This is a genomic window from Pseudomonas sp. Irchel 3A5, assembly GCF_900187575.1.
GTDB lineage: Bacteria > Pseudomonadota > Gammaproteobacteria > Pseudomonadales > Pseudomonadaceae > Aquipseudomonas > Aquipseudomonas folii.
Map to the genome: position 1 here is coordinate 135,225 of NZ_FYDU01000001.1, position 461,373 is coordinate 596,597.

392 protein-coding genes, 2 tRNA genes, 6 pseudogenes and 1 riboswitch (1 of these 401 cut by a window edge) are annotated in these 461,373 nt (G+C 57.0%); of the genes and pseudogenes, 189 read left to right on the top strand and 211 right to left on the bottom strand.

The features are described 5' to 3' along the window. The 8 genes and pseudogenes from CKW31_RS00515 to CKW31_RS00550 form a co-directional block, all read right to left on the bottom strand. Window positions 1-1,023: pseudogene (locus CKW31_RS00515) on the bottom strand (hypothetical protein); the annotation flags it as partial. Between the two features lie 647 nt (window positions 1,024-1,670). After that, window positions 1,671-3,290, bottom strand: a complete 1,620-nt coding sequence (locus CKW31_RS00520) for a hypothetical protein (protein WP_141230100.1) — start codon at window positions 3,288-3,290, stop codon at window positions 1,671-1,673. Between the two features lie 482 nt (window positions 3,291-3,772). Next, complete coding sequence (locus CKW31_RS00525) at window positions 3,773-5,359, bottom strand: Ig-like domain repeat protein (protein WP_095092405.1); 1,587 nt, start codon at window positions 5,357-5,359, stop codon at window positions 3,773-3,775. Window positions 5,360-5,687: 328 nt separating this feature from the next. After that, on the bottom strand, window positions 5,688-6,071 hold the full coding sequence (locus tag CKW31_RS29420) for a hypothetical protein (RefSeq protein WP_141230101.1): 384 nt from the start codon (window positions 6,069-6,071) through the stop codon (window positions 5,688-5,690). A gap of 672 nt (window positions 6,072-6,743) precedes the next feature. Next, entirely contained in the window at window positions 6,744-7,715 is a 972-nt protein-coding gene (locus CKW31_RS00535) for a hypothetical protein (RefSeq protein ID WP_095092407.1), read from the bottom strand. A gap of 69 nt (window positions 7,716-7,784) precedes the next feature. Beyond that, on the bottom strand, window positions 7,785-8,441 hold the full coding sequence (locus CKW31_RS00540; RefSeq protein ID WP_095092408.1) for a hypothetical protein: 657 nt from the start codon (window positions 8,439-8,441) through the stop codon (window positions 7,785-7,787). Between the two features lie 161 nt (window positions 8,442-8,602). Further along, window positions 8,603-11,311: a hypothetical protein gene (locus CKW31_RS00545; RefSeq protein WP_095092409.1), complete on the bottom strand. Its 2,709-nt coding sequence runs from the start codon at window positions 11,309-11,311 to the stop codon at window positions 8,603-8,605. Between the two features lie 104 nt (window positions 11,312-11,415). After that, entirely contained in the window at window positions 11,416-13,374 is a 1,959-nt protein-coding gene (locus CKW31_RS00550) for a hypothetical protein (protein ID WP_095092410.1), read from the bottom strand. 581 nt (window positions 13,375-13,955) lie between these two features. Here CKW31_RS00550 and CKW31_RS00555 point away from each other — a divergent pair. From CKW31_RS00555 to CKW31_RS00580, 6 genes are all read left to right on the top strand, one after another. Next, window positions 13,956-16,769, top strand: a complete 2,814-nt coding sequence (locus CKW31_RS00555; protein ID WP_095092411.1) for an autotransporter outer membrane beta-barrel domain-containing protein — start codon at window positions 13,956-13,958, stop codon at window positions 16,767-16,769. 317 nt (window positions 16,770-17,086) lie between these two features. Beyond that, on the top strand, window positions 17,087-19,342 hold the full coding sequence (locus CKW31_RS00560) for an autotransporter outer membrane beta-barrel domain-containing protein (protein ID WP_095092412.1): 2,256 nt from the start codon (window positions 17,087-17,089) through the stop codon (window positions 19,340-19,342). 338 nt (window positions 19,343-19,680) lie between these two features. Continuing rightward, window positions 19,681-21,237 carry a hypothetical protein gene (locus tag CKW31_RS00565; protein ID WP_095092413.1) on the top strand — a complete coding sequence of 519 codons (1,557 nt, stop codon included), beginning with the start codon at window positions 19,681-19,683 and terminating at the stop codon, window positions 21,235-21,237. 88 nt (window positions 21,238-21,325) lie between these two features. Further along, entirely contained in the window at window positions 21,326-22,855 is a 1,530-nt protein-coding gene (locus CKW31_RS00570; protein ID WP_095092414.1) for a hypothetical protein, read from the top strand. 120 nt (window positions 22,856-22,975) lie between these two features. Further along, window positions 22,976-23,236, top strand: a complete 261-nt coding sequence (locus tag CKW31_RS00575; protein WP_095092415.1) for a hypothetical protein — start codon at window positions 22,976-22,978, stop codon at window positions 23,234-23,236. Window positions 23,237-23,878: 642 nt separating this feature from the next. After that, entirely contained in the window at window positions 23,879-24,337 is a 459-nt protein-coding gene (locus tag CKW31_RS00580; protein ID WP_095092416.1) for a transposase, read from the top strand. A 170-nt stretch (window positions 24,338-24,507) separates the two neighbouring features. Here the strand turns inward: CKW31_RS00580 and CKW31_RS00585 are convergent, their stop codons facing one another. Beyond that, on the bottom strand, window positions 24,508-25,611 hold the full coding sequence (locus CKW31_RS00585; protein ID WP_095092417.1) for a GlxA family transcriptional regulator: 1,104 nt from the start codon (window positions 25,609-25,611) through the stop codon (window positions 24,508-24,510). Window positions 25,612-26,591: 980 nt separating this feature from the next. On the opposite strand from CKW31_RS00585, the gene CKW31_RS00590 reads away from it, so the two are divergent. The 12 genes from CKW31_RS00590 to yccS all read left to right on the top strand — a co-directional run bounded on the left by CKW31_RS00590 (window position 26,592) and on the right by yccS (window position 44,091). Further along, complete coding sequence (locus CKW31_RS00590) at window positions 26,592-27,539, top strand: choline ABC transporter substrate-binding protein (protein WP_095092418.1); 948 nt, start codon at window positions 26,592-26,594, stop codon at window positions 27,537-27,539. Between the two features lie 67 nt (window positions 27,540-27,606). Next, a complete protein-coding gene (gene choW / locus CKW31_RS00595; protein ID WP_095092419.1) occupies window positions 27,607-28,452 on the top strand; it encodes a choline ABC transporter permease subunit in 846 nt (281 codons plus the stop codon). Continuing rightward, window positions 28,449-29,627 carry a choline ABC transporter ATP-binding protein gene (choV, locus tag CKW31_RS00600; RefSeq protein ID WP_095092420.1) on the top strand — a complete coding sequence of 393 codons (1,179 nt, stop codon included), beginning with the start codon at window positions 28,449-28,451 and terminating at the stop codon, window positions 29,625-29,627. Before choW ends, choV begins: the two co-directional genes overlap by 4 nt. 290 nt (window positions 29,628-29,917) lie before the next feature. Then, window positions 29,918-30,511: a transcriptional regulator BetI gene (gene betI, locus CKW31_RS00605; RefSeq protein ID WP_095092421.1), complete on the top strand. Its 594-nt coding sequence runs from the start codon at window positions 29,918-29,920 to the stop codon at window positions 30,509-30,511. A gap of 114 nt (window positions 30,512-30,625) precedes the next feature. Further along, the gene (gene betB, locus CKW31_RS00610; RefSeq protein ID WP_095092422.1) at window positions 30,626-32,098 is read left to right on the top strand and encodes a betaine-aldehyde dehydrogenase; all 1,473 of its coding nucleotides are present in this window, start codon (window positions 30,626-30,628) and stop codon (window positions 32,096-32,098) included. 138 nt (window positions 32,099-32,236) lie between these two features. Next, entirely contained in the window at window positions 32,237-33,940 is a 1,704-nt protein-coding gene (betA, locus tag CKW31_RS00615) for a choline dehydrogenase (RefSeq protein WP_095092423.1), read from the top strand. A 361-nt stretch (window positions 33,941-34,301) separates the two neighbouring features. Next, window positions 34,302-35,744, top strand: a complete 1,443-nt coding sequence (locus tag CKW31_RS00620) for a TldD/PmbA family protein (RefSeq protein WP_095092424.1) — start codon at window positions 34,302-34,304, stop codon at window positions 35,742-35,744. Continuing rightward, the gene (locus CKW31_RS00625; protein ID WP_095092425.1) at window positions 35,744-37,069 is read left to right on the top strand and encodes a TldD/PmbA family protein; all 1,326 of its coding nucleotides are present in this window, start codon (window positions 35,744-35,746) and stop codon (window positions 37,067-37,069) included. The genes CKW31_RS00620 and CKW31_RS00625 overlap by 1 nt, the downstream gene beginning before the upstream one ends. A gap of 266 nt (window positions 37,070-37,335) precedes the next feature. Beyond that, window positions 37,336-38,745 (top strand): multidrug transporter subunit MdtD, encoded by a 1,410-nt coding sequence (gene mdtD, locus CKW31_RS00630; RefSeq protein ID WP_095092426.1) that lies wholly within the window; start codon window positions 37,336-37,338, stop codon window positions 38,743-38,745. 202 nt (window positions 38,746-38,947) lie between these two features. After that, window positions 38,948-40,327, top strand: coding sequence for an ATP-dependent RNA helicase DbpA (gene dbpA, locus CKW31_RS00635; protein ID WP_095092427.1), 1,380 nt, complete (start codon window positions 38,948-38,950; stop codon window positions 40,325-40,327). A 152-nt stretch (window positions 40,328-40,479) separates the two neighbouring features. Further along, window positions 40,480-41,658, top strand: a complete 1,179-nt coding sequence (locus tag CKW31_RS00640; RefSeq protein ID WP_095092428.1) for an NAD(P)/FAD-dependent oxidoreductase — start codon at window positions 40,480-40,482, stop codon at window positions 41,656-41,658. A 231-nt stretch (window positions 41,659-41,889) separates the two neighbouring features. After that, entirely contained in the window at window positions 41,890-44,091 is a 2,202-nt protein-coding gene (gene yccS, locus CKW31_RS00645) for a YccS family putative transporter (RefSeq protein WP_095092429.1), read from the top strand. Here yccS and CKW31_RS00650 read toward each other — a convergent pair. Then, complete coding sequence (locus CKW31_RS00650; protein WP_095092430.1) at window positions 44,072-44,809, bottom strand: ABC transporter substrate-binding protein; 738 nt, start codon at window positions 44,807-44,809, stop codon at window positions 44,072-44,074. The genes yccS and CKW31_RS00650 overlap by 20 nt on opposite strands. 262 nt (window positions 44,810-45,071) lie before the next feature. Between CKW31_RS00650 and CKW31_RS00655 the strand changes: the two genes are divergently transcribed. Further along, window positions 45,072-45,530: a GNAT family N-acetyltransferase gene (locus CKW31_RS00655; RefSeq protein ID WP_095092431.1), complete on the top strand. Its 459-nt coding sequence runs from the start codon at window positions 45,072-45,074 to the stop codon at window positions 45,528-45,530. Window positions 45,531-45,535: 5 nt separating this feature from the next. Here CKW31_RS00655 and CKW31_RS00660 read toward each other — a convergent pair whose 3' ends face one another. The 3 genes from CKW31_RS00660 to CKW31_RS00670 form a co-directional block, all read right to left on the bottom strand. Continuing rightward, window positions 45,536-45,832 (bottom strand): helix-turn-helix domain-containing protein, encoded by a 297-nt coding sequence (locus tag CKW31_RS00660; protein ID WP_095092432.1) that lies wholly within the window; start codon window positions 45,830-45,832, stop codon window positions 45,536-45,538. A gap of 129 nt (window positions 45,833-45,961) precedes the next feature. Further along, entirely contained in the window at window positions 45,962-46,468 is a 507-nt protein-coding gene (locus CKW31_RS00665; RefSeq protein ID WP_095092433.1) for a M48 family metallopeptidase, read from the bottom strand. Between the two features lie 39 nt (window positions 46,469-46,507). Then, window positions 46,508-48,634 (bottom strand): bifunctional diguanylate cyclase/phosphodiesterase, encoded by a 2,127-nt coding sequence (locus CKW31_RS00670; RefSeq protein ID WP_176469752.1) that lies wholly within the window; start codon window positions 48,632-48,634, stop codon window positions 46,508-46,510. A gap of 312 nt (window positions 48,635-48,946) precedes the next feature. Between CKW31_RS00670 and CKW31_RS00675 the strand changes: the two genes are divergently transcribed. Continuing rightward, window positions 48,947-49,618 carry a polysaccharide lyase family 7 protein gene (locus CKW31_RS00675; protein WP_095092435.1) on the top strand — a complete coding sequence of 224 codons (672 nt, stop codon included), beginning with the start codon at window positions 48,947-48,949 and terminating at the stop codon, window positions 49,616-49,618. A gap of 148 nt (window positions 49,619-49,766) precedes the next feature. Here CKW31_RS00675 and putP read toward each other — a convergent pair whose 3' ends face one another. Then, on the bottom strand, window positions 49,767-51,257 hold the full coding sequence (gene putP / locus CKW31_RS00680) for a sodium/proline symporter PutP (RefSeq protein WP_095092436.1): 1,491 nt from the start codon (window positions 51,255-51,257) through the stop codon (window positions 49,767-49,769). A gap of 389 nt (window positions 51,258-51,646) precedes the next feature. Between putP and putA the strand changes: the two genes are divergently transcribed. Further along, window positions 51,647-55,600: a trifunctional transcriptional regulator/proline dehydrogenase/L-glutamate gamma-semialdehyde dehydrogenase gene (gene putA / locus CKW31_RS00685; RefSeq protein WP_095092437.1), complete on the top strand. Its 3,954-nt coding sequence runs from the start codon at window positions 51,647-51,649 to the stop codon at window positions 55,598-55,600. Window positions 55,601-55,866: 266 nt separating this feature from the next. Further along, a complete protein-coding gene (locus tag CKW31_RS00690; RefSeq protein ID WP_095092438.1) occupies window positions 55,867-57,015 on the top strand; it encodes a hypothetical protein in 1,149 nt (382 codons plus the stop codon). 679 nt (window positions 57,016-57,694) lie between these two features. Here the strand turns inward: CKW31_RS00690 and CKW31_RS00695 are convergent. Continuing rightward, the gene (locus CKW31_RS00695) at window positions 57,695-58,015 is read right to left on the bottom strand and encodes a hypothetical protein (protein ID WP_095092439.1); all 321 of its coding nucleotides are present in this window, start codon (window positions 58,013-58,015) and stop codon (window positions 57,695-57,697) included. A gap of 761 nt (window positions 58,016-58,776) precedes the next feature. Between CKW31_RS00695 and CKW31_RS30000 the strand changes: the two genes are divergently transcribed. Both CKW31_RS30000 and CKW31_RS00705 read left to right on the top strand, forming a co-directional pair. Next, on the top strand, window positions 58,777-58,989 hold the full coding sequence (locus tag CKW31_RS30000; RefSeq protein WP_095092440.1) for a DUF6124 family protein: 213 nt from the start codon (window positions 58,777-58,779) through the stop codon (window positions 58,987-58,989). 310 nt (window positions 58,990-59,299) lie between these two features. Then, window positions 59,300-61,102 carry an acyl-CoA dehydrogenase gene (locus tag CKW31_RS00705; protein ID WP_095092441.1) on the top strand — a complete coding sequence of 601 codons (1,803 nt, stop codon included), beginning with the start codon at window positions 59,300-59,302 and terminating at the stop codon, window positions 61,100-61,102. Between the two features lies 1 nt (window position 61,103). Here the strand turns inward: CKW31_RS00705 and CKW31_RS00710 are convergent, their stop codons facing one another. Further along, on the bottom strand, window positions 61,104-63,770 hold the full coding sequence (locus CKW31_RS00710; protein WP_095092442.1) for a dermonecrotic toxin domain-containing protein: 2,667 nt from the start codon (window positions 63,768-63,770) through the stop codon (window positions 61,104-61,106). 137 nt (window positions 63,771-63,907) lie between these two features. On the opposite strand from CKW31_RS00710, the pseudogene CKW31_RS00715 reads away from it, so the two are divergent. The 5 genes and pseudogenes from CKW31_RS00715 to CKW31_RS00735 all read left to right on the top strand — a co-directional run. Beyond that, window positions 63,908-64,015 (top strand): annotated as a pseudogene (locus CKW31_RS00715) (IS5/IS1182 family transposase); the annotation flags it as partial. A gap of 175 nt (window positions 64,016-64,190) precedes the next feature. Further along, window positions 64,191-64,844, top strand: coding sequence for an Imm43 family immunity protein (locus CKW31_RS00720; protein ID WP_095092443.1), 654 nt, complete (start codon window positions 64,191-64,193; stop codon window positions 64,842-64,844). Between the two features lie 80 nt (window positions 64,845-64,924). Continuing rightward, the gene (locus CKW31_RS00725; protein ID WP_095092444.1) at window positions 64,925-65,272 is read left to right on the top strand and encodes a hypothetical protein; all 348 of its coding nucleotides are present in this window, start codon (window positions 64,925-64,927) and stop codon (window positions 65,270-65,272) included. Window positions 65,273-65,524: 252 nt separating this feature from the next. Continuing rightward, window positions 65,525-66,022, top strand: coding sequence for a hypothetical protein (locus CKW31_RS00730; protein WP_095092445.1), 498 nt, complete (start codon window positions 65,525-65,527; stop codon window positions 66,020-66,022). A 91-nt stretch (window positions 66,023-66,113) separates the two neighbouring features. Beyond that, window positions 66,114-66,314: pseudogene (locus tag CKW31_RS00735) on the top strand (suppressor of fused domain protein); the annotation flags it as partial. Window positions 66,315-66,395: 81 nt separating this feature from the next. Here CKW31_RS00735 and CKW31_RS00740 read toward each other — a convergent pair. Together CKW31_RS00740 and CKW31_RS00745 are read right to left on the bottom strand one after the other, a co-directional pair. Further along, window positions 66,396-66,848 (bottom strand): hypothetical protein, encoded by a 453-nt coding sequence (locus tag CKW31_RS00740; protein WP_095092446.1) that lies wholly within the window; start codon window positions 66,846-66,848, stop codon window positions 66,396-66,398. Window positions 66,849-67,160: 312 nt separating this feature from the next. Further along, on the bottom strand, window positions 67,161-69,815 hold the full coding sequence (locus CKW31_RS00745; RefSeq protein WP_256582454.1) for a dermonecrotic toxin domain-containing protein: 2,655 nt from the start codon (window positions 69,813-69,815) through the stop codon (window positions 67,161-67,163). A 378-nt stretch (window positions 69,816-70,193) separates the two neighbouring features. Between CKW31_RS00745 and CKW31_RS00750 the strand changes: the two genes are divergently transcribed. From CKW31_RS00750 to selO, 3 genes are all read left to right on the top strand, one after another. After that, a complete protein-coding gene (locus tag CKW31_RS00750) occupies window positions 70,194-71,936 on the top strand; it encodes a potassium/proton antiporter (RefSeq protein ID WP_095092893.1) in 1,743 nt (580 codons plus the stop codon). 35 nt (window positions 71,937-71,971) lie between these two features. Beyond that, entirely contained in the window at window positions 71,972-75,349 is a 3,378-nt protein-coding gene (mscK, locus tag CKW31_RS00755; protein WP_095092447.1) for a mechanosensitive channel MscK, read from the top strand. Between the two features lie 396 nt (window positions 75,350-75,745). Continuing rightward, window positions 75,746-77,209, top strand: coding sequence for a protein adenylyltransferase SelO (gene selO / locus CKW31_RS00760; RefSeq protein ID WP_095092448.1), 1,464 nt, complete (start codon window positions 75,746-75,748; stop codon window positions 77,207-77,209). On the opposite strand, the gene CKW31_RS00765 is transcribed toward selO, so the two are convergent. The 6 genes from CKW31_RS00765 to CKW31_RS00790 all read right to left on the bottom strand — a co-directional run bounded on the left by CKW31_RS00765 (window position 77,193) and on the right by CKW31_RS00790 (window position 81,300). After that, complete coding sequence (locus tag CKW31_RS00765) at window positions 77,193-78,041, bottom strand: hypothetical protein (protein WP_095092449.1); 849 nt, start codon at window positions 78,039-78,041, stop codon at window positions 77,193-77,195. The genes selO and CKW31_RS00765 overlap by 17 nt on opposite strands. 34 nt (window positions 78,042-78,075) lie before the next feature. Further along, window positions 78,076-78,939: a hypothetical protein gene (locus CKW31_RS00770; RefSeq protein WP_141230102.1), complete on the bottom strand. Its 864-nt coding sequence runs from the start codon at window positions 78,937-78,939 to the stop codon at window positions 78,076-78,078. Window positions 78,940-79,031: 92 nt separating this feature from the next. Continuing rightward, window positions 79,032-79,475, bottom strand: coding sequence for a hypothetical protein (locus CKW31_RS00775; RefSeq protein ID WP_095092451.1), 444 nt, complete (start codon window positions 79,473-79,475; stop codon window positions 79,032-79,034). 352 nt (window positions 79,476-79,827) lie between these two features. After that, complete coding sequence (locus CKW31_RS00780; protein ID WP_095092452.1) at window positions 79,828-80,229, bottom strand: type II toxin-antitoxin system HigA family antitoxin; 402 nt, start codon at window positions 80,227-80,229, stop codon at window positions 79,828-79,830. 2 nt (window positions 80,230-80,231) lie between these two features. Beyond that, entirely contained in the window at window positions 80,232-80,519 is a 288-nt protein-coding gene (locus CKW31_RS00785) for a type II toxin-antitoxin system HigB family toxin (RefSeq protein ID WP_095092453.1), read from the bottom strand. Between the two features lie 85 nt (window positions 80,520-80,604). After that, window positions 80,605-81,300, bottom strand: coding sequence for an aspartate/glutamate racemase family protein (locus tag CKW31_RS00790; RefSeq protein ID WP_095092454.1), 696 nt, complete (start codon window positions 81,298-81,300; stop codon window positions 80,605-80,607). 119 nt (window positions 81,301-81,419) lie between these two features. On the opposite strand from CKW31_RS00790, the gene trxC reads away from it, so the two are divergent. After that, window positions 81,420-81,854, top strand: a complete 435-nt coding sequence (trxC, locus tag CKW31_RS00795; protein ID WP_095092455.1) for a thioredoxin TrxC — start codon at window positions 81,420-81,422, stop codon at window positions 81,852-81,854. Between the two features lie 135 nt (window positions 81,855-81,989). Beyond that, the gene (locus CKW31_RS00800) at window positions 81,990-82,388 is read left to right on the top strand and encodes a PAAR domain-containing protein (RefSeq protein WP_095092456.1); all 399 of its coding nucleotides are present in this window, start codon (window positions 81,990-81,992) and stop codon (window positions 82,386-82,388) included. A 153-nt stretch (window positions 82,389-82,541) separates the two neighbouring features. Here CKW31_RS00800 and CKW31_RS00805 read toward each other — a convergent pair whose 3' ends face one another. Then, entirely contained in the window at window positions 82,542-83,315 is a 774-nt protein-coding gene (locus CKW31_RS00805; protein WP_095092457.1) for a ParA family protein, read from the bottom strand. 273 nt (window positions 83,316-83,588) lie between these two features. Between CKW31_RS00805 and CKW31_RS00810 the strand changes: the two genes are divergently transcribed. The 21 genes from CKW31_RS00810 (at window position 83,589) to CKW31_RS00915 (ending at window position 102,782) form a co-directional block, all read left to right on the top strand. Continuing rightward, window positions 83,589-84,311 (top strand): beta-ketoacyl synthase chain length factor, encoded by a 723-nt coding sequence (locus CKW31_RS00810; RefSeq protein WP_095092458.1) that lies wholly within the window; start codon window positions 83,589-83,591, stop codon window positions 84,309-84,311. Beyond that, window positions 84,287-85,099, top strand: coding sequence for a 1-acyl-sn-glycerol-3-phosphate acyltransferase (locus CKW31_RS00815; RefSeq protein WP_095092459.1), 813 nt, complete (start codon window positions 84,287-84,289; stop codon window positions 85,097-85,099). The genes CKW31_RS00810 and CKW31_RS00815 overlap by 25 nt, the downstream gene beginning before the upstream one ends. Then, the gene (locus CKW31_RS00820) at window positions 85,074-85,334 is read left to right on the top strand and encodes a phosphopantetheine-binding protein (protein ID WP_027901954.1); all 261 of its coding nucleotides are present in this window, start codon (window positions 85,074-85,076) and stop codon (window positions 85,332-85,334) included. Before CKW31_RS00815 ends, CKW31_RS00820 begins: the two co-directional genes overlap by 26 nt. 9 nt (window positions 85,335-85,343) lie before the next feature. Beyond that, window positions 85,344-85,598, top strand: coding sequence for an acyl carrier protein (locus tag CKW31_RS00825; protein ID WP_095092460.1), 255 nt, complete (start codon window positions 85,344-85,346; stop codon window positions 85,596-85,598). Continuing rightward, window positions 85,595-86,140, top strand: a complete 546-nt coding sequence (locus CKW31_RS00830) for a hypothetical protein (RefSeq protein WP_095092461.1) — start codon at window positions 85,595-85,597, stop codon at window positions 86,138-86,140. The genes CKW31_RS00825 and CKW31_RS00830 overlap by 4 nt, the downstream gene beginning before the upstream one ends. Window positions 86,141-86,159: 19 nt before the next feature. Beyond that, complete coding sequence (locus tag CKW31_RS00835; protein ID WP_371856667.1) at window positions 86,160-87,845, top strand: AMP-binding protein; 1,686 nt, start codon at window positions 86,160-86,162, stop codon at window positions 87,843-87,845. 260 nt (window positions 87,846-88,105) lie between these two features. Beyond that, complete coding sequence (locus tag CKW31_RS00845; protein WP_095092463.1) at window positions 88,106-88,840, top strand: glycosyltransferase family 2 protein; 735 nt, start codon at window positions 88,106-88,108, stop codon at window positions 88,838-88,840. 304 nt (window positions 88,841-89,144) lie between these two features. Then, complete coding sequence (locus CKW31_RS00850) at window positions 89,145-90,083, top strand: glycosyl transferase (RefSeq protein WP_371856665.1); 939 nt, start codon at window positions 89,145-89,147, stop codon at window positions 90,081-90,083. Further along, window positions 90,064-91,611: a histidine ammonia-lyase gene (gene hutH, locus CKW31_RS00855; protein WP_095092465.1), complete on the top strand. Its 1,548-nt coding sequence runs from the start codon at window positions 90,064-90,066 to the stop codon at window positions 91,609-91,611. The genes CKW31_RS00850 and hutH (CKW31_RS00855) overlap by 20 nt, the downstream gene beginning before the upstream one ends. Beyond that, the gene (locus CKW31_RS00860; protein ID WP_095092466.1) at window positions 91,601-92,026 is read left to right on the top strand and encodes a thioesterase family protein; all 426 of its coding nucleotides are present in this window, start codon (window positions 91,601-91,603) and stop codon (window positions 92,024-92,026) included. The genes hutH (CKW31_RS00855) and CKW31_RS00860 overlap by 11 nt, the downstream gene beginning before the upstream one ends. 116 nt (window positions 92,027-92,142) lie before the next feature. Continuing rightward, window positions 92,143-92,757 (top strand): outer membrane lipoprotein carrier protein LolA, encoded by a 615-nt coding sequence (locus CKW31_RS00865; protein ID WP_095092467.1) that lies wholly within the window; start codon window positions 92,143-92,145, stop codon window positions 92,755-92,757. After that, window positions 92,741-95,083 (top strand): MMPL family transporter, encoded by a 2,343-nt coding sequence (locus CKW31_RS00870; RefSeq protein WP_371856668.1) that lies wholly within the window; start codon window positions 92,741-92,743, stop codon window positions 95,081-95,083. Before CKW31_RS00865 ends, CKW31_RS00870 begins: the two co-directional genes overlap by 17 nt. After that, window positions 95,080-96,252: a sodium:proton antiporter gene (locus CKW31_RS00875; RefSeq protein ID WP_095092469.1), complete on the top strand. Its 1,173-nt coding sequence runs from the start codon at window positions 95,080-95,082 to the stop codon at window positions 96,250-96,252. Before CKW31_RS00870 ends, CKW31_RS00875 begins: the two co-directional genes overlap by 4 nt. Further along, window positions 96,239-97,483 carry an NAD(P)/FAD-dependent oxidoreductase gene (locus CKW31_RS00880; RefSeq protein ID WP_095092470.1) on the top strand — a complete coding sequence of 415 codons (1,245 nt, stop codon included), beginning with the start codon at window positions 96,239-96,241 and terminating at the stop codon, window positions 97,481-97,483. Before CKW31_RS00875 ends, CKW31_RS00880 begins: the two co-directional genes overlap by 14 nt. Further along, window positions 97,480-98,214, top strand: a complete 735-nt coding sequence (locus CKW31_RS00885) for a class I SAM-dependent methyltransferase (protein WP_095092471.1) — start codon at window positions 97,480-97,482, stop codon at window positions 98,212-98,214. Before CKW31_RS00880 ends, CKW31_RS00885 begins: the two co-directional genes overlap by 4 nt. After that, window positions 98,211-98,708 (top strand): DUF3261 domain-containing protein, encoded by a 498-nt coding sequence (locus tag CKW31_RS00890; protein ID WP_095092472.1) that lies wholly within the window; start codon window positions 98,211-98,213, stop codon window positions 98,706-98,708. The genes CKW31_RS00885 and CKW31_RS00890 overlap by 4 nt, the downstream gene beginning before the upstream one ends. Further along, window positions 98,705-99,901, top strand: coding sequence for a beta-ketoacyl-[acyl-carrier-protein] synthase family protein (locus tag CKW31_RS00895; RefSeq protein ID WP_095092473.1), 1,197 nt, complete (start codon window positions 98,705-98,707; stop codon window positions 99,899-99,901). Before CKW31_RS00890 ends, CKW31_RS00895 begins: the two co-directional genes overlap by 4 nt. Then, on the top strand, window positions 99,898-100,353 hold the full coding sequence (locus tag CKW31_RS00900; protein ID WP_095092474.1) for a hotdog family protein: 456 nt from the start codon (window positions 99,898-99,900) through the stop codon (window positions 100,351-100,353). Before CKW31_RS00895 ends, CKW31_RS00900 begins: the two co-directional genes overlap by 4 nt. After that, a complete protein-coding gene (fabG, locus tag CKW31_RS00905) occupies window positions 100,350-101,078 on the top strand; it encodes a 3-oxoacyl-ACP reductase FabG (protein ID WP_095092475.1) in 729 nt (242 codons plus the stop codon). The genes CKW31_RS00900 and fabG overlap by 4 nt, the downstream gene beginning before the upstream one ends. Beyond that, window positions 101,078-102,304 carry a beta-ketoacyl-ACP synthase gene (locus CKW31_RS00910; protein ID WP_095092476.1) on the top strand — a complete coding sequence of 409 codons (1,227 nt, stop codon included), beginning with the start codon at window positions 101,078-101,080 and terminating at the stop codon, window positions 102,302-102,304. The genes fabG and CKW31_RS00910 overlap by 1 nt, the downstream gene beginning before the upstream one ends. A 31-nt stretch (window positions 102,305-102,335) precedes the next feature. Beyond that, entirely contained in the window at window positions 102,336-102,782 is a 447-nt protein-coding gene (locus tag CKW31_RS00915; RefSeq protein WP_095092477.1) for an excinuclease, read from the top strand. 117 nt (window positions 102,783-102,899) lie between these two features. Here CKW31_RS00915 and CKW31_RS30225 read toward each other — a convergent pair whose 3' ends face one another. From CKW31_RS30225 to CKW31_RS00925, 3 genes and pseudogenes are all read right to left on the bottom strand, one after another. Beyond that, complete coding sequence (locus CKW31_RS30225) at window positions 102,900-103,763, bottom strand: methyl-accepting chemotaxis protein (protein ID WP_371856669.1); 864 nt, start codon at window positions 103,761-103,763, stop codon at window positions 102,900-102,902. Further along, window positions 103,761-104,522, bottom strand: a pseudogene (locus CKW31_RS30230) (MCP four helix bundle domain-containing protein); the annotation flags it as partial. The pseudogene CKW31_RS30230 and the gene CKW31_RS30225, both read right to left, overlap by 3 nt. An 80-nt stretch (window positions 104,523-104,602) precedes the next feature. Beyond that, window positions 104,603-105,499 carry a LysR family transcriptional regulator gene (locus CKW31_RS00925; RefSeq protein WP_095092479.1) on the bottom strand — a complete coding sequence of 299 codons (897 nt, stop codon included), beginning with the start codon at window positions 105,497-105,499 and terminating at the stop codon, window positions 104,603-104,605. Window positions 105,500-105,721: 222 nt separating this feature from the next. Here CKW31_RS00925 and CKW31_RS00930 point away from each other — a divergent pair, with 222 nt between their 5' ends. Then, the gene (locus CKW31_RS00930; RefSeq protein ID WP_371856670.1) at window positions 105,722-106,891 is read left to right on the top strand and encodes an MFS transporter; all 1,170 of its coding nucleotides are present in this window, start codon (window positions 105,722-105,724) and stop codon (window positions 106,889-106,891) included. Window positions 106,892-106,982: 91 nt separating this feature from the next. On the opposite strand, the gene hemE is transcribed toward CKW31_RS00930, so the two are convergent. From hemE to CKW31_RS00990, 11 genes are all read right to left on the bottom strand, one after another. Further along, complete coding sequence (gene hemE / locus CKW31_RS00935; RefSeq protein WP_095092481.1) at window positions 106,983-108,047, bottom strand: uroporphyrinogen decarboxylase; 1,065 nt, start codon at window positions 108,045-108,047, stop codon at window positions 106,983-106,985. Window positions 108,048-108,587: 540 nt separating this feature from the next. Beyond that, window positions 108,588-110,006, bottom strand: coding sequence for an FAD-dependent oxidoreductase (locus tag CKW31_RS00940; RefSeq protein WP_095092482.1), 1,419 nt, complete (start codon window positions 110,004-110,006; stop codon window positions 108,588-108,590). Between the two features lie 121 nt (window positions 110,007-110,127). Then, on the bottom strand, window positions 110,128-114,576 hold the full coding sequence (gene gltB, locus CKW31_RS00945; protein ID WP_095092483.1) for a glutamate synthase large subunit: 4,449 nt from the start codon (window positions 114,574-114,576) through the stop codon (window positions 110,128-110,130). A 357-nt stretch (window positions 114,577-114,933) separates the two neighbouring features. Then, on the bottom strand, window positions 114,934-116,553 hold the full coding sequence (locus CKW31_RS00955; RefSeq protein WP_095092484.1) for an AAA family ATPase: 1,620 nt from the start codon (window positions 116,551-116,553) through the stop codon (window positions 114,934-114,936). Window positions 116,554-116,562: 9 nt separating this feature from the next. Then, entirely contained in the window at window positions 116,563-117,666 is a 1,104-nt protein-coding gene (gene aroB, locus CKW31_RS00960) for a 3-dehydroquinate synthase (RefSeq protein WP_095092485.1), read from the bottom strand. Between the two features lie 129 nt (window positions 117,667-117,795). After that, complete coding sequence (gene aroK, locus CKW31_RS00965; protein ID WP_027901980.1) at window positions 117,796-118,314, bottom strand: shikimate kinase AroK; 519 nt, start codon at window positions 118,312-118,314, stop codon at window positions 117,796-117,798. A gap of 4 nt (window positions 118,315-118,318) precedes the next feature. Further along, on the bottom strand, window positions 118,319-120,421 hold the full coding sequence (gene pilQ / locus CKW31_RS00970; RefSeq protein ID WP_176469754.1) for a type IV pilus secretin PilQ: 2,103 nt from the start codon (window positions 120,419-120,421) through the stop codon (window positions 118,319-118,321). Window positions 120,422-120,477: 56 nt separating this feature from the next. After that, window positions 120,478-121,005 carry a type 4a pilus biogenesis lipoprotein PilP gene (pilP, locus tag CKW31_RS00975; protein ID WP_095092487.1) on the bottom strand — a complete coding sequence of 176 codons (528 nt, stop codon included), beginning with the start codon at window positions 121,003-121,005 and terminating at the stop codon, window positions 120,478-120,480. Then, window positions 121,002-121,625: a type 4a pilus biogenesis protein PilO gene (gene pilO, locus CKW31_RS00980; RefSeq protein ID WP_095092488.1), complete on the bottom strand. Its 624-nt coding sequence runs from the start codon at window positions 121,623-121,625 to the stop codon at window positions 121,002-121,004. Before pilO ends, pilP begins: the two co-directional genes overlap by 4 nt. Beyond that, the gene (locus CKW31_RS00985) at window positions 121,622-122,188 is read right to left on the bottom strand and encodes a PilN domain-containing protein (RefSeq protein WP_095092489.1); all 567 of its coding nucleotides are present in this window, start codon (window positions 122,186-122,188) and stop codon (window positions 121,622-121,624) included. Before CKW31_RS00985 ends, pilO begins: the two co-directional genes overlap by 4 nt. After that, a complete protein-coding gene (locus CKW31_RS00990; protein WP_095092490.1) occupies window positions 122,188-123,252 on the bottom strand; it encodes a pilus assembly protein PilM in 1,065 nt (354 codons plus the stop codon). The genes CKW31_RS00985 and CKW31_RS00990 overlap by 1 nt, the downstream gene beginning before the upstream one ends. Window positions 123,253-123,463: 211 nt before the next feature. Here CKW31_RS00990 and CKW31_RS00995 point away from each other — a divergent pair, with 211 nt between their 5' ends. Next, a complete protein-coding gene (locus CKW31_RS00995) occupies window positions 123,464-125,920 on the top strand; it encodes a penicillin-binding protein 1A (RefSeq protein ID WP_371856671.1) in 2,457 nt (818 codons plus the stop codon). A gap of 154 nt (window positions 125,921-126,074) precedes the next feature. Here the strand turns inward: CKW31_RS00995 and CKW31_RS01000 are convergent, their stop codons facing one another. The 3 genes from CKW31_RS01000 to rpmE form a co-directional block, all read right to left on the bottom strand. After that, the gene (locus CKW31_RS01000) at window positions 126,075-127,343 is read right to left on the bottom strand and encodes a malic enzyme-like NAD(P)-binding protein (protein WP_027901987.1); all 1,269 of its coding nucleotides are present in this window, start codon (window positions 127,341-127,343) and stop codon (window positions 126,075-126,077) included. A 291-nt stretch (window positions 127,344-127,634) separates the two neighbouring features. Continuing rightward, on the bottom strand, window positions 127,635-128,459 hold the full coding sequence (locus tag CKW31_RS01005) for a thermonuclease family protein (protein WP_256582455.1): 825 nt from the start codon (window positions 128,457-128,459) through the stop codon (window positions 127,635-127,637). A 2-nt stretch (window positions 128,460-128,461) separates the two neighbouring features. After that, window positions 128,462-128,695: a 50S ribosomal protein L31 gene (gene rpmE, locus CKW31_RS01010; RefSeq protein ID WP_020293533.1), complete on the bottom strand. Its 234-nt coding sequence runs from the start codon at window positions 128,693-128,695 to the stop codon at window positions 128,462-128,464. Between the two features lie 166 nt (window positions 128,696-128,861). On the opposite strand from rpmE, the gene CKW31_RS01015 reads away from it, so the two are divergent. The 10 genes from CKW31_RS01015 to CKW31_RS01060 all read left to right on the top strand — a co-directional run bounded on the left by CKW31_RS01015 (window position 128,862) and on the right by CKW31_RS01060 (window position 142,214). Further along, window positions 128,862-131,081 carry a primosomal protein N' gene (locus CKW31_RS01015; protein ID WP_095092492.1) on the top strand — a complete coding sequence of 740 codons (2,220 nt, stop codon included), beginning with the start codon at window positions 128,862-128,864 and terminating at the stop codon, window positions 131,079-131,081. Window positions 131,082-131,376: 295 nt separating this feature from the next. Next, the gene (argS, locus tag CKW31_RS01020) at window positions 131,377-133,113 is read left to right on the top strand and encodes an arginine--tRNA ligase (RefSeq protein WP_095092493.1); all 1,737 of its coding nucleotides are present in this window, start codon (window positions 131,377-131,379) and stop codon (window positions 133,111-133,113) included. Window position 133,114: 1 nt separating this feature from the next. Beyond that, window positions 133,115-133,795 carry an SPOR domain-containing protein gene (locus CKW31_RS01025; RefSeq protein WP_095092494.1) on the top strand — a complete coding sequence of 227 codons (681 nt, stop codon included), beginning with the start codon at window positions 133,115-133,117 and terminating at the stop codon, window positions 133,793-133,795. 222 nt (window positions 133,796-134,017) lie between these two features. Beyond that, on the top strand, window positions 134,018-134,548 hold the full coding sequence (gene hslV / locus CKW31_RS01030) for an ATP-dependent protease subunit HslV (RefSeq protein ID WP_027901992.1): 531 nt from the start codon (window positions 134,018-134,020) through the stop codon (window positions 134,546-134,548). A gap of 68 nt (window positions 134,549-134,616) precedes the next feature. Beyond that, complete coding sequence (hslU, locus tag CKW31_RS01035; RefSeq protein WP_027901993.1) at window positions 134,617-135,954, top strand: HslU--HslV peptidase ATPase subunit; 1,338 nt, start codon at window positions 134,617-134,619, stop codon at window positions 135,952-135,954. Between the two features lie 136 nt (window positions 135,955-136,090). Next, window positions 136,091-136,468: a gamma-butyrobetaine hydroxylase-like domain-containing protein gene (locus CKW31_RS01040; protein WP_087274399.1), complete on the top strand. Its 378-nt coding sequence runs from the start codon at window positions 136,091-136,093 to the stop codon at window positions 136,466-136,468. A 346-nt stretch (window positions 136,469-136,814) separates the two neighbouring features. Continuing rightward, window positions 136,815-138,494: a class II poly(R)-hydroxyalkanoic acid synthase gene (gene phaC / locus CKW31_RS01045; RefSeq protein ID WP_095092495.1), complete on the top strand. Its 1,680-nt coding sequence runs from the start codon at window positions 136,815-136,817 to the stop codon at window positions 138,492-138,494. 268 nt (window positions 138,495-138,762) lie between these two features. Continuing rightward, window positions 138,763-139,617, top strand: coding sequence for a poly(3-hydroxyalkanoate) depolymerase (gene phaZ, locus CKW31_RS01050; protein WP_095092496.1), 855 nt, complete (start codon window positions 138,763-138,765; stop codon window positions 139,615-139,617). A gap of 157 nt (window positions 139,618-139,774) precedes the next feature. Then, complete coding sequence (gene phaC, locus CKW31_RS01055; RefSeq protein WP_095092497.1) at window positions 139,775-141,460, top strand: class II poly(R)-hydroxyalkanoic acid synthase; 1,686 nt, start codon at window positions 139,775-139,777, stop codon at window positions 141,458-141,460. 139 nt (window positions 141,461-141,599) lie between these two features. Next, window positions 141,600-142,214, top strand: a complete 615-nt coding sequence (locus CKW31_RS01060; protein WP_095092498.1) for a TetR/AcrR family transcriptional regulator — start codon at window positions 141,600-141,602, stop codon at window positions 142,212-142,214. Window positions 142,215-142,412: 198 nt separating this feature from the next. On the opposite strand, the gene CKW31_RS01065 is transcribed toward CKW31_RS01060, so the two are convergent. The 3 genes from CKW31_RS01065 to CKW31_RS01075 all read right to left on the bottom strand — a co-directional run bounded on the left by CKW31_RS01065 (window position 142,413) and on the right by CKW31_RS01075 (window position 144,239). Continuing rightward, window positions 142,413-143,270 (bottom strand): phasin family protein, encoded by an 858-nt coding sequence (locus CKW31_RS01065; RefSeq protein WP_095092499.1) that lies wholly within the window; start codon window positions 143,268-143,270, stop codon window positions 142,413-142,415. Between the two features lie 10 nt (window positions 143,271-143,280). Continuing rightward, the gene (locus CKW31_RS01070; protein WP_095092500.1) at window positions 143,281-143,706 is read right to left on the bottom strand and encodes a phasin family protein; all 426 of its coding nucleotides are present in this window, start codon (window positions 143,704-143,706) and stop codon (window positions 143,281-143,283) included. Between the two features lie 254 nt (window positions 143,707-143,960). Then, window positions 143,961-144,239: a polyhydroxyalkanoic acid system family protein gene (locus CKW31_RS01075; RefSeq protein ID WP_095092501.1), complete on the bottom strand. Its 279-nt coding sequence runs from the start codon at window positions 144,237-144,239 to the stop codon at window positions 143,961-143,963. A 143-nt stretch (window positions 144,240-144,382) separates the two neighbouring features. Here CKW31_RS01075 and ubiE point away from each other — a divergent pair, with 143 nt between their 5' ends. From ubiE to CKW31_RS01130, 11 genes are all read left to right on the top strand, one after another. Then, window positions 144,383-145,153, top strand: coding sequence for a bifunctional demethylmenaquinone methyltransferase/2-methoxy-6-polyprenyl-1,4-benzoquinol methylase UbiE (gene ubiE / locus CKW31_RS01080; RefSeq protein WP_027901653.1), 771 nt, complete (start codon window positions 144,383-144,385; stop codon window positions 145,151-145,153). Continuing rightward, window positions 145,153-145,776, top strand: coding sequence for an SCP2 domain-containing protein (locus tag CKW31_RS01085; RefSeq protein ID WP_095092502.1), 624 nt, complete (start codon window positions 145,153-145,155; stop codon window positions 145,774-145,776). Before ubiE ends, CKW31_RS01085 begins: the two co-directional genes overlap by 1 nt. After that, on the top strand, window positions 145,773-147,392 hold the full coding sequence (gene ubiB, locus CKW31_RS01090) for a ubiquinone biosynthesis regulatory protein kinase UbiB (protein WP_095092503.1): 1,620 nt from the start codon (window positions 145,773-145,775) through the stop codon (window positions 147,390-147,392). The genes CKW31_RS01085 and ubiB overlap by 4 nt, the downstream gene beginning before the upstream one ends. Before the next feature lie 68 nt (window positions 147,393-147,460). Next, window positions 147,461-147,853: a phosphoribosyl-AMP cyclohydrolase gene (gene hisI, locus CKW31_RS01095; protein WP_087274417.1), complete on the top strand. Its 393-nt coding sequence runs from the start codon at window positions 147,461-147,463 to the stop codon at window positions 147,851-147,853. 3 nt (window positions 147,854-147,856) lie between these two features. After that, on the top strand, window positions 147,857-148,189 hold the full coding sequence (locus tag CKW31_RS01100) for a phosphoribosyl-ATP diphosphatase (protein ID WP_027901649.1): 333 nt from the start codon (window positions 147,857-147,859) through the stop codon (window positions 148,187-148,189). Window positions 148,190-148,230: 41 nt separating this feature from the next. Beyond that, a complete protein-coding gene (locus tag CKW31_RS01105; RefSeq protein ID WP_027901648.1) occupies window positions 148,231-148,503 on the top strand; it encodes a twin-arginine translocase TatA/TatE family subunit in 273 nt (90 codons plus the stop codon). A gap of 10 nt (window positions 148,504-148,513) precedes the next feature. Continuing rightward, entirely contained in the window at window positions 148,514-149,020 is a 507-nt protein-coding gene (gene tatB / locus CKW31_RS01110; protein WP_095092504.1) for a Sec-independent protein translocase protein TatB, read from the top strand. Further along, a complete protein-coding gene (tatC, locus tag CKW31_RS01115) occupies window positions 149,017-149,811 on the top strand; it encodes a twin-arginine translocase subunit TatC (RefSeq protein WP_095092505.1) in 795 nt (264 codons plus the stop codon). The genes tatB and tatC overlap by 4 nt, the downstream gene beginning before the upstream one ends. Beyond that, window positions 149,808-150,515: a 16S rRNA (uracil(1498)-N(3))-methyltransferase gene (locus tag CKW31_RS01120; RefSeq protein ID WP_095092506.1), complete on the top strand. Its 708-nt coding sequence runs from the start codon at window positions 149,808-149,810 to the stop codon at window positions 150,513-150,515. The genes tatC and CKW31_RS01120 overlap by 4 nt, the downstream gene beginning before the upstream one ends. Before the next feature lie 200 nt (window positions 150,516-150,715). Next, a complete protein-coding gene (locus tag CKW31_RS01125; RefSeq protein ID WP_095092507.1) occupies window positions 150,716-152,629 on the top strand; it encodes a methyl-accepting chemotaxis protein in 1,914 nt (637 codons plus the stop codon). 277 nt (window positions 152,630-152,906) lie between these two features. Further along, entirely contained in the window at window positions 152,907-154,850 is a 1,944-nt protein-coding gene (locus CKW31_RS01130; RefSeq protein ID WP_095092508.1) for a methyl-accepting chemotaxis protein, read from the top strand. Window positions 154,851-155,080: 230 nt separating this feature from the next. On the opposite strand, the gene CKW31_RS01135 is transcribed toward CKW31_RS01130, so the two are convergent. The 11 genes from CKW31_RS01135 to bioB form a co-directional block, all read right to left on the bottom strand. Next, the gene (locus CKW31_RS01135; protein WP_049826708.1) at window positions 155,081-155,242 is read right to left on the bottom strand and encodes a YqaE/Pmp3 family membrane protein; all 162 of its coding nucleotides are present in this window, start codon (window positions 155,240-155,242) and stop codon (window positions 155,081-155,083) included. A gap of 362 nt (window positions 155,243-155,604) precedes the next feature. After that, entirely contained in the window at window positions 155,605-157,383 is a 1,779-nt protein-coding gene (locus CKW31_RS01140; protein ID WP_095092509.1) for an acyl-CoA dehydrogenase C-terminal domain-containing protein, read from the bottom strand. Window positions 157,384-157,773: 390 nt separating this feature from the next. Further along, window positions 157,774-159,066 carry a GGDEF domain-containing protein gene (locus CKW31_RS01145; protein ID WP_095092510.1) on the bottom strand — a complete coding sequence of 431 codons (1,293 nt, stop codon included), beginning with the start codon at window positions 159,064-159,066 and terminating at the stop codon, window positions 157,774-157,776. Window positions 159,067-159,122: 56 nt separating this feature from the next. Continuing rightward, window positions 159,123-159,308 carry a hypothetical protein gene (locus CKW31_RS29430; RefSeq protein WP_141230104.1) on the bottom strand — a complete coding sequence of 62 codons (186 nt, stop codon included), beginning with the start codon at window positions 159,306-159,308 and terminating at the stop codon, window positions 159,123-159,125. Between the two features lie 235 nt (window positions 159,309-159,543). Continuing rightward, the gene (locus CKW31_RS01150) at window positions 159,544-161,349 is read right to left on the bottom strand and encodes a phenylacyl-CoA dehydrogenase (RefSeq protein WP_027902457.1); all 1,806 of its coding nucleotides are present in this window, start codon (window positions 161,347-161,349) and stop codon (window positions 159,544-159,546) included. A gap of 345 nt (window positions 161,350-161,694) precedes the next feature. After that, on the bottom strand, window positions 161,695-161,991 hold the full coding sequence (locus CKW31_RS01155) for a pyrroloquinoline quinone biosynthesis protein PqqE (RefSeq protein ID WP_095092511.1): 297 nt from the start codon (window positions 161,989-161,991) through the stop codon (window positions 161,695-161,697). A 317-nt stretch (window positions 161,992-162,308) separates the two neighbouring features. Beyond that, window positions 162,309-162,989, bottom strand: a complete 681-nt coding sequence (bioD, locus tag CKW31_RS01160) for a dethiobiotin synthase (RefSeq protein ID WP_095092512.1) — start codon at window positions 162,987-162,989, stop codon at window positions 162,309-162,311. Window positions 162,990-163,017: 28 nt separating this feature from the next. After that, window positions 163,018-163,830 (bottom strand): malonyl-ACP O-methyltransferase BioC, encoded by an 813-nt coding sequence (gene bioC, locus CKW31_RS01165; RefSeq protein ID WP_095092513.1) that lies wholly within the window; start codon window positions 163,828-163,830, stop codon window positions 163,018-163,020. Next, window positions 163,823-164,554, bottom strand: coding sequence for an alpha/beta fold hydrolase (locus CKW31_RS01170; RefSeq protein ID WP_095092514.1), 732 nt, complete (start codon window positions 164,552-164,554; stop codon window positions 163,823-163,825). The genes bioC and CKW31_RS01170 overlap by 8 nt, the downstream gene beginning before the upstream one ends. Further along, entirely contained in the window at window positions 164,547-165,737 is a 1,191-nt protein-coding gene (bioF, locus tag CKW31_RS01175) for an 8-amino-7-oxononanoate synthase (RefSeq protein WP_095092515.1), read from the bottom strand. Before bioF ends, CKW31_RS01170 begins: the two co-directional genes overlap by 8 nt. A 123-nt stretch (window positions 165,738-165,860) precedes the next feature. After that, a complete protein-coding gene (bioB, locus tag CKW31_RS01180; protein WP_095092516.1) occupies window positions 165,861-166,916 on the bottom strand; it encodes a biotin synthase BioB in 1,056 nt (351 codons plus the stop codon). 122 nt (window positions 166,917-167,038) lie between these two features. On the opposite strand from bioB, the gene CKW31_RS01185 reads away from it, so the two are divergent. The 3 genes from CKW31_RS01185 (at window position 167,039) to CKW31_RS01195 (ending at window position 170,707) form a co-directional block, all read left to right on the top strand. Then, window positions 167,039-167,773 (top strand): ComF family protein, encoded by a 735-nt coding sequence (locus tag CKW31_RS01185; RefSeq protein ID WP_095092517.1) that lies wholly within the window; start codon window positions 167,039-167,041, stop codon window positions 167,771-167,773. A gap of 185 nt (window positions 167,774-167,958) precedes the next feature. Continuing rightward, the gene (locus CKW31_RS01190; RefSeq protein ID WP_095092518.1) at window positions 167,959-168,723 is read left to right on the top strand and encodes a TOBE domain-containing protein; all 765 of its coding nucleotides are present in this window, start codon (window positions 167,959-167,961) and stop codon (window positions 168,721-168,723) included. A gap of 82 nt (window positions 168,724-168,805) precedes the next feature. Beyond that, the gene (locus CKW31_RS01195; protein ID WP_095092519.1) at window positions 168,806-170,707 is read left to right on the top strand and encodes a PhoX family phosphatase; all 1,902 of its coding nucleotides are present in this window, start codon (window positions 168,806-168,808) and stop codon (window positions 170,705-170,707) included. A 122-nt stretch (window positions 170,708-170,829) separates the two neighbouring features. Here CKW31_RS01195 and CKW31_RS01200 read toward each other — a convergent pair whose 3' ends face one another. The 6 genes from CKW31_RS01200 to CKW31_RS01225 form a co-directional block, all read right to left on the bottom strand. Further along, on the bottom strand, window positions 170,830-171,663 hold the full coding sequence (locus CKW31_RS01200; RefSeq protein WP_095092520.1) for a phosphodiesterase: 834 nt from the start codon (window positions 171,661-171,663) through the stop codon (window positions 170,830-170,832). 144 nt (window positions 171,664-171,807) lie between these two features. Then, entirely contained in the window at window positions 171,808-172,839 is a 1,032-nt protein-coding gene (locus CKW31_RS01205; protein ID WP_095092521.1) for an ABC transporter ATP-binding protein, read from the bottom strand. Beyond that, window positions 172,836-173,630 carry an ABC transporter permease gene (locus tag CKW31_RS01210; RefSeq protein ID WP_087266022.1) on the bottom strand — a complete coding sequence of 265 codons (795 nt, stop codon included), beginning with the start codon at window positions 173,628-173,630 and terminating at the stop codon, window positions 172,836-172,838. Before CKW31_RS01210 ends, CKW31_RS01205 begins: the two co-directional genes overlap by 4 nt. Beyond that, window positions 173,627-174,391 carry an iron ABC transporter permease gene (locus CKW31_RS01215; protein ID WP_246475615.1) on the bottom strand — a complete coding sequence of 255 codons (765 nt, stop codon included), beginning with the start codon at window positions 174,389-174,391 and terminating at the stop codon, window positions 173,627-173,629. The genes CKW31_RS01210 and CKW31_RS01215 overlap by 4 nt, the downstream gene beginning before the upstream one ends. Before the next feature lie 102 nt (window positions 174,392-174,493). Further along, entirely contained in the window at window positions 174,494-175,498 is a 1,005-nt protein-coding gene (locus CKW31_RS01220; RefSeq protein WP_095092523.1) for an ABC transporter substrate-binding protein, read from the bottom strand. After that, the gene (locus tag CKW31_RS01225) at window positions 175,482-176,501 is read right to left on the bottom strand and encodes a substrate-binding domain-containing protein (RefSeq protein WP_095092524.1); all 1,020 of its coding nucleotides are present in this window, start codon (window positions 176,499-176,501) and stop codon (window positions 175,482-175,484) included. Before CKW31_RS01225 ends, CKW31_RS01220 begins: the two co-directional genes overlap by 17 nt. A gap of 187 nt (window positions 176,502-176,688) precedes the next feature. Between CKW31_RS01225 and CKW31_RS01230 the strand changes: the two genes are divergently transcribed. Both CKW31_RS01230 and rarD read left to right on the top strand, forming a co-directional pair. After that, window positions 176,689-177,663 carry a serine/threonine protein kinase gene (locus CKW31_RS01230; protein ID WP_087266014.1) on the top strand — a complete coding sequence of 325 codons (975 nt, stop codon included), beginning with the start codon at window positions 176,689-176,691 and terminating at the stop codon, window positions 177,661-177,663. 256 nt (window positions 177,664-177,919) lie between these two features. Next, window positions 177,920-178,807 (top strand): EamA family transporter RarD, encoded by an 888-nt coding sequence (gene rarD / locus CKW31_RS01235; RefSeq protein WP_095092525.1) that lies wholly within the window; start codon window positions 177,920-177,922, stop codon window positions 178,805-178,807. A gap of 454 nt (window positions 178,808-179,261) precedes the next feature. On the opposite strand, the gene CKW31_RS01240 is transcribed toward rarD, so the two are convergent. Beyond that, on the bottom strand, window positions 179,262-179,780 hold the full coding sequence (locus tag CKW31_RS01240) for a glycine cleavage system protein R (protein WP_095092526.1): 519 nt from the start codon (window positions 179,778-179,780) through the stop codon (window positions 179,262-179,264). Window positions 179,781-180,119: 339 nt separating this feature from the next. Here CKW31_RS01240 and CKW31_RS01245 point away from each other — a divergent pair, with 339 nt between their 5' ends. Further along, on the top strand, window positions 180,120-182,297 hold the full coding sequence (locus tag CKW31_RS01245) for a malate synthase G (protein ID WP_095092527.1): 2,178 nt from the start codon (window positions 180,120-180,122) through the stop codon (window positions 182,295-182,297). Window positions 182,298-182,520: 223 nt separating this feature from the next. Here the strand turns inward: CKW31_RS01245 and CKW31_RS01250 are convergent, their stop codons facing one another. Next, complete coding sequence (locus CKW31_RS01250; protein WP_176469756.1) at window positions 182,521-182,967, bottom strand: response regulator; 447 nt, start codon at window positions 182,965-182,967, stop codon at window positions 182,521-182,523. Between the two features lie 252 nt (window positions 182,968-183,219). Between CKW31_RS01250 and CKW31_RS01255 the strand changes: the two genes are divergently transcribed. Beyond that, window positions 183,220-185,154 carry a putative nucleotidyltransferase substrate binding domain-containing protein gene (locus CKW31_RS01255; protein WP_095092528.1) on the top strand — a complete coding sequence of 645 codons (1,935 nt, stop codon included), beginning with the start codon at window positions 183,220-183,222 and terminating at the stop codon, window positions 185,152-185,154. A gap of 14 nt (window positions 185,155-185,168) precedes the next feature. Continuing rightward, window positions 185,169-185,882: a PolC-type DNA polymerase III gene (locus CKW31_RS01260; protein ID WP_095092897.1), complete on the top strand. Its 714-nt coding sequence runs from the start codon at window positions 185,169-185,171 to the stop codon at window positions 185,880-185,882. 776 nt (window positions 185,883-186,658) lie between these two features. On the opposite strand, the gene CKW31_RS01265 is transcribed toward CKW31_RS01260, so the two are convergent. Then, complete coding sequence (locus CKW31_RS01265) at window positions 186,659-188,344, bottom strand: ABC transporter ATP-binding protein (RefSeq protein ID WP_095092529.1); 1,686 nt, start codon at window positions 188,342-188,344, stop codon at window positions 186,659-186,661. Between the two features lie 974 nt (window positions 188,345-189,318). Then, entirely contained in the window at window positions 189,319-190,617 is a 1,299-nt protein-coding gene (gbcA, locus tag CKW31_RS01270) for a glycine-betaine demethylase subunit GbcA (RefSeq protein ID WP_095092530.1), read from the bottom strand. A gap of 319 nt (window positions 190,618-190,936) precedes the next feature. Here gbcA and gbcB point away from each other — a divergent pair, with 319 nt between their 5' ends. Then, window positions 190,937-192,037: a glycine-betaine demethylase subunit GbcB gene (gbcB, locus tag CKW31_RS01280; RefSeq protein ID WP_087265993.1), complete on the top strand. Its 1,101-nt coding sequence runs from the start codon at window positions 190,937-190,939 to the stop codon at window positions 192,035-192,037. Window positions 192,038-192,183: 146 nt separating this feature from the next. On the opposite strand, the gene CKW31_RS01285 is transcribed toward gbcB, so the two are convergent. Beyond that, entirely contained in the window at window positions 192,184-193,809 is a 1,626-nt protein-coding gene (locus CKW31_RS01285) for a methyl-accepting chemotaxis protein (protein WP_095092531.1), read from the bottom strand. A gap of 420 nt (window positions 193,810-194,229) precedes the next feature. Here CKW31_RS01285 and CKW31_RS01290 point away from each other — a divergent pair, with 420 nt between their 5' ends. After that, window positions 194,230-194,463 carry a hypothetical protein gene (locus CKW31_RS01290; RefSeq protein ID WP_027899824.1) on the top strand — a complete coding sequence of 78 codons (234 nt, stop codon included), beginning with the start codon at window positions 194,230-194,232 and terminating at the stop codon, window positions 194,461-194,463. Further along, window positions 194,460-194,762, top strand: a complete 303-nt coding sequence (locus CKW31_RS01295; RefSeq protein ID WP_095092532.1) for a cell division protein ZapA — start codon at window positions 194,460-194,462, stop codon at window positions 194,760-194,762. Before CKW31_RS01290 ends, CKW31_RS01295 begins: the two co-directional genes overlap by 4 nt. A 106-nt stretch (window positions 194,763-194,868) precedes the next feature. On the opposite strand, the gene CKW31_RS01300 is transcribed toward CKW31_RS01295, so the two are convergent. Continuing rightward, window positions 194,869-195,909 (bottom strand): low specificity L-threonine aldolase, encoded by a 1,041-nt coding sequence (locus CKW31_RS01300; RefSeq protein ID WP_095092533.1) that lies wholly within the window; start codon window positions 195,907-195,909, stop codon window positions 194,869-194,871. Window positions 195,910-196,139: 230 nt separating this feature from the next. On the opposite strand from CKW31_RS01300, the gene CKW31_RS01305 reads away from it, so the two are divergent. From CKW31_RS01305 to CKW31_RS01350, 10 genes are all read left to right on the top strand, one after another. Next, a complete protein-coding gene (locus tag CKW31_RS01305) occupies window positions 196,140-196,907 on the top strand; it encodes a TraX family protein (RefSeq protein WP_095092534.1) in 768 nt (255 codons plus the stop codon). Window positions 196,908-197,117: 210 nt separating this feature from the next. Continuing rightward, the gene (gene alaC, locus CKW31_RS01310) at window positions 197,118-198,320 is read left to right on the top strand and encodes an alanine transaminase (protein WP_095092535.1); all 1,203 of its coding nucleotides are present in this window, start codon (window positions 197,118-197,120) and stop codon (window positions 198,318-198,320) included. A gap of 296 nt (window positions 198,321-198,616) precedes the next feature. Next, a complete protein-coding gene (gene glyA / locus CKW31_RS01315) occupies window positions 198,617-199,870 on the top strand; it encodes a serine hydroxymethyltransferase (RefSeq protein WP_095092536.1) in 1,254 nt (417 codons plus the stop codon). 17 nt (window positions 199,871-199,887) lie between these two features. Then, window positions 199,888-201,138, top strand: coding sequence for a sarcosine oxidase subunit beta family protein (locus CKW31_RS01320; protein ID WP_032628141.1), 1,251 nt, complete (start codon window positions 199,888-199,890; stop codon window positions 201,136-201,138). 14 nt (window positions 201,139-201,152) lie between these two features. After that, entirely contained in the window at window positions 201,153-201,476 is a 324-nt protein-coding gene (locus CKW31_RS01325; protein WP_087265976.1) for a sarcosine oxidase subunit delta, read from the top strand. Then, on the top strand, window positions 201,473-204,490 hold the full coding sequence (locus tag CKW31_RS01330) for a sarcosine oxidase subunit alpha (RefSeq protein ID WP_095092537.1): 3,018 nt from the start codon (window positions 201,473-201,475) through the stop codon (window positions 204,488-204,490). Before CKW31_RS01325 ends, CKW31_RS01330 begins: the two co-directional genes overlap by 4 nt. Before the next feature lie 156 nt (window positions 204,491-204,646). Continuing rightward, window positions 204,647-205,279, top strand: coding sequence for a sarcosine oxidase subunit gamma (locus CKW31_RS01335; RefSeq protein WP_095092538.1), 633 nt, complete (start codon window positions 204,647-204,649; stop codon window positions 205,277-205,279). Window positions 205,280-205,396: 117 nt separating this feature from the next. Next, window positions 205,397-206,254 (top strand): formyltetrahydrofolate deformylase, encoded by an 858-nt coding sequence (gene purU / locus CKW31_RS01340; RefSeq protein WP_027898965.1) that lies wholly within the window; start codon window positions 205,397-205,399, stop codon window positions 206,252-206,254. Window positions 206,255-206,448: 194 nt separating this feature from the next. Continuing rightward, window positions 206,449-207,648: a formaldehyde dehydrogenase, glutathione-independent gene (gene fdhA, locus CKW31_RS01345; RefSeq protein WP_095092539.1), complete on the top strand. Its 1,200-nt coding sequence runs from the start codon at window positions 206,449-206,451 to the stop codon at window positions 207,646-207,648. A 225-nt stretch (window positions 207,649-207,873) separates the two neighbouring features. Beyond that, on the top strand, window positions 207,874-208,443 hold the full coding sequence (locus CKW31_RS01350) for a DUF2780 domain-containing protein (RefSeq protein ID WP_095092540.1): 570 nt from the start codon (window positions 207,874-207,876) through the stop codon (window positions 208,441-208,443). A gap of 15 nt (window positions 208,444-208,458) precedes the next feature. Here the strand turns inward: CKW31_RS01350 and CKW31_RS01355 are convergent, their stop codons facing one another. Then, entirely contained in the window at window positions 208,459-209,352 is an 894-nt protein-coding gene (locus CKW31_RS01355) for an acyltransferase (protein WP_095092542.1), read from the bottom strand. A 290-nt stretch (window positions 209,353-209,642) separates the two neighbouring features. Here CKW31_RS01355 and CKW31_RS01360 point away from each other — a divergent pair, with 290 nt between their 5' ends. Beyond that, on the top strand, window positions 209,643-210,143 hold the full coding sequence (locus CKW31_RS01360) for an ATP-dependent zinc protease (RefSeq protein WP_095092544.1): 501 nt from the start codon (window positions 209,643-209,645) through the stop codon (window positions 210,141-210,143). A gap of 261 nt (window positions 210,144-210,404) precedes the next feature. Here the strand turns inward: CKW31_RS01360 and mdoH are convergent, their stop codons facing one another. The 4 genes from mdoH to pip all read right to left on the bottom strand — a co-directional run bounded on the left by mdoH (window position 210,405) and on the right by pip (window position 216,736). Beyond that, window positions 210,405-212,984 carry a glucans biosynthesis glucosyltransferase MdoH gene (gene mdoH, locus CKW31_RS01365; protein WP_095092546.1) on the bottom strand — a complete coding sequence of 860 codons (2,580 nt, stop codon included), beginning with the start codon at window positions 212,982-212,984 and terminating at the stop codon, window positions 210,405-210,407. Next, a complete protein-coding gene (locus CKW31_RS01370) occupies window positions 212,977-214,908 on the bottom strand; it encodes a glucan biosynthesis protein G (RefSeq protein ID WP_176469757.1) in 1,932 nt (643 codons plus the stop codon). The genes mdoH and CKW31_RS01370 overlap by 8 nt, the downstream gene beginning before the upstream one ends. 259 nt (window positions 214,909-215,167) lie before the next feature. Beyond that, window positions 215,168-215,605: a D-aminoacyl-tRNA deacylase gene (gene dtd / locus CKW31_RS01375; RefSeq protein ID WP_095092549.1), complete on the bottom strand. Its 438-nt coding sequence runs from the start codon at window positions 215,603-215,605 to the stop codon at window positions 215,168-215,170. A 159-nt stretch (window positions 215,606-215,764) separates the two neighbouring features. Further along, the gene (gene pip, locus CKW31_RS01380) at window positions 215,765-216,736 is read right to left on the bottom strand and encodes a prolyl aminopeptidase (RefSeq protein ID WP_027901827.1); all 972 of its coding nucleotides are present in this window, start codon (window positions 216,734-216,736) and stop codon (window positions 215,765-215,767) included. Between the two features lie 287 nt (window positions 216,737-217,023). On the opposite strand from pip, the gene CKW31_RS01385 reads away from it, so the two are divergent. The 3 genes from CKW31_RS01385 to CKW31_RS01395 all read left to right on the top strand — a co-directional run bounded on the left by CKW31_RS01385 (window position 217,024) and on the right by CKW31_RS01395 (window position 221,440). Then, window positions 217,024-219,474 carry a glycogen/starch/alpha-glucan phosphorylase gene (locus CKW31_RS01385; RefSeq protein WP_095092551.1) on the top strand — a complete coding sequence of 817 codons (2,451 nt, stop codon included), beginning with the start codon at window positions 217,024-217,026 and terminating at the stop codon, window positions 219,472-219,474. A gap of 347 nt (window positions 219,475-219,821) precedes the next feature. Continuing rightward, window positions 219,822-220,832, top strand: coding sequence for a class 1 fructose-bisphosphatase (locus tag CKW31_RS01390; RefSeq protein ID WP_027902274.1), 1,011 nt, complete (start codon window positions 219,822-219,824; stop codon window positions 220,830-220,832). A gap of 5 nt (window positions 220,833-220,837) precedes the next feature. Beyond that, window positions 220,838-221,440 (top strand): DUF924 family protein, encoded by a 603-nt coding sequence (locus tag CKW31_RS01395; RefSeq protein WP_095092553.1) that lies wholly within the window; start codon window positions 220,838-220,840, stop codon window positions 221,438-221,440. 4 nt (window positions 221,441-221,444) lie between these two features. Here CKW31_RS01395 and CKW31_RS01400 read toward each other — a convergent pair whose 3' ends face one another. Both CKW31_RS01400 and CKW31_RS01405 read right to left on the bottom strand, forming a co-directional pair. After that, window positions 221,445-221,777 carry a type II toxin-antitoxin system RelE/ParE family toxin gene (locus CKW31_RS01400; RefSeq protein ID WP_095092555.1) on the bottom strand — a complete coding sequence of 111 codons (333 nt, stop codon included), beginning with the start codon at window positions 221,775-221,777 and terminating at the stop codon, window positions 221,445-221,447. After that, complete coding sequence (locus tag CKW31_RS01405) at window positions 221,774-222,046, bottom strand: type II toxin-antitoxin system Phd/YefM family antitoxin (protein WP_095092557.1); 273 nt, start codon at window positions 222,044-222,046, stop codon at window positions 221,774-221,776. The genes CKW31_RS01400 and CKW31_RS01405 overlap by 4 nt, the downstream gene beginning before the upstream one ends. Before the next feature lie 183 nt (window positions 222,047-222,229). On the opposite strand from CKW31_RS01405, the gene bamE reads away from it, so the two are divergent. Together bamE and CKW31_RS01415 are read left to right on the top strand one after the other, a co-directional pair. Next, window positions 222,230-222,484, top strand: coding sequence for an outer membrane protein assembly factor BamE (bamE, locus tag CKW31_RS01410; protein ID WP_095092559.1), 255 nt, complete (start codon window positions 222,230-222,232; stop codon window positions 222,482-222,484). 3 nt (window positions 222,485-222,487) lie between these two features. Beyond that, window positions 222,488-223,066 carry a lipocalin family protein gene (locus tag CKW31_RS01415; RefSeq protein ID WP_095092561.1) on the top strand — a complete coding sequence of 193 codons (579 nt, stop codon included), beginning with the start codon at window positions 222,488-222,490 and terminating at the stop codon, window positions 223,064-223,066. 179 nt (window positions 223,067-223,245) lie between these two features. On the opposite strand, the gene CKW31_RS01420 is transcribed toward CKW31_RS01415, so the two are convergent. Next, a complete protein-coding gene (locus CKW31_RS01420) occupies window positions 223,246-224,610 on the bottom strand; it encodes a formimidoylglutamate deiminase (RefSeq protein ID WP_095092563.1) in 1,365 nt (454 codons plus the stop codon). Between the two features lie 223 nt (window positions 224,611-224,833). On the opposite strand from CKW31_RS01420, the gene hutC reads away from it, so the two are divergent. The 14 genes from hutC (at window position 224,834) to hutG (ending at window position 240,029) form a co-directional block, all read left to right on the top strand. Further along, on the top strand, window positions 224,834-225,544 hold the full coding sequence (hutC, locus tag CKW31_RS01425) for a histidine utilization repressor (protein WP_176469767.1): 711 nt from the start codon (window positions 224,834-224,836) through the stop codon (window positions 225,542-225,544). Next, window positions 225,541-226,134: a HutD family protein gene (locus tag CKW31_RS01430; protein WP_095092565.1), complete on the top strand. Its 594-nt coding sequence runs from the start codon at window positions 225,541-225,543 to the stop codon at window positions 226,132-226,134. The genes hutC and CKW31_RS01430 overlap by 4 nt, the downstream gene beginning before the upstream one ends. A gap of 146 nt (window positions 226,135-226,280) precedes the next feature. Next, on the top strand, window positions 226,281-227,459 hold the full coding sequence (gene nhaA / locus CKW31_RS01435) for a Na+/H+ antiporter NhaA (RefSeq protein ID WP_095092567.1): 1,179 nt from the start codon (window positions 226,281-226,283) through the stop codon (window positions 227,457-227,459). A gap of 104 nt (window positions 227,460-227,563) precedes the next feature. Beyond that, on the top strand, window positions 227,564-228,097 hold the full coding sequence (locus CKW31_RS01440; protein WP_087265938.1) for a DUF3455 domain-containing protein: 534 nt from the start codon (window positions 227,564-227,566) through the stop codon (window positions 228,095-228,097). A gap of 93 nt (window positions 228,098-228,190) precedes the next feature. After that, the gene (locus tag CKW31_RS01445) at window positions 228,191-228,754 is read left to right on the top strand and encodes a sigma-70 family RNA polymerase sigma factor (protein WP_095092569.1); all 564 of its coding nucleotides are present in this window, start codon (window positions 228,191-228,193) and stop codon (window positions 228,752-228,754) included. Beyond that, complete coding sequence (locus CKW31_RS01450) at window positions 228,751-229,476, top strand: anti-sigma factor domain-containing protein (RefSeq protein WP_095092571.1); 726 nt, start codon at window positions 228,751-228,753, stop codon at window positions 229,474-229,476. The genes CKW31_RS01445 and CKW31_RS01450 overlap by 4 nt, the downstream gene beginning before the upstream one ends. Before the next feature lie 377 nt (window positions 229,477-229,853). Beyond that, window positions 229,854-231,539 carry a urocanate hydratase gene (gene hutU, locus CKW31_RS01455; RefSeq protein WP_095092573.1) on the top strand — a complete coding sequence of 562 codons (1,686 nt, stop codon included), beginning with the start codon at window positions 229,854-229,856 and terminating at the stop codon, window positions 231,537-231,539. Between the two features lie 242 nt (window positions 231,540-231,781). Next, a complete protein-coding gene (locus CKW31_RS01460; RefSeq protein ID WP_087266038.1) occupies window positions 231,782-232,750 on the top strand; it encodes an ABC transporter substrate-binding protein in 969 nt (322 codons plus the stop codon). Window positions 232,751-232,861: 111 nt separating this feature from the next. Then, complete coding sequence (locus tag CKW31_RS01465) at window positions 232,862-233,713, top strand: proline/glycine betaine ABC transporter permease (RefSeq protein ID WP_095092575.1); 852 nt, start codon at window positions 232,862-232,864, stop codon at window positions 233,711-233,713. After that, on the top strand, window positions 233,710-234,540 hold the full coding sequence (locus CKW31_RS01470; protein WP_095092577.1) for a glycine betaine/L-proline ABC transporter ATP-binding protein: 831 nt from the start codon (window positions 233,710-233,712) through the stop codon (window positions 234,538-234,540). The genes CKW31_RS01465 and CKW31_RS01470 overlap by 4 nt, the downstream gene beginning before the upstream one ends. Window positions 234,541-234,552: 12 nt before the next feature. After that, complete coding sequence (gene hutH / locus CKW31_RS01475) at window positions 234,553-236,178, top strand: histidine ammonia-lyase (protein ID WP_095092579.1); 1,626 nt, start codon at window positions 234,553-234,555, stop codon at window positions 236,176-236,178. A 302-nt stretch (window positions 236,179-236,480) separates the two neighbouring features. Further along, window positions 236,481-237,881 carry an amino acid permease gene (locus CKW31_RS01480; RefSeq protein WP_095092582.1) on the top strand — a complete coding sequence of 467 codons (1,401 nt, stop codon included), beginning with the start codon at window positions 236,481-236,483 and terminating at the stop codon, window positions 237,879-237,881. A 15-nt stretch (window positions 237,882-237,896) separates the two neighbouring features. Beyond that, window positions 237,897-239,105 carry an imidazolonepropionase gene (hutI, locus tag CKW31_RS01485; RefSeq protein WP_095092584.1) on the top strand — a complete coding sequence of 403 codons (1,209 nt, stop codon included), beginning with the start codon at window positions 237,897-237,899 and terminating at the stop codon, window positions 239,103-239,105. Window positions 239,106-239,225: 120 nt separating this feature from the next. Further along, complete coding sequence (gene hutG, locus CKW31_RS01490) at window positions 239,226-240,029, top strand: N-formylglutamate deformylase (protein ID WP_095092586.1); 804 nt, start codon at window positions 239,226-239,228, stop codon at window positions 240,027-240,029. 141 nt (window positions 240,030-240,170) lie between these two features. Here the strand turns inward: hutG and CKW31_RS01495 are convergent, their stop codons facing one another. Beyond that, complete coding sequence (locus tag CKW31_RS01495) at window positions 240,171-242,456, bottom strand: heavy metal translocating P-type ATPase (RefSeq protein ID WP_095092588.1); 2,286 nt, start codon at window positions 242,454-242,456, stop codon at window positions 240,171-240,173. An 83-nt stretch (window positions 242,457-242,539) separates the two neighbouring features. Between CKW31_RS01495 and cadR the strand changes: the two genes are divergently transcribed. Then, window positions 242,540-242,986: a Cd(II)/Pb(II)-responsive transcriptional regulator gene (gene cadR, locus CKW31_RS01500; protein WP_095092590.1), complete on the top strand. Its 447-nt coding sequence runs from the start codon at window positions 242,540-242,542 to the stop codon at window positions 242,984-242,986. Between the two features lie 137 nt (window positions 242,987-243,123). Here the strand turns inward: cadR and CKW31_RS01505 are convergent, their stop codons facing one another. After that, the gene (locus CKW31_RS01505) at window positions 243,124-244,095 is read right to left on the bottom strand and encodes a thymidylate synthase (RefSeq protein ID WP_095092592.1); all 972 of its coding nucleotides are present in this window, start codon (window positions 244,093-244,095) and stop codon (window positions 243,124-243,126) included. 51 nt (window positions 244,096-244,146) lie between these two features. Continuing rightward, complete coding sequence (gene lgt, locus CKW31_RS01510; RefSeq protein WP_095092594.1) at window positions 244,147-244,959, bottom strand: prolipoprotein diacylglyceryl transferase; 813 nt, start codon at window positions 244,957-244,959, stop codon at window positions 244,147-244,149. Window positions 244,960-245,161: 202 nt separating this feature from the next. Here lgt and CKW31_RS01515 point away from each other — a divergent pair, with 202 nt between their 5' ends. Then, a complete protein-coding gene (locus CKW31_RS01515; RefSeq protein ID WP_095092596.1) occupies window positions 245,162-245,908 on the top strand; it encodes an NRDE family protein in 747 nt (248 codons plus the stop codon). A 1,643-nt stretch (window positions 245,909-247,551) separates the two neighbouring features. Here CKW31_RS01515 and ptsP read toward each other — a convergent pair. Then, window positions 247,552-249,831, bottom strand: coding sequence for a phosphoenolpyruvate--protein phosphotransferase (gene ptsP / locus CKW31_RS01520; protein ID WP_095092597.1), 2,280 nt, complete (start codon window positions 249,829-249,831; stop codon window positions 247,552-247,554). 21 nt (window positions 249,832-249,852) lie between these two features. Continuing rightward, window positions 249,853-250,332 (bottom strand): RNA pyrophosphohydrolase, encoded by a 480-nt coding sequence (locus tag CKW31_RS01525; protein WP_027898512.1) that lies wholly within the window; start codon window positions 250,330-250,332, stop codon window positions 249,853-249,855. Between the two features lie 142 nt (window positions 250,333-250,474). Here CKW31_RS01525 and CKW31_RS01530 point away from each other — a divergent pair, with 142 nt between their 5' ends. Further along, window positions 250,475-251,131 (top strand): HAD family phosphatase, encoded by a 657-nt coding sequence (locus CKW31_RS01530; RefSeq protein ID WP_095092599.1) that lies wholly within the window; start codon window positions 250,475-250,477, stop codon window positions 251,129-251,131. Between the two features lie 161 nt (window positions 251,132-251,292). On the opposite strand, the gene CKW31_RS01535 is transcribed toward CKW31_RS01530, so the two are convergent. Together CKW31_RS01535 and ilvA are read right to left on the bottom strand one after the other, a co-directional pair. Further along, window positions 251,293-251,721, bottom strand: a complete 429-nt coding sequence (locus tag CKW31_RS01535) for a DUF2269 domain-containing protein (RefSeq protein ID WP_095092600.1) — start codon at window positions 251,719-251,721, stop codon at window positions 251,293-251,295. 115 nt (window positions 251,722-251,836) lie between these two features. Then, complete coding sequence (gene ilvA, locus CKW31_RS01540) at window positions 251,837-253,351, bottom strand: threonine ammonia-lyase, biosynthetic (protein WP_095092602.1); 1,515 nt, start codon at window positions 253,349-253,351, stop codon at window positions 251,837-251,839. 239 nt (window positions 253,352-253,590) lie between these two features. On the opposite strand from ilvA, the gene rpiA reads away from it, so the two are divergent. After that, on the top strand, window positions 253,591-254,262 hold the full coding sequence (gene rpiA / locus CKW31_RS01545; RefSeq protein ID WP_095092603.1) for a ribose-5-phosphate isomerase RpiA: 672 nt from the start codon (window positions 253,591-253,593) through the stop codon (window positions 254,260-254,262). Window positions 254,263-254,384: 122 nt separating this feature from the next. On the opposite strand, the gene CKW31_RS01550 is transcribed toward rpiA, so the two are convergent. From CKW31_RS01550 to CKW31_RS01565, 4 genes are all read right to left on the bottom strand, one after another. Next, the gene (locus CKW31_RS01550; protein ID WP_095092605.1) at window positions 254,385-255,287 is read right to left on the bottom strand and encodes an SdiA-regulated domain-containing protein; all 903 of its coding nucleotides are present in this window, start codon (window positions 255,285-255,287) and stop codon (window positions 254,385-254,387) included. A 187-nt stretch (window positions 255,288-255,474) separates the two neighbouring features. Further along, window positions 255,475-256,395 (bottom strand): SdiA-regulated domain-containing protein, encoded by a 921-nt coding sequence (locus tag CKW31_RS01555; RefSeq protein WP_095092606.1) that lies wholly within the window; start codon window positions 256,393-256,395, stop codon window positions 255,475-255,477. Window positions 256,396-256,571: 176 nt separating this feature from the next. After that, window positions 256,572-257,237 (bottom strand): fumarylacetoacetate hydrolase family protein, encoded by a 666-nt coding sequence (locus CKW31_RS01560; RefSeq protein WP_087265896.1) that lies wholly within the window; start codon window positions 257,235-257,237, stop codon window positions 256,572-256,574. 52 nt (window positions 257,238-257,289) lie between these two features. After that, the gene (locus tag CKW31_RS01565) at window positions 257,290-258,684 is read right to left on the bottom strand and encodes an FAD-binding oxidoreductase (RefSeq protein ID WP_095092608.1); all 1,395 of its coding nucleotides are present in this window, start codon (window positions 258,682-258,684) and stop codon (window positions 257,290-257,292) included. A gap of 169 nt (window positions 258,685-258,853) precedes the next feature. Here CKW31_RS01565 and serA point away from each other — a divergent pair, with 169 nt between their 5' ends. After that, window positions 258,854-260,083: a phosphoglycerate dehydrogenase gene (serA, locus tag CKW31_RS01570; RefSeq protein WP_095092609.1), complete on the top strand. Its 1,230-nt coding sequence runs from the start codon at window positions 258,854-258,856 to the stop codon at window positions 260,081-260,083. 169 nt (window positions 260,084-260,252) lie between these two features. Here serA and CKW31_RS01575 read toward each other — a convergent pair whose 3' ends face one another. Beyond that, complete coding sequence (locus CKW31_RS01575; RefSeq protein WP_095092611.1) at window positions 260,253-260,690, bottom strand: DUF4399 domain-containing protein; 438 nt, start codon at window positions 260,688-260,690, stop codon at window positions 260,253-260,255. 298 nt (window positions 260,691-260,988) lie between these two features. Then, the gene (locus tag CKW31_RS01580) at window positions 260,989-261,612 is read right to left on the bottom strand and encodes a 2OG-Fe(II) oxygenase (protein WP_095092613.1); all 624 of its coding nucleotides are present in this window, start codon (window positions 261,610-261,612) and stop codon (window positions 260,989-260,991) included. A gap of 149 nt (window positions 261,613-261,761) precedes the next feature. Here CKW31_RS01580 and CKW31_RS01585 point away from each other — a divergent pair, with 149 nt between their 5' ends. The 3 genes from CKW31_RS01585 (at window position 261,762) to CKW31_RS01595 (ending at window position 263,252) form a co-directional block, all read left to right on the top strand. Continuing rightward, entirely contained in the window at window positions 261,762-262,514 is a 753-nt protein-coding gene (locus tag CKW31_RS01585; protein WP_095092614.1) for a DUF2059 domain-containing protein, read from the top strand. Between the two features lie 130 nt (window positions 262,515-262,644). Then, window positions 262,645-263,070, top strand: a complete 426-nt coding sequence (locus tag CKW31_RS01590; RefSeq protein ID WP_095092616.1) for a hypothetical protein — start codon at window positions 262,645-262,647, stop codon at window positions 263,068-263,070. After that, on the top strand, window positions 263,067-263,252 hold the full coding sequence (locus CKW31_RS01595; RefSeq protein WP_095092618.1) for a hypothetical protein: 186 nt from the start codon (window positions 263,067-263,069) through the stop codon (window positions 263,250-263,252). Before CKW31_RS01590 ends, CKW31_RS01595 begins: the two co-directional genes overlap by 4 nt. A 2-nt stretch (window positions 263,253-263,254) precedes the next feature. On the opposite strand, the gene CKW31_RS01600 is transcribed toward CKW31_RS01595, so the two are convergent. Then, window positions 263,255-264,196, bottom strand: coding sequence for an alpha/beta hydrolase (locus CKW31_RS01600; protein WP_095092620.1), 942 nt, complete (start codon window positions 264,194-264,196; stop codon window positions 263,255-263,257). Window positions 264,197-264,287: 91 nt separating this feature from the next. Between CKW31_RS01600 and CKW31_RS01605 the strand changes: the two genes are divergently transcribed. Continuing rightward, window positions 264,288-264,869, top strand: coding sequence for a DUF6436 domain-containing protein (locus CKW31_RS01605; RefSeq protein ID WP_095092622.1), 582 nt, complete (start codon window positions 264,288-264,290; stop codon window positions 264,867-264,869). A 309-nt stretch (window positions 264,870-265,178) separates the two neighbouring features. After that, window positions 265,179-267,569 (top strand): penicillin acylase family protein, encoded by a 2,391-nt coding sequence (locus CKW31_RS01610; RefSeq protein WP_095092899.1) that lies wholly within the window; start codon window positions 265,179-265,181, stop codon window positions 267,567-267,569. Between the two features lie 952 nt (window positions 267,570-268,521). Here the strand turns inward: CKW31_RS01610 and CKW31_RS01615 are convergent. From CKW31_RS01615 to CKW31_RS01650, 8 genes are all read right to left on the bottom strand, one after another. Next, window positions 268,522-269,406 (bottom strand): ABC transporter permease subunit, encoded by an 885-nt coding sequence (locus CKW31_RS01615; protein WP_095092623.1) that lies wholly within the window; start codon window positions 269,404-269,406, stop codon window positions 268,522-268,524. Next, complete coding sequence (locus CKW31_RS01620; protein ID WP_087265878.1) at window positions 269,403-270,323, bottom strand: ABC transporter permease subunit; 921 nt, start codon at window positions 270,321-270,323, stop codon at window positions 269,403-269,405. Before CKW31_RS01620 ends, CKW31_RS01615 begins: the two co-directional genes overlap by 4 nt. Then, window positions 270,320-271,462, bottom strand: coding sequence for a polyamine ABC transporter ATP-binding protein (potA, locus tag CKW31_RS01625; RefSeq protein WP_095092625.1), 1,143 nt, complete (start codon window positions 271,460-271,462; stop codon window positions 270,320-270,322). The genes CKW31_RS01620 and potA overlap by 4 nt, the downstream gene beginning before the upstream one ends. A 55-nt stretch (window positions 271,463-271,517) precedes the next feature. Beyond that, window positions 271,518-272,612 carry a polyamine ABC transporter substrate-binding protein gene (locus CKW31_RS01630; RefSeq protein ID WP_095092626.1) on the bottom strand — a complete coding sequence of 365 codons (1,095 nt, stop codon included), beginning with the start codon at window positions 272,610-272,612 and terminating at the stop codon, window positions 271,518-271,520. A gap of 256 nt (window positions 272,613-272,868) precedes the next feature. Beyond that, window positions 272,869-273,966 (bottom strand): polyamine ABC transporter substrate-binding protein, encoded by a 1,098-nt coding sequence (locus CKW31_RS01635; RefSeq protein WP_095092628.1) that lies wholly within the window; start codon window positions 273,964-273,966, stop codon window positions 272,869-272,871. A 166-nt stretch (window positions 273,967-274,132) separates the two neighbouring features. After that, window positions 274,133-275,497, bottom strand: a complete 1,365-nt coding sequence (locus CKW31_RS01640; RefSeq protein ID WP_095092630.1) for an aspartate aminotransferase family protein — start codon at window positions 275,495-275,497, stop codon at window positions 274,133-274,135. Window positions 275,498-275,694: 197 nt separating this feature from the next. Beyond that, window positions 275,695-277,053: a glutamine synthetase family protein gene (locus tag CKW31_RS01645; protein ID WP_095092632.1), complete on the bottom strand. Its 1,359-nt coding sequence runs from the start codon at window positions 277,051-277,053 to the stop codon at window positions 275,695-275,697. A gap of 34 nt (window positions 277,054-277,087) precedes the next feature. Beyond that, a complete protein-coding gene (locus CKW31_RS01650) occupies window positions 277,088-277,864 on the bottom strand; it encodes a gamma-glutamyl-gamma-aminobutyrate hydrolase family protein (RefSeq protein WP_095092634.1) in 777 nt (258 codons plus the stop codon). Between the two features lie 275 nt (window positions 277,865-278,139). Here CKW31_RS01650 and CKW31_RS01655 point away from each other — a divergent pair, with 275 nt between their 5' ends. Both CKW31_RS01655 and CKW31_RS01660 read left to right on the top strand, forming a co-directional pair. After that, window positions 278,140-279,516: a glutamine synthetase family protein gene (locus CKW31_RS01655; protein ID WP_087265866.1), complete on the top strand. Its 1,377-nt coding sequence runs from the start codon at window positions 278,140-278,142 to the stop codon at window positions 279,514-279,516. A 199-nt stretch (window positions 279,517-279,715) separates the two neighbouring features. Beyond that, entirely contained in the window at window positions 279,716-280,360 is a 645-nt protein-coding gene (locus CKW31_RS01660) for a TetR/AcrR family transcriptional regulator (protein ID WP_095092636.1), read from the top strand. A 2-nt stretch (window positions 280,361-280,362) separates the two neighbouring features. On the opposite strand, the gene CKW31_RS01665 is transcribed toward CKW31_RS01660, so the two are convergent. Further along, a complete protein-coding gene (locus CKW31_RS01665) occupies window positions 280,363-281,250 on the bottom strand; it encodes a LysR family transcriptional regulator (RefSeq protein WP_095092638.1) in 888 nt (295 codons plus the stop codon). Window positions 281,251-281,491: 241 nt separating this feature from the next. Here CKW31_RS01665 and CKW31_RS01670 point away from each other — a divergent pair, with 241 nt between their 5' ends. Next, window positions 281,492-282,331 (top strand): alpha/beta fold hydrolase, encoded by an 840-nt coding sequence (locus CKW31_RS01670; protein WP_095092640.1) that lies wholly within the window; start codon window positions 281,492-281,494, stop codon window positions 282,329-282,331. Between the two features lie 275 nt (window positions 282,332-282,606). On the opposite strand, the gene CKW31_RS01675 is transcribed toward CKW31_RS01670, so the two are convergent. From CKW31_RS01675 to CKW31_RS01705, 7 genes are all read right to left on the bottom strand, one after another. After that, window positions 282,607-282,822, bottom strand: a complete 216-nt coding sequence (locus tag CKW31_RS01675) for a molybdopterin-binding protein (RefSeq protein ID WP_020291765.1) — start codon at window positions 282,820-282,822, stop codon at window positions 282,607-282,609. Window positions 282,823-282,860: 38 nt separating this feature from the next. Continuing rightward, entirely contained in the window at window positions 282,861-283,676 is an 816-nt protein-coding gene (ssuB, locus tag CKW31_RS01680) for an aliphatic sulfonates ABC transporter ATP-binding protein (protein ID WP_087265861.1), read from the bottom strand. Further along, on the bottom strand, window positions 283,673-284,470 hold the full coding sequence (ssuC, locus tag CKW31_RS01685) for an aliphatic sulfonate ABC transporter permease SsuC (RefSeq protein ID WP_095092642.1): 798 nt from the start codon (window positions 284,468-284,470) through the stop codon (window positions 283,673-283,675). The genes ssuB and ssuC overlap by 4 nt, the downstream gene beginning before the upstream one ends. 27 nt (window positions 284,471-284,497) lie before the next feature. Continuing rightward, window positions 284,498-285,463 (bottom strand): sulfonate ABC transporter substrate-binding protein, encoded by a 966-nt coding sequence (locus CKW31_RS01690; RefSeq protein WP_095092644.1) that lies wholly within the window; start codon window positions 285,461-285,463, stop codon window positions 284,498-284,500. Window positions 285,464-285,820: 357 nt separating this feature from the next. Further along, a complete protein-coding gene (locus CKW31_RS01695; RefSeq protein WP_095092646.1) occupies window positions 285,821-286,459 on the bottom strand; it encodes a peroxiredoxin in 639 nt (212 codons plus the stop codon). A gap of 167 nt (window positions 286,460-286,626) precedes the next feature. After that, the gene (locus CKW31_RS01700) at window positions 286,627-288,000 is read right to left on the bottom strand and encodes an OprD family outer membrane porin (RefSeq protein ID WP_095092648.1); all 1,374 of its coding nucleotides are present in this window, start codon (window positions 287,998-288,000) and stop codon (window positions 286,627-286,629) included. Between the two features lie 900 nt (window positions 288,001-288,900). After that, on the bottom strand, window positions 288,901-289,341 hold the full coding sequence (locus CKW31_RS01705; protein WP_095092650.1) for a hypothetical protein: 441 nt from the start codon (window positions 289,339-289,341) through the stop codon (window positions 288,901-288,903). On the opposite strand from CKW31_RS01705, the gene trmL reads away from it, so the two are divergent. Then, window positions 289,340-289,795, top strand: coding sequence for a tRNA (uridine(34)/cytosine(34)/5-carboxymethylaminomethyluridine(34)-2'-O)-methyltransferase TrmL (gene trmL, locus CKW31_RS01710; protein WP_095092652.1), 456 nt, complete (start codon window positions 289,340-289,342; stop codon window positions 289,793-289,795). The two genes, CKW31_RS01705 and trmL, sit on opposite strands and share 2 nt — an antisense overlap. Before the next feature lie 182 nt (window positions 289,796-289,977). Here the strand turns inward: trmL and secB are convergent, their stop codons facing one another. From secB to CKW31_RS01725, 3 genes are read right to left on the bottom strand one after another with little or no spacing between them, the layout of a single operon-like run. Further along, window positions 289,978-290,466: a protein-export chaperone SecB gene (gene secB / locus CKW31_RS01715; protein WP_027898930.1), complete on the bottom strand. Its 489-nt coding sequence runs from the start codon at window positions 290,464-290,466 to the stop codon at window positions 289,978-289,980. Window positions 290,467-290,515: 49 nt separating this feature from the next. After that, on the bottom strand, window positions 290,516-290,764 hold the full coding sequence (grxC, locus tag CKW31_RS01720) for a glutaredoxin 3 (RefSeq protein WP_027898929.1): 249 nt from the start codon (window positions 290,762-290,764) through the stop codon (window positions 290,516-290,518). 1 nt (window position 290,765) lies between these two features. Beyond that, window positions 290,766-291,179 (bottom strand): rhodanese-like domain-containing protein, encoded by a 414-nt coding sequence (locus CKW31_RS01725; RefSeq protein ID WP_087265841.1) that lies wholly within the window; start codon window positions 291,177-291,179, stop codon window positions 290,766-290,768. A 205-nt stretch (window positions 291,180-291,384) separates the two neighbouring features. Between CKW31_RS01725 and gpmI the strand changes: the two genes are divergently transcribed. From gpmI to CKW31_RS01750, 5 genes are all read left to right on the top strand, one after another. Next, the gene (gene gpmI, locus CKW31_RS01730; protein ID WP_095092654.1) at window positions 291,385-292,917 is read left to right on the top strand and encodes a 2,3-bisphosphoglycerate-independent phosphoglycerate mutase; all 1,533 of its coding nucleotides are present in this window, start codon (window positions 291,385-291,387) and stop codon (window positions 292,915-292,917) included. Between the two features lie 142 nt (window positions 292,918-293,059). Beyond that, window positions 293,060-294,382: a murein hydrolase activator EnvC gene (locus CKW31_RS01735; protein WP_095092656.1), complete on the top strand. Its 1,323-nt coding sequence runs from the start codon at window positions 293,060-293,062 to the stop codon at window positions 294,380-294,382. Between the two features lie 30 nt (window positions 294,383-294,412). Continuing rightward, window positions 294,413-295,735, top strand: a complete 1,323-nt coding sequence (locus tag CKW31_RS01740) for a S41 family peptidase (RefSeq protein ID WP_095092658.1) — start codon at window positions 294,413-294,415, stop codon at window positions 295,733-295,735. A 3-nt stretch (window positions 295,736-295,738) separates the two neighbouring features. Continuing rightward, entirely contained in the window at window positions 295,739-296,524 is a 786-nt protein-coding gene (locus tag CKW31_RS01745) for a divergent polysaccharide deacetylase family protein (protein ID WP_095092660.1), read from the top strand. Between the two features lie 248 nt (window positions 296,525-296,772). Beyond that, on the top strand, window positions 296,773-298,215 hold the full coding sequence (locus CKW31_RS01750) for a serine protease (RefSeq protein ID WP_095092662.1): 1,443 nt from the start codon (window positions 296,773-296,775) through the stop codon (window positions 298,213-298,215). Window positions 298,216-298,326: 111 nt separating this feature from the next. Here the strand turns inward: CKW31_RS01750 and CKW31_RS01755 are convergent, their stop codons facing one another. The 7 genes from CKW31_RS01755 to CKW31_RS01785 all read right to left on the bottom strand — a co-directional run bounded on the left by CKW31_RS01755 (window position 298,327) and on the right by CKW31_RS01785 (window position 304,509). Then, window positions 298,327-299,034, bottom strand: coding sequence for an ABC transporter substrate-binding protein (locus CKW31_RS01755; RefSeq protein ID WP_246475392.1), 708 nt, complete (start codon window positions 299,032-299,034; stop codon window positions 298,327-298,329). Window positions 299,035-299,321: 287 nt separating this feature from the next. Then, window positions 299,322-300,092, bottom strand: coding sequence for an imidazole glycerol phosphate synthase subunit HisF (hisF, locus tag CKW31_RS01760; RefSeq protein WP_087265831.1), 771 nt, complete (start codon window positions 300,090-300,092; stop codon window positions 299,322-299,324). A gap of 131 nt (window positions 300,093-300,223) precedes the next feature. After that, window positions 300,224-300,961, bottom strand: coding sequence for a 1-(5-phosphoribosyl)-5-[(5-phosphoribosylamino)methylideneamino]imidazole-4-carboxamide isomerase (hisA, locus tag CKW31_RS01765; RefSeq protein WP_095092666.1), 738 nt, complete (start codon window positions 300,959-300,961; stop codon window positions 300,224-300,226). Between the two features lie 120 nt (window positions 300,962-301,081). Then, a complete protein-coding gene (locus tag CKW31_RS01770) occupies window positions 301,082-301,336 on the bottom strand; it encodes a DUF2164 domain-containing protein (RefSeq protein WP_095092668.1) in 255 nt (84 codons plus the stop codon). Continuing rightward, window positions 301,336-301,974 carry an imidazole glycerol phosphate synthase subunit HisH gene (hisH, locus tag CKW31_RS01775; protein WP_027898919.1) on the bottom strand — a complete coding sequence of 213 codons (639 nt, stop codon included), beginning with the start codon at window positions 301,972-301,974 and terminating at the stop codon, window positions 301,336-301,338. The genes CKW31_RS01770 and hisH overlap by 1 nt, the downstream gene beginning before the upstream one ends. Continuing rightward, window positions 301,974-302,567 (bottom strand): imidazoleglycerol-phosphate dehydratase HisB, encoded by a 594-nt coding sequence (gene hisB / locus CKW31_RS01780; RefSeq protein WP_027898918.1) that lies wholly within the window; start codon window positions 302,565-302,567, stop codon window positions 301,974-301,976. Before hisB ends, hisH begins: the two co-directional genes overlap by 1 nt. 280 nt (window positions 302,568-302,847) lie before the next feature. Then, entirely contained in the window at window positions 302,848-304,509 is a 1,662-nt protein-coding gene (locus tag CKW31_RS01785) for an OFA family MFS transporter (protein WP_095092670.1), read from the bottom strand. A 255-nt stretch (window positions 304,510-304,764) separates the two neighbouring features. Between CKW31_RS01785 and CKW31_RS01790 the strand changes: the two genes are divergently transcribed. The 10 genes from CKW31_RS01790 (at window position 304,765) to CKW31_RS29435 (ending at window position 314,490) form a co-directional block, all read left to right on the top strand. Then, window positions 304,765-305,163 carry an acetyl-CoA sensor PanZ family protein gene (locus CKW31_RS01790; RefSeq protein ID WP_095092674.1) on the top strand — a complete coding sequence of 133 codons (399 nt, stop codon included), beginning with the start codon at window positions 304,765-304,767 and terminating at the stop codon, window positions 305,161-305,163. Between the two features lie 108 nt (window positions 305,164-305,271). Beyond that, window positions 305,272-307,491 (top strand): AsmA family protein, encoded by a 2,220-nt coding sequence (locus CKW31_RS01795; protein ID WP_095092676.1) that lies wholly within the window; start codon window positions 305,272-305,274, stop codon window positions 307,489-307,491. Between the two features lie 143 nt (window positions 307,492-307,634). Further along, a complete protein-coding gene (gene mutY, locus CKW31_RS01800) occupies window positions 307,635-308,702 on the top strand; it encodes an A/G-specific adenine glycosylase (RefSeq protein WP_095092677.1) in 1,068 nt (355 codons plus the stop codon). After that, the gene (locus CKW31_RS01805; RefSeq protein WP_027901312.1) at window positions 308,699-308,971 is read left to right on the top strand and encodes an oxidative damage protection protein; all 273 of its coding nucleotides are present in this window, start codon (window positions 308,699-308,701) and stop codon (window positions 308,969-308,971) included. Before mutY ends, CKW31_RS01805 begins: the two co-directional genes overlap by 4 nt. 101 nt (window positions 308,972-309,072) lie before the next feature. Then, window positions 309,073-309,148 (top strand) — tRNA-Phe (locus CKW31_RS01810). Window positions 309,149-309,407: 259 nt separating this feature from the next. Then, the gene (locus tag CKW31_RS01815; protein ID WP_095092679.1) at window positions 309,408-309,926 is read left to right on the top strand and encodes a hypothetical protein; all 519 of its coding nucleotides are present in this window, start codon (window positions 309,408-309,410) and stop codon (window positions 309,924-309,926) included. After that, window positions 309,923-310,699, top strand: coding sequence for a DUF1828 domain-containing protein (locus CKW31_RS01820; protein WP_095092681.1), 777 nt, complete (start codon window positions 309,923-309,925; stop codon window positions 310,697-310,699). The genes CKW31_RS01815 and CKW31_RS01820 overlap by 4 nt, the downstream gene beginning before the upstream one ends. 91 nt (window positions 310,700-310,790) lie before the next feature. Continuing rightward, window positions 310,791-311,276, top strand: coding sequence for a hypothetical protein (locus CKW31_RS01825; RefSeq protein WP_095092683.1), 486 nt, complete (start codon window positions 310,791-310,793; stop codon window positions 311,274-311,276). A gap of 528 nt (window positions 311,277-311,804) precedes the next feature. Next, window positions 311,805-313,337 (top strand): amidase, encoded by a 1,533-nt coding sequence (locus CKW31_RS01830; RefSeq protein ID WP_095092685.1) that lies wholly within the window; start codon window positions 311,805-311,807, stop codon window positions 313,335-313,337. Window positions 313,338-314,112: 775 nt separating this feature from the next. Then, entirely contained in the window at window positions 314,113-314,490 is a 378-nt protein-coding gene (locus CKW31_RS29435; RefSeq protein ID WP_141230105.1) for a hypothetical protein, read from the top strand. Between the two features lie 50 nt (window positions 314,491-314,540). Here the strand turns inward: CKW31_RS29435 and CKW31_RS01835 are convergent, their stop codons facing one another. The 10 genes from CKW31_RS01835 to CKW31_RS29735 all read right to left on the bottom strand — a co-directional run bounded on the left by CKW31_RS01835 (window position 314,541) and on the right by CKW31_RS29735 (window position 321,914). Further along, window positions 314,541-314,855 carry a hypothetical protein gene (locus tag CKW31_RS01835; RefSeq protein WP_141230106.1) on the bottom strand — a complete coding sequence of 105 codons (315 nt, stop codon included), beginning with the start codon at window positions 314,853-314,855 and terminating at the stop codon, window positions 314,541-314,543. Further along, a complete protein-coding gene (locus CKW31_RS01840; protein ID WP_095092689.1) occupies window positions 314,856-315,068 on the bottom strand; it encodes a hypothetical protein in 213 nt (70 codons plus the stop codon). A gap of 228 nt (window positions 315,069-315,296) precedes the next feature. After that, the gene (fba, locus tag CKW31_RS01845; protein ID WP_027901305.1) at window positions 315,297-316,361 is read right to left on the bottom strand and encodes a class II fructose-bisphosphate aldolase; all 1,065 of its coding nucleotides are present in this window, start codon (window positions 316,359-316,361) and stop codon (window positions 315,297-315,299) included. Between the two features lie 117 nt (window positions 316,362-316,478). Continuing rightward, window positions 316,479-316,799, bottom strand: a complete 321-nt coding sequence (locus tag CKW31_RS01850; protein WP_095092691.1) for an MliC family protein — start codon at window positions 316,797-316,799, stop codon at window positions 316,479-316,481. A 53-nt stretch (window positions 316,800-316,852) separates the two neighbouring features. Further along, window positions 316,853-317,050, bottom strand: coding sequence for a hypothetical protein (locus CKW31_RS01855; protein WP_095092693.1), 198 nt, complete (start codon window positions 317,048-317,050; stop codon window positions 316,853-316,855). 90 nt (window positions 317,051-317,140) lie between these two features. After that, window positions 317,141-317,365, bottom strand: a complete 225-nt coding sequence (locus CKW31_RS01860; RefSeq protein WP_095092695.1) for a hypothetical protein — start codon at window positions 317,363-317,365, stop codon at window positions 317,141-317,143. A 28-nt stretch (window positions 317,366-317,393) separates the two neighbouring features. Beyond that, window positions 317,394-318,557: a phosphoglycerate kinase gene (locus tag CKW31_RS01865; protein ID WP_095092697.1), complete on the bottom strand. Its 1,164-nt coding sequence runs from the start codon at window positions 318,555-318,557 to the stop codon at window positions 317,394-317,396. Window positions 318,558-318,573: 16 nt separating this feature from the next. After that, entirely contained in the window at window positions 318,574-319,623 is a 1,050-nt protein-coding gene (gene epd / locus CKW31_RS01870) for an erythrose-4-phosphate dehydrogenase (RefSeq protein WP_095092699.1), read from the bottom strand. A gap of 157 nt (window positions 319,624-319,780) precedes the next feature. Beyond that, window positions 319,781-321,778, bottom strand: a complete 1,998-nt coding sequence (gene tkt, locus CKW31_RS01875; protein WP_095092701.1) for a transketolase — start codon at window positions 321,776-321,778, stop codon at window positions 319,781-319,783. Next, the gene (locus tag CKW31_RS29735) at window positions 321,762-321,914 is read right to left on the bottom strand and encodes a hypothetical protein (protein WP_176469758.1); all 153 of its coding nucleotides are present in this window, start codon (window positions 321,912-321,914) and stop codon (window positions 321,762-321,764) included. Before CKW31_RS29735 ends, tkt begins: the two co-directional genes overlap by 17 nt. Window positions 321,915-322,038: 124 nt before the next feature. On the opposite strand from CKW31_RS29735, the gene CKW31_RS01880 reads away from it, so the two are divergent. Then, complete coding sequence (locus CKW31_RS01880) at window positions 322,039-323,034, top strand: metalloregulator ArsR/SmtB family transcription factor (protein ID WP_095092703.1); 996 nt, start codon at window positions 322,039-322,041, stop codon at window positions 323,032-323,034. A gap of 20 nt (window positions 323,035-323,054) precedes the next feature. Then, the gene (gene metK, locus CKW31_RS01885) at window positions 323,055-324,245 is read left to right on the top strand and encodes a methionine adenosyltransferase (protein ID WP_027901297.1); all 1,191 of its coding nucleotides are present in this window, start codon (window positions 323,055-323,057) and stop codon (window positions 324,243-324,245) included. A 212-nt stretch (window positions 324,246-324,457) separates the two neighbouring features. On the opposite strand, the gene CKW31_RS01890 is transcribed toward metK, so the two are convergent. Next, on the bottom strand, window positions 324,458-325,078 hold the full coding sequence (locus tag CKW31_RS01890) for a LysE family translocator (RefSeq protein ID WP_095092705.1): 621 nt from the start codon (window positions 325,076-325,078) through the stop codon (window positions 324,458-324,460). 187 nt (window positions 325,079-325,265) lie between these two features. Between CKW31_RS01890 and ligB the strand changes: the two genes are divergently transcribed. Continuing rightward, on the top strand, window positions 325,266-326,939 hold the full coding sequence (ligB, locus tag CKW31_RS01895) for an NAD-dependent DNA ligase LigB (protein ID WP_095092707.1): 1,674 nt from the start codon (window positions 325,266-325,268) through the stop codon (window positions 326,937-326,939). A 56-nt stretch (window positions 326,940-326,995) separates the two neighbouring features. Further along, on the top strand, window positions 326,996-327,406 hold the full coding sequence (locus CKW31_RS01900; RefSeq protein ID WP_095092709.1) for a DUF1090 domain-containing protein: 411 nt from the start codon (window positions 326,996-326,998) through the stop codon (window positions 327,404-327,406). A 134-nt stretch (window positions 327,407-327,540) separates the two neighbouring features. Here CKW31_RS01900 and CKW31_RS01905 read toward each other — a convergent pair whose 3' ends face one another. Together CKW31_RS01905 and CKW31_RS01910 are read right to left on the bottom strand one after the other, a co-directional pair. Next, the gene (locus CKW31_RS01905) at window positions 327,541-327,942 is read right to left on the bottom strand and encodes an MAPEG family protein (protein WP_087265763.1); all 402 of its coding nucleotides are present in this window, start codon (window positions 327,940-327,942) and stop codon (window positions 327,541-327,543) included. Between the two features lie 10 nt (window positions 327,943-327,952). Beyond that, the gene (locus CKW31_RS01910) at window positions 327,953-328,792 is read right to left on the bottom strand and encodes an EamA family transporter (RefSeq protein ID WP_095092711.1); all 840 of its coding nucleotides are present in this window, start codon (window positions 328,790-328,792) and stop codon (window positions 327,953-327,955) included. Between the two features lie 293 nt (window positions 328,793-329,085). Between CKW31_RS01910 and CKW31_RS01915 the strand changes: the two genes are divergently transcribed. Beyond that, window positions 329,086-331,056: a TonB-dependent receptor domain-containing protein gene (locus CKW31_RS01915; RefSeq protein ID WP_095092713.1), complete on the top strand. Its 1,971-nt coding sequence runs from the start codon at window positions 329,086-329,088 to the stop codon at window positions 331,054-331,056. 225 nt (window positions 331,057-331,281) lie between these two features. On the opposite strand, the gene CKW31_RS01920 is transcribed toward CKW31_RS01915, so the two are convergent. Together CKW31_RS01920 and CKW31_RS01925 are read right to left on the bottom strand one after the other, a co-directional pair. Next, on the bottom strand, window positions 331,282-332,619 hold the full coding sequence (locus tag CKW31_RS01920) for an ATP-binding protein (RefSeq protein ID WP_095092715.1): 1,338 nt from the start codon (window positions 332,617-332,619) through the stop codon (window positions 331,282-331,284). Between the two features lie 29 nt (window positions 332,620-332,648). Continuing rightward, window positions 332,649-333,404, bottom strand: a complete 756-nt coding sequence (locus CKW31_RS01925) for a response regulator transcription factor (RefSeq protein ID WP_095092717.1) — start codon at window positions 333,402-333,404, stop codon at window positions 332,649-332,651. A 417-nt stretch (window positions 333,405-333,821) separates the two neighbouring features. On the opposite strand from CKW31_RS01925, the gene CKW31_RS01930 reads away from it, so the two are divergent. Next, window positions 333,822-335,090 carry a sodium:proton antiporter gene (locus tag CKW31_RS01930; protein WP_095092719.1) on the top strand — a complete coding sequence of 423 codons (1,269 nt, stop codon included), beginning with the start codon at window positions 333,822-333,824 and terminating at the stop codon, window positions 335,088-335,090. 61 nt (window positions 335,091-335,151) lie between these two features. On the opposite strand, the gene CKW31_RS01935 is transcribed toward CKW31_RS01930, so the two are convergent. Both CKW31_RS01935 and cynS read right to left on the bottom strand, forming a co-directional pair. Then, complete coding sequence (locus CKW31_RS01935) at window positions 335,152-335,964, bottom strand: formate/nitrite transporter family protein (RefSeq protein WP_087265751.1); 813 nt, start codon at window positions 335,962-335,964, stop codon at window positions 335,152-335,154. A gap of 59 nt (window positions 335,965-336,023) precedes the next feature. Beyond that, window positions 336,024-336,464: a cyanase gene (cynS, locus tag CKW31_RS01940; protein WP_027902566.1), complete on the bottom strand. Its 441-nt coding sequence runs from the start codon at window positions 336,462-336,464 to the stop codon at window positions 336,024-336,026. A gap of 298 nt (window positions 336,465-336,762) precedes the next feature. Here cynS and CKW31_RS01945 point away from each other — a divergent pair, with 298 nt between their 5' ends. The 9 genes from CKW31_RS01945 to CKW31_RS01985 all read left to right on the top strand — a co-directional run bounded on the left by CKW31_RS01945 (window position 336,763) and on the right by CKW31_RS01985 (window position 346,468). Then, a complete protein-coding gene (locus tag CKW31_RS01945; RefSeq protein WP_371856672.1) occupies window positions 336,763-338,592 on the top strand; it encodes a sigma 54-interacting transcriptional regulator in 1,830 nt (609 codons plus the stop codon). Between the two features lie 160 nt (window positions 338,593-338,752). Further along, a complete protein-coding gene (locus CKW31_RS01950) occupies window positions 338,753-339,574 on the top strand; it encodes a DeoR/GlpR family DNA-binding transcription regulator (RefSeq protein ID WP_027902564.1) in 822 nt (273 codons plus the stop codon). Between the two features lie 3 nt (window positions 339,575-339,577). Next, a complete protein-coding gene (locus CKW31_RS01955) occupies window positions 339,578-339,868 on the top strand; it encodes a DUF2845 domain-containing protein (RefSeq protein WP_095092723.1) in 291 nt (96 codons plus the stop codon). A 222-nt stretch (window positions 339,869-340,090) separates the two neighbouring features. Next, entirely contained in the window at window positions 340,091-341,041 is a 951-nt protein-coding gene (gene ltnD, locus CKW31_RS01960; RefSeq protein WP_256582471.1) for an L-threonate dehydrogenase, read from the top strand. A gap of 10 nt (window positions 341,042-341,051) precedes the next feature. After that, a complete protein-coding gene (gene otnK, locus CKW31_RS01965; RefSeq protein ID WP_095092727.1) occupies window positions 341,052-342,344 on the top strand; it encodes a 3-oxo-tetronate kinase in 1,293 nt (430 codons plus the stop codon). Next, a complete protein-coding gene (locus CKW31_RS01970; protein ID WP_095092731.1) occupies window positions 342,341-342,994 on the top strand; it encodes an aldolase in 654 nt (217 codons plus the stop codon). Before otnK ends, CKW31_RS01970 begins: the two co-directional genes overlap by 4 nt. Window positions 342,995-343,079: 85 nt before the next feature. Then, window positions 343,080-344,540, top strand: coding sequence for an SLC13 family permease (locus CKW31_RS01975; RefSeq protein WP_095092735.1), 1,461 nt, complete (start codon window positions 343,080-343,082; stop codon window positions 344,538-344,540). A gap of 21 nt (window positions 344,541-344,561) precedes the next feature. After that, entirely contained in the window at window positions 344,562-345,350 is a 789-nt protein-coding gene (gene otnI / locus CKW31_RS01980; RefSeq protein ID WP_095092737.1) for a 2-oxo-tetronate isomerase, read from the top strand. A 77-nt stretch (window positions 345,351-345,427) separates the two neighbouring features. Next, window positions 345,428-346,468, top strand: coding sequence for an alpha/beta fold hydrolase (locus CKW31_RS01985; protein WP_256582472.1), 1,041 nt, complete (start codon window positions 345,428-345,430; stop codon window positions 346,466-346,468). A 195-nt stretch (window positions 346,469-346,663) separates the two neighbouring features. Here CKW31_RS01985 and CKW31_RS01990 read toward each other — a convergent pair whose 3' ends face one another. Beyond that, complete coding sequence (locus CKW31_RS01990) at window positions 346,664-347,068, bottom strand: acyl-CoA thioesterase (RefSeq protein ID WP_087265731.1); 405 nt, start codon at window positions 347,066-347,068, stop codon at window positions 346,664-346,666. Window positions 347,069-347,339: 271 nt separating this feature from the next. Next, window positions 347,340-347,445: riboswitch (S-adenosyl-L-homocysteine riboswitch) on the top strand. 22 nt (window positions 347,446-347,467) lie between these two features. Between CKW31_RS01990 and ahcY the strand changes: the two genes are divergently transcribed. The 4 genes from ahcY (at window position 347,468) to CKW31_RS02010 (ending at window position 353,346) form a co-directional block, all read left to right on the top strand. After that, window positions 347,468-348,877, top strand: coding sequence for an adenosylhomocysteinase (ahcY, locus tag CKW31_RS01995; protein WP_095092741.1), 1,410 nt, complete (start codon window positions 347,468-347,470; stop codon window positions 348,875-348,877). Between the two features lie 185 nt (window positions 348,878-349,062). Next, on the top strand, window positions 349,063-349,908 hold the full coding sequence (gene metF, locus CKW31_RS02000) for a methylenetetrahydrofolate reductase [NAD(P)H] (RefSeq protein WP_095092743.1): 846 nt from the start codon (window positions 349,063-349,065) through the stop codon (window positions 349,906-349,908). A gap of 60 nt (window positions 349,909-349,968) precedes the next feature. Further along, window positions 349,969-351,063: a hypothetical protein gene (locus tag CKW31_RS02005; RefSeq protein ID WP_095092745.1), complete on the top strand. Its 1,095-nt coding sequence runs from the start codon at window positions 349,969-349,971 to the stop codon at window positions 351,061-351,063. A gap of 375 nt (window positions 351,064-351,438) precedes the next feature. Next, entirely contained in the window at window positions 351,439-353,346 is a 1,908-nt protein-coding gene (locus tag CKW31_RS02010; RefSeq protein ID WP_095092747.1) for a DEAD/DEAH box helicase, read from the top strand. Between the two features lie 230 nt (window positions 353,347-353,576). On the opposite strand, the gene CKW31_RS02015 is transcribed toward CKW31_RS02010, so the two are convergent. Next, entirely contained in the window at window positions 353,577-354,155 is a 579-nt protein-coding gene (locus CKW31_RS02015) for a YceI family protein (RefSeq protein WP_095092749.1), read from the bottom strand. Between the two features lie 27 nt (window positions 354,156-354,182). Beyond that, the gene (locus CKW31_RS02020; protein WP_095092751.1) at window positions 354,183-354,731 is read right to left on the bottom strand and encodes a cytochrome b; all 549 of its coding nucleotides are present in this window, start codon (window positions 354,729-354,731) and stop codon (window positions 354,183-354,185) included. A 693-nt stretch (window positions 354,732-355,424) separates the two neighbouring features. Here CKW31_RS02020 and CKW31_RS30005 point away from each other — a divergent pair. Further along, entirely contained in the window at window positions 355,425-355,556 is a 132-nt protein-coding gene (locus tag CKW31_RS30005; RefSeq protein ID WP_256582464.1) for a hypothetical protein, read from the top strand. A gap of 138 nt (window positions 355,557-355,694) precedes the next feature. Here CKW31_RS30005 and CKW31_RS02030 read toward each other — a convergent pair whose 3' ends face one another. Beyond that, complete coding sequence (locus CKW31_RS02030; protein ID WP_095092755.1) at window positions 355,695-357,554, bottom strand: flavin monoamine oxidase family protein; 1,860 nt, start codon at window positions 357,552-357,554, stop codon at window positions 355,695-355,697. 313 nt (window positions 357,555-357,867) lie between these two features. Here CKW31_RS02030 and CKW31_RS02035 point away from each other — a divergent pair, with 313 nt between their 5' ends. Both CKW31_RS02035 and CKW31_RS02040 read left to right on the top strand, forming a co-directional pair. Then, window positions 357,868-359,274, top strand: coding sequence for an adenosylmethionine--8-amino-7-oxononanoate transaminase (locus CKW31_RS02035; protein WP_095092757.1), 1,407 nt, complete (start codon window positions 357,868-357,870; stop codon window positions 359,272-359,274). A 161-nt stretch (window positions 359,275-359,435) separates the two neighbouring features. Beyond that, window positions 359,436-360,155, top strand: a complete 720-nt coding sequence (locus CKW31_RS02040) for a 16S rRNA (uracil(1498)-N(3))-methyltransferase (protein ID WP_095092759.1) — start codon at window positions 359,436-359,438, stop codon at window positions 360,153-360,155. 129 nt (window positions 360,156-360,284) lie between these two features. On the opposite strand, the gene hydA is transcribed toward CKW31_RS02040, so the two are convergent. The 8 genes from hydA to CKW31_RS02080 form a co-directional block, all read right to left on the bottom strand. Then, window positions 360,285-361,739 (bottom strand): dihydropyrimidinase, encoded by a 1,455-nt coding sequence (hydA, locus tag CKW31_RS02045; RefSeq protein WP_095092760.1) that lies wholly within the window; start codon window positions 361,737-361,739, stop codon window positions 360,285-360,287. 24 nt (window positions 361,740-361,763) lie between these two features. Then, on the bottom strand, window positions 361,764-362,660 hold the full coding sequence (locus CKW31_RS02050) for an allantoinase PuuE (RefSeq protein WP_095092762.1): 897 nt from the start codon (window positions 362,658-362,660) through the stop codon (window positions 361,764-361,766). Between the two features lie 56 nt (window positions 362,661-362,716). Further along, window positions 362,717-363,592 carry a MurR/RpiR family transcriptional regulator gene (locus CKW31_RS02055; protein ID WP_095092764.1) on the bottom strand — a complete coding sequence of 292 codons (876 nt, stop codon included), beginning with the start codon at window positions 363,590-363,592 and terminating at the stop codon, window positions 362,717-362,719. 18 nt (window positions 363,593-363,610) lie between these two features. Beyond that, window positions 363,611-364,858 (bottom strand): cysteine desulfurase-like protein, encoded by a 1,248-nt coding sequence (locus tag CKW31_RS02060; protein ID WP_095092766.1) that lies wholly within the window; start codon window positions 364,856-364,858, stop codon window positions 363,611-363,613. A 21-nt stretch (window positions 364,859-364,879) separates the two neighbouring features. Beyond that, a complete protein-coding gene (locus CKW31_RS02065; protein WP_095092768.1) occupies window positions 364,880-365,614 on the bottom strand; it encodes an amino acid ABC transporter ATP-binding protein in 735 nt (244 codons plus the stop codon). Next, window positions 365,611-366,288, bottom strand: coding sequence for an amino acid ABC transporter permease (locus CKW31_RS02070; RefSeq protein WP_095092770.1), 678 nt, complete (start codon window positions 366,286-366,288; stop codon window positions 365,611-365,613). The genes CKW31_RS02065 and CKW31_RS02070 overlap by 4 nt, the downstream gene beginning before the upstream one ends. Before the next feature lie 62 nt (window positions 366,289-366,350). Then, on the bottom strand, window positions 366,351-367,127 hold the full coding sequence (locus CKW31_RS02075) for a transporter substrate-binding domain-containing protein (protein ID WP_087265699.1): 777 nt from the start codon (window positions 367,125-367,127) through the stop codon (window positions 366,351-366,353). Window positions 367,128-367,535: 408 nt separating this feature from the next. Next, window positions 367,536-368,153 (bottom strand): hemolysin III family protein, encoded by a 618-nt coding sequence (locus tag CKW31_RS02080; protein WP_095092772.1) that lies wholly within the window; start codon window positions 368,151-368,153, stop codon window positions 367,536-367,538. 152 nt (window positions 368,154-368,305) lie between these two features. On the opposite strand from CKW31_RS02080, the gene CKW31_RS02085 reads away from it, so the two are divergent. After that, on the top strand, window positions 368,306-369,226 hold the full coding sequence (locus CKW31_RS02085) for a LysR substrate-binding domain-containing protein (RefSeq protein WP_095092774.1): 921 nt from the start codon (window positions 368,306-368,308) through the stop codon (window positions 369,224-369,226). Window positions 369,227-369,976: 750 nt separating this feature from the next. Here CKW31_RS02085 and madM read toward each other — a convergent pair. The 16 genes and pseudogenes from madM to pilG form a co-directional block, all read right to left on the bottom strand. Next, complete coding sequence (gene madM, locus CKW31_RS02100; RefSeq protein WP_095092779.1) at window positions 369,977-370,741, bottom strand: malonate transporter subunit MadM; 765 nt, start codon at window positions 370,739-370,741, stop codon at window positions 369,977-369,979. Window position 370,742: 1 nt separating this feature from the next. Continuing rightward, entirely contained in the window at window positions 370,743-371,183 is a 441-nt protein-coding gene (gene madL / locus CKW31_RS02105) for a malonate transporter subunit MadL (RefSeq protein WP_095092781.1), read from the bottom strand. Between the two features lie 72 nt (window positions 371,184-371,255). Then, complete coding sequence (gene mdcH, locus CKW31_RS02110; RefSeq protein WP_095092782.1) at window positions 371,256-372,191, bottom strand: malonate decarboxylase subunit epsilon; 936 nt, start codon at window positions 372,189-372,191, stop codon at window positions 371,256-371,258. Beyond that, window positions 372,188-372,814, bottom strand: coding sequence for a malonate decarboxylase holo-ACP synthase (locus CKW31_RS02115; RefSeq protein ID WP_095092784.1), 627 nt, complete (start codon window positions 372,812-372,814; stop codon window positions 372,188-372,190). The genes mdcH and CKW31_RS02115 overlap by 4 nt, the downstream gene beginning before the upstream one ends. Next, the gene (gene mdcE, locus CKW31_RS02120; protein WP_095092785.1) at window positions 372,815-373,615 is read right to left on the bottom strand and encodes a biotin-independent malonate decarboxylase subunit gamma; all 801 of its coding nucleotides are present in this window, start codon (window positions 373,613-373,615) and stop codon (window positions 372,815-372,817) included. Then, a complete protein-coding gene (locus CKW31_RS02125) occupies window positions 373,612-374,463 on the bottom strand; it encodes a biotin-independent malonate decarboxylase subunit beta (RefSeq protein ID WP_095092787.1) in 852 nt (283 codons plus the stop codon). The genes mdcE and CKW31_RS02125 overlap by 4 nt, the downstream gene beginning before the upstream one ends. Next, window positions 374,456-374,755, bottom strand: coding sequence for a malonate decarboxylase subunit delta (locus tag CKW31_RS02130; protein WP_087265683.1), 300 nt, complete (start codon window positions 374,753-374,755; stop codon window positions 374,456-374,458). The genes CKW31_RS02125 and CKW31_RS02130 overlap by 8 nt, the downstream gene beginning before the upstream one ends. A 2-nt stretch (window positions 374,756-374,757) precedes the next feature. Next, entirely contained in the window at window positions 374,758-375,639 is an 882-nt protein-coding gene (locus tag CKW31_RS02135; RefSeq protein WP_095092789.1) for a triphosphoribosyl-dephospho-CoA synthase, read from the bottom strand. Beyond that, window positions 375,639-377,315 (bottom strand): malonate decarboxylase subunit alpha, encoded by a 1,677-nt coding sequence (gene mdcA, locus CKW31_RS02140; RefSeq protein WP_027901332.1) that lies wholly within the window; start codon window positions 377,313-377,315, stop codon window positions 375,639-375,641. Before mdcA ends, CKW31_RS02135 begins: the two co-directional genes overlap by 1 nt. Before the next feature lie 315 nt (window positions 377,316-377,630). Further along, window positions 377,631-377,816 (bottom strand): annotated as a pseudogene (locus tag CKW31_RS02145) (DUF6124 family protein); the annotation flags it as partial. An 842-nt stretch (window positions 377,817-378,658) separates the two neighbouring features. Then, a complete protein-coding gene (locus tag CKW31_RS02150) occupies window positions 378,659-379,141 on the bottom strand; it encodes a chemotaxis protein CheW (protein ID WP_095092793.1) in 483 nt (160 codons plus the stop codon). Next, a complete protein-coding gene (locus tag CKW31_RS02155; protein WP_095092795.1) occupies window positions 379,134-385,145 on the bottom strand; it encodes an Hpt domain-containing protein in 6,012 nt (2,003 codons plus the stop codon). Before CKW31_RS02155 ends, CKW31_RS02150 begins: the two co-directional genes overlap by 8 nt. 249 nt (window positions 385,146-385,394) lie before the next feature. Continuing rightward, entirely contained in the window at window positions 385,395-387,437 is a 2,043-nt protein-coding gene (locus tag CKW31_RS02160; protein WP_095092797.1) for a methyl-accepting chemotaxis protein, read from the bottom strand. Between the two features lie 73 nt (window positions 387,438-387,510). Continuing rightward, window positions 387,511-388,050, bottom strand: coding sequence for a chemotaxis protein CheW (locus CKW31_RS02165; RefSeq protein ID WP_095092799.1), 540 nt, complete (start codon window positions 388,048-388,050; stop codon window positions 387,511-387,513). 12 nt (window positions 388,051-388,062) lie between these two features. Then, entirely contained in the window at window positions 388,063-388,428 is a 366-nt protein-coding gene (gene pilH, locus CKW31_RS02170; protein ID WP_027898389.1) for a twitching motility response regulator PilH, read from the bottom strand. 49 nt (window positions 388,429-388,477) lie between these two features. Continuing rightward, window positions 388,478-388,888, bottom strand: a complete 411-nt coding sequence (gene pilG / locus CKW31_RS02175; RefSeq protein ID WP_027898388.1) for a twitching motility response regulator PilG — start codon at window positions 388,886-388,888, stop codon at window positions 388,478-388,480. 258 nt (window positions 388,889-389,146) lie between these two features. Here pilG and gshB point away from each other — a divergent pair, with 258 nt between their 5' ends. The 7 genes from gshB to CKW31_RS02210 all read left to right on the top strand — a co-directional run bounded on the left by gshB (window position 389,147) and on the right by CKW31_RS02210 (window position 395,183). Beyond that, on the top strand, window positions 389,147-390,100 hold the full coding sequence (gene gshB / locus CKW31_RS02180) for a glutathione synthase (RefSeq protein ID WP_095092801.1): 954 nt from the start codon (window positions 389,147-389,149) through the stop codon (window positions 390,098-390,100). A gap of 186 nt (window positions 390,101-390,286) precedes the next feature. Further along, a complete protein-coding gene (locus CKW31_RS02185) occupies window positions 390,287-391,180 on the top strand; it encodes an energy transducer TonB (RefSeq protein ID WP_095092802.1) in 894 nt (297 codons plus the stop codon). A 76-nt stretch (window positions 391,181-391,256) separates the two neighbouring features. Further along, window positions 391,257-391,826 (top strand): YqgE/AlgH family protein, encoded by a 570-nt coding sequence (locus tag CKW31_RS02190; RefSeq protein ID WP_095092804.1) that lies wholly within the window; start codon window positions 391,257-391,259, stop codon window positions 391,824-391,826. Then, entirely contained in the window at window positions 391,826-392,269 is a 444-nt protein-coding gene (gene ruvX / locus CKW31_RS02195) for a Holliday junction resolvase RuvX (protein ID WP_095092806.1), read from the top strand. The genes CKW31_RS02190 and ruvX overlap by 1 nt, the downstream gene beginning before the upstream one ends. 99 nt (window positions 392,270-392,368) lie before the next feature. Further along, entirely contained in the window at window positions 392,369-392,887 is a 519-nt protein-coding gene (gene pyrR, locus CKW31_RS02200) for a bifunctional pyr operon transcriptional regulator/uracil phosphoribosyltransferase PyrR (protein WP_095092808.1), read from the top strand. Between the two features lie 23 nt (window positions 392,888-392,910). Further along, on the top strand, window positions 392,911-393,915 hold the full coding sequence (locus CKW31_RS02205) for an aspartate carbamoyltransferase catalytic subunit (RefSeq protein ID WP_027898382.1): 1,005 nt from the start codon (window positions 392,911-392,913) through the stop codon (window positions 393,913-393,915). Then, window positions 393,912-395,183 carry a dihydroorotase gene (locus CKW31_RS02210; protein WP_095092810.1) on the top strand — a complete coding sequence of 424 codons (1,272 nt, stop codon included), beginning with the start codon at window positions 393,912-393,914 and terminating at the stop codon, window positions 395,181-395,183. The genes CKW31_RS02205 and CKW31_RS02210 overlap by 4 nt, the downstream gene beginning before the upstream one ends. A 424-nt stretch (window positions 395,184-395,607) precedes the next feature. Here the strand turns inward: CKW31_RS02210 and CKW31_RS02215 are convergent, their stop codons facing one another. After that, complete coding sequence (locus CKW31_RS02215) at window positions 395,608-396,027, bottom strand: TM2 domain-containing protein (RefSeq protein WP_095092812.1); 420 nt, start codon at window positions 396,025-396,027, stop codon at window positions 395,608-395,610. A gap of 249 nt (window positions 396,028-396,276) precedes the next feature. Between CKW31_RS02215 and CKW31_RS02220 the strand changes: the two genes are divergently transcribed. After that, the gene (locus tag CKW31_RS02220; protein WP_095092813.1) at window positions 396,277-396,960 is read left to right on the top strand and encodes a C40 family peptidase; all 684 of its coding nucleotides are present in this window, start codon (window positions 396,277-396,279) and stop codon (window positions 396,958-396,960) included. 118 nt (window positions 396,961-397,078) lie between these two features. Here CKW31_RS02220 and CKW31_RS02225 read toward each other — a convergent pair whose 3' ends face one another. After that, window positions 397,079-398,113: a type IV pilus twitching motility protein PilT gene (locus CKW31_RS02225; protein WP_095092815.1), complete on the bottom strand. Its 1,035-nt coding sequence runs from the start codon at window positions 398,111-398,113 to the stop codon at window positions 397,079-397,081. A 55-nt stretch (window positions 398,114-398,168) separates the two neighbouring features. Between CKW31_RS02225 and CKW31_RS02230 the strand changes: the two genes are divergently transcribed. Genes CKW31_RS02230 through CKW31_RS02240 form a run of 3 tightly spaced genes read left to right on the top strand, consistent with a single transcriptional unit; the run spans window position 398,169 to window position 400,315 of the window. Then, window positions 398,169-398,855, top strand: coding sequence for a YggS family pyridoxal phosphate-dependent enzyme (locus CKW31_RS02230; RefSeq protein ID WP_095092816.1), 687 nt, complete (start codon window positions 398,169-398,171; stop codon window positions 398,853-398,855). A 22-nt stretch (window positions 398,856-398,877) separates the two neighbouring features. Further along, window positions 398,878-399,696, top strand: a complete 819-nt coding sequence (gene proC / locus CKW31_RS02235) for a pyrroline-5-carboxylate reductase (protein ID WP_095092817.1) — start codon at window positions 398,878-398,880, stop codon at window positions 399,694-399,696. A gap of 28 nt (window positions 399,697-399,724) precedes the next feature. Then, window positions 399,725-400,315, top strand: coding sequence for a YggT family protein (locus tag CKW31_RS02240; protein ID WP_095092818.1), 591 nt, complete (start codon window positions 399,725-399,727; stop codon window positions 400,313-400,315). Between the two features lie 139 nt (window positions 400,316-400,454). Here the strand turns inward: CKW31_RS02240 and CKW31_RS02245 are convergent, their stop codons facing one another. Next, on the bottom strand, window positions 400,455-401,459 hold the full coding sequence (locus tag CKW31_RS02245) for a J domain-containing protein (RefSeq protein WP_095092819.1): 1,005 nt from the start codon (window positions 401,457-401,459) through the stop codon (window positions 400,455-400,457). 279 nt (window positions 401,460-401,738) lie between these two features. On the opposite strand from CKW31_RS02245, the gene CKW31_RS02250 reads away from it, so the two are divergent. From CKW31_RS02250 to CKW31_RS02270, 5 genes are all read left to right on the top strand, one after another. After that, a tRNA-Thr gene (locus CKW31_RS02250) sits at window positions 401,739-401,814 on the top strand. A gap of 579 nt (window positions 401,815-402,393) precedes the next feature. Next, a complete protein-coding gene (locus tag CKW31_RS02255; protein ID WP_095092820.1) occupies window positions 402,394-402,825 on the top strand; it encodes a DUF2628 domain-containing protein in 432 nt (143 codons plus the stop codon). 234 nt (window positions 402,826-403,059) lie between these two features. After that, window positions 403,060-403,902: a tetratricopeptide repeat protein gene (locus CKW31_RS02260; protein ID WP_176469759.1), complete on the top strand. Its 843-nt coding sequence runs from the start codon at window positions 403,060-403,062 to the stop codon at window positions 403,900-403,902. Between the two features lie 735 nt (window positions 403,903-404,637). Further along, window positions 404,638-405,657 (top strand): acyltransferase, encoded by a 1,020-nt coding sequence (locus CKW31_RS02265; RefSeq protein ID WP_095092822.1) that lies wholly within the window; start codon window positions 404,638-404,640, stop codon window positions 405,655-405,657. 653 nt (window positions 405,658-406,310) lie between these two features. After that, the gene (locus tag CKW31_RS02270; protein ID WP_095092823.1) at window positions 406,311-406,607 is read left to right on the top strand and encodes a DUF6124 family protein; all 297 of its coding nucleotides are present in this window, start codon (window positions 406,311-406,313) and stop codon (window positions 406,605-406,607) included. 108 nt (window positions 406,608-406,715) lie between these two features. Here the strand turns inward: CKW31_RS02270 and CKW31_RS02275 are convergent, their stop codons facing one another. The 5 genes from CKW31_RS02275 to CKW31_RS02295 all read right to left on the bottom strand — a co-directional run bounded on the left by CKW31_RS02275 (window position 406,716) and on the right by CKW31_RS02295 (window position 410,594). Beyond that, window positions 406,716-407,309 carry a hypothetical protein gene (locus CKW31_RS02275; protein ID WP_095092824.1) on the bottom strand — a complete coding sequence of 198 codons (594 nt, stop codon included), beginning with the start codon at window positions 407,307-407,309 and terminating at the stop codon, window positions 406,716-406,718. A gap of 72 nt (window positions 407,310-407,381) precedes the next feature. Beyond that, window positions 407,382-408,089 carry a hypothetical protein gene (locus CKW31_RS02280; RefSeq protein ID WP_095092825.1) on the bottom strand — a complete coding sequence of 236 codons (708 nt, stop codon included), beginning with the start codon at window positions 408,087-408,089 and terminating at the stop codon, window positions 407,382-407,384. Between the two features lie 43 nt (window positions 408,090-408,132). Continuing rightward, complete coding sequence (locus tag CKW31_RS02285; RefSeq protein ID WP_141230107.1) at window positions 408,133-408,810, bottom strand: hypothetical protein; 678 nt, start codon at window positions 408,808-408,810, stop codon at window positions 408,133-408,135. A 135-nt stretch (window positions 408,811-408,945) separates the two neighbouring features. Then, a complete protein-coding gene (locus CKW31_RS02290) occupies window positions 408,946-409,587 on the bottom strand; it encodes a BRCT domain-containing protein (protein WP_095092827.1) in 642 nt (213 codons plus the stop codon). 62 nt (window positions 409,588-409,649) lie between these two features. Continuing rightward, window positions 409,650-410,594 (bottom strand): antitoxin Xre/MbcA/ParS toxin-binding domain-containing protein, encoded by a 945-nt coding sequence (locus tag CKW31_RS02295; protein WP_095092828.1) that lies wholly within the window; start codon window positions 410,592-410,594, stop codon window positions 409,650-409,652. 418 nt (window positions 410,595-411,012) lie between these two features. On the opposite strand from CKW31_RS02295, the gene CKW31_RS02300 reads away from it, so the two are divergent. Further along, window positions 411,013-412,365 (top strand): SPFH domain-containing protein, encoded by a 1,353-nt coding sequence (locus tag CKW31_RS02300; protein WP_095092900.1) that lies wholly within the window; start codon window positions 411,013-411,015, stop codon window positions 412,363-412,365. A 369-nt stretch (window positions 412,366-412,734) separates the two neighbouring features. Here the strand turns inward: CKW31_RS02300 and CKW31_RS02305 are convergent, their stop codons facing one another. The 27 genes and pseudogenes from CKW31_RS02305 to CKW31_RS02440 all read right to left on the bottom strand — a co-directional run bounded on the left by CKW31_RS02305 (window position 412,735) and on the right by CKW31_RS02440 (window position 441,185). Further along, window positions 412,735-413,472 carry an MBL fold metallo-hydrolase gene (locus tag CKW31_RS02305; RefSeq protein WP_095092829.1) on the bottom strand — a complete coding sequence of 246 codons (738 nt, stop codon included), beginning with the start codon at window positions 413,470-413,472 and terminating at the stop codon, window positions 412,735-412,737. Then, complete coding sequence (locus CKW31_RS02310; protein WP_095092830.1) at window positions 413,469-414,968, bottom strand: cytosine permease; 1,500 nt, start codon at window positions 414,966-414,968, stop codon at window positions 413,469-413,471. Before CKW31_RS02310 ends, CKW31_RS02305 begins: the two co-directional genes overlap by 4 nt. 383 nt (window positions 414,969-415,351) lie before the next feature. Beyond that, complete coding sequence (locus CKW31_RS02315; RefSeq protein WP_095092831.1) at window positions 415,352-416,203, bottom strand: CAP domain-containing protein; 852 nt, start codon at window positions 416,201-416,203, stop codon at window positions 415,352-415,354. Between the two features lie 88 nt (window positions 416,204-416,291). Further along, window positions 416,292-417,389, bottom strand: a complete 1,098-nt coding sequence (locus CKW31_RS02320) for an RDD family protein (RefSeq protein WP_095092832.1) — start codon at window positions 417,387-417,389, stop codon at window positions 416,292-416,294. A gap of 221 nt (window positions 417,390-417,610) precedes the next feature. Beyond that, a complete protein-coding gene (locus CKW31_RS02325; RefSeq protein WP_095092833.1) occupies window positions 417,611-418,099 on the bottom strand; it encodes a hypothetical protein in 489 nt (162 codons plus the stop codon). Window positions 418,100-418,258: 159 nt separating this feature from the next. Continuing rightward, window positions 418,259-418,642, bottom strand: a complete 384-nt coding sequence (locus tag CKW31_RS02330; RefSeq protein WP_095092834.1) for a hypothetical protein — start codon at window positions 418,640-418,642, stop codon at window positions 418,259-418,261. Window positions 418,643-418,769: 127 nt separating this feature from the next. Continuing rightward, entirely contained in the window at window positions 418,770-419,315 is a 546-nt protein-coding gene (locus CKW31_RS02335; protein WP_095092835.1) for an imm11 family protein, read from the bottom strand. A gap of 70 nt (window positions 419,316-419,385) precedes the next feature. Continuing rightward, window positions 419,386-420,171: a hypothetical protein gene (locus CKW31_RS02340; protein WP_095092836.1), complete on the bottom strand. Its 786-nt coding sequence runs from the start codon at window positions 420,169-420,171 to the stop codon at window positions 419,386-419,388. A 158-nt stretch (window positions 420,172-420,329) separates the two neighbouring features. Beyond that, on the bottom strand, window positions 420,330-420,725 hold the full coding sequence (locus CKW31_RS02345; protein WP_095092837.1) for an SMI1/KNR4 family protein: 396 nt from the start codon (window positions 420,723-420,725) through the stop codon (window positions 420,330-420,332). A 120-nt stretch (window positions 420,726-420,845) separates the two neighbouring features. Next, a complete protein-coding gene (locus tag CKW31_RS02350; protein WP_256582465.1) occupies window positions 420,846-421,274 on the bottom strand; it encodes a hypothetical protein in 429 nt (142 codons plus the stop codon). A gap of 278 nt (window positions 421,275-421,552) precedes the next feature. Then, window positions 421,553-422,011, bottom strand: coding sequence for an SMI1/KNR4 family protein (locus tag CKW31_RS02355; RefSeq protein WP_095092839.1), 459 nt, complete (start codon window positions 422,009-422,011; stop codon window positions 421,553-421,555). A 214-nt stretch (window positions 422,012-422,225) separates the two neighbouring features. Beyond that, window positions 422,226-422,909 (bottom strand): annotated as a pseudogene (locus CKW31_RS02360) (hypothetical protein); the annotation flags it as partial. A 109-nt stretch (window positions 422,910-423,018) separates the two neighbouring features. After that, complete coding sequence (locus CKW31_RS02365; protein WP_095092901.1) at window positions 423,019-423,693, bottom strand: hypothetical protein; 675 nt, start codon at window positions 423,691-423,693, stop codon at window positions 423,019-423,021. Between the two features lie 843 nt (window positions 423,694-424,536). After that, on the bottom strand, window positions 424,537-425,241 hold the full coding sequence (locus CKW31_RS02375) for a hypothetical protein (RefSeq protein WP_095092902.1): 705 nt from the start codon (window positions 425,239-425,241) through the stop codon (window positions 424,537-424,539). Window positions 425,242-426,662: 1,421 nt separating this feature from the next. Beyond that, window positions 426,663-427,154, bottom strand: a complete 492-nt coding sequence (locus tag CKW31_RS02385; RefSeq protein WP_095092842.1) for a hypothetical protein — start codon at window positions 427,152-427,154, stop codon at window positions 426,663-426,665. Continuing rightward, the gene (locus tag CKW31_RS30010) at window positions 427,154-427,282 is read right to left on the bottom strand and encodes a hypothetical protein (protein WP_256582468.1); all 129 of its coding nucleotides are present in this window, start codon (window positions 427,280-427,282) and stop codon (window positions 427,154-427,156) included. Before CKW31_RS30010 ends, CKW31_RS02385 begins: the two co-directional genes overlap by 1 nt. A gap of 364 nt (window positions 427,283-427,646) precedes the next feature. Further along, window positions 427,647-428,123 carry an SMI1/KNR4 family protein gene (locus CKW31_RS02390; protein ID WP_095092843.1) on the bottom strand — a complete coding sequence of 159 codons (477 nt, stop codon included), beginning with the start codon at window positions 428,121-428,123 and terminating at the stop codon, window positions 427,647-427,649. A 169-nt stretch (window positions 428,124-428,292) separates the two neighbouring features. Next, entirely contained in the window at window positions 428,293-428,700 is a 408-nt protein-coding gene (locus CKW31_RS02395) for a DUF4265 domain-containing protein (RefSeq protein WP_095092844.1), read from the bottom strand. Window positions 428,701-428,882: 182 nt separating this feature from the next. Then, a complete protein-coding gene (locus CKW31_RS02400) occupies window positions 428,883-429,179 on the bottom strand; it encodes a hypothetical protein (RefSeq protein WP_095092845.1) in 297 nt (98 codons plus the stop codon). 524 nt (window positions 429,180-429,703) lie between these two features. After that, window positions 429,704-430,285 carry a hypothetical protein gene (locus CKW31_RS02405; RefSeq protein ID WP_095092846.1) on the bottom strand — a complete coding sequence of 194 codons (582 nt, stop codon included), beginning with the start codon at window positions 430,283-430,285 and terminating at the stop codon, window positions 429,704-429,706. A gap of 228 nt (window positions 430,286-430,513) precedes the next feature. Beyond that, window positions 430,514-430,774 (bottom strand): hypothetical protein, encoded by a 261-nt coding sequence (locus CKW31_RS02410; RefSeq protein ID WP_095092847.1) that lies wholly within the window; start codon window positions 430,772-430,774, stop codon window positions 430,514-430,516. Further along, on the bottom strand, window positions 430,771-434,145 hold the full coding sequence (locus CKW31_RS02415) for a DUF637 domain-containing protein (protein WP_095092903.1): 3,375 nt from the start codon (window positions 434,143-434,145) through the stop codon (window positions 430,771-430,773). The genes CKW31_RS02410 and CKW31_RS02415 overlap by 4 nt, the downstream gene beginning before the upstream one ends. 389 nt (window positions 434,146-434,534) lie before the next feature. After that, window positions 434,535-435,056, bottom strand: coding sequence for a hypothetical protein (locus CKW31_RS02420; protein WP_095092848.1), 522 nt, complete (start codon window positions 435,054-435,056; stop codon window positions 434,535-434,537). A 541-nt stretch (window positions 435,057-435,597) separates the two neighbouring features. Beyond that, on the bottom strand, window positions 435,598-436,131 hold the full coding sequence (locus tag CKW31_RS02425; protein WP_095092849.1) for a hypothetical protein: 534 nt from the start codon (window positions 436,129-436,131) through the stop codon (window positions 435,598-435,600). A 441-nt stretch (window positions 436,132-436,572) separates the two neighbouring features. After that, window positions 436,573-437,154, bottom strand: a complete 582-nt coding sequence (locus tag CKW31_RS02430) for a hypothetical protein (RefSeq protein ID WP_095092850.1) — start codon at window positions 437,152-437,154, stop codon at window positions 436,573-436,575. A 121-nt stretch (window positions 437,155-437,275) separates the two neighbouring features. Next, window positions 437,276-437,713: a hypothetical protein gene (locus CKW31_RS02435; protein ID WP_095092851.1), complete on the bottom strand. Its 438-nt coding sequence runs from the start codon at window positions 437,711-437,713 to the stop codon at window positions 437,276-437,278. Between the two features lie 10 nt (window positions 437,714-437,723). Continuing rightward, entirely contained in the window at window positions 437,724-441,185 is a 3,462-nt protein-coding gene (locus CKW31_RS02440) for a hemagglutinin repeat-containing protein (protein ID WP_256582469.1), read from the bottom strand. Window positions 441,186-441,265: 80 nt separating this feature from the next. Here CKW31_RS02440 and CKW31_RS02445 point away from each other — a divergent pair, with 80 nt between their 5' ends. Continuing rightward, the gene (locus CKW31_RS02445; RefSeq protein WP_218192127.1) at window positions 441,266-441,661 is read left to right on the top strand and encodes a helix-turn-helix domain-containing protein; all 396 of its coding nucleotides are present in this window, start codon (window positions 441,266-441,268) and stop codon (window positions 441,659-441,661) included. 418 nt (window positions 441,662-442,079) lie between these two features. On the opposite strand, the gene CKW31_RS02450 is transcribed toward CKW31_RS02445, so the two are convergent. The 15 genes from CKW31_RS02450 to aguA form a co-directional block, all read right to left on the bottom strand. Further along, a complete protein-coding gene (locus CKW31_RS02450; RefSeq protein WP_095092853.1) occupies window positions 442,080-442,526 on the bottom strand; it encodes a hypothetical protein in 447 nt (148 codons plus the stop codon). Then, a complete protein-coding gene (locus CKW31_RS29445) occupies window positions 442,523-442,813 on the bottom strand; it encodes a hypothetical protein (protein ID WP_141230115.1) in 291 nt (96 codons plus the stop codon). Before CKW31_RS29445 ends, CKW31_RS02450 begins: the two co-directional genes overlap by 4 nt. Before the next feature lie 291 nt (window positions 442,814-443,104). Further along, complete coding sequence (locus tag CKW31_RS02455) at window positions 443,105-443,551, bottom strand: hypothetical protein (RefSeq protein ID WP_095092854.1); 447 nt, start codon at window positions 443,549-443,551, stop codon at window positions 443,105-443,107. Window positions 443,552-444,187: 636 nt separating this feature from the next. Continuing rightward, the gene (locus CKW31_RS02460; protein ID WP_095092855.1) at window positions 444,188-444,679 is read right to left on the bottom strand and encodes a hypothetical protein; all 492 of its coding nucleotides are present in this window, start codon (window positions 444,677-444,679) and stop codon (window positions 444,188-444,190) included. After that, a complete protein-coding gene (locus CKW31_RS02465) occupies window positions 444,679-444,906 on the bottom strand; it encodes a hypothetical protein (RefSeq protein ID WP_095092856.1) in 228 nt (75 codons plus the stop codon). Before CKW31_RS02465 ends, CKW31_RS02460 begins: the two co-directional genes overlap by 1 nt. Before the next feature lie 417 nt (window positions 444,907-445,323). Further along, on the bottom strand, window positions 445,324-445,743 hold the full coding sequence (locus CKW31_RS02470; protein WP_095092857.1) for an SMI1/KNR4 family protein: 420 nt from the start codon (window positions 445,741-445,743) through the stop codon (window positions 445,324-445,326). Between the two features lie 219 nt (window positions 445,744-445,962). Continuing rightward, window positions 445,963-446,310 (bottom strand): hypothetical protein, encoded by a 348-nt coding sequence (locus tag CKW31_RS02475; RefSeq protein WP_141230108.1) that lies wholly within the window; start codon window positions 446,308-446,310, stop codon window positions 445,963-445,965. Window positions 446,311-446,390: 80 nt separating this feature from the next. Next, entirely contained in the window at window positions 446,391-454,715 is an 8,325-nt protein-coding gene (locus tag CKW31_RS02480; RefSeq protein WP_095092859.1) for a hemagglutinin repeat-containing protein, read from the bottom strand. A gap of 32 nt (window positions 454,716-454,747) precedes the next feature. Continuing rightward, entirely contained in the window at window positions 454,748-456,469 is a 1,722-nt protein-coding gene (locus tag CKW31_RS02485) for a ShlB/FhaC/HecB family hemolysin secretion/activation protein (protein WP_095092860.1), read from the bottom strand. A gap of 534 nt (window positions 456,470-457,003) precedes the next feature. Further along, window positions 457,004-457,963 carry a zinc-binding alcohol dehydrogenase family protein gene (locus CKW31_RS02490; protein WP_095092861.1) on the bottom strand — a complete coding sequence of 320 codons (960 nt, stop codon included), beginning with the start codon at window positions 457,961-457,963 and terminating at the stop codon, window positions 457,004-457,006. A gap of 30 nt (window positions 457,964-457,993) precedes the next feature. After that, window positions 457,994-458,167: a DUF1427 family protein gene (locus CKW31_RS02495; protein WP_095092862.1), complete on the bottom strand. Its 174-nt coding sequence runs from the start codon at window positions 458,165-458,167 to the stop codon at window positions 457,994-457,996. A 247-nt stretch (window positions 458,168-458,414) separates the two neighbouring features. Beyond that, window positions 458,415-459,191 (bottom strand): helix-turn-helix domain-containing protein, encoded by a 777-nt coding sequence (locus CKW31_RS02500; protein ID WP_095092863.1) that lies wholly within the window; start codon window positions 459,189-459,191, stop codon window positions 458,415-458,417. 124 nt (window positions 459,192-459,315) lie between these two features. After that, the gene (locus tag CKW31_RS02505; RefSeq protein ID WP_095092864.1) at window positions 459,316-460,602 is read right to left on the bottom strand and encodes an OprD family porin; all 1,287 of its coding nucleotides are present in this window, start codon (window positions 460,600-460,602) and stop codon (window positions 459,316-459,318) included. Window positions 460,603-460,848: 246 nt separating this feature from the next. Further along, on the bottom strand, window positions 460,849-461,049 hold the full coding sequence (locus CKW31_RS02510) for a hypothetical protein (protein WP_095092865.1): 201 nt from the start codon (window positions 461,047-461,049) through the stop codon (window positions 460,849-460,851). A 210-nt stretch (window positions 461,050-461,259) separates the two neighbouring features. Continuing rightward, on the bottom strand, window positions 461,260-461,373 hold the final stretch of the coding sequence (gene aguA / locus CKW31_RS02515; protein WP_095092866.1) for an agmatine deiminase. The gene runs 993 nt beyond the window's last position; only the last 114 of its 1,107 coding nucleotides appear in the window; the start codon falls outside the window, past its right edge — the gene reads right to left on this strand; it ends in the stop codon at window positions 461,260-461,262.

Here is a 461,373-nt window from a genome sequence, read left to right on the forward strand (position 1 = left end):
CCCTTTGGAGTCTCGCACGTGGGCGATGGTCGGGGCCTCCATCGCGTTTACGGTAAAAGACCAAGCCTGCGACACCAACTGCCCCCCACTATTTTTCGCCGTAATCCGGTGTTCGGTCTCCGTCAATCCTGACAACGTTAACGTCCAGCTTCCGTCACTTTCCGACATTATAGTTTCAACAGGATAAGCGCCGTCAGATACATCCAGAGTCACGCCAGAACCCGCGATGCCAGATATCGTCAGCATGTTGTCAGGGGTTTCACCGCCATCGGGGACATCGCCGCTGGCACCGGTCACTTTCAAGATAATCGGTTGAATTTCTGTATCCACTGCCTCGACAGTGAGATTGAGCGCCATAGAAGGCTGCGTAGCGCCTGAGCGAATGACCGTGTAAATAACTTCAATAGTCTTGCCTGAGGCATCTACAACGGCTTCGCGCGGCACCAGAAAATCTACCGCCCCGCTTGGGTTACCCGGCTTGGGAGCCACCAGATCACTCCGGCCATCCCAGGATAAAAGAATGAGATCAGTGTCGAGCATCGCGTACGACACACGCACCGTTGCTCCGTTAACGGCGTCGTTAGGGTCGAGTGTTCCGCTTGGGGCCTCTACCACAACGGGTTCCGGATAATAAAATTCTACCGTTAGATCAAGTGCAGTTGACGGTTCCGCAGCACCTGCGCGAATAACCGTGTAAATAACTTCAATTGTCTTGCCTGAGGCATCTACAACGGCTTCGCGCGGCACCAGAAAATCTACCGCCCCGCTTGGGTTACCCGGCTTGGGAACCACCAGATCACTCCGGCCATCCCAGGATAAAAGAATGAGATCAGTGTCGAGCATCGCGTACGACACACGCACCGTTGCCCCGTTAACGGCGTCGTTAGGGTTGAGTGTTCCGCTTGGGGCTTCAACAACTGTGGGTTGTGGATAATTTGCGTTCATTTGATTCACCTTCCTTGCATGAATTAAAAACATCCCTATCAAAATCGAAATTAAATTTGTGTAATTGAAATGATTCACGGAGGAAGCGAGCCTTACAAATTTGTAGGCTGATACGCCACCTCACGAATAAATTCGCGCCTACGGGACTCATGTTTACTGCACGGCAGCGCGGTATCGACGATGCCTCAGGGGTTAGCATTGACTACCAGCGCGTTATTCACAACTGTTAGAAATAACAGTGCTCATACGTATTAGAAGCTTCAAAACCTTTTGAAATAGCGAATCACTATACTTGTAATCAGATGACTCATTGGCCACAAATACCAACTGCACGCCCTGCTCGTCTACCCCCCCAACCCTGCAAACCTGCCACTGCGCAAATGGCTGACGTATAGCGTGCTGCCGAGATTGCGTTACGGTCAGCTAACACTTGATCACAACTGCCCGACACCTGGGGTGCTGGAATGGAATACCGGCGAACTCAATGTGATGCATTGGCAGGATGCTACATTCTCTGCCTCTGCGTCGTCAGACATACTGCTCTCTTGACTGAAAACAGGTCCTGCTGCATCGCCAGGGAATTGCAGGCAAAAAGACTTCCTTCGGTAGTGGGGATGCAGAAGATCCCCGCCGTTAATAGGTCGCGCTATCGGCTAACGTCACCCTCGTATGCAGGGTGACGCCGCCGTCGGTGGCCTTTTACGCTCACACCCGGGATAGGAATGTCAGGACCATTCCAAGTTGTCTAATGCGCACCCGGTACCGTCTATGCTTTTTCGGATTATACGAAACTTACAGTAAGCACATGGACGCGAGAGCGTTAGCTCGACCGTAGTCACCATGTGCCTTATCAGAGCATGAAGTTGGATCTCTGCATCATCTGCTGCATAAAACCCGACGCTAGCATCCTCATCAAAAATATGATATGTAAAATTAAAAGTCCTTATCAACCTGCCAAATTCAAAGCGAGGATCATTACCTGAGTATACTTTAAGGGATTTTCCCGAAGGATCAACGGGAGTGCCGGCAGTCGTAATGTGTGGCTTAAGCAAACCGCCCGTCTGTGTAATCAAACACACCAAACCATTGGCAAAACTTATATTCACACCGGTAGGAAGCTCCCCGGGCCCCTGATACCCCTCAAAGTCTTCACGCCCCACCGTCACAACACTGAACGTCCGCCGTTGCGAAACCGGATTATTGGCATATCGGCCTCTCGCCGTAATGATGTAACCCTTCGCGGTCAACCCTTGCAACGTATAGGTCCAGTCGCCATTCCCATCGACCGTGACCTCACCTTTCAACTCGCCATCATCAAGTATCTCCACCCGCTGACCGGCCGCCGCCCTGCCTTCTAATATGACAATGGTGTCCAGCGTTGTACCTTCGGGCTCCACCTCGCCTTTGGAGTCTCGCACGTGGGTGATGGTCGGGTCGGTCGCCACCGCGATCCTGAAGCTACGCTCCATCGACTCCGGGTTATTGCCATAAAGCCCTTTGGCCTTGATGGTGTACGCCTTGAGTGCCAGACCTGTTAATGCAAGCGTCCAGGTCGTATCGGTTGCCGTCACAGTGCCCAGCGAGCTGCCCCCGTCGAAGATCTGCACCGATCTATCTGCAGCGGCGGCGCCGCTCAGGGTCACGCTGGTTCCAAAGGTGGTGCCATCCGGTGGAATCTCAGTACCGCCAGCATCCTTGACGCTGTCAATCGTCGGTGCCGCTGACGCGACGACAGTCAAACTTCGTATACCCGAAACCGGACTGTTGCCGTAGCGCCCGCGTACTTGAAAATTGTGGCGGTTCTCGGTCAGGCCAGTAACGGGCCGTGTCCAGATGCTACTGGCGTTGACAGGTACGTCACCGAGCAAAGCCCCGTCCTGAAAAAGCTCGACCACTTCGTTAGCGGCGGCTGTGCCGCTCAGGGTCACGGTGGTGTCGAAGGTCGTGCCGTCAGGCGCCACCTCCCCTTTGGAGTCGGTAACGGTGGTGATCTCCGGTTTTACAGCGACCTCACCCACGGTAACCACCCACTCGGGTGAATCCACTCCCGCCAGCGTGTCGCGAACGGTAAACACATGCCGCCCCAGTCCGAACGTGTCAGTTAATTCCCACGTGCCATCATCAATGGTCACCGAGGCCGTTGTTAAAAGGTCGCCGTTGTCGTAGAAGAACACCACCGAGTTGGCAGTGCCGCCTCCGGAAACCGTCAGGAGCGGGTCATCAGTGGACTCGCCGTTTGTGACCGGGGCGCCCTTGCTGTCCTTTACATTGGTGATGCTGGAGACAACACGTTGACTATTGATGGGGTATACCTGCATTACGCGAAGTAAGTTTGCTGACGACATCCTAATGTCAGGGTTGATGAATCGGGTTATAGAAAGTATTGGCGAGTAATGACGCTTCAACCACTGTCAGACATGACAGTGGTTAGATTGATTGGAAATATTCAATGGTTGCATTGGTTATTCGGCGCGATTAACACTGTTACCTGAAAGCTTTTCAAGCGCCGTGCCAGGTGCACAAGAGTTCTTTATGAACCTCATCTGTCACAACAAATATTATTTACGCCCGCGATAAATCCGTTTATCGCCAGTGCATAAGGCCTTTGCACGTCCGTTATGCCGGGAGTCGTCTAATACAAAACTCTTCAGCAGTTTCCGGACGCTCAAGGCATCAAACGATATCGCCGAAAATAAGAAGACCACATGATTGACTTCCGGGCATGCTACCTGACGATATACATACCCGCTGTGAATAGCTTGGGATTCGTATCCCCCGTGAGATCGAACTACCTTATCCGCTCATCCTTTATCAAGAACAAGCCAATTCACACATTACCCCATTTTATACGATATATATAAACCCCCCGATCCTCGGAAATTATCTCGTCGCCGATAAAAACCACAAAGTACCTACAGCGCTTCAGTAGCCGGACGTTAATCGTGCACCAAGAAGAACTGTCAATTTTCCTAGATTCTATTGGTTGATCATTTACATCAAAGAATGTGACACTGTTCGACTTTCCATGCGAGGCTTGGTACAGAATTTCAATATGACTGGCGGCTCCGGTTAGATCGAACCTGATAGAGATAGGTGTCCCTGTTGCTAACGCCGGGTGGTTGACTATTTCCACTGGCCATCTAATGACATCTGAAGTAGTGAACACCAGCCCGCTGGGAAGTCTTATAGGTGTACTTCCAGGGTAAACACCGAGGGGGACACCGGCAAATTCTTCGAGGCCCTCCCCCAACCGCTCTGCAATTTCAAAAGTTCGGGCCGCCGATTCAGGACGACTTCCATAAAGCCCCTGTGCCTTAATGTTGTATGGTTTGACAGCCATCCCCGTCAGCGACAACGTCCAGTTACCGCCGGTTGCGGTCACAGTGTCCAGTACGGTCGCGCCATCAAGAATCTGCACCTGCTCCCCTGCTGCAGCCTTACCGGTCAACGTCACGCTGGTGCTGAACGTCGTGGTGTTCGGTGGAATTTCGACCCCGGCCGCATCCTTGATGCTGTCAATCGTAGGTACCGCTGACGCGACGACAGTCAGACTTCGTATACCCGAAACCGGGTTGTTGCCGTAGAGCCCGTGTACTTGAAAATTGTGGCGATTCTCGGTCAGGCCAGTAACGGGCCGTGTCCAGATGCTACTGGCGTTGACAGGTACGTCACCGAGCGAAGCCCCGTCCTGAAAAAGCTTGACCACTTCGTTAGCGGCGGCTGTGCCGCTCAGGGTCACGGTGGTGTCAAAGGTCGTGCCGTCAGGCGCCACCTCCCCTTTGGAGTCTCGCACGTGGGCGATGGTCGGGGCCTCCATCGCGTTTACGGTAAAAGACCAAGCCTGCGACACCAACTGCCCCCCACTATTTTTCGCCGTAATCCGGTGTTCGGTCTCCGTCAATCCTGACAACGTCAACCTCCAGCTACCATCACTTTGCGCCACCACAACTTCCACTGGATAAGAGCCGTCAAATATATCCAGCGTTACGCCAGAACCCGCGATTCCAGATATTGTCAGCATGTTGTCAGGGGTTTCGCCGCCATCGGGGACATCGCCGCTGGCACCGGTCACTTTCAAGATGATCGGTTTAACTTCTGTATCGACTGCCTCAACAATTAGACTGAGGGCTATCGACGGCTGCGTAACACCTGAGCGAATGACCGTATAAATAACTTCAATAGTCTTGCCTGCCGCGTCTGTAACACCTGCGCGTGGCACCAGGAAATCTGTCGTTCCACTTGAATTCCCATACTTGGGTGCGACCAAATCAGCCCGGTCATCCCACGACAAAAAAATAAGATCGGTGTCCTCCATAACATAGGTCACTCTAACGGTCGCGCCGTTCACTGCGTTCGGATCGAGTACACCACTGGGGGCTTCAACGACAGTGGGTTGTGGATAATTTGCGTTCATATAACTCACCTTCTATAAGCAAAACATCACTATCAGAATTGGAATCAATCCCCGGTAAGAGCGAATTTATTCGCGAAGGGCCATCATTGAAAACATGCGGGCCTGACACAATGCCTCGCGAATAGATTCGCTCCTACAGGGTCCATGTCTACCGCAGAACAAAGCAGTACCGCAGATATAGAGTTACCGACAATAAACTACTTTTTTACTGCCTAAAGGACAGTATTGACCAATAGCTAATCATTGACCACTGTCAGAAATGACAGTGGTCATACGCATTAGAAGCTTCATCATCTTTTTAAATAGCGAAACCCTATATAGCATTCACTCACGGACACGCAACCTGATCCGACACTACGTATTCAAAACGGTTGACTGCGTTCGCTTCAAAATCCAGCCATAGTATGGGTACTCGCTTGCCGATGTTGGCCATTTTTTGTTGGAAAACTCTGGCGTCGGCAAGGCCACCACCTTTATGAACATCGTAGAAAAAGGCCGTGACCCAAGTGAACATTGACACATTACCGTTAATAATGACTTGGAGCATGACTTCATTCCAGCACTGCTGCCCACTGAAGTTTCTGCGAGAAGCAATCATGCTTTGCCAGTCGGTAGGATTGTCACCCCCCCATGAACATTGCTTGTAGTTGACTTGATTAACTGACGTGAAATGGGCATTCCACTGATCAGCTGTCGTCAGACCCAACTTCACACGGCAACTCCCCCATGCGCCCCAGACAGGCTGCGGGTCACTGATGCCTGAGCCTTCAAAATCACACCCCGCATGATCTCGATCCATCGTCCTCGTGGTCCACGCATCAAAGGGTTAAACACAGGTAACTGAATCCTGAGCCTGAATCCCCGGCACATAATTATTAATCGCGGCCTCAGGACTTAATACGATATATCCCGCCCGATGGTATAAATTAGTAATACCTACATCATGCCGGATCCAGGAAAATGAAACGCCTCCCCAGCGCATAGCCACCGGGCTGTAATTCCAAGGACTAAAATCCCCGTTATCCACCGTTCTCAAAAGTACTCCACTGCAAAAATAGAGGCCTCTAATCCTATCATTCCCAGGCTGCCTGCAGAAATTATCAGAATCGTTATATTCACTATTAAACCAGGCTGCCAAGCCAGGACCATCGCTTAAATTCAGCTTCACTCGTGGCACGTCATCGATCGACCTGAAAACCCTGGTTTCAGGAAAAGCAGCCTCTTGATCTTGAGTCGAGTGGCATCCCGGAGGGAGCGAACACCCTGACAGCCCGCAGATAATACTGGCAACGACTATCTTTCGAACGCTCATTGAATATCCCCTCTTCTTTCACTCCTGTTGAAAAGTACCGGTGGATTTGCACACGTTTGAAAGATAAAGCGATTACTGCGGCACCACCTGATCCGCCGGATCATAAGCAAACCGGTTGGCATCCGCCGCCAGGAAATTCAGTTTCAGAATGGGTACGACATATCCAGCGGTATTGAGTTTTCTTTGAAACGTCTGAGCAATCAACTTCCCCCCCGGCCGGCTGACGTCATAAAAGAAAGCGGCGATGTACTTTGGCAATCCTGCACCGTTATCCGCTGGATTGTTCAACATTATTTCATTCCATATGGAAGTATGGACTAGGTACTTGGCGTGCGAAGCGATCATGGCGTTCCAGCCTGCCTGGCTGTCTACGTTCCACGAGCATTGTCTCCCTCGATTTTGCGCAACGCTTTCAAAATGCGCATCCCACTGAGCGACTGTGGTTATACCTGTCTTCTCACATGACCCCCACGCATAAGCGCTGTTGTTATGTCTTTCATTGCCCTGGGGGTAAGCAACCCGCAGGGCTCTGCGACCGCAGCCCTGATGGGTCTGGTCGGGGCCCGTACCTGCATCAAATGGGTATAAGCAGATAAAGCCTGTTTCCAGCCCCGGCAGACTATCCGCGATAGCTTCCGCCTTGTTGCGTAATACAAAACCCGCTGGATGAAAGAGAGTGGTATTACGCACATCTTTACGAATCCAGGCGTAAGAAGTAGCGCCGATGGCTATAGCATTAGGGCTGCTCATCCAGGGATCGAAATTACCGTCATTGACCGTACGCACTAACACACCGCTGCAGTAGTAATGCCCCCTGGGCAGGTTGCTGCCGCGCTCCAGACAGTTATTCTGGCTCTCGTTATAATTACGATTCATTGCCGCCAGTATAACGTCCGGGGGCTGCACCGCTTTATGGGTTCTATGCTCGCCCGCAACAGCCATTTCATTGGATGAGGGCGCAGGTGGTTCAACTGAAAGAGGCTGATGAACACAGGCCACGAGCAGCAAACTGGTCAGACAAATAATAAACTTATTGGCACTCATGGCTTATGTCCTCCTCCGTGGAGACATCCATCCCTTCCAGTCAATACCTGAAGCGGCGCTGTAAACGCCTCATTCACTGGATGACGGAATCTCACTTCTTAGTAGTTGCGAAAACTTTAATCCCGCATCCCCTCGCCCGACGCTGTAATTGATGAGCACCTTTGTGCCTCTATTTTCCGTTATCCAAGCCGATGGGATGGTGAACGAAATAATGCCCCCACCCACCGGTGGATTTTTAATCTCTGTAAAGTGCTCAAAGCGGCCCTTCCAGCGTACCGCAACGGTATCATTGCTCTGACTGTCATAATTCACGCGAACAGTTCGGTAATCGCTGGTAATTGTCGGCGCCAGCAAATTGAGCCCGTGCGGCTCTACTGCCAGGACTAATGCTTTTGACGGCAGAAGCGGGCTGTGGGGATTGTCTGGATTTTCAACAACTGAATAATTGACATTGACGGACATACCGATCGAGTCAATCACTTCATCACGCGGGATGATGAAATCCATCGGGCCGATAAGCGTGACATATTTTATATCGGTGGTGTATTCCACACGCCCCACCCAACGGCCTCTAATTGAATGCCCCCGATTCATGCCTGTGTAATAGACCCGCATGATAAGGTCTGTGCCCTCTGCCATTCGATAAAAATCCAGTCTATTGGGATTACCTTGCCTGATAGCTTCTGGAACTTCTGGGGCGGTTAGATCTAACGCGTTAGTGTCCATGATAGTGATTCCCTACTATTGTGATAAAGGTGGCCGACAACTCTTTAACGGCCGGATCTGCAGGCGGCAATATAATTATCGTCGCCTGCAATAGCTATTTATCTTCGGTCAGGCACCGTGCGCCCCAACGGGAGTCGACACGTTGGATTCGGCCGGCTACATCAAGGCATTACTTTTCTCAGTAGTTGCGAGAAGATCAAACGAGCATCCCCCACACCTACGCTGTAATTAATAAGGACTTCTTTACCTCTGTTTTCAGTTACCCACGCAGCTGGGATTGTGAATTGAGTGGTACCGCCGTTACTCGGTGGATGCTGAATTGCAGTTCTGTGCTCAATCACTCCCTTCCAGCGTACAACTATGGTATGAGTCGTCAGGCTGGCGCCATAGGCGACGGACACCGTTGTATTGGCGGCATTGATGGTCGGGGCAACAAGGCTTAGCGCCTGAGGCAATATCCTCAGCGGTAAGATTTTTGACGGGAGCTGTGGCGCCCCGGTACTCAGCACAACTGTATAGCTGACGCTGACGGTTGACCCGATCGAGTCAATAACTTCGTCTCTGGGGATGATGAAATCCATAGGGCCGATAAGGGTCACCTCCTTGATGGGAGTGGTGTACCTGACCCGACCTATCCATTGCCCTCTGACGGTCTGACCTGGGTACATGCCGTCATAGTTGACGCGCATAATCAGGTCGGTATTGTCCGGCAGCCTGGAGAAATCCAGCACCTCGGGGTTACCTTGTGCACTGGCTGCTGGCACAGTGGGCCTGATGAGATTCAAGCCGGTCTGGCTGTTAATGATCGTGATCGGTTGCGGCGGTGAAATGACGACGGGATCAACTCCTCGGCCATAGCTGTAGGTCACAGTGACGGCCTTATCCAGGTTTTCCTGCGCCCAGAGAATAGGAATGTCAAACTCGATGGCTTGCGGAGGACTCCCGACCGGTCTGATGTTAGTGTCACGCTGGCGCACTCCCTGCCAGCGCACCATCACCGTATCGCTTGTCACCATGCCATAGTCGGGAACACGTACCGTCACTTTGGTCAGGTTGGCAATATCGACCACGTGCGCGGCGTCATCCTCCAGGATATCGGGCAATGGCAAGATCGCCTTGACCTGTAACGTGCGAACGGCGGATTTATCCTGCGCGCCTGCGTAACGACGCACCTCATAGCGGACAGCGACCGACCTGTGGCGATTGGACTCTACCAACGGCGGCACTATGGACCAGGAGAGGTTCTGGTTGTCGCTTGCTACGAGAAAGTCCTTGGTGGCACTGCCAGTACCCGGAGCACCTGTCCAGTAGGCAATGACTTCGTCCCGACGTTTAAGCAGGGCCGTGGCGCCGTTGATATGTACCACGGTGCGATCGTGGAGATCGGGGTCAAGAATATCCCCGGGCGCGTTTTCGACTGTTGGCTTGGGCAATAACTGAACAGTGCCCGCCACGCTGTAATCCGCAGGATCCGACGGCCTGAGGTTTCCGGTAAACAGTTTGACCTTGTAAGAGAGCGTCAGAGTGCCGTTAGGTAACGGAACCAGGTTGGCTTTAGGCACTAAAAACACATAGTCATCGTTCTCTTCGCCACGCCCGACATCGTAATCATCGGTGTAGGTATAGGCTTGGCCATTCAGCGCTTTGCCTTCCCAGGTCAGGTAGATCACATCCCCGGGACCTTTGCCCGTATAGGGCTTGATGATCACATGCGCATCGACAGCCACGTCGTCAGGGTCGATCACCGTTCCCACGGCCTCTTCCAGAATCGGCTTCAGCAAGAGAGCTGCATCACCGACGACAGCCACTGTGACGCTTCTTGAACGACGTAGCGGCCCCCCCGCGGCAGGTGCAACCTTGTAGTAGACCAGCGCGTGACCGCCTGCGATATCCACCACTGACTTGTTGGGTATGTCGAAGTACGGCCCAAAGCCAATGTTTTCAACAGGCTTGTCGGGGAGTACGGGAACGACCGGATTGCCTTCAGCGGTCTGGCCTTCCCACACAAGGGTCACGTTGTCAGTAAGGGCGATCCCCGTATATGCCGGGGTTTCGACTCTGACATCACGGGCACCGAGCTTATCCAGATCGATTTCCAGATTAGTGTCCGCGTCGACCACCCTCGGCGCTGCGGGCGCGCTGGGGTCTACTTGCACATTGGTAAAGGCGGGCAATGACAGCAATGACCAGTTACCGACCACGTCGCGAATATCGTAATTGACCTGCAGCTTTTCGCTGTCGCCAGCATCGATCAGGGTCTGCGAAAGCACTGTGACGACTTGCGGCTTACCGACCTGTGCTGCGGGCAACGGCGGTTGTTTCATTGCAAAACGGTTGCCACCCCAATAGAGGGTCAGCACATCGCCCTCAGCCATTAACAGCCAGGGAGGGACAGTGACGTCGAGATTTCGGCTGGTATCTATAAGAGGCGGAACTCCCTCAGGAGGGACGAGGTTTTCGTTGATGGTTGGAGTTGTGTTGTTTGGATCGGGATTACCTGGCACCGTGCGCTTGACCCGCACTTCACGGATCGGCGAATCGTCAGGATTGCCGCCAAGGCCGAAGCGAATACGGTAGAACACCTGAGCGGCGGGGTTATCAGGAATCTCTAAAGGTAGCGGTTTGAAGCTTATTCGCCCATTGTCGACCTGGTTTTGACTAATAGGGAAATCATCTATAACGACTCCATCCCAAAAAAGCTCGGCAAAGTCATCTTCGGCAGTACTCGTCCCAAGGATGGCCAACATGGGCACAGCTTTGGTCGGGTCTGCCAAATCAGCGTTACCCAGACCACCGCTGCCACTAATATCGATGGCGGGGATGATCAATGGGTTAAGGGCAGTTATTTCTGGTGGGGTGTTGATATCCATTTCATTCACCTATGGGTGAGTAGCCGTGACAGGCGGCGTAGATAGAATGGAGACCTGCCCCAGCCTATTTACGCAGCTGCATTAAGTTTTTCGTCGGTGCACCGTCAAGGTCGGGGGATAAGGCAATAACCGCTGGCCACAACGCTAATAATCACGAAAGCCTTGAGTGAGGAGGCTGTATATCCGTTGTCCGCAGTGTAAATGGCTGTAGCGCCCCCTTGGCAAATTGCCTTTAACTGGTTCTCGGTGATCGGAAAGTCGTAATAACGATTCGTGTTATCCGTAGCGAGCAATATATGTTCAAGGTTTACTTTTGTCCCGGGTATCTCAGTGCCACTGGGGTCGTTAAGTTCGTAGTACCCAACAAATTCAAGCTTTAATTTGTCACCCTCATCCATATTAGTAATGGGAAGAATGACTCGGATGGTGGTGCCATCTTCACCGGCTGCCTTGTTAATAATGTTGTTGGCATTTGCCTCTGTGAATACAGCCAGTGCTAACGGCGCGCCTCCCCCCGGAACATCAGCCGACGACACCACACTCACCGTGGTCGGTTTGGACGTTACGGTCACGATCTGGGAGGGGCTACCGACACCCAGATCGCGAGAAACGCTGTAGCTCACTTCAAATGATCCGGTAGGGCCTTTTTGAATAATGTCAACGCTACTGAGAGGGATAGACTGGTTGACGGCCGCATCCGTGACCACTGCATCTATTTTCAAGGTAGGCCCCCACGAAATTTTAATGGTGTCGCCCACCTCGAATATGGGAGTGGCAGTGGGGACATCCAGACCGCGGAACGGAATGGTGATCGTGCCGTCTTTGTCGAAATCTGCAGGGGGAATGGTATTCGTCTGGCCACTGCTGCTGCGTACCGTCAAAAATGGCAAATTGTCGTGCTCAGGCGTGGTGGGGTCCGGGTCAATAATACCCCCGGGCGTTGTGAGGTCCACCAACACAGAGGTATTCGGAGAGGGGCCAAACGAATCGATCCCGCGCTCTACTCGATAATTGATTACGACAGTGCCATCGCCTTCGTCGATCAATTGCTGGATATCCATTTCCACACTGATCAGCGGATCGGGAAGAGGGTTTGTAGGCCCGACAATCGCAGGTGGTGCCTCTTGCCCCCCCCAACTGATGATGACCCGGTCACCTTCCGCAGGATTGTCGTAGCCTGGAATATCCACAATTAACGGACCCTGAGCATCTGTCCAGGTCACAACGCCGTGATCGACAAACGCGGGTACAACCGGTGCCACGAAATTAGCTGGAGGCGTACCGAGTAGGGTTCGCAGCCGCACCGCTGGGGCACGTGTGAGACGTGCGTTGCCGGCTTTATCGACGACATTCCAACTGAACGACTGCCAGCCATCGACAGCGATCAGATTGGCCTTGGGCAGTTTGAACGTCAAAGACGCGCCGACAGTGGTGACCGTCTCTTTACTGCCAGGCAGTGAAACCCAGTCAGTCGGCCCGGGAACCAGCATGGGCGCAATTTCAGGCGTTGCGACATCGCCAGTGTCTTCCCCCAACCAGTCAGGAATAGTGGCTACCAACTGATCTGAGGCGTTCAAGTCTGCATCGGTCACTACACCTTCCGTTGCAAGAGTGAACACCAGTGGCCCAAGATCGCTGCCGCCTGGGGCCGTTCTGTCGATGATGAGGGTTAATGGCAAAAAGGCTTTTGCAGGGTTTTCAGCTACGCCTTCCAGCGTTGTGTAATCGAGTAGATGACGGCCTTCCCCCACGCCTGTCATTTCCGCGACAGGCAAGTACAGTGTGTAGTCCACACCGGGAACCAAATCAGGGGCCGTAATGGGGTACTTCGAGCCCGCAATGTCCGCACCGTTCCAATTCAGAATAATGGCATCCATGGTAGTGAGCGTGTCGATATGAGGAATGATGACCTCCAGATCCGCTTCGGCCACCAACTTGGGCAACGTGCCGTCTGACAATGCATCAGGTACGTTGTGTTGCGGGAGTGCTGTAATTCCCGCCAGTCGCGACGCGGACATTGAAGCGTGGTATATGACACGTGAATACTTCTGCACAGTCGACATGACTTTATCCTCCTGACAAAGATCAAGTGGTGTAACAACCCTTTTACGAGGGATGATTTCTCTCGCGGGCTAATAAGACATACGCAGTAAGTATTAGCGTCAGTTCAGTAGGCTGTCACTGTCATAAATGACAGCGACAGCCTGAAAAAACATAATTTGACGACGTGAATAAAAAATAAAACCGTGCCTCACTGATGATTTATAACGCATTTATTTGCAACAACACTGACCAAGAGACCGTAAACATCGTTTTATATTTATTCGGCATGAAAAACGGCAAACTTGCCCTTTTACGAAATATATCCCCATCGCCAAACCGCATATCGCACGCGCGGCCTTATTTCCAAAATACCAACCTGTAATTCTAACGTTACACAACCATCAACAAAGATGGTTAAAACTTGACAACATACTCATAAGCGCTCTACCTATATAGCTATACCCATATTTAGTACCCGCCCTCTGACGTCGCGACCGACCAAGCAATAAAACCTGGCGCTCCCGCATTGATATTGCCCCCCCACAAAACTGGCACATGTCCGCTGTAATGCTTTGAAGAGCCCTGAAGAGCGAGATAACTGATGAACCTTCACAGCCTGCACAAAAAACGCTGCGTCTTGCCGTCCATCGTTCTGACCATGACCTGCGCCAGTTCATTACACGCGGCGGTTCTCACACCAGGACAATCAGCAACCGTCAATGCCGGCGACCCTTCCGAAAGCTGGACACTCACTGGTGCCACGCTGACCGTAACCTCCGGGGCTAACACGCAAAATATTGCTGGCAGTGCCGCCTCGACGCTCAACATGGATGGGGCAACTACCAACTCGACAGTAAAGGGGGTGTCCTTCAGCGACAGCACAGCCAGCATCACCAATTCGACCCTTACCTCTACCGGCAGCTTTGGCCTGGAGCTGGTAACCAACAACATCACCCCGGGGACGGGAAGCACTGCTGCGGTCAGCGACACGGCTATCACCGGAGCGGACCGGGGCGTCAATGCCAGCTTCAGGAGTCAGCTGAACCTGACCAACTCACAGGTCATCGGCACAGGGTCCGGAAGTGGTGGCCCGACCGCAGGCGGCCTCGGCATGACCCTTGTGGGCGCTACGGCCAACGTGCAGGAAAGCTCGGTGACCGGTGCGAACCGGGGAGTAGTAATGGCCACTGATTCATTCGCAGGCTCCAACCTGCCGACACTCAACCTGAATCAGTCTTCGGTCGTAGGCACGAATGGCGAAGCCATTCTGGTATTAGGAAACGCTGCGATCACCACCGCTACTATCCGCGTACAAAACGGCTCAACGCTAACGGCGGGTAATGGAGTGATCCTCAATGTGGCCGCCAACGCCGTAGCTGACCTGACCGTAGAGAACAGCCAGATAACCGGCGAGGTAGTAGCCGTTGATGCTTCAGCCATAGAGGTGACATTGCTCAACAATGCCAGCCTGACAGGCAGTTTGACCAACATCAGCGCCCTGAACATGGATAACAGTACGGTGACCGGCGACGTCAATGTACCTGTCGGGAGCAATACATCAGTGGCAATGACCAACAGCTCTATTTTTAACGGGCAGTTGACTAACGTTGCGAGCCTGAACATGGATAGCAGTACATTGGCCGGAGACATCAACGTCCCCGCTGGCAGCGCTACAGCCGTCGCAATGGTCAATAACTCAACTATAAACGGCCAACTCACCAACATCGCCAGCCTGAACATGGACAACAGCAACCTGACCGGTAACGTCAGTGCGCAAGCAGGGAGCGCTACAGCGGTCACGATGGTCAACAACTCGACGCTAAACGGGCAACTGGCCAACATCGCCAGCTTGGCCATGGACGGCAGCACCATGAGCGGCGATGTGACACAAGCCAGCGGGTCGACCGCCAGCATCGTGTTGGCCAACAACTCGTTGTTTACCGGGCAACTGAACAACACAGGTTCGGTCACCATCAATGACAGCAGCATGACCGGTAACATTGTGCAGGACGCGTCTACCCCGGTAACGATCACCCTTGCCAATACGGGAGTATTGAACGGCACCATCAGCAACGCTCAAGAAATGAACATTGACAGCTCCTCGCTCTGGAACATGAACAATAGTTCCAGCGTGGGCAACCTGGCGCTCGCTGGCGGGACGGTAAACTTGCGCGGGGGCAACCCGGCGTTCAAGACACTGACGCTGGGCAGCCTTTCAGGCACCGGCAATTTCGCACTCGGTACCGAATTGGCGGCGCATCAGAGTGACTTGATCAATATCACAGGGAATGCGACCGGCAGCCATGTGCTGCAAATCCAGAACACGGGCGTTGACCCGGTTCAGGAGACTTACGCACAACAGCTTGTGCACACTGGCAGCGGCGACGCGGCGTTTGCGGTTCAGGGCGGCACTGTGGATGCAGGCGCATTTGAGTATGAACTGGAGCAACGCGGCACGGACTGGTTTCTTGTGCAGGCCCAAGATGAAGCCGGCGAGCCCATCCCGACGCCGAGTGCGCAAACCGTCGTCGCCTTGTTTAGTGCCGCGCCTACTGTGTGGTATGGCGAACTGTCCACTTTACGCAGCCGTATGGGCGAACTGCGCAATGGGCATGATAAAGGCGGTGCCTGGGCGCGGACTTACGGCAACAGATTCAATATCGCCACAGGCGATGGCGTCGATTATTCACAGAACCAGAGCGGCATTTCTCTGGGGGTCGACACTGCGCTGCCCTATTCTGACGGGCAGTGGCTGATAGGCGTAATGGCCGGTTATAGCCATTCAGACCTGAACCTGCGGCGCGGCTCGACGGGCGATGTGGACAGCTACTACGCCGGGCTGTACAGCTCCTGGTTGTCGGCGTCTGGTTATTACGTGGACGCCGTGCTCAAAGCCAACCGGTTCAGCAACACAGCTGATGCTCGCATGAGTGATGGCGAGCGGTCGGAAGGCGATTACGACACATACGGCGTCGGCGCCTCAGTGGAAGCAGGCAAGCACATCCAACTGGCTGATCGCTGGTTCGTCGAGCCTTACGTTCAGGTCTCAGCGTTGTGGGTAGAAGGCGAGGATTACCGTCTGGACAATGGTCTGGAAGCCGACAGCAATAGAGCCGATTCCTTTTTGGGCAGGATCGGGACCCACATTGGCCGTACGTTCCCGCTGGCAAAGGGCGGTTTCGTACAGCCCTACGCCAAGGTGGCAGTCACTCAGGAGTTTGCCAAAAACAATAAGGTCGATGTCAACAACAACACTTTCAATAACGACTTGTCCGGTACACGTGGCGAAGTGGGCGTAGGGGTAGTGGCACAACTGACCAACGCCATTCAGTTGCACGTCGACATTGATCACAGCAACGGTGACAACATTGAGCAACCGTGGGGTGTGAATGCCGGGTTGCGCTATTCGTGGTGAACGCCTGACACCGGCTTTAGCCGGGAAGAGGCCCGGATATTCACTGCATCTTCATCGTCAGAAATGCCGCCTTCCCGGCTAAAGCCGGTCCCACGTCAGCTTGCAGGTCAACATAGAATCTTCCACAGATAACGCAGCTGACTCGGCTTATTTCGGCTTCATACCTCTAAAGTTCCGAACAAACCCTCCCTGCACGAAGATTAGGAAGATTCCTACACGACTATCGGAATGTCCTCAGATATTTCTGTAGTCCGTTTCTATTAAATGGCGCCTCTTTTGAACCAAGTAGCATTGTTTTCAATGCAAGGTGTCGTTACATGTGTATTAACAACCTTTTTTTTCGTAAGCGCCCCGCCGCTCTCGCACTGGCAATTGGCCTGGCATTTACAACCACTGATCAAGTTGGCGCGGCCACGCTGAATCCTGGCGATTCAGCAACCGTTAATGATGGGGACACGGCAGAAAACTGGAGTCTTGATGGTGCGACGTTAACCGTTACACCTGGTGGTGAAACAGGCTACATCCAGACCCAACGTGGCTCTACTGTCACCATAAACGGCGGAAATGTCGCGACAACGAGTACCTACGCACTGTCGCTGACGGACAGCAATGCAACATTGGCCGATACAAACATTGTTTCTACTGCCAGCTATGGTCTGATTGGGACGACTGAAGTCCGCGGTCCACTCACGGGCTCTGTAGTTACGGTTACCAGAAGCATGATTCAAGGCCTGGGCCGTGGTGTCTCAGCTTCGTTCAACAGCGACATTACGCTGGACAGCACTTCGGTTTATGGCACCGGCACCGGCATCGATGGCGCTGTAGACGGCGGCATCGGCATGGTCCTGGTAGGCGCTACTGCAACCGTGCAAAACGGCAGCACCATCACGGGCGACAATCGCGGCGTCTTGATGGTCTCCGACAGGTTCGCGGGCTCCGAAAAAAGCACCCTGACGCTGGACAACTCATCGGTTACCGGCAAAGCCGGCAGCGCCATTTTTGTTTCGGAAGGTGATACTCCTAATTCGGTCGCCGCCATCGACGTCAACAATGGCTCGAGCCTGACAGGCGGCAACGGTGTGATTCTTGAAGTGGAGAAGGCTTCCACAGTCCAGTTCAACGTCAACAACAGCCGTCTCATAGGTGACGTTTTGGTGGAGGCAGGTTCGACCGCCAACCTGGACCTGAAAAATAATGCCAGCCTGACCGGCACCATCGCCAATGCCACTTCGCTGACCATCGACAATTCGTCACGTTGGGTCATGGAAGGCAATTCAACCGTGGGCAAGCTTAGCCTGAATGACGCCCTGGTTGACCTGCGTGGCACTGATGGCAACGCCAGTTTTCATCAACTAAATGTCACCGAACTGAACGGTAGCGGCACTTTTGCACTGGGCACCGATCTGGCTGCCAATGCTGGCGACCAACTGAATGTGTCAGGCACAGCCACTGGCAACCACAAGTTGCTGGTCGAAAACACCGGTGCTAAACCGAAATCGGGCGATGCGGATCGTCAATTGGTACATATCGAAGGCGGCGACGCGCAATTTGCAGTCGACAGCGAAGACGGTCTGGTGGACACCGGGACTTACGCCTATGCACTGGAGCAACGTGCGAATGGTACTGGCGGCAACGACTGGTTCCTGGTGCAAACCGGTGAGATATCAAAAAGCACAGAAGTTGCCATAGGTCTGTTCAGCGCAGCGCCTACTGTCTGGTACGGCGAATCTGCCACTCTGCGTAGCCGTATGGGCGAACTGCGTATCGGCAGCAACGAAGGTGGCGGCTGGATGCGCACCTATGGCAACAAATACAACATGTCGGCGGGCAGTGGCGTCGAATACTCCCAGCAGCAGCAAGGCATTTCATTTGGTGCGGACATGCCAGTCGCCAGCAGCAATGGCCAATGGCTGGTAGGTCTGATGGGCGGCTACAGTAAGTCCGATCTGGACCTCAAGCAGGGTAACAAAGGCAAGATCGACAGTTACTACGTGGGTGCTTACAGCACCTGGCTACTGGATAACGGCTTCTATATCGATGCGTTGATCAAAGCCAACCGCTTTCAAAACTCTGCCGATGTGACGATGCGCGACGGAGCAAAAACCAAAGGCGACTACACCAACCACGGCGTGGGCGGTTCGGTTGAAGCCGGTAAGCACATCAGCTTTGATGATGGCTGGTTTGTTGAGCCTTATGCACAAGTGTCGACGCTGTGGGTCAGTGGTGAAGACTACACGCTGGATAACGGTATGGACGCCAGCAGCAACCAGGCTGACTCGGTGCTCGGTAAAGTCGGTAGCCACGCAGGCCGCAAATTTGCCTTGAAAGAGGGCGGTTTCGTACAGCCTTATGTCAAGGCCGCCGTGGCCCGTGAGTTCGTGACCTCCAACAAGGTGACCATCAACGAGTCCCGCTTTCATAACGACCTGTCGGGGACCCGTGTGGAGCTGGGTGCTGGTGTTGCGGCGCAAATGACAGATGTACTGCAAGTGCATGCAGACTTCGATTACATGAAAGGCAGCAATATCGAACAGCCTTGGGGTATAAATGTGGGTGTGCGCTATAACTGGTAATAGTTAGTATTTTTGAAAGGCCCTTCATGGGCCTTTTTTTTTGCGCATGACACCTGAGACTGGGAAGTTTATATCTCTTTTTGCTATAACGAACCAACGCTAAAAAAGAAGAAAGGTTCACAAGCCGACAACGGCGTCGCTACGCTGCTTACTATTTGGCATCAAAAAAAACGTTACCATCGCGATTCAATTTATAAACATGAATGACATCGTTGGACAACTATTCAACAAGAACCTAATCTCAAGTTCAGGCAGGAATAATAACTAACGCCCCCTTACTCCCCGTAAAGTCCGCCAGCTTTATAAGGTGCCCACTGCTGTCAGCATGGAAGCCCAAGATGATTATCAACGCCCGTGTGACCGCCTTACTGTTTATAAGTCTGCTTATGCATGGTTGCGTCTCTCATCTGCAGGGGCCGCCTGGTAACAATGGCCAAACCACAACGTCCCAAGGGCAACTCCATCCCCTTGCTCTGGATTTGCCCAAAGCCACAATGACTGAAGCCCCCAATGGTGAATTGGTGTTAGAAAATCTGGGGGCGAATGCCAACGTTACGTTTACTTATCCCGCAATTGCCGATACCCACGACGTAGGACTTCGCTGGACAGGTAAAACCACCTATAACGCACCCCATAGGCCCGTGGGGACCGCTCGCCCGGTAGCGTTCACCATTCCAAAAACAACCCTTGCCCTCGATGCCGGTGCTACAGGTGTAATCACCTACAGTGTGGGAGTTGGCGACAACCCGCTTGAATTTTCGCAACCGCTTTCAATCAAGGTTATCGACACAGCCCCTGTGTACCCAAAACCAAGCGTGCCCACCGCCCCCGACGGCAAGCTTAATCTGGCAACTGCGGGTGAGACGATAACCATTAACGCGACCTACCCGAGTATTGACAACGGCCATACGGTCGGTATGCGCTGGACGGGTAAAGCCACGTATGACATTCGGCCTGTTCAGACGGTTGGCGCCACCCGGCCACTGGTGTTTGTTATTCCCAAGGCAGAAATCGCCAAAGATCTGGGTAGCAAAGGCAACTTTACCTATAGCGTCGGCGTGGGTAGTAACCCACTGAAAATTTCAGATCCGCTCCCGATCGAGGTCATCGATACTCCCCCTCCTCCTGATGGAGCGGTCATCGCGGAAGCTATCAATACCCGGTACCGCAACACAGCTGTAATTTGCGCTGGCAATACCCCCTCCTTTTACTGCAGCGGCGTCATCATTCGCTCCACTCAAAACGGCAATTATGACCCGTGGAATCCAGCCCCCACCGCTATTACATTAGGAGGCGTATCTTTTTCATACATGAGGTCCGACGCAGGCGTCACGACGCTTTATCACCATAGTGGTTTTATTTTTTCAGCTCAGGCGGATGCCATCGCGGCCAATAAAGCAATGGACTATGTCTGCATATATGCCAACGACGCGTCAACCCTGAGTGGAGGCCGCACAGATAAGGGTTGCGGTATTAGAGTGCGAAGTATCTCGGCCGCGGACTTGAGTTCTTGTGCCGCAGTGAATGTACTAACACTGGACCAATGGATCGCTTATCACACCCCTAAACCAAGCCCGTCCTATCAATGCTCATTGAGTACTCAGGATCCGGCTCAGTTTCAGGTCAGCATTAAAGCACGCACCACCGGCATCTTGCCGGTGGCCTGGAACGAATTAATGGTTGCTACCTGGGCACAGGACGCTGGCGCCAGACTGCCACTTGAAGCGTTCTTCTGGAAAACCAATGTTGCGGCATCGTTGGCAGAAGCCAAAACCTATCAAACCAAATTCAAAACCAAAACCGGACTGTGGGTGCCCGTCATCCGGCTCGACTTTACACAAGCAGGTGCCAAACCGTTTAGTTACAACGCCGCTGATCAAGCGGTTCAGCCTTGATCGAAAAGCAGATAAAGGCGTGAGGATACTTGTGAGCCGGTTAACACGAATCACCATCACCTGACGGTGTTATTCGAAGAGAGGCCATATGATTACCAAGGCCGTTCAGGCAATTTTGTTGTGCCTGAGCCTGCTCATAAGTAGCTGTGCCTTGCAGCAGGCGCAGGTGGCTAGTGGGCAATCACATCCAAGAGCACTCGATCTACCTCCGGCCACAGTGACTGAAGCACCGAACGGGGAACTGATATTGCAAAACCTGGGGGCTAATGCAAGCGTAAAGGTGACTTACCCGGCGATAGATAACGGTCATAGTGTGGGGCTACGCTGGACAGGTAAAACTGTTTACAACGCCCCCGTGCAGACGGTCGGGGCGACCCGCCCATTAGCATTCAACATTCCAAAGACCACCATCGCACAAGATGCTGGCGGCACCGGCGTGTTGACCTACAGTGTGGGAGTGGGTGGTAATCCACTTGAGATATCACAACCTCGGCCCATTAGAGTCATCGGCACACCAACACCGGGCGGTGATTTTCCAAAACCTGTAATGCCAGCGGCACCTAACGGCAAGCTGGATCTGGCAACGATGGGGGCGACGGCGTCCGTCACCGTCACCTATCCAAGCATCACTGACGGCCACGACGTCGGCATTCGCTGGAAAGGCAAATCCCAATATGACGCTCCGGTGCAGACTGTTGGCGCCACACGCCCGTTGAAATTTGAGATTCCAAAAGCAGAGGTAGCAAAGGACGTAGGGGGCACGGCTGTTTTGACCTACAGCGTGGGTATTGGCGGTGACCCACTCAAGATTTCAGATCCACTTTCTATTGAGGTGATCAATGCACTGCCCTCCGATGGAGCGGCAATCGCGGCGACACTTAATGCCCGGTATACCGATACCCGGGCAAGTTGCTCAGGCAATACGCCGGCGTATTACTGCAACGGGGTGGTGATACGTGGAACGGACAACGGTAACTTTGACCCTTGGAATCCATCTGCTGGCGCTATCGCATTGGGAGGCACCTCTTTTTCATACATGAGGGTGGATGCCAATGTTACGCCAGCACACAGAAGCGGATTTATATTTGCACCTCAGGAAAAAGCGATTGCAGACAATAAGATTGTCGACTACCTATGCATCTATGTTCACAACGCTTCAACCTCGGGAAACCTGCGGGACAAAGGGTGTGGCCTGAGGCCCAGAAGTAATATCGCTGCCGATTTGAGTTCCTGCGCCAGCATCAATGTTCGAACATTGGCCCAGTGGAGTGCCCACGCGGCTACCCTGCCGGGTGCGGGGTATCAATGTTCATTGAGCACTCAGGATGCGTCGCAGTTTCAGGTCAGCATTCAAGCCCGTGCAAATATAAACTTTCCTTATAAATCGGCATGGAATGAAGTAATGATTGCCACTTGGGCGCAGGACATCGGAAACAAACTGCCTATTGAAGCCTTCTGGTGGAATACAGCAAAAGGGTCAGTGGCAGAAGCAAAGGCCTACCAAACCAAGTTCAAGAATAAGACAGGCCTTTGGGTACCCGTCATAAGGGTCGACGTTGCGCAACTCAACGGCAGACCTTTCAGCTACAACGCGGCGGATCAAGCGGTTCAGCCGTGACCAATGCTGATATCCAGCCAAAAACGACCTGTTCGTAGCCATGCCGGACAACGTCTCTTGTCGAGAGGCCTGTCCGCTACCAGAATCGCTCCATACCTCAAAAGAAATGGAGCGCCCGGGATGATGCACGCGGACTTGATTGACCAGGAAGATCTGATCAGCCAGCTAAGATCAATCGGCTTCGAAACGCCTTCCGGGGCAACAGCCGAACAGGCATGCGCGCAGGCTGTCTACGGCCTGACAGAGGACCGCGCCACTGCCTTGCGTCGGCTGGTGGAGCAAATGCTTACGGGCAGCGCGACGATTTTACCGGCGGTGAGGCAGGCGATTGATAAACAGCTGTTGCCAGGGCTCGCACAGTATAAGCAGCAACACCGGTGATATCCCTCCCGAACTGAACCACCGCGTTGGCCCCTCTCGCCAACAAGTTGCCTCCTACCTCAAGCGCGCAAACCTCGAACACCACGCCACAATGGTAGGAGCGAACTTGTTCGCGAGATATTTCTCCTGACACACCGCCTCGCCAACAAGTTGCCTCCTACCTCAAGCGCGCAAACCTCGAACACCACGCCGCAACGGTTGGAGCGAACTTGTTCGCGAGATATTTCTCCTGACACACCGCCTCGCCAACAAGTTGCCTCCTACCTCAAGCGCAAACCTCGAACACCACACCGCAACGGTAGGAGCGAACTTGTTCGCGAGATATTTCTCCTGACACACCGCCTCGCCAACAAGTTGCCTCCTACCTCAAGCGCGCAAACCTCGAACACCGCGCCGCAACGGTAGGAGCGAACTTGTTCGCGAGATATTTCTCCTGACACACCGCCTCGCCAACAAGTTGCCTCCTACCTCGAACGCAAGCCTCGAACACCACGCCACAACGGTAGGAGCGAACTTGTTCGCGAGATTATTTCCCTGACACAGCGCCTCGGCAATGAAATATTCGGGTACGTAAACCGGCGAGCTACTTTGCCAATCGACCGCTAAATTCACGCTTCTACTATTTGTAAGGAGCGCCACGGATTGGCTCTTACCGAAAATGCACATCGACTTCGCAAAGGTCGCTACTCCGAAATCGGCCGGGTTTATATTGTTACCGTCACCACTCATCGACGCCGCCCGATCTTCGCCGACTGGAGACTGGGAAGACTCGTCGTTCAGGAGCTTCGCCGTACCGAACAGCAAGGCTTGGCTGAATCTTTAGCCTGGGTTGTGATGCCCGATCATTTCCACTGGCTGTTTCAACTCAAGAAATCATCTTTGAGCCTTTTGTTGAAACAGGTCAAAGCCCGAAGCGCTATTGAGCTCAATAAGGTCAGCGGGAGTGAAGGCCAGATCTGGCATCACGGTTTTTATGATCACTCGCTTCGCCGTGAGGAAAATCTGCGCAAACACGCACGCTACATCGTCGCCAATCCCGTGCGGGCAGGCTTGGTGAAGCGGGTAGGTGATTATCCGCTTTGGGACGCGATCTGGTTGTAGAGGCGGCAGTGGGTATAAGGTCACGGAGCGGCAGAACTGAACCACCGCGTGGACCCCTCTCGCCAACAAGTTGCCTCCTACCTCAAGCGCGCAAACCTCGAACACCACGCCGCAACGGTAGGAGCGAACTTGTTCGCGAGATATGTCCCTGACACACCGCCTTGTTATCCTTACAACCGCACACTCGCAAACGTCGACTCGTTCCTGGCCTGGCTCAACGCAGACAACGGGCCAGACAGCGGTGCCAGGACCATGGCTTGCGGGATGGGCATCATCGACACTTGCTGGGCGGTGTTGGACCCGACGCGTTCGTCACGTGGCGGGATGCCGAAGTATTCGCGGTAGCACTTGGAGAAGTGCGGAGTTGAAACAAAGCCGCACACCGAGGCCACTTCAATGATCGACATCGGCGTTTGCTTGAGCAACTGCCGGGCACGGATCAGGCGCAACTTGAGGTAGTAACGCGATGGCGAACAGTGCAGGTATTTCTGGAACAAGCGCTCCAGTTGTCGACGGGAAACCGCGACGTAAACGGCAAGCTCGTCCAGGTCGATCGGCTCTTCAAGGTTGGCTTCCATCAGCGCGACGATTTCCTGCAGCTTCGGCTGATTGGTGCCCAGCATGTGCTTGAGCGGCACGCGCTGGTGATCCTGTTCGTTACGAATGCGCTCGTAGACGAACATTTCAGAAATCGCAGCCGACAGCTCACGACCGTGATCACGGCTGATCAAGTGCAGCATCATGTCCAATGGCGCGGTGCCGCCCGAGCTCGTAAAGCGGTTACGGTCCAGGGTGAACAGCCGGGTGCTCATGGCAACGCGTGGGAAAGCTTCCTGCATCGACGCCAGACATTCCCAGTGCACGCTGCAATCGAAACCATCGAGCAGGCCCGCGCAGGCGAGTGCCCAGCTGCCAGTGCATACCGCGCCAAGGCGCTTGGATTGGCGCGCCTGGCTTTGCAACCAGCTGACATGTTCACGGGTAACCGTACGCTGGATGCCCACGCCGCCGCAGACAATCACCGTATCCATCGCCGGGGCCTTGTGCATGGCCGCATCGGGGGTGATTTGCAGACCATCGCTGGCCCAGACCTGCCCGCCGTCGGCAGTCAGTGTGGTCCAGCGATATAACTCGCGACCTGACAACTGGTTTGCCATACGCAGAGGTTCAACCGCTGATGCGAGAGATATCAGAGTGAAGTTATCCAGCAGCAGAAAGCCAATGGATTGTGGTGCGCGATTCTGGGGTTGAGCCCCGGAGTTGAACGATGTCATCACAGTATCTCCTCACTAAGCGGTTGGAGGCCTCAGGCGGAGGCTCTTGTTATAGCCCCGTACGAAGCAGGGCTTTGTGATGACAACGCAAATGCCATGCCTAAACTTGAATGGCCATTCAATAACCCCTGAAAACGACGTCGCGATGCGTCTATTCAGCAACGACCCGAGTTGTCGATTAACGACGTGCGAAGCGTCACGAACCACGCTCATAAAGGGCGGGTGAGCAATTCGGTAGCACTTGTGTGAAGGGCTGATCAGGATGCCGATTCGGAGTGTCACTCTATGCACAGCGCGACCAAATTCGAGCATCGAAGGACATAGCACTGCGCCACACCCATGGGCTTTCGCGCCAAAAAGTGGCGGAAAACTGGGGGGATGTTCGATAAGTGCGCAGTGGTCCGCCGCCGACACAATCACCAAAATGGATCGTCAGAAACACCGCTTTCCCGGCTAAAGCCGGTCCCACGACATCGCCAACATCCACCGGCCGGGGAACATAACACCCAAATGAGTATCCAAACCCACCGCAATGGGTGTTCCCGAGGGTCGCAAGCGTACGCTGTTGCAGCTGCTACGCTGAAACGGCAGTGCGCCGGGATGCTGACATCATCGGGCTTTTAAAAAGTCAGATGCATCCCACACCGACTTACTCATGCCCGCCAACGTCGCCCGCGTTCCATCGGCTTTCGGCGCGACGGCTTATGCCGGTTTTAGCCGTTTTCCGTCAGGAAAACAGGCCTTACGGCACTGAAAAAACCTGTAAGCGACGTTACCAGCACTGGATACGACGCCCTGTGTACTGGTTACGACGCCCCCTGTAGGCGTTTGATTTCTGCTGTTACATGATCGTTGTCGACTCGTTCGCCAGCGCAGTGGAAGAGCCTTCGCCAAACGCCTTTTACATCAGCCGAAAAACACCAAATCGCGTCAGCCTGCGAAGCTGATGGCGAGAAAAAAACACCAAAGGGAGTCCGCTCATGAAAGGTTCAAAATCGTTGCTACTGGCTGTTGCGCTGGGTTTACCGATGCTGGCACAGGCCGCAGAGCCCGAGCAGTGCAGCACAGTCAACTTTTCGGATGTCGGCTGGACTGACATCACTGTCACCACCGCCGTCACCAGCGCCGTTCTCGAATCCCTCGGTTACAAAACCAAGACCACGATGATTTCCGTGCCCGTGACCTACAAGTCCCTGGCCGATGGCAAGAACATGGACGTGTTCCTCGGTAACTGGATGCCGACCATGGAAAACGACATCAAGCCTTATCGTGATGCAGGCACCGTCGAGACCATTCGCGCCAACCTGGAAAACGCCAAATACACTCTGGCCGTTCCTCAAGCGCTGTATGACAAGGGCCTGAAAGATTTCGCCGACATTGCCAAGTTCAAGAAAGAACTGGACGGGAAAATCTACGGCATCGAGCCCGGTAACGACGGCAACCGTCTGATCCAGAGCATGATCGACAAGAATGCTTTCGGCCTGAAAGACGCCGGTTTCAAAGTCGTTGAATCCAGCGAAGCAGGCATGCTCTCCCAGGTTGATCGCGCTCAACGTCGCAAATCCGATGTGGTGTTCCTGGGCTGGGAACCACACCCGATGAACACGCGTTTCAAGATGCAATACCTGACAGGTGGCGACGAGTATTTCGGTCCTAACTTCGGTCAGGCAACCATCTTCACCAACACCCGTAAAGGCTACGCCCAGGAATGCAGCAACGTGGGCCAACTGCTGAAAAACCTGTCGTTCACCCTCGACATGGAAAGCACCCTGATGGGCAAGGTGCTGGACGACAAGCAAAAGCCTGATGCTGCGGCCAAAGCCTGGCTCAAAGCCAATCCACAAGTGCTCGACACCTGGCTGGCTGGCGTGACCACCATTGACGGCAAACCTGGCCTGGAGGCAGCAAAAGCCAAGCTGACGAAGTAAGCCGACACGCAGGCGGGCAAGCCCGCCTGTTGTCTCCCTTTTCTCCCGCAAGCGGACAATCGATACCATGCTGACAGATCATAAAATCCCCTTAGGCGAGTACATCGCGGCCTTCGTAGACTGGCTGACCCAACACGGCGCCAGCACTTTCGATGCAATCGCGTCATCGCTTGAAACCATGATCCACGGCCTGACGTTTGCGCTGACTTGGTTCAACCCCTTCGTGCTGATTGGCCTGATCGCCCTGCTCGCGCACTTCATTCAGCGCAAATGGGGCCTGACTGCGTTCGTCGTCGCGTCGTTTCTGCTGATTCTTAATCTGGGTTATTGGGATCAAACCCTGGAGACGCTGGCTCAAGTACTGTTCGCCACGTTCGTCTGCGTCATCATCGGCGTGCCGCTGGGCATTGTTGCTGCGCACAAACCGATGTTCTACACCGTGATGCGACCGGTGCTGGACTTGATGCAAACCGTACCAACCTTCGTTTACCTGATCCCTACCCTGACGCTGTTCGGCCTGGGCGTGGTGCCCGGTCTGATTTCAACGGTGGTGTTCGCTATTGCCGCGCCGATCCGCCTGACGTATCTGGGTATCCGTGATGTACCCCATGAATTGCTCGATGCCGGTAAAGCCTTTGGCTCGTCGCGTCGCCAACTGCTGACGCGTATCGAGCTGCCTTACGCCATGCCGAGCATCGCCGCCGGTATCACCCAGTGCATCATGCTGTCGTTGTCGATGGTGGTGATTGCCGCACTGGTAGGTGCCGATGGCCTGGGCAAACCCGTGGTCAATGCATTGAATACTGCTGACATTTCCCAGGGCTTCGAAGCCGGCCTGGCGATCGTATTGCTGGCAATCATGCTCGACCGTATCTGCAAACAACCCGAAACCAAAGTGAGGGCTGACGCATGAGCATTATCAAATTCGATAACGTCGACGTTATCTTTGCCAATGATCCTCGCGAGGCACTCAAGCTGCTGGATGAAGGCTTGACCCGTGATCAGATCCTGAAGAAAACCGGCCAGATCGTCGGCGTCGAAAAAGCCAGCCTGGACATTGAGAAAGGCGAAATCTGCGTATTGATGGGCCTGTCCGGTTCGGGCAAATCCAGCCTGTTGCGCTGCATCAACGGCCTCAACACCGTGAGCCGCGGCGCGCTCTACGTCGAGCACGAAGGCTCGCAGATCAACATCGCCAACTGCACCCCGGCAGAGCTGAAACTGATGCGTACCAAACGCATCGCCATGGTGTTCCAGAAGTTTGCCCTGATGCCTTGGCTGACGGTGCGCGAGAACATCAGCTTTGGTCTGGAAATGCAGGGCCGCCCCGAGAAAGAACGCCGCAAGCTGGTGGACGAAAAACTTGAACTGGTTGGCCTGACCCAGTGGCGCAACAAGAAGCCCGACGAGTTATCCGGCGGCATGCAGCAGCGCGTTGGCCTGGCCCGTGCGCTGGCCATGGATGCCGATATTCTGTTGATGGACGAACCCTTCTCGGCCCTCGACCCGCTGATTCGCCAAGGCTTGCAGGATGAACTGCTGGCCCTGCAGAGCAAGCTGAATAAAACCATTGTGTTTGTCAGCCACGATCTCGACGAGGCGCTCAAGCTGGGCAGCCGGATCGCGATCATGAAAGACGGCCGCATCGTGCAGTACAGCGTGCCGGAGCAGATCGTGCTCAACCCGGCCGATGAGTATGTGCGTACCTTCGTCGCCCACACCAATCCGCTCAACGTTCTGTGTGGCCGCAGCCTGATGCGTACGCTGGACAACTGCACCCGGGTCAACGGCTCGGTGTGTCTGGACCCAAGCGTTGATTCGTGGTTAGAACTGGCCGAAGGCAACACCATCAAAGGCGCACGTCAGGGTGCCGGTCAACTCGACCTGCAAAACTGGACGCCCGGCCAATCCATGGACACCCTCGACCGCAAACCGACACTGGTGCATTCCAATATCGGCATGCGCGATGCCCTGCAGATTCGCTATCAGACGGGTAACAAACTGGTGCTGCAGGATGGCAACCAGGTGGTCGGGATTCTCGGGGATAGCGAGTTGTATCACGCGCTGCTTGGCAAGAATCTGGGTTGATGGAGCAACACCGCATTCCCCTGTGAAATGCGTTTCCCCCTGTGGGAGCGGTGCTTGCCCGCGATAAGAACACTGCGACCTAAAGTGAACCGCGTCCAGCCTTATCGCGGGCAAGCACCGCTCCCACAAGGGAAATCACATTCCAGAGATAGACCTCCACACATGTGCATCTACAAGGCTTTCCGCACGCCCATCATTTTTTATTGATTGAACGTTCAATAAAAAATCTTTAGACTGGCTGAGCCTTTTTGGGCAGAGCGATCAGTCAGGCGAATCAGGAGATTTAGCGAATGCCCAAGGTCGGTATGCAACCCATCCGCCGTCAGCAGTTGATCCAGGCCACGCTTACAGCGGTCGATCAAGTCGGTATGGGCGACGCCAGCATTGCGCTGATTGCTCGTCTGGCAGGCGTCTCGAACGGCATCATCAGCCACTACTTTCAGGACAAGAACGGCCTGATCGCAGCCACCATGCGCCACCTGATGAATGCCTTGATCCTGAACGTACGTGAACGTCGTCAGGCTCTCACCGATGACAGCCCAAGGGCGCATCTGCAAGTGATCATCGAGGGCAACTTCGACGCCAGCCAGGTCAACGGCCCGGCAATGAAAACCTGGCTGGCCTTCTGGGCTACCAGCATGCACCACCCGTCATTGCACAGGCTGCAGCGGATCAACGATCACCGTCTGTATTCGAACCTGTGCTGTCAGTTCCGCCGCGTACTGGCACCGGAGCAAGCGCGTAGCGCGGCCCGCGGTCTCGCGGCATTGATCGACGGTTTATGGCTGCGCGGCGCGCTATCGGGCGATGCGTTCGATACCGATCAGGCGCTGCAGATTGCCTACGAATATATGGATTTCCAACTGGCGAAAGCGGTGAGCTGAAACGTTTCACATTTGATGAGACGAGCACCGAACGGCTGCAAGACGGCGTTGCCCAATCCGACACGGCAACCTGACGTCAGTCATCGCCAGCCACTCTGAATTTGCGAGGACTTTATGGCCCGTTTCGAACAGCAAAAACTTTACATCCACGGCGGCTATGTAGACGCCACCAGCAATGCGACCTTCGACGCTATCAACCCTGCCAACGGTGAGCTGTTGGCTCAAGTCCAGCGTGCCTCCAAAGAAGACGTTGAACGCGCCGTAGTCAGTGCCGAAAAAGGTCATAAAATCTGGGCCGAAATGACCGCTATGGAGCGCTCGCGCATCCTGCGCCGTGCCGTGGACATCCTGCGTGAACGCAACGATGAGCTGGCCGCGCTGGAAACCCTGGACACCGGCAAAGCCTTCTCCGAAACCAAATACGTCGACATCGTCACCGGTGCTGACGTACTGGAATATTACGCAGGCCTGGTGCCCGCCATCGAAGGCGAGCAGATTCCGTTGCGCACTTCCTCGTTCGTGTACACCCGTCGCGAGCCGCTCGGTGTAGTCGCCGGTATCGGCGCGTGGAATTACCCGATTCAGATCGCTTTGTGGAAGTCCGCTCCGGCCCTGGCTGCCGGTAACGCGATGATCTTCAAGCCGAGCGAAGTCACCTCGCTGACCACTCTGAAGCTGGCTGAAATCTACACCGAAGCAGGTGTGCCGGATGGCGTGTTCAACGTACTGCCGGGCACCGGTGCTGAAGTCGGCAGCTGGCTGACCGAGCACCCGCGCATCGAGAAGATATCGTTCACCGGCGGCGTGCAAACCGGCAAGAAAGTCATGGCCAGCGCTTCGGGTTCGTCCCTGAAAGAAGTGACCATGGAACTGGGCGGCAAGTCGCCGCTGATCATCTTCGACGACGCCGACCTGGATCGCGCCGCCGACATCGCGATGATGGCCAACTTCTACAGCTCCGGTCAGGTCTGCACCAACGGCACTCGGGTCTTCGTACCCAAAGCGTTGAAGGCTGCGTTTGAAGCAAAAATCCTGGAGCGCGTGAAGCGCATCCGTGTCGGCAACCCGGAGGACGAAAATACCAATTTCGGCCCGCTGGTCAGCTTCGCCCACATGGAAAACGTGCTGGGCTACATCGCGTCCGGCAAAGAGCAAGGCGCACGCCTGCTGGCCGGTGGCGAGCGACTGACTGAAGGTGAGTTGGCCAAGGGCGCTTATGTGGCTCCTACGGTTTTCACTGATTGCACAGACGACATGAAAATCGTCCAGGAAGAAATCTTTGGCCCGGTGATGAGCATCCTTGGTTACGACACCGAAGAAGAAGTCATCCGCCGCGCCAACGACACCGAGTTTGGTCTGGCGGCAGGCATCGTCACCAAAGACCTGAACCGCGCCCACCGCGTGATTCACCAGCTGGAAGCCGGCATTTGCTGGATCAACGCCTGGGGCGAATCCGACGCGAAGATGCCGGTCGGTGGCTACAAGCAATCCGGCGTAGGCCGCGAAAACGGTATCAGCTCGTTGGCGCAGTACACGCGGATCAAGTCTGTTCAGGTTGAGTTGGGTGATTACGCTTCGGTGTTCTAAGTAACGACCGAAATCCCGGTAGGAGCGAACTTGTTCGCGAGGCAGGCGATGCGGTGTGTCAGGCATACCTCCTCGCGAACAAATTCGCTCCTACCGGGACAGCGTGACCTCCCAAAATTTTTCAAAGAGGGTGCAGTAATGTCCCAGGAATTCGATTACATCATCATCGGCGCAGGTTCGGCCGGTAATACCTTGGCAGCCCGTCTTACCGAAGACGCAGGCGTCACCGTTCTGCTGCTGGAAGCCGGCGGCCCGGACTACCGTCTGGATTTCCGTACACAGATGCCGGCTGCTCTGGCATTCCCGCTGCAAGGCCGTCGCTATAACTGGGCCTACGAAACCGATCCAGAGCCACACATGGGCGGTCGTCGTATGGAATGCGGTCGCGGCAAAGGCCTCGGCGGTTCGTCGCTGATCAATGGCATGTGCTACATCCGCGGCAATGCGATGGACTACGACGGCTGGGCGAAGAACCCCGGTCTCGAAGACTGGACCTACGCCGACTGCCTGCCGTATTTCCGCAAGGCAGAAACCCGCGACATCGGCGCCAATGACTATCACGGCGGCGACGGTCCGGTCAGCGTGACCACGCCGAAAGCGGGCAACAACCCGTTGTTCCACGCCATGGTCGAAGCCGGTGTGCAAGCCGGTTACCCGCGCACCGATGACCTCAACGGTTATCAGCAGGAAGGCTTTGGTCCCATGGACCGCACCGTGACGCCCAAAGGCCGTCGCGCCAGTACCGCTCGCGGCTATCTGGATGAAGCCAAGAAGCGTTCGACCCTGACCATCGTTACTCACGCGCTGACCGACCGGATTCTGTTCGACGGCAAAAAAGCGGTCGGCGTGAGCTACATGGTCGGCGACAGCGATGCGCGCATCGAAGCCAAAGCACGCAAGGAAGTCTTGCTGTGCAGCGGCGCGATTGCTTCGCCGCAGATTCTGCAGCGCTCCGGTGTAGGCCCGGCTGAAGTCCTGAACGCGCTGGATATTCCGGTGGTACATGACCTGCCGGGTGTCGGTCAGAACCTTCAGGATCACCTGGAAATGTATCTGCAATATGCCTGCACTCAGCCGGTGTCGCTGTACCCGTCGCTGCTGTGGTGGAACCAGCCTGCCATCGGCGCAGAGTGGATGTTCCTGGGAACAGGCATCGGCGCCAGCAACCAGTTCGAAGCGGGCGGTTTCATCCGTTCCAGCGAAGAATTCGAATGGCCGAATATTCAGTACCACTTCCTGCCGGTAGCGATTAACTACAACGGCACCAAGGGTGTGCAGGAGCATGGTTTCCAGGCTCACGTGGGCTCCATGCGTTCGCCAAGTCGCGGCCGTGTTCAGGTCAAATCGAAGAACCCGCGGGACTATCCGAGCATCCTGTTCAACTACATGGCCAGCGAGCAGGACTGGCAGGAGTTCCGTGACGGCATCCGCCTGACCCGGGAAATCATGCAGCAGCCTGCGCTCGACCCATACCGTGGCCGTGAAATCAGCCCCGGCATTGAAGTGCAGTCCGATGAAGACCTCGACACCTTCATCCGTGAACATGCCGAGACGGCTTATCACCCATCGTGTTCGTGCAAGATGGGCACCGATGAAATGGCTGTAGTCGATGGCGAAGGTCGCGTGCATGGCATGCAAAGTCTGCGTGTGGTCGATGCCTCGATCATGCCGCTGATCACCACCGGTAACCTGAACGCGCCAACGATCATGATCGCCGAGAAAATCGCCGACAAGATCCGCGGCCGCGCCCCGCTGCCTCGCAGCACCGCGGATTACTTCGTGGCGGGTGACAAGCCAGCACGTGGCAAGCCGGTGCGGGAAGTGAGCCGTACTGCGCAATAAAATTTGAAAATGCAAAACCTGTGGGAATCACTGATGACGTGGGACCGGCTTCAGCCGGGAAGAGGCCGGTACAGACGATGAATCTTCATCCGCAGAAATGCCGCCTTCCCGGCTAAAGCCGGTCCCACGTCGTCGCATTAGCTTGCGGGCAAACATAGAATCTCCCACATAGATCGCATTCCTCTCGGGAGCCGCGCTTGATCCCGACATGGCCACAGGCCTAATCTAGCGCCATCCTGCATTGTGCGGCTCGCGGCTGAAGCCGCTCCTACGACGAATGCAGAGCCCGTAGGAGCGGCTTCAGCCGCGAGCCGCAACAACGCCCAAATCCCCTGCTTCACCCGAACAAGGATGATTCTGCATGTTCGATTTCTCCGCTCAGCTCCAGCAGCGGTTTACCGCCTTGCAGAGCCGTGCCCAGTTCTTCTCCCTGCGTTATGTCCGTCAAACCAGCCAGCATCTTTGCGTGCGCAAGAACGTCGCCGAACCGCCGCACTTGAGCACCGATGAAGGCGCGATGCTGACCGTGCGCCTCAATGGCGTCGAAGCGTACGCGGCGACGCGGGATATTTCCCAACGGGGTCTGCAAGCCGCGCTGGAACAGGCCGAAGCCCACGCCCGCAGGCTCGCCCCTCACGCACTGCTGAACCTCAGCGATCAACCCGTTGCGACCGCGCAGGCTGACTACCTGTCGCCACATTTGCAGGACGCCTTCCCGCCCCTGAGCGATTGCCTCCAGCTGTTACTCAGCGAATCCAGTGCCGTGCCCAAAGACGAACGGCTGGTGAACTGGCAAGTCACGCTGGGGCTGGAAAACGTCGAGCAGATTTACCTGAATAACGCGGGCGCACAGATTCGTCGGGCGCAGCGTTTTGTCTATCCGGGCATGACCGTCACCGCCTATGACGGCAGTGACAGCCAGACCCGCAGCCTGGGCCGGGACAACTTCGGCCAGCAGGGCGGCGCGGAAGTGATCAGCAGTTGCGGACTGGTGGGCGCTGCAAACAAAGTTGCCGACCAGGCCTTGCAACTGATCATGGCGCCGAACACGCCGAACGGCCCTCGCGACCTGCTGTTGACGCCGGACCAGATGATCCTGCAAATCCATGAGTCCATTGGCCACCCACTGGAGCTGGATCGCATCCTCGGTGACGAGCGCAACTACGCCGGTACCAGTTTTGTGAAGGCCAGCGATTTCGGTCATCTGCAATACGGTTCCGAATTGCTCAACGTGACCTTCAACCCGGACATTCCTGAGCAACTGGCGAGCTACAGCCACGACGATGACGGCACGCCCGCCAGCAAGCAGTTCCTGATTCGCAACGGTTTGCTGGAACGTCCTCTGGGCGGTGCACTGTCGCAATACCGCGCTGATCTGCCCGGCGTCGCCAACAGCCGCGCCTGTAACTGGAACCGTCCACCGATTGATCGCATGGCCAATCTCAACATCGAGCCGGGGGATAAGTCCCTCGATCAGTTGATTGGCGGCATCGAACATGGCGTGCTGATGTCCACCAACCGCTCGTGGTCCATCGATGATGCCCGCAACAAATTCCAGTTCGGCTGCGAATGGGGACAGTTGATCGAAAACGGTGAACTCAAAGGCGTGGTGAAGAACCCGAACTACCGGGCGATTTCCGCGCAGTTCTGGAAAAACCTCAGCGCCGTGGGCGACGCCAGTACCTTCAAAGTGTTGGGTACGCCTAACTGCGGTAAAGGCGAACCCAATCAAGTGGTGCGCGTAGGTCATGCCTCGCCCGCCTGCGTGTTCAAGCAAGTCGATGTATTCGGAGGGGATGCCTGATGTCGCATCAACAGCAGTTTCAGGCACTGGTCGCCGCACTCAACGGTACAATCAGCGATCAAGAGCGTTTCACTCTTGCCTACAACGCCGAAGAGTCGGACTTCGTTCGTTTCAATCACGCCAAGGTGCGTCAGGTTGGCCATGTGCAGCAGGCCAGCGTGACCCTCAAGCTGATCGACAACGAGCGCCATGCGGACTTGCAGCTGACCCTCAGCGGCGACGGCGAGGTGGATCGTCAGCGTTTGAGCGAGGCCTTGGAGCAACTGCGAGAAACGGTAGCGCTGTTGCCGAAAGACCCGTACCTCAAACCCAACACCGAAGCGTGGCAGAACACAAACATTCAAGACTTGCCCTTGCCGGACAGCGAACATGTGGTCGGGCAAATTGCTGAGCTTGGCGAAGGGCTGGATCTGGTTGGTTTCTATGCCGCCGGACCTTTATATCGAGGCTTCGCCAGCTCGTGGGGCGCGTTTGGCTGGCATGAAGCCAATAGCTTCAATTTCGACTGGAGTCTGTTTCACGAGAACGGTCAGGCGGTCAAAGCCAACTATGCCGGGCACGACTGGAGTGACGACGGTTTCGCACGTCGTTTCGAGCTGGCTCGCGAACAACTGGAGTTTCTCGGCAAGCCGCTGAAAACCCTCGCGCCGGGTCAATACCGTGCGTATCTGGCCCCGGCCGCGATGGATGAAATTATCGGCATGCTGTGCTGGGGCGGATTCTCGGCCCAGTCGCTGGCGAACAAGACCAGCCCATTGCAACGACTGTACAGCGGTGATGCTCAGTTCAGTCCTCTGGTGAGCCTCGACGAGCAGGTCAGCGGTTCACTGTCGCCAGCATTTTCCGGTGAAGGCTATCCACGTCGGGATCTGGCGTTGATCCGTGAAGGTAAAGGCGGTGAACAGTTGGTGGGGTCTGCCAGTGCTGCGGAGTATGGCTTGGCCGCAAACGGCGCTGAGCCTTGGGAAGCGCCGAACTCCTTGAGCATGGCGGCGGGTAGCCTGGAGCTGGAGCAGATTTTGGAGAAGATCGGCACGGGTCTGTACATCGGAAACCTGTGGTACTTGAACTACTCAGACCAGACCGCCGCGCGCCTGACCGGCATGACCCGCTTCGCGACGTTCTGGGTGGAAAACGGCAAGATCCAGGCCCCGGTCAGCACCATGCGTTTCGACGACAGCGCCTACAGCCTGCTGGGCAGCGCGCTGGAAGATTTGACCAAAGAGCGGGAACTGATCCTGTCCACAAGTACCTATAGTGAGCGCCAGACAGCTTCGAGCCAGTTGCCGGGTGCGTTAATCAGCAAGTTGACGTTGACACTGTAAGGACCGCTGAAAAAATCACGGTGAAATGATGCTTTTGTGGGAGCACAGGTTTTGCGGGCGATGACGTGGGACCGGCTTTAGCCGGGAAGAGGCCAGTACATCCATTGCACTTTTGTGATCAGGAATGCAGCTTTCCCGGCTAAAGCCGGTCCCACGTCAGCTATGCGCAGCCGTAGAATCTCCCACAGAAGATATCGACCGGCCGGGGAGGCGCTCCACAGGATATCAACCAGCCTCAGGATCGCTTTCGACAACAGAGGACCCACATGCCGACCACCACACCGCTTCTGGATGAAAAAACCCTTCGCTGGCTGCCTTGGGTGGTCGCTATCGCGTTCTTCATGCAGAGCCTGGACGGCACGATTCTCAGTACTGCGCTGCCTTCCATGGCCCGCTCACTGGCGGAAGATCCGCTGCGCATGCAATCGGTGGTCATCGCTTACATGCTGACCATCGCCCTGCTGATCCCGGCTTCAGGCTGGATCGCCGACCGGTTTGGCATCAAGCAGATTTTCTTTAGCGCGATCCTGCTGTTCAGTTTTGGCTCGTTGCTCTGCGCTATCTCCAACTCGCTGGGTATGCTGGTCGGCGCACGGATCGTTCAAGGTCTGGGCGGAGCGCTGATGCTGCCCATAGGACGATTGATCGTACTGCGCGCCTACCCGCGCTCGGAGCTGGTGCGCATCATGAGCTTCATCACCCTCCCCGGCCTGCTGGGTCCATTGATGGGCCCGACCATGGGCGGCTGGATGGTTGAATACCTGAGCTGGCACTGGATCTTCCTGATCAATATTCCGGTGGGCATCCTCGGTTGCTGGGCGGTGCATCATTTCATCCCGAACCTGGCCGGTGGCGGCCGCACAAAATTCGACGGTATAGGCTTCGCGCTGTTTGGCGCATCGATGGTGCTGATCACGATTGCCCTGGAAGGCCTGGGCGAATTGCATTTGCCGCATTTGCGCGTGGTGCTGTTGCTGTTCGCAGGCTTTGGTTGTCTGGCAGCGTATTGGCTGCGCGCCGGGCACGTGGAGTCGCCACTCTTCTCGCCCTCACTGTTTCGCACCCGTACCTTCGCGGTCGGCATTCTCGGCAATCTGTTCGCCCGACTCGGCAGCGGAGCACTGCCGTTTCTCATGCCCCTGTTGCTGCAAGTGGCGCTGGGTTATTCGCCGTCACAGGCGGGGATGAGCATGTTGCCGCTGGCCGCTGCCGCGATGTTCGCCAAGTCGGTGGCCCGCTGGCTGATCGAGCGGCTTGGTTATCGAATGATCCTCACTGGCAACACGTTGATGCTGGGTATTCTGCTGTCGAGCATCGCACTGATAGACGCACAGACACCGTACTGGTTACTGCTGGTGCATCTGGGTCTTTTGGGGGCGGTGAACTCGTTGCAATTCACCGCAATGAACACCGTCACCCTGATCGACCTGGATGACGCCAGCGCCGCCAGCGGCAACAGCCTGCTGTCGGTGGTGGCACAATTGTCTCTGAGCTTCGGTGTGGCGTGCGCGGCCGCGCTGCTGGGCGGATTTACCGAACAAGTGTCGACCGGCGAAGTCAGCAGCGTGCTGGGCGCATTTCAGCTGACGTTCTTGACGGTGGGTGTGATGGCGATGCTGGCGGCGGGGATATTTCTGCAGTTGCCGTCTAGAGAAGCGAAACCGGCGGCGAATTGAAATACATTCCATGTGGGAGCGGTGCTTGCCCGCGATAAGGTTTAGGTGATCTACCTGCAGAATCGAGATGTCCTTATCGCGGGCAAGCACCGCTCCCACAGGGTTCATTCCAACCTGCGCACCCATGCCACCCAGCGGGAGTGCGCCTGATGGCTCTGTGACCTGATACACTGCGCGACATTTTGTTTTGCAGGCTCTTACCGTGACTAACACCGCTTTCAATACTTTGCCCCTGTCCGCCCCCATGTTGGCTAACCTGGAGTCCCTTGGTTATGCCGAAATGACGCCGATTCAGGCGCAGAGCCTGCCGGTGATTCTCAAGGGTATGGACCTGATCGCTCAGGCCAAGACCGGTAGCGGCAAGACCGCAGCGTTCGGTATCGGTCTGCTCAACCCGATCAACCCGCGCTACTTCGGCTGTCAGGCGCTGGTGCTGTGCCCGACCCGCGAACTGGCTGACCAGGTCGCCAAGGAAATCCGTCGCCTGGCCCGTTCGGAAGACAACATCAAGGTCCTGACCCTGTGTGGCGGCGTGCCGTTTGGCCCGCAGATCGGCTCGCTGGAGCACGGCGCTCACATCATCGTTGGCACCCCAGGTCGCATTCAGCAGCATTTGCGCAAAGGCTCGCTGGTGCTGGATGGCTTGAACACGCTGATCCTCGACGAAGCCGACCGCATGCTGGACATGGGCTTCTACGACGCCATTGCCGACATCATCGAGCAGACTCCCAAAAAGCGTCAGACCCTGCTGTTCTCCGCCACTTACCCGGTGGGCATCAAGCAGTTGTCGTCCAAGTTCATGCGCGACCCGCAGACCGTGAAGGTTGAAGCGCTGCATGCTGACAGCCAGATCGAACAGATTTTCTACGAAATCTCCCCGGAAGACCGTCTCGACGCCGTCGTGAAAGTCCTCGGTCATTTCCGTCCGCAATCCTGCGTTGCGTTCTGCTTCACCAAGCAGCAGTGCCAGGAAGTGGTCGACCACCTGACCGCCAAGGGTATTTCCGCCGTCGGCCTGCATGGCGACCTGGAACAGCGTGACCGTGATCAAGTGCTGGCGATGTTTGCCAACCGCAGCACTTCGGTACTGGTTGCCACCGACGTTGCAGCCCGTGGTCTGGACATCGATGCGCTGGACATGGTGATCAACGTCGAGCTGGCCCGGGATTCGGAAATGCACATTCACCGCGTCGGCCGTACTGGCCGCGCCGGTGAAAAAGGTGTTGCGGTCAGCCTCGTCGCGCCCTCGGAAAGCCAGCGCGCCCGCGCCATTGAAGAACTCCAGAAAGCTTCGCTGCGCTGGGAACAGCTCGACAACCTGAAGAACGCTGGCGGTTCGCAGTTGATCCCGACCATGAGCACGCTGTGCATCGGTTCCGGTCGTAAAGACAAATTGCGTCCGGGCGACATTCTCGGTGCACTGACGGGCGAAGCCGGTATTCCGGGCGCTCAGGTAGGCAAGATCGCGATCTTTGATTTCCAGGCCTATGTGGCCGTTGAGCGCAGCGTCGCCAAGCAAGCGCTGGAGCGCTTGAATAACGGCAAGATCAAAGGCAAATCGCTGCGCGTGCGGATTTTGTAAGATCCAAGCCAAATGCAGAACCTGTGGGAGCGGTGCTTGCCCGCGATAGGGCTGGACGCGGTTCACTTTAGAATCGCGGTGTTCTTATCGTCGGAATGCCGCCCAGACCAAGCACCGCTCCCACATAAGAAATCATCCCCGAGGACATCGCTTTGCCCGTTACTGACGTTGTGATCATTGGCGCTGGCGCCGCAGGTTTGATGTGCGCGCTGACCGCTGCTGGCCGTGGCCGCAAAGTGATGCTGATCGATCACGCCAACAAGCCCGGCAAGAAGATCCTCATGTCCGGCGGCGGGCGTTGCAATTTCACCAATATGTACACCGAGCCGAGCAACTTCCTCTCGCAGAACCCGCACTTCTGCAAGTCGGCGCTGGCGCGTTATACCCAGTGGGATTTCATTGGTCTGGTGGGTAAACACGGCGTGCCGTACCACGAGAAAAAACTCGGGCAATTGTTCTGCGACAACAAGTCCAGCGACATCCTCGAGATGCTCCTCGACGAATGCAGACAGGCCGGTGCCAGCCTGCACATGGACACGTCCGTGCAGCAGATCGAAAAAACCGAAACCGGTTACATGCTGACCACGACTCTGGGCAACATCAGCTGCGAATCGCTGGTCATCGCCACGGGCGGTTTGTCTATTCCGACACTGGGCGCGACCGGTTTTGGTTATCAGGTGGGCAAGCAGTTCGGTCACACCTTGCTGCCGACGCGCGCCGGGCTGGTGCCGTTCACCATCACCGATCAGCTCAAAGAGCTGTGTACCGAGCTGTCCGGTACGTCGGTGGATTGTCTGGTCAGCTGCAACGACACGAGTTTCCGCGAGAACATTCTGTTCACCCACCGCGGCCTCAGTGGCCCGGCGATTCTGCAGATTTCTTCGTTCTGGCATCCTGGCGACGCTGTGGAAATCAACCTGCTGCCTGACCACGACGTGCCGAGCTGGCTCAACGAGCAACAAGCCGAACGGCCCAACAGCGAACTGAAGACCCTGCTAGGGGAGATCTTCACCAAGAAAATGGCCAACCTGATTGCCGAGCAGTGGTTTGTGTCCAAACCGATGAAGCAATACACCCATGCCGAACTGGCCGACATCGCCACAAAGCTGGCGTCGTGGCAGGTCGTACCGGCAGGCACTGAAGGCTATCGCACCGCAGAGGTAACACTGGGGGGCATCGACACGCGGGAAGTGTCCTCCAAGACAATGGAATCCCTGAAATCACCGGGGCTGTATTTTGTCGGTGAAGTGCTGGACGTCAGCGGGCATCTGGGCGGCTTCAATTTCCAGTGGGCGTGGGCCTCGGGGTATGCGGCTGCGCAGTTTGTTTGATCTGGAATGCAGAGCCCTTTGTGGGAGCGGTGCTTGCCCGCGATAAGGGCGGCGCGGTCTGAGAGATAAATCGCGGTGTTCTTATCGCGGGCAAGCACCGCTCCCACAGGATTTGAGCTCCGCCTTCAAAATCTGTATCTATCGAATAAATCTCGCCAACCGGATGTACAGATGCAGCTCAGGCCTGTACATATCCACTTCAGCATTGATCAAACGTGAAACAGCTCTTTTATGGCATCGAAATCTCTTCGTCATACCTTCCGCCGTCTGTGGGCGCTGGATAAGTTCAGTTACAGCGTTCGCGTTTTCATTGCGCTGACCGGCAGCATGGCGCTGTGTTGGTACCAGAATGAAATGGGGCTGCTGATTCCGCTGTTTCTCGGGATTATCGCCTGCGCCCTCGCCGAAACCGATGATAGTTGGCAAGGCCGTCTCAACGCGCTGGCGGTGACGCTGGTGTGTTTCAGCATCGCCGCCATGGCCGTGGAGCTTTTGTTCCCCTACCCGTGGATCTTCGCCATATCACTGGCGATTGCCAGTTTTGCGCTGACCATGCTCGGCGCGCTGGGCGAACGCTATAGCGCGATTGCTTACGGCACTCTGATTCTCTCGGTTTACACCATGATTGGCGTCGATCAGCGTGGCGGTGAGGTGCTGGACTTCTGGCACGAGCCGATGCTGCTGGTAGCAGGCGCTGCGTGGTACGGCTTGCTGTCGGTGTTGTGGCAAATGCTGTTTTCCAACCAGCCGGTGCAACAGGCGCTGGCGCGGCTGTTTCGCGAACTGGGCCAGTACCTGAAGTTGAAGTCGAGCCTGTTCGAGCCGATTCGCCAACTGGATGTTGAAGCGCGCCGTCTGGAACTGGCCCAGCAAAACGGTCGGGTCGTTGCGGCCCTGAACGCCACCAAGGAAATCATTCTGCACCGGGTTGGCAACGGTCGGCCCGGTTCGAAAGTCAGCCGCTACCTGAAGCTGTACTTCATTGCTCAGGATATCCACGAGCGCGCCAGTTCATCGCACTACCCTTACAACTCACTGGCCGAAGCCTTCTTCCACAGCGACGTGCTGTTCCGCTGTCAGCGCCTGCTGCGTCAGCAAGGTTCGGCCTGTCAGGCCTTGTCAGAGTCGATCCAGCTGCGCCAGCCGTTCGTGTACAACGACAGCTTCGCGTTTGCGATGGAAGACTTGCGCGCCTCGCTGGAACACCTGCGTATTCAGAGCAACCCGGCATGGCGCGGCCTGCTGCGCTCGTTGCGGGCTTTGGCGAACAACCTGGAAACCCTGGATCGGCTGCTCAGCGATGCCAGTAACCCGGACGCTCTGGCTGACGCTACTGACAGCTCGCTGCTGGACCGCTCGCCGCGTACGTTCAAGGACGCCTGGACCCGACTGCGTTTGCAGATGACCCCGACTTCGCTGTTGTTCCGCCACGCGTTGCGCTTGCCGCTGGCGTTGACCGTCGGCTATGCGATGGTGCATTTGATTCATCCGTCGCAAGGCTACTGGATCATCCTCACTACGGTATTTGTCTGCCAGCCGAGTTACGGCGCAACCCGCCGCAAGCTGGGCCAGCGCATCATCGGCACGGCGATTGGCCTGACCATCGGCTGGGCGCTGTTTGATCTGGTCACCAGCCCGATTCTGCAATCGATGTGTGCGGTACTGGCGGGCGTGGTGTTCTTCGTCAATCGCACCACGCGCTACACATTGTCCACCGCAGCCATCACCATTATGGTGTTGTTCTGCTTCAATCAGGTCGGCGACGGCTATGGGCTGTTCCTGCCACGCCTGTTCGATACCCTGCTGGGCAGCCTGATCGCAGGGCTCGCGGTGTTCCTTTTCCTGCCGGACTGGCAAGGTCGAAGGCTGAACAAAGTGCTGGCCAATACCCTGACCTGCAACAGCATTTATCTGCGCCAGATCATGCAGCAATACGCCAAAGGCAAGAGCGACGACCTGGCTTATCGCCTGGCCCGGCGTAACGCCCACAACGCTGACGCAGCGCTGTCCACAACGCTGGCCAACATGCTGATGGAACCCGGCCATTTCCGTAAGGAAGCAGACGTGGGCTTCCGCTTTCTGGTGCTCTCCCACACCTTGCTGAGCTATCTGTCAGGGCTGGGCGCGCATCGCGAGACGCAACTGCCAGCCGAGGTCCACGAACAGCTCATCAATGGCGCGGGTACGACACTGGCGGCGAGTATCGATGAGATCGCCCAGGGCCTCGCCGAGAAGCAGCACGTGGCGATTCACAGCGACACCGAAGAGGCGCTGGCCACTGAGCTGGAGCAAATGCCTGACGAACTGGATGAAAGTCAGCGTCTGGTGCAGACCCAACTGGCGCTGATCTGCCGTCAACTGGGGCCGCTGCGGACCCTGGCGGCGCACTTTATCAAGGCGCCGGAGCCTGTCACTACAGACCGTGTCGCTTGAAGATTTCTGCGTAACTGCCGTCAGCTTTCATGGCGGCAATTTCCCGGTTGAAATCAGCAACGATCACCTGGTGTTTCGGGTTCTTGAGACTGACCAGAATATGCAGGTTGTTCTCGCTCAGTGATTTAGGCAAGAACTCCAGCTTGTCGCGGACACTCTTGGGCTCAGCAGCCAGATAGTAACGAGCGACGAATTCATCCTCCACGGCTAGATCAACACGTCCCGCCACGACCATGTGCAGCGCCACGGAAAAGTTGTTCACCGGCACCTTTTCCAGCAGGTCGTCGTTATCGAATTCGGCGGAATAGCTGTAGCCTCTGACAACCGCAATGGGCCGCTCGTACAACTGGCTTAGATCCTGAAACTGAACGCTGGAGCGGGTGCGTTTGAGAAAGCGGACGCGATTAACCAAGTACTCTTCCGAGAAGTAACCAATGCGGGTGCGATCGTCACTGAACCAGGCATTGATCAGCACGTCGTAACGCCCCTCCTCGACTCCGAGTAACGCTCGCGCCCACGGCACCTGTTCATACTCGGTGCTGTATCCGGCACGCTGCAATGCGGTGCTGACCAGATCACTGGCCAGGCCATTATTGAGTAATGAAGCGTCCGTGAACGGCGGCCAGGAATCGGCCACCAATCGCACTCTCTCTTCTGCGCTGGCCTGCGCCATCAACAGCAATCCCAGCAAAGCAATGGCTCGAAGCACACACGACATGCTTATATCCCTGAGACGGGCGACGCCCGGATGATTACAGCCAACGCCCGGAAAATCGGTGATGGCATGTAGCCTCATTGAAGCTGCATAAAGCCCTTTTCACAACTCACACATCGATGACATTACGTGCAGCGCACGGCAAAACCGTAGAAGGGTTATCGGCAACCCGCACAAAACATTCACACGCATTCATGCAGGGTTCATTGGGTATCTGACCGGATGAGTTAGTATTCGCTCAACGTTTCTTCACCGAGTCAGTGACATGCCTATCAACTGGATCTGCAAACACCACACCGATCTGAGCAAGGAGCAGCTTTACGCCATCCTGCAATTGCGCGCGGAGGTGTTCGTGGTTGAGCAGCAATGCGTTTATCTGGATGTGGACGGCCAGGATCTGATGGGGGATACCTGCCATTTGATGGCTTGGCAGGAAGACAGGCTGGTTGCCTATTTGCGCTTGCTCGACCCTATCCAGCAAGGCGGCGACGTGACCATTGGCCGCGTTGTGACCGCCCCCTCGATACGCAGCCGTGGCATTGGCCATGAGCTGATGGAACAGGCACTGGAAAACGCAGAGAAAACCTGGCCCGATCAGCCGATCTATCTGTCAGCTCAGGCGCACTTGCAGGGCTATTACGCTCGATACGGCTTCGAGCCAGTGGGCGATGTGTATCTGGAAGACGAAATCCCCCACATCGGTATGCGTCGCGATCTGGAGTAAAGCGCTCAGGGGTAATCGAGCACGGCCTTGATCTGTGCCAGATTGCCGGCAATCCAGTTCTTGTCGATCGCGCCCCAATCACGAATCCGGTATTGCCCGGCGTGATTACGAGCGCCATCGAGCTGCTCGAACTCACACTCGATATCCAGATCCGCCAACGCAGCAATCGTGTCCTGCGCGGTTCGCCGTGGCATGCCGGTCACGTCGACCAATGCCGGGACGTTGCTGGCCAGTTCGCTGTCGATCAGATACGCCACGTATAGGCGACGGTAGAAACTGGATTTGGTTTTGCTGACGTCCATCGTTAGGAATCCTCACTGAGGTCGTGGGACCGGCTTTAGCCGGGAAGGCGGTATTTTTGCAGATGAAGATTCAGCGCCTGTCCGGGCCTCTTCCCGGCTAAAGCCGGTCCCACGTCGGTATAGAAGCTTCTACTGCATATCCCGCCACGTCAGATAAACCCGCAGATCGAACTCCAACTGGTGATAGCCGGGCTGCATGTGCTCGCACAGTTTGTAGAACGCCTTGTTGTGGTCTGATTCCTTGAAGTGTGCCAGCTCGTGTACGACGATCATCTTCAGGAACTCCGGTGGCGCTTCCTTGAAGAGCGAGGCAACACGGATTTCCTTCTTGGCTTTGAGTTTTCCGCCCTGCACCCGTGAAATCGTCGTGTGTAGACCCAATGCGCGATGGGTCAGATCGAGACGGTTATCGAACAGCACTTTGTCGATGTTCGGCGCATTGCGCAGGTATTCCTGCTTGAGCCCTAACGCGTAAGCGTACAACGCCTTGTCACTTTGCACGTCATGACGTTCAGGGTAGCGCTGCTGCAGGTAGTCGCCCAGCTTGTTCATGGCGATGAGCTGCCGGACCTGATCCTGAAGAGCAACCGGATAGGCCTGAAGATATTTAAGAGGAACAGTCGCCGAGGCAGTCATGAGCCGTAACGTAGAGTGAAAGGCGCCAGTGTACAGAACTCATTGTTGTTTTAGGCTCTCCCAGTCAAACACTTTCGGAAAGCTCAATGCCTCGTCGGCCAACATCGGGCGCGCCACCAGATAGCCCTGAATCAACTGGCAACCGTTGTCGGCCAGCCACTCGTATTGCTCAAGGGTCTCGACACCTTCGGCGATCACCAGCACGTTCAGGTTGCGACACAGATCAATGATGCTGCGCGCCACCGCGGTATCACGCGGCGTGGTGAGCATACCGGCGATGAAATGCCGGTCGATCTTCAGGGTGTCGATGTCCAGATTGCGCAAATGAGTCAGTGAACACTCGCCCACACCGAAATCATCCAGCGCAACGCTCACGCCGATGTCATGCAAGTGTCGGATCTGATTACGGCTGTGCGTCAGGTTATTTACCAGCGACGCCTCGGTGAGCTCCACCTCCAACTGACCAGGTTTGAGGTCATAGCGTTGCATGGCGCGGCGCAGCTCGGCAGCAAGGTTAGGCATGCAAAACTGGGTGGGGCTGACACTGATACTCAGCACCAGGTCGTCGTCAAAAACATCAATGCAGCGGCCACGATGTTCGGCCCCCTGTTCGAAGATCCACCCGCCCAGCTTGTTGATCAGGCGAGTCTCTTCAAGCAGAGGAATGAACACGCCCGGCGGTACATCACCGGCGCTTGGATGCTGCCAGCGCAACAATGCCTCGAAACCTCGCAACTTCCCATCGGCAATGGAGACCTGCGGTTGATAAACCATGGAGAAATCGTGGCCATCGATGGCGGTGCGCACGCTGTCTTCAAGCATCAGCCTGGAACGGGCGCGGCCGTTCATTTCCTGATCATAGAAACGATATTGCTGACGACCTGCGCGCTTGGCCTCGTACATGGCGATATCCGCCGCACGCAGCAGCCCGTCAAGATTGGAGCCGCAGTCCGGGTAGGTCGCGATGCCGATACTGGCACCCAGCGTGACGTCCAGGCCATCGATCTGCCTGCGTATCGAAACTCGCTCGATAAGCTTCTCTGCCACTTTGGCGGCCTGTTCGGGGAAGTCCAGACCGTCGATAACCACGGTGAATTCATCGCCGCCCATGCGGGCAAGAACGTCGTAGGGCCGCATACAGTCTTTGAGTTGCTGCGACACCCAAAGCAGCACCTGATCTCCGGCGTCGTGGCCAAGGGAATCGTTGACCCGCTTGAAACCGTCCAGATCCAGATACAGCAGCACCAGAAACCGGCCCGCCTGCTCACGCAGCAACAAACCCTCCACCGCCTGATAGAAGCCGCGTCGGTTAAGCAAACCGGTCAACGCATCGGTAACGGCTTGCTGTTCCAATTGCTGATAAAGATTGCGCACCACCGACATGTCCAGAATGCTGAACACCATGGATTTCTGTTCGACCGGCAATGGCGCGCAGGACAACGCCACCGGCAGTTGCCGACCCTCACTGGTCCGCAGGACCGCGTCGTGCAGGCGATAGATTTCAGCATTGCGGTAATGACGATAGAAGCCGGACTGCGCCCAATCGACAACATCCGGCTCAATCAGGTAATCAATCACGCGGGTACCGCTCAACGTCTCGGCGCTGGCACCCAACAGGCGGCAGATTGCGGGGTTGGCGAAATTGATCAGACCGGCCTCGTTGACGACCAGAATGCCCTCGTCGATGTTATCCAGCACGGAGGCGTTGAAGGCTCTGGCCGCTTCCAGTTCTCGGGAGATTCGCTGCAGGGCGCGCTGGTTCTGCTGCTGCTCCAGCAACACCTGAACCTTGGGTCTGAGGACATTGGGATCGAACGGCTTGAACAGATAGTCGATCGCGCCACTGGCATAGCCGCGATGCACCGCATCCTGAGATTGCTCGTTGGCGGTCAGGAAAATAATCGGGGTCAGCCGCGTTCGCTGGCTGCCGCGCATCAAGCGAGCAACCTCGAAACCATCCATACCCGGCATCTGGACATCGAGCAGCACCAGATCGACTTCGCGCTCCAGGAGCACCGTCAATGCCTCGATCCCCGAGCTTGCCGTGATGATGCACCAGTCCTGCCTTTGCAGGACCGCACGCATGGTCACCAGGTTCTCTGGATAGTCATCCACCACCAACAAAACAGAACAGCCATCACCCGGCTTGGTTTGCGCGCATTCCATGCAACTTCTCTTATGTGGCACGACATCCAGGGACAGTCGTTTTTGATTTCCAATCGGGCAACTTTAGTCGGCTCTCACGGAAACTGAAGATGACTTTGTGATCGCCTTCACTAAAGTTCACATTTAACCGACTAACGGTCATTTCCTACAGGCCACATGGCGCATGCCCTACAGCCAATGTGACAGCACTTTGACGTCATCCGTTCGGCAATTAATTATTAACAGTTCGTTATTGAGAACGTATAACAACAACCCGGAAAGGCTTGATCTAGACAGCCCTTACTGGCAAAGCGACATAATGGAAATTAACTTATGGTAGACATGGCTTCGTGGAATTTAAGCATTCCTGTGGGTTCGCCCCCCAAAACCATCGAGACGTCCCAGCTGAAACAAGGCTATGACGGCAAATATTTTCGTTCAGAGTCGGGCTATATCTTTTTCTGGTCACCGGTAACCGGATCAAAAACCGAAAACGCCAAATACCCGCGAAGTGAACTGCGCGAAACCTGGTCCGACGGCACACTGCACAACTGGATGTATCCGGACGCCGACAACTTCCTGTCCGCCACACTTGAAGTCAATCAGGTGCCTTCCTCGGGCAAGATCGTGATTGGCCAGATACACGCCTACGAGAGCACCGAGCCGATGCTCAAGGTTGAGTATCAGTACAAGGAAGACACCAAGTCCGGGAATATCGTTGCCAAGTTCCGCAACCGCTATGACGACGACGAAGGCCGCGTCATTCAGATTGCCGAAGGCGTACCGCTGAACGAGCGCTTCAATTACAAGATCCACCTCAGCCCCGGAGGAGATCTAAGCGTCAGCGCGAGAGGTCAGAACTGGACCAGCCCGGTCAGCGCCACCTGGCGTGACAAGCCGTTGTACTTCAAGGCAGGGGTTTACGTGCAGGACAATTCTGGCTACAGCAGCGAAGGCGGCAAGGCCACCTTCTATAAGCTGGATATTGATCACAACAAGACGTAGGGCTGTAGCGCGGCGCACAGAGAATCCCGTGGGACTGGCTTTAGCCGGGAAGGCGGCGGCACTGTCGACAATTATTCTGCGACTGTACCGACCTCTTCCCGGCTAAAGCCGGCCCCACGACGGATGTCCCGCCGCCCGCGCATTGAATTCAGCGAGTTGCAGCCTTGAACTCTTTCTCAGCCAGCTCAAAACGCGCCTGCATACCCGCCGAAGGACCTTTGCCCAACAGGCTGAACACCACGATAGCGATGCTGGCGAACAGGAAGCCCGGGATGATTTCGTACAGACCCCAGATGCCCAGTTGCTTCCAGACAATCACGGTGATTGCGCCGACCAGTACACCCGCCAGCGCGCCGTTACGGGTCATGCCTTTCCACAGTACCGAAATCAACACCACCGGGCCAAACGCAGCGCCGAACCCAGCCCAGGCATAGCTCACTAGCCCCAACACGCGGTTATCAGGATCGGCAGCCAGCACAATGGAAATGATCGCGATCAGCAGGACCATGGCGCGACCGACCCAGACCAGTTCTTTCTGCGAAGCATGTTTACGCAGGAAAGCTTTATAAAAGTCTTCTGTCAGGGCACTGGAACACACCAGCAACTGACAGCTCAACGTACTCATCACCGCCGCCAGAATCGCCGAGAGCAACACGCCGGTTACCCAAGGGTTGAACAGCAGCTTGGCCAATTCAATGAACACCCGCTCCGGGTTTTCAGTGACCGGCCCGGCGACTTCCGGGTGCGCCGAGAAGTAGGCAATCCCAAAAAAGCCCGCTGCGACCGTACCGCCCAGGCACAAGATCATCCAGGTCATGGAAATGCGACGTGCGCTGGCAATGGACTTGACCGAATCCGCCGCCATGAAACGCGCCAGAATGTGTGGCTGGCCGAAGTAACCCAGCCCCCAGCCCATCAGGGAAATGATGCCGATGATGCTGGTGTTGCGGAACATGTCGAAATTGGCCGGATCCTTGGCTTCGATGGCCAGGAAGGTCGCGTCAACACCGCCAGTCGCCAGCAGCACAATGATGGGCGTAAGGATCAGCGCGAAGATCATCAGTGTTGCCTGAACCGTGTCCGTCCAGCTTACGGCCAGGAAACCACCGACGAAGGTATAGGCGATGGTTGCCGCAGCACCCGCCCACAGCGCAGTTTCGTAGGACATGCCAAAGGTGCTTTCAAACAAGCGCGCCCCCGCGACGATGCCCGAAGCGCAATAGATGGTGAAGAACACCAGAATCACCACGGCGGAGATCACTCGCAGCAAACCGCTTTTATCTTCGAAACGGCTGGTGAAGTAATCCGGCAAGGTCAACGCATCGCCGTTGTGTTCGGTCTGCACCCGCAGGCGGCCGGCAACAAACAGCCAGTTCAGATAAGCACCGACAATCAGGCCGATGGCGATCCAGCTTTCCGACAGGCCAGACATATAAATAGCACCCGGCAGGCCCATCAACAGCCAGCCACTCATGTCCGATGCACCTGCCGACAACGCCGTGACGACGCTGCCCAGGCTACGACCGCCCAGAATGTAATCAGAGAGATTATTGGTTGAGCGATAAGCCATCAGGCCGATCAGCACCATTGCTGCGATATAGATCACGAATGTGATCAGGGTGGGATTGCTGACACTCATGGGGATTTCGCCTAAGCATTATTTTTATTGAAAGGGACGAACGATCTGCAAGCCCCACGCGAACGACTCTCGATTATCCTCGCACCAAAGCGGAGCATCCTATTCAACCTGCGGCCAAAGGTGCAACCTGTTTTCCGACAAAAAGTTGCACCACTCCCCAACCGGGCGCTGGACCTTACAAGTTTCGCCCCGTTCCAGAGCAGCCAATTCGTCGCATAACGCCGACAGCACCTTCGTTGTGCGGACCGATTTGCATGTGACTGCCCAGCTACAGCAGCCAAAAAATATTCATTGAAAAAAGGGTTGCACCCGGTTGCACCTCACCCCACTCATGGCTAATCTTGTCCGACAACCAAGGCCACGTTGCAGTGGCACGATGAGGACAACACATGGCCACCACCACGCTGGGTGTCAAACTTGACGACCCGACCCGCGAGCGATTGAAAGCAGCCGCTCAGTCCATTGACCGGACTCCGCACTGGCTCATCAAACAGGCGATTTTCAATTACCTGGAAAAGCTCGAAGGTGGTGCAACCCTTTCCGAACTCAGTGGCACTGCAAGCAAGGACGGCGATGATCACGGCGAATTGCCTGTAGACGCCGCTCATCAGTGCTTCCTTGAGTTTGCTGAAAGCATCCTGCCGCAGTCGGTGCTCCGCGCCGCAATCACCGCTGCTTACCGTCGCCCGGAGCCGGAAGTGGTGCCGATGCTCATCGAACAGGCACGCCTGCCGGTAGCGATGGCAGAAGCCACCAACAAGCTCGCCGCGACCATCGCCGAGAAACTGCGCAATCAGAAAAGCGCTGGCGGTCGTGCAGGAATCGTTCAGGGCCTGCTACAGGAATTTTCGCTGTCGTCTCAGGAAGGCGTCGCTTTGATGTGCCTGGCCGAAGCCCTACTGCGTATCCCGGACAAAGGCACCCGCGACGCGTTGATCCGCGACAAGATCAGCACCGGCAACTGGCACCCACACCTGGGCAACAGCCCCTCGCTGTTCGTCAACGCTGCGACGTGGGGGCTGCTGCTGACGGGTAAGCTGGTCTCGACCCACAACGAAGCCGGGTTGACCTCATCCCTGAGCCGCATCATCGGCAAGAGCGGCGAGCCGATGATCCGCAAGGGTGTGGACATGGCCATGCGTCTCATGGGCGAGCAGTTCGTCACCGGCGAAACCATCGGCGAAGCCCTGGCCAACGCCAGCCGTTTTGAAGCCAAAGGCTTCCGTTATTCCTACGACATGCTCGGCGAAGCCGCACTCACCGAGCACGACGCACAGAAATACCTGGCCTCTTACGAACAAGCGATCCACTCCATCGGCAAAGCCTCTCATGGTCGTGGCATTTACGAAGGCCCGGGTATCTCCATCAAGCTGTCGGCGCTGCACCCGCGTTACAGCCGCGCCCAGTACGAACGCGTCATGGAAGAGTTGTACCCGCGCCTGCTGTCGCTGACGCTGCTGGCCAAGCAATACGACATCGGCCTGAACATCGACGCCGAAGAAGCCGATCGCCTTGAGCTGTCGCTGGATCTGCTTGAACGCCTGTGCTTCGAGCCGCAACTGACGGGCTGGAACGGGATTGGCTTTGTCATCCAGGCTTACCAGAAGCGCTGCCCGTATGTGATCGACTACGTGATCGATCTGGCCCGTCGCAGTCGCCACCGCCTGATGATTCGACTGGTGAAAGGCGCTTACTGGGACAGCGAAATCAAGCGTGCCCAGGTCGAAGGTCTGGAAGGCTATCCGGTCTATACCCGCAAGGTGTACACCGACGTTTCCTACATCGCCTGCGCCCGCAAACTGCTGTCGGTGCCGGAAGTCATCTATCCGCAATTCGCCACGCACAATGCCCATACGCTGTCGGCCATTTACCATATCGCCGGTCAGAACTATTACCCCGGCCAGTACGAATTCCAGTGCCTCCACGGCATGGGCGAACCGCTTTACGAACAAGTGGTGGGCAAGGTTGCCGATGGCAAGCTGAACCGACCGTGCCGCGTGTATGCCCCGGTAGGCACCCACGAAACGCTGCTGGCTTATCTGGTGCGTCGCCTGCTGGAAAACGGCGCTAACACCTCCTTCGTCAACCGGATTGCCGATCAGTCCATCTCCATTCAGGAACTGGTGGCTGATCCAGTAGCCAGCATCGAGCGCATGGCGACTCAGGAAGGTGGCTTCGGTCTGCCGCACCCGCGCATTCCGTTGCCGCGCGATCTGTATGGCTCTGAACGCGCCAACTCCAGCGGTATCGACCTGGCCAACGAACACCGTCTGGGCTCGTTGTCTTCCGCCCTCCTGGCCACCGCGCACAACGACTGGAAAGCTGCGCCAATGCTCGGCAGCCCCGCCAGCGAAGGCACGACAACCCCGCTGCTGAACCCATCCGATCTGCGTGATGTGGTCGGTCATGTGCAGGAAGCCAGCCTGGAAGATGTCGACAATGCCCTGCTCTGCGCCCTGAGCTCCGGCCCGATCTGGCAAGCCACTCCGCCGGCCGAACGCGCGGCTATCCTGGAGCGTGCCGCCGACCTGATGGAGGCCGAGATTCAGCCACTGATGGGCCTGCTGGCTCGCGAGGCGGGCAAGACCTTCGCCAACGCTATCGCTGAAGTCCGCGAAGCGGTGGACTTCCTGCGCTACTACGCGGTGCAGGCACGCAATGACTTCAGCAATGACGCCCATCGCCCATTGGGGCCAGTGGTGTGTATCAGCCCGTGGAACTTCCCGCTGGCGATCTTCAGCGGTCAAGTCGCAGCTGCACTCGCCGCCGGTAACCCAGTGCTGGCCAAACCAGCGGAACAAACGCCACTGGTTGCCGCACAAGCCGTTCGCATTCTGCTGGAAGCGGGCATCCCCGAAGGCGTGCTGCAATTGCTACCCGGCCGCGGCGAAACGGTTGGCGCGCGCCTGGTCGGCGATGATCGCGTCAAAGGCGTGATGTTCACCGGTTCGACTGAGGTCGCCCGCCTGCTGCAACGCAACATCGCCGGTCGGCTTGATGCCCAGGGTCGCCCGATCCCGCTCATCGCTGAAACCGGTGGTCAGAACGCGATGATCGTCGACTCCTCGGCGCTCACCGAGCAAGTGGTCATTGATGTGGTGTCTTCCGCGTTCGACAGCGCCGGTCAGCGCTGCTCCGCCCTGCGTGTGCTTTGCCTGCAGGAAGATTCCGCTGACCGTGTCATCGAAATGCTCAAAGGTGCCATGGCGGAGTGCCGTCTAGGTAACCCGGAACGTTTGTCTGTGGACATCGGCCCGGTGATCGACGCTGAAGCCAAGGCGGGCATCGATAAACACATTCAAGGCATGCGCGATAAAGGCCGTACGGTCTACCAAGTTGCAATCGCCGACGGCGAAGAAATCAAGCGCGGCACCTACGTGATGCCAACCCTGATCGAGCTGGAAAGCTTCGATGAGCTGCAAAGTGAGATCTTCGGCCCGGTGCTGCACGTGGTTCGCTACAAGCGCAAGGAACTGGACCAGTTGATCGGCCAGATCAACGCCTCCGGTTACGGCCTGACGCTCGGCGTACATACTCGTATCGACGAGACCATTGCCAAAGTCATCGACAACGTCAACGCGGGCAACGTTTACGTTAACCGCAACATCGTCGGTGCCGTGGTCGGCGTGCAACCGTTCGGCGGCGAAGGTCTGTCGGGTACGGGGCCTAAAGCGGGCGGGCCGTTGTACCTGTATCGTCTGCTCTCGACCCGTCCGGTCGACGCTATTGAGCAATCGTTTGTGCGCGGCGATGCGCTGGTAGCACCTGACACCCGCATGCGCGACGCCTTGAGCCAGCCGTTGCAGGCGCTGAAAACCTGGGCAACCGGCAATCAGCAAGCCGACCTGGACCAGCTCTGCAGCCAGTTCGCCGTGCAATCGCAAAGCGGCGTGACTCGCCTGCTGGCTGGCCCGACCGGCGAGCGCAACAGCTACAGCATCTTGCCGCGCGAACATGTGCTGTGCCTGGCCGAGGCAGAAAGCGATCTGCTGATTCAACTGGCTGCCGTTCTGGCAGTGGGTAGCACAGCGATCTGGTCTGATAACTCGCTTGGCAAACCGCTACGCGCTCGCCTGCCAAAAGAAGTTCAAGCGCGCATAAAGCTAGTGGCTGACTGGACCAAAGACGAGGTGCTGATCGACGCTGTTCTGCACCACGGCGACTCGGACCAATTACGCGCAGTATGCGAGCAAGTGGCCCTGCGCCCGGGTGCCATCGTCGGCGTCAACGGTTTGTCCCATGGCGAAACCAACGTTGCGCTGGAGCGTCTGGTGATAGAGCGCGCATTGAGCGTCAACACCGCAGCTGCGGGCGGTAATGCGAGCTTGATGACCATCGGTTGATGGGCTGACCAACAATAAAAAAGAGAGCGCAGGCTCTCTTTTTTATTGCCCATAATTTGATTTCTTGACAACTAAGGCACTTATTGATTCGCTACAAAATGAGCTTTACATACTTCAGAACCCACCGGAAAAACTTTCAGTAAACGCTGAACAATCAGCTTTGAGAAAAGCGTTGAATTCTTTTATCTGCTGTGATTAAACGCATTATCGATTGATCAAAAACCTCTTTCGAAAATATATAATTACCGCAACTAGAGAATTAACTAATGACTCAAAATCAAAGAACTGAACTTGACCCTGAATTTGGTGAAAACGGTAAACTCGATGTTCGCCCGCCAGGCAACTTTCGCAATGATCTGTCGAGCGTCACCACCGATGAATCAGGGCTAAGACTGATGATCTATGGGGCCTACGAGCGACAAACACCGCAGTTGTCCATTCCGGGCGTTGCCTCGCTTTTCCTCAACGGTAACTTCGACACCCGCTTCGGCGACCGGCAGGATGGCCTGACCATCGCACCTCCAAGCATTCTGGCAACGAGCGCCAGTAGCATCGCCAGGCTGTCTGATGGATCCTTCTTTGTCACAGGTGCAGCGTCCAGCCAACTTCCGCTGCTCAGATATGACCACGAAGGGCGACTCATGTACTTCATGGATTTGGCCGAGGGGCCGCAATACTCCACCCCACGAGTATTGGGGATGGGTGATGCGGTCCTGCTGGCCTCCTCAGACCGTAATGGTGGTGTGATTTATTGCCGCAACGACGAAACTGAAGAGCCTGAGTTTGGTATAGGGGGGAAAGCAACTTTCCTGACTGGCAATAGTTATGTGTCTACATTGCACATGGCGCGATGTGCTGATAGCTGGTCGTTTTATCTGGCCGGGGAAGTTGGCAATGAGGGCTATATCCTGCGTATGAACCGCACGGGGCAACTGGATCAAGATTTTGCCAACGCCGGCGTGTATTCCATCAGGATGGTCAATGCTCGCTACAGCGCTTGCCGCCGAGTGATTGAATTGCCCGATGGTAAAATCCTTGCACTCATCAACGGCTCCGGCTCCGATATTGGTGCGGCCAGCTATCTGATTCGCCTGACCGCCACAGGCCGAATCGACGCCACATTCAACCGCGGCGAACCATTGCGCATGCCTGGCGAGGTAGGCGAAGACATGACACTGCACGCCGATGGCAGAATCCTGGTGGCTAATCGCGGGGTGATGACTGGAAACCAGCTGACCCGCTACCTGCCTGATGGTTTGCTGGACATCGAGTTCGGTCATGACGGCGCAGGCTCAATCACCTTTACTGACGACCAGATCGGGTTCGTGAAAGGCGTGATGGTCCAGCCTGATGGCAAGATCCTAATTGGCGGAACATCGGGCTCGATCACTACGCTGCTGAGGTTGCTGGCGTAAGCCCTGCTCACTGCAGGAGATTCTATATTCGGCCGCAAGCTGATTGACGACGTGGGACCGGCTTTAGCCGGGAAGGCGGTGTTTCTGCAGATAAAAAATCAACGTCTGCCCCGGCCTCTTCCCGGCTAAAGCCGGTCCCACGTCAGTGAATTCTGTGGGAGATTCTATGCTTGTCCGCAAAGCTGATTGACGACGTGGGAACCGGCTTTAGCCGGGATGGCGGTGTTTCTGCAGATAAAAAATCAGCGTCTGCCCCGGCCTCTTCCCGGCTAAAGCCGGTCCCACGTCAGTGAATTCTGTGGCGGATTCTATGCTTGTCCGCAAGCTGATTGACGACGTGGGACCGGCTTTAGCCGGGAAGGCGGTGTTTCTACTGATGAAAATTCAGCGTCTCCCCCGGCCTCTTCCCGGCTAAAGCCGGTCCCACGTCAGTTAATTCTGTGGCGGACTCTATGCTTGTCCGCAAGCTGATTGACGACATGGGACTGGCATTAGCCGGGAAGGCGGTGTTTCTACTGATGAAAATTCAGCGTCTGTCCCGGCCTCTTCCCGGCTAAATCCGGTCCCACGAGTTTTTTGTTTCCCGCATAAGAGCGCAGCAGCAAACACAAAGCGGCCGCGGCTACAGAGCGCGAAAACTTCACAATAAACGATTCACAAAGTCCAGTTACTGGACAAATCAGGTCTGCATATAGGTCAGCCCCGAGAGCAAAGTAATACCGGCGCGAGGATCCGTGATTGAGTACTGAAATTGCAATAACGACCCAGCGTTTGCATCAATTAGATTCTGCGGTACGGGTTCCGTCAGCGGAAAAACAGCATTCGTAATGGTTTTCGTAAACTCCGGACTCAGAAACCCTCGAATATAGATTTTTAAATCATCGCCCGAACGAGGGGAGTCAATAACCAGCGCTACGCCCCCAACAGAGGACGGAAACTCCAGCCCCGGTGGATCAACGTCATAGATTCGCGCCTTTTTTATATCTCCAACACTTGTCATGATCAAACTCTTGTAAAGTTCACGCCGGACTATCCGAACGCATTCCGAGCATAACTTGGCAAGCATTAACGTGCAAAAACAGCCAAGCCCGACCTTCAGACATAAATTTCTTAGATAACAACCAGCTAGCCCTCCCTTAGAAGAATTAGCTACTTTACTGATGCCAAACTAATCTATGACTCAGAAGACTACCCGCTCACCTTTAATAAAAATGCTCCTTCTTATTTCAGGTTACTTACGCCCTGTAGATGCTCTAGGGGTCGCGTTTCTTGCAGCTATCTCTCTTTTTCTATACACCGGACGGGGAGCTGGCTTTTAGGATGGAAGGCGGTTTTCCTGACAACCAGACATCAGTGACTGCGCTGGACTCTTCCCGGCTGAAGCCGGTCCCACGACAGCGCGGGGGTGGGATGCGGGAATATCCCACAGCAACCCGGTTACTTTCGCTAACGAAACGCCCTGTAAATTGGGCGTTTCCGACAGGCTTCTCCCTTTCTTCTGCGTGAAACTTCCTAGAGACTCCTGACCCCGTTGCGTGGGTGTTCTCGTCTCTCTAGGCTGCGTCGGTCACTGCTCATCAGTGATCGGGTTTAGCAGCCTGCCGTATCCACCGCGCAACAACACCGTTTATGGCGGCTTTGCGCGGGGCGCCTTCGGGCGCGCCGGTTTTGGTGGGTACCCGGTCTGCTAACCCGCGACAAAGCCGCCACCCCTTATTCGTTTAGCAGCGTTTGAAAGGTGGCCCCAGAGAGATACTCACCATGACAACAGTAACGCCAGTCACATCGCAAACTTCACTCGAAAAATCCTTGCTACACGTCTCCGAACTCCTACGCTGCGCAGCAGCAACCGCCTACGAATCCGGCGACAGCCTAAACGGCCCGAAACGCGACCTGGCCTTCTCCGTCGTTCACCTGATCGGCATGGCCCGGACCGAACTGGATCGCTCATTAGCGGGAGTTGAAGCTCGATAAATTCCAGCCAGACAGGTCGTCTCGGCAACAAGTTGCCTCCTACCTGACGCGGCGCTGTCTCGCAGCAAACACTGGGCCTGTAGGAGCTGCCGAAGGCTGCGATCGCGGTGTATCAGGAGAAATGCTTCGCAGCCTTCGGCAGCTCCTACAGAAAAGCATTCCAGATCAGGTGATTAAATTTTTTTGATGAGCAGCGCCTGCCAAGCAGCCTCACGCCTGCTTTCCCCCACCATCACCCAAATCAATCATCCTGTGCAGCCCAAACACACACGCTTAGACTCAACCCACTCCCACAAAAAGGTACAGGGTCATGTCCGAGTTGCTGCTCAGTTCCCGCAATCTGGCTTTCGAGCTTTACGAAGTGCTGGACGCCGAAGCGCTGACACGGCGTGAGCGGTTTGCCGAGCACAACCGCGAGACATTCGATGCGGCGATCGGCACTGCCCGTACCATTGCCGAAAAATACTTCGCGCCACACAACCGCAAGGCCGATGAAAACGAGCCTCGCTATGAAAATGGCGAGGCGATTCTGATCCCCGAGGTCAAACCTGCCGTTGATGCGTTTCTTGAGGCGGGCTTTCTAAATGCAGCGCGCAGCTTCGAGGACGGCGGGATGCAGTTGCCGACACTTTTGTCGCAAGCCTGCTTTGCCCATTTCCAGGCTGCGAATGCAGGCTCTACGGCTTATCCGTTCCTGACCATGGGCGCTGCAAACCTGATCGAAAGCTTTGGCAGCGACGAGCAGAAACAGCGCTTCCTGCAACCGATGATTGAAGGCCGCTTTTTCGGCACCATGGCCCTGACCGAGCCCCACGCGGGTTCATCACTCTCAGACATTCGCACCCGCGCCGAGCCTTTTGACGACGGTAGCTATCGTCTGCGCGGCAACAAGATTTTTATCTCCGGCGGCGATCATCAGCTGTCTGAAAATATCGTGCACATGGTGCTCGCCAAGCTCCCGGATGCGCCTGCCGGAGTCAAAGGTATTTCGCTGTTTATCGTGCCCAAATTTCTGGTTAACGAAGACGGCAGCCTCGGCCCGCGTAACGATGTGGTTCTGGCTGGGCTGTTCCACAAGATGGGCTGGCGTGGTACCACATCAACGGCGCTTAATTTCGGCGATAACGGTCACTGTGTGGGTTATCTGGTGGGCAAGCCGCATCAGGGCCTGAACTGTATGTTCCAGATGATGAACGAGGCGCGAATCGGTGTAGGCATGGGCGCGGTCATGCTCGGTTACGCGGGTTATCTGTATTCGCTGGATTACGCTCGCGAGCGGCCACAAGGACGTCTGCCAGACAGTAAAAGCCCGGATAGCAACCCTGTGCCGATCATTCAGCACGCCGACGTCAAGCGCATGCTGCTGACTCAAAAAGCTTACGTGGAAGGCGCTTTCGATCTAGGCCTGTATGCCGCTCGGCTGTTCGACGATACCACCACCGGCGAGACCGAAGAGGTTCGTCAGCAAGCACAGCAGTTGCTGGACTTGCTCACGCCCATCGTCAAAGCCTGGCCATCGGAGTTTTGCCTGAAAGCCAACGAGCTGGCGATTCAGATTCTTGGCGGTCACGGCTACACACGGGAATACCCGGTGGAGCAGTATTACCGTGACAATCGTCTGAACCCGATCCACGAAGGCACCAACGGTATCCAGTCACTGGACCTGTTGGGCCGCAAGCTGGCACAAAACGGTGGTGCAGGTCTTAAACAGTTATTGCGGCTGATTGCCGAAACCTCGCAACGCGCTCAAGCACATGAAGCATTGACCGAATTACGCCAACCACTGGAGCAATTGGTGGCGCGCCTGCAAGCCGTGACACTCGGCCTGCTGGGTGATCTGGCGCTAGGAAAAGTGAACGCGACCCTGGCGAACTCGGCGCTGTACCTCAAGGTGTTCGGTCATACGGTGATCGGCTGGCGGTGGCTGGAACAGGCGATTCACGCACAGCAAGGCCTCGCTGACGGCAGCGAGGCCGATAAGGTTTTTTATCAGGGCAAACTGCAGGCCGCCCGATACTTCCTGACGTGGGAAATACCGGGCTGTCATCACGAGTTGGCGATTCTTGAGTCTCGTGATGACCTGTGTCTGGCCATGCAGGACGACTGGTTCTGAATCAGGTCGCCGACGGGAAGAACAACTCCAGCAGCGATGCGCCCTGCGGTCCGAGTTTCGCGGCGTACTGTTCGCGACTGAAAGGCTCGCCGGTGCGCAGGTCAAAGATCCGGCCTGCTGGCTCTCCTGTGCGATGCCGACCTGCCGGGCTCTCGCTCAAGCGCACTTTGATGAATTTGAAATGCTCGCCCACTACTTCCTCAATGCTTTCGATCCTGAAATAGGTACCGGGCTTGAAGACTGATTCGGCCTCCTCCCAATCGCCCGAAAATGGCGATATAGGCGTTGCCGTGCGATAGGTCTTGCTCGGCAATTCGAAAACGATGGATGTGTCGTCGAACCTGATCACGGCACCGTCGTTGATGTGTAACTGAAAAATATGCGACTGCACGCCGCCCTGGCTGCTGGAAAAGATGCGCGCCACGTAGGGGTTTTCGCTGAAGGAGGTGAAGTCGGTGTTGACCAGAATATCCCCTGCCTTGATCTTCCCGCTACGAAACGTAATGCCCGACGTACTGCGATGGCCACTGCCGCCGCGATAGAGGTCAACGTCGTTGTTGCAACCGATGCTGTCGATATCCTCGGCAAGTTCTTCGATCATTTCGATCTGATTGGGGAGTGTCGATTCGCCGGTGCGCAGGTAGACGTTGAAATCTGCGTCGCGTGCCGTGTAATCCGATACGCGCCCACCCATGTATTCCCCCTCGGTTTTGAACAACCGATGCTCGTCGCCCCAGGCGTCAACCAACAGCCTGTTACCGTCCTCATCGGTTTTGATGAAGCCACCGGTGTCCATGTCCGAGTCGAAATCCGAGTCTGGGTCGTACTCGCGAACGCAGTCATCCACTACCGCTTTCTGTCGTGCAAGGGCGATCTTGGAAAGTCGCTCCTCTTCGAGCAGATCAAAGCGCATGTAGGTGTCCCAGAACGCGGATTTGGTCGAGACCATCGAGTGAGACTGAGGCGCAGACGGCGACGTTGAACCTGAGACGTCATCGAGTGGAGAGCCCCCTGCCAGCTGAGGTGGAGCCAACAGCTCCCAGTCATCGTGCGCATTGAGTCGCACCGGTTTGAAGCCAAAAAAGGCAAACGGGTTTTCAGGGTCGACGATGGTCCAGGTTCGCAGCGAGCTGTTGTATGAAACGCGATAGGGCAGATTGTGGATTTCAATCCACGTTTCACCGTTAGCCCGCACCCTGATGCCTCGCATATGTCCGGAGACATCAACGATGTCTTCATCCAGAATCACGTTACCGCGCAGTTCGGCCAACGACGCTTCGCTGTTATAAGCGGGCACCCAGTCCTCCACCGTCTCAATCACAGCACCCGAGTCCGACAACGCGGCGCCCGCCCCCGCCAGATCCGGCAGGTTGAACACCACAAAAACCGAATTCAGAATGGCGCTGATCACCCCGGCCTTGCGCAGTCTCGACGTGTTGCCGTTAAGGGCCTGATCAATGCTCAGGCCGACATTGGTGAGAGCGGCGCCCACGAGGGTCAGGGTCAATGGCCACGCCAATGGCGCGATCCCGTCGAACACCTGAGTGAAGGCGTTTAGATACCCCATCATCATCTGCTTGCGCAGGTCGGAGTTCGACGTCAGCAGCAGATGCGCCTGCGCATTCATGTTGGCCTGAGCGAGTTCACGCAGATGCTCAAACACATCTGTGACAATCTCATGATCGACGCGATTGATGACTTTTTGATCGGACCATTCATGCCGTTGCAGTTGTCCGATCCAACTGTCAAAGACTCCACCGTCCTGCTCCTTTGCCGCCTGCGAGGAAAAGAAATGCAGCGTGAAAGCCGAGCGCGACACATCAGTTGCGCATTGTCCCAACACCCAGCTTTGCAACGCAGCTTCAGAGGCAAAGAAATGAAAAGCGGGCCTCTGCGCGGGCATATACAGAATCTGGACGCCACTGCCATCGACAATTCGAACAATGTCATGGGCGATGTACTCTCCAATGTCGAAACTACGAAACGTAATGCCCGGTTGCGGAGTGATACGCGCACGGAGCAACGCGCCAGTCATGACATCCGGCACTGAAGACGCCACTGCATGGATAACTGTCCGGTACTGTCCGTCCTGTAACCTGCCGGCCCGCTTCGCGTTGGCGGCAGCGGCGAGAAAATGCGCCTTGGCAAGGGTGCGGAAGTTCTCGCCATGCGCGGCCCAGAAGTGCGTCACTGCGCTTTTGTAGGTGGACGCAAAATCTGCGGCCCAGAAATCATTCAGCACATCACGGGGCAGAAGAGGGACTTCGTTGCGCTCATTGAAAACCCGGCACTCTGGCCCATCAGTGTAGAAGCCGCCCATTTGTTGCAGCGTGCCGGGCGTTGCATCCTGGTCCTGAGCGCTGAAGCGGTGCATGACCAGTTCCACCAGCGTCATGGACTCGGCGGGCTGACCAACATGCTCCCACCCAGTGAAAGTCCGAGGGCTGGAGCGGGTGCCGTCTGTAAAGCGATGCCAGTACACCTTGTCCGGGTCGAGGTGCACGGCGGAGTGTTTTTTCAGGATCCTGCGTGCTTGAACATAGGCTTGCCCGTGAATATCGGGGTAGTCACTGAGGAACCGGCGCGCCATTCTCTTGAGCCGGGACTCATCGCTGGAGCGACGTTGGTGAAGTGCTGCACGGTCAAAACCAGTTGTTTTAGACGCCATTTTTTCCATTCCTTTGGATGCATTGAGTGCTTATCCAATCAGCAAAGGATGGAGGATGTGCAGTACTTAATTACCTACCTGCGATGAGCTTCGCAGCTATGACTCGATGATCAGATTTTGTACGAAAATCGGTGGACCGCAGAATAGGCACTCGTTACGACAAGCTGGTCAAAAGCTTCGCAGCTATGGTCACCTTGGCTTGCACCCTGGGTTGTGTGCGGCAGTATTTTTCGTATAAAACCTGAATCGACCGGGGGTTGGGAATACCCATGAGACTATTCGACGCTGGTAGAAAGTGATGTCGCAAAGCTTGATACTGCTGTCACAGAAGGAAGGCTCTTGGACATGGAACTGCACTGGCGCTGAATCTATAGACAGGCGGCGAGTGAACATCCCAGATAGCAATGTAAAAAATCAGCAATGTTGGAACGCTATGCCAAGGGGGCAATGGTGTTTTTAATCAACTATAAATCGGGTGGTAAAGGCTGTCCTGAGGGCGGTATTTATGGGGAGCTTCAACCCCATCACTGGAATTCGAATGACTTTTCAGACTCAAGATTTCCTCAGCCGGGAACCCTCCTCGAGTTCCTTGCCAGGCACAAAAACCTGGAGACCGATTTCTTTTATTTCGGTAGCGAATTCATCTGCTCTGAAAAAATGCTGAAAATAATTAAGCTTTTCCGCCATGGCAGAATTGATACCGTGGAAATCCGCGTCCACCTTCAAGGATGCAAATCACCCACACCACCGAAAAAGTACTATCTTCTGCGCAGCCGAGAAATAAGGAGCTTGCTGGACCAAAAGAACGCCGTTTATGAAACCAGAAAAGACCCGAGTACAAACCTGCCTGAAAAAGACATCTACCACGATGACAGATACATTTACGACTCGATAACAAAATTTGTCATTGAGAAGAAGGACATTGATTTAGATTTTTTTATTTGCGGCGAAATGCTAATGAATGAATATGTTTTTTCTCCGAGCCTAAAACGAGCTATAGAGTCAGAAAACTTAAAAGGCATAAGCTTTATTGATATCGAGCAAAGTTTTTACGACGCGAAACTAGAATTCTAGCTTTCGCCTTAAAAGTGCCTGTACGAAAACAAGGGCGTTGGTTGCTCTTTGATAAATGAGTGAGAGGGTGGAGCATACTGATGAACACTTTAAGCATTGGCAACCCTATCGTCATTGCAGACTTGATCAAGGCATTAACACCTGGATCAGCGATGATAGACGATCTGTGCCTGTACACGCAGGAGGAAATAGAGACCATAACACCTGAAACAATCTGTTATTTGGATCACTACCCAATAATTATAAACGACAAAGAGATTTACAGCGAGTTTGTGACCTCCAACGAGCTTGAACTCCTGTACTACGGAGAGCAATTCAATGATGTCTTAAGCAATATATACAATCAGAAAAAAACTGCAGACACGAATATTATCATTCAAGCTTTGAACTACTACATGGATAATGACGATTTTTTAGACATCGACTGACATTAAAAAATTTACATATCAAACCTGACACCAAGCCGGATTCGACCGAATGCTCTTTAACAATGCGTAAAACACGCCCAGATGTTATCACCCTGAAATCGGTGGCTTATCAGGCAGGGTCCGGCTGGATTGGAGAGAACTATAAAGCCTTTACAAGTATATTCTTAATCTGACACCATCGAAGCACGAGACCACCGATAAAATTAGACACACATATTATAGGCTTGTAAATATAATTAAAGGAGTAGACCTATGGTAAGCCTGCAAAATGCTCGAAGCTGGATTGAGGGGGAGATTTATTCAAACCTCCTGGAGCAAATGGTTCAAAACCTGAAACTAGCGGTGAGTGATAAAGTCATCTCTGACACATTACTGGAATATGACATCGAAAACATCAACGCGGCAAGTGCGACCATAAAAGATCTTGAAGAAATCGCCAGTGACACGCTTTTTTGCGGGATTTACGTGATTGCGAAACTGAAAGGTATAGAAGGAACTGAGAACCAGCAGGAAGGAAGACATAGTGAAGATGAGGATGACGTTCTAGTAGAGACTCTTCCCTTCTATAGAAACTTTCTAAATATCTACCTGATTGAACTACACATCCTTAAATCCCAACCGGAGAGGCTAGAGTCTTACTTGAAGAAAATCAGAATACCTAACTCTAAGCAGTACGCCAAGCAACTGCGATCTATTTATGAATCGATACTTCAGCCTTCAAATTTTACTGGAAGCACTCAAGATGCCTAGCGTGGAAAACGCTGTTGATGAATACTGTCCAAGAACCAAGATGCCTCACCTATATCTCTGCGTACCTTTTTTATAGAACGATGGCCATTTTGAAGAATTGATTTTTGATGAAGTCAAAATAAGCTGGCTACAATGTTTTGCAATTTATGACATTGAAAAGAAACTTATAGATAAAAACGGCAGTGATGCTTTTGAGGATCTAATGTCCATACAGGAAACTGATGTGTTCGACATGGAACGTCAACCTGTCAGGTTACCCTACCAGGTTTGTACAAGAAGTTGGTGCGGGTAGAATTGCCGCCGTGATTGGCTGGAGGCACGCATCGTGGGAATCGATCAAGGATCTGTCCTCTCCAGAGCGAAGGAACGATAGTTACAGGGGGAGTCTTGCCCTCATCCATTCCAGACGTGTGGGAGGCATCGTGATTGTATGGTCTTTCTGCCCCATGTCATCTTGATAGATAATACTGTTTTCGAAAACCTTCAGCGGTTCATGTCCGGGCTGGCCGTCCCAAAAAACCTTATAATATCTTCTGGCTAACAGTTCGCCTTGATCGTCGAAAATGGTCAATCGGACCCTTTCCATACCATCGCCATCAAAAAGACTATTATTTACCCCGGCCCCGCAAATAGTTATCAGGAACGTTTCATTGCCGATTTTTTTCGTACCTCCATTTAACTTTTCCGTGTGATTATAGTTATTACAATCAGAATCATCGAACAGATTGAAGGCAGTCGAGTAAGCCACCAAAACAAACAACATAAAAACAAATAAGAAAAAAGACGCGAGATGCGTTTTTCTTACATAGGTTCTGAGGGTTTGCATAATGTATCCAGCCTTATGATAAAAGACTTTTTAGCTTGTGGATTTTCAGCCTGCTGTAGATCATAAGATTGCCACCCCGGTTATGCTTTTCTCTCTACTCATTATAAGAGCTGTTCTACACAGGCCAGTAAACATATTTCTTCAGGGTTTCTACGAAAAGTCGATGCGGTTGGAATTACCGCCACGATTGGCTGGTGGCCCGCATAACGTAGCGTTACAAACTCTGCGACGCATCGTGGGAATTGATCAACGATCGGGTTTCTCCAGAGCGTCGCAGAATAGGCACTCAACCATCAGGAATGGAAAACCCGGCTAGACGCTCAATGCCTCATCAGGCGCAGGGAAGAATCGGTCAACCAGCGGCTTGCCTTCATCACCCAGCTTCGCTGCGTACTGCTCGCGGCTGAAAGGCTCGCCGGTGCGCATATCAAGCAGCACGTGCCAGGTCTTGGGCTGAGGAATTTCAGTGAGCTGAACCCTCATGAACTTGAAGTTGAGGCCGGTGACTTCCTGGATACCGTCGATCAGGAAGTAGTGTCCGGGCATGAAGATCGATTCGGCCTCCTGCGGAGTCGCGGAAAAAAGAGCCACCGGTATGCCCCCCAGATAATGTTTTGCTGGCAGTTCAAAGACCACTGCGCTGTCGTCAAAGGTGATCTGCTCGTGGGTCAGCGCGAAGGCTGCCGAATCCTGCCCTGCCTGACTGCTGCAAAAGACGCGAGCGATGAAGGGGTTTTCGCTGAATGAGGTGATATCAGTGGTGACCAGAACATTCCCGGCCTTGATCCGGCCACTGCGGAAAAAATGTCCCGAGGTGCCCCGCAATGCGCTACCGCCACGATAAAGGTTCACATCGTTGTTACGCCCCACCTCAAGCAGGTCATCCGCCAGATCTTCGATCAGCCCTGCCTGCCCTTCGCCCTGTGAGGATCCCGTGCGCAAGAACTGATTGAACATCGAATCCCTGACGCTATAAGGCTTGATACGATCGCCCGCAAAATCTCCGTTCGCGGCTTTGAAGACCCAATGCTCGTTGCCGCTGCTGTCTATGACGACCCTTGAGCCCGTCGGCGTCTCCAGCATCAGGTCATCGGCGTGTACCTCACGTACATTGATTACCGCTTCCTGTCGCGCCAGCGCCATTTGAGAGAAACGCTCTTCTTCCGGCAGATTGAACTGCATGTGGATGTCCCAAAAGGACGAACGCACTGTCGCGTAGGGTTTGGTGGGCGACAGCGGATTTGCTGTCGGCAGCGTAACGGAGCCTTCCGGCTGATCCACCAGTTCCCACTCCTGCAACGCATTCAGCCGTACTGCCCGAACAACATTGCTGTCAGTTGCGTGGGTGGGGTCGACGATACGCCAGCTATTGAGTTCATCGCTGTAGAGCACCCGGTAAGGCATGTCATTGAGGTTGATCCAGGTTTCACCGTTCGCCAACTGCTGAATGCCCTGCATGCGCCCGACCGCCGTCGGCGCATCGGCAGCCAATATTACGTTGCCCTCCAGCCCTTCAAGTGGGTCGCGAATGTCTACCAGCGGGATCATCTCGTTCGAAGGCGTGATACCGCTGCTTTCTGTTGCAGACGCTTCCACGCCAGCGGGCTCGCTGACCGGACGGACGCTCGCCGCCCTGCTGAGCCCCACCAGGGTTGGCAGGTTGAAGAGCAGAAATATCGCATTGAATATTGCGCCGACGAGACCGGCCTTACGCTCCCTGGCACTTTTCCCATTAATAGCCTGATCGGTTCTCAACCCGACGTTGGCGGCTCCAGCGCCTACCAATGTCAACGCCATCGGCCATCCCAGTGGGGCAAAACTGCCGAAAACGCTGATGAACGCATCCAGATACCCCATCCACATGCGTTTACGCAGGTCTGAGTTGGACGTCAGCAGAACGCGTGCATCTTCTTGCAACTGCTGCCTGGCGAGGTCGCGCAAATACTCGAAAGCATTTCCGGGAATGGTCCTGCTGCTGGAATTGATCAGACGTTGTCCGGCGACCCAGGGTGTCTGCACTATCCGCTGGGCATTGTCATCGAATTGCGCCTGATGCTGTTGCTGTGCGGAATGAGTGCGCAAAAACAGCGCCATGAAAGCCAAGCGCGTTGCTGGCTGACTCAAGCAGCGTTGCACCCAGTGATAAAGGTCGCTATCGGAGGCAAACACATGAAAGGGCTGTTCATCAGCGGGAAAATAAAGAATCTGCCAACCCGTATCATTCACCACGCGAAAACTTTCACTGCACGGGTAACCGCCGATATCGAAGGAGCGCAAGGTTATACCGCGGGGCGCATTGATCCTGGTGTGCAGGGTAGAAAGGGTCATGACCGGTTCAAGCTTGCCAACCACTGCGCCCATGAGGTTTTTGAATTGGCTCAGCGTAAGCTGGCCCGCGCGCAGTTGCTGACCGGCGGCGGCCAGAAAGCGTGAGCGGGCCAGCGTGCAAAAATTGTCGCTGTGCTGCACCCAGAAGCTGTCCATTCGAGCCTGAAACAACTGGTTGAAATCCAGCGCCCAGAAGTCATTCATGACCTGCATGGGCAATAAGCGCACTTCATTGCGTTCATCGAACACGCCGTGCGCGGGGCCATCCGTGTAAAAGCCGCCATAGAGCTGAAGCTCGTCGCTGGCCAGTTGGTCATGTGCAGTGAAGCGCCGAAGCAGCAACTCGACAAAATTCATCGACTCATAGGGCATTCCCGAATGTTGCCAGCCGGTAAACGTTCGCGGGCTGCTCATCGCGTTGTGAAAGCGGTGCCAATAGACTTTTTCCGGGTCCAGGCGCTTGCCAGTGTGCGTCAGCAGCAGCTTGCTGGCCTGGGCATACGCCGTGCCATGGATATCGGGGTAGTCCTCGACAAATTGCCGGGCGATCTGCTTGAGCTGCTGCTCATCCGTCAGGTAGCGGGCGTCGGCAGTGCCTTGGGTAAAGGTTAATGCGGGTTCAACAGGTGGACGATGCATGTGGCTTTCCTTGAGTAAGAAAAGCATGCACGTGATCAGGTTCGATGCGGGGGTTGGCGGTACTTATGTATGTTTTCCGCAGACGGATAATACGAAGTGGGACCGGCTTTAGCCGGGAAGGGGCCGGTACATTCACAATGTCTTTATCGTCAACAACGCAGTCTTCCCGGCTAAAGCCGGTCCCACGTCAGTATTCAGGGTTGCATCCGCCCGGTTGCGGCATCCCTACAGGCGATAAACACCTCTGTTCAGCCAATCAACAGCAATGCTTTGACAGCCAACCAATTCAACAGGTTAGAATCCGTTGGCACGGTGACTGCATGGTCATGACGTGCCACCTTTATTTTCTTATCGACCTTTCTGCATGGAGAAATGCCCTTGGATGCCACAACCATCAACAGCCTGTTCTTGATCGGCGCGTTGCTGGTAGGTGCAAGCATTCTGGTCAGTTCGATTTCCTCACGTCTGGGCATCCCGATTCTGGTGATCATCCTGGCGGTCGGTATGGTTGCGGGCGTGGATGGCGGCGGAATTATTTTCGACAACTACGCCACCGCCTATCTGGTGGGCAACCTCGCGCTGGCGGTGATTTTGCTCGACGGCGGGTTGCGCACGAGGGTATCCAGTTTCCGGGTAGCGTTGTGGCCAGCGCTGTCCCTCGCAACCGTCGGAGTCCTTATTACTACGGCTCTGACAGGCATGGTCGCGGCCTGGCTGTTTAATTTGAACATGATTCAGGGCCTGTTGATCGGCGCGATCGTCGGCTCAACGGACGCGGCGGCGGTGTTTTCCCTGCTGGGCGGCAAAGGCCTGAATGAGCGGGTAACCGCCAGCCTTGAAATAGAATCCGGCAGTAATGACCCGATGGCGGTGTTCCTCACCGTGACCCTGATCGGCATGCTCGCCAACGGCCAGACCAATCTGGAATGGAGCCTGTTGGTCCATCTGATTCGCGAATTCGGTATCGGCGGCGTGATTGGCCTGGGCGGGGGCTGGCTCATGTTGCAGCTGGTCAACCGCATCAATCTGGCGACCGGTCTGTATCCGATTCTCGTTATTTCTGGCGGTTTGGCCGTGTTTGCCCTGACCAACGCCATCCACGGCAGCGGTTTTCTGGCGGTTTACCTGTGTGGTCTGGTCATGGGCAACCGCCCGATCCGCAGCCGTCACGGTATTTTGCACATGCTTGACGGCATGGCCTGGCTCGCACAGATCGGTATGTTTCTGGTGTTGGGCCTGTTGGTCACGCCCCACGACCTGCTGCCGATCGCGATCCCGGCACTGGGCCTGGCATTGTGGATGATTCTCGTCGCGCGCCCGCTTTCGGTAATGGTGGGATTGCTGCCGTTCAAAGCGTTCCACGGCCGCGAAAAGGCGTTTATTGCCTGGGTGGGCTTGCGCGGTGCAGTACCGATCATTCTGGCGGTGTTCCCACTCATGGCCAACCTGCCGAACGCGCAGCTGTACTTCAACCTGGCGTTCTTTATCGTGCTGGTTTCGCTGTTGGTTCAAGGCACCAGCCTGCCGTGGGTGGCGAAGCTGCTCAAAGTGACCGTTCCGCCCGAGCCTGCACCGATTTCCCGCGCGCCGCTGGAAGTCCACGTCACCAGCGAGTGGGAGTTGTTCGTCTACCGTCTTGGTGCAGAAAAATGGTGTATCGGTGCCGCCCTGCGCGAACTGAAAATGCCCGAAGGCACGCGCATCGCCGCCCTGTTCCGCGGCCAGCAACTGCTTCACCCGTCGGGTAGTACAACACTGGAAGTCGATGATCTGCTGTGTGTCATCGGTCACGAACATGACCTGCCAGCCTTGGGCAAACTGTTCAGCCAGGCGCCGCAACGCGGTCTGGACCTGCGCTTCTTCGGCGACTTCGTACTGGAAGGTGACGCTCAACTGAGCGCGGTTGCTGCCTTGTACGGTCTGAAACTGGATGGGCAGGACGGCAACATGCCGCTGAGCCAGTTCATTGTGCAGAAGAATCGCGGCGAGCCGATTGTCGGCGATCAGATCGAATGGAATGGAACTATTTGGACAGTTGCTGTGATGGAGGGGAACAAGATCCTCAAAGTCGGCGTCAGATTCCCCGAAGGAAGCAACCCAGGCCCTGGGTTGTTCCTCTAAACTGCCCTTCTATTCGATCAGCTCGACCGGTGTCTATGTTGCCCCTGCGTAATTTCTTTGCTGCCATCCTGCTCGGCTTGTGCCTGTCTTCTTTTCCGGTACTGGCTGCCGATCCACCCACGCGCGAGGCCGTGCAGCAGAGCCTGGACAAGATCGCCGACCGCAAACTGCCGGACGCCGACCAAAAAGCCCTGCAACAGGTGCTGGAACAGACCCTGGGCTTTATCGACAGCAAAAGCGATAACGAGAAGAAGCTCACTGCGCTCAAGCAGCAACTGAACGATGCACAGAAGCAGATCTCCGAAAACCAGCGGGAACTGACGCGCCTCAAAGGCAGCAAAATCATCCCCGTTGCCCAGCGCTATGGCAGTCTTGACGTGCCGCAGCTGGAAAACATGCTCAGCGAACGCAGCACCCTGCAAGGCGAGTTACAAAAAGCCTTGAGCGATGCCAGCAGCATGGTCATCACCGCACAGACTCGTCCTGAACGCGCTCAAGCTGAAATCAGTAACAACCAGAACCGCATCCAGCAAATCAACACCATTCTCAAGCTGGGCAAAGACAACGGTAAGAACCTAAGCCCCGAACAACGCAATCAGCTCAACGCTGAGCTGGCGTCGATCAATGCCTTGAACGTGTTGCGCCGTCAGGAACTGGCGGGCAACAGCCAGTTGCAGGATCTGGGCAACAGCCAGCATGACCTGCTGGTAGAAAAGGTCAGCCGCCAGGAGCAGGAAATCCAGGAGCTGCAAACCCTGATCAACGACAAGCGCCGCGCCCAGTCGCAGCAGACCGTGACGCAGCTGTCTCTGGAAGCGCAGAAAGCCGGTAGCAGCAGCCTGCTGGCGACCGAAAGCGCCGCCAACCTCAAGCTCTCCGACTATTTGCTACGCGGCACCGACCGCCTCAACGAACTGACCCAGCAGAACCTCAAGACCAAACAACAGCTGGACAACCTGACCCAGACTGATCAGGCGCTGGACGAGCAGATCAACGTGCTGCGCGGCAGCCTGTTGCTGTCGAAGATTCTCTATAAACAGAAGCAGTCGTTGCCACACCTGCAACTGGACAAAGGTCTGGCGGACGAAATCGCCGACATCCGCCTGTATCAGTTCGAGATCAATCAGCAGCGTGAGGCCATGAGCAGCCCGGTTGCCTACGTTGAAAAACTGCTGGCCACGCAACAGCCTGCGGACATTACTCCACAGTTGCGCAAGACCTTGCTGGACCTGGCCGTGACCCGCAGCGATCTGCTGGAGCGCCTGAACCGCGAACTCAGCGCGCTGCTCAATGAATCCATCACCTTGCAGCTCAACCAGAAGCAATTGGTCAGCACGGCCATCAGCCTGCGCGAGACGCTGGATGAGCAGATGTTCTGGATCCCCAGCAACAAGCCCCTCGATGTGGAGTGGTTCCAGGGCATCTGGCCGCGTCTGCAGAAGCAGGTGGCAACCTTGCCGGTGGCCTCAAGCGTCAGCGAATTGAGCGATGGACTGACCCAGCGACCGTTGCTGTTCCTGCCGTTGCTGCTATTGATCGGCGTGCTGACCTGGAGACGTAAAGCGCTCTACAACAAACTCAACAAGCTGCATGCGGACATAGGTCACTTCAAGCGTGACAGCCAGTTGCAAACACCGCTGGCGATTCTGATCAATATTCTGCTGGCCATGCCGGTTGCGCTGGCGCTGGCCCTGTGTGGTTACGCCCTGCAAATCGACGCACGGGGGCAAAACGCCAATCTGGGCGAAGCACTGCTGCAAATTGCACTGGCGTGGCTGGTGTTCTACACCGCGTACCGGATTCTTGCGCCGGGCGGCGTGGCACAGCTGCATTTCCGCTGGGAAAAGGCCCAGGTCGAATTCCTTCAGGGCTGGATACGCAAGCTTGGCCTCGTCGTGCTGGCGCTGGTTGCCGTTGTCGCGGTGGCCGAGCATCAACCCGCCGCACTGGCTGACGACGTTCTGGGTATTGGCGTGGTACTGACCTGCTACGCGCTGATGGCCTGGCTGCTTAGCCGCCTGCTGCTGACCAGCCCAAGCAATCACAACGCTTCGCTGTTCCGCAAAACCATGGGACTGGCGTTTACTGCGCTGCCCATCGCGCTGTTTGTCGCAGTATGCTTCGGCTACTACTACACCGCGCTGAAACTCAGTGATCGCCTGATCGACACCTTGTACCTGATGATGCTTTGGCTGGTCATCGAGGCAGCGTTCGTGCGCGGTCTGAGTGTGGCGGCACGACGTCTGGCCTATCAGCGCGCCCTGGCCAAGCGTCAGGCTGCCAAAGAGGCAGGCGATGGTGATGCGGTGGTTGAAGAACCTACGCTCGATATCGAACAGGTCAACCAGCAATCGCTGCGTCTGATTCGTCTGGCACTGCTGGCCGGTTTCGTGGCTGCGCTGTACTGGGTGTGGTCGGATCTGATCACCGTGTTCTCGTACCTGGACAACATCACCCTGTACGAATACACCAGCGGTACCGGCGCTACCATGAGCATGGTGCCGATCAGCCTCGGCGACATGATTGGCGCACTGGTGATCATCGGCATCACCTTTGTCCTGGCGGGTAACCTGCCCGGCTTGCTTGAGGTACTGGTGTTGTCACGCTTGAGCCTTGCCCAAGGCAGCGCTTACGCGACCACCACCTTGCTGTCCTATGCCATTGCCGGTATCGGCTTTGTGTCTACGCTCTCGGCGTTAGGCGTAAGTTGGGACAAGCTGCAATGGCTCGTGGCCGCGCTGTCGGTCGGCCTCGGTTTCGGGATGCAGGAGATCTTCGCCAACTTCATCTCGGGCATCATGATTCTGTTTGAGCGTCCCGTGCGGATTGGCGACACCATTACGATTGGTAACCTGTCGGGCACGGTCAGCAAGATCCGCATCCGCGCCACGACCATTACCGACTTTGACCGAAAGGACATCATCGTCCCGAACAAGACGTTCATTACCGGGCAACTGATCAACTGGTCGCTGACCGACACCATCACCCGGGTGACCCTCAAGCTCGGCGTCGACTACGGTTCCGACCTGGATCTGGTTCGTACCCTGCTGCTCAAGGCCGCACGGGATAATCCGCGAGTGCTCAAGGACCCGGAGCCGATTGTGTACTTCCTGAACTTCGGCGAAAGCACGCTGGATCATGAGTTGCGCATGCACGTGCGCGACCTGGGCGACCGTAACCCGGTGCTCGACGAGATCAACCGCTTCATCAATAAAGAATTCAAGAAGCAGCACATCAACATCTCGTTCCGGCAGATGGAGGTTTACCTCAAGAATCTCAGCGGGCAGGAATACAAGCTGGTGCCGACGGACGAAGAGCCAAAACCGAGCGGGCCGCTCAAGCTGGAATCTGCGGAGCCGGTCAAACCTGCGGCGAAGGATCAGCCAGAGCCGCCGGAGTTGCGACTGGATTAAAGCCGGTTACAGAAATCTGTAGGAGATCGCTCTGTGCCCTGACACAGCGCTGTCGCGAAGCAAACATTGGACCTGTAGGAGCTGCCGAAGGCTGCGATCGCGGTGTATCAGGACAAATGCTTCGCAGCCTTCGGCAGCTCCTACAGAAAATGCATTTCAAGCCATTAATTTGCATTTTGTTTGATAGGAGCTCGGCAGCTGTTATCAAACAACATACAACCACTTGATCTGGAATTCTTTTCTGGAGCGACCGGGGTGGCGCTCCTACAGGTTCAATGTTTTCCGCGAGACAGCGCGGCTATCGGATGAACCTGCCGGCCTCCTATACCCAGCCACCAACTGGACGCATCCGGATCAACCCCGCAGAATGCTCGGACATTCTGCTGGAGAAGGCCTGTGAAAGCCCTCGACGAACTGACCTTCGACAATCGTTTTGCCCGCCTGGGCGATGCGTTCTCCACTTCGGTATTGCCTGAGCCCATTGCCGAGCCACGCCTGGTCGTCGCCAGCGATGGTGCACTGGCCCTGCTTGACCTTGATCCCGCCCAGGCCGAGCTGCCGCTGTTCGCGGAAATCTTCAGCGGGCACAAACTCTGGGCAGATGCCGATCCAAGGGCGATGGTCTATTCAGGTCATCAATTCGGCTCATATAACCCGCGCCTGGGCGACGGCCGCGGCCTGCTGCTGGGTGAGGTTTACAACGACGCAGGCGAACACTGGGACCTGCACTTGAAAGGCGCCGGACAAACCCCCTACTCGCGCATGGGCGATGGACGCGCGGTGTTGCGCTCATCGATCCGCGAGTTTCTGGCTTCCGAGGCGCTGTTTGCGCTGGGCATACCCAGCAGTCGTGCGGGCTGCGTCATCGGCTCCAGCACGCCGGTATGGCGCGAGAAACAGGAACGCGCCGCGATGGTGCTGCGTCTGGCGCAAAGTCATGTGCGCTTCGGCAGCTTCGAATACTTCTATTACACCAAGCAGCCTGAGCAGCTAAAGGAACTGGGCGAGCACGTGCTGGCGATGCACTTTCCGCATTGCCTGGAACAACCCGAACCGTACCTGGCGATGTTCAAGGAGATCGTCGAGCGTAACGCCGAGCTGATCGCCAAATGGCAGGCCTACGGCTTCTGCCACGGGGTGATGAACACCGACAACATGTCGATTCTGGGCATCACTTTCGATTTCGGGCCGTTCGCTTTTCTTGATGATTTCGACCAGAACTTCATCTGCAACCACTCGGATCATGAAGGCCGATATGCCTTCAGTAATCAGGTGCCCATTGCCCAATGGAACCTCAGCGCACTGGCTCAGGCGTTGACGCCATTCATCAGCGTCGATGCCCTGCGCGAGACCATCGGCCTGTTTCTGCCACTCTATGAGGCCCATTACCAGGACCTGATGCGCCGTCGTCTGGGGTTAACCAGCGCTGAAGACGACGATGGAGAGCTGATCAGTGGATTGCTCAAACTGATGCAGAACAGCGGCGTCGATTACACCCTGTTCTTCCGCCGCCTCGGTAACGACCCAGCCGCTCAGGCGTTGCAGTTACTGCGTGACGACTTCGTCGACATCAAAGGCTTCGACAGCTGGGCCGAACGCTATCTGGCGCGGATCAGCCGCGAAGACGACGGCACCGACCAGCAACGCCAAACGCGCATGCATGCGGTCAACCCGCTCTACATCCTGCGCAACTACCTGGCACAACAAGCCATCGACGCCGCCGAAAACGGCGACTACGAAGAAGTCCGCCGGCTGCATAAAGTGCTCAGTGATCCGTTCAATGAGCAGCCGGGCATGGCTGGCTACGCCCAGCGGCCGCCGGAGTGGGGGAAGCATCTGGAGATCAGTTGCTCGTCTTGATTGCAGGTGGTTGAGCTGACGCTGGCGTGTCGGCGCTCATCAAGGGCGACACGCCTTGCGTCGTAGCTTTGTTGCCCTTGCCAAAGGCGTATTTGTACTTGGCCATGACCTCGAACAGGGTCAGAACGCGGAACTCCTTTTCCTTGGCAGGGGCTGGGCCACTTTGCTCCGTCACCAAACGCGAGAGTCGCGTTTCGTAGTTATCGGGGTATTGAACTTTCTCGATATATGGCAGGGTCTTGTAGTGAGACAGGATCTCGGCGTAGAACTTGGGTGTTCGGCCGTTGTTTGCAGCAGACTCCTGGCGTTCCGGCCCCCAGAGCGACTTGTTCCATTTATCTTCAATACCGTTCACGGCATGACGAGCTGCATTTCTTTCATGCAGGGTGTAGGGGCCCTTCTCGTCGTAAATAATGAGATTCAACTGGTCCCTGGAAAGACCGGCAAAGGGGTTTTTCGCCTGGAGGTTACACTGTCTATACCGGCCCGTATATTCCGTAGCTTGCCGAGCTCTCTCCAGTAGTTCTGGATCGGAAGTATCGGGATACTCTGTAACATAGCCGCTCTCATCTGATCGCCAACCGTACTCAACCAAAGCTGTACGGATTCGATTACTTTCAATTCCCAACTGATGACGGTCCATACTCTTGTCTCGGGCTTCTGCCCGAACAGCACTTTCTGCCAGTTGGCGGGAGAGCGTGGATAACGTTGACTGGGTGTTGGGTGTATCAACAGTGATAGAGGTTTCTTTCTGCACGGTTACCGAGGAAACATTACTGAGCTGCGCAGCTTTACCAACAGCAACACTTGCGCTGGAAACAGTATTAATCATAAATCGACCTCAAAAGCAGAATACGCAGTGAAGATCAGTTAACTTTTTTTGTGGCGGGAAGCGGATCAAGAAGCGTCACACTGGGCCTCACCGCTTCGACAACCGGCTTTACAGCCTCAGGTTTGTTTTTACCCGGTACCGGCTGCTCTTTTTTCTTTTCCGGCAGCTGAATGCCTGCGAGGATTTCGTATAAGTTCAACATTCGCTCACTAGGCTTACGCGAACCGCCGTGCTCCGTGATGCTGGCTTCAAGCCGACTTTCATAACCTTTATCGTAGCGAGCTCGCTCAATGGCAGGCAGTGCTTTGTAATGATCGAGGCATTCAGTCATGAACTTGGGGTTCTTACCGCAGCTGTTATATTCCTGTCCTGCACGGGCTATTGATCCTGCTCGCCATTGTTGTTCCAGACTCGCGCTGCGAGACCAGGCGGCCTGCCTTTCATTGACCGTGTACGAGCCTTTATCGTCGTACGCAATAAGAACCGCCTGCTCACGGGTGAGGTCAGCAAATGGATTTCTTGCAGTTGGGTCCTGGGCTACAGATTTATTGACGTAGATCGTCGCCAACTTGGCTCGCTCAATCAGCACGGGGTCGTTGGTCTCCGGTACTTCTGCATCGTGCCGGGCTTTGTTGGCAACGTACGACTCACCCAAAATATGATCTACCGTTTTTTTCGCAAATTCTCCTAATTGCTCACGCGTCATGCTCTTCTCGCGGGCTTCGGCACGCACGGCGCTTTCACCGAGTTGGAGAGAAAGCGTTGAGACGCTTGCGGTATCCATTTTTTTTGAGATGTCCTGGACAGCTTCACTAAGGCCAGTGGTATTGGAATACCCGCTCTTGATGGGGGAATTGGAGGGAATCAAGGATGTGGAAACATTGACGTTATTAATCATATAATTCTCCGAAATCCAATATTGAAACTGGATAACAGCGCACCTTAACGGCATGAGCATTCTGCACTGTTACCCAGCTCATTCAAAAAGTGTTACTTCATCGAAAATTCAACTGCCCACGCATTGGTGGAGAAGTTGACAGATGTGATCTTCACATCACAACGCGCCCCGCCCTCTGCAATAGCGTTTTTAGTCCACTTAGGAACCCGCACGCCGCTCTGGAAATTCTTAAAGTATGTCGTTGAAAACTTACACACCTTACTTCCTATTCGATACATAACAACTGCATAGTTAGTATCGGGTGAAATATTACTCTGAACTCTATACCGAGCGAATTCACCCGCTTTTATTTCTGCCAAGGGCGTAGGTCTTGCGTTCATTTGGGTACTCATCCCATTTCTCCCTTCAGCGTGATAGAAGGCAGACTCCGCACCATTGTTCTTAAACGTCACATCGACCGGAGGCCCAGCCTGAACCACACCCGAAGCCACAGCTAAAACCAGCGCCAAAGGCGCCAGAACATAAATCCTTTTCATTGGAATACCTTGAATAAAATCAAATTTGTTTTGTGTTGAAACTTGAGAAAACGGTAGCGCCCCACAAAAAAACTTACAACTATCCAAACGAATACATCACAGGCAAAACCCCGTATTTACTGAGCAAAACAGAGCATTAAAAACCTAAATTTCAGAGAGATCTTTATTTACTGTAAGAAGTGCCCTACAGCAGAGGCCATTACGACGGCTTTCTTATAACTATGTAACGCAGGAGAGGGATGGAGTGGGTAATGCACAGTCAGTAAAGCGCGATGATGATTGGGACTGGATACACTCTACCCACTCCACAAATTTCGTTATTCAGAAAAGTTCTCAGAGGACATTCCCCCACTTAAAAAAACACATCAGCGGGAACGCCAAACCTCTCGGCCAGATAACGTATCTGACGAACATTGAGCTGCCGCTTGCCACTCAAGATTTCGGAAATGACCGACTGGGTTCCGACTTCAGGCAAATCTCCTTGATTTAAACCGTGCTCACGCATCAGGTACCGCAGAGTTTCAACGCCTGAAACCGCAGGCATGGGGCGATGTTTGTGGTCATAAGCTTCAATGAAGTCGCCAACCAGAAGTACGAGACTGTTGAGCGGGTGTGACTCATCCTCGCCGATAAGGGCTAGCAATTCGTCCAGCGAATCCATCAGCGCATCGTAATCGGCTTCGTCCTGAGGCCTGCGCAATAGAGGGGAGACGAAAGGCCAATGTTCTGCCGCCTGCTTGATGAGAGCGCTCATGATTAATCCTTCCACTTACCTTTGTCATACTCGGAGTGATCGAGTACGTGCTTGATGTAGATCCGCTGTGCTGAATAACTAACCCACGCGATCAGTCTTATCTTGTTGCCGCCGATATCAAAAACATGCAGCGGGCCGACCTTGTCGATGCTTGGGAAAATCGCCCTCATGGCTGCAAAGTCTGCGGGACGACATGCTTTAACTAATCGGTACCATGCGTCCAACGCGTTGGCAGATCGCGGCCATTTTTCCTTCGCTTCCCATATCCGCTTTTCAGTGATTACCCGCATCAGACATCCCAAGTCGTATTTCACGAGAGGATGTTAATCACGAAATCAGGTATCGCAAACTGCGATACCCAAAAATAGACCAATCCTACAACTCAAGCAACCACCGCAACCCCATCGCCACATGCTGCTCAGTGCTGTCGATCAACGGCAGCGGGCTTTTCGCGCCATCAAGCAACAACCCGATTTCGGTACAACCCAGAATCGCCGCCTCCGCGCCCTCATCGCGAAGCTGCTCAAGTACGTTCAGGTAGTAGTCCCGAGCAGGCTGATTGAATTGACCCAGGCACAATTCGGCGAATATCACTCGGTCGATCTCGGTCATGGCCTGAGCGTCGGGCAACAGGCATTCGATGCCGAAGCGCTCCGCAAGGCGGTTGCGGTAGAAGTCCTCCTGCATGGTGAAGCGCGTGCCCAGCAGTGCGGCGCGGGATAGGTTGCGGGCTTGTAGTGCCTCGCCGACCGCATCGCCGATGTGCAGCAGCGGAATGTCCACCGCAGCCTCGATAGCGGGCGCGACTTTGTGCATCGTGTTTGTGGCCAGCAGCAGCGCGCCTGCACCGGCCCGCTGCAGGCCTTGCGCGACGTGAGCCAGTTGCTCACCTGCAACGTGCCACTCACCGGATTTTTGCAACGCAGCGATACCCGCGAAGTCGACTGAATGCAGGAGAATCGGCGCAGAATGCAGGCCGCCGAGCGCGTCACGAACACCTTCGTTGAGCAACTTGTAGTAGGTGGCTGTGGATTCCCAGCTCATTCCGCCTATAACGCCGAGAGTTTTCATGCTTTGCTCCGTCACTGAACCGTTGAAACCAGCCTAGGGGCATTCATCCCCCCAAACCAGTCACAGCCAGGCGAGAACCGAGCAGTACAATCTGCGCATCATTAGATTTTGGAGGCCCCATGTCAGAACCCATGCTGATCCCCTGCCCGCATTGCAACGGGCTTAATCGAATCCCCAATGAGCGCCTGGGCGACCACCCTAAATGTGGCCGCTGCAAACAACAGGTGTTGCTGAGCACACCGTTCAATCTGACTCAGGGCGATTACGCCAGCCAGATCAAAGGCGATCTACCGCTGCTGGTGGACGTCTGGGCGGAGTGGTGCGGCCCGTGTAAATCCTTCGCGCCAATTTTTGAGCAGGCGGCCGGCGAATTGGCCGGGCGATGCCGACTGGCCAAGCTGGACAGTGAAGCCAACCCGCAGTTGTCAGGACAGCTGGGTATTCGGTCGATCCCCAGCCTGATCCTGTTCCGCAATGGCAAGGAAGTTGCGCGTCAAAGCGGCGCGTTCCCGTTGCAGCAGTTGCTGGCGTGGTTGAAAAGCCAAGGCATCTGAATCGATCTACGGGAAGTCAGCGCGTTCGCTTTGCTGATTTTTCCGTAGGGCCTTTCCGAAACAGCGATTTGCCGCTCCCAACTGCGTTATTCAGGCCTAGGATTTGATTCCGACTCGCTTAACGGAAGTACATCCATGTCATACGTAGTCAGGGAAGACGATCCAACCACTACCGGTGGATTTGTATTGAGTGCATCGGCAACTCAACTCATGGACCTTCGCAGGCTTGCCCGGATGGGCGACCCGGTGTGGTGCCCGGCCTGCGGGACCGTCGGTTACATCGCCCAGGGCAACCCGACGTTCATTGATGAATACATTGCCGTCGCGACCCACGGCCACAACGTCAAGTGCGACTGCGATACCGGCAGCCATCAGTTGATCGCGACCCAGCAAACCCTGGCGGCGGACATGGATGCAGCAATCGATATCCCGAAAGGCCTGGCCAAGCGGGCGAGGCTCGTGGTGGACAAGATGAATGCTGCTGTGAAGGAAGGTGTAAGGCCCTGCGACCTCCGCTCAGCAAGCAAAACCTGAAGTTTCAGGCATAACACGGTCTTCGTAGGACTGGCTTTAGCCGGGAGAGGGCCGGTACATTCGCCCTATATCTTTCGCCAGAAACACAGTCCTCCCGGCTAAAGCCAGTCCTACGGGCCGTCGTTTGCCAGGATACGCGCGTCAGGATCTCCCCTAAGCATGGGTCTCCAACCAATGATGCAGCTCCACGAACTGCTGGGTCAGTTTGTGGCGCGGCTCAAGGTAGATCAGGGGTTTGCTGGCCTCGTGCGATTCGCGCATCTTCACCGAGGCGTTCAAATACACCGGCAATACAGGCAGCCCCTCGGCGATCAGCTCGTCAAGCATCTGCTGCGGCAGGCTGGCCCGTGGCTGGAACTGATTGACGATGATCCCTTCCACTTGCAGGTCTTCGTTGTGATCTTCCCGCAATTCTTCCACTTCCTTGATCAGGCCATACAGCGCCTGTCGAGAAAAGCTGTCGCAATCAAAAGGTATCAATACACGATCTGCGGCGATCAGCGCCGAAACCGCATAAAAATTCAGCGCTGGCGGAGTATCCAGATAGATCCGCTCATAATCCTCGCTCAGTTCATCCAGCAATTTTCTGAGCTTATTGATCTTGTGCTTGGCTTCCAGCTTGGGCTGCAGGTCAGCCAACTCGGGGGTCGCGGTCACCACATGAAGGTTATCGAAGGGCGTTTCGTAGATATCGACGTGGTTTTTCTTCGCAAACGGCCCGGACGACAGGGTCTGCTTGAAAAATTCCGCGATACCCATGGGGATGTCATCCCCCGTCAGACCGGTCAGGTACTGAGTCGAATTGGCCTGCGCATCAAGATCGATCAATAGCGTCCGATACCCTTCATGAGCACTGACCGCTGCCAGGTTGCAGGCGATGCTGGACTTGCCAACGCCACCCTTCTGATTGAAAACCACCCGACGCATGAGTTGACCTCCTTGATGCCTGGATTGAGTACAGGGAAATAGTTGGTTGCTGGAGTCTATGCAATGCACGTTACAACGGCGAGCGCTTCAACCACACACGACAAAATCCCACCGGAAAAGTGTCAAATTCCGACATATTTGTTTTTAACAAATTGCTACTGTTCATCCTCATCGGGATAATGCCCGACGTTTGAGCGGAAACAAGCGAGTTCCGGGTAGATTGCCAGCAATATCGCAGTAAGCAGTAGCCCGCAGGGGCGGGAAGATAATCCTTTGATTACGTTCAACATCGCACAATGGCGCGCCTGGGCACCGGGGTTGACTCACGTCGACGACTGGCAGGCCTGGAGTCGGCACCCGACGCCCTTGCAGATCAGCGATGAATCGCCTGATGTGTCGTTCCTGCCTGCCATGCAGCGCCGCCGCCTCGGTCGTCTGGCCCGCATGGCATTTGCCGTGGGCTGGCCGCTGGCTGAAGGTCACGAGCGGCTGCCACTGGTATTTGTCTCGCGTCACGGTGAGACACCTCGCACCTTCGAAATCCTGCGTGACGTCGCCGATAGCCAGCCCTTGTCACCGACCCAGTTCAGCCTGTCCGTGCACAACGCGGTCATTGGCTTGTGGTCGATCATGCGTGGTGAAACCAGCGAAATGACGGCCCTGGCAGCAGCAGGTGACGGCCTGGAGCATGGTGCTTTCGAAGCCGCCGCGCTGTTGGCAGAGGGTGCGCCTGCGGTGCTGCTGATCGTGACCGAAGAACAGCCGCCACAGGCCTACTCGGGCTGGATAGACGACGTGCCCTTCCCATATGCCGTTGGCCTGCTGCTGACCCCGGGAACGGACTGGCAGTTGACCTTGCAGCCGGCCAGCGAAGAGGAACGGCCTTGTAGCGAATGGCCCCATGCCCTGAATCTGCTGCGAACGCTCAACACTGAACAACACACTTGCCGACACGCCTGGAAGAACCGGTTATGGAACTGGCAACGCAACCACTGAAAAAGCGTCAGGACGCCTATTACTGGCGCCTCTTCGCTACCGCGATGTGCTTTGCCCTGTTCGGGTTGGGCGGGCTGTGCCTGCGTTTACTGTACTTTCCACTGCTGCGCTGCCTGCCAGGCGATCAGGCGAAAAAACGCCAGCAGGCCAGACGGACCATCAGCCGTCTGTTCTGGGTGTTTATCCAGCGTATGGCGAAAAACGGCGTACTGACTTACGAAATAGAAGGCGCAGAACGGCTGGGTCGTCCGGGGCAAATGATCATCGCCAACCACCCTTCGCTGATCGATGTGGTGTTTCTGATCGGGCTGGTGCGCGACGCCAATTGCGTAGTCAAACACAGCCTCTGGGAAAACCCTTTTACCTGTGGCCCGGTGCGCTCCACCGGCTACATCAGCAACGATGGCAGCGCCGAGATGCTCGACACCGCTGCTGACGCCCTTCGCGATGGCCAGACCCTGATCGTATTCCCGGAAGGCACCCGGACACAGCCCGGTTGCGCGCCGCAATTTCATCGCGGCGCTGCTGCCATTGCCTTGCGCGGTGCCTCGGTGATCACTCCGGTCGTCATTCAGGTCAGCCCGACGACGCTGACCAAGGCCGAGCCCTGGTATCGCATCCCTTTACGGCGCGTGCACTTCAGTTTGCGCGTTGGTGCCGATATAGACCCACACGCCTTTGCTGCGCTAGGCCCAGCGCCTGTTGCGTCGCGCAAGCTCAACGACCACCTGCATCACTATTTCATCAGGGAGCTCGCCTTGGATGAGCGTTCTACATCAAGACATTAAGCAACTGATCATCGACGCCCTGGGCCTCGAAGACATCAGTACCCACGACATTGGCAACGACCAGATCCTCTTCGGTGAGGGACTGGGTCTTGATTCTGTAGATGCCCTGGAACTGGGGCTGGCGATCCAGAAGCGTTACGGCATCAAGATCGATGCGGACGCCAAAGACACCCGTGACCATTTCACCAGCGTGGACAGCCTCGCGGCTTTTGTCAGCGCACGACAAGCGGCCTGAGGAATTGACATGCAAACCCGTGAAGACATCTTCGAAATCCTGCGCGATGCGCTGGTAGAGCTGTTCGAACTTGAGCCTGAGCGAGTCACTCTGCAAGCCAATCTCTATCAGGATCTGGAAATTGACAGCATTGACGCCGTGGACCTGATCGACCACATCAAACGCAAGACCGGCACCAAAATCGCTGCCGAAGAATTCAAGGCGGTACGCACCGTCAACGACGTCGTCGAGGCGGTATACCGTCTAGCCAACGCCACAGAATGAAGCGGCTGATCGGACTGGGTCTATTGCTGGCGGGCGTGTTGTACCCGTTCGCGGTTTACTACGGTACCGAACACTTCGCGCCCTGGCAGTTTGCGTTACTGCTGGGTGTCTTGTGGCTGGGACGTGCGCTGACCGCGCGCAAGCGGCCCGCCACGCTGATCACGGCGTTGATCGCCATTGGCTTTTGCCTGCTTCTGGGCCTGCTGGACAGCGCTGAATTGCTGCGGTGGTACCCGGTGTTGATCAGCGCTTCAATGCTGAGTCTGTTTGGCATGAGCCTGATTCATGGGCCGCCGATCGTCGAACGCATGGCGCGTTTGGGGGATCCGCAATTGCCGGAAAAGGCTGTCCGCTACACACGTCAGGTTACGGTGGTGTGGTGCTGGTTTTTTCTGGCCAACGGGCTGATCGCAGCGGGTTTGACGCTGTGGGCTCCGCTGTCCTGGTGGGCGCTGTACACCGGACTTGTTTCATACGGATTGATGGGCCTGCTGTTTGCAGGCGAATGGCTGGTCCGCCGCCGAGTCAGAGGCGCGGCATGAAATGGAATGCATGAACCGGATGGTTGTTGACTGGATTAAACCCGAACGCCTGCTGCTTGACCCGCAGTCAGCCCGTGAGCTGACGCAGGCTCCGGCGCTGAACCATGCGCAGTTTTGCGAGCAGGCGTTGAGCGTCGCCGCGGGCTTGCAGGCACAAGGCATCAAGCGACTGGCCGTGCACCTGGAAGACGCTGGCGAGTTGGCGATTGCGCTATTTGCAGCCTGGCGCGCGGACGTCAGCGTGCTGCTGCCCGCCGACCTGCAAGCCCAGACCCGCGAGCGCTGGGCCGGGCATGTGGATGCCTGGCTGACTGATCTGCCGGGCGACCGCAAGCTGCAAGAGCTGCACGCCGAGCCATTGCCGCCAGCGCCGCTGGATCTGGATGAATGCTGCTTGAGCCTGTGTACGTCCGGCTCCAGCGGTGAACCCAAGCTGATCGAAAAACGCTTGCGGCAACTGGCCAATGAAGTCGATGCACTGGAACAACTCTGGGGCGCAGACCTGGGCGCAGCCTGCATTATCGGCAGCGTGGCGACGCAACACATCTATGGTTTGCTGTTTCGCGTGCTATGGCCTTTGAGCGCGGGGCGTTGCTTCGTTCGCAAACAGCTGCCGTTTCCGGAAGACCTGCAGCGCGCCAGTCGCGAATTCCCGCAGTTCGCCTGGGTAGCCAGCCCTGCGTTGCTCAAGCGCATGGGCGACAACCTCGATTGGCCAAGTCTGGGCAAGGTACGCCGGGTGTTCTCCTCTGGCGGCGCATTACCTGTGGAGGCGGCTGAGAGCCTGTATCAGCGATTGGGGCAGTGGCCGACCGAAATACTTGGCAGCTCGGAAACCGGCGGTATCGGCTGGCGTCAGGGAGAAAACCTCTGGCAGGCCTTCTCAGGTGTCGAACTGGGCCAGGATGCCGACGGTGCCTTGCACATCAGTTCGACGTACATGCCGACAGGCCACATCGAACACACTGCCGACGCGGTACGCATGGCCGACTACGGCCGTTTTGAACTGCTTGGACGACTGGATCGCATCGTCAAACTCGAAGAAAAACGTATTTCCCTGCCGCTCTTGGAGCAAGCACTGGTCAGCCATGAATGGGTCAGTGAAGCGCGTCTGGGTGTGGTGCAGGAAAATCGTGCCTCGCTGGGCGCATTGGTGGTGCTCAGCGCCGCGGGTTTACATGCCTTGCGCAATCAAGGCCGACGCAATCTGACGCAAACCCTGCGCCAGCACTTGAGCGGTCATTGCGAAGCGATCGCCCTGCCCCGTCGCTGGCGCATGCTGCGTCAGTTGCCACTGAACGCACAGGGCAAACTGCCTCAAACCGAAGTTCAGGCGCTATTAATGGCACCACGCGGAAAAGAAGCGGAAGTGCTGGCGCAACAGAACATGGATGGCGAGTGGCATCTGCAATTAAGCGTGCCGCCAGATCTTGCGTACTTCAGCGGTCACTTCCCGACAGCTCCGGTATTGCCGGGCGTGGTTCAAGTGAGCTGGGCCATGGCGCTGGGTCAGCGTTTGATGGACGTGCCGGCAAAATTTGCCGGGATGGAAGTTCTCAAGTTCCAGCAACTGGTCCGCCCCGGTGACCAGATCAACCTGACCCTGCGCTTCGACGCCGAGCGCGGCAAACTCTACTTCGCTTTCCGCAACGGCGACGCAGCGTGTTCCAGTGGCCGGATATTGCTGGAGGCAGGCAATGTTTAACTTGAAAGCGATGGCATTCCCGGTGGGAGCGAACTTGTTCGCGAGAGTCCCCACACGGTGTGTCAGGCACAACGCCTCGCCAACAAGTTGGCTCCTACCGGGAATTGCGAACGCCTTGGCAAACGCCGCTCCTGTGGGAGCGGTGCTTGCCCGCGATAAGGGGACCGCGATTCTCAGGCCAATTGCGTCCAGCCTTATCGCGGGCAAGCACCGCTCCCACAGGGACCTGCATCTGACCAGTTTTCTGCGGGGTTCTTCCCATGCATAACCCCTGCGCCATCATCCCGGTGTTCGACCATGAGCTGGCGGTGCCTGCGGTGGTTCAGGCGGTGCTCGCCGCCGGTTTGCCGTGTGTCCTGGTGGACGACGCCAGCAGCCCGGCTTGCGCCGCAGTGCTGCGTGAACTGGAGCAAGGCGATAACGTTTATCTGGTCACGCTGCCCGTCAATCAGGGCAAAGGCGGTGCTGTCATGGCGGGTTTCCGTGAAGCACAGCGTCTGGGTTTCAGCCATGCCCTGCAAGTGGATGCTGACGGTCAGCATGATCTGTCTGACCTCGGCGTCTTCCTCGACGCATCACGCCAGCAGCCCAATGCGCTGATCTGCGGTTATCCGCAATACGATGCCAGCGTGCCAAAAGGCCGCTTGTATGCCCGCTACCTCACGCATTTCTGGGTATGGGTCAACAGCCTGTCCTTGCAGATCAAGGATTCGATGTGCGGCTTTCGGGTTTACCCTCTGGCGCCCGTGCTGCATTTGATCAACACCGTGCAGGTGGGCAAGCGCATGGATTTCGACTCGGAAATTCTTGTTCGCCTCTCGTGGCTGAATCAGCCGATGGTCTGGCTGCCGACCAAGGTGCATTACCCGCAGGACGGCCTGTCGCATTTCCGGATGTTCCACGACAACGCACTGATCTCGAAAATGCACACCAAGCTGTTCTTCGGCATGCTGGGACGTTTCCCGTTGATCCTCTGGCGACGGTGGTTGCCATGATTGCTGTGTTTGCAAGAAATCCGGTAGGTGTGGCCGACCCGCTTTCGACGCCGCGCGGTCGCGAAGCAGACATTGGACCTGTAGGAGCGCGCTTGCCCGCGATGGCGTCAGGTCAGTCGATGAATGTATCGCCAGTGCTGACGCCATTGCGGGCAAGCGCGCTCCTACAGAACAGTATTCCAAACCAGGCAGTTGTATTTTTTTCGATAAGAGCGAGCTTGTTCGCGAGGACCATCTGCCAGGCGCCGATTGTGCGTTGTATGTACCGACGCTCTCGCGAACAAGTTCGCTCCTACCGGGAGGTATGGCGATGAGCGATAAGCACTGGGCCAAACACGAAGAGCGTGGCAGTTTCCTGCTGATGAAACTCACCGCCTGGGGCGTGCGGCACTTGGGCCGTCGGGTGCTGAGCCCGGTGCTGCATGGCATCGTGCTGTATTTCTTTCTGTTCGGCCGTCAGGCGCGCAAGAGTGCCTGGGAATATCAACGACGCTTGTCCGAATGGAGCGCCAGACCAGAGCTGATGCCTACGCACAAACGGGTATTCGGCCAGTTCATGGCCTTTGCTGATTCGCTGTTGGATAAACTCGACGTCTGGAACGGCAAGCTGCGTCTGGAGCAAATTGAGATTGTTGACCCGGCGCTGCTGCGCACTCAGTTGCGTGGCGAACGCGGCCAAATGCTGGTGGGTGCGCACTTGGGCAATCTGGAAGTCTGCCGCGCACTCGCCGAGCTGGGCGAAAAAGTCACCATGAACGTGCTGGTCCACACCAAGCACGCCGAACGCTTCAACCGTCTTTTGGGCGAAGCAGGCGCGACCAATCTGCGCCTGATTCAGGTCAGCGAGCTGGACCCTTCCGTCATGCTGCAACTGAGCCAGCGCCTGGACGACGGTGAGTGGCTGGCCATTGCCGGTGACCGCGTGGCGTTGCATGGCGGGCGTAACGCGAGGGTCGACTTCCTTGGCGCCAAAGCGGCGTTCCCCCAGGGCCCGTGGCTGCTGGCCGGATTATTGAAATGCCCGATCAATCTGATTTTCTGCCTCAAGCGCCCAAGCGGTTATCAAGTGACCCTCGAGCCATTTGCCGACGCCATCGAGTGGCGACGCAGCGACCGGCAACAAGTGATTGCCGATCACGCCCAGCGCTATGCCGATCGCCTCGGCCACTACTGCCTGCAAGCTCCGCAGCAGTGGTTCAATTTCTACCCTTTCTGGAAGTCCGATGACGAATCAAGTTCCTGAGCCGGTCACCTTCGGTGAGCGTGCGTTGCAGATCGAAGACGTGCTGGCCCTGGCCAATCGCCAAGTGCCGACCGCTCTGCAAAGCGACAGCGCCTACCGTCAACGCATCGCCAAAGGCGCGCAGTTCCTTGATTCTTTGCTGGACAAGGAAGGCGTGATCTATGGCGTGACCACCGGTTACGGTGATTCCTGCGTGGTAGCCGTGCCGCTGCAACACGTGGAAGCCTTGCCGCGTCATCTGTACACCTTCCATGGTTGTGGACTCGGCAAACTGCTCGACGCCCAAGCCACGCGCGCGGTACTGGCTGCGCGTTTGCAGTCGCTGTGCCACGGGGTTTCCGGTGTTCGCGTGGAACTGCTGGAGCGCCTGCAGGCGTTTCTTGAGCAGGACGTATTGCCGCTGATCCCGGAAGAAGGCTCAGTAGGTGCCAGCGGCGATCTGACGCCGCTGTCTTACGTCGCGGCGACCTTGTCCGGCGAGCGCGAAGTGATGTTCCGCGGCGAACGCCGTCAGTCCAGCGACGTGCATCGCGAGCTGGGCTGGGAACCCTTGGTGTTGCGCCCCAAGGAAGCCCTGGCCTTGATGAACGGTACAGCGGTGATGACTGGTCTGGCGTGCCTGGCCTTTGCCCGCGCCGATTACCTGCTGCAACTGGCAACCCGAATCACCGCAATGAACGTAGTCGCGTTGCAAGGCAACCCGGAGCATTTCGACGAGCGCCTTTTCGCGGCCAAGCCTCATCCGGGCCAGATGCAAGTCGCGGCCTGGTTGCGCAAGGATCTGGCCATCGACGCACCGACTGCACCTCTGCATCGTTTGCAGGATCGTTACTCGCTGCGTTGCGCCCCGCATGTGCTGGGCGTACTGGCTGACAGCCTGAACTGGCTGCGTTCGTTTATCGAAATCGAACTGAACAGCGCCAACGACAACCCGATTATCGACGCCGAGGCAGAACGCGTGCTGCACGGCGGGCACTTCTATGGCGGCCATATCGCCTTCGCCATGGACAGCCTGAAAAACCTCGTCGCCAACGTCGCCGACCTGCTGGATCGCCAGCTCGCGCTGTTGGTGGATGAGCGTTACAACCACGGCTTGCCGAGCAATCTGTCTGGCGCGCCAGCAGATCGGGCGATGATCAACCATGGCTTCAAGGCCGTGCAGATTGGTACCAGCGCCTGGACTGCAGAAGCCCTGAAAAACACCATGCCGGCCAGCGTGTTCTCCCGCTCGACCGAGTGCCACAACCAGGACAAGGTCAGCATGGGCACCATCGCTGCCCGGGATGCCATTCGGGTACTGGAACTGACCGAGCAAGTGGCCGCTGCCACGCTGATCGCTGCGAACCAGGGTGTCTGGCTGCGCAGCAAAGCCGCCGATGCACGCCCACTCCCCCCAGCGTTGGCAGCCATGCACAAGCAACTGGCCGTTGATTTCCCGCCCGTGATCGAAGACCGTGCGCTGGAAGGCGAGCTGCGTCTGTGCCTGCAACGCATTGCTGATCGCCATTGGAGGTTGCATGCGCAGTAAAGGCGTAATTGATGTGGACACCGAAGTCCTGGTGCCCTTTTTCGACGTCGATTCGATGAACGTCGTCTGGCACGGGCATTACATCAAATATCTGGAAGTCGCCCGCTGCGCGCTGCTGGACCACATCGGCCACAACTACACGCACATGCTCAAATCCGGTTACGGTTGGCCGGTGATCGACATCCAGCTGCGCTACGTGCGTGGCGCGGTGTTCGGCCAGCGGCTGATCGTGCGCGCCAGTCTTGTGGAGTGGGAGAATCGCTTGAAGATTAATTACCTGATCACCGACGCCGAAACCGGCGAGCGCATGACCCGCGCCAGCTCGATTCAAGTGGCGGTACACATCGAAACCCGCGAAATGCAGCTGGCTTCGCCGAAAGCCTTCACTGATGCGGTTGAGAGGGTGTTGCCATGAATCTCTGTATCGAAACAGGTCTCAACCCTGTGGGAGCGGTGCTTGCCCGCGATAAGGCTGGACGCGGTAGACCTGATATCTGCGGTGCACTTATCGCGGGCAAGCACCGCTCCCACATGAACCTCATTTCAACCATAGGTCGTGTGTTTTGCCTTATGGCGCTGCTGTGCCTGTCACCACTGGCCCAGGCCTTTGACCTGCAGCAACTCAGCGATCAACTGGCAAAACCGGTCGTAGTACGCGGCAATTTCATCCAGGAAAAACACCTGCGTGCCTTGCCAACTCCATTGATCAGCAAAGGCCGTTTTGTACTGGCCAAGGAATTCGGCCTGTTGTGGCTGTTGAACACGCCGCTCAAACAGGACTACCGCATCAGCCCGGCCGGTATAGCCCGTCGTGACGCCGCCAATGGCTGGCAATTACTGCCGAACAAGAGTGCCGGGGCAGAACAGAACCGGCTGTTCCTGGCCGTTTTGCAGGGCGACAGCAGTGGCCTGGAGCGCGACTTCGAATTGCAGCTCAAAGGCGATGCCAAATCCTGGCAGCTGACGCTGACCCCGCGCTCGCTGTTGCTGCAACAGGTGTTCAAGCAGATCAATATCGATGGCGGCGAACTGGTACAACGCATCGAACTGCTGGAAACCCAGGGCGACAGCACGTTGCTGAAGATGGTCGATAGCCAGAGTGTGCCTGCCTTGAGCGATGCGGAGCGTGCTGATTTTGCGAATTGAACGCCTGTTGCCGCGCCTGTTCCTGATCACCCTGTTGGCGGTGCTGGCCCTCGCGGGTTGGCAATGGCGCGACGGTGCGCCGCTGTCCGCCAACCTGATGGAGTTGGTCCCCGGCAGTAGCCCTGATCCTCTGGAATTGCGCGCCGAACAGCGCATGCAAGAACCGTTGAACCGCGAAATGCTGGTGCTGGTGGGCCACGCTGACCAACAACAAGCCATCGCACTGGCGAAGCAATTGGGCGAGCAGTGGCAGGCCAGCGGTTTGTTCGACAAGGTCCAATGGAGCCTGCAGGCCGATCTGCCTGCGCTGCGTACCCAGTTGCTGCAAGGTCGACTGGCGATGCTGCCAAAGGCGGACCGGACGCAACTGATCGACAACCCGCAGGCCTTCATTCAACAACGCGTGCAGAGCCTGTTCGACCCGTTCAGCGGCTTCAGTCTCGTGCCAAGCCAGGATGACTGGCTGGGTCTGACCGGCCGCATCCAGAACGGCATGCCGCAGCATGGCTCGGTGCAACCGGACATCGGCAGTGGTGCGTTGATCGCCAATGCTGACGGCAAAAGCTGGGTACTGCTGCGAGCCCGCACCAACGGCAATGCGTTCGACATGCACTTGCCGCTGCGCGTCGCCGACTTGCTCAGCGCAGCCCGCCAACAGGCCGCGCAGGCCAACGGTCAATTACTGGCCGCCAGCGGCCTGCTGTACGCGGCCGACGGCCAACGTCAGGCCAGTCGGGAAATCACCTGGGTGGGCGGCGGTGCGACAGCGGGCATCCTGTTGTTGCTGTTGCTGGCTTTCCGCCGCTGGCGCGTGTTGCTGGCGTTCGTGCCAGTGCTGGTGGGAATGCTGTTTGGCGCCGTCGCCTGCGTCGCATTCTTCGGCCATATGCATGTGATGACCCTGGTACTGGGTTCCAGCCTGATCGGCGTGGCAGTGGATTACCCACTGCATTACCTGTCCAAAAGCTGGAGCCTGAAACCCTGGCGCAGCTGGCCTGCCTTACGCCTGACCTTGCCGGGCCTGAGCCTCAGCCTCGCAACCAGCTGCATCGGCTATCTGGCGCTGGCCTGGACACCTTTCCCGGCGCTGACGCAAATCGCAGTGTTCTCTGCTGCCGGTCTAGTCGGCGCTTATCTCACCGCCGTTTGCCTGCTGCCCGCCTTGCTTAACAACACTGAGCTGAAACCGGCTCAATGGCCGCTGCGTCTGGCTGAACGTTTGCTGGGCTGGCGCGAAGCGTTGCTGCGCCGGGTCGGCACGCCCATCCTGCTGGCGCTGTTGCTGCTGTTCTGCGCTGCCGGTCTTTGGCAACTGACCACCAGAAATGACATCCGCCAGTGGATCTCAGCTCCACCGCAACTGACCGAAGAAGCCAAGGCGATTGCCAAAATCACCGGTTACCAGCCCACCAGCCAGTTTTTTCTGGTGGAAGGCAAAGACCAGCAAGAATTGCTGGAGCGCCAGACGGCACTGACGCAACGTCTCGATCAGTTGGTGAATCTGGACGAGTTGAACGGCTATCTGGCGTTGAATCAATTGGTCGCGTCGCCCTCCGAACAGGACGCCGCGCGCAAAGCCCTGAGCGCGCTGCCGGAGCACTGGCAAACACTGATTGATCTCGGTGTTCCCGCCAAAGCCCTGCAAGCTGAACTGACTCAACTGCAAGCGTCACCGATCACCGATATCGACGCGGCGCTGGCCGGACCGCTCGGCGAACCCTGGCGTGTGCTGTGGCTGGGCGCGAGCAAAAACGGTGTCGCCGGTATGGTCAGCCTTCAGGGATTGAACAGTGCCGCCCTGCTGCGCTTACAGGCTCAGGACTTGCCGGGCGTGCGGCTGGTGGATCGTCTGGGGCAACTCAACACTGTCTTTGCGGCGACCCAGATCAGCGCCGCTGAATTGAAGTTGGCGTCCTGCGTGTTGATCGTGCTGTTGCTGATTGCGCCATTCGGCTTTGGCGGTGCGCTGCGCATTGTCGCCCTGCCGTTGCTGGCCGCGCTATGCAGCCTTGCCAGCCTGGGTTGGCTCGGCCAGCCGCTGACACTGTTCAGCCTGTTCGGCTTGCTGCTGGTCACCGCAATCAGCGTTGATTACGCAATCCTGATGCGCGAACAGATTGGTGGTGCCGCCGTGAGTTTGTTGGGTACCTTGCTCGCCGCGGTCACCACTTGGTTGTCGTTTGGTTTGCTGGCGGTCTCCAGCACGCCCGCCATCAGCAATTTTGGCCTGTCGGTGAGCCTCGGTCTGGCGTTCAGCTTCATGCTCGCGCCGTGGGCGGCCAGTCGACGCGCCACGCCAGCACCTGAAAGCGAGGCTCATCCATGATGACCTTACTGTTCTGGGTGATGGCCTTGCTGATGTTTGCGGTGGTGACACATCTGGGACGCCGTTTCGGCTTGATCCCCATCGTCAGTCAGTTATTGCTGGCAACCTTCGCCCTGCCACTGATCATGCTGTTCTGGATTGAACCGGCCTGGCAGTTGAGCGGCGCGCAACTGGTAGCGCCAGTCTGGCTGAAGACGCTGTACGGCCTGAGTTTCGCCATCGTTCTGGGACATATTCTCAGCGACGTTATCGACGTGAAGATGGATCGCCAAAGCCTGAAAGTTGCGCTGCCCAGTTTTGCCGTGCCATTCCTGGCGGGCCTGGGCTGCGCCATCTGGTTTTTGCCCGCGCAACCTTGGATCAGCTCGCTGGCGCTGGGTCTGGTGTTCGCGATTACCGCGATCCCTGTGCTCTATCTGTATCTGCGACACATCGGCTATCCGCCAGAGGCGACCCGCCGTTTGGTGCAGACTGCGATCCTTATCGACCTAATGTGCTGGAGCCTGTTCGGCATTGCCCAAGGCAGCCTTAACATCAACAGCCTTCTACTGCCGCTGCTCGGCGCGTGCGTGCCTTTGCTGCTACGTGTTCTGCAACTGCGCCAGCCGCTGGTTTACAGCCTCACGTTCTTTGCCCTGCTGATGGTGGCCGAGCACTACAAGCTCAACGCGCTGATTTTCGGCATCGGCTATCTGCTGTGCATGGCCCGACTCAAACAGCCATGGGTGCTGCCGATCAGGCGCGAATGGTTCATGCACCTGCAAACCTGGCTCGCGATCCCGCTGATCCTGACTTTCGGCATCGTGCAGATCAACGTGCATAGCGCCATGGGCAGCCTCGGTTGGGTACAGCTCAGTGCGCTGATTCTGTTGCCGATTATCAGCAAGATGCTCGGCAACTGGCTTGGCCTGAGCTGGGCAACACCGTCCTTCGACGGTGCCAGCCGCTGGCGTGAAAGCGTGCTGCTGAATATTCGCGGCCTGAGCGAAATCGTCTTTCTCAATATGCTGCTGCAACAACAACTGATCAACCCGGCGCTGTACTTCGCGCTGATGCTGATGAGCCTGCTCGCGACCCTGATGCCAGCTTTGCTGGGCATGGGCCGCGCACCGGTGCAGCCACCCGTAAACGCTGTCGATCCAGTAAGGAAGTCGTATGTCAGTAACTGATAGGGAAAGCCGGACAGTCGTCGTGATTGGAGCAGGTCCCGCCGGTGCGATCGCCGCTGCCCTGCTCAAGCGTAACGGGCATGACGTGCTGATCATTGAGCGCCAGCAATTCCCGCGTTTCTCCATTGGTGAAAGCCTGCTGTCCCACTGCCTGGACTTCGTCGAAGAGGCCGGCATGCTCGACGCCGTCAAGGCCGCAGGCTTTCAGAAGAAAAATGGTGCTGCCTTTGCGTGGCGCGATCAGTACAGCGCATTCGACTTCGGCGACACCTTCAGCGAAGGCCAGCCATCGACCTTCCAGGTACAACGCGGTGAGTTCGACAAACTGTTGGCCGATCAGGCTGAATTACAGGGCGTGGAAATCCGCTATCAGCAAGAGATCATCGCGGGCGATTTCAACAGCCCGCAGCCAGTCCTGAACGTACGTCGCGAAGACGGCAGCGAGTATCAAGTGCAGGCGCAGTTCGTGCTCGATGCCAGCGGTTACGGCCGCGTGTTACCGCGTTTGCTGGACCTGGAAGCACCGTCGAATTTCCCGGTGCGTCAGGCGGTGTTCACCCACGTTGAAGACCATTTCCCGGCATCCTTTGACCGCGAAAAAATCCTCGTCAGCATTCACCCTGAAATGCGCGACGTGTGGTTCTGGTCGATTCCGTTCAGCAACGGCCGCTGCTCCATGGGTGTCGTCGCTGCGTCCGAACGTTTCAAGGACAAACCCGAAGATCTCGACGCCTGCTTGCGCGAGTTCGTGGGTGAAACTCCGCACCTCAAAGAACTGCTCAAAAACGCCGTGTGGGACACTCCGGCGCGGACCATCGGCGGTTACTCGGCCAACGTCAAAACCCTGCACGGTCCGGGCTTTGCGCTACTGGGCAATGCGGCTGAATTCCTCGACCCGGTGTTCTCCTCCGGCGTGACCATTGCCATGCGTTCGGCGAGCATGGCGGCGGGCGTTCTGCATCGCCAGTTGCAAGGTGAAGCGGTCGACTGGCAGGCCGAGTTCGCGATACCGCTCAAGCGAGGTGTAGACACGTTCCGCGCCTATGTCGAGGGCTGGTACGAAGGCACGTTTCAGGACGTGATTTTCTACCCGGAAAGCACTCGGGATATCCGCCGCATGATCAGCGCGATTCTGGCCGGATACGCCTGGGATCAGCGCAACCCGTTTGTTTCTGAACCCAAGCGCCGCCTGCGCATGCTGTCTGAAATCTGCGCGAGTACAGCACAATGAGCGGACCTTTCCTGAGCGACAAATACGTCGAAGAAACCCGTTTCGGTTTATGGTTCCTGCGCAGCCACACGTGGCAACACCGCGTGCTGCGAGTGGCGATCAACGACCTGCGCAGCCTGTTTGATGGCGAACCGCCGAGCCAGCCGGTACTGCTCGATGCGGGTTGCGGTCAGGGCAAGTCATTCAAGCGCCTGTGCGAGGTGTTTGCGCCATCACGCCTGCTGGGTGTGGACGCCGACCCGGAAAGCCTGACCATGAGCCGCACCGAAGCCCGGCTTCAAGGCATCGATGTCGAGCTGATCGGCAGCGACTGCGCCGCATTGAAACTGGCCGACGCCAGCGTCGATATCCTGTTCTGCCATCAGACGTTCCATCATCTGGTCGAGCAGGAACAGGCCCTCGCCGAGTTCTATCGAGTGCTCAAGCCCGGCGGCTATTTACTGTTCGCTGAATCCACCGAAGCCTATATCGACACCTGGGTCATCCGCTGGCTGTTCCGCCACCCTATGCATGTGCAGAAGAGTGCCGCGCAATATCTGCAAATGATCCGCGATCAGGGCTTTCAGTTTGGTGCACAGAATGTGTCTTACCCGTATCTTTGGTGGAGCCGCTCCAGTGATTTCGGTTTGCTGGAACTTCTGAAACTGCGCAAACCCGCGCTTTTTGGCCAACGCGAAGAAACCCTGGTCAACGTGGTGGCGCGTAAACCTTGCGAGGGTGAGCAAACATGATTCGCGCATTGTTCATCGCCTGCGTCCTGTTGCTGGCGGCGTGTGCCAGTAAAGCCCCGTTGCCTGTTTCGGTTCCCGAGTTGCAGTTGCCGATGCAATTGCACATTCAGCGCCAACAGGCTGATCAGCGCCAGGACTGGCTGCTGGTGATTCAGCAGGAAGCCAGCGGGTTGCGCTGGTCACTGATGGACCCACTGGGTATTCCGCTGGCACGTCAGCAGTTGATCAGCGGCCAGTGGAAAGCCGACGGTTTGTTGCCGCCCAATGCCGAAGCCCGAGAGCTGTTCGCTGCACTGCTGTTCGCGCTCACACCGGACAGCGAGCTGCGGCGCAACTACCCCACCGCGCAGCGCCGGGGCACGCAACGCATTGTTGATGAACGGTGGGGCGTGGAATACAGCAGCGCAGACACCTTCAGGCTGGTCGTGCTCACCGGCAAAGACGGCAGAATCAACTACGGCATCAGCCCGCTGAACAGTGAGGCCGTGCAGTGAGCGCCTACCTGAACGCACTGGGCCTGATTTGCTCCCTGGGCAGTGGCCGTGAAGAAGTCGCGCGTCGGCTGTTCGCCGCTGACACATCAGGCATGGTCGAAGAAGGCGGCTGGGTGCCGGAGCGCATCTTGCCTGTAGGTGCAGTCAAAACAGAGTTGCCACAAATCCCCTCCGCTTTGGCTTCCCACAACAGCCGCAACAATCGCCTGTTGCTGGCGGCTGCCCTGCAGATCGAATCGGATATCCGTGAGGCCATCACGCGTTACGGCACTCATCGTATCGGGGTGATCCTGGGCACCAGCACGTCGGGCATCGACGAAGCCGGGCGTGGCATTGGCGCATGGTTGAGCAGCCAGCAATTCCCCGCGGACTATCACTACCAGCAGCAAGAGCTGGGCGCGGCAGCCAACTTCATTTCGGAGTGGCTGCAACTGAGCGGCCCGTCTTATGTGATCTCTACCGCCTGCACCTCCAGTGCTCGCGCACTGCTCAGTGCCCGACGCGCTCTGGACATGGGCCTGTGCGACGCGGTGTTGTGCGGCGGGGTCGACACCTTGTGCAAACTCACCTTGAACGGTTTTTCGGCGCTGGAAGCGGTTTCGCAACAGCGCTGCAACCCGTTTTCGCGCAATCGTGACGGGATCAATATCGGCGAAGCTGCGGTGCTGTTTCTGATGACCCGTGAAGCCAGCGGCGAGCATTCGATTGCACTGCTGGGCGCGGGCGCAACGTGCGACGCGCACCATATTTCTGCGCCGCAGCCTAGCGGCTGCGGTGCCCGCCAAGCCATGCAGCAAGCGCTGGACAATGCCGGACTTGCAGCCACGCAGATCGGTTACCTGAACCTGCACGGCACGGCTACTCCACTTAATGACGCCATGGAAAGCCTGGCCGTGAACGCTATTTTCCCTGACGGCGTACCGTGTTCTTCCACCAAGCCCATGACCGGCCATACGCTAGGCGCAGCGGGTGCACTGGAAGCTGCTTTCTGCTGGCTGAGCCTGGCCCCGGAAAACACCGACAACGCCCTGCCCCCCCACGCCTGGGATGGTGAAGCCGATCCGCTGCTGCCGCCCCTGCAATGGACTGACGCACAAACTCGCCTGGCGCAAACACCCAAGCGCTACCTGATGAGCAACTCGTTTGCCTTCGGTGGCAACAATATCAGCCTGATTATCGGAGACGCCCAATGATTGACTGGCCGCTCGCCGAACTGCTGCCTCATGCCGGCGACATGATCCTCATCGATGAGGTGCTGTCGTTCGACGAAGAACAGATTCAAACTCGCCTGACCGTGCCCCCGAACGGCCTGCTCAATGACACCAACGGCAACATGCCCGCCTGGGTGGGTATCGAGCTGATGGCCCAGAGTGTCGCGGCCTATGCCGGTTGCCAGGCAAGGACTCAGGGACAGCCCGTGGCGCTGGGCTTCCTGCTGGGCAGCCGCAAGTACGAATGCAACGTGGAGCAGTTTCCCGCGGGCAGTGAACTGAACATCCACGCGCTGCGTACGTTGCAGGACGATAACGGCATGGGTGTCTTCGAATGTCGCCTGACCGGCCCGGCCATTGAAGCGTTTGCCCGCCTTAGCGTGTACTGCCCGCCCAACCCCGACCAATACCTGAACGAAGGAGCCCGCACATGACTGACTCGATACTGGTCACCGGCTCCAGCCGTGGCATTGGCCGCGCGATTGCCCTGCGTCTCGCGCAAGCAGGTTTCGACCTGATCCTGCATTGCCGCAATGGGCGCACAGAAGCTGAAGCCGTCCAGGCCGAAATCATTGCCCTGGGCCGTCAGGCGCGGATTCTGCAATTCGACGTGGCTGACCGCGAGACCTGCAAAGCCATTCTTGAAGCCGACGTGGAAACCCATGGTGCCTATTACGGCGTGGTGCTCAACGCCGGGCTGACTCGCGACGGCGCCTTCCCGGCGCTCAGCGACGACGATTGGGACGTAGTGCTCAGAACTAACCTTGATGGCTTCTACAACGTGCTGCACCCGGTAATGATGCCGATGATCCGTCGCCGTGCGGCCGGTCGCATCGTGTGCATCACCTCGGTCTCGGGCCTGATCGGCAATCGCGGCCAGGTCAATTACAGCGCATCCAAAGCCGGTGTGATCGGAGCTGCCAAGGCGCTCGCAATCGAGCTGGGCAAGCGCAAGATCACCGTCAACTGCGTCGCACCCGGCCTGATCGATACCGCCATGCTCGACGAAAATGTCCCAGTGGATGAACTGATGAAGATGATCCCCGCGCAGCGCATGGGCACCCCTGAAGAAGTCGCTGGCGCGGTGAACTTCCTGATGTCCGCGGAAGCGGCGTACATCACCCGCCAGGTACTGGCCGTCAACGGGGGCCTGTGCTGATGAAGCGCGTCGTTGTTACCGGCATGGCCGGGATTACTTCACTGGGCAGCGACTGGGCAAGCATCGAAGCCAACTTCAATGCCAACCGTAGCGGCATTCGGCGCATGGACGAGTGGGATCGCTTCACCGAGCTGAATACCCGGCTGGCAGGCCCTATCGATGATTTCACCGTACCGTCGCACTGGACCCGTAAACAACTGCGCAGCATGGGCCGTGTCTCCCGCTTTGCGGTGGGGGCCTCTGAACAGGCCCTGATCGGTGCGGGCCTGCTCAACGACCCGATCATTCGAGATGGACGCATGGGCACCGCGTGTGGCTCATCCACGGGCAGCACCGAAGATGTGAAAGCCTTCGGCAACATGCTGCTCAATTCGGTGGCGGTGGGGCTTAACGCCAACTCCTACGTGCGGATGATGCCTCACACCACGGCGGCCAATATCAGCATTTTCTTCGGGCTCACCGGTCGCCTGATCCCGACGTCCAGCGCCTGCACCAGCGGCAGCCAGGGCATCGGTTACGCCTATGAAGCGATCAAATTCGGACGCCTGCCACTGATGCTGGCCGGGGGTGCGGAAGAATTGTGCCCTACCGAAGCCATGGTCTTCGATGCGCTGTACGCCACCAGCCTGAAAAACGATGCACCCCACACCAGCCCACGTCCTTATGACTCTGGACGTGACGGCCTGGTGATCGGCGAAGGCGGCGGCATGCTGGTGCTCGAAGAACTGGAGCACGCACTGGCCCGTGGCGCACATATTCACGCAGAGCTGGTGGGTTTTGGCAGCAACGCCGACGGCGCGCACAGCACCCGCCCGGAGCAGGCCACCATGCGCCGTGCCATGGAGCTGGCTCTGGAAGACGCCAACCTGCCGCCCGAAGCCATTGGCTACGTCAACGGCCACGGTACCGCGACGGAACAAGGTGACATTGCCGAAACCCTCGCCACCAGCAGCCTGTTCGGCTCACGTATGCCGATCAGTTCGCAGAAAAGCTTCCTCGGCCACACGCTGGGAGCCTGCGGTGCGCTGGAGTCGTGGTTCTGCATCGAGATGCTCAATCGCGACCGTTACATCCATACGCTGAACCTGGACGAGATCGATCCGCAGTGCGGCGACCTGGACTACCTGCGCGGCGAGCCCCGGCAGATGAGCCACGAATACGTGATGAACAACAACTTCGCTTTTGGTGGGGTCAACACGTCGTTGATTTTCCGCCGCTGGTCCTGACCCTTTTACTGTGTCTCAAGGAGAGATTGTTATGCCAATGAAAAACTGGATTGCTGCCGCTGCGGTCGCGTTGTCCGTTCTGCCCGCTGTCAGCCAGGCCCGCGACACGGCGCTGTTTCTGCCGTTTCAGAAAGTCATCAATGACATGACCGCCGCTGGCAAAATCGATGGCAGCGTAAAGTTCTATCTGGCGGGCGTGCAGCCCAAAGGTAAAGTCACTGTGATCAGCCCGGGCGCCGTGACCAACAAGAAAACCAACGCCTTCAACAAGACCGATACCGAAGCGTGTGAGTGGGTCCTGCAATCGGCCATCCTGCAGATGTACAGCGCAGCGAAAAACGCTAATGCCAATGCGGTGACCAACATTGCCAGCTACTACAAAAGCATCGAACGCAAAGACCCTGTGAACTATGAATGCCACGCCGGAGCAATCATTGCTGGCGTTGCGTTGAAGGGTGATTTGAGCAAGGTGGATTGATACCAGGCTGCTGATGTTGGTAGGAGCCAACTTGTTGGCGAGGCAGTTTGCCTGATACACCGCGTAAAGCGGCTCGCGAACAAGTTCGCTCCTACCGGGGATCGGTACCCGACCAGATTACAACTGAAAACGCCCAACCATGGTTTTCAGATCGTGGGACAGTCCCGAAAGAGACTGGCTGGCCGAATCAATCTGCCCGGCGCCCTCCGAGGTCTGGATAGAAAGGTCGCGAATGTTGACCAGATTGCGGTCGATTTCCCGCGCCACCTGCGCCTGCTCCTCTGAGGCACTGGCGATCACCAGATTCCGTTCGTGGATCAGCGAGATCGCCTGGGCAATCTCGTCCAGCGCACCACCGGCGTGTTTCGCCATGTCCAGGGTCGTGAGCGCCTGCTCATTGGTCGCCTGCATGGTATCAACGACCTTCGCCGTACCGGCCCGAATAGCCGCGACCATCTGCTCGATTTCCTGAGTCGAAGTCTGAGTACGACCCGCCAATGCGCGGACTTCATCGGCAACGACAGCGAAACCTCGTCCAGCTTCCCCCGCACGCGCAGCCTCGATTGCGGCGTTAAGCGCCAGCAGATTGGTCTGCTCGGCCACGCCCCGAATCACATCCAGAATTTTGCCGATATCTTGGGAATGCTCGGCCAGCTCACGGACCTGAGAAGAAGCGTCTTCTACACGCTGCCCCATACGCTCGATGGCTTGAATAGTCCCGTCGACGCGCTGGCGACCCATTTGTGCGGTGGTCGTCGATGCGCTGGAAGCATCCGCTGTGGAGACCGCATTGCGAGCCACTTCCTCAACAGCGACCGTCATTTCGTTGACCGCTGTGGCAGCCTGCTGGATTTCGTCGTTCTGGTTGTGCAGATCACCTGAAGTCTGGGTGGTGATCGCAGTCATTTCTTCGGCGGCGGTGGCCAGTTGATCGGAGGAGTTACCGATCAGACGCAGGGTATCCATCAAGGCTTGCTGCATGTCACCCAGAGACTTTTGCAGATCGGCGGCCTCGTCCTTGCCATCGACCTCGATAGTCCCGGTCAGGTCTCCGCGGGCAATACGCCGGGCGGCACCGATGGCCCCATTGAGTGGTTGCACAATGCTGCGCGTCAGCAACCAGGCCAGCCCGACGGTTAGCGCAAATACCAGCACCAGCACCCCCACGGTGGTCTGCATCGCGGTGTCATAGCGTTGCTCGGCCTGCTGGGTGTAGAGGCTGCCTTGTTCGAGGTTGATCTTGACCAGCTCGTTGAAGAGATCACCGGTCTGGTTGGACAGATCCTGAATCGTGCCGTTGAGCAGCGCGGTCATCCCCGGGATATCGCCCTGCTCGGAAAGCTTCTGATAGCTATCCAGCGCCTGCTGATATTGGGCCACGACGCTTTGCATCTTCGAAAAGGATGTGCGAGCGACTTCGGGTACGATCGGGGTATAGCCGTCCAGCGCCTTGCTCAATTCGCCGCGTAGAAACACCAGGCGTTGGGTGGATGGACCCAGGACGGCGGGATCACGGTTGATCATCAGCCGGAACGTGAGAACCCGAATGCCCAGTGAGTTATCACGAATACTGCCCAGCCATCGGGTCCCGGCGTGCGACACCTGCTCGGTGTGCACAACGGCCTCGCGCATCTGCGTGATCTGGTGCATGGAGAAGATACCGAATCCAAGCATCAATACGCTGATGACGCCAAAACTCAGAAATGCACGTGTTGAAATACGTATCTGCCGAAGCGCCATAGATCACCGAAACTGGAAAGGTCTTTAAATTGTCTCGACTTCGGCCAGCAGAACTTGACCTCAAGGCCTCGATTAATTGGCTACTTGTCCTCCGTCCGGCGCGTCACCAGCTCGACAAAAGCCCTGGCCATCGGTGATTGCTGATCCTTGCGCTGCACCAGCCAGACGGCGCTGGTGGCCTCCGGGTCAAGCAACGTTCGATAGACCACGCCATCAATGCGCATGCGCCGATAAGAGGCGGGCAACACCGTCACGCCAAGGCCCGCGGCGACCAGACCGATGATGGTCATGACCTCACCCGCTTCCTGGGTGATCAACGGCGTGAAACCAGCGGCTCTGGCCAGTCCCATCAGTTGCGCATACAAGCCGCTGCCATAGGTGCGCGGGAAGAACACGAACGGCTCGTTTGCCAGTTCCGACAAGTGCAGGCCCTGCTCGCTGCCCTGCGCCAACGGATGACCGGCATTGATGATCGCCACTAACGGCTCGCGCAGCAGTTCGACCACAACCAGTGATTCCGGCAACGCCAGAGGCCGCATGATGCCGACCTGAATGGATTGATCTTCCAGTTGCGCGGCCACTTCCATGCTGTTCATTTCCTGCAAGGCCAGGTGCACGGCAGGGAAGCGTTGCCGAAACGCGAAGATCGCCTGGGGGATACTCGATGTGAACGGTGCCGACGTGGTGAAGCCGATCTTCAACTCCCCCAGTTCTCCCAATTGCGCACGGCGCGCGACGTCTGCGGCCTTGTCGACCTGCGCCAGCACCAGGCGCGCTTCGTCGAGGAACAGTCGCCCCGCCTCACTTAACTCCACGCGGCGATTGGTGCGATCAAACAGACGTGTGCCCAGTTCCTGCTCCAGCGCCTGAATCTGCTGGCTCAGCGGTGGCTGGGAAATGCCCAGAACTTGCGCAGCGCGACCAAAGTGCAGCTCTTCGGCAACAGCAATGAAGTAGCGCAGATGACGTAATTCCATGGACCTTCCATTAAGTCGTTTTACCTATCAAACAGGTCGAACAATATATTGGAAAGAATGATTAGCGAGCTATATTCTTTTTTCTCATTGCCCGCCAGACGCTCTTTGAGGTCCACCGTGAACACTGCCGTCAGCCCTTGCGCTCCTCAAACCCAGTCGACAACGATTGAAGCAGCCATCCCCTTGGGCGACGTTTATATCGAGAAAGACACGCCGTTGTTCATGCGCACGGTGCTGGCGCTGTTCGCGGGCGGTTTCGCGACGTTTGCGCTGCTGTATTGCGTGCAGCCGATGATGCCGGTGCTCTCCAGAGAGTTCTCGATCAATGCGGCGCAGAGCAGCCTGATTCTTTCTGTGTCGACCGGCATGCTGGCGATCGGTTTGCTGATTACCGGGCCGATCTCCGACCGCCTCGGGCGCAAGCCGGTGATGGTACTGGCGCTGTTTTGCGCGGCGCTCTTCACCCTCGCCAGTGCATTGATGCCGAGCTGGGAAGGCGTGCTGATCACTCGAGCGTTCGTGGGCCTGTCCCTGAGCGGGCTGGCGGCGGTGGCGATGACCTACCTCAGCGAAGAGATTCATCCGAACCACATTGGTCTGGCCATGGGTTTGTACATTGGCGGCAACGCGATTGGCGGCATGAGCGGCCGGGTCATCACTGGCGTATTGATCGACTACGTCAGCTGGCACGTAGCATTGATGGTTGTGGGTGTTATGGCACTCATAGCGGCGGCAGTGTTCTGGAAAATCCTCCCGGAGTCGCGCAACTTCCGCGCACGGTCACTGCAGCCGCGCAGCCTGATTGATGGGTTCGTCATGCAGTTTCGCGATGCGGGCCTGCCATTGCTGTTCCTCGAAGCGTTCCTGCTGATGGGCAGCTTCGTGACCCTGTTCAATTACATTGGGTATCGCCTGCTGGCCGAGCCCTATCACTTGAGTCAGGCAGTGGTGGGATTGTTTTCGGTGGTCTATCTGTCGGGCATCTACAGCTCGGCAAAAATCGGCTCGCTGGCGGACAAACTCGGCCGACGCCAAGTGCTGTGGGCGGTCATCGTGTTGATGTTGGCAGGCATGGCCCTGACGATGTTTGAGCCGTTGGCGCTGGTAGTCATTGGCGTGCTGATGTTCACCTTCGGCTTCTTCGGTGCCCATTCAGTGGCCAGTAGCTGGATAGGCCGACGAGCACTCAAAGCCAAAGGCCAGGCGTCGTCACTTTATCTGTTCAGTTACTACGCAGGCTCAAGCGTCGCCGGAACGGCGGGCGGCGTGTGCTGGCATTACGGCGGGTGGCACGGCATCGGGTTGTTTATCGGTGTGCTGCTGTTGATTGCACTGGCGGTGGCGCTGAGGTTGGCGAAGTTACCGCCGTTGCAGGTGAAGACACAAATATAAGCGCTCCCTGTAGGAGCTGCCGAAGGCTGCGAAAGCGGTGTGTCAGGAATACACCTTCGCAGCCTTCGGCAGCTCCTACAGGGTCATTGCATTAACCGTGATACTGCGCCGACAACTCATGCACCGCTTCAATGAAAGCACCGGCATGTGCAGGGTCAACTTCAGGCGTGATGCCGTGGCCGAGGTTGAAGACGTGGCCATTGCCGCTGCCATAGCTGGCGAGGATGCGCGCCACTTCGGCGCGAATGGCTTGCGGGCTAGCGTACAACACTGACGGGTCCATGTTGCCTTGCAGTGCGACCTTGTCACCCACGCGACGACGGGCGTCGCCGATGTTGGTGGTCCAGTCCAGACCCAGTGCGTCAGCGCCGGTGTCAGCCATGCTTTCCAGCCACAGACCGCCGCCTTTAGTGAACAGGATGACCGGGACCTTGCGCCCGTCGTGCTCGCGAATCAGACCGTTGACGATCTTGCGCATGTACGCCAGCGAGAACTCCTGGTAGGCGGCATCGGAAAGGCTACCGCCCCAGCTGTCGAACACCTGCACCGCCTGCGCGCCTGCCAGGATCTGGCCGTTGAGGTAAGCAATGACCGAGTCCGCCAGCTTGTCCAGCAGCAAGTGCATGGCCTGCGGGTTTTCGTAAAGCATGGCTTTCGACTTGCGATGGTCCTTCGACGAACCGCCTTCGACCATATAGGTGGCGAGGGTCCATGGGCTGCCGGAGAAACCAATCAGCGGCACACGGCCATTCAGTTCGCGACGAATAGTGCTGACGGCGTCCATCACATAACCGAGGTCTTTTTGCGGATCAGGGATCGGCAAGGCCTCGATATCGGCCATTGTGTTGACGGTTTTCTTGAAGCGCGGGCCTTCGCCGGTTTCAAAGTACAGGCCCAACCCCATGGCATCCGGAATGGTCAGGATGTCGGAGAACAGGATTGCAGCGTCCAGCGGATAACGCTCGAGCGGTTGCAACGTGACTTCGCAGGCGAATTCCGGGTTCATGCACAGGCTCATGAAGTCCCCGGCTTTGGCCCGACTGGCGCGGTATTCCGGCAGATAGCGCCCGGCCTGGCGCATCATCCAGACAGGGGTAATGTCCACGGGTTGCTTGAGCAGGGCACGAAGGAAACGGTCGTTCTTCAGGGCAGTCATGTCGGCATCCGCAAAAAAAGTGCGGGCATTTTCTCAGACGCAGACGCAAAAGGCACGGCCAGAGCCGTGCCTTTTATCTATCGGGTCGATTTGTCGCGGGGGTGCAGTTCATCAAACAGCGCAAATCATTTGATTAATTGCCCCTGACAGGAACGCTCCGAGGTTGCGACCGCGACGAATGCAGTCGGTCTGATACAGCGCTTTCGCAACCCTCGGCAGGTCCTACAGAGGCGACGCGTCAAACTCAATGTTTGGATTTGTGCGAGGGCATGATTTCTTCAAACACGAGCATCTCCTCCCGGCTGAAGCCAGTCCCACGACGACGCGCCTCACCTGTGACAGCGAGGCTTGCCCGCGAATCATGCGGCCCATCAGGCGGACTGTGTCGTCTTCATCGCGAGCAAGCTCACTCCTACAGATGACCACCCCGCCGTAAGAGCGGCTTTAGCCGCGAGCAGCAGCCACACCCTGGATAGGTGTTGTTGCAAATGACGCACTCACGGCTAAGGCCGGTCCGACGGATAATCACCGAACCTGCGATCAGACGCCCAGGTAGTCCAGAATCCCTTCAGCCGCATTACGGCCTTCGAAGATTGCAGTCACCACCAGGTCAGAACCGCGCACCATATCGCCACCGGCGAAGATTTTCGGGTTGCTGGTCTGGTGTTTGTACTGCGCCTGTTCCGGGGCGATGACGCGGCCCTGGCTGTCGGTCTGGATGGCGAATTGCTCGAACCACGGCGCCGGGCTTGGACGGAAGCCGAAAGCGATCACCACAGCATCAGCCGGGATGATCTCTTCCGAACCAGGAATCGGCTCAGGGCTGCGACGGCCACGGGCATCCGGTTCGCCGAGACGGGTCTCGACGACCTTCACGCCTTCAACCTTGTCTTCGCCCACGATGGCGATCGGCTGACGGTTGTAGAGGAATTTCACGCCTTCTTCCTTGGCGTTCTTCACTTCCTTGCGCGAACCCGGCATGTTTTCTTCGTCACGCCGATAAGCGCAGGTCACCGACTTGGCGCCTTGGCGGATCGAAGTACGGTTGCAGTCCATGGCCGTGTCACCACCGCCAAGCACCACAATCTTCTTGCCCTTCATGTCGACGAAATCTTCTGGCGACTTTTCAAAGCCCAGGTTGCGATTGACGTTGGCGATCAGGAAGTCCAGCGCATCATGCACGCCTGGCAAGTCTTCACCGGCAAAGCCGCCTTTCATGTAGGTGTATGTGCCCATGCCCATGAACACCGCATCGTATTCTTCGAGCAGTTGCTCCATGGTCACGTCCTTGCCGACTTCGGTATTGAGGCGGAACTCGATACCCATGCCGGAGAACACTTCACGGCGATGGCTCAGGACCGTTTTTTCCAGCTTGAACTCGGGGATGCCAAAGGTCAGCAGACCGCCGATTTCAGGGTTCTTGTCGAACACCACCGGGGTCACGCCGCCACGCACCAGCACGTCGGCACAGCCCAGACCGGCAGGGCCTGCACCAACAATCGCCACGCGCTTGCCGGTGGGCACAACCTTGGACATGTCCGGACGCCAACCCATGGCGAACGCGGTGTCGGTGATGTATTTCTCCACCGAGCCGATGGTCACGGCGCCAAAACCGTCGTTCAGGGTGCAAGCCCCTTCACACAGACGATCCTGTGGGCACACACGGCCGCAGACTTCCGGCAAGGTGTTGGTCTGGTGGGACAGTTCGGCGGCGGCCAGGATGTTGCCTTCCGCAACCAGCTTCAGCCAGTTGGGAATGAAGTTGTGTACCGGGCATTTCCACTCGCAGTACGGGTTACCGCAACCCAGGCAACGGTGGGCCTGATCGGCCGACTGTTGGGGTTTGAAAGGTTCGTAGATTTCCACGAACTCTTTCTTGCGCTGACGCAGCAGCTTCTTCTTCGGATCTTTACGCCCGACATCGATGAACTGGAAGTCGTTACTTAGACGTTCGGCCATTCTCTTGAACCTCTACATGGCAGCTTCAGGCGACAAACCTGAAGCTGCCAGAATCATATTCGCAGGCAAATCACGCACTGCTGTTAACTTGCGGCTTGAAGCTTGCCGCTTAAAGCTGCAGTTACTGCGGATTCGCGCGGGTGCTGGAGAGCAACGACTTCAGCGAAGCAGCCTTCGGCTTGACCATCCAGAAGCGGCGCAGGTAATCGTCCAGGTTTTCCCAGACGTTACGGCCCCACTCGCTGTCGGTTTCCTCGACGTACTCAGCCAGCACCCGCTCCAGATGGCTGCGATAAGCTTCCATCGACTCGCCGCTGATGCGCTGAATCTCAACCAGCTCATGGTTGACCCGGTCAACGAAGCTGTTATCCAGGTCGAGTACGTAGGCGAAACCACCGGTCATGCCGGAACCGAAGTTATAGCCGGTCTTGCCCAATACGCAGACGAAACCGCCGGTCATGTATTCGCAGCAGTGGTCGCCGGTGCCTTCCACGATGGTGTGGGCCCCGGAGTTACGCACTGCGAAACGCTCGCCCGCCGTACCGGCTGCGAACAGCTTGCCGCCGGTTGCGCCGTACAGGCAGGTGTTGCCGATGATGGCGCTTTCCTGGGTTTTGAACGGGCTGCCTTTTGGCGGAACGATCACCAGCTTGCCAGCGGTCATGCCTTTACCGACGTAGTCGTTGGCATCGCCTTCCAGGTACATGTTCAGGCCACCGGCGTTCCACACACCGAAGCTCTGACCAGCCGTCCCTTTGAAGCGGAAGGTGATCGGAGCCTTGTTCATGCCCTGGTTGCCATGCAGCTTGGCGATTTCGCCGGAAATCCGTGCGCCGATGGAGCGGTCGCAGTTGCAGATGTCCAGTTCGTACTCACCGCCACTCAGGCTTTGAATAGCCGGTTTGGCCATTTCAACCATGCGCTCGGCCAGCAAGCCTTTGTCGAACGGAGGGTTGCGATCCACAAGACTGAACTGAGGCTTGTCAGCCGGGATGTGGTCGCTACCCAGCAGCGGCGTCAGGTCCAGGTGCTGTTGCTTGGCGGTTTCGCCCGGCAGGATGTCCAGCAGATCAGTACGGCCGATCAGCTCTTCCAGCGAACGAACGCCCAGTTTGGCCAGCCACTCGCGGGTTTCTTCAGCTACGTAGGTGAAGAAGTTGATCACCATATCGACGGTGCCGATGTAGTGGTCTTTACGCAGCTTCTCGTTCTGGGTTGCAACGCCGGTAGCGCAGTTGTTCAGGTGGCAGATACGCAGGTATTTGCAGCCCAGCGCGATCATCGGTGCAGTACCGAAACCGAAGCTTTCAGCACCGAGAATTGCAGCCTTGATAACGTCCAGACCGGTTTTCAGACCACCGTCGGTCTGTACCCGAACCTTGCCGCGCAAGTCGTTGCCACGCAGGGTCTGGTGGGTTTCGGCCAGGCCGAGTTCCCACGGAGCGCCCGCGTATTTGATCGACGACAGCGGCGAAGCACCGGTCCCGCCGTCATAGCCGGAAATAGTGATCAGGTCGGCGTAAGCCTTGGCAACACCAGCGGCAATCGTACCCACGCCTGCTTCAGCAACCAGTTTCACCGAAACCAGTGCATCCGGATTGACCTGCTTGAGGTCGAAAATCAGCTGCGACAAGTCTTCGATGGAATAGATGTCGTGGTGCGGAGGCGGTGAAATCAGGGTCACGCCCGGCACTGCATAACGCAGCTTGGCGATCAGACCGTTCACTTTACCGCCCGGCAGTTGCCCGCCCTCGCCCGGCTTCGCGCCTTGGGCAACCTTGATCTGCAACACGTCGGCGTTGACCAGATACTCAGGGGTCACACCAAAACGGCCAGTAGCGATCTGTTTGATTTTCGAGCTGCGGATGGTGCCGTAGCGCGCAGGGTCTTCGCCGCCCTCACCGGAGTTGGAGCGTGCGCCCAGGCGGTTCATGGCTTCAGCCAGCGCTTCGTGAGCTTCTGGAGACAGTGCGCCCAGCGAGATGCCCGCCGAGTCAAAGCGCTTGAGGATTTCCGCCAGCGGCTCGACTTCGTCGATGGACATCGGCGTGTCGAGGGTCTTGACCTGGAACAGGTCGCGAATCATTGACACGGGACGCTTGTCCACCAGCGAGGTGTATTCCTTGAACTTGGCGTAGTCGCCCTGTTGCACAGCGGCTTGCAGCATGCTGACCACGTCCGGGTTGTAGGCGTGGTATTCGCCACCGAACACGAACTTGAGCAGGCCACCTTGCTGGATGGGCTTGCGCGGGCTCCAGGCTTCGTTCGAGAGCAACTTCTGCTCAGCTTCGATATCGACGAAACGCGCACCTTTGATGCGGCTCGGAACGCCACGGAAGCTCAGCTCGCAGACCGCTTCGGACAAGCCGATAGCTTCGAACAATTGCGCGCCACGGTACGAAGCAATGGTCGAAATGCCCATCTTCGACAGGATCTTGAGCAGACCTTTGGTGATGCCTTTGCGGTAGTTCTTGAACACCTCATAGAGGTCGCCCAGCACTTCACCGGTGCGGATCAGGTCGCCTAGCACTTCGTAAGCCAGGAACGGATAGACCGCCGAAGCACCGAAGCCGATCAATACGGCAAAGTGATGCGGATCGCGGGCTGTCGCGGTTTCAACCAGGATATTGCTGTCGCAACGCAGGCCCTTTTCAGTCAGGCGATGGTGCACCGCGCCTACTGCCAGAGAGGCGTGAGCCGGCAGTTTGCCCGGCGCAATATGGCGGTCAGTCAGGACGATCTGGGTACGACCGGCACGCACAGCTTCTTCAGCCTGATCGGCGATATTACGCACGGCCGCTTCCAGGCCGATGCTCTCGTCGTAGTTCAGGTCGATGATCTGCCGCTCGAAGCCTGGACGCTCCAGAGTCATCAGCGAGCGCCACTTGGCCGGAGAAATGACCGGCGAGCTGAGGATCACGCGGGAAGCGTGCTCAGGCGACTCCTGGAAAATGTTGCGCTCGGCACCGAGGCAGATTTCCAGCGACATGACGATAGCTTCACGCAGCGGGTCAATCGGCGGGTTGGTGACCTGCGCGAACTGCTGACGGAAGTAGTCATAAGGCGAACGCACGCGCTGCGACAGGATCGCCATCGGCGTGTCGTCACCCATGGAGCCAACCGCTTCCTGGCCTTGCTCACCAAGCGGACGCAATACCTGATCGCGCTCTTCGAAGGTGACCTGATACATCTTCATGTATTGCTTGAGCTGGTCGGCATTATAGAAAGCCGAACCATGGTCGTTGTCTTCGATGGTCGCCTGGATACGCAAAGCGTTCTTGCGCAGCCATTGCTTGTACGGATGACGCGACTTCAAGCGGTTGTCGATGGCGTCGGTGTCGAGGATCTGACCGGTTTCGGTGTCCACGGCAAAGATCTGACCCGGACCGACACGACCCTTGGCGATCACGTCTTCCGGCTTGTAGTCCCACACGCCGATTTCCGACGCCAGGGTGATGTAGCCATTCTTGGTGGTGACCCAGCGAGCCGGACGCAGACCGTTACGGTCAAGCAGGCACACCGCGTGGCGACCTTCGGTCATTACGACGCCAGCGGGGCCATCCCACGGCTCCATGTGCATGGAGTTGTATTCATAGAACGCCCGCAGATCGGGGTCCATGGTTTCAACGTTCTGCCACGCAGGCGGAATGATCATGCGCACGCCACGGAACAGGTCGATGCCGCCGGTGACCATCAGCTCCAGCATGTTGTCCATGCTCGAGGAGTCGGAACCTACGCGGTTGACCAGCGGGCCCAGTTCGTCCAAATCCGGAATCAGTTCGTTGGCGAACTTGGTGCGACGGGCCTGTGCCCAGTTACGGTTACCGGTAATGGTGTTGATCTCGCCGTTGTGGGCGAGGAAGCGGAACGGCTGCGCCAACGGCCATTTCGGCAGGGTGTTGGTCGAGAAGCGCTGGTGGAACACGCAGATCGCGGTTTGCAGGCGCTCATCGCTCAGGTCAGGGAAAAATGCCGTCAGGTCGCGCGGCATCATCAGACCTTTATAGATGATGGTCTTGTGAGAAAAGCTGCAGATGTAGTGATCGGTGTCTTCAGCGTTGGCGACCGACGAACGGCGACGGGCGCTGAACAGCTTGATTGCGAACTCCTGATCGCTCAAGCCTTCACCACCGATGAACACCTGCTCGATTTTCGGCAGACGCTCCAGAGCCAGACGACCCAGCACGCTGGTGTCGATCGGCACCTGGCGCCAGCCAACAAGGGTCAGGCCAGCAGCAAGGATTTCGCGATTCATGTTCTCGCGGGCGGCGTCAGCTCTAGCGTCGTCCTGATTGAGGAACACCATGCCCACGGCATATTGACGCGGCAGCTCATTGCCAAAGTGTTCTTTGGCAATGGCGCGCAGGAACGCGTCCGGTTTTTGAATCAACAGCCCGCAACCGTCACCGGTCTTGCCGTCGGCGTTGATCCCACCACGGTGGGTCATGCAGGTCAGGGCTTGGATAGCCGTCTGCAACAGGTGATGACTGGGCTCGCCCTGCATGTGGGCAATCAGGCCGAAACCACAGTTATCCTTGAATTCATCTGGATGGTACAGACCTGCTTTCATAGACACTTTCTCACCAGGCTGCCTCTAAAAGAGACAAATTTCTTTTCAATTCAACCAGTTACCTCTCGCGCTGAACGTACGCCAGCTTAGCGGGAGCAAAAGGGAGGTCATTGTACACAGCGACACAAAGCCTCACAAATTTAACGACGAACAGTCGTAAATTCGTGTCGCATTTATGAACGTTTATAGCTGGATGCTGTGCTAGTCAAAGGCTTTTTTAGCGATCTGACCAAAACACCCCGTTTTTCAAAAGCGTCCGGGACGCAGACACCACAACGCGCGCGGTCAATCTGACTGCACGCTTGCGGATCAAAACAGGGATGCTGGGTGAGCGGCCTGGATAAGGCCGCTGCGACTTCAGCGAGCTGCGCCGAGTTCCTGTTGGATACTGGCGACAGTACGAGGCCAAGGTTTACCAGCCTGAACCTTCGCTGGCAATACCTTGATGGCTGCAAGGGCAGCTGCGCGATCAGAGAAGTTGCCGTAAGTGATCACATACAGCGGCTTGCCCTGAAGCGTTTTCTTGAAATAACGGTACTCGCCGCCTTGCTCGGCGACGAATGCCTGAGCGGTGCTCTCGGAGCTGGTGCCCAGGATCTGCACCACGTAACGCCCCGGTGCCTGACTGCCATACCAGCTGCTACCGGCTGCCGGTTTTCCGGCAGCGGCCGGCGCAGTCTTGGCGGTTGCCACTTGCGCTGGAGCCTGAGCAGGCGCTGCAGGCTTAGGCGCGGTCGCAGCAGGTGCGGCTGGCTTCGGAGCAGTAGCGGCCGCTGGCGGCGCAATGGAAGAACGGGGTGTCGACGCTGCAGCACCGGCCGGCACACCAGCAGGTGGCGCGGTGGTGGTCACGGTAGGCGGCTGCTCAACAGATCCAACCGGTACGCCGTCATCGTCGCCATCGCTCGCGCCCGCGGCTTCAGCCAGAGGGCCGCGCATGACAGGCTGAGAGTTGCCCACCAGCGGCAACGGCATCGGCTGCGAATTACCCGCGAACTCGATGGCCGGGCCACCGTTGTTGGACTGCTGAGCGCTTGGCGTGCCTTGACCCAGAGGCAATTGCGCCTGAGAGTTGGCAGGCTGCGTCGCTGGGGCGCTGGAATTGCCGCCACGGCCAGGGATAAGCACTGCTGCCAATACCCCGACTGCAACCACAGCACCCAGTGCCATTACATATTTCTTCGGCATTTTGAATCCCACACTTGGGCGTTTGACCGCCGAACGGCTGGCGATCATCGCCTCGATCATTGAGTCCCGGGCAACCTGATTGATAGCGCCAGGCCATCCACCGGAATGCTCGTGAATATCGGTTATCTGCTCGGCCGTGAACAATTCGATGCCTTGTCCGGCACCTTCCAGTCGCTGCTCCAGATATTCCCGTGTTTCATCTTCCGTGTAAGGTGCCAGCTCGATGACGTGATAGCGCTCGCCCTCGGTTTGCGCTTCGGCACACAGCTGATCGAGTCGATCGATCAGCGACGCCTCACCGAACAGAAACACATGCGGGCGGCCTTCAGGACTTCCATCGGCCAGACCAAGCAGTGCTTCGAGTGCGGATTCGCCGAGTTGTTCGGCATCGTCCACCAACAAATAGACTTCCTGCCCGGTCAGGGCCAATTGCACGACCTGCGCAAGGATGGCGCGCATCTCTGGCTGGGCGACATTCAGCGCCTGGGCAACCTGACGCAGCAGACCGGCTGCATCGGCGGCACCGCGAGCCGAAACCACCACGCTCTGGACCGATTGTTTGTTGGTGCTGGCAACCAGCGCCTGACGCAACAAGGTCTTGCCGCTGCCAACCGGGCCGGTCACGACCAGCAATAACTGGCTGTAACGAGCCAAATGATGCAACTGACCCAATACCGGCTTGCGCTGGGCAGGGAAGAATTTGAAGCCAGGCACCCGCGCTGCGAACGGGTCATGACTCAACTGGTAATGGCCGAGGAAGGCCTCGTCGGCGTGCAAGCTACTCGTCATGGAATTTCATTAACCTCTGAGCTGATCCACGAGGGCGCGGTAATCCGCTGCCAGCGTGGCCTGTAAAACTTCTTTTGGATATTCGTCGGTGATCACGGCTTCGCCCATACGGCGCAGCAAGACCAGACGCAGACGACCATCCAGGACTTTTTTGTCGACAGCCATGTGCTCGAGGAAATGCTCCGGGGTCATCTCCTGTGGAGGCACCACTGGCAAACCGGCACGCTGCAACAGGCGAATGCCGCGATTGCGCTCCTGCTCGCTGATCCAGCCCAGACGCGAGGACATTTCCAGCGCCATGGCCGTGCCTGCGCCTACCGCCTCACCATGCAGCCAGACGCCGTAACCCATGTGGGTTTCGATGGCATGGCCGAACGTGTGGCCTAGATTCAGCGTAGCGCGCACGCCGGTTTCCCGCTCATCAGCGCCGACAATCAAGGCCTTGGCAGCGCAGGAGCGCTCGATGGCAACCGTCAAGGCGGCCTGATCCAGGCCACGCAACTGATCAACGTTTTGTTCAAGCCAGGTCAGGAACGGCTCATCGCAGATCAGACCATATTTGATGACTTCAGCAAGGCCCGCCGACAGCTCGCGCTCCGGCAGCGTATTGAGGCTGGCAGTGTCGATCAGCACGACGCTTGGCTGATAGAACGCACCCACCATGTTCTTGCCCAGCGGGTGGTTGATACCGGTCTTGCCGCCCACCGAAGAATCAACCTGGGACAGCAGGGTCGTAGGAATCTGAATGAAGTTCACGCCGCGCTGGTAACAGGCAGCTGCAAAACCGGCCATGTCGCCGATCACGCCGCCGCCAAGGGCGATTACCGTGGTACGTCGATCATGACGGGCACCCAGCAGGCCGTCGAAAATGGTTTGCAATGTTTCCCAGTTCTTGAAGGCTTCGCCGTCCGGAAGGATGACAGGCAGGACGTTGTAGCCGGCCAGGGTGCGGGTCAGTCGCTCAAGGTAAAGGGGCGCGACGGTGGTATTGGAAACAATCGCCACTTGCCGCCCGACGATATGCGGAGCGAGTAAATCCAAACGATCCAGCAAGCCTTCACCGATGTGAATCGGGTAGCTACGCTCGCCAAGCTCGACCTTAAGTGTCTGCATGTGTCCCCACGTTGATTACCGAATACGTCGCCGTGAGCGCTTTTGGCACTCACGCAACAGGTGGCTCAAGGCAACGCCTCGTCCTGTGTTTTTATTGGTCGCAGAGGATAGCGCATTTCTGCCCAGGCTTTAACGGGGAGGAAGCTCCGCCAGGCGCGCAAGGATATCAAGAACCACCATTCGTGGCGGCCGCTCATCGGTTTCAACCACCAGATCCGCAATCTCCCGATAAAGCGGGTCACGCATTTCGAGCAGATCGCTCAAAACCTTTGCCGGATCAGCGGTGCGCAACAGCGGGCGGTTGCGGTCGCGGGCGGTGCGCCCGACTTGCTGCTCTACCGAGGCATGCAGATACACCACGCGTCCGCCCTGATGCAGGGCCTGGCGATTTTCGCTACGCATGACGGCACCGCCGCCGGTCGCGAGGACAATCCCGTCGACACTGCACAGCTCGGCAATCATCGCCTGCTCGCGGTCGCGGAATCCGGGTTCGCCTTCCTTATCGAAGATCCACGGGATATTGGCACCCGTGCGCAGTTCAATTTCCTTGTCGGAATCCTTGAACGGCAGGCGCAGCTCTTTGGCCAGCAAACGGCCGATGGTGCTTTTACCAGCCCCCATCGGCCCTACAAGTATTAAATTTCGCACAGAATCAACGACTCACAGCAATCGCCTGGTTGTTCATGATACGCGGAGTGAGGAACACCAGCAGCTCGGATTTTGCCTCCGAGACCACATCGCGCCGGAAAAGGCGGCCAACATACGGCACATCGCCGAGAAATGGCACCTTATCGACAGTTTTAGTTTGCGTATTGGAGAACACACCACCGATTACGATGGTCTCGCCATCAGCCACCAGCACCTTGGCATTGACTTCGTTTTTACGAATAGGTGGCACACCTTGCACCATGTTCAGGTAGTCCGGCTCATCCTTGGTGACCTTGACCTCCATGATGATGCGGTTGTCCGGCGTGATCTGCGGCGTCACTTCCAGAGAGAGCGATGCCTCTTTGAAGGACACGGTGGTGGCGCCGCTGGAGCTGGACTCCTGATACGGAATCTCGGTGCCCTTCAGAATCTTCGCGGTTTCCTTATCAGACGTGACGACCTTCGGCTGGGAAACGATTTCACCGTTGCCGGTTCTTTCCATGGCGCTCAGTTCAAGGTCCAGCAGGGTGTTGCTGGTGACGAAGGCGATACCGATGCCCGATGTGGCATTCGCAGCCCCCAGATCCACAAACGGTGTGTTGGCAGTAAGTTCATCGCCGGTGTTGCCCGCCTCATCACCATTGTCGTCCAGACCATAGGCGTTCCAGTTACTCCCACGCTTGAGGTTGGTCGACCCACCCCAATGCACACCGAGCGCCTTGTCGTAACCGACGTTGGCCTCAACGATGCGCGCTTCGATCATCACCTGACGCACCGGAATATCCAGTTGGGAAACGATACGACGCAGCTCGTCCAGACGATCCTGAGTCTGATAGGCAATGATATTGTTGGTACGCTCATCCACGGTGATCGAGCCACGCTCATCGACCTTGGATTCGGCGCTGGTGACCGACTGGAACAACTTGGCGATGTCCGCAGCCTTGGCGTAGTTGACCTGAAGCAACTCACGACGCAGCGGTGCCAGCTCGGCGATCTGCTTGAGAGACTCCAGCTCCTGCCGCTCACGGGCCGCAATTTCGTCAGCCGGTGCGACCAGCAACACATTGCCGATCTTGCGTTTGTCCAGACCTTTGGTTTTCAGCACCAGATCCAGCGCCTGATCCCACGGCACGTTTTGCAGACGCAAGGTAATGCCGCCCTGAACCGTGTCACTGGCCACCAGATTGAGGCTGGTGAAGTCCGCGATCAATTGCAGCACCGACCGCACATCGATGTCCTGGAAGTTGAGCGACAGCTTCTCACCGGTGTAAACCAGCTTCTCTGCGTTGCGACGGTCCAGGTCTTCGTTGGTCAACGGACGCACGCTGATGGTCAGCTTGTTTTCAGTCTGATAGGCGGAGTAATCGAAAGGCCCGGAAGGCTCGATGGTGATGCTTGCCTTGTCGCCGGTCGCAGAGGCGTTAACAAACTGCACCGGCGTGGCGAAGTCTTTGACGTCCAGTCGTACCCGCAGCTTTTCAGGCAGTTGGGTTTTGGCAAAATCGACGCGAATCTTGCCGCCCTGCTCCTGAATATCAGGCGCAACGCTGGAATCCGTCAGATCAATGATCACATTGCCCTCACCCAACTCGCCCCGCTGGAAATCGACATTCCGGATGGCTTTGCCAACTGGCCCATAAGCCTTGGGTCTTGCGGGAGCAGAGGGCGGTACGGCAACACGAGCAGCGCCCTGCGCAGTGCTTGGCTGTGATGCCTGCGCTGCGGCAGCCCCCTGACCGATCACGACAAACAGATTATTGCCATCGACCCGCGAGCTGTAGGGCGCGAGCGTGGTCATGTTGATAATGACTCGCGTGCGGTCATTGGCCTGAACCACAACCACGCTACGGGCATTGCCACTGCCCAGTTCACGACTCTTGGTCGCCAGCTGACTGGTCACGCCGGGCAAGTCGAGTGCGATACGGGCTGGCTGTTCGGTGGTATAGCCTCTGGGCGCCGGGACCGGCGCGTCAAAAGTCAGCTTGAGCTCGATCCTGTCACCGGGCAGCGCCGCAACATCCAGCGTTTTGAGAGTGGCGGCCTGGAGCACCGGCGAAATCATCGCAATCCATAGCGATACACCGATAGCCGAAAGAATCCTGGTCATGATCATTTTCCGTCCTGCGAACCCGAGAGTGCTTTGCATGCTTGGCTGTGCTCGTTTCATGAGCGTTCTTTCAGGGAAATGCTGCGCGGCCTTTCCAGCCATGCCCCCTCTCCGTCAGGAACTATTTCTACGACATCAACGCGAGATTCATCGACCGAGACAATCCGGCCGTTATTGCGGCCCAGATAATCACCGACTTTCACCCGGTATACGCCACCCGCCCCCTTGAGCAGGGCAAACGTCCCGGTTTCATTCCCCATGGTGCCAACCATCTCGAACGTCTCGATATTGAACCCTTCCAGAAACTGCCTTGGCCGGGTTTCATCCGGGGCCACGAGCCTTGAACCTTTAAGGCGGTTGACCATATCGACTTTGATCGGCGGCTGAAACGGGCTGCGCAGATTCGCAGCGTTATACGTGAAAGCCTCATAAGGACGAAACCTTGGCAGAGGCTCAATAGTGCCCGTCGGTCGGGCACGCGCCTCATCCATAAAGCTGGTCAGGTCGGCGAACGACGAATCCTCGTTGCACCCGGCCAGACTGATCAACGCCACACTGGCGCACAACAATCGCGCCAGCCTCATTTATTCAGTCCTTCGTCGTTGTAGCGATAGGTCTTGGCGAGAATATTCATTCGCAACCTGGCGGGATTTGACGCTTCCACAGGTTTGATCTCGAAGTCATGCAGGGTGACGATCCGCGGCAGGCTGGCGACACCACTGACGAAGGTCGCCAGATCGTGATACCCGCCCACAACGGTGATCTGTATCGGCAACTCGATGTAAAACTGCTGAGCAGCTTCCGGCAGCAACTTGATCTCTTCGAACTCCAGTCCGCTGCCCAACCCTGTGCGCGTGATGTCCTCCAGCAAACCAGGCACTTCGGTATCGCTGGGCAACTGCCGCAACAATGCGCCGAAGGTGTTTTCCATCTCGGTCATCTGCACCTTGTAGGGCTGCAGGTTAGCGGCCTGAAATGCCTTGTTGGTGAACTGCTCCTTGAGCGTGATTTCATTGGCGCGCGCGCCATCCAGCTGACTCTCGAGATCCTGGATATAGAAGAAGTAACCCAAGGCCAGCACTAACACCATCAACAGGATGCCGCTCACGAACTTGACGGCAGCAGGCCATGAGCCAAGGTTGTTGATGTCCAGATCGCCCAGGTCAATCCGGCGCAGACTTTCCAGCGACTCGGAAAGGTTCATGGCTTGACTCCATCAATGGCCGGTTGCGTCTGACGCACTGTTAACTGAAACACGTTGGCCTGATCCAGCGCGCCAGCGGTCGTGGCCTTGACCTCAGTCAGACTCGGCGCTTCAAACCAGTCAGAAGCGTCGAGATTACGCATCAAGTCCGACACGCGATTGTTCGATTCTGCCGCGCCGGTGATGCTCACCAGGTTGTCGACCATCTTCACGTTCGAGAAATACACGCCGTCCGGCAGGGTGCGCGCCATCTGGTCAAAGACCCGGCCGATGATCGGCCGATTGCCTTGCAGGTCCTGGATGATTTTCATCCGTTCCAGCAACTGCTTGCGACGAGCTCGCAGATCACTGATCTCTTTAATACGTTCATCGAGCTGCACGATTTCGTTCTGGATGAATGCATTGCGCGCTGCCTGATGAGTGATCGCACTGCTCAAATATTGATCAACCATGAACAATACGCCGACCGAAGCCACAAAGACGCCAGCCAGGGCCATGAGAAATCGTTTCTTGCGCTCTTCGCGAAGCTGTTCACGCCAGGGGAGAAGGTTGATCCGTGCCATCAGTCAAAGCTCCTCAGGGCCAGACCGCACGCGATCATCAAAGCAGGAGCATCGCTGGCCAGGGCGCCAGCATTGACCTTGGCGCTCAAGGCCATGTCTGCAAACGGGTTGGCGACCAGCGTGGGAGTGCCGACGCGCTGCTGGATCAAGTTGTCCAGACCGGAAACCGATGCGGTACCACCGGCCAGCATGATGTAGTCCACGGCGTTGTATTGTCCTGCGGCGAAGAAGAATTGCAGCGACCGGGCAACTTGCTGCACCACGGCGTCCTTGAATGGCTGCAGCACTTCGATCAAGTAATCATCGGGCAGACCGCCCTGCTTCTTGGCGAGGCCGGCCTCTTCCATGGAAAGGCCATAGCGACGGCGAATTTCCTCAGTCAGCTGCCGCCCGCCGAATAACTGCTCACGGGTATAAATAATGCGCCCGTTGTGCAGCACGCTCAGGGTCGTCATGGTCGCGCCGATATCGACGATGGCAACGGTCAGTTTGTCGTGACCGCTACCCAACTGCGTCGACAACAGGCCATAGGCACGCTCGAGTGCGTAGGCTTCTACATCGACGACCCGCGCACTGAGCCCCGCGAGCGCCAGAGCGGCTTCGCGTACTTCAACGTTTTCTTTGCGACAGGCAGCAAGCAGGACTTCGACTCGCTCGGGATTACGCACTGAATAGCCCTGAACCTCGAAATCGATCGCGACTTCTTCCAGCGGATAGGGAATGTACTGGTCGGCCTCGATTTTCAGCTGGTTTTCCATGTCGTCATCCGACAGGCCAGCGTCCATCTCGATGGTTTTGGTAATGACGGCGGAACCGGCCACGGCAACCGCCACAGATTTGACGCTTGTACGCGCTTTGGCCAACACGCGCGTCAGTGCATTTCCGACGCCTTCGAGCTCGGCAATGTTCTTTTCGACCACAGCGTTCGCCGGGAGCGGCTCCACCGCGTAGGACTCGACTTTGTAGCGTGTGCCGGAACGACTCAATTCAAGGAGTTTCACCGATGTAGAGCTAATATCGATCCCTAGAAGGGTGTTGGCCTTCTTACCGAAGAGTTCGAACACAACCTGTTCCCTATGAGTTTCCGTCACTTACGGATTATTTGTTGTCCAACGCCGCTGTCAGCAATCCTGACAGTAGCGCAAATAACGCTAGGAGACGAAAAATGCTTATAATGCCCAGCGCTTTTTTCGTATAACCAAGCTTCAAGGCGTGTCTATTTGTTAGTGCCTGCGCTTAACTCATTCTTTTTATTCTGGAAATCAAAAAGCCTTGATACGCCTGCTGAAGTTTTTCTGGTGGTCTCTCGTCGCCGTATTCTGTGCGCTGTTGCTCGGCCTCAGCGGTGCCTTTCTTTATCTGAGCCCGAACCTGCCGTCTGTCGAAGCCTTGCGCAGCATCCAGCTGCAAATCCCGCTGCGCGTCTACAGCAGCGACGGCAAGTTGATTGCGGAGTTTGGCGAGATGCGCCGTACCCCGATCCGCTTTGCCGAAATCCCGCCGAATTTCATCAACGCATTGCTCTCGGCCGAAGATGACAATTTCGCCAACCACTACGGCGTCGACCCTGGCAGCCTGATGCGTGCGGCGTCACAACTGGTCAAAAGCGGCCACATCCAGTCGGGCGGCAGCACCATCACCATGCAGGTGGCAAAGAACTATTTTCTGACGAGTGAGCGCAGTTTTTCGCGTAAAACCACCGAGATCCTTCTTGCACTGCAAATTGAGCGCCAACTGACCAAAGATGAAATTCTCGAGCTGTACGTCAACAAGATCTATCTGGGTAACCGGGCCTACGGAATCGAAGCCGCGGCGCAAGTCTATTACGGCAAATCGATTCGCGACGTAAGCCTTGCACAAATGGCCATGATCGCCGGCCTGCCGAAAGCCCCTTCGCGTTTCAACCCGCTGGCCAACCCGACACGCGCCAAAGAACGTCGCGACTGGATTCTGGGCCGCATGTACAAGCTGGGCAAGATCGACCAAAGCGCCTATCAGGCCGCGCTCAGCGAACCACTCAACGCCAGCTATCACGTGCCTACACCTGAAGTTAACGCACCTTATATTGCAGAAATGGCACGGGCCGAAATGGTCGGCCGTTATGGCAGCGATGCCTATACAGAAGGCTTCCGTGTCACCACCACAGTACCGAGCGACCTTCAGGAACACGCCAACACCGCGGTTCAGGAAGGCCTGATCGAATACGACCAGCGCCACGGCTACCGCGGTCCTGAAAGCCGCTTCCCGGGCATGACCCGCGAAGGCTGGGCGCAAGAGCTGACCAAACAACGCACCATCAGCGGCCTTGAGCCTGCAATCGTCACCCAGGTCGACAAGACCGGCGTTCGCGTCCTGACCCGTAATGGTGAAAAGGAAGAGACTGTTGATTGGGCCAGCATGAAATGGGCGCGTCCTTATCTGAACACCAACAGCCTGGGCGCAAATCCCAAGGGGCCTGCTGATGTCGCGCATGTCGGCGACCTGGTTCGCCTGCAGCGTCAGGAAAATGGCTCTCTCAAGTTCAGCCAGATTCCAGCCGCGCAAAGTGCACTGGTATCCCTCGACCCGCAAAATGGCGCAATTCGTGCGCTGGTCGGTGGTTTCGCTTTCGAGCAGAGCAACTACAACCGGGCCCTGCAAGCCAAGCGTCAACCGGGTTCCAGCTTCAAGCCGTTCCTGTACAGCGCAGCGCTGGACAACGGCTACACCGCATCGAGCCTGGTGAACGATGCGCCGATCGTGTTTGTTGATGAGTATCTGGACAAGGTCTGGCGTCCGAAGAACGACACCAATACGTTCCTTGGTCCGATCCGCTTGCGTGAAGCACTGTACAAATCGCGCAATCTGGTTTCGATTCGTCTGCTGCAACAATTGGGCATCGATACGTCAATCGACTACATCACACGCTTTGGCTTCAACAAGAGCGATCTGCCGCGCAACCTGTCGCTTGCACTGGGCACTGCAACCCTGACACCGATGGAAATCGTCACCGGCTGGTCGGCGTTCGCCAACGGTGGCTACAAGATCAACTCGTACCTGATCCAGAACATCGAGAGCCGCGATGGCGTGACCTTGTTTGAGGCCAACCCGCCAAGCGTTCCAGCGGTCGACCATCAGCCAGCGCCACATGCCAACACGGTAGCGGTGCCCAATGGGCCTGCGCTCATCACCTCATCCAATGAAGGGCCAGCACAGCCTGCTGCGCCGGTAGATCCTCAAGCACCCGCCATTGCACCGCGCATTGTGGACGGCCGCACTACGTACATTCTCAACAGCATGCTGCAGGATGTGATCAAACGCGGCACCGGCCGCCGGGCCCTGGCGATGAACCGTCCGGATATCGCGGGCAAGACCGGTACGACCAACGAATCCAAGGATGCGTGGTTCACCGGTTACAACGCCGATTACGTGACTACGGTCTGGACGGGTTTCGACCAACCCGAAAGCCTGGGCCGTCATGAATTTGGCGGTACCGTTGCCCTGCCGATCTGGATGAACTACATGAGCGCTGCGCTCAAGGACAAACCGCCGCATCAGCAGGCCGAGCCGGATGGCATCCTGAGCCTGCGGGTTGATCCGATCAGCGGCAGGGCCGCGACACCGAGCACGCCTAACGCGTTCTTCGAGCTGTTCAAAAGCGAAGACACACCGCCAAGCGTCAACGAACTGGGCGGTCAGGCACCGGGCAGTCCGTTGCCAGCGGACGAGTCAGCACCGATCGATTTGTTCTAGGCAAGCAGCTACAGGCTTCAAGCCGCGAGTTACAAGAAAAAAGCAGTGGAGAACCGGAATGCTGCGTTGTTTTCGCTTGCAGCTTGTAGCTTGAAACTTCCCCATAAAAAAACCCGGCTAATGGCCGGGTTTTTTTATGGGTCTGCTAACAACGTTAGCCGTTAAAAACGTCATCTACGCTGGTCAGCGGGTAGTGCTTTGGATACGGCAGGGTTGCAACGCCGCTTTCGATGGCTGCCTTGGCAACGGCATCAGCGATCAGGCCCAGCAGGCGGGTGTCCATTGGTTTCGGGATGATGTACTCACGACCGAATTCCAGTTTGATGCCGCCGTAGGCGTCGCAGACTTCCTGAGGCACTGGCAGTTTTGCCAGTTCGCGCAGGGCGTTGGCCGCGGCGATCTTCATTTCTTCGTTGATGCGCTTGGCGCGAACGTCCAGGGCACCGCGGAAGATGAACGGGAAACCCAGTACGTTGTTGACCTGGTTCGGGTAGTCGGAACGACCGGTCGCCATGATCACGTCGCTGCGAGTAGCGTGAGCCAGCTCTGGGGAGATTTCCGGATCAGGGTTCGAGCAGGCGAACACGATCGGATCCTTGGCCATGGACTTCAGGCCTTCAGCGCTCAGCAGGTTCGGGCCGGACAGACCAACGAACACGTCTGCGCCATCAAGAGCGTCAGCCAGCGTGCGTTTTTCAGTCGCGTGAGCGAACACCGCTTTGTACTGGTTCAGATCGGTACGGCCGGAGTGGATAACGCCGGAACGGTCGATCATGAAGATGTTTTCGATCTTCGCGCCCATGCTCACCAGCAACTTCATGCAGGAGATGGCCGCAGCGCCAGCGCCCAGGCAGACGATCTTGGCGTCAGCCAGGTTCTTGCCGACGATTTCCAGCGCGTTGATCATGCCGGCCGCAGTCACAATCGCGGTGCCGTGCTGGTCATCGTGGAAAACCGGGATGTCGCATTGCTCGATCAGCGCTTTCTCGATCTCAAAGCACTCAGGTGCCTTGATGTCTTCGAGGTTGATACCGCCGAAGGTGATGGAGATGCGTTTTACGGTATCGATGAAAGCCTGTGGGCTTTCCGAATCCACTTCGATATCGAATACGTCGATACCGGCGAAACGCTTGAACAGAACGCCCTTGCCTTCCATCACTGGCTTGGATGCCAGTGGGCCCAGATCACCCAGGCCGAGGATCGCGGTGCCATCGGAAATAACTGCTACCAGGTTGCCTTTGCCGGTGTATTTGTAGGCCAGCTCAGGGTCACGGGCGATTTCACGCACAGGCTCGGCAACGCCAGGGCTATAAGCCAGGGCCAGGTCGCGAGCAGTAGCGGTGGGCTTGGTGAGTTCTACGCTCAGTTTCCCCGGACGAGGATTGGCGTGATATTCAAGCGCGGCAGTTTTCAAATCAGACATGTGGGCATTCCGCTTTTTTTACTGTGGGAAGACGGACCGCCGAGGATACGCAAGATGCAAAGTCCTAACAAGACTGGCCAGTCACTACTGTCAATAGGCGGGGAGTTAGACTTTACGCTTAGAGCGGAGGAGTTGCATCAGGGGAAAGAGTTTGTAGGAGCTGCCGAAGGCTGCGATCGCGGTGTCCCAGGATAAACGCTTCGCAGCCTTCGGCAGCTCCTACAGAAAATGTATTCCAATCCATTAGTTTGCGTGTTGTTTGATGGAAGCGCGCCCCTACAGATCGGTGTGTCAGAGGGTCGATGTATCAAGCATCGCCGGATGGGTAATGGGCATCATCCACCGTGCCTGCCCCTCCTTGAGGCCACCCCGTCGGGAGCGATCAACGACCCAGCCACGCGCCTCGATGCGCTGCCCTTTCATGCGACTCAGCTGCTTTACATCGAACTGGCTGACCAGATCAGGTGCGATACGCAGCACCAGCGAGCCCTGTAGCTCAATCCAGACGCCACCCCCGTTGCGCTGCATACCTGTGACTTGGCCGGAGACCAGCGCAAAACCGCCCTTATCGATCTGACCCGCCGATTGCACCGGCGAATTACGCCACAGGCCGAGGCCAGCCTTACGCGCAGTAAGCTCAGCCGCTTGCTGACAATCTACCAGCGCTACGTTAGGCGACACCGCAACCAGATAACCCAGGCCTTCGCTCAGCAACTGCGCTTCGAGATTGGCACCGTCACGGCCGTAGACATTGGCCAGCACACGCCCGTAACGATCCTTGGCTTGCTCACCAATGCGCAGGCTGATCTGACCATCGCTTTCAGCGACCAGTGCCTGCAAGCGCCGCTTTGCCGCATCGGCAAAAGGTTCGGCAGACTGACCTTTCTTACCGGTCTCCGGAGTGTTCACACCGACCAGCCGCACATTGCGGCCATCGCCGAGGCGCAGGGTATCGCCATCGACCACACGCTCGACCTGAACAACCGGGAGCGAAGATGGCGCAGGGCAAAGAGCCTGAGCCGCAGGCAGCCAAATTGCGGCCACAAAAAAGGCGCCCACAAGGGACGCCTTTTTAAGCAGCCTGGAGAAACCCGTTGGATTTTCCAGATCGGCCAACCTTACTCTGCAGCAGCAGGAGCTTTGGTAGCACCGAACGCACCGAAGCGCGACTTGAACTTGTCAACACGGCCGCCAACGTCAAGAGTCTTCTGCTTGCCGGTGTAGAACGGGTGGCACTCGTTGCAAACGTCCAGGCTCAGAGGCTTGGCGAGAGTCGAACGGGTCTTGATGACATTGCCGCAGCTGCAAGTAGCGTCAATGGCTTCGTAAACTGGATGGATATCAGCTTTCATCGGTACTTCCTCGGGCTAGCGTGCCGCCATCCAACACTATTGTCGAATACCGCACGTAAATAGGCCGCGAATATTACCAGACAATCCAGATCACGCAAGCGGGGCTTTACGCCGGTCGTCTGCTAAGATCGCGCATCCGTCACATACCGTAACAGGGAAACCCCGCGTGCCCGACGCCATTCTGCGCCTTGCCCTGCCTTCGCCACTGCGGCGCCTGTTCGACTACCGGGCGCCCGCCGGGGTGCTGCGCAGCGCCTTGCAGCCGGGCATGCGCTTGCGTGTGCCATTCGGCCGTCGGGAGATGATCGGCATCCTGATCGAGATCGCCGATCACAGCGAAGTACCCGCAGACAAACTCAAGCCCGCCATCGCCCTGCTCGATGAACAGGCGCCCCTGCCGCCCGAGCTGTTCAAACTGTGCCTGTGGACCTCTCAGTATTATCAGCACAGTCTCGGCGATACCTTGAGCTGGGCGCTGCCCGTACTGCTGCGCCAGGGCGAACCGGCCGAATCGCGCCAGGAACGCTTCTGGCAGGTTGCGCCGAATGCCAGCGTCGATGACCCGCGCATCGCCCGGGCACCCAAGCAGCGTGAAGCACTGACCACGCTCGCCCAGCATCCACACGGTGTTGCGCATCAGTTGCTGAGCAAGCTGATGCTGAATAAAGAAAGCCTCAATTTGCTGCTGGCTAAAGAGTTGGTGCAGGTTGAAGTGCGCAGCCATGCCCCTTCAGCGCGTCATGAGCATTGGCTGGCCCAGCCAGAACTGCCACTCAATACTGAGCAACGCGCCGCCTGCGAGGCGATTCGCGCCGGGTTCGGCAGCTTTCACGCGTTTCTGCTGGCGGGCGTTACCGGCAGCGGCAAAACCGAAGTCTATTTGCAGTTGATCCGCGAAACGCTGGAAGCCGGTAAACAGGCGCTGGTGCTGATCCCGGAAATCAACCTCGGGCCGCAAACTCTGGCGCGCTTCGAGCAGCGCTTCAATGCACGCATCGCCTTGCTGCATTCGGCGGTCAATGATCGCGATCGGCTGGATGCCTGGCTGGCAGCGCGGGATGGCGAGGCCGACATTATTATTGGCACCCGTTCGGCGCTGTTCACGCCGATGAAAAACCCCGGCCTGATCATCATCGACGAAGAGCACGACGGCTCCTATAAACAGCAGGAAGGCCTGCGTTATCACGCCCGGGATCTGGCTTTAGTGCGCGCGCGCCAGGAAAACATCCCCATTGTGCTCGGCTCGGCCACGCCTTCGCTGGAAAGCCTGCACAACGCCTACACCGGCCGTTACGGCCTGTTGCGCCTTAACCAGCGGGCGGGCGGTGCGCAACAACCGAAATTCATGCGTCTGGACGTCAAAAGTCGTCCATTGGACAGCGGTATCTCCGGACCGATGCAACAAGCCATCGGCCAGACCCTCGCAGCGGGTCAGCAAGTACTGGTGTTTCTGAACCGACGTGGCTTTGCGCCGACGCTGCTCTGCCACGATTGCGGCTGGCTGTCGGGCTGCCCGCGGTGTGATGCGCGGATGACCGTGCATCAGCGCTCCGGCGAACTGCGCTGTCACCACTGCGGCCACGTAGAACGCGTACCGCGCCAGTGCCCGTCCTGCGGCAAGGTGGATTTGCGTCCGGTTGGCGCAGGCACCGAGCGCGCCGAAGAGCGTCTGGCCATTCTGTTTCCGGATTACCCCGTATTGCGGGTTGATCGCGACAGCACCTCGCGCAAAGATGCGATGAATCAACTGTTCGCAACTATCCAGCGCGGCCAGCCGTGCATTCTGGTGGGCACGCAGATGCTCGCCAAAGGGCACCATTTCCCGCGTGTAACGCTGGTGTCGATTCTGGATGCCGACGGCGGCCTGTTTTCCGGAGACTTCCGCGCCAGCGAGCGCATGGCGCAGTTGATCGTACAGGTGGCCGGGCGGGCCGGACGAGCTGAAGAGCCAGGCCGGGTGATTATCCAGACGCATCTGGCGGATCACCCGCTGCTGATTCAGCTCACCGAACAAGGTTACTTCGCCTTCGCCGAGCAAGCCCTCAGCGAACGTCGCGCGGCGGGCTTGCCGCCTTTTGCGCATCTGGCACTGTTACGGGCCGAAGCGCATAAACCGGGTCAGGCCGAAGGGTTCCTTGATGAAGCCTGCTCGGTTGCCGAGCAACTGTTGAACGACATGAATCTGGGCGGCATCGAACTGCTCGGCCCGGTCCCGGCCCCGATGGAGCGCCGCGCCGGTCGGTATCGAGCCCAATTGTTGCTGCAATCCAGCGCCCGAGCGCCACTGCATCGGCTGCTTGCTTCCTGGCTGCTGGCTCTGGAACAGATGCCGAGTGGCAGGCAGGTCAGGTGGTCGCTGGATGTGGATCCGGTGGATTTGTATTGAAGCGACACTGCGAACAACGCTCTGTGGCGAACTCCATGTCTACCAGCAAGCTTGCTCCCAGCCTCTTGACCTTGTAGGACTGGCTTTAGCCGGGAGGGCAGTATTTCTGGCCAAGGAGATTTGTCGAATGTTCCAATGCTCTCCCGGCTAAAGCCGGTCCTACGGAATTGCGTAGGAGGTAATTTACAACCGCACATCCAACGCGGTTGGCAAGGTGGCTCCGGCAACGGATAATGCCCAGTTTTTCCACCCGCGCATCCAGGCGCTGCCGCGCTTGCGGTCGAAAGAGAGCACCATGAAAGACACCATTCGCCAGCTGATCCAACAAGCCCTGAGCCAACTCGTCACCGAGGGCGTCTTGCCAGAAGGCCTGTCGCCAGCGATTCAGGTGGAGAATGCCAAGGACAAGACCCACGGCGACTTCGCCAGCAATATCGCCATGATGCTGGCCAAGCCAGCCGGCATGAAGCCCCGTGATCTGGCTGAAAAACTGATCGCTGCACTGCCTGCCGACGAGCAGATCAGCAAGGTGGAAATCGCCGGTCCGGGCTTCCTGAATTTCTTCCAGAACACTCAGGCTTTGGCCGCGCGTCTTGATGCCGCCCTCGCCGATGCTCAACTGTCCGTCCGCAAAAACGGCCCTGCACAGCGCACGGTAGTCGACCTGTCGGCTCCGAACCTGGCCAAGGAAATGCACGTTGGCCACTTGCGCTCGACCATCATCGGCGACGGCGTTGCCAGCGTTCTGGAGTTTCTGGGCGACACGGTCATCCGCCAGAACCACGTGGGCGACTGGGGTACGCAATTCGGCATGCTGTTGGCTTACCTGCAAGAGCAGCCAGCCACCAGCGACGAGTTGTCGGACCTGGAAGACTTCTACCGTGCTGCGAAAAAACGTTTTGACGAATCCGAAGAGTTCGCCGACCGCGCCCGTGGGCTGGTGGTAAAACTGCAGGCCGGTGACGCTGAATGCCTGAGCCTGTGGACAAAATTCAAAGACATCTCGTTGTCGCACTGCCAGAAAGTCTACGACCTGCTGAACGTCAAACTGACCCCGGCAGACGTGATGGGCGAGAGTGCTTACAACGACGATCTGGCTAACGTAGTTGCCGATCTGAAAGCCACCGGCCTGCTGGTTGAGAGCAACGGCGCACAGTGCGTATTCCTCGAAGAATTCCGCACCGCAGACGACACCCCGCTGCCGGTCATCGTGCAGAAGGCCGGTGGCGGCTATCTGTACGCAACCACCGACCTGGCGGCTATGCGCTACCGGAGCAAGGTACTCAAAGCTGATCGTGTGCTGTATTTCGTCGACCAGCGTCAGGCGTTGCACTTCCAGCAAGTCTTCGAAGTCGCGCGCCGCGCCGGTTTCGTTCACGAAGGCATGCAACTGGAACACATGGGCTTCGGCACCATGAACGGCGCCGATGGCCGTCCGTTCAAGACCCGCGATGGCGGCACGGTCAAGCTGATTGACCTGCTCGAAGAAGCCAAGGAGCGCGCCTACACCCTGGTGAAGGAAAAGAATCCGGAGCTGCCTGAAGACGAACTGCGCACCATCGCCCAGGCGGTGGGTATCAGTGCGGTGAAATACGCCGACCTGTCCAAGCATCGGGCCAGCGATTACAGCTTCAACTTCGACCAGATGCTCAGCTTCGAAGGCAATACCGCGCCTTATCTGCTGTATGCGTACACACGGGTTGCGGGTGTGTTCCGTAAACTTGGTACGCCGTTTGATGCCAGCAAGGGCCAGATCGTCCTTGAGGCGCCACAGGAGCAGGAGCTGGCTGCACGCCTGGCGCAGTTTGGGGAAATCCTCAACAACGTCTCCGAAAAGGGCACGCCTCACGTTCTGTGCGCTTACCTCTACGACCTCGCGGGGTTGTTCTCCAGCTTCTACGAGAACTGCCCTATCCTGGCTGCCGATAATGCCGAACAACAGCAGAGCCGTTTGCGCCTTGCTGCATTGACTGGCCGCACCCTCAAGCAAGGCCTGCAACTGTTGGGTCTGGAAACACTGGAGCGTATGTAAGTTGGCTGCCGCGAAAAAGAAACCTGCTCCCAAGCGCGGCGCCAGCCGTTATCAGGCACCCGCGAAGAAGCCGATTCCTGGATGGCTGTGGCTGGCGATCGGCCTCAGCGTCGGTGCATTTGTCGTCTTCCTGATGAAGCTCGAACCCGGTGGCGATGACATCAAGCGGGTCCGGGCGGATGCCAAGGCGGCGAAAATCGCCGAAGCGAACAAGACGCCGCCGAGCCCGACAGCACCGGTGAAGCCCAAGTACGACTTCTACACGCTGCTGCCGGAATCGGAAGTCATCGTGCCTAACGAGGCCGTGCCTGAGAAAACTCCACCACCTGTGGTTGCGCCGGTCACGCCTGAACAGGCAGCGAAGATTGATACCGCACGCGCACAAGCGGCACTTAGCGGCCTGACGCCGCCACCGGCCCCGCCCGTGGTCAAACCGGCTGCAGTGACGCAGTTCTTCCTGCAAGCGGGCTCGTTCCGCAAAAAAGAAGACGCCGACAAGGTGCGTGCGCAGATCATTCTGCTCGGCCAGACCGCCGCTGTTGAATCCGGCACCGTCAAAGAGGAAACCTGGTACCGCGTACTGGTCGGCCCGTTCAGCAACCGTGAGCAACTGACCGTTGCCCAGAAGCAACTGGCGGGCGGTGGTTTTAGTAACTTGCTGTTGCAGCAACGTAGTAAATAATTACCCAATTGGTAGGAGCGCGCTTGCCCGCGATCGGCTGCGAAGCAGTCGTAGAAATAGTGAGGCCCACTATTGTTTGAAGGTCCTTCGGCCCTTATCGCGGGCAAGCGCGCTCCTACCGGCAATGCCCAACCACTCATCCCCCGTGGTTGAAATCCCCTTCCACACCCCCATATGAGTTTTCACCAGGGCATTTTCGCCCCGCTGTGTGGAGACTCTCCCTTGACCACCATCGTTTCAGTTCGCCGCCACGGCAAAGTCGTCATGGCTGGCGACGGCCAGGTTTCTCTGGGCAACACCGTCATGAAAGGCAACGCCAAGAAAGTGCGTCGCCTGTATCACGGCGAAGTGATTGCCGGTTTCGCTGGCGCTACGGCCGACGCGTTCACTCTTTTCGAACGTTTTGAAGGGCAACTTGAAAAGCACCAAGGTCATCTGGTGCGTGCCGCCGTTGAACTCGCCAAAGACTGGCGGACCGACCGCTCCCTGAGCCGTCTGGAGGCCATGCTGGCCGTCGCCAATAAAGATGCTTCGTTGATCATCACCGGCAACGGCGACGTCGTTGAACCCGAAGATGGTCTGATCGCCATGGGTTCCGGCGGTGCTTTCGCCCAGGCTGCTGCCCGCGCCCTGCTGCAAAAAACCGACCTGTCGGCGCGTGAAATTGCCGAAACCGCATTGCATATCGCTGGCGATATCTGCGTGTTCACCAACCACAACATCACCATTGAGGAGCAGGACCTCGCTGAATAAGCCTCAATATGGCCGCTGCAATCGGCGGCCATATCGACCTTGAATCAGCTGGAGGACCGCCAAATACCATGTCAATGACTCCCCGTGAAATTGTCCATGAACTGAACCGCCATATCATCGGCCAGGACGATGCCAAGCGCGCTGTAGCCATCGCCCTGCGTAACCGCTGGCGCCGGATGCAACTGCCGGAAGAACTGCGCGTTGAAGTCACGCCCAAGAACATCCTGATGATCGGCCCGACCGGTGTCGGTAAAACCGAGATCGCCCGTCGTCTGGCCAAGCTGGCTAACGCGCCGTTCATCAAGGTCGAAGCGACCAAGTTCACCGAAGTCGGCTATGTCGGCCGCGACGTTGAGTCGATCATTCGCGATCTGGCTGACGCGGCGATCAAGCTGCTGCGCGAACAGGAAATCATCAAGGTTCGCCATCGCGCCGAAGACGCGGCTGAAGACCGTATCCTCGACGCCCTGCTGCCTCCTGCCCGTACGGGTTTTCAGGAAGAAGCCGCGCCGAGCAACGATTCCAACACCCGTCAGCTGTTCCGCAAACGTCTGCGTGAAGGTCAGCTGGACGACAAGGAAATCGAGATCGAAATCAACGAAGCCGTTGGCGTCGATATTTCCGCGCCACCTGGCATGGAAGAAATGACCAACCAGCTGCAGAGCCTGTTTGCCAACATGGGCAAGGGCAAGAAAAAGAGCCGCAAGCTCAAGGTCAAGGAAGCGTTCAAGCTGGTGCGCGAAGAAGAAGCCGGCCGCCTCGTCAACGAGGAAGAACTCAAGGCCAAAGCGCTGGAAGCCGTTGAGCAACACGGCATCGTGTTCATTGACGAAATCGACAAGGTCGCCAAGCGCGGCAATGTGGGCGGTGCCGATGTATCCCGCGAAGGCGTACAGCGCGACCTGCTGCCGCTGATCGAAGGCTGCACGGTCAACACCAAGCTGGGCATGGTCAAGACTGACCACATCCTGTTCATTGCGTCCGGCGCTTTCCACTTGAGCAAGCCGAGCGATCTGGTGCCTGAACTGCAAGGCCGTCTGCCGATCCGCGTTGAACTCAAGGCACTGTCACCGCAGGACTTCGAGCGTATTCTCAGCGAACCCCATGCGTCCCTGACCGAGCAATACTGCGCACTGCTGAAGACCGAAGGCTTGAACATCGCGTTCGAAGCCGACGGCATCAAGCGTCTCGCCGAGATTGCCTGGCAGGTCAACGAGAAGACCGAAAACATTGGTGCGCGTCGCTTGCACACCTTGCTTGAGCGTCTGCTTGAGGAAGTGTCGTTCAGCGCCGGTGATCTGGCGACGGATCCGGATGCAGCGCCGATCCGCATCGATGCAGAATACGTGAACAGTCATCTTGGCGAACTGGCCAAGGATGAGGATCTGTCGCGGTATATCCTTTAACTGAAATGCAGTTACTGTAGGAGCTCACGAGCACCGCGAGGCAGCGATGGCGGTGTGTCAGATAGACCGCTATCGCTGCCTCGGGGTGCTCGTGAGCTCCTACAGATACGTTGTATTTCCCACAGGGATTGTACCCATGCCCAAACTCCCAACCGCCATCCAGCTCCACAAAGCCTCGAAAACCCTGACCCTCAAGTACGGGCCGAACGAGGAATATCACCTGCCTGCAGAATTCCTCCGGGTGCACTCGCCGTCTGCGGAGGTTCAGGGCCACGGCAAGCCGATCCTGCAATTTGGCAAGCTGGGGGTTGGCCTGACCAAAGTTGAACCGGCGGGCCAATACGCACTGAAATTGACCTTCGACGATGGTCATGACAGCGGATTGTTCACCTGGGAATACCTCTACGAACTGGCGCAACGTCAGGACGATTTGTGGAACGACTATTTGCTTGAGCTGAAAAACGCAGGCAAATCCCGCGACCCTTCCGAGCAAGTCATTCGGCTGATGCTCTAACCCTCGGCCTAGAGCCGCCCGGCGTTTTAGGACGCGCTTTCTAATTCCTTTTGCTTGAATGTGCCGCGCAGCGGCCAATGAATGGTGCTGCTTGCGATTTTTTGCAATCTCGCGTAACCAATGGTTTTGGCAAGTTCCCTGCATCCTCGAATGCAGTCGAAAGGTTTGCAAAGAAGTCGTCGCCAGGCGCGCGATTATTCACGCGTCCACGCGACGGCCACCTCTTAAGGGATAAGGGACAAGCGGTTTAGCCATCATCGGTCACCCGAGCAGTAGTACCGGCAATCGCCTGTGTCACTGATTCACAGGGAAGCGGTACTCACATCAGGACAATGGAGCGTCGTGAATGAGTAGCAGAAACAACGATGACCTGCAGCAACAAGCCTCGGAACACACACTGGGTTTGAACCCGGTCGTGGGTCTGCGACGCAAGGACTTGCTGACCACTGCCCGCATGGTCCTGCGTCAGGCCCTGAAACAACCCTTTCACAGTGCAAAGCACGTCGCCAGTCTGGGCGTTGAGCTCAAAAACGTGCTGCTGGGCAAATCAGCGCTCCAGCCAGCCCCGGAAGACAGACGCTTCAACGATCCAGCCTGGAGTCAGAACCCGGTTTACCGTCGCTATCTGCAGTCCTACCTCGCGTGGCGCAAGGAGCTGCATGACTGGATCGGCGACAGCAATCTCTCTCCCCAGGAAATCAGTCGTGGGCACTTCGTCATCAACCTGATGACCGAAGCCATGTCACCCACCAACACCGCCGCCAATCCGGCCGCGATCAAGCGTTTCTTCGAGACCGGCGGCAAAAGCATTCTCGACGGCCTGTCTCATCTCGCCAAGGACTTGGTGCATAACGGCGGCATGCCCAGCCAGGTCAACATGGACGCCTTCGAAGTCGGCAAGAGTCTGGGCACCAGCGAAGGCTCGGTGGTGTTTCGCAACGACGTGCTGGAGCTGATTCAGTACAAGCCCATCACCGAGCAAGTGCATGAACGGCCGCTGCTGGTGGTGCCGCCGCAAATCAACAAATTCTACGTATTCGACCTGAGCCCGGAAAAAAGCCTGGCGCGTTTCTGCCTGCGCAGTAACGTGCAGACGTTCATTATCAGTTGGCGTAACCCGACCAAGGCGCAGCGTGAATGGGGCCTGTCGACTTACATTGACGCGCTCAAGGAAGCAGTCGATGTGGTCACGGCCATCACCGGCAGCAAAGACATCAACATGCTCGGTGCCTGCTCCGGCGGCATCACTTGCACCGCGTTGCTGGGACATTACGCGGCGCTGGGCGATCAGAAGGTCAACGCCCTGACCTTGCTGGTCAGCGTCCTCGATACGACTCTGGACACCGACGTCGCGTTGTTCGTCGACGAGCAGACTCTGGAATCGGCCAAACGCCATTCCTACCAGGCAGGCGTGCTGGAGGGCAGCGACATGGCGAAAGTATTCGCCTGGATGCGCCCCAACGATCTGATCTGGAATTACTGGGTCAACAATTACCTGCTGGGTAACGAACCCCCGGTGTTCGACATCCTGTTCTGGAACAACGACACCACTCGCCTGCCCGCCGCCTTCCATGGCGACCTGATTGAGATGTTCAAGAATAATCCGCTGATCCGCCCCAATGCCCTTGAAGTGTGCGGTACGCCTATCGATCTGAAGCAGGTCACCAGCGATGTGTTTTGCCTGGCTGGGACCAACGATCACATCACGCCGTGGGGCTCCTGTTACAAATCCGCACGACTGTTCGGCGGAAAGACTGAATTTGTTCTGTCCAGCAGCGGCCATATCCAGAGCATTCTCAACCCGCCCGGCAACCCCAAGGCACGCTACATGACCAACAGCGAGATGCCGGTTGATCCAAAGGCCTGGCAGGAAAACGGCACCAAGCACACCGACTCCTGGTGGCTGCACTGGCAGAACTGGCTGAGTGAGAGATCTGGAAAGATGAAGAAGTCTCCTGCGAGCCTGGGCAACAAGACCTTTGCGCCCGCAGAAGCATCGCCAGGGACTTATGTGCATGAACGCTAAGGTTTGATGCGACGGGTGGAGTCAGGAATGGTTGCCGATGGCCGTTACAAAGATTGGAGACATATCGCTATCTTTAGACGGACATTGGACCTGTGGGAGCGGTGCTTGCCCGCGATAATGCTGGGACGCGGTTCATTTTAGATCGCGTCGCTCTTATCGCGGGCGAGCACCGCTCCCACAGGGATCTCATTCCAATTCAACACTTTGATAACAGCAGGCCAAAGCGCAGGACGGCTTTCCCAGCGGTTTAACCCACAGGGCTTCGCGCATGCCGCAACCGTTTATTTTTCGCACTATCGATCTGGATGGCCACAGCATCCGAACCGCTGTACGCCCTGGCAAGAGTCACCTGACTCCCCTGCTGATTTTCAATGGTATTGGCGCCAACCTCGAGCTGGTGTTCCCGTTCGTTGATGCGCTGGACCCGGACCTGGAGGTCATCGCTTTTGATGTGCCCGGCGTCGGCGGCTCCTCGACGCCCAGTCGCCCGTACCGGTTTCCCGGTCTGGCTAAACTGGCGGCGCGCATGCTCGACTATCTGGACTATGGGCAGGTCAACGCCATAGGCGTTTCATGGGGTGGCGCGCTGGCTCAACAGTTCGCCTACGACTATCCCGAGCGCTGCAAAAAACTGGTGCTGGCGGCGACAGCGGCCGGCGCAGTGATGGTGCCTGGCAAACCGCGCGTGCTCTGGCTGATGGCGAGCCCGCGGCGTTATATCCAGCCGTCCCATGTGATCCGCATTGCCCCGGAAATCTACGGCGGCGCATTTCGGCGGGATCCCTACCTGGCCGCCAGTCATGCGGCAAAAGTCCGTTCGTCCGGCAAGCTGGGTTATTACTGGCAACTGTTCGCAGGCATGGGCTGGACCAGTATTCACTGGCTGCACAAGATCCATCAGCCTACATTGGTGCTGGCCGGCGACGACGATCCGCTGATCCCGCTGATAAATATGCGCCTGCTGGCTTGGCGGATCCCCAACGCCCAGCTACACATAATCGATGACGGTCATTTGTTCTTGATCACCCGAGCCGAAGCAGTGGCGCCCATCATCATGAAATTCCTCCAGCAGGAACGTCAGCGCGCCGTCATGCATCCGCATCCGACACCCAGCGCACGCTGATTATCACAAGCGCAAAAGGATTCCCGACATAGCAAAGACGCTTCATTGACTGCGCCGTTTGAATGGAAGTTGTTCGGCGCAGAACGACGCATGCCCCGAGGAGCATGCGTCTGCATAGATGTATCGGTCGATGGCACGACGAAGGAGTGTTGCCCCCATGCGAGAACGATCAGCAAAAAGCGCCGAGATCACCCCGGCGACTTACATCAATGCACAAAGTGCGATCACCGGCCTGCGCGGCCAGGACTTGCTTTCAACGTTACGCAAGGTTGCAGCACAAGGCCTGCAGCATCCATTGCGCAGCGCCCGCCATGCCCTGGCCCTCGGCAAGCAAGTCAGCCGTGTCGTATTACTCGGTGAAACGCCTTATCAGCTACCTGCGCGCGATACCCGCTTCGCAGACCCGACCTGGACGCTCAACCCGCTGTATCGTCGCGGCTTGCAGACGTATCTGGCGTGGCAGCATCAGGTCAAACACTGGATCGATGAGACCGACCTGTCCAAGGATGATCGCGACCGGGCGCACTTCATTTTCTCGCTGCTCAACGATGCCCTTTCACCGTCCAACACCCTGCTCAACCCCATGGCCGTCAAAGAGCTGTTCAACAGCGGCGGTAACAGCGTGGTCAAGGGCATTGGCCATATGTTCGACGACCTGCTGCACAACAACGGCTTGCCGCGACAGACCACCAAAGACGCCTTCGAAGTGGGTCGCACAGTGGCGGCCACCCAAGGCTCTGTGGTGTTTCGCAACGAGCTGCTGGAACTGATCCAGTACAAGCCGATGAGCGAAAAACAGTACGCCAGGCCGTTATTGATCGTGCCGCCGCAAATCAACAAGTTCTATATTTTTGACCTGAGCCCTGCCAACAGCTTCGTCCAGTACTGCCTGAAGAACGGCTTGCAGACCTTCATGATCAGTTGGCGAAATCCGGATGTCCGGCACCGTGAATGGGGGTTGTCCACCTACGTTCAAGCCACCGAAGAAGCGATGGCGGCATGCAGGTCCATCACTGGCGCCAAGGACGTGAATCTGGTCGGTGCCTGTGCAGGTGGGCTGACCATCGCCGCGCTGCAAGGGCATTTGCAGGCGAAGCGGCAACTGCGCAAAGTCGCCAGCGCAACTTACATGGTCAGCCTGCTGGATAGCCAGATAGACAGCGCCGCGACATTGTTCATCGACGAAACAACCCTTGAGGCCGCCAAGCGTCGCTCGTATCAGCAAGGCGTGCTGGACGGTCGGGACATGGCGAAAATCTTCGCCTGGATGCGCCCGAATGATTTGATCTGGAGTTACTGGATCAACAATTACCTGCTGGGCAAGGCCCCGCCCGCGTTCGACATCCTGTACTGGAACAACGACAGCACCCGACTGCCCGCCGCGCTGCACGGCGATCTGCTGGACTTCTTCAAGCACAATCCGCTGACGCATCCTGGCGGACTGGAAGTCTGCGGCACACCTATCGATCTGCAGAAGGTGACCGTGGACAGCTTCAATGTGGCTGGCATCAACGACCACATCACCCCATGGGACGCGGTCTATCGTTCGACCCTGCTGCTGGGCGGCGACCGGCGCTTTCTGCTGTCCAACAGCGGTCACGTGCAAAGCATTCTCAACCCGCCGGGTAACCCCAAAGCCAACTACGTCGAAAACGGCAAACTCAGCAGCGACCCTCGCGCCTGGTATTACGACGCCAAGAATCATGAAGGCAGTTGGTGGCCCGCCTGGCTGGAATGGATACAAGCCCGATCGGGCACCCAGCGCGAAACCCTGATGACACTGGGCAACGCGACTCATCCGGCGATGGAGGCCGCGCCGGGGACTTATGTGCATGTTCGGTAAAGCGCTCGGCACTGATCCCTTGTAGGAGCTGCCGAAGGCTGCGAAAGCGGTGTGTCATGAATACCCGATTCGCAGCCTTCGGCAGCTCCTACAGGTGCACACATTTCCCTTCGAAATTATCTGCCTACAAGAAGACTGGATGAAAACCCGCGACCGAATCCTTGAATGCGCCCTGACGTTGTTCAATCAACAGGGCGAACCTAATGTCTCAACGCTGGAAATTGCCAATGAACTGGGCATCAGCCCCGGCAATCTTTACTACCATTTCCACGGCAAGGAGCCTTTGGTGCTCGGCCTGTTCGAGCGTTTCCAGGCAGAGCTTTCGCCCCTGCTGAACCCGCCCGAAGACGCGCAACTGGCCGCCGAAGATTACTGGCTGTTCCTGCACTTGATCGTTGAGCGGCTGGCTGACTATCGCTTCCTGTTTCAAGACCTGTCCAACCTGGCGGGTCGCTTACCCAAACTGGCTCGCGGCATTCGCAACCTGCTCAATAGCCTAAAACGCACGCTGGCGTCGCTGCTGGCGCGTCTGAAGGCGGAAGGTCAGGTCGTCAGTGACACCCAGGCCCTGGGGCAGTTGGTGGAGCAAATCACCATGACCCTGCTGTTCTCGCTGGATTACCAACGGATTCTGGGGCGTGAAGCTGAAGTACGGGTCGTGGTCTACCAGATCATGATGCTCGTCGCACCACACCTGACGCCGGGCTCACGGCATGCGGCGCAGCAATTGGCGAGGCATTATCTGGAGGAGTAGCCGAACCGGTCTTTGTAGGAGCTCACCGAGGTGACGAGGCCAGCGATGGCGGTGTGTCTGATGCTCCGCCATCGCTGGCCTCGTCACCTCGGTGAGCTCCTACAGGGCCTGCGTTCGCAACTTAATGATGCTGAGTCTCTGGCACAAAAAAGCCCGACCTGCTTTCGCAGATCGGGCTTTCGCGTTACAGCCCTTGAATCAGGACTGACTGGCCGGTGTCGACGGCGTAGCCGATGCCGGTGCTGCGGCGGTATTGGTCGCAGCGGGTGCAGGCGTTGCTGCTGGTGTGGCGGCGGGTTTCGGAGCCGGTTTGGCGGCTGCCTTCGGGGCTGCTTTCGGTGCAGCAGGTTTCTTGGCGGCAGCAGGTTTCTTCGTTGCAGCCGGTTTGCTGGCCGCTACAGACTTGGCCTTGGTCGCGGTTTTAGTCGCAGCTTTGTTAGCGGCGGCTACGGGCTTCGCCGCTGCTGCTTTCACTGCTGGTTTGGCTGCGGCGGTTTTCGCGGCAACTTTGTCGGCGGCCTTGGCGACCGGTTTCGCGGCGGCTTTCACCAGTGGCTTGGCGGTGGTTTTAGGGGCCGGTCGGGACGCTGCAGCCTTGGAAGTCGAAGCTTTGGAAACAGGCGCTTTTGAAACAGGGGTCACAGAAGCACCCGTCAGCTTCTCGATTTGCTTGGTCAGCAGATCAACCTTGCTGTGCAATGCCTTCACTTCGTTGCGGCTAGGCACGCCCAGGCGCGAAATGGCGCTGTTCAGACGCTTGTCGAAAGCCCCCTCCAGCTCGCTCCATTTACCCAGCGCGAGGTCTTTGACATCACCCACACGAGACTTCGCGGCCTTGGCAGAGTCTTTGGCGGAGTCGACTTGTTTATCGACTTCGACCTTTGTCTGCTTCTCGGCTTTCTCGCCATCTTTAACCAGCGTTTCAAAAAGCTTACTGCCGTCATTGCTGATCTTGGAGTAAGCGCCTAAACCAGCCAGCCAGATTTGACGGGAGTATTTCTCCACCTCGCCAATCCAGGAGCTGCCTTCTTTCTCGATTTTTTTCTTGCCAGCCATCCTGCTCTCCTTATTGTTTACGCGCGACACGTTCAAGCAATGCCGTCAGCTCATCGAGCTTAGCAGACAGTGTCTCCACGTCATGTTTAGACGGTATACCGATGCGATTCAAGGCGCTGGCAACCCGCCGATCGAATGCGCTTTCGATTTTATCGAGCTGCACCTCGACTCGACCCTTCACCGACGTTAGCTCATCTTTGGCTGAATCGATCTCGCTGTTGGCGGCATCGACCTTTTCATCGATCACTTTTTTGGCTTTCTTTTCGGTCTGCTCACCCGCTTTGACCAGCTCTTTGAAGTACTCAGCGCCTTCCTGACCGGCCCACGAATAAGCACCCAGCCCCGCCAGCCAAACCTTGCGGGCATACAGGCGAACGTCGGAGACAGAACTGTTTTCTTCGTCTTTGATTTTTTTCTTCAACGTAACTTTGGCCATGGTGCACCTCACGCTCGAATGTTTGAGGATCGCCCCCAGGGACGACGGGGCATAGACACGAAAGTAGTCGGAAAAATTAGAAAGCTCACCCTAGGTTTGGGTGATGTTGAAGGGTTGTAGGAAATGGAGGCAGGATGCGAATTCTGTTGGAGCGAGTGGGCGGCATTCCGACTTGCCCGCGAATCAGCGATCTCGGTGCAACAGACATACCGCATTCATCTTCTTCGCGGGCAAGCCTCGCTCCAACAACTCAATCAAGCAACCAACGCTTTATCCAGCTGCCGCTCTACCTCTGCCTGAATCTGTCCGCTCATGGCCGAAAGGAAAAAATTCAGCTCCAGGTTAACCCGCACAAAATCCTCTCCAACATCGACCGTGCCCTTGGCGCCCTTACCTTCCAGCTTGACGACGTCGCCGCTCCACTCGTGCTCGATGCCGTATTTGTCGGCCAGCTTCTCGACCAGCAGCTCAGCCTTCTCGCGAGCCTTTTCCTTGCCCAGCGAATGCGGGCGTTCAACAGTAATCTTGGCCATTCGATGGCTCCTTCAGCGCAAGGTCAATCGTGGGGCAACTATACCAGCCGACCCGGATGAAGAAACTGTTGGCGATGAGCCTTGTCAAGACAAAGCCAGCCACGACGATTAGAATGGCAACACTTTATTCCGGTGAACGCGATATGAATGATCCGCGCAAAGGCAGCGATGCCGAACCTACTACTCACTTCGGCTACAAAAATGTGCCGGAAAGCCAGAAGGCAGAGAAAGTTGCGGAGGTGTTCCACTCCGTCGCAGCCAAGTACGACCTGATGAACGACCTGCTGTCCGGCGGCATGCACCGCCTCTGGAAGCGCTTCGCTATCGAACTCTCCGGCGTTCGTACCGGCAACCGCGTGCTGGACATCGCGGGCGGTACTGGCGACCTGACCAAAAAGTTTTCCCACCTTGTCGGCCCCACCGGCGAAGTGGTGCTGGCTGACATCAACGCCTCCATGCTCAAGGTCGGTCGCGATCGCCTGCTGGACCTGGGCGTGGCGAGCAACGTCAAATTCGTTCAGGCCGACGCTGAAAAGCTGCCGTTCCCTGACAACCATTTTGATTGCGTGACCATTGCCTTCGGCCTGCGCAACGTGACCCACAAGGAAGATGCGCTGCGCTCGATGCTGCGTGTGCTCAAGCCGGGTGGCCGTCTGCTGGTGCTGGAGTTCTCCAAGCCGACCAACAAACTGATGTCCAAGGCCTATGACGCGTACTCATTCGCGTTCATGCCATTGATGGGCAAGCTGGTCACCAATGATTCGGAAAGCTATCGCTACCTGGCTGAATCGATCCGCATGCATCCGAATCAGGAAACCCTGAAGTCGATGATGGTCGAAGCCGGTTTTGACCGCGTGACTTACCACAACATGACCGCAGGCGTTGTGGCACTGCATCGCGGCATCAAACCCTGATGTTGCTTAGCGGCTTGCTCGCCAGCGTCGAGCACGGCATCAACCGCGTGTTGCGGCTGGACAGCACCGCATTGCCGCGCCTTGAGCGCCTGTCAGGCAAGGTGATTGCGGTTGATTGCCGTAATCCTTCGCTGCAGCTGTTCATTCTGCCCAGCGACGAAGGCCTGCTGCTCGCCTCCCACTGGGAGGTTGAAGCGGATTGCACCTTGCGCGCCCCTGCTGCCAGCCTTATGCGTCTGGCGGTAAGCAAAGACAAGAGCGCTGTGCTGCACGGCCCCGATGTCGAACTGGATGGCGACAGTGGCGTGTTACTGGAACTGGTCGGTATCCTTCAGGACCTCGAACTGGACTGGGAATACGAGCTGTCCCGCTGGCTTGGCCCGGTGGCGACGACGTTGCTGGGTGATCACTTGCGCAGCCGCGCGCGCTGGAGCAAAGACAGCTTCGCCAACCTCAGCCAGAGCCTTGCCGACTACTTGAACGAAGAGTCGCGCACCCTGGTGGGTAAACACGAAGCCGAAGCACGCTTTGCCGAACTCGACCGGATCAAACTTGATCTGGAACGCCTTGAGGCGCGCTTTGAGCGCCTCGCCCAATCCTCTGACTCCAGCGATAACGCATGAAGCTGCTTGCCGTCCGCCGTTTGTTTCGTATCCAGCGTGTCGTGATCCGTTACCGTCTCGATGACTTGCTGTTCGCCCTGCCGCTGCCGTGGTGGATGAAGGCCACACGCTTTGTCATGCCGTGGCGTTTGCTTCCGCGCAACAACGCAGAACTGCCTCGCGGTGCGCGTCTGCGTCTGGCGCTGCAAGACCTTGGGCCGATCTTCATCAAATTCGGACAGATCCTGTCGACCCGTCGCGACCTGCTGCCCGAGGACATCGCTGACGAATTGATGCTGTTGCAGGACCGCGTTCCGCCGTTCGACCCGCAAGTGGCGATCAAGCTGATCGAAGAACAACTGGGCGCGAAGATCAGCGAAGTGTTCAGTCGCTTCGACGTCACGCCGCTGGCTTCGGCTTCGGTGGCGCAGGTCCACGCAGCGCAACTGAAGAGTGGCGAAGAAGTAGTGGTCAAGGTTGTGCGTCCGGGCCTCAAGCCGATCATCGGCCAAGACCTGGCGTGGCTGTTCATTCTGGCGCGTACTGCCGAGCGGATGTCCGCCGATGCCCGCCTGCTGCACCCGGTGGACGTAGTCGCCGACTACGAGAAAACCATTTACGACGAACTGGACCTGCTGCGTGAAGCCGCCAACTCCAGCCAGTTGCGCCGCAACTTCGAAGGCTCGGACCTGCTCTATGTGCCCCAGGTTTACTGGGACTGGTGCCGCCCAAAAGTGCTGGTCATGGAGCGCATCTACGGGATTCAGGTTAACGATCTGGCCACCCTGGCGGATCAGCGCACCGACATGAAACTGCTGGCCGAGCGTGGTGTGGAGATTTTCTTCACCCAGGTGTTCCGCGACAGTTTCTTCCATGCCGACATGCACCCCGGCAATATTTTTGTCAGCACGGTCAACCCGTGGAGCCCGCAATACATCGCGATCGATTGCGGAATCGTCGGCAGCCTGACGCCGGAAGATCAGGATTATCTCGCTCGTAACCTGTTTGCCTTCTTTAAACGTGATTATCGTCGCGTTGCGCAGCTGCACATTGATTCGGGCTGGGTGCCTGCGGAAACCAAATTGAATGAGTTTGAAGCCGCGATTCGTACCGTGTGCGAGCCGATCTTCGAGAAGCCGCTCAAGGATATTTCCTTCGGTCAGGTGCTGATGCGTCTGTTCCAGACCGCTCGCCGCTTCAACATGGAAGTCCAGCCGCAGCTCGTTCTGCTGCAGAAAACCCTGTTGAACATCGAAGGCCTGGGCCGTCAGTTATATCCCGATCTGGATCTGTGGAGCACCGCGCAGCCGTTTCTGGAGCGCTGGATGCGTGATCGCGTCAGCCCGAAAACCCTGTTTGGCAATCTGCAATCCCAGGTCGAGCAGATTCCGCATCTGGCCAATATGACCCGGGACTTGCTGGAGCGCATGTCGCAACCGCACCGGTCTGATCCGCCGCCACCGTGGCGTGAGCGCGGTGACGGATGGGCATTGCGCCTGCTGGGCTCGGCGCTGCTGGCCGGAGGCGCGGTAATGGCCTCGACACTGGTCGCGGAAGGTACGGCGCTGGTTGCACCACTCGCCTGGCCCGCATGGATCATGCTGGTGGCTGGCCTGTATCTGGTCATCCGCCGATAGCCAGCGGCGCTGCCCGCTGGCACACTGTTGAATCCGCCGAGGCCTGAAGCCCGGCTGCCGGAGTAGATATGAAAGACTGGCTGGACGAAATCAAGTGGGACAGCGACGGTCTGGTGCCTGCCATAGCTCAGGATCACAAGACCGGACGCGTTCTGATGATGGCGTGGATGAACCGCGAGGCCCTGAACCTCACCGCCGCAGAGAATCGTGCAATCTATTGGTCGCGTTCGCGTGGCAAACTCTGGCGCAAAGGCGAAGAATCGGGCCATGTGCAGAAGCTTCATGAGCTGCGCCTGGACTGCGACGCCGACGTGATCATCCTGATGGTCGAGCAGATTGGCGGTATTGCATGCCATACCGGCCGCGAAAGCTGCTTCTATCGCGTCTACGAAGATGCCGCCTGGAAGACCGTCGAACCGGTCTTGAAAGATCCTGAAGCTATTTATCACGCAGGACACTGAAACATGACTGATACCTTGACCCGCCTGGCCGAAGTGCTGGAGTCGCGCAAAGGTGCCGCTGCCGACAGTTCCTATGTCGCCAGCCTGTATCACAAGGGATTGAACAAGATTCTGGAAAAGGTCGGCGAAGAGTCGGTCGAAACCATCATTGCCGCCAAGGATGCCGCTGTCAGCGGCGATTGCAGCGATGTCATCTACGAAACCGCTGACCTGTGGTTTCACAGCATGGTGATGCTTGCTGCATTGGGTCAGCACCCACAAGCAGTGCTGGATGAGCTGGACCGCCGTTTCGGCTTGTCCGGGCACGCGGAAAAAGCCGCGCGCACAGCTGACTGACCTTCACTTTTCGAGCTTGAAATTTCTACGAGGATTGCTTCATGGGTATTTTTGACTGGAAACACTGGATCGTCATCCTGGTTGTCGTGGTACTGGTATTCGGTACCAAGAAGCTCAAGGGCCTGGGCAGCGATGTCGGCGAGTCGATCAAAGGCTTCCGTAAAGCCATGAACGATGATGAGAAACCTGCAGAGCAGCCGCCGGTGCAACCTCAGCAACCGCCGCAAGCTGCGCCGCAGGGCTCGCCCCTGAACCAGCCGCACACCATCGACGCGCAAGCGCATAAAGTCGAAGAGCCAATCCGCAAAGACTAGGTCGTATTGAATGTTTGGTATCAGCTTCTCTGAACTGCTGCTGGTCGGCCTCGTCGCCTTGCTGGTGCTTGGCCCTGAGCGTCTGCCCGGCGCTGCGCGTACCGCTGGCCTCTGGATTGGCCGGCTGAAGCGCAGCTTCAATGCGATCAAACAGGAAGTTGAACGCGAAATCGGAGCCGACGAAATTCGTCGCCAACTGCATAACGAGCACATCCTGTCGCTGGAAGAAGAAGCGCGCAAGATCATGTCTCCGCAGCAGCCCCCGGCCAATCCGCCTCCGGCAACCGAGCAGACGCCCGCTGAACCGGTGGTTTCGACCATCCCGAACACGCCGTCCGTGACACCTGCTACCGACCTGGGTCCGGCCGCTCCAGCGGGCACGACGCCCGCCGCAGAGCCCAAGACTGTAGAAGCCACGACCCAGGTCGCGACTGAACCTGCGCACGTGTCGCCAGCGACGCCAGCACCCAACGCACCCTCCGCCAACGATTCGTCACTGCCACCGCGAGCCCCATGAGCGATATTCCGGAAAATGACCAGCAAATGCCGCTGGTCTCGCACCTCACAGAACTCCGTTCGCGCCTGCTGAAATGTGTCCTGGCGATTTTCGTTATCTTCGGCTGCCTGTTTTATTTCACGCAGAAGATCTACACCTTCGTTTCAGCACCGCTGCGGGTTTTCCTGCCTGAAGGTGCGACGATGATCGCCACCGACGTGGCGTCGCCGTTCATTACGCCGTTCAAGCTGACCATGATGGTTGCGCTGTTTCTGGCCATGCCGGTGATCCTGCACCAGATCTGGGGTTTTATCGCGCCAGGCCTGTACAAACACGAAAAGCGCGTCGCGGTACCGCTGCTGGTATCGAGCATCATCCTGTTCTATTCGGGCATGGCCTTCGCCTACTACCTGGTCTTCCCGCTGATTTTCCACTTTTTCGCCAGCGTGACGCCTGAAGGCGTTTCGATGATGACGGACATCGCCAGTTATCTGGATTTCGTGATGACGCTGTTCTTCGCCTTCGGCGTGGCGTTCGAAATCCCGGTGGCCGTTGTGCTGCTGGTGTGGATCGGCATCGTTGACGTGAAGTACCTGAAAAAGATCCGTCCTTACGTGATCATCGGTTGCTTCGTGGTCGGCATGATCCTGACTCCACCTGATATTTTCTCGCAGACGCTGCTGGCGGTGCCGATGTGGCTGTTGTTCGAGATTGGCGTGCTCTGCAGTTCGCTGATCACCAAGCGCGGCGATCATGCCGATGACCAGCGCGAAGAAGACAAGCAAGACCAGCCGCCCGCGACCCAGCCGTGAACCTGCTGCTTCTCGAAGACGCCGACTTCGTTGCGGCTGACCGGGTCGTACTGCGCGACAGACGCCTCAAGCACATGCAAGAGGTGCATCGCGCAGAAGTCGGTGACAGTCTGCGTGTCGGCCGTATTGGCGGCTTGCTGGGCAGCGCTGAGCTGCTGCGGCTGGAAGCACACGAAGCCGAGTTACGCATCACCCTCGACAGTGCCCCGCCTGCCAAACTGCCATTGACCTTGTTGCTGGCCCTGCCCCGCCCGAAAATGCTGCGCCGGGTTTTTCAGACGGTCGCGACCATGGGCGTGCCAAAGGTCATTCTGCTCAACAGCTATCGCGTGGAAAAAAGCTTCTGGCAGACGCCGTTCCTGGAACCGCACGCGATCCGCGAGCAACTGATTCTCGGCCTTGAACAGGCTCGGGACAGCGTACTGCCTGAGATCATCATGGAAAAACGCTTCAAGCCGTTTGTTGAAGATCGCCTGCCGCAACTGGCCCAGGGGACTCTCGGGCTGGTCGGACATCCCGGCAACTTTCCCGCTTGCCCACGCGCCGTAACCGGGCAAGTCACCCTGGCCATCGGCCCAGAGGGCGGCTGGATTCCCTATGAAGTCGACCTGCTGAACAAAGCAGGCCTGCAACCGGTGCAACTCGGCGAGCGTATTCTGCGGGTCGAAACAGCAGTGACTGCTTTATTGGCCCGGCTGTTCTGATCGACCGGACCCCGTAGGAGCTCACGAGCAACGCGAGGCAGCGATAGCGTCCTGTCTGACACACAGCTATCGCTGCCTCGCGTTGCTCGTGAGCTCCTACCGATAGCGGGTTATCCAGAGCCACCCTTCAGTTCCCCATCCCCCTGCCGATGCATGTTGTAAGAAATTACCTACATCAAACCTATTCAAAGGAGTTCCGCATGGGTTTGCTCGGCAAAAGTCTCGGTAACATGAGCGTCCGTCTTAAACTCGGGCTCGGTTTCAGTATCGTTTTACTGCTGACCATACTGATCACCGCCACCGGCTGGTTAAGCGTTGCATCGCTGATTGATCGCGGCGAGAAGCTGGTCGCAATTTCGCAAATCAGCGAGCAAACCCTGGATCTGCGTTCCAAGCGCCTGACGTACGAAATGCAGTACAACGACGAGGCTGCCAAGGCGCTTATCGCGTCCCTCGACAAGCTCGACGCACTGACCAAAATCGCACGTAGCACGGTCTCAACCCCGGAAAGCCATCAGTGGCTTGAAGACCAGGAACAAGCGGCTAGCGGATACCGTAGCGCATTTATAGAGCTGACCCAGGCCATCCAGACCCGTGAAGCCAGCCGCACCAATCTGGGCGCTACCGCCGACAAGGCTGTGGAAGAGGTCAACAAGATCGAAGCCTCGTTGTTGCAAGGTGACAGCGTCGTGCAATTTGATGCCGTGGTTGATGTCAGCAAGCTGATCCAGCAAGCACGCTTCCAGGTCCGCGGCTACACCTACAGCGGCCGTGCCGAATTCGAACAGAATGCCAACTCCGCCATCGACGAAGCCCTGACCGGCATCAACACGTTGGCGGGCAGTATTCCATCCAGTTACCTCCCGCAATTGCAGGCAGCCAGCACCGCGCTCAAAGGCTACCGCGCAGCGGTCGGCCAGTACCGCGACGCGCAACTGGCCAGCAAGCAAGCGCTGGAAAAAATGGCCAAACATGCAGTCGTGCTATTGGGCACCTCCCAGAAACTGGCGGATGATCAATACAGCAAACGTGATTCCGACAGTCAGCAAGCCAAATCCATGCTGACCATTGCTACCGTCCTGGCACTGGTGTTCGGCATCATTGCCGCCTGGGTCATCACTCGCCAGATCGTTGGACCGTTGCTGCAAACCCTGACCATTGTGGAGCGTGTTGCCGATGGCGACCTGAGCCACGACCTGATTGTCGATCGTCGCGACGAGATGGGTCAGCTACAGACCAGCATTCAACGCATGACCGTGAACCTGCGCCAACTGATCGGCGGAATTCGCGACGGCGTGACCCAGATCGCCAGCGCGGCCGAAGAGCTGTCTGCGGTCACGGAGCAAACCAGCGCCGGTGTGAATAGCCAGAAGGTCGAGACTGACCAGGTGGCGACTGCGATGCACGAGATGACGGCCACGGTGCAGGAAGTCGCACGTAACGCCGAAGAAGCGTCTGAAGCCGCCGTAGCAGCGGATCAGCAAGCCCGTGAAGGTGATCGCGTGGTCAACGAAGCGATCACTCAGATCGAGCGTCTGGCCTCTGAAGTGGGTAACTCCACCGAAGCCATGAGCGAACTCAAGCGCGAAAGCGACAAGATTGGCAGTGTGCTGGACGTGATCAAGTCAGTCGCACAACAGACCAACCTGCTCGCCCTCAACGCCGCTATCGAAGCTGCCCGCGCCGGGGAAGCCGGTCGTGGCTTTGCGGTCGTCGCCGACGAAGTGCGCAGCCTTGCTCAGCGTACTCAGAAGTCGACCGAAGAGATCGAGCAACTGATTGCAGGCCTGCAGAGTGGTACGCAGCAAGTAGCGACCATCATGGATAACAGCCGCGAACTGACCGTCAGCAGCGTAGAGCTGACTCGTCGCGCCGGTAGCTCACTGGAAAACATCACCAAGACCGTATCGGCGATTCAGGCGATGAACCAACAGATCGCCGCTGCAGCCGAAGAGCAAAGCGCTACGGCCGAAGAGATCAACCGCAGCATCCTCAATGTGCGCGATGTCTCCGAACAAACCTCCGCTGCCAGTGAAGAAACCGCAGCGTCCAGCGTAGAACTGGCGCGACTGGGTAATCATCTGCAAGTGATGGTGAGCAAGTTTAAGGTTTAACGTCTATAGGCTTTTATGTGGGAGCGGTGCTTGCCCGCGATAAGTTTTAGGTGATTGACCTGCAGAATCAAGTTGATCTTATCGCGGGCAAGCACCGCACCAACAAAGAGACCGCGCTGTGTCAGGACATGGCGCGTGACTCCATTCACACGCCCCACTCAGAATCCCCCTACGATCTACTCAGGTCGTGCTCTTCATTGCCCTGCCGATGCGCTGACAACGTAGGCCCTGGCTTGCCCAGGCCCTACCTGTTTTGCACATTTGCAGGAGCTTTCCGATGTTTCGATGGATCAACCACACACTTGGCAATACCAGCGTAAAACTCAAGCTGTCCCTGGGTTTCGGACTGGTGCTGATGCTCACCATGGCTATCACCCTGACCGGCTGGCATGGCCTGGATACCATGATCGAGCGCTCGGAGTCCCTGACGTTTATCGGGCAACTGAGCAACATGACCAAGGATTTGCGTACCGACCGCATCATCTATCGCCAGAAAAACAGTCCGGAAAACGCGAACAGGATCGTCAATCAGCTCAATGGACTGGAGAGCCACCTGGCGACATTGCGTAAAGAAATAGACGACAGCACAAGCGTCGGGTTGCTGACCGGGCAAAGCAGAATCGTCGCCGACATGGAGAAGACGTTCACGGCGCTCAGCGATGAGAATCAACGGCGAGACCTGTCCCGGACTCAACTGGAACAGCAATCGGAGCAAGCAGTCCAGGCCGTCGCGCTGGTAGAGAGTGAAGTGCTCAAAGCCGTCAGCCAGGAACAGGATAATGGCGAGCGGCTGGATGAATTCACCAACATCTCGCAGCTCAAGCAGCAGATCCAGAACGCTCGATTTCAGGTTCAGGCCTACACCTTCACTGCGCTGGAGGCCTATGAAACAGCCGCCATTGCGGCTATCGACGAGTCTCTGAAAGAAGTGCAGCAGATTGGCCAGGATCAGGCCGACAGCAATCTCAAAGGGCTGCAACCGGCGAAAGAGGCGCTGGAGCGTTATCGTGCTCAGCTCGGTCACTTCAAGGACATTCAGGTCAAAGTCGAGGCCGCTCAGGAGACGCTCGAAGACCTGGGCGACAAGATGCTGAGCAGCGTCGCCGAATTGCTTGCCTTGCAGAGCCAGCAACGCGACACCGAGGCAGGCGCCTCGCGCACCACGCTGAGCAGCGTTGCGGTACTGGCCATGCTGCTTGGTCTGCTCGCCGCCTGGGTCATGACGCAACAGATCATCGCCCCGTTGCGGGAGACACTGGCGGCCGCAGAACGCATCGCCAAGGGTGACTTGAGCCAGGATTTACAGGTTCAGCGCAAGGATGAAATGGGACAACTGCAAGACAGCATGCAGGCCATGACCCTCAGCTTGCGGCAGTTGATCGGCGGGATCAGCCAGGGCGTGGCGCAGATTACGGATGCGGCGCAGCAGCTATCCGCTGTGACCGAGCAGACCAGTACCGGGGTCAACAGCCAGAAAGACGAAACCGATCAGGTGGCTGCGGCCATGAACGAAATGACCGCGACCGTGCATGAGGTGGCACGCAGCGCACAAGAGGCTTCTCAAGCGGCAGCCCAGGCGGATCAACAAGCGCGGGAAGGCGATAAGGTCGTGGGAGAAGCGATCGGGCAGATTGAGCAACTGGCGGATGAGGTCAAGAAATCCACCCAGGCCATGAACCTGTTGAAGCTGGAAAGCGACAAAATCGGTGGTGTACTGGATGTGATCAAGTCGGTATCGCAGCAAACCAACCTATTGGCGCTGAACGCTGCCATTGAAGCGGCACGAGCCGGAGAAGCCGGACGTGGTTTTGCAGTCGTAGCCGACGAAGTTCGAGGCCTGGCGCAACGTACGCAGCAGTCCACCGAGGAAATCGAGGAGTTGATCGCAGCACTGCAAAGCGGCACTCAACAAGTCGCCACGACACTGGACAACAGCCGCAGCCTGACCGACAACAGCGTGCAACTGAGCCGCCGCGCAGGCAGCGCGCTGGAGCAGATTACCCGCACCGTATCGACCATTCAGGACATGAACCAGCAGATAGCCACCGCCAGCGAAGAACAAAGCGCCGTGGCCGAGCAGATCAATCGCAACATTATCAGCGTGAGGGATGTGTCAGAACAGACCGCAGCGGCCAGCGATCAGACAGCGGCGTCCAGCGGAGAGCTGGCGCGGTTGGGCGCACATTTGCAGGGGTTGGTGGCGAAGTTTCGGGTGGGTTGAAGATCAACGTGTGGGAGCAGAGCTTGGTCTGGGCAGCATTCCGACGATAAGGCTGGACGCGATTCACCTGAAATCCGCGGTGCCCTTATCGCGGGCAAGCCTCGCTCCCACAGGTTATAAGCAATCTGCAGGACCGGCTTTAGCCAGGAGGGCGTCATTTCAGGTCAAGAAAATGTGGTGATATACCGGCCATCTCCCGGCTAAAGCCGGTCCTACGGTTTGCTTTTAAATCATTTCCGGCTGGCGATGATGTACACAGCGTGAATGATGCCTGGGAAGTAACCAAGGATGGTCAGCAGGATGTTCAACCAGAATGCGCCGGCGAAACCGACTTGCATGAACACGCCCACGGGCGGCAGCAAGATTGCGAAGATGATGCGAATAATGTCCATGGGGTAGCTCCAGGTTAAATGGCTCTCGTAAGCCATACAGCGAATGGACCCATGGGCAACGAAAGAGGTTCCATTTGGTCTGGCAACAAGCCATTACCAAGGAAAATCCCGGGATAAAGCGACAAACCGTCTGCAACTTAATCGGGCCCAATAAGAAAACCCCGCCTAAGCGGGGTTTTGCAGACTGTTTCCCTGACTTCCCTTTCTCCCCACCATCCTGGCAGGCATCCTTACGTGTCCGTGTTATTTGTTGCGCTTCCTGCGCTACGTCCTTGGAACAAAGATTAACTTTGGATCCAACATTCGCATAGAGGCAAAAAAGCACCACGTAGTGTAAGCAAATGCTTACAAAGCCCCTGCCGTCAAAATTGCGCCGCGTCCAGCAGAAACAGCGACTCGCTTCCCGCCTTGACCGAAGCGCTCAACGAGTGGATGCGTGGCAACAAACGAGCGAAGTAAAAACGTGCTGTGCCAAGCTTGCTGGCGTAGAAATCTTCCTGAGATTCTTTGCCCAATGCCGCTTTAGCCATCTTCGCCCAGAGATAGGCGTAGATGGTGTAACCAAACACATGCAGGTACTCGACAGACGCGGCACCAATTTCCTGCGGATTGTTGCGGGAGCGGTCGAGAATCCAGTGAGTCAACTCGTCCAGCGTATCCAGCGCAGCGCTCAACGGCTTGGTGAATTCGCTCAAAGATGCATCAGAACCCGTGATGAAACCACGCACCTCATCAGAGAACAGCGTGTAGTACGCACCACCGCTGCCAACAATCTTGCGTCCCACCAGATCCAGCGCCTGAATGCCGTTGGTACCTTCGTAGATCTGAGTGATGCGCACGTCACGCACCAGTTGCTCCTGGCCCCACTCGCGAATGTAGCCGTGGCCGCCAAACACCTGCTGGCCGTGAATAGTGGTTTCCAGGCCCATGTCGGTCAGGAATGCCTTGGCGACAGGGGTCAGTAACGCGACCAGTTCGTCCGCGCGCTGCCGGGCAGCGTCATCTTCGCTGAACTTGGCGATGTCCAGCTGCATGGCTACGTAAGTAGAGAACGCACGACCGCCTTCATTCAGCGCTTTCATGGTCAACAGCATCCGCCGCACATCCGGGTGCACGATGATCGGGTCAGCCATTTTCTCAGGCTGTTGCGCGCCGGTTGGCGAACGGCTTTGCAGGCGGTCGCGGGCATAATCAATGGCGTTCTGGTAAGAGCGTTCGCCAGAAGCCAGGCCCTGAATCCCGACCCCGAGACGCTCGTAATTCATCATGGTAAACATCGCGGCCAAGCCCTTGTTCGGCTCGCCGATCAGATAACCAACCGCTTCGTCGAAGTTGATGACGCAGGTTGCGGACGCCTGGATGCCCATTTTGTGCTCAATGGAACCGCAGCTCACCGTGTTGCGCGCGCCCAGGCTGCCATCGGTATTGACCATGAATTTCGGCACCAGAAACAGCGAGATACCTTTTGGCCCGGCAGGCGCATCCGGCAGCTTGGCCAGGACCAGATGAATGATGTTTTCAGTCAGGTCGTGTTCGCCACCGGTGATGAAAATCTTGGTGCCGGAAATTTTGTAAGAATCATCGGCCTGCGGCTCGGCCTTTGTACGGATGATCCCCAGATCAGTCCCTGCATGGGCTTCAGTCAGGCACATCGAACCTGACCATGCGCCGGAGTACATGTTTGGGAGGTAGGTGGCTTTGAGTTCTTCCGTGGCGTGGGTGTTGATCGATACACAGGCCCCTGAAGTCAGCATCGGGTACAGACCGAAGGCCAGGCTTGCCGAATTGAGCATCTCTTCGACCTGAGCCGAAACCGCTTTGGGCATGCCCATGCCGCCGAAATCAGGATTACCGCCAACCCCCACCCAACCGCCTTCTGCGTACGTCTGATAGGCCTGCGGAAAACCGTCGGGGGTGGTCACGGCGGTGTCGTTCCAGCTACAGCCCTGTTCGTCACCATTCCGGCTCAGCGGCGCAATGCTCTTGCTGGTGACCTTGCCCGCTTCTTCAAGAATCGCTTCGACTGTCTCTGCATCAACCGTCTCGGCCAGTGCCGGCAACTGCGCCCAAAGCTTCGAGACCTCGAAGACCTCATTAAGTACGAAACGCATATCGCGCAACGGCGCTTTGTAGTCAGCCATGGCAAACCTCACAGGGACAGGAACAGTACGTCTGAATGGAGGAATCGCGCGATGTGTGCGCGAAGTCAGTGTCAATGGGACGAGTGTACTCCAACGCCATCAGAGACACATAGGGTCGATATGTGACCAAATTACAAATAAAAGTCACACAAACACGCAGCAGCCGTCAGAGACCCAAGGCTGTCTAGCCTCATGCCATTTTCTGAAGGAGCCGCCCTGCTGCCCCTGACACTGCGCTGTCTCGCAGCAAGCATGGGATCTGTCGGAGCTGCCGAAGGCTGCGATCGCGGTGTATCAGGAGAAATGCTTCGCAGCCTTCGGCAGCTCCTACAGAAAATGCATTTCAATCCATCAATTTGCATTTTGTTTGATGAGCGCGTGCGGAGAAAATTAAGCAGCTGCAGTCCGCACAGCACCGCGCTTGGTGCTCTGCCCATGAGACATGACACAGTTGCGGCCTGCGCCTTTGGCAGCGTACAGCGCCTGGTCGGCCGCCTTGAGGACTTCTTCGGGGGTGCGGTGCTCCGGCAGGCGCTCGGCAACGCCGATACTGACGGTCACCGACACGCTGGTGGCAGGCCCCGCACCACGTCGCTGGCGACCTTGTTGATCGTCTTTAGGACGATTATCCGGATTGCGCAACTGGATCTCATAGTTGGCGATCAATTCACGAATGGCTTCCAGATGCGGAATACATTCCTCGATGGACTTGGCAGCAAACACGATGGCGAACTCCTCACCACCGTAGCGATACGCCTTGCCGCCGCCGCTGGTAATTCTCGACAACTTGCTGGCCACCAGCCGCAGCACCTGATCGCCCACGTCATGACCGTGGGTGTCGTTGAATTTCTTGAAGTGATCCACATCACCCATCGCCAGGACGTAATTCCGCCCCAGGCGCTGCATACGTTCATTGAGCGCGCGACGCCCCGGCAATCCTGTCAGTTCGTCGCGGAAGGCCATTTGATAAGCCTCGTGAGCGACACCGGCGGCAATCATCAACATGACCTGGCTGCATATGATGTTCAGCGTGAACGGCAAAATGAAGGTTTTCGGCAATGCCCAGAATAAGCCAACCAGACCAATCAACTGGGCGGCGTGCAAGGGACGAGGCTTGCGCACGTATTGTGCGATCAGCAAACCGAAGGCGATCAGGAAAGAAACGTAGGACAGCTGAATCAGGCTCATCCACGAGCCATGCAACGCGGGCCAACGGATTTCTGCCAGCGAGGCGAGCAGCGCAGCCGGATAGCTTTGCTCAAGCCCCAGCGCAACAGCACCCACCGCGATCAACACCGCAAGACGGGCGATCAGGTCCTGAACCAGATGAGTTCGCTCTTCCCAGGCCGCATAGACGCCATACAACAGGGGTAGCAGCAGGCACACCAAGTGGAATACCACGGCGGCATCTTCACGGACCTTGCCGTTATCGCGGAAATAATCAGTTTGCGTGTCGAGCAGAAAATAAGCGGTGTAAACGGTAATCATCAAAAACAGCTCACGCTGGCGACGATAGACACAGCAATACGCGCCGCCCAACAGCAGGACCAGCGTGGGCAGAACGTTGAACAGGGACGTGAAGAAAACGTTCAGGTCCTTGACGTACGCAGCCGCCAGCCCGGCCAGCAATAAAACCAGCGAGGGCAGAAAATGACTCAGGCGTGCAGCAGAAGAACGCAACAAAAGGGATGTCTCCTACCCATCACAGGGTAAAGAACTCAGTAGCTGGCATTGTGCCTTCATCCGCTCGGATATGCATTCAGAAGAACTAAATAGCAGGCTACTTTCTTTAACGGCAGGAATCCGGAAATGTTTATTGGCGTGAGGTGAAGATCGCGGGCGGCAATGATAATCCATACCGGGCGCACCGCCTCGCGAACAAGTTCGCTCCTACCTGTAATCCCAGCCTCATCTTGGATTTGCATACCGCGGACCTTGAGTAGGCGATGACGAGCGCGGGGCGGCAGTGATAAGCCATCCGGGCGCACCTCATCTTGCATTTGCTTACCGTAGGCCTCGAGTAGGCGATGACGAGCGCGGGGCGGCAGTGATATCACCGGTAGGAGCGAACTTGTTCGCGAGCAGCCATTCCTGACACACGCCGCCACAAAAAAGCCGCCTCCCCCGAAGGAGAAGCGGCTTTGAGTGAAACGACGAGGCTTAGTAAGCCAGGCCGAAATCTTCTTCTTTCATGTCCATCAGGTTGTTGGCACCCGACAGCATGGCGGCAACGTGTGAACGGGTACGTGGCAGGATGCGCTGGAAGTAGAAGCGCGCCGTCTGCAGCTTGGCGGTGTAGAACGCCTCTTCGCTGGTACCAGCCGCAAGTTTCTCGGCCGCCACACGGGCCATGTCAGCCCAGAAGTAAGCCAGACAGGCGTAACCGGAATACATCAGGTAATCCACCGAGGCAGCACCAACTTCTTCACGATCCTTCATGGCGGCCATGCCCACTTTCATGGTCAGTTCGCCCCACTCCTTGTTCAGCGCCGCCAGTGGAGTGATGAACTCCTGAACAGCTTCGGCGCCTTCGTTGTTCTGGCAGAACTTGTGGACGATCTTGGTGAAGCCCTTGAGCGCCTCGCCTTGAGTCATCAGCACTTTACGACCCAGCAGGTCCAACGCCTGAATACCGGTCGTGCCTTCGTACAACATCGAAATGCGGCTGTCGCGAACGTTCTGCTCCATGCCCCACTCGGCAATGAAGCCGTGACCACCATAGATTTGCACACCGTGGTTAGCGGACTCGAAGCCCACTTCGGTCATGAACGCCTTGGCAATCGGGGTCATGAACGCCAACAGCGCATCGGCCTGCTTCTTGTGTTCAGCGTCTTCACTGTACTTGGCGATATCCACCTGCTTGGCGGTGAAGTAAACCATGGCTCGCGTGCCTTCAGAGAAGGCTTTCATGGTCAGCAGCATGCGACGCACATCAGGGTGAACGATGATTGGGTCAGCGGCCTTGTCCGGGGCTTTCGGACCAGTCAGGGAACGCATCTGCAGACGATCACGCGCGTATTTCAGGCCGCCCTGGAAGCCGATTTCGGCGTGGGCCAGACCCTGCAGCGCAGTACCCAGACGTGCGGTGTTCATGAAGGTGAACATGCAGTTCAGGCCTTTGTTCGCCGGGCCGATCAGGAAGCCGGTGGCCGCGTCGAAGTTCATCACGCAGGTCGCGTTGCCGTGGATACCCATCTTGTGTTCCAGAGAACCACAGTTCACAGCATTGCGCTCGCCAACGCTGCCGTCAGCGTTTGGCAGGAATTTCGGCACGATGAACAGCGAAATACCCTTGGTGCCCGCAGGAGCATCCGGCAGGCGCGCCAACACGATGTGGACGATGTTATCGGCCATGTCGTGTTCGCCAGCCGAAATAAAGATTTTGGTGCCGGTGACACGATACGAGCCATCGGCCTGAGGTTCGGCCTTGGTACGCAGCATCCCCAGGTCCGTGCCGCAGTGGGATTCGGTCAGGCACATGGTGCCGGTCCATTCGCCTGACACCAGCTTGGTGAGGTACAGATGTTGCTGTTCTTCGGTGCCGTGTTCGGAAATGGTGTTCATCGCGCCATGCGACAAGCCTGGGTACATGCCCCAGGACCAGTTGGCTTCGCCGACCATCTCACTAACCGCCAGCCCCAGGGACTCAGGCAAGCCCTGACCACCGTGCTCAACGTCGTGCGCCAGACTTGGCCAGCCGCCTTCGACGAATTGCTTGTAAGCCTCTTTGAAGCCGCTCGGGGTCTTCACACCCGACTCGCTCCAGGTACAACCTTCCAGATCACCAACACGATTCAGCGGTGCCAGCACCTGCTCACAAAACTTGGCGCCTTCTTCAAGAATGGCGTCGACCATGTCTGGAGTAGCGTCCTGGCAAGCCGGCAGACTTTGATAGTGCGCTTCGTAGCCGAGCAGTTCGTCACGAACGAAGCGAATATCACGCAAGGGGGCCTTGTAGTCAGGCATAGCGATAAACCTCTGCTGATGAAACCTGGAAATGTATGACCGATCGGTCGCTGCGGGAACGTTCCCCAACCACCGGACAATCTCGGATGCCTAGCGGTCAAACAGGTGTTTGAAACATACGTTTACGCCCAAACCTTGTCAAGCATGCGTCTGCAACCTTTCGTCTTGAGATGTTTTACAAGACCCACAGGCAAAGGCGTAGCGAGCAATATATGCCGTTCGTCGAAGGTTTGAGTCTAGTTGAGAGGGATGAGTTTGCAGCGATGCACGGAGGAAATAGAAGCGGGTGATAGCAGGGAATTCAGCGCATGCCGTGCGCAGATCGCACGGCATTGGAGGGGAGAATCAGGCGTAGGTATCGATCAGAGTGCCAAGCATTTCGTCACTGGCTTTTTGCACGGCAACACCCGCTTCCACCTGAAATTTGCCAGAGGCCATTTCAACCAGATTGGCGGACAGGTCAGAACGCTGGGAGCGATCAACTGAGCGCAAGTTTTCCAGCTGGAAGTCCGAAGACTGGCTTCTGCCGGACACTTCGATGTTACTGCTAGCGATTTGAGTAGCCGCCTGATCGACACGCGACTGCCCAACTTCCATGGCACTGAGGCCTGGATACAACGTGTTGTTCATGGAGATTTGCATAAATCGATCCTCTGTTCGTAAAGCGAACACGGGCTTATTTAAGCAGCAAACCCGGTGAAACACCCGACAAAAAGACTAATGGCACAAAGCCTCTTCATAGGCTTAGCCTTTTTGGCCCCACCAGTCTACTGCCACGAACAGCATCGTATTGGTCAATTTCTGTGCAGTGGCGCACAAGTTGAATAAACACATCCGACGTGGGACCGGCTTTAGCCGGGAAGAGGCCAGTACAACCGACACGTTTGCATGGTCAGACATGTCGCCTTCCCGGCTGAAGCCGGTCCCACGACGTCATCTGCAAGTCGACAGAACGCCACTCAATCGAGCAACTCCAGATGCAGGTACTCCGCCACCGCATCAGCCCCGGCCTTCTTCAACTTGGGCACTCGTCCCAGACACGGCGCGGGCAAGCGCTCTGCCAAGGTGGCCAGGTTCTCTTCAAGCCGCGATGTTTTCGGATCAATGATATTGGCGACCCAACCCGCCAATTGCAGGCCATCTCCAGCGATGGCTTCCGCGGTCAGCAGCGCATGACTGATACACCCCAGACGCACACCAACCACGAGAATCACAGGCAACTGCAGACCAACAGCCAAATCCGAAAGATTGGCCTGATCGGCCAACGGTACACGCCAGCCACCCGCCCCTTCGATCAGGGTGAAGTCAGCATTGCGGGCCAGTAACAAGCGCATCGGACCCAATAGCGCCTGCACCGTGAGCGCGACGCCCGCCTCCCTGGCAGCCAGATGCGGCGCGATGGCGGGTTCGAACGCAAACGGATTGACCTCGTCATAACTCAACGCGACCGAACTCTCGGCCATCAGTGCCAAGGCGTCTGCGTTACGCAGGCCATCAGGGCCTACCGCGCAGCCGGACGCCACCGGCTTGCCTGCGAGAGTGCTCAGCCCGCTCAACCGGGCGGCATGCAACAAGCCCGCAGCGATGGTGGTTTTACCAACGTCGGTGTCAGTACCCGCGACGAAGTACGCACGGCTCATCTCGGCAATCCCTTTTAACGTGGTGAAATCAGACGGCTTTTTCCAACACCGCGTAGACAACCTGATACGTCGCAGGCAAACCTTCAGCCTGACGATAACCTTCATAAGCCTCAATCAAGGCTAGTAGCCGCGCCCGCCCAGTCAAACCACCGGGGCGTCCGGGGTTGAGATTGTGTGCGCCCAATGCTTTCAGTTCATGGGTCAGGCTGCGCACATCCGGGTAGTGCAGAACATGAGGCCTGACCTCAAGCGAGCGTACTCGCATCCCGCTGGCCGCGCATAACTGTTGGTAATCGTCGCGTTGCCGGAAGCGGTTGACGTGAACCAGTCCGTCCACCGCCTGCCAGCTGTCACGCAACTCATAAAGAGTACCAACGCACAGACTGGCGAAGGCGAACACTCCACCCGGTTGCAGTACGCGGCGGGCTTCACCCAGCAAAGCAGCAAAATCGGCACACCACTGGACAGCCAGACTCGAGAAAATCAGCTCACAACTGTCATCGCGCAACGGCATGCGTTCAGCATCCCCCGCCACAAAATACTCAGCGCCGCCCAACGGCTGCGCATGGCGCAACATGCCTTCGGCGATATCCAGCGCAACGCCTTCGCTGCCCGCAAAGGTCTCGGCCAGCGCGCGACTGAAATAGCCCGTGCCGCTGCCCAGATCCAGCCAGCGCCGAGGCTTTAGCCCGGCAGGCAGGCGCGACAGCAGCTCGCCGCCCACTGCACGCTGCAATTCGGCGACGCTGTCATAACTGCCCGCCGCACGAGAAAAAGAGGCCGCCACCTGACGTTTGTCTGGCAAACCACCCGGCAGCCGTGGATTGGAAAGATCAGTCATCACCGGACTCATGCAAAAAAGCGTGGATCGCCGCCGCCACACCGTGGGGATTTTCCAGCAGGAAGGCGTGGCTCGCCTGTTCGATCAGCCCCACTTCCACATCAGGTAACAGCGCCAGCAGATCACTCGCCGCCTCGGCGGGCACAAACGCATCCAGCCCGGCGAACAGATGCAGCTGCGGGCCACGAAAGGTCTGCAGCGCGCTGCGAGTATCGAGCTGCTCGAGCAGTTGCAGGCCGTTTACCAATGCGTTGATGGAGCCATGTGGCGCGCCCGCTTTGAGCAGGCGCGAAATAGCCCGCGGGTCTTCGGCCCCTTGCGCACAGAGCAAACTGAAGCGCTTCAAGGTCGCGTCCGGATGATCAATACATCCGGTCAGGAACGCATCGAAATCCCCGGCAGGCATCGCATTGGGCCACGCACCACGGGGCACGAAGCTGGCGTTACTGGCCAGCGTCAGCAAACCACAGCACCCGTCACCACGACGCGCTGCCAGCTCAGCCGCGAGCATGCCGCCCAGCGACCAGCCACCCAGCCAGACGCCGTCGGGCAAGGTCGAGTCCAACTCGTCGAGCCATTCTCGAGGATCGCTGCTGCCCGGTTCCGGCAACGGCTCGATTTCCACCCGAAGGTGCTCGTCGAGGCCACGCAACGCAGCAGCCAAAGGCTCCAGAGGTGAGATACCCAAGCCCCAGCCCGGTAACAGAATCAACCGATCACGCATGTTCTGGCTCCACCGATTCGCTCGTGCCCAGCAGCGGGTAACACTGCGCCAATGCGTTCAACAATAGCTGCACTTGAGCGGCGCTGTGGGCGGCGGATAACGTCACGCGCAATCGCGCGCTGCCGGCAGGGACAGTCGGCGGGCGGATGGCGGTTACCAGCAAGCCGTGCTCGCGCAGCATCTGCGAAAGACGCACGGCCTGCCCCGCATCGCCGATGAGGATCGGCTGAATCGGCGTGAAGCTGTCCATCAGCGTCAGGCCAATTTGTTCTGCTCCGGCGCGAAACTGTGCGATCAGCCGCGCCAGGTGTTCACGACGCCAATGCTCAGTGCGCAGCAACTCAAGACTTTTCAAGGTCGCGCACGCGAGAGCCGGTGGCTGACTGGTGGTGTAGATGTAAGGGCGGGCGAACTGGATCATGGTTTCGATCAACTCATCGCTGCCCGCGACAAAGGCTCCGGACGTGCCGAACGCCTTGCCCAACGTGCCGATCAATACCGGCACGTCGTCCATGCCCAAACCAAAGTGCTCGACGATGCCGCCGCCGTTGGCGCCCAATGGACCGAAGCCATGAGCGTCATCGACCATCAGCCAGGCACCTTTGGCTTTCGCGGTTTGGGCCAGGGTCGGCAGGTCGGCGATATCGCCATCCATGCTGAACACGCCATCGGTGACGACCAGCGTATCGCCAACGGCCTTCTCCAGACGCCCGCTCAAACTATGCGCGTCGTTGTGCAGATAACGGGAAAACCGCGCGCCGCTCAGCAATCCGGCATCCAGTAACGAAGCGTGATTGAGGCGATCTTCGAGCACGGTATCGCCCTGCCCGACTAACGCCGTGACAGCGCCAAGGTTGGCCATGTAACCGTTGGAGAACAGCAGCGCCCGCGGCCGACCCGTGAGCTCGGCCAGCGCCTCTTCAAGTTCATGATGCGGGCTGCTATGGCCAATCACCAGATGCGATGAGCCACCGCCAACGCCCCACTTATCGGCACCGGCCTGCCAGGCGGCGATAATCTCGGGGTGATTCGCCAGCCCCAGGTAATCGTTGTTACAGAACGCCAGCAACGGCTTACCGTCGACCATCACTTCAGGGCCTTGAGGGCTTTGCAGCAAAGGGCGCTGGCGATAGAGATTATCGGCACGTCGGGCAGCAAGACGTGCGCTCAGATCGAAAGACATGGGGGGCCTCGGGGATGCCGTGTGGAGAACCATGTGGGAGCGGTGCTTGCCCGCGATAGGGTCAACCAAAATCGCGGGCAAGCACCGCTCCCACAGGACCGCGCACCCACAGAAATCTGCGCGTTAAACCACTGCGTTATAAAACTGCTCGCTGCTTTTCTGCTCGACCAGTGCCTGCTCGATGGCAGCCTGATGTACTTCGTCAGCGTGTTCTTCGCGAGCTTCAGGCTTGATGCCCAGTCGCGAGAACAACAGCATGTCTTTGTCAGCCTGTGGGTTCGCGGTGGTCAGCAACTTGTCGCCATAGAAAATCGAGTTGGCACCGGCGAAAAACGCCAGCGCCTGCATTTGCTCGTTCATGGCCTCACGACCCGCCGACAGACGCACGTGGGACTGCGGCATCAGAATCCGCGCCACGGCAAGCATGCGGATGAAATCAAACGGATCGATGTCTTCGGCATTTTCCAGCGGCGTACCGGCGACCTTGACCAGCATGTTGATCGGCACCGATTCCGGATGCTCTGGCAGGTTAGCCAGCTGGATCAGCAAATTGGCGCGGTCGTCCAGGGTCTCACCCATACCAAGAATGCCACCTGAGCAAATCTTCATCCCCGAATCACGCACGTAAGCCAGTGTTTGCAGGCGCTCGCTGTAGGTTCGGGTAGTGATGATGCTGGTGTAGAAATCCGGCGAGGTATCGAGGTTGTGGTTGTAGTAATCCAGGCCTGCCGACGCCAGCGCTTCGGTCTGCTCCTGATCCAGACGACCCAGGGTCATGCAGGTTTCCAGGCCCATCGCCTTGACGCCTTTGACCATCTCCAGCACGTAAGGCATGTCTTTCGCCGAAGGGTGCTTCCAGGCAGCGCCCATGCAGAAACGGGTCGAACCAATGGCCTTGGCGCGAGCGGCTTCTTCGAGAACCTTCTGCACTTCCAACAGCTTTTCTTTTTCCAGGCCGGTGTTGTAGTGGCCCGACTGCGGGCAGTACTTGCAGTCTTCCGGGCAAGCGCCAGTCTTGATCGACAGCAGGGTCGAGACCTGAACGCGGTTAGCGTCGAAATGAGCACGGTGCACCGTCTGCGCCTGAAACAGCAGGTCATTGAAAGGCTGTACGAACAGCGCTCTGACCTCAGCTAAAGTCCAGTCATGACGCAAAGTGGCGGTGGTGCTGGCGCTCATCGGGCGGTCCTCGGTTTTCTACTTTGGTTCTTTTGGGTGACCACCTGCAACTCAGCCCTGCTTGCACAGGCTAAAAGTCCACAGGCATGACATGGATGTTTCAGTATGTTTAAGGAAGAGCTATGCGCTGTCAACCATATCCTACCTATCAGGTTTACAGCTGGTTAAAAAACAAACAGACATGTTTATTGTGCGACGAGTCGACAGACACGCTTTATGCAATCTGTACCGCCTGCGAAACCGAACTGCCCTGGCTCGGTGACCAGTGCCAGCAGTGCGCACTTCCGCTGGCGATGTCAGGCCTGAGTTGCGCGCAGTGCACGAGGAACGAACCAGCTTTCGACAAAGTAGCAGCGCCTTGGTTGTATGAATTCCCCATCGACAGCCTGATCACCCGCTTCAAGCATCAGGGCAACTGGCCAATGGGACGCCTCATGGCGCAACTGCTAGGGCAGTTTCTGCAACACCGATTCGAAGAAAACCTGCCCCGCCCGGACTTTCTCCTGCCCGTGCCACTGGCGGTTAAACGCCTGCGCCAGCGCGGCTACAACCAGGCCGCGATGCTCGCTGACTGGCTGGGCGAACAACTGCAACTTCCCGTAGAAGACCGGCTAATACTCCGTACCCAGGAAACCCCGGCCCAACAAGGCCTCGACGCCAAAGCCCGCAAGCGCAACCTGCGTAATGCGTTTGTGGTGATGGATGGGGAGAGGATCAAAGGCAAGCATGTAGCGCTGATTGATGACGTACTGACAACCGGATCTACCGCGGACGTTATTGCCAAGCTGCTGATCAAGGCCGGGGCGTGTCGGGTGGATGTTTATTGCCTGGCGCGCACGCCCAAGCCGGGGGATTGATTAGCATCAACAGAGAACGACATTTTGTAGGAGCTGCCGAAGGCTGCGAAGCATTCATCCTGACACAACGCCATCGCAGCCTTCGGCAGCTCCTACAGGTGCGAGTTTGGCGCTAGACACTGCACACCTATAAGTACCTCATGCCTTACACTGGCCGCAATGATCACGACCCGAAAGCAGCCCCCATGCCCCTACCCACCCTGCTCACTCAACACATGGTCCGTCGCCCGCAACGAATTGCGTTGTTGCAGCACATTGCCGAGCAGGGCTCGATTACCCGTGCGGCCAAGAGTGCGGGGTTGAGTTACAAGGCTGCGTGGGATGCCATTGATGAGCTGAACAATCTGGCGGAGAAGCCGCTGGTTGAACGCAGCGTCGGCGGTCGTGGCGGTGGTGGCGCGAAGTTGTCTGTTGAGGGTGAACGGGTGCTGCGTTTGTACCATCGTCTGCAAGCGCTTCAGGCTCAGGTGCTGGAAGCCACTGAAGAAAGCGCCGACCTGGATTTACTCAGCCGCCTGACATTGCGCACCAGCGCTCGCAACCAGTTGCTGGGCCGTATCGAGAGCATCACCGCTCACGGCCATAACGATCTGGTACGCCTGCGTTTGGCTGGCGATGTGTACATCGATGCACAGATCACCCACGACAGCACGCTGCGCCTGGATCTGGCGGTGGACACCGATGTGGTGGCGCTGATCAAGGCCGGCTGGCTGGAGTTACAGGCATCAGGGCATCCCGTAACAAATGGAAACAATTGCTTGAGCGGCACGATAGAAGAGGTCATCGACGCGCCTGATGGTCCCAGCGAGGTGCGCATTACCCTGCCCAGCGGCCAGATTCTGTGCTCACTGGCAGAGCCTGCGCAGCTTGCGACCCTTCAGCTAAAAACTGGCAGCGCGGTGCAGGTTGAATTCGCACCATCCCTCGTGCTGCTGGGCACGCCGCTGTAAGCGCAACGGCGTCATTGCAGCGACACAATTTCGTCATATCCGCTCACTAAGGTGTCTGCCACACCTGCTGGGAGCCGTGTTGATGAAACTACTAGAAGAAAACCAATCCACAGACCTCGAACAAATGGTCGGCCTGACCCGCCGTGGCTTCATCACCGCTGGCGCTTTGTGCGGCGCGGCGATGTTTCTGGGCGGCGGTCTGCTGAGCCGCACCGCACTGGCCAAGAGTGTCAGCGCCGCATCGGGCACGCTGCTGGGTTTCGAGAGCATCCCCGCCGCTACCGCTGACAGCATCAGCTTGCCGCCAGGCTATAAATCCTCAGTGCTGATCAGTTGGGGTCAGCCGCTGCAGGCTGGCGGTCCGGCATTCGACCCGAGCGGCAAAGGTACCGCCGAGGCGCAGGAAGTGCAGTTTGGCGACAACAATGACGGCATGAGCCTGTTCCCGATGCCGGGTCAAAAAGACCGCGCGCTGATGGCCATCAACAACGAATACACCAACTACCGCTACCTGTTCGATCACGGCAAAGAGCCTCAGTCCGCTGAAGACGTGCGCAAAGCGCTGGCCAGTGAAGGCGTGTCGGTGATTGAAGTGCAGCAAAAGAACGGCAAATGGCAGTTCGTGCAGAACTCCAAATACAACCGCCGCATCCATGGCAATACCCCGATCAATCTGAGCGGCCCTGCCGCCGGGCACGACTGGCTCAAGACCGCCGCCGACAGCACCGGCACCAAAGCACTCGGGACATTCCAGAACTGCGCCAACGGCAAAACGCCGTGGGGCACTTACCTGACCTGTGAAGAAAACTTTACTGACTGCTTCGGCAGCACCGATCCCGAGCAGAAGTTCGATGCCGGCATCAAGCGTTACGGCGCTGTCGCCGCCAGCAAAGAAATCAACTGGCACCAGCATGATCCGCGCTTCGACCTGGCCAAGAACCCCAACGAAATCAATCGCCATGGCTGGGTCGTGGAAATCGATCCGTTCGACCCGAAATCCACCCCGGTCAAACGCACCGCGCTAGGCCGCTTCAAGCATGAAAACGCTGCTTTGGCCGAGACCAAAGGCGGCCGCGCCGTGGTGTACATGGGCGATGACGAGCGTGGCGAGTTCATCTACAAGTTCATCAGCCGCGACAAGATCAATCACAAAGATCCGAAAGCCAACCGCAACCTGCTGGACCACGGCACGCTGTATGTCGCTCGCTTTGATAATGGCGACGGTAACCCGGACCGTCCGAAAGGCACCGGCGAATGGATCGAGCTGACCCACGGCAAAAACGGCCTGGACGCCGCTGCCGGTTTCAATAACCAGGCTGAAGTGCTGATCCATGCGCGCCTCGCGGCCAGCGTCGTGAAAGCCACGCGCATGGACCGCCCTGAATGGATCGTGGTCAGCCCGAAAGACGGTCAGGTTTATTGCACGCTCACCAACAACGCCAAGCGCGGCGAAGACGGGCAACCGGTTGGCGGGCCTAACCCTCGGGAGAAAAACCAGTACGGGCAAATCCTGCGCTGGCGCGAGAACGCCGATAATGCCTCGGCAATGGCTTTCGATTGGGACTTGTTCGTGGTCGCGGGCAACCCGACCGTCCACAGCGGCACGCCACAAGGCGGGTCGAGCAACATCAACCCACAGAACATGTTCAACAGCCCGGACGGCCTCAGCTTCGATAGCGCCGGTCGCCTGTGGATCCAGACTGACGGCGACTCCAGCAACAAGGGCGACTTTGCTGGCATGGGCAACAACCAGATGTTGTGTGCCGACCCGCACAGCGGTGAAATCCGTCGTTTCATGGTCGGCCCGATCGGTTGCGAAGTCACCGGCATCAGCTTCGCGCCGGACTACAAAACCCTGTTTGTAGGCATTCAGCACCCTGGTGAAAACGGCGGCTCGACCTTCCCAGAGCATCTGCCAAACGGCAAACCGCGTTCATCGGTGATGGTGATTACTCGGGATGACGGGGGCGTGATCGGCGCGTAATCACCATTTCCTGTAGGAGCGCACGAGCAACGCGAGGCCGCGATGGCGGTGTATCAGATACACCGCCATCGCGGCCTCGCGTTGCTCGTGCGCTCCTACGGGAATGTGTTTTGAGCTCTCGACTAATCAATCAACCCATTCACGTCATAAAACGGATACGGCCCCGGGTACTCGCCGAACACCGCGTTATGCGTCACCAGCCCCTGCTCGGGATGCCAGCGGTGCAGCAGGTAACCGGCCGGTTCCAGATTGAAATGCGCCGGGGCATCTTCCCGCAGATCAAGCACGATCTGGTGTGAAGTGCCGGGGCAAATGCAGCTCAGGCTGCCACCAAAACGACGCTGCATCGGACGATGCAAATGCCCGCACAGCAAGCGTTCGACTTGCGGATGACGTGCAATCACTTTTTCGAATGGCCCCCTGTTGATAAACGGCTCACGGTCCATATGGCCGATGCCGGTAATGAACGGTGGGTGATGCAAAACCAACACGGTTGGCACATCCGGGCGGCGCGCCAGTAACTCATCGAGCCAGAGCAACTGACACTCCGTCAGTTGTCCGCCATGTGAGCCGGGAATACTGGTATCCAGGCCAATCAACCGCACGGGATGCTCTTCCACAACCCAATCCAGTGGCGCATCGGATGAAAGGGGCAGGTAGGTCTGATTGGCGAACTCGGCCAGCAAATGCTGTCGATCATCATGATTGCCCGGCACCAGATAAAACGGCATGTGCAGCCGTTTGAGTTCTGGATGCAGCACCGCGTATTCATCCGCACGACCGAAGTCCACCAGGTCGCCACTGATTACTACGATATCGGGACGCGGCACGCTGGCGTTCAGGTGATCCACGGCATGACGCAATGCGCTCAGGGTATCGACGACGCCATAGGTCAGTTTCTGACCAGCTTTAAGATGCAGATCGCTGATCTGCGCAATGAGGAATGGGTGGTTCAAAGTAATAATTTCCTACCTGCCAATATGTCCTGTAGGAGCGCACGAGCACCGCGAGGCCGCGATGGCGGTTTTGACTGACACACCGCCATCGCGGCCTCGCGGTGCTCGTGCGCTCCTACAGGTGTATGCGTTCCAGACAAAAAATCAGGAACCCAGCGTAAACAACACCTGCGGCGCTACGGCCAGGCTGATCAGCGCGCCAGGGCTGTGGATAACGTTGTCGGCACTGTCCACCAACAAGGGCTGAGCCGCGCCGACGTCCACCAGAAGGCGGCTTTGAGCGCCCTGAAAGAACTGCCCCACCAAACGACCACGCAGATGACTCTCACCGTCCATCACACGTAAATGCTCGGGACGGCAATACACCGTTGAAGGCTGATTCGCAGCCGTCCACGGCAACTCGCCGCCGCTGACTTTCAGCCCCTGCGCCGTGCGTTCAACCACTGAAAATGCATTGAGATTGCCGACAAAACTGGCGACGAAGGCATTGGCAGGCTGTTGATAAATCTCTCGCGGCGTTGCGAGTTGCGCGACACGCCCTTTCTCCATCACCAGAATCCGGTCGCCCAGCGCCATGGCCTCGCCTTGATCGTGAGTGACGAAAACTGAAGTTATCCCCAACCCGCGCAGCAGGTCATTCAGCTCGCTGCGCAGACGTTCACGCAATTGCGCATCCAGTGCCGCCAATGGCTCATCGAGCAGCAACACCCGAGGTCGCGGCGCGAGCGCGCGGGCCAGGGCAACGCGCTGACGCTGGCCGCCGGAGAGCTCGTGAATGCTGCGCTTGCCGTGTTCCTGCAAACCGACCAGTTCCAGCAATTCGGCGCAGCGCTTATTGCGCTCAGCGGGCGAAATGCCGCGAATCTTCAGGCCGTAAACGATGTTTCCGGCCACATCCAGATTAGGGAACAGCGCGTAGTTCTGGAACACCATGCCCACGTCACGCTTCTCGATAGGCAGACGGGTGACGTCGTTATCGCCAAAGAAAATCTGTCCGACATCAGTGCTTTCCAGCCCGGCGATCAAGCGCAACGTCGTGGTTTTACCGCACCCCGAAGGGCCGAGAATCGCCAGGGTTTCGCCGGGCTCGATGGTCAGGTTCAGATCATGCACAGCGACAGTGTCGTCAGCGAATGCCTTGCGGCAGCCCTGCAAGCGAATAGTGGTTCCGGTCATCGACTCTCTCCACGGGAAAGACGGGCGCTGATGGCCTGCAACGCAATCAACAGCGGCACGATCATCAACAGAAAAATAAGGGTGTAGGCGCTGGCGACTTCCAGCCGCGCAGACGCGTAGCTGTCGGCGAGACCCACCGGCAGGGTTTTGGTCATCGGCGTGTGGAGCATCCAGGTCAGGTTGAATTCACCCAAGGACAAGGTGACGACCATCAACACCCCGGCCAGAATCCCGGCCCGACAATTGGGCACCACGACGCTGAAAAATCGCTTGAACGGACCTGCGCCAAGACTGGCTGCCGCCTCTTCCAGCACCGGCAATTGCTGACGCTGCATCACGGCCATTACCGGGCGCACCAGAAACGGCAACGTGAACAGCACATGGCCGACCAGAATGAACAACCAACTGCTGCGAAAGCCGCCGAACTGGCCGTAGGTCAGCAGCAACGCCAAGGCGCTGGCCAGACCGGGCATGGCCACCGGCAAGACCATCAATTCCTCGAAGGCACGGCTAAAGCGATTGTTCATCCGCACCAAGGCATACGCAGCCGGTACGCCAATCACGCAGACGCACACAGCGCAGGCCACAGCCAACTGGATCGACAACCAAACGGTGGGTGAATAGGCCTGCCAGACTTGAATCAGCCAGTCGAAGGTCAAGCCACTCGACAGGCCCTGGAAATAATTGCGCGTCAGGCCGGCGAGTAATGACAGCAACACCGGCACCAACATGAACGCGCAGACCAACAGGGTAAACAGCAACTGCATGACGAACAGCGATGAGCGCTTCACAGGACAGTCCCCGAGTTTTTCACCAGACGTCGCGCCAGCAACAACACGGCCCAGGTCAACGCGCCCAGTACCACGGACAGCGCCGCAGCGACAGCAAAGTTGGCGTAGTTGGTGAACACGTTGTAGATCGCGACGGGCGTGACGTTGAGCCGTGTGCCCAGCGTGAACGCCGTACCGAACGCGCCCATGGAGGTCGCGAAACAAATCGCTCCGCAGGACACCAACGCAGGCGCAAGCCCCGGCACGATGACGTCGCAGACCACTCGCCAATGACCCGCGCCGAGTGAATGAGCGGCCTCTTCAAGGCTGCGATCCAGACTTTCACAGGCCGCCATCACCGTGAGGATCACGCGAGGAATCGAGAAGTACAGGTAGCCCAGAAACAGCCCGGTCAGCGAGTAGGCGAAGATCCAGCGCTCCCCCGCCAACTCCATGCCCAGCATCGCAAACAAGCCTTGGCGACCGGCCAGCAGAATCACCAGAAACCCTACGACCACGCCCGGGAACGCCAGTGGAAACGTCAGCAACGCCACCAGTGCCGAACGACCGAAAAACCGCTGCCGGGCGAGAAAAACGCCGCTGATGCCACCGACCAGCAAAGCCGTCAACGTGACCACAATTGCCAACACACAGGTCTGGGCAAGACTGCCCAGATACTGCGCACTGCTCAGCACCTGCCAGTAACCCGCGCTGCCGTCACGGCTTTCGCCGCCCAGCAAAATCAGGTGCGCCAAGGGCAGCAACCAGAACGCGAACAACATGGCTGCGGCCGGAGCCAGCGCCCAGACCGCTGTCGGGCGCAGGCGCAAGAATCCACGCCTGCCCGGCTTCACGCCCTGAGCTTTCAGAACCGAAGCGGTCACTTACTTGACCTCACTCAGATAGCGCGCTGCGAAAGCTTCCTGCACAGCGGCCATGTGCTCGTAGTCAACCACGCCAGCACGGGCGTAATCGCTGTCCGGCAAGAACTGCGCAGCCACATCGGCAGGCATTTTCACGTCACGTACTGGACGCAGATAAGCCTTGGCCCACAGCGACTGACCTTGATCGGACAGGGTGAAATCCAGCACCTTTTCAGCGTTGGCGCGATGCGGTGCGTTATCCACAATGCTCATCACGTATGGCACGCTGATGCTGCCTTCTTTCGGGATCACGAAAGCGACATTGGCTTTGTCTTTATAGCGGGCGCGATAGGCGTTGAAGTCGTAATCGACGAGGATCGGCAACTCACCCGAGAGCACGCGTGCATAGGCGGTTTGCTTAGGCACGATCGGCGAGTTTTTCGCCAGCTTCTGGAAGTAATCGATGGCCGGTTTGAAGTCGTCCAGGGTGCCGCCCATGGCCTGGTTGATCGCCACCGCAGACACGTAACCGACAAAGGCGCTGGACGGATCCAGGTAACCAACCATGCCTTTGTACTCAGGCTTTAGCAGGTCAGCCCAGCTTTGCGGGACCGGCAGACCGCCCAACGCATCGACGTTGACCATGATGCCCAGAGTGCCGGAGTGGATCGCGAACCAGTGGCCTTCCGGGTCTTTCAAACCGGCCGGAATCTGCTCCCAGCCTTTTGGTTTGTAGCTGCCGACCACGCCCGCTTTCTGCGCCTGCAGGCCGAAGGTCACGCCGTAATACACCACGTCGGCAACCGGAGCGGCCTTTTCAGCCACGAGTTGCGCCAATGACTGGCCGGAGTTTTTGTTGTCCAGCGGCACTTGCACACCGGTGGTGTCGGCAATTGCCTTGAGCTGCGTGCCCCAATCCGCCCACTCTGGCGGGCAGTTGTAACAGATGGCAGTTTCAGCGGCCTGAGCCAGACTGGCAGCACCGCACAGCAGCAGCGCTGCCAGGGTTTTACTGAAGCGGATCATGAAGCATCTCCTCGTAGGGCTGAGTACTTTCACCCGGCCGGATATGGCAAGGCAGACAATGGGAAATCGGAGCGGCACCGGCAATTTGCGCCAGCAGTTGATCGATCACGGTGCTGGCCAGCGCCGCGATGGGTTGCACGACGCTACATAGCGTCGGATGCATCTGAGCGCCGAGGGCAATGCCATCGAAACCGATAACGGAAAGCTGGCCAGGCACGCTCCAGCCGTTGCGGCGCAGCTCGGCGATCAGACTGATCGCCAGCAAATCGTTGGAGCAGACCAGCGCACTGGGCCGATGGGGGCCACGCAGCAGCGGCTCTATGGCGGCAAAGTCGGCTTGGGTATGCGCAGGCATTTCAATCACCGGCAAGCTGTCCAGACCCCGCTCGACCATGGCCTCGCAGTAACCGGCGTAACGCAGACGGGCTCGGTCCGATTGCAACGCGGGACCGGCGACCATGCCGATGCGACGATGACCGGAGTCGAGCAGGTAACGCGTCGCCAACGCCATGCCTGCGCGGTTATCCACAGACACGGCGCTGTAATCAGGATTGCCCGGCTGGTGATAAGCCAGCACGAACGGCGTGTCTTCTTTGACCAGGCTTTGCAGAACCCGATTGCTCTCGGCATCGGTCACGGTCAGCACCAGGCCATCGACGCGCTGACGTAGCAGCTCTTCAACCACAGCGCTTTCCCGTTCGCTGCTGTAATCAGTCGTTGCCAACAGCAGGTTGTAGCCTTTCAAACGCGCAGCCCGCTCCATGGCCTGAAACTGCTCGGCGAAGACCGGGTTAAGCAGGTTGGGCACGATCACGCCAATCAGGTTGGTGGTTTGCAGACGCAACTGACGCCCGAGGCGATTGGGCCGAAAACCCAACTGACGGGCGGCCTCGAACACCTGATCGCGAGTGGCGGGACGCACGACGTCAGGCGACGCAAAGGCTCGCGCAGCCGTCGCCCGCGAAACCCCTGCCAGTCGTGCCACTTCTTTCAAATCACTCATGCCTGCTCACTCTTGAGATCGATCTCATTGGTGGCGACATTAGCGATGCAACATGGCGTTACAGCGACTAAGTGATGACAGTTTGATTGCAGCGCGCAACTTTGCGGTGAAGCTAAAGCCCCATGTCCTGCCCGTCTGCGCTACCATCACGGGCCGACGCGGCAGCCTGCTGCGCGCAGGAGTTAGCATGGCCCACCCGTTCGCAACACTTACGCCAGACCTGGTCCTTGATGCCGTTGAAAGCATCGGGTTTCTCAGTGACGCCCGCATCCTTGCGCTCAACAGTTACGAGAACCGCGTCTATCAGGTCGGCATCGAAGACGGCCAGCCGTTGATCGCCAAGTTCTACCGGCCGCAGCGCTGGACCAACGAAGCCATTCTTGAAGAACACAGCTTCACGTTCGAACTGGCGAACGTCGATATCCCCGTGGTCGCGCCGATGGTGCATAACGGGCAGACCCTGTTCGAACACGCAGGGTTTCGCTTCACCCTCTTCCCTCGCCGCGGCGGCCGTGCGCCAGAGCCGGGCAACCTTGATCAGCTCTATCGTCTTGGCCAGTTGCTAGGGCGTATCCATGCGGTGGGCGCGACCAAACCTTTCGAGCACCGCGAAGCGCTGGCCGTGCAGAACTTTGGTCAGAACTCCCTGGATTTCCTGCTGCAGAACGACTGCATCCCGCGCAGTCTGTTGCCTGCTTACGAGTCAGTGGCAAAGGATCTGCTCAAGCGCGTCGAAGATGCCTACGCCGCCACGCCGCATCAGAACATCCGCATGCACGGCGACTGCCACCCCGGCAACATGATGGCGCGCGACGAGATGTTCCACATCGTCGACCTCGACGACTGCCGCATGGGCCCCGCCGTCCAGGACATCTGGATGATGCTGGCCGGTGATCGCCAGGAATGCCTGGGGCAGTTGTCGGAGTTGATGGACGGCTACAACGAATTCCATGATTTCAACCCGCGTGAACTGGCCCTGATCGAGCCGTTGCGCGCACTGCGTCTGATGCACTACAGCGCCTGGCTGGCCCGTCGCTGGGACGACCCGGCATTCCCGCACAGCTTCCCGTGGTTCGGCACCGAACGTTATTGGGGCGACCAGATCCTCGCCTTGCGTGAACAGCTATCGGCGCTTAACGAAGAGCCGTTGAAGTTGTTTTGAATTGGGAAAATGCAGAACTTGTGAGAGCAGAGCTTCACTGATGACGTGGGACCGGCTTCAGCCGGGAAGAGGCCGGGACAGACGTTGAATTTTTATCAGCAGAAATACCGCCTTCCCGGCTAAAGCCGGTCCCACGTCGTCAATCAGCTTGCAGGCAAACATAGAATCTCCCACAAGGTTCAACATCGCATAGTAAGCATCTGCTCCACGCACCATCAAACTCATAAGAATCCAACACCTGCCAACAGGACCCACCATGCCAGCCGTCAACCCGCGACGCGGGTACATTCTCGGGCTTAGCGCCTACACCATCTGGGGTTTGTTTCCGCTCTACTTCAAAGCCATCGCCGACGTTCCATCGGTGGAAATCATTGTCCATCGAGTGCTCTGGTCGGCATTGTTCGGCTCGTTGCTGCTGATGTTCTGGAAACACCCCGGCTGGTGGCGCGAACTGCGGGACAATCCACAGCGTCTGGCGGTACTGGCTTTCAGCGGCTCGATGATCGCCGTCAACTGGCTGGTATATGTGTGGGCAGTGAATAACGAGCGCATGGTCGAGGCCAGCCTGGGTTACTACATCAACCCGCTGGTCAACGTCTTGCTGGGGATGCTGGTATTGGGCGAACGGCTGCGGCGCTTGCAATGGATCGCCGTCGGTCTGGCGGCGACGGGCGTGGCGCAGCAACTGTGGCAAGTCGGCAGCTTGCCTTGGGTGTCGCTGGTGATTGCCGGAACGTTCGCGGTGTACGGAATCGTCCGCAAAAAAGCTCCCGTCGCCGCGTTGCCGGGCCTGGTGGTCGAAACCTGGATCCTGGTGCCAATTGCCGTAGGCTGGCTGCTGCTCAACCCGGCAGCGTACACCTCACAACCGGAATTCTGGACCACCAGTGAAGCACTCTGGCTCGCCGCCGCAGGCCCGGTTACGATCTTGCCACTGGTCGCCTTCAACGCCGCCGCCCGACACCTGCCTTACACCACACTGGGCTTCCTGCAGTACATCGGCCCAACACTGGTGCTGGCGCTGGCGGTGCAGGTCTTCAAGGAACATCTTGCGACAAGCACCATCGTGACCTTCGCTTTTATCTGGGCGGGGTTGGCGGTTTACAGCGTAGATGCGTGGATAACTTTACGACGCAGGGCTTGATCATTTATTGATCAATAGCTTGCAGGCCTTATTTTACAAGCCCTGCAAGCGGTTCTCCCAAGGTTATCCACAGGCAGGCTAATGGATAAAGTGGATAACCCCATACATAAACCATAGGATTCACCGACGTGGGACCGGCTTTAGCCGGGAAAGCGGTAGTTCTGCAGATTAAAAATTAACGTCTGTCCCGGCCTCTTCCCGGCTAAAGCCGGTCCCACATCGTCAATCAGCTTATGGCCTCCGGGTCAACAGGCTTCAAATGCTCAATAAATAACCAGCCACTCACAGGCCTTGAGCCATCTAGCCTGCAAACGGTTCTCCAAAGGTTATCCACAGGCAGACTAATGGATAAAGTGGATAACATTCTCCTGTAGGAGCTGCCGAAGGCTGCGATGCGGTTTCCATGACACACCGCGATCGCAGCCTTCGGCAGCTCTTACAAAAACGGTAGCGTCTACAAATCCGTACGCAACACCAGATCGACCATCAAATCATCCGCCAGGGTTTCCAGCGCTTGTTGCAAATCATCCAGCGCCAGCGATTCAGGCACGCCCAATATCGCGTCGGCGTGGAACAGCAGTTCACTGCTCATGGGTGCGGGTTTGACTTCGGTGACCAGTCTTTCGACGTTAACGCCCTGCTCTGACAGCAACCGAGTGATGTCGCGCACGATGCCGGAGCGATCGTTGCCCACCAGCTCCATTCCAATGTGTTTCCAGGTACCGGGCGTTTCAATGGCGGTATCGGCGAACAACACGCGTATGCCTCGCCCGGACAACTCGATCAACGCGCTCTTCAATTCTTCATGGGCGTCAGTCGCGACGCCAATACGCAGGATGCCGGCGAACTGCCCGGCCATGTGCGACATGCGGCTTTCCAGCCAGTTACCGCCGTGGTCGGCAATGCATTTGGCGATGGCTTCAACCTGGCCTGGCTTGTCGGGGGCAAATACCGTGATAACGAGATGATCCACTGCTGACTCCTTCTGGTCTTGAATCTGCACCAGCCACGCAGGCTGACGACAAGGGGACAAGTATAGGCAAGCCTGCCCACCACGCCGGAGTATGGCCTGGCTGCCATTTTGTGTACGGTTTCCATTTTTATCTGGAACAATCGGCAACATCTTTGAGAACATCCTGATCCCGATGATGACTGGCGATGAAATTTCAGTCGCGAAGTGACATATTTAGTTCCGTTTCCACGCGTCAAGCCTTCATGTAGTATCCCGCGTCGCGCACTACATAAACGGCGACCCAACAATAGAGCGTTCCCTCGGGGGCGTAAAAAAGCTGAGCAGAGTGAGGCAAGTGCAATGACTGAACACGTTCAAGTCGGTGGCCTGCAGGTCGCCAAAGTCCTGTATGACTTCGTGAATAACGAAGCACTTCCCGGGACCGGTCTTGATGCTGCTGGCTTCTGGATGGGTGCAGACCAGTTGATCAATGAGCTGGCCCCCAGGAACAAGGCACTGCTCGCCAAACGTGATGAATTGCAGGCGCAGATCGACGCCTGGCACCAGTCCCATGCCGGACAGGCCCACGACGCCTCGGCTTACAAGGCTTTCCTTGAGCAAATCGGTTATCTGCTGCCAGAAGTGGCCGATTTCCAGATCACGACGCAAAACGTCGACGAAGAAATCGCGCGCATGGCGGGCCCACAGCTGGTGGTGCCGGTCATGAATGCCCGTTTCGCCCTCAATGCTTCGAACGCCCGTTGGGGTTCGCTGTACGACGCGCTGTATGGCACCGATGCCATCAGCGAGGCCGACGGTGCAGAGAAAGGCAAAGGCTACAACAAGGTTCGCGGTGACAAGGTGATTGCCTTCGCTCGCGCCTTCCTGGACGAAGCCGCCCCACTGGCAGCGGGCTCCCACGTCGACTCCACCGGCTACAAGCTGATCGACGGCAAACTGGTGATCAGCCTCAAGGGTGGCAGTAATACCGGCCTGCAAGACGACGCGCAGTTGATCGGCTATCAAGGCGATGCATCAGCACCGACCGCCGTGCTGCTCAAGCACAACGGCCTGCATTTCGAGATTCAGATCGACGCTGCCAGTCCGATTGGCCAGACCGATGCCGCGGGTGTCAAAGATGTGCTGATGGAAGCCGCCCTGACCACCATCATGGACTGCGAAGATTCTATCGCCGCCGTTGATGCCGACGACAAGGTCGTGGTTTATCGCAACTGGCTGGGCCTGATGAAAGGCGACCTGGCCGAACAGGTCTCCAAAGGTGGCGAAACCTTCACCCGCACCATGAACGGTGATCGTCACTACACCGCACCTAATGGCGGCGATGTGAGGCTGCACGGTCGCTCACTGCTGTTCATCCGCAACGTCGGTCACTTGATGACCATTGATGCGATCCTCGACAAGAACGGTCAGGAAGTACCGGAAGGCATTCTGGACGGTCTGCTGACCAGCCTTGCGGCAATCCACAGCCTCAATGGCAACACCACACGCAGTAACAGCCGCACTCGCTCGGTGTACATCGTCAAACCGAAGATGCATGGCCCGGAAGAAGCCGCGTTCACCAACGAATTGTTCGGTCGCATCGAAGACGTTCTGCGTCTGCCACGCAACACGCTCAAAGTCGGGATCATGGACGAGGAGCGTCGTACCACGGTCAACCTCAAGGCGTGCATCAAGGCGGCCAGCGAGCGTGTGGTGTTCATCAACACGGGCTTCCTGGACCGTACTGGCGACGAAATCCACACCTCCATGGAGGCCGGTCCAGTGGTGCGCAAGGCGCAGATGAAGGCCGAGAAATGGATCAGTGCCTACGAGAACTCGAACGTAGACATCGGCTTGAGCTGCGGCCTGCAAGGTCGTGCGCAGATCGGTAAAGGCATGTGGGCCATGCCGGACCTGATGGCGGCGATGCTCGAACAGAAAATCGCTCACCCGCTGGCCGGTGCGAATACGGCCTGGGTGCCGTCGCCGACTGCTGCTGCGTTGCACGCGCTGCACTATCACAAGGTCGACGTGTTCGCCCGTCAGGCCGAACTGGCCCAGCGCACTCGCGCCTCGGTGGATGACATCCTGACTATCCCGCTCGCGCCGAACACCAACTGGACGCCCGAGGAAATCCAGAACGAACTGGATAACAACTCACAGGGCATTCTCGGCTACGTGGTGCGCTGGATCGATCAGGGCGTGGGCTGCTCGAAAGTGCCGGACATCAACGACATTGGCCTGATGGAAGACCGCGCCACACTGCGTATCTCCAGCCAACACATCGCCAACTGGCTGCGTCATGGCGTGGTCAACGAAACTCAGGTGATGGACAGCCTCAAGCGCATGGCGCCTGTGGTTGATCGCCAGAATGCGGGGGATTCGCTGTACCGTCCGCTGGCACCGGATTTCGACAGCAACATCGCGTTCCAGGCAGCGGTTGAACTGGTGATCGAGGGGACTAAACAGCCTAACGGTTACACCGAGCCGGTGTTGCACCGTCGGCGTCGGGAGTTCAAGGCGAAGAACGGGTTGTAAGGCGATTTCACGGGCACCGCGGTCCTCTTTTGTGGGAGCGGTGCTTGTCCGCGATAAGAGCGCTGCAGTCAGATGTCGTGGGACCGGCTTTAGCCGGGAAGAGGCCGTTACAGTCACCCATAATGGGTCGTCAGAAATACCGCTTTCCCGGCTAAAACGGAACGCCGCCCGGCCGTCCCACGTCAGCTTGCGTGAAGACTTAGAATTTCCCACAGGTTCTTGCTCACTCCATCCCCAACTCTCTCTTCACCAGCTTCACCAACTGCTTGGTGTTGATGGGCTTGAGCAGGAAGTCCAGCACGCTCAGGTGCATGGCATCGATGGCATCACGCACGTTGGCGTCACCGGACACGATGATGATCGGCAACGAAGCACGCTCGGAGTCCCGGACCCGGCGAATCAGGTCCAGGCCGTTGCACGGAGCCATGCGCAGGTCGGTAATCAGCAGAGCGATGCTGTCCCGGGTGCGAATCAACTCCATGGCGCTATTACCGCCAGCCGCCGTCAGACAACTTATGTCGTTGAGGCTGAGGATTTCTGCCAGCAGTTCGCGCGCGTCCCGGTCGTCATCCACGATCAGCACCCGTTGCTCCGAACTGGATGGCGGCGCGAGCATCACTTCATTCAGAGCTTCGCGCTCTTCATCGCTCAAAATATCGTAATCCAGCATAACCGCCTCATTCCTTTGCACTGACTGACAAAAACACCGGGCTCTGCCCGGAGATATCTGTGTGCTTTTTTGCTGGCGCCCTTGCACTTTAACAAGGGCCGTCCCAAGCATCGTACAACTCTGTACAGGTGCTTTTTACACCATGAAGGTAAGAGTCAGAAATCTTTTTGTTGTCGTAAGACTTACGTCCAATGGGCACTACCCCTCAAGCGGCCGACCATAGCCTTCAATAAAAACAAAGCGGTGCAGGTCATGAGTCGAGCCGATGCATTCACCCAGGCCGGGAAAACAGCGGTGTTGCAGAACATTCACGGCACCATGCAGTTCCTGCAAAAATTCCCGCCATTCGACCATATGGAGAACGCACACCTCGCGTATCTGGTCGAGCAATGCCAACTGCGTTTCTACGCCGCCGACGAGAGCATCATCAAGCCGAGCGATGGCCCAGTAGAGCATTTCTACATCGTCAAACAAGGGCGAGTGGTCGGCGAGCGTCCTCACACAGCCAAAGGCGGCACTGAAACCACCTTCGAAATCACCACCGGCGAATGTTTCCCGCTGGCCGCGCTGCTAGGTGAGCGTGCCACGCGCACCGAACATTTGGCGGCTGAAGATACCTTCTGCCTGCAGTTGAACAAGCAGGCGTTTATCAAGCTGTTCGCGTTATCCACAACCTTCCGCGATTTCGCCTTGCGGGGCGTCAGCAGCTTGCTGGATCAGGTCAATCAGCAGGTCCAGCAACGTGCGGTAGAAACTCTTGGCACCCAATACTCGCTCAACACCCGGCTTGGCGAGCTGGCCATGCGTCATCCGGTGATGTGTACGCCTGATACGCCGATGCGTGAAGCCGTGAAGCTGATGCATGAGCAGCAAGTTGGCAGCATTGTGATCATCGATCAGCATCAGGCGCCGCTGGGCATTTTCACGTTACGTGACCTGCGTGAAGCCGTGGCCGACATCAATGTCGACTTCAGTCAGCCGATCCAGAGCCGCATGATCCAGGCCCCCTTCCATCTCAGCCCTGACGCCAGCGCCTTCGACGCGGCCATCGCCATGACCAGTCGACACATCGCGCACGTGTGTCTGGTCAGAGACGGTCGCTTGTGCGGCGTGGTGTCTGAGCGGGATCTGTTCTCTTTGCAACGCGTCGATCTGGTTCACCTGGCTCGCACCATTCGCACGGCACCGCGCATCGACAGCCTGTGCAACCTGCGCGGCGATATCGTCCAGCTGGTGGATCGCATGCTTGCCCATGGCGCATCTTCAACACAAATCACGCAGATCATCACACTGCTGAACGACCACACGGTGTGCCGTGTGATCGAGCTGACCCTGCAAGAGCGCGGAGACCCTGGCATCCCCTTCAGCTGGTTGTGTTTCGGCAGTGAAGGCCGGCGCGAACAGACCCTGCACACCGATCAGGACAACGGCATCCTGTTCGACGCCAAAGACGCCGCGGAAGCGGAACACATCCGCAGTCTGTTGCTGCCAATTGCTGAGCGCATCAACCAGAACCTGGCCCTGTGCGGTTTCACGTTGTGCAAAGGCAACATCATGGCGAGCAACCCGGAGCTGTGCCTGTCACGGGCTGAATGGTCTCGACGTTTTGCGGCATTCATTCGCGAGGCAACGCCGGAAAATCTGCTCAACTCCAGCATCTACTTCGACCTGCGGGTGGTATGGGGTGACGAAAGTGGCGGCGAGCAATTGCGCCAGCAGATTCTTGATCAGGTCGCTGACAATCGCCTGTTTCAGCGCATGCTGGCAGAGAACGCATTGCGCCAACGTCCACCCGTGGGACGCTTCAAAGACTTTGTCCTGGCCCGCAAAGGCAGCGACAAGGACACCATGGACCTCAAAACCCAAGGCCTCACGCCCTTTGTCGATGGGGCTCGCGTGCTGGCCCTCGCCAATGGTATTGGCGTGAACAATACCCTCGAACGTTTGCGCAAACTGGTCGAGAACGAAGTCATCGACCCGCAAGACGGCGCTGCGTATGAAGAGGCGTATCACTTCATTCAGCAAACCCGCATGCAGCAGCATCAACAGCAGAGTCGACAGAATCTGCCGTGGTCCAATCGTATCGATCCGGACACGCTCAATCATCTGGACCGACGAATTCTGCGTGAATCATTGCGCCAGGCCCAGCGCCTGCAAATCAGTCTGACCCTGCGTTATCAACTATGAATCTGTTCAACAGCATGAACCTGTTCCAATGGCTGCGTCCCCGGCCAAAAAAACCGACGCTGGAAAAACGCGATCAACAACGGCTGGCCAACCTGGCGCCTGCTGCACCGCTGAGTGAAGAGCCATTGCGGCAGCAACGCTGGGTAGTGGTCGACCTGGAAACCAGCGGCCTGAACATGAACCGCGATCAGGTACTGTCCATTGGTGCCGTCGTCATCGAGGACGGTGCCATTGACCTGAGTCAGCAGTTCGAACGAACGCTGCTGTGTCCCAACCATAAAGTCAGCCCCGCGGTGTTGATCCACGGTCTGGCCCCCAGCGCCATCGCGGCGGGCAGCGAACCTGTACAGGCCTTGCTGGATTTCATGGAGTTTGTCGGCGAAAGCCCCCTGCTGGCGTTCCACGCGCCTTTTGATCGGCACATGCTGAGTCGGGCATTGAAAGACAGCCTGGACTACCGCCTTGAGCATCACTTTCTGGATGTTGCGGAAATCGCGCCCATGCTTTTTCCACAGGCCGGTTTCCGCAAGGCCGGGCTGGACGACTGGACACAGTTCTTCGGGCTGCACGCAGAGGAACGTCACCATGCCAGCGCCGATGCGTTGGTGACCGCGGAACTGGCGTTAATCCTGTTCAGCCATGCCCGCCGCCAGGAGATCGACAGCCCCGCCCGCCTCGACCAGAGCCTGAGCCAGTGGCGTAGAAGGCAGCAGAGTCATTCGTTCTAAAGCCACTGGGCAGAACGGTAGGAGCGAACTTGTTCGCGAGCATCTTTACAGACGATGAAAACCTATAGGCTGGTCGATCTCCTCGCGAACAAGTTCACTCCTACCAGCGACCGTCAATAGGCTTTGGAGCGTTATTCACAAATCCTGTTGGCCCACCTGTGGATAACATGTTCACTTGTCCCTAAACCCTATACAAACCGGGGTCTGCAGCCAGATGATTAAAAAACAACCAACATAATCCACGGTTTTTATTGGTTTTTCATTGTGGATAAAGCATCGACCGGGAAACTCGGTCATCCACAACTACCCACAAAGTCTGTTGGCGCTTCTGTGGACAAGTTGTTCGCTTACCTCTACAAGCCACGTATATAAAGGCCTCCAAGGAAACGATCAAAAAACAACCAACCACAACAAAAAAGCTCGAATTCTCTTCTGTCAACCTTGAAAAACAAGGCTTTCAGCAGTTTTCCACAGATCGAGACCAGTTGAACGTAAGTTGCCCCCAAACTCTGTTGGCGTGTCTGTGGATAAGGTGTTTGTGATTAGCTACAGGTCTTTAATATCGGGAGGTTCATGGTTTTGATCAATTATTGATCAATAACACATTAACGAAGGTACTTCTGGATAAGTGCCAGTTTTAAATAGCTTTTAAGCGCCTATCAGGCGCTTTTCCACAATGGATGTGGACATATCTGTGGATAAGCTGTGCGGATACGTGTATCGCCACAAAAAAAGCTAAGACTCCTCACCAGAGCCCTCCCACGACCGTATCCCGCTCAGGGATCATCTGAACCTGAAACGATTTGAGCCACTAACTCTGCGATTCGCCCCTCGTCTTCTAGCTCAGACCACGGACCATCAGCAACCACTGCTCCCTGCGCCATGACAATGACTCGATCAAATTGTGGCAACGCGGCCAAATCATGAGTTACGCAAATCAGCCCGCTGTTTTTAAAGTGGCAAAAAATGACATCCCATACTCGCAACCGTGTGTCTTGGTCCAGGGACGCGGTGGGCTCGTCGAACAAATTGAAATCCCCCGGACGGTTAATCAACCGCAACAGCGAAAGTCGCTTCGCTTCGCCCCCGGAGATGTTTTTAGCACCTTCAGAAATGAGCCGATTTTCGACCAACTCCCGCAGTTCGAGGTCATCAACGGCTTGAGCGAGAACCGAGGATTTCTCGCGCCCGAACAGCACGGAGTGTTCAAAAGCGCCCTCCAGAAACACCGGACCCTGTGGGCAGTAGCGAACACGGCGCAGATACCCCTCAATGTCTTGAGGCTGGAGCTGCCGGTCGTTGAAGCCAAGATGATGCCGTCGTGTCTTCACCACCCCTGCCAGGGTTTCCAGCAACGTCGTCTTCCCCGCTCCGCTGGGTCCGATGATCGCTACTGATTGCTCACGATAAAAACGCATCGGCCTGTCAGTTAACGGACTCATAACCGAAAGACTCAACGACAAAAGGCGATCTGAGAGTAGGGTTTGAACGATGTGTAGATGACTCTCCAACAACAAAATCTCCTGAAGTCTTTTCTTATCAACTAAAAACTGATCGAGCGTCCTGTAAGACTCAGCTAACTGACTGAAGTTATTTAAAAACATCCCGGCAATAGAAAATACCGCAACCAAGGCTCCGACAGTCAAATTCGGCGAAGCCGACAATTGATCCTGAACTCCCCATGCCAGTAAGCCGGTCGTTGAAAGGCCAGTATAAAGAATCCTGATTGACCCCAGAACAGCGCCAGTACTAGCGACCTTCGTAGCTGCCCGCGCGTAGGCCGCGTAACTTTCATAAAGCGGTCGCGGCGCACTATCACAAGCCTGCTCCAACTTAATTACTTTTCCAGCATGAAGGGTCTCGAACAGCCGTGAAGAAACCAGATCCTCCTCGGCATTGACAATAAGTAAATAGGGTCTTCTCCAGTTAACCACATAGCGGTAAAGCAGCATATATCCGATCGATATCCCCAGAAGCGCCATAAAGAGCGTGAACCCTCCAGCATAGGCAAAGACTGCCCCGACCAAAATCAACTCAATGAAAAGTGGAAAACCTGACGTAATAAAAAACGTCAGTAGTTTTTCATGAGCGGTGATGCCACGCTCCACGGACTTAATCAATCCTCCGAGTCTAAAAACGGAGAAAGCGTCAAACTCTTTCTCCAGGATAGCTTTGGTCCATTCAGTAGATTTTTCTTTCAACGTCGTCTGCACAAGGCTCACCAGCTGGTAAGTTTGCAGTGGACTGAAAACAGACTGAAAAATAATCGCCATACACAACGCTGCAAAAAGCCAAAGCACACCGGAGGCGGGTACAACTCCTGAAGAAACAAGGCTATCAATAATCTTCCCCAATAAAAGCGCAGGAATGACAGCAATTCCTTTCAGAAAGATCGTTATGGCTGTCGCGCTCAGGAAAAGGCTTTTTTTGGCGAGAAAGGTATCTTTCAAGAAATTGAACATCTTACTAGGTGCCTTTAAGAAAAAGACCTATTGGCATGCAGCAAATGTTGCGGCACCACAGGAATACCGGCTCGAACTAGATTGAAGCGCTCCACCCCAGGTATGTATACCTGAGTCACCACACAACCGTTATCGAATTCAAGCAACGTTCGACGTAATATCCGCAAACACGACATTAGTCATATGAATAAAACAAAGTGTCGCTAGGCAACAGCCCCGCTACAAACTCATCATTTTTTATTGAACGGAACAATTGCCATTTCAGAACGCTTACGACCATTGATGCACTCCATATATTTATGTGAACGGGAATAACTCCCTTAGCACTCACGGCATGTGCCGCGAGTGGTGTATTGGTACCACTTCGTCCAATAACGTGCCAAGTCGTTTAATATTTTTGGTGTCCGATAATGCCGTAGGAAAATTCCAGCATGCTGTAGGAATACATAGGCAATCCCATGTATAACCTCATCTATTCGTGTAGGACTAAGTGTTTAGAGAGGTGCGATATCACAGAAAATGCAAATGCAGATATTTGTCTGTCAGCGGCTACATTGAAGGTCTGGGGCATAAGGGGGGCGGGCGGAAATCGTGCCTACGGCAACGAAGCTGTCTGATAATTACTCTTCTGCACGGATTTATAAAACGAAGTAGTGACTTCCCCACAATTGCTGTGGGTTGCTCTGTGGATAAGTTGTTTGCTGAAGCTGGGATGCGCGGTGGGTTTGCGCTTGCAAGGATTTGATCAAATTATGATCAGGCGAAAAAATTAACTGTAGAAGCCAACTTGTTGGCGAGGCGGTTTGTCAGGTGCATGGTCTCACGAACAAGTTCACTCGTAGAAAGGAGGCATTTTGCTTAACTCAATCAAGCAACACCGGCTTGCGAGGACCTTGTAGGAGCTGCCGCAGGCTGCGAAGCGGTATCGCAGAGTAAACCGCTTTGCAGCCTGCGGCAGCGCCTACAGGGGGCCATCACTCGTGATTAACCGCCACACCCTTCAGGTACGGCGCAGGCTCGGCGCCCATGTTTTCAAGCATGCGGGCGCTGTACCAGTCAATGAAGTTGACCACCCCGAATTCGTACGTTTTTGAGTACGGACCCGGCTGATAGGCGCTGGAGTTGATACCCCGCTGATTTTCTTCGGCCAGACGACGGTCCTGATCGTTGGTCGCGTCCCAGACTTCACGCAGGCGCGCCACATCGTAGTCCACACCTTCGACGGCATCTTTGTGGACCAGCCATTTGGTGCTGACCATGGTTTCCTGGGCGCTGATCGGCCACACCGTGAACACGATGATGTGATCACCCATGCAGTGGTTCCAGGAATGTGGCAAGTGCAGGATGCGCATTGAGCCCAGGTCCGGGTTGGTGATCCGGCCCATAAGCTTCTTGCTGCCCTGTTTGCCGTCCATGGTCATGGACACCGTGCCTTTGAGCAGCGGCATACGCACGATGCGGTTACGCAGGCCAAACGCGGCGTGAGCGAACGGAATCTTCTCAGCCTCCCAGGCCGCAGCCGATTCGGCGACGTGGTCCTTGAACGACTGGGTGGCACGCGGATCGGTAACGTCGTCCCACTCCAGCAACGTGTTGAGCAGTTCGGGGTGTGAGCCGGTGCAGTGATAGCACTCGCGGTTGTTTTCCAGCACCAGTTTCCAGTTGGCCTTTTCCATCAAGGTGGTTTGCACCGCCACCTTGGTGTTTTCCATGTCGTAAGGTTCCATGTAGTGCTTGAGGGTCTGCAGGAACTCGTCGATGGCCGGCGGATTTTCCGCAAGGCTGATGAAGATGTAGCCGCCCGCGGTTTTCACGTTGATCGGCTTGAGGCTGAAGTTCTTCATGTCGAAGTCATCGCCCATTTCGCTACCTGCGTACAGCAAGCGACCGTCCAGCTCGTACGTCCACTGGTGGTAAGGGCAAACCAGCTTGGCGACTTTGCCTTTCTCCTTGGTGCACAGGCGCGAGCCGCGATGACGGCAGACGTTATGAAAAGCGTTAACCGCGCCGTCCGGACCGCGCACCACAACTACCGGGTTCTTGCCGATCTGCAGCGTCAGGTAGTTACCTTTGGCCGGAATCTCGGCAGTCATGCCTGCGATCAGCCACTCTTTGTGGAAGATCTCCTGCATGTCGATTTCAAACAACCGCTCATCACTGTAGAAAGGCTGCGGCAGCGAATAGGTGCGTTCGCGATTCTGCAGCATTTCGGCAGTGGCCTTACGTGCCGGTTCCAGCGGATCGCCCAAGCTCAAGGTTGCGGTGACGTCCATCGTTTGAAGTCCTCATGACCATGCGGTTTACGGTCGACGAATGTGGCTAATACGGTTCTTTGTGGCGTTTGGCACGCAAGGCGGCGGTTGTTTTGCTGCTCATGCTTTTCAATAAACATTTAGTGGCGAGTGTGGAGTCCGGCGCAGACTTGACCTTATCCATGGGCGACATGGCCGAATCCGTTCCCGACGCGCTAATGCAGGTAATCAGGGGCTGGTCGCGATAAGTACGCCGATGTCGCTGGCAGGTAAGTGGGTGATCTGCACCTTACGCAGAATTCGCATCATGAGGCCGGTCGTCGGCCGTTGGAGATTCAGCATGTCCCAAAGCTTCCTGAGCCCGGTAAATACCCAGACATGGGCCAATGGCCGTCACCTGGTGCGCGTCGTCAAGGTGATTCAGGAAACCTGGGATGTGCGCACCTTCTGCTTCATGGCCGATCAGCCGATCATGTTCTTCTTCAAGCCAGGCCAGTTCGTGACCCTGGAGCTTGAAATTGAAGGCGTGCCGGTAATGCGCTCGTACACTATTTCCAGTTCCCCTTCGGTGCCTTACAGCTTTTCGGTGACGATCAAACGCGTACCGGGCGGCAAGGTCTCCAACTACCTTCACGACACGCTGCATGAAGGTCAGGAGCTGGCAGTCCACGGTCCGGTCGGGCTGTTCAACGCCATTGATTTTCCGAACCCGAAAATCCTCTACCTGAGTGGCGGTGTCGGTATCACGCCGGTGATGTCCATGGCGCGCTGGTTCTACGACACCAACGCCAACGTCGACATGGTGTTTGTGCACAGCGCTCGCTCACCGAAAGACATCATTTATCACCGCGAGCTGGAGCACATGGCGTCGCGGATCGATAACTTCAGCCTGCACCTGATCTGCGAGAAGCACGGCCTTGGCGAGCCCTGGGCGGGTTATCGTGGGTATCTGAATCAGAAGATGCTTGAGCTGATGGTGCCGGACTTCATGGAGCGCGAGGTGTTCTGCTGCGGACCGACGCCTTACATGACGGCCGTCAAACGCCTGCTGGAAGCCAACGGTTTCAACATGGCGCAATACCATGAGGAATCGTTCGGCGCGACGCCTCCCGAAGCCCGGGCGGACGCTGTTGAGCAAGCGGAAATTGCCGCCGAAGCCCCCGAAGTCGATGCCTCGGATCTGCATCAGGTGGAATTCACCGACACCGGCAAGAGCATCCGCGTGGCACCGGGCGAAACCGTCCACGCGGCCGCAGCCAAGCTCGGCTTGATGATCCCCAAAGCCTGCGGCATGGGCATCTGCGGGACGTGCAAGGTGATGAAGCTCAGCGGCGAAGTGGAGATGGAGCACAACGGCGGGATTACCGAAGAAGACGAAGCCGAAGGCTACATCCTGTCGTGCTGCAGCATTCCGAAGGGGGATGTGCGGATCGAGTATTGATGATTCGGGAAGGTACAGATCCTGTGGGAGCGGTGCTTGCCCGCGATAAGGGCACCGCAAGTTTATCGATAGATCACCGAAACCTTATCGCGGGCAAGCACCGCTCCCACAATGAATCTGACTCCATCAGGAGAGCGGTGCAGTCCTTACAAACTAAACCGCGAAACCATGCTGTTCAGGTCAACAGCCAGGCGCGTCAGCTCGCTGCTGGCAGCGCTGGTTTGCGCAGCACCGTCGGATGACTGGGCCGACAGGTCGCGGATGTTGACCAGGTTGCGGTCCACTTCACGGGCCACTTGAGCCTGCTCTTCGGCGGCGCTGGCGATCACCAGGTTACGCTCGTTGATTTCCACCACCGCGGTATTAATGGTATCCAGCGCCACGCCTGCGCCTTTAGCGATGTTCAACGTCGACTCCGCGCGCTCGGTGCTATTGCGCATTGAGTTGACCGCCTGCTCGGTGCCGCCTTGAATGCTGCCGATCATGCGTTCGATTTCGCTGGTCGACTGCTGAGTGCGATGCGCCAAGGCACGCACTTCGTCAGCCACCACGGCAAAGCCACGCCCGGCTTCACCGGCACGGGCCGCTTCGATGGCGGCGTTCAGGGCCAACAGGTTGGTCTGGTCAGCCAGGCCGCGAATGACATCCAGCACCTTGCCGATGTCACGAGACTCTTCAGCCAGATTGCCGATCAGCGTTGCAGTGCTCTGCACATCACCGCTCATGCGTTCGATGGCATTGACGGTTTCCTGAACCAGATCACGACCGTCGCCTGCTGAGGCCGTGGCGTTTTTCGACGCTTCGGAAGTGCTGACCGCATTACGCGCGACTTCTTCCACAGCGCTGGTCATCTCGTTGACGGCGGTCGCGGCTTGTTCGATTTCGTTGTTCTGTTGCGACAGACCACGAGCGCTCTCGTCGGTCACCGCATTAAGCTCCTCGGCAGCAGAAGCAAGCTGGGTGGCGGAACCAGAAATACGGGTCAACGTGTCGCGCAGCTTTTCCTGCATTTTCTGCATGGCGGAGAGCAAACGACCGGCTTCGTCAGTACCGTCGGCTTTGATCGGGCGAGTCAGATTCCCCTCGGCGATGGTTTCGGCGGCTTCAAGCGCTGAAGCAATTGGCTGGGTGATACTGCGGGTCAGCAGCCAGGCGAACAGGACGGTCAGGATTGTGGTGGCGATCAGCAGACCCACCACCAGAGTGAATGCTGACGCGTACTGCTCGGCTGCGCTTTTGTTGGTATCACTCAATTGCCGGGCATTGATCTCGACCAGTTTGGCCAGCGCTGCGTTCATCTGATCAGAGTTAGCCAGCGTTTCTTCATTGAGCAATTGGCCCAACTCATCGACCTTGCCCGCACGACTCAGGGTCTTGATGCGCTCTTCAAGCTGACGATAGTCGCCCAGCAATCGCACGTATTGGTTGTAGGCGGTTTGCTCTTCCGGAGAGGAAATGAATTTCTCATAAACGGCCTGAGCGTCACTGATTTGCTTGTTACGCATGGCGAACAAATCGATGGTTTTGCTCTGAATGTCTGGTTCGCGGTTGATCAACAAACGATAGGACAGAACGCGCAGGCGAATGCTGACTTCGGTGAGTCGGTCGAGACTCTGGATGCTGGGAACGCTGCGTTTGGCGATTTCATCGCCGGCGTCACGGATCTTGCTCATCTGCGACAGCGCAAACACGCCGAGAACAAGCATAAGGGTGCCGATGAAGGCAAAGCCTAGAAACGCGCGAGGCGCGATATTCATGGTGCGTAATGACATGGTTTTTCCAGAGGAAGAAGCGCAGTCCTTGCGTTTGAGGTGAATAGAAGATGTGATGATCCATGCCTATCGGTTACAGCCTAAGGGACTTGAGGTCAACGCACTGAAATCGGGCGTGGCGTAAGGTCGCAGGCTGTTTTCGATGTAGCAAAAAGCCATGCAAGTCCTTGAAAGGCAACGTTTACGGGGACGCGAGCAAAAAAACCGGGAATATCGAAGGCGTCATGTTTTCTCGATCAGGCCGGACTGACGAGCAGCAGGAACCAGATCGGAAAATCACAGTCAACAGGGCCTGTTTATGCACTTGCCTTCAGGGAGAACGCAGCGCGCCAAAACGCCGTTATTTAAGTGGCTTAACTGGTATGCGCAGTGACTTTTCTTTAAGGTGTGCGCCCGTTGAAATTTGCTCGAGAAATCAAAATGTTGGAAGCATCCCTTAGCCAGTTGGAACAACTTGTCAGCGATCTGGTGCAACAAAACCAGCAACTGCAAAGCACAAACGCTCAGCTCAGCACGGAGCTGGCCCAAGCCAGGGATGACAACGACAGTCTGCAATTGAGTCTGATGGAGCAGGAAGAGAAACAAGGTGCCACGGCGGCGCGAATTCAGGCACTTGTTGACCGTGCGACCAGCGCAAGCGCAGTCAGCGCATGAGTACTGACAGGAACGGGGTGACGGTCGTTTCGATTCTCGGCAACGACTATTCGATCAAAGCCCCTGCCGGTGAAGAACAGACGTTGCAGCAGGCCACCGCGTTGCTGCGCGCATCGCTGGCCGACACCAAGCGCAAATACCCGACGCTGATTGGCGACCGCCTGTTGGTACTGGCCGCCCTGAACCTGTGCTCGCAGCAGATCGAGCTCAAACAGCAACATCAGGTCGAGCTGGACCGCTGCCGGGAGCAGGTCGACGCGACGGTGGAAGCGATTTCGAAGACGATTGCGCAGAACTGATTCGACTACACAGGTAGGAGCGAACTTGTTCGCGAGGCTGGGCAACTGATACACCGAGTCGCCAGCCTCGCCAACAAGTTGGCTCCTACCGAAATAGCATCGCGCCTTAAGCCCCCATCACCAATCGGATATCCGCCGCCAGCTCGCGCACGCGGTCTTCTTCGGTGTCCCACGAGCACATGAAGCGCGCGCCACCGTTACCAATGAATGTATAGAAGCGCCAGCCCCTGGCCGTCAGCGCGGCGATGGCGGATTCGGAAAGCTGCAAAAACACGCCATTGGCCTGCACCGGGAACATCAGCTCAACACCCGGAATGTCCTTCACCAGCGACGCCAGCAATTGCGCGCAATGGTTGGCATGATTGGCGTGCTTGAGCCAGGCATCACCTTCCAGCAGCCCGACCCACGGTGCCGACAGGAAGCGCATTTTCGACGCCAGTTGCCCGGCCTGTTTGCACCGGTAATCAAAATCTTCAGCCAGCTTATGGTTGAAGAACAGGATGGCCTCCCCCACAGCCATGCCGTTCTTGGTGCCACCAAAACACAGCACATCGACACCGGATTTCCAGGTCAGCTCAGCGGGTGAACACTCCAGAAATGCACAGGCGTTGGCAAACCGCGCGCCGTCCATGTGCAGGTTCAGATTCAACTCTTTGCAGGTTGCGCTGATCGCCTTGAGCTCATCTGGCTGGTAAACGCTGCCGACTTCGGTGGCTTGGGTCAGGGTCACGACCCGAGGTTTCGGGTAGTGAATATCCTGACGCTTGAGTGCAACCTCGCGGATGGACTCGGGCGTCAACTTGCCCTGTTCGCTACGTGCAGTGAGCAGCTTGGAGCCGTTGGAGAAAAACTCCGGAGCACCGCACTCGTCGGTTTCAACGTGAGCCGTTTCCGAACAGATAACGCTGTGATAGCTCTGGCACAGGGACGACAGCGCCAGCGAGTTGGCAGCCGTACCGTTGAAAGCGAAGAACACTTCACAGTCAGTTTCAAATAATTTACGGAATTGATCCGAGGCCCGTGCGGTCCATTCGTCATCGCCGTAAGCGCGCTGATGGCCGTGGTTAGCCTGTTCCATCGCAGCCCAGGCTTCAGGGCAGATGCCCGAATAGTTATCACTGGCAAACTGCTGGCTTTTATCGGTCATGGCCGAATCCTTGTCATTGATTATGCTGCGCACTGTAGCGAAGATCGCAGGGTTTGGTCATTAGCTGCCTTGCTGCAGATAGCTTGGGTAGGAGCGCGCTTGCCCGCGATGGCGTCAGGTCAGCCGACAAAGATGTTGATTGACCTGACGCCATCGCGGGCAAGCGCGCTCCTACAGGGCTGGTATTAAACCGGCCTCGTTGCGAAGAAACCCCAAAACGCTGGAGAGATATGGATCTATCGAACCCGCCTTACCTGCCCGGACGCGACAAGGCGCTGGACCTTCTGAAGTGGCTGGCGATGCTGGCCATGGTACTCGACCACCTGCGCTATGTCGGCTGGTCGATAGACGTGCTTTATGTGCCGGGGCGACTGGCATTCCCTTGGTTCTGCCTGGCAATTGCGGCAAATCTGGGGCGCAAATCCGCGCTTTTTCCTCACCCCAAAGTGCAGTGGCGTTATCTGGGATGGATGCTCTTGTTTGCTGTACTGGCCGAACTCCCCTACCGGCTGTACATGGCGGATGACGTCCACACGCTGAACGTATTGCCGACACTGGTTCTCGGCCTGCTGATTGCCCAGGGCTGGCGACACCGCTTGCCTGCGACGCGATTGATGGCGCTTGGCTCGCTGCTGATCGCCGCCCTGTTTCACAAATACCTGATGTTCGGTTTCTTTGGCACGCTGCTGCCGCTGGCGCTGCTGTTAGTGCTGCATCGCCCGATCTGGTTCGCCCTGTTGCCGGGAGCCATCTGCGTGGCGGGCAATGCCTGGCCGCAGATGTTCGCGGGCGCGGCCTGGGGTGATCCTATCTCCATCGGCTCACTGATCGCCTGCCTGATTGCGCCCTTGCTTGGGTTGGCGCTGCTGCGTCGTCGCCTGACATTCCCGGTCAAGCCGATGCGGCGTTGGGCATATGCGATTTATCCGGCGCATTTTCTGGTGTTGCTGGGGTTGCGGGAAATATTAGCAATATGGATCACACCCGCGCCCCTGTAGGAGTGCACGAGCACCGCGAAGCCGCGATAGCGTTTTCTCCTGACACACCGCAATCGCGGCCTCGCGGTGCTCGTGCGCTCCTACAAGGGAACGAAGTCACCTGAAATCCCTGTAGACAAACAGCCAGCAGCGCCATTATCTTCTGCGCTGGTCACCGCAGTGGCCAACGTCGCTCGGACGGTTCCGGGCGCTTACGTATCTGAGGCCTCCATGGCAGACTTACCTTCGCCGCGCCGTTTTGCGCGTATCGATCGACTCCCCCCGTACGTCTTCAATATCACCGCCGAGCTGAAAATGGCCGCTCGCCGCCGTGGTGAAGACATCATCGACTTGAGCATGGGCAACCCCGACGGGCCTACCCCACCGCATATCGTCGAAAAACTGGTTACCGTCGCCCAACGTGAAGACACTCACGGCTACTCGACTTCGCGTGGCATCCCGCGTCTGCGTCGGGCGATCTCCAACTGGTATAAAAAACGCTACGACGTCGACATCGATCCGGAAGAAGAAGCCATCGTCACCATTGGTTCGAAGGAAGGTCTCGCGCACCTGATGCTCGCCACCCTCGATCAGGGCGACACGGTGCTGGTGCCAAACCCGAGCTATCCGATTCATATCTACGGTGCCGTGATTGCTGGCGCTCAAGTGCGTTCGGTGCCCTTGATCCCGGGTGTGGATTTCTTCGCCGAGCTGGAAAAGGCCATTCGCGGCTCGATTCCCAAGCCGAAGATGATGATCCTCGGCTTCCCGTCCAACCCGACCGCGCAGTGCGTGGAGCTGGACTTCTTCGAGCGCGTGGTTGCCCTGGCCAAACAGTACGACGTGCTGGTGGTTCACGACCTGGCTTACGCCGACATCGTCTACGACGGCTGGAAAGCGCCGTCGATCATGCAGGTGCCGGGCGCAAAAGACATCGCCGTCGAGTTCTTCACCCTGTCCAAGAGCTACAACATGGCGGGCTGGCGGATCGGCTTCATGGTCGGCAACCCGGAGCTGGTCAACGCTCTGGCGCGGATCAAGAGCTACCACGACTACGGCACTTTCACCCCGCTACAAGTCGCGGCCATCGCTGCGCTGGAAGGCGATCAGCAATGCGTGCTCGATATTGCGGAGCATTATCGCCAGCGCCGCAACGTGTTGGTCAAAGGCCTGCATGAACTGGGCTGGATGGTGGAAAACCCTAAAGCTTCGATGTACGTCTGGGCCAAGATCCCGCCCGCCTACGCACATCTGGGCTCGCTGGAGTTTGCCAAGAAGCTGCTGGCCGAAGCCAAGGTCTGCGTGTCACCGGGTGTCGGTTTTGGTGAGTACGGCGATGATCACGTGCGCTTCGCACTGATCGAGAATCAGGATCGGATTCGCCAGGCAGTGCGTGGCATTCGCGGGATGTTCCGGGCGGATAAAGCGGTCTAGCCTGTAACGCGCACTCCTGTGGGAGCGGTGCTTGCCCGCGATAAGGTCTACGCGATCTGAAGCGAACCGCGTCCAGCCTTATCGCGGGCGAGCACCGCTCCCACAGACATCATTCCAACCTCCCTCCGTGTTATTTCCCCCTCCTCTCCCACCCATGTCGTAAACGCGCCTTTGCGTGGCGTGCGTAGGCATTTGGCGTCTTGGGTCCGGCCCTAGTATCGCTGTCAAAGGGCCCGGCTCAGATGCTGCGGCCCCACCGATAAGTCAGGCGCGACGCCGCCGCTGGGAGAACCGCGATGTTCAGCAAGAACGACCAAATCCAAGGCTATGACGATGCACTGCTGGCCGCGATGAATGCAGAGGAGCAGCGTCAGGAAGATCACATCGAACTGATCGCCTCGGAGAACTACACCAGCCAGCGCGTGATGGAAGCCCAGGGCAGCGGCCTGACCAACAAATATGCTGAAGGTTATCCGGGCAAGCGCTACTACGGCGGCTGCGAGCATGTGGATAAAGTTGAGGTGCTCGCTATCGAGCGTGCCAAGCAACTGTTCGGCGCTGATTACGCCAACGTTCAGCCGCACTCCGGCAGCTCAGCCAACGCAGCGGTTTACCTGGCGTTGCTGCAAGCTGGCGATACCGTGTTGGGCATGAGCCTGGCCCACGGCGGTCACTTGACCCACGGCGCGAAAGTCAGTTTTTCCGGAAAGCTCTACAACGCGGTGCAATACGGCATCGACACCAATACCGGGCTGATCGATTACGACGAGGTCGAGCGAATCGCCGTCGAGTCCAAGCCAAAAATGATCATCGCCGGTTTCTCGGCCTATTCGAAAACCCTCGACTTCCCGCGCTTCCGGGAAATCGCCGACAAAGTGGGCGCCTACCTGTTTGTCGACATGGCCCACGTTGCGGGCCTGGTCGCGGCCGGTCTGTACCCGAACCCGCTGCCGTACGCAGACGTCGTAACGACCACCACTCATAAAACCCTGCGCGGCCCACGCGGTGGTTTGATCCTGGCCAAGGCCAACGAAGAGATCGAGAAAAAGCTCAATTCCGCCGTATTCCCAGGCGGTCAGGGCGGCCCGTTGATGCACGTGATCGCCGCCAAGGCCGTGTGCTTCAAAGAGGCAGCAGAGCCCGGCTTCGTGGCGTATCAACAACAGGTGATCGATAACGCTCAGGCCATGGCGCAAGTGTTCATCGACCGTGGCTACGACGTGGTTTCCGGCGGCACCGATAACCATCTGTTTCTGGTCAGCCTGATCCGTCAGGGCCTGACCGGCAAAGACGCCGACGCCGCTTTGGGTCGTGCGCACATCACCGTTAACAAGAACTCGGTGCCCAACGATCCGCAATCGCCGTTCGTGACCTCAGGCCTGCGTATCGGCACTCCAGCAGTGACCACCCGCGGTTTCAAAGTCACCCAATGCATCACGCTGGCCGGCTGGATCTGCGACATTCTCGACAACCTCGGCGACGCCGATGTCGAGGCCAATGTCGCCAGCCAGGTTGCAGCACTGTGTTCCGATTTCCCGGTTTATAGCTGAGTCAGGAGTAGTTATTCATGCAGCATTACTCAGGCTTCGGCCTTCTCAAGCACTCCCTCAGCCATCACGAAAACTGGCAGCGCATGTGGCGCACGCCTACCCCGAAAAAAGTCTACGACGTGGTCATCGTCGGTGGCGGCGGGCACGGTCTGGCGACTGCCTATTACCTTGCTAAAGAGCACGGCATCACCAATGTGGCCGTAGTCGAGAAAGGCTGGCTGGGCGGCGGCAACACGGCGCGTAACACGACTATCGTGCGTTCCAACTACCTGTGGGATGAGTCGGCGCATCTGTACGAACACGCGATGAAACTGTGGGAAGGCCTTTCGCAAGACCTGAACTACAACGTGATGTTCTCCCAGCGCGGCGTTTACAACCTGTGCCACACCCTGCAGGACATGCGTGATTCGGAGCGTCGGGTCAGCGCCAACCGCCTTAATGGCGTGGACGGCGAATTGCTCAACGGCAAGCAGGTGGCGGACGAAATCCCGTACCTCGATTGCTCCAAAAATACCCGCTACCCCATTATCGGCGCCACTGTGCAACGTCGCGGCGGCGTAGCCCGTCACGATGCCGTGGCGTGGGGTTTTGCCCGCGCCGCTGATGCCTTGGGCGTGGACCTGATCCAGCAAACCGAAGTGACCGGCTTCCGCAAGGAAAACGGCGTGTGCATCGGTGTGGAAACCAATAAAGGCTTCATCGGCGCCAAGCGCGTCGGCGTGGTGACCGCCGGTAACTCGGGGCACATGGCGAAACTCGCCGGCTTCCGTTTGCCGATTGAATCCCACCCGCTGCAAGCGCTGGTGTCCGAGCCGATCAAGCCGATTATCGACAGCGTGATCATGTCCAATGCGGTACACGGTTACATCAGCCAGTCCGACAAGGGCGACCTGGTGATCGGTGCCGGTATCGACGGCTGGGTGGGCTATGGTCAGCGTGGTTCGTACCCGGTGATCGAACACACGATTCAGGCCATCGTCGAGATGTTCCCGGTACTGTCCCGCGTGCGCATGAACCGCCAGTGGGGCGGCATCGTCGACACCACGCCGGATGCCTGCCCGATCATTTCCAAGACCCCCGTGCCGAACATGTTCTTCAACTGCGGTTGGGGCACCGGTGGCTTCAAGGCTACGCCGGGCTCGGGCAACGTGTTTGCGGCAAGTCTGGCTAAAGGTGAAATGCATCCATTGGCCAAACCTTTCTCCATCGACCGTTTCCACAACGGCGCGTTGATCGATGAACACGGCGCAGCCGCGGTCGCCCACTAAGAGGAGCACTACCTATGCTGCACATCTTCTGTCCTCACTGTGGCGAACTGCGCTCCGAAGAGGAATTCCACGCTTCAGGCCAGGCTCACATCCCGCGTCCACTGGACCCGGCCGCCTGCACCGACGAGCAATGGGGCGACTACATGTTCTTCCGCGATAACCCACGCGGGCTGCATCACGAACTGTGGATCCACGCCGCTGGCTGCCGTCAGTACTTCAACGCGACCCGCGACACCGTGACTTACGAAATTCTCGAAACCTACCCGATTGGCACCAAGCCGCAGTTCAGAAACCCTGCGTTTGAGAAGACAGCCAGCGGCGAGGGAGACCAGGTATGAGCCAGACCAACCGACTGCCCAACGGCGGCCGCATAGACCGCAGCAAGGTCCTGAACTTCAACTTCAATGGCCAGACTTATCAGGGCTTCGAAGGCGACACATTAGCCGCCGCTCTGCTGGCCAATGGCGTGGACATCATCGGCCGCAGCTTCAAATATTCCCGCCCTCGCGGCATCTTCGCTGCGGGCTCCGAAGAGCCGAACGCAGTACTGCAGATCGGCGCAACCGAAGCGACCCAAATCCCCAACGTGCGGGCCACGCAACAAGCGCTGTATTCGGGTCTGGTCGCAACCAGCACCAACGGCTGGCCGAGCGTGAACAATGACGTGATGGGAATTCTCGGCAAAGTCGGCGGCAAGCTGATGCCACCGGGTTTCTACTACAAAACCTTCATGTACCCGCAATCGTTCTGGATGACTTACGAGAAGTACATTCGTAAGGCTGCTGGCCTTGGTCGTTCGCCGACCGAAAACGATCCGGACACCTACGACAACATGAACCGGCACTGCGACGTGCTGATCGTTGGCGGTGGCCCGGCGGGTCTGGCGGCGGCTCTGGCTTCAGCCCGCAGCGGTGCCCGAGTCATTCTGGCCGACGAGCAGGAAGAATTCGGCGGCAGCCTCCTGGACAGCCGCGAAAGCCTCGACGGCAAACCGGCTGCTGAATGGGTCGCCACCGTTATCGCTGAGCTGAAAAGCCTGAAGAACGTGGTGTTGCTGCCTCGCGCCACGGTCAACGGCTATCACGATCATAACTTCCTGACCATTCATGAGCGGCTGACAGACCACCTTGGTGATCGTGCGCCTATCGGTCAGGTCCGTCAGCGCATGCATCGGGTTCGCGCCAAACGTGTAGTGCTGGCCACCGGTACTCACGAACGCCCATTGGTCTACGGTAACAACGACGTGCCGGGCAACATGCTGGCCGGTGCCGTTTCCACTTATGTGCGCCGTTATGGCGTGGCACCGGGCAAGAAACTGGTGTTGTCCACCAACAACGACCACGCCTACCGCGTCGCACTGGATTGGCTCGACGCCAGCCTGCAAGTGGTAGCGATTGCCGATGCGCGTCACAACCCACGCGGCGCGCTGGTTGAAGAGGCTCGCGCCAAAGGCATTCGGATTCTGACCGGCAGCGCCGTGATCGAAGCCCGTGGCAGCAAGCACGTCACCGCCGCTCGTGTGGCAGCGATTGATGTAAAAGCTCATCGCGTAACCAGCCCTGGCGAATGGCTCGAATGCGATCTGGTTGCCAGCTCCGGTGGCTACAGCCCTATCGTTCACCTCGCTTCGCACCTGGGCGGCAAACCCGTCTGGCGTGAAGACATTCTCGGTTTCGTACCGGGCGAAGCGCCGCAGAAGCGCGTTTGCGTCGGCGGCGTGAATGGCGTCTACGCGCTGGGCGACACGCTGGCTGATGGTTTCGAGGGTGGCGTGCGCGCGGCCAGCGAAGCCGGGTTCAAAGTCGTCGAAGGTGTCTTGCCGAAAGCTCTGAGCCGTGCGGAAGAACCGACGCTGGCGCTGTTCCAGGTGCCGCATGACAAACCGACTGCCCGTGCGCCGAAGCAGTTCGTCGACCTGCAGAACGACGTCACTGCTGCCGCCATTGAGCTAGCGACCCGTGAAGGCTTCGAGTCGGTTGAGCACGTCAAACGTTACACCGCTCTGGGCTTCGGCACCGATCAAGGCAAGCTGGGCAACGTCAACGGTCTGGCCATTGCCGCACGCTCGCTGAACGTTTCCATTCCGGAAATGGGCACCACCATGTTCCGCCCGAACTACACCCCCGTGACCTTCGGCGCGGTAGCCGGTCGGCACTGCGGGCATATCTTCGAGCCTGTGCGCTTCACTGCCCTGCACGCTTGGCACGTGAGAAACGGTGCCGAATTCGAAGATGTCGGCCAGTGGAAACGCCCGTGGTACTTCCCGAAAGCCGGTGAAGACATCCATGCGGCTGTGGCCCGCGAATGCAAAGCCGTACGTGAAAGCGTCGGCCTGCTGGACGCTTCGACCCTCGGCAAAATCGACATTCAAGGCCCGGATGCCCGCGAGTTCCTGAATCGCATCTACACCAACGCCTGGACCAAGCTCGATGTGGGCAAGGCGCGCTACGGCCTGATGTGTAAAGAGGACGGCATGGTCTTCGACGACGGGGTTACCGCCTGTGTCGCCGACAACCATTTCATCATGACCACCACTACAGGCGGCGCGGCTCGCGTGCTGCAATGGCTGGAAATCTATCAACAGACTGAATGGCCTGATCTGAAGGTGTACTTCACCTCCGTGACCGACCATTACGCGACCCTGACGCTGTCTGGCCCGAACAGCCGTAAGCTGCTCAGCGAAGTGACCGACATCGATCTGGACCGTGAGGCGTTCCCGTTCATGACCTGGAAAGAAGGTCTGGTCGGTGGCGTTCCGGCACGGGTGTTCCGTATCTCGTTCACCGGCGAGCTGTCGTATGAGGTCAACATCCAGGCCGACTATGCGATGGGGGTGCTGGAAAAAATCATCGAAGCCGGCAAACAGTACAACCTCACGCCGTACGGCACCGAGACCATGCACGTACTGCGTGCCGAGAAGGGTTTCATCATCGTGGGTCAGGACACCGACGGCTCGATGACCCCGGAAGATCTGAATATGGGCTGGTGTGTTGGCCGCACAAAACCGTTCTCGTGGATCGGTCAACGAGGCATGAATCGCGAAGACTGTGTGCGTGAACAACGCAAGCAACTGGTCGGACTCAAGCCAATTGATCCCACCAAATGGCTGCCAGAAGGTGCGCAACTGGTGTTCGATCCTAAACAGTCGATCCCGATGACCATGGTCGGTCATGTGACCTCCAGCTATGCGGCCAACTCGCTCGGCTATTCGTTTGCCATGGGCGTGGTCAAAGGCGGCCTGAAGCGCATGGGCGAGCGGGTGTTCTCACCTCAGGCGGATGGCAGCGTGATCGAAGCCGAAATTGTCTCCTCGGTGTTCTTCGATCCGAAGGGTGAGCAGCAGAACGTTTGATGGCTGGCCTCGCTCCTGTGGGAGCAGTGCTTGCCCGCGATGAACGATGACACGGTGTATCTGAAAGACCGAGTTGACCTTATCGCGGGCAAGCACCGCTCCCACAGGGAGTAAGCGGCGTTCCGGCAACACAACAGAATTCAGAACAGGTGCTCTATGACCACAGCCAACGTTTACCAGCAGCGGCCAACGACCGGCGAGAAAGCCGAGTCACCGTTGTTCCACGCCGACCTCAACAGCCTGGTCGGTAAAGGTCGCGCCAACCCTGGTGTGATCCTGCGCGAGAAAAAATTACTCGGGCATCTGACCATCCGTGGCGACGCTCACGACCCGGCTTTCGCCGCAGGCATCCACAAGGCACTGGGCATGGAATTGCCCGGCGCACTGGCACTGGTGATCAGTGGCGACAGCTCGATCCAGTGGCTTGGCCCGGATGAATGGCTGCTGATCGTGCCGACCGGTGAAGAATTCGCCGTAGAGCAGAAGCTGCGCCAAGAACTGACCGGTCTGCACATCGCTATCGTCAATGTCAGCGGCGGTCAGTCCATCCTCGAATTGAGCGGCCCGAAAGTCCGCGAAGTGCTGATGAAGTCCACCAGCTATGACGTGCATCCGGACAACTTCCCGGTGGGTAAAGCCGTCGGCACGGTATTCGCGAAATCCCAACTGGTGATCCGTCGCACCGGCGAAGACACCTGGGAGCTACTGATCCGCCGCAGCTTCGCCGATTACTGGTGGCTGTGGTTGCAGGATGCGAGTGCCGAGTACGGCCTGACCATTCAGGCCTGAGTACGCACCCCGGTAGGAGCGAACTTGTTCGCGAGACGCCATACCAGACACAACGCGTCGTCAGTCTCGCCAACAAGTTGCCTCCTACCGCGAAATCATGATTTCAGGAGTTGATTAATGAGCCGCGCCCCCGACACATGGATTCTGACCGCCGACTGCCCAAGCGTACTGGGCACGGTGGACGCGGTGACCCGCTACTTGTTCGAGCAGGGCTGCTACGTCACCGAGCACCACTCTTTCGACGATCGCCTGTCCGGCCGATTCTTCATCCGGGTTGAATTCCGTCAGCCAGATGGCTTTGACGAACAAGGTTTCCGCGCAGGTTTGACTGAACGCGGCGAAGCCTTTGGCATGATCTTCGAGCTGACTGCGCCGAACTATCGGCCAAAAGTCGTGATCATGGTTTCCAAAGCCGATCACTGCCTCAACGATCTGCTCTATCGGCAGCGTATCAACCAACTGTCCATGGACGTGGTTGCGGTGGTGTCCAACCATCCGGATCTGGAGCCGTTGGCGCGCTGGCATGAAATTCCGTACTACCATTTCCCCCTGGACCCAAACGACAAGCCCGCTCAGGAAAGCAAAGTCTGGCAGGTGATCGAAGAGTCAGGTGCCGAGCTGGTGATTCTTGCCCGCTACATGCAGGTGCTGTCGCCGGACCTGTGCCGCAAGCTGGACGGCAAGGCGATCAATATTCATCACTCGCTGCTCCCGGGCTTCAAAGGCGCCAAGCCGTACCATCAGGCTTACAACAAAGGCGTGAAACTGGTGGGTGCCACCGCGCATTACATTAATAACGATCTGGATGAAGGTCCGATCATTGCCCAGGGCGTGGAGGTGGTGGATCACAGTCATTACCCCGAAGACCTGATCGCCAAAGGCCGCGACATCGAAGGCCTGACACTGGCCCGGGCGGTGGGTTATCACATAGAACGGCGTGTATTTCTTAACGCCAACAGGACTGTCGTCCTGTAAACCAATCGTGGTAGGAGCGAACTTGTTCGCGAGGCGATGCACCTGAAACACCGCGTCGCCTGCCTCGCCAACAAGTTGCCTCCTACCGGGCATCAATATCAAGCAAACACCCAGAGCAATCCTTGCGTTGCTTGCAACACCAAAAAAAAGCAGCGCATTTCCCCGCGACATAACAACAAAATCGAGGTGAAAGAATGGCTGACAATCGTGGTGTGGTGTATCTCGGCGCTGGCAAGGTCGAAGTACAGAAAATCGACTATCCGAAAATGCAGGACCCGCGTGGGCGCAAGATCGAACACGGCGTTATCCTGCGGGTAGTTTCCACCAATATCTGTGGCTCGGACCAGCACATGGTTCGCGGCCGTACCACTGCACAAACCGGCTTGGTACTGGGCCATGAAATCACTGGCGAAGTGATCGAAAAAGGCACTGGCGTCGAGAATCTGAAGATCGGCGACCTGGTATCGGTGCCCTTCAACGTGGCGTGCGGTTTGTGCCGATCCTGCAAGGAACAACATACCGGCGTCTGCCTGACCGTCAATCCGGCTCGCCCGGGCGGTGCGTACGGTTACGTCGACATGGGTGACTGGACCGGTGGCCAGGCCGAATACGTGCTAGTGCCCTATGCCGACTTCAACTTGCTCAAGCTGCCTGACCGTGACCGGGCGATGGAAAAGATCCGCGACCTGACCTGCCTCTCCGACATTCTGCCCACTGGTTATCACGGCGCAGTCACAGCCGGTGTAGGTCCGGGCAGTACGGTGTACATCGCTGGTGCAGGCCCGGTTGGTCTGGCGGCTGCGGCATCCGCCCGTCTGCTGGGCGCAGCGGTGGTCATCATCGGTGACGTGAACCCTGCTCGTCTGGTCCATGCCAAGGCTCAGGGTTTTGAAATTGCTGACCTGTCCCTCGATACCCCGCTGCACGAGCAGATCGCCGCACTGTTGGGCGAGCCGGAAGTGGACTGCGCCGTCGACGCCGTAGGCTTCGAAGCACGTGGCCATGGCCATGCGGGTGTGCAGCATGAGGCACCGGCCACTGTCCTCAACTCATTGATGGGCGTGGTCCGTGTAGCGGGCAAGATCGGTATTCCCGGTCTCTACGTCACTGAAGATCCGGGTGCTGTCGATGCCGCTGCAAAAATGGGCAGCCTGAGTATCCGCTTCGGTCTGGGCTGGGCCAAATCCCACAGCTTCCACACAGGCCAGACGCCCGTGATGAAGTACAACCGCCAGTTGATGCAGGCCATCATGTGGGATCGCATCAAAATCGCTGACATTGTTGGAGTGGAGGTCATCAGCCTCGACGACGCGCCACGCGGTTATGGCGAGTTCGATGCCGGTGTGCCGAAGAAGTTTGTGATTGATCCGCATAAGTTGTTCAGCGCGGCGTAAGTCGCACTTTATCACGCTGAAACTGCGTCGGTCCCATCGCGGGCAAGCCTCGCTCCCACAGGAAAATGCGATCAACTGTGGGAGCGAGGCTTGCCCGCGATGGGACCGACGCAGGCTCGCTTCAACTCACGTGACGAACGCAAGGAACATTGCCACCCCGCTCAAGGTCGAACACGTGTTTCTACCGGCAGCTGCCGGATTTTCTGGCTTGAGGGGTTTGTTGCAATGAAGATTTCACGCGGTGTAGCACTGGCAACCTTGATGGCCCTTGCCGCTGGCCCGGTGTTCGCTTTCAATCTGAATGACGCGGCCAACGCTGTGTCCAACGCCACCAACAGCAATCAGAAAGCCACCGCAGCGCCTGAAGCTGCAGGCCTGCTCAATCTGTTGGGCACCAACCTTAATGTCACCCCTGAGCAAGCCGTTGGCGGCACGGGCGCTTTGCTGGGTCTGGCGAAGAACAAACTCGCCGGCAACGATTACAGCCAACTGAGCAAATCTGTTCCCGGCCTCGACCAGCTCGCTGGCAACGGTGCACTGAGCAGCCTTGGCAGCCTGAATGGCCTGGGAGGTCTGTTGGGCAACTCCGGCAACAGCGCTGAAAGCTCGGTGCTGAACAGTGCGTTGGGTAACGTACAAAGCATGGGCGATGTGAACAAGGCGTTCAGTGCTTTGGGCATGGACAGCTCAATGGTCAGCCAGTTTGTACCACTGATTCTGCAATACCTGGGTCAACAAGGTGCTGGCGGGTCAGCACTGCAAAGCCTGAGCAGCGTGTGGGGCGCAGGCAGCTGATTCAGCGCTGATCCTTCAATCCTGGGACGCATCGCCTCGCAAGGTGGCGATGCGTGCGTTCTTCTCTTCCCACAGCTTATTGACCCAGCCCTGAACTTTCTCGCGAAACAACAGATCGTTCTCGTAATCGCCCTGCCATAACGCCGGATCCAGCTCCCGCGTCTGGATATCGATGATCACCCTTGGAACATCACCGCAGAGCAGATTCCAGAACCCCGGAATGCGCTCGCCCGGATAGACCACCGTTACGTCCAGAATCGCATCCAGCTTTTCCCCCATGGCCGCCAACACGAACGCCACCCCTCCCGCCTTGGGCTTTAGCAGATGTGAATAGGGCGAGTTCTGTTCAGCATGTTTGGCTGCAGTGAACCGCGTGCCTTCCAGATAGTTAACCACGGTCACTGGCTGATTTTTGTACAGCTCGCAGGCCTGACGAGTGATTTCCAGATCATGCCCCTTGAGCTCCGGATGCTTAGCCAGGAAGGCCTTGCTGTAGCGCTTCATGAACGGGTAATCCAGCGCCCACCAGGCCAGACCCAACAGCGGTACCCAGATCAGTTCTTTCTTCAGGAAGAATTTGAAAAACGGCGTGCGGCGGTTCAACGCTTGAATCAGCGCGGGGATATCGACCCACGACTGGTGATTGCTGATCACCAGATAAGAGGTGTCGCTGCGCAAGCCTTCATCACCGCGAATTTCCCAGCGGGTAGGAATGCACAGCGAGAAAATCAGCTTGTCGACTTCAGCCCAGGTTTCGGCAATCCATACCACCGCTTGCGAGCAGCTCTCGCGTAACTGACCGCTGAAAGTCAGCTTGAGCAGGCCGAAGATCAGTAACGGACCGATCATGACCAGCGTGTTAAGCAACAACAGCAATGTGACAAAACAGCCAGTGAGCAGGCGACGCATACGGATCTCTGGAGGACTACAAGGGTCGCCATGATAAAGAGCAACAGCGCTAGCGCCAAATCCACTTGTCGCGGACAAATGTTTCACAAGGTTACGGGTAAGCTCTGGCCTGCGAACGATGTGTGATCGCGATGTCTAAAACGGCATGCTGCAAAACTGCTCTTGTGGGAGCGGTGCTTGCCCGCGATAAGGGCGACGCGATCTAAAGTGAACCGTGTCCAGCCTTATCGCGGGCAAGCACCGCTCCCACAAGGTGGATTGCATTTCAATTCAAAAAAGGTACCTACCCAGTGAAATCAACCCTGGCGCTATTGTCCCTGCTGGCATTGCCTGTCATGGCTGCCGAGCCGACGCTGTATGGTCGCTACGAAAATATCAAGGTCGCGGAAATCGGTGAAACCTTCAAAGCCAAGATGGACACCGGCGCGCTGACCGCGTCGCTGTCGGCCAAGGATATCGAGTTGTTCAAGCGCGATGGCGATGACTGGGTGCGCTTCCGCCTGGCGACCAAAGACGCCAGCAACAAGGTGTATGAACACAAGGTTTCCCGGATCAGCAAAATCAAGAGCCGCGCAGAAGGCGACGACGAGGACGAAGACCTCGATCCAACCAAACGCCCGGTTGTCGATCTTGAGCTGTGCCTGGGTAACGTCAAGCGAACGGTCGAGGTGAACCTGGTAGACCGCAGCCACTTCAACTACCCGCTGTTGATTGGTGCCAAGGCCTTGCGTGAGTTTGGCGCAGCGGTGAACCCGGCGCGGCGTTATACGGCGGATAAGCCGGATTGTTGATGAGGGGCAAGTGGATTACCACTGTGGGAGCTGAATTGAAATACATTCTGTAGGAGCTCACGAGCACCGCGAGGCAGCGATGGCGGTTAGTCTGATACACCGCGATCGCGGCCTCGCGGTGCTCGTGCGCTCCTACAGGTCCACCGCTTGGCGCGAGATAGCGGTGTGGTGGACACTGGGCCAACTCCCATAGGGATATTTTTCCAGCCCAATAAAAAACGGCGCCCTTGCGGGGCGCCGTTTTTGTTTACCAGCCTTGAATCAAGCGTGAACCAAAGAAGGCTCAGGCTCGCGCACGACCGGCTGCAAAGGCAGCAGCGGCGCGTGCGGGTCAGCGGCGACAGACTCTCGCCATGCATCCAGCCATTCAGGATGGTTTTCACTCCAGACCTGCTCATGCAGGCGACCCAGGGCAACCGGATCGCTGAGCAGCATGAGGCGGTCATGGTTGCTGAGTTTCTCAGGCCCGACTGCCAGTGCGTGACGTACACGTTCCATCCGTACGAACTCGATAGGCTCGGCGATCCGGTGGCGCGAAGTCGCCAGGGCGCAGGCCAGCGCGTTCTGTTGCGGATCGACCACAGCACGGATGAAGCCTTGCTTCAGCGCGTGCCAGCGGTTCTCGTGGGTGTACAGATCAGTCGAGACCAGTTCTTGCGGCGGCGTGTGCTCTTCCGGAATCAGGAAGAACTTCTCGTCGCGCGCCTTGAGGCCCAGACCGGTACGGCTGGAAATCACCGAAACCGGAATCGACAGCATCAGCGAACCGACAATCGGTGCCAGCCACCACAGGAAGCTCGGGTTCAACCAGGCCACGAGCAGGGCCCAGCAAGCACCCAGCAAGGTCTGCGGACCGTGACGCTTGACCGCTTCAAGCCAAGGCGTGGAGTCGTCGTCACGTTGCGGCGAGTTCCAGGTCGCAGCCCAGCCCAGGAAAGCAGCCAGCACGAAACGGGTGTGGAACAGCATGCGCACCGGAGCCAGCAGCACCGAGAACAGCATTTCCATCAGCATCGACAGGGTGACCTTGATCTTGCCCCCGTAACCGACCGCGCCTTTGGCCCAGATCAGAATGATGCTGAGCAGTTTAGGCAGGAACAGCAACACGATGGTCGTCGAGAACAGCGCAACGGCTTTTTCCGGGTGCCATTGTGGCCAGAGCGGATACAGCTGACGCGGTTCAAGGAAGTAGGTCGGCTCCATCAGTGTGTTCACCGCCAGCAAGGCTGTGGACAACACCAGGAAGAAGAACCACAACGGTGCCGACAGGTAAGACATCACGCCCGTCAGGAACACTGCGCGGTGAACCGGGTGCATGCCTTTTACCAGGAACAGCCTGAAGTTCATCAGGTTGCCGTGGCACCAGCGGCGGTCACGCTTGAGTTCATCGAGCAGGTTTGGCGGAAGCTCTTCATAGCTACCCGGCAGGTCGTAGGCAATCCACACGCCCCAGCCGGCACGACGCATCAAGGCCGCTTCAACGAAGTCGTGAGACAGGATCGCACCGGCAAAAGCCCCCTTACCTGGCAACGGCGCGAGGGCGCAGTGCTCGATAAACGGCTTCATGCGGATGATCGCGTTATGGCCCCAGTAGTGGGATTCACCCAACTGCCAGAAGTGCAGACCGGCCGTGAACAAAGGACCGTATACGCGAGTGGCAAACTGCTGCATGCGCGCATAAAGAGTGTCCATGCCCGACGCCCGTGGTGCGGTCTGGATGATACCGGCGTCCGGCGTGGCTTCCATCAAGCGCACCAGGCTGGTCAGACATTCACCGCTCATGACGCTGTCGGCATCAAGCACGACCATGTAACGGTAGTCACCGCCCCAGCGACGGCAGAAGTCGTCGAGGTTGCCGCTTTTGCGTTTTACGCGACGACGGCGACGGCGATAGAAGATCTTGCCGAAGCCTTTGGTCTCGCGGCACACGTCCAGCCAGGCCTGCTGTTCAGCAACGCAGATATCGGTCTCGTTACTGTCGCTGAGCACGAAGAAGTCGAAACGATCGAGGTCGCCAGTCGCCGCAACCGACTCGAAAGTCGCTCGCAAACCCGCAAACACACGCGGCACGTCTTCGTTGCAGATCGGCATGACCAACGCGGTACGAGCACCCTTTTCAATCGGCTCGTTACCCGCACTGGCACCGGAGATGCGGTACTTGTCACGGCCGGTCAGCAGTTCCAGGAAGCCCATCAAGGCGGTCCAGAAACCGGCTGAAACCCAACAGAACAGAATCCCGAAAAGCAGCAGGATGCTGGTCTGCAACGCATACGGCAGAACCTGCCACATGGTCTGCACGAAAGTCTGGTGAGTGATTTCGTCCAGCGAAACCAGCGACCAGCCCTGGTACGGCAGAATGCCTTTCATGTACCAGCCAGCCACGATGGTCTGGCCAAGCATCAGGATCAGCAGGATATAACGACGGATCGAACCCACGGTGCGCCAGCGCGCCTTGGGCAGATCACGCTCGACCTTTGGCTCGACCGGGTTACTGCGACCGGTCAGGCGACGCCACATGCGCACCAGAATATTGGTACGCCATGGCTCAGGCACGACTTTGGTACGACGAATCGGCGGCGTGGCCTTGAGGCACACACGACCGTTAGCGTCGAGCGTCAACATCTCGGCTTCTTCCAAAGCCTCGGCGGTGGTCAGCGTCAGCCGACGACCCACCGAAGCCTGAGCGGCTTCGGCAGGGTCGGTGACTGGCTGAGCAGACAAGCGCTCGTGCAACTCAGCGAACGAGGTGCAGCCAGCCAGTTCGGCTCGCTGCTCATCACTCATCGGGAGGTGCGCCAGGTACTCGCTGAGCGATACTGGCACCGGTACGGAATTACTCATCGGCTGGCAACTGGTAGCTCCAGGTCTCGGTCATGACTTGCAGCGTCTTGGCCGGTTCTGGATTGGTGGGTGCAGCTTCGGCTTCAGGCTGCTGGATCTCTTTGCCGTCTTTGTCTCTCGCGACATCAGCCTTGGCTACGTCTGCTTTGGCAGCATCAGCTGGCTTGGCGGCGTCAGATTTGGCGACATCTGCTGGCTTGGATGCATCTGCCTTGGCATCAGCAGGCTTGGCTGCGTCAGCTTTGGCTACATCGGCTTTCGAATCCTTCGCGGCGTCCGCAGGGGCTTCTTTCTTCGGAGCCTCTTTAGCCGCAGCTTTTTTCTCGTCACCGATGTGAGCCTTGTCAGCAACCAGTACCGCAGGTTCCTTGCCTGGCTCGGCCGGGATCTCGCGCAGCAGGTAAGCCTGCATCTCGATCGGCTTGTTGGTGTCCTTGACCTTGACCCGCAACGTCAGGCGATAGCCTTTGGTCACCGGGTTGTAGCGAAGGTTGTTTTCCACCAGCTCGGTGTTGGTGTCAGTCGTTACCTGGCTACGAATGGTCTTGTCTTCCGGCATCGATGCGAGGATCGGACCCACGAAATCGACCTGGAACGCAACGCTGCCGTCCAGTTGACGAATCAGGTTGGACTGACGGATGTCACCGGCGGAACGCAGAGTCTGCTTCACCCAGCCCAGATCAGGCGAGTGAATGGCTTTCTCATCCATGGTCCAGTGAATGCGATAGTTGAAGTCAACAGGCTCGCCCGGTGCTGGCAGGGTTTCCGGCTTCCAGAATGCAACGATGTTGTCGTTGGTTTCATCAGCAGTCGGGATCTCTACCAGATCGACGGTGCCTTTGCCCCAATCACCTTTCGGCTCGATCCATGCGCTCGGACGCTTGTCATAGCGGTCGTCCAGGTCTTCGTAGTTAGCGAAGTCGCGACCACGTTGCAGCAGACCGAAACCGCGCGGGTTCTCTACCGAGAAGCTGCTGACGGCCAGATGTTTAGGGTTAGTCAGTGGACGCCACAGCCATTGGCCGTTGGCAGCCTGAATCGACAGACCGTTGGAGTCGTGCAGCTCGCGGCGATAGTTCTGCACGCGCGAAGGCTGGTTGGCACCAAACAGGTACATGCTCGTCAGCGGAGCAACGCCCAGTTTGGAGACCTTGTCACGCAGGTACATGCGCGACTGGACGTCGACCAGCGTGTTGGTGCCCGGACGCAGGGTCAGCTTGTAGGCACCGGTTGCGCGAGGGGAGTCGAGCAGCGCGAAGATCACCAGATGGTTGTCATCAGCGCTTGGCTTCTCGATCCAGAATTCGGTGAAACGCGGGAACTCTTCACCAGACGGCAGCGCGGTATCGATCGCCATGCCACGTGCAGACAGACCGTAAACCTGACCTTTACCGATGACGCGGAAGTAGCTCGCGCCCAACATGGTCATGATTTCGTCTTGCTTGTCGTCTTTGTTGATCGGGTACAGAACGCGGAAACCGGCATAGCCGAGATTCTCGGTCGACTTGGGATCAAACTTCACATCGCCAAAATCAAAGCGGCTGGCGTCGTACTTGATCTCTTCAACGGTGGTCGAAGTGACTTCGTTGATTTTGACCGGGGTGTCGAAGTGCATACCCTGGTGATAGAACGAGACCTTGAACGGCGTTCTGTCGCCAGCCCATTCGGCACGATCCTCACGGAAACGGATTTTCTGGTAGTCCGCGAACTTCATGTCGCGGAACTCGGCGGGCAGATTGCTGCGCGGGGCTTCGTATTTCTTGTCGGCCAGTTCTTTCGCTCTGCTCGCTACGTCATCAAGACTAAACGCCCACAGTTGAGTGGCGCTGAACAGTGAGATCAGGGCTGAACTTGCCAATAGCGCGCTACGCAACCGCTTGCCAGGTGTCTTTACCGCATTACAGGGACTAACAATCACGAGCAACCCTCGCCGAAAACAGATGAAGAAACCAACGGCCAGCTATCAATTGCCGGGTTGGCGAGCACTGTTCCGACTCCAAAAGAACCTAATGATTCCCCAAACGGTGTCGGACCAGCTTTTGAACTTGCCAAACGGTGCCACAAACGCGGATACCCGGACGGCGCGATTATCTAGTAGCGCGTGCAACAACGCACCATGTCCAATGAAGTATTTATTGCTTTCCAGCCTAATAATTTCGGGGTTAGTAAACCAAATCAGTCCTTTAGCCCTCAAGCAGGAAAGTCACTGGGCCATCATTTATCAAATGGACTTGCATGTCTGCACCAAATTGGCCCGATTCGACCACTGCGTGCGAGCTTTTAGCCTGACTCAACAAATACTCGAACAACTCGGCTCCAAGGGCTGGCGGGGCTGCTTTCGAGAAGCTCGGCCGCATGCCGCTTTTGGTGTCGGCTGCCAGAGTGAACTGCGAAACCAGCAGCAAGCCACCTTCGACATCGCGCAAGGACAAATTCATCTTGCCATCTGCATCGCTGAACACCCGGTAATTGAGCAGCTTATGTAGCAGCTTGTCGGCACTGGCCTGCGTGTCTTGAGGCTCGACCCCCACCAGAACCATCAAACCCTGATTGATAGAGCCAACAATCTGCCCTTCAACTTCAACTCGTGCGCTGCTGACGCGTTGTAGCAAGCCTTTCATGTATCAAATTCCATATTGAATCTGCTGAAGATCTCTTGTGGGAGCGGTGCTTGGCCTGGGCGGCACTCCGACGATAAGAGCGACGCGATCTAAAGGGAACCGTGTCCAGCCTTATCGTCGGAATGCCGCCCAGACCAAGCACCGCTCCCACAAATTCCATCAAGCCTCTTCAGGCGGCAAATCCAGCAGCCGCGCGGCGACTTGCGCGGCGGCGCGGACCAAGGCATCGGTGATGCCTGGCTCTGAAGCGGCATGCCCCGCATCGCGAATCACCTGCAGCTCGCTGTTCGGCCAGGCCTGGTGCAATTCCCATGCATTATCCAGCGGGCAGATGACGTCATAGCGACCGTGCACAATGATCCCCGGCAAATGGGCGATTTTCGGCATGTCGCGGATCAGCTGGTTTTCTTCGAGGAAAGAATTATTGGTGAAGTAATGGCACTCGATGCGCGCAATCGACAACGCACGCTGCGGCTCGGAGAAGCGATCAACCACTTGCGGGTTAGGACGCAGCGTTGCAGCGCGACCTTCCCAGGTGGACCAGGCTTTCGCAGCGTGCATCTGGGCGATCTGGTCGGTACCGGTCAGACGCTTGTGAAACGCGGTCAACAGGTCATCGCGCTCGTCCAACGGGATCGGGGCCACGTAATCCTGCCAGTAATCCGGGAACATGCGACTTGCACCGGCCTGATAGAACCACTCGATTTCTTGCGGACGCGCCAGAAAAATACCGCGCAGGATCAGAGCGTGAACCCGGTCCGGATGAGTCTGGGCATACGCAAGGGACAAGGTCGATCCCCACGACCCGCCAAACAGCACCCATTTATCGATACCCAGATGCTCGCGAATCCGCTCAAGGTCGGCAACCAGATCCCAGGTGGTGTTGTTCTCCAGGCTTGCATGAGGTGTCGAGCGACCACAGCCGCGCTGATCGAAAGTGATGATGCGATACAGATTGGGATCGAAATAACGACGGCTTTGCGCATCGCAGCCCGCGCCCGGACCGCCATGAATGAACACCACCGGCAGACCTTCCGGTGACCCGCTTTCATCGACATACAAAACGTGCGGTGCCTCTACAGCCAGATCATGCCGGGCGTAAGGTTTGATCTGCGGATACAAGGTCTGCATAGGTGCTCCGTGAGTGCGATTCGGGTTCTTCTATTTTTTTGCCTTGAGGCATCATAAACCCGAAACGAGGAATGTTCATGCTGTCACTCTCAGCTCATGCCGAGAGTGGAACGATCAATGCAAGCGGTTTGCCAATTGCCCAAACCGGCGAACCAGAGCGACAAGAGTCTGTCGAACCGAGGGTCGTATCCTGAGTAATTTAGGAAATTTCAGGAAAGTTTTGCAGACTCGCCCTACAGTCAAAGAAATCTCATCCTTCATTCGTCTGACTACTTGAGGTCGTATCGATGTCTCAGGAACCACTCGTTCGTGACGCTGAAGTGGCTGCTTTCCGCGCCGCTGTTCTCGCCAAACTCACCTATTCGGTGGGCAAGGACCCTGACCATGCGTTTGAGCATGACTGGTTCGAAGCTGTTGCACTCGCTGCTCGTGACCACATGGTCGAGCACTGGATGGACCATACCCGGCAGATTTATCGCAAGGTCCAGAAGCGGGTCTATTACCTTTCACTGGAATTTCTCATCGGGCGTCTGCTGTACGACAGCCTGAGCAACCTCGGCCTGCTGGAAGTTGCCCGCGAGGCGATGACCGAGCTGGGCGTGGACATCGAGCGCATCAAATTGCTTGAGCCCGACGCAGCGCTGGGTAACGGCGGCCTTGGTCGTCTGGCGGCCTGCTTCATGGAAAGCATGTCGACGCTCGGCATCGCAGGTCACGGTTACGGGATTCGTTATGAACACGGCCTGTTCCGCCAGGCCATTGTCGATGGCTGGCAACAGGAGCAGACCGAAAACTGGCTGGACTTCGGCAACCCATGGGAATTCGAACGCCCGGAAGTGGTGTACCCCATCGGCTTCGGCGGCAGTGTCGACACCCTCACCAATGAGGACGGTGAACAGCGTCAGGTCTGGCGTCCATCTGAAACTGTCCGGGCCATCGCTTACGACACGCCCGTCGTGGGATGGCGCGGTAAAAGCGTGAACACCCTGCGTCTGTGGCGCGCCCGAGCGGTTGGCGATCTGCACCTGGAGCGCTTCAACGCCGGTGACCACTTTGGTGCAGTGGCCGAGGTGGTGCGCGCTGAAAGTATCTCTCGCGTGCTTTACCCGAACGATGCCACTGAGGCTGGTCAGGAATTACGTCTGCGTCAGGAGTATTTCTTCGTCTCCGCGTCGCTGCAGGATTTGCTGCGTCGCCATCTGAATATGCATGCCACCTTGATGGATCTCCCGGAACACGCGGCCATCCAGATGAACGACACGCACCCGTCCATTGCAGTGGCCGAGCTGATGCGTCAGTTGATCGACAACCATGGCATCGCGTGGGATGCCGCCTGGAAGATCACCGTGGGCACCCTCGCCTACACCAACCACACTCTGCTGCCAGAGGCGCTGGAAACCTGGTCGGTCGGCCTGATGGAGCGGATGCTGCCGCGCCACATGCAGATCATCTACATCATCAATGCTCAGCACATCGACACCTTGCGCGCCAAAGGCATTCACGATTTCGACGTACTGCGCGCGGTATCGCTGATCGAAGAAGAAAACGGCCGTCGGGTGCGCATGGGCAACCTCGCGTTCCTCGGCTCGCACAGCATTAACGGCGTCTCCGCGCTGCATACTCAGTTGATGCGCAAGACGGTCTTCGCCGAACTGCACAAGTTGTATCCCGAGCGGATCAACAACAAAACCAACGGCATCACCTTCCGCCGCTGGCTGTTCCAGGCCAACCCCAAACTTACCCAGATGCTTACCGAGTCCCTCGGGGATGACGTGCTGGACAGTGCGGAAACACGCCTCATCGAAATGGAACCGTTCGCCGACAAGAGCTCTTTCCGCAAGCAATTCGCGGATCAGCGCCTGCACAGCAAGCGTGCTCTGGCAGCGATCATCAAGGAGCGTCTGGGGATCGTGGTCAATCCGGCCGCGATGTTCGATGTGCAGGTCAAACGGATTCATGAATACAAACGCCAGCTGTTGAACCTGTTTCACACCGTTGCCTTGTATCAGGCCATTCGTGCTCAGCCGGGCACTGATTGGGTGCCACGCGTGAAGATCTTCGCTGGCAAGGCCGCAGCCAGTTATCACTCGGCCAAACTGATCATCAAGTTGACCAATGATATCGCTCGCACGGTCAACAGTGACCCTACCGTTCGCGGCCTGCTCAAAGTCGTGTTCATGCCCAACTACAACGTCAGCCTGGCCGAAAGCATCATCCCGGCAGCCGACTTGTCGGAGCAGATTTCGACTGCGGGCCTGGAAGCATCAGGCACCAGCAACATGAAATTCGGCCTCAACGGCGCGCTGACCATTGGCACGCTGGACGGTGCGAACGTGGAGATGAGCGAGCAAGTGGGTCTGGAGCACATGTTCATCTTCGGCATGACCGCTCGGGAAGTCGAAGCCCACAAACAAGTAGGCGACTTCAGCGCTTACGCGGCAGCGGCGGCCTCGGGTCGACTCAACGACGTTCTGCAAGCCATTCGGGGCGGCGTGTTTTCGCCGGATGATCCTAACCGTTATGCCGGCCTGATCGATCAATTGCTGGCCTACGACCGCTTTCTGGTCTGCGCCGACTTTGATTCCTACTGGGACGCCCAGGCCAGGGTCGAGGCTCACTGGCACGACTCGAAAGAGTGGTGGCGCTCCGCGGTGCTCAACACGGCGCGCATGGGCTGGTTCTCGTCGGACCGGACGATCCGGGAATATGCGGGGGATATCTGGAAGGCGCTGGATTGATGGTGTGAGGAGAGCTGCTCTCAATTTGGCAATACGACCCATGTGGGAGAGTGGATGTTTTCCCGCAAGCTGATATGACGACGTGGGACCGGCTTTAGCCGGGAAGAGGCCATTGCATTCAATGCATTTGTATTGTTTGTGAGGCAGCTTTCCCGGCTGAAGCCGGTCCCACGTCATCAGTTCGGTTCCGACAGCCTTGGTCGTTTCAGCCACCGTTTCAGCATTTTCCGGCTACGCTTTGCCCACGCGTGAACTCAATGGGTGTTAACCCAGTCTTATGGGCAGTATTACGTCTCGACTCGCGCTAAACTGCGCGGGTTTTTTATTCCCCCTATTCGGAGCTATCCATGTCCCGCGTTACCCTGAGTCGCTATTTGATTGAGCAGACCCGCAGCAACAACACTCCTGCCGATCTGCGCTTCCTGATCGAAGTGGTGGCGCGAGCGTGCAAGGAAATCAGCCACGCCGTTTCCAAAGGCGCGCTGGGCGGCGTGCTCGGCAGCATGGGCACTGAAAACGTTCAGGGCGAAGTGCAGAAGAAGCTCGACGTGATTTCCAACGAAATCCTGCTCGAAGCCAACGAATGGGGCGGTCACCTGGCGGGCATGGCGTCCGAAGAAATGGACAACGCCTACCAGATCCCGGGCAAATACCCGAAAGGCGCGTACCTGCTGGTTTTTGACCCACTGGACGGTTCGTCGAACATCGACATCAACGCTCCGGTCGGCACCATCTTCTCCGTACTGCGCTGCCCGAATGAATACCTGAGCCAGAACGAGCCTTTGAACGAGAAGGCTTTCCTGCAGCCAGGCACCCAACAAGTAGCCGCCGGTTATGCCATTTACGGTCCACAGACCATGCTGGTGCTGACCTTGGGCGACGGCGTCAAAGGCTTCACGCTGGACCGCGAAATGGGCAGCTTCGTACTGACCCACGAAGACATCAAGATCCCGACCTCCACTCAGGAATTCGCGATCAACATGTCGAACCAGCGCCACTGGGAAGCTCCAGTACAACGCTACGTTGACGAACTGCTGGCTGGCGAAGACGGTCCGCTGAAAAAGAACTACAACATGCGCTGGGTTGCCGCGATGGTCGGCGATGTACACCGCATCCTGACCCGCGGCGGTCTGTTCATGTACCCACGTGACAGCCGCGAGCCTTCCAAGCCGGGCAAACTTCGTTTGATGTACGAGGCCAACCCGATGTCGTTCCTGGTCGAACAAGCTGGCGGCGCGTCCACCGACGGCCATCAGCGCATCCTCGACATTCAGCCGGATGGTCTGCACCAGCGTGTTGCGGTGTTCCTGGGCTCGAAAGAAGAAGTTGAGCGCGCGACCTCGTACCACAAGGCCTGACGATCATGACTGCCCCTTGGCTCCCACTGCTGGAATGGTGGTTCGGCTCTGCCGGATCGCCCTCCGAAGTGGCAAAAGCCAAGGGCAAGTTGTGGTTCGGGAAGGACCAGGCTCAAGACACCGAAGCGCGGACGCGTTTTGGTGATCTGGTCGAATCTGCGCTTTCGGGTGGATTGAAAGAGTGGACTGAAAGCCCTGACGGCTGGCTGGCACTGGTGCTGTTACTCGACCAACTGCCACGCATGATTTATCGCGACACGCCTAACGCCTTCGCTGGCGATCAACGCGCCCAGGCACTTGTCGCCCACGGCCTGAAACTCGGTCGCGACCAGCATCTGGACCCGCTGCAACGTACCTTCATCTATCTGGTGCTGGAACACAGCGAAACCCTTGATGCACAAAATGAAGCCGTCGCCCGCTTCACCGAACTCCTCCCCCTGCTCCCCGCCACTGACCGCGACTATTTCAACAACAGTCTTGATTACGCAGAACGCCACCGAGCAGTCATCGACCGCTTTGGGCGCTTCCCGCATCGCAATGCAATCGTGGGGCGCGATTCGACGCCGGAAGAGATTGAATTTCTGAAAGAGCCTGGCTCACGATTTTAAGATGCTATTGCGAGCTAAGCAGCAGACGCCTGGTCAGTAAATCTGTCATATTTCTGCGGGTATCTACGATGGCATGGATGAAGACGACATCTTGCCGCGTCTCATAGATGATCCGGTTCATGCCTGAGACTATTTGGCGAAACGACCCCAGGTTTAGCATTTCGATTTCTTCAGGAGCATTCCCGGAAAGGGGCAATGCCTCAAGCGTTTTCAACGCGCCTTTCAGCTTTTCAGAGGTCGCCAACCACGTGGTGTGAGAAAACTTCCTCACAATGTAATTTCGAAGCTCTTTAAGGTCATGCTGTGCAGATTTCAAAATGACGACTTTGAAACTCATTCGTCATCGTTCCTGTCCAGCGCTGCAAATACCTCATCGACATCGTTGAACTCTCCACGCTCTATTTCACGACTTCCCAACGCCAGAATTTTGAGCAGGGCAAAAGTTTCCAACTGCTGTTCATAGCTTTTAACGTCGAGCACAACCAGCTTCGCTTCACCGTTTTGTGTGATCAACATCGGCTCACGACTTTCAGATAAATCTTTAACAATTTCTGCCGCATGACTTTTGAGATAGCTAATGGGCTTTACGTGCGTCGAAAGTTTCATGAGTCAAATTCCCAGCGAGGACCAGATAACTGATTTTAGTCCGAATTTAGTCCTTCCAGCAAAGACCTTTCGACCAAGGGAACCAGATCCCCCTTTTCTCTTCTAAGCTTGCGGTATTACGCCAGCAACCTGCCCATCGACCGTTTGCTGCGGCGTTGCCCTTTCCGTTCAGGAGCTTCATCCATGTCTCTGCGCTCTCTAGCGTTGTTGTCGTTTTGCGTGCTGCTGGCCGCATGCAGCAAGGTCAATCAGGAAAACTACTCGAAACTGTCTGCGGGCATGCCCAAGGCGGAAGTTGAACAGCTGCTGGGCAGCCCGACTGAATGCTCCGGCGCGCTGGGCATGTCCAGCTGCACGTGGGGCGACCAGAACAGTTTCATCAGCGTGCAGTATGCCGCCGACAAGGTTGTGCTTTTCACGAGTCAGGGCTTGAAATAACAGATGATCAAATTACTTGTGCGTTTTGGTCTGGTGCTCATGGCCAGCTTCCTCGCAATCGGTTTCGCGCATTCTGCTGAAAACCTCGAGCCAAAAACGGTGGGCAATGTCGACCTCAAGCAATATCAGGGTACCTGGTACGAAATCGCCCGCTTGCCCATGTTCTTCCAGCGCAAATGCGCACAATCCGAAGCGAATTACGCCCTCAAGGACGACGGTAGCGTTGGCGTGACTAACCGCTGCAGGACGATCGAAGGTGAGTGGCAGGAAGCGACAGGCACAGCCACGCCGCAAGTGCCGGGTAAAACCGACAAGTTATGGGTGGAGTTCGATAACTGGTTCTCCCGCCTGCTGCCTGGCGTAGCCAAAGGCGACTACTGGGTGCTCTACATCGGCGACGGCTACAAAACCGCTGTCGTAGGCAACCCGGATCGCAAATACCTGTGGCTGCTGTCGCGCACGCCGACCATCTCCAAGGATGTGAAAGAGCATCTGCTCAGCCAGGCCCAACAGCAGGGCTATGACACGACCAAGCTGGTCTGGCGGGTTGAAGATTCGAAGATCGGGAAAACCGAGAAATAATCACTGCCGGGATCGTCGTCCACTCTCCAAAGGGTGGATGCGATCCCACGTATTCACGCGATGTCGTGGGACCGGCTTTAGCCGGGAAGAGGCCGGTACATTCGCAACATTTCTATCGTCAGAAATACCGCCTTCCCGGCTGAAGCCGGTCCCACGTCGACGCCTTCAAATACTGAACGTTACCCCAACAACTCCCGCAGCACCTGCGCAAACTCACGATTGCTCTGCTCTTGCCCGGCATGATGCCCTTCGCGTACCACCCACTTGCCGTTGACCATCACGTCGCGAATCTGCCGGTCGCTACCTGCGAATAGCCAGCGGTTGAGGATCCCGTCGTCCGACGCTGTGGCGATATACGGATCATTGCCGTCGAGCACCAGCCAGTCGGCGCGCTGCCCCACTTCCAGTCGACCTAACGGCTGACCCAGCGCCTGAGCCCCACCGACCAGCGCTGCATCAAACAGCGTCCTGCCCACCATGGGCTGATCGCTGCGATACAAGCGATTGCGACGCTGATCCCGCAGTCGCTGACCGTACTCCAGCCAGCGCAACTCTTCGACAACGCTCAATGACACATGGCTGTCTGAACCGATCCCCCAGCGCCCGCCTTGAGCGATGTAATCCACTGCCGGAAAAATCCCGTCGCCCAGATTCGCTTCGGTGGTCAGACACAACCCGGCGACCGCGCCGCTTTGCGCCATCAGCGCCACTTCATCAGGCTCCACATGCGTGGCATGCACCAGACACCAACGCTCATTAACCGGAGCGTTCTCGTACAGCCATTGCACAGGCCGACGGCCGCTCCAGCTCAGGCAGTCGTCGACTTCCTTCTGCTGTTCGGCGATATGGATATGTACCGGGCAGTGCGGATCACTAGCGGCCAGTACCGCACTGATCTGCTCAGGCGTTACCGCACGCAGCGAGTGAAAACACAGGCCCAGTTGTTGTGCAGGCTGCTGGCGCAATACAGGTTGCAAACGGGCCTGCAGATCAAGGTAGCTGTCGGTGCTGTGGATAAATCGCCGCTGCCCCTCGTTCGGCGCTTGCCCGCCGAAACCGGAATGACTGTAGAGCACCGGTAACAGCGTCAGTCCGATCCCGGCAGAACTTGCCGCCTGGCTGACTTGCAGTGCCAGTTCCGCGGGATCGGCGTAAGGCCTGCCGGTGGTGTCTTGATGCACGTAATGAAATTCGGCGACCGAGGTAAAACCGCCCTTGAGCATTTCGATGTACAACTGACGGGCAATGACGCCCAGTTGCTGCGGGCTGATCTTGCCGACCAGGCGGTACATCAAATCGCGCCAGGTCCAGAAGCTGTCATTCGGGTTGCCCGCGACTTCCGCCAGCCCGGCCATCGCCCGCTGAAACGCATGAGAATGCAGATTTGGCATGCCTGGCAGCAACGGTCCTGTGAGTAACTCCGCACCAGAAGCCTCTGCCTCCGTGGCGACATGAGTGATCACGCCAGCGGCGCTGACCTCAATGCGAACATTAGTGGCCCAGCCGCTGGGCAACAATGCACGCTCGGCAAAGAAGGCGGACATGGCTTTGCATCCCGAAGAAAGTGATTTGTATATACATATACAGACGTTTGCACGCTCGGTAAACTCCGGCAAGCTTGTCGCCGAACAGGTTAATGGTTAGCGTGAACACACGTTATTAATGTCCAGGCGCTGCAAGATCAGCGCCGACCTGCACCTGAATTACCTTCGAAAAGGATTGCCCTCAGTGCCGACTCCGCCTGCCACTTCACCTTTGGCTGCCCAAATGGGCGATAGTCCGGCCCCGCTGTACGCCCGCGTCAAGCAGATGATCGCCCAGCAGATCCAGTGCGGAAACTGGCCGCCGCATCACCGCGTTCCGTCGGAAAGCGAGTTGGTGACCCAGCTGGGGTTTAGCCGCATGACCATCAACCGTGCCCTGCGTGAAATGACCGCCGAAGGCCTGTTGGTGCGCATGCAAGGCGTTGGTACTTTCGTCGCCGAGCCTAAAAGTCAGTCGGCACTGTTCGAAGTCCACAATATTGCTGACGAAATCGCTGCCCGTGGTCACCGGCACACCTGCAAGGTCATCCTGCTCAAAGAAGAAGCCGCAGGCTCAGAGCGAGCCCTGGCGCTGGATATGCGCGAAGGTCAGCGGGTTTTTCACTCGTTGATCGTGCATCTGGAAAACGATCTGCCGGTGCAAATCGAAGATCGCTATGTCAACGCGTTGGTCGCGCCGGATTACTTGAGTCAGGATTTCACTCAGCAGACGCCCTACGCTTATCTCTCGCAAGTCGCGCCCTTGACCGAAGGCGAGCATGTGGTTGAAGCCATTCTGGCCGAGCCGGATGAGTGCGAGCTGCTGCAAATCACCCCCGGCGAACCTTGCCTGTTGATCCGCCGTCGCACGTGGTCTGGCCGTCAGCCAGTGACCGCCGCACGACTGATCCACCCCGGTTCCCGCCATCGCCTGGAAGGACGTTTCAGCAAATGAGCCAACTGACTGTTTTACGCGCCGCCGACTACCCGCGCATGCCCTGGAAAAACGGCGGTGGCAGCACGGAAGAAGTGACCCGCGATGCAGGCGAAGGCCTGGACGGTTTCAGCTGGCGCCTGTCGATTGCCGATATCGAGCAGTCCGGCGGCTTTTCGCTGTTTCCGGGCTATCAGCGCATCATCACCGTGCTGCAAGGCGTGGGCATGACGCTGGATATCGACGGCAAGACGACCGAACCACTTTTGCCGGGTGATCCGTTCGCGTTCAGCGGCGACAGCCAGGTCAGTTGCACATTGCTCGACGGTGCGATTCGCGACTTCAACCTGATCTATTCGCCAGCACGTTATCGCGTCAGTTTGCAGTGGGTCGACGTGCTCAAACCGCAACGCTTGTTCAGTTCTGCGTCTACGCTGTTGCTGTTCAGCGCCGCAGAGCAGATGGCCGCGAACCTGGCAGAGCATCCCCCGCAATTGCTGGAAAAGCATGATTGCCTGCAACTGGATAACGCGGCAGATGAATTGCTGGAAGTGGTGCTGTACGCCCCGCGCGCGAGCCGCTGTTGTTTGATTGAGCTAACCAGGATCTGAACGCACCTTTCATGTAGGAGCGCGCTTGCCCGCGATTGCGTCGGTTCAGCCGCTTCTTATGATGACTGACACACCGCAATCGCGGGCAAGCGCGCTCCTACAGAGGATGTGGCGCGAATCAAAAACCAAGGACGCCCCCACCGCCAATGACTGCCTATAACAACAAAAAAGAAACCCCAAGAGCCATCGCGATTCTTGCCAGCTTCCTGACCTCCGAATCAGCCGGTGGAATCGTGTTGATGGGCGCGGCGCTGGCTGCTTTGATCGTCGCCAACTCAGGGCTTTCAACGGGTTACTTCGCGGCACTGCACAGCGTCTGGCTGGGGCTTTCCGTCGAGCTGTGGATCAACGACGGGCTGATGGCGATCTTTTTCCTGATGGTCGGTCTGGAAATCAAACGTGAAGTGCTCGCGGGCGGTCTGGCTACCTGGGGCCAGCGCGCCCTGCCTGGTTTTGCAGCGGCTGGCGGCATGCTGGTGCCTGCGCTGATCTACATTGCGGTCAACTGGGGCAATAAGGAAACCATGAGCGGCTGGGCAATCCCTGCCGCTACCGACATTGCCTTCGCTCTCGGCGTGTTGTCGCTGCTGGGTAAACGCGTGCCAACTTCCCTGAAAGTATTCCTCGCCGCACTGGCGATTCTCGATGATCTGGGCGCCGTTACCATCATCGCCTTCTTCTACAGCTCCGGCCTGAACATGCCGATGCTGCTGGCCTCCTTCGCCACGCTCGCGGTATTGATCGTGATGAATCGCCTGCGGGTGCGTCGTCTGCTGCCGTATTTGTTGCTGGGCGCTGCCTTGTGGTTTTTCGTCCTCCAATCGGGCGTTCACGCGACATTGGCCGGTGTCGCTCTGGCACTGTGCATTCCGTTGGGCAAGCCCGAAGAAGAGTCCCGCTCACCACTGCTGTTCCTTGAAGAGAAGCTGCACTACTGGGTCGCGTTTGCCATCGTGCCCATCTTCGGCTTTGCCAACGCCGGGGTTTCGTTGTCAGGAATCTCGCTGCAAAACCTGATTGATCCTGTACCGCTGGGCGTTGCGCTTGGCCTGTTCGTGGGTAAACAGATTGGCGTATTCCTCGCCGCTGTTCTGGCCATTCGATCCGGCCTGGCGTCGTTGCCGGAAGGCAGCAACTGGGTGCAGTTGTATGGCGTCGCAATCCTGTGCGGTATTGGTTTCACCATGAGTCTGTTTATTGGCAACCTCGCCTTTCCCGGTTCCGCGCATCTGATCGACGAAGTAAAAGTCGGTGTATTGATGGGGTCCGGACTGGCTGCAATTGCGGGCGTCATCCTCCTGCGCAGCAAAATGAGCAAAGGCTGAAAATTTATTTTCAAATTGCTGCATCCAGATGGGTTTCTCGCGGGTAGTACAGATAAGCAGCCGGTTTGGCTGTTAAGCGAAAACCCAAAACTGGAGATGTCTGCATGAACGCAAAACGCTTGCTCTGCCTGACTGGTGCTGCACTGGCTTTCACTTGCCTGGCGCCCTCTGCCTTCGCTCAAAGCAACCTGCCGGAAACCGTGCGGGTGCCGGATGGCTTCAAAGTCAGCCTGGAAACCACCGGTGTCGGCGAGATCACTTACGAGTGCCGCGCCAAAGCCAATGCTGCCGAAGGCATGGAATGGGCGTTCGTGGGTCCTAAAGCCGTGCTCAATGATCGCAGCGGCAAGCAAGTCGGCACCTACTACGGCCCGCCAGCCACCTGGGAAGCCAAAGACGGTTCGAAAGTGACCGGCACCCAGCTTGCAGTAGCCCCGTCCAGCGCTGGCAACCTGCCGTACCAGTTGGTCAAAGCCAACCCGGCTGAAGGCAAAGGCGCGATGACCGGTGTTGCCTACATTCAGCGTACCGCGCTCAAAGGCGGCGTAGCTCCCGCCAAAGCCTGTGCCGAGAGCAACAAAGGCGCCAAGGAAATCGTTAAATATCAGGCCGATTATATTTTCTGGTCCGCCAAGTAAGTCTGTGGGTCCTGCGCAGGAACTGGTCTATGCTCCTGCGCGGGTGCTCCGATTCAAATCGGGGTAGAAGTACTCTGTATACGGCGTATTGAATTGTCCTCCCAAGAATCCCTGTTTGATTACGAAGCAGCACTGGATGCCTGCGCCCGAGGCGAGCGGCAGGCGCTTGAGCGGCTGTATGCCCAGGAAAGTCCTCGTTTGCTCGGTGTAGCGCAACGACTGGTGCGTGACAGCGCGCTGGCTCAGGACATTGTGCATGACGCCTTTATCAAGGTCTGGACCGGGGCGGCAAGCTTCGACAAGACCCGAGGTTCGGCGCGTGGCTGGATATTCAGCATCACCCGGCATCTGGCGTTGAACGCCATTCGCAACAATGCCCGGGAAGTGCAGAGCGACGAGAAAGACGAGCACGATGAAGCCCAGGCAACGCTGGAAGGCTGGAACGAAACGGTGGACAGTTTTGACTGGCGAGTAAATCCGGGGCGGATCGAATTCTGTCTGGAACAGCTTGAACCGGTACGTCGCAACTGCGTGTTCCACGCTTACGTGGACGGCTATTCACATCAAGAAATTGCGCAAAAAATCGGCGCGCCGCTGGGCACTGTCAAAGCCTGGATCAAGCGCAGCCTGAATGCATTACGGGAGTGCATCGGATGAGCAACAGCTCGGGCACTGAACCCCAAAAACCGCTGAATGAGTTGGCGGGCGAATATGTGCTGGGCACTTTGTCTGCCCATCAACGAATTGAAGTAGAGCGTCGGCTGCCCAACGAACCCGCCTTGCGCGCTGCAGTCGATGAGTGGGAAGCACGTCTGCTGCCGCTGACGGACATGGTAGAGCCGCAGAACCCGCCACCGCATCTGTGGGCGCGGATCGAGCGCAGCCTGGATGATTTGCTCGCGCCACAAAAAGCCGCAAAACGCGACGTACAAAGCTGGTGGAACAACCTCTCGATCTGGCGCGGTCTGGCAGGTGCCGGGTTGGCGGCGTCGTTGGTGCTAGGCATGACACTGCTCACTCAGTCGCGTTCGACTCCATCGCCATCGTATCTGGTGGTGCTGGTCGCGCCGCAGGATAAAGCGCCGGGCTGGGTGATTCAGACCAGCAACTCTCAAGACATACAGCTCATCCCCCTGAGCGTGACCGAAGTGCCCGCCGACAAAGCGCTGGAGTTCTGGACCAAGGGTGACGACTGGCAGGGTCCCGTGTCTCTGGGCTTGGTCAAGCCGGGGCAAACCCTGCAAGTGCCGCTGGATAAACTGCCGCCGCTGCAGCCTAACCAATTGTTCGAGCTGACGCTTGAGCAAGCCACCGGTTCACCGATAGGCAAGCCTACCGGGCCGATCCAGTTCATCGGGCGTGCGGTGAAGGTCATCTGACCCAAACCGCGCACCATTTTGTTACCGAGCGCCCCAAAACGAAGCGAGTCGTCTGCCAGGTAACAACTGCAGACGACTAGTTCTTTTCGCGCATCTTTCTCTGCAAGGTTGGTCCACGACACCGCAGACGTCGCCAATCCAGCAAAGCACCACGCAGCCAAACAGCACACAACCTATTGAACCTGCGCGGATTAATGGTAGGAGCGAACTTGTTCGCGAGAGCGTCAGACCACCCAACATATTCATCAATCCGCCTCCCACCTCGCGAACAAGTTCGCTCCTACCAACTGGTTTTCAAGAGTTGGTATTTCAATTGCATATGCTTGTACATACAAGTAAAGCCAAGTGCATTGAACTGATCGCTGAGGACTTCTTTCGTGACCGAGAATAACCAACACTGGACCCGCTACCGTGACGTCGAAGTACGCGCGGCTCGTGGCACCAAGCTCACCGCCAAAAGCTGGATGACCGAAGCACCATTGCGCATGCTGATGAACAACCTTGACCCGGAAGTGGCCGAGAACCCCAAAGAACTGGTGGTTTACGGCGGCATCGGTCGCGCAGCCCGCAACTGGGAGTGCTACGACAAGATCGTCGAAAGCCTGACCAATCTGAATGACGACGAAACCCTGCTGGTTCAGTCCGGCAAGCCGGTCGGCGTGTTCAAGACCCACAGCAACGCGCCTCGGGTATTGATCGCCAACTCCAACCTGGTGCCGCACTGGGCGAGCTGGGAGCACTTCAACGAACTGGATGCCAAGGGTCTGGCGATGTACGGCCAGATGACCGCAGGCAGCTGGATCTACATCGGTAGCCAGGGGATCGTTCAAGGTACTTACGAAACCTTCGTCGAAGCCGGTCGCCAGCATTACAACGGCAGCCTCAAAGGCAAGTGGGTCCTGACCGCAGGCCTGGGTGGAATGGGGGGCGCGCAACCTCTGGCCGCAGGTATGGCCGGGGCCAGCTCGTTGAACATCGAATGCCAACAGAGCCGCATCGACTTCCGCCTCAAGACCCGTTACGTCGATGAACAAGCCGACGATCTGGATGACGCCCTGGCACGTATCGCCAAGTACACCGCAGAAGGCAAGGCGATCTCCATCGCCCTGTGTGGTAACGCCGCAGAAATCCTGCCGGAAATGGTTCGTCGTGGTGTGCGCCCGGACATGGTCACCGACCAGACCAGCGCCCACGACCCACTCAACGGTTATCTGCCAAAAGGCTGGACCTGGGATGAGTACCGCGCCCGCTCTTTGACCGAACCGGCAGCTGTGGTCAAAGCCGCCAAGCAGTCCATGGCTGAACACGTCGAGGCGATGCTGGCCTTCCAGAAGATGGGGATTCCGACCTTCGATTACGGCAATAACATCCGGCAGATGGCCAAGGAAGAAGGCGTGGCCAATGCGTTCGACTTCCCGGGTTTCGTTCCGGCCTATATTCGTCCGTTGTTCTGCCGTGGCGTAGGGCCTTTCCGCTGGGCCGCGCTGTCTGGCGATCCGGAAGACATCTACAAGACCGATGCCAAGGTCAAAGAACTGATCCCGGACGACGCGCATCTGCACAACTGGCTGAACATGGCCCGCGAGCGCATTGCCTTTCAGGGCCTGCCAGCGCGTATCTGCTGGGTCGGCCTGGGTCAGCGCGCCAAACTCGGTCTGGCATTCAACGAAATGGTCCGCAGCGGTGAGCTCTCGGCACCGGTTGTGATCGGCCGCGACCACCTGGACTCCGGCTCGGTCTCTAGCCCGAACCGCGAAACAGAATCCATGCAGGACGGTTCCGATGCCGTATCCGACTGGCCACTGCTCAACGCTCTGCTGAACACCGCCAGCGGCGCAACCTGGGTTTCACTGCACCACGGCGGCGGCGTCGGCATGGGCTTCTCGCAGCATTCGGGGATGGTGATCGTGTGTGACGGCAGCGACGAAGCCGCCGAACGCATCGCCCGCGTGTTGCACAACGACCCGGCCACCGGCGTGATGCGCCATGCGGATGCGGGTTATCAGATCGCGATCGATTGCGCCAATGAAAAGGGCTTGAACCTGCCGATGGTGGGGAGTTAAGGCTAACGGAGATCCAGAGGGAACACTGTACTTGTGGGAGCGGTGCTTGCCCGCGATAAGGTCCACGCGATTTAAAGTGAACCGCATCCAGCCTTATCGCGGGCAAGCACCGCTCCCACAAGGAATCTCCAATAGCGCAGAAGGAACTGACCACCCCAAAGGACCGTCAAGTGTCCTGCAATCAGGCTTCTGGCCTTTTGATCTGGAAACTGCCCACATCCATTCGCGAGGAGCGTCACACAATGAAAACCAAGAAGGCACTGCTATCCACGTTGATTTCACTGGGTTTGCTCACCGGCGCTGGCGCGAGTCAGGCAGCGGGTTGGTGTGAATCCGGCAAGCCGGTGAAGTTCGCCGGTCTGAACTGGGAAAGCGCCATGTTGCTGACCGACGTGTTGCAGGTGGTCCTGAACAAGGGTTACGGCTGTGAAGTCGACAGCTTGCCGGGCAATTCCATCACCATGGAAAACGCCCTGAGCACCAACGATATTCAGGTCTTTGCCGAAGAGTGGGTCGGCCGCAGCGAAGTGTGGAACAAGGCTGAGAAAGCCGGGAAAGTGGTCGGTGTCGGCAGCCCCGTCAAAGGCGCGGTCGAGGGTTGGTACGTGCCGCGTTATGTGATCGAAGGCGACGCCAAGCGCAAGCTGGAAGCCAAGGCTCCGGACCTGAAATCCATTAGCGATCTGGCCAAATACTCGACGCTGTTCAAAGACGCTGAAGAGCCGGGCAAAGGCCGTTTTTACAACTGCCCTGCTGGCTGGACCTGCGAGCTGGAAAACAGCGAAATGCTGAAGACCTATGGCCTGGAAGACAAATACACCAACTTCCGCCCAGGAACCGGCCCGGCGCTGGATGCAGCTATTCTGTCCAGCTACAAACGTGGCGAGCCGATCCTGACTTACTACTGGTCGCCAACGCCTCTGATGGGCCAGGTGGATCTGGTACGTCTGGAAGAGAAAGATGGGGTGAACAAGAACATCGAGATCAAGGTGGGCTTGTCCAAGACCTTCCACGAACAGGCTCCGGAATTGGTGTCAGTCATGGAAAAGGTCAACATCCCCATTGATCTGCTCAACCAGAACCTGGCCCGCATGACCAAGGACCGCATCGAATCGCCGAAACTGGCGAAGATCTTCCTCAAGGAACACCCGGAAGTCTGGCATGCCTGGGTGAGTGAAGAAGCGGCGAAAAAGGTGGATGCTTCGTTGTAACGCAATCCCCTGTAGGAGCTGCCGAAGGCTGCGAAGCGATATACCTGATCCGCCGCCTTCGCAGCCTTCGGCAGCTCCTACAGAATTGAATCCCCGTTCAGAGAGCACCTTATGTTCCCCGAAAGCTTCACATTCTCCATCGCCAATCTGGTCAACGACTGGGTTGATGCGCTGGTGACCAATTACGGCGATGTGTTCCGGCAGATCTCCGATACGCTGCTGTGGGCCATCGTCAATCTGGAAGGCCTGCTGCGCATGGCGCCATGGTGGTTGATGCTGGCGATTGTCGGCGGCATTGCCTGGCACGCCACACGCAAAATCGTCACTACGGCGGTCATCGTCGGCCTGCTGTTTCTGGTGGGCGCGGTCGGGCTGTGGGACAAGCTGATGCAGACGTTGGCGCTGATGCTGGTCGCCACTCTGATCTCAGTGATCATCGGCATCCCGCTGGGCATCCTCTCGGCACGCAGCAACCGTCTGCGCTCGGTGCTGATGCCGTTGCTGGACATCATGCAGACCATGCCCAGCTTCGTTTACCTGATACCGGTATTGATGCTGTTCGGCCTGGGCAAGGTCCCGGCGATTTTCGCCACCGTGATCTACGCCGCGCCGCCGCTGATTCGCCTTACCGACCTGGGCATTCGTCAGGTGGACGGCGAAGTCATGGAAGCGATCAATGCGTTCGGTGCCAATCGTTGGCAGCAGTTGTTCGGCGTACAACTGCCGCTGGCGCTGCCGAGCATCATGGCCGGGATCAATCAGACCACGATGATGGCCCTGTCGATGGTGGTGATTGCATCGATGATCGGCGCTCGCGGTCTTGGCGAAGACGTGTTGGTGGGCATTCAGACCCTGAACGTCGGACGCGGACTGGAAGCCGGGCTGGCTATCGTGATTCTCGCAGTGGTCATCGACCGCATCACCCAGGCATACGGCCGACCACGGCATGAGGCGAACAAATGACTGACCAAGAGCCCAACAAAATCGTGGTCCGCAACGTCTTCAAGATTTTCGGCAACCGTCCCAAGGACGCGCTGGAAATGGTCAGACAGAACGGCAGCAAAGATGAAGTACTGGCAAAAACCGGCTGCGTGGTCGGCGTGAACGACTTGTCGCTGTCCATCGGCAGCGGTGAGATTTTCGTGATCATGGGCCTGTCCGGCTCGGGCAAATCGACGTTGGTGCGCCACTTCAACCGGCTGATTGATCCCACCAGCGGTGAAATTCTGGTTGATGGCGAAGACATCCTGCAGTACGACATGGAAGCCCTGCGCCAATTTCGTCGCAAGAAAATCAGCATGGTGTTCCAGAGCTTCGGCCTGCTGCCGCATAAGACGGTAGAGGACAACGTTGCCTACGGCCTGAAAGTACGCGGCGAGAGCAAAGAGTATTGCATCGAGCGCGCCCGCCACTGGATCAGTACCGTGGGCCTGCAAGGCTACGAAAACAAATACCCGCATCAGCTGTCCGGCGGCATGCGCCAACGGGTGGGGCTGGCCCGCGCATTGGCGGCTGACACCGACATCATTCTGATGGACGAAGCGTTCAGCGCCCTCGATCCGTTGATCCGCGCGGAAATGCAGGACCAGTTGCTGGAACTGCAAAGCAGCCTGAAGAAAACCATTGTGTTCATCACCCACGACCTTGATGAAGCCGTGCGCATCGGTAATCGCATCGCGATTCTCAAGGACGGGCAGTTGATTCAGGTGGGCACTCCGAAAGAAATCCTCTACTCCCCCGCCGACGAATACGTTGATCGTTTCGTGCAGCGGCGCGCAGTCACTGTGTAAGGAAGCGTGCAGATGTCGCCCGTCGAACAAGTGGTCATTGGTGAAGGTCCGGTCCGTTGGCAAGAGGTGGTCGCAGTCGCTCGCCGGGGCGCACAGCTGGCGCTTTCGGACAGCGCCTGGGCGCGGATCGAAAACGCTCAGGCCATCGTCGAGCGCATCGTCGCCAGTGGCGAGCGTGCTTATGGCGTGAACACCGGGCTGGGCGCTCTGTGCAACATTTCCCTGCAAGGCGAACAACTGAGCCAGCTGTCGCGCAATACCTTGCTGAGCCACGCGTGTGGCGTCGGGGTAGCGCTTTCAGACGAGCAAACCCGGTCGATCATCTGCGCGGCAATCATCAATTACAGCCAAGGCAAATCCGGGCTGCACCGGCAAGTGGTCGAAGCGTTACTGAACCTGCTCAACCGCAACATCACACCGTACGTACCGTCCCAGGGTTCGGTGGGTTATCTGACGCACATGGCACACATCGGCATCGCCTTGCTGGGCGTGGGCAACGTCAGTTATCGCGGTCATGTCGTACCTGCACAGCAAGCGCTGGACGCCGAAGGGTTGAGTCCGGTGGTGCTGGGTGCGAAAGACGGGTTGTGTCTGGTCAACGGTACGCCGTGCATGACCGGCCTGAGCTGCCTGGCGATTGCCGACGCGCAGCGTCTGACACAGTGGGCGGATGTGATTGGCGCCATGAGCTTTGAAGCGCTTGGCGGTCAGATCAATGCGTTCGATCCCGAGATCATCGCACTCAAGCCGCATCCAGGCATGCAAATCGTTGGCAGCAACCTGCGTGGTCTGCTGGACGGCAGCGAAGTGGTGGTCAACAGCCATGGCATTCGGACTCAGGACGCGCTGAGCGTTCGCTCGATCCCGCAAGTGCATGGCGCGACCCGAGATCAATTGGTGCATGCGACCCGGCAGATTGAAATCGAGCTGAACTCGGCCACGGACAACCCGCTGGTGCTCGGCACACCTGAAGCCTATCGAGTGGTGTCGCAAGCCAACCCGCACGGTCAGTCTGTCGCCATGGCCGCCGATTTACTGGCAATTGCCGTAGCCGAACTGGGCTCGATTGCCGAACGGCGACTGGATCGCCTGATCAACCCGACCATCAGCAACCTGCCGGCGTTTCTGGTCAGCCAGCCGGGGGTCAACTCGGGGATGATGATTGTTCAGTACGTCGCGGCGTCCCTGTGTGCGGAAAACCGCCAACTGGCGCAACCGGCGGTTACCGACAACTTCGTCACCTCGGGTTTGCAGGAAGACCACTTGAGCATGGGCACCAACGCGGCGCTGAAGCTGCACAAGGTGCTGGATAACACCACCCAGATTCTGGCGATTGAGTATTTGCTCGCGGCCCAGGCTTTCGAATTTTTGAAGATCCAGCGCTTTGGCGTGGGTACCGATGCCGCGTGGCGCGTGCTCCGCGAAGAAGTCCCGCCGTACGACGAAGACCGCTGGCTCGCGCCGGATATTGCCAGCAGTGCCAAGGTGTTGAGAAGTGAAGCGCTGCTGGAAAGAGTGTTTCGCCAGTGCCGGTCGCTCACTATCGATTCAGCTCGGGTTGAGCAAGGTGCTGTGAAAGTACTCGATCCTGTGGGAGCGGTGCTTGCCCGCGATAAGGCTGGACGCGGTTCACCTTAGATCGCGTCGCCTATATCGCGGGCAAGCACCGCTCCCACAGGTTCTGCGCATGACGTGGGACCGGCTTTAGCCGGGAAGAGGCCAGTACATCCGAAGCATTCGTATTGTTAGTAATACCGCCTTCCCTAAAGCCGGTCCCACGACTTGGTCTATGCAATATGCAAACGTATAGACATCCATGACACCGGATGTCAGCCAGGCGACACCCGACAGGCCAATGATTTGGCCGACGCGACCCAGCAGGTATCCTTGCGCGCCTGAGTACCTGGCAGTTCGCTGGAAAGAAACTGGATTGGATTGAAATGACGTCACAGCAAGGTTTGAAACGCGGGCTTTCGGCCCGGCACATTCGCTTCATGGCGCTGGGGTCAGCCATCGGCACGGGCCTGTTTTACGGCTCGGCTTCGGCGATCCAGATGGCAGGCCCGGCCGTTTTGCTGGCCTACCTGATCGGCGGTGCAGCGGTGTTCATGGTCATGCGCGCCCTGGGTGAAATGGCCGTTCACAACCCGGTCTCCGGCTCGTTCGGCGAGTACGCCAGCACGTATCTGGGCCCAATGGCGGGCTTCGTGCTCGGCTGGACCTATGCCTTTGAGATGATCATTGTCTGCATCGCTGACGTCACCGCGTTCGGGATTTACATGGGTTTCTGGTTCCCGGAAGTCCCCCGCTGGATATGGGTACTGGGCATCGTCTTCCTGATCGGCGCGCTCAACCTGTGCAACGTCAAAGTCTTCGGCGAGACCGAGTTCTGGCTGTCACTGCTCAAAGTCGGCGCCATTGTCGCAATGATCGTCGCCGGGCTTGGCTTGCTGCTGTTCGGGGTCAACCTGTCGGGCAGTGGCGAGACGGTTTCCAGTATCAGCAACCTGTGGAGCCATGGCGGGTTCATGCCCAATGGCATCGGCGGTTTGATCGCCTGCTTTGCGGTGGTGATGTTCGCCTTCGGCGGTATCGAAATCATCGGTATCACGGCGGGCGAAGCCAAGGACCCGCAACGCACCATCCCGCAGGCTATCAACTCGGTACCGCTGCGCATTCTGCTGTTCTACGTCCTCACCTTGTTCGTCCTGATGTCGCTGTTCCCGTGGTCGCAGATCACCAAGGCAAACAGCCCGTTCGTGCAGATCTTCTCCAGCCTCGGCCTGCCATGGGCGGCTGCGCTGCTAAACGTTGTGGTGATTTCAGCAGCGGTGTCGGCGATCAACAGTGACGTATTCGGCGCTGGCCGCATCATGTACGGCCTGGCGCAACAGGGTCAGGCACCGGCGGCGTTTTCGCAACTGTCCAGACAGGGCGTGCCGTGGATGACCGTGCTGGTGATGGGCGTCGCGCTGTTGCTTGGTGTTTGGCTGAATTACCGAATCCCGGAAAACGTGTTCATGGTCATCGCCTCGATTGCGACCTTCGCCACCGTTTGGGTCTGGCTGATGATCCTGCTGACCCAAGTCGCCATGCGCCGCAAGATGAGCCGCGAAGACGCAGCGCAGCTGAAATTCCCGGTGCCGTTCTGGCCCTACGCACCCGCCGCAGCCATCGTCTTCATGCTGTTTATCTTCGGCGTGCTGGGTTATTTCCCGGACAACCGTATCGCGCTGATCGTTGGCGCAGGCTGGGTTGTGCTGTTGATCGCGGCCTACCACATTTGGGGCAAGCCGGGCTCGGCAAAACGCCCTGAACATTCCCCTCCCACCCACCGGTAACCTCGGAGACTGGACATGAAAACGCTCTGGAAACACTGTCACGTAGCAAGCATGGCTCAAGGCAAATACTCGATCGTCGAAGATGCCGCCATCGTGACCTCTGGAGCGTTGATCGAGTGGATCGGGCCTCAATCGGCTCTCGTTGAAACCGCTTACGACAGTGTCATCGACTTGAACGGCGCGTGGGTCACGCCGGGGCTGATCGACTGCCACACTCATACGGTGTTCGGCGGCAACCGCAGCGGCGAATTCGAGCAGCGCCTGCAAGGTGTGAGTTATGCCGAAATCGCCGCGGCCGGTGGCGGCATTGCGAGCACCGTGCGCGCGACTCGCGCCGCCAGTGAAGACGAGCTGTACGCCAGCGCCGAGCGCCGTCTGCGGCATTTGCTCAAGGACGGCGTGACCACGGTGGAAATGAAGTCCGGTTACGGCCTGGACCTGGCCAGCGAGCGCAAGCTGCTGCGGGTTATCCGCCGACTGGGCAACACGCTGCCGGTGACAGTGCGCAGCACGTGTCTGGCTGCCCATGCATTACCGCCTGAATACGCCAACCGGGCTGACGACTACATCAATCACATCTGTAGCGAAATGCTGCCCGCACTGGCCGAGGAGGGTTTGGTCGATGCGGTGGATGCGTTCTGTGAGTACCTGGCGTTCTCCCCGGCGCAAGTCGAGCAGGTTTTCATCACTGCCGGGCAGTTGGGCTTGCCGGTAAAACTGCATGCCGAGCAGCTTTCGCCGTTGGCAGGTTCAAGCCTGGCGGCGCGCTACCAAGCCTTGTCGGCGGATCATCTGGAATTCATGACCGAGGCCGATGCCGTCGCCATGGCCGCGGCTGGAACCGTCGCGGTGCTGCTGCCGGGCGCTTATTACTTCCTGCGCGAAACTCAATTGCCGCCGATGGACGCGCTGCGCAAACACGGGGTCGACATCGCGATTGCCAGCGACCTAAACCCCGGCACATCGCCCGCACTTTCATTGCGTTTGATGCTTAACATGGCGTGCACGCTGTTTCGCATGACACCCGAAGAAGCCCTCGCCGGGGTCACGATCAACGCTGCGAAAGCCCTCGGCCTGGGCGAAACCCATGGTTCGCTGGAGGTCGGCAAAGTCGCAGACTTCGTGGCCTGGAACATCGAACGTCCTGCTGATCTGGCGTATTGGCTGGGTGGCGATCTGGACAAACGCATCGTCCGTCACGGTGTTGAATCAATGAACCTGTAGGAGCTCACGAGCAACGCGAGGCAGCGATGGCGGTGTGTCAGGCAAACCGCCATCGCTGCCTCGCGTTGCTCGTGAGCTCCTACAGGAATGGGTTCAATATATGGTTAACAGGAGAGATTCATGGACAACGTTCTGAAGTTTTCCCGCGGTCGGGTGCCGCTGCTGATCAGCATGCCCCACGCCGGGTTACGTCTGACGCCTGCAGTCGAGGCGGGGCTGGTGGATGAAGCCCTGAGCCTGCCAGATACTGATTGGCACATCCCGCAGCTCTACGACTTCGCTGCAGAGCTGGGTGCCAGCACCTTGGCCGCCGAGTATTCGCGTTTTGTGATCGACCTGAATCGCCCCTCGGATGACAAACCGCTATATGCCGGGGCAACGACCGGATTGTTCCCATCGATCCTGTTCGACGGCGTGCCGCTATTCAAAGACGGTCTGGCACCGAGCGCTGAAGAGCGGGCGACTTATCTGGAGCAGATCTGGATGCCGTATCACCAGACGCTTGAGCAAGAGCTTGCACGCCTGAGAGATGAATTCGGCTACGCGCTGCTGTTCGATGCCCACTCGATTCGCGGACATATCCCACACCTGTTTGAAGGCCGCTTGCCGGACTTCAACCTGGGCACCTTCAACGGCGCAAGCTGCGATGAGCAACTGGCCAAACGACTAGAAGCCACCTGCGCTGCCGCGGGCGATTACAGCCATGTGCTGAACGGACGCTTCAAAGGCGGACACATCACCCGCCACTACGGCGACCCGGCCAACAACATCCATGCCGTGCAACTGGAGCTTGTGCAGGCGACCTACATGGACGAATTCGTGCCGTTCCACTACCGGCCGGATCTGGCCGAGCCGACGCGGGTGGTGTTGAGGCAGTTGGTTGAAGAGATGATTGAGTGGGGACAGGAAAAATTTGGCAGGTAATACATTCACCGGTAGGAGCGAACTTGTTCGCGAGACGGTCCGCCTGACACACCGCCTCGCCAACAAGTTGCCTCCTACCGTAACGCGGCAGCCAACCTTGGCATCTTCAGGATCATCCACCATCCGGTAGGAGCGAACTCATTACTTTTTAAGCAACCGTAACCCGTTGAACACCACCAACAGACTCACACCCATATCCGCGAACACAGCCATCCACATCGTCGCCACGCCCGCAAAGGTCATCGCCAGGAAGATCGCTTTGATAAACAAGGCGAGGAAGATGTTCTGTTTCAATACCGCCGACGTCCGACGCGACAGTTGGATAAACGCCGGAATCTTGCGCAGATCGTCGTCCATCAAGGCGACATCCGCCGTTTCAATCGCAGTATCGGTACCCGCTGCCGCCATGGCGAAGCCAATCTCGGAGCGTGCCAGCGCGGGTGCGTCGTTGATGCCGTCGCCGACCATGCCGACCCGATGCCCTTTGGCATACAGCGCTTCGATAGCCTCCAGTTTGTCGCTTGGCATCAGGTTGCCCTGAGCCGAATCGATACCCACCTGCGCAGCGATCGCCTTGGCGGTGTGCGGGTTGTCACCGGTAAGCATCAGGGTTTTGACGCCCAGTTCATGCAGTTGCTGGATCGCTTCGCGGCTGCTCTCCTTGACCGTATCGGCCACTGCAAACAACGCCAGCGGGCCAGATTTGTCCAGCAGCAGCACGACACTTTTACCTTGCTGTTCCAGCGCATCCAGTTGTGCCTCCAACTGGGGTGAGCAAAGGCCCAGCTCTTCCACCAAACGGTGGTTGCCCAAATGGTAAAGCTCGCCATTGATCTCGCCGCGCACGCCGCGTCCAGCCAACGCTTCGAACGCGCTGACTTCATGGGCATTAACGTCTTGCTCGGCTGCCTTGGCAATTGCCTGGGAAACCGGGTGATCAGAGCGCCGCGCCAGACTCGCCGCCACACCCGGAACCCGATCCGCAGCGGTTGACTCAAGCAACAGGAAATCGGTCTGCACCGGCTTTCCGTGGGTGATCGTGCCGGTCTTGTCCAGAGCCAGGTAATCAAGCTTATGGCCCATTTCCAGGTACACGCCGCCCTTGATCAGGATGCCTCTGCGCGCCGCAGCCGCCAGCCCGCTGACAATGGTCACCGGAGTGGAAATGACCAATGCACAAGGGCAAGCCACCACCAGCAGCACAAGCGCGCGGTAGATCCAGTCGAACCAGGCTGCGCCCATGAACAGCGGCGGGATGATTGCGACGCCGAGCGCGAAGATGAATACCGCCGGGGTATAAATGCGCGAGAAGGTATCGACGAAACGCTGAGTCGGTGCCCGCGAACCTTGGGCCGCCTCAACCGCATGAATGATCCGCGCCAGCGTCGAGTTATTGGCCGCAGCCGTCACGCGATACTCCAGCGAACCGGACTGGTTAATGGTCCCGGCAAAGACTTTATCGCCAATGGTTTTCTCGACCGGCAGGCTTTCACCGGTAATCGGCGCCTGATCAATCGTGGAGTTACCGGATACCACCTCACCATCCAGTGCGACGCGCTCACCCGGTTTAACCCGGACAATGGCGCCCAACTCGATGTTTTTGGCTTCCAGTTCCAACCACTGACCATCCGCCTGTTTCACGGTGGCCAGTTCCGGCGTGAGCTGCATCAAGCCGCTGATAGCGTTGCGGGCGCGGTCCAGGGACTTGGCTTCAATCAGCTCGGCGACGGTGAACAGGAACATCACCATCGCTGCTTCTGGCCATTGCCCGATCAACACGGCACCGGTCACAGCGATGCTCATCAACGCGTTGATGTTCAGGTTGAGGTTCTTGAGTGCGATCCAGCCTTTTTTATAAGTGCCCAAACCGCCGCTGAGGATGGAAACCAGCGCCACGATGGCCACAACCCAATCCGACGCGAATGAGCCGAAGTGGATGACTTCAGCGGCCAGCGCAGTCACGCCGGACAGCGCCAACGGCCACCAGGCTTTTTTCACCACCGGGGCAGGCGCTGCCTCTGCGCCCTCTTCAATCGGTTCGGCCTGCATGCCTAACGAAGCGATAGCGTCCCGAATCGGATCGGTAGACGGCAGTTCGTGCCAGACGCCGAGCATGCGATTGATCAGGTTGAATTCAAGTTTCTGCACGCCGGCCAGTTTGCCCAGCTTGTTCTGGATGAGCGTCTGCTCCGTAGGGCAATCCATCTGCTCGATACGGAATGTGCTCAGTTGCGCGCCCGATGCCGGGGCATCGCTGAACGTGACCACCGCAGGCGCGACTTTCGACGAGCAGCAACTGCCGTGACCTTGTTCGACCTTACCGTGATCATGCTGGGAATGGTCATGGCTTTGATGATCGTGGCTTTCATGGTCATGCTTGTCGTGATCGTGATCGTGCTTGTCGTGAACAGGGGTCAACTGGCTCATGGTCCGGTCCTTTATCGTGCTTGTTGCCAAGTGAACACCCTGTAGCCACTATAGGGTCAAGCACTAAAACAGGAACGACGACGATGAAGATTGGCGAGCTGGCAAAACTGACTGATGCCCAGGTGGAAACCATCCGTTATTACGAGCGCGAAGGCCTGCTCCCGGCACCTGCCCGCAGCGACGGCAACTATCGGTTGTACACCCAGGCCCATGTGGAGCGGCTGACCTTCATTCGCAATTGCCGCAGCCTGGACATGACCCTTGAGGAAATACGCAGCCTGCTCAACTTGCGTGACAGCCCGCAAGACCAGTGCATGAGTGTCAATGCGCTGATTGATGAACACATCCAGCACGTCAATGACCGCATCGCCAGCCTGCAAGCCTTGCAGACTCAGCTACTGGACCTGCGCCAACGCTGCAGCGACGGTGCACCGGATCATTGCGGGATTCTGGATCGACTGGAAGTCAGCGGCAGCGTGGTGACCGCTGATGTAGAGCACTCCCATGTGGGCAGGAGTCATGGGCATTGAGGCGATCGAACGGCCTCGCACATTCCCTGTGGGAGCGGTGCTTGCCCGCGATGCAGATTACTCGGTATGTCTGATGCACCGAGGCGCCTGAATCGCGGGCAAGCACCGCTCCCACATAAAAGCATCAAAGCAATGTTCTAAACCGCCATCGGCGCGGTCATTGCCGGGTGGTGTTCATAACCTTCCAGCGAGAAGTCTGAAGGCTCGATCTGCTCCAGCCATTCCGGTTGATACACACCGGTCTTGGCAAACTCCGGCACGCGGTCGGAAATCACCAGTTTCGGCATCGGATACGGCTCGCGCTTGAGCTGTTCGTTGAGCATGTCCAGGTGGTTTTCGTAGACATGGGCATCGCCGATGAAATACGTGAACCAACGCGGCGTGTAGCCCGTCAGACGGCCGATCAGGCTCAGTAGCGCAGCACCCTCGGTCAGGTTGAACGGCGTGCCCAGGCCCAGATCGTTGGAGCGGATGTACAGCGTCAGGGAGATCTCTTTGGTCTCCTGATTCGGGTGGAACTGATACAGCAGGTGGCATGGCGGCAACGCCATTTCATCCAGCTGAGCGCAGTTCCAGCCGTGGAACAGAATACGGCGGCTGCCCGGATCCTTGATGATGGTGTCGACGCACTGACGAATCTGATCGATGGCCTTATACAGCACCACGTAAGGCTGACCGTCTTCCTCTGATTGAGCGATCTGCTGATAGCCCTGGCTTAGCGCCAGTTCGATGGCTTTCGGGTTGCTCAGGTCAATGCGCTTGTAAGCAGGCCACTTGCGCCATTGCACGCCATAGATTTCGCCCAGATCGTCTTCGCCCTTGCGGAACGGATTATCCAGCCATTGGGCGTTTTCGTTGGCGTTCTGGTCCCAGACTTTGCAGCCCAGTTCGCGAAACTCAGCCGCGTTGTTCACGCCACGCAGGAAGCCCACCATTTCGCCGATGGCCGACTTGAAGGCCATACGCCGGGTGGTAATTGCCGGGAAGCCTTCCTTGAGGTCGTAACGCAGCATGGCGCCGGGAAAACTGATGGTTTTCACACCGGTGCGGTTGGCCTGCAACGTGCCGTTCTTGATGACGTGGGCGACCAGATCCAGATATTGCTTCATAAATTACCTGCTTCGTGAATCCGCCGGGCAGCCTCGCCCGACGTTTCGGTGTTAGACCGCCGCGTTCTTGCCAGCGGGCGCGCGATTGTAGGCCAGCCAGATCAGCACGATACCGGCGATGATCATCGGCAGGCTGAGAATCTGCCCCATGGTGACCCAGCCCCATGCCAGATAACCCAGTTGCGCGTCGGGCATCCGCACGAATTCGACCAGGAACCGGAACAGCCCGTAAAACAGGGCGAACATGCCGGAAATAGCCATCGTTGGACGGGGTTTGCGAGAAAAGAGATAGAGAATCAGGAACAGCGCCACACCTTCGAGTGCGAATTGATACAACTGCGAAGGATGACGTGGCAATTGCGCCGGATCGCTGAAGGGCGGGAAGACCATTGCCCATGGCAAATCCGTCGGTTTGCCCCACAACTCGGCGTTGATGAAGTTGCCGATACGACCCGCACCCAACCCAATCGGCACCATGGGCGCAACAAAATCCATGAGTTCGAAGAACGACTTGCCATTGCGTCGGCCGAACCACCATGCCGCGATCATGACCCCGACGAAACCGCCGTGGAACGCCATGCCGCCCTTCCAGACTTCGAAGATCAACAGTGGATTGGCGATGTACGCGGGCAGGTCGTAGAACAACACATAACCCAATCGCCCACCGACGATCACGCCCATGGCCAGCCAGAAAATCATGTCGGAGAGCTTTTCCTTGGTCCAGGTCGGATCAAAGCTGTTCAACCGCCGCGATGCCAGCAGCCACGCGCCGCCAATCCCGACCAGGTACATCAAACCGTACCAGTGAATTTGCAGCGGGCCGATGGCTACCGCCACCGGGTCAATCTGCGGGTAAGGCAGCATTGCAACTCCTTAAATGGGAACGCTCTTGCGAGCACTTAACCAGACACACTAAAGCAGGAAACATAAACCCGTGCTGAACAGCTATTGGCCGGGCATGACGAAAAGAGACCGGCATGTTACCGGAGCCCGGCCCGTCGCTCTAGCGGCGCGCGATGGATGCAAGCTTCATGTGTGAGTAAAGTGGCTGAAAAAGGAGTACTGCATGTGTCTCATCGCTTTCGCCTGGCGCCCTTCTCACGCCCGGCCGCTGATCGTCGCGGCCAATCGTGACGAGTTCTACGCACGCCCGACTCAACCTCTCGCGCAGTGGGCAGACGCACCACAGGTCTACGCCGGGCGGGACCTCGAAGCAGGCGGAACCTGGCTAGGGATTACCGCAGACGGGCGTTTTGCCGCGCTGACCAATATTCGCAACCCGAGCTTGCCACTGGGGCATCGGTCACGAGGCGAACTGGCTGCTCAATTTTTGACCAGTGATATTCCGGTCGAAGATTATCTTGCCGAGGTAGCCAACAGATCGGATGAATACGGCGGTTTCAATCTGCTGGTGGGTGATCGTCAGCAGTTGTACTACCTCAACAGCTCCAACCCTGAACCGCGTTGGCTCGATGAGGGTGTTTATGGTCTCTCCAACGCAGGACTGGATACGCCATGGCCAAAGGTCAAGAAAGCCAGAGCTGCACTGAGCACCCAACTTGATGATCCAGATCCACTGGCGCTCATGGCCTTGTTAAGCGACCCGACCACCGCTCCGACCGCTGAGCTGCCTGATACGGGCGTCAGTTTGGAGACCGAAAAACTGCTGTCGAGCCTGTTCATCGCCAGCCCAAATTACGGCACCCGCGCCAGCACGGTGCTGATCGTCAATGCTGACGGCAGCCGGCACTTCGTTGAACACAGTTTCGGGCCTTATGGCGGGAGATTGGGTGAGGTGGAGTTGAGGCTTTAGATCCTGTGGGAGATTCTGGGGTTACCCGCAGCCCGACGTGGTACCGGCTTTAGCCGGGAAGGCGGTATTTCTGACGATGAAGATGTACTGAATGTACTGGCCTCTTCCCGGCTAAAGCCGGTCCCACGTCATCAGTGAATCCTGTGGGAGCTGGGCTTGGTCTGGGCGGCATTCCGACGATCAGTGATCTATAAGGTAAACCGCGGTGTCTGCATCGCGGGCAAGCCCGGCTCCCACAAGAGATCGCATTTCAATACAAGAACTAATGCACTCACTGCTCTCCGCTTGATTTTATGTTTGCCCGCAGGCCGACGTGGGACCGGCTTTAGCCGGGAAGGCGGTATTTCTGACGATGAAGGTGTACTGAATGTACTGGCCTCTTCCCGGCTAAAGCCGGTCCCACGTCATCAGTGAATCCTGTGGGAGCCGGGCTTGGTCTGGGCGGCATTCTGACGATCAGTGATCTATAAGGTAGACCGCGGTGTCTGCATCGCGGGCAAGCCCGGCTCCCACAAGAGATCGCATTTCAATCCAAGAACTAATGCACTCACTGCTCTCCGCTTGATTCTATGTTTGCCCGCAGCCCGACGTGGTACCGGCTTTAGCCGGGAAGGCGGTATTTCTGACGATGAAGATGTACTGAATGTACTGGCCTCTTCCCGGCTAAAGCCGGTCCCACGTCATCAGTGAATCCTGTGGGAGCTGGGATTGGTCTGGGCGGCATTCCGACGATCAGTGATCTATAAGGTAGACCGCGGTGTCTGCATCGCGGGCAAGCCCGGCTCCCACAAGAGATCGCATTTCAATACAAGAACTAATGCACTCACTGCTCTCCGCTTGATTTTATGTTTGCCCGCAGGCCGACGTGGGACCGGCTTTAGCCGGGAAGGCGGTATTTCTGACGATGAAGGTGTACTGAATGTACTGGCCTCTTCCCGGCTAAAGCCGGTCCCACGTCATCAGTGAATCCTGTGGGAGCCGGGCTTGGTCTGGGCGGCATTCTGACGATCAGTGATCTATAAGGTAGACCGCGGTGTCTGCATCGCGGGCAAGCCCGGCTCCCACAAGAGATCGCATTTCAATCCAAGAACTAATGCACTCACTGCTCTCCGCTTGATTCTATGTTTGCCCGCAGCCCGACGTGGTACCGGCTTTAGCCGGGAAGGCGGTATTTCTGACGATGAAGATGTACTGAATGTACTGGCCTCTTCCCGGCTAAAGCCGGTCCCACGTCATCAGTGAATCCTGTGGGAGCTGGGATTGGTCTGGGCGGCATTCCGACGATCAGTGATCTATAAGGTAGACCGCGGTGTCTGCATCGCGGGCAAGCCCGGCTCCCACAGGGGAAAAGGATTTCAGGCTAAGAACTAATGCGCTCACTGCTCTCCGCTTGATTTTATGTTTGCCCGCAGCCCGACGTGGGACCGGCTTTAGCCGGGAAGGCGGTATTTCTGACGATGAAGATGTACTGAATGTACTGGCCTCTTCCCGGCTAAAGCCGGTCCCACGTCATCAGTGAATCCTGTGGGAGCTGGGATTAGTCTGGGCGGCATTCCGACGATCAGTGATCTATAAGGTAGACCGCGGTGTCTGCATCGCGGGCAAGCCCGGCTCCCACAAGAGATCGCATTTCAATCCAAGAATTAATGCCCTTTCACAGACCCCGGATTGATCATCCGTGACAGCCCCAGGTTCTTCAGCGCCAGTTGCAGCGAGCTGCTGATCACTTGCGGGTTGTCGTTGGTCATCAACTGCGCCAGCAATTCCTTGGCCTTGCTCAGGTGGATCTGACGCAGCATCCATTTCACTTTCGGCAGGTTGGTGGAGTTCATCGAAAGGCTGTCGAAGCCCATCGCCATCAACAACACCGCAGCGGCAGGGTCGCCAGCCATTTCGCCGCAGATACTGACCGGCTTGCCTTCGGCATGAGCATCGCGAACCACGTTTTGCAACGCTTGCAGCACGGCCGGGTGCAGGTAGTCGTATAGATCGGCAACCCTTGGGTTGTTGCGATCCACCGCCAGCAGATACTGGGTCAAGTCGTTGGAACCCACCGACAGAAAGTCCACCTGACGCGCCAGATCGCGGGTCTGATAAACCGCAGCGGGTACTTCGATCATCACGCCTACAGGCGGCATCGGCACATCGGTACCTTCGTCGCGTACCTCGCCCCAAGCCCGGTGAATCAAGTGCAGCGCTTCTTCCACTTCGTGGGTACTGGAGATCATCGGCAGCAGAATCCGCAGGTTGTTCAGGCCTTCACTGGCCTTGAGCATCGCACGGGTCTGCACCAGGAAGATCTCCGGGTGGTCGAGGGTGACGCGAATACCGCGCCAGCCCAGAAACGGGTTCTCTTCCTTGATCGGGAAATAAGACAGGGCTTTGTCACCGCCGATGTCCAGGCTGCGCATGGTGACCGGCAGCGGGTGAAAGGCCGCCAGTTGCTCGCGATAGATCGCCAGCTGTTCTTTCTCGCTCGGAAAGCGCTGTTGAATCATGAAAGGTACTTCAGTGCGATACAGACCTACACCTTCAGCGCCGCGCTGCTGAGCGCGAGCCACGTCAGCCAGCAAGCCGGTGTTGACCCACAGCGGCATACGATGGCCGTCCAGCGTGACGCAAGGCAGCTCGCGCAATGCGTCCAGCCCTTGGGACAGCTGACGCTCTTCTTCAACGACCTTGGCGAACTGCTTGCGCATGGCATCGCTGGGGTTGGTGAAGACTTCACCGTGGTAGCCGTCGACGATCAGCTCAATGCCATCTACCTTGGAATAAGGCAGGTCGACCACCCCCATGACCGTGGGAATACCCATGGCTCGGGCCAGGATCGCTACGTGGGAGTTGCCGGAGCCAAGTACCGAAATCAGACCAGCCAGCTTGCCTTCCGGAACTTCGCCCAGCATGGCAGCCGTCAGCTCTTCACTGACAAGGATCGTGTTGTCCGGATACACCAGCGTCTGTTGCCGCGCCTCTTGCAAGTATGCGAGCAAGCGACGGCCCAGGTCTTTGACGTCCGAGGCACGCTCGCGCAGGTAGGCATCGTCCATCAATTCGAAACGTTTGACGTGCTCGTTGACCACCGAGCGCAGTGCGCCCTGCGCCCATTGGCCAGTCTTGATGACGTTGGTCACTTCGCTGCCCAGCGAGGCGTCGTCGAGCATCATCAGGTAAACATCGAACAAGGCGCGCTCTTCAGGGCGCAGCTGGTTGGCAAGCTTGGCAGATAATGCGCGCATGTCGCTGCGCACGCCTTCAAGGGCGGTCTGGAACAGGGCCAGCTCGGCTTTGATGTCTGTGACCGTCTTGTCCGGGACCACTTCGAGGTCCGCAGGTGGCAACATGACCACCGCAACGCCCACGGCGGCCCCCGGAGAACCGGCAACACCGACGAATTTCGCTTCCTGAATCCCCTTGCCCTGACGCCCCAGACCGCGGATCGAGCCAGTGGCTTCAGCGTGGGCGATAACCCCGGCAAGCTGCGCGCTCATGGTTACGAGGAACGCCTCTTCACCCTCGTCGAACTGGCGGCGCTCCTTTTGCTGGATAACCAGTACACCCACCACACGACGATGGTGAATGATCGGCGCGCCGAGGAACGACGCATAACGTTCCTCGCCAGTCTCGGCAAAGTAGCGATAGCGCGGGTGATCAGCGGCGTTTTCGAGGTTCAGCGGTTCTTCACGGGTACCCACGAGGCCAACCAGGCCTTCGTTCGGCGCCATGCTGACTTTGCCGATGGAGCGCTTGTTCAGGCCCTCGGTAGCCATCAGCACAAAGCGGTTACTTTCGGGGTCGAGCAAATAGACCGAGCAGACTTGGCTGCCCATGGCCTCTTTGACGCGTAACACAATAATCCCCAACGCCGCCTTGAGATCCTTGGCGGAGTTAACTTCCTGGACGATCTTGCGCAGCGTATTGAGCATGGCTCGGGGTCGAACTCCGTGTCAGTCGCGCGACAAAAGGCGCGGGGCAAGCTCTTTGAGTGCGCGTCGATACACCTCGCGCTTGAATGTCACCACCTGACCCAGCGGATACCAATAGCTGACCCATCGCCAGCCATCGAACTCCGGCTTCCCGGTCAAATCCATCCGCACCCGCTGCTCGTTGGAGACCAGGCGCAGGAGAAACCATTTTTGCTTCTGGCCGATGCACAGCGGTTGGCTGTGCGTCCTGACCAGTCGTTGCGGCAAACGATAGCGCAACCAACCCCGAGTGCAGGCAAGAATTTGCACATCCTCAGGTTCAAGCCCGACTTCTTCGTTCAACTCACGATAAAGCGCGTCTTCCGGCGTCTCCTGAGGGTTGATACCACCCTGTGGAAACTGCCAGGCATCTTGGTTGATTCGCCGAGCCCATAGGACCTGGCCGGAGTCGTTTGTCAGAATTATCCCGACATTAGGACGGAAACCATCGGGGTCGATCACGGCAACAACCTCGCAAACGCATGTCACCGCATTGTTCCACAAAGCCGATCAAAGCAGCAACGAGGCTTAGCAGGTTATGTGAAGAGTTGTGAAAACCTCGTATTCTGGTGCTCTTTTTTCAGCAATTTCAGCGAGTAACCGCATGCGCCTGGCTTTATTCGACCTCGACAACACGCTTCTGGGTGGCGACAGCGACCACGCCTGGGGTGATTACCTGTGCGAACGCGGCATCCTGGATACCGCCACCTACAAAACCCGCAACGATGAGTTTTATCAGGATTACCTGGCCGGGACTCTGAACCTGACCGACTACCTGAACTTCTCACTGGAAATCCTCGGCAGCACCGAGATGGCCCAGCTAGACGCGTGGCATCGTGATTTCATGCGTGATTGCATCGAACCCATCATCCTGCCGAAGGCGCTGGAACTGATCGCCAAACATCGCGCAGCAGGCGACAAACTGGTCGTCATTACCGCCACCAATCGCTTTGTCACCGGACCAATCGTCGAGCGCCTGGGTATCGAGACGCTATTGGCCACCGAGTGCGAAATGGTCGACGGGCGCTACACCGGACGCACCACCGATGTGCCGTGCTTCCGCGAAGGCAAAGTGACACGACTGAACCGTTGGCTGGAAGAAAACCAGTTGAGCCTGGAAGACAGCTACTTCTACAGCGATTCTCTGAATGATCTGCCGCTGCTGGAAAAGGTTGCCAACCCGGTAGCCGTAGACCCGGACCCGAAATTGCGCGCAGAAGCTGAAAGCCGCGGCTGGCCGGTGATTACGCTGCGCGGATGACTCCAGCGAAATACGATCGCACTGTGGAATACTGCCCCTGTGGGAGCGGTGCTTGCCCGCGATAAGGACACCGCAGTTCTGCAGGTGGATCACCTAAACCGTATCGCGGGCAAGCACCGCTCCCACAAGGAGATTGCATCCAGGTTAGCTAATCTTTAGCCTCAAACCGGCTTCGCGCCCATCAACCCAGCAATGGCGATGAAACAGACGGCCGCAAAGATCGCCAACGCCAGGGTGAACTTCAAACCACCCCTGACTGGATCAATTCGCAACTTGTTCAGACGCGCCACCAGCCAGAGCCAGCTCAACGCGCCTAAGGTGTAGAGCACGCTGCTCGCCAATATCCAGGTTTGCCCCAACGGCCAGCCAACAAGGTGCGCCAGCCACCAACCGGTGATCGGCATGGTCAGCAGGCACAACCCCATCAGGATCCAGGCGAACAGCCGGGGACGTAGCAACAAGCGGGTGTGATTGGTGGTAAACCCTGCCCTGCGGCCTTTGATCAGCCAGATAGTCAGACCGAGGGCGCTAAGCAAAAACAGCACCGTCGCCGAGATGTGCAAGGTTTTCAGGGCGGTGAGATGGTCCATGTTCTATAAGCTCCGCAGGTGAATCGGTAGGAGCGAACGTGTTCGCGAGATGATGCATCTGAGTACGCAGGCCTGCCGCCTCGCGAACAAGTTCGCTTCTACCGGGATCATTTTATTAGCCCAAAAACAGCTTATACGCCGGGTTCTTGCTCTCATCCCAATACGGGTAGCCAATCTCGGCCAACGCCGCCGGAACCAGGTGCCGTTCTTCCTCTGGCACCACCAGCCCCGCCACCACACGACCATCCGCAGCACCATGGTTGCGGTAGTGGAACATCGAAATCGTCCACTGGCCGCCCAGCTTGTTGAGGAAGTTGAACAGCGCGCCCGGACGCTCCGGGAATTCGAAGCGGAACACCACTTCGTCGCTGACCCGCTCGGCATGACCACCGACCATATGCCGAATGTGAAGCTTGGCCAGTTCGTTGTCGGTCAGGTCGATGACCGGGAAGCCCTGCTCGGTGAGGCTTGAGATCAGGCCCTTACGTGGATCAGTGTCCGGATGCGTCTGCACGCCAACAAAAATGTGCGCCTCGCGGTCGGTGTGATAACGGTAGTTGAATTCGGTGATCTGGCGCTTGCCAATCGCTTCGCAGAACGCCTTGAAGCTGCCTGGCTGCTCGGGAATGGTCACGGCGATGATGGCTTCGCGACCTTCACCCAGCTCGGCGCGCTCGGCCACGTGGCGCAAGCGGTCAAAGTTAACGTTGGCACCTGAATCGATGGCGACAAATGTCTGGCCGCTGACGGCTTCCTGCTCGACATACTTTTTGATCCCGGCAACAGCCAGTGCCCCGGAAGGTTCGGTGATCGAGCGGGTGTCGTCGTAAATGTCCTTGATGGCCGCGCAGATTTCATCGGTGCTGACCGTGATCACTTCGTCGACGTAATGCCTGCAGATGTCGAAGGTGTACTCGCCAATTTGCGCCACAGCCACGCCGTCCGCAAACAGACCGACCTGTTGCAGCACAACCCGCTCGCCGTAGGCCATGGCCTGTTGCAGGCAGTTGGAATCATCCGGCTCAACGCCGATGACCTTGATGTCCGGCCGCAGGTATTTCACGTAAGCCGCGATACCGGCGATCAAACCGCCGCCGCCCACCGGGACAAAAATCGCGTCCAGCGGCCCCTGATGCTGGCGCAGAATCTCCATGGCCACGGTGCCTTGCCCGGCAATCGTGTCTGGGTCGTCATAGGGATGGATGTAAACGAAGCCCATTTCTTCGACGAGTTTCAGCGAATGGGCCAGCGCCTCAGGGAAAGAATCGCCATGCAGCACCACTTTACCGCCCCGGGAACGCACGCCTTCCACCTTGATTTCAGGCGTGGTCTTGGGCATCACGATCGTCGCTGCGACGCCCAGGGTTTTCGCCGCCAGCGCCAGACCTTGCGCGTGGTTACCTGCCGAGGCGGTGACGACACCCCGGGCCAGTTCTTCAGGGCTGAGCTGCGCCAGCTTGTTGTACGCGCCACGAATCTTGAACGAGAACACCGGCTGCAAGTCTTCGCGCTTGAGCAGCACCTGATTGCCAAGCCTTTCGGACAACTGACGAGCGCCCTGCAACGGGGTTTCCACGGCCACGTCGTAGACGCGGGAGGTGAGGATCTTTTTGACGTACTGTTCAAGCATCACGGCGACATCACTGGCGAAAGGGCAAGGACGGGAAGTCTAACCCGCGCCCCGATGCACGACCACACGAATCACGGGGCTTTGGCGCTGGCATGTCGCTATAATGCGCGCCCTTTTACACATTACCGGTAGGAGCGAACTTGTTCGCGAGGCGTTGTGCCTGTGTACGCAGACTTGGCCCCCTCGCGAACAAGTTCGCTCCTACCATACGTGAACAACCCGGCACCCGTGGAGCCCGCATGAACCAGGATCAACTCAAACAAGCCGTGGCGCAGGCCGCTGTGGACTTCATCCTTCCGAAACTGGACGACAAAAGCATCGTCGGCGTCGGTACCGGCTCCACTGCCAACTGTTTCATTGATGCACTGGCCCTGCACAAAGGCGCCTTCGACGGCGCAGTTGCCAGCTCCGAAGCCACTGCTGCACGCCTCAAAGGCCACGGCATCCCGGTTTACGAGCTCAACACTGTCAGCGATCTGGAGTTCTATATCGACGGCGCGGATGAAAGCGACGAGCACCTGAACCTGATCAAAGGCGGCGGTGCAGCATTGACCCGCGAGAAGATCGTTGCAGCCGTTGCCAAGACTTTTATCTGCATCGCTGACGGCAGCAAGCTGGTGCCGGTGCTGGGTGCGTTCCCACTGCCAGTCGAAGTGATCCCGATGGCGCGCAGCCACGTTGCCCGCCAATTGGTAAAGCTGGGCGGCGACCCGGTTTATCGCGAAGGCGTGCTGACCGATAACGGCAACATCATTATTGATGTGCACAACATGAACATCACCAGTCCTGCCGAACTGGAAAGCCAGATCAACGCCATCGTTGGCGTTGTGACCAACGGCCTGTTTGCTGCGCGCCCTGCAGACTTGCTGCTGCTGGGGACGAGTGAAGGGGTGAAGACGCTGACGCGTTGATGCCTTCGCGAGCTTGACGTGGGACCGGCTTTAGCCGGGAAGGGATTGGTACATTCGCTACATCTTTATTGTCAGGAATGTTGCCTTCCCGGCTGAAGCCGGTCCCACGTCAGGCGCGCTGCTCAGGGCTTTTTGAACACATAAAACAGATTCGGCTCGCTCACCAGGTACAGGGTACCTTCGTCATCCATGGCGATACCCTCGGCCTGGGGGACGGTTTTGCCAAGGCCCATTGAGCCCTTGCTCAACGAAACGTTACCCACCGCACGGCCTTTGGTATCGAGCTCAACGATTTGTCGGGACTCATCCGACAGCGCCAGTAAATGCCCGCTACGCTCGTCGAATTGCAGGCTGGAAATGTCCCGCACAAAAATCTCTGCATTACGCTGAGAGTCGGAAGACACCTCTACATTGGGCGTTTCGACGTTGGCATACGGGAAACCGCGCACCTCGATTATCTGGACCGGTCGACGCTCCTTGGCGACAAAAAGGCGCTGGCCTTTCGTGTCATACGCCAAGCCTTCGTAACCGTTGTTATTACCGGAGCCGATACCCAGTGTCAGTTGCTCGGCATCTTTGGCGTCCAGAAAAGTGGTTTCATCATCGACGTGGATCTTGATCAGGCGCTGCTTACGCTCATCGCTAATGACATAAACACCAGGGCTGATGTATTCGACCGCTTCCGAGTCACCGAACCCCGTCAGCGGAATGCGGCGCAGCGTTCTACCATCCAGGCTTAATTCAACCAGTTGGGCGTCTTTGTTAGTCACCGTGAACAGGCTTTTACGATCTGGATCGTAGCTCAGCGCCGACGCATCAGAATCCAGGCCCGCAATGGGTTGAGCTTCTATGACGACTTTATAGCCCCCCAGGCCGATAGCCTGGGCGTCCTCGCCCTGCCACAAAATCCTCCAGTTGAAGGATGCACGCTCAACGACGCGATATTCACGACCCGCAAAAAACGCCAATACAGTGAGAAGAATGAGCAGAGGGATGAGGATTTTTCGGGAGAGAAGCAGGCGCATTCAGGTTGCTCGAGGTTCAGGCGGATAGCATGGATACCATGCGAATATGAATTGAAGCTTAATGGCGGCGAGCCATCACACGCAAATGATCCTGTAGGAGCTGCCGAAGGCTGCGAAGGCGTTTCATCTGATGTACCGCAGTTCGCAGCCTGCGGCAGCTCCTACAGGCAGCTCGACAGAACCTGACCTACTTCTTCTTAAACGAATAAAACAGGTTCGGCTCGCTGACGATGTACAAATTGCCGTCGTCATCAAACGCTACACCTTCAGCGCGTGGAATAGTGTCTTTCAGACCGTTGAATCCACCCAGCAAAGTCATGAAGCTGACCTGTTGGCCGTTTTCATCCAGTTCGAGCAGCATGTGTGAGTCTGCGGACAGGGCCAGGGTGTGCCCGGTACGGGGTTCGACGGTCAATGAAGAGAGATTGCGCATATCCAGAGACTTGCTCTCGACCTTTTGCTTCTCCCCTTTCAAGACGTCGCTACCGTCGCTTTCCCAGGTGAATATCGCAGCGGGGCGTTCTTCCCCCAGCAGCAATTGCTGACGACGCGGATCCCAGGCAGTGCCCTCGAACGCTTTATTCTGGTTATCGGATGGACCGAGGTCGTATTCCCGGAAATCAGCGATATTAAGGGTGGTGGTTTCCGGCGTGACCTTGACGATAGTCAGATGATGCTGGCGCTCATCGCTAATGGCCATGAAGCCATTTTCCATGACGGCAACCGCCTCGGGATTGCTCCACCCAATCAACGGGATCTTGCGCAGCACGTCGCCATTGAGGGTCAATTCGACCAGAAAGGGATTCTTTCCCATGACCGCAAAAAGTGTTTTGGTCACCGGGTTATAAGACACATCCGACGCTTCATCGTCCTCCATGCCTGGAAGCGGTTTGGCGTCAATGTCGACAACGTAGTCCGGCAGCCAGACACTGGCCTCGCGGTTGGCAAGACTTTCGAAACGCTCCCCCAGCCATAGCCGACCACGATCATCCCAATGCATTGCATGGGCAACGCCGCCTGCAATCACCACAACCAGCAACAGCCAGACGTACCAGCGCGGGCGAGGTAGGCGACGTGGCGATTTGGCAGAAGATGACGGGTTGGTCATGAGCGTTCCCAAGTATGGATAACATCCAGTGGCACAGTGCCCCAAGCGGGGAGCTGGAGGCCGGATTATCCAGATCAATTGTGAAAAAAACGCCAATTGACCGATTGAGGCTGCAAAAAACGCAAAAACCGCCTGTGATGCGCATCCCAGACGGTTTTTGGTTACCGCTTAAAAAGTCAGCGAACGCTGCTTTCGAAAGGCTTCTGACCTACCAGTTCCAGTACCAGCTCATCGCCAGCCAAGAGCGGGCCAACGCCTGCCGGAGTGCCGGTCATGATGACGTCACCGGCCTGCAGCGAGAAGCAGGCTGCCATGTGCTGAATCACCGGCACGATAGGATTGAGCATGTCGCGGCTGTTACCGTCCTGGCGGACTTCGCCATTGATGGTCAGACGAATGCCGATGTCGGTCAGGTCGGAGAAGGTTTCAGCCGGAACAAACGGGGCGATAACAGCGGCACCGTCGAAAGACTTGGCTTCTTCCCATGGGTAACCCTTGTCGCGCAGCTTGGTCTGCACGTCACGCAGGGTCAGGTCCAGGCCGGGAGCAAAGCCGGAAATAGCGTCCAGCACTTCTTCACGGGTCGGGTTCTTGGTCAACGGCTTGCCGATCAGCACGACAATTTCCGCTTCGTAGTGCACCGCGCCACGATCAGCCGGAATGGTGAAACCACCTTCCAGCGCAACTACGGCGCTGCCAGGCTTGATGAACAGCAGCGGCTCTGTAGGCACCGCGTTATTCAGTTCCTTGGCGTGCTCGGCGTAGTTACGCCCCACGCATACAGCCTTGCCCATGGGAAAGTGGATGCTCGTTCCGTCGACATACTTATGCTGATAGCTCATGGCGGCTCCTTGGTCTCGTTGTGGTCACGCCACTATAGATAGTGACGGCCAATTAAACAGCGAAGATTTTTCCGGGGTTCATTATGCCGTTGGGATCGAATGCCGCCTTGATGGCTTTCATGTATTCGATTTCCACCGGCGAGCGGCTGTACGTCAGGTAATCACGCTTGGTCATGCCCACACCGTGCTCGGCGGAAATCGAGCCGTTGTACTTCTGCACGGTTTCGAACACCCACTTGTTTACACGGGCGCATTTGACGAAGAACTCTTCCTTGTCGAGCGCCTCAGGCTTGAGGATGTTCAGGTGAAGGTTGCCATCACCGATATGGCCGTACCAGAGCACCTCGAAATCGGGATAGTGCTCGGCAACGATCGCATCAATTTCACCCAGGAACGCCGGCACTTTTGAAACAGTCACCGAGATGTCGTTCTTGTAAGGCGTGAAGTGGGAAATGGTCTCAGAGATGTACTCGCGCAGCTTCCAAAGGTTTTTCAGTTGCTGCTCGCTCTGGCTCATCACGCCATCCAGCACCCAGCCCTGCTCGACGCAATGCTCGAAGATCGCCAATGCTTCATTGGCCAGGTCTTCGGTGGTGGCTTCGAACTCCAGCAGCACATAGAACGGGCAAGGCGTATCAAAGGGCGAAGGTACGTCGCCGCGGGCCATGACGCGGGCAAACGACTTGTCGGAGAAGAACTCGAACGCCGTCAGATCCAGCTTGCCGTGGAAGGCGTGCAGCACCGGCATGATCGAGTTGAAATCAGCAGTGCCCAGCACCATCGCGGTCAGGTTCTTGGGAGCGCGGTCAAGGCGCATGGTCGCTTCGACGACAAAGCCCAGCGTACCTTCGGCACCGATGAACAACTGGCGCATGTCGTAACCGGTGGCGTTCTTGATCAGGTCCTTGTTCAGCTCAAGGATGTCGCCCTTGCCAGTCACCACTTTCAGGCCCGCGACCCAATTGCGGGTCATGCCGTAGCGAATGACCTTGATCCCGCCAGCATTGGTGCCGATGTTGCCGCCAATCTGACTGGAACCCGAGGATGCAAAATCCACCGGGTAGTAAAGGCCGTTTTCTTCCGCGAGGCTCTGCAGTTGCCTGGTGATTACGCCGGGTTGAACGCGAGCCGTGCGCTCGGTGACGTTCAGCTCCAGCACCTGATTCATGTAATCGAACGAAACCACCACTTCACCATTGACCGCCACGGCCGCCGCCGAAAGCCCGGTTCTGCCGCCAGATGGCACCAGCGCGACCTTGCGTTCGTTGGCCCACAGGACGATGGCCTGAACCTGCTCGACAGTCTTGGGAAAGACAATGGCAACGGGCGCAGGTGTGAATTGTTTGGTCCAGTCCTTGCCGTAAGTCTCAAGGGATGCGGCATCGGTCAGCACTTTTCCAGGCTCAACCAGGGTCTTCAGTTCATCTACCAGCGCAGAATGGATCATCGACGGAACTCTCGAACAATTCATGGTCATCCTGAGAACGCTTCACGTCCAGGAATGGGGTTTAGCGGGGTGCATATGCTAGCATACGCCCCCCGCCAATCGAGCTGACGGCCCGATTCGCGACCGCTTCACTTACTGCCAAATTTCTCCGGGACACAGGTTAAAGCAGATGAGCAAGACTTCCCTCGACAAGAGCAAGATCAAGTTCCTTCTTCTCGAAGGCGTCCATCAATCCGCTGTGGATGTCCTCAAGGCAGCCGGTTATACCAGCATCGAGTACCACACCAAGTCTCTGCCGGAAGCCGAACTGAAAGAAAAGATCGCCGACGCTCACTTCATCGGCATCCGTTCTCGCACCCAGCTGACAGAAGAAATGTTCGATCACGCGAAGAAACTGGTCGCGGTCGGCTGCTTCTGCATCGGTACCAACCAGGTTGATCTGGACGCGGCTCGCGAGCGCGGTATCGCGGTGTTCAACGCGCCGTACTCCAACACTCGCTCGGTCGCCGAACTGGTCCTGGCTGAAGCGATCCTGCTGCTGCGCGGCATCCCGGAGAAAAATGCATCCTGCCACCGTGGCGGCTGGATCAAAAGCGCTGCCAACTCGTTCGAAATCCGTGGCAAGAAACTGGGCATCGTCGGCTACGGTTCGATCGGTACCCAGTTGTCTGTACTCGCCGAAAGCCTCGGCATGCAGGTGTTCTTCTTCGATCCGCTGACCAAGCTGCCACTGGGTAATGCCACTCAGGTACCAAGCCTGAACGAGCTGCTGGGCATGGCCGACATCGTGTCTCTGCACGTGCCTGAACTGCCGTCCACCCAAATGATGATTGGCGAGAAAGAAATCCGCGCCATGAAAAAGGGCGCCATCCTGATCAACGCCGCTCGCGGCACGGTCGTGGACCTCGACGCACTGGCTGACGCCATCAAGGACAAGCACCTGATCGGCGCCGCTATCGATGTGTTCCCGGTTGAGCCTCGCTCCAACGACGACATCTTCGAAAGCCCGCTGCGCGGCCTGGACAACGTGATCCTGACCCCGCACATCGGTGGTTCGACCGCCGAAGCACAAGCCAACATCGGTCTGGAAGTGGCTGAGAAGCTGGTCAAATACAGCGACAACGGTACGTCGGTGTCTTCGGTCAACTTCCCTGAAGTGGCCCTGCCTGCTCACCCTGGCAAGCACCGCCTGCTGCACATCCACGAGAACATCCCGGGCGTGCTGATGGAGATCAACAAGGTCTTCGCCGAAAACGGCATTAACATCTCCGGTCAGTTCCTGCAGACCAACGAGAAAGTCGGTTACGTGGTCATCGACGTCGATGCCGAGTATTCCGATCTGGCCCAGGAAAAGCTGCAACACGTCAAAGGCACGATCCGTAGCCGCGTGTTGTTCTAAGCGTTTCTGGCTCAACAAAAAGGAGACCTTCGGGTCTCCTTTTTTTGTGAGTATTGGCCTATACCTGTAGGAGCTCACGAGCACCGCGAGGCAGCGATAGCGGTATTCCTGACACACCGCTATCGCTGCCTCGCGGTGCTCGTGAGCTCCTACAGGATTCTTGCTAACCTCAGCGAACATTCACCCTGATCACCTTCGACTCAACCGAAGGGTTCAGCGGAATGTGGCTCTTGTCGCCGACCAACAACTGCAGGGTGTGCGGGCCGGGCGGCAGGGTGATTTCGGTTTCGGTCTGCCCTTTACCAAAATGACGAATGTTGTCGGTCATCGGCAGCGGTGCATTGAGGTCCGGCTGGTCTTTGACGTCGATCAGCAAGTGATGGTGGCCGGTTTCGGGAATGTCCACGCCAGCAGGCGCAACACCCATGCCTTTGAGGCCAAACTGGACCTTGAACGTCCCCGGCACCGTCGCGCCGTCTTTAGGCGAAATGATGTACACCTCGGCACCGGCGGGTGATGGCGTGCGTGGAACGTCGGCAGCACTGGCCATCAACGACACCCCGAACAGCAGGCCTGCGAGGGCAGTTTTTGCAAAAAGGGTTTTCATGGGTTCTCCCGTTTTTATAGGCACCAGCGATCAGCCTTTGAGTGACATGCCTACTACCATAGCGCGGTGGTGAGTTACTGGTTTGAAGAACCGGGTTTTATGAAAAAGATTTCATTTCTACAGATAAGCAATGCGCCGTAGAGCTAACGACGCAGGACCTGTAGTTCGCGAAAGGCGGCGGCGAACCGGTAAACCGCCTCGCCAACAAGTTGCCTCCTACCTGACACGGTGCTAACAGGTAGGAGCGAACTTGTTCGCGAGGCACCGCGAATGACGCAACGCGCATCACTCTCGCCGCCTAAAAAACCCCATCCCCACGCCGACGAAACCAGCCGGTCAGGGACAGCCGATCACGGCTGGCAGGCATCACTTCGTGAGGGATATCACCAGACATGAATACCACCAGGCAGCCGCCGGTTGGCTGCACGTCGTATTCCACCCCGTCATCAAGGAACATGCGCAGTTGCCCACCATGCTCCGGCAGCCAGGCGTTGTTTAGATAAACCACTGCTGAAACCATACGCCGGTCATCGTCGCGGAAGCGATCCACATGCTTGAGATAGAACGCCCCTGGCGGATACAACGCGAAATGGCTTTCAAAGTCTTCCAGCCCCAGAAACAAACCGCGATTCAGGGCCTGACGCAGGCTGTCCATCAATCCCAGATAACGATCACAAGGCCCAGACTGCCCAGCCTCCAGCCACTGGATATGATCGCCACGAATCCCTTCACGGATCTCTTGAAATGGCCCGCGGCCAACAGCAGCAGGTGCGAGCTCACCTTCGGCGGCACGCGTGCGGCACTCGTCGGCCAGCTCAAGCGTCAGGCTTTCAGGCAGGAAAATATTTTGCTGCGACCAGCCGCGGGCAGCGAGGTCGTCGACGATTCGAAGCAGCAGCGGATGATCAGAGGCGATTTGCATGGCGCATAGTATCCAGCCGCCCGAGAATCGGGAAGCCTGCGCACTCGACTGATCGCCAGGTGAATGAAATTTCACCGGGGCGGCGAACTCATAACTCGACAAAGCCCCGTAACCACCGGGACAATAGCGGCCTGCCGACAGGAGTCCCTATGCGCCGTTTGTTTGTTGTGTTGTTGATGTTCTGCACGATGCCCGCCTGGGCAGACAGCTATGACCAGTTGTACAAGGTCGCCGGCTGGCCAGAACAGCGCGCGCATTTCAACGACGCTCTTAAAGCGGCTCAACAACGCTATCGCAACAGCCTCCCACCGGCGGTATTTCAAGCGTTGGTGAGCAACAGCAATCAGCGTTTCGCCCCTCAAGCCATGGACCAACGCGCTGAAAAGCGCCTGCGCGAAAGTCTGCGCAACCCCGCCCCTGCGCTGCAGTTCTTCCAGTCTCCGCTGGGGCGCAAGATCGTCAACGCCGAATTGACCGCCACCCGCCCTGACCAGTTGGCAAAAAATGCCAAAGGCCTGCCACAAATCCAGGCCGACGCCACCCGCCAGCTGTTGATCGGTCACTTGGCCCAAGCGCTACCCGCCAAGCAGGCAGGGGCTGAAGTCAGCCTGGCGATTGCCGGTGTGGCCGCCGACAGCCTGAGTCAGATGATTCCCGGATTGCTGGGCGGCGGTCAGGCTCAAGGCATGCTCGACGGACAGCGCGAACGCCTGATGGCGCAGATCGAGGCAGACATGAATAACACCCTGCTCTACGTCTACCGCGATCTTTCCGATCCGGAACTGGAAGAGTTTTCTACGTTTGCTGAATCAGCCGACGGCAAGGCTTACTACCAGGCCGCCTTGGCAGCGATACGCGCCGGGCTGGCCGTTGGGCAAAGCTCGTCGAGCCTTGCACCTTAAGCACCCCGTTCGCAGCGTGCCGATGACAAGACAAAGTGCCTCGCCTGTGAACCAGATGCGCACCTCGTGACTCCAAGATTCGCCTCTTTATATTCGCCTCTCAAACACTGCAAAAAATGGAGTTTTTGGAATGTCAGAATTCTATAAATACTTTAAAGAGAATATGGATGCCCTCGGGCTGGCGGCACCGGAAACATTGTTCGCCAACGCGACTACCGCACTTGCCACCGCCACGACACTCGCGACCCAGATCGACAAGTTCGGCAAAGGCGTCACGGTGATGGAAGTCATAGGCGCCGGTACTCGACTGGAAAAACTGGCCGTCGTGGGGGCATGCTCTGCCGCCTACTATGCCGGGGCCGTCGTAGGCAGCATTGCTGTTGCCCTGGGCCGAACCCTCGCAGGCGGGACATCGCTGGCTGACGTACTGCTGACGGCAAGCAGGAATAATCTCGACCGGGACTGGCTAAGGACGTGCATACACATGCATCCGGGTATCTACAAAACCGACCATCCCGGCAGAATGCTTCCCCAGCACTGGCAGTACACAGCATGAAAGATTCCGCACTTCTGCTGATCTGTGGCCTGGGCATGTCACTGCTTGCATGGGCAATCCTGCATTACCTGGATAAGGATGCCTTTACGGTAATCACCAGTGTTGTGATGATTTCCCTTGCGGTGGACAACTATCGCCTGCGCCGTACCCTGGCCAAAACCCGCAGCCCCGTCGCCAAATAGGCTCAGCGCATCTGGCGGTCCAGAAACGCGAAATAAAGTGCGCGGAACTCGGGCAGCTCGTTCGCCAGATGATGGCGCGCATGCTCGATCATCAGCACTTTTGGCTCGGCGAATTTCTCGTTGAGTACCGTCAGGTTATGACGCCAGTCAACGGTCATGTCGGCGTCCCCCTGGATAATGATCGGGCTGCGCGGGCTTGAAGGTGCGGACTCGATACGCTTGATCCAGCGCGCCAGTGCGCCGACCCAGGCAGTCGGCAAACGACGTGGCTGCAAGGGATCTGCCAACAGAAACGGTAGAAACGCCGGGGCGTTGGAGTTTTCGCTGAAGCGCCGGGCGATACCCGTGATGAAGGGATTGAGCAGGTGATAGCTCAGCTTTGACCAACCCCATGCCCGAGGCCTGACCAGCGGCGCAAGCAGGATGACCTGACCTTGAGCGGGACTTTCAACGCCATGATCAAGCAGATGGTCGATCAGAATCGCGGCCCCCGTGCTTTGTCCGCAAAGGTGCCACGGCGTAGGCAACTGCAGTCCGCGGGCTTCTTCGAACAGGCGTTGCAGGACGACCTGATACTCCGCGAAGTCGTTGATGCTGGCCCGCGGACCACTCGACAAGCCGTGTCCGGGCAAATCACAGGTGATCACTGCAAAGCCTTTGCTCAGCGCCCATTCGATCACATGCCGGAACAGGCCCATGTGGTCATAAAAACCATGCATGCAAAACAACGTCGCCACGGGCTTATCCGGAATCCAGACCTGCCCGACAATCTCATAACCACCCACATCCATTCTGCCCAGCCAGGTGCGCAGCGGACGCTCCAGACCCAATCTGTCCAGCACGTAAAATCGCTGGTAAGCCGCGCCCTCAGCAGACAACGGCTGGGCGGCACTGAGCGGTTGCAGGCTGTTGCGCAGTGCTTCGGGGTCGAACGTGGCAGACATGAGGTTTCCGGTGGGACGATAGACTGTGCTGCGATATTCAGCTGTATCCCGAAACATGGCAACCCAGCCCCCTCAAACAGATGCGTTTGAAATGAAATCCTTACACCGCAGCACGCTCGTCGCAGGCCTGATCGCGATTCTCTGCGCAGGGCTTTTGTGGGCTGGCTATGACTGGTTTCAAAGTCGCTATTTGCGGCCATTCAGTGATCAAGCCGCATTCTTTAATGGCGACACGCTCGGCCTGCCCAGCGAACTGGCAGGTCCGGGAAGGGTGCGAGTGGTGCACTTCTGGGACCCCGCCTGCCCTTGCAACGTTGGCAACCAACAGCATCTTGTCGAGTTGATCGAGCATTTTGGTGGGCTGGGTGGCGTGGACTTTTATGCGGTGCAAAAAACCGGCAGCCACGGTCAACTCCCTTCCACCTTAAGCGTTATCAAGCCGCTGACGCACTTGCAGGGAGCCGAAAACATCAGCGTCAGCCCTGCGGTGGCGATCTGGGATAGAGAGGGCAAACTGGCCTATTTCGGGCCATACAGCGAAGGCTTGACGTGTAACTCGAGCAACAGTTTTATCGAGCCCATCCTGCAAGCACTGACTGTGGGACGAACCGTGGATGCGACACACACCATGGCGGTGGGTTGCTATTGCGGGTGGAACGCAGCCCCCCTGTAGGAGTGAGCTTGCTCGCGATGCATGAGACACGTCTAGAAGCCATACCGCGTCATCGTTTATCGCGGGCAAGCACCGCGGACACACTGATGTTGACGTGGGACCGGCTTCAGCCGGGAAGGCTGCCTATCAGATGCCACATATTCAGCGGCTGTCCCGGCCTCTTCCCGGCTAAAGCCGGTCCCACGTCGTCACATTGGCTTGCGGCCAAACATAGAATCTTCCACGGGAATTCATTTCAAATGTGAAGCGATGCGTCTGGCCATCCAATATGCCTACAATCGCGCCTTGTCGCCTTATCTGAGAAGCCGGATGAAACGCAGCCTGTCTATCCTTGTATTCATCATCGCCCTCGTCATTGGCGCAGGTGCGTGGTATCTGCACAGCAAGCAACCCCAGCGTGACGGTCAGATCTCCCTCGCCCACCTTCAGGCGCCCGTCAGCGTTCGCTACGACGAACGCGGCGTGCCACATATCCGCGCCGAGAACGAAGCCGATCTGTATCGCGCACTGGGTTATGTACAGGCTCAGGACCGACTGTTCCAGATGGAAATGATTCGTCGCCTGGCCCGAGGTGAACTGGCTGAAGTGCTGGGCCCTAAGCTGGTGGCGACGGACAAGCTGTTTCGCAGCCTGCGTATTCGTGAACACGCCGACGACTACGTTGCCCGCCACAATAAGGACACGCCGACCTGGAAAGCGCTGCAAGCCTACCTCGATGGCATCAATCAGTATCAGGACAGCCACGCCAGACCACTGGAATTCGACGTACTGGGCATCCCCAAACGCCCGTTCACTGCTGAAGACACTCTGAGCGTCGGCGGTTACATGGCCTACAGCTTCGCAGCCGCTTTTCGTACCGAACCCTTGCTGACCTATGTGCGCGACGAATTGGGTGACGACTACCTGAAAGTCTTTGATCTCGACTGGCAGCCTCAAGGTGTTCTCGATCAGCCAACAAGGCTCTCAACCAGCGACTGGAAAAACCTCAACCAGCTCGCCTACCTGAGCAATCAGGCACTTGAACAGGCGGGTTTACCCCAGTTCGAAGGCAGTAATGCATGGGCTGTTTCCGGCAACAGAACCCAAAGCGGCAAGCCGTTACTGGCGGGCGATCCACACATCCGTTTCTCGGTACCGTCGGTGTGGTATGAAGCGCATCTGTCCGCGCCGGGCTTTGAGCTGTACGGCCATCATCAGGCGCTCAATCCGTTTGCGTCGCTGGGCAATAACATGGACTTCGGCTGGAGCCTGACCATGTTCCAGAACGATGACCTGGACCTTATCGCCGAAAAGACCAACCCGGAAAACCCGAATCAAGTCTGGTACCACGGCCAGTGGGTCGACATGACCACTACCGAACAACAGATCGCGGTCAAAGGCGAAGCGCCGGTCACGCTGACGCTGCGCAGGTCGCCTCACGGCCCTATCGTCAACGACGTGATGGGCGTCACCGCAAGCGCCACGCCGGTTGCCATGTGGTGGTCATTCCTGGAGTCGGAGAATCCGATTCTGGAAGGTTTCTACGAAGTAAACCGCGCCGACACGCTGGACAAAATGCGCGCCGCTGCCGAAAAAATTCAGGCGCCGGGGCTGAACATTGTCTGGGCCAATGCCAAAGGCGATATCGGCTGGTGGGCTGCGGCGCAGTTGCCAATCCGCCCGGAAGGGGTCAACCCGAACTACATTCTCGATGGCAGCACTGAGCAAGCCGACAAACTGGGCTTTTACCCCTTCAGCGCCAACCCGCAGGAAGAAAACCCCGCACGCGGCTACATCGTCTCCGCCAACTTCCAGCCCCTCTCGCCCACCGGCATGCAAATCCCCGGTTACTACAACCTGGCTGATCGCGGCCAACAGTTGAATCGGCAGTTAAGTGATACGTCGATCAAGTGGGATCTGGACAACAGTAAAGCGCTGCAGCTGGGCACGACAACTGATTATGCCCATCGGGTTTTAAAGCCTTTGCTACCCATCCTCCGCGAAGTAGTCAGTGATCCGGAAGAGAATGCGCTGGTAGAACGACTCGCCAACTGGAAAGGGGACTACCCAGTGGATTCAGTAGGCGCGACGCTGTTCAACCAGTTCCTTTTCGACCTGAGCGAAGAGGTCTTCCACGATGAGCTTGGGGATGGTCTCTTCGAAACACTGCTATCAACAAGAGTGATTGATGCCGCCCTGCCCCGCGTGGCCGCCGACGCCAGTTCGCCGTGGTGGAACAATCGCAATTCGCCGTTTGAAGAGAACCGCGCCAACACCGTCAAAGTCGCTTGGCACGCTACGGTGTCGCATTTGAAATCCACGTATGGCCTTAACGCGGACGAATGGCGCTGGGGTAAAGCACACACCCTGACCCACGCTCATCCGCTGGGCACGCAAAAGCCGCTGGATCAGCTTTTAAACGTCGGCCCATTCGCAGCGCCCGGCACCCATGAAGTACCCAACAATCTTTCGTCCCGCATCGGACCTGCGCCTTGGCCAGTTACCTACGGCCCCTCAACCCGCCGCCTGATCGACTTCGCCGACCCGGCCCATGCACTGGGCATCAACCCAGTCGGACAGAGCGGCGTGCTGTTTGATAAACACTATTCGGATCAGGCACAGACCTACATCAACGGCGAGTACGTGCCGCAGCATTTGAGCGAAGAGGATGTGGCAAAGAACGCCCATGGCACCTTGAGGCTGGTGCCCCCGGCCCGGTAGGAGCGAACTTGTTCGCGAGGCGATGATCCTGCGTAACAATTACACCGCCTCGCGAACAAGTTCGCTCCTACCGACAATCACCTTACGCGTTAAACCGGCGCAGCATTTGAGCGAAGAGGATGTGGCTAAGAATGCCCAAGGCACCTTGAGGCTGATGCCCCCATCCCGGTAGGAGCGAACTGGTTCGCGAGACGATGATCCTGCGTAAACAGTTACACCGCCTCGCGAACAAGTTCGCTCCTACCGAAATTCACCTTACGCTCTAAACCGGCGCAGCATTTGAGCGAGGAGGATGTGGCTAAGAATGCCCAAGGCACCTTGAGGCTGATGCCCCCATCCCGGTAGGAGCGAACTGGTTCGCGAGGCGATGATCCTGCGTGACAATTACACCGCCTCGCGAACAAGTTCGCTCCTACCGACAATCACCTTACGCGTTAAACCGGCGCAGCATTTGAGCGAAGAGAATGTGGCGAAGCATGCCCATGGCACCTTGAGGCTGATGCCCCCATCCGGGTAGGAGCGAACTTGTTCGCGAGGCAATGATCCTGCGTAACAATTACACCGCCTCGCGAACAAGTTCGCTCCTACCGACAATCACCTTACGCGTTAAACCGGCGCAGCATTTGAGCGAAGAGGATGTGGCGAAGAACGCCCAAGGCACCTTGAGGTTGGTGCCCCCGGCCCGGTAGGAGCGAACTTGTTCGCGAGACGATGGTGCTGCGTAAACAGTTACACCGCCTCGCGAACAAGTTCGCTCCTACCGACAATCACCTTACGCGTTAAACCGGCGCAGCATTTGAGCGAAGAGGATGTGGCGAAGAATGCCCAAGGCACCTTGAGGCTGATGCCCCCATCCCGGTAGAAGCGAACTTGTTCGCGAGGCGACGGTGCTGCGTAAACAGTTACACCGTCTCGCGAACAAGTTCGCTCCTACCGACAATCACCTTACGATTTAAACCGGCGCAGCCGCGCGGCGTGGGTCGGGCTGTTTGTAGTTATCAGCCGCGCTTTCTTCGATGGCTTGCTGGATGGCTTTCTTGCGCTGTTGCTCGGCACGGCGGGTGAAGAACCAGACCAGGAAGGTCGCGCACGAAACGGCCAGCAGAATCAGGCTCGCGACGGCGTTGATTTCCGGCTTCACGCCCAGACGCACGGCGGAGAAGACTTCCATCGGCAAGGTCGTTGAACCCGGACCAGAAACGAAGCTCGCCAGTACCAGGTCGTCCAGCGACAGCGCGAAGGACATCATGGCCCCCGCTGCCAGCGAAGGCGCGATCATCGGGATGGTGATCAGGAAGAACACCTTCCATGGCCGCGCACCGAGATCCATGGCGGCCTCTTCGATGGACAGGTCCAGTTCACGCAAGCGTGCCGAAACCACGACCGCCACATAGGCGGCGCAGAACGTGGTGTGGGCGATCCAGATGGTGACGATGCCGCGCTCCTGCGGCCAGCCGATCAACTGCGCCATGGCCACGAACAGCAGCAACAGCGACAGACCGGTAATCACTTCAGGCATCACCAGCGGCGCTGTCACCAGCCCACCGAAAAATGTGCGGCCTTTGAAGCGCGTGATGCGGGTCAACACGAACGCTGCCATGGTGCCCAGCGCTACCGCTGCAATCGCCGTATACGTGGCGATTTCCAGTGAGCGCATCACCGAGCCCATTAGTTGCGAGTTATCCAGCAAACCGACATACCAGTGCACAGACCAACCACCCCAGACCGTGACCAGTTTGGACGCGTTGAACGAGTAGATGACCAGAATCACCATCGGCGCGTAGATGAACAGCAGGCCCAGGACCAGCATCATGTTCGAGAATCGAAAGCCTCTCATGCCCTGCCCTCCAGCTCTTTGGCCTGACTGCGGTTAAACAGAATGATCGGCACGATCAGGATCAACAGCATGATCACCGCCAATGCCGAAGCCACCGGCCAGTCACGGTTGTTGAAGAACTCTTGCCACAACACGCGGCCAATCATCAGGGTTTCCGGACCACCCAGGAGTTCAGGAATGACGAACTCGCCGACCACCGGAATGAACACCAGCATGCAGCCCGCAATCACGCCGTTCTTGGACAGCGGCACGGTGATTTTCCAGAAGCTGTTGAAGTTACTCGAGCCCAGGTCAGACGCCGCCTCAAGCAGGCTCGGGTCATGTTTGACCAGGTTGGCGTACAGCGGCAGGATCATGAACGGCAGGTACGAATACACCACGCCTATATAGACGGCCAGGTTGGTATTGAGGATCTGCAGCGGCTCGTCGATGAGGCCGAGCCACATCAGGAACGCATTGAGCAGACCGTTGTTGCTGAGGATACCCATCCATGCGTAGACCCGGATCAGAATCGCGGTCCAGGTCGGCATCATGATCAACAGCAACAGCACGGTTTGCAGCTCCTTGCGTGCGGTTGCAATGGCATAGGCCATCGGGAAGCCGATCAGCAAGCACAGCAACGTGCTGAAGAACGCCATTTTCAGCGAACCGAGATACGCCGAAATGTACAGGTCATCGCCTGTCAGCAGCGCGTAGTTGGCGAAGTTGAGGATGACCTCGAACTTCTGCTCGGCGTAGCTGAAGATTTCCGTGTAGGGCGGAATCGCTACGTCGGCTTCGGCGAAACTGATCTTGATAACGATCAGAAACGGCAAGGCAAAGAACAGGAACAGCCAGAGGAACGGTGCCCCGATGACCAGTTGCCGGCCATTGGGGGTTATCCGGTTCAAGGCGCGCTTGATTTTGCGTATCTTCATGAGCGCAATACCACGCCGCTGTCGTCTTCCCACCAGACAAACACTTCATCGCCCCAGGTCGGCCGGGTGCCTTGACGCTCGGCGTTGGCAACGAATGACTGCACCAGCTTGCCGCACGGCAGTTGTACGTAGAACACCGAATGGCCGCCCAGGTACGCGATGTCGTGGACTTTGCCACGCGACCAGTTGTATTCGAATGCTGGCTGTTCGGTGGTGACCAGCAACTTCTCTGGACGCAACGCGTAAGTGATGTGCTTGTCTTCCACGGAGGTTGTCACGCCGTGGCCAACGTAGATATTGCGTTCCAGCTCGGGGCTTCGAATCAGGGCATGGCCTTCCATGTCCTCGATCACTTCGCCTTCGAACAGGTTGACGTTACCGATGAATTCGCAGACCAGACGGCTGGTCGGGGTTTCGTAGATGTCGATCGGGCTGCCAATCTGAGCGATCCAGCCCAGGTGCATGATCGCGATGCGTTCAGCCATAGTCATGGCTTCTTCCTGGTCGTGGGTCACCATCACACAGGTCACGCCGACCCGCTCGATGATTTCCACCAGTTCCAGTTGCATCTGCGAGCGCAGTTTCTTGTCCAGCGCGCCCATGGGTTCGTCGAGCAACAGCAGCTTGGGCTTCTTCGCCAGGGAACGAGCCAGCGCTACCCGCTGACGTTGACCGCCGGACAGTTGATGAGGCTTGCGACGCGCGTACTGGGTCATCTGCACCAGCTTGAGCATTTCCGCCACGCGTTCGGTGATTTCCGACTTGGGCAGTTTGTCCTGCTGCAGACCGAACGCGATGTTCTGCTCCACGGTCATGTGCGGGAACAACGCGTAGGACTGGAACATCATGTTGATTGGACGTTCGTACGGCGGCATGTCGGTAATATCGACGCCATCCAGGAAGATCCGCCCTTCTGTCGGCCGCTCGAAACCGGCCAGCATGCGCAGCAGCGTTGACTTGCCGGAGCCGGAGCCGCCCAGCAAGGCGAAAATCTCGCCCTTGTTGATTTGCAGGGACACGTCGTCCACGGCAATCGTCTCATCGAATTTCTTCGTGACCCGATCGATCTTGACCAGCACCTGTTTGGGTTGCTGATCGCCTTCGAGTGATTTCTTGTAGGCGCCGGAGGCAACTGCCATGGGTGAAACTCCCAACTGGTTTGCAGCCCGGCCTGCATGACCGGGCGCGAGGTCTTTATTTACCGGACTTGATTCGAGTCCAGCTGCGCGTCATCACGCGCTGAATCTTCGGCGGCAGCTCGGAGTTGACGTACAGGCGCTCTTGCACTTCCTTGGACGGGTAAACCGCCTCGTCCGCGCGAATGTCTTTGTCCATGAACTCGTCGGAAGCAGGGTTCGGGTTGGCGTAACCCACTTCGTCACTGACTTCAGCAATAACTTTAGGCTCAAGCATGTAGTTGATGAACGCGTGAGCCTGCTTGGTGTTTTTCGAGTCCGCCGGTATCGCCAGCATGTCGAACCACAGGTTGCCGCCCTCTTTCGGGATGCTGTAGGCGATGTTCACGCCTTTGCCTGCTTCCTCTGCCCGGGACTTGGCCTGGAACACGTCACCCGAGAAACCGGCCGCCACGCAGATGTCGCCGTTGGCCAGATCGGTGATGTATTTCGAGGAGTGGAAATAGGTCACGTAAGGACGAATCTCCATCAGCTTGGCTTCGGCTTTTTTATAGTCGGCCTCGTTCGTGCTGTTGGGATTCAGGCCCAGGTAATTGAGCATTGCCGGGAGCATTTCATCGGCAGAATCGAGCATGGCTACGCCGCAGCTCTGCAGCTTCTTGATGTTTTCGGGTTCGAACAGCACCGACCAGGAATCGATCTTGTCGACGCCCAACACCGCTTTGACTTTCTCGACGTTGTAACCGATGCCGTTGGTGCCCCACAGATACGGCACGGCGTACTGGTTACCCGGATCGTTTTTCTCCAGACGCTTGAGCAGCGCCGGGTCTAGATTTTTGTAATTCGGCAACTGGCTCTTGTCGAGCTTCTGGAACGCGCCTGCTTTGATCTGTTTGCCCAAGAAGTGGTTGGACGGCACGACAACGTCATAGCCCGTGCGACCCGCAAGAAGCTTGGCTTCCAGGGTTTCGTTGGAGTCGAATACGTCGTACATCGGCTTGATGCCGGTGGTTTTTTCGAAGTCTTCGAGGGTTGTTTTGCCGATGTAATCGGACCAGTTATAAATATGCACGGTGGATGCCGCGTGCGCTGCGACGGTAGCAGTGAGCGTGGCGGCGGCGAGCATGGATTTGGCAAATAAAGAAATAGACACGTGAACAATCCTTTTTGAGGTGGGGTCTGGTGCCCGTGTCGGGAAGTTGAGCAGATCAGGTCGAAAAAATCCGGGGGCGCAACTTACCGTTGTTGACCGCGTATCGCAAAAAAACTTTATGTGACATTGCCTTGGGATGGACCGGTAGGAGCGACCGGGGTGGCGATCCACCTTGTTCGCGAGGGCGTCGGCAAATTCAACATATTAGTGCCTGACATACCGCCTCGCGAACAAGTTCGCTCCTACCGGGATCTACTTATTTACCCGACTTAATCTTGGTCCAGCTGCGGGTCATGATCCGCTGCGTGGCGGCTGGCAAGTCAGCGATGGCGTAAAGCTTGGCCAGCACATCAGCAGGCGGGTAGACGCCTGGATCGCTGGTGATGTCTTTATCGACCAGAGCAGTTGCTGCCGAGTTGCCGTTCGGGAAGCGTACTTCGTTGGTGATCTCGGCCATGATTTCCGGCTGCAGCAGGAAGTTCATGAACTTGTAGGCCCCTTCGACGTTTTCTGCGTCTTTAGGAATTGCCACCATGTCGTAGAAGCTGCCAGCACCCTCTTTCGGAATGTTGTAGCTGACCTTCACCTTGCCACCGGCTTCTTCAGCACGGGATTTGGCCTGGTAGATATCGCCCGAGTAACCCACGGCTACGCAGATATTGCCGTTGGCCAGGTCGGAGATGTACTTGGACGAGTGGAAGTAACCAATCGAAGGACGGATTTTCATGAACAGCGCTTCGGCTTCAGCCAGCTGTTTCTTGTCCTGGCTGTCGGTTGGATAACCCAGGTAATGCAGGGCAATCGGCAGCATTTCGGTTGGCGAATCGAGGAAGCTGATGCCACAGGATTTCAGCTTGGCTGCGTTCTCTGGCTTGAACAGCAGGTCCCACGAGTTGACCGGTGCGTCGGCACCCAGTGCGGCTTTGACTTTGTCCGGGTTGATACCGATACCAATCGAGCCCCACATGTACGGGAAGGCGTGCTTGTTGTCCGGGTCGCTGACCGATACGGCTTTGAGCAGGTCGGTGTTCAGGTTTTTGTAGTTGGACAGCTTGGACTTGTCCAGCGGCTGGTAAACCCCGGCTTTGATCTGTTTGGCCAGGAAGTTATTCGACGGCACGACGATGTCATAACCGGACTTGCCGGCAAGCAGCTTGGCTTCAAGGGTTTCGTTGCTGTCGAACACGTCGTAGACGACCTTGATGCCCGACTCTTTTTCGAATTTGGAGATGGTGTCCTTGGCGATGTAATCGGACCAGTTGTACACGTGCAGCACTTTGTCGTCGGCCTGCGCAGCGGCGGCCACAACGCCCATGAGGGACAAAGCGAGGAGGGTCTTGCCAAATTTCTTCATGTGTACAACTCCAGTGTTATTAGGTAGCGGCTTCTAGCCATTAGTCTGGCAAGTTCTTAATCTGGATGACAAGCCTGGTGTAGCGTCGGTAGGAGCGAACTTGTTCGCGAGACATCGAACCTGACACACCGCCTCGCCAACAAGTTGGCTCCTACCGATTCGCGCCTTAATCCTGTAGCTCAGCCAACGTCAGATCCAGGCACTTGCGGGCTTTTTCGACCAACTCATCAATTTCCGCAAAGCTGATCACCAACGGTGGCGCGATGATCATGGTGTCGCCTACAGCCCGCATAATCAGGCCATTGTTGAAGCAGAAGGTTCGACAAATCATGCCCGCCCCTTTGCCGGTGTAGCGCTCGCGGGTTGTCTTGTCCCTGACCAGTTCAATGGCCCCCAACATACCGACGCCGCGGACTTCACCCACCAGCGGATGATCGCTCAGCTCACGTAGACGCTTTTGCAAGTATGGTGCCGTTTCCGCGTTGACGCGTTCGACGATTTTCTCTTCGCGCAGGATGCGAATGTTCTCCAGCGCCACGGCCGCTGCGACCGGATGCCCGGAGTAGGTAAAGCCGTGGTTGAAGTCACCGCCTTCGTTGAGCACGGCCACCACTTCGTCACGCACAATCAGGCCGCCCATGGGGATGTAACCCGAGGTCAGGCCTTTGGCGATGGTCATCATGTCCGGTTTGAGGCCGTAGAAGTCGCTACCAAACCACTCACCCGTTCGCCCGAAACCACAGATCACTTCGTCGGCGACGAACAGAATGTCGTACTTGTCGAGGATTTCTTTGATCTTCGGCCAGTAGCTTTCCGGAGGCACGATAACCCCGCCCGCGCCCTGAATCGGCTCGGCAATAAAAGCACCGACGTTGTCCACGCCCAGTTCAAGAATCTTCTTTTCCAACTGCTCGGCAGCCCAGATACCGAACTCGTCCGGCGTCATGTCGCCGCCTTCGCCAAACCAGTATGGCTGCGGGATGTGCACGATGCCCGGGATCGGCAAGTCGCCCTGCTCGTGCATGTAGGTCATGCCACCCAGGCTTGCGCCCGCGACTGTCGAACCGTGGTAACCGTTGACCCGACTAATGATGGTTTTCTTGTTCGGCTGGCCCTTAATCGCCCAATAGTGACGAACCATGCGCAACATGGTGTCGTTGCCTTCCGAGCCGGAACCGGTGAAGAACACATGGTTCATGCCTTCAGGGGCGATTTCGGAGATGACTTTGGCCAACTCCAGCACCGGCGGGTGGGCGGTCATGAAGAACAGGTTGTAATACGGCAGCTCGCGCATCTGTCTGGCAGCCGCGTCGGCCAGTTCTTCACGACCATAACCGATGGCGACACACCACAGGCCGGACATGCCATCGAGGATCTTGTTGCCCTCGCTGTCCCATAGATAAACCCCCCTGGAACGGGTGATGATCCGCGGGCCGACTTCCTTGAGTTGCTTGTAATCGCTGAACGGGGCCAGGTGATGCTCACTGCTCAAGGCCTGCCATTCGCGGGTTTGCGGGTTCTTGGAACTCATGTACAACTCCATATTAAATGCGCAGGAGGCTCTATGTTTGCGCGCATGTTTATACGGCCGCATCAGTGTCGTGGGACCGGCTTTAGCCGGGAAGAGGCCGGGGCAGCTGATAAATCTTTGTTGTCTGCCAAGCAGCCTTCACGGCTAAAGCCGGTCCCACGTCATCTCAACCGCTCGCTCCAACAGGTCCTATGGCATCAAACCGCAAACAGAAGGAACTCCCGCTCCCACGAACTGATCACGCGTTTGAAGTTTTCATGCTCGGCACGTTTGACCGCGACGTAGCCCTTGATGAATTTCTCACCCAGGTATTTCTCGACTGTCTTGCTGTTTTCCATGCGCTCCAATGCGTCCTCAATGGTCAGCGGCAGACGCAGGTTGCGTCGCTCGTAACCACGGCCGACGACCGGAGCACTCGGGTTGATGTGTTCAACCATGCCAATAAAGCCGCATAACAGGCTCGCGGCAATCGCCAGATACGGATTGGCGTCGGCGCCCGGCAAGCGGTTCTCCACGCGACGGTTCTGCGGACCTGCATCCGGAACACGCAGACCAACCGTACGGTTTTCTTCGCCCCACTCGACGTTCACCGGTGCCGAGGTATCCGGCAGGAAGCGGCGGAACGAGTTGACGTTCGGCGCGAACAGCGGCAACAGCTCAGGGATCAGCTTCTGCAAGCCGCCGATGTGCTGCAGGAACAGCTCGCTCATGGTCCCGTCTTCGTTGGAGAAGATGTTCTTGCCGGTCTTGATGTCGATGATGCTCTGGTGCAAATGCATGGCACTGCCAGGCTCACCCGTCATCGGTTTGGCCATGAAAGTAGCCGCCACATCGTGCTTGAGTGCGGCCTCACGCATGGTGCGCTTGAACACCAGAATCTGGTCTGCCAACGACAAGGCATCACCGTGACGGAAGTTGATTTCCATCTGCGCCGTGCCGTCTTCGTGGATCAGCGTGTCGAGGTCGAGGTTTTGCAGTTCGCACCAGTCGTAGACATCTTCGAACAGCGGATCGAACTCGTTGGCCGCTTCGATGGAGAACGACTGACGACCTGTCTCAGGACGCCCGGAGCGCCCGACTGGCGGCTGCAATGGGTAGTCGGGGTCGTCGCTGCGCTTGGTCAGGTAAAACTCCATCTCTGGCGCGACAATGGGCTGCCAGCCCTGATCAGTGTAGAGCTTGAGGACTTTCTTCAAGACGTTACGCGGCGACAACTCAATGGGGTTGCCCTGCTTGTCGTAAGTGTCATGGATGACCTGCGCGGTGGGCTCGATGGCCCAGGGGACTACATAAACCGCGTTGGCATCCGGGCGGCAGAACATGTCGATGTCTGCCGGGTCGAGCAGTTCGTAATAGATGTCGTCTTCGACGTAGTCACCGGTCACCGTCTGCAGCAATACGCTCTCCGGCAAGCGCATGCCCTTTTCGGCAATGAATTTGTTGGTGGGGGAAATCTTGCCGCGAGTGATCCCGGTCAAGTCGGCAATCATGCATTCGACTTCGGTGATCTTGTGTTCTTTCAACCAATCGGTGAGCTGGTCGAGGTTGGTACTCATAAATACCTCAGGTGGTCAGAGTCCTGATCGCGAATCAGGCGTTAGTTGACGCATCGGCGTCGCGTTGTAGTGCTCGTTTACGGCAGGCATCGCCAAACGCCTGGAAGATGACAAGGTAATCAGGGTTTGCAGTAACTTGCCACTCGGGATGCCATTGCACCCCCAGCGCGAAGCCCGGACTGTCCTGTACCGAGACGGCTTCGATCAAACCATCGGGCGCAATGGCCTCCACGCGCAGGCCCGGCGCCAGGCGCTCGATGCCTTGCCCGTGGATGGAATTAACACGAATTTCACTCGCCAGCCCCAGGCCGTCCAACACACTGCCCGGCTGGACGCGCATCGGATGACTCGGCGCATACTGGACTTCAACCGGCTCATTCTCCGGTTCACGATGATCCATGAAGCCTTCAGTTTCATGGACGCGCTGATGCAGGCTGCCACCAAACGCTACATTCATCTCCTGAAAACCACGGCAAATGCCTAAAACCGGAACACCGGCTGCCACGGCGGCACGAATAAGCGGTAAGGTGGTGCGGTCGCGTTCGGGATCATGAGCAGTACCCGGCGCGCTGGCTGGGCCACTATAGTGGTAGGGTTCGACATTGGAAGGCGAACCGGTGAACAGCAGTCCATCGAGGCTGGAAAGAATATCGGCGGGGTCTAGCAAGGGTCCGAGTGAAGGCAGAATCAACGGCATGCCCTGGGCAGCCACTGCTACCGCACGGACATATTTGTCGCCAGAAACATGATAAGCATGATGACCGATCTGCTTGGTGCAGGCGGTGACGCCGATCAAGGGCAGGCGTGACATGGGACCCCCGTGTTGTTGCTGTTCTGGGTTGCGATCGAGCTTAGCCTTGTTCGTTTTTTTACACAACAGTCCTGTGGAAATCGAACAGGCACCGTGAAAGCCCCGTAATCCGTAGCCTTCCGCTGTTAAATACTTGCCCTGAATTGCGGCAAAAACGGCCTTTTTGCGCCCTTTCGGGGCAAGGGAAGGCTCTATTGACTTCATCATGGCTTTCGGATTGACTGAAACCCGTAAAGCTCGATGATTGATATTTTTAACAACAAAGGTGTTGCATCATGTCGGTACCCCCGCGTGCCGTTCAGCTTAACGAAGCGAACGCGTTCCTTAAGGAACATCCTGAGGTTCTGTACGTTGACCTTCTGATTGCAGATATGAATGGTGTGGTGCGCGGCAAGCGCATTGAACGCACCAGCCTCCATAAGGTTTACGAGAAGGGCATTAACCTGCCTGCCTCTTTATTTGCCCTGGATATCAATGGCTCGACGGTAGAAAGTACCGGCCTGGGTCTGGACATCGGTGATGCGGACCGAATCTGTTATCCAATCCCCGATACCCTGTGCAATGAGCCTTGGCAGAAGCGCCCTACTGCGCAACTGTTGATGACCATGCACGAACTGGAAGGTGACCCGTTTTTCGCCGACCCACGCGAAGTATTGCGCCAGGTCGTGACCAAGTTCGACGAAATGGGTCTGACGATTTGCGCCGCTTTCGAGCTGGAGTTCTACCTGATCGATCAGGAGAACGTGAACGGCCGTCCGCAACCACCCCGCTCGCCGATTTCCGGCAAACGCCCGCACTCGACACAGGTCTACCTGATCGACGACCTCGACGAATACGTCGACTGCCTCCAGGACATTCTGGAAGGTGCCAAGGAGCAAGGGATTCCCGCTGACGCCATCGTCAAGGAAAGTGCTCCGGCCCAGTTTGAAGTCAACCTGCACCACGTCGCCGACGCGATCAAGGCGTGTGACTACGCGGTATTGCTCAAGCGCCTGATCAAGAACATCGCCTACGACCATGAGATGGACACCACCTTCATGGCCAAGCCTTACCCAGGCCAGGCAGGCAACGGTTTGCATGTACACATCTCGATCCTGGATCGCGATGGCAAGAATATCTTCACCAGCGAGGATCCCGAGCAGAACGCCGCGTTACGTCATGCCATCGGCGGTGTGCTCGAGACCCTACCGGCGCAGATGGCGTTCCTTTGCCCGAACGTCAATTCGTATCGCCGGTTTGGTGCTCAGTTCTATGTGCCTAACTCCCCGAGCTGGGGCCTGGACAACCGTACCGTGGCCGTACGCGTACCGACCGGCTCTGCCGACGCGGTGCGTATCGAGCACCGTGTTGCGGGTGCCGACGCCAACCCTTATCTGTTGATGGCTTCGGTCCTGGCAGGCGTGCACCACGGCCTGACCAACAAGATCGAACCTGGCGCGCCGGTTTCGGGCAACTCGTACGAGCAGAACGAACAAAGCCTGCCGAACAACCTGCGCGACGCATTGCGTGAGCTGGACGACAGCGAAGTCATGGCCAAGTACATCGATCCTAAATACATCGATATCTTTGTTGCCTGTAAGGAAAGTGAGCTGGAGGAGTTCGAACACTCCATCTCCGACCTTGAGTACAACTGGTACCTGCATACCGTTTAAATAATGGTGTGAAGCATGAGAAACGCCGCAGGCCGTGAGGTTGTGCGGCGTTTTTTTGTGTCGTGGGACCGGCTTCAGCCGGGAAGAGGTCGGTACATTCAGCAAATCTTATCGCCAGGAATGCAGCCTTCTCGGCTAAAGCCGGTCCCACGCCAAATTCCATTACAATCCCACAAGTCCCCGCCCACGAGACCGTCACATGACCCGCCCCATCACGCCCCGCAAACCCCGCGCAGCCAGCCAGGCCCGAATCGATTCGATTCTTGATGCTGCACGCGAACTGCTTGCCACTGAGGGCGTAGCGAGTCTGTCGATCTACAGCGTGGCCGAACGGGCACAGATTCCGCCGTCTTCGGTTTACCACTTTTTCGCCAGCGTTCCCGCCCTGCTGGAAGCGCTGACCGCCGACATCCATGCAGCCTTCCGTGCCAGCCTGCAAGCCCCTATTGAACATGCAGAACTCAACACGTGGCGTGATCTGTCCCGCCTGGTCGAGCAGCGCATGCTGGATATCTACAACGCTGACGCCGCTGCGCGCCAGTTGATTCTGGCCCAGCATGGCCTGACCGAAATCACTCAGGCGGATCGTCAGCATGACATCGAGCTGGGGCACTTGATGCTGGAGGTCTTTGACAGACACTTCGCGCTGCCGGTGCTACCGACGGATGTCGACGTGTTCGCCCTGGCCATGGAGCTGGGCGACCGTGTGTATGCACGCTCCATGCAACTGCATGACCAGATAACCCCGCGCATGGCCGAAGAAGGGATGCGGGTATTTGATGCGTACGTGGGTATTTATTTGCCGCCTTACCTACCGAAAAGAGAGCGCCCCTTGACGACTTAGCTTCATGCAGGAATGGGCGACTCCTCCCTGACACGCGTTAGGGTCTGAGCCAGCATCTGCTGCAATGCCTGTAACACCGGATCGTGTTTGCGCTGGCTAAAACGCAACACATTGGCCACGTCTGGCAGCGGCATATTGTGCTCAAAAGCACGACTGATCTCGACGCGCTTGTCGACATTGCTCGCCGTCACCAACCCGATGCCCAAGCCTGCCGATATGGCCGACAACACGCCTTCAGTCGAGGGGCACTGCACCGCCACCTTGCAGCGAATACCCGCGGCCTGAAGTCGGTCCTGCGCCAGATTGCCGTAGAAACATCCCGCCCCGTAGGTCACGAGAGCGACGGTGGTATCAGGGTTATATTCCCAACCGGCAGGCACGCACCAGTTCAGCCGTTCGCTCCACAACAAGTGATCTTCAGCACTCAACCCGTGAGCGAAATCCTGATGCAAAGCCATATCCAGCGCACCGTTGACCAGCGACTCGCGCAGCGCCTGACTCTGTTCGACGACAACACGAACGTCGACATTGCCGTGTTGCCTGGAGAACTTCGCCAGTATCGGTGACAGTTGGGCGAGCGAAGCCTGCTCGGTCACGCCCAGCCGGACGGTGCCTTCCAGGGTAGACGGAGCAAACAGTGCCAGCGCCTCGTCGTGAGAATTGAGGATGCGCCGCGCATGAATCAGCAGCTCGGCACCGTCGCTGGTTGCAACCAGACGCTGGCCTTCACGACGGATCAGATCTCGCCCAAGCTGCTTCTCCAGCCGCTTGATCTTCCAACTGACCGCTGATTGCGTGAGGTTCAGGCTTTCAGCCGCGCGGGTGACACTGCCCAGTTCGACAATGCTGCGCAGCGCCCGAAGGACGTCTATGGGGAGGCGTTGGTTCACAAATTATCCTTATAAGCGAATTCGTCGTAGGAGCGGCTTTAGCCGCGAGAAGTCCTGTTTATCGCTATAAGCCTTCGCCTGAAATGCCCTCCTCCCGGCTAAAGCCGGTCCTACAGATATGCATCAGACCGTTCACATCAACATGACAAAAATCGAATTCCAGCAGCATAAGTTGTCATTGGCGTCATGAATACCCCTTCGATACGCTGAATCCATCATCAACGTCTCGGAGACCACGCTCATGAACAATCCACTGCTCAATCAACACGTGATCATCGATGGGCGACGCATCGCCACCGGGTGTCACGGCGAAGGGCTGCCGGTTGTCCTGCTGCACGGCACGCCCGCACACTCGATTATCTGGCGCAAAGTCGTCCCAGAACTGGTGGCTGCCGGGCTGAAAGTGCACCTGTTCGATCTGCTGGGTTTTGGCGCCTCGGAGTTTCCGCAAGATCAGGACACCTCGGTCGCGGCCCAACGGATCCTGCTGGAGCAGTTGCTGGATCACTGGGGGCTGGAGCAAACGCATATGATTGCCCATGACATTGGCGGAGGCGTTGCGCTACGGCTGGCGATCGATGCACCTGAACGTTTCCTGTCCCTGACCATTGCCGATATCGTCAGCTATGACTCGTGGCCCTCTGCAAGCTGGCAACATATCCGCACGCACTACGCCGAACACGCGGTCATGAACGCAGACGAACATCGGCAATTAATGATCCGGCAATTGCGCATGGCGGTTTTCAACAAAAGCATCATGGAGGGCGAGGTGCTTGAAGCCTACCTGGCGCCGATCACCGGCCTGATCGGCCAGCAAGGTTTTTACAAGAACCAGGTAGCGCATTACGACTCGCGCTACACCGAAGACTTCGCGCAACGTCTGCCCAGGCTGAACATTCCGGTGCAGATCCTCTGGGGCGCCGAAGATGAATGGCAACCATCAAGTTATGCCCACCGTTTGCACGGCGACATTCCTGACTCGATAGTGCAGATAATCGACAATGCGGGACACTTTCTGATGGAAGACCAGCCGCTGATGTTCGCCGAGAAGGCCAGTGTGTTTATCCACAAGCACGGATGAGTTTTCCGTCGCCACCGCGCTATGGTGCGGCAACTCGGTTCAATGTGGGAGCGGTGCTTGCCCGCGATAAGGTCGACGCGGTCTGAAGGGTAAATCGCGGTGTTCTTATCGCGGGCAAGCACCGCTCCCACACAAACGCGTCTATTCAGTGGTTTATATTTTGTGTTTGATGGGACCAAGCCAGGCGAAGTGTTTGTTGTTAGATATCGCGGTGTCGTCGGACACAAAAAACCCCGGAGAGTCATCACCGTCCGGGGTTGTTTTTTGCGCATCGGTCACAGCTTGGCGATGGAAACCTCGGTGGACTTCACGAACGCGATCACTTCACTGCCAACCACTAGCTCCAGCTCTTTTACCGAGCGAGTGGTGATCACCGAAGTCACGATACCTGAAGCAGTTTGTACGTCGATTTCCGACAGTACGTCGCCTTCGACGATTTCCTTGATGGTGCCTTTGAACTGGTTACGAACGTTGATGGCTTTAATAGTCATGATGATCTTCCTGTGTGGGATGGATTGCTAACGGTCGGTTAATTGGCCCAACGCAGTTGCGTGGGCAGCGGTGAAACGGGATCAGGTTCAGGCGGCGAGCCGGGCAGCGACAGCACTCGTTCGAGCACTTGCGCTTCCAGATTGGCCAAGCGATGCGAGCCGCGGGCACGTGGACGCGGGAGATCAACCAGCAAGTCCAGGCCGATACGCCCTTCCTCGATAAGAATCACGCGGTCCGCAATCGCTACCGCTTCGCTGACGTCATGGGTCACCAACAACACGGTGAAGCCATGTTTGCGCCAGAGGTTTTCAATCAATTGCTGCATCTCGATGCGGGTCAAGGCATCCAGCGCGCCCAGTGGCTCATCGAGCAACAGCAAGCGCGGCTGGTGAATCAACGCACGGGCCAGCGCCACACGCTGCTTTTGGCCACCGGACAATGCAGCAGGCCATTCCTCGGCACGTTCGGCCAGGCCGACCGCCTCCAGAGCTTCCAGCGCTTTTCCACGCCAGTCACCGCTGAGACCGAGGCCAACGTTGTCGATGATCTTTTTCCACGGCAGCAGACGTGCTTCCTGGAACATCAACCGGGTGTCTTCGCGGGCATCTGCCAGCTTTCCAGAGCCAGCGAGCAGTTGCCCGGCAGTAGGCTTGTCCAGGCCGGCCAGCAAACGCAGCAGCGTACTTTTGCCGCAACCGCTGCGACCGACAACGGCGACGAACTGCCCGGCCGGAATGTGCAGGTCGATGTTCTTCAACACTTCACGGCTGCCAAAGGCTTTCTTCAGCTGTTGCACCGCCAGAGGGATGCCGCGCAGCAGATGCGCGGGCTGTTGCTGTTTCAAGCTGCTCATGCGGCACCGCCTTTAGTCACTTGATAGGCCGGGTGCCAGCGCAGGCAAACTCGCTCCAGACCACGCGCGGCCAGGTCGGCCAGCTTGCCCAGTATTGCGTACAGCACGATGGCCAGCACCACCACGTCGGTTTGCAGGAATTCCCGGGCGTTCATTGCCAGGTAACCAATACCGGAGCTGGCAGAAATCGTTTCCGCGACGATCAGCGTCAACCACATGAAGCCCAGCGCGAAGCGCACGCCGACCAGAATCGAAGGCATCGCCCCCGGCAGAATCACGTGCCGGAACAGACCGAAGCCGGACAAACCATAGCTGCGGGACATCTCGACCAGCGCCGGATCAATGTTGCGAATCCCGTGATAGGTATTCAGGTAAATCGGGAACAAGGTGCCCAGTGCGACCAGAAAAATTTTGGCGGTTTCGTCGATGCCGAACCACAGGATCACCAGCGGGATAAGCGCCAGGTGCGGGATGTTACGGATCATCTGGACCGAGCTGTCCAACAGGCGCTCGCCCCATTTTGACAAGCCGGTGATAAAACCCAGTGCCAGGCCGATGCCGCCACCGATGGCGAAACCGACACCAGCACGCCAGCCGCTGATTGCCAGATGGGTCCAGATCTCACCACTGGAAACCAGGTTCACACCCGCCTCAATGACCGCGCTCGGCGCAGGCAGAATGCGAGTGGACAGCCAGCCAGCGCTGACCGATAGCTGCCAGATAGCCAGCAGCAGAATCGGCAGAGCCCAGGGTGCGAGGCGCTGGATTGCTCGTTGCGAAGCGTTAGTGCTCATGGAGTTGTCTCCTCATGGTCCGGCTGATTACGGCGCTTTCGCGACTGCGGCGGGCGGCGTCCAGACCACATCCGCGATGTTCAGCGGCTTTGGAATCAACTTGAGCTGATAAAACGTATCAGCGATTTTTTGCTGCGAGGCAACCACTTGCGGCGTGAGGAACAGCGCTCCGTAGCCTTGGCGTTTGACCGAAGTCAGGGTGATATCCGCAGGCAGACCAAGCAGTGGCGCGACCTGTTTGGTCACCTCTTCGGGGTGAGCCTTGGACCACTCACCTACCGCGCGAACTTCTTCAATCAGCGCTTGAACGACTTTCGGGTTTTTCTGGGCATAAGGCTTGGTCGCCAGATAGAACTGGTGGTTATCCACAATCCCGGTGCCATCTCGCAGGGTTTTCGCTTGCAGTTGCTGCTCGGCAGCTGACTGGTAGGGATCCCAGATCACCCAGGCATCCACACTGCCACGCTCGAATGCCGCGCGGGCATCGGCTGGCGGCAGGAAAACGGTCTGGACATCGGTGTATTTCAGGCCAGCATCTTCAAGGGCTTTTACCAACAGGTAATGCACGTTGGAGCCTTTGTTGAGGACGACTTTCTTGCCTTTGAGTTCTTTAACAGAAGTGATGGGTGAGTCCTTGGGTACCAGAATCGCTTCGCTGGTCGGCGCAGGCGGCTCGTAAGCGACATACACCAGATCAGCACCCGCGGCCTGGGCAAACACCGGCGGCGTTTCGCCCGTCACACCAAAATCAATGGAGCCGACGTTCAGACCTTCAAGCAACTGTGGACCACCAGGGAACTCGGTCCATTGCACTTGCACGCCCTGCTCGGCCAGGCGCTTTTCCAGCGTGCCCTTGGCTTTGAGCAGCACCAGCGTGCCGTATTTCTGATAACCGATCCGCAGGGTCTCGGCCTGTGCCTGGGTTACAGCGCCAAAGGCGACCGCTGCGGCAAACAGAGCGACCAAACCTTGACGCAAAATAGCTGTGCGCATGGCGCGCTCCTTTGCTAATTCAGTGGCACCTGCTGGACCGTTGGCGGACGAGTAAGGTGTGAGGGTTTTGTTGAATTGCACTGACCATATCAGTGATTTTTTATATCCATAAATCTTATTTTTTCATTTGTTTATTCTTTAAATGCATATATGTGAAATCCTGTTGGAGCGAGTGGGCGGCAATCCGACTTGCCCGCGAAGAACGATTAAGCGGTGCATCTGAAAAAGCCGAGGTGGCCGGTTCGCGGGCAAGCCTCGCTCCAACTGGTGCTTGTGTTATTTCAGGCATAAAAAAGGGCCGACTAATCGGCCCGTATGCCCTATCAAGAGCAACCCCATCTGTCGTGGAAGGGTGATTCAGCGATTAGGCTGTGGCGTCAGACGCAGGTACGGTTTGACGGCTCTGTAGCCTTTAGGAAAGCGTTGCTTGATCTCGTCTTCATCCTTGAGCGAAGGCACGATCACCACGTCATCACCATCGACCCAGTTGGCAGGCGTGGCGACTTTGTGATTGTCGGTCAGTTGCAAAGAGTCGATGACCCGCAGAATTTCGTTGAAGTTACGCCCGGTACTGGCTGGGTAGGTGATCGTCAGACGCACCTTCTTGTTCGGATCGATTACGAAGAGGGAACGTACGGTCAGGGTTTCACTGGCGTTGGGGTGTATAAGGTCGTAAAGCTCGGACACCTTACGATCCGCATCGGCCAGGATCGGGAAATTGACTCGGGTGTTCTGGGTTTCGTTGATATCGTCGATCCACTTCACGTGGGAGTCGACCGGGTCAACCGAGAGCGCAATGGCCTTCACGCCGCGCTTGGCGAACTCGTCCTTGAGCTTGGCGGTAAAGCCCAATTCGGTGGTGCAAACCGGGGTGAAGTCAGCGGGGTGGGAGAACAACACGCCCCAGCTGTTACCCAGCCATTCGTGAAACCGGATACGACCTTCGCTGGAATCCTGTTCAAAATCAGGGGCGATATCGCCAAGTCGCAAGCTCATGGATGTGGCTCCTTGTTGTGATGTGTGCTCATTCATTGAAGCCACTCTGCGCGCCTTCGCTAGAAATTAAAAAGAATAGATAACGCTTTGAATATAGCGTTTGGAGATATCAAATTTTGGGCAAAAAGAACCCCGCCGAAGCGGGGTTCCTTTTCAACTGACCCGGCTTATTTGAAAGCGTAGGTGTAGTTGAAGATCAAACGGGTTTGATCGGCATCGGTTGCGCCGTTCAGACCAGCATCGGCACGGTACGAACCATGACGCAGCGTAGTACCAAAACCTTTCAGCACACCGCTCTGGATCACGTAGTCAATGCGCATATCGCGTTCCCACTGAGAGTAATCGTTGTTGCGGGTAGCATTGGTGTTGCCACGAATGTCATCGCCATGCAGGTAAGCGATTGCGGCTTTCAGGCCCGGAACGCCTACACGTGCGAAGTCGTAGGAGTATTGACCGAAGGTAGTATTAGTACCAGCACGGTTGAAACCGTTGATCATGGAGTCAGTGAAGAGGTAGAAGCTCGAACCACCGTTACCTTCGTTGCGACCGCGGTCATTAGTAAGGCTACCCTGGTTCAGGAAGACCATACCGCCGTCATCACCAACTTGCTGGTGACCAACCATCAGCGCGTGGCCACCCAATGCATAGGTGAACATTGCCGACCAGGTGCTGTTATCAACTTGGCCAGCGTTCTTGGCGTAACCGCTGTTGTTGTTGAAGCGATAACCAGCGGTAGCGTCGTCGTTCTTGCCGTCAGCACTGCTGTTGAAGTAGCGGAGGTCAGTCTTGAAGGACTGATCTTCACCCAGTGGCAATACGTGAACCAGACCCAGGAAGTGCTGCTTGTAGAAGTCTTCCAGGTTGGCGAAGTAGTACTGCAAAGTCAGGTCTTTGGTGACTTTCCAGTCAGCACCAGCAAAACGGAAGTGATCGCTTTCTTCAGTCGCGCCGTCGACGGACAACCCTGTCCAGTTGCTCGACGCACGGCCAATGCTCTTGTCCAGTTGGCCAGCGGTGAAGGTAACACCGTCCAGCTCTTTAGAAGTTACGATGCCGCCTTGAAAGGCAGCTGGCAGCAATCGACCATCGTTGGAAACGAGAATTGGCAGGTTTGGTGCCAACGCGTTACCAATGCGAAGTTCGGTTTTCGAGAAGCGAGCCTTGGCGTTACCACCAATACGAGTCCACTCGTCAACGGACTTGGCAGTAGCTTGGCCGTCCTTGGTTGCGAAGTCTTCGCTAGGAGTGATGGCACCGTTAACGCCGTGATGACCGCGACCACCGTCAAGGTGAACACCCACCAGCGCTTGAACGTCAAGACCGAAGCCGACTGTGCCTTGGGTGAAACCGGACAGGTAATCGAATTTCAGACCCGTTGCTGTTTCTTCGGTACGGTTACCAGTGCCTTCACGGGGGTCGTTGTTGAAATACAGGGTCCGCGAACTAACGGACGCTTTGCTGTCTTCAATAAAACCTGCTGCACCGGCCTGCTGAGCCATAACGCCGAAGGCTACAGCCATGGCCAGAGTGGACTTCTTCATGAATCGCTCCTCGTGAATCTTAATTTTTTATAATTTCTGGTGCCGAGGCCCTGGGACGCTCTGACCCAAAAATTTACGGTTAGCGCCAAACCCGACCGAAGCCAATGGTTAACCAGCGCCTCAAGACCAATGACCCACCGGTCACGGTGGTCGCAGGGTAGTGAACATTTAACAAATCGAAAAAGAATTATTGCTGAGCTTTTAAGACCTGTCGGTTATATGCCACACACCCTGTCGGATCCATCCGTCCTTGAGTGTATCGAGCTGTTTCACTAATTCCTAAATAATATTTCACTGCCATTCGTCAGATCATTCTGACTGGTCGAATGGAAAGCGAAAAGCAAACCGCCTGCCTTTAGAAATCAGCCCACCCAAAACCGCTCCGAAAACACTCAAAGCCCCGTAGTCATTGAGGCGCAGAGGGTACAGCACCAATTGTTACAGTTGTCACCACTTGCTTCCAGCCATCTGAATTCTGTATCAAAAAATATTTGAAACGGCTGTTTAAAGCCCTTCTGTCGGACAGTTTTGGGGGGTATTCAGGAGGGGTTGAGCACGCTCGCCGCGAACAAAACTGGAAAATCGTTGTCGTGGCGGCACTAACGGCGAATCGTTAAAAGCGTGCATGGCTGGCAAAACTTGCACCATAACGATGCGATTTTCGCGCGCAGCAAAACACGCGCCTATTCATTCCAGCCTGGCTGAATGAGCGCTGAACACGATTCTGATAAATGAATGAAACACCCTGAAAGCCCCACAAGCAGGGGCTTTGGCCTCCCAGGAAGTACTGGTGAATATTTTTGAAAGCAGAAATTTCAAAAACTGGCACGACGCCTGCAATAGGTTACGTATCACCAGTTTTGGGGACCTTGGTACAGGCAGGCCGGGGATTCCCCTCTTTTATTCCTCTCGGAGACTGACCTCCAGTCTCCAGCGCCCGTCCAGCTCTGCACCGCGCAAGTCGCCATGCAGAGGGCGGGCCGCCAGCAGAGTTAGCAGCAAATCCTTCTTGTCCCGCTCCAGCTTCCAGCGCACGTCCTTCCCGTTAACCTTCAATTGCCCCCTCCACGGCTGACCTTTGGCCGTAAAGCGCATGGCAAACGTTCCGTCCACATGCTCAGGCATAACCTCGGGTTCACGGTTGAACCACAGTGCCAGCCCGGTCTGCTGCTCCTCGATCTGCAGCAATTCCAGCGGAGTCGGCTCGGTAAGACGCCCGATCATCAAGCCGACCAACAGCCCGACAATTGCCAGCGAACCCAGAACCTTTGGCCATAGCTTCGGCCGCGGGTCCTCTTCGGGGGTAGAATGCTCCCCATTCTTCAGCTCGGAGCCGTGCATGTTTCACGTCATCCTTTTTCAACCAGAAATTCCGCCGAATACCGGCAACGTCATCAGGCTGTGCGCCAATACCGGCAGCACCCTGCATTTGATCGAGCCCTTAGGCTTCGAACTGGATGACAAGCGCCTGCGCCGCGCCGGACTCGATTATCACGAGTTCGCCACTTTGCAGACCCATCCCGACCTGGCCAGTTGCCTGGAAAGCATCGGTCATCCGCGGCTGTTCGCTTTTACCACAAAAGGCTCACGCCCCTTCCACTACGCCAGCTTTCAGGAGGGCGACGCCTTCCTGTTCGGCCCGGAAAGTCGCGGCCTGCCCGCTGACATACTCGACGCCCTTCCCGGCGATCAGCGCCTGCGTTTGCCGATGCGCGAGGGTTGTCGGAGCCTGAACCTGTCCAACACGGTCGCCGTGGCGGTGTATGAAGGTTGGCGGCAGTTGGGATTTGCCTGACGACGCGTAGCTTTCGTAGGAGCTGCCGAAGGCTGCGAAGCGTTTATCCTGACATACCGCCATCGCAGCCTTCGGCAGCTCATACAGATACAGAGACAACGCCCAGGCCCATAGAAGCCTCATCACCCAACACCCACAAAAAAGCGCCTCAAAAGGCGCTTTTTTGGGTCCGGCTACAACACTTACTGAACAGTAGGTGTTTCGCCAGCAGCTTGCATGCGTTGCAGTTCTTGCGCGTACAGAGCATCGAAGTTCACCGGGGACAGCATCAGCGCCGGGAACGAGCCGCGGACGACCAGGCTGTCGATGGTTTCGCGCGCATACGGGAACAGAATGTTCGGGCAGAAAGCACCCAGCGTATGGCTCATCGAACCTTGATCCAGGCCTTTGATCAGGAAGATACCGGCTTGCTGGACTTCAACGATGAAAGCCACTTCGTCACCGTTGTTAACGGTAACCGACAAGGTCAGAACCACTTCGTAGAAATCACCTTCCAGCGGCTTCTGACGAGTGTTCAGGTCGAGGCTGACGGTAGGGGTCCATTCCTGACGGAAGATCGCAGGGCTTTTTGGCGCTTCGAACGACAGGTCGCGAACATAGATGCGCTGCAGCGAGAATTGCGGTGCATCTTCTTCGTTGGTAGCGGTGCCGTTGGTCGGTTGGTCAGTCATCTCGGGTCCTTTTAGCGTTTAAGTTCTGGAAAGGGGGTTGGAGTCAGGCTCAGAGCAGCTCATCAAGCTTGCCTGCGCGCTCCAGGGCAAAAAGATCATCGCATCCGCCTACGTGGGTCGTACCGATCCATATCTGCGGGACGGAAGTACGGCCGGATTTTTTCACCATTTCGGCGCGAACTTGCGGCTTGCCATCGACTCTGATCTCTTCGAAAGCCACATGCTTGTTCTGCAACAATTGCTTGGCGCGAGTGCAGTAAGGGCAATAATCGCTGGAATAGACGATGACTTCAGCCATATCACTTCACCAAAGGCAGGTTATCTGCACGCCATGTGGATACACCGCCGGACAGCTTGGCAGCCGTAAAGCCCGATTTGAGCAGTTCGCGTGCGACGGAGCCAGCCTGCTGGCCCATGGCATCGACGATGATCAGGGTCTTGGCCTTGTACTTTTCCAGCTCGCTGGTGCGGGTCAGAACCTTGTCGTTCGGGAAGTTCAACGCTCCCACGATGTGGCCTGCGGCGTAATCCTTGGTGGAGCGGATATCGATGACCACGGCCTGATCCTTGTTGACCAGCGCGGTCAGCTCACCGGTGCTCAGGCTGCGACCGCCCTTGCTCAATTCGTAGGCGATCAGCATCCCCAGCAAAATGATGAAAGCGCCAGTGATCAAATAGTGGTTGGTAGCAAAAGCAAGCAGGTGCTGAAGCATCAGTAGGTTCCAGGGCGTTAAAATGTCGGCCAGTATACACAGCAGCCAAGGTCGGCCAAAGCCCGTCAGACAATGAGGTCGATCAAGCCCACATGACATCGCGCCAGAACCGATAACTCCGGTATCGCGGCTCGCAATTGCAGATCAACAGCCCCTAAAATGCCGGTCTGTACTCCAACTTACTTTTTTAGCACGAGTGGGATCTATGACTACCACGCCAAAACCTTTGGTCCTGATCATTCTGGACGGCTTCGGACACAGCGAGAGCCATGAGGGCAACGCCATCCTGGCAGCCAAAATGCCGGTTATGGACCGCCTGTACAAGACGATGCCAAACGGCCTGATCTCAGGTTCGGGTATGGATGTCGGTCTGCCGGACGGTCAGATGGGCAACTCCGAAGTCGGCCACATGAACCTGGGTGCCGGGCGCGTGGTTTATCAGGATTTCACCCGCGTCACCAAAGCCATTCGTGATGGCGAGTTCTTCCAGAACCCGACTATCTGTAGCGCGGTAGATAAAGCTGTTGGTGCGGGTAAGGCCGTGCATATTCTCGGCCTGCTGTCGGACGGTGGCGTTCACAGCCATCAGGATCATCTGGTGGCCATGGCAGAACTGGCCGCCCAGCGTGGCGCAGAGAAAATCTATCTGCATGCCTTCCTCGACGGTCGCGATACGCCACCACGCAGCGCGCAAAAATCCCTTGAGCTGCTGGACGCCACTTTCGCCCGCCTGGGCAAAGGCCGGATCGCCAGCATCATCGGGCGCTACTTCGCCATGGACCGCGACAACCGCTGGGACCGTGTAGCCGCGGCCTACAACCTGATCGTTGACGGTGCCTCGGAGTTTCATGCGGCGAGCAGCGTGGCCGGTCTTGAAGCCGCCTACGAGCGCGGCGAAAACGATGAGTTCGTCAAAGCCACAAGCATCGGTGACAAGGTCACCGTGGAAGACGGCGACGCTGTGGTGTTCATGAACTTCCGTGCCGACCGTGCCCGGGAAATCACCCGGGTATTCGTCGAAGACGACTTCAAGGATTTCGAGCGCGCCCGCCAGCCTAAGGTCAACTATGTGATGTTGACTCAGTACGCAGCGAGCATTCCTGCGCCGTCCGCGTTTGCAGCTGGCAGCCTGAAAAACGTGCTGGGTGAATACCTGGCCGCCAACGGCAAGACCCAACTGCGCATCGCGGAAACCGAAAAATATGCTCACGTGACCTTCTTCTTCTCGGGCGGCCGCGAAGAAGAGTTCCTGGGCGAAGAGCGCATCCTGATCCCGTCGCCGAAAGTCGCGACCTACGACCTGCAGCCAGAAATGAGCGCGCCGGAAGTCACCGACAAAATCGTCGATGCCATCGAACACCAGCGTTATGACGTGATTATCGTCAACTATGCCAACGGCGACATGGTCGGCCATAGCGGCATCATGGAAGCGGCAGTCAAGGCCGTTGAATGTCTGGACGTCTGCGTCGGGCGCATCACCGATGCGCTGGAAAAAGTTGGCGGCGAAGCGCTGCTGACCGCTGACCATGGCAACGTCGAGCAAATGACTGATGACCATACCGGGCAAGCGCACACCGCACATACTTCCGAGCCAGTGCCTTTCGTTTATATAGGCAAGCGCAATCTGCAAGTGCGTGAAGGCGGAGTGCTGGCCGATGTCGCACCCACCATGCTGAAACTCATGGGTCTGGAAAAGCCGGAAGAAATGACCGGCCATTCGATCCTTGTTGACGCGTAAAAACGCTACACACCGGCATGTCGCCTAGCCACATGCCGGTTTTTATTTGTCAGGCCTCATACGAGGCGTTTTTTTTGCAGCGTGTGGCGGGCATACTAAGCCTGACACTTTTTTTCACAATTCCTCGGTATCGCCCACCCTCATGCTTCGCGCCTTGATCACCCTTGCTTTGATCTGCCTGCTCAATCCGGCGTTTGCCGACGATCAGCGGGCGCTCACACAGAAACAGATTGACGCAGCGCGTCAGGATGTCACCGAGCTGCAAAAGGCTCTGGGCGACTTGCAGAAAGAGAAAGCCGGCGTCCAGAAGGACCTGCGCGGTACTGAAACCGAGATGGGTAAGCTGGAAAAGCAGGTCGAGGTCCTGCAAAAGGAACTAAAAAAGACCGAAGCCGAGCTCAATCGGCTCAACCAGGAAAAAAGCAAACTCCAGAGCGCACGCGTTGAGCAACAGCGGCTGATCGCCATTCAGGCACGGGCGGCTTATCAAAGCGGTCGTCAGGAATACTTGAAGCTATTGCTCAATCAACAACATCCGGAAAAATTCGCCCGGACGCTGACCTATTACGATTACATGAGTCAGGCGCGCCTGACTCAGTTGCGTACCTTCAATGAAACACTGCGCCAGCTCGCGGGCGTTGAAAAAGATATCGACCTGCAACAGGCGCAACTGCTGGTTCAGAAAAGCTCGCTGGAAACTCAGCACGAAGAACTCGACAAAGTTCGCCAGGAACGCCAGACGGCGCTGGCCAAGCTTAATCAGGACTACAAGTCGCGAGATCAGAAGCTGCAAGCGCGGCAGCAGGAACAAGCCGAGCTGGGCAAGGTTCTGAAAACCATTGAGGAAACTCTGGCGCGTCAGGCCAAAGAGGCTGAAGAAGCCAGACAGAAAGCATTGGTCGCTGAACGTGAGGCTGAAGAAAAACGTCAGCGCGAAGCCCAAGCGCAAGCCAACAACAGTAGCAAGAGCAGCAGCAGAACCGACAGCGATGATGCACCAAAACGTCCGGCCAAAGCGCCTGGCGCCATGGTTTCCAGTGCTGGCGCTTCATACGGCGGAGCTTTCTCTGCAGTCAAAGGCAAACTTCCCTGGCCTGTTGATGGTCGATTACTTGCACGCTTCGGTGAAGCCCGCGGTGATGACGCTCGTTCCACCTGGGACGGCGTGATGATCAGCGCTTCGGCGGGCAGTCAGGTTCATGCTGTACACGGCGGTCGGGTGGTCTTCGCAGACTGGTTGCGCGGCGCCGGGCTTCTGGTCATTCTCGACCATGGCAACGGTTATTTGAGTCTGTATGGTCACAATCAGACATTGCTCAAGGCAGCCGGCGACATTGTCAAAGCCGGTGAAGCCATCTCCACTGTAGGCAACAGTGGTGGACAGGACACACCGGCGTTGTATTTCGCTATTCGTCAGCAGGGTCGCCCTAGTGATCCGGCCCAATGGTGCCGCACTCAAGGATAAGTCGGTTCCACCTTCAGGAGTTCGTTAGACATGCCGTATCTGTCCCGCCTCACCTCGCTGGCCCTGGCTATTGCCGTCGTTATCGGCGCTCCACTGGCTCAGGCTGCAGAAGTCAAAGCTGCGCCAGCCACTACCCCGGCTGCTGCGAACACCGCCAAAGCACCGCTGCCGCTCGACGAGCTGCGCACCTTCGCCGAGGTCATGGACCGGGTCAAAGCCGCTTATGTCGAACCAGTGGACGACAAGACGCTGCTGGAGAACGCCATCAAAGGCATGCTCAGCAACCTCGACCCGCATTCGGCGTATCTGGGCCCTGAAGACTTTCAGGAGCTGCAGGAAAGCACCAGCGGCGAGTTCGGCGGACTGGGCATCGAAGTCGGCGTCGAAGATGGTTTCGTGAAAGTCGTCTCCCCTATCGACGACACCCCGGCATCCAAGGCAGGCATCGAGGCCGGTGATTTGATCGTCAAGATCAACGGCGCACCGACGCAAGGTCAGACCATGCAGGAAGCGGTCGACAAGATGCGCGGCAAGATCGGTGAGAAGATCACTCTGACACTTGTTCGCGATGGCGGTAACCCGTTCGACGTGACGTTGGCCCGCGCGACCATTCAGGTCAAGAGCGTCAAGGCACAGATGCTGGAGAACGGCTACGGCTATATCCGCATTACCCAGTTCCAGGTGAAAACCGGGGACGAGGTCGGCAAAGCGCTGGCCAAGTTCCGCAAAGACAACGGCAAGAAAATGAGCGGGTTGATTCTTGACCTGCGGAACAACCCTGGCGGCGTATTGCAGTCGGCGGTTGAAGTGGCTGACCACTTCCTGACCAAGGGCCTGATCGTTTACACGAAAGGCCGTATTGCCAACTCCGAACTGCGCTTCTCGGCCGATCCGGCCGATGCCAGCGAAGGCGTACCATTGGTGGTGCTGATCAACGGCGGCAGTGCCTCGGCCTCGGAAATCGTTGCTGGCGCCTTGCAAGACCAGAAGCGCGGCATCCTGATGGGCACCGACAGCTTCGGTAAAGGCTCGGTGCAAACCGTGTTGCCGCTGAACAATGACCGCGCCTTGAAAATCACTACGGCGTTGTATTACACGCCTAACGGTCGTTCCATTCAGGCTCAGGGCATCAACCCGGATATCGTGGTGCGTCGCGCCAAGGTCACCAACGAAGCTGACGGCGAAGCGTACAAGGAAGCCGATCTGCTCGGCCACCTGGGCAACGGCAACGGCGGCGCGGACAAACCAACGGTCAAAGGCGGCGCAGCCAAGGCACGTCCGCAGGATGATGACTTCCAGCTCAGCCAGGCTCTAAGCCTGCTCAAGGGCCTGAGTATCACACGCGGCAATTAAACGATGCGTGTGTTCCTGTCCCATTGGTTGCTGGCCGCATTTTGCGTACTCACTGGCGTTGCTCACGCGGCGCCAGCTACCCAGGCCAACAAACCTGCCTTCCTCACACTGATCATTGATGACCTGGGCCAGAATCCGGCCCGGGATCAGCGCGTGCTTGCCCTCCCCGGCCCCGTGACGCTGGCGATCATGCCGGATACACCTCACGCCACCGAGTTTGCTCGTCAGGGGCATCGTGCTGGCAAGATCGTCATTCTGCACATGCCCATGGACCCGGCGACCGGCCCGTATGCCTGGCATCCAGAACTCCCCCTTACCGAGCTGGAAAGCAGACTGAACGCTGCGCTGCTTAAGGTCCCCTACGCTGCTGGCATCAACAACCACATGGGCAGCCGCATGACCGCCGAGCCGGTTGCCATGGCATGGTTGATGGCCGAGCTTCAGCGTCGCCATCTGGTTTTTGTCGACAGCCGTACCAGCGCGAAAACCGTTGCGGCAGCCGAGGCGCAAAAGATCGGATTAGCCAGCGTGTCACGGGATGTATTTCTTGATGATGAACGCACGCCTGAGGCCATTACCCGGCAATTGAAAATCGCCATTGAACTGGCTCGCAAACAGGGTTCAGCCGTGATGATTGGTCATCCTTACCCTGTCACGCTCGACGTGCTTGAACGCGAGCTCCCGCATCTGAAGGCACAGGGCATTGAGTGGATCGACCTGCGTCAGATGATCAGCGTGCGGGGTAATCAGGCGACGGCCGCGCACGGCAAGAACGGGATTTATCGGTAAAGATCGGGTTCACCAAGTACGGTAGGAGCGAACTTGTTCGCGAGGCGCTGTGTCAGGCGGACATCATCGCTCCCTTGCGGTGGCTCGCCCGGTCGCTCCTGCAGATCTTTGTGGTAAGGCTGAAAAACGTGTCCTTGCTCGCGATAAAGCCACTGACGTATCAGGTCAATAGTTAACGCACCTCCCCATCGCGTTACTGGCTACATGCGCTGACTTCCCCATGTCGGGGTTTCAACGCAAGGACAGTCATGAAAACAAAATTCTCCGCGCTTACCGGTTGCGCATTCGCCGTGTGCTTCTGGGCTGCTGGCGCGCACACCAAAGACTTCGGCGACGGGCTGGAAAACCTGTCGCCCTCCAGAGTCCTGGCCAACCAGAAGGGTCAAAATGATCACTGGAGAGGCATCGGACGGATTGAGAGCGACACTGGCCGGTCTTGCACTGCGACGTTGATCGACACTCGCTCAGTCAATAATGAGGCCTCTGCGCCAGCCTATGTGCTCACCAGTGGCCATTGCCTGTATAGAAAGAATAACGGCGTGATTATCACTGACCATCAGGTGACCGGAACTGTCACGTTCAACTACTTTGCCGATACGGTCGAGCATCAACAGCGCTATCCTCTCAAGCGGGTCAACTGGAGCAGCATGCAAGGCGTGGATCTGGCGATTGTGGAGCTGCAAGCCTCGCTTGAGTCCCTGATCGCAGCCGGAATCGAGCCCTTGCAGATAGCCGAGAAAACTCCGCAAGCTGACACGAACATCCTCATCGTCGGCGCACCTCTGGCATTCCAGAACCCTTATCTGCGATCGGCCGCTTGCACTCATCAGCCATCCGGGGCGCTTATCGTGCAACCGTGGGTCTGGCGCCATACGGTGAAAAACCAGTGCAAGGATCTCAAAGAGGGAAGTTCCGGCAGCCCTGCCCTGACTCGCGACAACAATCGGGTATTTGCCGTCATCAACACCGTGACTCCGTCCGAAGGCAACTTCGGCAACCCCATCAGTTACCTGCGCCCCTGCTTCGTTGCAGGCCAGCTCAGCACCGATCCGGAGATCTGCCCGCTCTTCCCCACGTTCTCAGTCGAGCCTGTCGGCCATATTCTCCGTTACACCAAGGTCAGACTTGCCCCAGACGGCAAGGAAATCTACCCCGACTGGAATGTCGCGTTCAGCATCGATAAACCGTTCTATCGCTTTAAAACTGTGCGCGAGGCCATTGAATGCGAGAACCCGAATGACTACAGCCACGCGATTGAAGCCACAAACGCCCGAGTAATCGACCAAATCGGTCCGCAAACCGGCACCCATATGCTGTGCTTGCTGGGCATCAAATCAGGCGATGAACGCCCGTCTCCCGGACTGATGCGCAATGCGTTGACATTCGCCACAGAGCTTCAGGCGGCAGGCCCGGCCAGTCCCGCTCAGGTGCAGTTCACTCAGCGCTCTGGCAGGTACATCATCAAATGGGATTACGATCCAAGTTTGGTCAGCAGACAAACCTTCAAATTCGGCCCCGCTCAGACCACAGCCTGCGATGATCCGGGTGGGTACAGGGGGGCGTGGCGCACACTCTATGTAAAGCCCAATCAACTGCCGGTGAAAATCTGCACCTATGCCTATGACCATGCGGATCAACCATCCGCGGTGCGGGAGGATGTTTTGGAGAAGATGAAATCTGAAGCTGGCTAAGCCGTGCAGGAAATGCTGTGTTTGCCTGGAAGCGTAATACCAGCGGGATCGACCGGGTCAATCATGAGCTTGAGATCAAGGTCAACCTGGGAGCGGCGCCTGGTTTGGGTATCAGCGATATTGGGACAGAATCTTATCCACAACCCCTTCCGCCCGTAGCTGGTCCAGCGACGCCTGTAACTTGTTCACCACGTCATCGGGCGTCGCCTTGTTGAGCGCAAGGTACAGATCAGCGTGGTTGAACCGCAGCACGGTCTTGAGGCCGGTGACGCCTTCTATTCTGGCCAGATAAGGTCCGGTCGGATCGCCCGCCGCCCATAGGTCAATCTGGCCGTTGACGAGTTTTTTGGCGTTGTCCTGATCGCGCAGCAACAGGATGGGATTCAGTCCCTGGGCCAGAAGCCGCTCGCCGATGGCATCACCTTTGTAAGCACCGATCCGATAAGCCTTGGCCTGCTCCAGACTGGTCAGTTTGATAGGGCTGTCGCCACGGGCGAGCAGTATCCAGTCGTAGGAACCCACTGGCCCAACCCACTTGAAAAGCTTTTCCCGCTCAGGCAAACGCGCTGTTGAAAACACCGCATAACCAGGTTTTTCCAGGGCCAGCTTGTAGATACGCTCCCAAGGGAAGCGCAACGTCATGCTGTAGCTGATTCCTGCGCGCTTGAATGTCTCGCGCACCACTTGCGCGGCGATGCCTTCAATGTTGCTTTCCTGAGCGAAATTTTTGCCGTCAATTGCCATGTTGTAAGGCGGCAGATTTTCGGTCATCAGCACAATGGAGTCGCGTCCCGGTGCCTCAATGGCGTCATCGGCCATTGCAGCCTCAGTGGCGCTGAAAACCAAAGCGCTGAAGGCCGTTAGGGCAATAAAACGAGATTTGAACATTGGCGCTCTCCATACGCTGACGGCAGACAGAGTGCAGCGCTCAAAAGCGCTTGTCCAGCACACATGGCGCATTGCCCACATAAGCGAGATTAAGCTTAGAGGCGACATGAACTGTAGGAGTGAGCTTGCTCGCGATAGCGTCAGGTCAGACGATAATTTCTCAACCGATCTACCGCTATCGCGAGCAAGCTCACTCCTACAGTGTGGGGAAGTGAATTCTAGCGAACCACAATCCCGCGCGCGGCCATGTAGGCTTTGGCTTCCGGCACGGTGTATTCGCCGAAATGGAAAATGCTCGCCGCCAATACGGCGCTGGCGTGGCCTTCAATAACGCCGTCTGCCAGATGCTGAAGGTTGCCGACACCACCCGAGGCGATGACCGGGATACCCAGAGCGTCACTGATTGCTCGGGTTACACCCAGATCGAAACCGTTCTTCATGCCGTCCTGATCCATGCTGGTCAACAGGATTTCGCCCGCGCCCAGGTCTTCCATCTTCTTGGCCCAAAGAACAGCGTCCAGACCTGTTGGCTTACGGCCGCCGTGGGTGAAGATTTCCCAGCGCGGGGTTTCACCTGGCAGCGAAACCTTCTTGGCATCAATGGCAACGACGATGCATTGCGAACCGAAATGCTGAGCAGCCTCGGCAACGAACTCGGGATTGAACACCGCAGCAGTGTTGATCGACACCTTGTCGGCACCGGCATTGAGCAGGTTGCGAATGTCTTGCACGGTGCGCACGCCACCGCCGACGGTCAGCGGGATAAACACCTGGCTGGCCATGCGCTCCACGGTATGCAACGTGGTGTCGCGGCCATCAACGCTGGCAGTGATGTCCAGAAAGGTGATTTCGTCAGCGCCCTGCTCATCGTACAGACGCGCAATTTCAACGGGGTCGCCAGCGTCACGGATGTTCTCGAACTTAACGCCCTTGACCACACGACCGTTGTCGACGTCCAGGCAAGGGATGATGCGTTTGGCCAGGGCCATTGGGTTATCTCCGATTTTTATCCTGCCGGGATCCTGGTAGGAGCGAACTTGTTCGCGAGACGTAGGGTCAGTCTGCATCTATTTAGACTGACGGAGCGCCTCGCGAACAAGTTCGCTCCTACCGAAATAGCTTAGCGCTGGTAGCCGTCACACAACGCCTGAGCTTCAGCCACATCCAGCGTGCCTTCGTAAATCGCCCGGCCGGTAATAGCGCCGATGATCCCCGGTGCCTTGGCATCCAGCAAAGCACGGATGTCACCCAGATTGTGGATGCCACCGGAAGCAATGACCGGGATCCGCGTAGCCGCAGCTAGCGCAGCCGTGAACGGGATGTTGCAGCCCTGCATCATGCCGTCTTTGGCGATGTCGGTATAAACGATGGCCGACACGCCATCCGCCTCGAAGCGCTTGGCGAGGTCGATCACTTGCACAGTGCTGACTTCAGCCCAGCCATCAGTCGCCACGAAACCGTCTTTGGCATCCAGGCCGACGATCACTTTGCCAGGGAATGCGCGGCAGGCCTCAGCAACAAACTCGGGTTCTTTAACGGCTTTGGTGCCGATGATCACGTAGCTCACGCCCGCTTTCACGTAGTGCTCGATGGTCTCCAGCGAGCGAATACCGCCACCGATCTGGATCGGCAGGGTCGGATAACGCTTGGCAATGGCAGTGACCACGTCACCGTTGACCGGCTGACCTTCGAACGCGCCGTTCAGGTCAACCAGATGCAGACGACGGCAACCGCCCTCGACCCACTTGGCAGCCATGGCAACCGGGTCGTCGGAGAACACAGTGGAATCTTCCATCCGGCCCTGGCGCAGACGCACACAGGCACCGTCTTTGAGATCGATAGCGGGGATGATCAGCATGCTTTTTCCTTCGTCCTGATAAGGCCCGTTTAACGGAACCGTCGTAGGAGCGGCTTTAGCCGCGAGGGCCATCAACTCGCGACACAGCTCGCGGCTAAAGCCGTTCCTACTTATGTTTAATTATTTTTCAAGCGCCCACAGGTCAATCTCGATGCTCGCAAATCGGTCATGGAGCACCTCCTGCACATCGGCAACCGCTTTGTTGTAATACAAAGGGGCGATTTCCGTGGTCAGAAACTCAAGCACTTCGGTCACCTCAAACGAGCCAAGCTCCAGTTCGAAGCGATCCAGAAACAACCGCTTGAGCTTGTCCACCGCAAGCGCCTCCTGGTCTGGATTCAACAACAGGATCGGTTGCTTTTTACCTCGGGCCATTACCAACGACCGTCCCACGCGGCGAAGTTCTGCAGCAACTGCAGGCCATGGGTATGGCTCTTCTCCGGGTGAAACTGTACGGCAAAGCGCGAACCGTCAGCCAGCGCCGCGGCAAAGTCGACGCCATAGTGACCGCGACCGACAACCTGACGCTGATTGGCCGCATCAATGTAGAAGCTGTGCACGAAGTAGAAACGCGCCATGTCCGGAATGCTGTGCCACAGAGGATGATCCACCGCCTGCGCCACCTCGTTCCAGCCCATGTGCGGCACTTTCAAATGCGCGCCGTCTTCATGCAGATCCTTGCCGAAGAACTTCACCTGACCGGGGAACATGCCGATGCAGTCAACGCCACCATTCTCTTCACTGCTGTCGAGCAACGCCTGCATGCCGACACAGATACCCAGAAACGGGCGATCCTGGCTGACTTCACGCACCAGCGAGTCGAAGCCCAGGCGACGGATTTCAGCCATGCAGTCACGAATCGCGCCGACACCGGGGAACACCACGCGGTCGGCTTCACGAATCACGTTGGCGTCGCTGGTGATATGCACCCGGCCAGCGCCCACATGCTCAAGCGCCTTGGCAACCGAGTGCAGGTTGCCCATGCCGTAATCAATGACCGCGACTGTCTGCATCAGAGCACACCCTTGGTCGAAGGCATTTGCCCGGCCATGCGATCATCCAGCTCAACCGCCATGCGCAGTGCGCGACCGAACGCCTTGAAGACGGTTTCAATCTGGTGGTGAGTGTTGGTACCACGCAGGTTGTCGATGTGCAGCGTCACATTGGCGTGGTTGACGAAGCCCTGGAAAAACTCCTGGAACAAGTCCACATCAAAGCCGCCAACAACGGCGCGGGTGTACGGCACATGCATTTGCAGGCCCGGACGCCCCGAGAAGTCGATGACCACACGCGACAGCGCTTCATCGAGCGGCACGTAGGCGTGACCGTAACGACGAATACCTTTCTTGTCGCCGATAGCTTTGCTGAAAGCCTGACCCAGAGTGATACCGACGTCCTCCACCGTATGGTGATCGTCGATCTCAAGGTCGCCTTTGCAGTTGATATCCAGATCGATCAGCCCATGACGGGCGATCTGGTCGAGCATGTGCTCAAGAAAAGGCACGCCGATATCGAATCGGGCCTTTCCGGTGCCATCCAGGTTGATCGACGCGTTGATCTGGGTTTCCAGAGTATTACGCTCGACGTACGCCTTACGTTCGGCCATCACCAGCTCCGCAAAATCATTGGGCGAAAAAGGCGAGCATTATAGGCCCAGAACAGGCTGGCATGAAGCAAACAGAAGAAGGGAATGGGATAAGACGACGAATTACGGAGGGATGCTGCTTTTTGGTGCGAATAAATCAGGAAAATGTGGGAGCGGTGCTTGCCCGCGATAAGGCTGGACGCGATCTAAAGTGAATCGCGTCGACCTCATCGCGGGCAAGCACCGCTCCCACAATACAGCGTTCCAACTTGAGGCTTGGGTTGCTAGCCTCTACAGCGGCTTAGTGGAACAACACCGCAGTCTTCTGCAGAGTGATCCAGACGCCCCACGCCAGCGGGATGCCTACTGCCAGCCAGGCTGCGATAGCCAGTGGCTTGCTGCCCGGATCGGCTTTCCACTCAAGAACGGTGGTGTGATCCGCGCCTTTGTCCATACCGTAGGATTGCTCGACAGCCAGTTCTTCATCAGTCATGAAGTACTTGTCGGCCACCGGACGAACCAGCAGGTTGCAGATGAAGCCTAGCACCAGCAGACCGGACAGGATGTACAAGGTCATATCGTAAGCGTCGGCACGGGCAACGCCGTGGCTCAGCTGATACTCACGCAAGTAGTTGACCAGAACCGGACCGAGGATGCCCGCCGCAGCCCAGGCGGTCAGCAGACGACCGTGGATCGCACCAACCATTTGGGTACCGAACAAGTCAGCCAGGTAGGCCGGAACCGTTGCGAAACCACCGCCGTACATCGACAGGATCACGCAGAACGCGGCGACGAACAGTGCAACGCTGCCCATGTGGCTCAGGCTTGGCACCAGTGCGTAGAGCAGGAAGCCCAGAGCGAAGAACACGAAGTAAGTGTTTTTACGACCCAGGTAGTCCGAGAACGAAGCCCAGAAGAAGCGACCACCGATGTTGAACAGGCTCAACAGACCGGTGAAGCCCGCAGCGATGGCGGCGATCTGGCCCAACTGAGCAGCATCAAGCTGGTTGAACGCCAGGTCGAGGCCCAGCAGCTTACCGGCGAACACTTCCTGCAGCAGCGGCGAAGCCATGCCGAGAATACCGATACCTGCCGAAACGTTCAGGCACAGCACCAGCCATACCAGACGGAATTGCGGCGTTTTCCAGGCCACGCTTACGTGTACGTGACGGTTGGTGATCATCGCGTTGCTGGCTTTCTTGACCGGAGCGGTCCAGCCTTCTGGCTTCCAGCCGGTTGGCGGAACGCGGTAAGACAGTGCGCCACCGATCATGAAGATGAAGTAGATCACCGCCATCACCACGAAGCTCTGCCAGACGCCCACGCCCTCAGGCGAAGCAAAATGGTTCATCAGCGCTGCGGCCAGTGGAGCACCTACCATCGCACCGCCACCGAAGCCCATGATCGCCATGCCGGTAGCCATACCGCGCTTGTCCGGGAACCACTTGATCAGGGTCGAAACCGGCGAGATATAGCCCAGCCCGAGACCGATACCACCGATCACTCCGGAGCCGACCCACATCAGCCATATCTGGTGGGTATAGATCCCCAACGCAGATATCAGCAGACCACCACACCAGCACAATGCCGATACAACACCGGCCTTGCGCGGGCCTGCGTGTTCCAGCCAGCCACCCCAGATGGCAGCCGAGCAGCCCAGGAAGATGAAGAACAGGGTGTAGATCCAGCCCAGCATGGAGATGGGCCAGTCGCAGGCAGACGAGAAAATCTGTGCGAAGAAGCTCATATCAGGTGCACAGGCTACTGGAGCCTTAATGCCAACTGCCTTGGACAACGGCAGCCAGAACACGGAGAAGCCATACGCCATGCCGATGCACAGGTGGATAGCCAATGCCGCAGGTGGTACGAGCCAGCGGTTGAAACCCGGCTTGGCGATGATGCGCTCTTTGGACAAGAACGCAGGCTGTGCGGGTGAACCGCCCAACGCAGTGCTTGTACTCATTGTTATATCCCCAGAAAAGATGCTCACAAGGTGTCGACGTTCCACCCACAGCCTCCGTGCACGCAGGCAACGACCGTTTTATCGGCAGAGTTCCCGAATACGTGACAAATAGACGCACCGGATTAACGAACGGCGCGAGATTATCACCTGTCAATTAAAAAAAGGCGTTTTGACATCACTTTTTTTGACGCCAGCGCTCTGCCTCTTGTATTTAGGGCACAATCGCCACTGCCGCCCGTCGCCAGAGGACATTTCATGCCTATCGTCGTTGAGTTTCTCCAGTCGGCCACCTATCAGGATCAGGCGGATTTGCAGAAGATTTACCGGGACGCACCCTCCTGGCTGTTCACGCCTTTTGCTGACGCGGTGCAACTGATCGAAAGCTGTCTTGAGGAAACTACGCTGGTCGTGGCTCGCTTCAATGATCGACTGGTCGCCGCCGCACGCCTGCAACGCCATGATGCGGTTTGGGAGCTGTCGCATTTGTGCGTCCGCAACCCCACGCGCCGCAGAGGTTTCGCTGAACAACTGGTCAACGAGGTGCGAAAATCGGCCCGAGAGTCAGGTTGCGAGCTACGCTTGCTGGCAACCGCCGAACCTCCCGAAGTCCAGGCTCTAGCGGCCAAACTCCAGATGCCGCTCGTACTCTATTAGCCGGAAAAGCTGAACAGGGTAGAGCCTGAGGCATCCAAAGCCCTGCAACTGCGTCAGGAGGTTATACTCGCGGGCAAATTTTAAACGTTCGAATACAAGGACTCGCCCATGAAAGCGTTCGGCAAAATCCTGGGACTTTTTGTTCTCGGGCTGTTGCTGATCATCGTGGCTCTCGGCTTTGCCCTGACCCATCTGTTTGATCCCAACGACTATAAAGACGAGATTCGCCAACTGGCGCGCGACAAGGCGCATGTTGAACTGACGCTTAACGGTGATATCGGCTGGAGCCTGTTCCCCTGGCTCGGCCTTGAACTGCACGAAGCCAGCGTCGCCACCTTGAACAACCCGACCAAGCCCTTTGCCGATTTGCAGATGCTGGGCCTGTCCGTTCGCGTGCTGCCGCTGTTGCGCCGCGAGGTGCAGATGAGCGATGTCCGCGTTGAAGGGTTGAACCTGAGCCTGAGCCGTGACGAAAACGGCCATGGCAACTGGGAAGACATTGGCAAACCGGCTACCTCCGATGTAGCAACTACCACTCCCCCTGCCGATGGCGAACAGACTCCGGCAGCCAAACCGGACAAGCCTTCCCAGCCGATAAAACTGGATATCGACAGCCTCACCGTGAACAACGCCCGGGTGGATTACGTCGATGCAAGCAAAGGCCAGTCGTTCACGGCCGAAAGCATCCAGCTCAGCACCGGTGCCGTTCATGAAGGCGCTGACATCCCGATCAAACTGACCGCGTTCCTCGGCACCACTCAACCCGTGATGCGCGCCAAGACCGAACTGGTCGGCCAACTGCGTCTGGATCGTGCCCTCAAACGTTATCAGTTTGGTGACATGCGATTGTCCGGCGAAGCATCGGGCGAGCCGTTGCAAGGCAAGACTGTCACGTTCGCTGCGCAAGGCCAGTTATTGGTTGATCTGGCGGCGAACGTCGCTGAATGGACCAACATGAAGTTGTCTGCCAACCAGCTACGCGCTCTAGGCGAGTTCCGCGCCCGCGATCTGGACAAAACCCCACAAATCAGCGGCGCAGTGTCCGTTGCCCCGTTCGATCTTCGGACCTTCCTCGACAGCGTTGGCCATCCACTCCCGGCCATGGCCGAAGGCAGTCTGAGCCAGGTTGGAATGATCACCCGCATCAGCGGTACGCCGAACAGCGTGGCACTTGAAGAGCTGAATCTGAAAGTGGACGACAGTACCTTCACCGGCCGCGTCGCCGTGGAAGACTTCGCCAAACAGGCCCTGCGCCTGCAACTCAAGAATGACACGTTCAACGCTGATCGCTATCGCCCCGCTGAAAGCGAAGAGAAAAAAGGCGCGAGCGCGGCACGCAAGTCTGAAGTACAGAACAGCGAGGCCGCTGCCGTGGCTGGCGCAGGCACGACGCCGTTGCCTGATCAGCCGACCAAAGCCGCCTGGAGCACCGCGAAACTGCTGCCGCTGGAGCGCATGCGCAAACTGGATGTAGACGCCGACGTCAGCTTTGGCGCCCTGACGATCGAGAAGCTGCAAATCCAGAACGCCATACTGAAGACACGGGCCCTCAACGGCGAGGTCAAGGTCGACAGCCTGCGCGGTGATCTCTACGGCGGCAATTTCGACGTCAAAGGCAATCTTGATGTGCGCCCGGACGTGCCACTGCTGAGCCTGCAAACGCGAGTCGACAAGGTGCCGGTCGAGCGTTTCCTGCAAAGTCAGGATCAAAACCCGCCCGTCAGAGGTTTGTTGACCCTCAACAGCGATCTGACCGGCAAGGGCAACAGCGAAAAAGCCCTGATCGACAGCCTGAACGGTACGGCCAGCTTCATGCTCACCAACGGCGTGCTGGTTAACGCCAACCTTGAGCAACAGCTTTGCCAAGGCATTTCGATGCTCAACCGGAAAACACTCAGCGGTGAGCCTCGCGGCAAAGACACGCCTTTCAAACAGCTCAACGGCAATCTGGTGTTCCGCAACGGCGTAGCCAGCAACCCGGACCTCAAGGTCCAAATCCCCGGCCTGACCGTCAACGGTAATGGCGATGTGGATTTGCGTGTCCTGGGCATGAACTACCGCGTAGGCATCATCATCGAAGGCGACAAAACCGAAATGCCCGACCCGGCCTGCGAAGTGAACCCTCGCTACGTCGGAATCGAGTGGCCAGTGCAGTGTCGCGGCCCGCTGGAACTGGGCGCCAAGGCTTGCCGTCTCGACAAGGAAGGCCTCGGCCAGATCGCCGCGAAAATGGCGGGTGACAAGATCGGCGAGAAGATCGAGGAAAAACTCGGCGATAAGGTCAGCCCGGAACTGAAAGACGCCCTGCGCGGACTTTTCAAACGTTAAACACAACACCTGTAGGAGCGCGCTTGCCCGCGATTCAACCTGTCAGGCGACAACATCGTCGCCTGACCTGAAGCAATCGCGGGCAAGCGCGCTCCTACCCTGACCAGGCGAAGACCTGGATCACTCATCAAACCGGATCAGCAATGCAACCCGAGCAATTCTCCAGCGCTGTGCTTGATTGGTATGACCGCCATGGGCGACACAACCTGCCCTGGCAGCAAGGCATCACGCCATATAGGGTCTGGGTGTCGGAAATCATGCTGCAGCAAACTCAGGTCAGCACCGTACTCAATTACTTCGATCGCTTCATGGATGCCCTGCCCACCGTGCAGGCACTGGCCGAAGCGCCTGAAGACGAAGTGCTGCATCTGTGGACCGGCCTGGGTTACTACACCCGGGCGCGTAACCTGCAGAAAACCGCGAAGATCGTCGTCGCCGATCACGATGGTGAATTCCCTCGCGATGTGGAAAAACTGATCCTGTTGCCCGGCATCGGCCTGTCGACAGCCGGAGCTATTGCCAGTTTGAGCATGGGCCTGCGTGCGCCAATCCTCGACGGCAACGTCAAACGCGTTCTGGCGCGTTTTACGGCGCAGGAGGGTTATCCGGGCGAGCCCAAGGTCGCAAAACAGCTGTGGGCCACCGCAGAGCGCTTCACACCCCATACGCGAGTCAATAACTACACCCAGGCGATGATGGATCTGGGCGCCACGTTGTGTACTCGCAGTAAACCGAGCTGCCTGCTATGCCCGCTTGAATCCGGCTGTGAAGCGCATTTGCTGGGTCTGGAAACTCGCTACCCGGTCCCCAAACCGCGCAAGGAAATCCCGCAAAAGCGCACCCTGATGCCGATGCTCGCCAACCGGGACGGCGCGATTCTGCTTTATCGCCGTCCTTCTACCGGTCTCTGGGGCGGCCTGTGGAGTTTGCCGGAGCTGGATGACTTCGAGGACCTTCAGCATCTGGCAGTGCAACACTCGCTGGAGCTGGGCCAACATCAGGAACTGCCGGGACTGGTCCATACCTTCAGCCACTTCCAGCTGAGCATCGAACCCTGGCTGGTCCGGGTCGAGGAGTCAGCTCATCACGTGGCCGAGGCCGACTGGCTCTGGTATAACCTCGCCACCCCGCCGCGCCTGGGCCTCGCTGCCCCGGTGAAGAAGCTGCTGAAACGCGCAGCCGACGTATTGAACGCAGGAGAGTCGTCATGACCCGCACCGTAATGTGCCGCAAGTACAAAGAAGAATTGCCAGGCCTGGAACGCGCCCCTTACCCCGGCGCCAAAGGTGAAGACATCTTCAACCACGTCTCGCAGAAAGCCTGGGCCGACTGGCAGAAACACCAAACCCTGCTGATCAACGAAAAGCGTCTGAACATGATGAACGCCGAAGATCGCAAATTCCTCCAGACCCAGATGGACAAGTTCCTGTCGGGCGAAGAATACGCGCAAGCCGAAGGCTACGTTCCACCCGAGAAATAAAGCGTTTCAAGCAGTGCGGGTCGTAAGCGACGGTAATAATTCAGATTTTTTTAAAAACATGCTTGACGACCCCCTGAAAAACACGTCTAATGCGCCCCGTTGCCCAGATAGCTCAGTCGGTAGAGCAGGGGATTGAAAATCCCCGTGTCGGCGGTTCGATTCCGTCTCTGGGCACCACTAATTGATTTCAGGTGGTGCGAGCATCACCTGAAAAATAAAGAAACCCGCCTAGTGCGGGTTTTTTTATGGCTGCGGTTTACTTAGCTGTATCCAATCGCGAAACGGCTATGCACTTACTGGAAATGCCGCTCACTAAAACGGGATTCCTCTGACAGAAAACCTCTCCCCTCTTCTTCACAATTAGCGCTCTGGCGCAATTGAGAGCGTGCAAGCTTGAGCTCTGCCTTACCCCCGCGCCCAACACAAGGATGGGCAGATGGGCGATCTGATACTGACCGATGAAGAAATTGAATGGCTTCTATCAGAACCCAAACGAGTGACGACACCTGCAGCGCGCTGGAAAGAGCAAAGAGGCTCCCGGCAACGCAATTTTTCAGTCGAGTCCGAAGACGGCGCAAATCAGTTTTCGCTCTTTCTCAGACAAAACCAGCGCCTCAAGAATGGCTTCTCGTGCGGACTGCTCTATCACCATCCCGATGGCGAGAAAATAACGCTCAGTCGGTACAACGGCAGCGACCACTCGCACTACAACCCGCTTGATGGAAGCCGATTCGATTTTTCCTGCCATATTCACAGAGCCACCGAGCGGTACATGGTTGCAGGAAGAAAAGCGGAGCATTTTGCGCTGAGCACACACCGATACGTTGACCTGGATGGCGCCGTCAGCGCCATCATTGCGGACTGCAACATTTCTGGACTAAAGCTTTGCAGCTCTGCCAACGAAGACGACAATAAGCCGGTCGACGACAAACAAATGAGCCTTGGCCTGGAATGACTATCGAAATATCCGCCCTGCAAAAGCTGCTCTGCGATACATTCTGCCAGGACGTGCGGGTAAACATGTCTGAAGGACGGGCTGTGGTTGCCCTGCCAATGTCAGCACGAGATGGTGATCAAATCATGGCTTATCTAAGCCAGACGACGGCCGGGTGGCGAGTTTCAGATATGGGGACAACCATGATGAAGCTCAGTTACGAGAACGAGCTGGGCAAACTCTTCTCCGGTGCCAGAGGTCAACTTCTGCAAACCATTCTGAATGAAAGTAGCTTGTCGGAGGATGATGGCGAACTGTTCTTAGAGGTTCCGGGCGATGCTCTTCCTCGTGGCCTTTTCACGCTCGGACAGGGGATAACTAGAATCGAGGACATCGGCTTGTGGACTCGAACTCGAATTGAATCAACATTTCATGACGACCTAAGGGGCATATTGAATGGATTTCTTTCCGCAGGGATTCTTGAAGAGGGGTACATAGTCCCGGAAATCCCGAATGGTGAGAGTTATCCGGTTGACTATTACATCCACACAACAGGCAGACCTTTGTACGTCTTTGGCGTAAACACAAAAGAAAAGGCAATGCTCGCGACGATTATCCTTCAGCACTTGCAGAAAGCAGGGCATAGTTTTGATTCGATGGTGATCTGCTCCAACATTGAGGAAATCCCCAAGCCCGATAAGCGTCGACTGCTCAACGCTGCGAATGATGTGGTCGCAACGATTCAGGACACTGACGCAATCAGGCAAAAAATCGAGCACCGCCTTCGCGCTTGAGTACCTTTCAAGAACACAGACCTTGGTGATTCACACAGTTCTGCGCTTCAATAGCGGCCTGTCATCAATCGCCGCAACAGGACTCATGCTCATGGCTTCGCCAGACAAGCAGCAAAAACGCGCCCAACGGGCGAAAGCCAAGGCCAAGCAGAACCGCTCGCAAAAGCCGGGCAAAAAAGTGGTGCACCCGATCTTTGCATCGCCGCTGGTTGACCAGCCGTTTGATGACGTTGAAATCGATCTGAGCGAGTTCGACTTTAAGGACATTGTGGAAAACGGCTTCGACCCGGCTGACTTCCAAGAGCTGTTCGATGCGATGTTCGGCGCTGAGAAAATTAGCCAAATGGCGATGTGCGCAGTGTTCCTGCAATACCCGGTGCTGGCACTGGTGATCTCCGAAGAAGATGAAGAGCAAGCCACTGACTTTATGATGGGGTTACTGGTCACCTACCGCGCGATTGTCTATGGCGAAGATGAAGATACCGCAATCGAATGGATGGGCAGCCCCGCCTTCCAGGCTGATTACAACGAAGCGTCACGGTTGCTGGTCGCGCGCGACCAAAAGGCATCGCACTAAGACGCCACCGTCCGTGGGAGCGGCTTTAGCCGCGAGCAGCACTCACACCATCGCATGCAGTGTTGCAAATGACGCCCTCCCGGCTAAAGCCGGTCCTACGGTTACTTGCTCAATCCGTGGGAGCGGCTTTAGCCGCGAGCAGCACTCACACCATTGCATGCAGTGTTGCAAATGACGCCCTCCCGGCTAAAGCCAGTCCTACGGTTACTTGCTCAATCCGTAGGAGCGGCTTTAGCCGCGAGCAGCACTCACACCATTGCATGCAGTGTTGCAAATGACGCCCTCCCGGCTAAAGCCAGTCCTACGGTTACTTGCTCAATCCGTAGGAGCGGCTTTAGCCGCGAGCAGCACTCACACCATTGCATGCAGTGTTGCAAATGACGCCCTCCCGGCTAAAGCCGGTCCTACGAAGTAATGCAGCACCAGCCCATGCCAAAAAAGCAATAAATCATTCGAAAACTTGAAATTGTGGCAAGCCTCGTACTGCTCTAGATTCGAGGCAACCATCACTGTTGCCAGGTATCTCGAATGCGCCGTCCAGATGAACTCGTGGAAAAAACCGCCGTTGAGTTGCGCCGCCTGATTGGCAGCAAGCAGATTTCCCCTGTGGAATTGATGGACGCGTGCATCGAACGCATCGAGCGAGTTAACCCCTACGTCAATGCCGTGACCGCCACCTGCTTCGATCAGGCCCGGCAGCAGGCCCGTGAAGCCGAGCAGGCGGTGTTGTCGGGGCAATCACTGGGCTTGTTGCATGGCCTGCCGATTGGCATCAAGGATCTGGAGGCCACTGCGGGCCTGCTGACCACCTATGGCTCACCGCTTTATCGCAATAACGTACCAGCCAAGGACAATGCACTCGTCGCCAGACTTCGGGCTGCCGGGGCGATTGTTACTGGCAAGACCAACGTTCCGGAAATGGGCGCAGGTGCCAACACACGCAATGACGTCTGGGGCGCTACAGGCAACCCGTTCAACCCTGAACTGAACGCCGGAGGCTCATCCGGTGGCTCGGCTGCTGCGCTGGCCGCCGACATGCTGCCGCTGTGCAGCGGCTCGGACACTGGCGGCTCATTGCGCATCCCCGCCGCCAAATGCGGCGTGGTGGGCCTGCGTCCGTCTCCCGGCCTGGTACCCAGTGAACGACGCCTGTTGGGCTGGACGCCCATCTCGGTCGTCGGTCCCATGGGTCGCACAGTGGCTGACACCCTGCTGCAATTGCAGGCCACAGCCGGGTTTCACGTCAGCGAGCCGCTGAGCTACGAGGTTGATAAAAATCTGTTCAGCGCCTTGCCTGACGTAGACCTTGGCACCTTGCGGGTTGGCTACACCGAAGACTTCGGTTGCTGCGATGTCGATGACGATATCCGTCAGGTATTTCGTCGAAAAATCGCTGCGCTACGACCGCTGTTTCGCAGTTGCGATGAAGTGCAAATGGAGCTTGGTGAAACGGATCGTTGCTTCGATGTTTTAAGGGCTGAAAGCTTTGTGGCAGGCACTCGCGATGCGTATCTGCGAGACCCTAACTCCCTGGGCGAAAACCCGCGCGCCAACTACGAAATGGGCATGCGCATGACCCTGGAAGACTGCGCATGGGCCGCGACGGAACAGACCCGAATCTATCGCCGCTTCCAGGCGCTGTTCGAGGATTACGACCTGATCCTGTCGCCCACCACGCCTGTGTCGCCCTTCCCTTGGCAAGACCTCTACCTGAAAAGCATCAATGGTAAAGAGCTGGCGAATTACTACCGCTGGCTGGCCCTTACCTATGTCGTCACGCTGGCAACCAATCCGGCCCTGTCGCTGCCCTGTGGCGTCGACCACAAAGGCATGCCGTTCGGACTGCAAGTGGTAGGCGCATTCCGCGCCGACGCCTACCTGCTGGCCTGTGGCGAACAGATCGAACGGGCGACGCAGAGCAACCCGGAACTGCAACGCCCGAGGCCGGATATCGACAAGCTGATGCAGAGCCGGATTGACCTGAAATCCATCGTCACGGCGCCGCCGCTGGCTTCGGGTGAGACAGGGACATTGAGTACAACCGAGGCGTCATCGGTTTAAAACGAGGGATCGGCTTTGGCGGGGAAGAGGCGGCACAGATAACGAATGATTTCTGACCGAACTACTACCTTCTCGGCTGGTGCCGATCCCATTACACCCATGTGCTTGCCCTCGATAAACGCTCCAAAGACGCGGCGTGTCGGGCAAACAGCCTCGCCAACAAGTTGGCTCCTACCGGGGTGTGCGAGCTCCATGTAAATTAAGGTCATCCCCAGCCCTGTGGGAAGGTCTACGGCTGACTGCCAGCACAATTCCCTTGGGAGATTCTATGGTTGTCTTCAAGCTTGATCTTGTAGGACCGGCTTTAGCCGGGAGAGCGGTATTTCTGACGAAGAAAATTTAGCGAATGTACCGACGCACTCCCGGCTAAAGCCGGTCCTACGGGATTGTGGAACCTGTGGGAGCGAATTCATGCGCGAAGGGGTCGGTACCTCGTAGCCTATGTGTCGCCTGCCCTCCCGAATAAATTCGGTCCTACCAGTCCTTCGCTGTTTCAAACAAATAAATCACGCCTCAATGTCAGCCTGCAAAGGCCACTTTCGCGTGCGCGCTATCCGTTCGGATAAACTTTCAGTTTAAGGGTTGATTTTTTAATCAGAAACAGATTACGTGCAGTCACACCTCAAAAACGGAAAAGAATAGATACATGTAAGAAACATCCTACAAATAACGCTTCACATCAAAGAACTTTCCTACCTGCGGAATAAACTTCCCGCGCGGATTCGTTCGAATTCAATAGCACAACTTCAACCGACTTATATTAAGCGAGAACATTATGAAAAAGACATTATTGGCATCCCTTGTCATTCTGGCACTGGCGTCACAAGCTGAAGCTGCTTGTTTGACTATCAGCAATCCATACTCAGGGGTTATACCTGCAAATGACACCGTGGTTTCCTATGGACCGGTTACAATCGCTAATGGACCTACCTGTCGTTCGGTTTTGATTGTCTCTAGAGTTCGATCAGCAAATGGAGGTTTTGCCCCGGTGATGCAAATTGAAAAACTGGAGGGCGGGCAGTGGCGGACTATCGCGGAATCTTCCAGTGGACATATCGGGCAGACAACCACTGCGGGCACCTTCAGGATTCAACATAAGAATCCTCATCAGACACCTTGGGCCTACAACGGCAACGTAGCCATAACACGCTAATTTGCCTGTCAATGCGCCTGAGCAGAGGCAATGGCGCATTGATCTGCAGGTCATGCCTGCTCGTTGATTGAGGGTAGTTTCTGTGCAGTTTTCACGAAGTAGGATAACGCAGCCACTATGTGATTAGCGTTGGCGATGCTACCCAAAATTCGACCAAACTCTCTGTCGCCCTTCAGCCCTTCTTTGGCGGCAAAGCCGATATGACCCTGGAGTTGCTCGTAGATTAATGGAATTGCGTTGAACTTGACGTCTCGATTACGAGATCTCCCGTCAAATCCTGAATCCTGATTTCCCTGAGAAAGAAATGAATGAGCAGTTTCATCATTAAAGCCCAATTTATTGAGACCCGCACACAAACTACTCAATTAACGAGTGCTAATTGAAGTCATATCCAACCCCTCGAGAAGCGACTTGAGACCGTCGAGATCCACAATCCCGACATTCCTCATGATTTCTCGCGCAGCCTCATCATCCTTTACCGTGTATTCGTTCTCTACCATCTCCGGCTGTTTTATTTTAAATACATACTCCATTGGCACATAGGTAATTGAGCCTGCACCGCTGATATTAATAGCCATCTTCATTTCCTTATTGAGACAGTTCACTATCTATATCGGCAAGGCAGTGATGCAGGGGCAGTTATATATCGGCCAATCTGAATGCCGGATTGGACAAAGATGTAACCTAAGTTTCCTGGCAGCGTTAAAGCACACACACTCTCATCGACAAGGAAACGACCTCTCAAACGCGCCCCACAAAAAAGCCCGCATCACTGCGGGCTTTTTCAATGCTCAATCAACCATCACTCAGTTGATCTTGGCATCCAGTTCGCCGCGAGCGTAGCGCTCGAACATCGCGTCCAGTGAAACGGGCTTGATCTTCGAGGCGTTACCAGCGGTGCCGAACGCTTCGTAGCGAGCGATACACACATCACGCATGGCCGTTACCGTCTTGGCCAGGTACTTACGTGGGTCGAACTCGCCCGGATTCTTGGCCATGAACTCACGGATGGCACCGGTGGACGCCAGACGCAGGTCGGTATCGATGTTGACCTTGCGCACGCCGTGTTTGATGCCCTCAACGATTTCTTCAACCGGTACGCCGTAGGTTTCTTTGATTTCGCCGCCGTACTGGTTGATGATTTTCAACCACTCTTGCGGGACCGAAGACGAACCGTGCATGACAAGGTGAGTGTTCGGGATGCGCTTGTGGATTTCCTTGATGCGATCAATCGCCAGGATGTCACCGGTAGGCGGCTTGGTGAACTTGTAAGCGCCGTGGCTGGTGCCGATGGCGATAGCCAGCGCATCAACCTGGGTTTTCTTGACGAAGTCAGCAGCTTCTTCCGGATCGGTCAGCATCTGGCTGTGATCGAGCATGCCTTCAGCGCCAACGCCGTCTTCTTCGCCAGCCATACCGGTTTCCAGCGAGCCCAGAACACCCAGCTCACCTTCAACCGAAACGCCACAGGCGTGAGCGAAGGCAACAACGCGCCGAGTCACTTCAACGTTGTACTCGTAGGTGGTCGGCGTTTTGCCGTCGACGCCCAGCGAGCCGTCCATCATGACCGAGCTGAAGCCCAGCTGAATCGAACGCTGGCAGATATCAGGGCTGGTGCCGTGGTCCTGGTGCATGACCACCGGGATATGCGGGAATTCTTCCACCGCTGCCAGAATCAGGTGACGCAGGAACGGTGCGCCAGCGTATTTACGGGCACCGGCCGAGGCCTGAACGATCACCGGGGAATCGGTCTTGTCGGCCGCTTCCATAATGGCGCGCATTTGTTCCAGGTTGTTCACGTTGAAAGCTGGGACGCCATAACCGAATTCGGCTGCGTGGTCCAACATCTGGCGCATGCTGATAAGTGCCATTGTCTGTCTCTCTCCCGGTAGGGTCGTTATCGTGCAAACCTGCCGTAGCGGCGGCTGCTATTCAAGTTCTACGCATGAGCCTTGAGGCTATGCGGATGGATCATCGGTGCAGCCTGTTCAACCTTTCTTGCAACCGCGCCCGATCAAATCATTGGTAGCGTCCCAGTACACCAGGCCTTCGTCGCCCTTGTTCTGGAAAGCCAGCACGCCATTGCCGTACAGCGATGGCGACCCAGGCTCGGCAGTCAGCCGAAAGACCTGATCGCTTTCATTCAGACGTACATCGACTTCGGTCCTGGCCTTGTCAACGTACCGCCAATGGACCTGAGCCTTGCTGTCGCAAACCCAGCTTGTCCAGGTGTTACCTGTTTCTGGAGCCTTCATGCTGGCGCAACCACCAAGCACTGCAAATGTCGCAAGGGCAATCAAGCCTTTCATTACTTCTCCTGGCCTGCCCCGGGAAGCGGGGCGGATGCCAGTCGCTCCAACCTTCAGGGGCAGTTCTGTTCCTGATTCCGATCATCGGCCGGCTCACCCGTAGCCAGCGCTTCAACCCGTTGAGAACTCTGGGTCGTCGGCACGTTTACGGAAGCCGGGCTGAACACTTCACAAGCCTTGCCACTCGGGCCAGAACTGCTGCATCCGGCAAGCATCACACAACTCAACAGGGCAACGGCGGCGATTTTCATGATGAAATTCCTTGTTCAGAAAGAGTTATCCACCCTTAAGTGACCACCGCTGGCCCGAGATGTTGCCAAACTCATCCCTGCAATCAATCCTTAACGACAGGCCACAGGCCCGAGGTTAGGCATGAACTCATACTTGTCCAGCACCGCTTCACCGCCGCGCTTGTAGATCACCGGCACGGTTTCGGCCTGCCAGTTCGCTTGATAGCAGCTCAGTTGAACCAGCGCGGGCTCACGCACAACCTCTTCGGCTTCCGGCTTGCTGGAGCAGCCAGCGAGCAGTGCGGCAATGATGAGCAGTGGTAACGGCCTGAGCATTTCATTTCCCTTTTGCAAAACCTGATCCTCAGGCCTTGGCACGTTGTTCCAGAACTTCCACGGCTGGCAGGACTTTGCCTTCGACAAACTCCAGGAACGCCCCGCCACCGGTAGAAATGTAGGAGATCTGATCCGCTACGCCATATTTGTCGATCGCTGCCAGAGTGTCGCCACCGCCTGCGATGGAGAACGCCGAGCTTTCAGCGATTGCTTTAGCCAGGGTCTTGGTGCCTTCGCCAAACTGATCGAACTCGAACACACCCACCGGACCGTTCCACAGAATAGTCTTGGAAGATTTCAACAATTCGGCGAAGTGCGCTGCAGTTTGCGGGCCGATATCCAGAATCATGTCGTCATCAGCAACGTCGGCAATCAACTTGACTGTCGCAGTTGCACTTTCAGCGAATTCTTTGGCGACCACTACGTCAACCGGCAATGGCACGCTGACCTTGGCAGCGATTTCACGAGCAGTGTCCAGGAGGTCCGGCTCGTACAGCGATTTGCCGACCTTGTGACCAGCCGCAGCGAGGAACGTGTTGGCAATGCCGCCACCGACGATCAACTGGTTGCAGATGGCACTCAGGCTATTGAGTACGTCGAGTTTAGTAGACACCTTGGAACCGGCAACGATAGCGGCCATGGGCTGGGCCGGTGCGCCGAGGGCTTTGCCCAGCGCTTCCAGCTCGGCAGCCAACAGCGGGCCTGCCGCAGCGACTTTGGCAAATTTGGCAACGCCATGGGTCGAGCCTTCGGCGCGGTGGGCCGTACCGAAAGCGTCCATCACGAAGACATCACACAGGGCAGCGTATTTCTGCGCCAGCTCGTCAGCGTTCTTTTTCTCGCCCTTGTTGAAGCGTACGTTTTCGAACAAAACGATATCGCCCGCTTTAACGTCGACGCCGTCCAGGTAATCAGAAACCAGTGGCACTTCACGGCCCAGAGCCTTGCTCAGGTATTCAGCGACCGGCTTGAGGCTATTCTCGGCAGAGAATTCGCCTTCCGTTGGACGACCCAGATGCGAGCAGACCATCACGGCAGCGCCCTTTTCCAGCGCGAGCTTGATGGTTGGCAACGACGCCAGGATACGCGCATCACTGCTGACTTTGCCGTCCTTGATCGGGACGTTCAGGTCTTCGCGAATCAATACACGCTTACCTTGCAGGTCGAGCTCGGTCATCTTCAACACGGTCATGAGTGAATCCCTGTTTTTAATATTGTGGGTCTGCGACGCGCAAAAAGTGCTCAGCAACGTCAAGCATTCGATTGGCAAAACCCCATTCGTTATCGAACCAGGCCAGCACGTTAACCAGCCTCGGGCCGGAAACTCGGGTCTGACTCGCATCAACGATGGCCGAATGAGGGTCATGGTTGAAATCACAACTGGCGTGCGGCAACTCGGTGTAGGCCAACAGTCCTTTCAACGGGCCACTGGTAGCGGCCTCGCGGAGCAGGCGGTTGATCTCAAGAGCATCGGTATCACGCGCAGTTTGCAATGTGATATCGAGGCAGGACACGTTTACCGTCGGCACGCGAACTGCTTTGGCCTGAATTCGGCCCGCAAGTTCCGGAAGCAGACGTTCAATACCCCGCGCCAGACCAGTGGACACCGGAATGATCGACTGGAAAGCCGAGCGCGTGCGGCGTAAATCCTCATGGTGATAGGCGTCTATCACCGGCTGGTCATTCATCGCCGAGTGGATCGTAGTGATGGTGACGTATTCCAGCCCGACAGCCTGATCCAGCAGGCGCAGCAAAGGCACGCTGCAGTTGGTGGTGCAGGATGCGGCAGAAACCAACAGCTCGCGCCCAGTCAGCTTCTGCTGATTGACGCCGAACACAATCGTGGCGTCTACGTCGGCTTCGCTGGCCATTGGCTGGGAAAACAGCACCCGTGGCGCGCCAGCGTCAATGAAACGCTGGCCGTCTTCACGGGTGTTGTAGACGCCTGAACATTCGAGCACCAGATCAACTTCCAGCGCCGCCCAGTCAACGCCTTCCGGCGTCTCGCTGCGCAGCACTCTGATCTTGTGATCATTGATGTGCAGGTATTGCCCTTCGACCCGCACTTCGCCGGGAAACCGGCCGTGTGTGGAGTCAAAGCGCGTGAGGTATTCGAGACTGGCCATATCGGCCAGATCGTTGATGGCAACCACTTCAAACCCGGCTTTCGCTCCCCGCTCGCAAAGCGCGCGCACGACGCAACGTCCAATACGGCCGTAGCCGTTGAGTGCAACTTTGTAAGGGCGGTGCTGGGGCATGGGGTTCTCGATGAATCACCAAAAAACTGTTGAGGTACACATTATGTGGGAGCGGTGCTTGCCCGCGATAAGGTCAACACGGTAATGAAGACCGAGTTGAATCTATCGCGGGCAAGCACCGCTCCCACAGGTTTCGCCACAACAGGCTACATCGCTATCAATCTTCCAGCAGTTCTTCAGCCTGACCCAGGATGTTTTCCAGGGTGAAGCCGAACTCTTCGAACAGGGCTGGCGCAGGGGCCGACTCGCCGAAGGTGGTCATGCCGATAACGCGACCTTCCAGGCCGACGTACTTGTACCAGAAGTCTGCGTGAGCAGCTTCGATGGCGATACGAGCGCTGACCTGCAGCGGCAGAACCGCTTGCTTGTAGCCCGGATCCTGAGCATCGAAAACGCTGGTGCATGGCATGGAAACCACACGCACGTTGCGGCCTTGAGCGCTGAGTTTTTCAAATGCCTGAACGGCCAGACCCACTTCCGAACCGGTAGCGATCAGAATCAGTTCTGGTTCGCCAACGCAGTCACGCAGCACGTAACCACCACGAGCGATGTCCGCCAGCTGGGCTTCGTCGCGAGTCTGGTGAGTCAGGTTCTGACGCGAGAAGATCAACGCCGACGGGCCGTCGTTGCGCTCGATGGAGTACTTCCAGGCCACAGCCGATTCCACAGCATCCGCAGGGCGCCAGGTGTCCAGATTCGGCGTGGTACGCAGGCTGGTCAGTTGCTCGATTGGCTGGTGCGTCGGGCCGTCTTCGCCCAGACCGATGGAGTCGTGGGTGAACACATACAGCACGCGCTTCTTCATCAGCGAGGACATACGCACCGCGTTGCGGGCGTACTCCATGAAGATCAGGAAGGTCGCGCCATAGGGTACGAAGCCGCCGTGCAGGGCGATACCGTTCATCATTGCGCCCATGCCGAACTCGCGCACGCCGTAATGCAGGTAGTTGCCGTTGGCGTCTTCGCCGGTGATGCTCTTGCAGCCTTTCCAGATGGTCAGGTTGGAACCGGCCAGGTCAGCCGAACCGCCGAGGAACTCAGGCAGCAAAGGACCGAAAGCGCCCAGTGCATTCTGGCTGGCCTTGCGGCTGGCGATGGTTTCGCCCTTGGCGTTGACTTCAGCCACGTAAGCAGCGGATTTTTCAGCGAAGTCAGCTGGCAGTTCGCCGCTCATGCGACGGATCAGCTCGTTAGCCAGCTCCGGGAATTCGGCAGAGTAGGCAGCAAAACGCTGATCCCACTCAGCTTCAGCCGCCAGGCCTTTCTCTTTGCAGCTCCACTCGGCGTAGATGTCAGCCGGAATGTCGAATGGACCGTGAGTCCATTTCAGGGCGGCACGGGTCAAGGCGATTTCTTCAGCACCCAGCGGAGCGCCGTGGGACTCTTCCTTGCCTTGCTTGTTCGGCGAACCGAAACCAATGGTGGTCTTGCAGCAGATCAGGGTCGGCTTGTCGCTCTTGCGAGCGGTGTCGATGGCAATCTTGATCTCTTCAGCGTCGTGACCGTCAACGTTGCGGATCACCAGCCAGCCGTAGGATTCGAAGCGCTTCGGCGTGTCATCGGTGAACCAGCCTTCAACTTCGCCATCGATAGAGATGCCGTTGTCGTCGTAGAAAGCGATCAGTTTGTTCAGACCCAGTGTGCCAGCCAGCGAGCCGACTTCGTGGGAGATGCCTTCCATCATGCAGCCATCACCCATGAACACGTAGGTGTGGTGGTCGACGATGTTGTGGCCTGGACGGTTGAACTGGGCCGCCAGCGTCTTCTCTGCAACCGCGAAACCCACGGCGTTGGCGAAACCCTGACCCAGTGGGCCGGTGGTGGTCTCTACGCCCGGCGTGTAACCGAATTCCGGGTGACCCGGCGTGCGGCTGTGCAACTGGCGGAAGTTTTTCAGGTCGTCGATGGACAGGTCATAACCGGTCAGGTGCAGCAACGAGTAGACCAGCATCGAACCATGACCGTTGGACATGATGAAGCGGTCACGGTCGGCGAAATTCGGGTTGCTCGGGTTGTGCTTCAGATAGTCGCGCCAAAGTACTTCGGCGATATCCGCCATGCCCATAGGGGCACCGGGATGGCCGCTGTTGGCTTTTTGCACGGCATCCATGCTGAGTGCACGAATGGCGTTGGCACGCTCACGACGGCTGGGCATCGCTGATCTCCTGAGAACTGGAAAAGAATGGATCTGAAAAAGGCGAGCATTTTCCCTCAGGCACTGCCTGGGAGCAATGAAAGATAGCGGCTTGTGGTTGTTTTTCCTGCCCGCGCTTCGTTATTTGTTCATCCATGGCACGCTCCCGGCCCGGAATAACGGTCCTGGATAGCCCTGAACTCACCGCCCATCAAGCAATATCAAAACTTTTTGATATTGCCCTTGCGACATACCCGGTCGCTAACTAGACTGCCAGCCCTATGAACCTGCGCGTACCTGCAATTCGCCACGACGACAGCGACGACCTTTCTGCCTTGTGCAAGGCCGGCGGCGACCCGTTACGACTGAATGTATTGCGCGCATTGGCCAATGACTCATTCGGCGTGCTGGAACTGGCGCAGATATTCGCCATTGGTCAGTCCGGTATGAGCCACCATCTCAAGGTGCTGGCCCAGGCGGATCTGGTTGCGACGCGACGCGAAGGCAATGCGATTTTCTACCGACGCGCCCTGCCCCATACCGGACAACCGGGCGGCAGGTTGCACGCCGCCATACTGGATGAGGTCGACATGCTGACCCTGCCCATGGATGTGCAGTCGCGTATCAGCCTGGTGCATCGTCAACGCGCCAACGCCAGTCAGGACTTCTTCGCGCGTACAGCGGAAAAGTTTCGCGCCCAGCAGGACTTGATTGCCGGGCTGGCCCAGTATCGGGAAAGTCTGCTGTCGTTGCTCGACAAGCTGAACTTCGGGCCACAAGCGACGGCACTGGAAGTCGGGCCGGGGGATGGCGGTTTTCTCCCAGACCTGGCGCGGCGCTTCCACCACGTGACGGCGCTGGACAACAGCCCGGCGATGCTGGAAATAGCGCGCCAGCTGTGCGCTGCGCAGGCATTGGCTAATGTAGAACTGAAACTCGCCGATGTACTGGGGGCCGTCGATGTCAGCGCAGATTGTGTTGTGCTGAACATGGTACTGCACCATTTCGCTGCACCGGCCGATGCACTCAAACAACTGGCAACTCTGTTGCAACCGGGCGGTAGCCTGTTAGTGACAGACTTGTGTAGCCACGATCAGAGCTGGGCCAAGGAGGCCTGTGGCGATCTCTGGTTAGGGTTTGAACAGGAAGATCTGGCCCGTTGGGCCATCGCTGCGGGGCTAGTTCCCGGGGAAAGCCTCTATGTAGGCTTACGTAATGGTTTCCAGATCCAGGTCCGCCATTTTCAGCGACCGGCTGGCAACACTCACCATCGGTAAAATTCAGGAAACCCGTAGAGATGAGCGAATACTCCCTTTTCACCTCCGAGTCCGTGTCCGAAGGGCACCCAGACAAAATCGCCGACCAGATTTCCGATGCGGTTCTGGATGCAATCATTGCTCAGGACAAACACGCTCGCGTCGCTGTTGAAACCCTGGTCAAGACCGGTGTTGCCATCGTTGCTGGCGAAGTGACCACCAGCGCCTGGGTTGACCTCGAGCAAATCGTTCGTGACGTGATCAGCGACATCGGCTACACCAGCTCCGACGTCGGTTTCGACGGTGCTACCTGCGGCGTGATGAACATCATCGGCAAGCAGTCCCCTGACATCAACCAGGGTGTTGACCGTGCCAAGCCTGAAGATCAGGGCGCTGGCGACCAGGGCCTGATGTTCGGCTACGCCAGCAACGAAACCGCTGAACTGATGCCTGCGCCAATCGCGTTTTCGCACCAGTTGGTCAAGCGTCAGGCTGAAGCCCGTAAATCCGGCCTGCTGCCTTGGCTGCGCCCGGATGCCAAGTCCCAGGTGACTTGCAGCTACGAGAACGGCAAAGTCGTCGGCATCGACGCAGTCGTTCTGTCTACTCAGCACAACCCTGAAGTTTCCTACAACGATCTGCGCGAAGGCGTGATGGAACTGATCGTCAAGCACGTGCTGCCAGCTGAGCTGCTGCACAAGGACACCCAGTTCCACATCAACCCGACTGGCCAGTTCATCATTGGCGGCCCGGTGGGTGACTGCGGTCTGACCGGTCGCAAGATCATCGTCGACAGCTACGGCGGCATGGCCCGTCACGGCGGCGGCGCGTTCTCCGGCAAGGATCCATCCAAGGTTGACCGTTCGGCTGCTTACGCTGGCCGTTATGTTGCCAAGAACATCGTTGCTGCCGGCCTGGCCGAGCGCTGCGAGATTCAGGTTTCCTACGCGATCGGCGTTGCACAACCGACTTCGATCTCTTTGAACACCTTCGGCACCGGCAAGATCAGCGATGACAAGATCATCAAACTGGTCCGCGACATCTTCGACCTGCGCCCATACGCGATCACGACCATGCTCGACCTGCTGCACCCGATGTATCAGGAAACTGCAGCCTACGGCCACTTCGGTCGTACGCCGCAGACCAAGACCGTGGGCAATGACACCTTCACCACGTTCACCTGGGAAAAAACCGACCGCGCCGACGCCCTGCGCGCCGCTGCCGGTCTGTAACACGCCTTAAGTTTCAGGCGTAACAAAAAGCCCCTGGCGACCACGGTCGTCAGGGGCTTTTTGGTTATGGAGATGGTACCTCCCGTAGGACCGGCTTTAGCCGGGAGGGCGTCAGTTCTGACGAGGAAAATGCGTTGAATGGACTTGTCCTCTCGCGGCTAAAGCCGCTCCTACGAGGGCGTGATTGCGCCGCACATCTCGCACTCTAGCTGTTAAGCCTTCCTCGCCACCAACAAAACCGAAGCCGCGCTGGCCAGCAATCCCGCGCATACCCGGTTGAACAATCGCTTGCCACTGGGCCGCGCAAACAATCGGCGGGCGTGAATGCCCATCCAGGCGTAGATCGCGATGGCGAGGCATTCCAGCGCCAGAAACAAAACGCCGAGTACCGCGAACTGCTCCGTCACGTGGCCCGATTGATCGACGAACTGTGGCAAGAAAGCAGTAAACAGCAGGATCGCCTTGGGATTACCGATGGCCACCAGAAACTCCTGCCGAGCCAGGCTGAACAGGCCTTTGCCTGAACCGATCACGCCGCCCTCTTCCTCAGGGCTCGCCCGCCACAACTGCACGGCCAGATAGAACAGGTAGGCCGCACCGACGATCTTGATCACATGGAATAACCATTCCGATGTGTGCAACACCGCCGTCAGACCCACTGCTGCCAGCGCAATCATGATGGCAAAGGCCAGCAAACGTCCCAGCCCGCCAATGCAGGCCCGGGCAAAGCCGTAACGGGTCGCGTTACTGATCGAAAGCAGGTTGTTGGGCCCAGGCGCCATGTTCAGCGCAAAGCAGGCCGGCACGAAAACCGCAAGAGTCGAGATATCCATGAATCACCCATCAACACTTGGACAAGGAGTCGTAATAGTGCAGGCAGCGTTTCACTCTTCAAAGACACAGTGGCGAATCAAAAAAGCGGCATCTGTACTGGCTGAATGATTCAGCAATCAGCGCAACCAGACATGTCACTCAGCGCTGGCTAGCCTCACATGCACCTCTTCAAGCAAGGATGCTTCGATGCGCATATTGGCCGCAATCACCCTCACCCTCGCCAGCCTCACTGCCCATGCCAACGCATGTCCGGACTGGACGCCCGCCAAAGCCCGCAACTCAATCACCGCCCTGCAAACACAAATCGCCGCTTGGGATGACGGCTATCACCGCCAGGGCGTTTCGCTGATTGCCGACGAACTCTATGACCAGTCCCGACAGCGTCTAGAGTTCTGGCGATCATGTTTTGCCAAGCCCAACAGCGAAGCCGATAACCCGCTGAAAACTGCCAAAGGGACGGCTCGCCATCCTGTTCCGCACACGGGGGTCAACAAGCTCAGCGATGAAGCCGCAGTGCGCGACTGGCTCAAAGGTCGCACTGACCTGTGGATCCAGCCCAAGATCGATGGCGTGGCCGTGACGCTGGTCTATGAAAATGGCGCGTTGGTTCAAGCGATCAGCCGCGGCGACGGTGTTGCGGGGCAAGACTGGACCCAACACGCCCGACACATTTCGGCCATTCCTGCGCATCTGCCCTGGCAGGAAACCCTGGTGTTGCAAGGCGAGCTGTATCTGCGACTGACGAATCACGTGCAAGCCCAAGCCGGGAGTATGAACGCGCGCAGCAAAGTTGCCGGGATGCTGGCTCGTCACGAACTACGCACGGAAGAGGCGGACCAGATCGGTTTGTTCGTGTGGGACTGGCCTGCGGGGCCGACTTCCATGACCGAACGCCTGGCAGGCTTGAACGCATTGGGTTTCGACGACAGCGCTCAATACAGCCAGTCGCTGGAAGGCTTCGCTCAGGCGCATCGCTGGCGCGAGCATTGGTATCGCAACCCGCTGCCGTTTGCCACTGACGGCGTCATCATCCGACAGGGCGAGCGACCTCCCGCCCAGCGTTGGCAAGCCAGGGCACCCTACTGGATCGCCGCCTGGAAATACCCGTTTGCGCAAGCCCTGGCGGAAGTACGCAAGGTCCACTTCAACATCGGCCGTAGCGGCAAGATAACCCCCGTGCTGGAATTGGAACCTGTGCGTCTGGATGATCGGCAGATCAGTCGCATCAGTGTTGGCTCGCTGCAACGCTGGCAGGCGCTGGACATCAGACCCGGCGATCAAGTCGCTGTGAGCCTGGCAGGCCTGACCATTCCACGGCTGGACAGCGTCGTGTCACGCAGTGTCGAGCGCAGCGACTTGCAGATTCCCGAGGCCAAAGACTTTCACGCCCTCAGTTGCTGGCAACCCGTCAGCGGCTGTGAAAGCCAGTTTCGCGCACGGCTTGCCTGGCTCAGCGGCAAGAAAGGTCTGGCGCTGACCGGAGTCGGTCCCGGGACCTGGGACAACCTGATCAGCGCCGGGAAAATCAACGGGTTGCTCGACTGGCTGACCCTGGAAAAAGAACAGCTTGCTAACATTTCCGGGCTGGGTGAGCGCAGCAGCGCTAAACTGCTCGACAGTTTGCAGGAGGCTCGCTCAAAGCCGTTTGTGGTGTGGCTAAAGGCTATCGGCCTGCCGCCCACGGGGAATGCTCACCTGGGCGAGCAATGGAGTGAACTGGAAAAGCGCACGGCGCAGCAATGGCAAATGGAACCGGGCATAGGTTCGGGTCGTGCCAGCCAGTTGGTCGCCTTCTTCCAGCATCCGCAGGTTCAGGCCTTGAGTGAGCAATTACGGGCCCAGGGTATTTCAGGTTTTTAAAGTGCCGGGCGTTTAATCATCAAGCCCGGACGTTATCGTGTTCATAAGGAGTTCATATGAAGGTTTTTTCTCCACTGATTCTGCTGACGTGCTGCAGCATGCTGGCGACCCCGCTTCTGGCGGCTGAACCAGCACCGGAAGCCAGCGAATGTGTGGTCAAAAGTCAGGAAATCAGCAAAAAGATCGAAGAAGCAAAAACCGAGGGCAACAAGCCTCAGCAAGCTGGCCTGGAAAAAGCCCTGAGCGAAAACAACGCCAACTGCACCGAAGCTTCGCTGCTCAAGGAACATGAACAGAAAGTGCTGGACGCCAAGCGGGAAGTCAAAAAGCGCGAGTCTGACCTGAGCAAAGCCATGAGCAAAGGCGATCCGGACAAAATCAACAAGCGCAAAGACAAACTGGCCGAATCCCGCAAAGAACTGCAAGACGCCCAGACCGAACTGGAAGACCTTCAGCCGCAGGATTGAATCGAGAGCTGCCCAAAATGCGCCCACTGTAGGAGCGGACGATCAGCGCGAGGCCGCGAAGTCTGTCTGACCACACCGCTATCGCGGCCTCGCGCTGCCGGTGCGCTCCTGCAGGCCTTGCGGTTACATCATGGTCAGGCAGGCAGCGGCGTGGCTGAAGCGATAAACAGCCCGATGATCAGGCCAATACCTACCAACCACGCGATCGAGCGCAGTGCAGCCCAGTCAGCCAGATAAAAAATGATGTAGAGCAGTCGACTGGTGATGAACAGTACCGCAACCACGTCGATCGTCACCAACTGCGCATTACCCGCGATGTGGGCGATGATCACTGCGGCGGCAAAGCCCGGCAGGATCTCGAAGCTGTTGAGCTGCGCCGCATTGGCGCGCGCTGGCAAACCTTCGAGGTTATTCAGGAAATTACGCGGGTTGTGGTTGTGCTTGCCATTGAACTTGCCACTGGAAAACTTGGCGATGCCTGCACAAACGATCGGCAGAATAATCGCGACCAATACGCACCAGAATGCAACCGTCATAGCAGAATCCTTATAGTTTGATTTTCATAACCAGCATGCCAAGCAGAACCAGGCCACATGCTAAGAGCCGGGGTCGGCCAAAAGGTTCTTTCAGATAACGCATGCCAAACAGCACCACCAGAATCACGCTGACTTCGCGCAAGGCCGCAGCCTCCGCCACCGAGCCCAACTGCATCGCCCACAACACCAGAGCGTAGCTGAACAACACGCACAAGCCGACGCTTAACCCCAGCCGCCATTGCTCACGCCAGAACAGGCTGAACGGCGCACGTTTGTAGGTGATTGCCAGTAACGGAAACGGCCAGGCGCTGATCAGCGTGAGCCAGACCAGATAATCGAGCGGATGCACGCCCATCTGCAACGCCTGGCCGTCGATCCAGGTGTAGCAACCGATGCAAACCCCGATCAATGCAACCACCGGCAGCAGCGACCACGGCAGTCGATCACCGCCACCGCCCTGCCAAAGCAGGCATATCATGCCGCATGGGATCAGCAGAATACCGAGGATTTGCTGGGCGCTCAGTTCTTCGCCGACAAATATCAAAGTGAGAGCCAGCACCACCAATGGCGACAGCCCACGCATCAGCGGATAGACCAACCCTAGGTCACCGACTCGATAGGCCTGAATCAGCAAATACCGGTACAGCAGCTCGAACAACGCCGAGGCGATCATCCATGGCCAGATGGCAGCAGGCGGCGGCTCGACAAACCCCACGGCCAGAACCGCAAATAGCAACGCCACAAAGTCCATGCTGGCGATGACCAACAACCGTTCACCGCTGAATTTGATCAGGGTGTTCCACGTAGCGTGCAGTATCGCCGCGATCAACACCAAAGCCGTAGCCAGCAAAACACTCTCCCTGTTTAAGATCAGACTGCCGTACCTGTCACCGCAAAAAACATAGGACCTGTAGGAGCGAACTTGTTCGCGAACGGCTGCGCAGCAGTCGTAAATCGGACGACCCGATTCCAGCAAATGCACCGAGTCGCGGCCATTGCTGCCGCTTCGCGCCAGATCGCGAACAAGTTCGCTCCTACCGGGGTCTACGCGAGTTCAATAGGATCGGCTGTCACACCTTGTCCAACCTCCGCCAATGAGAATCCTTACGATTAACGTTTAACCCCGCATCGTAAGGAAGTTCCATGCACTCTGTTTTTCGTTTGCGACCGACTGTCGCCATGACGAAGCTCGCGCTGGCGTGCCTCATCGCCCAAAGCGCCTGCGTTCAGGCTCAAGAAACCACCGCCGCCCCGGCGATCACTCTGGAAGACGTGACCGTCACCGCTGCCGGTTATGAGCAGAGCGTAGAGGATGCACCTGCTTCCGTGACAATCATTACCGGCGATGAACTGCGCAAGCGTTCGTTCCGCGATCTGACTGACGCCCTGCGCGACGTTGAAGGTGTGACCGTCAATGGTGGCGCCAACGAAACCGACATCTCGATCCGCGGCATGCCGGCTGATTACACCTTGATTCTGGTGGATGGCAAACGCCAGAGCGCTCGTGAATCAAGGGTCAACGGCAACTCGGGCTACGAGCAGAGCTTCATTCCTCCAGCCGAAGCCATCGAACGAATCGAAGTGGTGCGCGGCCCGATGTCCTCGCTGTATGGCTCGGATGCCATTGGCGGCGTGATCAACGTCATTACCCGCAAGGTTTCAACCGAATGGGGTGGCTCGGTTACTTATGATTATTCGGCGCGCCAGCACAGCGATCAGGGCAATGCACGGCAGACCCAGTTCTACCTCAATGGTCCGCTGATTCAGGACACTTTGGGGCTGCAAGTCTGGGGTCGCTATCTGGATCGCCAGGCAGACGATGACGTGGAGGAAACCAACGGTTTCAGCAAAGCAGACCATAAGGACCTGACCGCACGCCTGGCTTTTACCCCAACCATCGACCACGACATCCTGCTGGAAGCCGGTGCTACCCGCCTGAAAAATGGTGATGGTGTAAGCCCGAACTGGGCCACCCGCGAACAGGAAAATAACCGTGATCACTGGTCGATCTCTCACCAGGGCCGTTGGGACTGGGCCACCTCGGACGTTTCGTTCGCACAGGAAGAATCCAGCCGTAAAGGCGTAGCCAGCGCAACGCAGCGCGACGTACTGGGTCGCAAGCCTACTGTGAAGAACTCGGTGTTTGACGCCAAGCTGGTGATCCCGACCGAACACAACATCACCACCACCGGCCTGCAATGGAACGAGACGACGGTCACTGACTGGAACCAAGGGTTGGGCGACCGTGTGAACTACGAGTACTCCGTGGTGCAGAAAGCACTGTTCGCCGAAAACGAATGGGCGATGACCGACACTTTCGCGTTGACCACCGGCCTGCGTATGGACCACCACGAACAATACGGCGTGCATTTCAGCCCGCGTGTTTATGGCGTGTGGCATGCAACCGACGACTGGACCATCAAAGGCGGCGTGGCTCGCGGCTTCAAGGCTCCGGAATTGCGTGCAGTGATCGAGGACTACGCCGTACTGCGCCGCAACACGTTCGCGATGCTCGGTAACCCGGACCTCAAGCCTGAGACGAGCACCAACTACGAGCTGTCGGCACTCTGGTCCAACCGCAATAACCTGTCGGCTGGCGCAACGGTGTTCTACAACGACTTCAAGGACAAGCTGTCCACGGTGACCACCGACCAGTTCTTCGGTCCGTACATCATCATGGAACGAGTCAACGTCGATAAAGCTGTGATTCAGGGCGCGGAGCTGAACGGACGCTGGGACATCACGTCTGCGCTGGCACTGAAAGCCAACTACACCTACACCGACTCGGAGCAAAAATCCGGTGCCAACGCAGGCGCACCATTGGCACTTACACCCGAGCACAAGGCCAACGTACGCACTGACTGGACGCTGTCCGACAAGACCCAGCTCTGGGCAGCCGTCAATTACTACGGCGAGGAGTACGGCAACACCATCACCGACGAATCGTCGCCGGGCTACACCACCGCAGACTTCGGCGGCTCGTATGAGCTGACCAAAAACGTCTCGTTCAACGCCGCGCTGTACAACCTGACCGACAAGCGCCTGGACGACGAAACCTACGGCACCGTGAACTACGGCCGCACGCTGTGGGCGTCGACGACCGTGCGGTTTTAAAGTACCCGTTGCACGAGTTGAAGTGAGCTCCCACAGGAATCACTGATGACGTGGGACCGGCTTCAGCCGGGAAGAGGCCGGGACAGACGTTGAATTTTTATCAGCAGAAATACCGCCTTCCCGGCTAAAGCCGGTCCCACGTCGTCAATTAGCTTGCGGGCAAACGTAGGTTCTCCCACAGGTTCTCATTTCAAGGCTGGGGCATTTGTAAATGTCCAAAGCACATCAAACCGCAGCAGGCAATCGCACCACCGCACACAATCCGGCAGGCGGGCGGTTTTCCAATACCAGTTCCCCGCCATGCGCCTGAATACAGGCTCGGGCGATGGCCAGACCCAAGCCAAGTCCGCCACCCTGGCTGATATCAGCCCCTCCCCGCCCTAACTGCACGAACGGTTCGAACACCTGCGTCAGCCACGCAGGTTCAATCCCCGGCCCATGATCGAGAATCTCCAGACGGATCATCCCGACGCCCTCACGGCTCAGGCTGATCTGTGCGTCACCGGCATGGCGCAACGCGTTATCGATGAGGTTGGTCAACGCTCGCTTCAGCGCCAGCGGCCGACAGCGGCAACTGATCTGCTCACCGCCCTCCCACGTCACCGGCTGCTCCATGATCCGGTAACGTCGCGCCAGATCGTCGAGCATCTCGTTCAGCGATACCGTCACCGTCGCTTCCTGAACCGCATCGCCGCGCACGAAATCCAGCGTCTCGCGCACCATGGCCCGCAGCTCATCAAGGCTTTCCAGCATGTCATCGCGCAAAGGACCGTCTTCGATCAATTCAACCTGCAGACGCAGCTCAGTGATTGGCGTATTCAGGTCATGACTCACCGCCGCCAGCATTCGGGTACGACCTTCAACATGGCGGGCGATGCGCTCCTGCATCACGTTGAATGCGACAGTCAGGTCCCGGGCCTCCTGTGGACCAGACAGCGGCAGCGGCGCAATCCACTCACCTCGGCTGACTCGCTCGGTCGCCTCGGCCAGCGTCTTGACCGGCTGTACGATCCGGCGCATGAAGAAAATCACGATCAGCAGGACCGGGATGGTCGTCACCGGCAAGGTGTAGGCCAGTAACCGGCTCCACTCATAGGCACCCGCCGGATGCTGCAAGGCATTGAGCGTCTGCCCATTGGGCAAAACGATGCTGGTACGCAACCGCAGCGGTGCCCAGCCTGCACGGAAAAACACCGCCTCCCGGGCCGGGCCACCCGTGACTCGCTCCAGCTGGATATTCACCGCCATCTCCGGCGTCAGCGCCAGACGTGCGCGTAGTTCCTGCGCCAGACGCCGCTCTTCTTTGTGCATATCAAAAGGGCTGACCTCGGGCTGCCGGGCGATCCAGAAGCGCGCATCGTGCGTCTCCATGGTTGCCAGCACCCGGGACGCATCAGCCGCCGACAGCTCATGGGCGACGTGGTACGCCGTGGTCAATCGCTCAAGCGTCAGGGTGCGGGATAGCGGATGAATCAGCGCGCCGGTACGTTGCAAAAACAACATCGCGATGCCGTTGGATGCCAACAGCGCCAGCAGCAGAAGCAGGCCCAATTGATGGGTCATACGCTTGGGCCAACACCGGCTCAGCCACTTCACAGGTGTTGCACGCTGACATCCGCCGCCAGCATGTAACCGCCGCCCCAGACAGTGCGCAGCAATTGCGGTTGCAAGGGATCATCCACCAGCTTGCGACGCAGACGACTGATCTGGCGGTCGATGGCGCGATCATAAACATCACTGCCAGGACGCGCGGTCAGGTCCAGCAGACGCTGGCGATCAAGGGTCTGATTGGGATGTTTCAGAAATACCGTCAGTAGCCTGCTTTCGGCGGTGCTGAGCTGGACCTGGCTGCCGTCAGCGTGCAGCAATTGCTCGGTCGAGCTGATGAAACTCAGGCCAGCGAATTCGTAGCGCTGTGCCGATGAGGCACTCAACGCCTGATCGACGCTCACTGGCGTACCGCGCCGACGCAATACGCTGTTGATCCGTGCGACCAGCTCACGCGGCTCGAAGGGTTTGGTCACGTAATCATCCGCGCCCAGATCCAGCCCTTTGACCCGATCAGCCGAGGCGTCGCGAGCGGTCAGCAGGATCACCGGAATGTTGGCCCGGCGATGCAACATCCCGCACAGCTCAAAGCCGTCGCCATCGGGCAGCATCACGTCCAGCACCACCACATCAAAGGACTGCTGCTTGAGCAACTGCCACATCCCGGCCGCATCTTCAGCAGTGCGCACATCAAACGAATGACGACGCAGATACACCGCCAACGGATCGCGGATCTTGCGGTGATCGTCGACCACCAGAATGCGTGGCGGCGAAGGGTTGGCGGTGGGTTCAGCGCTCATTTCGTTCCTGATAGTGCACTCTTGGAGCTGACGCGGTGTTCTCAAGCTGCAAACACGGACCTCTGTGGGAGCGGTGCTTGCCCGCGATAAGGCAGATGCGATCTAAAGTGAACCGCGTCCAGCCTTATCGCGGGCAAGCACCGCTCCCACAAAAACAGCATTCCAGCTCAGATTGTTGTGGACATCCTGGTGGAGTAAACACATTTGCGGATGATTCCCATTAACGAGCCGCGATAATAGCCGATGCGCCACTATCAGGCACTCATTTGCAACGCTGTCGGCCTTCTGTGGTCCATGCCACTCCCATGGATATGGAAAAATATGTGTCCGCACACGCCAGCGGCCCATCAAACCCCTGCCCGCGCCACGCCTCAATCAACTCCGGGCACGCTTTGAATCGCATTAACAGGAAGACCGATGCTTGAACTCGTTGCTGCTTTTATCTGCCTCACCTCGCTGCTCACTTATGTGAACTTTCGTTTCATCGGCCTGCCGCCCACCATTGGCGTCATGGTCACTGCGTTGATGTTTTCGCTGATCCTGCAAGGCCTGAGTTTCATGGGCTTTCCCGGTCTCGAAGAGCGCGTCCAGCAGTTGATCGGCCAGATCGATTTCGGCGATCTGCTGATGAACTGGATGCTGTCGTTCCTGTTGTTTGCGGGGGCGTTGCACGTCAACCTTTCTGACCTGAAAAGTTATCGCTGGCCCATTGGCTTGCTGGCAACCTTCGGCGTGTTGATTGCCACCACCGTGATCGGCACCTTGGCCTACTGGATCTTTGGCTGGTTCGGCTGGCACGTCAGCTTCCTGTACTGCCTGCTGTTCGGCGCACTGATTTCCCCGACCGACCCCATTGCGGTGCTCGGCGTGTTGCGGACCGCCAATGCGTCAAAGCCGTTGAAAACCACTATTGTCGGCGAGTCGCTGTTCAACGACGGCACCGCCGTTGTGGTGTTCACCGTGTTGCTGGGTATTGCGCAACTGGGTGAAACACCAACAGTGGGCGAAACCGCCATGCTGTTTGTCCACGAAGCGGTCGGTGGCGTGCTGTTCGGCGGCCTGATCGGCTATGCCGTGTACCTGATGATCAAGAGCATCGAGCAGTATCAGATCGAAGTCATGCTGACGCTTGCTCTGGTGATTGGCGGGTCGGCCATGTCCAGCGAGTTGCATGTCTCAGGTCCTATTGCGATGGTTGTCGCCGGTCTGATCATCGGCAACCTGGGGCGCAATCTGGCGATGAACGACATGACCCGTCGCTACATGGACGGCTTTTGGGAATTGCTCGATGACATGCTCAACGCGCTGTTGTTTGCGTTGATCGGCATGGAACTGTTGCTGCTGCCGTTCTCGTGGTCGCACATGCTGGCAGCAGGCTTGCTGGCGGTGGCGATTCTGCTGTCACGGTTCGTCACCGTTGCACCGGCCATTCTGCTCCTGCGTCGCTGGCGCACCGTGCCCAAAGGTACGATCCGCATCCTGACCTGGGGTGGTTTGCGCGGCGGCGTTTCCGTGGCACTGGCGCTGGCTTTGCCACTGGGGCCGGAGCGCGACTTGCTGCTGAGCATCACCTACATCGTGGTGCTGTCCTCGATCCTGTTGCAGGGGTTGAGTATTGGCAAGTTGGTCAAGGCGGTTACTCGTGGTGAAACACAGCCGCCACAAGAGCAAAACGCAGGGCACTAAACCGCCAGCGCATGACCACTCGGCTCCCGCTGAGTGGTCATGCAGCTTGAGAAGCGTGGCGTCAGGAAAACTTGCGCTTAGGGGCGGTTCTTGCGTGAGTGCAGTACAGCGTAAGCCCCGTGAAGGCCAGGCCACCCGCCAGATTACCGAGCACCGTCGGAATTTCATTCCAGACCAGGTAGTCCATGACCGAAAATCCGCCGCCCATGATCATGGCCGACGGGAACAGAAACATGTTCACCACCGAATGCTCGAACCCCATGAAAAAGAACAACATGATCGGCATCCACATAGCGATCACCTTGCCGCTCACAGACGTGGAAATCATGGCACCCACCACGCCCATCGAGACCATCCAGTTGCACAGCACCCCACGCAGAAAGATCGTCACCCAGCCCGCTGTGCCGTACTCGGCATAACCGAGTGTGCGGGACTCGCCAATGCTGGCGATTTTGTGACCAACAGCGCCAGGGTCTGCATTGAATCCGTAGGTAAAGACGAAAGCCATTATGAATGCGACTGTCAGCGCGCCTGCGAAGTTACCCAAAAACACCAGACCCCAGTTGCGCAGGATACCGTTGATATTGACACCCGGACGCTTGTCGAGCAGTGCCAGAGGCGTCAGCACGAACACACCGGTCAGCAAGTCGAAGCCCATCAGATAGAGCATCGAGAACCCTACGGGGAAGAGCACTGCGCCCAGCAATGGCGAGCCGGTCTGAACCGCAATCGTCACCGCGAATACGGCCGCCAATGCCAGTATTGCGCCCGCCATAAACGCGCGGATCAGCGTGTCACGCGTTGCCATGTGAACCTTGGACTCACCGGCATCGATCATCTTGGTGACGAATTCGGAGGGGAGCAAATAAGACATTAGCGCTTTCCTTTTTGCGTACTTTGCAGTGCGCGTGGGCTCAGTGGAGGGTGTCGCTGTTACCAGGCGCGGTAAGGCAGGAATTTTCCGTTGAGGGTCACACGCACCCGATCGCCTTTGGGGTCTTCGACCTTGTCGACATGCATTGAAAAGTCGATGGCAGACATGATCCCGTCGCCGAACTTCTCTTGAATCACATCCTTGAGGGTGTCGCCATAAACGCCGACGATTTCATACAACCGGTAGATCATTGGGTCTTGCGGGATGGTTTGATCCCAGGTTTTTTTAGGGAACACGGTCAGTGCGCTAGCCACTTCTTCATCCACGCCCAAAACTTCGCAAATCCGCGCGGCGACTTCCGGCGTAGCGCTGTTCATGCCGTAGCAAGCAGACGCCACCCATACCGAACCTTTTCCCACCGCTTCACCCAGTTCATCCCAGCTCATACCTTTGCGAGCCTTGGCAGCCATTAACAGGTGGTGCATCTCTGTTTTGTTCATCGCTCTGCTTCCTCTGAAAGATTCTGATCCGACGCGCCACCGCGCATCGTGGCTGACGAAGCAAGAGCGAAATCCGTGCCAGCCGCAAAACCCGCCCTATCTATTTGAAAGATATATAAATTTCAAAACTTGCAGTTCTCAGCCATTTCGCGAAATCTCGTAAATCGCGATTTTTAGTGAAAATTTTCACGATATCTCGTACTTAATAGCTTTGCAGATCCGCTGATACGTGCTCGAAGAGGGCAACGAAATGCCGCAGAACATCGCAGACGAGGCGTTCGAACACGCACCGCTCCCCATGCTGATCATTGATCCGCCAGCGGACCGGCTTATCCGGGCAAATCGAGCCGCGCTGGCATTGCTGGGATGCGCTGAAACGGACCTGTTCGATAGACGTTTCAGTCATTTTCTGGGCGATGGATTACCGCACTGGGTCACCTTTACCGACGAGACGCTGACCCAAGGCTCGGCATGGTCGGACGACCTCAGTCTGTTGGATATCTCGCGAAGTCAGCATGCTGTGGAGGTCAGCTCCAGCGTACTGCCCGACGGCCGTCGCATCCTGCTGTTGCTTCAGGCGCGGGATATTCTGGAAAAGCGCCGCAATCGTTCCGAGGCCCGCCGCCAGCATCGACTTGGGCACGTAGGCTGGGAGCGGATTTCCCAGGTTTTCGAGCGCATTGAACGCCAGAACAGACTGATTCTCGGCGCTGTTGGCGAGGGGATTTATGGCCTCGACACCAAAGGAGAGACGACCTTCATGAACCCGGCCGCCGAACGTATTCTTGGCTGGAATTCCAGTGACATGATCGGTCGTGACGCGCATCAGCTGTTCCATCACACCCATGGCGACGGCAGCCGCTATCCCGTTCAGCAATGCCCTATCCATGCCTCGTTCAGCGACGGTCACGTTCATCATGTCGATAACGAAGTGTTCTGGCACAAGAACGGTGAAGCCATCGCCGTCGAATACACCAGCACACCGATTTTCGAGATGGGAAGGCTGGTCGGTGCCGTGGTGCTGTTTCGGGACATTCGAGAGCGTCAGCAGGCAGAGCGCAGATTGCTGGAGGCGCTCAACGAGGTGGAACAGCTCAAACAGCGTCTGGAACTTGAAAACCAATACCTTCAGGAAGAGATAAAAGCGGAGCGTAACCATCACAATATTGTCGGTGAAAGCCCCGTCGTACTGCACCTGATCCGCCAACTGGAACTGGTCGCCCCCACTGATGCCAACGTGTTGATCAGCGGCGAATCAGGGACGGGTAAAGAGCTCATCGCCCGCGCCATTCATGCCAGCAGCCTGCGCAGCGATCGCCCGTTGATCAGGGTGAACTGTGCAGCGATTCCACGCGACCTGTTTGAAAGCGAGTTTTTTGGACATGTGAAGGGGGCGTTCACCGGCGCAGTCAGTCATCGCATCGGACGCTTTGAGCTCGCCGACGGCGGCACACTGTTTCTCGATGAAGTCGGGGAAATTCCGCTGGAGCTACAGAGCAAACTCTTGCGGGTTTTGCAGGATCAGCAATTCGAGCGCGTGGGCGACAACGTGACTCGCGTGGTGAACGTGCGGGTTATTGCAGCGACCAATCGTGATCTGCACGAAATGGTCAAAGTGGGCGCTTTCCGGGAAGACCTGTACTTTCGCTTGAACGTATTTCCGATCAGATCAGTGCCACTGCGCGAGCGTGTGGGGGATATTCCTCTGCTCGCCAGCCACTTCCTCCACAGGGCACGCAAGTCGTTCAACAAACCGGGGGTAAGACTGCCAATTGCACAGCTGCAAGTACTGAAGCGTTATTCATGGCCCGGAAATATCAGGGAGCTGGAAAACGTCATTGAGCGCCAGATGATCGTCAGCCAGGACGGAGTTTTACGCTTCGATGATTTGATTCCGCAAACCCATATAGCCGTGAACACCGATCCCGCCGACACCATTGAACCCCTGCGCGATGAGCACCTGCAGCTGCAACTCAGAGCCAATGTCATAGCGATGCTCAAACGTACGGCAGGCAAAGTGTCGGGAGAAGGCGGCGCGGCGCAATTACTGGGGCTCAAACCTTCAACCCTTGCCTCGCGTTTACACAAGTGGGGCATCGACCCCAGGGCTTATAAAAAACGCCTTTAAAGACTGGTCAAGGCTACGGATCGAGCATCGACTGACCAGAGCCAGTCTTGAGCAAAAGTGCAGCCTGCAGCGCTTACCTGCTGTCATGCGTGACTCGATTGGCTAAGATGCCTCGACCACCAGCCCGTGCTGGTGGTTTTACCGAGGCTCAGGAGCACGCATGTCCAGCAAAGAGGAGATCGCCGTCGTTGGCGGCACACCGATGATTCCCGATCAGCGTCGGGAGTTGATGCTGCGTCAATTGCGCAAGCATCAGGTACTCAGCGTGCACCAGTTGGTGGAAATGTTCGATTGCTCGCACATGACCATCCGCCGCGACATTGCCTTGCTGGAACAGGAAGGCCGTGCTTATTCGGTCACCGGTGGCGTGCGCATCGCCAGCCAGTTGCACAGCGAACCCAGCCATCAGTCCAAAGCTGTTGTCGAGCTGCCGCAGAAGCAGGGTATGGCGAGACTGGCTGCCGGTTTGTTGCACGACGATATGACGATCTACCTGGATGCGGGCACCAGTACCCTGGAAATTGTCCCGCACATTGCGGCGCTGTCGGGCATGACCGTGGTGACCAACGACTTCGGTATCGTCAACGCACTCGCTGACGCAACCCATGTGGATGTGATCCACACCGGCGGCCTGCTCGATCACCCCAACCGCTCCTGCGTTGGCGGTCTTGCTGCCGCGACCTTGCGCCAACTCGCGACTGACATCGCGTTCATGTCCACCAGCTCCTGGGATTTGCAGCGCGGCACGACAACGCCCTCGGCGCTGAAGGTCGAGGTCAAGCAAGCCGCCATGCAATCCGCCTCGCAGACCGTGTTGGTGGCAACCAGCTCCAAATACGGCACCTTCGGCATGTACAAGATCGCTGCGCTGGAACAGTTCGACATCATCATCAGCGACGCCGCCCTGGCTGAAGCGGCGGCGGACGGTATCCGCAAGCACCGGGTCGAATTGCTATTGGCACCAGCGGCCGGGCAGCGCTGAATCATGGTCATCCGCTCACTGCTGGTCGCCCTGGCCCTGCTGAGTGGAAACGCCCACGCATCAATGCGCTGCAACAGCGCCTTGATTGATGAGGGTGACCTGGCGGTGGAGGTGCTGCGCAAATGCGGCCCGCCTGCCGAACGCCAGATCATCCCGCCTGCAATGGCCGCCAATGGCCAGTTGAAACACAGCGCTGTCACAGTCCAAACCTGGGTCTATGGGCCAGAGAACGGCATGTACCGCACCTTGCGGTTCATTGATGGCCGGCTCGTTCAGATCAAAAGCAGCAAGTAACCCCCTTATAAACGGCGCAAAACCTGTGGGAGCGGTGCTTGCCCGCGATAGGCTGGACGCGATTCACTTTAGATCGCATCTGCCTTATCGCGGGCAAGCACCGCTCCCACATCAAAATATCTGCGCCCCACCAATGTGAATCCATGTGAACAATAAATAATACTTCACATTATTCGCTCACTGATTCACTATCGGATTCACAGATCAGAACAATTCCGACCGATTGCTGGCAGTGACGAGCATCGGCAACCATCCGAGGAAGACAGCATGACTAACAAGAATGTCGGCGTTATTGGCTTGGGTGCGATGGGTTTGGGCATTGCCCGCTCGTTGCTGCGCAGTGGTTTCAATGTGCATGCGTGTGATGTCCGCGCTAGTGTCACCGAGCAGTTCGCCACCGAAGGCGGCGTTGCCTGCGCCTCCCCTGCTGCCATGGCAGCCGCTTGTGATGTGATCATCACCGTTGTGGTCAACGCTGAGCAGACCGAAACCGTCCTGTTCGGTGAGAACGGTGCCATTGCAGCACTGCGTCCCGGCAGCCTGGTTATCGGTTGCGCCACCGTCGCACCGACCTTCGCGGTCGAGTTGGGCGAACGTCTGGCCTCGCAGAACCTGCTGTACCTCGATGCCCCGATCTCCGGCGGCGCAGCCAAGGCGGCCGCAGGCCAGATGACCATGATGACCTCCGGACCGGCTGAATCGTACGCCAAGGCCCAGGCCATTCTGGACGGTATGGCAGGCAAGGTTTATCGCCTGGGCGACGTTCACGGGCTGGGTTCCAAAGTCAAAATCATCAACCAGTTGCTGGCCGGTGTTCACATCGCAGCCAGCGCCGAAGCCATGGCGCTGGGCCTGCGTGAAGGTGTCGACGCCGACGCTCTTTACGAAGTGATCACCAACAGCGCGGGCAACTCGTGGATGTTTGAGAACCGTGTGCCGCACATTCTCAAAGCCGATTACACACCGCTGTCGGCTGTGGATATCTTCGTCAAGGATCTGGGCCTGGTACTGGATACCGCTCGCACCAGCAAATTCCCGCTGCCGCTGTCGGCCACTGCACACCAGATGTTCATGCAGGCTTCCAGCGCCGGTTACGGTCGTGAAGATGACTCCGCCGTGATCAAGATTTTCCCGGGCATCGAATTGCCGAAAGCCAAGCCAGAACAAGCTTAAGGGGCAACCGATGAGTAATTCTCCTGTGCGCCCTTTGCTGGGCTGCATCGCCGACGATTTCACCGGCGCAACCGACCTGGCCAACATGCTGGTGCGTGGCGGCATGCGTACCGTGCAAAGCATCGGCATTCCGACCGCTGAAATGGCGGCCGATCTGGACGCCGACGCCATCGTCATTGCCTTGAAATCCCGCACCACGCCTGCCGCCGAAGCCGTCGAGGAATCCCTCGCTGCACTGGAATGGCTGCGCGAGCGTGGCTGTGAGCAGATTTTCTTCAAGTATTGCTCGACCTTCGACTCCACCGCCGCTGGCAACATCGGTCAGGTCAGCGAAGCACTGCTGAAAAAACTCGGCAGCGATTTCACCCTGGCGTGTCCGGCGTTCCCGGAAAACGGTCGCACGATCTTCCGCGGCCACTTGTTCGTTCAGGACCAGTTACTGAATGAATGCGGCATGCAGCATCACCCGCTGACGCCGATGACCGACGCCAATCTGGTACGCGTGCTGCAATCGCAAACCCAGCAGAAAGTCGGTCTGCTGCGCTACGACAGCATCGCCAAAGGCGTTGAAGGCGTGCGCAGCAAAATTGCCGAGTTGCGCGCTGACGGCGTGAGCATGGCGATTGCCGATGCGCTGTCCGATGCCGATCTCTACACCTTGGGCGAAGCCTGCGCCGATCTGCCATTGCTGACCGGTGGTTCGGGCCTGGCCCTGGGCTTGCCGGGCAACTTCCGCAAGGCGGGCAAATTGCGTGACATCGACGCCGCCAGACTTGAGCCGGTTGTGGGCGGAGAAGTGGTGTTGGCAGGTAGCGCTTCGGTCGCCACCAATGGTCAGGTCGCGGCCTGGCTTGAAGCCAATCGCCCTGCCCTGCGCATCAATCCCTTGGAGCTGGCCGCTGGCCGTCCGGTGGTTGAGCAGGCGCTGGAGTTCGCCCGCAAAGCAGGCGAAACCGTGCTGATCTACGCCACCAGCTCACCAAACGAAGTCAAAGCCGTACAACAGCAACTGGGCGTTGAACGCGCAGGTGCCCTGGTTGAAGACGCTCTGGGGCAAATCGCGAAAGGTCTGCTTAATGCTGGCGTGCGCCGCTTCGTGGTCGCGGGCGGTGAAACCTCCGGCGCTGTGGTTCAGGCCTTGGGCGTGCAACTGCTGAAGATTGGTGCGCAGATTGATCCGGGTGTTCCGGCCACGGTCAGCAGTGGCGCTCAACCGCTGGCATTGGCACTCAAGTCCGGCAACTTCGGTGGCCGCGACTTCTTCAGCAAAGCCCTCAAGCAGTTGGCGGGGGAAACCCCATGAGCGCTGAAAACCAACGTGCGGAAAACAAGCTTCGCGAAGAGATCTGCGACATCGGCAGGCTGTTATATGGCCGTGGTTACACCGTCGGCAGCGCCGGAAACATCAGCGCGCGGCTCGATGACGGCTGGCTGATCACGCCAACTGACGCGTGCCTGGGTCGCCTTGATCCGACCGAAATCGCCAAGGTCAATCTGGCCGGTGAATGGGTGTCGGGCAGCAAACCTTCGAAGACCCTCGCGCTGCATCGCGAGGTCTACGACCGCAATCCAGGTGTCGGCGGCGTGGTGCATACCCACTCCACCCATCTGGTTGCGCTGACCCTGGCGGGCGTCTGGCAGGAGGACAACATCCTGCCGCCACTGACGCCTTATCAGGTGATGAAAGTCGGGCAGATTCCGCTCATTGGTTATGAGCGCCCCGGCTCGCCGAAAGTCGCCCAGCGCGTTGCGCAACTGGCCAACAGTGTGCGCGGCGTGATGCTCGAACGGCTCGGACCGGTTATCTGGGAAAGCTCGGTTGCCAAGGCCGCCTACGCCCTTGAAGAACTGGAAGAAACCGCTCGACTCTGGTTGATGACCCACCCCAAGCCCGCTCCGCTCGACCAGGCTGCACTGGACGAGTTGCGCGAGGTTTTTGGGGCCAAGTGGTAGTTCAAGGCATTTGATTGGGGGCCGTTCAGCGGCCTTCGACAAGACCCGGCCCAGCCGGAAAACAATAACAATGGGACTTTAAAGTATGACGCCACTAATGCTGATGTTGATTGCGGGCGCGGGCATCGCGCTGCTGCTGTTCCTGGTCCTCAAATACAAATTCCAGCCGTTCGTGGCGTTGATGCTGGTGAGCATCATTGTTGCGCTGGTCGCGGGTGTGAAACCGGCTGATCTGGTTGCCACCATTGAAGGCGGCATGGGCAAAACCCTCGGTCACATCGCGATCATCATTGCCTTGGGCGCGATGATCGGACGCATCATCGAGCTGTCCGGTGGTGCCGAAGCATTGGCGAAAACCCTGATCAACCGCTTTGGCAACCGGCGTACACCGCTGGCGCTGACCGTTGCCGGTTTCATCGTCGGTATTCCGGTGTTCTTCGAAGTGGGCGTGATCATTCTCATGCCGCTGGCCTATGGCGTCGCCCGTGCGGCACGTAAACCACTGTTGCTGTTCGCCTTGCCGATGTGTGCGGCATTGCTGGCGGTGCATGCCTTTCTACCGCCGCATCCGGGTGCTGTGGCCGCTGCCGGTCAGTTGGGTGCCGACCTGGGTCGCGTACTGATGTTTGGTATTCCGATGGTTGCGGTCCTGAGCCTGGTCGGTTACTTCATTGCTGGCCGCATGACCCGCAAGTTCTACCCGATGACGGACGATATCCGTGCCGAAGTCTACGGCCCGCATATGACCAACGCCGACCTGAAAGCCTGGCATAACGGCGACTACTCCAACACCAGCAGCGAAGCGACGCATTCGAGCAAGCCGGGTATGGAAGAAAGCGCCAGCAGTCTTGCCGCATCGCTGCCGCCCGCTCCGGCGCCTGGCTTCGGTTTGATCATCGGCCTGATCCTGCTGCCAATCGTATTGATTCTGTTGGGCACACTGGCTACCACTATGTTGCCTGTCGATTCGACACTGCGCAGTGTTTTGACTGTGTTGGGCGCGCCGCTGGTTGCGCTGCTGATCGACACCCTGCTCTGTGCATGGTTGCTGGGTACTCGCCGTGGCTGGAGCCGCACTCAGGTGTCGGACGTGATTGGTTCAGCACTGCCGGGTGTGGCCATGGTGATCCTGATCGCCGGTGCCGGCGGCGTGTTCGGCAAAGTGCTGGTGGATACCGGTATCGGCGCTGTCGTCTCCGAAGCACTGCGTACCACCGGCCTGCCGGTTCTGGCGCTGGGCTTCCTGCTGACCCTGCTGCTGCGTGCCGTGCAAGGTTCCACTACCGTTGCACTGGTGACCACGGCCGGTATTCTCAGCCCGCTGATCGCAACCCTGAACCTGACCCCAAACCACCTGGCGCTGCTGTGTCTGGCCATGGGCGGTGGCGGTCTGGCAATGTCGCACATCAACGACGCCGGTTACTGGATGTTCACCAAACTGGCTGGCCTTAATGTCGCCGACGGCCTGCGTACCTGGACCGTGCTGGTTACTATCCTCGGCACCCTGGGTTTCCTCGCGACCCTGGTGATCTGGCCATTCGTCTGATCCAACAAGACTGGAGTTCACATGCCTCGTTTCGCTGCCAACCTCAGCATGCTCTACCCGCAACATGATTTTCTCGAGCGCTTCAGCGCAGCGGCCGCCGATGGTTTCGGCGCCGTCGAGTATCTGTTTCCGTACGACTACAGCACTCAGGAGCTCAAGCAGCGCCTGAGCGATAACGGGCTGGTGCAAGCGCTGTTCAATGCTCCGCCCGGAGACTGGGCGGCAGGCGAACGCGGCATTGCTTCGTTGCCCGGGCGCGAAGAAGAGTTTCGCACCGGCATCGCTCGTGCGCTGGAATACGCAGACGTGCTAGGCAACGACCGGATTCACGTCATGGCGGGCTTGCTGCCCAGTGAAGAATTGCGTGAACGCCATCAGGCGGTATACCTGGAAAACCTTGCCTACGCTGCTGAACAAGCTGCCGAGGCGGGCATCACCGTGCTGATCGAACCGATCAATACCCGTGACATGCCTGGGTTCTTTCTGAATCGTCAGGATCAGGCGCAAGCCATCTGCAAGGAAGTCGGCGCGGCCAACCTCAAGGTGCAGTTCGACTTCTATCATTGCCAGATCGTTGAAGGCGATGTGATCTCCAAACTGCGTCGTGACTTCGCTGGCGTCGGTCATATCCAGATTGCTGGCGTGCCGGATCGTCACGAGCCGAATCTGGGCGAGCTGAACTACAACTGGCTGTTCGAAGAAATCGATCGCCTGGGTTACACCGGCTGGATTGGCTGCGAATATCGGCCTAAAGGCGACACCAGCACCGGCCTGCAATGGTTGCGCGATTGGCAGAGCCTCAAGCGCTGATTACAGTTGGCCTCGGCAACACCTAAACCTCATAAAAATAAAAAGAGGAACTGACCATGCGAGGATTCAAAAGTGGCATGTGCGCTGCGCTGCTGATCGTAGCGCAGACGGGGATGGCCTTTGCGGCAAGCGTTCCAGCAGCAGTGGAATCGGTATGGACAGCACCCAGCTTCACTTTCCACACCGGTGAAAAACTGGACGACCTGCGGATGAGTTACATCACCGTCGGCGATCCCAAGAACCCGGCGGTGCTCTATCTGCACGGCACCAATCGCCCCGCCAGTGACATGCTGGGCAAGGAGTTTGGGGGTGAGCTGTTTGGTCCGGGACAGCCTCTGGACGCCAGCAAGTACTACATCATCGCGCCCGATGGCATCGGCGTCGGCAAGTCGAGCAAACCTTCTGACGGTTTGCGCATGAAGTTTCCTGCTTACAATTACGACGACATGGTTGAGGCGCAGTATCGCCTGCTGACCGAAGGGATGGGCATCAAGCATTTGCGGCTGGTCATGGGCAATTCCATGGGTGGCATGCAGACCTGGATGTGGGGCCAGAAATGGCCGGACATGATGGACGCTCTGGTACCGATGGCCTCGCAGCCCACAGCGATGTCGGCGCGCAACTGGATCATGCGGCGCATGCTGATCGAATCCATCAAGCAGGACCCGGCCTGGAACGAGGGGAATTACACCAGCCCGCCGCCTTCGCTTCGTCTGGCTAATGTGATGTTTGGCTTCGGAACCAGCGGTGGCACCCTTGCTTATCAGGCCCTGGCGCCTACACGAGCGCAGGCAGACAAACTGGTTGATGAAAAGCTGGCAGCGCCGCTGCCGGGGGATGCCAACGATTTCATTTATCAATGGCAGTCCTCGGCGGACTACGATGTCTCGCCAAAGCTCTCGGCAATCAAAGCGCCGGTGCTGGCAATCAACAGTGCAGACGACGAGCGCAATCCACCTGAGACCGGGACGATGCAGAAATCCCTCGCCCAGCTGAAAAACGCGCGTCTGGTATTGATTCCTGCCAGTACTGAAACCCGCGGGCACGGTACGACCAACATGGCTCGCTTTTATTCTGAACCCCTGGGTGAGTTCATGAAGGCTACTGCGCGGCCTTGATGGTATTGAGATCTGTCTTTCAGTGGGAGACTCGATGTTTGCCTGCGAGCTGATAGACGACGCAAAACCCTGTGGGAGCGGTGCTTGCCCGCGATAGGGACACCGCGATCTTAAGTGAACCGTGTCCAGCCTTATCGCGGGCAAGCACCGCTCCCACAGGAGACCGCATTTCCAGACAAGACCGGCCGCTTCGGTTTATTCGTCGATCGCCTCTTCCTTGAACTGATCTTTCACGTAGGTGATTTCGGTCTTGCCGTGCGGCGCTGGCAGGCCGTCTTCGCCAAGGTTGACGAACACCATCTTCTCCACCGTCAGGATGCTCTTGCGGGTAATCTTGTTGCGCACCTGACAGGTCAGCGTGATCGAGGTACGGCCAAATTCGGTGGCGGTGATACCCAGCTCGATGATGTCGCCCTGGCGCGAGGCGCTGACAAAATTGATTTCAGAGATGTACTTGGTCACCACGCGCTGGTTGCCCAACTGCACGATGGCGTAGATCGCCGCTTCCTCATCGATCCAGCGCAACAGGCTGCCACCGAACAGGGTGCCGTTGGGGTTGAGGTCTTCAGGTTTAACCCACTTGCGAGTGTGGAAGTTCATGTCTGCTCCTGATCGTCTGCCGATTGATGCCGGTCATCATGGCAGACACAGCTGATATCAGCACAGCCATCGCTCCCTATTGAATTGATAGGGCCACGTTGATTGAGCACGTTACAGCCATGCCCTCCGTCCGCTTTATTGCACTTTTTCAATGATCGGGTTGAAGTTAGCTAAGCATCCGCCGATAGAAAACATTGGGAAGATGAGTCAGCTTGGCTATAATCCCCACCGTTTCAAAACGGTCATCTTCAGTTGATACCGTTCCCGCCACCTGTCCGAGGGGCGCTGCAGCAGGTTTTCCTGTCAGGCTCGGATGGGGCGTTGTTTGACCGGGTTGTCCCTGTCGAACCTTAAACGCACAACGGCGCCCATTCGCACACTACGAATGGAGACTCTCTAATGAGTGCAGTACTTACGCCCGCAGATTTTTCCGACTACAAAGTAGCCGACATGTCCCTGGCTGCCTGGGGCCGTCGCGAAACCATCATCGCTGAATCCGAAATGCCTGCCCTGATGGGCCTGCGCCGCAAATACGCCGGCGAGCAACCGCTCAAGGGCGCGAAGATTCTCGGCTGCATCCACATGACCATTCAGACTGCCGTACTGATCGAAACCCTGGTTGCCCTGGGTGCCGAAGTTCGCTGGTCGTCCTGCAACATTTTCTCCACTCAAGACCAGGCCGCTGCAGCCATTGCTGCTGCCGGTATTCCTGTGTTCGCCTGGAAAGGTGAAACCGAAGAAGAATACGAGTGGTGCCTTGAGCAAACCATCCTGAAAGATGGCGCGCCTTGGGATGCCAACATGATCCTCGACGACGGCGGCGACCTGACCGAGCTGCTGCACAAGAAATATCCGGCCATTCTGGACCGCGTTCACGGCGTGACCGAAGAGACCACCACTGGCGTTCACCGCCTGCTGGACATGCTGGCCAAAGGCGAGCTGAAAATCCCGGCCATCAACGTCAACGACTCGGTAACCAAGAGCAAGAACGACAACAAGTACGGCTGCCGTCACAGCCTGAACGACGCCATCAAGCGTGGTACTGACCACCTGCTGTCGGGCAAGCAAGCACTGGTTATCGGTTATGGCGACGTGGGCAAGGGCTCGGCTCAATCCCTGCGTCAGGAAGGCATGATCGTTAAAGTCACTGAAGTCGACCCGATCTGCGCCATGCAAGCCTGCATGGACGGTTTCGAACTGGTTTCGCCGTTCATCGACGGTGAAAACGACGGCACCGAGGCAAGCATCGACAAAGCTCTGCTGGGCAAGATCGACCTGATCGTGACCACTACGGGTAACGTCAACGTTTGCGACTCGAACATGCTCAAAGCGCTGAAAAAACGCGCTGTGGTCTGCAACATCGGTCACTTCGACAACGAAATCGACACCGCTTTCATGCGCAAGAACTGGGCATGGGAAGAAGTGAAGCCACAGGTACACAAGATCCACCGTACCGGCCCTGGCGCATTCGATGCCCAGAACGACGACTACCTGATCCTGCTGGCCGAAGGCCGTCTGGTTAACCTGGGCAACGCCACAGGTCACCCAAGCCGCATCATGGACGGCTCGTTCGCCAACCAGGTTCTGGCGCAGATCTTCCTGTTCGGTCAGAAGTACGCCGATCTGTCCCCGGCTCAAAAAGCCGAGCGTCTGACCGTTGAAGTACTGCCGAAGAAACTCGACGAAGAAGTGGCCCTGGAAATGGTTCGCGGCTTCGGCGGCGTTGTGACCAAACTGACCAAGACCCAGGCCGACTACATCGGCGTGGCTGTTGAAGGTCCGTTCAAGCCGCACGCGTATCGCTACTAAGCAGCGGTAAGCTTCAAGCCTCAAGCGGCAAGTAAAAGCGTTTCATTTACTTGTGGCTTGGGTTTGACGCTTGTTTCTTTATCGTTTTTACGCAGCCGTGAGCTGCAAGCTTTGGTGACAAGATTGGGCGCATTGCCCTCTTGCAGCTTTTAGCTTGCAGCTTGTAGCTGGAGGTTCCCTCCACCATGTCCCAAGACCGCAGCTTCAGCTTCGAATTCTTCCCGACGAAGACCGAGGCTGGCCATGAAAAGCTTCTGAACGTTGCTCGTCAGCTAGCCAGTTACAACCCCGCTTTCTTCTCCTGCACTTACGGTGCCGGTGGATCCACCCGCGACGGTACGATCAACACCGTCCTGCAGCTGCAAAACGACGTGAACGTGCCGTCCGCACCTCACCTGTCCTGCGTTGGCGACAGCAAGGCCGACTTGCGCGCCCTGCTGAACCAGTACAAGGAAGCCGGCATCAAGCGCATCGTTGCCCTGCGCGGCGACCTGCCTTCGGGTATGGGCGTTGCCAGTGGCGAACTGCGCTACGCGAGCGATCTGGTGTCTTTCATTCGTGAAGAGACCGGTAGCCATTTCCACATTGAAGTGGCGGCTTATCCTGAGATGCACCCTCAGGCGCGCACTTTCGATGACGACGTGAAGAACTTCGTGCACAAGGCCCAGGCCGGTGCCGACAGCGCAATCACCCAGTATTTCTTCAACGCCGACAGCTACTTCCATTTTCTGGAACGCGTACAGAAGAAAGGCGTCACCCTGCCCATCGTGCCGGGCATCATGCCAATCACCAATTACAGCAAGCTCGCGCGCTTCTCTGATGCCTGCGGCGCGGAAATCCCGCGCTGGATCCGCAAGCAACTGGAGGCCTACGGCGACGACGTGCAAAGCATCCAGACGTTTGGCGAACAGGTCATCACCGAAATGTGCGAACGCCTGCTGCAAGGTGGCGCGCCAGGGCTGCACTTCTATACCCTGAACCAGGCCGAACCGAGTCTGGCAGTCTGGAATAACCTGAAGTTGCCGCGTTAAGATACGCGGCTTTTTTACGGTGTAGGTCTTGAGTGCCAGGACCTACGATTGCCTGGACGCATGTCGTTGACTTCACCATCTGAAAATAAAACCTCCACGCCGCAACTCATCTATCTGGTGTTCGGCGCACAAACCTATCATCAGGAGGCGGTGTTCAGTATCGCCAGCGCCCTGGCCTGCAAGCGTCAGCAACCGGATCAGGCATTCGACATCCAGGTATTCACTGACGACCCACAGCCCTATCAGAATCTACCGGTGCGTATACGTGCCCTGGATGCAGAAACCCGCAAGGCATGGAGCGAGCCTCATGGCTATCATTTCCGCGCCAAGCATGTCGTCGTGCGCCTTGTGCTTGAAGAATCCGAGCGCGCATTACTGATCGATACAGACACCATTTTCAACACCACTCCCTACGCACTCTTCGATCGCGTAAAACCCGGCACGCTGCTCTGCAATGCGATTGCAGGAAGTTACGGCTCGAACCGGGGATCAAAGCTCTACAAAGCGCTGGCGTCGACACTGCAGTCAAGAGGCCTCGCTGACGACCAGATGCCCATGATCAATTCCGGGGTGATTGGTCTGACCCGGGACGATGCCCAGTTGCTGGACAGGTCCATTGCCCTGATGGACGAGTTTTATCCGCTGGCCAATAAAGCCTACAGCCTCGAAGAGTTCTGCCTTGGCATGGCTGCTTACAACAACATGCAGATCGAACAGTGTACGGACCTCGTTCACCATTACTGGAGCCGCAAGCAACTGTTCAGAGCCAAGATAAACGCATGGTTGCTGGAACACGCAGATGATCCTGCCCACAGCAAGGCGCTGGATGATACCCGGCGCGTCAGTACTGTGGTGCCACGTCCGCCCGCCTGGCAGCGTTCGATGTACAAAACGGCGACGCTGTTCGCGCCACGCGAGCAACGTCAGTTTGCCCTTGAGATCCTTTACGGCTGCTACACACACCGCAACAAATTTGATCGGGCGTGCTGCACCGTATGGTGGGACAAAGCTCGAGAAAACGCCGAAAAACGCCAAAAGCAGCCGATGGAATCCGTGCAACTTGAGCAGTGGTTGAATCACTGGGTACTTCGCACATTGCTGGGACCTCGCCGAGAAGCCGTTCACAAACATCTGATGCAGGGTTCTGACCGGTAATTGCGAGAACCTGCTGTACTCCGTCATCAACTAATGGCACCGTTGAGCAGCAGGAAAGCAGCGCTTGGCGTTTGCTCTGTTATACTCCGGCCTTCCCGCCAGGCTTACGCCCGGATGCTCGGTCTTGTTTCAGGCTCCTCGATCACGCCAATAGCGCATCTTCTTTCATTGCGCAGCGTCACGAGATGTACTGAAGACCCAGCAGGACCGGACGGGACTGCGTTCTCCAAAGCTTGAACGAAAACACCGAGCCGCGATCACCTGTTCACCGAACAGCATGGTCGACGCTCAGGCAGTTTCGACGAAGCCTGAACGCCATTCGCGCCAGGCAAGACTTCCCTTTGAGCATAAGCTCTAACTAAAACAGGATTACTCATGTCCTTTGCTTCCCTCGGTCTCTCCGAGGCTCTAGTTCGCGCCATCGAGGCAGCGGGCTATACCCAGCCTACTCCGGTGCAACAGCGGGCCATTCCCGCCGTGTTGCAAGGTCGCGACCTGATGGTTGCCGCCCAGACAGGTACTGGTAAAACCGGTGGTTTCGCCCTTCCGATTCTGGAACGGTTGTTTCCCAACGGTCATCCGGACAAATCTCAACGTCACGGCCCGCGCCAACCCCGCGTACTGGTCCTGACCCCGACTCGCGAACTCGCCGCCCAGGTGCATGACAGCTTCAAGCTGTACGCCCGCGACCTGAAGTTCGTCAGCGCCTGCATCTTCGGTGGCGTCGGCATGAACCCTCAGGTTCAAGCCATGGCCCGTGGCGTAGACGTATTGGTGGCCTGCCCGGGCCGCCTGCTCGATCTGGCCGGTCAAGGCAGTGTCGACCTGTCCCACGTTGAAATCCTCGTGCTCGATGAAGCCGACCGGATGCTCGACATGGGCTTCGTACACGACGTGAAGAAAGTGCTCGCACGTCTGCCCGCCAAGCGTCAGAACCTGCTGTTCTCGGCAACGTTTTCCAACGACATCACGGCGTTGGCAGGCAAGCTGTTGCACAACCCTGAACGCATCGAAGTCACGCCGCCGAACACCACGGTCGAGCGTATCGAGCAACGGGTATTCCGCCTTCCTGCCAACCACAAGCGCTCGCTGCTGGCGCACCTGATCACTCAAGGTGCCTGGGAGCAAGTGCTGGTTTTCACCCGTACCAAACACGGTGCAAACCGTCTGGCCGAGTACCTGGACAAGCACGGCCTGACCGCTGTGGCGATCCACGGTAACAAGAGCCAGAACGCTCGCACCAAAGCGCTGGCCGATTTCAAGGCCGGTGAAGTACGAATCATGGTTGCGACCGATATCGCCGCTCGCGGCCTGGATATCGACCAGTTGCCGCACGTGGTCAACTTCGAGCTGCCAAACGTCGACGAGGACTATGTTCACCGTATCGGCCGTACAGGCCGTGCAGGTCGTAACGGCGAAGCGATTTCGCTCGTTGCTCCGGACGAAGAAAAGCTGCTGAAAAGCATCGAGCGCATGACCAAGCAGAAGATTGCCGATGGCGATCTGATGGGCTTCGACATGTCCGCAGTAGAAGCCGAGAAGCCTGAAGTTCGCGAGCGTCCGGATGTGCGTAACCCACGCAATCCGCGCGGTCCGCGTGGCGATGGTCCGAACGGCGGTGGCGGTGGTCGTAAAGACAAAGGCAAGGATAAGGGCAAGGAAAAACCGGCCGCCGCTGCTGGCGAACGCCCGGCCCGCAAGCCGCGTGAACAGCAGAAGCCTCGCGGTGAAGGCGCTCCGGCTCGTGAACAGCGAGCGTCGAATCCTCGCGCATCTACGCCGCGCCCGGCTGCAGATCGTGCCCCGGACGAGTTTCTGGATGACGAAGTGGATAACTTCGGCAACCGCGCTGATTACGTCAGTCCGTATAAGGACAAGAACCAGGGCCGTGGTCGTCGCTCAGGCGCTCCAGCCACTGGCACAGGCGCGGCGACAGGTGCAGCGCCTGCCGCACGTGGCCCTCGTCCAAGCGGACCGCGCAGCGGCGGCGCAACCACCGGTACACCGCCAGCCAAGCGCAATGGTCCACGTAACGGTGCTCCGCGCGATGGTCAGGCTCGTCGTGACGAGAACCCACGCAACCGTCGTCCGGCCCGCGATGACTCGGCCCGCCAGGAACCGGCAGTTCGCGGTCCTCGCGACAGCCAGAGCCAGCCGCAACCGAAGATCATGCACAAAGAGTCGAAAAGCGATCGGTTCCCGTCCGCTGAACAACTCGACCAGTTGCCAAGCCGCCCACGCGGTGAAAAACCAGCCCTGCTGACCCGCAACCGCGAAGGTTAAGCAAAGCCGGAACAAAAAACGCCCCGACTGGTTCGGGGCGTTTTTGTGTGTGGCTGTCAGTTTTCTGTGGGAGCGGTGCTTGCCCGCGATACATGAGACGCAGCTAGACGACATACCGCGTTATCGTTTATCGCGGGCAAGCACCGCTCCCACAAAAAAACCGTACAGCTCAAGTTATTCCACACAAAAACGCCGACCCTGAGGTCGGCGTTTTTGATCAAACGGAAAGCTTACTTGGCTTGAACGCCTTCGAAGCTGATTTCCAGGTCAAGCGTTTGCGAGGTAGGACCTGGGCCTTTGATGCCGAAGTCGTTCAGGTTAAGCGTCGAAGTACCGTTGAAGCCGGCACGGTAGCCGCCCCATGGATCCTTGCCTTCGCCGTTGAACGTAGCCTTGATCACGATCGGCTTGGTTACGCCGTGCAGGGTCAGGTCGCCGGTCACGTCAGCGGTTTTCTCGCCGGTAGACTTAACAGCGGTAGACACGAACTTGGCCTCAGGATACTTGGCGACGTCTAGGAAGTCCTTGCTGCTGATGTGCTTGTCACGCTCAGCGTGGTTGGTGAACAGGCTGGCAGTTTTCAGCTCAACGTCAATTTTGCTGGCTTCAGGCTTGGCAGCGTCAAAACTGAACTTACCGCTCCAGTCCTTGAACGTACCGTGGATGAAGCTGTAGCCCAAGTGGCTGATTTTGAAGTCAACGAAAGCGTGCTGGCCTTCTTTGTCGATCACGTAATCAGCGGCCATCGCCTGACCGGCAGACAACAGTGCAGTACCAAGAGCCAGTGCGGCGAGAGTCTTCTTCAACATGCTTTTATTCCCGTTTTGGTTGAACAATTAAGCGCGACCCAGCATACGCTTGAGGGTCACATCGCGATCAATGAAGTGGTGTTTCAGTGCAGCAAGACCATGCAGCCCTGCGAAGACCACCAGCACCCAAGCCAGGTACAGGTGAATCCAGCCTGCGGTTTCTGCCTGATCGGGCAGACCACTGACCAGCGCAGGTATTTCAAACAGACCAAATACCGGGATCCCCACACCGTCGGCGGTGGAAATGAGGTAACCGGCGAACATCACGGCAAACAGTCCGACATACAAAAACATGTGCCCCACGTGCGCGCCGATTCGGGTCCACTTGCCATAGCTGGCGAGAGACGGTGGCGGCGGGCTGAGCAAGCGCCAAACAATACGAAACAGCATGATGGCGAATAACGTGATGCCAATGCTTTTGTGCAGATCGGGTCCGGATTTACGCCAGGTGTCGTAATAATCCAGACCTACCATCCACAGCCCTAGCGCGAACAAACCAAACACTGCAACAGCAACGCCCCAGTGCAGCACCATGTTGACCAGACCGTAGCGAGAGGATGAGTTGCGTAACTGCATTGCCATTACCCTGTAGGAATTGATGCCAGACTAGCTTTTTATCTATCGAATGAAAGCGCAAAATTTTGCTTTGAAGTATCGAATAATACGATTGTTACGCTTTTCGCGAATGCCATCACTGCGTTCGCATGCATTGCCAATGATTTTTGATAGATCAAAAAGCGATAACCCGCGTGTTACTCAAGCTCAGCATCGCCAGAATTGCTTCGTAACAAAACCTTGCCATGACCATCGGCTCATCAACGACGATGAGCGGCACTGAGCCCTTTCTTCATCGCGGATAGCGCTGCGGACTCAAGCATCTGCCAGCACGCAAAAGACCCTTAAAAAGTCAAATTACTGACTAAGTCGACGTCCATTAAAATGACACCATTCAATGAATTCGCAATGAGTGACGTTATTCCGACAGATGGAAGCCTTAGGCCATTGTTGTCTCCCTGAATAAGCCTCAGCATTCCCCACAGGCCTACAAGGGATGAGCCTGTGCCTCTCTTGCCCGCGCCCAAATCAATCACTGCAACCCGTCTTCAGACAGTAACGAGCACAGGAGCAGGACTTTTAGATCGCATCGATCAATGGAGCAACACCGCGATGATGACTGTTTATTTTGTCGTTATGACAATGTGCAGTGGTATGGAAGGCTGTGTGGAAGAGCGAAGGGCTGGAGACGCCTACGCATCCCGGGAAGAATGCTTGACCAAGGTGAGTACCATCACGCGACGTAAAGGCGTGAAGTACAAGTGCAGAAGCGAACCGCAGTGGGTTCTCAAAGAAGATCGTCGTGCTGAAGGCAACAAGAGCTTCGCGACGACAGGCGCCAAGTAAGCAATTTCATTTTTTGTAGGCATTGCCTCCTTCCGCAAACACCGACCTGTATTCACCGATGGCAACGCCGTCAACCAGCCAAACAAAAAAGGGCGCGATTTCAAGATCGCGCCCTTTTCGTTTGCTACTGCAGTCCGATCAGTTTTTAGCTTCAGCGGCGGCTTTGGCTTTCGCCTTGGCGGCAGCGGCTTTCTTGTCAGCTTCAATCTGGGCCGGGGTTTTGGCAGGAGCCTTTTTCGCAGGCTCCTTGGTCTGAGTTTTCTTGGCAGGCTCAGCCTTCTTCACAGGTGCCTTTTTGGCGGGCTCGACCTTGGCAGGCTCAGCCTTGACCGGAGCAACAACAGGCGCAACCACTGGCGCTACAGGCTCTGGAGCCGGAGCGGGTGCTGGCTCAGGTGCCTTTTCTACAGGCTTGGCGACAGGCTCCTCAGCACAGCCGAACCAGCACGAGAAGAAACCACCTTTCTCTTTAGCCTTTGTCTCATCAGCCGCTTTGGCTGGCTCAGGCTTTTTGGCTTCGGTCTTGTCAGACGAACCGCCAAACATATTGCTGAAGAAACCACCCTCGTCCTTCTTCGCAGCAGGTGCTGGCGCAGGGACAATCTTGACCGGCTCGAACGACTTGCCAGCAGCCAGGTCCTGAACCTGACTGGAAGCACGTTGACCCGTGCGCAAAGCGCCTTCCACAGTGCCTGGGTACAGCGTATCGGTGTGCTCACCTGCGAATACTACGCGCTGAATCGGCTTTTCCCACACACGCCAGAACTTACTGATCTGCCCTGGCCCGAATGCCAGATACGAACCACCCGTGGACGGGTCAACGCTGTAACGACGGATCTCGTAGCCCGTGTAAGCGCCGCGAGCCTGTGGATAGAACGTATGCAGGCGAATCAGGACCTGATCCACCAGTTGCTTGTCACCGAACGCTTGCATGATCCGCGCGTTATCGCCGGACAGGTTGATCACCACATTGGCGCCGCCCTTGGTCGCAGGCTCGATCCACAGCATGCCCAGACCGGTGTTGCTGAAGATCTCGCCAGACATGCGCGCCTTGCTTTCCCAAACAGGCGTTTTGAACTTGAGCATGATCTGGTCGCGCCAACCGTAGTTAGTGCTCTTGATTGCAGCCATGTGCTGGGCATCCAGCGCAGGCGTCATCTGAATCTTGCTCAATGCCCGAAGCGGCACGGCCAGCACCACGTAATCAGCGCTGTAACCAACTGCGCCCGCCTTGACCGTTACGCCGTCCTTCTCCTGAACGATGGCGGAAACCGGTGAGTTGGTCTTGATGGTTTTGATTTGCTTGGCGAAGGCTTCGGCCAACACCGCGCTGCCTCCTGGCAGACGTGCTGCACGGCGGTCACGGTCGTCAACGTTGCGATAGACCCGCGATTGCTGGGCGAAATACAGCAGCGACAAGCGCGACGGCTCGTCATAGCGGGTACGAATTTCCTGATTGATCAACTGGCGAGCGGTGGCAGGCAGGGTCAGACGATCCAGCCAGTTCGCCACGTTGATCTGATCCAGTGCAAACAGGGTGCTGTTCGACGCCGGGTTTTCCGGGTTGTCGATGGAGCGCGCCAGGTTGTCGAGGGTTTCCTCGTAACGCTTGATCGCTTCGGCAGTCGCCGGTTGCTTGACCGCCAGGTCGGCCTTGCTGAAATACACGCCATCAATCAGGTAGCCCGGCGTGCGGACAAACTCGGGGGCAGGCACGGTGCTCAGCTTGAAGCGGTCCAGATACTGGTTCAGCGCAGGCTGAGCCTTGCTGTTGCCAATCCACTCACTGGTGGCCAGACCCGAACGGCCACCCAGGCTCGGTTTGGCTTCCAGCAGCGTGACTTGCCAGCCTTTGGCTTGCAGCTCGTACGCCGCTGTCAGGCCCGAAAGTCCCCCGCCGACCACGATCGCAGTCTTTTGTTTTTCATTAGCGAGCGCCGAAACGCTGACCAGCCCAACTAAAACGAGCGCACAGGCGCGCAGCCAACCAGAAAGCATTCAGCAGACTCCGAAAAAAGCAGGGAGAGGTTTCGGTAAATGACGCTTGATACGTCACAGAGGCGCGAAGGATACGCCAGCCGCAGCAGGCCTGCCAGTAATGAAATGGTGACCATTCTTGTAGGAGCGCACGAGCACCGCGAGGCCGCGATGGCGGTGCATCAGGCAGATCGCTGTCGCGGCCTCGCGGTGCTCGTGCGCTCCTACAAGGGCTCGGTTTATCACACTAAAGGTTGTTCCACGGCCGGGCATTGCATAGGCTTGCGCGATTGCTCGTCCTCGCACCATGCGAGTCGTTATCCGGAGAAAACCAATGGGCCTGAATGATCAGTGGATGCAGCGCGACCTCAAGGTTCTGTGGCACCCCTGCACCCAGATGAAAGACCACGAAAGCCTGCCGCTGATTCCGATCAAGCGTGGTGAGGGCGTGTGGCTGGAAGATTTCGAAGGCAAACGCTACCTGGATGCTGTCAGTTCCTGGTGGGTCAATGTGTTTGGCCACGCCAACCCGCGCATCAATCAACGCATCAAGGATCAGGTCGACCAGCTGGAACACGTCATCCTTGCCGGCTTCAGTCATCAGCCGGTCATTGAGCTGTCCGAGCGCCTGGTCAAGCTGACACCTGAGGGCCTGACTCGCTGCTTCTATGCCGATAATGGCTCATCCTGCATCGAAGTCGCGCTGAAAATGAGCTTTCACTACTGGCTCAACCGCGGCCAGCCGGACAAGAAACGGTTTGTCACCCTCACCAACAGTTATCACGGCGAAACCATGGCCGCGATGTCAGTGGGCGACGTGCCGTTGTTCACCGAAACCTATAAAGCGTTGCTAATGGACACCATCAAGGTGCCAAGCCCGGATTGCTACCATCGCCCCGAAGGCATGAGCTGGGAAGAACACTCGCGCAACATGTTCGCCACCATGGAGCATGCACTGGCTGAAAACCACGCCACCGTTGCAGCGGTCATCGTTGAGCCTTTGATTCAGGGCGCGGGCGGTATGCGCATGTATCACCCGGTGTACCTCAAGCTGCTGCGTGAGGCTTGTGATCGCTATGGCGTGCATCTGATTCACGATGAAATCGCCGTGGGCTTCGGCCGGACCGGGACTATGTTTGCCTGCGAGCAAGCAGGTATCCGCCCGGATTTCCTGTGTCTGTCCAAGGCTCTGACGGGGGGATATCTGCCATTAGCGGCAGTGTTGACCACCGACGACGTTTACGACGCGTTCTACGACGACTACCCGACGCTTCGCGCCTTCCTGCATTCGCACAGCTACACCGGCAACCCGCTGGCGTGTGCGGCGGCGTTGGCGACGCTGGATATCTTCGAGCAAGACAACGTCATCGAAAACAACAAAGCCCTGGCCCAGCGAATGGCGACGGCCACTGCGCATCTGGTGGATCATCCACATGTCGCCGAAGTGCGCCAGACCGGCATGGCACTGGCCATCGAGATGGTTCAGGACAAAGCGACCAAAACCGCTTATCCATGGCAGGAGCGCCGTGGCTTGCAGGTGTTTCAGCACGCACTGACACGTGGCGCCTTATTGCGTCCGCTGGGCAGCGTGGTGTACTTCCTGCCGCCGTATGTGATCACGCCGGAGCAGATCGACTTCCTCGCCGAAGTCGCGACTGAAGGCATCGACATCGCCACCCGTAAAAGCATCAGCGTTGCCGTGAGAGAGAATTTCCACCCGGATTTTCGTGATCCGGGTTAGTAGCAAGCATTAGATGAAACGCGCCCCCCCTTTGTGGGAGCGAGGCTTGCCCGCGATAAGGCTGGACGCGGTTCACTTTAGATCGCATCCAGCCTTATCGCGGGCAAGCACCGCTCCCACAGGAAAGCACGCAGTGATCCAAAACATTTCAGAGACCCACCATGAGACTGTCACGCTTCTTTATCGACGCCACCCTGAGCCTCGGTGAACACGAACTGCCTGAAGCCCAGGCGCATTACATCGGTCGCGTATTGCGTATGGCTGAAGGCGATGCGCTGCAAGTGTTCGATGGCTCAGGCCATGAGTTTCGCGGCACCTTGCTGGAAGTCGGCAAGAAACGCGTGCGCGTCCAGCTCGACGAAACCTTCCCCGGCCAGACCGAATCGCCGCTGCGTATCCATCTCGGCCAGGGCTTGTCCCGTGGCGAGCGCATGGATTGGGCGATTCAGAAGGCTACCGAACTGGGTGTCACGGAGATTACTCCGATTGTCAGTGAGCGCTGCGAAGTGCGCCTCAAGGACGAACGCGCCGAGAAGCGTCAGGCCCATTGGCAGCAAATCGCGATCAGCGCCTGCGAGCAATGTGGGCGCTCGGTGGTTCCGGTGATTCACCCGCCCATGCCGTTGACCGAATGGCTCAAGCGCAGCGATGCCGAACTCAAGCTCGTGCTACACCCGGTAGCAGAACCGCTGACCAGCCACAGCAAGCCAACCACCCTCGCCTTCCTGATCGGCCCGGAAGGCGGCTTGAACGACGCCGAAGTCGATCAAGCCCAGGACGCTGGTTTCCACGCCGCCCGCCTCGGCCCACGAGTGCTGCGTACCGAAACAGCACCCGTGGTTGCGCTGAGCGTTGCGCAGCAGTTGTGGGGGGATTTTTAATCTTCTTGCAACAGAAGGCCTGTAGGAGCGCACGAGCACCGCGAGGCCGCGATAGCGATTTGTCTGACACACTGCCATCGCGGCCTCGCGGTGCTCGTGCGCTCCTACAGGTTTAGCGCCCTTGGCAAATCAAACCGGCAACTCGGTTTTCCTGCGCCGGGCCTTGGCCGGTTCCGGTCTTGCGCAGGGCAAGAATTGCCCGCGTCCTGGCTGCCCCGACGCCGCGCCATCCCACACCACGTCACCCCGTGAAAGGGTCAGCGCAGGCCAGGCCGTCAAGCGCATACCCGCGTATGGCGTGTAGTCAACGCGGTGGTGCAGGCGATCATTCTGCAACTCGAAATCCAGCCCTTCGTCCCAGATCACCAGATCCGCGTCGGCACCAATCGCGATGCTGCCTTTGCGCGGGTACAAGCCATACAGCCGAGCTGCGTTGGTCGAGGTCAGCGCGACGAACTCCTGCGCCGTAATGCGCCCGGTGCAGACGCCTTCAGACCAGAGCAACGCCATGCGCGTTTCAATGCCGGGGATGCCGTTGGCGACTTCCGAAAACGGCGCATGCTCCCCATGTGCGCGCTTGCCGTCAGGGCCTTCGTAGCGAAACGGAGCATGGTCCGAGGAGAACACCTCAAACGAGCCATTCTGCAGGCCGTCCCAGATGACTTGCTGGTTCGCAGCGTCTCTCGGTGGCGGGCTGCAAATGCATTTGGCGCCTTCAAAACTTTCATCGCAGCCCAATGAGTCAGCGGTCAGAAACAGGTATTGCGGACAGGTTTCAGCGTACACCTTCAAGCCATGGTCCTGCGCCCAGCGAATCTGCTCAATGGCTTCACGCCCCGAAACATGCACGATCAGGATCGGCACATCCACCAGTTCAGCCAGGGCAATCGCGCGGTGAGTGGCTTCGCGCTCCACCAACATAGGCCGCGACGTCGCGTGATAGCGCGGTGCGCTTAACCCCGCCGCCAAAAGACGCTCGGTCAACCAGGCAATGCAATCGCTGTTTTCAGCGTGCAGCATGACCATCGCACCCCGAGCACGCGCAACAGACAACGTCTCAAGGATCTGCCGGTCATCCAGCTTCAGCGCGTCGTAGGTCATGTAGATCTTGAACGAGGTGTAACCCTCAGCGATCAGTTCAGGCAGCTCCCGGCGGAGAACGTCTTCGGTGGGGTCCGTCACGATCAAGTGGAAAGCGTAATCGATCAACGCCTTACCATCCGCTCGCTGGTGATAATCATCGACAGCGGCTCGCAGACTTTGTCCCTTCTGCTGGCAGGCGAACGGGATCACCGTCGTTGTGCCGCCGCAGGCCGCTGAACGGGTCCCGCTTTCGAAATCGTCAGCCATCACCGAGCCGTCGCCGGTGGGCTGATCCAGATGCACATGGCTGTCGATGCCGCCTGGCGTCACCGAGCGACCGGCTGCATCGATCTCCCGGGCAGCGCCTTCCAGCCCCAGACCCAGACCCAGACCCAGACCCAGCGCGACGATCAGCCCGTCTCGAACACCAATATCACTGACAAAACTGTCCGCGGCCGTGATGACTTTGGCGTTGCGAATGACTAAATCAAAAGCCTGCATGGCGCGGTGCTCCTCAAGGTGGGTTTAGCTACGGCTCATCCAGGCCTTGGCAATCTGTTCGCGGGTCGCGAACCAGACACCTTCGTGGCTTTGGGCATATTCAATGAAACGCTTTATCGCCCGCACCCGCCCCGGACGACCAACCATGCGCGGGTGCAAGCCCACCGACATCATGCGCAGGCCGTCGGCAGACTCCTCGTAGAGCACTTCGAAGCTTTCCTTCATGTACTCGAAAAAATCCGACGCCTGGGACAAGCCGGGCGAGTTCCAGTAACGGAAGTCATTCACGTCACTGGTGTACGGCACGACCAGATGCTGCTTGCCTTCAACGTCAACGTAGTACGGCACGTCGTCGTTATAGGCATCGGAGTCGTAGAGAAAACCGCCCTCTTCGGCCACCAGACGCCGGGTTCGCACGCTTGCGCCGTAGCGGCAATACCAACCAACGGGACGCTTGCCGCAGGTGCGCTCGAACGATTCCACGGCAAGACGAATGTGCTCACGCTCTTCGGCTTCGGTCAGGCGGAACACTTCCTCCCAGCGATAGCCGTGACTGCAGACTTCATGGCCCAGCGCGACAGTTGCCTTGGCAACGTCCGGGTTCTGTTCGAACGCAACGGCACAGGCGTGAAAGGTGGACGGCACGCCAGCCTTTTCGAGGATTTCAAGAATCCGCCAGATACCCACCCGCGAGCCGTATTCATACATCGACTCCATCGCCAGATTGCGCACGCCATCAGGGAATTGGTAGCTGCCCCACTCGGTCATGCTTTCCTGATCGGGATCGCCCATTGCCAGCGAGCGCTCGGAGCCTTCTTCATAATTGATGACCAGACTGATTGCCAACCGCGCACCATTAGGCCAGGTGCCTTGAGGACGGTTTTGGCCGTAGCCGACCAGATCGCGAAGGGGTGAAGCCATAAGAGCAATCTCCTGCACAGGCGCAGAGGGTGGGGTTCAGACCGCCAGAATTCGGCTCAGCAGTCGATGTTTTTCAAAGCATCATGATCAGGGCCGCTCATCGACTGACCGTCGCGAAAAGCCAAGCCCATTGCCAGGGTCTGGGCCACGCAGAACGCCGCCGTCAGTGAGCGAAAACCCAGCAATTCCGCATCGTTGACTTCAATGATCACCGCCGCGTGCTGGCCGATCGGGCTGAGCAGGCTGTCGGTAATCGCCACAATAGGTGTACCTGCCGCCACCGCCTGCTGGCAGGCTTCTATGGTTTCCGGGGCATAAGGCGGGAAGCTCACAGCGACCAGAATGTCATCGCTGTGCAGCGCGCCGACTTGCTCGCGCAGTGAACCGCCGAGGCCACTGATGTGGACGGCGCGGCGGCCGACACGACTCAGCGCATAACTCAGGTAACTGGCCATCGGGAATGAACGGCGCATACCCACCACGAACGTCGTCCGTGCGCGTTGCAACAAGGTGATGGCCTGCTCCAGCGCTTCGACTTGCTGACCTTCGGCCAAGTGTTCAAGAGACACGATATTGGCCCGGCTGAACGCAGTCAGAATGGCGCCGACATCGGTCGGATCTTCCAGCAGTTCCTCGCCTTGATAGTGACGAATCCGCTCGCTGAAGCTTGACGAACCCGCCTGTTGCAACGGCGCCTTGAACAATCGCTGCAAGTCGCTGAAACCGTTGAACCCCAGCGCCTTGGCCAGACGAATGAAAGCCGATGAAGCAATCCCCGAGCGCTCCGCCAGCGCGGCCACCGTGTTGAGCGCCACGTCATGGGGATGCTCGGTGAGGTAACACGCCGCATCACGCATGCGCGCGGTCAAGCGATCCTGCTGCTCGACGATAGCCGCACGTAATTCGGCAAGAGTTTGAGGCACTGCAGACATGGAAGGTCGCTCGTAAAATCAGGATGGACGCAAATCGTTGATCGCCTCGGCCAGATGCCTGACCAGACGCTGCATTTCGTCGACCGTGTTGTAGTGCGCAATCGAGACGCGTACCACACCGCCGAACGGGGCCAGGCCCAACTGTTCGATCAAGTGTCGCGCGTAGAAGTCACCGAAGCGAATCCCGATCCCGTGTTCATCAATGCGCCGCACGATGGCTTCCGATTGCACACCCTCCACCACGAAGCTGATGGTCGGCACCCGATCACCCGCGGTCACTTGCGGCTTGCCGATAATCCGCACGCCTGCTGTTTCTCGCAGAAATGACAGCAGTGTTTCGGCGAGCAAATCTTCCTGTACTTCGAACGCATCGAATGCGGCTTGCATGATCTGGCGCGGGCTGCCGCTGGCGCCCAGACGCTGACCGATATCCAGCAGGTATTCATTGATGCCCATGCAGCCGTAAGACAGCTCGTAATTGAGGTTGCCTGGTTGCAGCTTGTAAGGGATCACGTCCTGCCCGATGAAAAAGTGATTGAGGCTCGGCAGCTCCAGCAGCGCCTCACGATGCCCCCAAAGGACCGCGAAGTGCGGGCCGAACACCTTGTAGAAACTGAACACGTAATAATCAGCGCCGCTGGCCTGAACATCCACCAGACGATGGGGCGCATACGCCACGGCATCGACGCACAATTTGCCGCCCACGGCATGCACACGACGGGCGACTTCGGCCACCGGGTTGACGCTGCCCAAGATGTTCGACGCATGGGTCATGGCCACATAGCGGGTACGCGAGCCAAGCAGCGCATCCAGGTCATCGAGCTCCAGCTCCAGCGTTTGCGGATCGACTGACCACACTCGCAACGTCGCACCGCGCTCCTCGCACAGCCGCTGCCACGGACCGATATTCGCTTCGTGATCGCTGTGGGTGACGATGATTTCGTCGCCACTGTTGATCGACGGCGCAACAGCACGGCAAAGGATTTGCAGCAGATGCGTGGTCGAGCCGCCCATCACGCATTCTTCGGGGTGATACGCGTTGATCAGTTGCGCCACGGACTCCCGGGCTTGCAGCACCAACGCACCGGCTGAAGCCGATCCGTTGTAGGACGCGCCCAATTGCACGCTGCTGTGAATCAGGTAGTCGCGGACGCGATCAGCCACCCGCCCAAGCACCGCCGAACCACCGGCGTTGTCCAGATAGGCAAAACCATCAGCCAGCATGGGGAACTGGCGGCGAACATAATCGATATCGAGGGCGTTCAATTGGGCAGTCTCCAAAAGGAATCAGTGGTGCAGGATGGCCTGCAAAAAGGCCTGGGTCCGCGGCTCGCGAGGGGCCGTGAAAAAATCATGCGGATTGTTCTGTTCGATGATCCGGCCGCTTTCCATGAAGATCACCCGGTCTGCGACTTTGCGGGCGAAGCCCATTTCGTGGGTGACCACGACCATGGTCACGCCTGAGCGCGCAAGGTTCTGCATGACGTCGAGCACCTCACCGACCATTTCCGGGTCCAGCGCAGAAGTCGGCTCGTCGAACAGGATCACCCGAGGCTCCATGGCCATGGTCCGGGCAATTGCCACGCGCTGTTGCTGACCACCGGAAAGCTGGCTGGGGTATTTTTCGGCATGCGCGCTCATGCCGACTTTTTCCAGCAACACGTGCGCACGAGCCTGCGCATCGCGACGTGATAAACCGCGCACTCGCACCGGCGCCAGCGCCACATTGGCCAGCACCGTCATGTGCGGGTAGAGATTGAAATTCTGGAAGACCATGCCGACTTCACAACGGATACCCGCCAGCTTCGGACCGGTCTCGACCCGCTGATCCGCGACTCGAATCTCGCCTTCCTGGTATTGCTCCAGCAAGTTGATGCAGCGGATCAACGTCGACTTGCCTGAGCCTGACGGTCCGAGAATCACCACCACTTCGCCCTGCTCCACCGACAGATTAATGTCCGCCAGCGCCTGGAACCGGCCATAGAACTTGGCGACGCCTTCGATCTCGATGACTGCACTCATCCGTTCTTCCTCCCCGCACTGTTGCGCCGCTCGACCCAACTCACCAGCTGCACCAAGGGCAGCAGCAACAACAGATACATAATCGCAGCCCCCACCAGCGGTGTCGGGTTGGCAGACAGTGCCTGCGCCTGTGTTGCCTGTTTGAGCAGATCCGGCATGGCAACCACCGAAGCGAGCGCCGTGTCCTTCATGACGTTGATGCAGTTGCTGGTCATCGGTGGCAGCACAATTCGCATGGCCTGCGGCAAAATCACATCGCGCATGGTGTTGAAAAAGCTCATGCCCTGCGAGGCCGCCGCTTCGAATTGCCCACGGGGAATGGCTTCGATGCCGGAGCGAAAAATCTCAGCTGAGTAAGCACTCGACACCAGCGATAACGCTGCCACCGCTGCGGCGAACGAGGACAGACGAATCCCCACAAACGGCAGCGCGTAGTAGATCAACACCAGGAACACCAGCAACGGAATCGAGCGCATCACATCGATGTAGATCCGTGCCAGCAGCCGGATCGGTGCATAGCCATAGAGTCGAAGCATGGCCAGCAGCAAGCCGCCGACCAGACCGAGAATGATACTGACCACGCCAAGCAACACCGTCACCCCGAGGCCCCGCAGCATCTGCGGCAGTGCGTCGACAAACACACCCCAGTTGAAGAAAGTCTGGACCAGCTCCATCAGGACTCCTTGGTGACAGCGCCAGGCGCCGGGTTTAAAACGTCAGTCGCTAACTGAAGGGCTTATTTCAGAACGTCGACAACCTTGACTGTGCTGGACTCTGGATCGGCGTCTGCGCCAAACCACTTCTTGTGCAAGTCAGCAATCACGCCTTCTTTTTTCATGGCGGTGATGATGTCGTTGACCTGAGTCGCCGACGCCCAGCCTTTAGCGTGCATCAACGAGTACTTCTCACCGGTGGGAATGCGGGCAACCACCCGGTATTGCGGTTTGTCCTTGATGTAATAGAGCACGGCTGGGATATCGCTGATGTAGCCGTCCATACGCCCGGAAGCCAGATCGAGCATCGCAGGGGAAAGCCCTTCGTAGCGGGAGACATCGCCAAACTTGTACTCGGCCTGATGCGCAGTAACCCACATGTCGCCGGTCGAACCGGTGTCTACGCCGACCACTTTGCCCTGCATGCCTTTGAGGCCATCGATGCCCGATTTGGTCAGCACCGACAACGACTGATCACTGTCGTAATACGGCTGAGCGAAACCCACTGATTCAAGACGCTTTGGGGTAATGGTGATCGACGAAATGGCAATGTCTGCACGCTTGGACTGCACGGCGCTGAACAGGCCATTGAAAGGGATATTTACAAACTCGACCGTCTTGCCGGCCCGCTTGGCGACTTCTTTGACCACATCGACTTCAAAGCCGACGATCTCGCCTTTGGCGTCCTGAAACTCCCACGGAACGTTGCCGACGTTGGCACCCACCGTCCAGTCCGCCGCCCAGGTAGACGCCGAAAACGCAGTGGCCACCGCCATACTCAAGAGTACTTTCACGTTCATCTTTTGCTCCCGGTCTCAGTCGTTGCAAGAAGTCGCCAGCAGGCGGGTCGAGCAACAGACTAGGAGCAAGAATCAAATAATTCAACAGTTTTAAATAATGAATCAAATGCTTCAATGCAGTGCAAAAGCCTGCCGATTTTGGTGCGCCCGCACAGGGCGGCGCGCTACGGCGAGGGTTAGTGGGAAATCGGTTGGAAGCGTACAACGGTGTGCACTGATGCGGGGCGTCAGGTGAATCGATATTTCTGCGCTGTCTCGCGGCAAACCGCGCACCTGTAGGAGCGCACGAGCACCGCGAGGCCGCGATAACGGTATGTCAGACAGGCCGCCATCGCTGCCTCGCGTTGCTCGTGAGCTTCTACAGAAAACATTCCAAAGCAGTTAGCTACAGCTTCGTGGATCGGCTACTTACAACACATAAAAACAAATCGCCACGAAGTGCAGCAGACTCCCGGCAATCACGAACAGGTGCCAGATGCCATGCCAATGGCGAAAGCGGGTGTCGTAGGCGAAGAAGATGATGCCGATGGTGTACAGCGCGCCGCCTGCTGCCAGCCATGTAAAGCCTGCCGTGCCAAGCGCCGCGATCAGGGGTTTGACGGCCACCAGCACGATCCAGCCCATGACCGCGTAAATCACGATGGACATGATCCGCGCTTCGGATCGCGGCTTTATTTCCTGGAGGATACCGATCACCGCCAGCCCCCACACCACGCCGAATAACGTCCAGCCCCAGGGGCCGCGCAAGGTCACCAGACAAAATGGCGTGTAACTGCCCGCGATCAGCAAGTAGATCGAAAAGTGATCAACTTTCTGCATGATCGCTTTCGTACGCCCTCGGACGCTGTGGTACACGGTGGACGCGCTGTACAGCGCCACCAGCGTCACGCCGTAGATCGCGACGCTGACTATCTTCCAGATATCACCCTGAAGACTGGCAACCGCCAGCAACCAGACGGCCCCGATCAAAGCTAGCACCGCACCGACCAGGTGGGACCACGCGTTGAATTTTTCTCCGTAATACATCCGCACACTACCTCGTAGTTCTGAACTGCAGCGCAAGGCTCTAGCTTAGGGACGTAAAGTGCAAGCCATGCGTTAGCCAAACAGTTTTTTATTACAGCCAGTGGCTATCTAAATGTGCACAATCGGGGCACTCAAACAAGATGCCTCACGACATGCAAATCGACGATGAGTTGACCCTGAAAAAGCTGGAAATATTCCTGGCCTTCATGCGCACCGGCAACCTGACCAAAGCGGCCGCTGACCTGAACACCAGCAATGTCAGCGTGCACCGTGCGATTCACTCGCTGGAAAGTGCCTTGCGCTGCCCGCTGTTCAAGCATGAAGGCCGCAACCTGACGCCGCTGGAAAGCGCTTATGTGCTGGAGGAGCGAGCACAGAAACTGATCCAGGACGTGCTCGCCACGGTGGAGCTGACTCGACAGGCCGCCGGATTTTCTGCCGCACGCTTCAAACTCGGCTCGCTGTATTCGCTGACAGTGAAGACGGTGCCGCAGTTGATCATGGGCCTGAAGATCCGCCGCAGCGAGCTCAACATCGACTTGATCATGGGCTCCAACATCGACCTGTTCTACAAGCTCAAGAACATGGAAGTGGATGCGATCCTGGTATCGCTGGACGAGAGCGTCAACGACCCGGATTGCGAGCATCTGCCGCTGTTTTCCGACGACATTTTTCTCGCCGCCCCGGCCGACTCGCCATTCTCGCAACACCGCGAAGTGGACCTGAGTGACCTGCGCGAAGCGACGTTCATTACCCTGACCCAGGGCTTCGCCACCCATCGCGATGGCATCCGGGTTTTTCAGCAGGCAGGGTTCGAACCGAAGGTAGCGATGCAGGTGAACGACATCTTCACCTTGCTGAGCATGGTCAGCTCAGGCGTGGGCTATGCGCTGTTGCCGGGGCGTATTGCAGCAGTTTACGAAAACCGGGTGAAGCTGATCCCGTTGCAAGAGCGCTACCGCATGCAACAGCACATCGGCATGGTGTTTCTCAAGTCGAAGGAGCGCGATCCGAATCTATTGGCGTTGATTGCCGAGGGGCGGATGTATTCAAACCGTCATACGAACCTGTAGGAGCCAACTTGTAATGGCGAGAGGGCCTGACACGGTTCTCCAGGCACGCCGCCTCGCGAACAAGTTCGCTCCTACCCAGGAATTGCGCAGGTTCAACCCTTTTTAAAGGTAGGAGCCAACTTGTTGGCGAGAGGGTTTGACGCGGTTCTCCAGGCACACCGCCTCGCGAACAAGTTCGCTCCTACCCCGGCAAAACGCGCAGATTCAACACTTTTAAAGGCAGGAGCCAACTTGTTGGCGAGAGGGCCTGACACAGTTCTCCAGGCACACCGCCTCGCGAACAAGTTCGCTCCTACCTCGGCATTGCGCAGGTTCAACACTTTTAAAGGTAGGAGCCAACTTGTTGGCGAGAGGGCCTGACGCGGTTCTTCAGGCACGCCGCCTCGCGAACAAGTTCGCTCCTACCCGGCAAAACGCGCAGGTTCAACACTTTTTAAAGGTAGGAGCCAACTTGTTGGCGAGAGGGTTTGACGCGGTTCTCCAGGCACACCGCCTCGCGAACAAGTTCGCTCCTACCCCGGCAAAACGCGCAGGTTCAACCCTTTTTAAAGGTAGGAGCCAACTTGTTGGCGAGAGGGTTTGACGCGGTTCTCCAGGCACACCGCCTCGCGAACAAGTTCGCTCCTACCCAAGCATTGCGCAGTCTCAGGCTCACCGCGCTCGAAGGTAGGAGGCAACTTGTTGGCGAGAGGGCCTGACACGGTTCTCCAGGCACGCCGCCTCGCGAACAAGTTCGCTTCAACCGTTCCATCACCCGACGATAGCGCGCACTATGAAGTACAACAACGACGGCCCCAGCAAGCAGCCCAGACCGGTGTGGAACGTGGCAGTCAGTGCGCCGTAAGGCACCAGTCGCCGATCCGTTGCGGCAAGACCCGCCGTCACACCGCTGACAGTCCCCGCCAGACCGCCGAAGACCATCGCCGAGCGCGGGTTATCCAGGCCCATCCAGCGCGCCGCCATCGGTGTGCCGACCATCACGATAATCGCCTTGATCAAACCGGTTGCGATCGACAGCGCCATCACATCCGATGTCGCACCCAATGCCGCACCAGTGACCGGGCCGACGATGTAGGTCACTGCACCCGCGCCGATGGTGGTCATGCTCACCGCATCGCGATAGCCAAACACCCAGGCAATGCTCGCGCCGACAATGAACGGCAGGATCGTACCGAGCAGCAAGGCAATCACACCGATCAAACCGGCTTTACGTGCTTCAGTCGCCTGCACTTCAAACGCCGTGGCAACGATAGCGAAGTCACGCAACATGGCGCCGCCCATCAAGCCAATGCCGGAAAACAACGTGACGTCCGCCAGGCCTTTCTGCCCGCCGGTCATCGTGCCGCCGACCCACGCCAGAATCAGGCCGATCACGATGGCGATAGCTGATCCATGCACCCGACCGAACGTCAGGCGTTTGGAGAGCACGACAGAAATCCACATCACCACGCCGACGAATGCGAACGCAGTCACCAGCCCGTTGCTGATCAAGCCTTTATCAATAATTTCCCACATATCAGCGGCTCCCTGCTGGTGCTGGCGATGAGGTTGGCGTCGGCGTGATGCCCGGAATGATCACCGGCTCTTCCGGAGGCAGCGGCTCGCCCTTGTTGATGCGGCTGATCAAGGCAATGGTGCAACCGCACAAGACCACCGAGCCCACGGCTGCAAGTACGGCGACAGGGCCGCCTTTGAGGGCCGTGACAACGTTTTGCTGAGCCGCCATCGCGACCACCACCGGGATGTACATGGCGCCCCAGAAACCGACACCCATCTCGCATTCCTTGCTCATGCCGCCGCGTTTCTCCATCCACAAACGGGCGCAGATCAGCAGGATCATCGCGATCCCGACACCGCCCACGTTGGATTTGACGCCCAGCATTACGCCAAGCAAGTCACCGAGAATCACCCCTGCAAGCATGCAGATAGCCAGCAGTGCTACACCGTAGATAATCATTATTGTTATTCCTCAGTTTGCCTTACGAAGTTGTTGTTTTTGTTCTTCGAAACGGTCCAGCGTCCATGCGCTCTATGGGTTGCGGCTGCCCTCCTCGCGCGACAACGCGACCAGACTGTCCAGGCGAGCGCCTTGAAAAGCGACTGCCGTTCCTTGTTCAAATACCTTGCGCGCCAGCCCGGTCAACACGGTGCCCGGCGGGAATTCGATGTGCAGGCGAGCGCCCCGCTCATAAGCGGTTTGCACCGTGCTGCGCCAATCAATGACGCGGCACATGTTGAAGGCCAGGTCGTCGCGCAGCTTGTCCGCAGTCAGCATTGGCCGCGCCGTGCTGCCACTCAGATAGCGCACGGCGGGGGCTTGAACCGTCACCGTGGCGAAAGCCTCGGCCAGGGCCTGCGCCGGTTGTTCAAGCAGCGCACAGTGGGACGGCACGCTTACCGCGAGACGCTTGACCGTTGCTGCGCCACCGGCTTTCGCCAGGCGCGCCACTTCAGCCATCGCCTCGGCGCTTCCTGCGATCACAAACTGGTTTTCGGCGTTGATATTGGCGAGGTACACAGGCGATGCGTGACCGTGCACGTCAGCGACCAACGCTTCGACGGCGGCTTGATCCAGCCCGATAATTGCCGTCATGCCATAGCCCTCGGGATAAGCGCTTTGCATCAACTCGCCGCGCAACGCCACCAGTCGCACGGCGTCAGCAAATGCCAACGAACCAGCAGTTACAGCGGCCGGATAGGCACCGATGGATAACCCGGCGACCGTATCCGGCGAGCAACCCCGGGACTGCAAAACCCGAGCGCTGGCGACACCGGCGATCAACAAACACAGCTGAACGGCGCGGGTGGATTGCAACGCTTCGGTTGAATCCAGTAGCAGCACATCTTCCGCCAATACGTCGCTGGCTTCGCTCAGGCAATCACGTATCAGTTGCTCATCCGGCAACTGATTCAACATGCCCGGCTGCTGCGCGCCCTGACCGGGAAACACCCAGAAACTGCTCATGCGCAGGCCTCGGTGGGCTGCCACGGTTGAGTGACCAGCCAGGCGCCGAGTTCGCTCTTGAGCAACACCTGACGCGAGGCCCCTGCCCATTCCCGCAATGCCAGCGCGCCAAAGGGCGTCTGCAATTGCACGTCGATGCGGCACACGGAACGATCCAGAACCTGTACCAGTTCGGCCGCCCAATCACGGCTGACAAACCGCGGCGTACGCACAATCAAATCCAGATCACTGTTCTGATGCAGTGCCGCCACGCCGCTGGCCAATTCGAAGCCAGCGCTACCGCTCACGCCCCAAGGCAGCGCCAGCAGATCCATCAACGGCCGAATTTGATCCAGCGCTTGCAGTGCAGGCCAGTCGTGTTTTCCATGAACATGGGTCAACTGCTCAGGACGTACACGACGCTTAATAGCATCTCGCGGCATCAGTGCCGCAAACCGTTGCTCACGACCCGGACCACGAATGCCCACCGCGACGAGCGCTCGCGGCGCCAATGAACGACGCACCACCACCGGATGCCCAAGGCCCACGGCCTCAACCACCCAGTCCGGCGCATCGGCAGGCAAGGCAGACACCGGCATACCCCACAACAAATCGTGGGGCAGTACCGTCAGGTCAGTGTTCATTTACCACTGCGCTCGCAGCAGTTCGCGAACTTTTGACGAGGCTTGACGATTGCTCGCGCCCAGTCGGCTGCTCAGGTCATTCCCAGTGGCCTTTACGTCTTTGATTGCACTGTTCAGTACGTCCTGAACGTGGCTGATATCCATGGCGGAAGGCTGTTCGATCTGGCTCACCGACAAGGTTTCCCAGAGCAGGCCAAGGCTCGCGTAACTCTCGATGTCGTACGCCATGGGCGGGATGCTGGCGGCGAGTTTTTCCAGTTCGTCGACGCTGCGCAACGTGACCCGCGCTGCCGACTCTTTGCCCATGGCATGCACCATGACGCCCGGATCACGCAGGGCAATCAGTCGATTGGCTTGATAACCGTGAGCCAGAAACGCCCCGGACATGGCCTTGCCAACCAGTAAACCAATCACTGCATGACCGGCCAATCGCGCACGGGCATAACTGTCCACAGCGCCCGCCAACGCTTGATGAATACCGAGCGCCTCTTCGCGTCGTCCATACGCCTGGCTTGGCACATCGACGATGGCGATCAAGGCGCGCTTGTGTTCGTTATCGCGGTCCAGCTCAATGGCGGAATCCACCGCTTTGGCCAGGCCCCACCCTTCCAGCAACCCAACCTCGCCGCTGCGAGCACGGGGAAAACGGTTGTCAGCATCGGCGACCACCGCCAGAAAGCGAACCGGCTGATCGCCCAACACCCCGTCGGCGGCTTTGACTGAATGCGGCAAGCCCACCACTTCTGCCGCGTTGGCGCTGAGCGCCTTGAACCAGTTCAAACCTCGTTGAGAAGCGCTCATGACTTTTCTCCTGCATACAGATCGCGAACTGCCTGCGGTTCGATTTGGGAAGTCGTATCGAGGCGCGCCAGACGATGCAGAAAGGTGTCGTACTGACTGCTGCGCTCCTTGGCCGGAACACCGAGACTGATCCAGCCAGTCACTTGTTCACGGATCGCCTGCACATCGTCAGCGGCAAAACCGTCCACCAAGTGGCTGGCGTAACGCTGCTCGCCTCCGGTCAGGCTCCAGATGAAAGGCCGATCGCGGGAGTCGTACTCTTCGATGCCCGCTTCCTGCTCGATCACTTGCGGGCCGTTCAAGCCGAGTCGCGCTTCCTGAGTCACTAGCAAGTAGCTGCACAGGCCCGCCGCGATGGACATGCCGCCGAAGCATCCAACACTGCCCGCCACCACGCCGATCACCGGCTGGTACTGGCGCAGGTCGACAATCGCCGCGTGAATCTCGGCAATTGCGGCCAGGCCAAGGTTGGCTTCCTGCAAGCGAACGCCACCGGTTTCCAGCAGCAAAATCGCGGCAGTCGGGATGCCGTTGCGGTTGTCTTCAGCGGCCAGCTCCAGAGCCCCGGCCATTTTCGCGCCGCCCACTTCGCCCATGCTGCCGCCCTGAAACGCACCTTCGATGGCGGCGATAACCACGGGCAAACCACCGACCGTTCCCTTGGCGACAATCACCCCATCATCCGCCTGAGCGACGATGCCTTGCTTGATCAGCCAGGGCGACATGACACGATCAAAAGGCCCGATCAACTCACGAAAGCTGCCTTCGTCGAGCAAGGCCTTGGCCCGTTGCCGGGCACCCAATTCGACGAAGCTGTGTTGCTGGAGCAAGCGTGCGGTATCAGTCATGGCCGATCTCCTCGAAGCCTTGTTCCAGACGTAACCGGACCACGCCCGGCGTCGCGCCGAAGTCGTGAATATCGATGGCCAGAGCTGGCGGTGTTTGACCGTCAAACATGCGCTCGAACAAATGCTGCCAGCGGGCAGACGCACCATTCACCGAAGTCACCACGTTGATCGACAACTTGCCGGGCACACCGGGTTCGAGCAGCACTTCCAGATCACCGGAGCCAACACAACCCACCAGCGCACGGCCTAGCGGCGGCTGCCCGGCGGGGAATTCAAAAGACAGGGTTTCCATGGTCAAACACTCCTCGATTCAGAGCCGAGCACAGGCTCAAGGCTATCGATGAACAAGCAGGCGGCGAGCAAGTCGGCAGCGCCACCGGGGGATGCGTTGAGCTGGAGCAACTGCTGATCCAGCGCGTGCAAACAGCGACGACCGGCCAGGCTCGCGCTGCCGCCTGCATCCAGCACTCGTTGCGCGCCCTCCTGCATGGCGCGCAGGCCTTCAAGGCCGGAGCGATACAAGACGCAGGTGTCCGCCAGCGTGGTCATGATCGCCAGCAAGGCATCAAGACGCGCATTTTGCTCGCCACTGCCAGAAGCACGGCTGCGTTGCAGTTGCGGCAGGCCTTTTTGCATGACGGCGGGGAAGCCCAGTTGCGCCTGTTCTTTCGCGCCCATGGCGCCGTAACGCTGGGCCACTTGAGCGCCGTGGCTAAGTTGCGCAACCACGTTGCGGTCCTCAATCAAGGCCAGCTGTGCAGCACGAAAAGTCAACTGCGCTGCGCTGCAGTTATCCGGTTCAAGTGCGGCAGCGGTGACCAACAGGCCCAAGGCCCAGATCGCACCACGGTGGGTGTTCACGCCGTTGGTGGTACGCAGCATCGCTGCTTCACCTTCGCGACCAATGCGCCCCAGGGCCTCGCGCAAGGGCTGGCCGATTTCGCCGAACTGTTCGGCGGCTTCAGCCATGTCTTTGAACATCGGCCACAGCGACAGCGCCGACGCATGCATCAGGCCCAAATGCAGATCGCTGTGCGCGCCGCTGCCACGCCGGTCCACCAGCGCCGGTTTGGGAGAAAGATCAGCCTCGTCAATCAACGCGTCGACAGCAAGGTCAGCCAGCTGTTCGACAAACAACGGGCTGTCAGATTTGGCTTTGGGTGCAAGTGCGCTCATCACCAGCTCCTGAATTTGGCAGGCGGGTTGTACAAGCCGCCCGACCACTGAACCAGATCACCGATGCTCTTGGCGGCGAGCAATTCGCGGCTGGCATCGGTGCGGCGGATGCCCAGGTCTTCCGGCAGCGCAATCAAGCCTTCACGGCGCATGCGGGCGGTGTCTTTGGGATTGTGGCGCATGCCGATGACGGTCACGCCTGCCACCGCTGCAATCATCGCCTGACGCTCTTCCAGGCTGCGTGCCTTGTACAGATAGGCGATGCCTTCTTCGGTGAGCAAATGGGTGACGTCATCGCCATAGATCATGATCGGCGCGAGGGGCATGCCGCTTTTCTTCGCCACTTCGACTGCATCGAGGGTTTCCACGAAAGTCGGTTTGCCGCCTTCCTGGAACGTCTCGACCATCTGCACCACGAGCTTTTTACCGCGCTCAAGGTAAGCATCCGGACCGTCGCCGCTCTGTTGACGCATGTCCAGCCACGCGGGGGTTGGATGACGACGTCCGTGAGGGTCGTGGCCCATGTTCGGCGCCCCCCCAAAACCAGCAAGGCGACCACGGGTAACGGTTGAAGAGTGGCCATCACCATCCACTTGCAAGGTCGCGCCGATGAACAAATCTACGGCGTACTGCCCGGCCAGTTGGCAGACCATGCGGTTGGAACGCATCGAGCCGTCACGCCCGGTAAAGAACACGTCTGGCCGGGCAGCAATGTAGTTTTCCATCCCCAGTTCAGTGCCGAAGCAGTGCACGCTCTCGACCCAACCGCTTTCGATGGCGGGGATCAATGTCGGGTGCGGGTTGAGCGTCCAGTTGCGGCAGATCTTGCCCTTGAGGCCGAGTGATTCGCCGTAGGTCGGCAGGATCAATTCGATGGCAGCGGTGTTGAAACCGATACCGTGGTTGAGCGACTGCACATTGTGTTTTTCGTAGATACCACGGATCGCCATCATCGCCATCAACACGTGCACCGGTTTGATGTGGCGCGGGTCGCGGGTGAACAGTGGCTCGATGTAAAACGGCTTGTCGGCGACCACCACGAAGTCGACCCACGACGCAGGGATATCAACGCGAGGCAGATCGCTGACGTCGTCCACCAACTGGTTGACCTGAACGATGACAATGCCGTCGCTGAACGCGGCAGGTTCGATCAAGGCGGGGGTGTCTTCGGTGCTGGGCCCGGTGTAGATGTTGCCCGCCCGGTCGGCCATGAAACCGGCAGAGAGCACAACATTGGGAATCAGATCGACCACGAGCCGCGAGTACAGCTCGATGTAGGTATGAATCGCGCCGATTTCCAGCAGGCCGTCTTCCAGCAACTGGCTGATGCGCAGGCTTTGCGTACCGGCAAAGGAGAAATCAAGCTTGCGGGCGATGCCGCGTTCGAACAGATCCAGATGCTCCGAGCGCCCAACGCTGGGCATGATCATGTGCAGGTCGTGCAGCTTGGCCGGGTCGACTTTGGCCAGGGCACGGGAAAGAAAATCCGCCTGCTTCTGGTTGTTGCCCTCCAGCACCACACGGTCACCGGACACCATCAAGGCTTCCAGCGCCGCGACGATGTTGTCGGTCGGCAACACCACACCATCGGCAAGATGCCGCACCTGCTCGAGCCGCCGCTGTTTCTCGGTGCGACGACGCGACCAGCGCGCGTCGGGGGTCGTTATTGTTGTCATGTCCACTCCACGATTTCGCTGTCGTGGGCCACCTTAGGAGCTAAGGGTGCGGGGCATCAATCAAGTAGAGCGTGGGATCGTTACGGTTGGAGTAACGATGAAATGCTCATCAAATCTTAAAGGGGTCAGTTCACTGACGTGGGACCGGCTTTAGCCGGGAAGAGGTCTGTACAGCCAGTACATCGTCATCGTTAGAAATACCGCCTTCCCGGCTAAAGCCGGTCCCACGTCGGCACCGCGGTGTTTCAGGCAGATCGCATCATCGTTCATCGCGGGCAAGCACCGCTCCCACAGGAGGCAGCAGCTTCGCAGCGACTACCGAAGCGATCGCTCAACCATCGCATTGGCCATTTCAACCAGATGCACAACAGAAAACGCCAGATCGCGCTTTGAACCGGTCAGGCTATCGCCGCATTCGTACGCGGTGGCCATGGCGCAGCGCAGTAACTCTGAGGCATGAGTCAGGGATTGCTCTTGAGTCAGGGCGTGATTGGCGAGGAAGGGTATTTGGGGTGATGTTTCGGGCATTAGATTGCATCCAATAAAAGACAAAGGAGCCGCATCCTTCGCTACCAAACGAAGGGGTGGCGGCCGTGCACAAGTTGGTAGAACCGGTTATTGGCACCCGGCGCATCCGAAGATGCCATGCGCACGGCCACCATAATCGCAAGCCGCAAAAAAGCGCCTTTCCGAAGGTGGCGCATTGCGCCAATAAGCTCGAGGTCTACCAAACCTGATCGCTGATTTTGCAGCGACGGCAGGAGGTTAGAGACCCCAATCACAGGGCGCAATAGGCCGGGATTTTCTCGGAAATTTCACTCACGGGAAAGGGCGATGTCTGGCTGTAGAGCGGGGAAGTTGTGGCTCAATATCTCGGCGGGTAAGAAACATCTAACTCATCGCACCAGTGGCGTGCACGCAAGATGTAAACGCGAATTCTGTAGGAGCGCACGAGCAACGCGAGGCCGCGATGGCGGTGTATCAGGCAGGACGCTATCGCTGCCTCGCGTTGCTCGTGAGCTCCTACAGATGCGGTAACTACTAATCGACAACAACGCTCAATCCAAGACCAACCGATACCGCGTACTCCGTCCTCCCCCGGTAGCCAGAATGCTGCCAGATCCAGTTCAGGGGTACGTTCATTGTGACGGCCGTTTTGCACATGAGCCGAATAGCCGATTTAATCGGCTCACGTATCTAACTGGGTACGCATTTTTCGGTAGGAGCGAACTTGTTCGCGAACGGCTGCGCAGCAGTCGTATATCTGACGGCCCGATTCCAGCAAATGCACCGAGTCGCGGCCATTGCTGCCGCTTCGCGCCAGATCGCGAACAAGTTCACTCCTACAGGTGGCTCGTTTCTGACGACTCGGCCAGGCCCGCATCAACCAACCATTGCTCCAACCCCACCAGATCGGGGATCTTCGCGACGGTTTCGCCGATTTGTACGGCCGCGAGTTCAAGCGCATCGAGGGGGACGTCAACATAGCTGAGCTGGTTGTCGACCTTGCAGGAACGGGGAATGCCTTGAGTCAGCAGGGCAATGAATTTCATTTCATCTCGGCCGCCCAGGGCATTGAGCACGACGATACGCGCACGGCCGCCAACAAGGGTCCGGCCGCCGCATGCGGCTTCGAAACTGAGCAGGGGCAAAGTGCGCTGCCGCCAACTGATCGGCCCCAGGTACCATTCGGGGGCATCGCTGCCTGCGCTGCAATCCTGATAGTCGATGAGTTCCGCCACGGCGACGTTGGGCAACAGCAAATTGCGGTCGCTCAGGGGCAGAATCAAACCGGTCAGTTGTGTGGCACTGGCAGCGTTAGGCATTGACCTGACTCCAATAGGCGATGCTTTCGAGCAGCACTGATTCCTGATACGGCTTGCTCAGGTACTCATTAACGCCGAGACCCATGGCACGGTCGCGGTGCTTCTGCCCGGAGCGGGAGGTGATCATGATGATCGGCAATTCCTTGAGCTGCTCGTCGGCGCGAACATGGCCAAGGACTTCGAAACCGTCCATGCGTGGCATTTCGATGTCCAGCAACATGACGTCCGGTACGCGCTCCTTGAGCAGCGCCATGGCGTCGACACCGTCTTTGGCCGTCAATACATTCATGCCGTGACGCTCCAGCAGGCGGCTGGTGACTTTGCGAACCGTGACCGAATCGTCCACCACCAGTACCAGCAGCGGTCGGCCCTGCTCGGCGTCGCGCCAAACCGGCACGCTGCGCCCTGCAGCTTGCTCGGCCTGCAAGCGGCCATGCAACCGGCGAATGTGCGCCAGCAAATCGAGAATCAGCACAACGCGGCCATCGCCCAGAATGGTCGCACCGGAAATACCCTGCACCCTGGAAAACTGCGGGCCAAGGCTTTTAACGACGATTTCCCGCGAGCCCGCCAGCGCATCGACCTGCACCGCCACCCACTGGTCCTGAACATGCACCAGCAGCACCGGCAGCGGTTGAGTCTGGCCGATGAACGAAGGCGGCTGACTGTAATTGAGCAGTTCGCCCAGATAACGCAGTTCGTAAACCCGCTCGCCGTACTGATAACGCGGCGGCGTTGACTGGTAGCACCTTTCCAGCTCGCCGGGCATGACCCGCACAATGCCTTCGACTGTATTGAGCGGCACGGCGTATTGCTCTTCGCCGCATTGCACCATCAGTGCACGGTTGACCGACACCGAGAACGGCAGGCGAATCCTGAACAGCGCCCCTTGCCCCTGCACCGATTCGATCACCATGGTGCCGCCCAGTTGCTTGACCTCGGCATGCACCACGTCCATCCCGACGCCGCGCCCGGAAATCTGCGTGACGGTTTCTGCGGTGGAGAACCCCGGTTCCAGAATGAACTGCAACGTCTCGTGATAACCCGGCTGTGCATACGCCGGGATCATGCCGCGCTTGATGGCCTTCTTTCGCACTGCGTCCAGGTCCACACCTGCGCCGTCGTCGCTCATCTCGAAGACGATATCGCCACCTTCGTGCTTGAGATCCAGAAGAATGGTGCCGAACTCGGGTTTGCCCTGAGCCAGGCGTTCCTCGGTGCTTTCAAGGCCATGATCGATGGCGTTGCGCAGCATGTGCTCCAGCGGCGCGACCATGCGTTCGAGCACCGTACGGTCCATCTCGCCTTCAGCGTTACCCACCTCGAAATGGACTGTTTTGTGCAGCTCGGCGGACACCTGACGCACGATGCGTTTGAGGCGCGGCACCATGCGTTCGAAAGGCACCATGCGCGTGCGCATCAGGCCTTCCTGCAGTTCGGTATTGACCCGCGCCTGTTGCAGCAAAAGGGTCTGCGCGTCGCTGGCCCGGGCGTCGAGGGTTTCCTTGAGGTCCATCAAGTCAGACGCGGACTCGAACAAGGCGCGGGACAATTGTTGCAGCTGGGAATGGCGATCCATTTCCAGCGGGTCGAAATCTTCGTAGCCCAACCGCTCGGCCTGCACTTGCTCCCGGCTGAGGATGCTGCCTTGAGTTTCCATGTCCAGACGCCGCAACTGATCGCGCATCCGCTCAATGGTCGTGGCCATTTCGGCGAGGGTGCCTTCGGCGTCGATGACTTGCTGTTCGATGCGGCCGCGAAAGATCGATGTCTCGCCCGCCAGATTGACCAGCGTTTCCAGCTCTTGTGCCGGCACCTTGACCATCTCGCTGGCCGAGCGCTCACCCTCGGTATCAGGAGCCGGGGCTGGATCGGGCATGAGTATGGGGGCTAACGGTTCGAGCATCGCTGGCGCGAGGGGTAAACCCGTTGAGCCATCACCAGAGGCTTGCTTGCGAATGCTCTCGATCAGCAACGCAGCGCCAGGCAACGGCTTGTCGGAACGCACTGCGTCGAGCATATCGCCGAGCAAGTCGTGGCCGCTTTGCAGCAGGCTGATGGTGATCGGATCGGGCTTCACTGTCCCGGCTGACAGACTTTCGTACAGCGTTTCCAGCTCGTGAGCCAGATCGCCAATAGGTGCGATTTCTGCCATGCGCGCGCCACCTTTCAAGGTGTGCAAATCGCGCAGCAAGTTTTCCACTTCGAGCAGATTATCGGGGTCGGCCTGCCACCGTGTCAGCGCCGCTCCGGAGCTTTCGATGAGGTCGAAGCCCTCTTCGAGAAAGATGTCCAGCAACTCGGTGTCGCGCTCAGGCGAAGCATTGGCTTCGACTTTGGGTTGTGCCGGTCTGGCTCCAGACTCGCTTATCGACACCGGCAGGGTGCCCATGCGCAAGGCCCGAATGGCATTGACCAGCGCCGTTGGGTCGCTCAGCACCCGGTGCTTTTGTAACTCTTCAAGCATCAACGCCAGGTGGTCATGACTCTTGATCAGCAAGTCAGCCAGTGCCGGAGAATGGCTGTAGCGGCGATCGATCAAACCTTCGTAAACGCTTTCCAGCTCGTGACCCAGATCGCCGACAGGGCCGATTTCTGCCATGCGGGCGCCACCTTTGAGGGTGTGCAGGTCACGCTGCAACGCCGACAGCGGCAGCGGGTTTTCCGGGTCATCGAACCAGCGCTGCAGGGCTTGCCCGGCGCTGTCGAGGATATCTACCGCTTCCTCGAGGAATATCTCGACGATCTCGTCATCGAGGGTCAACGGGTCGCCGTGAATCGGCTCATGACGGGCCAACGTCTCGGTGGCCGCGTTCAGCTCGGTGATGCTCAGCGTCTGGCTGCCGTCGCTCTTGATGAGGCCTGTGGCCGAAGGGTCCAGCGCCTGATCAAGCAAGGCGCGCAAGGCCTGGATACGCGCCGGGCAAGCCTCAACTTCCTGCCCGGCGGCCAGTTGATCGAGCATGCAGATCAGCGTTTCATGGGCCTGCTCGGCCTCATCGAAAAAGCGTTCGCTGACCGCCAGGCTGCTTTCTTCCACCGCCCCATACAGGTCCAGCAAAGCCTCGCAGAGTTCGTCCATTTGCGGCAAATCAGCGAGGTGCGCGCCGTGCCCCAAGGTGGTCAGCTCATCCAGCAGCGCAGAGAGCTCCTGCCGTTCGCCGGGGTGTTCACGCCATCGCTGCAAGAGGTTTTCCGCGTCCAGCAGAATGTCCATGCCTTCGGCGAGAAAGCTCTCGATCAGTTGCGGATTGCGTTTGACCCGTAAACCATTGTTCGACGCACTCAACACCGCGGCCAGCCGCTCTTGCAGCACGGTCTGGGCAGCATCGATCAGCGCGGCCGCACCGGGAATCGTCCCCAATGGATCACTCGACAGCTGCGCCAGGCCGACCAGAAGCAGTGGCTCAGCCTGGCGTAATAACTCGAGCTCGGCCTGCCCCAACGCCAGCATATGCGCCTTGTACTCGCGCACCAGTTGATCCAGCGGGCTGGTCAGTTCGGCAATCGGCAGCACGCCCGCCATGGAGGCGCTGCCTTTGAGGGTGTGCAGCGCGCGCAGCAGATCGTCGCTGATGGCAGGCTCTGGATCATTGGCGCAGCTCTCCAGAAAACGCTTGAGACTGTCCAGATGACTCAGGGCTTCCTGGCGGAAGATTTCCAGCAACTGCGGGTCGAGCTCGTCGGTTTCGGTTTCGGTTTCGTCACCGGCAACAACGTCGAAGGTCAGCAGTCCTTGACCTCTGGCCAGGGCATGCGCCTGGGCAGCGAGGCGGTCCACATCATTACGCTGACGCTGAGCGCCCTGAGCAAAGTCCTTGAGGACGGCTGGCAGCAGTTCCAGCACTTCATTGAGCAGTTGCTGAACGTGCTCGTCGGGTTTGACGCTGTTTTCCAGAATTCGGTTGAGCAGGTTTTCCACCGCCCACGCCAGCTCGCCGAGGATCAATGCTCGAACCATCCGCCCGCTACCCTTGAGGGTGTGGAACGCACGGCGCACTTCGGTCAGCGCGGTGGTGTTGCTGCGCGCATCGTTGAGAGAGCCAATCCATTGCGGAAGGTATTCGCGCAAGGCGGCGAGGACTTCCTCGGCTTCTTCAAGGAAGACTTCCAGTAACTCGTCGTCCACCGCTTCTTCATCGGCGGGCGGCGGCAACAGGCTGTCGGGGGTATGAAGCGCGGGCGGGTTTACGCCGGACATTGGACTGGCCAGCACATCGGCGATGGTCTGCGTCGGGCTGACCAAGGCGTTCCGGGCTTCCAGCTCGAGAATCTCGTCCTGGCTGATGACCTCGTCCAGCACCGGCACGTCGAGGGTATCTGACGCTGGCGTGTAGCCCAGTCGCGCCAGGCTTTCCTGCGCCATGTCGAGCACCTGTTCGCCCGGTGCTTCATGGTCTTCGCCCATGCGCTCCAGGTAATACTCGATGCCGGTAATGGTGTCCGCGAGGCTGTCGAGCTGCGTCCAGGCCGGACGGTTTTCGTCGATCAGCAGGTGTTCAAGAATGTAGTCGTTGCAGGCCGCCAGCAAACTCGCTGCGCGGGCCAGGGGAATCATTGCCAGCGCGCCGCGCACTTGTACCAGCAGCGCCGATAATGGCTCAAGGCGCTGGCGATCCCATTCGCCGTCGATGTAATCGATGATCACATCCTTGGCTTGCTGCAGCACGACCCGGGCTTCGCGGATCACCAGTTGATGAATCTGCGTCAGGTCGGTGGTGGGCAGACGGCTGTCTTCACGATTGGCGGCCTGCTCAACCGGGCCGACCATTCCGGCCAGTGTTGCCTCGACATAGAGCAGCGCCCCGGCCACGTCCATCAGTGCGGCGTCACTCGGTTCGCGCTGGCCCTGCGCCAAACCCTGCACCACGGCCAACTGATCGATGATGACCTTACGTGGCTGACCGAAGCCCAACACGGCCAGGGTGTCGGCGATCTGCCGCAACGGCGGTAAGAGGCTGTTGAGCTCGCTGACCGATTTTCGATCACCGCGTACGAACACATCCAGCCGCTCTTTGACCCGCACCAGCTCTTCGCACAAGGCACTGATCACCGAGCGCATTGCGTCGCGGTCGGGCCCGAGGCTCGTCCGTTGCTGGCTGGGCGGCGTGGTGTCGGGCAGCGCTTCGTCCAGACCATACTGGTCCTTCAGATCAACCATTCGCGGCGCCTGGCTGTCTGACTTGGCGATGTAGAACAACAGGCTTTTGAGCAGCTCATCCGGCGCAGGCTGGTTGATACCCGCAATGCCCTGCTCCAGCAAGCGTTTGAGTTCTTTGTCGGCATCCTTGAACAGGCTGCGCAATGCCGGGCTGTTGGTGAAATTGCCATTGAGCATGGTTTCCACCAATGCCGACGCAATCTGCCACAGCGGACCCAATGGCGCGTTGTCGCACAGCTGTTCGAGGCGTGCGAAGACCTTGCCCATGTAGCCGAGCTGGGTTTTTACGTCCTGCTCACGCAACAGGCCAACCAGTGCGGTTTGCAGGGTCTGACGTAATTTGCGCAACAGCGCGGGCAGCTCGGGGCTGTCACGTTGCGCGAGAGTTTGCGCATCCAGCGGCGCAACACTGACCAGTTGCGGCGCGAACAGGCTGGTTTCCGAGAGCAGGCTTTCACCCCGGGCACTGCGCAAGTCATTGAGCAGCGGCAAGACCACCAACGGCAGATCGCGCCGGGCAGAATGAATACGGTCCAGATACGCAGGCAGTTGCGTCATGGCCTGAGTCAGCAAATGCTCGGCCTCGGCACGCTCCGCAACGCGATCCTGCTGCAAGGCGAGCGCCAGTTGTTCGACTTCTTCGGCCAGCAACGCTGCACCGTAGAATTCGATCATTTGCAGGCTGCCGTGCACCTGATGCACGCAATCCAGACACTTATCCATCGCCGCCGTGTGCCCGGGATCGGCAATGTATGTATCGAGGGCGTGGCGGGCCTGCTTGAGGGTTTCGGCGATTTCGCCTTTTACCCACTCCAGCGCCACATAGTCGTGCCGATCAGCCATGACGACTCCAATACCCAGCTTGATTGCTTATACCGAAGTTGAACCCGAACCTGTAGACGCTCACCGAGGGATAAACGGACCCTGTGGGAGCGGTGCTTGCCCGCGATAAACGATAACGCGGTATGTCGTCTAACTGCGTCTCATGCATCGCGGGCAAGCACCGCTCCCACAGAGATCGCATTCCAACCTGAATGTTTGTGTCGATCGGACCTGTCCTGCAGGAGAGCAGCACTGGAAATTTTCTGACCATCACCCGCGATCCTTCGACGACGGCAAGGTGAAGCCTGAAACCGAGCGGCGCATCGCGCTGGCCATCTTCGCCAGGTTGCCCATGCTGCGCGCCGTGGCGGCGGTGCCTGAGGTGGTTTGCGAGGTGGTTTGCTGAATAACCGTCATGGTCTGGGAAATCTGCAGCCCCAGCTCTGACTGCTGCTGGGCCGCGTTGGTGATGCTCTGGATCAGCGCGGCGAGGATTTTCGAAACGCCTTCGATCTCTTCCAGCGCCACCCCGGCATCCTGTGCCAGGCGCGCACCACGCACCACTTCGGTGGTGGTCTGCTCCATGGAGATCACCGCCTCGTTGGTGTCGTTCTGAATCGCCCGCACCAATGTCTCAATCTGCTTGGTCGCCGATGACGAGCGCTCAGCCAGACGCTGCACTTCGTCAGCCACCACCGCAAAACCGCGTCCGGCGTCACCAGCCATGGACGCCTGAATCGCAGCGTTCAAGGCGAGAATATTGGTCTGGTCGGCAATGTCGTCAATCAGGCTGACAATATCGCCAATTTCCTGAGAAGACTCCCCCAGCCGCTTGATCCGCTTGGAGGTGTCCTGGATCTGCTCGCGAATGTTGTCCATACCGTTGATGGTGTTGTGCACCACCTCATTGCCTTTGTTGGCAATTGCCACCGACCGCTCGGCAACCGACCAGGATTCATGGGCGTTGGCGGAGACCAGATCGATGGACCCGGTCATGCGGTTGATTGCATTGGAAGCCGCCGTAATCTGCAATGCCTGGTGCTCAGATGCAGCGGCCAGTTGCGTGGCGGTACCCTGGGTGTCCTTGACCGCGCCGAACACCTGCTCGGCGGTCAGGTTGATAGTCGCCACCAGCTCGCGCAACTGGTCGATGGAATAGTTGATGGAGTCAGCGATTGCCCCGGTGAAATCTTCAGTCACCGACGCAGCCACGGTCAGGTCGCCGTCTGCCAGGTTTTCGATTTCATCGAGCAGCCGCATGATCGCGTTCTGGTTGCGCTCGCTTTTCTCGGCGGTCTCGCGAAGCTGGCGGTTGGTTTCACGCACCATGACCAGGCCAATCAGGATGATCGACATCAAGGCCAACAAACCCAGCACGTAACCGCCGATAGTGTTCGATGAGCGTGCACTGGCCAGATGCTCCAGCCGGTTGGCGAGCACAGAGGTTTCGTCGAGCAGGGTTTGTGACGTGTTGAAAATGTTGCCTGCAGACTCGCGCACCTCGAACAGCTCAGGCGAAGTCTCGAGAATCTCATCCACCGAACCGGAAACGAACTGGAACAACTCGGCGATCTCGGCCAACCGCGCTCGGGCGGCCGGGTCGTCAACCTGAGCGATGCGCATGGTCACGTTGCCGTCGAGCATGCCGCTGAGCACTTGCCCGAACTGACTGGCGTCGCGGCCGAAAGCGTCGGCGGCCTGAACCGCGGTGTCATCCCCTGCCAGCACTTTGTTGACCGAACCAAGAATCCGCTCAGCCAACAGGGACTGGCGCTGGGCAACCGCCACCTGGCTGGCAGGTGCGCGGTTTTGCAGCAGGATATCGACGACTTTTTCGTACTCGACCTGCAATTGCGGAATGGTTTCGGCCAGGGTCGCGGCCACTTGATGCAACGACAGCACGGTCTGCTCGTTGGCCAGAATCACGTCAGTGTTTCTGCGCAAGGCTTCCCAGTCGGCCTGCACCGTCTGCAACTCGTCGCGGACGTCCTCTGGCGCGGGTGGCAAACCGGTTTTTTTGTCGCCCTTGCGCAGGTAACCCCAGCGCATGTCAAAGTCATTGCGGGCGTCGGCGAGCAATTTGAAGGCCTGCGGTTTACCCGCAGCAGCCTCGGAGGCGTTCTTGGCAATGCGCTGGGACAACACGCGCAGCTCGCCTGCATGACCGATGTATTGCTTGTCGTAATTCGATTGCGTGTTGAGGTAAGCAAAATTGACGAACAGCAACACGATGAAAATGATCAGCGCGACGAACAGCACGACGATTTGCGAGCGGCTGCGTAGGCCTTCCAATGATCTGCCTGTTTTACTCATGTCCCACCTGGACCGAATGCGATGTTCATCGCGCAAGCAAAAAAGGCCAGCGTTGCTGGCCTGCCCAATACGTTTACAGCGCTACGTCCATGAAGCCCGGTGACTGCGCAAGCGCCCATGGACTGAACACCAGCCAGGCCTGATCGCGCAGAAACTGCCCTCGAATGAACGGTGTGATGTCGTCATCCATGTCAGCCGCCTGCCGGGGCATCAGGCTGATCTGACTGAAATGCTGCAAGCCGAGCACCTCATCAACCAGTAAACCGGCGAATACATCATGGTGTTCCACGACCAGTACCCGCCGCTCTTTACGCAGAGGCGACAGCTCATGACCGAAAAAGCTGCACAGATCCATGATGGGTAACAGCTTGCCACGCAGATTGGCCACGCCTCGCACCCAGGGTTTTACGCCGGGGAGCACCGCGTAGCGTGGCTCGTGAAGGATTTCGCTGACTTCCCCCATGGGCGCCACGTAGCAACGCTCGCCCATGCGAAAGCCGATACCGCTCCAGTCCTGCTGGCGGGTTTCCTGAAATGGCAGGCCCGCCGCCAGTGTTCGACAGCGTTGGTCGATGTCGAACAGCAGCTGGAAAGCGGTTTGAGACTCAGCCATGACGAACCGGCGTCAGCCGGCGAGTACCGCGTTCAGGGTTTTCATCAGGGTCTCTTCGTCCACCGGCTTGGTCAGGTAATCACGCGCGCCCTGGCGTTTGCCCCAGACCTTGTCGGTTTCCTGATCCTTGGTGGTGATGATGATCACCGGGATCATGCTGGTGTCCGCATCCTTGGTCAGCTGGCGGGTGGCCTGAAAACCGTTGAGGCCGGGCATGACGATGTCCATCAGCACGGCGTCGGGCTTTTCCTGACGCGCCAGGGCAACGCCGTCGGCACCGTTTTCGGCCTTGAGGACTTCATGACCGTGCTTTTCGAGCATGCCGGTCAATTTGTACATTTCAGTCGGCGAATCATCGACGATCAGAATTCGAGCCATGGTGTTCCCCATAAGGATGAATGCCCGCTGCCCTTGTGGGCAGCAGGCGTCACGAAACTTGTTGTTCCACTGCAACGAACCCCGGCACATGGGCCTTAATCGCGCTGAGCAGCTCTTCCTTGCTAAACGGTTTGGTCAAAAACTGATCGGAGCCGACGATTCGTCCCTTGGCCTTGTCGAACAGGCCATCCTTGGACGAGAGCATGATCACCGGCGTTGATTTGAACGCCCGGTTGTTTTTGATCAACGCGCAGGTCTGATAGCCATCCAGACGCGGCATCATGATGTCGACGAATATGATTCGCGGATGATTGTCGGCGATCTTGGCCAGCGCATCGAACCCGTCAATTGCCGTGATGACCTCACAACCGACATTTCTCAGCAGCGTTTCGGCAGTGCGACGAATCGTCTTCGAATCATCGATGACCATGACTTTCAGTGCTGATGAATGCTGTTCCATATATGCTCTTCCATCGCCGCGGCGTGATTATGCGTGTTCAGCCCGGCACGGGAGCCTGATGTACTGCCAGCTCCTGATTTACAGGGGCTGAAGGCCAAATGCCAAATTCAGGCGCCGAGCCTTTTTAGCACACTCTCCAGACTCAATCCATAAAGCCGGCCGCCACGTGCTTGCCTCTTGACCCGGAGCAAGCAGAGCGCCACCCTGACGCCTATTTCAAGGCCGACGCGGCCGTTATCGATCAGAGGATATTTGCCCATGAGCGTTCGCCTAGGGATTGTCATGGACCCGATTGAGCGCATCTCCTATAAAAAGGACAGCTCACTGGCCATGCTGCTTGCCGCTCAGGAACGCGGCTGGTCGCTGTTTTACATGGAGCAGCAGGACCTGTATCAGAACGCTGGCCAGGCCCGCGCTCGCATGAAACCGCTGAAAGTCTTTGCCGATCCGGCCAAATGGTTCGAATTCGGCACGGAAGTGGACAGCGGTCTGGATGATCTGGACGTGATCCTGATGCGCAAGGATCCGCCGTTCGACATGGAATTCGTCTACGCCACTTACTTGCTGGAACAAGCCGAGCGCGCTGGCGTATTGATCGTCAACAAGCCGCAGAGCCTGCGCGACTGTAACGAAAAGCTGTTCGCGACCCAGTTCCCGCACCTGACGCCGCCGACGCTGGTCAGCCGTCGTGCCGACATCCTGCGTGAGTTTGCCGCAGAGCACGGCGACGTGATCCTCAAACCGCTGGACGGCATGGGCGGCGCGTCGATCTTCCGCCATCGTGTGGGCGACCCGAACCTGTCGGTGATTCTCGAAACTCTGACGGCACATGGCACCCAGCAAATCATGGCGCAGGGTTATCTGCCTGCCATCAAGGACGGCGACAAACGCATCCTGATGGTCGACGGCGAACCTGTCCCGTATTGCCTGGCACGTATCCCGGCGGCCGGGGAAACCCGTGGCAACCTGGCAGCAGGTGGTCGTGGCGAAGCGCGTCCGCTGACGGACAAGGATCGCTATATTGCAGAGCAGATTGGTCCGACCTTGCGCGAAAAAGGCCTGATCTTCGTCGGTCTGGATGTGATCGGTGAGCATTTGACCGAAATCAACGTCACCAGCCCGACCTGCATCCGCGAGATCGATAATGCATTCGGCACTAACATTGGCGGAATGCTGATGGACGTGATCGAGAAGAAGCTGCAGGCCGAATAGCCCTGCTGGAATTCATTCCCCCTTGTGGGAGCGGTGCTTGCCCGCGATAAGAACACCGCGATCTAAAGTAAATCGCGTCCAGCCTTATCGCGGGCAAGCTCCGCTCCCACAGGAGATCGCATTTCAATCTGGGCTATCATGCGCAGCCTATGATTTTGAAATACCCCAAGAGACGCTAACCCGCTGATGACTGCTGTCGATCTCCCATACGAACTTACCCAATCAGGCGTGCGCCCGGCTGATCGTCTGGGCTTTACCTTGTTGATTGCGGCGTTGATTCACGTGGCAATCATCCTTGGCGTGGGCTTCACCTACGTCAAACCGGAACAGATCAGCCAGACGCTGGAAATCACCCTCGCCACCTTCAAAAGTGACACCAAGCCCAAACAGGCCGACTTTCTGGCTCAAGACAATCAGGAAGGCAGCGGCACCCTGGACAAGGCGGAAATCCCCAAGACCACCGAGCTTGCGCCGTTTCAGGACACCAAGATCAATAAAGTGACCCCGCCTGCGGCTGCCAAACCCGTGCAAAAGCAGGAGTCGACGAAAACGGTGGTCGCCACCAAGGCTAAAACTCCAGAGAAGACGGTCGCCAAACGTGAAGAGGTCAAACCCGACCCTACGCCCAAGGCCGCTCCGGAATTCGACAGCTCGCAACTGAGCAGCGAAATCGCCAGCCTTGAAGCCGAACTCTCCAACGAGCAACAGCTGTACGCCAAGCGGCCAAAGATCCATCGCCTGAATGCCGCGTCGACCATGCGCGACAAAGGTGCCTGGTACAAAGACGACTGGCGCAAGAAAGTCGAGCGCGTCGGCAACCTGAATTACCCGGAAGAAGCCCGCCGCAAGCAGATCTACGGCAATTTGCGTCTGATGGTCTCGATCAATCGCGACGGTTCGTTGTACGAAATACTGGTGCTGGAGTCTTCCGGGCAGCCGTTGCTGGATCAGGCTGCGCAGCGAATCGTACGTCTTGCGGCGCCATTTGCGCCGTTCACCGGCGATCTGGCTGACATCGACCGGCTCGAAATCATCCGCACCTGGAAATTCGCTCGGGGCGACAAGCTTTCCAGTAACTGACGGCTCCTTCACAAACCTGCGGACCTGTCAGAACTGCCAGTTGTCAGGCCCGCCGCGCAGCGCCACACTAGAGCTCATGAAAAACGTATCTGCGAGTTATCTCAAGCATCAATTCCTGATCGCCATGCCACACATGGTGGACCCGAACTTTGCGCAGACGCTGACTTACATCGTCGAGCACAACGCCAACGGAGCCATGGGGCTGGTCATCAACCGACCGCAAAGCCTGACGCTGGCGGATGTCCTTGAGCAATTGCGCCCCGAGCTCCCCGCTCCCGTGCGCTGTCAGGAAATAGTGATTCATACGGGCGGCCCGGTTCAGACCGATCGCGGTTTCGTACTGCATCCTCGAGGGCAGGTCTTTCAGGCGACCGTCGAACTCGGCGACCTGGCGCTTTCAACGTCTCAGGATGTGCTGTTTTCCATCGCAGACGGCTACGGCCCTGATCAAAATGTGATCACCCTCGGTTACGCCGGATGGGATGCGGGCCAACTGGAAGCTGAAATGGCTGCCAACGCCTGGCTGACCTGCCCGTTCGACCCGGCCATTCTCTTTGACGTCGACAGTGACCAGCGTCGGGATGCCGCCGCCGCACGCCTGGGCGTTAACCTGAACCTGCTCACCAGCCAGGCAGGCCACGCCTGATGCCCGCACTGCGCTTGCTACTGGGCTTCGATTACGGCACCAAACAGATCGGCGTTGCGGTGGGCCAAGTGATTACTGGTCAAGCCCGCGACCTGTGCACCCTCAAGGCCCAGCAAGGCGTGCCGGACTGGAGCCAGATCGAAGCGCTGATCCGCGAATGGAAACCCGACGCCATTATCGTCGGCCTGCCGCTGAACATGGACGGCACGCCCAGCGACATGAGCGTCAAGGCGGAGAAGTTTTCCCGGCGGATCAACGGCCGCTTCAATATCCCGGTTTATACCCATGACGAACGCCTGACGACTTTCGAAGCCAAGGGCGAGCGCATGAGCCGCGGCGGTCAGCGCGGCAGCAGTTACAAAGACAACCCGGTCGATGCCATCGCCGCCATGCTCTTGTTGCAGGGCTGGATGGATGCGAACGCCGAGCTGTTCAGTGCCTGACACATTTAGCCTGTACAAGGCTTGGCGTTAACAATCTGAATTTTCGTTTCCGCCTGAGCCAGGCCTTGTCCCGGCTTGGGTACTTTCAGGAGCAACTTCATGAACCTGCCGAACCCCGCCGAACTGATTCGTCAGATGGCCACTGACCTGAACGCGCACCTCAACAAGCGCGGCGTCAGCGAACCTCGCTTCATCGGCATTCGCACTGGCGGCGTATGGGTAGCGCAGGAATTGCTCAAGACCCTGGGGCGCGATGAACCGCTGGGCACGCTGGACGTTTCTTTCTATCGGGACGATTTCAGCCAGAACGGCCTGCACCCGCAAGTGCGCCCTTCTGACCTGCCCTTCGAAATCGAAGGCCAGCACTTGGTCCTGATCGATGACGTGCTGATGAGCGGCCGCACGATTCGCGCCGCCCTCAACGAACTGTTCGACTACGGCCGCCCGGCCAGCGTGACGCTGGTGTGCCTGCTGGACCTGGACGCTGGCGAGCTACCGATCAGCCCTGACGTGGTCGGCGCGACGTTGACGCTGGCCGCCAATGAGCGGGTCAAACTGAGCGGTCCTGCGCCGCTGGCCCTCGAAATCCAAGACCTGTCCACCGCCTCCGCCCTTTAACCGCCTTGAAAGAGTCCTTTGCGATGACGCCCCTCGACGCCAAGCGCCCGCTGCAGCTCAACCATCAAGGTCAGCTGCGCCATTTCCTGTCCCTCGACGGCTTGCCCCGCGAGCTGCTCACTGAAATTCTCGATACCGCTGACTCCTTTCTGGAAGTCGGCGCCCGGGCGGTGAAAAAAGTCCCGCTGCTGCGCGGCAAAACCGTGTGCAACGTGTTCTTCGAGAACTCCACGCGCACCCGCACCACCTTTGAACTGGCGGCACAGCGGCTGTCGGCGGACGTGATCACCCTCAACGTGTCCACGTCCTCGACCAGCAAGGGCGAGACGCTGTTCGACACCCTGCGCAACCTGGAAGCCATGGCTGCCGACATGTTCGTCGTGCGGCACGGTGACTCCGGCGCGGCGCACTTCATTGCCGAGCATGTGTGCCCGGAAGTGGCGATCATCAACGGCGGCGACGGCCGTCATGCGCACCCGACCCAAGGCATGCTCGACATGCTGACGATTCGTCGGCACAAAGGCGGCTTCGAAAATCTGTCTGTGGCCATCGTCGGCGACATCCTGCACTCGCGGGTCGCACGCTCGAACATGATCGCCCTCAAAGCACTGGGCTGCCCGGACATCCGCGTGATCGGGCCGAAAACCTTGCTGCCGGTCGGCGTCGAGCAATACGGCGTCAAGGTTTACACCGACCTGAACGAAGGCCTGAAAGATGTCGACGTGGTGATCATGCTGCGCCTGCAACGCGAACGCATGCAGGGCGGCCTGCTGCCGAGCGAGGGCGAGTTCTACCGCCTGTTCGGCCTGACCACCGCACGTTTGGCGGGCGCGAAGCCGGACTGCATCGTCATGCACCCCGGCCCGATCAACCGCGGCGTTGAAATTGAATCGGCAGTGGCCGACGGCGCGCATTCGGTGATCCTCAATCAAGTGACCTACGGCATCGCCGTGCGCATGGCCGTGTTGTCCATGGCCATGAGCGGACAGACCGCGCAACGACAATTCGAACAGGAGAACGCCCAGTGAAGCTCAGCATCCTCGGCGCTCGCGTCATCGACCCCAAAAGTGGTCTGGACCAAATTACCGACCTGCACCTGGAAGCCTGCAAGGTGCTCGCAATCGGCGATGCGCCAGCGGGTTTCGAACCGGTACAAACCATCGACGCCACTGGCCTGATTGCCGCGCCCGGCCTGGTTGACCTCAACGTAGCCCTGCGCGAACCCGGTTACAGCCGCAAAGGCACGATCGCCAGCGAAACCCGCGCCGCCGCAGCCGGTGGCGTAACCAGCCTGTGCTGCCCGCCGCGCACCAAACCGATTCTGGACACTTCGGCCGTCGCCGAGCTGATCCTGGACCGCGCTCGTGAGGCCGGGCACAGCAAGGTGTTCCCGATTGGTGCCCTCAGCAAGGGGCTGGAAGGCGAACAACTGGCTGAACTGGTCGCGTTGCGCGATGTGGGCTGCGTGGCCTTCGGCAACGGTCTGGAGAGCTTTCGCAACACCCGCACCCTGTGCCGGGCGCTGGAATACGCAGCAACGTTCGACCTGACGGTGATTTTCAACTCACAGGACCGTGATCTGGCCGAAGGTGGCCTGGCGCACGAAGGCCCGACCGCCAGCTTCCTGGGTTTGGCAGGCATTCCTGAAACCGCTGAAACCGTAGCGTTGGCCCGCGACCTGCTGCTGGTTGAGCAAAGCGGCGTACGCGCGCACTTCAGCCAGCTGACCAGCGCTCGCGGCGCAGCGCTGATCGCTCAGGCACAGGCCCGTGGTTTGAAGGTCACGGCTGACGTGGCGCTGTATCAATTGATCCTGACCGACGAAGCGCTGATCGACTTCTCCAGCCTGTATCACGTGCAACCGCCACTGCGCACCCGCGCGGACCGTGACGGCCTGCGCGAAGCGGTCAAATCCGGCGTGATCAGCGCGATCTCCAGCCATCACCAACCGCACGAACGCGATGCCAAGCTGGCACCCTTCGGCGCGACCGAACCGGGCATCAGCAGCGTCGAATTGCTGCTACCACTGGCAATGACGCTGGTTGAAGATGGCTTGCTGGACGTGCCAACCCTGCTCGCCCGTTTGAGCAGCGGCCCGGCGGCAGCATTGCGCTTGCCTGCAGGACAACTGAGCGCCGGTTCGCCAGCTGACATCGTGCTGTTTGATCCATCCGCCTCGACCGTTGCCGGTGAGACGTGGCTATCCAAAGGCGAAAACTGCCCGTTCCTCGGCCACTGCCTGCCGGGTGCCGTGCGTTACACGCTGGTGGATGGGCGGATTACCCATACCGGATAAAAAAGAAGGTACCCCCTGTGGGAGATTCTATGCTTGTCCGCAAGCTGATTGACGACGTGGGACCGGCTTTAGCCGGGAAGGCGGTGTTTCTACTGATGAAAATTCAGCGTCTGTACCGGCCTCTTCCCGGCTAAAGCCGGTCCCACGTCATCAGTGATTCCTGTGCGAATTCATTCGCGAATACGGTTGTACAAACGACGAATCTCTATCGGATGTACCGACCCTTTCGCAAATGAATTCTCTCCCACGGGGATCAGCGCCGCAGGCAGACACAGGATCTCCCACAGGCCCAACATTATCCCGTGGGACCGGCTTTAGCCGGGAAGAGGCCGGCACATTCAAAGCATCTGCATCGTCAGGAATGCCGCCTTCCCGGCTAAAGCCGGTCCCACGTCGACAACTGCCCCCCCCAAATCAGGTCGCGTTAACCGCGCTGTGCATTCTTGATCGAAATCTGATCGTTCAGCGTCCACAGGTCATACAGCACGCCCACCAGAAACAGCCCGCCCGTGAACAGGTAAATGATCCCGGTGATCCACTTGCCCTGGTACATGCGATGCACACCAAACACACCGAGAAACGCCAACAGCAACCAAGCCACGTTGTAGTCGGTGGAGCCTGAAGTGAAACGCAGGTCAGCTTCGCGATCCATGCCTGGAATCAGGAACAAGTCGATCAGCCAACCGATGCCCAGCAAGCCCAGCGTGAAGAACCAGATCGTGCCGGTTACTGGCTTGCCGTAATAGAAGCGATGAGCGCCGGTGAAGCCAACAATCCACAGCAGGTAACCAAGCAATTTGCTGTGGGTGTCCTGACGCTGCGCATCATGTTGATAGGTGTTCATTGGGACCTCTTTTGCGCTGATAGAAAAAAATATGTGTAAAGCGTGTGACTTTTTTACAGCTGTCCGACGTATGGCAGGAACCTCTGACGCTTATAACAAACCCTTGTAACACAAGGGATTCACCCGTGTTTTGAGAGAGTTTGTCGCAGAACCTGAAACGATCGTTCCGTAATCGTTCTGTCATGAGGGGTCTGAAAGTCGCAAAAAGCTGTTATAAAGTTGCGCGCTAACCCACAAGAGCCCTGCCGAATGCGTCCTTTTTTCAAGTCATGGCTAACCATCTGCCTACTTATGCCACTGGCCGCCCACGCCACCAATCGTGAGCAACAACTACCCGCGAGCTTCACCGGCTACACCGCGAAAACTCATTCTTCGCCAGCCGTCGCGGCCAACCAAACCAACGAGCCTGCGCCTGTCATCTCTCCACGTGGCCACAGCTCCCGGACAACCATTTACCGTAGTCCGAACAAGAATTCCAAAGCCGTCGCCAACATACAAACGTTGTCGGGGCCGAACACCAAACAGAGCAATGCCGTTGTGAGCCGTGCCTTGCAAGCGGTCGGTACTCCTTATCGTTGGGGCGGCAACACCCCAGGTAAAGGCCTCGACTGCAGTGGTTTGGTGAAATATGCGTTCAACGACGTGGCTGAAGTCGATCTGCCGCGCACGTCAAATGCCATGGCTGAAGGCCACGGGGTCAAGGTTGATCGCAAGGATTTGAAGCCCGGCGACTTGCTGTTCTTCAACATCAAAAGCCGCAAGGTCAACCATGTTGCGATTTACCTGGGCAACGACCGCTTCGTCCACGCCCCACGGCGCGGCAAGAAAGTCAGCGTTGATACTTTGAAGAAGCCGTACTGGAACAGCCATTACATGGTTGCCAAGCGCGTATTGCCGAAGCAGAGCGCGCCGTTGCGGGTTGTTCAACGCTGATACACCCTCCCCGGTAGGAGCGAACTTGTTCGCGAGGGGGCCAGTACATCCAACACTAATGCGTCGGATGTAGGCCGTCTCGCGAACAAGTTCGCTCCTACCGGGATTGTGTTCTGCCTTAGAAATTATCCGGCACCTTGGCTTTTTCCTTCGCCGCATCGCGGGTGATGAGACCTTTGGCGACCAGGTCTTTGAGGCACATATCCAGCGTCTGCATGCCCAGCGAGCCACCGGTCTGGATCGCTGAATACATCTGCGCGACCTTGTCTTCCCGGATCAGGTTACGAATCGCAGGTGTGCCCATCATGATTTCGTGAGCAGCCACTCGACCGCCGCCGACCTTCTTCAGCAACGCCTGAGACACCACCGCGTGCAGCGACTCGGACAGCATCGAGCGGATCATGGATTTCTCCTGAGCCGGGAAGACATCAACGATCCGGTCAATGGTTTTCGCCGCAGACGTGGTGTGCAGGGTGCCGAACACCAGGTGACCGGTTTCCGCAGCGGTCAGCGCCAGGCGGATGGTTTCCAGGTCACGCATTTCCCCGACCAGAATCACATCAGGGTCTTCCCGCAGTGCCGAACGCAGGGCTTCTGAAAAGCCCAGCGTGTCGCGATGGACTTCACGCTGGTTGACCAGGCACTTCTTGGACTCGTGAACGAATTCAATCGGGTCTTCGATGGTCAGGATATGGTGATGACGATTGACGTTCAGGTAATCGATCATCGCCGCCAGCGTCGTGGACTTGCCCGAACCGGTGGGGCCGGTGATCAGCACCAGCCCGCGAGACACGTCGGTAATCTTGCGAAACACTTCTCCCATGCCCAGCTCTTCGAGGGTCAGGATTTTCGCTGGAATCGTCCGGAATACAGCACCCGCGCCACGGTTCTGGTTGAACACGTTGACCCGGAAGCGCGCTATGCCCGGCACCTCGAAAGAAAAATCCGTCTCCAGATACTCTTCAAAGTCCTGACGCTGCTTGTCGTTCATGATGTCGTAGATCAGCGCCTGCACGTCCCTGGCATCCAGTGCTGGCAGGTTGATACGGCGTACATCACCGTCCACACGAATCATCGGCGGCAGGCCAGCCGAGAGGTGCAAGTCCGATGCGCCTTGCTTGGCGCTGAATGCCAGCAGCTCGGTAATATCCATACAGCTCCTCAATCACATAGAATGCCGCAGACTTTAGCCCTGCTGGCGCAAATCAATGTCCATGATAGCAGCGAACATTTCAACGCTCCGCGAGCGAATTAGCGCCGCCGCTCAAGCCGCGCAGCGTGACCCGGCGTCCATCGGCCTGCTCGCAGTGAGTAAAACCAAACCGGCCGAGGCCCTGCGCGAAGCGTATGCGGCAGGTTTGCGGGACTTTGGCGAAAACTATTTGCAGGAAGCGCTGGGCAAACAGCTCGAATTGGCCGACCTGCCCTTGTGCTGGCACTTCATTGGCCCCATTCAGTCGAACAAGACTCGCGCAATCGCCGAGAACTTCGCCTGGGTACATTCAGTGGATCGCCTGAAAATCGCGCAACGCCTGTCCGAGCAACGTCCTGAAGACCTGCCACCGCTGAACATCTGCATTCAGGTCAATGTCAGTGGCGAAGCCAGCAAGTCCGGCTGTACACCCGCCGACCTGCCCGCACTGGCTGAAGCGATCAGCGCCTTGCCTCGCTTGAAACTGCGTGGCTTGATGGCGATTCCGGAACCCACTGACGACAGCGCCGAGCAAAACGCTGCATTTGCCGCTGTCAGTACGCTGCAAGCGCAACTGAACCTGCCGCTGGACACCCTTTCCATGGGCATGAGCCACGACCTGGAGGCCGCCATCGCACAAGGCGCCACCTGGGTGCGGATTGGCACAGCCCTTTTTGGCGCCCGAGACTACGGCCAGCCATGACCTCTGACCCAAGGAATCCGACATGAGCAAGACACGCATCGCCTTTATCGGCGCTGGCAACATGGCCGCCAGCCTGATCGGCGGGCTGCGCGCCCAAGGCGTGGAAGCCGACTCGATCTGCGCCAGCGACCCCGGCGCTGAAACACGCGGCAAGATCGCCGCCGAGCACGGCATCACAGTATTCGCTGACAACGCCGAAGCCGCAGATGGCGCAGACGTGGTACTGATCGCCGTCAAACCGCAAGCCATGAAAGCCGTTTGCGAAACCTTGCGTCCGAGCCTCAAGCCAAATCAACTGGTGGTGTCCATCGCCGCCGGTATCACCTGCGCCAGCATGCAAAACTGGCTGGGCGAGCAACCCATCGTGCGCTGCATGCCCAACACCCCGGCGCTATTGCGTCAGGGCGTCAGCGGCCTGTACGCCACCGAGCAAGTCAACGACGCCCAACGCGCCCAGGCCGAGCAATTGCTGTCAGCTGTCGGTATCGCGCTGTGGCTGGAAGAAGAGCAACAACTGGACGCCGTGACCGCCGTGTCCGGCAGCGGCCCGGCGTATTTCTTTCTGTTGATCGAAGCCATGACCGCAGCAGGCGTGAAACTCGGCCTGCCACAGGACGTAGCCGCGCAACTGACGATGCAAACCGCGCTGGGCGCTGCACTGATGGCCACCGGCAGCGATGTGGATGCCGCCGAGCTGCGCCGCCGCGTGACCTCGCCATCAGGCACCACGGAAGCCGCAATCAAATCATTCCAGGCCGGAGGCTTCGAAGCGTTGGTAGACACCGCGCTGACTGCCGCCGCACATCGTTCGGCAGAAATGGCCGAACAGCTGGGCAAGTAATCTTTTTAGGCCATTGAGGAGCAGACCGATGATCGGACTGAACACCGCTGCAATCTACGTGCTGCAAACCATCGGCAGTATGTATCTGTTGATCATCCTGTTGCGCTTCGTGCTGCAACTGGTCCGCGCGGACTTCTACAACCCGCTGAGCCAATTCGCGGTCAAAGCCACCCAGCCACTGCTCAAACCGCTGCGCCGCATCATCCCAAGCCTGTTCGGCCTGGACATGTCTTCGCTGATCCTGGCGATCATCGTGCAAATGATCCTGATGGCACTGACATTGCTGCTGGCCTACGGCACGACGGGCGATCCGCTGCACCTGCTGCTCTGGGCAATCATCGGCGTGACCGGTCTGTTCCTGAACATCTTCTTCTATGCCCTGATCATCAGCGTGATCCTGTCGTGGGTCGCCCCCGCCAGCCACAACCCTGGCGCACAGCTGGTCAACCAGATCACCGAACCGCTGCTGGCCCCGCTGCGCCGGATCCTGCCAAACCTCGGCGGCCTGGATATCTCGCCGATCCTGGCGTTCATGATCCTCAAGCTGCTGGACATGCTGGTCATCAACAACCTGGCCACCATGACCCAAATGCCGAGCGTACTGCGCTTGCTGATGTAATCAGCTGAGTGTGGGTTACACCTCGTTCCAACAGAGATCGCATTTCTTCTGTGGGAGCGAGGCTTGCCCGCGATAGGGTCAACAAGGTCTCAGATCATTAGCAGATCCTGGAACCAGCGCAGCATTCGACCCTTTCCTCTTAAAACTCCTCACTCCTGACATTCGAAAACTGCGAATTCCGATTCTGCAGCTTGCGCAGCGTCAGCTTGTAAACACTCGACTTGATCCGATCCCCCACCAGCGTCTCCTCCAGCCGAATCCGGCTAGACGCATAAGCACACCCGGTATCGAGCATCTTGTACTTGAGCTGGTAATACCCCACGTCCATACGCCCAAACGTAAAGCGACTGCGCGCCGGAATATACGCGTGCCGAAAATCCCGCTTGCCCGTCGCATCGGAAATCTTCGCGTACACCGCCTGCTCGCCCGCGGTGTTATCCACCGTGATCTCAGACCAGCCACCGTCGCGCGTCATCGGCATACCCGCGATGTAGCCTGCCGCAGACGGCCAAGGCGCACCCATAGGATCAACCAGCGGCGGCACACAGTCCGGCTGCCCAGGCTCGACGATCTTTACGGGAGCGTTAACAGGCACCGCTGCAGCAACCCTGGCCGCTTCAGCAACAGCCTCCGCCTTGGCCTGCGCTTCAGCCAGGATCGCCATATCGTCCACCACCGGCGGTGACGGCGGGATAAACGCCTTGCCCGCGTCCCGGTCATACCCCATCCAGGCACCCGCCCCACAAGCCACCACAAACACCGCCACCCAACGCAAACGACTGCCACGCCGCGCAGGCTTTGCTGGTTTAGCTGATTTAACTTGAGGTTTTACTGAGGGGCGAGCCTGTGCTCTCGCAGCGTTTAGCGGCGCAGCGTGCGGCCCGGCCTGACGACGCTGAGTGGCCGCCTGACGAGCCACCTGCGCATCCCGAACCAGACTGGCGTCGTACGCAGCACGCTTCTCGGGATCGGCCAACACATCATGAGCAGCGTTGACCACCGCCATCAAACCAGACGCATTGGCTGCATGATTACGATCAGGATGCAGCTGCTGCGCCAGCTTGCGGAAGGCGTGCTTGATATCCTCTGGCGAGGCATCCCGAGCGACATTGAGGTCGTCGTAATACGTGCGTGTTTTCGGCATTGAGCTTGCTATCCATTGCGACGCGACATATTACCAATCTTTACATCGCTGCAACCGCCTCACGGCCCAAGCTGAAGCCCAGCGCACAAACCAAAACAAAACCCCGCCCCACCTGACGAACCGCCCTCCAGCTTCACGCCAGAACGCCGATAACGGCTGACTCCCTCAACGCTGACGTGCCATCACAGCGCGGAGCCAACCGCTCAAGAAATTTTTAAACGAAATCAGTGAGCTAAGGTTTACAGCCAAAAAAAACTCTATATACTCAGCGCCCATCACGCCGGTATAGCTCAGTTGGTAGAGCAACTGACTTGTAATCAGTAGGTCCCGGGTTCGACTCCTGGTGCCGGCACCATACGCTACATCGAAAGAGGCTCACCGAAAGGTGGGCCTTTTTTGTGCGCGTGTGTTTTTTTCGGTGTCACTGACACCGCGCTGTCGCGCAGCAAACAGATATCAATGTGGGAGCGGTGCTTGCCCGCGATAAGAGCCACGCGGTTTAAAGGGAATTGCGGTGTTCTTATCGTCGGAATGCCGTCCAGACCAAGCACCGCTAACACAAAAAACCGCATCTATTCAGTGATTTATATTTTGTTTGATAGGAGCTGCCGAAGGCTGCGAAGGCGTCATCCAATACAACGACAAACGCCAGCGATAACTCTCTCTTGTAGGAGCCGAGCTTGCTCGCGATAGCCAGCCCAAGTACCCCGCCCAATCACTTAAACCCGAAGGACGAACCGGCCAACAACAGTCAGTGCAGGAACAGGAGCGCCAATTCATGCCAGGAATTGCAACGATTGGCACACCGATACGGTTGAGTGGTACTACGCCACCTGGAAACTCCATACAATCCCCCGTCATCTCTTCAAAGCGCCAGAAGCCCAGGACTTTCCGGAAGGAATAGGTCATTCCACGGAACATAAGGAGTAGCACCATGAGCACAGCAGATCACCCCCAAAGCACCTCGAAGTACAGCGCCAAGTGGCAGGAACGCTTCAATTTCTTTGAGACATACGGTGCGCCGAACGATCCACGGTTCAATGCCGGTCTCAAATCACTTCCTGGCGTCAGAAAGAAAATGCGGATCAACATCAATATAATTGCGTGCTTCTTTGGTCCGATCTATTTCTTCGTGCTGGGACTGTGGAAAAAGGGCCTTGCACTCCTTGGAATCATGCTCGCGACCAACGCGTTGATTCTTCTGGTATGTACTCTTTTGGAAACCGATGTGCCTTATGCGCTCGGCGGAGGGCTGGCTGCGCCCTACGCCCTGATGTATGGCCTGACCGTAAACTACGCGTACTACCTCAAGGAAGTGAAAGGCGAGCAAGGCTGGAACCCGTTCAAAGGCATACGTCTCCTCTAACGTTCAGGTGTAGCCGTGTGAGTGCCCGTACATCTGGGAGGAATAGCGGTCAGACCCCATTTTTCTTAAGGTTGCGGGTCATTGATACACAGGTTCTTCCATGTCTTACGCTTGATCCTAAGGAGGGGCATAATGTCTCCCTTTTGTAATGGATGCATGGAAGCCATGTTCAGAGCGTTATCCCTCCTGTTACTTTTGGCTGCAACTACAGGCTGCAAGAGCCCGGACCAGCCCGTGGACCAGTTCCCCAATATTGATCCGATGTTCATTGGTTTGCGATGCTCAATGATCGCCGGAGAAAAGCCCTTTGTGCTGGATAATCTTCGTTACATCGAGCGTAGCGCTGATAATGGAGATGCCACCTGCAAAGTAATTCTGGGCAAGATGTATCAGGAAGGTGGGCACGGCGTCGATCAAGATTACAGGCAGGCCCGGAAACTGTTTGTTGAGTCTGCCAAACTTGACCCAAGTAACAACATCCTGCTGGGACGGATGGCCGAGCGCGGTGAAGGTGAGCCGGTAGATTATGCAAAGGCGCGCGAGTTTTACCGTCTTGCAGGCAAGACTGCGGTAGTGCAACTGGGTCGACTAATGGAGGAAGGTAAAGGAGGGCCACAGGATTTGCCGGGTGCCTTCGCGCTTTATCTGGAGTCAGTCGATAGATATAGCGACGATGCCTGGAAGGCGGTGAGTCGCATGCGCAAACAGGGTCAACCGCTTAATCAACTACAGGCTCAGCGCTATCAACAAATCTGGTTGAGCGGCTTCATCACGCGGCAAAACAATCTTCTGGCTGTTCGGAAAGTGTTAGACAAAGTCGATGCGGCGGGCGAAGTCAGGAAACCGACTCTGTCCTATCGCTTCAAGGCCGACGGCGGTGTGCCTCAAGTCACAATGACCAAAAGCTCGGGCGATGCAACGTTAGACACGTCGATCATGGAGGCCATGTCGCGGTTCAATATGGGTGACTCTGGGCCGATAACTGATGATTCCGGCGAGTTGCAAATTATCGCACCGCTTGTATTCACGCCGAAAAATCCGACACCTGAGTTGGAGAAGCGAGAGAAAGGCCTGTAGTTGATTTTGCTGGCTACCCACTGCAGGCCTTTGGCTCGATCAATGCTACACCACGCCCGTAGAAATGAATGATGCCAAGGTTATACTGGGCAACAGGATCACCTTCCTCTGCGCGCGTGAATGCCATCTATAGCCTTGCAAGGATTTTTCCAAACACGGGGCCATCTTCATAGGGGAGGCAATAAAGACAGTGACGCTGTAGTGGCGGCGCCACAAGGTGATGATGAAAGTAACAAGAATAGTTGAAAGGAAGTCGGCAGGCTGGCTGCGCTCATTGATCGCCTTTGGCAAAGCGAGACAGAGATCAACGCCGTGCTAACCGCAGAGCAGTCCTGTGAAATCGTGCTTCGGCGGGTTTGACGACGTCATGAGGAATGGCGGATTTCTGCTACGTCAGTGTTAACGCGCACTTTATCAACGTAATGACAGCGACCCCGGTACGCCGAGACGGGCAGGAGCCAATTACGTTCATTCAGTGCGGTCCAATTTGACATTCAGCCGCTCGACCAGCGAGTGCGCCTCATGATGATCGGCCTATGCAGTTCGATTTCAACAATTCGCCATTAGTCATAATGGCACGATCATCAGCCGTACTGGAATCTTGGGCTGAGACCACAAATGCCTTTGCTTTGCTGAAGTACTGATGGAAAATGCGCGCCTACGAAAAGTCGCTGAGCGCTGCGGTAGCTCATGCAAATTTTCCAATGAATTTCCAGATGACTAACGGGGCCGTACGTGGTTAATCGCGACAACTCATTTGACTTAATTAGACATCTAGCGGCACTGACCGTATTGTTCAGCCATCATCACGCTCTTTCAGGCTTACCGGAACCTATGTTGAAGGGCTATACCTCAATGGGAGCGATTGCGGTATTAATATTCTTCGCCATCTCGGGCCTGCTGATTACGCAAAGTTTTTTTAACACTCCTAGCTTTTACAATTACATGATTAAACGAACAGCGAGGATTTTCCCCGCGTTGATTGCGTGCGCTTTTGTGATGGTTTACATCCTGGGCACAGCCTTCAGCCAGAAAGGTTTTGGCTTTACATTTAGCCTGGAAGCACTTTTGGACTTTCTGAAGGTATCGATGTTTGGCCGTGCAAACATAGGGGATATAACCGACGACTTTATCCTCAAGGATTCATTTAACGGAAGTTTATGGACACTGAAAATTGAGTTCGCCTTTTACATCGCGCTAGCGCTGGCGCTGATGGTGTTACGCAAAGCTGCCGTGCCTCTGATTATGACGTTTATTTTCTGCATAACCACCTACCTTTGCTCTGAGTCAACACACCCTCTGGCGCCAAAGTTTTTAGCGTACTCAACGACAGGTATCGCTTTCTTCGTGGGGTCTTCGCTGTTTTTCTATCGGGAAGCGTTCAGTGGCACGAAGGTAAAAATAGTGATCGCGATGTTATCAGCAGCACTGATACTGGCGTCGCTGAACACCCCGTTAGTGATGATACTTGCGAGTATAGGTGTCAGTCTTCTGGCGTTGTCCGTCGGGACGCTTTACAAAGATCGAATAATCAAATCCCGATTTGATATCTCTTACGGTATGTACCTTTACGCCTACCCTATTCAGCAGCTTATGATTAATAAGACGACATTAAGTTTCTACGCCTCAATGCTGGCAACTGTTGTAGTGGTTACCGCTCTGGCCACCCTGTCGTGGCTACTCATAGAAAAGCCAGCGTTGAATTACGCGCATCGGAAAACGCGTACTCGGCTAAATGCAGAAGCTGGCGCGTAGGCTTGGCTCATGTCAAAACTTTCAGAAACAACCTACGCCTCCAAAACCCGTGATCTGTGGGATGTTTCTGAAAATTAAGGATATGCTCTGCTCCCGCTTTTAGATGCCTTGCCCGCGATGCAGTTAATCACTTTAAGGCTTCGTAAGACAACGTGCATCCCCCGTCGGCTCCGCGCAGTTCAGCGCGTGGGCTTTCCTGAGCATTGGAAGACTAAAGCTAAAGGATGTAGTCCGAGGATAGGTAGGCGTTGCAGCGCTCTCCTCGACTCGCCGCCTACCGCCAGTCAAATCCCCGATACCACCCAACAATCAGAAACAACCTTCAGCCCCAAATCCCTAGCTGTGTAGGACCTTTCTGAAAATTCAGGATATGCTCTGCGTCCGCTTGTAGATGCCTGACGGGGCGACTACCTTCCTGCCTGTCGTTGATTTCAACGATCGGGTTTAGTCGCCCGCCTAATGTCTGGTCGCAGTGCGGTCCACCTTCATTGCCCGTGTCCCACGACACGGATGATGGCGCTATATGGTGGCTGTGCAAGGGGCACCTTCGGGTGCGCCGGGCTGCCCGACTCCCGGTCGACTAACCCGCGCACAGCCGCCACCCTTTGTTTAGTCGCAAAGAGTGAGGGCTCAACTATGTCGGGAGAGTCACCATGATCAGATCCACGCCACATCCCCCTGCTACGCCCATCAAGCAAAATCTCGTCAGTAACAGCAACCTGGGCAACCTCAGCCTGTTCACTGTAAAGCCAGACATCAAGATCGAAGACGCGCTGGTTCTGGCATCGGAATACCTAAGCTGCGCCGCCGCTACGGCGTATGAAACAGCAGACAACAGCACGCTGGAATTTCGTCCGTTGGCGAGATCGGTTGTGCATCAGATCGAGGCGGCTCGAGCGTTGGTTGAGGCTTCGGTGGCGGGGTTGGAGGAGACGCGGAAAGCAAAGTAGCCCAGCGCTCATGAGTTTCTGTGGATGCGCGTGTCTCATCGGCTGATTGGACACGCGTTGCGTCAGTTACGGGTGCGTACGCCCTATTGCGACTGACGTAATCGACCATCAGCTAACACTGGTTGGCAAGCTGATATGTTTTGAGATCCTGGCAATTGTCTCTTGCGGGGCCACGATGTGATTGGCCAGTGGTATGTCCATCCACGTCCCCCAAAGGTTCTCGCTGAGCCTGGAGACACTGTCGGCCTCTCCACCGGGATGCTCAACTTCCTCCCACTCACTTTTAATATCAACGGATGAACCCGGTACCAACCAGTAAAGATAGATGCGCAAAGCGGGTTCAGCATCGGGTAGGTTAGCGGGAGCAGGCTCGCCTTTAGGTGAACGCTGGCCAGGCAATATTGCGGGGTCCGTATGAAGTCGTAACTCAATGAAAACCGGGTCAGTAGTATCGCTGCGAACGTAAAGAAATTGTGAGGCGACCAGCGGGAGATAATCCCAGCCCCATTTTCGTGATGGCTTGGTTGATCCCATGCACGGCCGGTCGAATGCGATGGGTGACCAATACCAGAAGTGAGCGCCGAAGTTCGCGCTGATATCATCCAGCGACGGCAAAATCCGCTGGTAAAAACCGGCCAGAAGACGATGCGAACGCTGCACCTGATTTACGAGGACGGTGGCCTGCTCATGACTTACATCCATTTAATTTGTCCTTTTACTTGCATCGTAAGTGCGAATTTCTGAATCAGTAAAAATGCTATAGCAACCAGACTTTCACCTGATCACCCATCGTCCTAGCGAGGCAAAGCTATCGTCCAGTTCGTAAGGTGAGCCGCACAGCGGCAGCAAATCGCTGAATGGGGCCTTAGGAGGTGCCATCCCGAACAGCTGAAAAGCATCCAGCCAGTCACTGAAAATACGGGCATCACGCCCGTCCATCTGGTGGACGGGTTGATTGATACCCTCCAACAACTGCTCCCATTCACAGCAGAAAACCTGCAGTCGCAGTCGCTCAAATTCATTTTCCAGCGTCTTCTTGGTGCTTCGCCACTCCAGCATGTTGCGACCAAGCGCCAGTAGCACGATGGCCTTGCCGTCATCGTTGCTTTTACGAAGAGCCTCAACTTCTTGGCGCCACTGCTGAATAGATTGTTCGCCGCCGAATGGTGGTTTCACTTCTACCAATAACAGATGTTCATCGAACTCAATGACGACATCAGGCTCGACGTACTTACGGCCAGTAGGCCCGTCCAGCTTTGGCCAAAACTGTACTTCCCGGAGCGGTCCAAATGCTGCCGCCAGCGTGCTCCCAACCAGGAGGCTCCATATGGCGTTACAGGCCTCATCGGAAAGGTACGGCAGTCGCCCGAAAAATACCGAGGTCAGCAAATCCTCACGCTTGCGAAACAGTTCACGCCAGGTAATGGGCAGTCCATCCATTTCTACCTGTGCAGCCTTTCCATGAAGGATAGCGGTCAGCATTTAATTATCCCTTTACAGTTCAGCATTCCAAAATCGCCATTGATCAAGGTATGTAGTTTGGAAATTGGCTGGAGAATTCGAGAGGTATTTGCGCTGAGATACTTTTCCAGAAGGGCCGAAGAAGTAGCGCAGGCACGCTGGAACCTCTCATATGATTATGGACAGAGACATAGTTACTCATTTGACCAATATGAAGCAGCAACTCCAATACCGAAGCCGGGGACTTGATTGGAAAAAAAGCAGCCATTGGCAGATTGAATTTTTCATTAACGTCAAGATTCATTATTTTCACGAGGATTTTTTCAGCTTGCTGGGCGCTGAATCCTTGGACTTTCCAGTAACCTTTGAAAACCGCAAAAACATAAAAATAATCTGAGTAGTAATAGTTGATTTCCATACCTTCACTGAACGGCGCTGTATCATCAAATACTTGAAGCAGGACCCCGCCACCTCCACCCTCGAGGCCACAGAGATGCCCGTGAACCTTCAAGTCAAACTCATTCTGCATGGCCAATTTAGGTTGAAACAAACCTGCCTGTATTTTCCAGCTAGAAGTTTTTGCGTGCGTGCCCTTGGTCTTTAACTGAAGAGGCAAATATGAAAACCTGTGTTCGATATTTATATCGTAACCAGTCTCATCTATTTCCGGCGTATTAAAAAGCACACGGGCACTATAGTTCAGGGCATGGACACGCATGAGGAACTTAAGTCTATCGGTCATCAAACGCTCTCGTTGCGTCATGAATTCTGGCCGCGCTGATACATTAACCATAAGCATCCTTATCCTGTTTAGCCCTTGCAATTGCCTGAAGTCGGGGCGTAGTGTTAATGGAAACGGCGCACAACTTATTGGCGATCAGCCAAACAAACCGCGCTGCCAATGATCTTCCCCCACAATCGCAATTGGCACACCGGCCTCTCGCAACTCAACAGCCCTCATGATCTTGGTTCCGTAGGTACTGTGCCGCCATTGCTCATTGCCAATACTGCCAACTACAAGATAGTGCACCTTCTTGCTGACCCCAGAGCCGATCAGAGCGCCACGCGCTTCAATCAGTGCCTCGCACTCTTTGCGTGGTCCGTAAGCCATGACACCGGTAAACACAAACATCTTGCCTGCCCATTCCAGATCCGGCACAGGGGCATTGAATGGTAGATCGTTGGGCGCGACAAAACCTGATGTTGCTTGCTTGGGAGCATCAAGCGACAGGCCAGCAAAGCTGTGAAGAATACTGAGAAGTTCAAACGACTCATCGGCATCCAGGACTTGATCCTGAAGCATGTGTGAAAGCCGAGAGTAGAGAAGGTTGATCACCGGATCCTCAAGATGAGCGACGTTAGTTCGTAGCCAATTCTGAAGAAACTGCGCCTCGCTGGTGGTGATAACCCCGTCAGCCGTGAGACCCGCGGCCAGCCCCACCAATGCATCGGCAGCGCGCCGGTCAATACGCGCGCGGTGGAAAAACTTACTGTTTTCGAATTCGCTATGTAGATCCATTACTGCCCGCCTCGCTAGCTAATGGCTCCGTGCCATTCCGAGTTGAGACTATCCGACTGGCGTTATGAATGGAAGCCGCTCTCATTATGGGTAATCCAGTCACGGATGTAGGCAAGAACCTGGCTCGCACCCTCTGCGGTGTTGGCTAAGTCTATGGGCCGCTTGCCCTCCAGATATGGATTCGGTTGCTCCATCCATTTGTGCGCAGCAGCTCTATTGCCTCGGATCGGGATTGCAAGTTCTAAAATTTCTTTCATTAAGTGTGGTTGTGCATACCAGGATTCAGGCTTGGTCGTAGGGCGCTTGCCTGGTATCACGCGTGGCAACTGGCAGGCGGCAAGCTCATTGAGAGTGATGTGCCGTCGAGTCCAGTGTGCAAGCTTCACAAGGTCAGTGTTGGGTAGTCGAGTGTGATCTGTCGTAGGAACAACTACACCGATCCTTACGCACGTGTGAGCTCTGATCATGCTGAGCGCTGGTGCGATATCCGTATCGTTCGTGACAATAACGGCGTGATCTATTTGCCCCGTGATAGCGTCATGGTAAGCATGCAACGCAAGGTTAACGTCACTTTGCTTCTCTTCGACCTTCCAGGCAAGGATGTCATGACATTCACGAGGAAGACGAAAGGGATGCTCAGAGTCGACTACCCTTACCTTCATTTTGTTGACGGCATAATACCCCTCGATCAACTCAATTCGGCCAGCATAAAGCTTTCGTAACGCCGTATGGTATCGAGCTTGAGAAGACACAGAATCAGGCGCCCGCGCAACGGACTCAACGATTTTCGCGGTGAATAGCTTGATGGTGTGGAAGGGTAAAAGTGAGGACTGCGCAATTCGGCCCTCATCATCTCTGACCAGTGCTGACGGCAGGATGTGCTTTTCGAAAAGGGGCAGCAGGTCTAGCCATTTATAGGGCGTCCCCTTCAAGCAGCCGTAGTAAAAGTTGTAGCCATCAATATAGATGCGAGTGCGCAGCTGCCCCGGCTCAAGCAGTCCCTGCATATTCCATACTCCAGATACGAAAAAACCGGCTTTCGCCGGCTTTTTCCCCCTCCAACCAGATGGTCGAGCCACGCCGGTCGTGAGGGTTAGTTGTTGCGCGCAGTATCGCGCAGTACTGCACTGCATGCAAATTCGAGCACCTCTGCAAAAACTGCCGGGATGCCTGACCTCAGTGTGTTGCCGTAAGGATACAGAAACGTTCGAAAATAACCGTCATCCTTCTCGACCATAGCTTGTAAGACCGTTCTGAATCTAGTGAGTCAACGGAAAGCAACTCCGTTGCGGACGCTCTGCCGTCCAGTCATCCGCCTACCACTTCGAAAGAAGTAGCCTGCCCTCACGAAATATTCGGAATTATCCGACAGACTCGATCCAGCATCATTGAAACCATATGCCCTTGACTCACAAGGACATTGAAATGCTGATTCAGAATCCGAAACTGCCGATTCCTGGCAAAAACCTTTTGAAGATCGCCGCGCCCTCTTTACTGCTGGTGGCCGCTATCCCCCTTCTGTTCAACACGATGTTCTTCTACAACGAAGCTGGCTTCATGACGCATGTGCGGACGATCTTCGGGGACGAGAAAGTCGTCGACGAGGTCGGTTACGCCACGAAATGGTTTGGTCGGGCAACTACCTGGAAAAAAGCCATCAGCGTCCAGTCTGTACTGGTAGTCGACAAGGACGATAGCAACCCTGAAAACGATGCCTTGGGTGCAACGATTGAAACGTTTCCTATCGTGTTCCTGGGTAACGTCGACGCCAAGGTGGAGTCGGCCGCCAGATTTCGTTTACCCGGTGGAGATTCATTTCTGACCATTGCGCAGGAATACAGAAACCCGGACAACTTTATCCGTAGCGCACTACTGCCAGCGCTCAAGGAAACATTGCAGGCAACGGCATCGTTAATGACCGCAGACGATTACTACGCAGGTGCCAGAAGTGAATTTGCTGCCGAGTTCGAGAACCAACTGAATGACGGTCTCTATCTGATAAAACGTAGGGAGATTCGCTCTCCAAAAGGAGACCTTCCGCAGCAGACCGCAATCCTGCAGGCAGGTACGGATCAGGGTAACTTCGGGCATAACAGCGGCAGCCAGTACATCACTGAAAAGGTCACAGATAGCAAAAACATCCCGATTCGTAAGCAGCAACAATTTCGTCGCTTCGGCGTTGAAGTTGTTGAGGCCCGAATCATGAACATTGATCCTAACCCTCAATACAAGCAGCGCATGCTCAAGGTGCAACAGGCCTTGGCCGAACTGGCCGTTGCGCGACAAAATCGTTTGAAGGAGGAAGAAGAAAAGCGTCTTGTGACAGCACGGGGCGAGAAAGAAGTGGAAGCCAAACGGCAGGAAACACTCCGTGATCAGATTGAGCGAACTACCCAGGCTGAGACTGACAAGCAGCTAACGGTAATCAACGCAGAACGGGAGCGTCGTCGGGCCGAGATTGAAAAGCAGACAGCAGAGTTACTACGCGACAAAGCGACGACCAATGCAGAGGCCACCAAGATCACCGCAAACGCTGAGGCGCATGCTCGTGAGGCAACCCTGAAAGCCGATGGCGCGCTGCAGTCCAAACTGGACGCACTTATCGAGATAAACAAAGCGTGGGCTCAAGCCGCAGCTCAAGCCGCTGTACCAAGCGTCATGATGGGAGGCAGTCAGCAAGGCTCCATGGGGCGGCAGGATGAAATGAGCCAACTCATGGGTGTACTTGCCGGTAAGGCCGCGCGCGATATGGCGTTGGATCTGAAATTGAATAAGTAAGCTGGAGCCAGTGCAAGGAGGCTTATTTCGGCTGGCTTCAGATCAGCAAGCGTAAGCCGGGACCAATATAAGAATTGTTGACTACAAGGACAGCCTTGTCAGCAAGCCTCCTGCACTGAAGCAGAACAACCTGTACACCGACGACTTCCCTTCATGTGACCCGATTGGACTTGGGTCTTCGCAGCTCCGCCGACAAATTTTCTGCTATTTGTAGTCGGCTTCCGTGTTAAGTAATCAGACTGCAGATTGGAACCAGTATGGGGTTGGCGAAATAGACACCGCACGCCAGTTTTCGACTCAATGCTCTGTCAGAACCATCGCTTTCGCGAACAAGTTCGCTCCTACCGGGGAGTTGTTCGCCGTTGGGTTTCAGCGTTTGCTTAACCCATGTCCCAGAAACCACCCATCAATCATCCCCCGCAACACCTCCCCCGAAAAACTCGCGAAGTGGCCGCCATGTACCGTGCGCACCGGCAGTTTGCGTAACCGCTCCAGGCTGGCGGCGTAGTCATTCAGGTCCGAGTGGTAGGCATCTTCGATCAGGGGCCCGTCGTAGATGATGTCGCCGCTGAACAGGGTTTGGGTCTTGGCTTCCCACAGGCTGATGCCGCCGGGCGAGTGGCCTGGGGTGTGGAGGACTTTGAGTACGCGGTCGCCCAGGTCAAGCACGTCGCCTTCGTCGATGAGGCGTGTAGCGGGTGCGGCTTTGACCTGGTATTCGGCGTAGCACAGCGGGCAGTCGGGGTGGGCTTCGAACATGTCGTCGCCGACATAGGCATCGGCCAGGGTCGATGCTCGCGTGGGATCAGCGAGGATGTCGGCTTCGGCTGGGTGCACCAGGCGCTCGGCAAATTCGTGGTGCCCGGCGATGTGGTCGAAGTGGGTGTGGCTGGCCACGGCGAGCAGCGGCCGGTCGGTGAGCCAGGGCAGTTGCTCGCGCAGGCTGACCACGCCAGAGCCGGTGTCGACCAGCACATCACGGTCACGGCCCTGTATGTGCCAAAGGTTGCAGCGGTAATACGGGCGCACCCACGGCTCGTGGATCAGGCTGATGCCATCGGCGCGCTTCTGTACTTCAAACCACTGGTCGCGGGTGACGATTTTCACGGTTCTACGCTCAGGTTGCCCGGTATTGCGCGCTCGGCGCTTGGCGAAGTGGTGCGGTGCGGCCCGTAAACGGCCGCGGGCTCGGGGAACAACTGTAGCAGGCCGAGGTAGAGCACGGCGGCGAGGCCGAGGGTGATCGGCAGGCTTATGTCGATACCGCCCGCCAGCTCACCAAAAGTGCCAACGAACTGCCCCGGCAGGTTGACGAAGGCGAGGCCAATCAGCGCGCTGGGAATCCAGGCGCCGAGGCCGCGCCAGTTCCAGCCGTGATGAAACCAGTAGCGGCCGCCGCGCTCCCCACGGGTGAAGACTTGCAGGTCCGCAGGGTCGTACCAGCCACGGCGTTTTATCAGGCCGATGATCATGATGATGATCCACGGGCTGGTGCAGGTGATGATCAGCACGGCGAAGGTGGACATGCTCTGCACCAGGTTGAAGCTGAAGCGTCCGACAAAAATAAAGATGATCGACAGCACGCCAATCAGCACGGTGGCTTGTGCGCGGCTGAGCAGGCGTGGTGCGAGGCTCGACATGTCGAGGCCGGTGCCATACAGCGAAGTACCACCGGTGGACAGCCCACCGATGATGGCGATCAGGCAAACCGGCAGGAAGAACCAGCCCGGCGAAATCGCCAGCAGGCCGCCGACATAGTTGTTCTGGGCGATGTAGTCCGGCGCTTGCACAGCGACGATGGTGGCGGTGACGAGGCCAAAGAAGAAAGGAATGAAGGTCGCGATCTGCGCGAACATCACGGCGGCCATGATGCGCAGCTTTGGTGTTTCACGGGGGATGTAGCGCGCCCAGTCACCGAGGAAAGCACCGAACGACACCGGGTTGCTCATAGCGACCAGAGCCGAGCCAATGAAGGCTGCCCAGAAGCCCGGTTGCCCATGGCTGACGCTGCCCGCGTAGCTGCCATCGAACGGCCCAGCGAAAGCGAAGATGCCCAGCAGGAACAACAGGCTGGAAGCGGTCACCGCCACTTTGTTCACCGCCAATAGTTGGCGAATGCCGTAGATGCAGACGATCAGAACCAGCAGCGCGAACAAGCCGTAAGCGATGCCGAGACTGAAGTTGTTTTCGGGCAGGTCGAACAGGCGCTTGGCACCACCGATCAGTGCGTCGCCTGAGCTCCACACTGACAGCGAGAAGAAAGCGATGGCGGTCAGCAAGGAAAGGAATGAGCCGACGACACGTCCGTGTACGCCGAAATGCGCCCCGGAAGAAACAGCGTTGTTGGTGCCATTGAGCGGCCCGAACAGGCCCATGGGCGCAAGGATCATCGCCCCCAGCAACACGCCGAGCACGATGGCGTAGACGCTGGCTTCAAAGGACAAACCAAACAGCACCGGAAAGCTACCCAGTACCGCCGTAGAGAACGTATTGCTGCCGCCGAAGATCATGCGGAACAGGTCAAAAGGCGTCGCCGTGCGTTCGCTGTCAGGAATCTGTTCGACGCCGAAACTCTCGATCCGGGTTGGGTGGGATTCGCTCATGTTGCCGCCTCTCAATGCCTGTCACGGTTTTTATCGAAACGCCTGCTCGGGCCGTTTCATTTGTTTTTCCTGTCGGGCTCGCAGGATGTGTGGGCAGTGCAAAATCTACCTTGAACATGGCCAGCCTTCTTATTGGAATACAGGCGTGGCCGCGCTCTGCCCGGACGAACCAAGGGCAGAACGAGTAGAGAGTGTTCAAAGGCGAGGCGGAGTTAAATCTGTGGTAGCAAATATTTAGTTCAGGATTTGCTGAAGTAATGGAGGGAGTCTGTCATTTGTCTTTCCAAGGCTGAGGTTAGTCGAGAAAGCGGCATTCCTGGCGATTGATCTTCAGCGCATGCTCCGGCCTCTTCCCGGCTAAAGCCATTCCCACGGATGGTGCATCAAGGCGCCCCAAACATCATGGTCCAGTACACCCCGGCCTGGCTGTTCGGGTTGGTGGCATACGCCGCGCCGACCTCGGTGAACATCGGGTTCATCAGGTTGGCGCAGTGGCCCGGGCTGGCCAGCCAGCCTTGCATGGCCTTATCGGCCGCCCCTTGACTGCTGGCGATGTTTTCACCGACCTGACGCCCGTTGTAGCCCGCCGCGCGGGCGCGGTCTTTGGCGACATCGCCATTGGGGTCTTGATGGGAGAAGTAACCGCCGCTGGCCATCGACTGGCTGTGCCTCAGCGCGGCGTTTTCCAACGTGGCATTCCATGTCAGAGGCCGCGCAGCGGCGTAGGGTTGGCGACCACACATGCGCGGCTTTGCGCGCGCCGCGTTGACCTGAGCCAATAGCGCTCTGCCCGCCGATTGCTGATCGCCCAGATGACCATCGAGCAACGGCTTGGCCAATACCAGTCGCCACTCCCGACCCGACTGAGTGATGCCGATGTCGGCGTATTGGCTGTCCAGCAAAGCGCCACAGTAGCGACTCTGCAGCATGGCAAACGCGCCTTTGGCATCCTGAGCGCCGACCAACCGAATGCTGCGCACCGCCACGGCCCGATAACCGGAAGCCTTCAAGGTGTTGCGCATGTCGCCCGCAAAACCGATGGGCAGCGCCAGATCCTGCCTCAACTCCAGCGGCGATAACCCACGCACCGCCCGCCCCTCACAACGTGAAGGCTGTGCGCGATAGTCGTTGATAATCGAGACCAGTTGCTGCGTCTCGCCTGCATGAACGTGGCTGGCGAGCAGTGGGATTAAGGCGATGAAGCAGAGCGAGGTGAAGCGAGAAATCAGGCGCATGGGACGGGCTGCTCTGATGATCGAAATCGGGCGCTGATCTGACTGGGGAATTGGGAACAAGTTCGTGAGGGGCGCTGCTCAGCCGTACTCACCGATCTGGCTCTTCGATCAGGTACTGCTCAAGAGCAATATTCTTCTGCCTTAAAAAATCATTCAAAAATTCCGCGTCCACTGCATGCAGAAGCGTAACCACATCACGAATCTTCCAGTGATAGTCCTCGGGATGATCAATGATGCTCACCAGATGAGTTCTCAACGCAGACAGGTACTCCGTCATTCCACGTTCTTTGACCAGCCAGAACATACCGGCTATTTGAAAAGGCTGAGTGTTGGACAGCGCAATTATTTTTGAAACCAGAGGATAGATATCCTTCCTGGCTTGCTCCCCCTTCCCCTCGTCAGACTGAATCGCCCAATACCGGGTTAACGCGGCGAGGTTATGTTTTTGAGTGTTATCAAAACCATGAAGCTGGTGATCAATGAAGCCCCCCTTCAGCTCATCGATAAAAACCGCGAGATGCGGCAACGCATGTTGAAAACCCCAATTGACGAGCAGTTTCGCAGCCTCGTAACGGACATTCTCATCGGCGCTGTTCAATAGCGCGTTGACCTTCTCAATGCGTTCTTTCGGGATGTCCTCCAGATCAAGATCCGTGGCATCCACAGCGTAATCAGCACTGGCTGGCACACCATGCAAGGTCTGATATACCTCGCTGCTCGTGTCTATGCGCCTGGTTGGGGACGTTGCCTTGGCTGGCGCATTATTACCAACCGGTATCTGGTTTACGACGATGGTGGACGCGGCCATGTCGCCGATCCGCTTTTGCGAATCAAAGAATATGAACACCCAATCGATGAATAATAAAAGCAGCTTCATCAGGTTGCGCACGAAAGACTGAAGGTAGCCGCAAGGGACGAGGTTCTGCTCGTCCATCACGACGATTTTCATCACCTTTTTTCCGACACTTTGGCCGTTCCATATGGCATCGGCAAAAAGAAGATATGCGTAGGCCAGCGGCGCCAGAATAACGCCCAAAGCTGGCGAGATAAGCAGAAGCGGTACGGCGCATACAGCAACGATCAAGCTGGCGGCGAGTACGTCGATAGTCTGCGCGAAGAGTCGACGCCAAGGGCTGGCTAAGACATACGTCGTTGCGCCATGGGTGAATTGTCGGGGCTTGTGCATCACCTTTTGCCTTGATCATGATTGCCAGCAAATGACCTGATCTGCTGTATCCGGCCTGTCTGACTCAAGATGCTTTTCATGTACAGCTTTCCCGGATTAATTCCAGACTCAGGAAACATGAATATTCACCTCCATGGGAAATACAGAACAATCCGAGCGGGCAAAATAGAGTTTAGAAACGCGGGATATATCCGTGAGCAGAAAGTATTTCTCGCCGCGCTTTAACCGAGCAAAAAATCCTGGACGTCCACAGTGCTCACTAAGCTATTAGTCACCAAAACACCGATACCCAATTCGGGGTCGAACGTGGCGTCAAATACAAAACCGATGTCGCGCTCGTCACCGTCAAAATTGAACATCACCTTAACGCACCTCAGCACAAGCAAATCCCGAAGACCACCGACTGTTTCGATTTCTGGAGTTTTGACGTTGGCCTCGTCGGGACTGAAACACTCACGATAGCGCTCGATATTTTCGGTGTAGAACGCAAAAAGGGCCTGCTCCACCCTCTGGCAGATCAGCTCTTTATTTGACTCAAACTCTCTGAAGGCTGCCCGTTGGGCCGGTGAGATCGGATCATCAGCGAACGTCTGAACAACCAGTTCTACGTTGAATGCCGCGGCAAAGAATAAAACCTCGCACTGGCCTTTCCAGATTTCGTCACTGCCTAGACAAAGCTCGCCGAAATCGGGATCTGAGATCATGTTCATTTTTGTTCCCTTCCGATATCTGAAAAACCTGACCCTCTTTTATGAGAGACAGCCCTGTGTTCCTGATACCGCGCTGTCGCGCAGCAAACATTGGGCCTGTAGGAGCACACGAGCACCGCGAGGCCGCAGTTTTCCCCTTACATCTTAGCGTTTGCCTGATCAGAGCCTAATAAAATCAAAGACCTGCTTAAATAATTTTTTTATACCTGATGACGCTTCCAGTTGACTAAGAGCCTCGTTAGCAGTCAGTGGCATATCATAAGGCTTAAACCCTCGCAAAATTGCAATACCATACAATGCATGCTCATCATCGTCCGAGTGCTCCCAGTGCGGCACATGACCTATTACTTTATACACTTTGAAAATTTCGTCTTCATATGTCATTAAGTCATATAGATACTCAGGCGCATCGAGCAGTAAAACTGCTTGAGCACACCAAGTATTAAATTCTTCTTTTGTTATGGCGCCACAGAAAAGACAGGTAATCACAAACGCTATCAATTCGTCACTGTAGCAATCCGCCTCGTTTAAATTCGCTTTCATTGCGCCCCTAACATCGCCTGCAAGTTTAGTCCAAGCGCTTTACAATACCATCTGACGACCGTAGGAATAAAACGTCGCCCACAATCGTCAATGCCACCTCTACAACTGCGTCAACACCCACCGAGGCTCAAACAACCTGTTCAAAGCCTAACCCAGTTACGCCGACCGACTCAAAGGATTTTTTTATCGTCTCACTCACAACAATCGCGACTTGAAATTTAGCCACCCTAAATATATCCACACCCGCTATTTTTGATGGATCTAGCGTCAAATGCATAAAACCCCGGTACTGCCCTGCCTTGTCTGGTCTTATCGGATCATTAACTTCAAACTTTCTAAACTCCGATTTGGTTTCGTCTACACAATCTACCAGTTTCGAAACCACGGCAATGTAAAAATCTTTGCTGCTTATCGGAGACATTATTGATACCGAGATGAATTCCAATCCAGGCAAACCAATCAGAATATTCTTCACCTTATCGCTAACTATGGGAACTCCATACACTTCGGAAAAAGTAAAGTCTAGCTCCACACCATAGTGACATAGCTCGATCTCCTTGGGTCCCGCGATACCACCCTGGCTAACGAGCATCCAGTTATCAACATCCAAGACGTCTCCAAGCAGCCATCTACCTGTGTACTGAACGTCATCTGTTAGGCGATAGTAGTTCATGCATTACTCTTTCCGTACCTAGAAAATCGTGGTCTGACCCGTTTTCCCTCTTTGCCCAAAGGGTCGACCCTTACGGCAAGAAATCGGGACGTGACACCTTCGGCATATCGTCGTAAGCCTTTAAGACAGTTTGCAAGGGGGTCAGTGTTTGATCGTAATGCCAGTGAACGATTTTCAACCACGTAGCGGCACGAATATATTGCCCGCCTCCTAACCACGTTTCTTGTAGGTTCGCTTGAAGCATTTTCCTGCCAGCCTTCAGCAAATCATCTTCATCAAACTGCTGAGTGGCTGTCCGGTGAAGACATAACGCATAGCCGAAGTCTCTGGGTTTCAACGCTTTTGATAGCGAGACCTCTGTCTTACCCGTCCAACGCTGATACATCTCGATGCCCGCCTCAAAGCCTTCGTCATGCTCCCCGCCTTGGTAGGCAAAAGCCATATAGTCGTCCAAACCACTTTTGACGATCTCGTGCGCGGACCATGGCCGAGGCTCATAACGCCAGCGCGCTTTCTCATACACACGTGCCAGGTCCCACTCGCCTTCAGAATCCCAGCCCGTGTCCATCCACTCACCCAAAGCTTTAGCCCAATCTAACGTTGCCCTGTGAGCATTGATGTCTGGCCCAAACTCCTCGTCGATTACTATGGCCTTGTCTATCCATTGCAGAGAGCGGGGAAGTACGGGGGCAATCTCGCCGTGGAGCCCTACAAGCCATGCTGAAATCACATCGGACAAATCAGAACTGGCAACATTCCCCATTGGCCGCCGTGGATCATACTGCGCCTCTAATTGCCACTTAAGCATTCCCTCACTGAAACCATTAAATCGGGTTTTGATGGGGTCAAAGAGCATCATTTATCCTAAAAATATTAAAGGATTGGATTCAAACTGTTATTAAAAAATAAAAACTCAAATAAAGATTGTGGCATGATCCGTTTTTGCTTTGACATTCATCTCCTAATACAAAAAGCAAACTAGTCCGCGCCAAAATGGAACTCCAAAACAAAGTGTTAGCTTAAAAGTCGATATAGAAACGAAGAAAAATTATCACAAACCTTCCGAAGGCTCATATCAGAAGAATCAACCTCCACGACGGCCCAACCATCACACCTATCAAAACCGACAGTGTGTCCCTGCATGTCGTCTCCGAAAAAAATGATATTTTTAAATAGTTCAGCTGTCTCTGCGTCAAAAATATCGCAGGGATCAAGAAAACCCTCGTAAAGCATGAAACCTACAGCTTTTATTTCGCCGACACCATAATCTTTCGTAAAATGTATATAGTCCCTTGGTACGTCATGATTAAGTTCAAGAAAGGCTTTTAAACTCTGTGTTCCCGCCACACAAAGACCATCAAGAAAGTGCTCGTTTTTCTTTTGCTTTAAAAATAATTCAAAGTTTTTCATAGCTTCTACTTATTGGTTATTTTAGAAATTTCGATATCTTATTCGCTTTATACGTCTTGGGGCTGGTCGCGATTTCAGAGATAGCTAATCTTATTATCAAGCTACAAATTTGATTCAGCGTTATTTTATCGGAAACTCCTCCAGTTCAACGACAACGAGTTGCGACTCTTCCAAGACTGCAAAATCATCAGAATTATCATGAAGCCCGTGCGACACGACAAAGCTTTTTCCTCTGGAAAAAGTAAAACGCAAGCCTACTTCACTAGGCAGTTGGTGTTCCTTCGCAGTCATGTGTGTGCGCTTAAGTATTGTCACGCCTATTAAGCGACAACCCACAATTTGCGCCCAAAAGACAGTAGAAAATTTTCCAGACTCGGGGATAGGAAACAGTTCGTCGTCGCCCTCCAATAAGGTGTTAACTTGACTCTCGCCCCTTGCAGCCTCATCCCAAATTATAATGCTGTTCAGAGAGGGGTCACTCGAAAGGCCGACAATTTCACCGTCCTCAAAATAGATGGCTAACGGTCCTGCCGTCAGTGAAAAAGCCATCTGATCCTCAACACCACATTGAGCAGCAACCTCAACCGCTGGCCACCAACTATACCTAACCAGTTTAATTACCTGTTTACCCGTGAGCCATCGAAGAAAGCCACTTGCTTCAGACGGTACCATCGAATTCATATTTTTCAGCGCCGATTAAAAGAGAATTGGGGCCTGACTTTATTAAGCCGATAAAAATTCTATGCCTGCTTACTTGGGCTCACCACCATTGACTCTCTCACACGAGAAATCGTGGCCTGACCCCGTTTTTTCTCCATATCATTTTTTCAATTGAATGAAATTATTCTTTTCTCTAAGAAATCGATAAAATCTTGCGCATACAAACTAGAAGTTTGATTAGAAAGATCAAGCCTATAAACAGGATACTCCCCATCGTTGGGACCATCGTCCGTGGCAAAATAAAATGATTCCCCTGCACCCGCCGGCTCACAGATAAATAGCCTCTCCCTCCCACATAACCCATTTCGACCGTTAACGATTGACATATAAACGATATCACCACCACCTACACTATCAAAATCCATTTCGTAAATACTATAAATCTCCTCCCCAGATATTTCCCCGCCAGAATAACACTTCAACCACCATTTATAGCTATCAGGCAATCTCAACCCGAGGCGAGTTTCAGCTTTATCAATCCACTCATCAGCAATACCGTCTCCATAATCAGCAAACTCAACGAAATCCGACTCTTTAACAAGATCAATTATTCTTGAATAATCCACACCTAATTACTCCCCGTCCGAGCCCGCAGCTTCCAATAATTCGACTAATAAGAGTTGACTCTTTAGCCTGTTTCGTAAGAATATCGTGGTCTGACCCCGTTTTTTTCAGGCCCCTTGGCACCTGTAAAACTCTCATCATTAGCAGCTAACGTACCGTCACCTACTACTTTTTTTCTCCAGACGGCAAACCGCTCTCAGTTCCCTTTGCACCAAATTATTTATCTTTATAGCGAATATCCTCTTGCATAAGCCGTAAAACCTCAGACCAATTCCATAGTATCCCTGGAATGTGATTCTCAGGCACCATCTTTCCGCGCTCACTTTCAGGAAAAATCTTCATTGCCGATTCGCAATGGCTATAGAACAAATTGAAGCAATCGCCTGCAATATTATCTAGAACGATGAAGCTCTGCGCTTGCTCATCTAGAGCCTCGTATATCTTTCTCATACAGCTATATTGATCATGAGTAAAGAGTGCTCTTGTACCTTCGACAATACAATCAAACACCCCCCCTGAAGTCCCCCAGCCTGAAGACTCATTTATTGATATATACATACCCATAGAAATCACCGCAAAATTAATATTTTTTTTATTTTGTTGCTCTTGTGGCAGCAACTTAATCCAGCTGTTGACCATCACTTGGTTACCGGGCGTAAGATTTCTATAGTCGATAGGAACTATATCAGCTTTATTTAAGTGATCGATGAGCTGCCTTTGATTTTGCGATGCATTATTTGAAAAAAATTTATTAATTTGCGAGGATCGACTTGAGTCAGTTCACATAAAGTCAACCGTTTTCCCAGAATATGGCCCATCGGTAAATACAAAGTCAGGATTTTTTTGTCCTAAGGTAGGCTTTACCCGTTCCAACGTACTTCCAAACGTATTTTCTAGCTGAACGGCTGCTTGGCCCTAACATAATTTACCGGACAGGGGGCAGACACCCGAAGTCTCCGCCAACTATAAAATTTGCGTTATCCCAAGCCAGCGTCGCTTTTGCACCTGTTCAACCCTTCAATGCTGGCAAAGACAGGACTTCATCGTACTGTGGCCAGTCTTCCCTTGCGCGTTTGAGCACACCTTGCATCAACTCGTCCAACTCAGGCACGGGCTGCTCGGGCGGCAATTGGTCATAGGGCGCGGCCATCAGCGGATGATCAATCTGCTGCGGGTTGGCTAAACCTTCCCACTGGCGCAGGCGCAGGATATAGAGAATTTCCACCGGCACGCGCTCCAAGTGCCAGTCCTGATTGAAGTCGTAAGAATTCTTCTGGCTTTCTTTGCCGGTTTGCCAAGTGTGGCGGTCACACGCGGCCAACAGACAGGGCATCAGGTCGTCGGGGCTGGGAGTGCGCCACTTGATCAACAAGGCTTCGTAGATGGGTTCGTCGTAAGCATAAGCAGGCCATTGATGCGAGACATCGCCCACCCAATCGGCAAACACACGCAGCATAAAGGCTTGGGCGCGGCGGTGCTCCTCTTCATACTCGATGACCAGTTGATGACCACGGTTGAGCGCCGCATGGGTGAGATAGCCCTGATGGATGACGGCATCCTTCCAGCCCAGGATCGCCATGGCGGCCATCATATTGGTGGCGGTTTGGATGCTGTAGTTTTGGCGGCGTCGATCATTGCCTGCCGCTTTGGCAATAATGTCGAACTGGCCCGCCCAGAAGAACAACTGCCAAATTCCTACTTGGTAATAACGCAGCCAATGGGCCAATTCCAGAAGCCATTGCGGATTATCTGGTGCGGCCGCCAATACCTTGTGGGCTCGTGTGACGGCCATCCATTCGGAGCTGCTACGCGTAACGTTGTCACTATTCGGTACAGGCATTGATGGCTTCGCAAATGCATCGCCGCGCTCAACATATTCACGGATGCCGTTCAACTCGTATTCATCTGAGACGTGTGGCCCCTTGGCTATGCGCCCCAGCACACTTTTGTAGGAGGGCCATTTCGGGTTTACGTCCGAGCGCTCGCACTGAATTACTTCCTGGTCCATGGTTCCACCTTAACTTCTGCTACACCTGTTTTACTGGGGGCGGGAACACCGACTTTGACTGTTACACCTTGAACCTTGGCTTTTCCTGAATCCAACGCCGCTTGCAAAGCATCGCGTAAAGCAGGATCAAAGTCGGCAATTGATTTATTACCCAGCCCCCCTCCAACCGCGTCCTCGGGTCCCCATGCGGCGTACCGGCCTTACTCACGCCATCCACCGAAGACTTCGCATCCATCACCACAACGGTAATCGTATCGCCATTGATCGCCACCGCTGAGCCATCACAGCCATGGTTACTACCGTTGCAATGGCTTGAAATTGAGGCCGGTTTTTCCGTTAAGGGTCTGAAGGGCCAGTTGCTCGCCCAACACTCCATCATTTACAAGCGAACCGGTCTTCCAATTGGGAGGTGCGACAACGGGATACTTTCACATGTCTGCCCAAACAGGTCTTCAACCCGACTGACCTTGGGAGGGTTGATTGCATCAGGAATAACCAGCCCTGGTGCTTTTTCCCTTTTCAACCCTTCAATGCTGGCAAAGACAGCACTTCATCGTACTGTGGCCAGTCTTCCCTTGCGCGTTTGAGCACACCTTGCATTAACTCGTCGAACTCAGGCACGGGCTGCTCGGGCGGCAATTGGTCAAAGGGCGCGGCCATCAGCGGATGATCAATCTGCTGAGGATTGGGCAAGCCTTCCCATTGGCGTAGACGCAGTATGTAGAGGATTTCCAACGGCACGCGCTCCGTGTGGCAATCCTGATCGAAATCGTAAGAGTTCTTTTGGCTGTCTCTGCCGGTTTGCCAGGTGTGGCGGTCACATGCGGCCAGCAGGCAGGGCAACAAGTCGTCGGGGTTGGCGGTGCGCCAGTTGGCCAGTAGAGCTTCGTAGACAGGTTCATCATATGCATAGGCTGGCCACAGGTGCGATACAACCCCCACCCAATCGGCAAACACGCGAAGCATAAAAGCCTGGGCGCGGCGGTGCTGCTCTTCGTACTGGATCACCAACTGATGTTCGCGATTAAGCGCCGCATGAGTGAGATAGCCCTGATGGATGACGGCATCCTTCCAACCCAGGATCGCCATCGCGGCCATCATGTTGGCACCGGTTTGGATGCTGTAGTTTTGTTGGCGTCTGTCATTACCTAAGGCTTTAGCCAAAACGTCAAACTGCCCCGCCCAAAAGAATAATTGCCAAACACCTACCTGGTAGTAGCGCATCCAGCGAGCCAATTCTTGCAACCATTGCGGGTTGTCTGGGGCAGTGGCAAGTACTTTATAAAGTCTTACCCGCGCCATTTCTTCTGAGATGCTATCTGTCGCATTATTTTTATTTGGAACCATCATCGGAGCAGTGGGCGTTGCATCCTCCCTGGTGATGTATTCGCGTATCGCGTTGACATAAAACGCGTCCTCAACATGCGGCCCTCTAGCGACGCGAGCACATACGCTCTTGTAGGAGGGCCACCTTGGGTTCACACCCAAGCGTTCACATTGATTTATTTTTTGGGCCATGGTTCCACCTTGATTTCTGCTTGACCTGTTTTACCGGGTGCTGGCAAACCAATTTTAACGGTAACGCCTTGGACTTTGACTACACCGTTTTGCAGTGCGGATCCCAGGGCTTCAGCCAACTCAGGATCGGATTGGGTTTATCTAACCACTTCTCAATCTCGCCGCGGGCTTCCCAACGCCTCAATCACGCCCTTCACAGAAGACTTGCATCCATCACCACCACTGTGAGCGTATCGTCTATATACGGAGATCCGAGCCAAATACTCCGTCAATAAAAAGCCAAAACCACTCAACGCTCAATAAAAATACTGAATAAGTCAGCTGCCTCCAACTGCATCAGTTTTGCATGACCTCTGGCTTTTAAAGCAACATTCTTCCAGGCACATCAGTTCCATTTGAAATCCGGCTCAATGATACATTCAAGTCCAGCAAAACTAAGAATGTTTCGTATGCGCAAAACCTCCACCGCCTGTCCATTAAACACTGTAAAACGACCTTTCTGAAGCGTTTTTCTGGACATTATAAAATTATAGCCTGTCACTTCAGACACAGCCCTTACATGAGCCTCATCGTGATAGTTACCACTGCAACTGACTTCATACGTTGCCTCATCAAGCCTAATACCCGAGAGGTTTGTTGTCACTATAGACCAGCCACAATCAGCGCACCTGAATCCTTGAGCGCTACCCTCTTTGAAGGTTTTCAACTCACTTCCACATCGCTCACAGTTCATAAAAGTTTTTCATTCTGACTTAATAGTCTTAAATTCCTTAAACACTCCCTGCCTTGAACAATCAGGAGTGGAGAGTCGGGGTTGAAGAATCGGGGGCAGACCACCATTAAATACATCACGACCGGTGATCAGGACGCCATTGGGAGCCCGGCGGTTGTTGGCATAGGGGCGTATTCAGAGCTAGCGATAACTATTAAAAAAACTGAAGCCACCTGATTAGTATCCGCACCTGTTACGCGCATGGCACTCGACGCTGCGGGAGAACAGCGGATGATCGCAAAAATAAATGCCGAATTATTAAAGAGCTTGTTATCTCGCCGTAATCTGTTCCCGGCGCAATGCGACTTCAATGCTTTTTATTGTGGTCTGACCCCAGTTCCCTTTGCCTTTTACTCTAGACAGATGTGGTGACAGGCTCCAATGAAACCGCCATTTCTAACGGAACTTCCAAATAGTTTATGCCGCCGTCCGGTGCAGGCTGTTTTTTTAATTCATCTAGAGCAAAAACAATCTGCACTCGGCATCCAACTCGGAAGAGTGAAATATCCGTCTTATCGTTGACATGAATACCTTCAGCACGAACTGAGCCATCATCCAAAAGTAAATCGATACCATTGTTTTCGTTGCCGCCGTCCTGGCCTGCGACATACGCACGCTGAACGATACCAGAAACGAACAATAACGGCATTTTTCGCTGCTGGATATTTACCCACCACTCTGGCGACCCATATAGCCCATATGTGCCTTTAAGTCCTAGTGCGGGTTTAGATTGATTGACTGTAAGCGCTTGTGCCGCTGCAACCCGCTCCGGGTCAGCCTTTAGCTTTTCGGAGTGCTTATATACCAACTTCAGCGGCCCGCTCGCCTTTTCTAAGCACAACAACATCAATGACCTCCTTTAGGGATCCACGCAAAGTCCACAATGTTCTGATTGAGGATATCGATAGCCTTGCCTTGCCCAAGCTGCGTCGTCATCTGTCCGCCCTCAACTTTGAAGCGCGCATTTGTTTGCATCCAACTTCCTGTCTGAGTTGACATATTGGGGGAGAATCGGGGTCAGACCACCATTAAATACATCACGGCCGGTGATCAGGACGCCATTGAGGGCCAGGCGGTTGTTGGCACAGGGACGTATTTAAAGCTAACGATAACTAGTAAAAAAGCTGAAGCCACCTGCTTAGTATCCGCACCTGTTACGAACATGGCACTCGACGCTACGGGAGAATATCGAATAATCACAGAAATAAATGCCGAATTATTAAAGAGCTTGCTATCTAACCGTAATCTGACCGGCGCAATGCGACTTCAATTCTTTTTATCGTGGTCTGACCCCGTCTCTCCCTCTCTTCCGAGTCAAACCAATCTCATCCCTCACTATTCACTTCAAACTTTTAAGAAAATCGGGATCAATCCAAACAGACTCAACTTGCCCTTCTTTAAGCTCTATACTATCGGGATCAAACGGTACCAACCCGTCTAAAAACTTTTGAATATCGCTTGCCAAAAAAGTCATTTCTGCCGGTTTTTCGTGATCCCAAAAGAAAACACCCTGCCCTTGATTGAGATCAATCACAACATAATTACCACCTTCCGCGATAGCAACCGGAAAAGCTTTGCTTCCGATACAATCCAAAAACTTACGCTCATCTAAGACTTGAGCTAGACAAATCAGTTTATTAACACCTGACTCATTACCGTCACTGACCGAAAAAGTATTCGTTTCAGGCTTCGAACCGTTGAATTCTAGAAAAAAATCAACCACTTGATCCGGTAGTAAACAACCAAAAGCTCGCGAGAAATCGCATATCTCTTTTTTGTTGATCGCTTTTACATTAGAAAATCTTATGCGTATCACTAGCCCGCCCTAAATCATTGATTAGCATTATCGCAAGCCCACCGGCACGGACCCCAGGCTCTATCGGATAAGGTGGTTCGGTAAGCGCTATAAGCCTCTCCCATATGTCAGCGCCGTCCAGTTTCGTATTTAAGCAAAACTTGCTCCTCACGCGACTGCAAATAATTGGTCATGCGCTACGCCTCGGCTCCATCAAAACGCTAAGCGCAAGAAAATTCTCTGAAGACCATTCCATTAATGGGTTCATCGCCTCAATCTCGAGCATCAATGCTTCGCGTGTTGCATTATCGTGGCCACTAAACCATGCCCTGAAAGTAGTTTGCCCAGCATGTTTAACTACTCGTTGGAGTACAAAGTCAACATCCGTTTCCACTTCGTCGCCTAGAGCGATGTCTTGAGCAAAGAATGTGATGCAGCACAGGATAAATCTGTGAGCAGCTGTTTTTTGACCCCATAATTGCTCCCATTCGTTACGTCCATCCGTAACTCCAAGATGAGCAACAAATATGAAATTGGCACGATCACGCCAAACAGGCGTCTGGTGAACAGCTTCATATTCTCCGGTCTGATACTTCATTTGTATCCTCTACTCATTTACCAGTGTGAAGGGGGCAATTCACCACAATACCCTAGCGGGGGATTGACAGAGAAGAGAATAGGAAGCAGACCATTATTAAGCCGATGAAAATTTATGCCTGCTTATTTAGGTTCACACGGATGACTCTCTCACGCGAAAGACTGTGGTCTGACCCCGTTTTTTTAGTCCTCCTTTGAAAACTCTTTTAAATACGCCTCCTTAAAATCACCAAGCAGAACCAACGCACTGCAGACATCCTTAACTTGGCATCCACTTTTATTTATGCAATCAATTACATAATTATCACCAGCCTTTATTGCTCGCATAGCCTCATCTAGCGTAAAAACGCATGCTCGATGATACTCTTCATCACTTACACCAACAGAAGCCATAATTTCCGCTGCTTCTTCAATAGTTTGCTGATTTACAGTCGCCGCAAATAAATCATTGAGATTTTCTTTCCAGTTAAAAACACTCACATACACCTCCACTACAATGGATGCGCGGTATGGATCAAGTAACCGCCCTTACCGTCTGGCATTAAAACCAAATTAACTTTGGGCATGGAATTTTTAATTTCAACAACTGGCCTACCGTTCGTCAAAACCTCAAAGCCGCGCCCTAAACTCCCCAATTCTGGATCGGCTTCAAAGGCTTTGTGGAGAATCGGGGTCAGACCGCTATTAAATACATCACGACCGGTGATCAGGGCGCCATGGGGGGCTAGGCGGTTGTTGGCATAGGGGCGTATTCAGAACTAGTGATAACTATTAAAAAACTGAAGCCACCTGATTAGTATCCGCACCTGTAACGCGCATGGAACTCGACGCTGCGGGAGAACAGCGGATGATCGCAAAAATAAATGCCGAATTATTAAAGAGCTTGTTATCTCGCCGTAATCTGTTCCCGGCGCAATGCGACTTCAATGCTTTTTATCGTGGTCTGACCCAAATTTACTCATACGTCGTTACGCCATGACTAAACTGCCGGAGCTTAATGATGGCTAGACCGGGCCCTTGCCATTCTCAGTGCTGACAGGTACACGCGTATTGGGCTGAGTCACGTCATAAACATGCTGTTCGCAGGCCTTCCCGACAATCACAAATTCAACCAGATAGGTTTTCTGCTTTTCAGGTTTGAACATCGAACGCATGGGGCCGCAGTCGTACACAACAGAGTCTGGGAAAAGCCCGTTCTCCTGGATGACTCTGGACTCACCAATCACCTCTATGGATTGACCGGGATCTGCCTGTACTTCGAGTTGAGGGAAGCGTTTTACTGCGGCGCTGTTGGCCACCTCGCTCATCTTGGCAATCCAGCCAAAAACCTTGCCACGACCGGAATCGACCACACGCCCCAGAACCTCTGGGCGCTGATCAGGGTCAGCAGAACGGCGCACCGAGAATAGAACCGGATAAGTGAAGCCGGTGGACCTCATGATGACTTTGGCGTGCTCAGCATCCGCGACCACCTGTTTTTGCTGCAGCTGAACGCCGTCTTTGAGCAGCGTTGGTGCGGAGCTTCTGACATTGGATTGGCATCCTGCCAAGGCCGCAACCAACATTAGGAGTGTCACTTTTTTCACTGCTGCCTCTCCGTCAAATACAAAAAATATTTAAATGTACTGAACCAAGGGTGTGGCGATTACGAAACAATCGTGGTCTGACCCCGTTTTTTTTCGCTACACCTTTCAGTAACAGCATTCGGGCTGTATGGATCATCAACGATAGTTGGCTTACCGCCACTGAATCCACTAGAACCGCCACCTTTTGCACCATTTTACAGCAGAAGAATATCGGACTGACCCTATTGCCTACCTCTCTTCTAAAAGTGCTGAAACAACCCTTACACAAAAGAGTTTCATTTCGAACTCATCTATAAGATGCTCGCCGCCTCCAGGCCGATAAAGCGAGAGCTTTTCCTGCAGCTCATCAAAGAGGTTTTCAAACTTACCAAAACCTTCATTTCCTTCAATTTCATCCAGAAGAGTTTCCGTATCTTTTGCCCATTGAACCGAAATATTAGAACCACTCACAAATCTATCCAGATGCTCAATCAAATTATTTATCGTCATTTTTTCTTTACCGGATTAACAACCGTGATAATACGACCCCCATCCACAGCAATTTGAGCTTTAGGATATTTAGAGTTCATGAGCGTAACTGAGGTACCACGATCATCTATTTTTATTTTTTTAATTTTATCTGCGGTATCAATAAAATCCTCTACTTCCAGAATGGTCATCGACTCTCTGCCTTTAGGCGGATTTACCATACGATCCGCAGCATGAAAGTTAATTTGCTTACCACCAGGTGTCATAGCGGTACCAAGCAACTGCTTAGTAGCGAATTCCCCATCAAAAAGAACAGGCAAATTATTCTTACTAGTTCCGACTACTTCTTTTGCACCACCCGCAACATCATCTACCGCACTGCCCGCACCTTTCCCCTCGACCTTCAGCAGGCTGTACTCGCCCGACGCGAGCTTGCCACCCAACCTCCCGAGCGCGATCCCCGCTGCGACTTTAGCAGCCGTAGTCCCGTAGTCAATCATCGGACTGACGTCGCCGGGATAGGTATTGATATCCATCGACGCCAGGACAGTGGCACCCTGCGTGCCCTTATAAGGCGCGAAGACCTGTCGGGTTGCCTCCAGGCTTTCCATGGCTGAATAAGTACCACCCGCCAGGGAAAGTGCCGGGACTGTGCAACCGATGACAGTAATACAGGCAGGCGCTGTTATTACGGCGCCTGCATAACCACCCACAGCTGCAGCCGCACCAGCGATGGCAGCACCGGCATTGCCACTACGCCTGATAGACTCGTCATTCTTCAGCAGTGCGTCGTTAGACTTATCCCACGTCGAGTATTCGCCGAACACTCCTGTGGCTTTCAGTTGATTCAATTCAGCCGTATAGCCAGCGCCATCGGTTTCCATTTTCAGAAGTTTGTCGTATCCATCCCCCCCAACTGGAACAGAGGCACTGCATTTCACCAACGCACAGGCTGCGGCGTCCAGGCGATCAGCGTTTGCAGGGTTTTCCTCACGGAGCTTCGTGAGCACAGCACTTTCGTTGTTGTGCAGTTGGCGGTTGTACTGGTCCGCGATCTGCGCAACTCTCGAGGCGGTATTAACATCACCACCGGCTAGGCCCGCAGCGGTCAAGCCGACAATTTGTGACGCGCCTTCTCGAAATTCAGGATGTGACTGAAAAGTCTCATTCAAGACCTTGGCCATCGCCTGACTTGCACCCGCAGCAACCGCACCTGTAGTGAAGTCACCGCCAGTGGCCGAGGACATGGCGCCGCCCATAAAGGCATGCATCGCCGTGCGCGCTGCACCACCTTCTTCCCAGAGCGCTTTACCTACAGCGTCATTGGCTTTCGCGGCGGCCAGATATTCATTCTGGGCGTAGGTGCCGACATAGTTAAAACCGATTGCCCCGGCGACATTGCCCGCCTGATAGACAAGGTCATCAAGAACGTTGTCTCCCAAGCTACCGCCGTTAATGGCTGTCTTGATGGTTCCGGAAGCGACGCCTTGTACGCCTGCGTGGAGGGCGAAACCTCCCACTTCTTCAATTGAGGATAAATCAAACCCCTTGGTGAGGCTGTTGTAGGGCTTGGTCGTACCGCCAAAGTTAGGATCGATTACACCCGCGGTAAAACCAGCGGTAGCGCCGGTGATAGCAAGCCCCTTCAGGTTGTCGCTGCTAAACGTATCTTTGAAAACGCCACCGAGATTGCCTTTGTTGTTGATCGTGCTGACAACCGTTTGGGAAGTCAGCGACGTCAAAGTCGCCACCGTTGCGGCTTGGGCAGCGCTACCTATCGTCAGTGCGGTGGTAGCAGATATACCTGCTGATGCAGCAGCGCCGCTGGCAGCTGAACCTGCCGCAAAACCCGCTGAAGCGAACGTACCAGCGCCAGCCGTCACCGCAGTCACGATGATAACGATCGCCAGCATTGCGCCCTGGCCCAAACTGGAGTTGCTGTACTTGAAGGAGTCGTGGACCTCCTTAATTTGCCTCCAGTCCACATCACCGCGTTTTTCGGCGTCTTTGAGCCACGCCAGTTGCGGGTCGGCTTTGACCATTGCATCAATGGTCTGGGTTACCGTTTGCCGATCAACTTGCTTTACATCGATCTTCAAGCCATCAACGGCTTTGATAGCCAACGTACCTTGGGCAATCAACTGGCTCTGACGCAGGGTTTCGTCGGTATGGCCTTTGCCCTTCATGGAGTTCCAGACGAGACTGCTGCTGCTCTTCTCGTGACTCTCCTGATGCAGATCTTTCACACCCTCAAAGGTGATCGCTCCACCGCTCTCCAGCGTCAGGTCCTTGCCGCTGTTGAGCTTGGCAACCTGATAAAGCTGATCGCCTCCACTGGCTAGCAGGAGATTGCCGCCTGTGGTTATTTCGGTGCCGACGTAGTTGACCTTGGTGACTTCGTCACGCTGGGTTTTCTTCGACCCGAAGCTGCCCTTCTTTTTCATGTCGTACAGCGAATAGTCGCTGTCTTGGGCGGCCTGCAGGTTCAGGGAGTTGCCAGCGTAAACATATGCCTGGTTACCGGCCGTGATCTTGCTCGAAACTAGCGCCATGTCCTGCCCGGCACGCAGCGCTACGTCGCCACCCGCCTTAAGCACACTCGACACCTGGCTCACATGATCTTCCTGAGCCTTAACCTTTTTGCTCTTGCTGTACGAATGCTGCTCATCCGCCGCGGAGGCGATGTTGAGGTTTTCGGCGGCGTCCAGGGTCAGGTTGCGCTTGGCGCTGATCTGGCTGGCGACGGCGCTGATGTTGCGCGCGGCGACGACCTGGAAGTCGCGACCGGCTTCTACCACAGAGCCGTATTGGGTGATGTTCTGGCGGGTCGAACGCGTGCCGACGGCGCCGCTGTTTTCTTGTTGGGCGGAGACGATGTTGACGTCGCGTCCGGCCTGAATGGTCGTGTCGCCGCCACTCTTGATCGCGCTGCCGATGCTGTTGACGTCGCGTTTGGCTTGCATCGTCAGGGTGTCGGCGGCTTCGATGCGTGCAGCGTTGTTGACGAACTGGGTGCGCTCGGAACGGTAGCCGCTGTCGCTTTGGTGCGTGGTGACGCTGCGCTCGTTGAGCAGGTCGCCATTGACGGCGACGAGGTCGACGTTGCGCCCGGCGATCACACCGCCTGCGGTGTTGGTCAGGTTGTTGTTGGCGCGCATTTGCAGCAGGTTGCCCGCTTCGACCAGGCCTGAGTTGGTCAGGTTGCCGCCAGCGCTGACGCCAAGGTTGTTGGTGGCGCGCAGGGTGCCGCTGTTGTTGAGGTCACGACCGCTGAACAGGGAGACGTCGTTGCCAGTGATCAGTGCACCGTTAGGAGCGAGTCGGTTGTTAGCCTGGGCCATGTACAGGACAGGTACGAGTACTTTTTGACCCGAGACTTCGTGCTGTTCCATCCACACGATGTCGTGGGTCAGCGCTGCGACTTGCTCGCCTGTCAGGCTTACGCCCACCGACAGGTTGCGTAAATAGGGGGCAGATTACGATTACGGGTTTTATTTAAATAGCCAGACTTCGGAAACTTAAAAAATCGTATTATTTTTCGAAAAAATAAATGCCAAATTATTAAAGAGCCGAGTATAGAAATCTAACACCACCAAACAACAACAAAATCTCTCTTCAGAAAAATCTTGGTCTGACCCCATTTTGCACTGTCAGGAAATAACGGCGCAAGAGTATGCCGGATTCCGCCAAAGCAAACAAAGCGAGCAGCAAAGCAATTGAGGTTTTGGAGTAAGCAGTTAAAACAACACCGGCACGGGGCCGGTGTCCAAATATCAGATAGTCAGCGCCTCCAAAATGGCAAGTCATTAGGACCAAGCTCATCATACTCATTTAATGACCGCTGATGTTCCAGCATAGCCCCTGGGTTGTCTGTCGGTATCACTCGCACCGGCTGATACTGATATCCTGGATATGATTTGAAGCTGTCATAGCTAATTTTGGCAGACTCAGCACAATGAAAAAAAAGGGAAAAGTATTTGTCAAACACGTCCAGTAATGTCGTTGCACTTGAAGGGGAGAGTCTGGTCTTCTCTGCATCCCTCGAAAAATTATCATTCCATTCAACTGCAGATACTGGCAGCTCTGAAAACAATATTTTTGCCCGACCCATAAGCTCGCTCGCGGCGTCTAACTCTTCAAGCCTCAGGTATCTACGATAAAGTCTATCTGTCAACAAACTCCAACCTTCAGAAGGATATCGCCACTTAGAGAACATTTCCAAACAATCAAAAAACAGAACCACATCCGAAACCGATCCGAGCTCACAGATAGATCCACCACCAGAAAACCCTATAACTTTCACAATAAATTACCGCTTAAAGTTAATATTGCCTGGATTTATTATGCCATTTCTTTCTACAATAGTTTGTTTAATGGCCAGCTCTTATTGAGCAGAAACTGCCTGACCTCTAACATCAATAACGACCTGCTGCTGCATTCCCGGCGTTAAATGTTCAGCTCGCTGGAGGGCTTGCTTGGAAACATTACTGATTAAGCCGTACCGATTCTTAGCAATATTATAGTTTTTCACTTCGACACTGCACACGCTACCGACACACCAGTCAGGACGCAATGCTTTTTATCGTGGTCTGACCCCGATTTACTCTGCCAAGGCCACAACCAACATTAAGAGTGTCACTTTTTTCACTGCTGCCTCTCCATCAAATACAAAAATTATTTAAATGTACTGAACCAAGGGTGTGGTGATTACGAAAACAATCGTGGTCTGACCCCGTTTTTGCCGGGGTCAGATTACTATTACGGGTTCTATTTAGAGCACAAGCCCCCGTTTCCCCAGCTGCTGCATTTTTTTGCACCGTTAGCACCGTTCTATCAGAAGCCAACTAGCATCTGATAGAACGGTCTATATATACTTCACCACCAGCCTCGATTACACAGGCATCTACACAGGACTTCCTCCTGTGTTCGTCACCCGCTAATTCTTCATCATGCAGACACCGCCCCAAAAAGCACGCAGCAGGAAGCAAAGCCGCCAATAAGCTTTCTCCGTTCTTCGCACACCTCCAAAGCATATGCTTCGGCACAGAGGTGAAGTCCTCGACGCAAACCTCGCCAGAAACCATATCAACTACCAGCAAATCGGCTTCGACTTTGCCTATTACCCAATTGGAGTTTTTCTTCTGCGGCTCTAACCCGAATCTCAGCATTCCGATTTCAACATTAGATGGATCATACCTTTCGAAAAGTTCGCCAAGCTGACCCGGTAGCCCCAGATTGTTCAAACGCTCCTCGCGCTCAAGGATGAAGAAGGATCGCCGAAACTGATCAACGTCATTTGCTAAAAGCCCTAGTTTGGCCAAATCAGTAATATCGGGTACGCAGCCCTCCAGTCCTTTCTTGAATTCACTAATGTTCATACATTCGCCTCACTGGTTTGGATGCAAAGCTTTGTACCATTTCTGATGGATGATTTCCGGCAGAGGCGTAGCTATTGGGCCTCGCAAGAATCGGGGTCAGACCACCATTAAATACATCACGACCGTTGATCAGGGCGCCATTGAGGGCCAGACGGTTGTTGGCATAGGGGCGTGTTCAGAGCTAGCGATAACTATTAAATAAGCTGAATCCACCTGCTTAGTATCCGCACCTGTTACGCACATGGGACTCGACGCTGCGGGAGAACATCGGATAATCACAGCTAAATGCCGAATTGTTAAGGAGCTTGTTATCTCACCGTAATATGTTCGCGACGCAATGCGACTTCAATGCTTTTTATCGTGGTCTTACCCCGATTTACTCAGGGTTGGCCAACACACACGCCGTTACGCCATGACTAAACTGCCGGGGCTTAATGATGGCTAGACCGGGCCCGCGCCACTCTCAGTGCTGACAGGTACACGCGTATTGGGCTGAGTTACGTCATAAACATGCTGTTCGCAGCCCTTTCCAATGATCACAAATTCAACCAGATAGGTTTTCTGCTTTTCAGGTTTGAACGTCGAACGCATGGGGCCGCAGTCGTACACCACAGAGTCTGGGAAAAGCCCGTTCTCCTGGATGACTCTGGACTCACCAATCACTTCTATGGATTGCCCGGGATCTGCCTGTACTTCAAGTTGAGGGAAGCGCTTGACTGCGGCGCTGTTGGCTACCTCGTTCATCTTGGCTATCCAGCCGAAAAGCTTGCCACGGCCGGAGTCGACCACACGCCCCAGAACCTCTGGGCGCTGATCAGGGTCAGCAGAACGGCGCACCGAGAATAGAACCGGATAAGTGAAGCCGGTGGACCTCATGATGACTTTGGCGTGCTCAGCATCCGCGACTACCTGTTTTTGCTGCAACTGAACGCCGTCTTTAAGCAGCGTTGGTGCGGAGCTTCTGACATTGGATTGGCATCCTGCCAAGGCCACAACCAACATTAAGAGTGTCACTTTTTTCACTGATGCCTCTCTGAACCAAGGGTGTGGCGATTACGAAAACAATCGTGGTCTGGCCCCGTTTTTTTTCGGTGCTGGTCGCACAGCGGTAATATCGCCAGCACCACCTGTCGCTGTTGCGTAGCTACTTACTTGTTCTTAGAAATTCCCGGTTTGCTTCAACCGCATCCCTCAACAACCCTCTTTTCTTCCTTGCAACATAATTACTAACCACTGCCAATGGACAGAACTCCAGATCAATATCACTAAAATTATCTATTACCGGAAGCCTAAAGTTGATGTTTTTTTGATCATCAAGACATAAATCCCAACATCCGCCAAGATTTCTCCGAAAAACTTCCCCTACATATCTAGAGCAACGATTTAACATCTCCCCCTCCCTAACGCCATCGCCCAAACAATCTATAAACAGTTCCAGATCGCCCAGACTCGCAATCGAATAATCAAGCCTAAACCCTTTACCCGTCGCAAAGGCAATAAACACTTCCATGACATCGTCCATTTCAAAGACAAACCTCTGAAATTTATCAATATCTGCCTGGTAATCGCTTTGAGACGACATCATTTACCACCTATTGAATTAGAGGACCAATACGATATTTAACACCTGCCTTTTCGAGAGCGTTCAATAATGGCTTAGTTGCACCTTTCTCAAGAACCCACTCCACCTGATAACCTTGCTTAACTAAATAGGCATCTTTTTTTATCGCCATTTCATTCGATTTATTTGCAAGCTTTGACTCAATGGTTGTCAATGACTCCTTACCCGTTTTTATCTGAACCATAAGACTTTCATCTGGTACAAATGCATCAATTTGTCTTGGCCCATAGGGAGTTTTGATGACAACATTTTCACCACCCAACGCGAGCCTATATTCAGCTTCTCGCTGAAGGGGCCCGCTCGAATTCTTCATATTTACTTCATACTGACCATTCCAACGGTCATAACTCCATGCTTTGTCATTGCCTGTATTTATAGCTTGGTAGTCAGCCCAGCGCTGTGCTTTGTGCTCAACAGTTCCAGGGGTTAATACGTTTGAAGTATTGCTATTTGCGGCTATATTTCCGCCTGATGTCGGGCTCGTACCAGCAGGCTCAGTTACTTTTGCACCTTCAAAGCTAGCATCATTGGCTGCCGGCGTACCATTAGCAACTACTTTTGTTTCACCAGACGGTAGATCGCTCGCAGGCCCATTGGCACCTGTGAAACCCTCATCATTAGCCGCTGGCGTACCATTACCAACTACTTTTGTTTCACCAGACGGTAGATCGCTCGCAGGCCCCTTGGCACCTGCGAAGCTCGCATCATTAGCCGCTTGCGTGCCGTCACCTACTACTTTCGTTTCACCAGACGGCAAACCGCCCGCAGGCCCTTTTGCACCTGCCACTTCCTTGGCAGCAAGAAGCTCAGCCTTCGCAGCCTGCCGCTTGCTGATAATCTCAAGCGCCAGATCGATAGCGACTTTGCCGCCCTTGAGCCCGGTCATCGACAGGATTGCATCATCGATGGCACTGACTTCGAGAATGCCTTTGCCCGCAACTGCCGATAGACGATCTACTGCCTCGCCAACATTGTAGGTCGAGGTCGATAGCGGGAGGATTTCAGCGTCATGCGCTTGAGCCTGATCTTTGCCGAACTGCATCCAGAGATCAAAGTCCGACATCGACCCATAAGCATTGGTCCGCGTGGAGTTGAAGAGACTGGCGTCTTTGAATTGTTTGTCGGTGGAATTGAACGCGTAAACCACGTCACCATTGGCAATGATCGGGCTACCGTCGCTCCAGGTCAGCGGAACCTTCTGGGCAGCCAGTTGAGTGACCACACCATAGGCAACACTCATATCCTCGGCAAAATCACGCGACTCAGGGTCGGAGCCACTGCTCTTGCTTAATATCTGCTTTAAACGAGTCTGATCAGCCGCATCAATCTGAGCGCCACTGGCCAATAGGAGCAAATCTTGCCAAAGCGCACCTGATCGAGTCTCACCAACAGTGGCCTCAAGCTCTCCGGCCTTTTTCTTCAGGATTGGAAGTTCTTGCGACTTGTGAAGTTGACGGTTGAATCTCTCTACATCGACGGCCGTCGAGCCAGCGACGGCTGCACCGCTTACGCCATTGGCGGATCCCACCGTAGTACCAACACCTGCAGCAATCAGGGCCGAAACCGTATCGGTGTCGGCTTCACTCATGCCGCTTTTAAGCATCGCTTGGGAAATGGATGGAACTAACGCGGCCGAGGCCCCGGCACCCGCGGCGCCACTCGCTGCACTGCCACTGGACAAACCAATGGCAGCGCCACCCAGCGCATGAAGCATGATCCGCGCAGCGCCACCGTCTGCCCATGCGGCCTTGGCTACGCCAGTTGCCTTATCTCGCTGGGCGTCTGCGAAATCACCCAATTTGTTGAAGATATCGCTGGAAGACGTCTTGGCTACGATACCGACAGCCGTGCTACCGCCGACGCCGCCCAATCCAGCAGCCAGCAAACCAGTGGCGATGTCAGCCATGAGTTTCTTGTCACCGCCCACCTGCCAACGCGCGGCCTCGGCGCGTGCCAGAGTGGCAGCCTGTATCTGTTCGATCGTTACAGCTTTTCGGGTTTGCTCCTTAGCGTCCTCTGCCTTGGCTTTGGCGACAGCACTGATCACATCACTGGATAGCTGTGCTGTGCTCTGTACCAGGTCAACCCGCTCTTGGATAGCCTTCTGGTCTGGTCGGTCGAGTTGCTGGTTGGCGTTCGCAGTATCACGATTAAGCCCAACCAGATCATTTGCTCCCTCGGCATTTCTGACAATTATCGTTCCGTCACTCACGGCGCTGCGAGTGTCACTACTGGCGTCCTCGGAAAGGGCAAGCGGAATACTTCCCCCCGGAGAAGTACCGCCAGCACTGCTGGACGAGATGCTGAGCGCGGCTGACTTGACGCTTATATCACTGGTATTTTTTATGTCGCTGACGCTAAGGCGATCAGTGCTGAGACGGTTTTTATCGGCAGAGGCTTCACTGGCGATGACCGCGCCTTGCAGCGTCGTGGTCTTGCCCACGTTGATGTCGTAGCCGCCTTTACCGGCGAAGAGTCCGCTCTGGTCGGTAACTGCCTGATAGTCACTATTCATGTTGCCAGCGGCAATATTGGCCGAGCCAGCGACTGTCGAACCGTAGCAGAACGGTGGGACACAGATGCTCGCACCGAAACCGCCACTGCTTTGCTTACTGCTGGAGCTTTCAATGTCCTGGCGGGAAAGAATATTGAGGTCACGGCCAATTGTGGCTGTGATGGCATCGGCGCGGACCTGAGCCCCGGCCAATGTGGTATCTCTACCGCTCTGCAAAACCAATGACCCGGTATCGAGCGTGGTATTGACCTGCGTTATAGAGTTCCCGTCGCCCATATTTTTGGCGGCCTGAGCCCCCAAGTCCAGCGTGAAGCCGTTTTGTTCACCAATGTTAAAACTGGCACCAATAGCGGTTTTATTGCTAGAACCGTCGTTTTTACGGTCCATGGTGTTCTGCGCGCTTTGCAAAACCACATCATTTTTTGCAAGCAAAAAGGTATTTGCAGCTTCAAGACTACTGCCCGTTATCCGGATATCACCTTGGGTATCCGCGGCTTGGCCCGTCGCAACAATTAACAGGTCACCACCCGTTTTTAACGTGCTCTGTCTGGCCGTCTCCGCGTTGTACTCACTACTGCTCTTACTGCGCGTGTTAGCCAGCTCAGTACCGATTTTAATCAGTGAGCCATTGCTGGCGGTGCCACCTTGCTTGTCTTTGAAGCCAGTGCTCTGGCCGTTGGCCTCCATGGCCTGGCCGCCCAGGTTGTAGGCGGCCATAGCTGCCTGGGCTATTTTCACGGCTTTGAGGCGCGGGTCATCTGCGTCTTGAGCCGCTTTACTGGCGTCGCGCATGCTTCTGGCAGTGTCGACCACCGAGCCGCCCACAACGCGTCCAACTGCCAGGCTCTTGGAACTGTCCTCTGTGGTTTGTCTGGCTGTTTCAGTGCCAGCGCTGATGGTGACATTGGAACCGCTCAAGGACATGTCCTTGGTGCTAACCAAATCACTGGCTAATATGCTATCTCCCATCAAGCGGCAAAAAAACGAGGCATAGACTCATGGTCCATTTCCCAACGCTGGTTCTGCCCATGAGCTTCCCGCAACGCTTGGCGGCCCTGCGCAAAGAGCGCGGACTGACACAGCAACAGATGGCTGACACCATTGGTGTGCATATTTCGCAGCTACGGCGCTATGAAGCAGGCACAACACAACCGACCATCGAAGTCTTTCGAAGGACCGTTCTGGCTCTGAGTGTCAGCGCCGATATGCTGCTATTTGATGAGGGAGAACGTGGGCCGGATGACCGCCTGAAACTTCAGTTTGAGGCCATTTCCAAGCTGGATGACAAAGAGCGCGAAGCCCTGGAGACAGTGATCAGTAGCGTATTGCACATGCACGACGCCAAGCGCTGGACACAAGCTGCGACTAAAAGAGACTGCTTGCCGGGCCAATAAAACGGGCCAACCTTGAAAAAAGGACCAGTTCTGTGGGGCTGCCACTGTATATAACAAATGCTATACAACTCACGTCAGTGCTTGCTGGGTGAAACACTCGTTTTGTATTACAAATGTATAGCAGCACCCAGAAGACAGAAACCGGATAACTAGTTGATACATATAAAAAATACCCACCTCGCAAGAGGTGCGTGTTGTGTATTGAGATTTTGCTCCTGTTAAGGAGCGAAAAATCATGCTGAAAAAGGGCGTATTGAGCAAATAGACCGTAGGTCGTCAGGGTGGGTGCAAAAGGGATGCACCTTGAGTGCAGAAAGGTTGCAAATAGGATGCAAAAAGATTGCAATCAGGGAGCAACAGAAACTGGAAATACCGGCGCGAGCGCGCCGGATCTCAGCCGAAGCAAAACACCTGCTGATTAAGACTCTGGCAAAACCGAAAGCACTGCTTTAAAAATATGAGCTCCATCATCAACGGCTGATGATGCCTCATATATTGCTTCGGTCGCTGTAATAAGCGAATTCTCTCTACCAGCTAAGGACAGCGCCGATACAGCACGAGCTTGGCTAAACAACTGAAGGCCTTCTAGATTTAAGTTTTGCCCTTCTTCCAGACTGTCTTGCAAGTCAAAATATTTCTCATCTAACTGTGCAGCTAAAGCATCTAGCCCAGAAACCTGATCAGTTGTGAGTCTATTACCAGATAGTAGTTGCCTAAGAGACTCGACAACAATAGGCACTTCTACTGGAGAAGCCTGAAAAGCAAGTTCGCAAGCCACTTTTACAGCAATTCTTCGTTGTTCCTCACTGACTAACTTAAGCTTTTCTACAAGTCCTTTCTCAACCATTTCTAAACGCATAATCATTGTTTGGCCTTTGGCAGTGGTTTTAATGGCGTTGACACATTGGCCCCTGTCGGCTCAATTACGTTCTGACATGATGCACAGACAGGACGTGTCGCACCGATATCAACAACTTTCAATCCGTTAGCGTTGGCATAGCTGACAATATCCGCTTCTGCGTGGCCAGTTCCAACAACTACTTTCTCGCCTTCTTGCAAACTCACTCCAGGACGAAGATAGCCACGAGGTTCACTTGTACTGACCAGAACAGAGCGAACACCGTTCGCATCCTCTACTACCGCAACACCCATAGTTATTCGGCCTTGAGAATTCGCAGGTATTTGTGACTGAATTTCACTTACACGACTTTGGATAAGGTTAGATGGGTTGTCGTAGGCAAGACCTCGCTCTAGAGATGTACCTGCGCCTTTTGCACCATCGAAGCTCGCGTCGTTGGCAGGGGAATAATTGGGGTCAGACCACCATTAATCATTCTTCAAAAAAATGCCCAATTTTTAAAGAGCCAAGTCTAGAAATCCAATACCACCATCTAACAACAAGTCGCATTCTAGAAAAATCGTGGTCTGACCCCGTATTCACTGTTAAGTTACCGAGAAAATCTTATCTCCGTCTAAATAATAAAGCCCCTCAAGCTTCCCCGAAATTATAGGCAGTCCAAGAAGAGGCTCTGAAATATATGAAAAAGGTACCTCCCCCCTTAGCACTTGAGCTTTTGCGGAGTAGTCTGCCCAAGAGGGCTTAACCATGCCATTCCAAAATGTTACATAAGTGCCATCTTCAAGAAGAATGACAGGTTTTAAGTACTCAACGCTCCCACTATTACCCCAGTAGAGGCAGCCTAAGTAGCTAGAGCCGTCTACTCCAATAAAACTAGTCCGAACGACTATTTGGGCGTTAGCACAAGTTTCCTCCTCAAGGAGAGGGCGAACTGTTAGTTCATCCTCTACAGACTCATCCATGGGAAAGTACCAGACGCCAGAAAAAGCAAGATCATCAATAGTCAATTCATATATCTGTTTATCAGTCATGCCTGCATACCTATTTAATCAGGTGCTTGATTGAGTCAAACAATTCGGGCCGCCCTATATCGCTATACGCTTTCTGCGCGAGAATCGGGGTCAGACCACCATTAAATACATCAAGACCGATGATCGGGGAGATATTGGGGGCCAGGCGTTTGTTGGCATAGGACCGTATTCAGAGCTAGCGATAACTATTAAAAAAGGCCGACGCCACTGCTTAGTATCCGCACCTGGTGCGAACATGGCACTCGACGCTGCGGAAGAACATCGGATAATCACAGAAATAAATGCCGAATTATTAAAGAGCTTGTTATCTAACCGTAATCTGCCCCCAGCGCAATGCGACTTCAATTTTTTTATGGTGGTCTGACCCCGTTTTATCACGAGCATGGCACTCGACGCTGCGGTAGGTCATTAGATAATCACAGAAATAAATGCCGAATTATTAAAGAGCTTGTTATCTAACCGTAATCTGATCCCGGCGAAATGCGACTTCAATGCTTTTTATTGTGGTCTGACCCCGATTTACTCCATCAAACACCAAAAACATTCAAATGTACTGAACCAAGGGTGTGGCGACTATGAAAACAATCGTGGTCTGCCTCCAGTTCCCTCAGTCACATAGAAATGGTCAAATAAAAACTAACGCAGCCAGAATGGCGAATCATTAGGACCAAGATTGTCATACTCATGTAATGGCCGAAGTTTTTCGATCATGTAATCAGGCATATCACAAACAATCGTTCTGACAGGCTTGTATACTCCCCAGTCCTCATAGAACCCCTTAGCTGAATCAACGCAATATTCAAAGCCGTCGAAATACTTAATGAATACTTCCGCATAATTTAAGCATGTCGTATCTAAGCAACTATTATTTGAAACCCACCCCAAACTCTCCAACTCAATAACGCAGTTAGAAATGCCAGACAAGCACTCTTTGGACTTCAACATAAACATCGTCGCCCCCTTTAAATCCTCAAGGCGCAAATAGCGACGAAACAGTCGATCTAATATAAGAAGATCACTTCCTGATAGATCAGTTTTTTCTCTAATCACAGAAAAAAAGCAAACCATATCCGAAGCCATGCCAAGCTCAAAAATTGAGCTACCACCTTGAAAACCTACACTCTTCATCAGTTCCTCTTAAATTCAATGGCTTCTGGCTTGATTGCTCCATTCGACTTCTGAACAATACCTTTAATTATATTTCTTTTTTGGTCTACAGTTATCATCTGGCCACGCACATCAATAACGACTTGCTGCTGCATTCCCTTCGGTAAATTTTCAGCTCGCTGGATGGCTTGTTTGGAAACATTATTAATTAACCCGCTTTGATTTTTTGCAATGTTGTAGTTCTTCACTTCAACGCTGCATACGTCACCTACACACCAGTCTGGACGAACACTGCCGGATGTTCCGTAATGTGCCTCTTCTCCATTTTTGTAACTAACTTGTGGAGAATCGGGGTCAGACCACCATTAAACACGATGTCGTGGGTCAGCGCTGCGACTTGCTCGCCGGTCAGGCTAACGCCTACCGACAGGTTGCGTAAAAAAGGGCCAAATTATGGTTAAACGTTTTAGATCGCGAAAATTTCGAAACTAAATATCGTATTATCTTTCAAAATAAATGCCGAATTATTAAAAAGCCTAGTCTAAAAAGTTAAGACCGCTAACTAACAAAAGATCCCACCCTAGAAAATCGTGGCCTGACTCCACTTTCTCAGGAGGGTTGCAAGAAACCGGCGCAATGCCGGTGTCAGTATAGGCTTATAAATATCATTCACCATCTATCCATGCATACTTTATCCAACTAGCGAGACTAGGCCAAGTATCATTGGAGGGCCCATCATGCGCCCAGTAACTGACAGAGCCATCCTCAAGAAGACAATAGTAATTCCCATTATCCTCGCAAATGGGGAGCCACGATTTTGGAACACCTTGCTCTCGCGCCTCTGCAACTGCGTTCAAAAGCTCTCTCGGGCTATTTCTGTCCACGGTTAATCGAAGCGCATCCTTACCATTGAAAATACTATCACTTGCCTCCTTGGCAAAAATCTTATATTCATCCGGAAATAAAATACCGAGCTCACGCTCATAGTCAGAAATTAAGGCATCATCAGGAAGTCGCTGCGCATTTGGAAGAGACATACGAACCCTTTTCAGCTCTGCAACAGCATCTCTTATATTGATATCCATCATAATCTCCAACACCAAATTAACAATTTAGAAAAATCCGGGATCTGACCCAGTTTTTTTCCAGGAGAACATCGGATAATCACAAAAACAAATGCCGAATTATTAAAGAGCTTGTTATCTAGCCGTAATCTGTTCCCGGCGCAATGCGACTTCAATGCTTTTTATCGTGGTCTGCCCCCGATTTACTCGAAAACAATCGTGGTCTGACCCCGTTTCTCCCTACTTAAAGCCAACATATACAGCCTCTACCGTGGCTCGCCCCCCTAAATCGCTCATATCAGGAGCATAAAACCTGACCGAGTTATGATTAACATTTATGCCAGTTTTATCTTTCTCCACATCAAAACTCACACCCTCAGCGACAAAAAAACTCTCAACCTCCTCAATAGACAGACCTAATATTTGCTTACCATCATAATAAAAACAAGCATTAGGAAAATATACCTCCAACCCCGACAACTCATCAGAGTAGTTGTACCAAACTTGCATGACAGCGTCGCCAAACGCGTCAATTGAATTTTCTGAAAATTCAGTTTTAGGAAAAACCCTATATGGCAAACCGATCACTCTCCTAACCTCCTCTCTACCTTGCCCGCAAAAGAAGCTTTCGAGACCGTTAGACTGGCTGTAATTTAACCTCATTAGATCTACCTCGGCTTAAAATCTTCAGGATTCAGACTTTTTGAATATTTCACCATTTGTTCAATAGCTGCATCGTATTTATCACCAAACTTACTTCGTATATCGTCGATATCCATTTTTATAGCTTCATCAAGCTTCCCTTGTTCTAGCAGTTCCTTTTGCTGCGCTCTATAAGCTTTTGCAGCATCTGAATTTCCATTGCTAGCAGTTAACTTGTGGTCATTCGGGTCCATTTTGATCGCAGGACCATCAACATCACTGATCGGAGCAGCCGTATAACAGGATCTTGCAGGACAATGATGAGAGTCAAAATTGTCGTTTACAGGTTTTGAGGTATCGCGATGCGCTCCACCCAAAACCTCATTTGAACCTGAGGCACCATTTGCCCCCCTCTCCCCCACAACCCCAACAATCCTACCACCCGCCTTGCCGATGCTGCCAATAGCAGTCTGCGAGGCCATGTCGACCATGAACCTTGCGCCAAGGAGATCAGTGCTGCCATTGAACACCGCGCCATATACCTTGTCTGCGTAGTCCTTTTTAGCCTGCGCATCGATATCTACGACGCGAGCCTCCTTCTCAGAGGTGAAGAAAGAAACCAGCTTGATGGCGGCCTGATCTTTTAACTCATCAAATTGGTCGCCGGCGACTTGCTTAACAGCATAGTTGGCTGCGGTGCTAATGATGAATTTCATCGGCCCCAGCACGACCTGCGCCATCGCTATTGTGGTTTCAATCTGCGCTACCGGTATCGTTTGCGAAAACTTGGCAGCGTCATACATGAGGCTATTAAATTCCCCCCAATTAACCGGGGTAGCATCTAACTCCATCGTAGAGCCAAGGGTGAAGGCAGAGTTGGTCGAAGGTGTAACTTTAATTTTTTCAACCCGCTGTATGCACTGCTCCCCGCATTTATCAAGCTCAGCCGCCGACTTGGCCATGTTGTCCAGCGCAGTGAATACGCCGTCAAGGGCTCCAAAAGCCATGCCGCCAGCCACGAGTTTCTTACCGAACGCGAGGGATTGCTCTACACCTAAGAGCCCTTTAGCTTCGGCAGGAATGTCTTCGCTCGTCAGCGTAGAGGCACGAATTCCGTTCACGCCATCGGCGAGAACCCGCCCCTGACGCGCTCCGTATTGTTTGGCGTCGCCGATCCAGCCATTTACAGTATCGACCGGACTCAGCACTGCATCGGTAGAAGACTTCGTCACATACAAATCAGTCCGATGCTCTTCGTCCCGCGTAATCTCGGACGCCTTGCTCACATCCCGATTCAGGCCAGCAGTCGAGTCCTTGCCAGTAACGGCGTCCTGACGGACGACGATATCACCGGCGCCAATCGTGCCCCGGACCATTTGCTGACGGTCTTTTTCGTAGTTGTAGCCTTCTACGCTCCAGCCATTCGCGCCTGAATTACCTTTGCTCACCTGGCTGGAGTCTTGCTGTGGCTGGCCTCCTTCGAGGCCGTAGCTGCCGCCCACATTGAGGTAGTAGGAGCGCTCTTTGTCCTGACCGGCGATGTCACTGAAGCCCAATGTGCCGGTGTCCAGTTTCAGGTTGCCGGTGTTGGACGAAATCAGTGCGCCGTCGAGCTGGGTGTGTTCACCTGTTTTGATGTCGAGTTTGTCTTGCGCAGTGATCGAGGTTTGATTACCAACCCAGTTGGTTTTGCCGTCGGTTTTGCCGTAGCCGACAGAGCCGCTGACAGACGCGCCGTAGCCGACAACGACAGTGGCGCTGACGTCAAACTGCTTGCCGCTGGCCTTGCCGGTGTCAGGTACTGACGAGACGCTGAGGTTGCGGCCCACGTTGCCGGTCACGTCTTTACCGCTTAGCTGGGCGCCAGCGATTGTCGTGTCTCGGCCACTTTCAAACCCGAGCTGATTGCCCGCGAGAAGATAAGCCCCCTGTTGCTGTTTGCCCTCGCGATCCAGTTCGCCTCGACCGATGTTTACGCTGGCATAGAAGCCGATCCCGCTAGGGCCGACAGCGATACCACCCTCAGCGCCGCCGCTGTGGCGGTCATCCTGGCTGGAGGACTCATTCTGGGCGGCACGAATCGTGAGGTCGTTGGCGGCCTTGAGGTAAAAGTTTCTGACTGCAGCGGCCTGAGTTCCGATCAGTGCGAGGTCGCGACGGGCTTCAAGGTTAATGTCGCGGCCAGCCTTGAGTTGCGAAGCCTGCGACGTGCCCTGCATGCCTTCCTGCGTAGCAATACCGGTGCTGCCGCCGATGCCGATCTTGAAACCACCAGTGGTGCCGCCTTTGAGCCCACCTTTGCTTTGGGTCTGTTCGCCCTCGCTGTCCTGGCTGCCTTTGGCGACGTCGAAGGTGACGTCCCGACCCTGGACGTTGATGTCACGCCCTGCCTGGAAATTACTGCCACGGACAGTGACGTCATTGCCAGCAAGCACGCTGATGTCATTGCCCGCGACCATTGTTGAGCCTCGGTTACTGTTAATAACCTGGCTTACCGACTGACTCTGGCTGGAGTTGCCAATGCTGCCGTCAGCGGTCGGGCCGGAGAAGAACTGGTTCACACCGTCTACGGCCTTCAAGGTGCTAGAGGCTTTGCTGGTGTTGTCCTCGCCTTTACCTGCGCCGTTAACGGCGTCAACCATGTTGCCGTAGTTGTAGCTGACAGTAGTGGTCGTACCGCTGCGCTTGGCACTTTGGCTGCTGGCACTTTCGCTGCGCTCACCGGCTGCATCGATCGTTATGTCGCGACCGGCCTGCAGAGCGATGTCATTTTCAGCGTAGAGGTCTGATCCTCGCTGAGTGATATCGCGCCCGGAATTGACGACGATATCCTGACCCGCATCAATGTGGCTGGCCGCTGCGGTTTGCTGCGATTCTCGGTTTTTGTTCTTGAGCGTTTCCTGACCCACGAACGTGGTATAGCCGTTTCGGTCAGCATCTTGCTTGAGGCCGAAGCTTTTCTTGGTTTCCCAGCTTGAGGTCTGCTGCTGACTGCTGCTGGCCAGCACATTCGTGTCACGGCCAGCGTTCAGGTTGACCGTACGGCCAGCCCCCACATCGCTACCCACTACATTGATATCGCGAGCAGCATCAATGTTGACGTCTCGTTGAGCGCCAACATAGCTGCCTGCACTGGTGGAACTGGTGACTTCGCGACCTGCCTTTTTAGAAGAGCTGAGGGTGATATCGCCGCCCCACGAAGGGGTGCCGACCATCAGCCCAAACGCATCGCCCCCCGACAAACCAAACTTTTTCTTGTACTGCTCGGTCATGCTGTAAGCAGTGTTTTGGGCAGAATCCAGGAGCACATCACCAGTATCGTTCACTAACCCGGCTCGCAACTCGGCATCGTTACCTGCCGTGGCGCTACTGGCGCGCAGACTCAGGTCATTACCTGTCGCGATGATCAAATCGTTGCCAGCCTCAAGCTCACTACCTGCTTGAGTCGCAGTGGTTTGCAGCTGGGTTTTGCCGCTCTTGGAAAGGCCCAGAAAACCAGACTTGGTTTTCTTGCTGTAAGAGCCAGACTCCTCGACACCCGACGTGATCGATACGTCGTTAGTGGCGCCCAGCAACAGATCGTTACCCGATTTGAGCTGACTGCCCACGATAGCTACATCGCGACCACCATTGATACTCACTGCACCTTTGGCGTCCTGGCTGGCGTTGACCGTGAGGTCGTTACCAGCGTCAATGACGGAGTCAACATTCGTCGAGTTGTAGCTCTCGGTTTCACGGGTGCTGCTGCGGCCAAATGAGCCGGTCTTCTTTTTCTTGAAGTACGAATAGGCTTCGTCTTGAGCCGATGCAATTACGACGTCCTGCCCGGCATCAAGACTTACGTTACCGCCACCGTTGACACGACTGCCAATGATGCCGAGGTCAGTGCCTGCGCCAAGAGCGACGTTCTGACCCGCCTTAAGCACACTCGACACCTGGCTCACATGATCTTCCTGAGCCTTAACCTTTTTGCTCTTGCTGTACGAATGCTGCTCATCGGCCGCGGAGGCGATGTTGAGGTTTTCGGCGGCGTCCAGGGTCAGGTTGCGCTTGGCGCTGATCTGGCTGGCGACGGCGCTGATGTTGCGGGCGGCGACGACCTGGAAGTCGCGACCGGCTTCTACAACGGAGCCGTATTGGGTGATGTTCTGGCGGGTCGAACGCGTGCCGACGGCGCCGCTGTTTTCCTGTTGGGCGGAGACGATGTTGACGTCGCGACCGGCCTGAATGGTGGTGTCGCCGCCACTCTTGATCGCGCTGCCGATGCTGTTGACGTCGCGTTTGGCTTGCATCGTCAGGGTGTCGGCGGCTTCGATGCGTGCAGCGTTGTTGACGAACTGGGTGCGCTCGGAGCGGTAACCGCTGTCGCTTTGGTGCGTCGTGACGCTGCGCTCGTTGAGCAGGTCGCCATTGACGGCGACGAGGTCGACGTTGCGTCCGGCGATCACGCCGCCTGCGGTGTTGGTCAGGTTGTTGTTGGCGCGCATTTGCAGCAGGTTGCCCGCCTCGACCAGACCTGAGTTGGTCAGGTTACCGCCAGCGCTGACGCCAAGGTTGTTGGTGGCGCGCAGGGTGCCGCTGTTGTTGAGGTTCTGGCCGCTGATCAGGGAGACGTCGTTGCCGGTGATCAATGCGCCGTTGGGGGCCAGACGGTTATTGGCCTGGGCCATGTACAGGACAGGCACGAGTACTTTTTGACCCGAGACTTCGTGCTGTTCCATCCACACGATGTCGTGGGTCAGCGCTGCGACTTGCTCGCCCGTCAGGCTTACGCCCACCGACAGATTGAGGGCGTCCTTGCTGGCGATGGCGTTGTCCATCAGGTATTTGAACAGGCCTGCATCGCTGGTCTGGCCGTCGATGAAACGCTGGCCGGTGCGGGCGATGACGGCTTGCTGGATCAGCTTCTGCTCGTAGTAACCATCACCCAGACGCTTCTGGGCTTCGTCCGGGTTGTAGCCCAGCTTGTCGAGCATGTAATCCGAGCTCAGGAAGCGGCCCAGATTGGTGAACGCCGGATCGCTTTCGATCAGGTACTTTTGCGGGTTGGAGGCGAACTGGCTGGTGGGCAGCTGGAAGCCGGGCAGGTTTATCGGGTTGACCGCTTGCTGACCCAGGTCCGGTGTCAGTTGAGGATTAAGCGCGACGACGGTGGAGTAACCCGGCTCGCTGGTGTCGGTTTTTGCGCCGCTGCCCACGTAGGTGTAGCCACCGCGCACGACGGAGTTGTCGATGCCGTTTTTGGCCTGAACGTTGACTGCGCCGCCCGCCTGAATGATGGCCGAGTAGCTTTGGTCAGGTGCTGCCAGTTGGGTAGTTTTCGCGAAGTCGGGCTTTTCGCCTTCAGTGCGACCGATGAAGGTGGCAAGCGCGGCTTCAAGACCGCCCAAATCATTTTTGTTGTAACCGGGGCTGTCGATTGAGTATTTCTGGGTAAAGGCACTGGCCAGTCGACGCATGAAACCAGGGCTACGGGTTCGCTCTGTTACAAAAACACGGTCGGTCTGGGTGTCGTGGGTTTCAATCGCGGTGTTGGTGAGATCATCAAAGATTGCCGTGAGGTTGCCCCCGGCAGCGATGCTACTGCTGCTGTTGAGCAGACTCCCGCCAGTGAGCAGCATGCTGCCGCCGGAGGTGATGCTTGACGCGGCGCTGGCTTCAGTAACGGCCAGATGATCACGTTGGCTGATCAGGAAAGGCCGGTTCTGCTTGCCCCCCTCACAGTCGCCAGCCGTCTGCCCTTCGATACACGCGGTGGGGGTAATCGAGGCACTGTAGATTCCCGACTCGACCGTCAGAATGGTCCGGATGTTCTTGATGGTGCTCGCCGCCAGGCTCAAAGTGCCGTCGGCCTGGATGTTCGAGGAGCTATTGGTGATGCTGGTGGCCAACCCACCCAGACCGTCACGATCGACAAGCAAGTTGCCCATCGCGTAGATGTCGGATGCAACGTTATTCAGTTCATCAACCTGCAGGCTGATATTGCCGCCGCTGAAAATCAGCGCGTGGTCGTTGAGCAGGCTGCCCGTGCTGACCGTCAGTACTTGGCCTGCAGCCAGGGTGCCGAGGTTGCTGACCCGTGGTGCGTTCACACCCACGCTGGTTGCCGAGGTGATGCGACCGCTGTTGGTCAACTGATCGGTGAGGGTCAGATCCACCCGGCCATCGCTGGCAATGACGCCATTGGTTGACCAGTTAGCGCCTCTGCCGACGAAACTGTTGGTCCCCAGAAGTTGACCCGTTGCGGTTTGCTGAAAGTTGCCGACATCAAGCGTCAGGTTGGCAGCCTGAATCACGCTGCTGTTGGTCCAGGCGGCTTTGTTGAACGTCAAACCACCCCGCGTGACCAGGCTGCCACCCACGTTGTCGAGGGCCAGCCCGGAGACATCCAGTGCGCCGGTGCCGACGTGCAGAACGCTGCCGTTTAGGTTCTGGAAACTGCCCGCGGCCAGGCTCAGGTCAGTGTTGGCCGACTCAAGTGCGCCACCGGTGTTATCCAGCAAGCCAGTAATGGCGAAGCGGCTGTTACCTGTAAGCCCAAGGGCGCGAATTTGCCCGTTGGTGTTGTCCAGACTGGACGCGCTGATATCCAGGGTTGAGCCACTTTCGATGAGGCCTGCGCGGTTGTTGATTGCACCCGCACGCACGGTCATCCCGCCACCGCTGCTGATGTAACCGTCTGAACCGTTGAGCAGATTATCGGCCGTCAGCGTCATGTCGCCATCGCTGAGCAGTTGGCCTTGGTTCTGGTTATCCAGTATCGAGGTGGTGGCGATCAACGTCTGACCGGCAGCGAAGATGCCGCCATTGTTGGCCAGTGATTGACCGGCCGTGGCCGACAGATTGCGGCTGGCAATCACACTGCCGGTGTTGGTGACGGTTTGGCCATTGAGGCTGACGTCGCCATTGGCATTGCGGGAGTTATCCGCGTTAATGCCCGTCTGTAAGGTGCCGCTGTTGTCCACGACCTGCGAGGCCGTGGCCGTGAGGTTGCGGCTGGCAACCACATTGCCCGTATTGGTGATGGATGCACCGGCGAGGCTGACATTGCCCGAATCGGCGGCGCTGTTGGCAGAGGTGGTGGCCTGGATCGCGCCACTGTTAGTCAGCGATTGTTCCGCGGTGGCGCTGAGGTTGCGGCTGGCGACGACGTTGCCGGTGTTGTTGATCGTTTTGCCTTTCAGGCTGACGTCACCGGTGGCGTTGCGGGTATTGTCAGGGTTGATGCCCGCCTGGACCGTGCCGCTGTTGGTGAGCTGACCGCCACTGCTCAGTGTGATGCTGTCACGGGCGGCCAGGACCTTCTGGTTCTTGAGGCTGCCACGGGTCTGCACGTTTGCCGAAGTACCGGCGTAGATTGAGTCCTGGGCATCAAGGCTGGCAGCATTGACGTTGACTGCACCGCTGGCGGCCGCCTTGGCCATGGTCAAATGGCCGTTGGCGTCGATTTGCATGTCGCCGCCGCTGGCAGCCATATCGCCAGCCAGTTTTACCCCGACACCTTTCTCGGTGCCGACCAGTTTGATGGTGTTGGCGTACATGCCGCCCAGTGCCGACGAGTCAATCGCCAACGCCGGTTTTTCGGCGTCGTTGCCCGCGCGTGCAGTGGTGGCCAGCGTGTCAGCATTAACGTCGTTGGCGCCCGCGACGACGTTCAGCTGTTTCGCGTAAATGTTGGCGTTGATTTTTGCCGAACGGGTGATGATATCGAACTGATCGACATTGTCGGCGTTGAGGCCGTCGCCTTCGATGTTGACACTGCCGCCATCGACTTCGAAACGATCAAGCTTGCCGTTGCCGTCCAGCACTGGCTTACCGGTGCTGAGGGTCACACGAGGCGTGTTGATGAATCCGCAACCGTTACAGGTCACGCCGTAAGGGTTGGCAATAATGACCCGCGCCGACTTGCCTGCGACCTCGGTGTAACCATTGAGCTGGCTGACGCTGCCGCCGTTGACTTCGTTAAGGATGACGCCTGCTGCTTTGCCGCCCAACTGGCTGTTGCCGTTGATATAGCCCGCCAACTGAGTCTTCTGTGCAGCACTGGTGGAGTTGTTGAGGATCACGCCTTCCTTGCCGACGTTGTAATCCTTGAACTGGTTATGAGACAGCCCAGCCGCATTGGGCGCCGCAATATTGATCACCGGGACGCCATTGGCGGCCTGCCCCACGCTGGTGTTGGTGCCGCCGCTGACTGCAACTCCGCCCGCCTGCGCCCAGATCGGCTGCCAGAACATGACGTTGACCATCAGCAACGCCAACGCACGTTTGGACACGCCTAAAAAGCGCTTGCGTGGCTTCAACTCAGCAGAAGGTTGGCGGGCCAGAAGTGCAAATTGATGAACGTCCATTTTCGAAGTCTCGCGGCAACAAATTTGATTAATTAGAGAAACAGGTCGACCTGGAAGTAGATCGGCGCTTCGCGCTCGGTGAGCACGCTTGGGCGCTCCAGCGAATGGGCGAACGTCACGCTGGCGCTGACGTGCTCGCCTCTGGCGAACAGCTGCAGGGAGTTACTCGATACGCGGCCGTTGAAACCACCGCTGTACCGATCGTTGCTGACCACACCCTGGTCGTAACCGACGCTGGTGCCGTACTGACTAAAGGCGGGGCGCAGCCAGTCCAGCGTCACCGGCCGTGTCCAGCGCAGCTCGTTACGCCAGTAGCCGCCACTGGAGCCGGACAGGAATTGATCCTTGTAGCCGCGCACGGAAGAGCTGCCGCCTACGCTGATGCGCTGCGAGCTGAACAGCACGTCTTCGCTACGCTGCCCCGTGGCGAGGCTGCTGAAACTGAAGGACTCGCCCAACCAATTGAACGGCAGCAGATAACTCGCGGTAGCGGTGTATTTGCGATAGCGCGGAGTGGCAGTGAGGTTGCCCAATTCGTCTCGTTGCTGAGCATCCTGTTGTGCATCCAGTGCGCCGATGCCCTGCTGCATGCCCAGGTCCAGGTTGACGAACGAGTTGCCGATCCGCCGACCGTGGTTGATACCGAATTGCGCTTCCGTAATCCGGTTGCTGCTGCCCTCAAGTCGGGCGTCGTCGATGTAGTTGTTGGTGCGCAAATGAGCCAGCCCGGCACTGACTGAGGTTTTGCTGACGGCATCGCGGTGGATCAGACGCTCGGCGAGAAATTGGTGGTTCTGGCTGTCACCGTTCTGTTTGAAGCTGAAACCATCACCTTGCGCCTGTGAGCGATAGTCGCTCTGGCTGTAGGTGTAACTGAAGTTCCACCAGCCATACGGAACGTTGTAATAGAGCATGGCGTTTTTGGAGGTGGACTTGTGATCACTGACCACATCATGCCCACCACGCACGATCAACTGGTCGGCAATACCCAGCGGGCTGTCCCACTCAAGCCCGGCATTGACCTGCTGTTCGCCGGTACTTTTCTGCCCGTCGTTGTTGCGTGACAGACTCGCACGCCAAGGCTTCTGTGGCTCGTTGCGCACCAGTACGTCGCTGCCACCGACCTCGTTACCTGGCGCCAGCTCCATCTGGGCCTGCTTGGAGGGCAACCGATTGAGCTGGTCCACCAGTTGCTCGATTTCGCGCAAGTTCAGGACCTCACCTGTGGCCCCCGGAAACGCCATCGCCAGTTCGCGCTCGGATACCGTGCTGCCTGGCGCGCCTTTCAGGCTTTCAAGCTTGCCTTCCACCACCAATACAGTCAGGTGCCCTTTGGACAGGTCCTGTTGTGGCAGATACGCACGACTGGTGACCAGCCCTTGATCGAGGTAGTAATTGGTAATGGCTTTAAGAAGCTCATTCAAATCAGCCACGGCCAGGCAGCGGTCCATGTAAGGCTTGAGCAGCCGATCACGATCGACTCCACTCAGGCGCTCGGCCCCCTGAAGCTCAATGGTTTTGATCGGGAAACAGCGCGCATCGTCGGGCGACGCAGGTTTAGCGGGCTCGGCGTTGGAACCTGGCAGCTCCTTGAGTTCCTTGAGTCGGCGTTGCTGTTCTTCAATCAGCCGATTCTGTCGATCACGAATCAGGTCCTGATCGCCCGGGGTCGGCACAGTCGCGCCAAAAACAGGCGAGCCGATAGCAAACAATAAGGCGCACGAATGCAGCCACGTCCGTGGGGAGGCAAACATAAACATTCCATCGATATGTCTCAGGCATGGGAAGTGCCCGAGCAGGAAGAAGAAACAGCAACCGCGAAGTGGAAGCTTAGATACCGGCTAGATGCCAGCTGATAGCAGCAAAGTGCCAGCAATCGTTGGCAAATTTAACAAGGTGTATCAATGCTGAAACAGACCCCTCATTCGAAGAAAGTTCCTACAAGGGGAAAATTTTGTGATGGGGGTCACTAAAAAGGGGCGGAATCTCGCGCAAATCGCAATTCATTCCGTGGGGTCGGCTCTATCCGGGAAGGCGGCTTATCAGGTTTGACACATTCAGTGGATGTGACGACCTCTTCGTGGCTGAAGCCGATGCCACGTCATTAGCTTGCGGGCTCGCGGTAGGAGTCCACCAATCACCTGATTTGAAATACTTTTCTGTAGGAGCTTACGAGCACTGCGAGGCAGCGATGGCGTACTGCCTGATACACCGCTATCGCGGCCTCGCGGTGCGAGTGCGCTCCTACAGGGATAGAGCGATCTCCTACAAGTCAGATCAAAATCGCCTCAGGGCAGCAAAATCACTTTCTCCCCGGCGCCTTGATTCACCTCTTCGTACCGCGCCAGGCCTTCGCTCAACGGCGACTCGACCAGACCTGTCGGGAGCGGCAAGCTGCCTTCGTCGAAGAATCGACCGAACTGGTCGAGCATCTTCGCGCAGGCCTGGCAGTCGTAAAGCAGCGAGTTGATCCCGACTACCGAACCCCCTTTGCGGTACAACGCCAGCGAGGGCAGTTGCACATGGCCGTCCACGGGTGCAGCGATGATTGCGATACGACCGAAGGTTGCCAGTGCAGGCACCGCAGCTGGAAGCCAGAAGCCGGTGGTGTCGAAAATCACATCGGCGCCGCTCTGGAAAACACCGTTGACCTGCTCCGCCAGCTCTTCTGGCTTGCCCAGCACAATGCCGTCGAAGCCTTGCTCTTGCAGCGTAGCGATGTGTTCCGGGCGACGTACCGCGCCAAGTACGCGCGCGCCGAGAATCCTGCCCAATGCCAAGGCCGCACTGCCCACAGCACCATTGGCCCCGATGACCAGCAAGCGCGTATCGGCGTTGACCAGACTGCGTTGCAAGGCATCCCACGCCGTGGTGTAAGGCACCCCCAGGCTAGCCGCCTGACTGAAGTTCAACGCCTTGGGTTTGAGCGCCACACCCTTGGCGGGCAAGGTCAAAAACTGCGCGTGAGAACCGTCGCGGAAGAAACCGGGTTCTTTACCGGTGCCCCACACTTCCCGACCCAACAGTTCCTGGGGGCCTTCAATGACCACGCCCGAAAAATCCCGGCCCGGTACTCGCGGCAAGGTGGTGTAGGGAAAACGCCCGAGGACGTTTTTCACGTCACTGGGGTTCAGGCCTGCAGCTTTGACCTCGATCAGCACTTCATTCTGAGCGGGCACAGGCGTGGGCAGGTCGACGTATTGCAGAGCAGCGAGGTCGCCGGTTCTGGAGAATTGCAGGGCTTTCATCGAAGCCTCCATTGGGTACGAAATAAATGATCAGGACATCCAGGTGGCAATCAGCTGCCTGCCCATCGGCCACAGCTTTTCGCCCAGCAACATGCCGGTCAGGCCAACGAGTGCGACAGCGGGCGGTGCGGGGGAGCGAAAATCAAGCGCGCCGTAAAGCAGGCCTACGGCGATGCCAATGACGATGGAAATGAGGTAACTCATGGTGAACCCCGTGCATAAATTGCTCATGCACGCAGTTTAGGGGCGGACCGGAAAAGCTATCGGCCAAGGACTTCTGAATATCGGTCAGGGTGAGTGCACAAACTATTTTTTCCCTGACACCGCGCTGTCGCGCATCAAGCAGGGCACCTGTAGGAGTGAGCTTGCTCGCGATTCGCTTTCCTGGCCGACGAAAAGACCGCCTGAACTGACGCTATCGCGAGCAAGCTCACTCCTACAGGAATGCATTTCAATTCAATGATGTATGTGCGTACTGCGAAGGCGCCACACCCAACTCGCGTTTGAACATGTCGCTGAAGCTGCTGGGCGAATAGCCCAGGGATCGCGCGATGGTACTGACCGGTACGCCCTGAATGATTTCAGCTACTGCGGTTGCCAGTTGCACCTGTCGACGCCATTCGGCGAAGCCCATTCCTAATGCGCCCTGAAACAGGCGCGCCAGGGTGCGTACGCTGGCTCCAGCATTTTCGGCATGTTGCTCGAACGGTATATCCAGCGACGGTTCGCTCATGACTGCCTGACAAAGGCTCAGCAGACGTCGGTCCGAGTTGTCAGGCATGGGGATTTTCAGGACCGAACGCTTCGCGCGTTGCAGCTCCAGAAGCGCCAGACTGACCAGCGCGTCGTAATAGTCTGATTCTTGATCCTTGGCCTGATCGACCAGCCCCAGGATCAGTTCGCGTAACAGGCGGCCAACTTCAAAGACCTGTACGGTTTTTTCCAGCGTGTCGGCGATGGCCGGACGCAGGTAGATGTTGCGCATCTCCAGATCGGTGACTACGCGAATGCCATGTATCACGCCAGGCGGCAGCCACACCGCACGTTGTGGCGGCACGACCAACGCTTCCAGTGGCGTTTCCACCCACATCACCCCGGAGGTGGCATACAGCACCTGCCCCCACACATGCTCATGAGGCTCGATAAAAAGCCCACGCGGATAGGTGCGCGCCAGCGGTTGCACGGGCACGGCGGTATCAGACAGGTCGGGAGGTGCAGCGAGGGCCATGAGGGGTGACCGGATCAGATCAGGATGGGGCACATAGTAGCCGGTCAGGACGCGGGAGTGATTGTGGTGGGACCGGCTTTAGCCGGTCCCACAGGGAACGCAGTGCGCGCCCTTCACACGATCATCAGAAAACGTTGATCGGATAGTCAACGAAGATGCGGGTTTCGTTGCCGTTAACGTTGTATTCGCTAGCGTTATCAGACACACGCAGGAACGAGTTGCGCAGACGCAGGGACAAGTCCTTGGCCGGGCCGCTCTGTACCACGTAAGTCAGTTGGCTGAAGATTTCGCGCTCTGTGCCATTGCCACGGTCAGTGCCGTCATCGATATTGCTACCGCGCACATAGGCCGCTTTGTAGCTTAGACCCGGGGCAACCAGACCGGACAGGTCAATGCCGTAGGCGGCTTGCCACGAGCGTTCGTCCTTGCCGTTGAAGTCAGACCAGTAGGAGTTGGCCAGGTAGATGGTGTTACCGCCATCACCGTAGCCGCCGTCGTTTTGATAACCGCTGTAGTTGTAGCCGGTTTCGCCGGTGCTGCGTTGGTGAGCCAGGGTGAAGGAGTGAATGCCCACCGCCCAGGTCGCCGCGAGGCTCCAGATCTTGTTGTCACGGTCGCCCGCCTGAGTGGACGCCGAGAAGTTCTTGTCCATCTTGGTCTTGTAGCCGTTGAAGTCGAACGTCAACGACTGGTCAGGTGCCAAGGCAAACACATAGTTCAGGTTCACGTACTGCTTCTTGAATACGTCCTCGTTGTCAGAGGCGTAGAGGGCGGCAGTGAACTCGTCGGTGAACTTGTAGCTGGCACCGTAAACGTTGATGCTTTTCAGGCCGCCGCTGTCACGCCCTTCGGCTGACTTGCGAGCTTCCTGAGTGAAGCGACCGACGTTGACTTCCAGACCCTCGATCTCTTTGGAAGTGATCAATGTACCCGTGAAGCTTTCTGGCAACAGACGGCCGTTGTCGTAGCTCAGCACTGGCAGCGCTGGCATTTGATCGCCGTACTTGATGACAGTGTTGGAGATACGCGCCTTGACTGCGGCACCCGCACGAGCGAGGTCATGAGCAGCTTCACCGCTGTCGCCTTGCTTGAAGAAGTCGATGCCCGGCGCGCCACTGCGGCCTTTGCCGCCGTCCAGACGAATGCCGTAGAGCGCGAATGCATCAACGCCCACGCCAACAGTGCCTTGGGTGAAACCGGAAGTGAATGCGCCCGTGAACGCCTGGCCCCACTCCGCACGATCCGAGTTCGGCTCGCGCTTTTTGTAATCGCGATTGATATAAGCGTTGCGCAGTGCAAGATTCAGGTGGCTGTCTTCAACGAAGCCCTTGGAATCTGCCTGACTGTCAGCCATGACCTGGCTTGCACTGATCAGACCCAGTGCAAGCAAACTGATGCGTTTGTTAAGCATTTCTAGTTGTCCTTTTTTCTGCGGATTTGATCACGCGCTGTGGCGACAACCCATAGGGTGTCTGCGGCTCCCGAATGTCATATTCGCGAAGCCCGCACGAAATCATCGCAGTGGACTACTGATGCACGTACATGGCGCTAAGGCCACAGGCGGAGGACGCGAATCCTAGTCGCCGGTCATAAAACTGTCAATTTGCGAAACTTTCTATGCTTATAACTGTCTCGCAGGGCCACGTTTGGCGAGGCCTTAATCCTTGAGTACGCTCAGGAGCGCTTCAAGCTCGGCCTCGTTGAAGAGCCCGGCAGGGTAACGTTGCAGAAGCATCTGCCTGACATCCGGGCGTTGAGGTGTGCGCATACTGGTCGTCCTTAACCAGTCAGCCATCATCTGGCGCGCTTCGCTACTAGCAGACAAATGACGAGCGCGATGCTCTAGACCTGCGTTCATAGGACAACCTCTTAAGTCGTGAGGGGCTCAATCTACTGACCCTTTGTGACAGAAAGGCTAAGTGGAAAACGTTTCGACATTGGCCGTCGCCCCATCCAGAAAGGCAGACGCCGGAAGCGTAACCCACAAAAAAGCCCATCACCGGGATGGGCTTGATCACAGCAAGAACGGAGCCAACTATGTAACGCGAATGTAACCGCGCCTCACAATTCAGGCCCGATGAGGCGCTGGCTGTTGCTGGGTCAGGCAGTGAATATTGCCGCCACCCAACAGTAATTCGCGGCCCGGAACCATGACCACTTCGTGCTCCGGAAACAGCTGCTG

Excerpts from the sequence above, each read along its gene's own strand:
- CKW31_RS00520 (WP_141230100.1), bottom strand. The coding sequence starts at position 3,290 with ATGTCGTCAGCAAACTTACTTCGCGTAATGCAGGTATACCCCATCAAT.
- CKW31_RS00525 (WP_095092405.1), bottom strand. The coding sequence starts at position 5,359 with ATGAACGCAAATTATCCACAACCCACTGTCGTTGAAGCCCCCAGTGGT.
- CKW31_RS00535 (WP_095092407.1), bottom strand. The coding sequence starts at position 7,715 with ATGAGTGCCAATAAGTTTATTATTTGTCTGACCAGTTTGCTGCTCGTG.
- CKW31_RS00540 (WP_095092408.1), bottom strand. The coding sequence starts at position 8,441 with ATGGACACTAACGCGTTAGATCTAACCGCCCCAGAAGTTCCAGAAGCT.
- CKW31_RS00545 (WP_095092409.1), bottom strand. The coding sequence starts at position 11,311 with ATGGATATCAACACCCCACCAGAAATAACTGCCCTTAACCCATTGATC.
- CKW31_RS00550 (WP_095092410.1), bottom strand. The coding sequence starts at position 13,374 with ATGTCGACTGTGCAGAAGTATTCACGTGTCATATACCACGCTTCAATG.
- CKW31_RS00555 (WP_095092411.1), top strand. The coding sequence starts at position 13,956 with ATGAACCTTCACAGCCTGCACAAAAAACGCTGCGTCTTGCCGTCCATC.
- CKW31_RS00560 (WP_095092412.1), top strand. The coding sequence starts at position 17,087 with ATGTGTATTAACAACCTTTTTTTTCGTAAGCGCCCCGCCGCTCTCGCA.
- CKW31_RS00565 (WP_095092413.1), top strand. The coding sequence starts at position 19,681 with ATGATTATCAACGCCCGTGTGACCGCCTTACTGTTTATAAGTCTGCTT.
- CKW31_RS00570 (WP_095092414.1), top strand. The coding sequence starts at position 21,326 with ATGATTACCAAGGCCGTTCAGGCAATTTTGTTGTGCCTGAGCCTGCTC.
- CKW31_RS00575 (WP_095092415.1), top strand. The coding sequence starts at position 22,976 with ATGATGCACGCGGACTTGATTGACCAGGAAGATCTGATCAGCCAGCTA.
- CKW31_RS00585 (WP_095092417.1), bottom strand. The coding sequence starts at position 25,611 with ATGACATCGTTCAACTCCGGGGCTCAACCCCAGAATCGCGCACCACAA.
- CKW31_RS00590 (WP_095092418.1), top strand. The coding sequence starts at position 26,592 with ATGAAAGGTTCAAAATCGTTGCTACTGGCTGTTGCGCTGGGTTTACCG.
- choW (WP_095092419.1), top strand. The coding sequence starts at position 27,607 with ATGCTGACAGATCATAAAATCCCCTTAGGCGAGTACATCGCGGCCTTC.
- choV (WP_095092420.1), top strand. The coding sequence starts at position 28,449 with ATGAGCATTATCAAATTCGATAACGTCGACGTTATCTTTGCCAATGAT.
- betI (WP_095092421.1), top strand. The coding sequence starts at position 29,918 with ATGCCCAAGGTCGGTATGCAACCCATCCGCCGTCAGCAGTTGATCCAG.
- betB (WP_095092422.1), top strand. The coding sequence starts at position 30,626 with ATGGCCCGTTTCGAACAGCAAAAACTTTACATCCACGGCGGCTATGTA.
- betA (WP_095092423.1), top strand. The coding sequence starts at position 32,237 with ATGTCCCAGGAATTCGATTACATCATCATCGGCGCAGGTTCGGCCGGT.
- CKW31_RS00620 (WP_095092424.1), top strand. The coding sequence starts at position 34,302 with ATGTTCGATTTCTCCGCTCAGCTCCAGCAGCGGTTTACCGCCTTGCAG.
- CKW31_RS00625 (WP_095092425.1), top strand. The coding sequence starts at position 35,744 with ATGTCGCATCAACAGCAGTTTCAGGCACTGGTCGCCGCACTCAACGGT.
- mdtD (WP_095092426.1), top strand. The coding sequence starts at position 37,336 with ATGCCGACCACCACACCGCTTCTGGATGAAAAAACCCTTCGCTGGCTG.
- yccS (WP_095092429.1), top strand. The coding sequence starts at position 41,890 with ATGGCATCGAAATCTCTTCGTCATACCTTCCGCCGTCTGTGGGCGCTG.
- CKW31_RS00650 (WP_095092430.1), bottom strand. The coding sequence starts at position 44,809 with ATGTCGTGTGTGCTTCGAGCCATTGCTTTGCTGGGATTGCTGTTGATG.
- CKW31_RS00655 (WP_095092431.1), top strand. The coding sequence starts at position 45,072 with ATGCCTATCAACTGGATCTGCAAACACCACACCGATCTGAGCAAGGAG.
- CKW31_RS00660 (WP_095092432.1), bottom strand. The coding sequence starts at position 45,832 with ATGGACGTCAGCAAAACCAAATCCAGTTTCTACCGTCGCCTATACGTG.
- CKW31_RS00665 (WP_095092433.1), bottom strand. The coding sequence starts at position 46,468 with ATGACTGCCTCGGCGACTGTTCCTCTTAAATATCTTCAGGCCTATCCG.
- CKW31_RS00670 (WP_176469752.1), bottom strand. The coding sequence starts at position 48,634 with ATGGAATGCGCGCAAACCAAGCCGGGTGATGGCTGTTCTGTTTTGTTG.
- CKW31_RS00675 (WP_095092435.1), top strand. The coding sequence starts at position 48,947 with ATGGTAGACATGGCTTCGTGGAATTTAAGCATTCCTGTGGGTTCGCCC.
- putP (WP_095092436.1), bottom strand. The coding sequence starts at position 51,257 with ATGAGTGTCAGCAATCCCACCCTGATCACATTCGTGATCTATATCGCA.
- putA (WP_095092437.1), top strand. The coding sequence starts at position 51,647 with ATGGCCACCACCACGCTGGGTGTCAAACTTGACGACCCGACCCGCGAG.
- CKW31_RS00690 (WP_095092438.1), top strand. The coding sequence starts at position 55,867 with ATGACTCAAAATCAAAGAACTGAACTTGACCCTGAATTTGGTGAAAAC.
- CKW31_RS00695 (WP_095092439.1), bottom strand. The coding sequence starts at position 58,015 with ATGACAAGTGTTGGAGATATAAAAAAGGCGCGAATCTATGACGTTGAT.
- CKW31_RS30000 (WP_095092440.1), top strand. The coding sequence starts at position 58,777 with ATGACAACAGTAACGCCAGTCACATCGCAAACTTCACTCGAAAAATCC.
- CKW31_RS00705 (WP_095092441.1), top strand. The coding sequence starts at position 59,300 with ATGTCCGAGTTGCTGCTCAGTTCCCGCAATCTGGCTTTCGAGCTTTAC.
- CKW31_RS00710 (WP_095092442.1), bottom strand. The coding sequence starts at position 63,770 with ATGGCGTCTAAAACAACTGGTTTTGACCGTGCAGCACTTCACCAACGT.
- CKW31_RS00720 (WP_095092443.1), top strand. The coding sequence starts at position 64,191 with ATGTTGGAACGCTATGCCAAGGGGGCAATGGTGTTTTTAATCAACTAT.
- CKW31_RS00725 (WP_095092444.1), top strand. The coding sequence starts at position 64,925 with ATGAACACTTTAAGCATTGGCAACCCTATCGTCATTGCAGACTTGATC.
- CKW31_RS00730 (WP_095092445.1), top strand. The coding sequence starts at position 65,525 with ATGGTAAGCCTGCAAAATGCTCGAAGCTGGATTGAGGGGGAGATTTAT.
- CKW31_RS00740 (WP_095092446.1), bottom strand. The coding sequence starts at position 66,848 with ATGCAAACCCTCAGAACCTATGTAAGAAAAACGCATCTCGCGTCTTTT.
- CKW31_RS00745 (WP_256582454.1), bottom strand. The coding sequence starts at position 69,815 with ATGCATCGTCCACCTGTTGAACCCGCATTAACCTTTACCCAAGGCACT.
- mscK (WP_095092447.1), top strand. The coding sequence starts at position 71,972 with ATGTTGCCCCTGCGTAATTTCTTTGCTGCCATCCTGCTCGGCTTGTGC.
- CKW31_RS00765 (WP_095092449.1), bottom strand. The coding sequence starts at position 78,041 with ATGATTAATACTGTTTCCAGCGCAAGTGTTGCTGTTGGTAAAGCTGCG.
- CKW31_RS00770 (WP_141230102.1), bottom strand. The coding sequence starts at position 78,939 with ATGATTAATAACGTCAATGTTTCCACATCCTTGATTCCCTCCAATTCC.
- CKW31_RS00775 (WP_095092451.1), bottom strand. The coding sequence starts at position 79,475 with ATGAAAAGGATTTATGTTCTGGCGCCTTTGGCGCTGGTTTTAGCTGTG.
- CKW31_RS00780 (WP_095092452.1), bottom strand. The coding sequence starts at position 80,229 with ATGAGCGCTCTCATCAAGCAGGCGGCAGAACATTGGCCTTTCGTCTCC.
- CKW31_RS00785 (WP_095092453.1), bottom strand. The coding sequence starts at position 80,519 with ATGCGGGTAATCACTGAAAAGCGGATATGGGAAGCGAAGGAAAAATGG.
- CKW31_RS00790 (WP_095092454.1), bottom strand. The coding sequence starts at position 81,300 with ATGAAAACTCTCGGCGTTATAGGCGGAATGAGCTGGGAATCCACAGCC.
- trxC (WP_095092455.1), top strand. The coding sequence starts at position 81,420 with ATGTCAGAACCCATGCTGATCCCCTGCCCGCATTGCAACGGGCTTAAT.
- CKW31_RS00800 (WP_095092456.1), top strand. The coding sequence starts at position 81,990 with ATGTCATACGTAGTCAGGGAAGACGATCCAACCACTACCGGTGGATTT.
- CKW31_RS00805 (WP_095092457.1), bottom strand. The coding sequence starts at position 83,315 with ATGCGTCGGGTGGTTTTCAATCAGAAGGGTGGCGTTGGCAAGTCCAGC.
- CKW31_RS00815 (WP_095092459.1), top strand. The coding sequence starts at position 84,287 with ATGGAACTGGCAACGCAACCACTGAAAAAGCGTCAGGACGCCTATTAC.
- CKW31_RS00820 (WP_027901954.1), top strand. The coding sequence starts at position 85,074 with ATGAGCGTTCTACATCAAGACATTAAGCAACTGATCATCGACGCCCTG.
- CKW31_RS00825 (WP_095092460.1), top strand. The coding sequence starts at position 85,344 with ATGCAAACCCGTGAAGACATCTTCGAAATCCTGCGCGATGCGCTGGTA.
- CKW31_RS00830 (WP_095092461.1), top strand. The coding sequence starts at position 85,595 with ATGAAGCGGCTGATCGGACTGGGTCTATTGCTGGCGGGCGTGTTGTAC.
- CKW31_RS00835 (WP_371856667.1), top strand. The coding sequence starts at position 86,160 with ATGGTTGTTGACTGGATTAAACCCGAACGCCTGCTGCTTGACCCGCAG.
- CKW31_RS00845 (WP_095092463.1), top strand. The coding sequence starts at position 88,106 with ATGCATAACCCCTGCGCCATCATCCCGGTGTTCGACCATGAGCTGGCG.
- CKW31_RS00850 (WP_371856665.1), top strand. The coding sequence starts at position 89,145 with ATGGCGATGAGCGATAAGCACTGGGCCAAACACGAAGAGCGTGGCAGT.
- hutH (WP_095092465.1), top strand. The coding sequence starts at position 90,064 with ATGACGAATCAAGTTCCTGAGCCGGTCACCTTCGGTGAGCGTGCGTTG.
- CKW31_RS00860 (WP_095092466.1), top strand. The coding sequence starts at position 91,601 with ATGCGCAGTAAAGGCGTAATTGATGTGGACACCGAAGTCCTGGTGCCC.
- CKW31_RS00865 (WP_095092467.1), top strand. The coding sequence starts at position 92,143 with ATGAACCTCATTTCAACCATAGGTCGTGTGTTTTGCCTTATGGCGCTG.
- CKW31_RS00875 (WP_095092469.1), top strand. The coding sequence starts at position 95,080 with ATGATGACCTTACTGTTCTGGGTGATGGCCTTGCTGATGTTTGCGGTG.
- CKW31_RS00880 (WP_095092470.1), top strand. The coding sequence starts at position 96,239 with ATGTCAGTAACTGATAGGGAAAGCCGGACAGTCGTCGTGATTGGAGCA.
- CKW31_RS00885 (WP_095092471.1), top strand. The coding sequence starts at position 97,480 with ATGAGCGGACCTTTCCTGAGCGACAAATACGTCGAAGAAACCCGTTTC.
- CKW31_RS00890 (WP_095092472.1), top strand. The coding sequence starts at position 98,211 with ATGATTCGCGCATTGTTCATCGCCTGCGTCCTGTTGCTGGCGGCGTGT.
- CKW31_RS00900 (WP_095092474.1), top strand. The coding sequence starts at position 99,898 with ATGATTGACTGGCCGCTCGCCGAACTGCTGCCTCATGCCGGCGACATG.
- fabG (WP_095092475.1), top strand. The coding sequence starts at position 100,350 with ATGACTGACTCGATACTGGTCACCGGCTCCAGCCGTGGCATTGGCCGC.
- CKW31_RS00910 (WP_095092476.1), top strand. The coding sequence starts at position 101,078 with ATGAAGCGCGTCGTTGTTACCGGCATGGCCGGGATTACTTCACTGGGC.
- CKW31_RS00915 (WP_095092477.1), top strand. The coding sequence starts at position 102,336 with ATGCCAATGAAAAACTGGATTGCTGCCGCTGCGGTCGCGTTGTCCGTT.
- CKW31_RS30225 (WP_371856669.1), bottom strand. The coding sequence starts at position 103,763 with ATGCAGCAAGCCTTGATGGATACCCTGCGTCTGATCGGTAACTCCTCC.
- CKW31_RS00925 (WP_095092479.1), bottom strand. The coding sequence starts at position 105,499 with ATGGAATTACGTCATCTGCGCTACTTCATTGCTGTTGCCGAAGAGCTG.
- CKW31_RS00930 (WP_371856670.1), top strand. The coding sequence starts at position 105,722 with ATGCGCACGGTGCTGGCGCTGTTCGCGGGCGGTTTCGCGACGTTTGCG.
- hemE (WP_095092481.1), bottom strand. The coding sequence starts at position 108,047 with ATGACTGCCCTGAAGAACGACCGTTTCCTTCGTGCCCTGCTCAAGCAA.
- CKW31_RS00940 (WP_095092482.1), bottom strand. The coding sequence starts at position 110,006 with ATGGCCGAACGTCTAAGTAACGACTTCCAGTTCATCGATGTCGGGCGT.
- gltB (WP_095092483.1), bottom strand. The coding sequence starts at position 114,576 with ATGAAAGCAGGTCTGTACCATCCAGATGAATTCAAGGATAACTGTGGT.
- CKW31_RS00955 (WP_095092484.1), bottom strand. The coding sequence starts at position 116,553 with ATGACGAGTAGCTTGCACGCCGACGAGGCCTTCCTCGGCCATTACCAG.
- aroB (WP_095092485.1), bottom strand. The coding sequence starts at position 117,666 with ATGCAGACACTTAAGGTCGAGCTTGGCGAGCGTAGCTACCCGATTCAC.
- pilQ (WP_176469754.1), bottom strand. The coding sequence starts at position 120,421 with ATGACCAGGATTCTTTCGGCTATCGGTGTATCGCTATGGATTGCGATG.
- pilP (WP_095092487.1), bottom strand. The coding sequence starts at position 121,005 with ATGAGGCTGGCGCGATTGTTGTGCGCCAGTGTGGCGTTGATCAGTCTG.
- pilO (WP_095092488.1), bottom strand. The coding sequence starts at position 121,625 with ATGAACCTTTCCGAGTCGCTGGAAAGTCTGCGCCGGATTGACCTGGGC.
- CKW31_RS00985 (WP_095092489.1), bottom strand. The coding sequence starts at position 122,188 with ATGGCACGGATCAACCTTCTCCCCTGGCGTGAACAGCTTCGCGAAGAG.
- CKW31_RS01000 (WP_027901987.1), bottom strand. The coding sequence starts at position 127,343 with ATGTCTGATTTGAAAACTGCCGCGCTTGAATATCACGCCAATCCTCGT.
- rpmE (WP_020293533.1), bottom strand. The coding sequence starts at position 128,695 with ATGAAAGCTGATATCCATCCAGTTTACGAAGCCATTGACGCTACTTGC.
- argS (WP_095092493.1), top strand. The coding sequence starts at position 131,377 with ATGAAAGACACCATTCGCCAGCTGATCCAACAAGCCCTGAGCCAACTC.
- hslU (WP_027901993.1), top strand. The coding sequence starts at position 134,617 with ATGTCAATGACTCCCCGTGAAATTGTCCATGAACTGAACCGCCATATC.
- CKW31_RS01040 (WP_087274399.1), top strand. The coding sequence starts at position 136,091 with ATGCCCAAACTCCCAACCGCCATCCAGCTCCACAAAGCCTCGAAAACC.
- phaC (WP_095092495.1), top strand. The coding sequence starts at position 136,815 with ATGAGTAGCAGAAACAACGATGACCTGCAGCAACAAGCCTCGGAACAC.
- phaZ (WP_095092496.1), top strand. The coding sequence starts at position 138,763 with ATGCCGCAACCGTTTATTTTTCGCACTATCGATCTGGATGGCCACAGC.
- phaC (WP_095092497.1), top strand. The coding sequence starts at position 139,775 with ATGCGAGAACGATCAGCAAAAAGCGCCGAGATCACCCCGGCGACTTAC.
- CKW31_RS01060 (WP_095092498.1), top strand. The coding sequence starts at position 141,600 with ATGAAAACCCGCGACCGAATCCTTGAATGCGCCCTGACGTTGTTCAAT.
- CKW31_RS01065 (WP_095092499.1), bottom strand. The coding sequence starts at position 143,270 with ATGGCTGGCAAGAAAAAAATCGAGAAAGAAGGCAGCTCCTGGATTGGC.
- CKW31_RS01070 (WP_095092500.1), bottom strand. The coding sequence starts at position 143,706 with ATGGCCAAAGTTACGTTGAAGAAAAAAATCAAAGACGAAGAAAACAGT.
- CKW31_RS01075 (WP_095092501.1), bottom strand. The coding sequence starts at position 144,239 with ATGGCCAAGATTACTGTTGAACGCCCGCATTCGCTGGGCAAGGAAAAG.
- ubiE (WP_027901653.1), top strand. The coding sequence starts at position 144,383 with ATGAATGATCCGCGCAAAGGCAGCGATGCCGAACCTACTACTCACTTC.
- CKW31_RS01085 (WP_095092502.1), top strand. The coding sequence starts at position 145,153 with ATGTTGCTTAGCGGCTTGCTCGCCAGCGTCGAGCACGGCATCAACCGC.
- ubiB (WP_095092503.1), top strand. The coding sequence starts at position 145,773 with ATGAAGCTGCTTGCCGTCCGCCGTTTGTTTCGTATCCAGCGTGTCGTG.
- hisI (WP_087274417.1), top strand. The coding sequence starts at position 147,461 with ATGAAAGACTGGCTGGACGAAATCAAGTGGGACAGCGACGGTCTGGTG.
- CKW31_RS01100 (WP_027901649.1), top strand. The coding sequence starts at position 147,857 with ATGACTGATACCTTGACCCGCCTGGCCGAAGTGCTGGAGTCGCGCAAA.
- CKW31_RS01105 (WP_027901648.1), top strand. The coding sequence starts at position 148,231 with ATGGGTATTTTTGACTGGAAACACTGGATCGTCATCCTGGTTGTCGTG.
- tatB (WP_095092504.1), top strand. The coding sequence starts at position 148,514 with ATGTTTGGTATCAGCTTCTCTGAACTGCTGCTGGTCGGCCTCGTCGCC.
- tatC (WP_095092505.1), top strand. The coding sequence starts at position 149,017 with ATGAGCGATATTCCGGAAAATGACCAGCAAATGCCGCTGGTCTCGCAC.
- CKW31_RS01125 (WP_095092507.1), top strand. The coding sequence starts at position 150,716 with ATGGGTTTGCTCGGCAAAAGTCTCGGTAACATGAGCGTCCGTCTTAAA.
- CKW31_RS01130 (WP_095092508.1), top strand. The coding sequence starts at position 152,907 with ATGTTTCGATGGATCAACCACACACTTGGCAATACCAGCGTAAAACTC.
- CKW31_RS01135 (WP_049826708.1), bottom strand. The coding sequence starts at position 155,242 with ATGGACATTATTCGCATCATCTTCGCAATCTTGCTGCCGCCCGTGGGC.
- CKW31_RS01140 (WP_095092509.1), bottom strand. The coding sequence starts at position 157,383 with ATGGCTGACTACAAAGCGCCGTTGCGCGATATGCGTTTCGTACTTAAT.
- CKW31_RS29430 (WP_141230104.1), bottom strand. The coding sequence starts at position 159,308 with ATGCAAATCCAAGATGAGGCTGGGATTACAGGTAGGAGCGAACTTGTT.
- CKW31_RS01150 (WP_027902457.1), bottom strand. The coding sequence starts at position 161,349 with ATGCCTGACTACAAGGCCCCCTTGCGTGATATTCGCTTCGTTCGTGAC.
- CKW31_RS01155 (WP_095092511.1), bottom strand. The coding sequence starts at position 161,991 with ATGCAAATCTCCATGAACAACACGTTGTATCCAGGCCTCAGTGCCATG.
- bioD (WP_095092512.1), bottom strand. The coding sequence starts at position 162,989 with ATGAGCCGTGCGTACTTCGTCGCGGGTACTGACACCGACGTTGGTAAA.
- bioC (WP_095092513.1), bottom strand. The coding sequence starts at position 163,830 with ATGACTGATCTTTCCAATCCACGGCTGCCGGGTGGTTTGCCAGACAAA.
- CKW31_RS01170 (WP_095092514.1), bottom strand. The coding sequence starts at position 164,554 with ATGCGTGATCGGTTGATTCTGTTACCGGGCTGGGGCTTGGGTATCTCA.
- bioF (WP_095092515.1), bottom strand. The coding sequence starts at position 165,737 with ATGTCTTTCGATCTGAGCGCACGTCTTGCTGCCCGACGTGCCGATAAT.
- bioB (WP_095092516.1), bottom strand. The coding sequence starts at position 166,916 with ATGAGCGCCAGCACCACCGCCACTTTGCGTCATGACTGGACTTTAGCT.
- CKW31_RS01185 (WP_095092517.1), top strand. The coding sequence starts at position 167,039 with ATGCGCTGTCAACCATATCCTACCTATCAGGTTTACAGCTGGTTAAAA.
- CKW31_RS01190 (WP_095092518.1), top strand. The coding sequence starts at position 167,959 with ATGCCCCTACCCACCCTGCTCACTCAACACATGGTCCGTCGCCCGCAA.
- CKW31_RS01195 (WP_095092519.1), top strand. The coding sequence starts at position 168,806 with ATGAAACTACTAGAAGAAAACCAATCCACAGACCTCGAACAAATGGTC.
- CKW31_RS01205 (WP_095092521.1), bottom strand. The coding sequence starts at position 172,839 with ATGACCGGAACCACTATTCGCTTGCAGGGCTGCCGCAAGGCATTCGCT.
- CKW31_RS01215 (WP_246475615.1), bottom strand. The coding sequence starts at position 174,391 with ATGTTGTTCGCGTTCTGGTTGCTGCCCTTGGCGCACCTGATTTTGCTG.
- CKW31_RS01220 (WP_095092523.1), bottom strand. The coding sequence starts at position 175,498 with ATGATCCGCTTCAGTAAAACCCTGGCAGCGCTGCTGCTGTGCGGTGCT.
- CKW31_RS01225 (WP_095092524.1), bottom strand. The coding sequence starts at position 176,501 with ATGAGTGATTTGAAAGAAGTGGCACGACTGGCAGGGGTTTCGCGGGCG.
- CKW31_RS01230 (WP_087266014.1), top strand. The coding sequence starts at position 176,689 with ATGGCCCACCCGTTCGCAACACTTACGCCAGACCTGGTCCTTGATGCC.
- rarD (WP_095092525.1), top strand. The coding sequence starts at position 177,920 with ATGCCAGCCGTCAACCCGCGACGCGGGTACATTCTCGGGCTTAGCGCC.
- CKW31_RS01245 (WP_095092527.1), top strand. The coding sequence starts at position 180,120 with ATGACTGAACACGTTCAAGTCGGTGGCCTGCAGGTCGCCAAAGTCCTG.
- CKW31_RS01250 (WP_176469756.1), bottom strand. The coding sequence starts at position 182,967 with ATGCTGGATTACGATATTTTGAGCGATGAAGAGCGCGAAGCTCTGAAT.
- CKW31_RS01255 (WP_095092528.1), top strand. The coding sequence starts at position 183,220 with ATGAGTCGAGCCGATGCATTCACCCAGGCCGGGAAAACAGCGGTGTTG.
- CKW31_RS01260 (WP_095092897.1), top strand. The coding sequence starts at position 185,169 with ATGAACCTGTTCCAATGGCTGCGTCCCCGGCCAAAAAAACCGACGCTG.
- CKW31_RS01265 (WP_095092529.1), bottom strand. The coding sequence starts at position 188,344 with ATGTTCAATTTCTTGAAAGATACCTTTCTCGCCAAAAAAAGCCTTTTC.
- gbcA (WP_095092530.1), bottom strand. The coding sequence starts at position 190,617 with ATGGACGTCACCGCAACCTTGAGCTTGGGCGATCCGCTGGAACCGGCA.
- gbcB (WP_087265993.1), top strand. The coding sequence starts at position 190,937 with ATGTCCCAAAGCTTCCTGAGCCCGGTAAATACCCAGACATGGGCCAAT.
- CKW31_RS01285 (WP_095092531.1), bottom strand. The coding sequence starts at position 193,809 with ATGTCATTACGCACCATGAATATCGCGCCTCGCGCGTTTCTAGGCTTT.
- CKW31_RS01290 (WP_027899824.1), top strand. The coding sequence starts at position 194,230 with ATGTTGGAAGCATCCCTTAGCCAGTTGGAACAACTTGTCAGCGATCTG.
- CKW31_RS01295 (WP_095092532.1), top strand. The coding sequence starts at position 194,460 with ATGAGTACTGACAGGAACGGGGTGACGGTCGTTTCGATTCTCGGCAAC.
- CKW31_RS01300 (WP_095092533.1), bottom strand. The coding sequence starts at position 195,909 with ATGACCGATAAAAGCCAGCAGTTTGCCAGTGATAACTATTCGGGCATC.
- CKW31_RS01305 (WP_095092534.1), top strand. The coding sequence starts at position 196,140 with ATGGATCTATCGAACCCGCCTTACCTGCCCGGACGCGACAAGGCGCTG.
- alaC (WP_095092535.1), top strand. The coding sequence starts at position 197,118 with ATGGCAGACTTACCTTCGCCGCGCCGTTTTGCGCGTATCGATCGACTC.
- glyA (WP_095092536.1), top strand. The coding sequence starts at position 198,617 with ATGTTCAGCAAGAACGACCAAATCCAAGGCTATGACGATGCACTGCTG.
- CKW31_RS01320 (WP_032628141.1), top strand. The coding sequence starts at position 199,888 with ATGCAGCATTACTCAGGCTTCGGCCTTCTCAAGCACTCCCTCAGCCAT.
- CKW31_RS01325 (WP_087265976.1), top strand. The coding sequence starts at position 201,153 with ATGCTGCACATCTTCTGTCCTCACTGTGGCGAACTGCGCTCCGAAGAG.
- CKW31_RS01330 (WP_095092537.1), top strand. The coding sequence starts at position 201,473 with ATGAGCCAGACCAACCGACTGCCCAACGGCGGCCGCATAGACCGCAGC.
- CKW31_RS01335 (WP_095092538.1), top strand. The coding sequence starts at position 204,647 with ATGACCACAGCCAACGTTTACCAGCAGCGGCCAACGACCGGCGAGAAA.
- purU (WP_027898965.1), top strand. The coding sequence starts at position 205,397 with ATGAGCCGCGCCCCCGACACATGGATTCTGACCGCCGACTGCCCAAGC.
- fdhA (WP_095092539.1), top strand. The coding sequence starts at position 206,449 with ATGGCTGACAATCGTGGTGTGGTGTATCTCGGCGCTGGCAAGGTCGAA.
- CKW31_RS01350 (WP_095092540.1), top strand. The coding sequence starts at position 207,874 with ATGAAGATTTCACGCGGTGTAGCACTGGCAACCTTGATGGCCCTTGCC.
- CKW31_RS01355 (WP_095092542.1), bottom strand. The coding sequence starts at position 209,352 with ATGCGTCGCCTGCTCACTGGCTGTTTTGTCACATTGCTGTTGTTGCTT.
- mdoH (WP_095092546.1), bottom strand. The coding sequence starts at position 212,984 with ATGAGTAATTCCGTACCGGTGCCAGTATCGCTCAGCGAGTACCTGGCG.
- dtd (WP_095092549.1), bottom strand. The coding sequence starts at position 215,605 with ATGAAAGGCTTGCTACAACGCGTCAGCAGCGCACGAGTTGAAGTTGAA.
- pip (WP_027901827.1), bottom strand. The coding sequence starts at position 216,736 with ATGCAGACCTTGTATCCGCAGATCAAACCTTACGCCCGGCATGATCTG.
- CKW31_RS01385 (WP_095092551.1), top strand. The coding sequence starts at position 217,024 with ATGTCTCAGGAACCACTCGTTCGTGACGCTGAAGTGGCTGCTTTCCGC.
- CKW31_RS01390 (WP_027902274.1), top strand. The coding sequence starts at position 219,822 with ATGTCCCGCGTTACCCTGAGTCGCTATTTGATTGAGCAGACCCGCAGC.
- CKW31_RS01395 (WP_095092553.1), top strand. The coding sequence starts at position 220,838 with ATGACTGCCCCTTGGCTCCCACTGCTGGAATGGTGGTTCGGCTCTGCC.
- CKW31_RS01400 (WP_095092555.1), bottom strand. The coding sequence starts at position 221,777 with ATGAGTTTCAAAGTCGTCATTTTGAAATCTGCACAGCATGACCTTAAA.
- CKW31_RS01405 (WP_095092557.1), bottom strand. The coding sequence starts at position 222,046 with ATGAAACTTTCGACGCACGTAAAGCCCATTAGCTATCTCAAAAGTCAT.
- bamE (WP_095092559.1), top strand. The coding sequence starts at position 222,230 with ATGTCTCTGCGCTCTCTAGCGTTGTTGTCGTTTTGCGTGCTGCTGGCC.
- CKW31_RS01415 (WP_095092561.1), top strand. The coding sequence starts at position 222,488 with ATGATCAAATTACTTGTGCGTTTTGGTCTGGTGCTCATGGCCAGCTTC.
- CKW31_RS01420 (WP_095092563.1), bottom strand. The coding sequence starts at position 224,610 with ATGTCCGCCTTCTTTGCCGAGCGTGCATTGTTGCCCAGCGGCTGGGCC.
- hutC (WP_176469767.1), top strand. The coding sequence starts at position 224,834 with ATGGGCGATAGTCCGGCCCCGCTGTACGCCCGCGTCAAGCAGATGATC.
- CKW31_RS01430 (WP_095092565.1), top strand. The coding sequence starts at position 225,541 with ATGAGCCAACTGACTGTTTTACGCGCCGCCGACTACCCGCGCATGCCC.
- nhaA (WP_095092567.1), top strand. The coding sequence starts at position 226,281 with ATGACTGCCTATAACAACAAAAAAGAAACCCCAAGAGCCATCGCGATT.
- CKW31_RS01440 (WP_087265938.1), top strand. The coding sequence starts at position 227,564 with ATGAACGCAAAACGCTTGCTCTGCCTGACTGGTGCTGCACTGGCTTTC.
- CKW31_RS01450 (WP_095092571.1), top strand. The coding sequence starts at position 228,751 with ATGAGCAACAGCTCGGGCACTGAACCCCAAAAACCGCTGAATGAGTTG.
- CKW31_RS01460 (WP_087266038.1), top strand. The coding sequence starts at position 231,782 with ATGAAAACCAAGAAGGCACTGCTATCCACGTTGATTTCACTGGGTTTG.
- CKW31_RS01465 (WP_095092575.1), top strand. The coding sequence starts at position 232,862 with ATGTTCCCCGAAAGCTTCACATTCTCCATCGCCAATCTGGTCAACGAC.
- CKW31_RS01470 (WP_095092577.1), top strand. The coding sequence starts at position 233,710 with ATGACTGACCAAGAGCCCAACAAAATCGTGGTCCGCAACGTCTTCAAG.
- hutH (WP_095092579.1), top strand. The coding sequence starts at position 234,553 with ATGTCGCCCGTCGAACAAGTGGTCATTGGTGAAGGTCCGGTCCGTTGG.
- CKW31_RS01480 (WP_095092582.1), top strand. The coding sequence starts at position 236,481 with ATGACGTCACAGCAAGGTTTGAAACGCGGGCTTTCGGCCCGGCACATT.
- hutI (WP_095092584.1), top strand. The coding sequence starts at position 237,897 with ATGAAAACGCTCTGGAAACACTGTCACGTAGCAAGCATGGCTCAAGGC.
- hutG (WP_095092586.1), top strand. The coding sequence starts at position 239,226 with ATGGACAACGTTCTGAAGTTTTCCCGCGGTCGGGTGCCGCTGCTGATC.
- CKW31_RS01495 (WP_095092588.1), bottom strand. The coding sequence starts at position 242,456 with ATGAGCCAGTTGACCCCTGTTCACGACAAGCACGATCACGATCACGAC.
- cadR (WP_095092590.1), top strand. The coding sequence starts at position 242,540 with ATGAAGATTGGCGAGCTGGCAAAACTGACTGATGCCCAGGTGGAAACC.
- CKW31_RS01505 (WP_095092592.1), bottom strand. The coding sequence starts at position 244,095 with ATGAAGCAATATCTGGATCTGGTCGCCCACGTCATCAAGAACGGCACG.
- lgt (WP_095092594.1), bottom strand. The coding sequence starts at position 244,959 with ATGCTGCCTTACCCGCAGATTGACCCGGTGGCGGTAGCCATCGGCCCG.
- CKW31_RS01515 (WP_095092596.1), top strand. The coding sequence starts at position 245,162 with ATGTGTCTCATCGCTTTCGCCTGGCGCCCTTCTCACGCCCGGCCGCTG.
- ptsP (WP_095092597.1), bottom strand. The coding sequence starts at position 249,831 with ATGCTCAATACGCTGCGCAAGATCGTCCAGGAAGTTAACTCCGCCAAG.
- CKW31_RS01530 (WP_095092599.1), top strand. The coding sequence starts at position 250,475 with ATGCGCCTGGCTTTATTCGACCTCGACAACACGCTTCTGGGTGGCGAC.
- CKW31_RS01535 (WP_095092600.1), bottom strand. The coding sequence starts at position 251,721 with ATGGACCATCTCACCGCCCTGAAAACCTTGCACATCTCGGCGACGGTG.
- ilvA (WP_095092602.1), bottom strand. The coding sequence starts at position 253,351 with ATGCTTGAACAGTACGTCAAAAAGATCCTCACCTCCCGCGTCTACGAC.
- rpiA (WP_095092603.1), top strand. The coding sequence starts at position 253,591 with ATGAACCAGGATCAACTCAAACAAGCCGTGGCGCAGGCCGCTGTGGAC.
- CKW31_RS01550 (WP_095092605.1), bottom strand. The coding sequence starts at position 255,287 with ATGCGCCTGCTTCTCTCCCGAAAAATCCTCATCCCTCTGCTCATTCTT.
- CKW31_RS01555 (WP_095092606.1), bottom strand. The coding sequence starts at position 256,395 with ATGACCAACCCGTCATCTTCTGCCAAATCGCCACGTCGCCTACCTCGC.
- CKW31_RS01560 (WP_087265896.1), bottom strand. The coding sequence starts at position 257,237 with ATGAGCTATCAGCATAAGTATGTCGACGGAACGAGCATCCACTTTCCC.
- CKW31_RS01565 (WP_095092608.1), bottom strand. The coding sequence starts at position 258,684 with ATGATCCATTCTGCGCTGGTAGATGAACTGAAGACCCTGGTTGAGCCT.
- serA (WP_095092609.1), top strand. The coding sequence starts at position 258,854 with ATGAGCAAGACTTCCCTCGACAAGAGCAAGATCAAGTTCCTTCTTCTC.
- CKW31_RS01575 (WP_095092611.1), bottom strand. The coding sequence starts at position 260,690 with ATGAAAACCCTTTTTGCAAAAACTGCCCTCGCAGGCCTGCTGTTCGGG.
- CKW31_RS01580 (WP_095092613.1), bottom strand. The coding sequence starts at position 261,612 with ATGCAAATCGCCTCTGATCATCCGCTGCTGCTTCGAATCGTCGACGAC.
- CKW31_RS01585 (WP_095092614.1), top strand. The coding sequence starts at position 261,762 with ATGCGCCGTTTGTTTGTTGTGTTGTTGATGTTCTGCACGATGCCCGCC.
- CKW31_RS01590 (WP_095092616.1), top strand. The coding sequence starts at position 262,645 with ATGTCAGAATTCTATAAATACTTTAAAGAGAATATGGATGCCCTCGGG.
- CKW31_RS01595 (WP_095092618.1), top strand. The coding sequence starts at position 263,067 with ATGAAAGATTCCGCACTTCTGCTGATCTGTGGCCTGGGCATGTCACTG.
- CKW31_RS01600 (WP_095092620.1), bottom strand. The coding sequence starts at position 264,196 with ATGTCTGCCACGTTCGACCCCGAAGCACTGCGCAACAGCCTGCAACCG.
- CKW31_RS01605 (WP_095092622.1), top strand. The coding sequence starts at position 264,288 with ATGAAATCCTTACACCGCAGCACGCTCGTCGCAGGCCTGATCGCGATT.
- CKW31_RS01610 (WP_095092899.1), top strand. The coding sequence starts at position 265,179 with ATGAAACGCAGCCTGTCTATCCTTGTATTCATCATCGCCCTCGTCATT.
- CKW31_RS01615 (WP_095092623.1), bottom strand. The coding sequence starts at position 269,406 with ATGAGAGGCTTTCGATTCTCGAACATGATGCTGGTCCTGGGCCTGCTG.
- CKW31_RS01620 (WP_087265878.1), bottom strand. The coding sequence starts at position 270,323 with ATGAAGATACGCAAAATCAAGCGCGCCTTGAACCGGATAACCCCCAAT.
- potA (WP_095092625.1), bottom strand. The coding sequence starts at position 271,462 with ATGGCAGTTGCCTCCGGCGCCTACAAGAAATCACTCGAAGGCGATCAG.
- CKW31_RS01635 (WP_095092628.1), bottom strand. The coding sequence starts at position 273,966 with ATGAAGAAATTTGGCAAGACCCTCCTCGCTTTGTCCCTCATGGGCGTT.
- CKW31_RS01640 (WP_095092630.1), bottom strand. The coding sequence starts at position 275,497 with ATGAGTTCCAAGAACCCGCAAACCCGCGAATGGCAGGCCTTGAGCAGT.
- CKW31_RS01645 (WP_095092632.1), bottom strand. The coding sequence starts at position 277,053 with ATGAGTACCAACCTCGACCAGCTCACCGATTGGTTGAAAGAACACAAG.
- CKW31_RS01650 (WP_095092634.1), bottom strand. The coding sequence starts at position 277,864 with ATGTCACGCCTGCCCTTGATCGGCGTCACCGCCTGCACCAAGCAGATC.
- CKW31_RS01655 (WP_087265866.1), top strand. The coding sequence starts at position 278,140 with ATGTCGGTACCCCCGCGTGCCGTTCAGCTTAACGAAGCGAACGCGTTC.
- CKW31_RS01660 (WP_095092636.1), top strand. The coding sequence starts at position 279,716 with ATGACCCGCCCCATCACGCCCCGCAAACCCCGCGCAGCCAGCCAGGCC.
- CKW31_RS01670 (WP_095092640.1), top strand. The coding sequence starts at position 281,492 with ATGAACAATCCACTGCTCAATCAACACGTGATCATCGATGGGCGACGC.
- CKW31_RS01675 (WP_020291765.1), bottom strand. The coding sequence starts at position 282,822 with ATGACTATTAAAGCCATCAACGTTCGTAACCAGTTCAAAGGCACCATC.
- ssuB (WP_087265861.1), bottom strand. The coding sequence starts at position 283,676 with ATGAGCAGCTTGAAACAGCAACAGCCCGCGCATCTGCTGCGCGGCATC.
- ssuC (WP_095092642.1), bottom strand. The coding sequence starts at position 284,470 with ATGAGCACTAACGCTTCGCAACGAGCAATCCAGCGCCTCGCACCCTGG.
- CKW31_RS01690 (WP_095092644.1), bottom strand. The coding sequence starts at position 285,463 with ATGCGCACAGCTATTTTGCGTCAAGGTTTGGTCGCTCTGTTTGCCGCA.
- CKW31_RS01695 (WP_095092646.1), bottom strand. The coding sequence starts at position 286,459 with ATGAGCTTGCGACTTGGCGATATCGCCCCTGATTTTGAACAGGATTCC.
- CKW31_RS01700 (WP_095092648.1), bottom strand. The coding sequence starts at position 288,000 with ATGAAGAAGTCCACTCTGGCCATGGCTGTAGCCTTCGGCGTTATGGCT.
- trmL (WP_095092652.1), top strand. The coding sequence starts at position 289,340 with ATGTTTCACGTCATCCTTTTTCAACCAGAAATTCCGCCGAATACCGGC.
- CKW31_RS01705 (WP_095092650.1), bottom strand. The coding sequence starts at position 289,341 with ATGCACGGCTCCGAGCTGAAGAATGGGGAGCATTCTACCCCCGAAGAG.
- secB (WP_027898930.1), bottom strand. The coding sequence starts at position 290,466 with ATGACTGACCAACCGACCAACGGCACCGCTACCAACGAAGAAGATGCA.
- grxC (WP_027898929.1), bottom strand. The coding sequence starts at position 290,764 with ATGGCTGAAGTCATCGTCTATTCCAGCGATTATTGCCCTTACTGCACT.
- CKW31_RS01725 (WP_087265841.1), bottom strand. The coding sequence starts at position 291,179 with ATGCTTCAGCACCTGCTTGCTTTTGCTACCAACCACTATTTGATCACT.
- gpmI (WP_095092654.1), top strand. The coding sequence starts at position 291,385 with ATGACTACCACGCCAAAACCTTTGGTCCTGATCATTCTGGACGGCTTC.
- CKW31_RS01735 (WP_095092656.1), top strand. The coding sequence starts at position 293,060 with ATGCTTCGCGCCTTGATCACCCTTGCTTTGATCTGCCTGCTCAATCCG.
- CKW31_RS01740 (WP_095092658.1), top strand. The coding sequence starts at position 294,413 with ATGCCGTATCTGTCCCGCCTCACCTCGCTGGCCCTGGCTATTGCCGTC.
- CKW31_RS01745 (WP_095092660.1), top strand. The coding sequence starts at position 295,739 with ATGCGTGTGTTCCTGTCCCATTGGTTGCTGGCCGCATTTTGCGTACTC.
- CKW31_RS01750 (WP_095092662.1), top strand. The coding sequence starts at position 296,773 with ATGAAAACAAAATTCTCCGCGCTTACCGGTTGCGCATTCGCCGTGTGC.
- CKW31_RS01755 (WP_246475392.1), bottom strand. The coding sequence starts at position 299,034 with ATGGCCGATGACGCCATTGAGGCACCGGGACGCGACTCCATTGTGCTG.
- hisF (WP_087265831.1), bottom strand. The coding sequence starts at position 300,092 with ATGGCCCTGGCCAAACGCATCATCCCTTGCCTGGACGTCGACAACGGT.
- hisA (WP_095092666.1), bottom strand. The coding sequence starts at position 300,961 with ATGCTGATCATCCCCGCTATCGATCTCAAAGACGGTGCCTGTGTGCGT.
- CKW31_RS01770 (WP_095092668.1), bottom strand. The coding sequence starts at position 301,336 with ATGGCCCGAGGTAAAAAGCAACCGATCCTGTTGTTGAATCCAGACCAG.
- hisH (WP_027898919.1), bottom strand. The coding sequence starts at position 301,974 with ATGCAGACAGTCGCGGTCATTGATTACGGCATGGGCAACCTGCACTCG.
- hisB (WP_027898918.1), bottom strand. The coding sequence starts at position 302,567 with ATGGCCGAACGTAAGGCGTACGTCGAGCGTAATACTCTGGAAACCCAG.
- CKW31_RS01785 (WP_095092670.1), bottom strand. The coding sequence starts at position 304,509 with ATGAGTACAAGCACTGCGTTGGGCGGTTCACCCGCACAGCCTGCGTTC.
- CKW31_RS01790 (WP_095092674.1), top strand. The coding sequence starts at position 304,765 with ATGCCTATCGTCGTTGAGTTTCTCCAGTCGGCCACCTATCAGGATCAG.
- CKW31_RS01795 (WP_095092676.1), top strand. The coding sequence starts at position 305,272 with ATGAAAGCGTTCGGCAAAATCCTGGGACTTTTTGTTCTCGGGCTGTTG.
- mutY (WP_095092677.1), top strand. The coding sequence starts at position 307,635 with ATGCAACCCGAGCAATTCTCCAGCGCTGTGCTTGATTGGTATGACCGC.
- CKW31_RS01805 (WP_027901312.1), top strand. The coding sequence starts at position 308,699 with ATGACCCGCACCGTAATGTGCCGCAAGTACAAAGAAGAATTGCCAGGC.
- CKW31_RS01815 (WP_095092679.1), top strand. The coding sequence starts at position 309,408 with ATGGGCGATCTGATACTGACCGATGAAGAAATTGAATGGCTTCTATCA.
- CKW31_RS01820 (WP_095092681.1), top strand. The coding sequence starts at position 309,923 with ATGACTATCGAAATATCCGCCCTGCAAAAGCTGCTCTGCGATACATTC.
- CKW31_RS01825 (WP_095092683.1), top strand. The coding sequence starts at position 310,791 with ATGGCTTCGCCAGACAAGCAGCAAAAACGCGCCCAACGGGCGAAAGCC.
- CKW31_RS01830 (WP_095092685.1), top strand. The coding sequence starts at position 311,805 with ATGCGCCGTCCAGATGAACTCGTGGAAAAAACCGCCGTTGAGTTGCGC.
- CKW31_RS29435 (WP_141230105.1), top strand. The coding sequence starts at position 314,113 with ATGAAAAAGACATTATTGGCATCCCTTGTCATTCTGGCACTGGCGTCA.
- CKW31_RS01840 (WP_095092689.1), bottom strand. The coding sequence starts at position 315,068 with ATGGCTATTAATATCAGCGGTGCAGGCTCAATTACCTATGTGCCAATG.
- fba (WP_027901305.1), bottom strand. The coding sequence starts at position 316,361 with ATGGCACTTATCAGCATGCGCCAGATGTTGGACCACGCAGCCGAATTC.
- CKW31_RS01850 (WP_095092691.1), bottom strand. The coding sequence starts at position 316,799 with ATGAAAGGCTTGATTGCCCTTGCGACATTTGCAGTGCTTGGTGGTTGC.
- CKW31_RS01855 (WP_095092693.1), bottom strand. The coding sequence starts at position 317,050 with ATGAAAATCGCCGCCGTTGCCCTGTTGAGTTGTGTGATGCTTGCCGGA.
- CKW31_RS01860 (WP_095092695.1), bottom strand. The coding sequence starts at position 317,365 with ATGCTCAGGCCGTTACCACTGCTCATCATTGCCGCACTGCTCGCTGGC.
- CKW31_RS01865 (WP_095092697.1), bottom strand. The coding sequence starts at position 318,557 with ATGACCGTGTTGAAGATGACCGAGCTCGACCTGCAAGGTAAGCGTGTA.
- epd (WP_095092699.1), bottom strand. The coding sequence starts at position 319,623 with ATGCCCCAGCACCGCCCTTACAAAGTTGCACTCAACGGCTACGGCCGT.
- tkt (WP_095092701.1), bottom strand. The coding sequence starts at position 321,778 with ATGCCCAGCCGTCGTGAGCGTGCCAACGCCATTCGTGCACTCAGCATG.
- CKW31_RS29735 (WP_176469758.1), bottom strand. The coding sequence starts at position 321,914 with ATGGATGAACAAATAACGAAGCGCGGGCAGGAAAAACAACCACAAGCC.
- CKW31_RS01880 (WP_095092703.1), top strand. The coding sequence starts at position 322,039 with ATGAACCTGCGCGTACCTGCAATTCGCCACGACGACAGCGACGACCTT.
- metK (WP_027901297.1), top strand. The coding sequence starts at position 323,055 with ATGAGCGAATACTCCCTTTTCACCTCCGAGTCCGTGTCCGAAGGGCAC.
- CKW31_RS01890 (WP_095092705.1), bottom strand. The coding sequence starts at position 325,078 with ATGGATATCTCGACTCTTGCGGTTTTCGTGCCGGCCTGCTTTGCGCTG.
- ligB (WP_095092707.1), top strand. The coding sequence starts at position 325,266 with ATGCGCATATTGGCCGCAATCACCCTCACCCTCGCCAGCCTCACTGCC.
- CKW31_RS01900 (WP_095092709.1), top strand. The coding sequence starts at position 326,996 with ATGAAGGTTTTTTCTCCACTGATTCTGCTGACGTGCTGCAGCATGCTG.
- CKW31_RS01905 (WP_087265763.1), bottom strand. The coding sequence starts at position 327,942 with ATGACGGTTGCATTCTGGTGCGTATTGGTCGCGATTATTCTGCCGATC.
- CKW31_RS01915 (WP_095092713.1), top strand. The coding sequence starts at position 329,086 with ATGCACTCTGTTTTTCGTTTGCGACCGACTGTCGCCATGACGAAGCTC.
- CKW31_RS01920 (WP_095092715.1), bottom strand. The coding sequence starts at position 332,619 with ATGACCCATCAATTGGGCCTGCTTCTGCTGCTGGCGCTGTTGGCATCC.
- CKW31_RS01925 (WP_095092717.1), bottom strand. The coding sequence starts at position 333,404 with ATGAGCGCTGAACCCACCGCCAACCCTTCGCCGCCACGCATTCTGGTG.
- CKW31_RS01930 (WP_095092719.1), top strand. The coding sequence starts at position 333,822 with ATGCTTGAACTCGTTGCTGCTTTTATCTGCCTCACCTCGCTGCTCACT.
- CKW31_RS01935 (WP_087265751.1), bottom strand. The coding sequence starts at position 335,964 with ATGTCTTATTTGCTCCCCTCCGAATTCGTCACCAAGATGATCGATGCC.
- cynS (WP_027902566.1), bottom strand. The coding sequence starts at position 336,464 with ATGAACAAAACAGAGATGCACCACCTGTTAATGGCTGCCAAGGCTCGC.
- CKW31_RS01945 (WP_371856672.1), top strand. The coding sequence starts at position 336,763 with ATGCTGATCATTGATCCGCCAGCGGACCGGCTTATCCGGGCAAATCGA.
- CKW31_RS01950 (WP_027902564.1), top strand. The coding sequence starts at position 338,753 with ATGTCCAGCAAAGAGGAGATCGCCGTCGTTGGCGGCACACCGATGATT.
- CKW31_RS01955 (WP_095092723.1), top strand. The coding sequence starts at position 339,578 with ATGGTCATCCGCTCACTGCTGGTCGCCCTGGCCCTGCTGAGTGGAAAC.
- otnK (WP_095092727.1), top strand. The coding sequence starts at position 341,052 with ATGAGTAATTCTCCTGTGCGCCCTTTGCTGGGCTGCATCGCCGACGAT.
- CKW31_RS01970 (WP_095092731.1), top strand. The coding sequence starts at position 342,341 with ATGAGCGCTGAAAACCAACGTGCGGAAAACAAGCTTCGCGAAGAGATC.
- CKW31_RS01975 (WP_095092735.1), top strand. The coding sequence starts at position 343,080 with ATGACGCCACTAATGCTGATGTTGATTGCGGGCGCGGGCATCGCGCTG.
- otnI (WP_095092737.1), top strand. The coding sequence starts at position 344,562 with ATGCCTCGTTTCGCTGCCAACCTCAGCATGCTCTACCCGCAACATGAT.
- CKW31_RS01985 (WP_256582472.1), top strand. The coding sequence starts at position 345,428 with ATGTGCGCTGCGCTGCTGATCGTAGCGCAGACGGGGATGGCCTTTGCG.
- CKW31_RS01990 (WP_087265731.1), bottom strand. The coding sequence starts at position 347,068 with ATGAACTTCCACACTCGCAAGTGGGTTAAACCTGAAGACCTCAACCCC.
- ahcY (WP_095092741.1), top strand. The coding sequence starts at position 347,468 with ATGAGTGCAGTACTTACGCCCGCAGATTTTTCCGACTACAAAGTAGCC.
- metF (WP_095092743.1), top strand. The coding sequence starts at position 349,063 with ATGTCCCAAGACCGCAGCTTCAGCTTCGAATTCTTCCCGACGAAGACC.
- CKW31_RS02005 (WP_095092745.1), top strand. The coding sequence starts at position 349,969 with ATGTCGTTGACTTCACCATCTGAAAATAAAACCTCCACGCCGCAACTC.
- CKW31_RS02010 (WP_095092747.1), top strand. The coding sequence starts at position 351,439 with ATGTCCTTTGCTTCCCTCGGTCTCTCCGAGGCTCTAGTTCGCGCCATC.
- CKW31_RS02015 (WP_095092749.1), bottom strand. The coding sequence starts at position 354,155 with ATGTTGAAGAAGACTCTCGCCGCACTGGCTCTTGGTACTGCACTGTTG.
- CKW31_RS02020 (WP_095092751.1), bottom strand. The coding sequence starts at position 354,731 with ATGCAGTTACGCAACTCATCCTCTCGCTACGGTCTGGTCAACATGGTG.
- CKW31_RS02030 (WP_095092755.1), bottom strand. The coding sequence starts at position 357,554 with ATGCTTTCTGGTTGGCTGCGCGCCTGTGCGCTCGTTTTAGTTGGGCTG.
- CKW31_RS02035 (WP_095092757.1), top strand. The coding sequence starts at position 357,868 with ATGGGCCTGAATGATCAGTGGATGCAGCGCGACCTCAAGGTTCTGTGG.
- CKW31_RS02040 (WP_095092759.1), top strand. The coding sequence starts at position 359,436 with ATGAGACTGTCACGCTTCTTTATCGACGCCACCCTGAGCCTCGGTGAA.
- hydA (WP_095092760.1), bottom strand. The coding sequence starts at position 361,739 with ATGCAGGCTTTTGATTTAGTCATTCGCAACGCCAAAGTCATCACGGCC.
- CKW31_RS02050 (WP_095092762.1), bottom strand. The coding sequence starts at position 362,660 with ATGGCTTCACCCCTTCGCGATCTGGTCGGCTACGGCCAAAACCGTCCT.
- CKW31_RS02055 (WP_095092764.1), bottom strand. The coding sequence starts at position 363,592 with ATGTCTGCAGTGCCTCAAACTCTTGCCGAATTACGTGCGGCTATCGTC.
- CKW31_RS02065 (WP_095092768.1), bottom strand. The coding sequence starts at position 365,614 with ATGAGTGCAGTCATCGAGATCGAAGGCGTCGCCAAGTTCTATGGCCGG.
- CKW31_RS02070 (WP_095092770.1), bottom strand. The coding sequence starts at position 366,288 with ATGGAGCTGGTCCAGACTTTCTTCAACTGGGGTGTGTTTGTCGACGCA.
- CKW31_RS02075 (WP_087265699.1), bottom strand. The coding sequence starts at position 367,127 with ATGAACGTGAAAGTACTCTTGAGTATGGCGGTGGCCACTGCGTTTTCG.
- CKW31_RS02080 (WP_095092772.1), bottom strand. The coding sequence starts at position 368,153 with ATGTATTACGGAGAAAAATTCAACGCGTGGTCCCACCTGGTCGGTGCG.
- CKW31_RS02085 (WP_095092774.1), top strand. The coding sequence starts at position 368,306 with ATGCAAATCGACGATGAGTTGACCCTGAAAAAGCTGGAAATATTCCTG.
- madM (WP_095092779.1), bottom strand. The coding sequence starts at position 370,741 with ATGTGGGAAATTATTGATAAAGGCTTGATCAGCAACGGGCTGGTGACT.
- madL (WP_095092781.1), bottom strand. The coding sequence starts at position 371,183 with ATGATTATCTACGGTGTAGCACTGCTGGCTATCTGCATGCTTGCAGGG.
- mdcH (WP_095092782.1), bottom strand. The coding sequence starts at position 372,191 with ATGAGCAGTTTCTGGGTGTTTCCCGGTCAGGGCGCGCAGCAGCCGGGC.
- CKW31_RS02115 (WP_095092784.1), bottom strand. The coding sequence starts at position 372,814 with ATGAACACTGACCTGACGGTACTGCCCCACGATTTGTTGTGGGGTATG.
- mdcE (WP_095092785.1), bottom strand. The coding sequence starts at position 373,615 with ATGAGCGCTTCTCAACGAGGTTTGAACTGGTTCAAGGCGCTCAGCGCC.
- CKW31_RS02125 (WP_095092787.1), bottom strand. The coding sequence starts at position 374,463 with ATGACTGATACCGCACGCTTGCTCCAGCAACACAGCTTCGTCGAATTG.
- CKW31_RS02130 (WP_087265683.1), bottom strand. The coding sequence starts at position 374,755 with ATGGAAACCCTGTCTTTTGAATTCCCCGCCGGGCAGCCGCCGCTAGGC.
- CKW31_RS02135 (WP_095092789.1), bottom strand. The coding sequence starts at position 375,639 with ATGAGCGCACTTGCACCCAAAGCCAAATCTGACAGCCCGTTGTTTGTC.
- mdcA (WP_027901332.1), bottom strand. The coding sequence starts at position 377,315 with ATGACAACAATAACGACCCCCGACGCGCGCTGGTCGCGTCGTCGCACC.
- CKW31_RS02150 (WP_095092793.1), bottom strand. The coding sequence starts at position 379,141 with ATGCCTAACGCTGCCAGTGCCACACAACTGACCGGTTTGATTCTGCCC.
- CKW31_RS02155 (WP_095092795.1), bottom strand. The coding sequence starts at position 385,145 with ATGGCTGATCGGCACGACTATGTGGCGCTGGAGTGGGTAAAAGGCGAA.
- CKW31_RS02160 (WP_095092797.1), bottom strand. The coding sequence starts at position 387,437 with ATGAGTAAAACAGGCAGATCATTGGAAGGCCTACGCAGCCGCTCGCAA.
- CKW31_RS02165 (WP_095092799.1), bottom strand. The coding sequence starts at position 388,050 with ATGGCTGAGTCTCAAACCGCTTTCCAGCTGCTGTTCGACATCGACCAA.
- pilH (WP_027898389.1), bottom strand. The coding sequence starts at position 388,428 with ATGGCTCGAATTCTGATCGTCGATGATTCGCCGACTGAAATGTACAAA.
- pilG (WP_027898388.1), bottom strand. The coding sequence starts at position 388,888 with ATGGAACAGCATTCATCAGCACTGAAAGTCATGGTCATCGATGATTCG.
- gshB (WP_095092801.1), top strand. The coding sequence starts at position 389,147 with ATGAGCGTTCGCCTAGGGATTGTCATGGACCCGATTGAGCGCATCTCC.
- CKW31_RS02185 (WP_095092802.1), top strand. The coding sequence starts at position 390,287 with ATGACTGCTGTCGATCTCCCATACGAACTTACCCAATCAGGCGTGCGC.
- CKW31_RS02190 (WP_095092804.1), top strand. The coding sequence starts at position 391,257 with ATGAAAAACGTATCTGCGAGTTATCTCAAGCATCAATTCCTGATCGCC.
- ruvX (WP_095092806.1), top strand. The coding sequence starts at position 391,826 with ATGCCCGCACTGCGCTTGCTACTGGGCTTCGATTACGGCACCAAACAG.
- pyrR (WP_095092808.1), top strand. The coding sequence starts at position 392,369 with ATGAACCTGCCGAACCCCGCCGAACTGATTCGTCAGATGGCCACTGAC.
- CKW31_RS02205 (WP_027898382.1), top strand. The coding sequence starts at position 392,911 with ATGACGCCCCTCGACGCCAAGCGCCCGCTGCAGCTCAACCATCAAGGT.
- CKW31_RS02215 (WP_095092812.1), bottom strand. The coding sequence starts at position 396,027 with ATGAACACCTATCAACATGATGCGCAGCGTCAGGACACCCACAGCAAA.
- CKW31_RS02220 (WP_095092813.1), top strand. The coding sequence starts at position 396,277 with ATGCGTCCTTTTTTCAAGTCATGGCTAACCATCTGCCTACTTATGCCA.
- CKW31_RS02225 (WP_095092815.1), bottom strand. The coding sequence starts at position 398,113 with ATGGATATTACCGAGCTGCTGGCATTCAGCGCCAAGCAAGGCGCATCG.
- CKW31_RS02230 (WP_095092816.1), top strand. The coding sequence starts at position 398,169 with ATGTCCATGATAGCAGCGAACATTTCAACGCTCCGCGAGCGAATTAGC.
- proC (WP_095092817.1), top strand. The coding sequence starts at position 398,878 with ATGAGCAAGACACGCATCGCCTTTATCGGCGCTGGCAACATGGCCGCC.
- CKW31_RS02240 (WP_095092818.1), top strand. The coding sequence starts at position 399,725 with ATGATCGGACTGAACACCGCTGCAATCTACGTGCTGCAAACCATCGGC.
- CKW31_RS02245 (WP_095092819.1), bottom strand. The coding sequence starts at position 401,459 with ATGCCGAAAACACGCACGTATTACGACGACCTCAATGTCGCTCGGGAT.
- CKW31_RS02255 (WP_095092820.1), top strand. The coding sequence starts at position 402,394 with ATGAGCACAGCAGATCACCCCCAAAGCACCTCGAAGTACAGCGCCAAG.
- CKW31_RS02270 (WP_095092823.1), top strand. The coding sequence starts at position 406,311 with ATGATCAGATCCACGCCACATCCCCCTGCTACGCCCATCAAGCAAAAT.
- CKW31_RS02275 (WP_095092824.1), bottom strand. The coding sequence starts at position 407,309 with ATGGATGTAAGTCATGAGCAGGCCACCGTCCTCGTAAATCAGGTGCAG.
- CKW31_RS02280 (WP_095092825.1), bottom strand. The coding sequence starts at position 408,089 with ATGCTGACCGCTATCCTTCATGGAAAGGCTGCACAGGTAGAAATGGAT.
- CKW31_RS02285 (WP_141230107.1), bottom strand. The coding sequence starts at position 408,810 with ATGACCGATAGACTTAAGTTCCTCATGCGTGTCCATGCCCTGAACTAT.
- CKW31_RS02290 (WP_095092827.1), bottom strand. The coding sequence starts at position 409,587 with ATGGATCTACATAGCGAATTCGAAAACAGTAAGTTTTTCCACCGCGCG.
- CKW31_RS02295 (WP_095092828.1), bottom strand. The coding sequence starts at position 410,594 with ATGCAGGGACTGCTTGAGCCGGGGCAGCTGCGCACTCGCATCTATATT.
- CKW31_RS02300 (WP_095092900.1), top strand. The coding sequence starts at position 411,013 with ATGCTGATTCAGAATCCGAAACTGCCGATTCCTGGCAAAAACCTTTTG.
- CKW31_RS02310 (WP_095092830.1), bottom strand. The coding sequence starts at position 414,968 with ATGAGCGAATCCCACCCAACCCGGATCGAGAGTTTCGGCGTCGAACAG.
- CKW31_RS02315 (WP_095092831.1), bottom strand. The coding sequence starts at position 416,203 with ATGCGCCTGATTTCTCGCTTCACCTCGCTCTGCTTCATCGCCTTAATC.
- CKW31_RS02320 (WP_095092832.1), bottom strand. The coding sequence starts at position 417,389 with ATGCACAAGCCCCGACAATTCACCCATGGCGCAACGACGTATGTCTTA.
- CKW31_RS02325 (WP_095092833.1), bottom strand. The coding sequence starts at position 418,099 with ATGAACATGATCTCAGATCCCGATTTCGGCGAGCTTTGTCTAGGCAGT.
- CKW31_RS02330 (WP_095092834.1), bottom strand. The coding sequence starts at position 418,642 with ATGAAAGCGAATTTAAACGAGGCGGATTGCTACAGTGACGAATTGATA.
- CKW31_RS02335 (WP_095092835.1), bottom strand. The coding sequence starts at position 419,315 with ATGAACTACTATCGCCTAACAGATGACGTTCAGTACACAGGTAGATGG.
- CKW31_RS02340 (WP_095092836.1), bottom strand. The coding sequence starts at position 420,171 with ATGCTCTTTGACCCCATCAAAACCCGATTTAATGGTTTCAGTGAGGGA.
- CKW31_RS02345 (WP_095092837.1), bottom strand. The coding sequence starts at position 420,725 with ATGAAAAACTTTGAATTATTTTTAAAGCAAAAGAAAAACGAGCACTTT.
- CKW31_RS02350 (WP_256582465.1), bottom strand. The coding sequence starts at position 421,274 with ATGGCTTTTTCACTGACGGCAGGACCGTTAGCCATCTATTTTGAGGAC.
- CKW31_RS02375 (WP_095092902.1), bottom strand. The coding sequence starts at position 425,241 with ATGCGCTACTACCAGGTAGGTGTTTGGCAATTATTCTTTTGGGCGGGG.
- CKW31_RS02385 (WP_095092842.1), bottom strand. The coding sequence starts at position 427,154 with ATGTTGTTGTGCTTAGAAAAGGCGAGCGGGCCGCTGAAGTTGGTATAT.
- CKW31_RS30010 (WP_256582468.1), bottom strand. The coding sequence starts at position 427,282 with ATGCAAACAAATGCGCGCTTCAAAGTTGAGGGCGGACAGATGACGACG.
- CKW31_RS02395 (WP_095092844.1), bottom strand. The coding sequence starts at position 428,700 with ATGAAGTATCAGACCGGAGAATATGAAGCTGTTCACCAGACGCCTGTT.
- CKW31_RS02410 (WP_095092847.1), bottom strand. The coding sequence starts at position 430,774 with ATGACGATAAATAATTTGATTGAGCATCTGGATAGATTTGTGAGTGGT.
- CKW31_RS02415 (WP_095092903.1), bottom strand. The coding sequence starts at position 434,145 with ATGGAACAGCACGAAGTCTCGGGTCAAAAAGTACTCGTACCTGTCCTG.
- CKW31_RS02425 (WP_095092849.1), bottom strand. The coding sequence starts at position 436,131 with ATGAACATTAGTGAATTCAAGAAAGGACTGGAGGGCTGCGTACCCGAT.
- CKW31_RS02435 (WP_095092851.1), bottom strand. The coding sequence starts at position 437,713 with ATGTCGTCTCAAAGCGATTACCAGGCAGATATTGATAAATTTCAGAGG.
- CKW31_RS02445 (WP_218192127.1), top strand. The coding sequence starts at position 441,266 with ATGGTCCATTTCCCAACGCTGGTTCTGCCCATGAGCTTCCCGCAACGC.
- CKW31_RS02450 (WP_095092853.1), bottom strand. The coding sequence starts at position 442,526 with ATGATTATGCGTTTAGAAATGGTTGAGAAAGGACTTGTAGAAAAGCTT.
- CKW31_RS29445 (WP_141230115.1), bottom strand. The coding sequence starts at position 442,813 with ATGGGTGTTGCGGTAGTAGAGGATGCGAACGGTGTTCGCTCTGTTCTG.
- CKW31_RS02455 (WP_095092854.1), bottom strand. The coding sequence starts at position 443,551 with ATGACTGATAAACAGATATATGAATTGACTATTGATGATCTTGCTTTT.
- CKW31_RS02460 (WP_095092855.1), bottom strand. The coding sequence starts at position 444,679 with ATGAAGAGTGTAGGTTTTCAAGGTGGTAGCTCAATTTTTGAGCTTGGC.
- CKW31_RS02470 (WP_095092857.1), bottom strand. The coding sequence starts at position 445,743 with ATGGATATCAATATAAGAGATGCTGTTGCAGAGCTGAAAAGGGTTCGT.
- CKW31_RS02480 (WP_095092859.1), bottom strand. The coding sequence starts at position 454,715 with ATGGACGTTCATCAATTTGCACTTCTGGCCCGCCAACCTTCTGCTGAG.
- CKW31_RS02485 (WP_095092860.1), bottom strand. The coding sequence starts at position 456,469 with ATGTTTGCCTCCCCACGGACGTGGCTGCATTCGTGCGCCTTATTGTTT.
- CKW31_RS02490 (WP_095092861.1), bottom strand. The coding sequence starts at position 457,963 with ATGAAAGCCCTGCAATTCTCCAGAACCGGCGACCTCGCTGCTCTGCAA.
- CKW31_RS02495 (WP_095092862.1), bottom strand. The coding sequence starts at position 458,167 with ATGAGTTACCTCATTTCCATCGTCATTGGCATCGCCGTAGGCCTGCTT.
- CKW31_RS02500 (WP_095092863.1), bottom strand. The coding sequence starts at position 459,191 with ATGGCCCTCGCTGCACCTCCCGACCTGTCTGATACCGCCGTGCCCGTG.
- CKW31_RS02505 (WP_095092864.1), bottom strand. The coding sequence starts at position 460,602 with ATGCTTAACAAACGCATCAGTTTGCTTGCACTGGGTCTGATCAGTGCA.
- CKW31_RS02510 (WP_095092865.1), bottom strand. The coding sequence starts at position 461,049 with ATGAACGCAGGTCTAGAGCATCGCGCTCGTCATTTGTCTGCTAGTAGC.